The sequence below is a fragment of the Stenotrophomonas rhizophila genome, from assembly GCF_000661955.1.
GTDB classification, from domain to species: domain Bacteria; phylum Pseudomonadota; class Gammaproteobacteria; order Xanthomonadales; family Xanthomonadaceae; genus Stenotrophomonas; species Stenotrophomonas rhizophila.
The window spans coordinates 1-461,373 of record NZ_CP007597.1 but is presented as its reverse complement, the minus strand read 5'-3'; the positions used below and the strand labels follow the sequence as shown (position 1 = coordinate 461,373).

General features: G+C 67.7%; 380 protein-coding genes, 3 tRNA genes and 4 pseudogenes (1 of these 387 only partly in view). 163 read left to right on the top strand and 224 right to left on the bottom strand.

Annotation, left to right across the window (positions count from 1 at the left end; all coding sequences use genetic code 11):
• Window positions 1–102, top strand: the final stretch of a protein-coding gene (locus tag DX03_RS01915) for an alpha/beta hydrolase (RefSeq protein ID WP_244880164.1). 870 nt of this gene lie to the left of the window's left edge; 102 of the gene's 972 nt are visible here — the last part of the coding sequence; its start codon lies off the left edge, out of view; the stop codon is at window positions 100–102.
• A gap of 62 nt (window positions 103–164) precedes the next feature.
• The gene (locus DX03_RS01910; protein WP_038685894.1) at window positions 165–1,376 is read left to right on the top strand and encodes an MFS transporter; all 1,212 of its coding nucleotides are present in this window, start codon (window positions 165–167) and stop codon (window positions 1,374–1,376) included.
• 16 nt (window positions 1,377–1,392) lie between these two features.
• On the opposite strand, the gene DX03_RS01905 is transcribed toward DX03_RS01910, so the two are convergent.
• Both DX03_RS01905 and DX03_RS01900 read right to left on the bottom strand, forming a co-directional pair.
• Window positions 1,393–2,031, bottom strand: a complete 639-nt coding sequence (locus DX03_RS01905) for a response regulator transcription factor (RefSeq protein WP_038685892.1) — start codon at window positions 2,029–2,031, stop codon at window positions 1,393–1,395.
• Window positions 2,028–3,131 (bottom strand): sensor histidine kinase, encoded by a 1,104-nt coding sequence (locus tag DX03_RS01900; protein WP_038691745.1) that lies wholly within the window; start codon window positions 3,129–3,131, stop codon window positions 2,028–2,030. The genes DX03_RS01905 and DX03_RS01900 overlap by 4 nt, the downstream gene beginning before the upstream one ends.
• 146 nt (window positions 3,132–3,277) lie before the next feature.
• Between DX03_RS01900 and DX03_RS01895 the strand changes: the two genes are divergently transcribed.
• Window positions 3,278–3,700 carry a DUF2141 domain-containing protein gene (locus DX03_RS01895; RefSeq protein ID WP_038685891.1) on the top strand — a complete coding sequence of 141 codons (423 nt, stop codon included), beginning with the start codon at window positions 3,278–3,280 and terminating at the stop codon, window positions 3,698–3,700.
• A 38-nt stretch (window positions 3,701–3,738) separates the two neighbouring features.
• Entirely contained in the window at window positions 3,739–5,262 is a 1,524-nt protein-coding gene (locus DX03_RS01890; protein WP_038685889.1) for a carotenoid oxygenase family protein, read from the top strand.
• Window positions 5,263–5,334: 72 nt separating this feature from the next.
• On the opposite strand, the gene DX03_RS01885 is transcribed toward DX03_RS01890, so the two are convergent.
• A complete protein-coding gene (locus DX03_RS01885) occupies window positions 5,335–6,219 on the bottom strand; it encodes a LysR family transcriptional regulator (RefSeq protein ID WP_038685888.1) in 885 nt (294 codons plus the stop codon).
• 97 nt (window positions 6,220–6,316) lie between these two features.
• On the opposite strand from DX03_RS01885, the gene DX03_RS01880 reads away from it, so the two are divergent.
• Complete coding sequence (locus DX03_RS01880; protein WP_038685885.1) at window positions 6,317–7,684, top strand: MFS transporter; 1,368 nt, start codon at window positions 6,317–6,319, stop codon at window positions 7,682–7,684.
• Window positions 7,685–7,766: 82 nt separating this feature from the next.
• On the opposite strand, the gene DX03_RS01875 is transcribed toward DX03_RS01880, so the two are convergent.
• The 3 genes from DX03_RS01875 to DX03_RS01865 form a co-directional block, all read right to left on the bottom strand.
• Window positions 7,767–8,447: a hypothetical protein gene (locus DX03_RS01875; RefSeq protein WP_244880163.1), complete on the bottom strand. Its 681-nt coding sequence runs from the start codon at window positions 8,445–8,447 to the stop codon at window positions 7,767–7,769.
• A 129-nt stretch (window positions 8,448–8,576) separates the two neighbouring features.
• Window positions 8,577–8,846, bottom strand: coding sequence for a membrane protein (locus DX03_RS01870; protein WP_038685884.1), 270 nt, complete (start codon window positions 8,844–8,846; stop codon window positions 8,577–8,579).
• A gap of 268 nt (window positions 8,847–9,114) precedes the next feature.
• Window positions 9,115–9,699, bottom strand: a complete 585-nt coding sequence (locus tag DX03_RS01865; protein WP_185753436.1) for a hypothetical protein — start codon at window positions 9,697–9,699, stop codon at window positions 9,115–9,117.
• Window positions 9,700–9,769: 70 nt separating this feature from the next.
• Between DX03_RS01865 and DX03_RS01860 the strand changes: the two genes are divergently transcribed.
• Complete coding sequence (locus DX03_RS01860; RefSeq protein ID WP_038685881.1) at window positions 9,770–10,087, top strand: hypothetical protein; 318 nt, start codon at window positions 9,770–9,772, stop codon at window positions 10,085–10,087.
• Window positions 10,088–10,117: 30 nt separating this feature from the next.
• Here DX03_RS01860 and DX03_RS01855 read toward each other — a convergent pair whose 3' ends face one another.
• Entirely contained in the window at window positions 10,118–10,987 is an 870-nt protein-coding gene (locus DX03_RS01855) for an SDR family oxidoreductase (protein WP_038685879.1), read from the bottom strand.
• Between the two features lie 232 nt (window positions 10,988–11,219).
• Between DX03_RS01855 and DX03_RS01850 the strand changes: the two genes are divergently transcribed.
• The 6 genes from DX03_RS01850 (at window position 11,220) to DX03_RS20525 (ending at window position 17,350) form a co-directional block, all read left to right on the top strand.
• Entirely contained in the window at window positions 11,220–12,095 is an 876-nt protein-coding gene (locus DX03_RS01850; RefSeq protein ID WP_038685877.1) for a LysR family transcriptional regulator, read from the top strand.
• Between the two features lie 85 nt (window positions 12,096–12,180).
• Window positions 12,181–13,218, top strand: coding sequence for an AraC family transcriptional regulator (locus DX03_RS01845; protein WP_038685875.1), 1,038 nt, complete (start codon window positions 12,181–12,183; stop codon window positions 13,216–13,218).
• A gap of 69 nt (window positions 13,219–13,287) precedes the next feature.
• The gene (locus DX03_RS01840) at window positions 13,288–14,130 is read left to right on the top strand and encodes a type 1 glutamine amidotransferase domain-containing protein (RefSeq protein ID WP_051598709.1); all 843 of its coding nucleotides are present in this window, start codon (window positions 13,288–13,290) and stop codon (window positions 14,128–14,130) included.
• Window positions 14,131–14,197: 67 nt separating this feature from the next.
• On the top strand, window positions 14,198–14,641 hold the full coding sequence (locus DX03_RS20340; protein WP_051598708.1) for a nuclear transport factor 2 family protein: 444 nt from the start codon (window positions 14,198–14,200) through the stop codon (window positions 14,639–14,641).
• A 235-nt stretch (window positions 14,642–14,876) separates the two neighbouring features.
• A complete protein-coding gene (locus tag DX03_RS21020) occupies window positions 14,877–16,505 on the top strand; it encodes a 4Fe-4S cluster-binding domain-containing protein (RefSeq protein ID WP_185753435.1) in 1,629 nt (542 codons plus the stop codon).
• A gap of 5 nt (window positions 16,506–16,510) precedes the next feature.
• Window positions 16,511–17,350: a sugar nucleotide-binding protein gene (locus tag DX03_RS20525; protein WP_081797121.1), complete on the top strand. Its 840-nt coding sequence runs from the start codon at window positions 16,511–16,513 to the stop codon at window positions 17,348–17,350.
• A 166-nt stretch (window positions 17,351–17,516) separates the two neighbouring features.
• Here the strand turns inward: DX03_RS20525 and DX03_RS01825 are convergent, their stop codons facing one another.
• The 7 genes from DX03_RS01825 to arsH form a co-directional block, all read right to left on the bottom strand.
• Window positions 17,517–17,810 carry an immunity 53 family protein gene (locus tag DX03_RS01825; RefSeq protein ID WP_038685873.1) on the bottom strand — a complete coding sequence of 98 codons (294 nt, stop codon included), beginning with the start codon at window positions 17,808–17,810 and terminating at the stop codon, window positions 17,517–17,519.
• A gap of 88 nt (window positions 17,811–17,898) precedes the next feature.
• Entirely contained in the window at window positions 17,899–18,429 is a 531-nt protein-coding gene (locus tag DX03_RS01820; protein WP_051598706.1) for a hypothetical protein, read from the bottom strand.
• A gap of 48 nt (window positions 18,430–18,477) precedes the next feature.
• Window positions 18,478–20,457 carry a PEP/pyruvate-binding domain-containing protein gene (locus DX03_RS01815; protein WP_051598705.1) on the bottom strand — a complete coding sequence of 660 codons (1,980 nt, stop codon included), beginning with the start codon at window positions 20,455–20,457 and terminating at the stop codon, window positions 18,478–18,480.
• Window positions 20,458–20,523: 66 nt separating this feature from the next.
• Entirely contained in the window at window positions 20,524–22,218 is a 1,695-nt protein-coding gene (locus DX03_RS01810) for a serine hydrolase domain-containing protein (protein ID WP_102100594.1), read from the bottom strand.
• A gap of 181 nt (window positions 22,219–22,399) precedes the next feature.
• Complete coding sequence (locus tag DX03_RS01805) at window positions 22,400–23,488, bottom strand: DUF5694 domain-containing protein (RefSeq protein ID WP_038685871.1); 1,089 nt, start codon at window positions 23,486–23,488, stop codon at window positions 22,400–22,402.
• 117 nt (window positions 23,489–23,605) lie between these two features.
• Window positions 23,606–24,016, bottom strand: coding sequence for an arsenate reductase (glutaredoxin) (gene arsC, locus DX03_RS01800; RefSeq protein WP_038685870.1), 411 nt, complete (start codon window positions 24,014–24,016; stop codon window positions 23,606–23,608).
• A complete protein-coding gene (gene arsH / locus DX03_RS01795; RefSeq protein WP_038691730.1) occupies window positions 24,013–24,753 on the bottom strand; it encodes an arsenical resistance protein ArsH in 741 nt (246 codons plus the stop codon). Before arsH ends, arsC begins: the two co-directional genes overlap by 4 nt.
• Before the next feature lie 39 nt (window positions 24,754–24,792).
• Here arsH and DX03_RS01790 point away from each other — a divergent pair, with 39 nt between their 5' ends.
• From DX03_RS01790 to accC, 6 genes are all read left to right on the top strand, one after another.
• A complete protein-coding gene (locus DX03_RS01790; protein WP_038685868.1) occupies window positions 24,793–25,104 on the top strand; it encodes an ArsR/SmtB family transcription factor in 312 nt (103 codons plus the stop codon).
• 9 nt (window positions 25,105–25,113) lie between these two features.
• The gene (gene arsB / locus DX03_RS01785; RefSeq protein ID WP_038685866.1) at window positions 25,114–26,172 is read left to right on the top strand and encodes an ACR3 family arsenite efflux transporter; all 1,059 of its coding nucleotides are present in this window, start codon (window positions 25,114–25,116) and stop codon (window positions 26,170–26,172) included.
• Between the two features lie 190 nt (window positions 26,173–26,362).
• A complete protein-coding gene (gene aroQ / locus DX03_RS01780; protein ID WP_038685864.1) occupies window positions 26,363–26,812 on the top strand; it encodes a type II 3-dehydroquinate dehydratase in 450 nt (149 codons plus the stop codon).
• Window positions 26,812–27,234 carry a lysozyme inhibitor LprI family protein gene (locus DX03_RS01775; protein ID WP_038685863.1) on the top strand — a complete coding sequence of 141 codons (423 nt, stop codon included), beginning with the start codon at window positions 26,812–26,814 and terminating at the stop codon, window positions 27,232–27,234. Before aroQ ends, DX03_RS01775 begins: the two co-directional genes overlap by 1 nt.
• 53 nt (window positions 27,235–27,287) lie before the next feature.
• Window positions 27,288–27,779: an acetyl-CoA carboxylase biotin carboxyl carrier protein gene (gene accB / locus DX03_RS01770; protein ID WP_038685861.1), complete on the top strand. Its 492-nt coding sequence runs from the start codon at window positions 27,288–27,290 to the stop codon at window positions 27,777–27,779.
• Between the two features lie 10 nt (window positions 27,780–27,789).
• On the top strand, window positions 27,790–29,157 hold the full coding sequence (gene accC, locus DX03_RS01765) for an acetyl-CoA carboxylase biotin carboxylase subunit (protein WP_038685860.1): 1,368 nt from the start codon (window positions 27,790–27,792) through the stop codon (window positions 29,155–29,157).
• Between the two features lie 295 nt (window positions 29,158–29,452).
• On the opposite strand, the gene DX03_RS01760 is transcribed toward accC, so the two are convergent.
• The 3 genes from DX03_RS01760 to DX03_RS01750 all read right to left on the bottom strand — a co-directional run bounded on the left by DX03_RS01760 (window position 29,453) and on the right by DX03_RS01750 (window position 32,119).
• A complete protein-coding gene (locus tag DX03_RS01760; RefSeq protein ID WP_038685859.1) occupies window positions 29,453–30,511 on the bottom strand; it encodes a hypothetical protein in 1,059 nt (352 codons plus the stop codon).
• Window positions 30,512–30,791: 280 nt separating this feature from the next.
• Window positions 30,792–31,163 carry a hypothetical protein gene (locus tag DX03_RS01755; protein WP_038685858.1) on the bottom strand — a complete coding sequence of 124 codons (372 nt, stop codon included), beginning with the start codon at window positions 31,161–31,163 and terminating at the stop codon, window positions 30,792–30,794.
• Window positions 31,160–32,119 carry a hypothetical protein gene (locus DX03_RS01750; RefSeq protein WP_038685856.1) on the bottom strand — a complete coding sequence of 320 codons (960 nt, stop codon included), beginning with the start codon at window positions 32,117–32,119 and terminating at the stop codon, window positions 31,160–31,162. The genes DX03_RS01755 and DX03_RS01750 overlap by 4 nt, the downstream gene beginning before the upstream one ends.
• 183 nt (window positions 32,120–32,302) lie before the next feature.
• Here DX03_RS01750 and prmA point away from each other — a divergent pair, with 183 nt between their 5' ends.
• From prmA to fis, 3 genes are all read left to right on the top strand, one after another.
• Window positions 32,303–33,223, top strand: coding sequence for a 50S ribosomal protein L11 methyltransferase (gene prmA / locus DX03_RS01745; RefSeq protein ID WP_038685854.1), 921 nt, complete (start codon window positions 32,303–32,305; stop codon window positions 33,221–33,223).
• 53 nt (window positions 33,224–33,276) lie between these two features.
• Window positions 33,277–34,149, top strand: coding sequence for a DUF3426 domain-containing protein (locus tag DX03_RS01740; RefSeq protein WP_038691728.1), 873 nt, complete (start codon window positions 33,277–33,279; stop codon window positions 34,147–34,149).
• Between the two features lie 112 nt (window positions 34,150–34,261).
• Window positions 34,262–34,537 (top strand): DNA-binding transcriptional regulator Fis, encoded by a 276-nt coding sequence (fis, locus tag DX03_RS01735; RefSeq protein ID WP_038685853.1) that lies wholly within the window; start codon window positions 34,262–34,264, stop codon window positions 34,535–34,537.
• A 40-nt stretch (window positions 34,538–34,577) separates the two neighbouring features.
• On the opposite strand, the gene DX03_RS01730 is transcribed toward fis, so the two are convergent.
• The 7 genes from DX03_RS01730 to DX03_RS01700 form a co-directional block, all read right to left on the bottom strand.
• Window positions 34,578–35,564, bottom strand: coding sequence for a phosphatidate cytidylyltransferase (locus tag DX03_RS01730; RefSeq protein WP_038685851.1), 987 nt, complete (start codon window positions 35,562–35,564; stop codon window positions 34,578–34,580).
• Window positions 35,561–36,193, bottom strand: coding sequence for a lysophospholipid acyltransferase family protein (locus DX03_RS01725; protein WP_038685849.1), 633 nt, complete (start codon window positions 36,191–36,193; stop codon window positions 35,561–35,563). The genes DX03_RS01730 and DX03_RS01725 overlap by 4 nt, the downstream gene beginning before the upstream one ends.
• Before the next feature lie 33 nt (window positions 36,194–36,226).
• The gene (locus DX03_RS01720; protein WP_038685848.1) at window positions 36,227–36,652 is read right to left on the bottom strand and encodes a hypothetical protein; all 426 of its coding nucleotides are present in this window, start codon (window positions 36,650–36,652) and stop codon (window positions 36,227–36,229) included.
• Window positions 36,649–37,983 carry a phosphatase PAP2/dual specificity phosphatase family protein gene (locus DX03_RS01715; protein WP_038685847.1) on the bottom strand — a complete coding sequence of 445 codons (1,335 nt, stop codon included), beginning with the start codon at window positions 37,981–37,983 and terminating at the stop codon, window positions 36,649–36,651. The genes DX03_RS01720 and DX03_RS01715 overlap by 4 nt, the downstream gene beginning before the upstream one ends.
• Window positions 37,980–39,734 (bottom strand): bifunctional alpha/beta hydrolase/class I SAM-dependent methyltransferase, encoded by a 1,755-nt coding sequence (locus DX03_RS01710; protein WP_038685846.1) that lies wholly within the window; start codon window positions 39,732–39,734, stop codon window positions 37,980–37,982. Before DX03_RS01710 ends, DX03_RS01715 begins: the two co-directional genes overlap by 4 nt.
• 38 nt (window positions 39,735–39,772) lie before the next feature.
• Window positions 39,773–40,378, bottom strand: coding sequence for a CDP-alcohol phosphatidyltransferase family protein (locus DX03_RS01705; RefSeq protein ID WP_038685845.1), 606 nt, complete (start codon window positions 40,376–40,378; stop codon window positions 39,773–39,775).
• Window positions 40,379–40,454: 76 nt separating this feature from the next.
• Complete coding sequence (locus tag DX03_RS01700; RefSeq protein WP_185753432.1) at window positions 40,455–42,992, bottom strand: tetratricopeptide repeat protein; 2,538 nt, start codon at window positions 42,990–42,992, stop codon at window positions 40,455–40,457.
• Between the two features lie 178 nt (window positions 42,993–43,170).
• Here DX03_RS01700 and purH point away from each other — a divergent pair, with 178 nt between their 5' ends.
• The 4 genes from purH (at window position 43,171) to purD (ending at window position 47,918) form a co-directional block, all read left to right on the top strand.
• A complete protein-coding gene (gene purH / locus DX03_RS01695; RefSeq protein ID WP_038685843.1) occupies window positions 43,171–44,754 on the top strand; it encodes a bifunctional phosphoribosylaminoimidazolecarboxamide formyltransferase/IMP cyclohydrolase in 1,584 nt (527 codons plus the stop codon).
• Window positions 44,755–44,771: 17 nt separating this feature from the next.
• On the top strand, window positions 44,772–45,629 hold the full coding sequence (locus DX03_RS01690) for a hypothetical protein (RefSeq protein WP_038685842.1): 858 nt from the start codon (window positions 44,772–44,774) through the stop codon (window positions 45,627–45,629).
• Complete coding sequence (locus DX03_RS01685) at window positions 45,629–46,531, top strand: hypothetical protein (protein ID WP_038685841.1); 903 nt, start codon at window positions 45,629–45,631, stop codon at window positions 46,529–46,531. The genes DX03_RS01690 and DX03_RS01685 overlap by 1 nt, the downstream gene beginning before the upstream one ends.
• 103 nt (window positions 46,532–46,634) lie before the next feature.
• Window positions 46,635–47,918, top strand: a complete 1,284-nt coding sequence (gene purD, locus DX03_RS01680; RefSeq protein WP_038685840.1) for a phosphoribosylamine--glycine ligase — start codon at window positions 46,635–46,637, stop codon at window positions 47,916–47,918.
• A gap of 143 nt (window positions 47,919–48,061) precedes the next feature.
• Here the strand turns inward: purD and rpoH are convergent, their stop codons facing one another.
• From rpoH to DX03_RS01660, 4 genes are all read right to left on the bottom strand, one after another.
• Window positions 48,062–48,937 carry an RNA polymerase sigma factor RpoH gene (gene rpoH, locus DX03_RS01675; protein WP_038685839.1) on the bottom strand — a complete coding sequence of 292 codons (876 nt, stop codon included), beginning with the start codon at window positions 48,935–48,937 and terminating at the stop codon, window positions 48,062–48,064.
• A gap of 428 nt (window positions 48,938–49,365) precedes the next feature.
• Window positions 49,366–53,064, bottom strand: coding sequence for a TonB-dependent receptor (locus tag DX03_RS01670; RefSeq protein WP_051598703.1), 3,699 nt, complete (start codon window positions 53,062–53,064; stop codon window positions 49,366–49,368).
• Between the two features lie 2 nt (window positions 53,065–53,066).
• Window positions 53,067–65,381 carry an Ig-like domain-containing protein gene (locus DX03_RS01665; RefSeq protein WP_038685838.1) on the bottom strand — a complete coding sequence of 4,105 codons (12,315 nt, stop codon included), beginning with the start codon at window positions 65,379–65,381 and terminating at the stop codon, window positions 53,067–53,069.
• An 80-nt stretch (window positions 65,382–65,461) separates the two neighbouring features.
• Window positions 65,462–67,600 carry a DUF11 domain-containing protein gene (locus tag DX03_RS01660; RefSeq protein ID WP_185753431.1) on the bottom strand — a complete coding sequence of 713 codons (2,139 nt, stop codon included), beginning with the start codon at window positions 67,598–67,600 and terminating at the stop codon, window positions 65,462–65,464.
• A 333-nt stretch (window positions 67,601–67,933) separates the two neighbouring features.
• On the opposite strand from DX03_RS01660, the pseudogene DX03_RS21355 reads away from it, so the two are divergent.
• Window positions 67,934–68,128: pseudogene (locus DX03_RS21355) on the top strand (helix-turn-helix domain-containing protein); the annotation flags it as partial.
• 30 nt (window positions 68,129–68,158) lie between these two features.
• Window positions 68,159–68,299 carry a hypothetical protein gene (locus tag DX03_RS21350; protein WP_236546334.1) on the top strand — a complete coding sequence of 47 codons (141 nt, stop codon included), beginning with the start codon at window positions 68,159–68,161 and terminating at the stop codon, window positions 68,297–68,299.
• A gap of 31 nt (window positions 68,300–68,330) precedes the next feature.
• On the opposite strand, the gene ung is transcribed toward DX03_RS21350, so the two are convergent.
• The 5 genes from ung to rhlB form a co-directional block, all read right to left on the bottom strand.
• Complete coding sequence (ung, locus tag DX03_RS01650) at window positions 68,331–69,038, bottom strand: uracil-DNA glycosylase (RefSeq protein ID WP_038685835.1); 708 nt, start codon at window positions 69,036–69,038, stop codon at window positions 68,331–68,333.
• Window positions 69,035–69,877 carry a response regulator gene (locus DX03_RS01645; RefSeq protein WP_038685834.1) on the bottom strand — a complete coding sequence of 281 codons (843 nt, stop codon included), beginning with the start codon at window positions 69,875–69,877 and terminating at the stop codon, window positions 69,035–69,037. Before DX03_RS01645 ends, ung begins: the two co-directional genes overlap by 4 nt.
• Before the next feature lie 7 nt (window positions 69,878–69,884).
• Window positions 69,885–70,835: a permease-like cell division protein FtsX gene (gene ftsX / locus DX03_RS01640; protein ID WP_038685833.1), complete on the bottom strand. Its 951-nt coding sequence runs from the start codon at window positions 70,833–70,835 to the stop codon at window positions 69,885–69,887.
• Complete coding sequence (gene ftsE / locus DX03_RS01635) at window positions 70,832–71,518, bottom strand: cell division ATP-binding protein FtsE (protein WP_038685832.1); 687 nt, start codon at window positions 71,516–71,518, stop codon at window positions 70,832–70,834. Before ftsE ends, ftsX begins: the two co-directional genes overlap by 4 nt.
• A gap of 122 nt (window positions 71,519–71,640) precedes the next feature.
• Window positions 71,641–73,362 (bottom strand): ATP-dependent RNA helicase RhlB, encoded by a 1,722-nt coding sequence (gene rhlB, locus DX03_RS01630; protein WP_038685831.1) that lies wholly within the window; start codon window positions 73,360–73,362, stop codon window positions 71,641–71,643.
• 568 nt (window positions 73,363–73,930) lie between these two features.
• On the opposite strand from rhlB, the gene trxA reads away from it, so the two are divergent.
• Together trxA and rho are read left to right on the top strand one after the other, a co-directional pair.
• Window positions 73,931–74,260 (top strand): thioredoxin TrxA, encoded by a 330-nt coding sequence (gene trxA, locus DX03_RS01625; RefSeq protein ID WP_038685830.1) that lies wholly within the window; start codon window positions 73,931–73,933, stop codon window positions 74,258–74,260.
• A gap of 221 nt (window positions 74,261–74,481) precedes the next feature.
• On the top strand, window positions 74,482–76,260 hold the full coding sequence (gene rho / locus DX03_RS01620; protein ID WP_038685829.1) for a transcription termination factor Rho: 1,779 nt from the start codon (window positions 74,482–74,484) through the stop codon (window positions 76,258–76,260).
• A gap of 497 nt (window positions 76,261–76,757) precedes the next feature.
• On the opposite strand, the gene DX03_RS01615 is transcribed toward rho, so the two are convergent.
• A complete protein-coding gene (locus DX03_RS01615; protein ID WP_038685828.1) occupies window positions 76,758–79,289 on the bottom strand; it encodes a glycoside hydrolase family 3 protein in 2,532 nt (843 codons plus the stop codon).
• A gap of 384 nt (window positions 79,290–79,673) precedes the next feature.
• Here DX03_RS01615 and DX03_RS01610 point away from each other — a divergent pair, with 384 nt between their 5' ends.
• Entirely contained in the window at window positions 79,674–80,681 is a 1,008-nt protein-coding gene (locus DX03_RS01610; RefSeq protein ID WP_038685827.1) for a LacI family DNA-binding transcriptional regulator, read from the top strand.
• 9 nt (window positions 80,682–80,690) lie between these two features.
• On the opposite strand, the gene DX03_RS01605 is transcribed toward DX03_RS01610, so the two are convergent.
• Window positions 80,691–81,962, bottom strand: coding sequence for a sugar MFS transporter (locus DX03_RS01605; RefSeq protein ID WP_051598702.1), 1,272 nt, complete (start codon window positions 81,960–81,962; stop codon window positions 80,691–80,693).
• A 419-nt stretch (window positions 81,963–82,381) separates the two neighbouring features.
• Here DX03_RS01605 and DX03_RS01600 point away from each other — a divergent pair, with 419 nt between their 5' ends.
• From DX03_RS01600 to DX03_RS01590, 3 genes are all read left to right on the top strand, one after another.
• The gene (locus DX03_RS01600) at window positions 82,382–85,381 is read left to right on the top strand and encodes a TonB-dependent receptor (RefSeq protein ID WP_038685826.1); all 3,000 of its coding nucleotides are present in this window, start codon (window positions 82,382–82,384) and stop codon (window positions 85,379–85,381) included.
• A 19-nt stretch (window positions 85,382–85,400) separates the two neighbouring features.
• A complete protein-coding gene (locus DX03_RS01595) occupies window positions 85,401–86,408 on the top strand; it encodes a cupin-like domain-containing protein (RefSeq protein ID WP_038685825.1) in 1,008 nt (335 codons plus the stop codon).
• Between the two features lie 166 nt (window positions 86,409–86,574).
• A complete protein-coding gene (locus DX03_RS01590) occupies window positions 86,575–88,161 on the top strand; it encodes a sensor domain-containing diguanylate cyclase (RefSeq protein WP_038685824.1) in 1,587 nt (528 codons plus the stop codon).
• A gap of 48 nt (window positions 88,162–88,209) precedes the next feature.
• On the opposite strand, the gene DX03_RS01585 is transcribed toward DX03_RS01590, so the two are convergent.
• The 11 genes and pseudogenes from DX03_RS01585 to DX03_RS01535 all read right to left on the bottom strand — a co-directional run bounded on the left by DX03_RS01585 (window position 88,210) and on the right by DX03_RS01535 (window position 100,001).
• Window positions 88,210–89,085, bottom strand: coding sequence for an energy transducer TonB (locus DX03_RS01585; protein ID WP_038685823.1), 876 nt, complete (start codon window positions 89,083–89,085; stop codon window positions 88,210–88,212).
• 56 nt (window positions 89,086–89,141) lie between these two features.
• Window positions 89,142–90,878 (bottom strand): bifunctional isocitrate dehydrogenase kinase/phosphatase, encoded by a 1,737-nt coding sequence (gene aceK / locus DX03_RS01580; protein WP_038685822.1) that lies wholly within the window; start codon window positions 90,876–90,878, stop codon window positions 89,142–89,144.
• Between the two features lie 589 nt (window positions 90,879–91,467).
• Complete coding sequence (locus DX03_RS01575) at window positions 91,468–91,827, bottom strand: hypothetical protein (RefSeq protein ID WP_038685821.1); 360 nt, start codon at window positions 91,825–91,827, stop codon at window positions 91,468–91,470.
• A gap of 50 nt (window positions 91,828–91,877) precedes the next feature.
• Window positions 91,878–92,291 (bottom strand): annotated as a pseudogene (locus tag DX03_RS01570) (roadblock/LC7 domain-containing protein); the annotation flags it as partial.
• Window positions 92,284–92,832, bottom strand: coding sequence for a GTP-binding protein (locus DX03_RS01565; protein ID WP_038685820.1), 549 nt, complete (start codon window positions 92,830–92,832; stop codon window positions 92,284–92,286). The pseudogene DX03_RS01570 and the gene DX03_RS01565, both read right to left, overlap by 8 nt.
• Window position 92,833: 1 nt before the next feature.
• Complete coding sequence (locus tag DX03_RS01560; RefSeq protein ID WP_038685819.1) at window positions 92,834–93,790, bottom strand: hypothetical protein; 957 nt, start codon at window positions 93,788–93,790, stop codon at window positions 92,834–92,836.
• A gap of 323 nt (window positions 93,791–94,113) precedes the next feature.
• Complete coding sequence (locus tag DX03_RS01555) at window positions 94,114–96,339, bottom strand: NADP-dependent isocitrate dehydrogenase (protein WP_038685818.1); 2,226 nt, start codon at window positions 96,337–96,339, stop codon at window positions 94,114–94,116.
• 239 nt (window positions 96,340–96,578) lie between these two features.
• The gene (locus tag DX03_RS01550; protein WP_038685817.1) at window positions 96,579–97,082 is read right to left on the bottom strand and encodes a hypothetical protein; all 504 of its coding nucleotides are present in this window, start codon (window positions 97,080–97,082) and stop codon (window positions 96,579–96,581) included.
• A gap of 44 nt (window positions 97,083–97,126) precedes the next feature.
• Window positions 97,127–97,420, bottom strand: a complete 294-nt coding sequence (locus DX03_RS01545; RefSeq protein WP_038685816.1) for a LysM peptidoglycan-binding domain-containing protein — start codon at window positions 97,418–97,420, stop codon at window positions 97,127–97,129.
• A gap of 275 nt (window positions 97,421–97,695) precedes the next feature.
• The gene (gene queF / locus DX03_RS01540) at window positions 97,696–98,514 is read right to left on the bottom strand and encodes an NADPH-dependent 7-cyano-7-deazaguanine reductase QueF (protein ID WP_038685815.1); all 819 of its coding nucleotides are present in this window, start codon (window positions 98,512–98,514) and stop codon (window positions 97,696–97,698) included.
• Between the two features lie 155 nt (window positions 98,515–98,669).
• Entirely contained in the window at window positions 98,670–100,001 is a 1,332-nt protein-coding gene (locus DX03_RS01535; RefSeq protein WP_038685814.1) for a M20 family metallopeptidase, read from the bottom strand.
• A gap of 226 nt (window positions 100,002–100,227) precedes the next feature.
• Here DX03_RS01535 and DX03_RS01530 point away from each other — a divergent pair, with 226 nt between their 5' ends.
• From DX03_RS01530 to DX03_RS01495, 8 genes are all read left to right on the top strand, one after another.
• Window positions 100,228–101,472, top strand: coding sequence for an efflux RND transporter periplasmic adaptor subunit (locus DX03_RS01530; RefSeq protein WP_038685813.1), 1,245 nt, complete (start codon window positions 100,228–100,230; stop codon window positions 101,470–101,472).
• Window positions 101,473–101,560: 88 nt separating this feature from the next.
• Window positions 101,561–104,791, top strand: a complete 3,231-nt coding sequence (locus tag DX03_RS01525) for an efflux RND transporter permease subunit (RefSeq protein WP_038685812.1) — start codon at window positions 101,561–101,563, stop codon at window positions 104,789–104,791.
• Window positions 104,792–104,825: 34 nt separating this feature from the next.
• Window positions 104,826–107,951, top strand: a complete 3,126-nt coding sequence (locus DX03_RS01520) for an efflux RND transporter permease subunit (protein WP_038685811.1) — start codon at window positions 104,826–104,828, stop codon at window positions 107,949–107,951.
• Window positions 107,952–108,164: 213 nt separating this feature from the next.
• Window positions 108,165–110,234 (top strand): TonB-dependent siderophore receptor, encoded by a 2,070-nt coding sequence (locus DX03_RS01515; RefSeq protein WP_038685810.1) that lies wholly within the window; start codon window positions 108,165–108,167, stop codon window positions 110,232–110,234.
• A 348-nt stretch (window positions 110,235–110,582) separates the two neighbouring features.
• A complete protein-coding gene (yccS, locus tag DX03_RS01510; protein ID WP_038685809.1) occupies window positions 110,583–112,760 on the top strand; it encodes a YccS family putative transporter in 2,178 nt (725 codons plus the stop codon).
• 164 nt (window positions 112,761–112,924) lie between these two features.
• The gene (locus tag DX03_RS01505; protein WP_038685808.1) at window positions 112,925–114,814 is read left to right on the top strand and encodes an MFS transporter; all 1,890 of its coding nucleotides are present in this window, start codon (window positions 112,925–112,927) and stop codon (window positions 114,812–114,814) included.
• 214 nt (window positions 114,815–115,028) lie between these two features.
• Window positions 115,029–115,307 carry a CD225/dispanin family protein gene (locus tag DX03_RS01500; RefSeq protein WP_038685807.1) on the top strand — a complete coding sequence of 93 codons (279 nt, stop codon included), beginning with the start codon at window positions 115,029–115,031 and terminating at the stop codon, window positions 115,305–115,307.
• 64 nt (window positions 115,308–115,371) lie between these two features.
• Window positions 115,372–115,794 carry a DUF2752 domain-containing protein gene (locus DX03_RS01495; protein WP_038685806.1) on the top strand — a complete coding sequence of 141 codons (423 nt, stop codon included), beginning with the start codon at window positions 115,372–115,374 and terminating at the stop codon, window positions 115,792–115,794.
• A 69-nt stretch (window positions 115,795–115,863) separates the two neighbouring features.
• On the opposite strand, the gene ampE is transcribed toward DX03_RS01495, so the two are convergent.
• The 5 genes from ampE to DX03_RS01470 all read right to left on the bottom strand — a co-directional run bounded on the left by ampE (window position 115,864) and on the right by DX03_RS01470 (window position 119,506).
• A complete protein-coding gene (gene ampE / locus DX03_RS01490) occupies window positions 115,864–116,757 on the bottom strand; it encodes a regulatory signaling modulator protein AmpE (RefSeq protein WP_038685805.1) in 894 nt (297 codons plus the stop codon).
• Between the two features lie 114 nt (window positions 116,758–116,871).
• The gene (gene nudC, locus DX03_RS01485) at window positions 116,872–117,777 is read right to left on the bottom strand and encodes an NAD(+) diphosphatase (RefSeq protein ID WP_038685804.1); all 906 of its coding nucleotides are present in this window, start codon (window positions 117,775–117,777) and stop codon (window positions 116,872–116,874) included.
• A gap of 73 nt (window positions 117,778–117,850) precedes the next feature.
• The gene (gene erpA / locus DX03_RS01480; protein ID WP_038685803.1) at window positions 117,851–118,240 is read right to left on the bottom strand and encodes an iron-sulfur cluster insertion protein ErpA; all 390 of its coding nucleotides are present in this window, start codon (window positions 118,238–118,240) and stop codon (window positions 117,851–117,853) included.
• A 47-nt stretch (window positions 118,241–118,287) separates the two neighbouring features.
• Window positions 118,288–118,749, bottom strand: coding sequence for a bactofilin family protein (locus DX03_RS01475; protein WP_038685802.1), 462 nt, complete (start codon window positions 118,747–118,749; stop codon window positions 118,288–118,290).
• Window positions 118,750–118,753: 4 nt separating this feature from the next.
• Window positions 118,754–119,506: a DUF6776 family protein gene (locus tag DX03_RS01470; RefSeq protein ID WP_038685801.1), complete on the bottom strand. Its 753-nt coding sequence runs from the start codon at window positions 119,504–119,506 to the stop codon at window positions 118,754–118,756.
• Window positions 119,507–119,689: 183 nt separating this feature from the next.
• Here DX03_RS01470 and DX03_RS01465 point away from each other — a divergent pair, with 183 nt between their 5' ends.
• Genes DX03_RS01465 through DX03_RS01455 form a run of 3 tightly spaced genes read left to right on the top strand, consistent with a single transcriptional unit; the run spans window position 119,690 to window position 124,548 of the window.
• On the top strand, window positions 119,690–120,319 hold the full coding sequence (locus DX03_RS01465; RefSeq protein ID WP_038685800.1) for a DUF4126 domain-containing protein: 630 nt from the start codon (window positions 119,690–119,692) through the stop codon (window positions 120,317–120,319).
• Window positions 120,320–120,340: 21 nt separating this feature from the next.
• Window positions 120,341–122,227: an EAL domain-containing protein gene (locus DX03_RS01460; RefSeq protein ID WP_425598290.1), complete on the top strand. Its 1,887-nt coding sequence runs from the start codon at window positions 120,341–120,343 to the stop codon at window positions 122,225–122,227.
• A gap of 47 nt (window positions 122,228–122,274) precedes the next feature.
• Window positions 122,275–124,548 carry a hybrid sensor histidine kinase/response regulator gene (locus tag DX03_RS01455; protein WP_244880162.1) on the top strand — a complete coding sequence of 758 codons (2,274 nt, stop codon included), beginning with the start codon at window positions 122,275–122,277 and terminating at the stop codon, window positions 124,546–124,548.
• Between the two features lies 1 nt (window position 124,549).
• Here the strand turns inward: DX03_RS01455 and bfr are convergent, their stop codons facing one another.
• The 3 genes from bfr to DX03_RS01440 form a co-directional block, all read right to left on the bottom strand.
• Window positions 124,550–125,020: a bacterioferritin gene (gene bfr, locus DX03_RS01450; protein ID WP_038685798.1), complete on the bottom strand. Its 471-nt coding sequence runs from the start codon at window positions 125,018–125,020 to the stop codon at window positions 124,550–124,552.
• A 160-nt stretch (window positions 125,021–125,180) separates the two neighbouring features.
• Entirely contained in the window at window positions 125,181–125,390 is a 210-nt protein-coding gene (locus DX03_RS01445) for a (2Fe-2S)-binding protein (protein ID WP_038685797.1), read from the bottom strand.
• A gap of 138 nt (window positions 125,391–125,528) precedes the next feature.
• Window positions 125,529–126,152, bottom strand: a complete 624-nt coding sequence (locus DX03_RS01440) for an RNA pyrophosphohydrolase (protein WP_038685796.1) — start codon at window positions 126,150–126,152, stop codon at window positions 125,529–125,531.
• 119 nt (window positions 126,153–126,271) lie between these two features.
• Between DX03_RS01440 and DX03_RS01435 the strand changes: the two genes are divergently transcribed.
• Together DX03_RS01435 and DX03_RS01430 are read left to right on the top strand one after the other, a co-directional pair.
• Window positions 126,272–126,348 (top strand) — tRNA-Met (locus tag DX03_RS01435).
• A 51-nt stretch (window positions 126,349–126,399) separates the two neighbouring features.
• A tRNA-Gln gene (locus DX03_RS01430) sits at window positions 126,400–126,474 on the top strand.
• 785 nt (window positions 126,475–127,259) lie between these two features.
• Here the strand turns inward: DX03_RS01430 and rpsI are convergent.
• Complete coding sequence (rpsI, locus tag DX03_RS01425; protein ID WP_017354549.1) at window positions 127,260–127,652, bottom strand: 30S ribosomal protein S9; 393 nt, start codon at window positions 127,650–127,652, stop codon at window positions 127,260–127,262.
• 2 nt (window positions 127,653–127,654) lie between these two features.
• Entirely contained in the window at window positions 127,655–128,083 is a 429-nt protein-coding gene (gene rplM, locus DX03_RS01420) for a 50S ribosomal protein L13 (RefSeq protein ID WP_038685795.1), read from the bottom strand.
• A gap of 184 nt (window positions 128,084–128,267) precedes the next feature.
• On the opposite strand from rplM, the gene coq7 reads away from it, so the two are divergent.
• On the top strand, window positions 128,268–128,912 hold the full coding sequence (gene coq7, locus DX03_RS01415) for a 2-polyprenyl-3-methyl-6-methoxy-1,4-benzoquinone monooxygenase (protein WP_038685794.1): 645 nt from the start codon (window positions 128,268–128,270) through the stop codon (window positions 128,910–128,912).
• 188 nt (window positions 128,913–129,100) lie between these two features.
• Here coq7 and speD read toward each other — a convergent pair whose 3' ends face one another.
• A complete protein-coding gene (gene speD / locus DX03_RS01410; protein WP_025874620.1) occupies window positions 129,101–129,895 on the bottom strand; it encodes an adenosylmethionine decarboxylase in 795 nt (264 codons plus the stop codon).
• Between the two features lie 147 nt (window positions 129,896–130,042).
• On the opposite strand from speD, the gene crp reads away from it, so the two are divergent.
• Window positions 130,043–130,732: a cAMP-activated global transcriptional regulator CRP gene (gene crp, locus DX03_RS01405; RefSeq protein WP_038685793.1), complete on the top strand. Its 690-nt coding sequence runs from the start codon at window positions 130,043–130,045 to the stop codon at window positions 130,730–130,732.
• Window positions 130,733–130,983: 251 nt separating this feature from the next.
• The gene (locus DX03_RS01400; protein ID WP_038685792.1) at window positions 130,984–131,745 is read left to right on the top strand and encodes a sulfite exporter TauE/SafE family protein; all 762 of its coding nucleotides are present in this window, start codon (window positions 130,984–130,986) and stop codon (window positions 131,743–131,745) included.
• Window positions 131,746–131,799: 54 nt separating this feature from the next.
• On the opposite strand, the gene DX03_RS01395 is transcribed toward DX03_RS01400, so the two are convergent.
• The 5 genes from DX03_RS01395 to DX03_RS01375 all read right to left on the bottom strand — a co-directional run bounded on the left by DX03_RS01395 (window position 131,800) and on the right by DX03_RS01375 (window position 135,806).
• On the bottom strand, window positions 131,800–132,516 hold the full coding sequence (locus tag DX03_RS01395; protein ID WP_038685791.1) for a haloacid dehalogenase-like hydrolase: 717 nt from the start codon (window positions 132,514–132,516) through the stop codon (window positions 131,800–131,802).
• A complete protein-coding gene (gene trpC, locus DX03_RS01390) occupies window positions 132,513–133,316 on the bottom strand; it encodes an indole-3-glycerol phosphate synthase TrpC (RefSeq protein ID WP_038685790.1) in 804 nt (267 codons plus the stop codon). Before trpC ends, DX03_RS01395 begins: the two co-directional genes overlap by 4 nt.
• Before the next feature lie 65 nt (window positions 133,317–133,381).
• Complete coding sequence (trpD, locus tag DX03_RS01385; RefSeq protein ID WP_038685789.1) at window positions 133,382–134,419, bottom strand: anthranilate phosphoribosyltransferase; 1,038 nt, start codon at window positions 134,417–134,419, stop codon at window positions 133,382–133,384.
• 32 nt (window positions 134,420–134,451) lie between these two features.
• Window positions 134,452–135,030 (bottom strand): anthranilate synthase component II, encoded by a 579-nt coding sequence (locus DX03_RS01380; protein ID WP_038685788.1) that lies wholly within the window; start codon window positions 135,028–135,030, stop codon window positions 134,452–134,454.
• Window positions 135,031–135,032: 2 nt separating this feature from the next.
• Window positions 135,033–135,806, bottom strand: a complete 774-nt coding sequence (locus DX03_RS01375; RefSeq protein WP_038685787.1) for an SIMPL domain-containing protein — start codon at window positions 135,804–135,806, stop codon at window positions 135,033–135,035.
• A 588-nt stretch (window positions 135,807–136,394) separates the two neighbouring features.
• Here DX03_RS01375 and DX03_RS20520 point away from each other — a divergent pair.
• Window positions 136,395–137,516, top strand: a complete 1,122-nt coding sequence (locus tag DX03_RS20520; protein WP_081797117.1) for a PAAR domain-containing protein — start codon at window positions 136,395–136,397, stop codon at window positions 137,514–137,516.
• A 53-nt stretch (window positions 137,517–137,569) separates the two neighbouring features.
• Window positions 137,570–138,010, top strand: coding sequence for a hypothetical protein (locus DX03_RS21015; RefSeq protein ID WP_161578743.1), 441 nt, complete (start codon window positions 137,570–137,572; stop codon window positions 138,008–138,010).
• Between the two features lie 84 nt (window positions 138,011–138,094).
• On the opposite strand, the gene trpE is transcribed toward DX03_RS21015, so the two are convergent.
• Both trpE and yegS read right to left on the bottom strand, forming a co-directional pair.
• On the bottom strand, window positions 138,095–139,570 hold the full coding sequence (gene trpE / locus DX03_RS01365; RefSeq protein ID WP_038685785.1) for an anthranilate synthase component I: 1,476 nt from the start codon (window positions 139,568–139,570) through the stop codon (window positions 138,095–138,097).
• Between the two features lie 171 nt (window positions 139,571–139,741).
• Complete coding sequence (gene yegS, locus DX03_RS01360) at window positions 139,742–140,674, bottom strand: lipid kinase YegS (protein WP_038685784.1); 933 nt, start codon at window positions 140,672–140,674, stop codon at window positions 139,742–139,744.
• Between the two features lie 324 nt (window positions 140,675–140,998).
• On the opposite strand from yegS, the gene DX03_RS20335 reads away from it, so the two are divergent.
• Entirely contained in the window at window positions 140,999–141,604 is a 606-nt protein-coding gene (locus DX03_RS20335; RefSeq protein WP_185753430.1) for an SMI1/KNR4 family protein, read from the top strand.
• Window positions 141,605–141,656: 52 nt separating this feature from the next.
• Here the strand turns inward: DX03_RS20335 and DX03_RS01350 are convergent, their stop codons facing one another.
• The 4 genes from DX03_RS01350 to DX03_RS01335 form a co-directional block, all read right to left on the bottom strand.
• On the bottom strand, window positions 141,657–141,857 hold the full coding sequence (locus DX03_RS01350) for a hypothetical protein (RefSeq protein WP_185753429.1): 201 nt from the start codon (window positions 141,855–141,857) through the stop codon (window positions 141,657–141,659).
• An 80-nt stretch (window positions 141,858–141,937) separates the two neighbouring features.
• Window positions 141,938–142,426 carry a GNAT family N-acetyltransferase gene (locus tag DX03_RS01345; protein ID WP_425598289.1) on the bottom strand — a complete coding sequence of 163 codons (489 nt, stop codon included), beginning with the start codon at window positions 142,424–142,426 and terminating at the stop codon, window positions 141,938–141,940.
• 3 nt (window positions 142,427–142,429) lie between these two features.
• A complete protein-coding gene (gene rpe, locus DX03_RS01340) occupies window positions 142,430–143,107 on the bottom strand; it encodes a ribulose-phosphate 3-epimerase (protein ID WP_038685783.1) in 678 nt (225 codons plus the stop codon).
• A 43-nt stretch (window positions 143,108–143,150) separates the two neighbouring features.
• Window positions 143,151–143,480: a J domain-containing protein gene (locus DX03_RS01335; protein WP_038685782.1), complete on the bottom strand. Its 330-nt coding sequence runs from the start codon at window positions 143,478–143,480 to the stop codon at window positions 143,151–143,153.
• Between the two features lie 142 nt (window positions 143,481–143,622).
• On the opposite strand from DX03_RS01335, the gene DX03_RS01330 reads away from it, so the two are divergent.
• The 8 genes from DX03_RS01330 to DX03_RS01295 all read left to right on the top strand — a co-directional run bounded on the left by DX03_RS01330 (window position 143,623) and on the right by DX03_RS01295 (window position 151,607).
• Window positions 143,623–144,549 carry a phosphoribosylaminoimidazolesuccinocarboxamide synthase gene (locus DX03_RS01330; protein ID WP_038691715.1) on the top strand — a complete coding sequence of 309 codons (927 nt, stop codon included), beginning with the start codon at window positions 143,623–143,625 and terminating at the stop codon, window positions 144,547–144,549.
• Window positions 144,550–144,812: 263 nt separating this feature from the next.
• Window positions 144,813–145,295 carry an Mpo1 family 2-hydroxy fatty acid dioxygenase gene (locus tag DX03_RS01325; protein ID WP_038685781.1) on the top strand — a complete coding sequence of 161 codons (483 nt, stop codon included), beginning with the start codon at window positions 144,813–144,815 and terminating at the stop codon, window positions 145,293–145,295.
• A 404-nt stretch (window positions 145,296–145,699) separates the two neighbouring features.
• Window positions 145,700–148,528: a monovalent cation/H+ antiporter subunit A gene (locus tag DX03_RS01320; protein ID WP_038685780.1), complete on the top strand. Its 2,829-nt coding sequence runs from the start codon at window positions 145,700–145,702 to the stop codon at window positions 148,526–148,528.
• On the top strand, window positions 148,528–148,917 hold the full coding sequence (locus DX03_RS01315; protein WP_038685779.1) for a Na+/H+ antiporter subunit C: 390 nt from the start codon (window positions 148,528–148,530) through the stop codon (window positions 148,915–148,917). The genes DX03_RS01320 and DX03_RS01315 overlap by 1 nt, the downstream gene beginning before the upstream one ends.
• Window positions 148,914–150,449 carry a monovalent cation/H+ antiporter subunit D gene (locus DX03_RS01310; protein ID WP_038685778.1) on the top strand — a complete coding sequence of 512 codons (1,536 nt, stop codon included), beginning with the start codon at window positions 148,914–148,916 and terminating at the stop codon, window positions 150,447–150,449. The genes DX03_RS01315 and DX03_RS01310 overlap by 4 nt, the downstream gene beginning before the upstream one ends.
• Window positions 150,446–150,952 (top strand): Na+/H+ antiporter subunit E, encoded by a 507-nt coding sequence (locus tag DX03_RS01305; protein WP_038685777.1) that lies wholly within the window; start codon window positions 150,446–150,448, stop codon window positions 150,950–150,952. Before DX03_RS01310 ends, DX03_RS01305 begins: the two co-directional genes overlap by 4 nt.
• Window positions 150,949–151,233, top strand: a complete 285-nt coding sequence (locus tag DX03_RS01300; RefSeq protein WP_038685776.1) for a K+/H+ antiporter subunit F — start codon at window positions 150,949–150,951, stop codon at window positions 151,231–151,233. Before DX03_RS01305 ends, DX03_RS01300 begins: the two co-directional genes overlap by 4 nt.
• Window positions 151,230–151,607, top strand: coding sequence for a Na+/H+ antiporter subunit G (locus DX03_RS01295; RefSeq protein WP_038685775.1), 378 nt, complete (start codon window positions 151,230–151,232; stop codon window positions 151,605–151,607). Before DX03_RS01300 ends, DX03_RS01295 begins: the two co-directional genes overlap by 4 nt.
• A 213-nt stretch (window positions 151,608–151,820) precedes the next feature.
• Here DX03_RS01295 and DX03_RS01290 read toward each other — a convergent pair whose 3' ends face one another.
• Together DX03_RS01290 and DX03_RS01285 are read right to left on the bottom strand one after the other, a co-directional pair.
• Window positions 151,821–152,777, bottom strand: coding sequence for a sodium:calcium antiporter (locus DX03_RS01290; RefSeq protein WP_038685774.1), 957 nt, complete (start codon window positions 152,775–152,777; stop codon window positions 151,821–151,823).
• Between the two features lie 120 nt (window positions 152,778–152,897).
• Complete coding sequence (locus DX03_RS01285; RefSeq protein WP_038685773.1) at window positions 152,898–153,509, bottom strand: hypothetical protein; 612 nt, start codon at window positions 153,507–153,509, stop codon at window positions 152,898–152,900.
• A 133-nt stretch (window positions 153,510–153,642) separates the two neighbouring features.
• Between DX03_RS01285 and DX03_RS01280 the strand changes: the two genes are divergently transcribed.
• The 3 genes from DX03_RS01280 to DX03_RS01270 all read left to right on the top strand — a co-directional run bounded on the left by DX03_RS01280 (window position 153,643) and on the right by DX03_RS01270 (window position 155,075).
• On the top strand, window positions 153,643–154,167 hold the full coding sequence (locus tag DX03_RS01280) for a hypothetical protein (RefSeq protein ID WP_038685772.1): 525 nt from the start codon (window positions 153,643–153,645) through the stop codon (window positions 154,165–154,167).
• Window positions 154,168–154,269: 102 nt separating this feature from the next.
• Window positions 154,270–154,776: a hypothetical protein gene (locus tag DX03_RS21010; protein ID WP_185753428.1), complete on the top strand. Its 507-nt coding sequence runs from the start codon at window positions 154,270–154,272 to the stop codon at window positions 154,774–154,776.
• Window positions 154,773–155,075: a hypothetical protein gene (locus DX03_RS01270; protein WP_038685771.1), complete on the top strand. Its 303-nt coding sequence runs from the start codon at window positions 154,773–154,775 to the stop codon at window positions 155,073–155,075. Before DX03_RS21010 ends, DX03_RS01270 begins: the two co-directional genes overlap by 4 nt.
• A 138-nt stretch (window positions 155,076–155,213) precedes the next feature.
• Here DX03_RS01270 and DX03_RS01265 read toward each other — a convergent pair whose 3' ends face one another.
• The 3 genes from DX03_RS01265 to hppD all read right to left on the bottom strand — a co-directional run bounded on the left by DX03_RS01265 (window position 155,214) and on the right by hppD (window position 158,516).
• The gene (locus DX03_RS01265; RefSeq protein ID WP_038685770.1) at window positions 155,214–155,981 is read right to left on the bottom strand and encodes a pentapeptide repeat-containing protein; all 768 of its coding nucleotides are present in this window, start codon (window positions 155,979–155,981) and stop codon (window positions 155,214–155,216) included.
• Complete coding sequence (gene hmgA / locus DX03_RS01260; protein WP_038685769.1) at window positions 155,978–157,279, bottom strand: homogentisate 1,2-dioxygenase; 1,302 nt, start codon at window positions 157,277–157,279, stop codon at window positions 155,978–155,980. The genes DX03_RS01265 and hmgA overlap by 4 nt, the downstream gene beginning before the upstream one ends.
• A 166-nt stretch (window positions 157,280–157,445) precedes the next feature.
• Complete coding sequence (gene hppD, locus DX03_RS01255; protein ID WP_102100658.1) at window positions 157,446–158,516, bottom strand: 4-hydroxyphenylpyruvate dioxygenase; 1,071 nt, start codon at window positions 158,514–158,516, stop codon at window positions 157,446–157,448.
• 175 nt (window positions 158,517–158,691) lie between these two features.
• On the opposite strand from hppD, the gene DX03_RS01250 reads away from it, so the two are divergent.
• Complete coding sequence (locus tag DX03_RS01250; protein ID WP_038685767.1) at window positions 158,692–159,183, top strand: MarR family winged helix-turn-helix transcriptional regulator; 492 nt, start codon at window positions 158,692–158,694, stop codon at window positions 159,181–159,183.
• 223 nt (window positions 159,184–159,406) lie between these two features.
• Here the strand turns inward: DX03_RS01250 and DX03_RS01245 are convergent, their stop codons facing one another.
• The 4 genes from DX03_RS01245 to DX03_RS01230 form a co-directional block, all read right to left on the bottom strand.
• Window positions 159,407–160,549, bottom strand: a complete 1,143-nt coding sequence (locus tag DX03_RS01245) for a hypothetical protein (RefSeq protein WP_038685766.1) — start codon at window positions 160,547–160,549, stop codon at window positions 159,407–159,409.
• A gap of 583 nt (window positions 160,550–161,132) precedes the next feature.
• Window positions 161,133–161,741, bottom strand: coding sequence for a thioredoxin family protein (locus DX03_RS01240; RefSeq protein ID WP_038685765.1), 609 nt, complete (start codon window positions 161,739–161,741; stop codon window positions 161,133–161,135).
• Window positions 161,742–161,749: 8 nt separating this feature from the next.
• Complete coding sequence (locus tag DX03_RS01235; protein ID WP_038685764.1) at window positions 161,750–163,252, bottom strand: peptide MFS transporter; 1,503 nt, start codon at window positions 163,250–163,252, stop codon at window positions 161,750–161,752.
• A 241-nt stretch (window positions 163,253–163,493) separates the two neighbouring features.
• A complete protein-coding gene (locus DX03_RS01230) occupies window positions 163,494–164,372 on the bottom strand; it encodes a tryptophan 2,3-dioxygenase (protein ID WP_038685763.1) in 879 nt (292 codons plus the stop codon).
• Between the two features lie 335 nt (window positions 164,373–164,707).
• On the opposite strand from DX03_RS01230, the gene pdhA reads away from it, so the two are divergent.
• The 4 genes from pdhA to DX03_RS01210 are packed head-to-tail and all read left to right on the top strand — an operon-like array spanning window position 164,708 to window position 168,593.
• Window positions 164,708–165,790, top strand: coding sequence for a pyruvate dehydrogenase (acetyl-transferring) E1 component subunit alpha (gene pdhA / locus DX03_RS01225; RefSeq protein WP_038685762.1), 1,083 nt, complete (start codon window positions 164,708–164,710; stop codon window positions 165,788–165,790).
• Window positions 165,783–166,850, top strand: coding sequence for an alpha-ketoacid dehydrogenase subunit beta (locus tag DX03_RS01220; protein WP_038685761.1), 1,068 nt, complete (start codon window positions 165,783–165,785; stop codon window positions 166,848–166,850). The genes pdhA and DX03_RS01220 overlap by 8 nt, the downstream gene beginning before the upstream one ends.
• A 1-nt stretch (window position 166,851) precedes the next feature.
• Complete coding sequence (locus DX03_RS01215; protein WP_038685760.1) at window positions 166,852–167,205, top strand: SH3 domain-containing protein; 354 nt, start codon at window positions 166,852–166,854, stop codon at window positions 167,203–167,205.
• Complete coding sequence (locus DX03_RS01210) at window positions 167,202–168,593, top strand: dihydrolipoamide acetyltransferase family protein (RefSeq protein ID WP_038685759.1); 1,392 nt, start codon at window positions 167,202–167,204, stop codon at window positions 168,591–168,593. The genes DX03_RS01215 and DX03_RS01210 overlap by 4 nt, the downstream gene beginning before the upstream one ends.
• A 279-nt stretch (window positions 168,594–168,872) precedes the next feature.
• On the opposite strand, the gene DX03_RS01205 is transcribed toward DX03_RS01210, so the two are convergent.
• Complete coding sequence (locus DX03_RS01205; RefSeq protein ID WP_038685758.1) at window positions 168,873–169,508, bottom strand: Rossmann-fold NAD(P)-binding domain-containing protein; 636 nt, start codon at window positions 169,506–169,508, stop codon at window positions 168,873–168,875.
• 147 nt (window positions 169,509–169,655) lie between these two features.
• Between DX03_RS01205 and DX03_RS01200 the strand changes: the two genes are divergently transcribed.
• From DX03_RS01200 to DX03_RS01190, 3 genes are read left to right on the top strand one after another with little or no spacing between them, the layout of a single operon-like run.
• A complete protein-coding gene (locus DX03_RS01200) occupies window positions 169,656–171,218 on the top strand; it encodes a GGDEF domain-containing protein (RefSeq protein WP_038685757.1) in 1,563 nt (520 codons plus the stop codon).
• Window positions 171,219–171,275: 57 nt separating this feature from the next.
• On the top strand, window positions 171,276–171,797 hold the full coding sequence (locus DX03_RS01195) for an RNA polymerase sigma factor (RefSeq protein ID WP_425598288.1): 522 nt from the start codon (window positions 171,276–171,278) through the stop codon (window positions 171,795–171,797).
• Between the two features lie 10 nt (window positions 171,798–171,807).
• Window positions 171,808–172,470 carry a hypothetical protein gene (locus tag DX03_RS01190; protein WP_038685756.1) on the top strand — a complete coding sequence of 221 codons (663 nt, stop codon included), beginning with the start codon at window positions 171,808–171,810 and terminating at the stop codon, window positions 172,468–172,470.
• A 15-nt stretch (window positions 172,471–172,485) separates the two neighbouring features.
• On the opposite strand, the gene DX03_RS01185 is transcribed toward DX03_RS01190, so the two are convergent.
• Window positions 172,486–173,424 (bottom strand): DUF808 domain-containing protein, encoded by a 939-nt coding sequence (locus tag DX03_RS01185; protein WP_038691709.1) that lies wholly within the window; start codon window positions 173,422–173,424, stop codon window positions 172,486–172,488.
• 182 nt (window positions 173,425–173,606) lie between these two features.
• Here DX03_RS01185 and DX03_RS01180 point away from each other — a divergent pair, with 182 nt between their 5' ends.
• Both DX03_RS01180 and DX03_RS01175 read left to right on the top strand, forming a co-directional pair.
• Entirely contained in the window at window positions 173,607–175,247 is a 1,641-nt protein-coding gene (locus DX03_RS01180; protein ID WP_394343873.1) for an ABC1 kinase family protein, read from the top strand.
• Between the two features lie 218 nt (window positions 175,248–175,465).
• Window positions 175,466–177,568 (top strand): phosphoglycerol transferase I, encoded by a 2,103-nt coding sequence (locus DX03_RS01175; RefSeq protein WP_038685754.1) that lies wholly within the window; start codon window positions 175,466–175,468, stop codon window positions 177,566–177,568.
• Window positions 177,569–177,955: 387 nt separating this feature from the next.
• Here the strand turns inward: DX03_RS01175 and DX03_RS01170 are convergent, their stop codons facing one another.
• Both DX03_RS01170 and DX03_RS01165 read right to left on the bottom strand, forming a co-directional pair.
• A complete protein-coding gene (locus DX03_RS01170; protein ID WP_038685753.1) occupies window positions 177,956–180,346 on the bottom strand; it encodes a DUF3772 domain-containing protein in 2,391 nt (796 codons plus the stop codon).
• 145 nt (window positions 180,347–180,491) lie between these two features.
• Window positions 180,492–180,740: a hypothetical protein gene (locus DX03_RS01165; RefSeq protein ID WP_038691707.1), complete on the bottom strand. Its 249-nt coding sequence runs from the start codon at window positions 180,738–180,740 to the stop codon at window positions 180,492–180,494.
• A 179-nt stretch (window positions 180,741–180,919) separates the two neighbouring features.
• On the opposite strand from DX03_RS01165, the gene DX03_RS01160 reads away from it, so the two are divergent.
• From DX03_RS01160 to DX03_RS01150, 3 genes are all read left to right on the top strand, one after another.
• Window positions 180,920–181,414 carry a lipocalin family protein gene (locus DX03_RS01160; RefSeq protein WP_038685752.1) on the top strand — a complete coding sequence of 165 codons (495 nt, stop codon included), beginning with the start codon at window positions 180,920–180,922 and terminating at the stop codon, window positions 181,412–181,414.
• Window positions 181,415–181,421: 7 nt separating this feature from the next.
• Window positions 181,422–182,633, top strand: a complete 1,212-nt coding sequence (locus DX03_RS01155; RefSeq protein ID WP_038685751.1) for an NAD(P)/FAD-dependent oxidoreductase — start codon at window positions 181,422–181,424, stop codon at window positions 182,631–182,633.
• 104 nt (window positions 182,634–182,737) lie between these two features.
• Window positions 182,738–183,241, top strand: a complete 504-nt coding sequence (locus DX03_RS01150; protein ID WP_038685750.1) for a hypothetical protein — start codon at window positions 182,738–182,740, stop codon at window positions 183,239–183,241.
• 71 nt (window positions 183,242–183,312) lie between these two features.
• Here DX03_RS01150 and DX03_RS01145 read toward each other — a convergent pair whose 3' ends face one another.
• Complete coding sequence (locus DX03_RS01145; protein WP_038685749.1) at window positions 183,313–183,747, bottom strand: PepSY domain-containing protein; 435 nt, start codon at window positions 183,745–183,747, stop codon at window positions 183,313–183,315.
• A gap of 124 nt (window positions 183,748–183,871) precedes the next feature.
• On the opposite strand from DX03_RS01145, the gene DX03_RS01140 reads away from it, so the two are divergent.
• Genes DX03_RS01140 through DX03_RS01130 form a run of 3 tightly spaced genes read left to right on the top strand, consistent with a single transcriptional unit; the run spans window position 183,872 to window position 186,152 of the window.
• Window positions 183,872–184,168 (top strand): PepSY domain-containing protein, encoded by a 297-nt coding sequence (locus DX03_RS01140; RefSeq protein ID WP_038685748.1) that lies wholly within the window; start codon window positions 183,872–183,874, stop codon window positions 184,166–184,168.
• Window positions 184,168–184,830 carry a response regulator transcription factor gene (locus DX03_RS01135; RefSeq protein ID WP_038685747.1) on the top strand — a complete coding sequence of 221 codons (663 nt, stop codon included), beginning with the start codon at window positions 184,168–184,170 and terminating at the stop codon, window positions 184,828–184,830. Before DX03_RS01140 ends, DX03_RS01135 begins: the two co-directional genes overlap by 1 nt.
• Window positions 184,827–186,152, top strand: coding sequence for a sensor histidine kinase (locus tag DX03_RS01130; RefSeq protein ID WP_038685746.1), 1,326 nt, complete (start codon window positions 184,827–184,829; stop codon window positions 186,150–186,152). The genes DX03_RS01135 and DX03_RS01130 overlap by 4 nt, the downstream gene beginning before the upstream one ends.
• Window positions 186,153–186,564: 412 nt before the next feature.
• Here DX03_RS01130 and DX03_RS01125 read toward each other — a convergent pair whose 3' ends face one another.
• The gene (locus DX03_RS01125) at window positions 186,565–186,888 is read right to left on the bottom strand and encodes a DUF6122 family protein (RefSeq protein WP_038685745.1); all 324 of its coding nucleotides are present in this window, start codon (window positions 186,886–186,888) and stop codon (window positions 186,565–186,567) included.
• Window positions 186,889–187,024: 136 nt separating this feature from the next.
• On the bottom strand, window positions 187,025–188,914 hold the full coding sequence (speA, locus tag DX03_RS01120) for an arginine decarboxylase (protein WP_038685744.1): 1,890 nt from the start codon (window positions 188,912–188,914) through the stop codon (window positions 187,025–187,027).
• A 191-nt stretch (window positions 188,915–189,105) separates the two neighbouring features.
• Here speA and speE point away from each other — a divergent pair, with 191 nt between their 5' ends.
• Window positions 189,106–189,960, top strand: a complete 855-nt coding sequence (gene speE, locus DX03_RS01115) for a polyamine aminopropyltransferase (RefSeq protein WP_038685743.1) — start codon at window positions 189,106–189,108, stop codon at window positions 189,958–189,960.
• Window positions 189,961–190,214: 254 nt separating this feature from the next.
• Here speE and DX03_RS01110 read toward each other — a convergent pair whose 3' ends face one another.
• On the bottom strand, window positions 190,215–191,120 hold the full coding sequence (locus DX03_RS01110; RefSeq protein ID WP_038685742.1) for an aspartyl/asparaginyl beta-hydroxylase domain-containing protein: 906 nt from the start codon (window positions 191,118–191,120) through the stop codon (window positions 190,215–190,217).
• 216 nt (window positions 191,121–191,336) lie between these two features.
• Here DX03_RS01110 and DX03_RS01105 point away from each other — a divergent pair, with 216 nt between their 5' ends.
• Window positions 191,337–192,290, top strand: coding sequence for an alpha/beta hydrolase (locus DX03_RS01105; RefSeq protein ID WP_038685741.1), 954 nt, complete (start codon window positions 191,337–191,339; stop codon window positions 192,288–192,290).
• Window positions 192,291–192,501: 211 nt separating this feature from the next.
• Window positions 192,502–193,158 (top strand): RIO1 family regulatory kinase/ATPase domain-containing protein, encoded by a 657-nt coding sequence (locus DX03_RS01100; protein WP_038685740.1) that lies wholly within the window; start codon window positions 192,502–192,504, stop codon window positions 193,156–193,158.
• A gap of 110 nt (window positions 193,159–193,268) precedes the next feature.
• On the opposite strand, the gene DX03_RS01095 is transcribed toward DX03_RS01100, so the two are convergent.
• A complete protein-coding gene (locus DX03_RS01095) occupies window positions 193,269–193,607 on the bottom strand; it encodes a P-II family nitrogen regulator (RefSeq protein WP_038685739.1) in 339 nt (112 codons plus the stop codon).
• Between the two features lie 126 nt (window positions 193,608–193,733).
• Here DX03_RS01095 and ubiK point away from each other — a divergent pair, with 126 nt between their 5' ends.
• Window positions 193,734–193,994 (top strand): ubiquinone biosynthesis accessory factor UbiK, encoded by a 261-nt coding sequence (ubiK, locus tag DX03_RS01090; RefSeq protein ID WP_038685738.1) that lies wholly within the window; start codon window positions 193,734–193,736, stop codon window positions 193,992–193,994.
• Between the two features lie 12 nt (window positions 193,995–194,006).
• Here the strand turns inward: ubiK and yidA are convergent, their stop codons facing one another.
• From yidA to DX03_RS21005, 3 genes are all read right to left on the bottom strand, one after another.
• Window positions 194,007–194,846: a sugar-phosphatase gene (gene yidA, locus DX03_RS01085; RefSeq protein WP_038685737.1), complete on the bottom strand. Its 840-nt coding sequence runs from the start codon at window positions 194,844–194,846 to the stop codon at window positions 194,007–194,009.
• A 79-nt stretch (window positions 194,847–194,925) separates the two neighbouring features.
• The gene (locus DX03_RS01080) at window positions 194,926–195,873 is read right to left on the bottom strand and encodes a hypothetical protein (protein WP_038685736.1); all 948 of its coding nucleotides are present in this window, start codon (window positions 195,871–195,873) and stop codon (window positions 194,926–194,928) included.
• Window positions 195,874–196,075: 202 nt separating this feature from the next.
• A complete protein-coding gene (locus tag DX03_RS21005; RefSeq protein WP_185753427.1) occupies window positions 196,076–196,414 on the bottom strand; it encodes a hypothetical protein in 339 nt (112 codons plus the stop codon).
• A 144-nt stretch (window positions 196,415–196,558) separates the two neighbouring features.
• On the opposite strand from DX03_RS21005, the gene DX03_RS01075 reads away from it, so the two are divergent.
• Both DX03_RS01075 and DX03_RS01070 read left to right on the top strand, forming a co-directional pair.
• Entirely contained in the window at window positions 196,559–198,061 is a 1,503-nt protein-coding gene (locus DX03_RS01075) for a YifB family Mg chelatase-like AAA ATPase (RefSeq protein WP_038685735.1), read from the top strand.
• Between the two features lie 449 nt (window positions 198,062–198,510).
• The gene (locus DX03_RS01070; protein WP_038685734.1) at window positions 198,511–199,392 is read left to right on the top strand and encodes a hypothetical protein; all 882 of its coding nucleotides are present in this window, start codon (window positions 198,511–198,513) and stop codon (window positions 199,390–199,392) included.
• Between the two features lie 424 nt (window positions 199,393–199,816).
• On the opposite strand, the gene DX03_RS01065 is transcribed toward DX03_RS01070, so the two are convergent.
• The 7 genes from DX03_RS01065 to DX03_RS01035 all read right to left on the bottom strand — a co-directional run bounded on the left by DX03_RS01065 (window position 199,817) and on the right by DX03_RS01035 (window position 209,809).
• On the bottom strand, window positions 199,817–200,731 hold the full coding sequence (locus tag DX03_RS01065; protein ID WP_185753426.1) for a hypothetical protein: 915 nt from the start codon (window positions 200,729–200,731) through the stop codon (window positions 199,817–199,819).
• Between the two features lie 667 nt (window positions 200,732–201,398).
• A complete protein-coding gene (locus tag DX03_RS01060) occupies window positions 201,399–203,198 on the bottom strand; it encodes a hypothetical protein (protein WP_051598700.1) in 1,800 nt (599 codons plus the stop codon).
• 331 nt (window positions 203,199–203,529) lie between these two features.
• A complete protein-coding gene (locus tag DX03_RS01055) occupies window positions 203,530–204,291 on the bottom strand; it encodes a hypothetical protein (RefSeq protein ID WP_038685732.1) in 762 nt (253 codons plus the stop codon).
• A gap of 1 nt (window position 204,292) precedes the next feature.
• Window positions 204,293–205,390 (bottom strand): hypothetical protein, encoded by a 1,098-nt coding sequence (locus tag DX03_RS01050; protein WP_038685731.1) that lies wholly within the window; start codon window positions 205,388–205,390, stop codon window positions 204,293–204,295.
• Between the two features lie 11 nt (window positions 205,391–205,401).
• The gene (locus DX03_RS01045; protein WP_038685730.1) at window positions 205,402–207,759 is read right to left on the bottom strand and encodes a sensor histidine kinase; all 2,358 of its coding nucleotides are present in this window, start codon (window positions 207,757–207,759) and stop codon (window positions 205,402–205,404) included.
• Window positions 207,760–207,786: 27 nt separating this feature from the next.
• Window positions 207,787–209,103 carry an Eco57I restriction-modification methylase domain-containing protein gene (locus DX03_RS21000; protein WP_185753425.1) on the bottom strand — a complete coding sequence of 439 codons (1,317 nt, stop codon included), beginning with the start codon at window positions 209,101–209,103 and terminating at the stop codon, window positions 207,787–207,789.
• A gap of 421 nt (window positions 209,104–209,524) precedes the next feature.
• Window positions 209,525–209,809, bottom strand: coding sequence for a helix-turn-helix domain-containing protein (locus DX03_RS01035; RefSeq protein WP_081797113.1), 285 nt, complete (start codon window positions 209,807–209,809; stop codon window positions 209,525–209,527).
• A 250-nt stretch (window positions 209,810–210,059) separates the two neighbouring features.
• On the opposite strand from DX03_RS01035, the gene DX03_RS01030 reads away from it, so the two are divergent.
• The 3 genes from DX03_RS01030 to DX03_RS01020 all read left to right on the top strand — a co-directional run bounded on the left by DX03_RS01030 (window position 210,060) and on the right by DX03_RS01020 (window position 213,119).
• Entirely contained in the window at window positions 210,060–211,061 is a 1,002-nt protein-coding gene (locus tag DX03_RS01030; RefSeq protein ID WP_038685727.1) for a TIGR03571 family LLM class oxidoreductase, read from the top strand.
• Window positions 211,062–211,099: 38 nt separating this feature from the next.
• A complete protein-coding gene (locus DX03_RS01025; protein WP_038685726.1) occupies window positions 211,100–212,101 on the top strand; it encodes an aldo/keto reductase in 1,002 nt (333 codons plus the stop codon).
• A gap of 346 nt (window positions 212,102–212,447) precedes the next feature.
• A complete protein-coding gene (locus tag DX03_RS01020; protein WP_038691702.1) occupies window positions 212,448–213,119 on the top strand; it encodes a VOC family protein in 672 nt (223 codons plus the stop codon).
• An 8-nt stretch (window positions 213,120–213,127) separates the two neighbouring features.
• Here the strand turns inward: DX03_RS01020 and DX03_RS01015 are convergent, their stop codons facing one another.
• Window positions 213,128–214,444 carry a TPM domain-containing protein gene (locus DX03_RS01015; RefSeq protein WP_038685725.1) on the bottom strand — a complete coding sequence of 439 codons (1,317 nt, stop codon included), beginning with the start codon at window positions 214,442–214,444 and terminating at the stop codon, window positions 213,128–213,130.
• Between the two features lie 535 nt (window positions 214,445–214,979).
• Here DX03_RS01015 and DX03_RS01010 point away from each other — a divergent pair.
• Window positions 214,980–215,471, top strand: coding sequence for a GNAT family N-acetyltransferase (locus DX03_RS01010; RefSeq protein ID WP_038685724.1), 492 nt, complete (start codon window positions 214,980–214,982; stop codon window positions 215,469–215,471).
• Between the two features lie 15 nt (window positions 215,472–215,486).
• On the opposite strand, the gene DX03_RS01005 is transcribed toward DX03_RS01010, so the two are convergent.
• Window positions 215,487–216,383 carry a LysR family transcriptional regulator gene (locus DX03_RS01005; RefSeq protein ID WP_051598699.1) on the bottom strand — a complete coding sequence of 299 codons (897 nt, stop codon included), beginning with the start codon at window positions 216,381–216,383 and terminating at the stop codon, window positions 215,487–215,489.
• A 163-nt stretch (window positions 216,384–216,546) separates the two neighbouring features.
• Here DX03_RS01005 and DX03_RS01000 point away from each other — a divergent pair, with 163 nt between their 5' ends.
• Window positions 216,547–216,996, top strand: coding sequence for a multidrug/biocide efflux PACE transporter (locus DX03_RS01000; RefSeq protein WP_038685723.1), 450 nt, complete (start codon window positions 216,547–216,549; stop codon window positions 216,994–216,996).
• A gap of 903 nt (window positions 216,997–217,899) precedes the next feature.
• Here DX03_RS01000 and DX03_RS20995 read toward each other — a convergent pair.
• Complete coding sequence (locus DX03_RS20995; protein WP_185753424.1) at window positions 217,900–218,673, bottom strand: hypothetical protein; 774 nt, start codon at window positions 218,671–218,673, stop codon at window positions 217,900–217,902.
• A gap of 237 nt (window positions 218,674–218,910) precedes the next feature.
• Window positions 218,911–219,717, bottom strand: a complete 807-nt coding sequence (locus DX03_RS00995) for a type I restriction enzyme HsdR N-terminal domain-containing protein (RefSeq protein ID WP_051598698.1) — start codon at window positions 219,715–219,717, stop codon at window positions 218,911–218,913.
• A 632-nt stretch (window positions 219,718–220,349) separates the two neighbouring features.
• Between DX03_RS00995 and DX03_RS00990 the strand changes: the two genes are divergently transcribed.
• The 3 genes from DX03_RS00990 (at window position 220,350) to DX03_RS00980 (ending at window position 225,568) form a co-directional block, all read left to right on the top strand.
• Window positions 220,350–220,946, top strand: a complete 597-nt coding sequence (locus DX03_RS00990; RefSeq protein ID WP_038685722.1) for a restriction endonuclease subunit S — start codon at window positions 220,350–220,352, stop codon at window positions 220,944–220,946.
• Window positions 220,943–222,466 carry an HsdM family class I SAM-dependent methyltransferase gene (locus DX03_RS00985; RefSeq protein WP_038685721.1) on the top strand — a complete coding sequence of 508 codons (1,524 nt, stop codon included), beginning with the start codon at window positions 220,943–220,945 and terminating at the stop codon, window positions 222,464–222,466. Before DX03_RS00990 ends, DX03_RS00985 begins: the two co-directional genes overlap by 4 nt.
• Window positions 222,467–222,679: 213 nt before the next feature.
• On the top strand, window positions 222,680–225,568 hold the full coding sequence (locus DX03_RS00980) for a type I restriction endonuclease (RefSeq protein ID WP_038685720.1): 2,889 nt from the start codon (window positions 222,680–222,682) through the stop codon (window positions 225,566–225,568).
• 185 nt (window positions 225,569–225,753) lie between these two features.
• On the opposite strand, the gene DX03_RS00975 is transcribed toward DX03_RS00980, so the two are convergent.
• Window positions 225,754–227,178, bottom strand: a complete 1,425-nt coding sequence (locus DX03_RS00975) for a short-chain fatty acid transporter (RefSeq protein WP_185753423.1) — start codon at window positions 227,176–227,178, stop codon at window positions 225,754–225,756.
• A gap of 214 nt (window positions 227,179–227,392) precedes the next feature.
• Window positions 227,393–228,286 carry a 4-hydroxybenzoate octaprenyltransferase gene (gene ubiA, locus DX03_RS00970; protein WP_038685718.1) on the bottom strand — a complete coding sequence of 298 codons (894 nt, stop codon included), beginning with the start codon at window positions 228,284–228,286 and terminating at the stop codon, window positions 227,393–227,395.
• A gap of 155 nt (window positions 228,287–228,441) precedes the next feature.
• Here ubiA and DX03_RS00965 point away from each other — a divergent pair.
• Together DX03_RS00965 and DX03_RS00960 are read left to right on the top strand one after the other, a co-directional pair.
• A tRNA-Arg gene (locus DX03_RS00965) sits at window positions 228,442–228,518 on the top strand.
• A 118-nt stretch (window positions 228,519–228,636) separates the two neighbouring features.
• Window positions 228,637–229,071, top strand: a complete 435-nt coding sequence (locus tag DX03_RS00960; protein WP_038691696.1) for a hypothetical protein — start codon at window positions 228,637–228,639, stop codon at window positions 229,069–229,071.
• A gap of 891 nt (window positions 229,072–229,962) precedes the next feature.
• On the opposite strand, the gene DX03_RS00950 is transcribed toward DX03_RS00960, so the two are convergent.
• From DX03_RS00950 to DX03_RS00905, 10 genes are all read right to left on the bottom strand, one after another.
• Window positions 229,963–230,748, bottom strand: a complete 786-nt coding sequence (locus tag DX03_RS00950) for a SapC family protein (RefSeq protein WP_081797110.1) — start codon at window positions 230,746–230,748, stop codon at window positions 229,963–229,965.
• A gap of 48 nt (window positions 230,749–230,796) precedes the next feature.
• Entirely contained in the window at window positions 230,797–232,527 is a 1,731-nt protein-coding gene (locus DX03_RS00945; protein WP_051598697.1) for a putative porin, read from the bottom strand.
• Between the two features lie 49 nt (window positions 232,528–232,576).
• A complete protein-coding gene (locus DX03_RS00940) occupies window positions 232,577–233,266 on the bottom strand; it encodes an energy transducer TonB family protein (protein WP_244880161.1) in 690 nt (229 codons plus the stop codon).
• A gap of 4 nt (window positions 233,267–233,270) precedes the next feature.
• Window positions 233,271–233,684, bottom strand: coding sequence for an ExbD/TolR family protein (locus tag DX03_RS00935; protein ID WP_038685716.1), 414 nt, complete (start codon window positions 233,682–233,684; stop codon window positions 233,271–233,273).
• A gap of 11 nt (window positions 233,685–233,695) precedes the next feature.
• The gene (locus DX03_RS00930; protein ID WP_038685715.1) at window positions 233,696–235,498 is read right to left on the bottom strand and encodes a DUF2341 domain-containing protein; all 1,803 of its coding nucleotides are present in this window, start codon (window positions 235,496–235,498) and stop codon (window positions 233,696–233,698) included.
• 33 nt (window positions 235,499–235,531) lie between these two features.
• Entirely contained in the window at window positions 235,532–237,157 is a 1,626-nt protein-coding gene (locus DX03_RS00925; protein WP_038691689.1) for a ShlB/FhaC/HecB family hemolysin secretion/activation protein, read from the bottom strand.
• A 164-nt stretch (window positions 237,158–237,321) separates the two neighbouring features.
• Window positions 237,322–250,944, bottom strand: a complete 13,623-nt coding sequence (locus DX03_RS00920; RefSeq protein ID WP_051598695.1) for a filamentous haemagglutinin family protein — start codon at window positions 250,942–250,944, stop codon at window positions 237,322–237,324.
• A gap of 266 nt (window positions 250,945–251,210) precedes the next feature.
• Window positions 251,211–252,203, bottom strand: coding sequence for a FecR family protein (locus DX03_RS00915; protein WP_081797109.1), 993 nt, complete (start codon window positions 252,201–252,203; stop codon window positions 251,211–251,213).
• Window positions 252,200–252,730: an RNA polymerase sigma factor gene (locus DX03_RS00910; RefSeq protein ID WP_241658990.1), complete on the bottom strand. Its 531-nt coding sequence runs from the start codon at window positions 252,728–252,730 to the stop codon at window positions 252,200–252,202. Before DX03_RS00910 ends, DX03_RS00915 begins: the two co-directional genes overlap by 4 nt.
• Window positions 252,727–253,440, bottom strand: coding sequence for a hypothetical protein (locus tag DX03_RS00905; protein WP_051598693.1), 714 nt, complete (start codon window positions 253,438–253,440; stop codon window positions 252,727–252,729). The genes DX03_RS00910 and DX03_RS00905 overlap by 4 nt, the downstream gene beginning before the upstream one ends.
• 71 nt (window positions 253,441–253,511) lie before the next feature.
• Between DX03_RS00905 and DX03_RS00900 the strand changes: the two genes are divergently transcribed.
• Window positions 253,512–253,874: a hypothetical protein gene (locus tag DX03_RS00900; protein WP_244880160.1), complete on the top strand. Its 363-nt coding sequence runs from the start codon at window positions 253,512–253,514 to the stop codon at window positions 253,872–253,874.
• A 4-nt stretch (window positions 253,875–253,878) separates the two neighbouring features.
• Here the strand turns inward: DX03_RS00900 and DX03_RS00895 are convergent, their stop codons facing one another.
• The 4 genes from DX03_RS00895 to DX03_RS00880 all read right to left on the bottom strand — a co-directional run bounded on the left by DX03_RS00895 (window position 253,879) and on the right by DX03_RS00880 (window position 262,354).
• The gene (locus DX03_RS00895; protein ID WP_038685709.1) at window positions 253,879–254,313 is read right to left on the bottom strand and encodes a hypothetical protein; all 435 of its coding nucleotides are present in this window, start codon (window positions 254,311–254,313) and stop codon (window positions 253,879–253,881) included.
• A gap of 195 nt (window positions 254,314–254,508) precedes the next feature.
• Window positions 254,509–255,864, bottom strand: coding sequence for a Gfo/Idh/MocA family protein (locus tag DX03_RS00890; protein WP_038685707.1), 1,356 nt, complete (start codon window positions 255,862–255,864; stop codon window positions 254,509–254,511).
• Window positions 255,865–255,917: 53 nt separating this feature from the next.
• Window positions 255,918–258,890, bottom strand: a complete 2,973-nt coding sequence (locus tag DX03_RS00885) for a TonB-dependent receptor domain-containing protein (protein ID WP_038685705.1) — start codon at window positions 258,888–258,890, stop codon at window positions 255,918–255,920.
• A 137-nt stretch (window positions 258,891–259,027) separates the two neighbouring features.
• Window positions 259,028–262,354, bottom strand: coding sequence for a TIM-barrel domain-containing protein (locus DX03_RS00880; protein ID WP_425598287.1), 3,327 nt, complete (start codon window positions 262,352–262,354; stop codon window positions 259,028–259,030).
• A gap of 362 nt (window positions 262,355–262,716) precedes the next feature.
• On the opposite strand from DX03_RS00880, the gene DX03_RS00875 reads away from it, so the two are divergent.
• From DX03_RS00875 to DX03_RS00850, 6 genes are all read left to right on the top strand, one after another.
• Window positions 262,717–263,874 (top strand): SIS domain-containing protein, encoded by a 1,158-nt coding sequence (locus DX03_RS00875; RefSeq protein ID WP_038685702.1) that lies wholly within the window; start codon window positions 262,717–262,719, stop codon window positions 263,872–263,874.
• Window positions 263,875–263,887: 13 nt separating this feature from the next.
• Window positions 263,888–264,814 carry an ROK family protein gene (locus DX03_RS00870; RefSeq protein WP_102100657.1) on the top strand — a complete coding sequence of 309 codons (927 nt, stop codon included), beginning with the start codon at window positions 263,888–263,890 and terminating at the stop codon, window positions 264,812–264,814.
• Between the two features lie 36 nt (window positions 264,815–264,850).
• Entirely contained in the window at window positions 264,851–266,179 is a 1,329-nt protein-coding gene (locus DX03_RS00865; RefSeq protein ID WP_038685698.1) for a D-tagatose-bisphosphate aldolase, class II, non-catalytic subunit, read from the top strand.
• Between the two features lie 33 nt (window positions 266,180–266,212).
• Window positions 266,213–266,989, top strand: coding sequence for a DeoR family transcriptional regulator (locus DX03_RS00860; RefSeq protein ID WP_038685696.1), 777 nt, complete (start codon window positions 266,213–266,215; stop codon window positions 266,987–266,989).
• Window positions 266,986–268,098: an N-acetylglucosamine-6-phosphate deacetylase gene (gene nagA / locus DX03_RS00855; RefSeq protein WP_038685694.1), complete on the top strand. Its 1,113-nt coding sequence runs from the start codon at window positions 266,986–266,988 to the stop codon at window positions 268,096–268,098. Before DX03_RS00860 ends, nagA begins: the two co-directional genes overlap by 4 nt.
• Before the next feature lie 88 nt (window positions 268,099–268,186).
• Entirely contained in the window at window positions 268,187–269,986 is a 1,800-nt protein-coding gene (locus tag DX03_RS00850) for an MFS transporter (RefSeq protein ID WP_038685693.1), read from the top strand.
• 31 nt (window positions 269,987–270,017) lie between these two features.
• On the opposite strand, the gene DX03_RS20330 is transcribed toward DX03_RS00850, so the two are convergent.
• The 6 genes from DX03_RS20330 to DX03_RS00820 form a co-directional block, all read right to left on the bottom strand.
• Window positions 270,018–270,839: a hypothetical protein gene (locus DX03_RS20330; RefSeq protein ID WP_051598692.1), complete on the bottom strand. Its 822-nt coding sequence runs from the start codon at window positions 270,837–270,839 to the stop codon at window positions 270,018–270,020.
• A 73-nt stretch (window positions 270,840–270,912) separates the two neighbouring features.
• Window positions 270,913–271,404, bottom strand: coding sequence for a SecDF P1 head subdomain-containing protein (locus DX03_RS20325; protein WP_185753422.1), 492 nt, complete (start codon window positions 271,402–271,404; stop codon window positions 270,913–270,915).
• Window positions 271,405–271,449: 45 nt separating this feature from the next.
• Window positions 271,450–272,001, bottom strand: a complete 552-nt coding sequence (locus tag DX03_RS00835; RefSeq protein ID WP_038685691.1) for an HdeD family acid-resistance protein — start codon at window positions 271,999–272,001, stop codon at window positions 271,450–271,452.
• A 63-nt stretch (window positions 272,002–272,064) separates the two neighbouring features.
• Window positions 272,065–273,093: an SMI1/KNR4 family protein gene (locus tag DX03_RS00830; RefSeq protein ID WP_038685688.1), complete on the bottom strand. Its 1,029-nt coding sequence runs from the start codon at window positions 273,091–273,093 to the stop codon at window positions 272,065–272,067.
• A 47-nt stretch (window positions 273,094–273,140) separates the two neighbouring features.
• Window positions 273,141–273,839, bottom strand: a complete 699-nt coding sequence (locus DX03_RS00825) for a ComFC family protein (protein WP_051598690.1) — start codon at window positions 273,837–273,839, stop codon at window positions 273,141–273,143.
• Window positions 273,840–273,948: 109 nt separating this feature from the next.
• A complete protein-coding gene (locus DX03_RS00820; RefSeq protein WP_038685685.1) occupies window positions 273,949–274,494 on the bottom strand; it encodes a CbrC family protein in 546 nt (181 codons plus the stop codon).
• A gap of 196 nt (window positions 274,495–274,690) precedes the next feature.
• On the opposite strand from DX03_RS00820, the gene bioB reads away from it, so the two are divergent.
• The 5 genes from bioB (at window position 274,691) to bioC (ending at window position 279,563) form a co-directional block, all read left to right on the top strand.
• Window positions 274,691–275,740 (top strand): biotin synthase BioB, encoded by a 1,050-nt coding sequence (gene bioB / locus DX03_RS00815; RefSeq protein WP_038685683.1) that lies wholly within the window; start codon window positions 274,691–274,693, stop codon window positions 275,738–275,740.
• 73 nt (window positions 275,741–275,813) lie between these two features.
• Entirely contained in the window at window positions 275,814–277,025 is a 1,212-nt protein-coding gene (bioF, locus tag DX03_RS00810) for an 8-amino-7-oxononanoate synthase (RefSeq protein WP_038685682.1), read from the top strand.
• A gap of 16 nt (window positions 277,026–277,041) precedes the next feature.
• On the top strand, window positions 277,042–277,803 hold the full coding sequence (gene bioH / locus DX03_RS00805) for a pimeloyl-ACP methyl ester esterase BioH (RefSeq protein WP_038691675.1): 762 nt from the start codon (window positions 277,042–277,044) through the stop codon (window positions 277,801–277,803).
• A gap of 59 nt (window positions 277,804–277,862) precedes the next feature.
• Window positions 277,863–278,645: an SDR family oxidoreductase gene (locus tag DX03_RS00800; RefSeq protein ID WP_038685680.1), complete on the top strand. Its 783-nt coding sequence runs from the start codon at window positions 277,863–277,865 to the stop codon at window positions 278,643–278,645.
• Window positions 278,646–278,678: 33 nt separating this feature from the next.
• On the top strand, window positions 278,679–279,563 hold the full coding sequence (bioC, locus tag DX03_RS00795) for a malonyl-ACP O-methyltransferase BioC (protein ID WP_038685678.1): 885 nt from the start codon (window positions 278,679–278,681) through the stop codon (window positions 279,561–279,563).
• A 121-nt stretch (window positions 279,564–279,684) separates the two neighbouring features.
• Here bioC and DX03_RS00790 read toward each other — a convergent pair whose 3' ends face one another.
• Together DX03_RS00790 and DX03_RS00785 are read right to left on the bottom strand one after the other, a co-directional pair.
• Entirely contained in the window at window positions 279,685–280,284 is a 600-nt protein-coding gene (locus DX03_RS00790) for a YdcF family protein (RefSeq protein WP_425598286.1), read from the bottom strand.
• Window positions 280,281–281,240, bottom strand: coding sequence for a pyridoxal-phosphate dependent enzyme (locus DX03_RS00785; RefSeq protein ID WP_038685674.1), 960 nt, complete (start codon window positions 281,238–281,240; stop codon window positions 280,281–280,283). The genes DX03_RS00790 and DX03_RS00785 overlap by 4 nt, the downstream gene beginning before the upstream one ends.
• Before the next feature lie 146 nt (window positions 281,241–281,386).
• Here DX03_RS00785 and DX03_RS00780 point away from each other — a divergent pair, with 146 nt between their 5' ends.
• From DX03_RS00780 to DX03_RS00735, 10 genes and pseudogenes are all read left to right on the top strand, one after another.
• Window positions 281,387–281,905, top strand: a complete 519-nt coding sequence (locus tag DX03_RS00780) for a hypothetical protein (RefSeq protein ID WP_038685672.1) — start codon at window positions 281,387–281,389, stop codon at window positions 281,903–281,905.
• A 480-nt stretch (window positions 281,906–282,385) separates the two neighbouring features.
• Entirely contained in the window at window positions 282,386–284,275 is a 1,890-nt protein-coding gene (gene mnmG, locus DX03_RS00775) for a tRNA uridine-5-carboxymethylaminomethyl(34) synthesis enzyme MnmG (protein ID WP_038685670.1), read from the top strand.
• 164 nt (window positions 284,276–284,439) lie between these two features.
• Window positions 284,440–285,253: pseudogene (locus DX03_RS21525) on the top strand (nucleotidyltransferase domain-containing protein).
• A gap of 188 nt (window positions 285,254–285,441) precedes the next feature.
• Window positions 285,442–285,972, top strand: coding sequence for a gamma carbonic anhydrase family protein (locus DX03_RS00765; RefSeq protein WP_038685668.1), 531 nt, complete (start codon window positions 285,442–285,444; stop codon window positions 285,970–285,972).
• A 169-nt stretch (window positions 285,973–286,141) separates the two neighbouring features.
• Complete coding sequence (locus DX03_RS00760) at window positions 286,142–286,831, top strand: RDD family protein (RefSeq protein ID WP_038685667.1); 690 nt, start codon at window positions 286,142–286,144, stop codon at window positions 286,829–286,831.
• Complete coding sequence (locus DX03_RS00755) at window positions 286,828–287,820, top strand: stage II sporulation protein M (RefSeq protein WP_038685665.1); 993 nt, start codon at window positions 286,828–286,830, stop codon at window positions 287,818–287,820. Before DX03_RS00760 ends, DX03_RS00755 begins: the two co-directional genes overlap by 4 nt.
• Window positions 287,810–289,441 carry a DUF4129 domain-containing protein gene (locus DX03_RS00750; protein WP_038685662.1) on the top strand — a complete coding sequence of 544 codons (1,632 nt, stop codon included), beginning with the start codon at window positions 287,810–287,812 and terminating at the stop codon, window positions 289,439–289,441. The genes DX03_RS00755 and DX03_RS00750 overlap by 11 nt, the downstream gene beginning before the upstream one ends.
• Window positions 289,438–290,643, top strand: a complete 1,206-nt coding sequence (locus DX03_RS00745; protein ID WP_038685660.1) for a DUF4350 domain-containing protein — start codon at window positions 289,438–289,440, stop codon at window positions 290,641–290,643. Before DX03_RS00750 ends, DX03_RS00745 begins: the two co-directional genes overlap by 4 nt.
• Window positions 290,640–291,662 (top strand): AAA family ATPase, encoded by a 1,023-nt coding sequence (locus tag DX03_RS00740; RefSeq protein ID WP_051598689.1) that lies wholly within the window; start codon window positions 290,640–290,642, stop codon window positions 291,660–291,662. Before DX03_RS00745 ends, DX03_RS00740 begins: the two co-directional genes overlap by 4 nt.
• A 37-nt stretch (window positions 291,663–291,699) precedes the next feature.
• Entirely contained in the window at window positions 291,700–292,998 is a 1,299-nt protein-coding gene (locus DX03_RS00735; protein WP_038685658.1) for a DUF58 domain-containing protein, read from the top strand.
• A gap of 28 nt (window positions 292,999–293,026) precedes the next feature.
• Here the strand turns inward: DX03_RS00735 and DX03_RS21520 are convergent, their stop codons facing one another.
• From DX03_RS21520 to DX03_RS00720, 3 genes are all read right to left on the bottom strand, one after another.
• Window positions 293,027–293,362 carry a hypothetical protein gene (locus tag DX03_RS21520; RefSeq protein WP_342341999.1) on the bottom strand — a complete coding sequence of 112 codons (336 nt, stop codon included), beginning with the start codon at window positions 293,360–293,362 and terminating at the stop codon, window positions 293,027–293,029.
• A gap of 326 nt (window positions 293,363–293,688) precedes the next feature.
• Window positions 293,689–294,867 (bottom strand): glutathionylspermidine synthase family protein, encoded by a 1,179-nt coding sequence (locus tag DX03_RS00725; protein ID WP_038685654.1) that lies wholly within the window; start codon window positions 294,865–294,867, stop codon window positions 293,689–293,691.
• Window positions 294,868–294,870: 3 nt separating this feature from the next.
• Complete coding sequence (locus DX03_RS00720; protein ID WP_038685652.1) at window positions 294,871–295,434, bottom strand: DUF1190 domain-containing protein; 564 nt, start codon at window positions 295,432–295,434, stop codon at window positions 294,871–294,873.
• Between the two features lie 225 nt (window positions 295,435–295,659).
• Here DX03_RS00720 and ilvD point away from each other — a divergent pair, with 225 nt between their 5' ends.
• The 3 genes from ilvD to DX03_RS00705 all read left to right on the top strand — a co-directional run bounded on the left by ilvD (window position 295,660) and on the right by DX03_RS00705 (window position 298,964).
• The gene (gene ilvD, locus DX03_RS00715; protein ID WP_038685650.1) at window positions 295,660–297,492 is read left to right on the top strand and encodes a dihydroxy-acid dehydratase; all 1,833 of its coding nucleotides are present in this window, start codon (window positions 295,660–295,662) and stop codon (window positions 297,490–297,492) included.
• A 213-nt stretch (window positions 297,493–297,705) separates the two neighbouring features.
• Entirely contained in the window at window positions 297,706–298,296 is a 591-nt protein-coding gene (locus tag DX03_RS00710; protein ID WP_051598952.1) for a hypothetical protein, read from the top strand.
• A gap of 68 nt (window positions 298,297–298,364) precedes the next feature.
• Window positions 298,365–298,964 carry a hypothetical protein gene (locus tag DX03_RS00705; protein ID WP_081797300.1) on the top strand — a complete coding sequence of 200 codons (600 nt, stop codon included), beginning with the start codon at window positions 298,365–298,367 and terminating at the stop codon, window positions 298,962–298,964.
• Window positions 298,965–299,025: 61 nt separating this feature from the next.
• Here DX03_RS00705 and dinG read toward each other — a convergent pair whose 3' ends face one another.
• From dinG to aroE, 5 genes are all read right to left on the bottom strand, one after another.
• The gene (dinG, locus tag DX03_RS00700; RefSeq protein ID WP_102100656.1) at window positions 299,026–301,086 is read right to left on the bottom strand and encodes an ATP-dependent DNA helicase DinG; all 2,061 of its coding nucleotides are present in this window, start codon (window positions 301,084–301,086) and stop codon (window positions 299,026–299,028) included.
• A gap of 181 nt (window positions 301,087–301,267) precedes the next feature.
• Window positions 301,268–301,585, bottom strand: coding sequence for a hypothetical protein (locus DX03_RS00695; RefSeq protein ID WP_038685645.1), 318 nt, complete (start codon window positions 301,583–301,585; stop codon window positions 301,268–301,270).
• On the bottom strand, window positions 301,582–301,950 hold the full coding sequence (locus DX03_RS00690) for a hypothetical protein (RefSeq protein WP_185753420.1): 369 nt from the start codon (window positions 301,948–301,950) through the stop codon (window positions 301,582–301,584). The genes DX03_RS00695 and DX03_RS00690 overlap by 4 nt, the downstream gene beginning before the upstream one ends.
• A gap of 75 nt (window positions 301,951–302,025) precedes the next feature.
• Window positions 302,026–302,382 carry a hypothetical protein gene (locus tag DX03_RS00685; RefSeq protein WP_244880159.1) on the bottom strand — a complete coding sequence of 119 codons (357 nt, stop codon included), beginning with the start codon at window positions 302,380–302,382 and terminating at the stop codon, window positions 302,026–302,028.
• A gap of 4 nt (window positions 302,383–302,386) precedes the next feature.
• Entirely contained in the window at window positions 302,387–303,232 is an 846-nt protein-coding gene (gene aroE, locus DX03_RS00680; protein WP_038685641.1) for a shikimate dehydrogenase, read from the bottom strand.
• A gap of 54 nt (window positions 303,233–303,286) precedes the next feature.
• On the opposite strand from aroE, the gene DX03_RS00675 reads away from it, so the two are divergent.
• Window positions 303,287–304,159 carry a PD40 domain-containing protein gene (locus DX03_RS00675; RefSeq protein ID WP_038685639.1) on the top strand — a complete coding sequence of 291 codons (873 nt, stop codon included), beginning with the start codon at window positions 303,287–303,289 and terminating at the stop codon, window positions 304,157–304,159.
• A gap of 15 nt (window positions 304,160–304,174) precedes the next feature.
• On the opposite strand, the gene DX03_RS00670 is transcribed toward DX03_RS00675, so the two are convergent.
• The 4 genes from DX03_RS00670 to DX03_RS00655 form a co-directional block, all read right to left on the bottom strand.
• Entirely contained in the window at window positions 304,175–304,444 is a 270-nt protein-coding gene (locus tag DX03_RS00670; RefSeq protein ID WP_038685638.1) for an SHOCT domain-containing protein, read from the bottom strand.
• 34 nt (window positions 304,445–304,478) lie between these two features.
• On the bottom strand, window positions 304,479–305,468 hold the full coding sequence (gene hemB, locus DX03_RS00665) for a porphobilinogen synthase (protein WP_038685636.1): 990 nt from the start codon (window positions 305,466–305,468) through the stop codon (window positions 304,479–304,481).
• A 39-nt stretch (window positions 305,469–305,507) separates the two neighbouring features.
• A complete protein-coding gene (locus DX03_RS00660; protein WP_038685634.1) occupies window positions 305,508–306,425 on the bottom strand; it encodes a bestrophin family protein in 918 nt (305 codons plus the stop codon).
• A gap of 139 nt (window positions 306,426–306,564) precedes the next feature.
• A complete protein-coding gene (locus DX03_RS00655; protein ID WP_038685632.1) occupies window positions 306,565–306,813 on the bottom strand; it encodes a hypothetical protein in 249 nt (82 codons plus the stop codon).
• Window positions 306,814–307,035: 222 nt separating this feature from the next.
• Here DX03_RS00655 and DX03_RS00650 point away from each other — a divergent pair, with 222 nt between their 5' ends.
• Window positions 307,036–307,503 (top strand): hypothetical protein, encoded by a 468-nt coding sequence (locus DX03_RS00650; protein WP_038685630.1) that lies wholly within the window; start codon window positions 307,036–307,038, stop codon window positions 307,501–307,503.
• 81 nt (window positions 307,504–307,584) lie between these two features.
• On the opposite strand, the gene DX03_RS00645 is transcribed toward DX03_RS00650, so the two are convergent.
• The 4 genes from DX03_RS00645 to DX03_RS00630 form a co-directional block, all read right to left on the bottom strand.
• Window positions 307,585–309,399 (bottom strand): DUF885 domain-containing protein, encoded by a 1,815-nt coding sequence (locus DX03_RS00645; RefSeq protein ID WP_038685628.1) that lies wholly within the window; start codon window positions 309,397–309,399, stop codon window positions 307,585–307,587.
• Between the two features lie 137 nt (window positions 309,400–309,536).
• Window positions 309,537–309,977 (bottom strand): cytochrome c oxidase assembly factor Coa1 family protein, encoded by a 441-nt coding sequence (locus DX03_RS00640; RefSeq protein WP_244880158.1) that lies wholly within the window; start codon window positions 309,975–309,977, stop codon window positions 309,537–309,539.
• A 119-nt stretch (window positions 309,978–310,096) separates the two neighbouring features.
• The gene (locus tag DX03_RS00635; RefSeq protein WP_038691665.1) at window positions 310,097–312,325 is read right to left on the bottom strand and encodes a S9 family peptidase; all 2,229 of its coding nucleotides are present in this window, start codon (window positions 312,323–312,325) and stop codon (window positions 310,097–310,099) included.
• Window positions 312,326–312,687: 362 nt separating this feature from the next.
• The gene (locus tag DX03_RS00630; RefSeq protein WP_038685624.1) at window positions 312,688–313,377 is read right to left on the bottom strand and encodes a glutathione S-transferase N-terminal domain-containing protein; all 690 of its coding nucleotides are present in this window, start codon (window positions 313,375–313,377) and stop codon (window positions 312,688–312,690) included.
• 109 nt (window positions 313,378–313,486) lie between these two features.
• Here DX03_RS00630 and DX03_RS00625 point away from each other — a divergent pair, with 109 nt between their 5' ends.
• Window positions 313,487–314,122: a TIGR00645 family protein gene (locus DX03_RS00625; protein WP_038685622.1), complete on the top strand. Its 636-nt coding sequence runs from the start codon at window positions 313,487–313,489 to the stop codon at window positions 314,120–314,122.
• A 187-nt stretch (window positions 314,123–314,309) separates the two neighbouring features.
• Complete coding sequence (locus DX03_RS00620) at window positions 314,310–315,317, top strand: energy transducer TonB (RefSeq protein WP_038685620.1); 1,008 nt, start codon at window positions 314,310–314,312, stop codon at window positions 315,315–315,317.
• Between the two features lie 71 nt (window positions 315,318–315,388).
• Here DX03_RS00620 and DX03_RS20990 read toward each other — a convergent pair whose 3' ends face one another.
• The 3 genes from DX03_RS20990 to DX03_RS00605 form a co-directional block, all read right to left on the bottom strand.
• Window positions 315,389–316,387, bottom strand: coding sequence for a DUF6708 domain-containing protein (locus tag DX03_RS20990; RefSeq protein ID WP_185753419.1), 999 nt, complete (start codon window positions 316,385–316,387; stop codon window positions 315,389–315,391).
• A complete protein-coding gene (locus DX03_RS00610; protein ID WP_038685618.1) occupies window positions 316,388–316,702 on the bottom strand; it encodes a hypothetical protein in 315 nt (104 codons plus the stop codon).
• A 186-nt stretch (window positions 316,703–316,888) separates the two neighbouring features.
• A complete protein-coding gene (locus DX03_RS00605) occupies window positions 316,889–317,143 on the bottom strand; it encodes a hypothetical protein (RefSeq protein ID WP_038685615.1) in 255 nt (84 codons plus the stop codon).
• A gap of 77 nt (window positions 317,144–317,220) precedes the next feature.
• On the opposite strand from DX03_RS00605, the gene DX03_RS00600 reads away from it, so the two are divergent.
• Window positions 317,221–318,027 (top strand): AraC family transcriptional regulator, encoded by an 807-nt coding sequence (locus DX03_RS00600; protein WP_038685613.1) that lies wholly within the window; start codon window positions 317,221–317,223, stop codon window positions 318,025–318,027.
• Window positions 318,028–318,073: 46 nt separating this feature from the next.
• Here the strand turns inward: DX03_RS00600 and DX03_RS00595 are convergent, their stop codons facing one another.
• From DX03_RS00595 to DX03_RS00575, 5 genes are all read right to left on the bottom strand, one after another.
• On the bottom strand, window positions 318,074–319,258 hold the full coding sequence (locus tag DX03_RS00595; RefSeq protein WP_038685612.1) for an ABC transporter permease: 1,185 nt from the start codon (window positions 319,256–319,258) through the stop codon (window positions 318,074–318,076).
• Window positions 319,255–320,001, bottom strand: a complete 747-nt coding sequence (locus tag DX03_RS00590; RefSeq protein WP_038685610.1) for an ABC transporter ATP-binding protein — start codon at window positions 319,999–320,001, stop codon at window positions 319,255–319,257. Before DX03_RS00590 ends, DX03_RS00595 begins: the two co-directional genes overlap by 4 nt.
• Window positions 319,998–321,509 carry an alpha/beta hydrolase gene (locus DX03_RS00585; RefSeq protein ID WP_038685608.1) on the bottom strand — a complete coding sequence of 504 codons (1,512 nt, stop codon included), beginning with the start codon at window positions 321,507–321,509 and terminating at the stop codon, window positions 319,998–320,000. The genes DX03_RS00590 and DX03_RS00585 overlap by 4 nt, the downstream gene beginning before the upstream one ends.
• Before the next feature lie 107 nt (window positions 321,510–321,616).
• The gene (locus DX03_RS00580; RefSeq protein WP_038685606.1) at window positions 321,617–322,783 is read right to left on the bottom strand and encodes a GGDEF domain-containing protein; all 1,167 of its coding nucleotides are present in this window, start codon (window positions 322,781–322,783) and stop codon (window positions 321,617–321,619) included.
• 51 nt (window positions 322,784–322,834) lie between these two features.
• On the bottom strand, window positions 322,835–323,584 hold the full coding sequence (locus DX03_RS00575; RefSeq protein WP_081797107.1) for a ferredoxin--NADP reductase: 750 nt from the start codon (window positions 323,582–323,584) through the stop codon (window positions 322,835–322,837).
• Between the two features lie 104 nt (window positions 323,585–323,688).
• Between DX03_RS00575 and DX03_RS00570 the strand changes: the two genes are divergently transcribed.
• The 4 genes from DX03_RS00570 (at window position 323,689) to DX03_RS00555 (ending at window position 327,714) form a co-directional block, all read left to right on the top strand.
• Window positions 323,689–324,648: an ABC transporter ATP-binding protein gene (locus tag DX03_RS00570; protein ID WP_038685602.1), complete on the top strand. Its 960-nt coding sequence runs from the start codon at window positions 323,689–323,691 to the stop codon at window positions 324,646–324,648.
• Window positions 324,645–325,445: an ABC transporter permease gene (locus tag DX03_RS00565; protein ID WP_038685599.1), complete on the top strand. Its 801-nt coding sequence runs from the start codon at window positions 324,645–324,647 to the stop codon at window positions 325,443–325,445. Before DX03_RS00570 ends, DX03_RS00565 begins: the two co-directional genes overlap by 4 nt.
• A gap of 440 nt (window positions 325,446–325,885) precedes the next feature.
• Entirely contained in the window at window positions 325,886–326,824 is a 939-nt protein-coding gene (panE, locus tag DX03_RS00560) for a 2-dehydropantoate 2-reductase (RefSeq protein ID WP_038685597.1), read from the top strand.
• A 2-nt stretch (window positions 326,825–326,826) separates the two neighbouring features.
• On the top strand, window positions 326,827–327,714 hold the full coding sequence (locus DX03_RS00555) for an NAD-dependent epimerase/dehydratase family protein (protein WP_038685595.1): 888 nt from the start codon (window positions 326,827–326,829) through the stop codon (window positions 327,712–327,714).
• A 28-nt stretch (window positions 327,715–327,742) separates the two neighbouring features.
• Here DX03_RS00555 and DX03_RS00550 read toward each other — a convergent pair whose 3' ends face one another.
• Entirely contained in the window at window positions 327,743–328,558 is an 816-nt protein-coding gene (locus tag DX03_RS00550) for a TatD family hydrolase (protein WP_038685592.1), read from the bottom strand.
• A gap of 69 nt (window positions 328,559–328,627) precedes the next feature.
• Complete coding sequence (locus tag DX03_RS00545) at window positions 328,628–330,067, bottom strand: WG repeat-containing protein (RefSeq protein ID WP_038685590.1); 1,440 nt, start codon at window positions 330,065–330,067, stop codon at window positions 328,628–328,630.
• Window positions 330,068–330,155: 88 nt separating this feature from the next.
• On the opposite strand from DX03_RS00545, the gene hrpB reads away from it, so the two are divergent.
• Together hrpB and DX03_RS00535 are read left to right on the top strand one after the other, a co-directional pair.
• The gene (gene hrpB / locus DX03_RS00540) at window positions 330,156–332,660 is read left to right on the top strand and encodes an ATP-dependent helicase HrpB (RefSeq protein WP_038685588.1); all 2,505 of its coding nucleotides are present in this window, start codon (window positions 330,156–330,158) and stop codon (window positions 332,658–332,660) included.
• 162 nt (window positions 332,661–332,822) lie between these two features.
• Complete coding sequence (locus DX03_RS00535; protein ID WP_038685585.1) at window positions 332,823–333,212, top strand: hypothetical protein; 390 nt, start codon at window positions 332,823–332,825, stop codon at window positions 333,210–333,212.
• Between the two features lie 99 nt (window positions 333,213–333,311).
• On the opposite strand, the gene DX03_RS00530 is transcribed toward DX03_RS00535, so the two are convergent.
• Together DX03_RS00530 and DX03_RS00525 are read right to left on the bottom strand one after the other, a co-directional pair.
• The gene (locus tag DX03_RS00530) at window positions 333,312–333,851 is read right to left on the bottom strand and encodes a pseudouridine synthase (protein WP_038685583.1); all 540 of its coding nucleotides are present in this window, start codon (window positions 333,849–333,851) and stop codon (window positions 333,312–333,314) included.
• Window positions 333,852–333,935: 84 nt separating this feature from the next.
• Window positions 333,936–334,790: a class I SAM-dependent methyltransferase gene (locus DX03_RS00525; RefSeq protein ID WP_038685581.1), complete on the bottom strand. Its 855-nt coding sequence runs from the start codon at window positions 334,788–334,790 to the stop codon at window positions 333,936–333,938.
• A gap of 174 nt (window positions 334,791–334,964) precedes the next feature.
• Here DX03_RS00525 and DX03_RS00520 point away from each other — a divergent pair, with 174 nt between their 5' ends.
• Window positions 334,965–335,924 carry an aldo/keto reductase gene (locus DX03_RS00520; RefSeq protein WP_038685579.1) on the top strand — a complete coding sequence of 320 codons (960 nt, stop codon included), beginning with the start codon at window positions 334,965–334,967 and terminating at the stop codon, window positions 335,922–335,924.
• A 637-nt stretch (window positions 335,925–336,561) separates the two neighbouring features.
• A complete protein-coding gene (locus DX03_RS00515) occupies window positions 336,562–337,782 on the top strand; it encodes an RtcB family protein (protein ID WP_038691661.1) in 1,221 nt (406 codons plus the stop codon).
• Between the two features lie 43 nt (window positions 337,783–337,825).
• Here DX03_RS00515 and DX03_RS00510 read toward each other — a convergent pair whose 3' ends face one another.
• The gene (locus tag DX03_RS00510; protein ID WP_038685576.1) at window positions 337,826–338,728 is read right to left on the bottom strand and encodes an NAD(P)/FAD-dependent oxidoreductase; all 903 of its coding nucleotides are present in this window, start codon (window positions 338,726–338,728) and stop codon (window positions 337,826–337,828) included.
• Window positions 338,718–339,170, bottom strand: a complete 453-nt coding sequence (locus DX03_RS00505) for an Rrf2 family transcriptional regulator (protein WP_038685574.1) — start codon at window positions 339,168–339,170, stop codon at window positions 338,718–338,720. The genes DX03_RS00510 and DX03_RS00505 overlap by 11 nt, the downstream gene beginning before the upstream one ends.
• A 175-nt stretch (window positions 339,171–339,345) precedes the next feature.
• On the opposite strand from DX03_RS00505, the gene DX03_RS00500 reads away from it, so the two are divergent.
• Complete coding sequence (locus tag DX03_RS00500) at window positions 339,346–341,478, top strand: methyl-accepting chemotaxis protein (protein WP_081797106.1); 2,133 nt, start codon at window positions 339,346–339,348, stop codon at window positions 341,476–341,478.
• Window positions 341,479–341,519: 41 nt separating this feature from the next.
• On the opposite strand, the gene DX03_RS00495 is transcribed toward DX03_RS00500, so the two are convergent.
• Window positions 341,520–342,422, bottom strand: coding sequence for a LysR substrate-binding domain-containing protein (locus tag DX03_RS00495; protein ID WP_038685572.1), 903 nt, complete (start codon window positions 342,420–342,422; stop codon window positions 341,520–341,522).
• Window positions 342,423–342,548: 126 nt separating this feature from the next.
• On the opposite strand from DX03_RS00495, the gene DX03_RS00490 reads away from it, so the two are divergent.
• Entirely contained in the window at window positions 342,549–343,763 is a 1,215-nt protein-coding gene (locus tag DX03_RS00490) for an MFS transporter (protein WP_038685570.1), read from the top strand.
• A 167-nt stretch (window positions 343,764–343,930) separates the two neighbouring features.
• The gene (gene dkgB / locus DX03_RS00485; RefSeq protein WP_038685568.1) at window positions 343,931–344,734 is read left to right on the top strand and encodes a 2,5-didehydrogluconate reductase DkgB; all 804 of its coding nucleotides are present in this window, start codon (window positions 343,931–343,933) and stop codon (window positions 344,732–344,734) included.
• A 1,074-nt stretch (window positions 344,735–345,808) separates the two neighbouring features.
• Here the strand turns inward: dkgB and DX03_RS00480 are convergent.
• From DX03_RS00480 to mgtE, 3 genes are all read right to left on the bottom strand, one after another.
• Window positions 345,809–346,507, bottom strand: a complete 699-nt coding sequence (locus DX03_RS00480) for an alpha/beta fold hydrolase (RefSeq protein ID WP_038685566.1) — start codon at window positions 346,505–346,507, stop codon at window positions 345,809–345,811.
• 48 nt (window positions 346,508–346,555) lie between these two features.
• The gene (locus DX03_RS00475) at window positions 346,556–349,285 is read right to left on the bottom strand and encodes a bifunctional acetate--CoA ligase family protein/GNAT family N-acetyltransferase (protein ID WP_038685564.1); all 2,730 of its coding nucleotides are present in this window, start codon (window positions 349,283–349,285) and stop codon (window positions 346,556–346,558) included.
• A 127-nt stretch (window positions 349,286–349,412) separates the two neighbouring features.
• Complete coding sequence (mgtE, locus tag DX03_RS00470; protein WP_038685562.1) at window positions 349,413–350,783, bottom strand: magnesium transporter; 1,371 nt, start codon at window positions 350,781–350,783, stop codon at window positions 349,413–349,415.
• A gap of 331 nt (window positions 350,784–351,114) precedes the next feature.
• Here mgtE and DX03_RS00465 point away from each other — a divergent pair, with 331 nt between their 5' ends.
• Window positions 351,115–352,920 (top strand): monovalent cation:proton antiporter-2 (CPA2) family protein, encoded by a 1,806-nt coding sequence (locus tag DX03_RS00465; RefSeq protein WP_038685560.1) that lies wholly within the window; start codon window positions 351,115–351,117, stop codon window positions 352,918–352,920.
• Window positions 352,921–353,209: 289 nt separating this feature from the next.
• On the top strand, window positions 353,210–353,872 hold the full coding sequence (locus tag DX03_RS00460) for an Abi family protein (RefSeq protein WP_051598688.1): 663 nt from the start codon (window positions 353,210–353,212) through the stop codon (window positions 353,870–353,872).
• A 14-nt stretch (window positions 353,873–353,886) separates the two neighbouring features.
• On the opposite strand, the gene DX03_RS00455 is transcribed toward DX03_RS00460, so the two are convergent.
• Together DX03_RS00455 and DX03_RS00450 are read right to left on the bottom strand one after the other, a co-directional pair.
• Entirely contained in the window at window positions 353,887–357,225 is a 3,339-nt protein-coding gene (locus DX03_RS00455) for an ankyrin repeat domain-containing protein (protein ID WP_038685559.1), read from the bottom strand.
• Window positions 357,218–357,484 (bottom strand): YcgL domain-containing protein, encoded by a 267-nt coding sequence (locus DX03_RS00450; protein ID WP_038685557.1) that lies wholly within the window; start codon window positions 357,482–357,484, stop codon window positions 357,218–357,220. The genes DX03_RS00455 and DX03_RS00450 overlap by 8 nt, the downstream gene beginning before the upstream one ends.
• A gap of 872 nt (window positions 357,485–358,356) precedes the next feature.
• On the opposite strand from DX03_RS00450, the gene DX03_RS00440 reads away from it, so the two are divergent.
• Window positions 358,357–359,271 (top strand): IS110 family RNA-guided transposase, encoded by a 915-nt coding sequence (locus DX03_RS00440; RefSeq protein WP_038685553.1) that lies wholly within the window; start codon window positions 358,357–358,359, stop codon window positions 359,269–359,271.
• A gap of 261 nt (window positions 359,272–359,532) precedes the next feature.
• Here the strand turns inward: DX03_RS00440 and DX03_RS00435 are convergent, their stop codons facing one another.
• From DX03_RS00435 to DX03_RS00345, 19 genes are all read right to left on the bottom strand, one after another.
• On the bottom strand, window positions 359,533–359,970 hold the full coding sequence (locus DX03_RS00435; protein ID WP_038685550.1) for a hypothetical protein: 438 nt from the start codon (window positions 359,968–359,970) through the stop codon (window positions 359,533–359,535).
• A gap of 71 nt (window positions 359,971–360,041) precedes the next feature.
• Window positions 360,042–361,283, bottom strand: a complete 1,242-nt coding sequence (locus DX03_RS00430; RefSeq protein ID WP_038685548.1) for a beta-ketoacyl-ACP synthase — start codon at window positions 361,281–361,283, stop codon at window positions 360,042–360,044.
• On the bottom strand, window positions 361,283–362,014 hold the full coding sequence (fabG, locus tag DX03_RS00425; protein WP_038685546.1) for a 3-oxoacyl-ACP reductase FabG: 732 nt from the start codon (window positions 362,012–362,014) through the stop codon (window positions 361,283–361,285). The genes DX03_RS00430 and fabG overlap by 1 nt, the downstream gene beginning before the upstream one ends.
• A complete protein-coding gene (locus DX03_RS00420) occupies window positions 362,011–362,472 on the bottom strand; it encodes a hotdog family protein (RefSeq protein WP_185753418.1) in 462 nt (153 codons plus the stop codon). Before DX03_RS00420 ends, fabG begins: the two co-directional genes overlap by 4 nt.
• Window positions 362,469–363,662, bottom strand: coding sequence for a beta-ketoacyl-[acyl-carrier-protein] synthase family protein (locus tag DX03_RS00415; RefSeq protein WP_038685545.1), 1,194 nt, complete (start codon window positions 363,660–363,662; stop codon window positions 362,469–362,471). Before DX03_RS00415 ends, DX03_RS00420 begins: the two co-directional genes overlap by 4 nt.
• On the bottom strand, window positions 363,659–364,210 hold the full coding sequence (locus tag DX03_RS00410; RefSeq protein WP_038685543.1) for a DUF3261 domain-containing protein: 552 nt from the start codon (window positions 364,208–364,210) through the stop codon (window positions 363,659–363,661). Before DX03_RS00410 ends, DX03_RS00415 begins: the two co-directional genes overlap by 4 nt.
• The gene (locus DX03_RS00405) at window positions 364,198–365,439 is read right to left on the bottom strand and encodes an NAD(P)/FAD-dependent oxidoreductase (protein WP_038691653.1); all 1,242 of its coding nucleotides are present in this window, start codon (window positions 365,437–365,439) and stop codon (window positions 364,198–364,200) included. Before DX03_RS00405 ends, DX03_RS00410 begins: the two co-directional genes overlap by 13 nt.
• 51 nt (window positions 365,440–365,490) lie before the next feature.
• Complete coding sequence (locus DX03_RS00400) at window positions 365,491–367,935, bottom strand: MMPL family transporter (protein WP_038685542.1); 2,445 nt, start codon at window positions 367,933–367,935, stop codon at window positions 365,491–365,493.
• Window positions 367,928–368,554: an outer membrane lipoprotein carrier protein LolA gene (locus DX03_RS00395; RefSeq protein WP_038685541.1), complete on the bottom strand. Its 627-nt coding sequence runs from the start codon at window positions 368,552–368,554 to the stop codon at window positions 367,928–367,930. Before DX03_RS00395 ends, DX03_RS00400 begins: the two co-directional genes overlap by 8 nt.
• Window positions 368,551–368,973, bottom strand: coding sequence for an acyl-CoA thioesterase (locus tag DX03_RS00390; protein ID WP_038685540.1), 423 nt, complete (start codon window positions 368,971–368,973; stop codon window positions 368,551–368,553). The genes DX03_RS00395 and DX03_RS00390 overlap by 4 nt, the downstream gene beginning before the upstream one ends.
• Window positions 368,960–370,507, bottom strand: coding sequence for an HAL/PAL/TAL family ammonia-lyase (locus DX03_RS00385; protein WP_038685539.1), 1,548 nt, complete (start codon window positions 370,505–370,507; stop codon window positions 368,960–368,962). Before DX03_RS00385 ends, DX03_RS00390 begins: the two co-directional genes overlap by 14 nt.
• A complete protein-coding gene (locus tag DX03_RS00380; RefSeq protein WP_038691651.1) occupies window positions 370,497–371,444 on the bottom strand; it encodes a lysophospholipid acyltransferase family protein in 948 nt (315 codons plus the stop codon). The genes DX03_RS00385 and DX03_RS00380 overlap by 11 nt, the downstream gene beginning before the upstream one ends.
• Entirely contained in the window at window positions 371,441–372,229 is a 789-nt protein-coding gene (locus DX03_RS00375) for a glycosyltransferase family 2 protein (protein WP_038685538.1), read from the bottom strand. Before DX03_RS00375 ends, DX03_RS00380 begins: the two co-directional genes overlap by 4 nt.
• Window positions 372,222–373,907 carry an ApeI family dehydratase gene (locus DX03_RS00370; protein WP_038685537.1) on the bottom strand — a complete coding sequence of 562 codons (1,686 nt, stop codon included), beginning with the start codon at window positions 373,905–373,907 and terminating at the stop codon, window positions 372,222–372,224. Before DX03_RS00370 ends, DX03_RS00375 begins: the two co-directional genes overlap by 8 nt.
• Window positions 373,900–374,451, bottom strand: a complete 552-nt coding sequence (locus tag DX03_RS00365; RefSeq protein WP_038685535.1) for a COG4648 family protein — start codon at window positions 374,449–374,451, stop codon at window positions 373,900–373,902. Before DX03_RS00365 ends, DX03_RS00370 begins: the two co-directional genes overlap by 8 nt.
• A 22-nt stretch (window positions 374,452–374,473) precedes the next feature.
• A complete protein-coding gene (locus tag DX03_RS00360; RefSeq protein WP_038685533.1) occupies window positions 374,474–374,731 on the bottom strand; it encodes an acyl carrier protein in 258 nt (85 codons plus the stop codon).
• 19 nt (window positions 374,732–374,750) lie between these two features.
• The gene (locus tag DX03_RS00355; protein ID WP_038685531.1) at window positions 374,751–375,011 is read right to left on the bottom strand and encodes a phosphopantetheine-binding protein; all 261 of its coding nucleotides are present in this window, start codon (window positions 375,009–375,011) and stop codon (window positions 374,751–374,753) included.
• Window positions 374,998–375,801 carry a lysophospholipid acyltransferase family protein gene (locus DX03_RS00350; RefSeq protein WP_038685530.1) on the bottom strand — a complete coding sequence of 268 codons (804 nt, stop codon included), beginning with the start codon at window positions 375,799–375,801 and terminating at the stop codon, window positions 374,998–375,000. Before DX03_RS00350 ends, DX03_RS00355 begins: the two co-directional genes overlap by 14 nt.
• Entirely contained in the window at window positions 375,794–376,528 is a 735-nt protein-coding gene (locus DX03_RS00345) for a beta-ketoacyl synthase chain length factor (protein ID WP_038685526.1), read from the bottom strand. The genes DX03_RS00350 and DX03_RS00345 overlap by 8 nt, the downstream gene beginning before the upstream one ends.
• A 105-nt stretch (window positions 376,529–376,633) precedes the next feature.
• Here DX03_RS00345 and DX03_RS00340 point away from each other — a divergent pair, with 105 nt between their 5' ends.
• Window positions 376,634–377,656: a chorismate transformation FkbO/Hyg5 family protein gene (locus DX03_RS00340; protein WP_244880156.1), complete on the top strand. Its 1,023-nt coding sequence runs from the start codon at window positions 376,634–376,636 to the stop codon at window positions 377,654–377,656.
• Window positions 377,657–377,729: 73 nt separating this feature from the next.
• Here the strand turns inward: DX03_RS00340 and cydB are convergent, their stop codons facing one another.
• Complete coding sequence (gene cydB / locus DX03_RS00335; RefSeq protein ID WP_038685523.1) at window positions 377,730–378,743, bottom strand: cytochrome d ubiquinol oxidase subunit II; 1,014 nt, start codon at window positions 378,741–378,743, stop codon at window positions 377,730–377,732.
• A gap of 1 nt (window position 378,744) precedes the next feature.
• Window positions 378,745–380,142 (bottom strand): cytochrome ubiquinol oxidase subunit I, encoded by a 1,398-nt coding sequence (locus tag DX03_RS00330; protein WP_038685522.1) that lies wholly within the window; start codon window positions 380,140–380,142, stop codon window positions 378,745–378,747.
• A gap of 495 nt (window positions 380,143–380,637) precedes the next feature.
• Between DX03_RS00330 and DX03_RS00325 the strand changes: the two genes are divergently transcribed.
• The 5 genes from DX03_RS00325 to hemF all read left to right on the top strand — a co-directional run bounded on the left by DX03_RS00325 (window position 380,638) and on the right by hemF (window position 386,660).
• Window positions 380,638–383,004, top strand: coding sequence for a S9 family peptidase (locus DX03_RS00325; RefSeq protein ID WP_038685521.1), 2,367 nt, complete (start codon window positions 380,638–380,640; stop codon window positions 383,002–383,004).
• A complete protein-coding gene (locus DX03_RS00320) occupies window positions 383,005–383,436 on the top strand; it encodes an NUDIX hydrolase (RefSeq protein ID WP_038685518.1) in 432 nt (143 codons plus the stop codon).
• Between the two features lie 105 nt (window positions 383,437–383,541).
• The gene (locus tag DX03_RS00315; RefSeq protein ID WP_051598687.1) at window positions 383,542–384,060 is read left to right on the top strand and encodes a hypothetical protein; all 519 of its coding nucleotides are present in this window, start codon (window positions 383,542–383,544) and stop codon (window positions 384,058–384,060) included.
• A gap of 66 nt (window positions 384,061–384,126) precedes the next feature.
• A complete protein-coding gene (locus DX03_RS00310) occupies window positions 384,127–385,656 on the top strand; it encodes a hypothetical protein (protein WP_051598686.1) in 1,530 nt (509 codons plus the stop codon).
• A gap of 107 nt (window positions 385,657–385,763) precedes the next feature.
• Window positions 385,764–386,660, top strand: coding sequence for an oxygen-dependent coproporphyrinogen oxidase (gene hemF, locus DX03_RS00305; RefSeq protein ID WP_038685516.1), 897 nt, complete (start codon window positions 385,764–385,766; stop codon window positions 386,658–386,660).
• A 136-nt stretch (window positions 386,661–386,796) separates the two neighbouring features.
• On the opposite strand, the gene DX03_RS00300 is transcribed toward hemF, so the two are convergent.
• Both DX03_RS00300 and polA read right to left on the bottom strand, forming a co-directional pair.
• A complete protein-coding gene (locus DX03_RS00300; protein WP_038685514.1) occupies window positions 386,797–387,273 on the bottom strand; it encodes a DUF421 domain-containing protein in 477 nt (158 codons plus the stop codon).
• Between the two features lie 376 nt (window positions 387,274–387,649).
• The gene (polA, locus tag DX03_RS00295) at window positions 387,650–390,421 is read right to left on the bottom strand and encodes a DNA polymerase I (protein ID WP_038685512.1); all 2,772 of its coding nucleotides are present in this window, start codon (window positions 390,419–390,421) and stop codon (window positions 387,650–387,652) included.
• A gap of 97 nt (window positions 390,422–390,518) precedes the next feature.
• Between polA and DX03_RS00290 the strand changes: the two genes are divergently transcribed.
• Window positions 390,519–390,803: a DUF2782 domain-containing protein gene (locus tag DX03_RS00290; protein WP_038685510.1), complete on the top strand. Its 285-nt coding sequence runs from the start codon at window positions 390,519–390,521 to the stop codon at window positions 390,801–390,803.
• 79 nt (window positions 390,804–390,882) lie between these two features.
• Window positions 390,883–391,122 (top strand): hypothetical protein, encoded by a 240-nt coding sequence (locus tag DX03_RS00285; RefSeq protein ID WP_038685508.1) that lies wholly within the window; start codon window positions 390,883–390,885, stop codon window positions 391,120–391,122.
• Between the two features lie 312 nt (window positions 391,123–391,434).
• On the opposite strand, the gene DX03_RS00280 is transcribed toward DX03_RS00285, so the two are convergent.
• The 3 genes from DX03_RS00280 to DX03_RS00270 form a co-directional block, all read right to left on the bottom strand.
• The gene (locus DX03_RS00280) at window positions 391,435–391,881 is read right to left on the bottom strand and encodes a universal stress protein (protein ID WP_038685506.1); all 447 of its coding nucleotides are present in this window, start codon (window positions 391,879–391,881) and stop codon (window positions 391,435–391,437) included.
• A 72-nt stretch (window positions 391,882–391,953) separates the two neighbouring features.
• Window positions 391,954–392,514: a sugar O-acetyltransferase gene (locus DX03_RS00275; protein ID WP_038685504.1), complete on the bottom strand. Its 561-nt coding sequence runs from the start codon at window positions 392,512–392,514 to the stop codon at window positions 391,954–391,956.
• A 72-nt stretch (window positions 392,515–392,586) separates the two neighbouring features.
• On the bottom strand, window positions 392,587–392,859 hold the full coding sequence (locus DX03_RS00270; RefSeq protein WP_038685502.1) for a hypothetical protein: 273 nt from the start codon (window positions 392,857–392,859) through the stop codon (window positions 392,587–392,589).
• A 255-nt stretch (window positions 392,860–393,114) separates the two neighbouring features.
• Here DX03_RS00270 and DX03_RS00265 point away from each other — a divergent pair, with 255 nt between their 5' ends.
• Window positions 393,115–393,837, top strand: a complete 723-nt coding sequence (locus DX03_RS00265) for a DUF4386 domain-containing protein (protein WP_038685500.1) — start codon at window positions 393,115–393,117, stop codon at window positions 393,835–393,837.
• A gap of 187 nt (window positions 393,838–394,024) precedes the next feature.
• Here DX03_RS00265 and DX03_RS00260 read toward each other — a convergent pair whose 3' ends face one another.
• Window positions 394,025–394,579 (bottom strand): hypothetical protein, encoded by a 555-nt coding sequence (locus tag DX03_RS00260; protein ID WP_038685497.1) that lies wholly within the window; start codon window positions 394,577–394,579, stop codon window positions 394,025–394,027.
• 105 nt (window positions 394,580–394,684) lie between these two features.
• Window positions 394,685–395,023, bottom strand: a complete 339-nt coding sequence (locus tag DX03_RS00255) for a low molecular weight protein tyrosine phosphatase family protein (protein ID WP_038685495.1) — start codon at window positions 395,021–395,023, stop codon at window positions 394,685–394,687.
• 205 nt (window positions 395,024–395,228) lie between these two features.
• On the opposite strand from DX03_RS00255, the gene DX03_RS00250 reads away from it, so the two are divergent.
• Window positions 395,229–395,945 (top strand): hypothetical protein, encoded by a 717-nt coding sequence (locus tag DX03_RS00250; RefSeq protein ID WP_038685493.1) that lies wholly within the window; start codon window positions 395,229–395,231, stop codon window positions 395,943–395,945.
• A 150-nt stretch (window positions 395,946–396,095) separates the two neighbouring features.
• Here the strand turns inward: DX03_RS00250 and uvrD are convergent, their stop codons facing one another.
• The 6 genes from uvrD to rpmB form a co-directional block, all read right to left on the bottom strand.
• A complete protein-coding gene (gene uvrD, locus DX03_RS00245; protein WP_038685491.1) occupies window positions 396,096–398,288 on the bottom strand; it encodes a DNA helicase II in 2,193 nt (730 codons plus the stop codon).
• A 34-nt stretch (window positions 398,289–398,322) separates the two neighbouring features.
• On the bottom strand, window positions 398,323–399,330 hold the full coding sequence (bla, locus tag DX03_RS00240; RefSeq protein WP_244880155.1) for a subclass B3 metallo-beta-lactamase: 1,008 nt from the start codon (window positions 399,328–399,330) through the stop codon (window positions 398,323–398,325).
• Between the two features lie 146 nt (window positions 399,331–399,476).
• On the bottom strand, window positions 399,477–400,877 hold the full coding sequence (locus DX03_RS00235) for an FAD/NAD(P)-binding protein (protein ID WP_038685489.1): 1,401 nt from the start codon (window positions 400,875–400,877) through the stop codon (window positions 399,477–399,479).
• Window positions 400,878–400,913: 36 nt separating this feature from the next.
• On the bottom strand, window positions 400,914–402,332 hold the full coding sequence (cls, locus tag DX03_RS00230) for a cardiolipin synthase (protein ID WP_038691644.1): 1,419 nt from the start codon (window positions 402,330–402,332) through the stop codon (window positions 400,914–400,916).
• A 658-nt stretch (window positions 402,333–402,990) separates the two neighbouring features.
• Window positions 402,991–403,158 carry a 50S ribosomal protein L33 gene (gene rpmG / locus DX03_RS00225; protein WP_172407465.1) on the bottom strand — a complete coding sequence of 56 codons (168 nt, stop codon included), beginning with the start codon at window positions 403,156–403,158 and terminating at the stop codon, window positions 402,991–402,993.
• 10 nt (window positions 403,159–403,168) lie between these two features.
• Window positions 403,169–403,405, bottom strand: coding sequence for a 50S ribosomal protein L28 (rpmB, locus tag DX03_RS00220; RefSeq protein ID WP_019185625.1), 237 nt, complete (start codon window positions 403,403–403,405; stop codon window positions 403,169–403,171).
• A 303-nt stretch (window positions 403,406–403,708) separates the two neighbouring features.
• Between rpmB and DX03_RS00215 the strand changes: the two genes are divergently transcribed.
• Window positions 403,709–404,926, top strand: coding sequence for a glycosyltransferase (locus DX03_RS00215; RefSeq protein ID WP_038685483.1), 1,218 nt, complete (start codon window positions 403,709–403,711; stop codon window positions 404,924–404,926).
• 175 nt (window positions 404,927–405,101) lie between these two features.
• Window positions 405,102–405,803: an NYN domain-containing protein gene (locus DX03_RS00210; RefSeq protein ID WP_038685481.1), complete on the top strand. Its 702-nt coding sequence runs from the start codon at window positions 405,102–405,104 to the stop codon at window positions 405,801–405,803.
• A gap of 42 nt (window positions 405,804–405,845) precedes the next feature.
• Here the strand turns inward: DX03_RS00210 and DX03_RS00205 are convergent.
• The 16 genes and pseudogenes from DX03_RS00205 to DX03_RS00130 form a co-directional block, all read right to left on the bottom strand.
• Window positions 405,846–406,148, bottom strand: a pseudogene (locus tag DX03_RS00205) (efflux RND transporter permease subunit); the annotation flags it as partial.
• A gap of 55 nt (window positions 406,149–406,203) precedes the next feature.
• On the bottom strand, window positions 406,204–409,089 hold the full coding sequence (locus DX03_RS00200; protein ID WP_185753417.1) for a P-loop NTPase fold protein: 2,886 nt from the start codon (window positions 409,087–409,089) through the stop codon (window positions 406,204–406,206).
• A gap of 458 nt (window positions 409,090–409,547) precedes the next feature.
• Window positions 409,548–412,733, bottom strand: a complete 3,186-nt coding sequence (locus tag DX03_RS00195) for an efflux RND transporter permease subunit (protein WP_425598285.1) — start codon at window positions 412,731–412,733, stop codon at window positions 409,548–409,550.
• Window positions 412,723–413,715, bottom strand: coding sequence for an efflux RND transporter periplasmic adaptor subunit (locus DX03_RS00190; RefSeq protein WP_081797102.1), 993 nt, complete (start codon window positions 413,713–413,715; stop codon window positions 412,723–412,725). Before DX03_RS00190 ends, DX03_RS00195 begins: the two co-directional genes overlap by 11 nt.
• The gene (locus DX03_RS00185) at window positions 413,712–415,007 is read right to left on the bottom strand and encodes a TolC family protein (protein WP_038685479.1); all 1,296 of its coding nucleotides are present in this window, start codon (window positions 415,005–415,007) and stop codon (window positions 413,712–413,714) included. Before DX03_RS00185 ends, DX03_RS00190 begins: the two co-directional genes overlap by 4 nt.
• 56 nt (window positions 415,008–415,063) lie before the next feature.
• Window positions 415,064–415,432 (bottom strand): DUF2946 family protein, encoded by a 369-nt coding sequence (locus DX03_RS00180; RefSeq protein WP_051598684.1) that lies wholly within the window; start codon window positions 415,430–415,432, stop codon window positions 415,064–415,066.
• 100 nt (window positions 415,433–415,532) lie between these two features.
• Window positions 415,533–417,317 (bottom strand): DUF885 domain-containing protein, encoded by a 1,785-nt coding sequence (locus tag DX03_RS00175; protein ID WP_038685477.1) that lies wholly within the window; start codon window positions 417,315–417,317, stop codon window positions 415,533–415,535.
• A 179-nt stretch (window positions 417,318–417,496) separates the two neighbouring features.
• Window positions 417,497–417,838 (bottom strand): lipid-A-disaccharide synthase N-terminal domain-containing protein, encoded by a 342-nt coding sequence (locus tag DX03_RS00170; RefSeq protein WP_038685475.1) that lies wholly within the window; start codon window positions 417,836–417,838, stop codon window positions 417,497–417,499.
• Complete coding sequence (locus tag DX03_RS00165) at window positions 417,838–418,560, bottom strand: glycosyltransferase family 2 protein (RefSeq protein WP_038685472.1); 723 nt, start codon at window positions 418,558–418,560, stop codon at window positions 417,838–417,840. Before DX03_RS00165 ends, DX03_RS00170 begins: the two co-directional genes overlap by 1 nt.
• A gap of 87 nt (window positions 418,561–418,647) precedes the next feature.
• On the bottom strand, window positions 418,648–419,613 hold the full coding sequence (locus tag DX03_RS00160; protein WP_038685470.1) for an NAD-dependent epimerase/dehydratase family protein: 966 nt from the start codon (window positions 419,611–419,613) through the stop codon (window positions 418,648–418,650).
• A gap of 50 nt (window positions 419,614–419,663) precedes the next feature.
• Window positions 419,664–420,389, bottom strand: a complete 726-nt coding sequence (locus DX03_RS00155; protein WP_038685468.1) for a suppressor of fused domain protein — start codon at window positions 420,387–420,389, stop codon at window positions 419,664–419,666.
• A gap of 41 nt (window positions 420,390–420,430) precedes the next feature.
• On the bottom strand, window positions 420,431–420,739 hold the full coding sequence (locus DX03_RS00150) for a helix-hairpin-helix domain-containing protein (RefSeq protein ID WP_038685466.1): 309 nt from the start codon (window positions 420,737–420,739) through the stop codon (window positions 420,431–420,433).
• A gap of 35 nt (window positions 420,740–420,774) precedes the next feature.
• Window positions 420,775–421,698, bottom strand: coding sequence for a ParB/RepB/Spo0J family partition protein (locus tag DX03_RS00145; RefSeq protein ID WP_038685464.1), 924 nt, complete (start codon window positions 421,696–421,698; stop codon window positions 420,775–420,777).
• Window positions 421,698–422,495, bottom strand: a complete 798-nt coding sequence (locus tag DX03_RS00140; protein ID WP_038685462.1) for a ParA family protein — start codon at window positions 422,493–422,495, stop codon at window positions 421,698–421,700. The genes DX03_RS00145 and DX03_RS00140 overlap by 1 nt, the downstream gene beginning before the upstream one ends.
• 211 nt (window positions 422,496–422,706) lie before the next feature.
• Complete coding sequence (gene rsmG / locus DX03_RS00135) at window positions 422,707–423,345, bottom strand: 16S rRNA (guanine(527)-N(7))-methyltransferase RsmG (protein WP_038685460.1); 639 nt, start codon at window positions 423,343–423,345, stop codon at window positions 422,707–422,709.
• A gap of 83 nt (window positions 423,346–423,428) precedes the next feature.
• Complete coding sequence (locus tag DX03_RS00130; RefSeq protein WP_038685458.1) at window positions 423,429–424,028, bottom strand: 4'-phosphopantetheinyl transferase family protein; 600 nt, start codon at window positions 424,026–424,028, stop codon at window positions 423,429–423,431.
• Window positions 424,029–424,118: 90 nt separating this feature from the next.
• Here DX03_RS00130 and DX03_RS00125 point away from each other — a divergent pair, with 90 nt between their 5' ends.
• A complete protein-coding gene (locus tag DX03_RS00125; RefSeq protein WP_038685456.1) occupies window positions 424,119–424,370 on the top strand; it encodes a GlsB/YeaQ/YmgE family stress response membrane protein in 252 nt (83 codons plus the stop codon).
• Between the two features lie 128 nt (window positions 424,371–424,498).
• Here DX03_RS00125 and xth read toward each other — a convergent pair whose 3' ends face one another.
• Window positions 424,499–425,266, bottom strand: a complete 768-nt coding sequence (gene xth, locus DX03_RS00120; RefSeq protein ID WP_038685452.1) for an exodeoxyribonuclease III — start codon at window positions 425,264–425,266, stop codon at window positions 424,499–424,501.
• 182 nt (window positions 425,267–425,448) lie between these two features.
• Between xth and DX03_RS00115 the strand changes: the two genes are divergently transcribed.
• Window positions 425,449–425,775: a hypothetical protein gene (locus DX03_RS00115; RefSeq protein WP_038685450.1), complete on the top strand. Its 327-nt coding sequence runs from the start codon at window positions 425,449–425,451 to the stop codon at window positions 425,773–425,775.
• Window positions 425,776–425,811: 36 nt separating this feature from the next.
• Here the strand turns inward: DX03_RS00115 and DX03_RS00110 are convergent, their stop codons facing one another.
• The 3 genes from DX03_RS00110 to DX03_RS00100 form a co-directional block, all read right to left on the bottom strand.
• Window positions 425,812–427,227: a coniferyl aldehyde dehydrogenase gene (locus tag DX03_RS00110; RefSeq protein WP_038685448.1), complete on the bottom strand. Its 1,416-nt coding sequence runs from the start codon at window positions 427,225–427,227 to the stop codon at window positions 425,812–425,814.
• A 236-nt stretch (window positions 427,228–427,463) separates the two neighbouring features.
• Window positions 427,464–429,113 (bottom strand): MFS transporter, encoded by a 1,650-nt coding sequence (locus DX03_RS00105; protein ID WP_038685446.1) that lies wholly within the window; start codon window positions 429,111–429,113, stop codon window positions 427,464–427,466.
• Window positions 429,114–429,216: 103 nt separating this feature from the next.
• The gene (locus DX03_RS00100) at window positions 429,217–430,644 is read right to left on the bottom strand and encodes a DcaP family trimeric outer membrane transporter (RefSeq protein WP_038685444.1); all 1,428 of its coding nucleotides are present in this window, start codon (window positions 430,642–430,644) and stop codon (window positions 429,217–429,219) included.
• Between the two features lie 437 nt (window positions 430,645–431,081).
• Here DX03_RS00100 and acs point away from each other — a divergent pair, with 437 nt between their 5' ends.
• From acs to DX03_RS00085, 3 genes are all read left to right on the top strand, one after another.
• Window positions 431,082–433,025 (top strand): acetate--CoA ligase, encoded by a 1,944-nt coding sequence (acs, locus tag DX03_RS00095; protein ID WP_038685442.1) that lies wholly within the window; start codon window positions 431,082–431,084, stop codon window positions 433,023–433,025.
• 163 nt (window positions 433,026–433,188) lie between these two features.
• Window positions 433,189–433,854: a response regulator transcription factor gene (locus tag DX03_RS00090; RefSeq protein WP_038685440.1), complete on the top strand. Its 666-nt coding sequence runs from the start codon at window positions 433,189–433,191 to the stop codon at window positions 433,852–433,854.
• A 945-nt stretch (window positions 433,855–434,799) separates the two neighbouring features.
• Complete coding sequence (locus tag DX03_RS00085; RefSeq protein ID WP_038685438.1) at window positions 434,800–435,378, top strand: manganese efflux pump MntP; 579 nt, start codon at window positions 434,800–434,802, stop codon at window positions 435,376–435,378.
• Between the two features lie 25 nt (window positions 435,379–435,403).
• On the opposite strand, the gene DX03_RS00080 is transcribed toward DX03_RS00085, so the two are convergent.
• From DX03_RS00080 to glyQ, 6 genes are all read right to left on the bottom strand, one after another.
• Window positions 435,404–438,853 (bottom strand): hybrid sensor histidine kinase/response regulator, encoded by a 3,450-nt coding sequence (locus tag DX03_RS00080; RefSeq protein ID WP_038685436.1) that lies wholly within the window; start codon window positions 438,851–438,853, stop codon window positions 435,404–435,406.
• A 250-nt stretch (window positions 438,854–439,103) separates the two neighbouring features.
• Window positions 439,104–441,251 carry a S46 family peptidase gene (locus tag DX03_RS00075; RefSeq protein ID WP_038685434.1) on the bottom strand — a complete coding sequence of 716 codons (2,148 nt, stop codon included), beginning with the start codon at window positions 441,249–441,251 and terminating at the stop codon, window positions 439,104–439,106.
• 143 nt (window positions 441,252–441,394) lie between these two features.
• Window positions 441,395–445,240, bottom strand: a complete 3,846-nt coding sequence (locus DX03_RS00070) for a translocation/assembly module TamB domain-containing protein (protein ID WP_038685432.1) — start codon at window positions 445,238–445,240, stop codon at window positions 441,395–441,397.
• Window positions 445,237–447,021, bottom strand: a complete 1,785-nt coding sequence (locus DX03_RS00065; RefSeq protein WP_185753416.1) for an autotransporter assembly complex protein TamA — start codon at window positions 447,019–447,021, stop codon at window positions 445,237–445,239. Before DX03_RS00065 ends, DX03_RS00070 begins: the two co-directional genes overlap by 4 nt.
• 280 nt (window positions 447,022–447,301) lie before the next feature.
• The gene (gene glyS / locus DX03_RS00060; RefSeq protein ID WP_038685429.1) at window positions 447,302–449,398 is read right to left on the bottom strand and encodes a glycine--tRNA ligase subunit beta; all 2,097 of its coding nucleotides are present in this window, start codon (window positions 449,396–449,398) and stop codon (window positions 447,302–447,304) included.
• Entirely contained in the window at window positions 449,395–450,306 is a 912-nt protein-coding gene (gene glyQ / locus DX03_RS00055; RefSeq protein WP_038685427.1) for a glycine--tRNA ligase subunit alpha, read from the bottom strand. The genes glyS and glyQ overlap by 4 nt, the downstream gene beginning before the upstream one ends.
• A 116-nt stretch (window positions 450,307–450,422) precedes the next feature.
• On the opposite strand from glyQ, the gene DX03_RS00050 reads away from it, so the two are divergent.
• The 3 genes from DX03_RS00050 (at window position 450,423) to DX03_RS00040 (ending at window position 453,997) form a co-directional block, all read left to right on the top strand.
• Window positions 450,423–452,273: a GspE/PulE family protein gene (locus tag DX03_RS00050; RefSeq protein WP_038685425.1), complete on the top strand. Its 1,851-nt coding sequence runs from the start codon at window positions 450,423–450,425 to the stop codon at window positions 452,271–452,273.
• Window positions 452,245–452,964, top strand: coding sequence for a glutamine amidotransferase (locus DX03_RS00045; RefSeq protein WP_038685423.1), 720 nt, complete (start codon window positions 452,245–452,247; stop codon window positions 452,962–452,964). Before DX03_RS00050 ends, DX03_RS00045 begins: the two co-directional genes overlap by 29 nt.
• Before the next feature lie 130 nt (window positions 452,965–453,094).
• On the top strand, window positions 453,095–453,997 hold the full coding sequence (locus DX03_RS00040) for a BPSS1780 family membrane protein (RefSeq protein ID WP_038685421.1): 903 nt from the start codon (window positions 453,095–453,097) through the stop codon (window positions 453,995–453,997).
• A 58-nt stretch (window positions 453,998–454,055) separates the two neighbouring features.
• On the opposite strand, the gene tatC is transcribed toward DX03_RS00040, so the two are convergent.
• The 4 genes from tatC to DX03_RS00020 form a co-directional block, all read right to left on the bottom strand.
• Window positions 454,056–454,802 (bottom strand): twin-arginine translocase subunit TatC, encoded by a 747-nt coding sequence (tatC, locus tag DX03_RS00035; RefSeq protein WP_038685419.1) that lies wholly within the window; start codon window positions 454,800–454,802, stop codon window positions 454,056–454,058.
• Entirely contained in the window at window positions 454,799–455,353 is a 555-nt protein-coding gene (gene tatB, locus DX03_RS00030) for a Sec-independent protein translocase protein TatB (protein WP_038685417.1), read from the bottom strand. The genes tatC and tatB overlap by 4 nt, the downstream gene beginning before the upstream one ends.
• A 15-nt stretch (window positions 455,354–455,368) precedes the next feature.
• On the bottom strand, window positions 455,369–455,596 hold the full coding sequence (gene tatA / locus DX03_RS00025) for a Sec-independent protein translocase subunit TatA (RefSeq protein WP_038685414.1): 228 nt from the start codon (window positions 455,594–455,596) through the stop codon (window positions 455,369–455,371).
• Between the two features lie 75 nt (window positions 455,597–455,671).
• Complete coding sequence (locus tag DX03_RS00020) at window positions 455,672–456,562, bottom strand: lipid-binding SYLF domain-containing protein (RefSeq protein WP_038685413.1); 891 nt, start codon at window positions 456,560–456,562, stop codon at window positions 455,672–455,674.
• A 186-nt stretch (window positions 456,563–456,748) separates the two neighbouring features.
• On the opposite strand from DX03_RS00020, the gene hemH reads away from it, so the two are divergent.
• From hemH to DX03_RS00005, 4 genes are all read left to right on the top strand, one after another.
• Complete coding sequence (gene hemH / locus DX03_RS00015) at window positions 456,749–457,711, top strand: ferrochelatase (RefSeq protein ID WP_038685411.1); 963 nt, start codon at window positions 456,749–456,751, stop codon at window positions 457,709–457,711.
• Window positions 457,708–458,556 carry an alpha/beta fold hydrolase gene (locus DX03_RS00010; protein WP_038685409.1) on the top strand — a complete coding sequence of 283 codons (849 nt, stop codon included), beginning with the start codon at window positions 457,708–457,710 and terminating at the stop codon, window positions 458,554–458,556. The genes hemH and DX03_RS00010 overlap by 4 nt, the downstream gene beginning before the upstream one ends.
• A gap of 239 nt (window positions 458,557–458,795) precedes the next feature.
• Window positions 458,796–458,957 carry a hypothetical protein gene (locus DX03_RS20985; protein ID WP_185753415.1) on the top strand — a complete coding sequence of 54 codons (162 nt, stop codon included), beginning with the start codon at window positions 458,796–458,798 and terminating at the stop codon, window positions 458,955–458,957.
• A gap of 14 nt (window positions 458,958–458,971) precedes the next feature.
• Entirely contained in the window at window positions 458,972–460,738 is a 1,767-nt protein-coding gene (locus DX03_RS00005; RefSeq protein ID WP_051598683.1) for a methyl-accepting chemotaxis protein, read from the top strand.
• Window positions 460,739–461,373 lie beyond the last annotated feature (635 nt).

Below are 461,373 nucleotides of genomic sequence, written 5' to 3'. Positions count from 1 at the left end.
GTGGTGCCCGGCGCCGGGCATGTGGACCTCTACGACCGGGTGGCGCTGATTCCATTCGACGCGCTGACCGCGTTCTTCACCACCCACCTGCGCGCCCGCTGAGCCCGCAACTAACGCCGGCCCACCGTGGGCCGGCGCCCTGTTTTCGCCCCTACCGAGTCATCATGTCCACGCCTGCCTCCCCTTCCCTGCCTGCCACCGCCGCCCACGACGCTGTGCCTCATCCGGCCAACTGGGGCGGCGTGCTGGCCATGAGCCTGTGCGTGTTCGCCCTGATCGCCTCGGAATTCATGCCGGTCAGCCTGCTCTCGCCGATCGCCGCCACACTTGGGGTGAGCGAAGGCTGGGTCGGCTACGGCATCGCCATTTCCGGCGCCTTCGCGGTGGTCACCAGCCTGCTCACCGCGCGCGTGGCCGGCCGCATGGACCGCAAGGTGCTGCTGCTTCTGCTCACGGTGCTGATGTGCGTGTCCGGCGTGGTGGTGGCCACGGCCGCCAACTACGCCATGTACATGCTCGGGCGGGCGCTGATCGGCGTGGTCATCGGTGCGTTCTGGTCGATGTCGGCGGCCGTCGCCATCCGCCTGGTACCGACGGACGAGGTGCCCAAGGCGTTGGCGCTGTTCAACGGCGGCAACGCACTGGCCACGGTGGTGGCCGCGCCGCTGGGCAGCTACCTGGGCGGCATCATCGGCTGGCGCGGTGCCTTCTTCTGCATCGTGCCGGTGGCGGTGATCGCGCTGGCATGGCAGTGGATTGCGCTGCCGTCGATGCGGCCGGCCCCGCAGGCCACGGCACGCCCCGGCGCGCTGCGGCTGCTCACCCGCCCATTGCCCGCGCTGGGCATGCTCGCTGCGGGTCTGTTCTTCATGGGGCAGTTCACGCTGTTCACCTATGTGCGGCCCTTCCTGGAAGGCACCACCGGCGTCGCCCTGCCCGCGCTGTCCAGCATCCTGCTGGCCATCGGTGTAGCCGGCCTGGTCGGCACGCTGCTGGTGGGACGCCTGCTCAAGGGCAGCCCGTACCCGTTACTGATCCTGTTCCCGCTCGTGATGGCGGTGATCGCGCTGGGCCTGACCGTGTTCGGCCATTCGCTGCCGGTGACTGCCGTGCTGCTGGCGGCGTGGGGGCTGGTTGCCACCGCGGCACCGGTGGGGTGGTGGTCATGGCTGGCCGCCACACTGCCGCGCGACGCCGAGGCCGGCGGTGGCCTGATGGTGGCGGTGGTGCAGCTGTGCATCGCGCTGGGCTCCACCGTGGGTGGCCTGCTGTACGACGGTGCCGGCTACCGGGCCACGTTCGGCGTGAGTGCACTGCTGTTGCTGCTGGCGTCCGCCGCAGCGGTCGCGGTGGCACGCGTGGGCCGGCGCGGCTGAGTACCAGGCCCGCGGCTCAGATCACCCGCAGGGTGATCGCCTTCAACACCGCGCGGGTCCGGTCGCGCGTGCCCAGCTTGTCCAGGATGGTGGAGACATAGTTCTTCACCGTGCCTTCGGCCAGGAACAGGCTGCGCGCGATTTCGCGGTTGGAATAGCCGCCGGCCAGCAACCGCAGGATCGCCACTTCCTTCTCGTTGAAGGTATCGCTGGGCGGCGCTTCATCGTGGAAGCGGTAGCGCGCACGCACCGGGTCGGTGCTCACCGGCAACAGCAGCGTGTGGCCGGCGGCGACGCGGCAGATCGCCTCGTGCAGGTCTTCCGGGGCGGCATCCTTGAGCATGAAGCCCTGCGCACCGGCTTCGCTGGCACGCAACAGCAGATCGCTTTCATCGAAGGTGGTCAGCAGCAGCCACGGCGTGGCGTCGCCGCGTGCACGCACCTGCTGCAGGGCCTGGATGCCGTCCAGGCCCGGCATGCGGATATCACTGAGCACCACGTCCACCGGTTGGTGAGCCAGGCCATCCAGCAGTGTCTGCCCGTCGTCGGCCTCCAGCACCACCTGCACGCCCAACCCCTGCAACAGGGCACGCAGGCCGGCCCGCACCAAGGCCTGGTCGTCGGCCAATGCGACCCGCACCGGTGCCGCGCTCATGCCGGCAACCGCGCGATGAGGTGCATGCCGCCGGCATCGGTACGCGCCAGTTCCAGCTGCCCCTGCAGCTCGGCCAGGCGTTCGCGCATGCCGGTGATGCCGTTGCCTTCGCGGATGCGCTCGCTGCGCTGGCCGTCGTCGCGGATGTCGATGCGCACGCCGTGGGCGTCCGTGTCGATGTCCAGCCATACGGTGTTGGCATCGCCATGCCGCGCCGCGTTGGTGAGTGCTTCCTGGGCCAGCCGCAGTACCGCATCGGCCACCAGCGGATTGCCGATGCGGACCTGCGCGCCGATGCGCACGCGCAGCCCGGGCCGCGGGAACGGGGCCGCCAGCGCCTGCAGCGCGGTGGCCAGGTCGAACCCGCGGTCATCGCGCATGGACTGCACGACCTGGCGGATATCGCCGAGCAACTCAGCGGACAGGCGCTCGGCCAGCAGCACCTGCTCACGGCCGGCTAGCGCAGGATCGGTAGACAACGCGCGCAGGTTCAGGCGCATCGCGGTGAGTTTGTGCCCGGCCACGTCGTGCAACTCGCGCGCCAGGCGCAGGCGCTCGGCGTCGCGTGCGCCGTCGGCCAGCAGCGTGCGCGTGGCCAGCAGATCCGCATTGACCCGGGCCAGCGCATCGCGTGCCTGCTCGGCGCTGCGTGCGTAGTGCGCGGTAAGCGCGGCAAACGCCTGGAAGCCGGCGTAGATCGCCACGATCAGCAGCGGCTGGCTGAAGCCGCTGTGGCGCAGCACCAGGTACAGGGCAACGTTGAGCACCACCGTGGTGGCCAGCACCGCGCGCGGCGACCAGTGCTCGGCCAGGTGGGCCACCAGCACCACCAGCAGCACCGGCACCGTGCCCACGCGGGGCTCCAGCCAGCACAGCCACAACGCCAGCAGCGCCTGAAGCACGTCGCTGGCCAGGCGCAGCGGCGACCGCGGCGGCAGGTGGTCGTAGGCCAGGAACAGCGCGATGAAGACCCCGAGCACGCTCCAGCGCAGCGCGCCATCGGCGTCGGACGGCAGCCCCAGCGACAGCCCCACGCCCAGGATGGTGAGCAGGCCGGCCAGGCTGAGGGGACTGATGAGGGTGCGCAGGAAAGAAGGCATGTGCGCATGCTGCCCGCGCAGGATGCCGCCCGGCAATGGGCGCGGCGCAGAAAGTGACTTCCGGCACTGCGGATCGATGACCACTGGGCATGGGGCCGCGGCGGCGCGCTGGGCAGACTGGCCCCACACCCAACCGAGCCACCGCCATGATCCGCAACGCCCTGTTCTGCCTTCCGTTCGCCGGCCTGCTGCTGGCCTCCACCGCCGCTGCCGGCGACCTCCAGGTGGACCTGCACGGCATCCGCGCCCACACCGGTACCGTGCGTCTGGCGGTGGTGGACAGCGCCGCCGGCTGGGACGGCAAGGCGGCCCCGGTGCAGGCGCAGAGCCTGCCGGCCACCGCCGATGCAGCGCACGTGGTGTTCAAGAACCTGCCCGCCGGCGACTACGCGGTGCTGGTTACCCATGACGAGAACGACAACGGCACGCTGGACACCAACCTGGTGGGCATTCCGGTGGAAGGCTACGGCTTCAGCAACAACCCGCGCGTGCAGCGCAAGCCCACCTTCGACGAAGCGCGGGTACAGGTGCCGGCCGACGGCGCGGCCATCGACATCGCACTGCGCTGACCGCACGCCCTCTTCCGCCCCTCTTACGAGATTCCCGCATGGACCGCCGCCGTTTCCTCCGCTCACTGCTGTCGGCCACCACCACCGCCGTGATCGGCGCCACTGCCCTGCGCAGCCTCCCGGCCATAGCCGGCGATGCCGCCACGTTCGCCGCCGCCCGCCAGCAGCACCCGTGGCTGACCGGCTGGCGCAGCGTCACCACTGAAACCCTGGGGCCGGCGACCGTGCAGCTGCAGGGCCGCCTGCCACAGGGGCTGGCCGGTACGCTGTACCGCAACGGCCCGGCCTGGACCGAACGCAACGGCTTCCGCTACGACCACTGGTTCGACGGCGACGGCATGGTGCACGGCTGGCACTTCAACGGCGATGGCACGCTGACCCATCGCGCGCGGATGGTGGCCACGCCCAAGTTCACCCGCGAGCAGAAGGCCGGCCGCTTCCTGTACCCGGCCGCCGGCACCGCCGTGCCGGACATGCAGGCGGTACGCAACAACGACGATGCCAACGCCGCCAACACCTCGGTGATCAGCATTCATGGCCGCCTGTTCGCCCTGTGCGAAGCCGGCTCGGCGTTCGAACTGGACCCCGATGAACTGAGCACGCTGGGGCCCACCACCTGGCGCCCGGACCTGGCCACCGTGCCGTTCTCCGCGCACCCGCTGGTGGACCGCGACGGCACCGTGTGGAACTTCGGCTCGCTGTCGCTGCTGGGCGGTACCGGCCTGCTGGTGTGGAAGATCGGCGCAGACGGGCAGCTGCGCTCGGCCACCGTACTGGACACCCCGTTCATGGGCTACCTGCATGCGTTCGCCATGACCGACGACCATCTGGTGTTCATGCTGATGCCGTTCGACGTCAAGCCATCCGGTGCGGCGTTCTTCGAGCGCCTGCAGTTCGCCCCGGACCGCCCCTGCCGAATTGCGGTGGTACCCAAGGCGGCGCCGGATACCGCGCAGTGGTTCGAGGCGGACTTCACCGCGGCCTACCATTTCGGCGATGCGTACCAGCGCAACGGCCGCATCGTCATGCGCACCGTGCGCCACGACGACATCAACGAAGCGCGCTCACCGATGCATGCCGCGATGGCCGGCGATGCCGCGCATGCCACCAATTCCAATGCCTCGCTGCGCGAACTGCACCTGGACCTGCGCACCGGGAAGGCACACTGGGAAGAGACCGGTATCCAGGGCATCGAATTCCCGCTGTTCGACCGCCGCAGCGCCGGCGGGCGCGGTGCACGCCTGTACGCACCGGCCATGCAGGGCGAAACAACGGCGCCCTATTTCAACGCGGTGGCCAGCTACGACGTGGACCGGGGTCGGCGCGAAGTGCACCGGTACGGTCGCGATATCCTCGCCGAGGAACACGTGTTCGTCCCGCGCCCGGGCAGCCGCAGCGCCGACGATGGCTGGCTGGTAGGTACGCTGCTGGATGCGGCCACCCAACGCAGCGGTATCGCGGTGCTGGATGCGCAGCGCATCGATGCGGGTCCACTGGCCCAGGCATGGCTGCCGTATGCGGTACCGCTGGGCTTCCATGGCACGTTCGCCGCGCGCGGCTGAGTGGATCGCTCTGCCGACGTCATCGATCTGGCCCGGGAATGGCACGCGGGATCATGAAGGGCCGATGCACACTCAATTCCCCGAGGCGTCCGCCTGCGCAAGACCCGGCGTTTGCGAAACCACGTTCGCCACGAAGTCCATGACGGCCCGCACCGGTGCCGCACGCCGCAGGTCGCGGTGTACGACCAGCCAGACATCGCGTGAGAAGGCCGGGCCGTCGTGTTCGAGCCGAATCAATCCGGGCGCGTGATCGCCAAGGAAGCGCGGCAGGCCGGCAACGCCGGCACCGGCCAGCGCTGCGCTCAGGTGCCCACTGATGTCGCTCAGCGCGCAGCCAACGGAGCGGCCGGCCGCGATCTGCAGCAGCCATCGCTGCTGGGGCATGTCGGCAAACTGGGCGTCGTACGCAATGAACGACCAGTCCGTGGGCGCGTGCCTGGCTGCGTAGCCCACGCTTGCATACAGCGCGAACGGCATCTCACCCAGCTTGCGGACCACACTGCCGGCTTCCTTGGGGCGCACCAGCCGCAGTGCCACATCGGCCTCGCGCCGGCTCAGCGACACCTGCTGCGGCTGCGCGGATGTTGAGAGCTGGATGTCGGGATACTCATCGCGGAACGCAGCCAGACGTTTTGCAAGAAGGTGGGCAACCAACACAGGCGGTGCGCTGAGGGTCACCGTTCCGGCCAGCGGCGTCTGACTGGCGAGCGCCCCGCGCTCGACCGCAAACGCGGCCGCCTCCATCGCCGTGGCCTGCCGGTGGATCTTCACCCCCATCGGGGTGAGCCGGCATGCCCGAGGCAAGCGTTCGACCAGCACCACCTGCAGCTCGGCTTCCAGAGCAGCCAGGCGTCGGCTGACAGTGGCGTGGTCGACGCCCATTGCCCGCGCAGCGCCTGACAGCGTGCCAACCCTGGCAACCGCCAGAAAGTGACGCATGTTTTCCCAGTCAAACATCTGTGCGCTTTCTCATGGATGGGTTGCGTTTTTTGGGAGTATACGCACAGATCCGCAGCCCCTAGCCTGACCCCCTTCGACACATCGAGCGGGACGCATGAACACATCCACCCTGTCCAGTCGGGGCACGCTGCTGGCCTCTGCGCTGGGATTGGTTATCGTTCTTCTGGATGTAAGTGTGGTCAATGTGGCGCTGGATGCCGTGCGCCATCAGTTCGCCACCGACGTGTCCGGGCTGCAGTGGGTGATCAATGCCTACACGCTGGTGTTTGCTGCGTTGCTGCTGACCAGCGGAGCGTTGGGCGATCGCCTGGGTGCGTGGCGCGTCTTCCTGGTGGGATTCGTTGTCTTCACCCTTGCATCGGCCGCATGCGGATGGAGCAGCAGCCTTCCGGCGCTGATCGCCGCGCGGCTGCTGCAAGGACTGGGCGCTGCGCTGCTGGTGCCAAATTCACTGGCAATGCTTCAGCACGCATTTCCCGATCGCGAGCAGCGCAATCGCGCGGTGGGCTGGTGGGGAGGCATGGGTGCGGTTTCGCTGGCCGCCGGGCCGGTGCTCGGCGGACTTCTGGTGACCCATCTGGGGTGGCGCAGCATCTTTCTGATCAACCTTCCCATCGGCTTGCTGGGTATCTGCTTGACCTTGCGTCACGCCGCCCGCGTGGCCGGTCATCAACGGACGATCGACTGGGCCGGGCAAGCCGCGGCCATTCTTGCGTTGGCCGCGTTGACCTGGGCGCTTACCGAGGCAGCCCGCCTCGGCTGGACCCATGTCCGGGTGCTCGGCAGCGCCACGCTGGCGTTCATCGCGCTGGCGGTCTTCATAGGGATCGAATCACGCATCCGCGCGCCCATGCTGCCGCTGGAGCTGTTCCGGCGCCCCACTTTCGTCATCGCCTCGGCGGCAGGCGTGGTCGTCAACTTCGCCTACTACGGCCTGATCTTCGTGTTCAGTCTGTTCTTCCAGATTCAGCAGCATCTCTCGCCACAGATGACCGGGCTGGCCTTCCTGCCCATGACGGTGGTGCTTATCGCCGTCAACGTGCTGGCAGGAAGGCTTATCGCGCGCGTGGGACCACGCGTGCTGATGGTGCTGGGATTGCTGTTGGCCGCGTCAGGGTATCTGCTGCTCATGCCGGTGAGCATCGGTGGCAGCTACGGCTACCTGGTGTTGCCCATGCTGATGTCCGCCAGTGGAATCGCGCTGATGGTGCCGACCATGACCAACATTACCCTGTCATCGGTGGACGCCTCGCGCGCAGGCGTTGCGTCAGGCGTGCTCAATTCCGCACGTCAGGTGGGTGGGATGCTCGGCGTGGCCGTCTTCGGCTATCTGGTGCGTGACACGGCACCAACGCCGTTCATGCATGGCATGCACCTGTCGATCGGCCTTGCCGTTGTCCTGTTGCTCGGCGGCAGTGTGCTCTGCTGGCGGGGCATCAGGCCGGATCGAATCAACGCCTGACCCCGCATCGCGGTCCTGGACCAACGTCAGAATCCCGCGCATGTACGTCGGTCTTACTGTGCCGCACAGCTGCCAGCGCGCATCACTTGCGGGCGGAACGCGTGCGCTTTCCGTCGCTGTCCTGCGCAGCCGCGCGGCTCTCCGCGAACGCCGGGAAGGTCTCGGCGATGCTCGCCTTGTCGGGCAGGATGTAGAACACGCCACCGCGCTCGAACGTGGTCCGCACGACCTGCTCATAGAACGGGGTCGAGACATTGATGCAGCCGTGGGTGACACGGTTGTCGTCCGGCGACGCCGATGCCAGGCGTTCGGCACGCTTCTCGGCCGGCGTACCAGGCGGGGTGGGATGAAGGGAGACGGCGGACTCGTAGTCCACCCACAGCACGCGCCCGGCGTCGATGGACGGACCGTAGCCGCCCACGAAGCGACCGGCCGGTGTGGTGCGGTCCCGTCCCGGGATCGCGCGAAGTGCAAGACCGGCAACGCCGGGAGCGGAATGATCGCCGATGGCCGAGCCAAACAGCGCGGGTGCCGCGCCGCGAAGCCGGCCGTCGCCGCCGAATATCAGGATCTGGGCGGCGGCCTTGTCCAGCACCGCGAAGGGATAGCCCTGGCTGTCCTTGCTTGCGACCACCCAGCCGGCAAGCTCGATCACGGTGTCGGAGACTTCCTGGCCTTGCGGCAGCTCATCGACGGCGGCGGCTGGCTGGGCAACGGGTTCTTCGGCGCGGGCTACGTCGGTGCCGGCCAACGCCAACGCCATGACCAGCGCGCCACAGACGGACCGGAATGCAGGAGATGAATACGTAGGGATGGCACAGTTCCTTGCAGTTAAGACGGTGTGATCACGGGACGCCGGTGGCCTGCAACGGCCACCGGAACCCGATTCCAATTAACCGCGCGGCGTGCGGCGGGGCGCCTTTTCAAGCTGCTGGACGCGGCCTTCAATCTGATCCAGACGCTGGTTGGCCTGCTGTGCGGACTGGTTGGCCGACTCGGCACTCTGGGCTGCGCCCTGAACCTTCACGTCGAGCTGGTCGAGGCGTGAGTTGATCGTTGCAAATTCGTCTTTATAGGTGGCGCAGGCACTGAGACCGACGGTGGCGATGATGGCCACGGTGAGCGTACGGGCGGTGTTGATCTGTCGCTTGGTGAGGAACATTGCACTCCCTCCTTCGTCTGGGGAACCCGGACTATAGCGGCCTTTTCGCCAGAGCCATGACCGGCTTTCAGCTGCGATTGGAAGACGTAGAGGCAGCGTGAAGAGCGACCTTCATCGCTTCAGCTTCACTCCATCGGTCTCCGTGAGAATCCGTGGTACGTGAGTGACCAGCACGCCGGGCATCAGCATCATGGCGTGGCTGCGATAACAACGCGTGCTGCGCACAGAAGCGGCCACGCTCGCGGTGGGGCGCGAACAGAGATCGCTGCTACCCCTGCGTCATCGCCACCGGTTCGCACGCATCGATGCCGGCCAGCCCCGCGGCCCCAATGGCCTTCGCCAGAAGCTCACCACACAGCAGCTGCGGGATGGCCTCGTTGTGGGAGCCGAAGTACCGGTCGGAAAAGGCCAGCTCATTACCCGCCAGAAGCGCACCGGGAGCGAGCACGAGGGTGCCGCAGCCCACGACATCCAGGTGGCGGCCACAGCCGGAGCACAAGCGCAGGCACTGCGTCCCCATGGCGGCATAGTCCAGCGCGATCGGGGTGATGCACGTAAGGTGATGGAAGCCCGGTGCCTTCGGCAGGTCCACGAAGCGCAGGTTGGATCCACCCAACGATGCATACAGGGTTCGGAAGCGGTCGCTGACAATCACCGCGCCGTCGTAGCAGCAGGAGATGTCCAGGCGGCGCCTGCGCATCCGGAATCCTGGGTTGGTGAAGTCCGGATCGGTGCGGTAGCCGCACGTAACACACGTGGGAACGCCACTGGCCGGGTCCACTTCGTCGCACGAGCCGATCATGTGCGCGCCATTGCCTTTCAGACTGAGGTGGTAGAGCACGGGCGGTGACATCGGCAGTGAGTCGATCGGACGCCGATTTTAGCAGCGCAGGCTGACCAACCCGGTCGGTCATACTGGCAGCATGAAGATCGCCCTCGCCTCCCTGCTGCCCACCACCGACCTGCACCTGGCGGCATTCCTGCACCGCCGGCTGGCGCTTTCGCTGGGCCACGTGCGCGGCCAACTGGCGCTGGGCGCCAGCGGCACGTTCTACACCTGCGAACTGTATGGCAACGACCATGTGCAGCGTGACAGTGAGATCCGCGACATCGTCCGCGTGTTCGCCGAACGCAACGCGCCGCTGCAGGTCTGGGAAATGGACGCAGGCCAATCGCCGGAGCCGCTTGAAGAAGCCCACCTGCTGAACGCGCTCGACGCGGCCGCGGGGAGTTACCGGTAGCTCCCCGGCCTGCCCACCCCTATGAGGCGGTCAACCCTTCGTCGTCAGCTCACGAACGAAGTCCTCATAGGTACGCATCGGATGCCCAAGAATGGCCTCCAGACGCGCAACCGTGCCTTCGGTTGCCTGCATCCCGAACGTCTGGATGCCCGCCATCATCAGGCGCATGTCATAGGCCATCCACGACGGACCGAATGCAGCCATCTGTGCCTCGAACGCTGCCACGTCATCGCCCGCATAGATCACCTCCCGACCCAACGCCGTGCTCCACACCTTCGCTACCGAAGCGCCTGTCAACGCCTGCGGTCCCACCAGATCGAGCGTAACGGTGTCCAGCGCAGACGGAGCGCGATCGCGTCGCAGCAGCTCCGCCACGGCAATCTCCGCGATGTCGCGCGCATCGATCATGGCGACGCCGGCGGCACCGATCGGCATCGGGTAGACGCCATAGTCCTGGATCGTCTTCTGGACCATGAATTCGTTCTGCATGAAGTAGGCCGGACGCAGAATGGTGGCAGGAATGCCGAGGCTTTCGATCATGCGTTCAACCGTGTGCTTGCCGGTGAAGTGCGGCACATTGGTGAACTTGTCGGCATGGATGACCGACAGGTAGACGATGCGTTCGATGCCGGCTTCGCGGGCAAGGTTCAACGCGATCAGCGCCTGGGTCACTTCGTCCGGCGTGACCGCGTTGAGCAGGAACAGCGTGCGTGCCGACGCCAGTGCAGCGCGGATCGACGGCACGTCGGTCAGATCGCCGACCACTTCGATGACACCGTCGGCGAACGCCACTTTCCCGCGGCTGCGGACCAGAGCGGTGACGTCGGCACCTGCGGTGGCGAGGCCGTGGGTGATGAGAGAGCCGAGGGTGCCGGTGGCGCCGGTGACAAGAATGCTCATGTGAATCTCCTTCAGGGAGTGGAACAGGAATCAGTGCGGGAAGTCCGCGACGACGTTGTCGGCGCGCGAGGGGGTGCGGTTGCGCTCGATGGCCAGACCGGAGCCGTGCTGTCCGATGCGTGATGTGCAGGGACGTGACGCCGGGATGGACACGATGGAGCGACGATAGGCCGTTGCACAGCCAGAACGAAGACGACAATATGTAGACCTGCCGTTCCATATTTGAGACACCATGGACCTGAATGATCTGGGTGACTTCCTGCTGGTGGCCGCAAGTGGAAGCCTCGGCAAGGCCAGCCGGGCAAGCGGCAAACCGAAAGCGACGTTGTCCCGGCGGATTTCGGATCTGGAAGAGCACCTCGGCGTAAGACTGGTCGAGCGCAGCGCGCGGGGGCTGATGCTCACTGAAGCCGGCCAGCTCCTTGCCAGCCGGATCGAGGCGCCCATGGGAGAGGTCGCCGAGGCGATGATCGCCACACGCGAAGGCATGGCGTTGCCGCGCGGGCGCCTGCGCGTCGCCTCCCCCGTGCTGTTCTCTCAACTGGCCATGGGGCAGATAAGCGCTGCGTTCTGCGCGGCCTACCCGGAAGTGTTGATCGAGGTCGTGGCTGAGGACCGCATGGTCGATCTGGTCGACGAGCAGTTCGATGTGGTCATCCGGGTCAATCCGAGCCCCGACAGCACCCTGGTGGGGCGCTGCTTCGCCAAGGATCGGCTTGTTGTCGTCGCCGCTCCCGGCATTGCCCAACCAGACCCTGGTGCGGTGAGGCAGGTGCCGGGGATCGTCGCCTCGACCTTCCAATCCGGTCATTGGGACCTGGACGACGGGCGCCTGGTTCTGGAGCCCATTCCCCGGCTCAGGCTGTCCTCTTTCCTCATGATCCGCGACGCCGCACTGGCAGGCGCGGGCGTCGCTCTCATGCCAGAGTCCATTGCCTGGCATCATCTCGCCCGTGGCGATCTGGTGCAGTGGGGCGTGGTGTCGGGCGCCGATCCCGCGCTATGGGTACTGCACACATCCAGGCGCCTGGCAGCGCCCAAGGTGAGCGCGTTCGTTGACTTCCTATGCGCCCGATATCCCGACATGTCGCTTGTTCTGAACGGATAGAAGGACCCGGTTGACGGTGCCGCCACAGCCGCACACGGGACTTCTGGCAGCTTGACGAAGGGCCGTTTTACCCAATACTCCGGCCATGCTCAGCCAACACTTCCTGTTCTTCTTCGCCATGCTGGGTGCCTTCAACGGCATCGTCGCGGCATCGGTGCTGTGGTGGCGGGCCAACGGTGCGCCGTCGCAGCGCTGGCTGGCGCTGCTGATCCTGATGGTGGGCGTGCGAACCGGGAAATCGGTGGCCTTCCATTTCTGGCCGGACATCCCCTTGGTGGTGCTGCAGCTCGGCCTGACGGCGTGTTTCTTCATCGGGCCGTGCCTGTTCTTCCTGATCCGCTCCAGCCAGGGCGATGCCTCCGGCCCCGCCCGCGTAGACCGCTGGCACTTGGGCGCGCTGCTGGTGATGGCCATCGCACTGAACGTGGTGGTGCCCTATTCCACCCATGTGGATCTGTGGCGCCACGGCATCACCCCGGCCATCAACTATGCGTGGCTGGGCTACCTGCTGCTGGCCAGCGGGCACCTGTACGTCCATCGCACCCGCCTGCGCGGCACGCCGGCGGCGCCGTTGCTGCTGGGCGCGCTGGCGGGGATCTGGGTCATCTGGATCGCGTATTACACCGCCGGCTACACGTCCTACATCGTGGGCGCGTTGTCGTTCACCTTCGTCCTGGCGGCCAGCATCGTGGCCTGGCTGCGCCTGCGCGCGGGCCAGGCGCCGATCGAGCCCTACCAGGACCGCCGCATTCCCGAACTCGAGGCCGACGCGCAACTGCAGGCCCTGGCCACGTTGATGGCCACCGAACGCCTGCACCTGGACCCTGCGCTGACCCTGCCCCGGCTGGCCCGGCGGCTGGGCATGCCGCAGGCGCGGCTGTCGCAGCTGCTCAACGACAACAACCAGACCTCCTTCAAGCAGTACCTGGCGCAGCTGCGCGTGGTCGAGGCAAAGGCCTTGTTGCAGCAGCTACCGCCCAAGCCCTTGGAGCGGGTCGCCGAGGAGGCCGGCTTCCAGTCGATGTCGACCTTCCACAGCGCCTTCAAGAAGTGGGAGGGGATCACCCCGGCGGCGTTCCGCGCCACCGGCAGCGACTCCCAGAATCGATTTCAGCACTCCTGAAACGTTCCGCAACATATTGATCTGAAAGACATCCGATAGGGTGCAGGCTCCTTCCCACGAGCCAGCGCCATGCACACGTTCCGCACCTTCGCCGCCTGCCTGCTGCTCCTGCTGAGCGTCTGGCTGGGCGGCGCCTGCAGCACCGACGCCGCACCTGTTGCAGCGGCCACGGCTGCCCCCGCGCGGCCCGCAGCGGGCAGCCCGGACCGCATCCTGTTCATCATCGCCAGCAGCAAAGTGCATGGCACCTCCACGCTGCCGGCCAGCATCAGCTTCGGTGAAGTGGTGCATGCGTGGGACGTGTTCAACGCCGCCGGCTACGCGGTGGACATGGTGTCCCCCGACGGCGGCGCCGTGCCGATCCTCGATGACTACGTCAGCCCGGACGTGGCCGCGCGGCTGCACGACGCGCGGATCATGGACCCGCTGCGCACCACCTTCACCCCGGCCCAGGTGGACGCGGCCCGCTACCGCGCCGTGTATTACGTGGGGGGCAGCAACGCCATGTACGGCGTCCCCGAACACCCGGCGCTGCAACGCATTGCCCTGCAGGTTTACGAGGGCAATGGCGGCGTGGTCTCGGCGGTGTGCCACGGCACGGCCGGCATCGTGAACCTGCGGCTGGCCAGCGGCGACTACCTGATCGCGGGCAAGCGTGTCAGCGGGTTTCCCGAAGAGCACGAACAGCAGGGCGCGGCCTACTTCAAGCAGTTCCCGTTCCTGATCGGCACGACCGTCCGCGCGCGCGGCGGCGTGTTCCATGCCGTGGACGGCGAAGCGCCGCACATCCAGGTCGATGGCCGGCTGGTGACCGGGCAGAACTACGCCTCTGCCGCGCCCGTGGCCCGCGCCGTGGTAGCCGCGCTGGGCCCGCCTGCGCATCGGTTGCCGCAGCGCGCCGCACCGAACTGATTCACCGCAGTACCCAACGCCGGGCGCCGCCTGGCGCTGTTCGCCTACCCACACCACAGGAACACCCATGACATCTTCGATCCGACCCCTGGCATTTGCCGGTGCCCTGTTTCTGCTGCTTCCCACCGCCGCCGCCGCACAGAGCAGCGACCGTGAGGCCGTGGACCAGGTCATGCAGACCTTCATGCGCGCCTACCGCAGCGCCGACAACACGCTGGCCAAGCAGGTCTTCCGCAGCGATGGCGTCATGATCGGCTATTCGGAAGCCCGCGGGCCGGCACTGGCCTCCCGCACCGGGGAACAGTTCGCCGAGGGATTCGATGGCAAGCCGGCCGCCAACGAGGCGCAGCGCAAACGCAGCTACCAGATCGTGGATGTGGCCCAGAATCTGGCCGCCGTGCGGGTGAACCTGGACTACCCCGGATGGGATGGCGTGGACTACGTGGTGCTGCTCAAGACCGACGGGCAGTGGAAGATCATGAGCAAATCGTGGACCGGCGTACCGAAGTGAGTTCCAGCATTGCGTAGGCATGCCCCGCATGGTCCCGGCCTGCTGCCAGAGCTTTTCGGAAAGACAATGCCTCCCGGCGCCGCAATGGGAGGCAGCTTTCGTAGAGGCGACGGGTTCGCGCCAGATGGCTCACGAATCGCAAAAAAGAACACACAACTGGCCAGCATAGTAATCTACTCAAGAAACCAGCTACATTTGCAGTCGGACCTCCCGCGCCCCTGGTGCCCTTCACGGCATGCCAAATAAAGACGTAATCAAACCCATGAATCCATTCCTATCGCCCCGCGAATGGCGGCGTCGGCTCATTGCTGCGATCAACATTCCAACGACACTAGAATTCACGGGCAGGGGATTTATTTGCGCCCTAATTACGAGCCGCTGCCATCTGGGCTGCCCCCATTGCATGTTCGCATCAAACATGGATGAGCGACGATCATCAACAAATACAATGACCCTTGACCGAGTTAACCGCCTATTGCAACTCGTAAAGGATTCCAATACTGGATACTTTCTTGTTTCCGGCGGAGGAGAGGGATTTCTAGAGCTATCGCTCATGTACAGAATAATCGAGGGTAGCTCGGCAGATGTCACCTGGATGGTCACAAGTGGATTCTGGGCAACCACCGAATCAAATACAGAGAGAGTGCTTTCGAACTGCCGCGCTGCGCACACGGGAGGCAATTCAAACAATCCAGACAGATCGATCGTTATCAGACTAAGTGTCGACCAGCACCACATAGACCGAATTGGGTCACCAGATGACCCCTTGGCTTACGTGCGCCGGATCATCAAATCCTTCGACGCGGCACATCCAGATGAATCAGGCTTTTCATTGATGCTACATTGCCTGGACGGTGAACAAGAGTTAGTTGACATCCTGGCGAAGCAACTCGGCGGTTCGCTGCATGAAACCGAAGAAAAGATGCATTCAAAGATCAAGGTTACTGAAAGATCGATGCAACTGCTGTTACCGTCCGGCCTCGAACTTCCAGTAACATTCGCAAAGTTGCTACTCTCCGACATGGCGGCAGACCTGCGAAACGAAGATCTCTCAACCAAGAGGGTGAAGATATGGGAACGAGACGCATATATTAACGAGGGCGACCGCACCGGTCTGCAATTGCACGACCATGGCTATGGACATGACATGCTGGTCATATACGACGGCCGAGTCGCTGGGGGTTGGCAATGCGAGATGCCGGACGTCGAGATAAATATTGATGAGCACAACTATGCCGAAGTCATGAAACGCACACTCTCAGACCCAGGGGTCCTCGCAACTATCGAGAAGGGTCTGCGATACCGATTCGAGGTAATCGAGGAGGTCAGCGTCAAGGCGTGTGAACGCGCGAAGGCCGTGAACATTCGAGACTACACAAGTCCAGTTCTGCTCGAGGAGGACCGAGTCAAGTTGTACTACACAATCCGAGCAATACAAGACTTCCGCAAGGATGGACGCATGGAGGCATGTGCGGAATCCGTAGACAGCGAAGTTGTCACGATAATTAATGCCACGCGCACGCAACTTCTCACGTGGTATGGAGAATCTACGCATGACATCCTCGAGCAGTACCGCCAACAACACTGCGGCTTCTCAGAGTTTGAGAAAGGGCTTATCGCGTTCTCACATGAAAAGAACGCATTAAAATTTGTTGAAGCAACGCTTGACGCAAGCAAGAACAGCACAAGAACGGTTGATCAGTGGCGTCTTTTGCTACTCCGAGTTAAGCATGATTGGTACGACATTTCATCGTGGAAAACGGAGACCCTGTCAGCACTCGACGAGGCTACGGCGATCATAGACACCCACATTCTTAAAGGGAAAAGGCCATATGAAGGCCTTTCCATGCAGAGCTTAAGGTAGCGCAGATGATGCGCATCGCTGTTACTGGCGCAACTGGATTCATTGGTACGCGGCTAATCCAGCACCTACAGCCATGCAACAAAGTATTGCCGCTCAGCCGGAGTCCAGCGGGCAATTTTCCTTCGCTTGACCTAAGTCAACCAACCACTCTTCGTAGCGCGCTAGAGAGCATCGATGTTGACATGGTTGTACATGCAGCGGGAATGGCACGTCGCGCGCAGTGCACACTTAATCCGCAACTAGCCAAACTAATAAATGTAGATGCGACTCGCGCAATTGCCGAATGGTCGGCGGCGCGCAGCATCAGAATGATCTTCCTTTCATCTGTCGGCATTGATGAGGACAACGTATACGCCGACACCAAGCGCCAAGCCGAACAAGCCATTGAAGAGGTCGGGGTGAACGCCAGCGTGCTGCGCCTTGCCTACACATTCGGAATGAGTACAAGCGAGTCCAGACCGAAGCCACAGATGCGCTTGGAGAATGAGATGCGCGATCGAGGCAGCGAAGTCTTTGACCGCGCCTGGAAATTCCAGCCAACTAGCCTTACACATATGTGCAAGGTCGTCGGCTCCCTCGTCGACGAGAACATCTCTATTCCACGAATTGCCAACATAGTTACGACTGAAGCAACCACCATGCACGCGTTAGCTTCCGTTTGTTCTGGGCGAGATGTGCGTTCATCCACTGATTATCATGAACGAGGCAGCAAGTTTATCGATACTAGCCATTTAGTTCTCGCGCGACTACCAACATGCTCTCTCTCAGAGCTTCACGATGAGCTCCGATGTTTACGTTACGCCGCGCCACAGCCATCGAACACGATGGAAACGCGACAAGACTGAGAACCAATAAAATAGCTGGCGGAACCTTATGGAAATTAGAACGTGAGAACGAATGTCATGCCCCTCACCTTGATCCAAAAATACGGAAGACATTCGGATTTCATACTTGGTCACAGTCTTCCCAGGCGCTGGAACTTCCGACAGAGCGACGAGATCGGATCCGCGCTCAATAGCCGGCCCAGCAAAGGAACTGCTCCAGCATATCTGGAAGGCACGCAACGCCGCCGGCGGCTTCGAACCTGCCCGAATCGACCTTGCAATACAGCCATTGCGCATCCGTCTCTGAGTCACCTCGGCGGATGGGGGCATGGGGCTTGTCCTGAAGCACCGTATCGATCAGGTCCACGGATACCGTCCAGCCCGGGTTGTCCAGCGTGTCGATCCTGATGCCAAAGGAATGTTCCCAGTCCCCATCACACTGATCGGCGTACCACTTCTGAAGGCGGTCAAGCGCGTGCATCGACGTCCCCTTTTTTGACCCAGACCATGGGCCGGATGGCTGCATCGTGAAAGATCACGCACGCGCTGGACTGTGCCGGCGCGAGCCGTCAGTCGCGCGCATTGCTCAACCTGTCATGGATCGAATACACCACCGAGAAGATCTTCCAGCCGCGCTCGGTTCCCACCAGCTGCCACATCTCCCTGCCCCAGTTGGTCGTCGCGCCGTTGGCAAGGAAGCGGTAATCGAACGACACCGACGCAACATCGCCGTCCGTGTCGATCTTCACGTTGGAGAACTCCTCGGCGCGCGGCTCGGTGGTGGCCACCACCTCGTCGATCAGGGCGACAAAGGTGTTCGAGGGAAGCTGGCGCGCCTTGATCGCGTCGGGCTTGGTCCTGCGGATCGTCGCCAGGCGAACATCCTCCGACACGAACTGCCAGCCGATGTCGGCGGGCTTGTCCGAGAAGAACAGGTCCATGTAGGCCGCCTTGTCCTTGTGGATCAGCGCTGACTGGAACGCGTCCATTACGTGCTCGATCGCCTGCACATCGTCGGCCACGTTGCGTTCCGCGCGTGCCGGGGCACAGACAACCAGCGCGACGAAGAAGGCGATCAGCGGGATGCTTCGTATGGCCATACAACGCTCCTGATAGGTGAGTTCAACCGACGTACGCGAGCACATCCGCTACCGCGCACTGCCATCCACGTACGGCCGCGACTGCAGGATCAGCACCTCATCCCCCACCACGGCCCACTCAATGTCCTGGTCCACGCCGCCCAGCGCCTGCTTGGTGCTGGCGCCCACCCGGGCCAACCGCGCGATGAGCGCATCGGTGAGCACCTGGCGTGAACCGGTGATGGGCACTTCGCGCACCCCGCCGGCCGCGTTGGCCACCAGCTGGGTATCTTCAGCCGACCGGCTCAGTACCTGCACCGCCTTGGACCAGGTGGAGTACATCACCTGCTCGGCCTGGCGCTTGCCTTCCACCACGCGGATACCCAAGCCGCGCTTGGCCGAGATGTAGGTGATGTGGCGGCGGGCGGCGTCGAACGGATCGCGCGTGATCATCACGCCGGAGCTGTCCGAAGGCGCGGCGCGCTGCACCAGTACCGCCATGGCCACCGCGTCCTGGCGCAGGCCGGCTGCCGTACGGGCCTCGTACGCCTCGAAGTTGAAGACCGACGCCCATACCGTCTGCACGGCCTTGGCTACGTCGTCGGTGCGGGTGACATTGGGCACGGTGGTGTACAAACCGGCGCCGCTGAAGCCCGGCAGGTCCTCGGAGTTGGACGAGCTGCGCACGAACACCGCGCCGCCCTGCAACTGGCTGCGCCACTGGCTGTCCAGGCTGCGCACGAAGGCTGGATCGGGCGCGGCGTTGGCGATTTCCGCACGCAGCCCCGCCAACGCATCACGGCGGACGGCCGCGTCGGTACTGAAACCGGGACGACGTTGAAGTTCCTGCAGGCGCTGGGGAATGCGCAGCCGCTGCATCATCGCCTGGTAGTGGGCGAACGGGATGCAGAAGCCGTCGGGCACGCGCGCGGCGGGTGGCAGCGCGGTTTTCAGCGTGCCGAGGTTGGCCGCCTTCACCCCGCAATGCCCGCTGTCGCGCGCGCGCAGCGCGGCCAGCGGCTTGAGCGCGACCACGCTCAGGTCCGGGCGTGGCAGGTTGCGCACCGTGGGGCGCGCCGCGGTGGCCGACGGCGTGCGTGCCGGGCGCGTCAGGCGGGTGACCTGGTAGTTGTTGTGGGTGACCTCCAGGGCGACCCACTGGCCGTCGTACGGGCGCAGGGCCGCCTGGGCATCGCGCAGGTAGAGGTTGGGAATGCCCCAGCCCTTGGCCAGCAGGTTCACGTGCGACAGCAGGGTGGAGGGACGCTGGGTGACCAGGCCGGCCACCGGTGACAGCGCGATGGGCACCTCATCCAGCACCGGGATGTCGCCCGGCGACAGCGTGCGCAGCTGCGCCTCCGAGCGCACGATGCGCAGCCGACCCTCGGCGCGGCCGGTGTTCAACGGCAGGAAGCGCTGCTCGCGCAGCAGCGCCTCCTGGCTGACGTAGGCCAGGCCCATCGTGGTGGCCAGCTGCTCGTGCTGGGTGGAGTTGGTCTTGAAACGGATCGGCTCACGGAAGGAGGCGCGCACCACCGTGTCGGTCTGCCGCAGCAGGGGCGCGGTGAGCTTGTCGCCCTCCCAGAACTCGAAGGTGTAGCCGGGCAGATCGCGCTGCCAGCTGAGCGTGCCGAACAGGAAGCGCCGCTCGGGGTCACGGTACTGGGCGTTGAGCGTGGCCTTGTCCAGGCTGCGCACCAGCCGCTGGCGGCGCACGAACTGCTCGTGCAGCGCAATGCGCGGGGTGTTGATGTAGTAGATGCGCGCGGCGTTCTGCCGGTCGATCACGAAGATCAGGTGCGGCATCTCCAGCGCGGTACCGGCGTTGTAGACGCGGGCGAGCTGCATGAACTGCGCGCGGTTGTCGATGCGCGACAGATAGTCCGGCCCTTCGGTCGACGTGGGAGCGGCCTCGTTACCTGGCCGGTACTCGTAGGGTGATGGCTTGCGTGCGGTCTGCGCCAGCGCAGCTGAGGTGCAGCACAGCAGCAGCACAAGCAGCGCCAACACGCGCGGTGGCCAGGCAAGGTGCGTACGGGATCGGTCCATGATGCCGGTGCAGGAGTTGAAGTGGGTGGATCATAAGCCAGTCCGGCGGCGCTGGAGGGTCGGGCGTCAGCGCGCGTGGTCAGCGCCTGTGCGTGTAGCCGCTACCGCCGGCACCTCCACCGTGGTGAGCCGTTCGGCCCGCAGGCGTCGCAGCCGGCGCGCCGTGAGCGTCAACCCGTCCACCGCACCCACCGCCGTCCGCGTGAATGTCACCGTCCATGGGCCACTGACGAAGCGGTCACCGCCCACGGCCTCCAGCACCAGGTCACTCTGGCGCGGCCAGCGCACGGTCAGCTTGCCGTCCACCATCAGCACCGTGTAGGTCATGCCGACCTCCTCGATACGGTACTGCCCGGCCAACGACGCCAGCGCCTCGGCGGAGGGCATCGGTGCGTCAACGCGCGAGAAGACGCGCGGCGTGGGCCAGGAATCCCAGATCCGCAGTTCGCGTGTACCTGGCAGCGCCTTGGTGGAGGTATCGAACTGCCATCGCGCCACCTCGCCCGCGCGGAACAGCCCACCGCCGAGCGCTTCCAACGGGGACGCCGCGCCGGACGGACGCAGCGCCCCGTCCTTCACGTCCACCCGCACCACTTCGTCGGTCACGGCACTCCAGTACACGCCCGCCAGCGGCACCAACGCCGCCTCCGGCACCTTCACCGCGGATGCAATCGGCCTCATCTGGTCCCCGAGATACACCGCCGCAATCTTCTGGTTGAGCTCCGCAGGTGCAAGCGTGGTGCCGTTGCACAGCGTCACGATCGCCAGCCGCTGGTCGGGGAAGGCCACCGTGTCGGCCCGGTACCCGGCATGCACGCCATCGTGGCCAATGGTGCGCAGGCCACGGTAGGTGCTGACGAACACGCCGCCGCCGTAGCCATTTGCTGCGCCGCTATCCAGCGCAGCCGAACGCTGCAGGGAGGCCACCAACGCTGCCCCACCCACGCGCCCGTCAACGAAGTTGGCCTGCCACTTCAGCAGGTCGCCCACGGTGCTGAACAGACCGGTTGGACCGTAGTAGTCCGATGCCGGAATGCTGATCTTCCAGCCGCCCTTGCCATCGGCCTGGTACGCCGCGGCACGCCCGCGCACGATCTCGGTGTGGTCGTCCTGGAAGTGGGTGTCGGCCATGCCCAGCGGCTTGAAGATGCGCTCATCGGCAAAGGCCCACAGCGGCTTGCCGGAGACGCGCTGCACGATGACCGCCAGCAGCGTGTAGCCCAGATTGTTGTAGAGCGTTTCGCTGCCCGGCGCGAAGTTCACGCCACGTTGCCGGCTGGCAATCGCCAGCATGTCGTTCTGGGTCATGAGGTCGTCGCTGCGCCACCCGGCCAGGTACAGCAGCTGCCCCTGCTCGCGCAGGCCACTGGTGTGGTGGATCAGCTGCGCGATGGTGATCTTGCGGCTAATGTTCGACATCTCCGGCAGGTAGGTGCGGATGTCATCGTCCAGCGACAGCTTGCCGTCCTGTGCCAGCAGCGCGATCGAGAAGGCGGTGAACTGCTTGGAGACCGACCCGACGAGGAAGATCGATTCCGGAGAGAGGGGGATGTCGTACTCGAGCGTGGACATGCCGTAACCGCGCGCGTAATCCAGCACACCGTCGCGGGAGATCCCCACCGCGCAGCCGGGCGTGGCGGTGCCGTTCCACGGGGCGAACAGGGCGTCCACCTGCGCGTGGCGATCTGCCGGTGGGATGCCGGCGGGCTTCGCCTGACCAAGCGTGGGCTGCACGGCCCACGCGGTGGCGATGATCGCCATCAACAAGACGGATCGACTGACACGCACGGCAGGCCCCTGGATGGATGCCCACGGCAGTGTTGGGCAGCGCAACCTAGCATGGCTATTGAAGGCTGCGATATAGGCCGGAAGTTATCTCCCGGCGTATCCGAACCCCTGCATTTCAAAGCGGCCTGCTTTGGCACCACGCCGTCGATGGGCGTCAGCGCAGCACGGCTTCGGCATCCACCAGCTGCACGTCGTGCATCAGGTTGAGGTAGGCCTCGTAGTAGTGCTTGTGCGACGCGCCGACGATGGTCAGCAGGCGCATGCCGGGGGTCTGGCCCAGCACGTCACGCATGTTGGCGACCATGCGCAGGTTGCGGGTTTCCCAGTAGCCCACGTAGTTGCGGCCAAACGCCTGCGGCGAAGGCTCCACCAGCGCCGCGCCGAAATCGCTGCGGTAGGTCTGCATCGCGCCTTCCGGCGCGTTGTATGCGCGGTAGATCGCCAGCATGCCGTGCGGCTGGGTCAGATGGGCGTTCAGCGCATCGTCCGCCGCGTGGCGGGCTTTGGAATACGGGTTGTCCCACGCCTTCCTGATCGCATCGGCCGCCGCCTTCTCTACCTCCTTCGGCGTGGGCGAATCGGCGGTGTGGTCATCCACCGCCCACACCCGCTCCAGTCCCAGCCGGGCAGCGAGCGTGGCGGCCACCAGCACCGACTCGTCGCGCCGCTGCAGGCGCTTGTCCAGGAAGGCCACCAGCGCGTCGGTCATACCGTCGGCGGCAATGCGTTGCTCGGCGGGCAGGCGCAGCCATTGCACCACCGCGGAGTTGCGCTCACCGGCGGCCAGCCATACCGCTGCCAGCCGTCGGCGCTGCGCCGCACTGGGGGTGGCGGGCCACTGGGCCAGCAGGCGCTCGGCCTCGGCGTTGGCGGCCGGTACGTCCAGGCCGGTTGCGGCCTGCGCCGGGCCGGTATCCACGCAGTAGCTGCTCACGCTGTCGGCATACCGCGCGGGATTGCGCCGCATGTAGTCGCACTGCAGGCCGGACACGGCTTCCACCGCAATCGCCTCCGGCTTCCATGCGGCCAGGCGCTCGAGCAGCGGTTCCAGCTGGGCCGGCGCGAAGGTGTCCGGCATTCCCGACAGGTGCGGCGAGCCCAGCACCAGCACCTCGTTGGGCCGGCCCGCCGGCGGGCCCTTCAGCTGGTCGGGGTGGAAGGGGGGCTGGTACCCCGTCCCGGCGGCCAGCGCGCTGGCGCTGCACACCCCAAGAATGAACATACCGCTGATGCGTCCGATCATGCTGCCTCCATGCAATGGCGGGTGCCTTGCCTGGACGCGATGCTGGTGCACCCGGCGCGCAGCGGAAACCCCCGATGGTCATGGCAACCCTTCGGGCGTTTGCTGCATCGGGATCGGTCAACTGCCCTGCCGCGCTTCCACCACCTCGCCGTCTTCCTTGATGAAGGGGCGCGTCATCGGCGGCAGGATTTCCAGCACGACCTCGGAGGGACGGCACAGCCGGGTGCCCAGCGCCGTCTGCACGAACGGCCGGTTGATCAGGATCGGATGCGCCAGCATCGCGTCCAGCAGTGCGTCGCCGCCGAGCGCGGGGTCGCCCAGCCCCAGCGCGTCATACGGCGTGCCCTTCTGCCGGATGGCATCGCGAACGCCCAGGCCTGCCGCTGCGATCAGTTCGATCAGGCGCGCGCGGCTGGGCGGGTGGGCCAGGTAGTCGATGACCTGTGGTTCGATGCCCACGTGCCGAAGCATCGCCAGCGTGTTGCGCGAGGTGCCGCAATTGGGGTTGTGGTAAATGACGGCGTTCATGCGCCCTCCGCCTGGTTCAAGGCTGCGTCCACCACGCCGGCAGCGGCCGCAAGCGCGACCGCCTCGACCGCGCCCTTGCGTTCGCTGTAGCGGTCCACCAGGTAGTCGCTGCGCCCGCGCACCAGCAGGGTGAACTTGACCAGTTCCTCCATCACGTCCACCACGCGATCGTAATAGGCCGACGGCTTCATCCGCCCCGCATCATCGAACTCCTGCCATGCCTTGGGCACGGACGACTGGTTGGGGATGGTCACCATGCGCATCCAACGGCCCAGCACGCGCAGCGCGTTGACCACGTTGAACGATTGCGAGCCACCGCAGACCTGCATCACCGCCAGCGTGCGTCCCTGGGTGGGGCGCACGCTGCCTTCTTCCAGCGGCAGCCAGTCGATCTGATTCTTGAACACCGCCGTCAGCGTGCCATGCCGCTCCGGGCTGACCCACACCTGGCCTTCGGACCACAGCGATGCCTGGCGCAGTTCCTGCACCTTGGGATGCGTGGCCGGTTCGGCGTCGAGCATCGGCAGGCCATGCGGATCGAACAGCCGGGTGTCCGCCCCAAGCTGTTCCAGCAGCCGCTGCGCTTCCAGCGCCAGCTTGCGGCTGAACGATTGCGGGCGCAGCGAGCCATACAGGATGAGGATGCGCGGGCGGTGGCGCGGCGCCGTGCCCTGCTCCAGCCTGGCGGCCGAGGGAAGGTCCAGAGCGCCGGGCACTACGTTGGGGAGGGGGTGCATGGGGTTGTCCATCGCCGATAGTTCCATTATTCTAGAATCATGGAACATACGACTGCAACCCACGCACTGGCTGCCCTGGGCCACGCCACCCGACTCTCGATCTTCCGCCTGCTGGTGCAGGCCGGCCGCGGCGGCAAGCTGGCCGGCGACATCGCCCAGGCGCTGGCGCTGCCCGGCGCCACGCTGTCCTTCCACCTGAAGGAGCTGAGCGCGGCCGGGCTGATCAACGCCGAGCAGCGTGGCCGCACCATCTGCTACCGGGCCGAGTTCCAGGCCATGAACGCACTGGTGGCCTACCTCACCGAAAACTGCTGCGCCGATGATCCGGCCTGTGACCGGCCCGGTTGCTGAGCACGCGCCATGCCCCCTCAGCCCCCGCGTCTTTCCTTTCTGGATCGCTACCTCACCCTCTGGATCTTCCTGGCCATGGCGCTGGGCGTGGGGCTGGGCGCGATGTTCGACGGCGTACCGGCCGCGCTTAACAGCCTGTCGGTCGGTTCAACCAACGTCCCCATCGCGATCGGCCTGATCCTGATGATGTATCCGCCGCTGGCCAAGGTGAAGTACGAGGAACTGCCCCGGGTCTTCGCCGACAAGCGCGTGTTGCTGCTCTCGCTGCTGCAGAACTGGGTGGTGGGGCCGCTGCTGATGTTCGGCCTGGCCGTGCTGTTCCTGCGCGACTATCCCGACTACATGACCGGCCTGATCCTGATCGGCCTGGCGCGCTGCATCGCCATGGTGCTGGTATGGAATCAGCTGGCACGCGGTGACAGCCAGTACGTGGCAGGGCTGGTGGCGTTCAACTCGATCTTCCAGATCGCACTGTTCAGCGGCTATGCGTGGTTCTTCCTGTCGTGGCTGCCCTCGATGCTCGGGCTGCAGGGCAGCGTCATCCACGTCAGCTTCTGGACCATTGCCGAGGCGGTGCTGATCTACCTGGGCATTCCGTTCCTGGCCGGCTTCCTCGCCCGGCGCTGGTTGCAGGCGCGCAACGGCGCCCGCTGGTACGAAGAGACGTTCCTGCCGCGGATCAGCCCGATCACGCTGGCCGCGCTGCTGTTCACCATCGTGGCGATGTTCAGTCTGAAAGGGGGCGAGGTGCTGCGCATTCCGATGGATGCGGTGCGCATCGCCATTCCGCTGACGCTGTACTTCCTGATCCAGTTCATCATCAGCTTCCTGATGGGCCGGTTCGTCGCCCGCGACTACCCACGCACCACGGCCATCGCGTTCACCGCGGCCGGCAACAACTTCGAACTGGCCATCGCCGTGGCGATCGCGTCCTTTGGCTTGGCCTCACCGGTGGCGTTCGCCGCCGTGATCGGGCCGCTGGTGGAGGTGCCGGTGCTGATCCTGCTGGTGCATGTGGCGTTGCGTTTGGGGAAGCGGTGGTTTCCAGCGGACGCGCGTACCGGGTGAGTGCTGCGGGTCGTGGCACGGCCGTGCAGGTGCGCGCGTTACATCAGGCGGGTGCGTGCGCGTGAGATGCTGGCGGGACGGGTGAATGCAGTGCATTTCAAACAACCGATTGAAACACCCGTAACTTCGCCGAACTGGACACCATCAGCCGGTTCCGCCAGACTTCGCCCTTTCCCGCTTCGTGGCACCCATGGCGAAACTGCTGGTCCTGCATGGCCCCAACCTCAACCTGCTCGGCACACGCGAGCCGGGGGTGTATGGGCACACCACGCTGGCGCAGATCGACCAGGCCCTGCTGGCCCAGGCGAACGCCGCCGGGCATGACGTGGAGAGCCTGCAGTCCAACGCCGAACACCACCTGGTGGACCGCGTGCAGGCCGCCCGTGAAGACGGCACCGCCTTCATCCTGATCAACCCGGCTGCGTTCACCCATACCTCGGTGGCCCTGCGCGATGCGCTGGCCGCGGTGGACGTGCCGTTCATCGAAATCCACCTGTCCAACCCGCATGCGCGCGAGCCGTTCCGCCAGCACAGCTATTTCAGCGACAAGGCGGTGGGCGTGATCTGCGGCTTTGGGGCCGACAGCTACCGCTACGCGATGGATGCCGCCCTGACCCGCCTGCAGGGCACGCGCGCCTGATGACGCTGCTGCGCGCCCTTGCCTGCGTGGTGCTGTCGGCTGGCCTGTGTGCCGGCGCGGCGGCGTCCGACCGTGAGGCCGAAGGCATCGACTGTGCGCACCCGACCACCACGATGGAGAGCGACCTGTGCGCCTCCGACGTGGCCGCCGCCGCCGACGTCGAACTCAATGCCGTGTATGCGCAGGCGCGCAAGCAGCTGCGTACGCCGGCCAAGGGCGGCAGCTGCAGCTACTGCGGCAATGCCGAACAGGAGCTGGTGTTGGCGCAACGTGCCTGGATGCAGTTGCGCGACCACGACTGCAATGCGGTCTACGCCCTCAACTCCGATGGCACCGCGCGCAACGGCGCGCAGATGCGCTGCCTGATCACCCTGGCGCGCGACCGTACGCGGCAACTGCGCGACTTCTACGAATTGCTTTGACCCGAGCGCACCGCGCTTCCCACCACACTGACACCACGAGCCAAGAGGCCCCCATGGATCTCCGCAAAATCAAGAAGCTGATCGACCTGCTGGAAGAGTCGAACCTCGCCGAAATCGAAATCAAGGAAGGCGAAGAGTCCGTGCGCCTGTCGCGCGCCCCGGTCTCCGGCTACGGCATGATGCAGGCCGCCCCGCAGATGATGATGGCGCCCGCGCCGGTGCAGGCCGCCGCGGCCCCGGCGATGCCGATGCAGTCGCCCACCGAAGCCTCCACCGGCGGCACCGCCAAGGCCGGTAACGCCCTGCCGGACGGCCACGTGCTGCGCGCCCCGATGGTCGGCACCTTCTACTCGTCGTCCTCGCCGGACAAGCCGGCCTTCGTGTCGGTGGGCCAGGCCGTGAAGGCAGGCGAAACGCTGGCGATCATCGAAGCGATGAAGATGTTCAACCCGATCGAAGCCGATGTTTCCGGCACCATCGTCGCCATCCTGGGCGAAAACGGCCAGCCGGTCGAATTCGACCAGCCGCTGTTCGTGATCGGCTAAGGACTCGTCCATGCTCGACAAAGTCGTTATTGCCAACCGAGGGGAAATCGCGCTGCGCATCCTGCGCGCGTGCCACACCCTGGGCATCCGCACGGTGGCCGTGCATTCCACGGTCGACCGCAACCTCAAGCACGTGGCCATGGCCGACGAGTCGGTCTGCATTGGTCCGGCACCGTCGTCTGAGAGCTACCTCAACATTCCGGCGCTGATTGCCGCGGCGGAAGTCACCGACGCCCAGGCCATCCACCCGGGTTACGGCTTCCTGTCGGAGAACGCCGACTTCGCCGAGCGCGTGGAAGAGTCCGGTTTCATCTTCATCGGCCCCAAGGCCGACACCATCCGCCTGATGGGCGACAAGGTGGAAGCGATCCGCGCGATGAAGGCTGCCGGCGTGCCGTGCGTGCCCGGCTCGGGCGGCCCGCTCACCGACGACATCGTGGCCAACACCAAGATTGCCCGTGAGATCGGCTACCCGGTCATCATCAAGGCCTCCGGTGGCGGCGGCGGTCGCGGCATGCGCGTGGTGCATGCCGAGGCGTCGTTGAAGGCGGCCATTGAGACCACCAAGTCCGAAGCGAAGGCCGCCTTCAGCAACGACCAGGTGTACATGGAGAAGTTCCTGGAGAATCCGCGCCACGTGGAGATCCAGGTGCTGGCCGACGGCCAGGGCAACGCCATCCACCTGGGTGAGCGCGACTGCTCGATGCAGCGCCGCCACCAGAAGGTGGTGGAAGAAGCACCGGCACCGGGCATCAGCGACGAAATGCGCGAGCAGATCGGCAAGGTATGCGTGGAGGCCTGCATCCGCATCGGCTACCGTGGCGCGGGCACCTTCGAGTTCCTGTTCGAAGACGGCCGTTTCTACTTCATCGAAATGAACACCCGCGTGCAGGTGGAGCATCCGGTGACGGAGATGGTGACCGGCATCGACCTGGTCTGCGAACAGCTGCGCATTGCCGCCGGCCAGAAGTTGACCATCAAGCAGAGCGACGTGGTGCTGACCGGCCACGCGATCGAATGCCGCATCAACGCCGAAGACGCCGAAACCTTCGTGCCGAGCCCGGGGCAGATCACCGCCTTCCATCCGCCGGGTGGTCCCGGTGTGCGCGTGGATACCCACATCTACAGTGGTTACCGTGTGCCGCCGAACTACGACTCGATGATCGGCAAGCTGATCGTGCACGGCCCGGACCGCGAAACCGCGATCGCGCGCATGCGCGTGGCGCTGAGCGAAATGGTGGTTGATGGCATCAAGACCAACGTGGCGCTGCAGCAGCGGATCATGCGCGACAAGGGCTTCCAGGCCGGTGGGCAGAACATCCACTACCTGGAAAAGCGCCTGGCCGAACGCAAGAACAAGTCGATTGCGTTGACCTGATCGCGCGGTAGTGCGTTACAGCAGAAAGGCGGGGGATTCCCCCGCCTTTTTGTTTGTCCGGAATATGGGTTACGGGGACCGGTTCCGGTGGGTCGACCAAGGGTCGACACCCACCGGTGTTTGGGCCGGTTCCCGCGTGCCGACCAATGGCTGACACCCACCGGTAGGTACCGACCGTTGGTCGGTACGCCCTGCCTCAACGCAACAGCGCGATGAGCAGCAGGATCGGGATCGGAATGCCCAGGAACCACAGCAGCAGGTATCTCATGGTGAATCCTCCTCGTTGAGCGGTGGGTTACAGGTCGCGGCGGCGGCCGCCCCAGGTGGCGAACAGGCTGGCGCTGAACGCGCCGATGAGCAGCGTGATGAACAGCCACAGCGCGGCGTAGGCGGTCGCCTTGCGCGCGTCGTCAGCGGCCTGCTTGGCGTCGTTCTTGGCCTTTTCCAGCGAGGCGCGCAGACGGGTCTGCATGTCGGTCACGCGGGCCTGCGCTTCGGCCTGGCTCATGCCGGTCTGGTTGGCCACCAGCTGCGCCAGGTACTGGGTATCAGCCGGGTCCATGGCATCGCCCTTCAGGCTGTTGACCACGATGCGGTTGACCTCGCCACGGACGTCACCCCGACCCGGACCCGGGCCGCGTTCGGCACCCGTCATCGGGCGCGGCGGCGGTGCTACGGGGCCTGCCTGCGGCTGCACCATCGCCGGTGCAGCGCCGGCAACCGGTGCCGGCGGCGGGCCCATCGGTGCAGTCGGTGCAGCCGGTGCATTCGGATTGGCGCGGAACAGGCCATCCACCCAGTACTGCAGGTCGCCGTTGTCGCCGCCCATGGCGGCCGGCCCGGCAGCGGCGGCCAGGCCGCCTGCGGTGGTGGCGGCCGCCCCTGCGGTGGCACCGGCCACCTTGGCGCCCGCGCCCAGCACGCCGCCGATGGCGGTGGTGAGCAGGCCGGCCGTCAACAGCGTGGCCACCGACCACGACAGGAAGCCGTGTGCGGTATCGCGGAAGTAGGTCTCATCGCCGTGCAGGTTGCTCCACTTGTTGCGTAGCCGGCCCGCGAGATAGCCGCCCAGTCCGGAGGCGGCAATGGCAGTGAAGGTGAGCCAGGCAATGCTGGACCAGCCGAACGCCTCGGCCGACACGCCCTCATAAGACCACGGCGATACCGATGACAGCCCAAGGCCGACGCCCAGGATCAACAACACCAGCGACAGCGCGGCAGCCGCGGCGGCACCGGCGAAGATTGCGCCCCAGGACGTGGCACTGTCGTGCGGCGCAACGGGGGGCGGGGTCACCACTGCAACCGTCGCGGTGGCGTGTGGTTCGGATGCGGCGTAATCGCCTCGGATGTTCATGGGGCAGGTTTCTCCGGCACGTGCGCTGCGAATGCAGCTGACGTGCGCAGGCTGCGCGACATCGCGTGAAACAGCCGAGAGCCTTGGGCGAAGGCGGCGTGCACTGGCATCCACGAGGCGATCACGCCCGGCGCGGCATCTGCACGTTTTCCTGCCTTGCACGCCCGATCAGATCGGCCACGCAGCGGCACTCAGCGCGCGCTGCGGACCCGTGCTGACCCACCACGGGAACCACACTGCAGCGGGGACATCGAGGCGATGCCCCGCGCAGCGGAGGGGATCAGCGCGGCGCGTTCGCCGCGGTCACCTGGCTGTTCTTGACCGGTGCCACGCCCAGCGACGAGGTCGGGTCGACAATCACCATGGTCTCGGTGGAACCATCGGGCCACACCACCTGGAAGGTGCTGCCGGTGGGCAGCGACGCGAACGGCATGCCGCTCTGCGCGCGGTACACCGCGGCCACCTGGCTGGCACCGGCGCGTCGCACGTCTTCCTGCGTCTTCACCGAGGTCAACTGCACCTTGGACAGGTTGCGATAGCGATCCTCGTAGGTATCGATCATCACCAGCCCGACCGCGCCGGCCGAATAGGCCACAAACAACACCACCCAGAACCAGAACTTGGCACCGTGCAGGAATCGACGGTAATTCATCGCCCTTTCCTCTTCTTGATCAGTTCTTCAACCAAAGCCTTCATTGTCCCCGCACCTTGCCGCGAAACCGCGGCGTCATAGACGAAGGTGGCAAAATCCTGCCCACCGTCCTGCGAACAGATCCCACCGTTCGCGCAGAAATTGTTCATCAGCACACTGTCCGGCCCGCAGGCCATGCCCAGCTGGCATGCACCCAGCCGCCAGGCCAGTTCACTGAACTGATCCCCTGCCACCAGCCCCTCCAGCGCGCGGTCACCGCTGGCGCGCTGGCCCATTGCCGGCGACAGCGCCATGAAGGCTTCCGGGTCGCGGGAATCGAGCACGCGTTCGACCAGCCCACGGCGATACTCCGGTGTGTTCATCAACGGCTGGCCGTCGGCGAACAACGACGCCTCGGCCGCCAGGTTGCCGGCCTTGGCCGCCTGCTGGCGCTGGGCGAGGATCAACTGGCGGCCCAGCCCGTCGCTGGCCACGAAGCCGCCACAGCGACGCGCCACGCGCTCGCGTGCCTGCACCATGGCCGGCGCGGCGGTCAGGCCGAGCCCGTTCAACAACGCGTTGTCCAACTGGTAGCCGCCCGGGTCCATCGCGTAGATGGCGCAGTAGTCGTACACCCGGCTGACCATCCACCCCGCTTCGGCGTTGCCGTTGGCGGCCTGCAGCTGCAGGCGCTGGGCATAGGCGAACAGATCGGTATCGCCTTCGATGTCGGCGCGGATATCCAGCGGCAGGCCGGAGGCCACCGCGGTGCCGCGCTCGCTCGACAGCAACTGGCGGGCCAGCTGCTGGGCCTGCATCGGTGCGGCCGACACCAGCGATACCGGCGCTTCATCCACCGTGCCGGGCACCGTGTCGTCGTGCCGCACATGCCCACCGGCGCGATAGCCCACCACCCCCAGCAACGCCAGGGCCGGTACGACCAGCAACCAGGTTTTGAGGGTAGGCACGAGCGCCATGCGCAGGACCGGAAGATGCCCGTGGGGCAGCGGAAGGCCCAGTTTAGCAAGCCCTCCGGGCCGTGTCTGAACTGCGTGGCGGTTGCATTCTCGCCACCGCGCGAGACTGGCCAAGGGCGCGCCACGGGCCGCAGGCCCCCACAATGGTCTAGCATTCACGGTTTTCCGCAGGTAATCCTTCCCATGCCGTTCCTGGAACTCACCCTCCGCTGCAGCGAATCCACCCAGCCCCGCTACGAAAATGCGCTGGACGATGTCGGCGCGCTGGCGGTGACCCTGCTCGACGCCGATGCCGATACCAGCAACGAGCGCGCCATCCTGGAACCGGGCGTGGGCGAAACCCCGCTGTGGAACGACCTGGTACTGACCGCACTGTTCGCAGCCGAGACCAACGCACTGGCGCTGCTGGCCGCGCTGGAGGCGTTCGACCCGGGCCTGGACTGGTCCGATGCCAGCTTCCGTGCGGTAGCCGATGAAGACTGGGAGCGCGCGTGGCTGGACCAGTTCCAGCCGATGGCGTTCGGCGAGCGCACCTGGATTGTGCCGTGGAACCATGAGCTGCCCGAGGCCGCACAGGCCGACGATGCCGCCGTGATCCGCCTCGACCCGGGCCTGGCGTTCGGCTCGGGCACCCACCCCACCACCGCGTTGTGCCTGCGCTGGTTGGACAGCCTGGCCGCCGACGGCGTGCTGGGCGGTCAGACCGTGCTCGATTTCGGCTGCGGCTCGGGCATCCTGGCGCTGGCGGCGGTGAAGCTGGGCGCGGCGCGTGCCGTGGGCGTGGACAACGACCCGCAGGCGGTGATCGCCACCGGCGACAACGCGCAGCGCAATGGCCTGGAAGATCGCCTGCAGGTCTACCTGCCGCACGACGAGCCGCCGGCCACCTACCCGGTGGTGGTGGCCAACATCCTGGCCTCGGCACTGGATGCACTGGCCGATGTGCTGGCCGCACGCGTGGCCCCCGGTGGGCGCATCGCGTTGTCGGGCATCCTGCACGGCCAGGAAGACGAGCTGCTGGTGCGCTATGCGCCGTGGTTCGAGCAGCTGGAAACCGCCCAGGACGAAGACTGGATGCGCATCACCGGCGTGCGCCGCGCCTGAGCTGGCGTGAACGTGCTTGAATGGGCGCGACCCTGCCGCCCGGCCCCGAATCGATGACCGAGCCTACCCCGCCACCCCGCCGCCCGCTGGCCACCTTCCTGCGCGCCAGCCCGGACGATGCGCCGCGCGAGCGGCCGCTGCCGGACGATGCACCGCCGGCCGCACATGACGCGGCGCGCGAGACGCCTGCGCAGATCACGCCGCCGCAGGTCGCGGTGTTCGATCCGCCGCCGGCCGAACGCGATGACCGTGAGCAGCGCGCGGCGGACGTATCGCAATGGGAACCGGCGCACGCTGCGGCCAGCGTCAACGATGACACCGCGCACGTTGCCGCCTGCGACCCGATGCCGCAGCAGGATGCGGCCGACGACGACGGTAGCGTGGACGTGCCTGCACCGGTGATCGGCGCAGGCAGTGCCCCCGCACCGAGCTTCATGCGGCTGCGTGCCGCGCGCCTGCACACCCCGCGCTGGCAATGGGGCGTACTGGCCGGGCTGGTGCTGTTGCTGGTGCTGCAGATCGCCGTGGCCGACCGCGCGCGGTTGGCCGCCGATGCCGGCAGCCGGCCGTGGATTGCCGGGCTGTGCAGCGTGCTGCGCTGCACGTTGCCCGCGTGGCAGGAGCCCGCAGCGTTCAGCATGATCAGCCGCGACGTGCGTCCGGTGCCGGGCCAGCCCGGCGCACTGCAGGTGCAGGCCAGCTTCCGCAACGATGCGCGCTGGGCCCAGGCCTGGCCCGCACTGCGGCTGTCGTTGTCCGATGCCGATGGCCGCGTGATCGGCACCGGGGTGTTTGCCCCGCACGATTACCTGGACCGTTCGCTTGACGCCAACAGCGTATTGGAACCTGGCCAAAGCGCACAGATTGCGTTCCGCGTACGCGAGCCCGCCGCCTCCACCGTCGCATTCACCTTCGAGTTCCAGTAGCCGTGCCTGGCGCGTGGAGCGTGGCGGGCTGCCCACGCACGCGCTAGACTGGCCCCCTACAATTCTCCGACCGGGGCTGCTGTCCGCCCCGGCATCTGCACCGGGAACCTTCTTGAACGCTGTCCTTTCTCGTCCTGACAATAGTCGTGGCGCGCCGAAGCCACCGCTGCGCGAACACGTGGCCCAATCGGTCCGACGCTACCTGCGCGACCTGGATGGCTGCGATGCCGACGATGTGTACGAGATCGTGCTGCGCGAAATGGAAATCCCGTTGTTCGTGGAAGTGCTCAACCACTGCGAAGGCAACCAGAGCCGCGCCGCGGCCATGCTGGGCATCCACCGCGCCACGCTGCGCAAGAAGCTGAAGGAATACGGCATCGCCACCTGATGCCGTGCATCGACCAACGTTCGATGCCTACCCGTTTCGGTCACGCGCTCCAGAAATACCGTACCAGGTGGAAGAACACCGGCGCGGCGAAGCACACCGAATCCAGCCGGTCGAGCATGCCGCCATGGCCCTCGATCATGTGGCCCCAGTCCTTGATGCCGCGATCGCGCTTGATCGCTGACATCACCAGACCGCCCCAGAAGCCCATCAGGTTGACCGCCAGCGACATGCCGAACGCCTGCCACGGCGTGAACGGGGTCAGCCACCACAGGGCCGCGCCCAGCGCACTGGCCGACAGCACGCCGCCGATGAAGCCCTCCACGGTCTTGGACGGCGACAGCTTCGGCGCGATCAGGCGCTTGCCGATCAGCTTGCCCCAGATGTACTGCAGCACGTCCGAGGACTGCACCACGATCACCAGGAACGCGAACAACAGCAGGTTGCGCGCCGGGTCCACCCCGGCCAGCTTGAGGTTCAGCAGCGCCGGCACGTGCGAGATGCAGAACACGCAGATCATCAACCCCCACTGCACCTTGGACGTCCGCTCCAGGTAGTCGGTGGTGTCGCCGCCGATGGTGGCCAGGATGGGCAGGAACAGGAACGCGTAGACCGGAATCAGCAAGGTGTACATGCCGTACCAGTCGGTCCACACCAGCCAGTACTGCCACGGCAGCACCACATAGAACGCGGCCAGTAACGCGTAGTAATCGCCGGCGCGGGTGGGGGTGAGCGTGATGAACTCGCGCAGCGCGAACAACGACACCAGCGCGAACAGCAGTACCACGCCGGTTCGCCCGAAGAAGAACGCCAGCGCGACCACGGCCGCCATCACCCACCACGCGCGGATCCGCGACACCAGGTTGGCCAGCACGCTGCTGGGCGCATGCCGCGCGCGCCAGCGCAGGGTTTCGGCGATGAGCGTGGCCACCACCAGCACCGCCGCGATACCGGCAAACAGCAGGCGCGTCTGCGCGTGCGTGGACAACTGCGCCACGTCGGTGGCCAGTGTCGAGAGCCAGGCGGTCATGCGCGCTCCCTGCGCGGCTGCGGGTCCAGCGCCATCAGCGACAGCCGCGCGCGCTCCAGGAAGCGGTCCTTGTCTTCATCGGCCTTCAGCCGCAGCGGCTCGCCGAAGGTGGTGGTGCACAGCAGCGGCAGCGGCAGCCAGCGGCCCTTGGGCATCACCCGCTTGAGGTTGTCGATCCACACCGGCACGAACTCCAGTTCCGGACGCTGCCGGGCCAGGTGGTAGATGCCGCTCTTGAACGGCAGCACGCCCTCGTCGGGATTGCGCGTGCCTTCGGGGAACAGGATCAGCGAGTTGCCTTCATCCACGGCCTGGCACAGGCAGGCAATCGGGTCTTCAGTGCGTTTGGTCGCATCGCGCTCGATCAGCACGCCGTTGAACACCGCGTGGATCAGGTAGCGGCGCAGGCCATCGCGCTGCCAGTAGTCGGCCGCTGCCACCGGCCGCACCTGGCGGCGCAGGGTGATCGGCAGCGCCGACCAGATCAGCACGAAATCCCCGTGGCTGGCATGGTTGCCGTAGTACACGCGGTGGTCGCTGGACGGGGCGCAACCCTGCCACAGCGCGCGCGCACCGGTGAGCGCGCGGATGGCGAAGCTGCAGCCGCGCGCGATGAGGTCAGCAAACATGGGCAGGCGTCCTTGCGGGGGGCGGTGGTGGCATCACGGCAACGTCTTCAGGACCAGCGCGCCCAGCAGGCACACCGCCTGCAGGCCGAGCGCCAGCAACTGCCAGCGCAGCAGGCGGCGCATGCCCTGCCAGCGCGGTTGCCAACCGCGCGTGGCGGTGGACGCTTCACGCAGCCCCAGCTTCTGCAGCACGTCATCGATCACCCCGGGTGCGGCGTCGGGATGGCTGACCTGCAACGCTTCCAGCAACGCCGCATCGAAGCTGACCCGGGTGGCGTAGTACGCCTGCACCGCGCCGGCCAGCAGCGATGCCAACGCCGGCACTGCCACCCCCAGCGGCGGCATCGACAGGCACAGCAGCGCCAGCGCCGCGCCCGCCAGCACCACCGAGATGCCGGTGGCCATGTGGGCCTGGCGCAGCACGGCGGTCATCACCCGCAACTGGAACAACATGCTCATGCGCTCACCTGTGTGCTTCCGTTGGCGGCTGCGGCATCGCGCACAGCCTGTTCAATCGCATCGCGGTGCCGGTCATGCAGCACGATATGCGGGCAATCCAGCTGCAGCAGGCGGATCGCCGCGTCGGCACTGTCGGCGTGCCCGCTGCGGCACAACCAGGTGGCTACGGCTGCGGCACTGCGCGAATACCCCAGCGCGCAGCACACCAGCACCTCGCCACGACGATGCCCGTGTGCAATGGCCTCGGCAGCACGCTGCAGGTCGTGCGCGGTGGGGGTGGCCAGGTCCAGCATCGGCACGCTGCGGTAGTGCCGCACCTGCCCCGCGAAGGGCAGCTCGGCACACACGTCCACCACGGTCGACATCGGCAAGGACGCCCCCGCGGCCGGCATGCGCCCGAGCCACACGCCGTCGATCACCAGTTGCGGCTGCGGCGCGCGCCGGGTCCACCAGCGCGAGTTCAACCACGCTGCCAGCAGGTACGGGGCCAGCAACCAGCGCGCGGCCATGCTCAGCCGGCCGTCTTCCTGCTTCTGGAACACCGCCGTGCCCAACGCGGCGTAGCCCAGCGCCACCAGCGCCAGGGACACCGCCGGCCAGCCCAGCCACAGCACCCAGCCACTGAACGTCAGCGCCAGCGACGCGCACAGCGCACTGCCCAATCCGTACAGCATCGCCAGCCGCCAACGCGTGCCGTCCTGCGCCCACTGCCAGTGGGCCAACGGCGAGCGGCCGTGCGCCGGCCACAGCCACACGCACAACCAGCCCACGGCCACGCCGGTGGGCACGTCCACGAAGTGATGCTGCCAGGTGGTCAGCACCGAAATGCCGATCAACGCAAACCACACGTGCAGGGCCGCCCGCCACCACCCGCGCAGGTGCTGCTGGAAGCGCACCCACAGCACCACCAGCAGCACGATGTGCAGCGAGGGAGCCTGGTTGAAGGGCTTGTCGAAGCCCAGCAGCACGTCGAACAGCCAGCCGAACACGCCGGCCGTTTCCGGTCGCTCCAGGCTGAAGCGCAACGGCCAAAGCAGGAAACAGGCCACCGAAAGCACCTGCGCGGTGAGCAGCCGGCGCGCATGCATGTCCAGTTCGGCGCGCTGGGTGCAGATGAAGAACGAGGCCACGTAGAACAGGTCGATGGACCAGTACGGCACGATGGTCCACGGCTGGAACGGAATGGACGCTTCCCAGTCGAACACGATGGAGGGCACGTAGGACAGGCGCCCGGCCATCGCATTGGCCAGGCCATAGCTGAGGAAGAAGAACGGCCCCAGCAAGGCCAGCCACAGCAGGGCGCGGCGCCAGGGCCGCACGCCCTCGGTCACGGCAGCACCCGGCGCGCCAGCGACACGGTGAAGATGCCGAAGCGGTCGATGCGCTGGGTGACCTTCTCGAACCCGGCCAGGCGCACCAGTTCATCCATTTCCTGCTGGGTACGCCGGCGCATCACCCAGGCCGCACCCTCGCGGTGGCTGGTGAGCGCGCGCGCGATGAACTCCAGCTGTGGGTGCCACGGCTGCCCGGTGTAGACCAGGTAGCCGCCTTCGCGCATGGCCGCGGCGATGCCCTGCAGCGAGCGCAGTACCGCATCGTTGTCGGCGAACAGCTCGTACAGCCCCGACACCGTGGACAGCGTGGGGGCCACCGGCAGGGCTGCCAGCGAAGCCGCATCGAACGCATCGCCCTGTTCGAAGGTGGCGATGTCATCGGCACCGAATTCGCTGATGAGCTTGCGCCCGTCGATGACGTTGCGGTCGCTGAAGTCGCGCAGGGTGATCGCGTCGGCGCGCTGTTCGCCCTGGGCCAGTGCATCGAGCACGTAGCGGCCATGCCCGGCGGCCACGTCCAGCACGCGCACCGGGCGCCCTTCGCCATGCAGGTGCAACGCGGCCAGCTGCAGCAGCTCGCGCACATGGGTGCGGCGGATGCGGATGCCACGCCAGCCGATCGCGTCCAGGTAGTTGCGGTCGATCATGCGGCCCAGCGGGCCGCTCCCGCGCGCCTGGTCGCGGTAGATGTAGTCCAGCGTGCTGCCCGAATCGAAGCCGCTTTCCAGGCCCAGCGCAATGCCCTCCGACAGCGTGCCGCCGAAGCGCAGCCCGCCCCGGGTGAAGCGCCAGTACAGGTCCTTGGCGCTGTTGCGCTGCGGGGGCCAGGACAGGATTTCCGCCTCGTCGAAGGTGGGGCCATGCCGGTGCGCATCGCGCAGGCTGGGCCGCACCAGCGGCTGCGCGAACCGCTCGCTGACAAAGCGGCGGATGGCCGCGATGGCCGGTGCACGGTCACGCTCGCCCAGGGTGTCGTGGAAGAAGCCCGGCAACAGGTGGCGTTCCTTGATCGGCGAGGACAGCCGCTCGTAGAAACGGTCCTGCGGCGCGCGATGCACCACGAAGTCCGACCCGGACACCAGCAGCTGGGTCGGCACGGTGATGGCCTGCGCATCGCCCACCACGCGATCGGCGGCCTCGTACAGGCCCAGCAGCACGCGCACCGAGATGGGCCGGGTGATCAGCGGATCGGTGCGGTAGCTTTCCACCCGCTCCGGATCGTGGGTGAGCCATTGCGGCTTGACGTAGCTGTTGACGAAGAAGTTGCCGCGCAGCTTCTGCATCAGTTTCAGGCCGGGCACCGCCAACGGCACGTACAGCTTGACCTTGAAGGCCGGCGAGGCCAGGACCAGCGCGCGCAGCGGCGGCGCGTAGTCGTGCACCCAGGTGGCGGCGACCACCGCGCCCACGCTCTGGGCGATGATCGCGATGTCCTGCACGGCGATGCCATGCTGCTGGCCGATATGGGCGATGAAACTGTCCAGGTCGCGCACCAGCGCCTCGAACCCCGGCGCATCGCCGCGCTCGCCCGGCGACTGGCCGTTGCCGCGCGCATCCCAGGCAAACACATCGGTGTCGGGCAGGTCCAGCTCATCGACCAGATGCGCTACCCGGCCAGAGTGCTCATGGCCGCGATGCAGCAGCACCACCGCACGCCGCGTGGCAGCCAACCCGCTGGCCGACCAATGCCGGTAGAACAGCGGCTGGCCATCAAAACTGTGGAACTGCAGATGGTGCTGTGCGCGCATGCATCACTCCGTTGTGCATCCGGCGGGATCCGGCCACGTCAGCCGATCTCCGCCAATCCTTGTCGAACGCGCCGCCAGCTGGTCAGCACGCAGAGTGCGGCCGCTGCCCACGCGATCCATCCCACGATGGCGCCGTCGATCCAGCCCGGCGCCAGCAGCACGCCGATCAGGCCGATCACGAACGCCCGGTCGCTCTTGCCCATCGGCCCGTCATAGCGCCGGCTGGCCCCCACCATCACGCCCAAGACGCCAGCGTACTCGCAAACCGCGGCCATCCACGTCAGCGCCCACAACGCGGTGGGGTTCACCCCCGGCACGCTGAGCAGGCTGAGGTAAAGCGCGGCGTCGGCGACGATGTCGCACAACTCGTTGAGATACGCACCCAGGCGCGACTGCTGGCCAAATTCCCGGGCCAGCATGCCGTCCACGGCGTTGAGCGCCATGCGCAGCAGCATCCACAGCGGCAGGGCCAGATACAGCAGCGGGTGCAGGGGCGCCCAGCGCCACACGGCAGCGGCCACCACCAACGACACCCCCGCGGCCAACACCGTGACCGTATTGGCGGTGATGCCCGCGCGGTAAAGACCGCGTACGCCCGGGCGCAGCAGATCCTGGAAGCGCCCTTTCAATGCATAGATCGACATGCCGTGCTGTCCTCCTGACGTTCGCTAATCTACCTGTCGGCGCCGATGCAGGGAAACGCCCGCCGACGGCATCGGCTCACTCCGCTGCCAGCAGCTGCTGCCAGAGCTGCAGGAAGCGGTCGGAGTACCAGTAGCCTTCGCTGCGCATCAACTGTTCCGGCAGACCTGCGGCGAGCACGTAACGCGTGGTGAAGCGCTGTTCGAACTGCCGCTTCAGCCGGGCCAGCTGCGCCGGGTCGCTCTCCAGCATCGCGCAGGCCAGCATGCCCAGCCAGCCGTCCACCTCGTCCGGTTCGCGGGTGAAGGCCTGGTCGAACAACCGCTTCGCATCCTGTGGCCGGCCCAGGTCCAGCAGCATGTAGCCGTAGTTGCGCTGCGCGTCGATGTTGTCCGGCTGCGCCTGCAGCACCTGCTGCATGCGGATGGCCGCCTCGCCGGTGCGGCCCAGGTGGAACAGCACGTAGCCGGCGTGTTCCTGCAACGCCGGGTCAGGCTGCGCCTGCGCCGGCTGCGCGCGTTGCAGTGCGTCCAGGCGCACCCACGCCGCCTCGAAGTCCGGCGCGGCCGCCGCCGGGTTGCCGGCCGACAGTGCCATCGCGGCGCGGTTGAACCACGGCCGGTAATCGTCCGGTGCGTCATCGATGGCGGCCTGCAGCGCACGGCGCGCGGCGTCCGCATCGCCGGTGTCGGCCAGCGCGCTGGCCAGGTTGAGGTGGATGTCCATGCGCTGTCCGCGCTGGGCCGAAGCATCCAACTCCGGATCGCCCTGCAGCTTCAACGCGGTGCGGTATTCCTGCACGGCCTTGCGCGGCTGCTTGAGCTGCTGCAGGTACAGGTTGCCCAGGTCGTAGTGCGCATCCAGGCGCGCCGGCTGCAGCCGCATCGCCGCGCGGTAGGCGTCCACCGCCTGCGGGTGCTGGCCGCTGTCGCCCAACGCATTGCCCAGGTTCACGCGCAGGCCGTAGTCGTCCGGAAAGCGCGCCACACCGTTGGCCGCCACCACCGCCGCCTCGCGGGTATCGCCCAGCTGCAACAGCATCGCCGCGTAGTTGATGAAGGCATCGGGCGACAGGTTGCCCGGCAGCTTCACCAGCTGGGCGTAGTAGCGCCGTGCCTTGTCGGTCTGGCCGGTACGGCTGTAATGGGTGGCCAGGCGCTGCTGGATGTCGAGGTTGCCCGGCTCCAGCTGGGCGGCGCGCAGCAGGTCCTTCTCGGCCGCGCCGTCATCGCCCAGCTCGTGCAGCACGTTGGCGCGGTTGAGCAGGCCAAGGGTCTTGAGCGGAGCGCGCTGGAGGTAGTCATTGAAGGTGTCCAGCGCACGCTGGTGCTGCCCCAGCCGGGCCTGCGCCACACCGAGGTTGAGCCAGCCGGTGTCCAGGCCGGGATCCAGCCGCACCGCCTGCGCGAACAGATCCGCAGCGGCCTGCCACTGCCCTGCCCGCGTCTGCGCCTGACCCTGGTTGAACAGCAGCTGCGCCTGGTTTTCGGTGGGCAGGCGGGCGGCCTGCGCGGCTACCGCCGCGGCATCGCCCTTGCCGGCCTTGCCCAGCAGCGACAGACGGTTGGTCAGCGCCTTCGCATTGCCCGGCGCCTTCGCCAACGCACGGTCGTAGGCGGCCAGCGCCTCACGCGTGTGGCCCAGCCGTTCCTCGACCACGCCGATGTTGAGCCAGGTATCGGCGTCGTCCTTGCCCAGCGCCAGGGCCGCCTTGAAGTCCTGCAGCGCCCCGGCCGCGTCGCCCATGTCCAACCGGGTCACGCCGCGGTTGTAGGGATACAGCGGCTCGGTGGGGTCCAGCTGCATCGCCCGGGCATCGTCGGCCAGCGACTGGCTGGAGCGGCCCAGCGCGTGCTGGGCCAGCGCGCGGTTGCCGTAGTAGCCGGCCACCTGGGGCGACTGCGCGATAGCCTGGTCCAGCAGGTCCAACGCGCGGCGCGGCTGGCCCAGGTGCTGGTAGGCCTGGGCGGCATGGAAGGGGATGTCCGGGTGCAGCCCGGTGCCTTCAGGGTCGCGGCGGTAGGCGTCTTCGTAGGCGGCGTGCACCTCCAGCATCCGCGCGTTGGCATGCTGCTGGTTGAGCACGTACAGGTAATTGCGGAAGAAGCCGCTGGTATGCCAGCCCGCCTGCAAGGCCGCGGCGTAGTCGGCCAACGCGCCCTGCGCATCGCCCGCCTTGGCCCGCGCACTGCCACGCAGCTGCAGGCTTTCGGCATCGCCCGGATCGCGCTGCAGCGCCTGCTCAGCTGCCGCCAGCACCCCGGCGTCATCGCCGGTCGCCGCGGCGATGTAGGCCTTCAGGCGGTACAGGCCGGCCTGGTCCGGCGCCAGCGTGATGGCTTGCGCGATCAGCCGGCTGGCCTGTGGCCAGTCCTGGTCTTCGTAGGCCCGGTAGGCACGCTGCTCAAGGTCGTCACTGCTGGACCCGTCGGCATCGGCCGGCGCGCCGGCCCCGTGGGCGGCATCCACTGCCACCGGCAGCGCCGCAATCTCCACGACCTGCACCGGTGCGTCGGCCGCCCCGCGCGCGGTGTCCTGCGCCTGCACGGCGGTGCCGGTCCCGGCGAATACCACCAGGCTGGCCAGCAGCGGCCCCTTCCATGTTGCTGTCGACACGTTCTGGACCTGCAAATCCCTGGCAGAGCGCGCAGCCTACCCCAGCGCCGCCGGCCTGCGGGGGCCGGGCGGTGTGCCGGATGCGGCTGCCGGGGGCAATATCGGCCGGGCGGCGCCCGCCACCGGCCCCCACCGCCTACAATATTGGCCCCGCTCCGCTGCCGATTGCCCTGTCCCCATGACTGCTGATCTGTTGCCCGTTCGTCGGGCCCTCCTGTCCGTCTCCGACAAAACCGGTCTGATCGACCTGGCCCGCGCCCTGGCGGCGCGCAACGTGGAGCTGCTGTCCACCGGCGGCACCGCCAAGGCGATCCGCGAGGCGGGCCTGGCCGTCAAGGACGTGGCCGACGTCACCGGCTTCCCGGAAATGATGGACGGCCGGGTCAAAACCCTGCATCCGATGGTGCACGGCGGCCTGCTCGGCCGTGCCGGGCTGGATGACGCGGTGATGGCCGAACACGGCATCGGCGCGATCGACCTGCTGGTGCTGAACCTGTACCCGTTCGAGTCGGTCACCGCCAAGGCCGACTGCACGCTGGACGATGCAGTGGAGAACATCGACATCGGCGGCCCGGCGATGCTGCGCTCGGCCGCGAAGAACTTCGCGCGCGTGGCCGTGGCCACCGACCCGTCGCAGTACGCCGAGCTGCTGGCCGAACTGGACGCCAACGACGGCAAGCTGTCGGCCGCCAAGCGCTTTGCCTTCTCGGTGGCCGCGTTCAACCGCGTGGCCCAGTACGACGCGGCGATCAGCAACTACCTGTCGGCCGTTGCCGCCCGCGATGCGGCGGTGCCGGTGCGCAGCGAATTCCCGGCGCAGATGAACTCCAGCTTCGTGAAGGTGATGGACCTTCGCTACGGCGAGAACCCGCACCAGAGCGGCGCGTTCTACCGCGACCTGTACCCGGTGCCGGGCACGCTGGCCACCTTCCAGCAGCTGCAGGGCAAGGAGCTGAGCTACAACAACCTGGCTGACGCCGATGCGGCGTGGGAATGCGTGCGCCAGTTCGACGCGCCGGCCTGCGTGATCGTCAAGCATGCCAACCCGTGCGGCGTGGCCGTGGGTGCCGGCAACGGCGATGCCTACGAGTTGGCCTACGCGACCGACCCGACCAGCGCCTTTGGCGGCATCATCGCCTTCAACCAGCCGCTGGATGCCGCCACCGCCAAGGTGATCCTGGACCGCCAGTTCGTTGAAGTGCTGATCGCCCCGGACTACGAACCGGCCGCGCTGGAATACGCGCAGAAGAAGGCCAACGTGCGCGTGCTGCGCATTCCGCACGGGCAGGGCCGCAACAACTACGACACCAAGCGCGTGGGCTCGGGCCTGCTGATCCAGAGCGCGGACAACCGTGGCATGGCGCGCGACGAACTGACCGTGGTGAGCACGCTGGCCCCCACCGACAAGCAGTTTGCCGACCTGCTGTTCGCCTGGAAGGTAGCCAAGTTCGTGAAGTCCAACGCCATCGTATATGCCAAGGACAACCGCACCATCGGCGTGGGCGCCGGCCAGATGAGCCGGGTGTACTCGGCGCGCATCGCCGGCATCAAGGCGGCCGACGCGAACCTGGTGGTGGAAGGCTCGGTGATGGCCTCCGATGCGTTCTTCCCGTTCCGCGATGGCATCGATGCCGCCGCTGCGGCCGGCATCAAGGCGGTGATCCAGCCGGGCGGCTCGATGCGCGACAACGAAGTGATCGCCGCCGCCAACGAACACGGCCTGGCCATGGTGTTCACCGGCGTCCGTCACTTCCGCCACTGACCCCTGGAGCGACACGGATGTCCCCGCAGCCCATGAAAACCCTCGCCGCCCTGGCCATTGCCAGTGCGGCTGCGCTGGCCGGTTGCACCCCGGCCAGTGAACCGGCGGCCCCGGCCGCTCCCGTTGCGGCGCAGACGCCCGCCGCACCGGTGGCCCACGTCAGCCGCACCGCGCGGCTGCAGGCCTTTCTGACCGAACGCTACGGCAAGACCGCAAAACTGGGCGGCACCTGGCGTGGCAGCTGGAGCCAGGATGGCGACACCCGCCCCACCGACTGGCGCGTCTGCGCCGAACAACCGGTAGTGAACGGCGACAGCTGGCAGCAGCTGCTGGCTGTATGCGGCTGGCCGCTGGACGGCGCGCACCCGGACCCGGGCGCGATCGACTTCTTCGTACTGCGCCCCGAGGCCGACCGTTTCGCCGTGGCCGCCGAATTGACCGGCCAGAACTTCGGCAGCCAGGGCCAGCCCGGCACGGTGCAGATCATCCGCGCCGGCAGCGACTTCTACGGGTTCCGCATCGAGCACGGCTGGTTTGGCCAAGGCTATTCGCTGATTACCCAGACGCTGGTGCTGCCCGGCCCGAACGGGCTGGTGGAGGCCGGTGGCGTGCGCAGCCACATCGACAACAGCAGTGCCTACGACTGCGACGATGCCGACGCCGAGCCGGACTGCCAGGCCCGTCTGTTCAACCTCGATTTCGCCCTGACCTTCGACACCCGCGACCCGGCCGCACGGCAGTGGCCGCTGGTGATCGAGGAAACCGGGATGAGCTGTGGCCGCACCCCGGTGCGCCGCGAGCATCGCTTCACCCTGGATGCGAAGACCTGGACCTATGCTTTCCCCGATGTATTGAACCGCGAAGGGTGCGAGTGATGGGGCGCGCGGGCCGTGCAGTGCACCGCCTGCGCCCGTTCGCGCTGGCCTCCGCACTGCTCGTCCTGCTCGCCGGGTGCGGCGATGCCACGCCCGCTTCCGAGCCAGGCAAACCGCGCCGTGTGCTCGATAGCACCGCGCAGGTGGAAGACACCCTGCAGGTGAGCGGCACCGCCGATCAGCGCCTGCTGGGCTTCCTGCATGCGCGCTATGGCGACAACGCCCGGCTGGACGCGCCGTGGCAGGACCAGTGGGACGACACCGAGGTGGAGGCGCAGCGCCCGGTCACGCGCAGCGTGTGTGCCCGTGACACGCGCGATACCGATGGGCATGTGCAGACGCTGCTGGCGGTCTGCCAGACGCTGGACGACGCCGCCAGCGTGGAACCGGGCCGGCTGGATCTGTACGTGCTGCGCGATGGTCCAGCCGTTGGCACCAGCGAAACGCCGCTGCTGGTCATCGCCCAGCGCCTGCAGGGCCAGTACGGTCGCAGGGGCGCGCCGGGCACGGTCCAGGTGGAGCCGCTTGGTCCACAGCGCCATGCGTTCCGGATCACCCATGGCGAGATCCAGCGGGGCGTCACCCTCGCCTCGCGCAGCTATGTGGCCGTGCACGCCAGCCGCCTGCGCGAAGTGGCGCTGCTGCGTGAGCACATCGACAACAGCGCTGCCCGGCCCTGCGGCGACGCGGGCAAGGGCTGCGATGACACCCCGTTCAATGTGGACTTCAGCATTGCCGTGGGCACCGCCGACGCGGTGGACGGGTACTGGCCACTGACCGTCCGCAGCCGTGGGCAGGACTGCGCCGGGCCGGCGCACAGCTACGACCTGGTGGCGTTCGATCCGGTCGCCCGCCGCTACGCGGTGCCGCCGGAACTGCAGCGCGCGGACTGCGCCGAGTAACCGGGCGCCGTTGCACTGGGTGGACCGGCGCCCGGCCGCGCCCATGCAGGCCCGGCCGACACCGCGTAAAATCGCGGGCCTGCCCCCACACGCGAGAACTGCATTGAAGATCCTGGTCATCGGCGCCGGCGGCCGTGAACACGCCCTGGCCTGGAAACTGGCCCAGTCCGCGACGGTGGAGGAAGTGATCGTGGCCCCCGGCAACGCCGGTACCGCGACCGAGGCCAAGTGCCGCAACGTGCCGGTCAAGGTCACCGACCTGGACGGGCTGCTGGCCCTGGTGGCCGCCGAAGGCATCGGCCTGACCGTGGTCGGCCCGGAAGTGCCGCTGGTGGCCGGCGTGGTGGACCGTTTCCGCGCCGCCGGGCAGCGCATCTTCGGGCCGACCGCCGCCGCCGCGCAGCTGGAAGGCAGCAAGGCGTACGCCAAGGACTTCCTGGCCCGCCACAACATCCCGACCGCGTTCTATGCCGTGCACACCGAGATCGAGCCGGCGCTGGCCTACATCCGTGAGAAGGGCGCACCGATCGTGGTCAAGGCCGACGGCTTGGCCGCGGGCAAGGGCGTGATCGTGGCGATGACCCTGGCCGAGGCCGAAGACGCGGTGCGCGACATGCTGTCGGGCAATGCGTTCGGCGACGCCGGCGCGCGCGTGGTGATCGAGGAGTTCCTCGACGGCGAAGAAGCCAGTTTCATTTCCATGGTGGACGGCACCACCGCGCTGCCGATGGCGACCTCGCAGGACCACAAGCGCGTGGGCGACGGCGACACCGGCCCGAACACCGGCGGCATGGGCGCGTACTCGCCGGCCCCGGTGGTCACCGACGCGGTGCATGCCCGGGTGATGCGCGAGGTGGTCAACCCGACCGTGCAGGGCATGATCGCCGACGGCATTCCGTTCACCGGTTTCCTCTATGCCGGGCTGATGATCGATGCCAACGGCGCGCCGAAGGTGATCGAGTTCAACGTGCGCTTTGGCGACCCGGAAACGCAGCCGGTGATGCTGCGCCTGCAGTCGGACCTGGTCGAGCTGGTACAGGCGGCCATCGACGCACGCCTGCACGAGGTCCAGGCGCAGTGGGATCCGCGCCCGTCGCTGGGCGTGGTGATGGCGGCGGCGCCCTACCCGGAAACGCCGATCAGCGGCGATGTGATCCACGGCCTGGACACGGTGCCGGCCACGGCCAAGGTGTTCCATGCAGGCACCGCGCTGGACGCGCAGGGCCAGGTGGTGAGCGCGGGCGGCCGGGTGCTGTGCGTGGCGGCGCTGGGCGACAGCGTGGGCGAGGCGCAGGCCAACGCGTATGCCGGCGTGGCGAAGGTGACCTGGGACAACGAGTTCCACCGCACCGACATCGGCTGGCGGGCAATCGCGCGGGAGATGTAAGGGCGCACGGATCCGCGCATGGCGTGGAGCGTATGACGTCAGCGGCCCGGCATTGCCGGGCCGTTGCGTTACAGGACCGACGCTTCCGGAAAAGAAAAAGCCCGGCAGTGCCGGGCCTTTCATCACCTCAACGCCGCCCCGCATTACGCGGTAAACAGCGCCTTCATCTTCTTCAGCGCGTTCGCTTCGACCTGGCGGATGCGCTCGGCCGACACGCCGTACTCGTCGGCCAGCTCCTGCAGGGTGACCTTGCTGTCCGCGTCCAACCAGCGACGGCGGATGATGTCGCGCGAACGCGCATCCAGTTCGGCCATGCCTTCGCGCAGCAGCTGCAGCTTGTTGTCTTCGCTGTCGGCACGCTCGTAGGCCATCGACGGATCTTCCGCGTCGGCCACCAGGTACGCAGCCGGCGACGGCGGGGCGTTTTCGTTGTCTTCGTCGCTGGGCGCATCGAAACCGATATCGCGGCCGGACAGGCGCGATTCCATTTCAAGCACTTCGCGCTCGGAAACGTTCAGGTCCTTGGCCACGGCGCGCACTTCGGCCGCGTTCATCCAGCCCAGGCGGGTCTTGGACTTGCGCAGGTTGAAGAACAGCTTGCGCTGCGCCTTGGTGGTGGCGACCTTCACGATGCGCCAGTTCTTCAGGATGAACTCGTGCATTTCCGCACGGATCCAATGCACCGCGAACGACACCAGGCGTACGCCCATGTCCGGGTCGAAGCGCTTCACCGCCTTCATCAGGCCGATGTTGCCTTCCTGGATCAGATCGCCCAGGGCGAGGCCGTAGCCGTTGTAGCCACGGGCCACGTGCACCACGAAGCGCAGGTGGGAATGGACCAGCTCGCGCGCGGCGTCCAGGTCCAGCTCGTCGCGGAAGCGGCGGGCCAAATCCTGCTCGTCATCGACCGACAGCACCGGGATCTGGTGCACGGCACCGATGTAGGCGTCCAGCGAACCGAGCGCACTGGGAATCGGGAGATTGTTTGCCACAAGGGCAGTAGACGTGTTCTGGCTCATAGGGCTCATCTTAGCAGTCTGAAACTTGGACTGCTAAAGGGGAAAGAAGTTCCAGCGTTCTGTTCATGCAACGATGGCACTGATTACCCGGATAACGTACCGCGAAATGATGACAGTGGCGAGAGGGTCAAAAAATAGGTCAAACATCATTAAAATCAATAGCTTGTCTAGATAAATGCGCCCACGGAGCGTCGATTTCCGCTGAACGACCGGGTTCCCCCACCCCATTCAGCCGAAAAGTGTTGGCAGGCATTCAGCCCGGCGAGCAAGGGACGCGGCGCGGCCAGCGGCACCGCACGCAACAGAGTGGGTCGGTGGCCCCCAGCCGGGCAGAGCCCGGCTCTACGAGCGACGGCCGGAGCCGACCGCCGAAGCCGCCATCTCCGGTAGTGCCACGCCATGCGTGGCAGGCCAGACAATGACGAAGCCTAGTAATACCCCGCCATATTCAAGAAGAACCCCTTCTGGTCATACTTCAGCTCGGTCATGTCGTCGCTGAACTCGGTGAAGTTGTAGCCCACCCCGACCTTGAAGTTCTCGCCCACCCGGCGATCCACGCCCAGCAGCCAGCCCTTGCGGACGCCGCCGTCGCGTACCTTCAGCCAGCGGTGCTCGGCCAGCCCTTCCCACTTCTCGAACAGGCGGTAGCGCAGCTGCAGCGCGGCGAAGTCGGCGCGGCTGTCCAGCCAGGCGCCTTCGCCGCGGCCGGTGCGGTAGTCGCCCCAGCGTGAGGCGAGTTTGGCCGCCACTTCCCAGCGCGCGCCCAACTGGCGGATGCCCTCCACCGACAGCACCTGCGAGCGCTGGTCGTAGAGGTTGCCGCCTTCCTGGCCCAGCGAGGCCACGTCGTAGAGATAGGTGAACTTGCCGAAGCCGGCCCACCCGGTAGCGTCGTGCGGGCGCCAGGCAAAGCCCATGTTGGTTTCCACCAACTTGGCATCGGCCACCGGGTTGATCCGGTCGTCGGTGTCGGCGTAGTTGGCGCGCAGCGCAAAGCGCCAGTCTTCGTTGAGCTTGTACAGCAGGCGGTTGGTGGTCACCCACTGCTCGCGCTGCTCGGCACCGCTGTCACGGCGGTACTCCAGCTTGCTGTTCCACTGCGCCACCGCGTCGGTGCGGCCGCCGCTGACGCTGTACGCGCGGCGGTCGATGCGGCCCACGGTGGAATCCAGTTCGCCGTCCATCACGGTGAAGCCCAGGTTCCAGCCCTGCGCGGGATAGAAGTCCATGCCGAAGGTGTGCACCAGCCCGGCGCTGTCCTGGCGACGGTCCTTGAGGTACTGGCTTTCGTTGTACACGTTCACCTGGTTGCTCAGGCGCCAGCGCTGGCCCAGCGTCCAGCCGCTCTGCAGGCCGGTGTCGAACAACGGGTCGGTGCCGGTGCGGTCGGTGCTGTAGCTGTAACTGCCGTACAGGCTGTGGTCCGGCGCCATGCGGTACTCGGCATCCACCTTGGCCCCGTTGCCGCGGCTGCCGCCGCTGACTTCGGCGCCCACGCTGCTGCGGTCGCCGAACAGGTAGCGCGCGCCCAGGGTGAGCAGGTCGTTCTTCTCGTACGCGCCGCCGTCATCGTCCAGGGTCACCTGGCCGGTGCCGTACAGCTCCCACGACGACCCGAAGCGCTGCCGGTAACCGATTGCCGCCAGCATCGCCGACACGTCCTGCAGTGCCTGTTCTTCGCGTACGCGGCGCAGTTCGCCGGTGAGCTGGCCGTCGTTGCCCAGCCGCCACTCGGCGGTGAGCTGGCTCTGCTCCAGGGCCAGCTCGCCCTGCTCGGTGCGGGTGTGGCGGCCGTACAGGCTGACGTCGTCGGTGAGGTAGCCCAGGAACTCCGCGCCGTATTCCTGGATCGGCTGGCCGGTGTCCTGGCGGGCCACCGAGAATCCGGCATCCACGTCGCGCCACCACGCGCCCACGCTCCAGTCCTGCGCGGTCCAGCCCAGCTCGCGCAGGTTGGCGCGCGCTTCCACCGCGCTGGCCGTGCCCGAGCGCCGCCCTTCGTACGGGTTGCGGCGGATGAAGCTCAGGCCGCCGTTGTCCGAATAGAACACAGGTGCGGCAGTCGCATCGGTGCGGGTCTGTTCCACCTTCAGGTAGGTACCGCGCCCGGCCTGCAGGGTCAGGTCGGCGCCCTTGAGGCTGTAGTTTTCGCCGCTGCGGTTTTCGTCGATCCAGGTGCCCCCGATCGCCACGTGGTCGCCGATCCACTGGCGGCCGCGCGCACCGTAGGTGACGTCGTCGCTGCTGAAGCCCAGCGGCACGTATTCGTAGTCCACCAGCAGCAACTGGTCGTAGCCGTCCAGCGGCATGTCACGGGTGATGCTGCGGACGTTCTCGCGGGTGAGCTGGGCCAGCGGGCGGGTCAGGATCAGGCGACCCTGCAGGTCGTCGATCTCGTAGTCCACGCCCTCCTGCAGGGTGGCGCGGGTTTCAGTGCGCCCGGTGGTGCGGTCGCGCACTTCCAGCACCACCTGCTCCGAGCCGGGCAGCACATCGGTGTGGCGCAGGTAGTACAGGCTGCCGCCGGTGCCGAGGAATTCGCTATGCCCCGGTGCCGACTGCGCTTCGGACCCGAACACCTTCAGCTGCGACCGCGCCTCGCCCAGCGGCGTGGCCTCCAGCGAGCGCCAGTTCAACGCGCCGCCGTACAGCGAGCGCACGTACTGGCCGTACTCGGTACCGGTGATGCCGGTGGCGTAGTTGCCCCACAGCGCCTGGCTCTGGTCCCAGTCCACGCGCAGGTACAAGCGGCCCTGGGTATCCACGTCGCGGTAGGTGGTGGAATCGTCGCCGTACACCGGGTAGTACAGGTCCGGGTCGAGGCGGCGGAACACGTCCTGTGCATCGGCCTGGGTGAAGTCGCGGAACAGGTATTTGAGTTCGCGGTCCTGGGTGTCGGCCTGCGCCGTCACCAGGTACTTGCCGCGCATCTTGCCCTTCAGGTAGAACGCCAACCGGCCGTCGCTGAGGAAGCCGTCGGTGTCGCGGTCGTCGGCGGCCAGCGGCTGCACGTTGCCACTGGCGCTGTTCTTGGACAGCGTCACGTCGGCAATGGCCACCAGGAACAGGTAGCGACCGGTCACGTCCACGTCCAGCTGGCGTTGCGCCGAGGGGGCATCGCGCGCTTCCACGCTGACGTCATAGCGGTGCTGGCCCACCGGCTCGAGGAACTCGGCGGCGAACTTCTGCTCCAGGTCCACCGGGAAATCCTGGCCGTTGATACGCACCCGGCTGTTGGGTTCCAGGTTGCGCCCATACAGGCGCACGCGTGAGCCGTGGATGGGAATGTTCTGCAGGCGCAGCGTGCTTTGTCCGTAGATGCTGTTGCTGACCTGCAGGTCCTGCGCGCTGTCGCCGTCGAGCGCCTGGCCCAGGGTTTTCTGCACGTTCTCGCGGGTGACCTGCAGGCCGCGGTCGAAGTCGGCCGGGGTCACCAGCTGGATGCGCTGGATGCGCGTTTCATCGAACGCGCCACCGGCACCGTAGGCACGGGCCACGTAGATCAGGTCATCGCCGGTGCGCAGCTTGATCTGTTCGGGCAGCGTGCCATCCCATTCGGCGTCGCCCACGTAATCGGCCGGCAACGGGATCCGCGCCAGCGGGGTGACCAGGTCGGTGTCGGTGCCGCGGTACAGCGTCACCTCCAGTTTCTGGATGAACGAGGCGTAGTTGTTGTAGCTGTGGAAGCGCAGCGGGCGGATCACCCGGCCGTTTTCGAACGGCACCGTGGCCGCCGCCTGCACGCTCAGGCTCGGCGGCACCATGGTGGGATCTTCGGTGGCCCACACCACGCCGCCGTTGGGCAGTTCGGCCATGAACTGGCCGCCGGGAGCGGCGACATCCGGCGTGGTGGCCGGTGCCAGCGGTACCGCGTTGGCCGCGCGTGGATCGACGCGGCCCGGCAACGGCAGCACCGCGTCATCGTCATCGCCGATGCGCAGCAGCAGGCCGTCGTCGCTGCGGCAGCTGTCGTCCTGGCAGCGGATCGCATCCGCTGCGGTGGGCGGCAGCGCCGTCTGGGCGATGGCCGGCGCGGCGGCCAGCAACAGCGCGGTGCCCAGCGCGAGCGGCGCACGGCGAAGAAGAAGCGCGGTCCAGGTCGAGGGTCTGCTCAGGGTGATATCCATGTTCAACGCCCCTCCCTGTTGGTGCGGTCCGCGCCGGGAGGAGGCTCGGGTGGATCGTCCAGCCGCAGCCGGTACAGCGTGCTGCCGTCGCCGCCCACGACCTCGATGTGGCTGGCGGCTGCAACCGTCGCCGGCACGCGCGTGGCCAGCGCCGTCTGCACCGCTTGCGCACGCTGCCGTGCCAGGGCCTCCTGGCCCGGGGCCGCCGTGAGCAGCGCACGGCCGCCGCCGCGTGTGACCAGCGCCTGTGCCGCCTTGTCCAGCACGGCGTCACGGCTGGCGTCCAGGCGGGCGCTGCCGGGTGCGAACAAGGCGTCGCCCAGCTCGATCCGGACCGGCCGGGGCGCCGTCGCGTCGGCGGGCGATGCGGCACTCAGCGCGCCATCGGGCATGCGCACACCGAAGTCGAAGCGCGCCGGCAGCCCGGGCGTGATCCGCCGGACCAGCGGATTGGGCGTGGTGAAGCGGGCCCCGCTGGGCAACGTGGACGGGTCCACCTTGAGGATGAAGTTGCGCCCGCGTGCCTGGCCGCCGGGGATGCCCACCAGGTGATAGCGGCCGAAGGCGTCGGTCTCCATCAGCAGGCCTTCCACCGCTGCCACGCGCACGCCCGGAATGCCCCGCTCGCCCGGGTCCTGCACGCCGTTGCCGTTGCGGTCGTCGAACACGCTGCCGATGATCAGGCTCTCGTCGAGCAGCGGATCGGTAGTGATGTCCACATCGGCCGAGGCCACGTTGCCGATGCTGCGGTTCTCGCCATCGATGGCGGTGATGCGGTTGGTGTGCACACCGGTGCCGGTGCCCGCCCCGACGCGCAGGTAGTACACCACCGTGGCGCGCTCGCCCACCGGGATGTCGATGCCGTCGATGCGCAGCGGCTGTACGCCACTGGTGCGCGCATCGTTGTCGGCGTCCTGCACCGCGAAGCCACCGCGCACGAAGGTGAAGCCCGGCGGCAGCGTGTCCAGCAGGGTGGCGCCGTTGGCATCCACCTCGCCCACGTTGTCGATGGTCACCGTGTAACGCACCAGGTCGCCGATCTGCGCGCTGCGCTTGGCGGCCACCTTGGTCAGGCGCAGCACGGCCTGCTGGCCGGCCACGGTGACGGCCACGTTCGCTTCGGCGCACAGCGCGGTGGGAATGGACACGTCGCAGACCCGGTAGCGGAAGCTGTCGGTGCCGGCAAACCCTGCGGCCGGCGTGTAGCTGCACAGGCCGTTGGCGCACTGCACGCTGCCGTGGGTCGGTGCGGTCACCACCTGCAGCGAGGCCGGGTCCAGCGGTGCACTGCGGGCGCTGTCGTTGGCCAGCACGTCGATCTGCACCGGCGCGGTGGTCTCCACGGTGACCGCGTCGTCGACCAGGGTGAGCACGTTCGGCTCCACGGTCACGGTGACCGTGGCGCTGGCGCACATCGCCGGGTCGGCCACGTCGCACACCTGGTAGTCGAAGTTCTGCACGCCGGCGAAGTTGGTCAGCGCGGCGAAGCGGATGCGCGCGCGCGGCAGCACCGTGGCCGTGCCGTACGGCGGCGGCGCGGTGATGGTCACTGTCACCGTATCGGGATCGATCGGCGTGCCGTTGACGCGGTCATTGCCCAGCACGTCGATCTCGATCACGCCGTCCTGCGGCACCTGCACCTGGTCATCCTCGGCATCCACGCCCGGCGCGCCGGCGATGACGGTCACGCTGACCGTGCCGGTGTCGCATACGGTGGGCTGGTTGAGCAGGCACAGGGTGTAGGTGGTGCTGTAGCTGCCCGGTGCCAGCCCGGCGGCCACGTCCACCCAGCCATCGGCGCTGAAGGTCAGCGCGGTAGTGGCCACCGGCGCGAAGCTCACCTGGGCCGGATCCAGCGGTGCGGTGTTGAAGGTGTCGTTGTTGAACACGTTCAATACCCGTGCCTGCCCGGCCGGCCCGATCGGACCGGCGCTGTCATCCACCGCCAGCAGCGCACCCACCGGCCCCTGCACCAGCACCGTGGCGATGGCGGTGGTGCAGTTGGTCGGCACGCCGTTCTCGCACAGCTGGTAGGCCAGCTGCACCTGGCCCGGCTGCACACCGGCGGCCACCATGATCTGGCCCTGGTTGTTCATGGTGTAGCCCGGCGTGCTGCCGGTGAGGCTGGCCACCACGCTGCCCACCGGCGGCGGCGACACGTTGTTGAAGCTGTCGTTGTCCAGCACCGAGCGCGCGATGGTGCCGCCCACCGACGGATCCACCGGCGTAGCGGTGAAGTCGTCGTTGACCGACAGCACCATGTTGGCCGACCCGGCCAGCGTGAGCGTGACGCTGGCCGTGCCGCACTGCGCGCTGTACGGCGCAGGCAGGCATACCTGGTAGGTGAAGGTCACCGGCCCGGTGGTGCCCGACGGCGGGGTGTAGCTGAAGCTGCCGTCGGCGTTGAACACCAGCCCGGGCACCGCACCGCTGGTGAGGGTGTAGAGCGCGCCCGGCGGCGTGTTGTCGTTGGACGACACGTTGCCGGTGGTCGGGCGTCCGGCCGGGGCGGTGACGCTGTCGTTCTGCGGCGCCGGGGTGATCACCAGGGTGACGCCGGCGGTGGCGCAGTTGGCCGGCGCGGCGGCTTCGCAGATCTGGTAGGTGATCAGGGTGGCGCCCGACGCGACGCCGGTGCCCACGCTGATCGTGCCATCGGGGTTGATGGTGATGCCGGCCGGTGCGCCCACCAGGCTGAGGATCACATCGCCAGGCGGCGGCGGGCTGACCCCGTTGAGGCGGTCGTTGGCGAGCACGCTGGCCGACGAGGTGGCACCGGGCAGCACATCGGTGAGCACATCATCGCCGGCCACCAGCGTGCCGTTGTTGATGTTGATGGTGACCGTGGCGGTGCCGCAGCTGGCCGCATACGGCGCGGGCAGGCAGGCCTGGTAGGTGAAGCTGACCGGGCTCGGCGTGCCGCCCGGCGGGGTGTAGGTGAACGCGCCGGTGCTGGTCAGGGTCAGGCCGGCCGGAGTCGCACCCAGCACGGTATAGACCGCCGTGGCCGGCATGCTGTCATTGCTGGCCACGGTGTTGGTCAGCGTCTGCCCGGCCGGTACCGAGTACGCATCGTTCTGCGGTGCCGGGCTGACCACCACGGTGACGCTGGCGGTGTCGCAGTTGGCGGGCGCGGCGGCTTCGCAGATCTGGTAGGTGAGCGCGGTTGCACCGGAGGTGACGCCGGTGGACACGGTGATCCTGCCGTCGTTGCCGATGCTGAAGCCCGCCGGCGCACCGACCAGGCTCAGCAGCACGTCGCCCGCGGCCGGCGGCGACACCCCGTTGAGGCTGTCGTTGGCCAGCACGCTGGGCCCGGAGGTGCTGCCCGGCGCGACGCCGGTGAACGTGTCATCGCCGGCCACCAGCTGGCCGTTGTTGATGCTGATGGTGACGATGGCGCGCCCGCACAGGCTGGCATTCGGCGCCGGCAGGCAGACCTGGTAGGCCACGCTGACCGGGCCGACCACGCCGATCGCCGGGGTGTAGGTGAAGCTGCCGTTGGCGTTGAACGTCAAGCCGGCCGGCGCGGTGTCCTGCAACGTGAACTGCGCACCGGGCGGGGTGTTGTCGTTGGCGGCCACGGTGTTGGACAGGGTCTGCCCGGCCTGCACGGCGTAGGCGTCATCCTGCGGCGCCGGGGTGACCACCACGGTGACGCTGGCGGTGTCGCAGTTGGACGGCGCGGCCGCTTCGCAGATCTGGTAGGTGAGGGTGGTCGGCCCGGAGCCCACGCCGCTGCCCACGGTGATCGTGCCGTCGGGGTTGAGCGTGAAGCCACCCGGCGCGCCCACCAGACTCAACAGCACATCGCCCGCGGCTGGCGGCGACACGCCATTGAGGCTGTCGTTGGCGAGCACGCTGGTGCCGGTGGTGGCACCGGGCAGCACGCCGACCAGGGTGTCATCGCCTGCACTCAGGGTGCCGTTGTTGATGTTCAGCGCCACCGTGGCGGTGGCACACAGGCTGCCGTTCGGCGCCGGCAGGCAGGTCTGGTAGGTGAAGCCCACCGGCGACACCGCACCGGTCGGCGGCACGTAGGTGAAGCTGCCATCGGGGTTGAAGGTCAGGCCCGGTGGCGGCACGCCCTGCACCGCCCAGGTGGAGCCGGCCGGCATGCTGTCGTTGCTGGCCACGCTGTTGCTCAGCGTCTGCCCGGCCTGCACCGAGAACGCGTCGTTCTGCGGGGTCGGGCTGACGATCACGGTGACGCTGGCGGTGGCGCAGTTGCCCGGCGCGGCGGCTTCGCAGATCTGGTAGGTCAACGGGGTCGGTCCGGCACTGACGCCGGTGGCCACGCTGATGGTGCCGGTGGGCGTGATCGCAAAGCCTGCCGGTGCGCCGACCAGGGTCAGCAGCACGTTGGCCGCCGCCGGCGGCGACACACCGTTGAGGCTGTCGTTGGCCAGCACGCTGGCCGCCGAGGTGGTGCCCGGTGCCACGCCGCTGAGCGTGTCGTTGCCGGCCAGCAGCGAGCCGGTGGTGATGTTGAGGGTGACGCTGGCGGTGGCGCACACCACGTTCGGTGCGGGCAGGCAGGCCTGGTAGGTGAAGGTCACCGGGCTCGGCGTGGCGGGCAGCGGGGCGTAGGTGAACGACCCGTCGGGGTTGAAGGTCAGCCCGGCCGGCGGGGTGCCCTGCACGGTGAAGGTCGAGCCCGGCGGCAGGCTGTCATTGGTCGCCACGCTGTTGCTCAACGTCTGCCCGGCCTGCACCGAGAAGGCATCGTTCTGCGGCGTGGGGCTGACGATGACGGTGATGCTGGCGGTATCGCAGTTGGTCGGCGCGGCGGCTTCGCAGATCTGGTAGGTGAGCGTGGTGGTGCCCGATGTCACGGTGCTGCCCACGCCAAGGGTGCCGTCGGCATTGAGGGTGTACCCGGCCGGCGCGCCCACCAGGGTCAGCACAACGCTGGCCGGCAGCGGCGGACTCACCGCATTGAGCGTGTCGTTGGCCAGCACGCTGACGCTGGTGGTGCCTCCTGCGGCGACCCCGCTGAGGGTGTCGTCAACCGCCACCAAGGTGCCGTTGCTGATGTTGAGGGTGACGCTGGCGCTGTCGCAGAGCGAGGCGTTCGGCGCCGACAGGCACGCCTGGTAGGTAAAGATCACCGGGCCGACGGTGCCGATCGGCGGGGTATAGGTGAAGGTGCCATCGCCGTTGAACGTCAGCCCGGCCGGTGTGGCGCCCTGCACCGTCCAGATGGAGCCTGCCGGCAGGTTGTCGTTGGCGGCCACGTTGCCGTTGCTGATGGAGCCGCCGGCCTGCACCGCATACGCGTCGTTCTGCGCGGCGGGGGTGATCACCAGCGACACCGTGGCGGTATCGCAGTTGGACGGCGCGGCGGTTTCGCAGATCTGGTAGGTCAGCGTGGCCGGGCCGGAGGTGACCCCGGTGGGCACGGTGATGGTGCCATCGGCGGCGATGGCGTAGCCGGCCGGCGCACCCACCAGGCTCAGCTGCACGCTGGCCGCGGCCGGCGGGCTCACCGTGTTGAGCGCATCGTTGGCCAGCACGCTGGGCGTGGTGGTGCCGGGCACGACGCTGGTGAAGCTGTCATCGCCAGCCACCAGCGTGCCCAGGTTGACGTTCACCGTGGCCGTGGCGAGGCCGCACACGCCACCGTTGGGCGCAGGCAGGCAGGTCTGGTAGGTGAAGGTGACCGCCCCGGTGGTGCCCACCGGCGGGGTGTAGGTGAAGCTGCCATTTCCGTTGAACACCAGCCCGGTCGGCGGCGTGCCCTGCACTGCCCAGGTCGAACCGGCCGGCATGCTGTCGTTGGTGGCCACACTGCTGCCCACCAGCGTGTCACCGGCCTGCACGGCAAACGCGTCGTTCTGCGGTGCCGGGGTGATCACCAGGCGGATCGCGGCGCTGTCGCAGTTGGTCGGCGACGCGGTCTCGCACAGCTGGTAGTTCAGCAGCGTCGCACCGGCAGTCGCACCGGCCGGCACCTGCACGGTGCCGTCGTTGTTGATCACGAACCCGGCCGGTGCGCCCACCAGCAGCAGCTGCACATCGGCAGAGGCCGGCGGGGTGACCCCGTTGAGGGCGTCGTTGGCCAGCACGCTGGGCGTGGCCGAGCCGGCGGTGATCGGGGCCGCGAACGTATCGTCGTTGGCCACCACCGCGTTCACCGCGATGTTCAAGGTAGCCGTCGCGGTGCCGCACACCGCGGCATCCGGCGCCGGCAGGCAGGCCTGGTAGCTGAAGGTAACCGGGCCGATGGTGCCCGCCGGTGGGGTGTAGGTGAAGCTGCCGTTGCTGTTGAAGACCAGCCCCTGCGGCGGCGCGAGCACGCTCCAGGTGGAGCCGGCCGGCATGTTGTCGTTGCCCGACACGTTGCCGGTGTTGGGCTGGCCGGACTGCACGGCGATCACGTCGTTGACCGGCACCGGGCGCACCACCAGCGCGATGGTGGCCGTGGCGCAGTTGTTGGCCGCCGCGGTTTCGCAGATCTGGTAGACCAGCGCGATGGCGCCGGTGGGCGCGGTGGCGGCCACCGACAGCGTACCGGTGGGGCTGAGGGTGAAACCGGCCGGTGCGCCCACCAGCGACAGCGACACCGTGGCCGCAGCCGGCGGGGTCACCCCGTTGAGCGCGTCGTTGGCGAGCACGCTGGGCGTGCTGGCGCCCGGCGCGATCGCACCGAAGCTGTCATCGGCCGCCACCAGCAGGCCGTTGTTGATGTTCAGCGTGGCCGTGGCGGTACCGCACACGGCGCTGTTCGGCGCAGGCAGACAGGCCTGGTAGTCGAAGCTGGCCGGGCTGGTAGTGCCCGCCGGCGGTGCATAGGTGAAGCTGCCATCGGCGTTGAAGGTGACCCCGGCCGGCGGCGTGCCCTGCAGCGTGTACACCGATCCGATCGGCATGCTGTCGTTGCCCGACACATTGCCAGTCAACGTCTGACCGGCCTGCACGGCGAAGGCGTCGTTGGCCGGTGCCGGAGCGACCACCAGGGCCACGCTGGCGGTGGCGCAGTTGGCCGACGCGGCGGCCTCGCAGATCTGGTAGGTGAGCGTGGTGGCACCGGACGCGGTGCCGGTGGCCACGCTGATGGTGCCGTCGGCGGCAATCGTAAAACCGGTGGGCGCGCCTACCAGCGACAGCACCACCTCGGCGGGCAACGGCGTGGCCGCGTTGAGGGTGTCGTTGGTCAGCACGGTGGGCGACGCCGTGCCCGGCGCGATCGGGGTGGCGAAGGTATCGGCCACGGCCACCAGCGTGCCGCTGTTGACGTTGAGCGTTGCGTTCGCGGTGGCGCACACGCCCGCATCGGGTGCCGGCAGGCAGACCGTGTAGGCGAAGGTGGATGCGCCGCTGAACCCGGTTGGCGGGGTGTAGACCAGGCTGCCATCGGCGGCCAGCACCAGCCCGTCCGGCGGGATGCCCACCACCTGGAAGACCGCACCGGCCGGCACGTTGTCGTTGCTGGCCACGCTGCTGGTGAGCACCTGCCCGGCCGCGGTGGACAACGCATCGTCCAGCGCCGACGGTGCCACCACCAGGCGGATCGTCGCGGTGTCGCAGTTGCCCGGCGCAGCCGCTTCGCACAACTGGTAGGTGAGGTTCTTGACCCCGGCAGGGGTACCGGCGGCCACGGTCACCGCGCCTTCGGCGGTGATGGCCAGACCGGCCGGTGCGCCTACCAGTGACAGCAGCACGTCGGCCACCGCCGGCGGCGTGGCGCCGTTGAGCGAATCATTGGCCAGCACCGAGGTGGTGCTGCCGCCACTGACCGGGTTGATCGGGGTAGTGCTGAAATCATCGCCATTGGCGGCCAGGCTGCCCACGGTGATGGTGATGGTGGCGCTGGCCGTGGCGCACAGCGCCGCGTTCGGTGCCGGCAGGCAGACCTGGTAATCGAAGGTCACCGGCGAGGTCACACCCACCGGCGGCACATAGGTGAAGCTGCCCGACCCGGTGAAGGTCAGCCCGGCCGGCACCGGGCCGACCACGCTGAACAGCGCGCCCGCCGGCACGTTGTCGTTGTCACCGACGTTGCCGTTGAGCGCCTGCCCGGCCGCGGTGGAATAGGTGTCGTTGCTGGCCGACGGCGTCACTACCAGGCGCAGGGTGGCGCTGGCGCAGTTGCTGGGCAGCACCGCTTCGCAGACCTGGTAGGTCAGCACCACCGCGCCACTGGTGGCGGCCGCGGGCACCTGCAGCAGGCCGTTGGCATCGAGCGCGTAACCGGCCGGCGCACCGACCAGGCTCAGCAGCACACTGGCGGCGGCCGGCGGCGTAACGCCGTTGAGCGTGTCATTGACCAGCACGCTGCTGGCGCTGGTGCCACCGGGGGCGAGCGGCGTGGCGCTGATGTCGTCGTCGCGCGCCACCAGGGTGCCCGCGTTGACGTTGATGGTGGCTGTGGCCGTGCTGCACTGCGCGCTGTCCGGCGCGGGCAGGCAGACCTCATAGGTGAACGTGACCGGCCCGGTGAAGTTGGCCGGCGGGGTGTACTGGATGCTGCCATCGGCGCCGAACTGCAGGCCCGCCGGCACCGCGCCGGGCACGCGGAACACCGCACCGGCCGGCGCGTTGTCGTTGCTGCCCACATTGCCGGCCAGCAGCTGCCCGGCCGGGGTGGAGAACACATCGGCGGCCGCCAGCGGCGCGACCAGCAGGCGGATCTGGGCCGTATCGCAGTTGCCCGGCAGCGCCGCTTCGCACAGCTGGTAGGTCAGCGTGACCGCACCGGCAGCCACGCCGCTGGCAATGGCGAGCACGCCATCGCTGCCCAGCGTGTAGCCCGACGGCGCGCCCACCAGAGTGAGCAGCACATCGGCCGAGGCCGGCGGCACGGTGCCATTGAGGCTGTCGTTGCCCAGCACCGACGCCGTGCTGCCGCCCACGGCAGGGTTGATCGGGGTCGCGCGGACATCATCGTCATTGGCCACCAGGGTGCCGGCATTGACGTTGACCGTGACCGACGCGCCGGCGCACACGGTGGTGTCCGGTGCGGGCAGGCAGGCCTGATAGGCGAAGGTGACCGCGCCCTGGGTGCCCACCGGCGGGGTGTAGGTGAAGCTGCCGTTCGGGTTGAACACCAGACCGGCCGGCGCGGTGCCGCTCAGGCTGAAGCTCGCGTTGGCCGGTACGTTGTCGTTGCCGGCCACGTTGCCGGTCACCGGCACGCCCACCTGCGTGCTGAGAGTATCGTTGACCGCCACCGGCGCCAGCAGCAGCTGCACCGCACCGGTATCGCAGTTGCTGGGCAGTGCCGCTTCGCACAGCTGGTAGGAGAAGCTGACCGCACCGGCCGCCGCGCCACCGGGAACGGACACGGTGCCGTTGCTGTTGATCACATAGCCGGCCGGCGCGCCCACCAGGCTCAGGATCACATCGGCCGGGGCCGGCGGAACCGCGCCGTTGATGGTGTCGTTGCCGAGCACGCTGTTGGTGGTGCCGCCGCTGGCCGGGTTGATGATCGCGGCGCGGAAGTCATCGTCGTTGGCCACCAGCGTGCCGGCGTTGACGTTGAGGGTGACCGTGGCGGTATCGCAGACGGCGGCGAACGGCGCGGCCAGGCACGCCTGGTAGGTGAACGTGGTGGTGCCGGTGTACTGCGCCGGCGGGGTGTAGGTGAAGCTGCCATCGGGGTTGAACAGCAGCCCGGCCGGCGTGGCACCGGTCACGGCATAGGTGGTGCCGGCGGCGACCGTGTCATTGACCGCCACGTTGCCGCTGACCGCGCGCGCCACCTGGGTGGTGAACGCATCGGCCACCGCGTCGGGCGCGATCACCACCGCAATGCTCGCGGTGGTGCAGTTGCTGGTGCCGGCCTGGCACAGCTGGTAGGTCAGGCTGATGGGCCCGGCCGGCGCACCCGCAGGCACCTGCAGCTGGCCGTTGGCGGCCAGTGTGTAACCGGCTGGCGGTGCATTGATCAGCGACAGCGTGGCCTGCGCAGGCAGGATGGCCGCGCCGTTGAAGGTGTCGTTGTCCAGCACGCTGGCGGTCAGCCCACCGGCACTGGTCAGCGGCGTGCCGGTGAAGTCGTCGTTGCCGGCCGCGAGGACGGCGGCGCCGACATTGACGGTCACGGTGGCGGCATCGCACACGCCCGCATTCGGCGCCGGCAGGCACACCTGGTAGCGGAAACTGTCCGGACCGATGTACGCCGACTGCGCGGTGTAGCTGAAGCTGCCATCGGCATTGACCGTCACGGTGCCATGCGCGGCCACGGCCAGCAGGCTGAACTGTGCGCCCGCGCCCACGTTGTCGTTGCCGTTCACGGTGCCGGTCAGCGCGACGCCCGCCGTGGCCACGAACGCGTCGTCGAGCGCATCGGGCGCGACCACCAGCTGCACGCTGGCGGTGGCGCAGTTGGTGGGCGCCGCTATTTCGCAGATCTGGTAGTCAAAGGTCACTGCACCGGCCGCGGCACCGGCCGGCACCTGCACCTGCCCGTTGGCGTTGACCGCGTAGTTGGCCGGCGCACCGCTCAGGGTGAGCAGCACCGCGGCCGGGGCCACCGCCACCCCGTTGAGGGTGTCGTTACCCAGCAGGCTCACCGTGGTGGTGGTGCCCGGCAGCAGCGGCGTGGTGAACACATCGTTGACCGCGGCAATCTGGTTGGCCTGCACGTTCACGCTGACCGTGGCGGTGTCGCACACGGTGCCGTTCGGGGCCGGCAGGCACACCTGGTAGATGAACGAGTCCGGCCCGGTATTGCCGTTGGACGGGGTGTAGCTGAAGGTCCCATCGGCGTTGACCACGGCGGCGCCACGGGTGGGCGCGGTGGCCAGGGTGTAGGTGGACCCGCTGGCGATATTGTCATTGCCGGCCAGGCTGCCGGTGGCCGGCTGACCGCCGCCCGGGGTGGTCACCGTGTCGTTCACTGCATCCGGGCTCACCACCAGGTTGGCGGTGGCGGTGGCGCAGTTGGCCGGCAAGGCGTTTTCGCAGAAACGATAGGTCAGCGCCAGCGGACCGGCCGCGGCGGTGGCCGGCACCTGCACGGTGCCGTTGGCATTGATGGCAAAGCCCGTCGGCGCGCCCACCAGGCTCAACGTCACCTGGGCAAGCGGCACGGCGCCGCCGTTGAACGTGTCGTTGGTGAGCACGGTGGGGGTGAGCCCACCGGTGCCGGCCGGGATCGGTGTGGCGAAGGTGTCATCCACCGCTACCAGTGCGTTGGCATTGACTACGATCGCAGCGGTTCCCGTCGCGCAGACGGCGCCGTTCGGCGCGGGCAGGCAGACCTGGTACTGGAACGAGGTGGGCGTGGCGATGCCGCCGACAGGCGCGTAGGTGAAGGTGCCGTCGCTGTTGACGGTGAGCCCGGCCGGCGGCGTGCCGACGGCGCTGAACACCGCACCCGCAGGTGCGTTGTCATTGCTGCCCACGTTGCCGGCGAACGAGGGCGCGCCACCGGTGGCGTTGAAGCTGTCGTTCACCGCAGTCGGGCCGATCACAACGCTGGCCGTGGCGGTGGCGCAGTTGGTCGGCGAGGCGTTCTCGCAGATCTGGTAGGTCAGGCTGCCGGCACCGGCGGTGGCGCCGGCCGGCACCGTGATCACGCCGGCACTGTTGATGGTGAATCCGGCCGGCGCGTTTTGCAGCGCGATGATCAGGTTGGCGCCGACCACTGGCGCACCGTTGAGCGTGTCATTGGCCAGCACCGTGGGCGTGGTGCCGCCGGTGGCCGAGGAGATCGCGGTGGCGAACACATCGTTGTTGGCCACCAGCGCGTTGGCCCGCACCGGCACGGCCGGGGTGGTGGCGCTGTTGTCGCCCGGGGTCGGATCGGTGGTGCCGGTGGGCAGCACCAGCGCGACGCTGTTGGCCGGCACGGTGGCCGGGGTGGCGCTGGGCGCGGTGCCGTTGACCAGCAGCACCACGCTGTCGCCCACGCCCACGTTGACCTGCACGTTGACGGCATTGCCGGTGCCACTGGACTGCGCGCACGACGATGCCGCGGTAGTGGGCTGGCAACTCCAGGCCACGTTGGTGAGCAGCGACGACACGGTGTCGACCACGCCCACGCCCTGCGCCGCCGACGGGCCGGCATTGCTCACCTGGATGCGGTACTGCACGGCGCCGCCGGCGGCCACCGGACTGGCACTCAGCAACGTCTTGGTCACGCTCAGCTGTGCCTGCAGGGCCAGCGCATTGGTATCGGTGGCGGTGTTGTTGCCCGGGGTCGGGTCGCCCACATCGGTCGGCGCGGTCACCGTGGCGGTGTTGTTGAGCGGGTTCGGATAGCTCTGCGCAAGCAGCGTGGGAGACAGCAGCAACGCCAACAGCGCCACCGCGTGCGCGATGCCGGCCGATGCCCTGCGTGCCCTGCCCTGCGTGCGGCGTGCTGCCATGCGCTCATCCTCGAAGCGGTGATCGTGTCCATCCCCGGCGCGGGGTCATCCCCACGCCCACTGCGGTACCGCCCTGGGTGCTAGTACGCGCCCGGGTTGCTGCTGAAGCTGACCGGCACACTGATCGTTGCCTGGCCCCCATTGATCAGGTTCACGCCCACGCTGACCGCGTTGCCGCCCACCGCACCGCCACTGGCCGCCGCGCACGTGCTGCCGCTGGTGGCACTGCAGGTCCAGGCGCCCCGCAAGGTGATGCCGTTGGGCAGGTTGTCGGCCACCACGGCATCGGTGACCGGGTCGGGCCCGTCGTTGCGCACCAGCAGCGTGTAGGTGGCCGTGCCGCCTGGTGTGTAGGTGCCGCTGCCGTCGCTCTTGGTGATCGACAGCTCGGCCTGGCGCGTGCGGTTGGTAATGCGGCACACCAGGGTCACGGCGGTGGCGGTCATCGCCGGCGCCTGCAGGGTGAAGCTGCCGCCGCTGCCGGAAGACACCACGGTGTTGTTCTGGTCGGTGCATTGCCAGCTGCTGGCATAGCGCGCCAGCGTGGTGCCGGCGGCGGCGGCTTCGGCCAGCGCGTAGCTGCCGCCGGGCACGGTGATCACCGCCGCGGTGGCGCCGTTGTTGCCCACGTTGCTGGCCGAGCCCACCGTGCTGCCGTTGTAGGTGATGGACAGGTTGAAGCGGCCGGTGTCGCTGGTGGGCTGCAGGTCCTTGACCAGCTGCAGCGTCGCCGCGCAGGCCTGGGTGATGCCTTCCACGGTGAACACCGCCTGGCCGATACGGATGCCCAGCAGCGCCAGCAGGTTGTCGACCAGGCCCCCGAGCACGGCCGTCAGCACGGGGGTGACCAGCACGTTGACGGCGGAGCGGATGGGCGTAAGCAGCGTGTTGACGATGCCGTTGACCAGGTCGGCCACCGGCAGCGGCAGCGGGATGCCGCCGAGCAGGGTCACGGTGGGGTTGCCACTGGTGACCTGGATGTTCAACGAGTTGACCAGCGTGGACACCATCGTGGCCGCGCTCACCGTACCGGCAGTCAGCGTGCGGGTCTGGGGATAGGGCCCGGTGAAGCTGGCACTCTGCAGCCCTGGCGTGGCGGTAGCGAAGCTGCGCACGCTGACCGTCAGCGGCACGGTGATGTCGGCGATCGGCGTGAGCAGGCCAAGCACGTTGGCCGCCACCCGCACCTTCACGCTGAGCGAGGTCAGCGTGGCGGCGGTCAGGGCGGTGTCGGTGAGCACGGTGCTGCGGTTGAAGAAGGTGGCGTCGCTGATCTGGCCGACATACAGGTTCACCAGGCCCGGGCGCGCCTGCAGCGTGACCGCGTTGCCTACCAGGTTCACCGCCGAGATCGAGCCTTCGGCACGCGCCACGTCGGCATACAGCTGCAGGTGCAGCACGTCGGCGGTAATGCTGGTGTTGGACAGCGACACCCCCAGCAGGTTGAGGCCGTTGAGCGCCGCGCTGAGCGTGCCGGTGTTGAGTCCCTGCACCAGGTCCAGGTCGAGCTTGATGCGGATGGCCGCACTGTGGAACGCCGCGCCCACCGTGCCGCAGCTGTAGACCGGCGGTTCGATCACCTGCAGCCACAGGCGCACGTTGGCCACACCGTTGAGGCCCAGCGCCGCGGTGTCGACGGTGATCGGCGTTGGCGTGGTGAGCACGTTGCGGAAGTTGTAGAGCTGCACGCCGCCGGTCAGCAGGTCCAGTACGTTCAGGCGCACGATGGCCAGCGATCCGGTGGGCAGGGCGATCTGCAGCAGGTCGGCCAGGCGGATGTTGCCGGTGGTGCCGGCCACGCCCAGCGGCAGTGCGTTGAGCACGTTGGCCGCGGCGGTCTGGCCGTCGGCCTGCAGCACCTGCACCATCGCCGCGCGCAACTGGCCCAGGGTGATGTTGGCGTTGAGCACCTGGCTGGGATCGCTCACCACCACCCCGCCGTTGAGCTGGGTCAGCAAGGCGTTGAGGTTGATGTTGGCGCCGGCCAGGTTGTTCCAATCGGCCACGCTCAGGTTGAGGCTGGTGCCCGGCAGCAGCGCGCCGAACAGCAGGTTGAGCACCGGACTCTGGGTGGAATCCACCGAGGCCAGGCGCGGACCGGCACTGACGCAGGCGCCGGCGGTACAGGCCGATTGCGCCTTGGCCTGCCCCAGGCATGAAAGCACCGCCAGTAGTGCAAGGAGCAGCCATGACTGCCAACGCACTGACGGAACGTTCACGCCTTTCACATTAACCATACATGCGTCTCCGCCGATTTTTGGCAGAGTTCGACCGTGGCGGCGGAGTTACTCCGTCGTCGTTCTGATCGTGCCCTGCCGGTGCCGTTTCCCGCTTGGGAATGCGTTTATGTCCGGTTCGGGCCGATTAATGCGGGGCAACGAAAATTCCGTCAAACAAGACGGCGTGAAATAGGGGGACAGTGGCGCTTGCTGGCGGGTCGGCGTCGCACGATTACCCCGGATGCAGCAGGCGGCGACAGCGATTCTGTACACGCGGGAAAAGAATCACTTCCAGGGAAGCAGGGCTTACCGAACAGGGAAAGGGGGCACTAAATGCAGGCCATGTGCGACAGAATCCGGCGAGCCCGACTAACGGCTGGCCTGTCCCAGGCGCAGCTGGCGTTGGCGGCCGGCGTGCGACGCAGTGCCGTAGCGCAGTGGGAACGGGAAGGCGGTACATTCCCGAGCGTGCAACACCTTGCCTGCATCGCAATTGTGACGCAAGTCCATTTTGAATGGCTGGCCACGGGGCGCGGTCCCGGGCGTCCGGAGGACGGCGTGGACCTGCCTTTGCCGGACGCGTTGCCGGTGGAAGCAGCACGTACCGCCCAGGAAACCGAGATTCTGTCGTTATTGCGGCGCATGCCCGCGCGCAAGCGTCAGGTGGCGCGCGCGATCATGGAAATGTTGACGGAGTAACGCGTGGCTGCCGGCCTGTTGCCGGCCCGGATTACAGCGCCGCGCGCGGCGGCAGCGACCAGTCGATGGGCGTCTGGCCGCGGCGCTGCAGGTATTCATTGGCCATCGAGAAGTGATGGCACCCCAGGAAACCGCGGTGCGCCGACAACGGCGACGGATGGGGTGCCTTCAGCACCCGATGCCGGCCGGTGTCGATCACCTTGCCCTTCTGTTGCGCGTAGCTGCCCCAGAGCATGAACACCAGCCCGTCGCGTTCACGGTTGAGGGTGTCCACGACATGGTCGGTGAACCCTTCCCAGCCGCGCTTCTGGTGCGCACCGGCCTGCCCGGCCTCCACGGTCAGCACCGCATTGAGCAACAGCACGCCCTGGCGCGCCCACGGCAGCAGGCAGCCGTGGTCCGGGCGCGGAATCCCCAGGTCGGCTTCGATTTCCTTGTAGATATTGAGCAGCGACGGCGGCACCGGGACGCCGGGCATCACCGAGAAACTCAGGCCATGGGCCTGGCCGGCGCCGTGGTACGGGTCCTGCCCCAGGATCACCACCTTGACCTGCTCGAACGGGGTGGCATCGAAGGCGGCGAATATCTGCGGGCCGGGCGGGAACACCTGCGCACCGGCTGCCTTGCGCTGGCGCAGGAAGCTGGACAGGTCGCGCATGTCCGGACGCAGCAGCCACTCACCAATACGTGCCTTCCAGCTCGGTTCAAGCTGGATGCTGGGGGTTGCGTCGTCGTTCATCGCACCAGGGGTTTTTCATTGAGCCGCGACAGGCGCAGCTGGAACAGGACCTTGGTCACCAGCAGGCGCTCTTCGATCGGCTTCTGCACCAGGTCGTTGGCACCGGCCTGCAGCAGGCCGGACTGGTTGAGCGGGTTGCCATCACCGGTCATCACCAGCACCGGCAGGCGGCGCTTGCCGTAGCCGAAATCCACGCGCACGCGCTCGACCACGTCCAGCCCGCTCAGCTCGCCCTTGAGGGTCACGTCGGTGAGCACCAGGTCGATGCGGTGGCTGCTGCGGCCCAGCGATTCGGCGGTGAGCAGCGCGAAGGCTTCCTCGGCGGTCATCACATGCAGCACGCGCAGGCTCTGGCGTTCGAGCATGCGCTTGGTCGCCTCGGCCACCACGCGGCTGTCTTCGACATACAGGATGGTGGCGCCGGGAATGGTTTCCGGCTGCACATAGCCACGGATGAACGTGGCCAGCGCCTCATGGCCCAGCGCCTTGTCGAAATAATCGGTGACGTAGTCGGTGAAGCGGCGCTGTTCCAGGTGCTGCTGCGCATCGCCGGATACCACGATCACCGGCACGTAGGCCTGCCCGGCGGTTTCGCGGACCAGCCGCGCCAGCGCCAGGCCGTCGCCGTCGCTGAGCGTGAGCGAGGTGGTGACCAGGTTCACCGGCCCGGCTGCGAGGGCGTTGCGCGCCTCTTCGATGCTCGCGCAGCCCACCACCTCCACCGCCGGCAATTCGCGTTGCAGCACATCGGCAATCAACTTGCGGACCAGCTTGGAGCCGTCGACCACCATCACGCGCGGTGCATCGTCGACCAGGTGCTTCAGGGCTTGCGGGCGCATGCGGGCCTCAGGTTTCGGTCGGTCGGGTCTGGCGCAGGAAATGCCCCGTCACCAGCCACGCGCCCAGCCAGCCCAGCACCACGGTGCCGACCAGCACGAACGATGAATGCAGCAGATCCAACCCGTGCAACACGAACGGGCTGGCATAACTTTCAGACAACGCGGCCAGCGGCGGGCGCAAGGCCAGGCCGGCCACGCCGATCAGCGCCAGCGCCACCGCGCCGGCCCCCAGCCCGTACCACGCGCCCAGGTACAGGAACGGGCGGCGGATGAAGCCGTCGCTGGCGCCCAGCAACTGCAGCACGCCGATTTCCTCGCGGCGCGCCTGGATGTCCAGGCGCACGGTATTGCCCACCACCAGTGCGGCGCCCAGGCCCAGCAACACCGACAGCACCTGTACCAGCCGCGCGCCGAAGCCCAGCCAGGCGTCCAGGCGCTTGCGCCACAGCGCATCGTGCTGCACCAGGTCGGCCTGCGGCAGGCCTTCCAGCGACTGCGCCAGGCGCGCGTCGTCGGCGCCCGCCTTCGGGGTGACGATCAGCAGCGTGGGCAGCGGGTTGTCGTGCAGCGCATCGATCGCCTCGCCCAGGCCGGCGCCGTCGCGCAGTTCCTGCAGGCCCTGCTCCGGCGTCTGCACGGTGACGTTGGCCACATCGGCCCGGCCACGCAACGAATCGGCGACCTGCCCGGCCGCCGCCGCGTCGGTGTCGGTCTTGAGGAACAGATTGATGTCGCGCGACTGCTGCACGCTGCCGGCGAAATGGGTGAGGTTGTCCAGCGCGATGGACAGGCCCAACGGCAGGGCCAGGGCCAGCGCCATCACCATGATGGTCAGCAGCGTGGCCCACGGCTTGCGCCAGGCGCGGCCCAGGCTGAAGACCACGCTATGGCCGTGGTGATGCAGCCACACGCCCAGGCGCGACGGTGCCGCGGCGTCCTTGTTGGTGGGTGCGTTCATTCGGCCAGGTCCTGCGGCGAGATGTCGTCGATCAGCTTGCCGTGGTCCAGGATCAGCACGCGCTTGCGCATGTGCCGCAGCAGGGCCAGGTCGTGGCTGACCACCAGCACGCTGGTGCCGCGCTCGGGAAGCTCGGCGAACAACGCCATGATTTCCGCCGCCAGGGTGGGGTCGAGGTTGCCGGTGGGTTCGTCGGCCACCAGCAGCCGCGGTTCGCTGACGATCGCGCGGGCGATGCCCACCCGCTGCTGCTCACCCGCCGACAGCTGCGACGGCAGGGCTTTTTCGCGGTGGCCCAGGCCCATCCGTTCCAGCACCGAGCGCACCCGCTTGCCGATATCGGCGCGGCGGGTGCCGCGCAGGATCAGCGGCAGGGCGACGTTCTCGGCGATGCTGCGGTCCATCAGCAGGCGGTGGTCCTGGTAGACCGCGCCCACCTCGCGACGGTGCCGGGGGATGTTGCCGCCACGCACCTTGAGCAGGTTGCGCTCGTTGAAGATCACCGCGCCGCGGCTGGGCCGCTCGTCGAGGTGGATCAACTTGAGCAGGGTGCTCTTGCCCGCACCGGAGTGACCGGTGACGAACAGCATTTCCCCGGGGGCGACATCGAAGCTGACGTCCACCAGTGCCTGGTGGCCGCCGGCATATTGTTTGCTGACATTGTCAAAACGCAGGACGCTCATCCCCTGATTATGCAGGACGAGGGTGGCGGCGTGCAGGTGGGGTGGGTGCCGACCCACGGTCGGCACGGCGGGCACGCCACCCGACCAACGGTCGGGTGCCACCCGCTGATCGGCAATTCCGATCAGCTACCGGACAGCATCCGGCGGATCTTGCGACCGATGCGGGTCAGGAACGACGCGCCCGGATCGGCGGCCGGGGTGCCACGCATCGGCTTGGCGGTCACCTGCACCGGGGTCACCGATGCCTGCGGTGCGGCACCTTCGGCGCCTTCGACCGGACGGCCGTGGCGACGACGACGACGCTTGCGCGGGGCGCGCTCGCCTTCCACGGCCGGGCTGTCGGCGGCGCTCGGGGCGTCCGCCGGGGCAACGGCGGCCTGGGCGACCGCGGCCTGCGGCTTGACCTCGCCCTCGACCGGGGCGTCGCCTTCCACGCGCGGCTTGCGCTCGCGGCGCGGCTTGCCGTCGGCACTGCGCTCGCCCGGTGCGCGGCGTTCGCCACGGCCACCGGCCGACGGCTTGCCACCGCGACCGCTGCTGCTGCCACCGCCACGGCGCTGTTCTTCGGCCGCACGCGCTTCGCGTGCCTCGCGGAAGATCTGGCCAACGCTCTCGTTCTCGTCGCCGTCCTCGCCCGCTTCGGCCGGCGCACGTTCCGGGCGCGGCAGCGAGGTCAGGATTTCGCTGGTGACCGCTTCGACCGGGATCTTCTGCTCGATGTAGGCCTCGATGTCCGGCAGGCCCATCGCGTAGCGCTCGCAGGCGAAGCTGATCGCATCGCCTTCTTCGCCCAGGCGTGCGGTACGGCCGATGCGGTGCACGTAGTCTTCGGCGTCGAACGGCAGGTCGTAGTTGTAGACGTACTTGATGCCGTCGATGTGCAGGCCGCGGGCGGCCACGTCGGTGGCCACCAGGATTTCGAGCTGGCCCTTCTGGAAGCGGTTGAGCAGGCTCTCACGCTTCTTCTGCGGCACGTCGCCGGACAGCACGCCCACGCGGTAGCCGGCCTTTTCAAGCGAACGGGCCACGCGCTCGACGAACACCTTGGTGTTGACGAAGACCATGGTGCGCGCACCTTCGCTGCGCGACAGCAGGCCCAGCAGCAGCGGGATCTTTTCTTCGTCGGCCGGGAAGTAGATGCGCTGGCGCACGCGCGCGGCGGTGATCGACTCGCTTTCCACCACCAGCTTCTGCGGCTCGTTCATGTGCTCATAGGCCAGCTCCAGCACGCGGTGGCTGAGCGTGGCGCTGAACAGCAGCGTCTGGCGCGTGCTGCGCTCGGGCATGCGGCGCAGCAGGAAACGGATGTCCTTGATGAAGCCCAGGTCGAACATGCGGTCGGCTTCGTCGAGCACGCAGATTTCGCAGGCGTGCAGCGACACCACCTTGTGCTGCTTGACGTAATCGATCAGGCGGCCCGGGGTGGCGATGATGACGTCCACGCCCTGCTGCAGGATCTCGCGCTGCTTGTCGTAATCCACACCGCCGTAGACCAGCGCGAAGCGCAGGCCCAGGTCCGAACCGAACTTGACCGCATCCTTGTGGATCTGGATCGCCAGTTCGCGGGTGGGGGCCAGGATCAGCGCGCGCGGGTCTTCCGGCTTGCGGTCGGCCAGTGCCGGACGGGTCAGCAGGCGGTTCACCACCGCGACCAGGAAGGCCAGGGTCTTGCCGGTGCCGGTCTGGGCCTGGCCGGCGACGTCGCCGCCGGGCAGCGCGACCGGCAGGGTCAGCGCCTGGATGGGCGTGCAACGGGTGAATCCGGCTCCTTCAAGGCCGGCCTGCAGGGCCGGGTGCAGCTCGAAGGAGGAGAAGGTCAAATCGGTCAGCGGTTTGTCGCTCATGTGTCCGTCTTGGTAAGGCCGCCCCGGCAGCGGTGCGCGGGAGGCTTGCAATCTTGGGGGGCACCGTCGCCATTGCGGGCCCTGCGCCGGGGTTGGACGGGGCCGGACCTACCGGTCCAGGGGCGCCGCACAATGGCGCAGTTTAGCGCAATGTCGGCGCCAAACCGGCTCCTGCCGTCGCACGGATGGCTGAGACAGCCCGCCAGCGGTGGGCTGCCACCTTGGGTGCCGGGTGTCGGCGCACCAGTTTTCACGTGTTTTCACCGCGCCTGCCGCCAGTTGAACGTGCGCGCCACGGCCACTGGAGGCGGTCGCACACGCCCGCATATAGAGAAGGACTGCCCCATCAATGCAGGGCGCCAATCACGGGATGCTGGGTTTCAGGCAGCACCTGCCCGGCCGCGACGATAGGGGTACACTGCCCGCCGTGAGCGACCAGGCATCCACCTGGCGCACCGCTGGCCGCCCTCGCGGCCACGAGGCAGCAGACGCGGATGGCACCTTCCGGTGGCGTCCAAATTCAACCTCCTCCGGCTCGGCCGGGTGCATTTCCAGACGAGAAACCAAGATGAGCGACAAGGTTGTACATGTCGGCGATGCCGACTTCGATAGCGCAGTGCTGAATTCCAAGGAACCGGTGCTGGTCGATTTCTGGGCCGAGTGGTGTGGTCCGTGCAAGATGATCGCCCCCGCCCTGGACGAACTGGCCGACGCCTACAACGGCCGCGCCAAGATCGCCAAGGTCAACGTGGACCAGAACCGCGCATTGGCCGCCAAGTACCACGTGCGCTCGATCCCGATGCTGCTGGTGTTCAAGGACGGCCAGGTCCAGGCGCAGCAGATCGGCGCGGTCGGCAAGGCCCAGCTGGCCGGCATGCTGGACAAGGCGCTGGCCTGATCGCAGCAGGCAGTCGGCCCCTGCCGGCTGCCCGCGGGCCCTGCCCCGCATGAATGACCCTGCCCCACCCGGCTTGCGCACCGCCGCGAGCCGGTGTTAGTGTCGGCAGCATCCGGCCGCATTCGCGCGCCGCATCTTCTGGACGACGTTCTTTCCAGAATCCTTTCCCAACGTTCGCTGCCCTGCCGGGCGCTCGCACCTTCTAGCGAGGAATCCAGCACTTGTCCGATATCACTACTTCCGAACCCGGGAGCGCCGACGCGCCCGCCGAGAAGCGCGTGCGCAAGCCGCGCGTCGCCAAGGCCGCCGCCAACACCGCTGCCGAGGCAGGTTCTCCCCCCTCCCAGCCTGCACTGCCCCTGGCTGCCGCGCATGACGCGCCGGCGCCGGTCGCCGCTCCGTCGGCGCCGCAGCAGGCACCGTCCGCCTCTACCGGCGACGCCTCCTCTGCCCAGGGCAATGCGCAACAGGACACCGGCGACGGTGGCCAGCGCAACCAGAACGGCAACAACACCCCCAAGGGCGGGCAGAACCCGTACCAGCAGGGTCAAGGCCAGGGCCAAGGCCAGAACCAAGGTCAGGGTCAGGGTCAGGGCAACCGCCGTGATCGTTTCCGCAATCGCCGTGACCGCAATCGCGGTGGCGATCGCTACAACGACGACGGCATGCCGCAGGACAACGGCGAACAGCAGCCGTTCGTGCGCAGCCAGCAGGCCAATGTGCCCGAAGGCTTCCCGGTCTATTCGCTGAGCGACCTCAAGCGCATGCCGGCGCAGAAGCTGCTGGAAATTGCCGAGCAGCTGCAGATCTCCGAAGGCGTGGCACGTGCCCGCAAGCAGGACGTGATCTTCGCCCTGCTCAAGGTGCTCACCCGCCATGGCGACGGCGTTGCCGCCGACGGCGTGCTGGAAATCCTGCCCGACGGCTTTGGTTTCCTACGTGCCGCCGAAGCCAGCTACCTGGCCGGCCCGGACGATACCTACATTTCGCCCAGCCAGATCCGCCGCTTCAACCTGCGCACCGGCGACCACCTGTCCGGCCGCATCCGCTTCCCGAAGGACGGCGAGCGTTACTTCGCGCTGTCGATCGTGGACACCATCAATGGTGAGCCGCTGGAAGCGTCGAAGAACAAGGTGCTGTTCGAAAATCTGACCCCGCTGTTCCCGCGCAAGCGCTTCACCCTGGAACGCGGCAACGGCTCGTCCGAAGACATCACCGGCCGCATCCTCGATCTGATGGCACCGCAGGGCAAGGGTCAGCGTTCGCTGATCGTCTCCCAGCCCAAGGCCGGTAAGACGATGATGATGCAGCAGGTGGCCACGGCGATCACCACCAATCATCCGGACGTGCACCTGATCGTGCTGCTGATCGATGAGCGCCCGGAAGAAGTGACCGAAATGCAGCGCACCGTGCGCGGCGAAGTCATCAGCTCCACCTTCGATGAACCGGCTGCGCGCCACGTGCAGGTTGCCGAAATGGTGATCGAGCGGGCCAAGCGCCTGGTCGAGCACAAGAAGGACGTGGTGATCCTGCTCGACTCGATCACCCGCCTGGCGCGTGCCTACAACAACGTGGTGCCCAGCTCCGGCAAGGTGCTCACCGGTGGTGTGGACGCCAACGCCCTGCACCGTCCGAAGCGCTTCTTCGGCGCCGCGCGTAACGTGGAGGAAGGCGGCAGCCTGACCATCATCGCTACCGCGCTGGTCGATACCGGCAGCAAGATGGACGAGGTGATCTACGAAGAGTTCAAGGGCACCGGCAACAGCGAAGTGCACCTGAGCCGTCGCATCTCTGAAAAGCGCGTGTTCCCGGCGATCGACATCAACCGCTCGGGTACCCGTCGCGAAGACCTGCTGATCGAACCGGAACTGCTGCAGAAGATCTGGATCCTGCGCAAGCTGCTGCATCCGATGGATGAAATGGCCGCGATGGAATTCCTGCTCGACAAGATGAAGAACACCAAGTCCAACGACGAGTTCTTCGGTTCGATGAAGCGCTGATACGCGTTCCAGGCGAACAGAAAAAGGCCCCGCACTGCGGGGCCTTTTTTGTTGAGAGCGACGCGGTGCTGCTGGCCGCTGGCCGGCTCCACGCACAAATACCCACACCCGGGTACCGCCGGCCGCGCTGGCCGGCTCCACGCACAAACACCCACACCCGGGTAGTGCCGGCCGCTGGCCGGCTCCACGCACAAATACCCACACCCGGGTACCGCCGGCCGCTGGCCGGCTCCACGCACGAACACCCACACCCGGGTACCGCCGGCCGCTGGCCGGCTCCACGCACAAATACCCACACCCGGGTACCGCCGGCCGCTGGCCGGCTCCACGCACAAATACCCACACCCGGGTACCGCCGGCCGCTGGCCGGCTCCACGCACGAACACCCACACCCGGGTAGTGCCGGCCGCTGGCCGGCTCCACGCAGCCCCGCCGAACGCCAGCCGGGCAGAGCCCGGCTCTACGGCCAACGCGCGCCAGCCGGGCAGAGCCCGGCTCTACGGGCAGCGCACCACGCCCGGCGCCTTGTCTGCATTCACCGACACGCGCACCTGGGTGAACGCCGCGGCAAACGGCGTGTCGGCACTCACCACGAACGGTGCTTCCACCGCCCCCAAGTCCACGCCGCGCTTGGCAAAGCACGCCAGCGGCACGGTCACGGTCTGCTTCTGGCCCGGCACCAGCGTGGTCAGCAGTGGCGCGATATCCACGCCGCCTTCGCACCCGGTGCCGCACTGCATGCTCACCGTCACCGGCGATGCCGGGCGCTGCACCAGCTGCACGTCGAACTGCAGCGCGCCGTGGTTGCGCGCCAGCGCGCCCAGGTTGCGCCGCGAGGTGCTGCGCGCGATCAACTGCGCCGGTGCCCGCCACGTGACTTCCTTGGCATCCTGCTGGGTGTTCACCTGCACGGTGCGCACCTGCACCACCGGCGTGGCGGTCGGCCAGCGCAGTGTGGCGTTGAGGTCGTTGCCCAGCGGCTGGGTGGCGCCGTTGGCAGCCACGTGCAATGCGAACGGCGGGGTATCGGCACGGTTGAAGATCGGCAGCGTGGTCACCTCGCCGCAGTTGTCCGGATTGGCTTCGGGCAGGCGCGTCAGCGTGCCGGGCGCGGTGTAGGCCAGGCCGTGACCCAGCGCGAACAGCGGCGGGCGCTTCGGGTCGGGCCGGTCAATCGGCGCCGGGCACGGCACGCCCGGCCACGGGAAGCTCAACCGGCCGCGGAAGTCGTGCGTGGGCTTGCCGTCCTTGCCCGCCACCAGCACGTCGGTGATGCCACGGCCTTCGCTGCCCGGCAGCCACGCGGCCACGAACGCCTGGGACAGGTTGAGCAGGTCGTTGGTGTACATCGGGCGGCCGGAGAAATACACGGTCACCACCGGCTTGCCACTGGCCTGCGCCGCGCGCAGCACGACCAGGTCCTGCGGGTAGGCGCGGCTGTGGCTGACCGAATCGGAGGCCAGGATGTCGCCGTTGGTTTCGGCGTAGGGGGTTTCGCCCACCACCGCCACCACCACATCGAACCTGCTCGGATCCAGCCCGGTGCCGTCGGCGCTGTAGGCCACCTGCTGTGTGCCCAGTTCGGCGCGCAGCGCACCCAGTACCGAATCGGCGTTGGGGAAATCGGCGTTGGTGTTCTCGGTGCCCTGCCAGGTCAGCGACCAGCCACCGGCCTGGTCGGACAGGTTGTCGGCGCTCTTGCCCACCACCATCACCCGCGCGTCGCGGCGCAACGGCAGCGCGCTGCCTTCGTTCTTCAGCAGCACCAGCGACTCACGCACCGCCCGGCGCGCCAGCGCGCGGTGCTGCACGGCGTTGGCGTCACCGGCGTAGCGACTGTCCGAAGGTGTGTGCTCGAACAGGCCAGCGCGCAGCTTGACCCGCAGGATGCGGCTGACCGCATCGTCGATGCGCGCCATCGGGATTTCCCCCTTCTCCACCTGCGCGATGGTGTTGGCGATGAATGCCTTCCAGTCGTCGGGCACCATCACCATGTCGATGCCGGCGTTGATCGCCTGGGCGCAGCTGTCGTTGCGGCAACCCGGCACCTGGGCGATGCCGTTCCAGTCGGAGACGACGAAACCGTCGAAGCCCATCTTGTCTTTCAGGGCATCGGTGAGCAGCGCCTTGTTGCCGTGCATCTTGCCGTAGTCGACGCGGCCGGTGCGGTCGTTCCAGCTGTTGAACGAGGCCATCACCGTCTGCACGCCTTCGCCCAGCGCACCGTAGTAGCCCTGCCCGTGCACGTTGACCATGGTGGCCTTGTCCACCAGCGCCTCGCCCTGGTCACGGCCGTTGTCAGTCGCACCGTCGCCGATGTAATGCTTGGCCGTGGCGACCACGTTGCCGTCGTCGCCGAAACGGCCCTGCGCGCCCTTGACGTAGGCGCGTGCGTACTCGCGCACGCGTGCCGGGTCGGACGAGAAACTCTCATAGGTGCGGCCCCAGCGCGGGTCGTGCGCCACGGCCAGAGTGGGCGCGAACACCCAGTCGATGCCGGTGGCGCGGGTGGCCCGTGCGGTGGCCTCCCCGATGCGCTCGACCAGCTCGGCATCGCCGGCCGCTCCCAGGCCGATGTTGTGCGGGAACAGCGTGGCGCCATGGACGTTGTTGTGGCCGTGCACCGCATCGGTGCCCCAGATCACCGGCACCGGCGTGCGTGCGTCGGTGGCCAACGAGGCCGCGCGGTACGCGTCGGCCAGTTTCAACCAGTCTGCAACAGTGGCGTGCTTGTTCATGCCCGGCCACGAGCCGCCGCCATTGAGCACCGAGCCGATGTAGTACTGGCGCACCTGCGCCGGGGTGATGGTCTTGATCTCCGGCTGGGTCATCTGCCCCACCTTCTGCGCCAGTGTCATCTGCGCCACGATCTGCTTCACCCGCGCCTCGATGGCCGCATCGCTGGCAATCGCGCTGGTCACCCGCGGCCAGTCCTGCAGGCGTTCGCCACTGGCAGGCGCAGCGGCCACCGGTGCGGCCAGGGCCAGCAGCAGGCAGCTGCCAAGAAGGGTCTTGTTGGGGCTGTTCACGGACAACTACCTCCGGTGGAATGACGCGCGATCGGGGTGGGCGCCGCGCGGATGACGACCACGCGCGATGGGCGACGACGGGGTGTCGGCGCGCATTTGGATCGGTTCAACGCCCCTGTCTGACAGCGCTGTCATACAAACACCCGTCACTACTGTCAACCACTGGAAGGCCCGCACGGGACGTGCGCCCCGCTACGACGGGGATTACCGCGCGAGCGGTTGCATCGATCTCATGCTGGGTGTTGCAACGCCGCACGAAATTCAACGGCGCGCCACAAGCCATCGCGGCATGGCACCATCGGCCTGCCTCGGCAACCTCCACCTGGTGTTGCCGCACTACCATCGGCAGTTGCCGACCTGCCCCCACATAGGATCCACCGCACCATGCGTAGTCGAATCGAGGATGTCGCCGCAGTCGCGGGCGTTTCGATCAAGACCGTGTCCCGCGTGCTCAACAACGAGCCCAACGTGCGCGCCGAAACGCGCGAGCGGGTCACCGCGGCCGTGGCGCGGCTGGGCTACAAGCCCAACCTGTCGGCACGCAGCCTGGCCGGGCAGCGCTCCTACGCACTGGCGCTGGTCTACAACAATCCGTCGCGCAACTACCTGATGGAAATCCAGAACGGCATGCTCGAAGCCTGCCACGCCACGCATTACAACCTGATCCTGGGGCCGGTCGGCGTCGGCCGCAGCACCCTGCCCGACCTGGCGGCCCTGTTCGAGAATTCGCGGCCCGACGGCGTGGTGCTGATTCCACCGTTGACCGACGATGCGGTGGTGCTGGCCTATCTGGAAGAGCACGACATTCCCTTTTCCAGCATCGCCCCGCGCCACCCGGACGGTCGCATCGGCGTGCGCATGGATGAAACCACGGCCGTGGTGGAACTGATGGGCCACCTGGTGGCGCAGGGCCACCGCCGCATTGGCCACATCAAGGGCCCGCGCGCGCACGGTGCCTGCCAGTGGCGCCTGGCCGGCTACCGGCAGGCACTGCGCGAGCACGGCATCGCCTACGACCCGGCCCTGGTGGTCAACGGGCAGTTTTCGTTCGAATCCGGGATCGAGGCGGCCAATACACTGCTCGACCTGCCACAACCGCCCACCGCCATCTTCGCGGCCAACGATGACATGGCCGCCGCGGTCTACCGCGTGGCCGGCCAGCGGGGCCTGCGCGTTCCGCGTGACCTGTCGGTATGCGGCTTCGATGACACGCCCATCGCCGGGCATATCTACCCGGCGCTGACCACGGTGCGGCAGCCCACCTCGCACATGGGCCGGCTGGCCACCGAACAGCTGATCGACCACATCCGCTCGCCCGATGCCGGCCGCATGGTCACGGTGGACCATGCGGTGCTGGTGCGCGAATCGACCCATGCGCCGCGACGGCGCTGAGGCGCGTGGTTACGCGGCGTGGCGCGAGCCCCGCCACGCGTAGAACACGATGTACAGGTAGCACAGCATCGGCAGCAGGAACGACAGCTGCAGGCCGTGGTTGTCGGCCACCCAACCCATCGCCAGCGGTACCACCGCACCGCCCACGATGGCCATCACCAGCAGGCTGGAGCCCTTGCCGGTCAGCGCGCCCAGCCGCGCGATGGCAAGCGCGAAGATGGTCGGGAACATGATCGAGTTGAACAGCCCGATGCTGACCACCGCCCACTTGGCCAACCCGCCACCGGCCAGCATGGTCACCGCCAGCAGCGCCATCACCACCAGCGCGAAGATGCCCAGCAGGCGGCGCGGGTCGAGCCGTGCCAGCAGCACGGTGCCGACCAGGCGCCCGACCAGCGCACCGCCCCAGTACAACGACACATACCGCGTGGCTTCCTGCTCGGTGAGCCCTTCGCCGATGCCCGGCATCGACAGGAAGTTGACCAGCACGCTGCCGATGGACACTTCGGCCCCCACGTAGAAGAAGATCGCCAGCACGCCGTAGCGCAGGTGCGGATGCCGCAGCGCGTCGCGGATGCGCCCGCCGGTGGCGCCCTCTTCCACGCCCGGGATGGCCGGCAGGCGGAACATCCAGATGGCCGCGGCCAGCACGAACAGCGCCACCGCCAGGCCGAAGTACGGCAGCTGCACCGACTGCGCCTCGGCGGCGCGGTAGGCCAGCGCCTCGGCGTGCGGCAGCAGCGCCAGGGCTTCATCGGTGCGCGGTTCGGCCGACAGGATCAGCAGGCCGCCGAACAGCGGCGCCAGCGTGGTGCCCAGTGCATTCATCGACTGCGCCAGCGTCAGCCGGCTGGACGCGGTCTGCTCCGGTCCCAGCAGCGCCACGTACGGGTTGGCCGCCACCTGCAGCACGGTGATGCCGGTGGCGAGCACGAACAACGCTGCCAGGAACAACCCGTAGACATGTGCATGCGCGGCCGGCCAGAACAGCAGCGCGCCCACGCCGGCAATGGCCAGCCCGGCCACGATGCCGCGCTTGTAGCCCACCGCCGCGACCAGCCGCCCTGCCGGCAGCGACATCAGGAAGTACGCACCGAAGAAGGTGAACTGCACCAGCATCGCCTGCACCCAGGTCAGCGCGAAGGCGGCCTTGAGGTGCGGAATGAGGATGTCGTTGAGGCAGGTCAGGAAGCCCCACATGAAGAAGATCGCGGTGACCACCGTCAGGGCCACGCGATTGCTTTGCACGTGTTGCCCGCGCACTGCAGCAGGGTTGTCCATTGCATGTCCTTGTTGAAGGGTATGCCAGCCATTCGGCGGCCACACATGGAACCCGCTTCGCCATCGATTGTCCAGCGCTGTCAGCAGACAGGACATGGGCAGCATGGCGGCCTGCGTGGGGCATCCGCGCAGTTTCGTTCTGCACTGCACAACGCCGTCGGCATGCTGCAGCGGCAGCACGGGATACCGCAGGAAACACACCGCAGGCCCTGCGCCACGGTGCTTTACCGGTCGTCGATACGGCCCGGATGACAGCGCTGGACGTGCCGCCCACGTCGGCAGGAGTCGCAATGGCAGGGTCGTTTGTTGACAACGCTGTCAACGATGGCTCCCAATCCGGCCCGTGTGCTGTTGAACCACGCCGTCACGCCGTCACGCCGTAGGACGCCATTATCGATTTCCCTGGGGAGGGAGCTTTCATGAAGACGTACAAGGTCGTACCCCGCAAGGCGATGCTCACTTCCGCGCTGCTGGCCGTGCTGGCCAGCCCCGCCTGGGCGCAGGATCCGGCCCGCCCGGCCACGGGCGAAGCGCCCGACCCGACCACGCTGGACGCGGTGCAGGTCACTGGCATCCGCGGCAGCCTCACCTCGTCGATGAACCTCAAGCGCGACAGCCAGGGTGTGGTCGATGGCATCGTGGCCGAGGACATCGGCAAGTTCCCCGATACCAACCTGGCCGAATCGCTGCAGCGCATCAGCGGCGTGTCGATCGACCGTACATCCAGCGGCGAAGGGTCCAAGGTGACCGTGCGCGGCATCGGGCCGGACTTCAACCTGGTGCTGCTCAACGGCCGCCAGATGCCCGCATCCAACCTGGGCAACGGCGGCGGTGGCCTGTCCGGCTCGCGCTCGTTCGATTTCGCCAACATCGCCTCCGAATCGATCTCGGCGGTGGAGGTGTACAAGACCACCCGCGCCGACAATCCCACCGGCGGCATCGGCGCCACCATCAACATCAAGACGCTGCGCCCGCTGGAGGCCGAGCCGGTGATCAGCCTGGGCCTGAAGGCGGTCAACGACAGCTCCAACGACAACCTGCCGCGCACCCTGCAGGGCGCCAACATCACCGGCGAGCTGTCGGGCATCTTCAGCCAGCGCTACGCCGACGACCGCTTCGGCGTGACCCTCAGCGCCAGCCACCAGGAGCGCGATTCGGGCTTCAACCAGGCCACCGTGGCCGAGGGCTGGGCCACCTTCCAGGGCAACGAAAGCAGCGACTGGCGCGCCTTGCCGCAACCCGGCCAAGGCTATTCGGACCGCATCCAGAACCGCCCCGACGCCACCGACATCTACGGCCGCCCGCAGAACACCGCCTACAACGTCAACGGCGTGCAGCGCCAGCGCACCAACGCCCAGGCCACCCTGCAGTGGAAGCCGGCCGACAACGTCACCACCACGCTGGACTACACCTATGTAGAGAACAAGGTGCAGCAGCAGCGCAGCGAGTTGTCGGTGTGGTTCAACTACGGCCCCGGCGACAGCACCTGGACCAATGGCCCGATCGCGGCGCCAATCATCTACAGCGAAGACATGGTCAACTCGGACGTGTCGATGGGCGGCATGAAGCTGGCCACCAAGAACAGCATGGACGCGCTGGGCTTCAACGTGGCCTGGGAAGTCAACGACGCGTTGAACCTGTCCTTCGACGTCCATAATGCCACCGCCGAATCGCAGCCGGACAGCCCGTATGGCTCGGCCGGCGTGCTCGGCGTGGCGGCCTTCGTGCGCGGCAAGACCACCGTGGACTACAGCGGCGACCTGCCGATCATCAACATCGCGCTGCCGCCGGGCGGCGTGCAGGCCAACCAGGCGCTGGTCACCGGTTCGGTGTTCCAGAACAGCTACAACAAGTCCAAGGTGCAGCAGTACCAGGGCAGCGGCACCTTCAAGTTCGCCGACTATTCCGCACTGGATTTCGGCGTCGGCCATACCAAGGTGGAGAACCGCTCGGCCTCGGCGATCATGCAGCGCGACAGCTGGGGCGGGCTGGGCAACCCGGCCGACTATGACGACAGCATCTGGTACGCCGACGACATGGCCAAGTACTTCGATGCGTTCTCCGGGCACAGCGACCCGCGCCTGACCGGCCAGTTCCTGGTGTTCGACTTCGACCGCCTGCGCGAGCGTGCCGGCCAGGTGGCCGCCAATGGCGAGCCGCCCTGCCCCACCTGCTACCTGGCGCCCACCGAGTACACCGAAGACATCCGCACCACCGAGACCTCCAAGAGCGCCTACCTGCAGTACCGCACCACCTTCGACTGGTCGATGCCGCTGCATGTGGCCGCCGGCGTGCGCTACGAGCAGACCGAGGTGGAATCGACCGCGCTGGTGCGCGTACCGACCAGCATCAACTGGGGCTCGGCCAACGAGTTCAACCTGGGCTATGCGGCCGAGGGCACCTTCATCGGCGGCAAGGGCAAGTACGACTACGTGCTGCCCAACGTGGACCTCAAGCTGGACATCACCGAGGCGCTGGCGCTGCGCGGCAGCTACAGCCGCAGCATCGGCCGCCCCGGCTGGACCCAGATCGACAGCGGCCGCCGCTTCGACAACATCGTGCGCACCCAGGGCGGCACCGGCTCGCGCGGCAATCCCGGGCTGGAGCCGCTGCTAGCCGACAACTTCGACCTGTCGCTGGAGTGGTACTACGGCGAATCCAGCTACGCCTCGCTGGGCTTCTTCCGCAAGAACATCAAGAACTTCATCAGCAACACCATCGTGCGCGACAACAGCGCCGGGCTGCACACCCCGGTGGGCGGCACTTACTGGAACGAGGCGCTGGCCTCGGGCTGCGGGGTGACCGACATGCCCTGCATCCGCGATTACATCTTCGCCAATCACGACGGCGACCCGGGCGTGACCGCCACCGGCACCAACTCGGCCGGCCAGCGCACCGGCACCATCGTCGGCCAGCCCGGCGACCCGGTCGCCGGGTTCGACATCACGGTGCCGGCCAACCAGCGCTCGGACCACCTGGACGGCTGGGAACTGAGCGTGCAGCAGCTGTTCGGGCAGACCGGCTTCGGCCTGGCGGCCAACTACACCAAGGTGAAGTCCGGCCTGACCTTCGACAACCTGAGCCTGGGCGACCAGTACCCGATGATCGGCTTGAGCGACTCGGCCAACCTGGTGCTGTTCTACGAGAAGTACAACTGGCAGGTGCGTGCGGCCTACAACTGGCGCGACAAATTCCTCAACGGCATCGGCGGGCAGGGCCCGAACCCGAACTACACCGACGCCTATGGCCAGCTGGACCTCAACATCAGCTACGCGGTGAGCGACCAGCTCACGCTGAGCCTGGAGGCGATCAACCTGACCGACGAAACCATGCGCACCTATGCGCGCCACACCAACATGCTGCGCTACGCCACCCAGACCGGGCCGCGTTACATGTTCGGGGTACGCTACAAGTTCTGAGCACAGGAACCACGGCGCGATGACAGGCCGGATCGAGGAAGTGCATGGGCTGGACCCGGCGCAGCTGCACACGCAGCTGCCCGGCTGGACCACACCCAAGGTGCTGCGCGGGCTGGTGGCGCACTGGCCGATGGTAGCTGCGGCACGCACATCGGCGGCCGCAGCGGTGGCACACCTCAAGCAGTTCGACCACGGCCAGTTGCCGGTCACCGCCACCACGGCGCCGCCACAGGCGCAGGGGCGGCTGTTCTACAACGCGGACATGAGCGGCTTCAACTTCCGCCGTGAGCAGATCGCCCTGAAGGTGGTGCTCGACACCTTGCTCAAGTACCAGCCCGACCCCGACCCGCCCGGCATCTACGTGGCTTCGACCACGCTGGACAGCTTCCTGCCCGGTTTCGGCACGTGCAATCCGCTGGCGCTGGGGGTGGACGACCCGCTGGCCAGCATCTGGATCGGCAACCGCTCGCGCATTGCCGCCCACCAGGATGTACCGGACAACCTGGCCTGCGTGGCCGCCGGCCGACGCCGGGTGACCGTGTTCGCCCCAGAGCAGATCGACAACCTGTACATCGGTCCGCTGGATTTCACCCCCGCCGGCCAGGCCATCAGCCTGGTCGACTTCGCCGCACCGGACCTGCAGCGCTTTCCGCGTTTTGCCCAGGCGTTGGCACATGCGCAGGTGGCCGAGCTGGGCCCGGGCGATGCGGTGTTCATCCCTTCGTTGTGGTGGCACCACATGGAAGGGCTGGACACGTTCAATGTTCTGGTGAACTACTGGTGGCGTCCGGTGCCGGCATGGATGGATGCGCCCATGAACGCGTTGATGCTGGCCATGCTGGCGCTGCGCGAACTACCACCGCACCAACGCGAACAGTGGCGTACCGTCTTCGACCATTACGTGTTCCATGCCAACCCGGACACCGCCGCGCATGTCCCCGCCCACGCGCGCGGCGTGCTGGGCGCGCTGGATGCGAACACGGCCGCACAGGTGCGCAGCGTGCTGCGCCGACGGTTGGAGCGCTGAACGCGTGCGGGTGCGCGCTTCACCCACGGCGCGCCGTAATCCGCAATAATCCGCGGCGTGACCCGTAGTCCGCCCGGGGGTGGGATGTTGCGCTCCTGATTGCTCCATCGCTGCCGTTCCATCCGCATCCCGGCTGGCGCTGCACCCTGCCAGTCCGAAGCCCCGCATGCGCCCGTTTTCCACCCGTCTCAACCTTGGCAAGCTGATCCTTGGCCTGGCCCTGCTCAGTGCCGTGGTGGCGCTGGCCAATACCCTGCACGCCAGTTACCGGGTGCAGCGCGAGCAGTTGATCGGCACCACCCTGGAAGCCAACCGGGTGTATGCCAGCAAGCTGGCCGAGACCACCCAGAACTTCATCCAGTCCGCGCAGCAGCAGCTGGCCTACAGCGCCACCGCGCTGGGCCAGCGCACGCACGACCGCGGCGAGCTGGAAGCCGAAGCGGCACGCCTGCAGCTGCAGACCAACAGCTTCAATTCGGTGTTGATCGTCGACCCGGCCGGCACCGTGCTGGCCACCTCGCCTCAGAGCCTGGCGCTGCAGGGCGTCACCCTCAACAGCCGCGGCAACAAGGACGCGCTGGACCGGCGCGAGCCGTTCATCAGTGACCCCTACCAGTCGGCCACCGGGCGCCTGCTGGTGGCCATCTCCCATCCCGTCTTCAGCGCGCAGGGCCAGTACCAGGGCTACGTCAGCGGCACCATCTACCTGCGCGAGCGCAGCATCCTGCAGACGCTGCTGGGCAAGCATTACTACCGCGACGGCTCCTACCTGTACGTGGTCGACCGCAACGGCCGCATCCTGTACCACATCGAACCCAACCGGGTGGGTCAGTTCGCGATGGAGAACCCGGCGGTGCTGGCGGTCAGCAAGGGCCACACCGGTGCCCAGCAGGTGCGCAACAGCCACGGCGTGCAGATGCTGGCCGGCTATGCGCCGGTGCCGATCGTCGGCTGGGGCGTGGTGGCCCAACGCCCGGCCGACGCCACGCTGGCGGCCTTGTCCACGCTGATGAAGGCAGTGATCTGGAATGCGATTCCGCTTGGCGTGCTGTCGCTGCTGATCACCTGGTGGTTTGCGCGGCGCATCTCGCTGCCGCTGTGGCAGCTGGCGCGCAACGTGCAGAACCGCGACACCGGCATCGCCATCCGCCATGTCACCGGCATCCGCGCGTGGTACTACGAAGTGGCGCATCTCAAGCAGGCCCTGCTGTACAGCTTCAACCTGCTGCAGGACCGCATCGGCAAGCTCAACCGCGCCAGCATGACCGACCCGCTGACCGGGCTGCAGAACCGCCGCGGCCTGCAACAAGGGCTGGAAGACTGGCAGGCGCGCGGGCAGCCGTTCGGGATCATCGCGCTGGACATCGACCGCTTCAAGACCATCAACGACCGTTTCGGGCATGCGGTGGGCGATGCGGTGATCCTGCGCATCGCGCAGCTGATGCGCGACGACTCGCGCGACACCGACCTGCTCTGCCGCAACGGCGGCGAAGAATTCCTGATCCTGCTGCCGGGCATCGACACCGAGGCGTCCGCACGCATCGCCGAACGCCTGCGCGTGCAGGTGGCGGCCGAAGTGTTCGAGGAGGTCGGCTCGGTCACGGTGTCGCTGGGCGTGGCCCACTACCCCAGCTATCACGAGGATCCGCAGCAGGCGCTGCGGCTGGCCGACAAGGCGCTCTACATGGCCAAGGAACAGGGCCGCAACCGCACCGTGGTGCACCCGGCACCGGAACGGCGCGGCGGCGCGTGACGCGCCCAGGCAGGGCGTGCGCGTGCCCCGCCGCCGCTGCCGTGCGGGTCAGCCGCCAAGCGGGGTGAGCAACCTCGGCCCCTGGCGGGCAGCATCGGCCATGAACACGCCGCCCTGCGGAAGCAGGTCGGCGTTGGCATCGGCACTCAGCGCCTTGTCGGCACGCCACGGCGCCTGCTGGCGTGGGCCAGGAATGTACGCATCCCACTTGCCGTAGCGCTCACGCTCGTCGTGCAACGCGAAGTGGATGGGCACCCGCAGCGTCCAGCTCGGCGCATCCTTGAATTCACCAGCCGTAGGCGTCTTGAACGTCCACTTGCGTGCCGCGGCCATCGACGCGCGTGACAGCTTATCGCGCATGCTGCGCATCTGCGCCTCGGTACCCACCACGCGCAGGTTGACCTGCTCGGTCGCCACGTCCATGACCTTGCCATCGCGACCCACCTGCACGAGAAGCAGCACATCGCCACGGCCACCTGCGCGATAGACGTCCTCTGGATAGGCCGGGGCGCGCGTCTGCAGCTTGGTGACGCGATCCACGGCGTCGTCCTTGTACTCCTCGAAACTGGCGGCCAACAGAGTGACCTGCTGCTTGCCGTCGGGCATGCTCTTGCCCGCCAGGCGGATGCTGACCGGCGTGCGTGCGGGGACGGCACGGCCGTTCAGCCGCACCGGTTCGAACCGCCAGGTCTGCACGGCGCCTTCGAGGAAGCGCGCAATGGCCTCGTCGACCTGCTCGCGCTTGTCGAGCTGGAAGCTTTCCACCTGCCCTTCGGTGCCGATATGGATCTGGCCGGTCAGCACCATGGCCGCTTCGGCCTGCTCACGCACCGCGCGCCGGGACTGTGCCTGGGCTTCTGGCAGCATCGACAGGCCGACGCCGCCAACGGCGAGGGCCAGCGCAAGAATATGGGATGAACGCATCGCACCTGCTCCTTGTGGATGCGTCGAGCCTAACGCAGCAGTCGTGGTGTTTCCAATCAAGCCAACCGATGGCTTTCCGCATAAGGCGGCGTATCTGGAAAATCACCGGCAGCAAAGCGTGCCTGCAGACCCTGCCACCATGCAGGATCGAACAGGTGCGCGAAGTGCTCGCGCACGGCCGCCAGCTCGGCGCCCGGCAAGCCCATGAACATCCAGAAGCGCTCGGGAAACACATCGCGCGGGCCGATCTGGAACCACGGCTCGTCGGCCAATGCTTCTTCTGCATTGCGGGGCGTGGGCCAGGCGCGGAAGGTGCAGTCACTGACCAGGCACAGTTCGTCGTAGTCGTAGAACACCGCACGCCCATGCCGGGACACGCCGAAGTTCTTCGGCAGCATGTCGCCTGGGAAAATGTTGTTGCGCGCCATGTCGGTGATCGCCTGCGCGTAGTCCAGTGCCGCGTTGCGCCGGGCCTCGCTGGCCTGCTCGCGCAGGTACAGGTTGAGCGGACGGAACCGGCGCTGCACGTAGCACAGCGTTACCACCACGTCGTCGCCGTCCTCGCTGACGCTGCTGCGGCACTGGGTCAACAGCTCGTCCAGCAGTGCCGGGGCGAAACGCGCACGCGGAAACCGCAGGTGGCGATAAGGCTGCGCATCCAGCAGGCGGCCCACGCGGTCAAGGTTGAAAACCAGCGCATACTTCTCTTCCACCTGCTGCCGGGACATCGCCTTGGGCCAGGCGAAGCGGTCGCGGATCAGCTTGAACACCAGCGGATAGCTGGGCAGCGTGAACACCGCCATGACCATGCCCGGGGTGCCATCGGCATGCACCAGCTGCTCGGTGGGATGGTCCTGGAAGTGCCGGAAGAAGGTGCGGTAACGCTCGGTCTTGCCCTGCTTGGCGCGCCCCAGCACGGTGTAGATTTCATCGATGGGCTTGCCCGGCAGCAGGCTGCGCAGGAACACCACTGCATCGCCCACCGTGGCCAGGTCGGCCTGGAAATAGCTGCGCGACACGCCGAACAGGTGCGCCACGTCGCGGCGCCGGGTCAGCACGGCCTCGGCGCGCAGGCCATGCTGGTCGTTGACCAGTGCGATCACGCACGGCGAAAAGCGATGCTCGCCGAACACGCGGCCCACCAGATACGCGCGGCGTTCGCGGTAGAACACGGTGTCCAGCAACTCGATGCTGCGCACCGGGTAATCGCCCCAATGCGCCAGGTCGTCCTGCAGCCGCACCGCGATCGCCGCCGCGCAGCGCAGCTGGTGTGCATACGGTACGTCGAACCGGTAGTCGCCCAGTACCCGCAACAAGGCTTCGGCCGGGCGCGTGGCCGACAGGGTGTAGCTGTGGCGGGCGACCGGATGGGTGATCGCGTCGGACGGCTCGACATCCATGGCCATGAACTCGATGGCCGCATCCACGCCCTGCGTGGCGAACAGCCGCCGCGCCAGGGTGTTGTAGAAGGTCTTGTACAGCTCGGCATCGATCAGGCCATCCAGCAGCGCGGCGTAGGCCTGGCGTACGTGCAGCCACAGCGTGCGGGTACCCACCTGCTCGCCAGCGCCGCGGCGCAGGGCATCCACGGTCTGGGCGATGCAGTGGTCATACAGGCCGATGCGCTCGACGGCGTCCTGCCGGGCACCGGCCCAGTCACGCGTTTCAAAGCGCAGCCGCGCCCGCTGCGTGACGGCCGCAAAGCGCGCGTGGTAATGCTCGAAGCCATCGCGGATCAGCAGCGCCAGCGTTGTGGCCAGCGTACCGGGATCAGGAATATCGGCGGCTGCCATTCATCGCACCGAAGGGACCAGCGGTCACCATACGACAGCCGCCGCTGCCTGGGGTAGCGGGAAGAAAGAGGTTCTTCTCCCATCTGAGGGGAGCGCCTTGTTGCAAGGGCCGTCGCAGAGTGTGCACGACACTACGCGGGTGGCCGGGTGTGCAGGCGCTCTTTGGATTGGCTTCGGTCTCCGATCGGGCGGGTCGCGAGCGTGAGGGCCCCGCAGCAGCCGGTAGGCTCCTGGTGCAAATGTCCCCCGGCCGCGAAGCGGCCTCCTCCTTTATTTTGCCCAGGAGCCTACCGGCTGCTACGGGGCTCGGCCTGCGGTAAGAAGGAAAAGCCAGGCTTTTCTGGCGCTGTCGGTGGGTCGGGCGCTGGGTCCCCATGCCCTTGGAGGCGAAATAAAGGAGGAGGGGGCGGCCGCAGGCCGACGCCGGGGGACATTCGCCGGAAAGGGCATGGGGGCCCAGCGCCCGATCCGCCGCCGGCTGTGTGCCGGGAGAGCATCAAGGCACGTTTCTGCTTGCCCCGCCTATGGGCGAAGAACCAAAAAAACGCCGCCGGCCGCCACCACGGCGCGGCCGACGGCGGAGGGAACCTTACAGCGCCAGTTCGGCTTCCACGTCCTGCACCTTGCGGCGTGCCAGGGCGAGGTTGGACTTGTTGCGGTCCAGGACCAGGTACAGGAACAGGCCCTTCTTGCGCGAGACCGGGCGCAGGATGTGGTACGCCTTGCCCAGCGAGATCAGGATGTCTTCGATGGTGTCGTTGAGATTGAGCGATGCGGCCGTCTTCATCTTGGCGCGAATCACCTCGGTGTTGCCTGCCGCCGCCACTTCCATGTCCATCCCCGAACCGGCCTCCCCCAGCAGCATGCCGCTTTCGTAATCGACCAGCGCCACCGCCTGCGCGCCATCGATGGTCATCAGCGCGTTCAAGGTATCGTCGAGTCCTGCCATGTTGCACCCCGTTGGTTGTCGAGCCCCGTGTTCCCCTGCGGATCGGCTCGTGATCCGCTGAGTTCGGCCATGATGTTGCGGCCACATTCCTTCGCACTCCACAGCACCTTGCCGATCACGCAGCGCGCGTCGCAGGCGGTCATCAGCAGCAGCGGCGCCGGCGTTGCAGGCAGGGCCAGCATCAGCACCTTGCCCTCGCCGGCTTCCAGCATCAGCACTTCCAGCTCCCCCAGCGCCAGCTCGCGGCCCACCGCGGCGGCCAGCGCCAGCATCGCGCTGGTCATCGCGGCCAGGCGCTCGCCATTGCCATGCGTGCCTGCCGCCGGCACCAGCGCGAAACCATCCACGCTGGCCAGCACCACGCTGCGCACCCCGTTGATGTCATCGGCAAAGCCCTGCAGGTGATGGCCCAGGCGCGCGCGCAAGGCCGGGTCGAGGCGGCGTGCATCGTGTCCATCAGCCATGCGCAGCCACCAGGGCACCGGCTTCCATTTCGCTCATCAGTACGTCCATCAGGCACAGCCCCTGTTCGCGATCGCGTGCATCCACCGGCACCACCGGCAGCCAACGGCCCTGCTGGCCGGTGTGGACCGCGCAGGCCTCCAGGTCGAACTGCGGGGCCAGGTCCAGCCGCGACACACCGATCACCGCCGGCACCTGCGCAGCGTGCTGCCGCAACACCGCCAGGTACGCGGCCAGCTCGTCGGCCACGGTGTCGCGGGTGGCATCCAGCAGCAGCACCACGCCACTGGCCCCCTGCAGCAGGATCGGCCAGAGGAAATCGAACCGCTGCTGACCGGGCGTGCCATACAGACGCAGGCGGTCGCCATTGGGGAGGTCGATATCGGCGTAGTCCATTGCCACCGTGGTCGATGCCTTGTCCGCGCCTTGGCGGTCGCTGTTGTGCACATCGGTGTTGATCACCGCCCCGGCGGCGATGGCACGCACCAGCGTCGATTTTCCACACCCCATGCTGCCCAGCACCACGATCTTGTGTTCGCGCACGTCAGCCCCCGCTGCGCTGGCGCACGCTGCGCCACATCCGGGCCAGCAGGCCACCGGCATCGTTGCCGCCGATCAGCCGGCTGCCACCTGCCGGTGCCTCCAGCGCGGCGTAGCCGCACAGGTAGGCCGGGTGTACGAAGGCGCGTACCGCCGCGCCGGAAATGTCCAGCAACGACGCACACTCGTCCACGCTGCAGGCCCGTTTCAGCAGCAGCGAACACAGCCGGAAGCTGTCGTGTTGGTGGCCCAGCACGCGGAAATCCGGCCAGCGCAGCAGGCGCACCCGTGCGTGCTGTTGCAGGCGTACATCCAGGTCGTGCCAATGCGCCGGGTGCTGGCCCCAGTGCCACAACAGCGGGCGCAGCGACTGGCGCGGCAGCTCACCGGCCAGTTGCTGGTAGCGCTTGGCGGCGATGCCATGCAGCGCCAGCTGTTCGAAATCATCGGAGAGCAGTTGCGCCAGCTCGGCATTGCCGCTGCCGTCAGGCACCACCATCTGGTCCTGCTCGAAATCCAGCAACAGCACCGGCAACCCATTCAAGGCCAGCACCGCATGCCCGTGCCGGGACTGCAGGCTTTCGCGCAGCGCGCGGGTGATCGCCTTGGCGCCGCGCGCCGCGCAGGGCTCTTCGATCGAAACGGCGGCCGGCGCGGCGGGCATCTGGCGCAGTGCGTGCTCGATGGCATGGTCGTCCAGCACCGCGTGCTCATCGCCCTGGCCATGACGCAGGTGGCCATCCTGGTCTTCGATCCAGAACTGGATCTTCGGCCGCTCACGCACCATCCGCAGCGCGGCGTTGCGTAACGCGGGCGTGTCCTTGATCACCAACAGATCGCAGTCATCCAGGTCACGGCAGCTGCGCACGGTGTCGGCCGTCAAGGCCGCGGCCGAGCGCAGGCGCTGCAACAAGGCGTGCTCCCCCTGGATATCCGATCCGACCACCAGCACCCTGGCCATCGCCTTCCCCTGCGTTGTGAGAGATCACACTTACTGCAGAAAAGATCGTCGATAGGCTATGCCATCGATACCAGGGCTTAAGTGATGCATCGCACAGATTGAAGTGACGTTTCTGCACAGTCCGTGGGTGGCCAGACGTTGTGGCGACAAGGCAAGTTCCGTACCACTCGCGTTGACGCGGCCTTCATGCCCGGGCCGCACATCTCGACCAGCATCACAGTCTGGCGTGGCCATCGGTGCAGGCCAGGCACAGGGGCGCCCAACAAAAAACCCGCGCCGAAGCGCGGGTTTCTGTCGATCACCGCAGGTGCGGCGTCGAGACCTTACAGCGCAGCCAGCGCGCTGTTGAAGGTGCTGCTCGGGCGCATCGCAGCCGAGGCCTTGGCCACGTCCGGACGGTAGTAGCCGCCGATGTCGACGGCCTTGCCCTGCACCGCAGCCAGCTCTTCGACGATCGTCTGCTCGTTGTCAGCCAGCGCCTTGGCCAGCGGGGCAAAGCGGGCCTTCAGCGCAGCGTCGTCGTCCTGCGCGGCCAGGGCCTGGGCCCAGTACAGCGCGATGTAGAAGTGGCTGCCGCGGTTGTCGATGCCACCCAGCTTGCGCGACGGCGACTTGTCGTTGTCCAGGAACTGGCCGTTGGCCTGGTCCAGGGTCTTGGCCAGCACCGTGGCGCCGGCGTTGTCGTAGCGGTTGCCGAGGTGTTCAAGCGAGGCGGCCAGGGCCAGGAACTCGCCCAGCGAATCCCAGCGCAGGTAGTCCTCTTCCACGAACTGCTGCACGTGCTTGGGGGCCGACCCGCCGGCACCGGTCTCGAACAGGCCGCCACCGGCCATCAGCGGCACGATCGACAGCATCTTGGCGCTGGTGCCCAGCTCCATGATCGGGAACAGGTCGGTGAGGTAATCGCGCAGCACGTTGCCGGTCACCGAGATGGTGTCCTCGCCCTTGCGGATGCGGTCCAGCGAGAACGCCGTCGCTTCCACCGGGGTCAGGATGCGGATGTCCAGGCCGGTCGTGTCGTGGTCCTTCAGGTAGGTTTCCACCTTGGCGATCACCTGCGCGTCGTGCGCACGTGCGGCATCCAGCCAGAACACCGCCGGGGTGCTGCTCAGGCGGGCGCGGTTGACGGCCAGCTTCACCCAGTCCTGGATCGGCGCATCCTTGGTCTGGCACATGCGCCAGATGTCACCGGTCTGCACGGCGTGTTCGAACACCACGGCGCCCGCCTCGTCGGTGACGCGCACGGTGCCGTCGGCCGGGATCTGGAAGGTCTTGTCGTGCGAGCCGTATTCCTCGGCCTTCTGCGCCATCAGGCCGACGTTGGGCACCGAGCCCATGGTGGCCGGATCGAACGCGCCGTGGGTGCGGCAATCGTCGATGACGGCCTGGTACACACCGGCATAGCAACGATCAGGGATGACGGCCTTGGTGTCCTGCAGCTTGCCGTCGGCATTCCACATGCCACCCGAATCGCGGATCATCGCCGGCATCGACGCATCGACGATGACGTCGCTGGGCACGTGCAGGTTGGTGATGCCCTTGTCCGAGTTGACCATCGCCAGGCCCGGGCGCTTGCCGTATTCGGCGGCGAGGTCGGCCTTGATGGTTTCCTGCAGCGCTTCAGGCAGCTGCGGCAGACGCGCGTAGAGATCGCCGATGCCGTTGTTGGGATCGAAGCCGGCCTGCTTGAGCACGTCGGCGTGCTTGGCCAGCACGTCCTTGTAGAACTCTTCGACGACCACGCCGAACATGATCGGGTCGGAGACCTTCATCATGGTGGCCTTGAGGTGCAGCGAGAACAGCACGCCCTTTGCCTTGGCGTCGGCGATCTGCGCCTGCACGAAGCTGGCCAGCGCGTTGCGGCTCATCACGGCGGCATCGACGATCTCACCGGCCTTGACCGCGGTCTTTTCCTTCAGCACGACGGTGGTGCCATCGGCCTGCTGCAGTTCGATCTTCAGGCTGCCGGCGGTAGCCAGCGTGGCCGACTTTTCGCTGCCGTAGAAATCGCCGCCGTCCATGTGCGACACGTGCGACTTGGACTCGGTGGACCACTTGCCCATGCGGTGCGGGTGCTTGCGCGCGTAGTTCTTCACCGACAGGGGCGCGCGGCGATCGGAGTTGCCTTCGCGCAGCACCGGGTTCACCGCGCTGCCCTTGACCTTGTCATAGCGCGCCTTGATGTCGCGCGAGACGTCGTCGGTGGGCACGTCCGGGTAGTTCGGCAGGGCAAAGCCCTGGTCCTGCAGTTCCTTGATGGCCGCCTTCAGCTGCGGCACCGAGGCGCTGATGTTGGGCAGCTTGATGATGTTGGCGTCCGGGGTGGTCGCCAGCTGGCCCAGTTCGGCCAGGTGGTCCACTTCCTTCTGCGCGTCCTTCAGGTAATCCGGGAACAGCGCCAGGATGCGGCCGGACAACGAGATATCACGGGTTTCAACGGCAATGCCGGCGGTGGCGGTGTAGGCCTCGACGATCGGCAGCAGCGACTGGGTCGCCAGGAACGGGGCTTCATCGGTAAGCGTGTAGAGAATCTTGGGCGAACTGGACATGGGGGACGGAGGCTCTCTTGCGGATCTGATGAGTGACCGCGCCGGGTGGGGCGCGCTGCGGGAAACTCCCGCATTGTCGCGTTTTAAGCCCCCCGGAGCAAAGCCGGGCCATACGCGAACGTATTGGAACACTGTGGTGCGGCCAGCTTCGTATCATCTGAAACCAGCCCATAAAAAAGACGCAGCCTCGCGGCTGCGTCCATCGTGAGCCTGTTGCCGGGAGAGAGTCGGCTGGCGGCTTACTTGACCTCGAACTCTTGCGGCGTTCCTGCCGCCTTACCATCTACCGTGACTTCCGCGCGGTACTTGCCCGCCGGCCAGCCCTTGGCATTCTTGAAGGTGACGTTGGTGGTGTCGGCACCGGTGGTGTTGAGTGCCTGGTTCTGCTCACCGGCCACCTGCCCGTCCTGGAACGTCAGCTTGGCGGCCACGTTGGCGTTGTTGGCCGCGCCGTCAGTGCGTACCGAGACGATGATGTCGTCCTTCGGTGCGAACAGCGCCACCGTTGCCACGCTCTTGTCGGCGGCAGCGGTCTTGCCCACCGTCACGGCGGTCACGTTCACGCCGGCTGCCGCGGCCATCGGCTCGGGCGCCGCAGGCGTCATCGGTGCCGGTTCAGCCGGGGTCATCGCCGCCGGTTGTGCGTTGTTGTCGGCGGTGTCTTCTTTCTTCTTGCAGCCGGCCAATGCCACGGTGGCCAGCAGGGCAGCGAGAACGGCAGTACTGATGGATGTCTTCTTCATGTAATTCCTCCCTGGGAATTCAGTGGACTACAAGCAAGGGTGACTCAGGCTTTGGGCGGCAACTTGAGGGTCTGGCCGGGGAAAATCTTGTCCGGGTCCTCGAGTACGTCACGGTTGGCCTCGAAGATCTTCTTCCAGGCGTTGGCGTCGCCCAGTTCCTGCTTGGCGATCTTCGACAGCGAGTCGCCCTTCTGCACGGTGTAGGTGCCTCCTACCTTTTCGGCGGTGCTGTCCACCGAAGCGGTAACGCCGGAGAAATCCGCCTTTTCGACCTTCTGCGCGGTGCTGTCCACGCTGGAGGTGACACCGGAGAAATCGGCCTTCTTATCGGTACTCATCCACACACTCCCGTCTTCATTGACGACATGGAACGGACGGTGTCACAGCGGGTGTTAATAGGGCATGGCGTGGATGTGAAGACGCGCGGAACGGCGACGGGCGGCCACATTGCCGGGGGTAGAGCCACCCCATGGGTGGCTGCGCGCGGTGCCGGGTTCCGGGGCAGCGACCCGTGGGGTCGCTCTACCAGGCGGTGCCGGGTTCCGGGGCAGCGACCCGTGGGGTCGCTCTACCGGGCGGTGCGCGGTCCCGGGCAGCGACCCATGGGGTCGCTCTACTGGCGTAGGTCGCGGACGGTGCGGGCCGGCAGTTCGATGCCCGGGCTGGCCCGCCACGGGTTGATGTCCAGCCCGCCGCGGCGGGTGTAACGCGCTTCCACTTCCAGCCACTGCGGTGCACAGCGCTGGGTGATTTCGCTGAAGATCCGCTCCACGCATTGCTCGTGGAATTCAGCGTGCTCGCGGTAGCTGACCAGGTACTTCAGCAGCCCCTCGCGGTCGATCTGCGGCCCGTGGTAGCGGATGCTCACACTGGCCCAGTCCGGCTGCCCCGTTACCGGGCAGTTGGACTTCAGCAGCGCCGAACTCAACGTCTCGGTCACCACCTGCGCGGCGTCGGCCGACAGGAATTCCGGCGCGGGCGGCCCGTAACGCTCGATCGCCACATCCAGCTCGTCCAGCGACTCGCCCTCGGCCTCCTCGACCAGCATCGGCACCCCGAACCGCACCGTCACCACCGCCCCGGCGCACCCGGACAGATCGGCGGTGATCCGCAGCCGCGCCGCCTCGTCATCCTCGAAGCGCGTGCTGTTGAGCGAATTGAGGTACAGCTTGAACGACTTGGATTCGATCAGATTGGGCGACGTGCACGGCACGCTGACCGTGGCCACCGCCACGCGCGGTTTGCCGCGCCGGTCCAGCCAGCTCAGCTCATAGGCCTGCCAACGGTCATGCCCGACGAACGGCAGCGCCGCCTCGTCCAGACCGATCTCTTCACGCGCGCCACGGCGCGGAATGGGAAACAGCAGCGCGGAATCGTACTGCGACGGGTAAGCAACCTCGCGACCGAGGCTGGAGTCCTGGGGGGTATTCATCGCCCCATTTTACGCCGGGAGGCGCGCGGCGTCTGGCGACGAACGCGGAAGGCCATGGCGACCGGGGGCAGTGCGCCCCCAGGCGGCGGGAGGGCCGGAACCCGCCCGCCCGTGCTGGTTTTCGCCCCGGCCAGCGGCCGGGACCTACCGTCGTTTTACCCTGCCGCCGGCGCTGGCGCCGCCGTCCCGTTGAGATAGTCCAGGCTCACCTGCAGCAACGCCCGCAGGCCCACGTCCAGCGCCTTCTCATCCAGCAGGAACTTCGGCGAGTGGTTGGCCGGCGCCGTGGCCGGATCGATCCCCTCGCTCGTCGACCCCACGAAGAAGAACAGCCCCGGTACCTCCTTGGCGTACAGCGAAAAGTCCTCCGCCCCCATCTGCAGCGGCGGCTCGTACACATTGTCCTTGCCCACCACCGCCTGCAGGCTCGGCAGCATCCGCGCCGTCAGCGCCGGATCGTTCACCGTCGCCGGATTGCCCTCGGACTCGTAGATCTCCGTCACCGCCTTGGCCCCGTGCGCCGCCGCCGTGTGCTCGGCCACGTTGCGCAGGTCCGCGAAAATCTGCTGCCGCATCCCCTCGTCGAACGTCCGGATCGTCCCCACCATCTCCACCTCGTCGGGAATGATGTTGTAGCGGATACCGCCCTTGATCGCCCCGAAGGTCAGCACCGCCGGCTGCTTGGACAGGTTCGCCCGCCGGCTCACGATCGTCTGCGCCGTCCCCACCAGATCGGCCGTCGCCACGATCGGGTCCACCCCGTTCCACGGCGCCGACCCATGCGTCTGCCGCCCGATCACCTTGATCCCGAACCGGTCCGAGGCGGCCATCAACGGCCCCCCGCGCACCGCGATCTGCCCGGCCGGCACGCTCGAGAACACATGCAGCCCGAACACCGCCTCCGGCTTGAAGTCGGCAAACAGACCCTCCTTCAGCATCAACGCCGCACCGCCCTCTTCTGGCGGCGGCGCCCCTTCTTCAGAGGGCTGGAAGATCAGCATCACCTCGCCCGGCAGGTTCGCCTGCATCTTCACCAGCGCGTCGGCCACCCCCAGCAGCGTGGCCGTATGCGCATCGTGCCCGCAGGCGTGCATCACCCCCACCGGCTCGCCGCGGTAGGTACTGGTGGCCTTGGACGCAAACGGCAGCCCGGTCTGCTCGGTCACCGGCAGGGCGTCCATGTCCGCGCGCAGCGCGATCCGCGGGCCCGGCTTGCCACCCTTGATGATCGCCACCACGCCATGGTGGGCAATCCCGGTTTTGGGCTTCAGCCCCATCGCGCGCAACTGCTCGGCCACCTTGGCCGACGTGCGCTCCTCGCGGTTGGACAGCTCCGGGTGCTGGTGGAAATCGCGCCGCCAGTCGACCACCTTGGCCTTCAGCCGGGTGGCCGCCGCCGTCACTTCCGGGCGCTCGGCGGGGGTAGCCGCGGCCAGCGCGGGGCAGGCAAGCAGCAGGGCGGACAGCAGCAGCGACAGACGAGGCATTGCACATCTCCACGGACGAACAGGACGGTCGAACCTGAATGTAGGGCATCGGCGCACTTGCTGCTGTAACTTTCTGCCCCCGCAGGCGTTCATTCATGGAACCCGGCCGGTCACATCCGGTCTGATCGCCCGTCCCATCCGTCATGCATGAAAGCTCCCGGGCGACGGGTATGCTTTGCACCAGCCATTTGGGCCCTGCCCTCCGCCAGCCTCAGGAGTTAGTTGAATGTCGCGTTTCTGGAAGATCGTGCTGCTGGTGGTCGCAGTGCTGGTGGTGGGGTTCATCGGGGTGCGCATGCTCGGCGGTGGCAAGCCCAAGGGCGACGCGGCGGCTGCGGGCGCCGGCCAGGAGGGGCAGGAGCGCAACGCCGGTCCCGTGCCGGTCACCGTGGTCGAGGCAGCCCGCCAGGACGTGCCGGTATATGCCAGCGCGCTGGGCACCGTGGCGGCGATGAACACCGTCACCGTCAGCCCGCAGGTGGGCGGCCAGCTCATCAGCATCAACTTCAAGGAAGGCCAGGAAGTGCAGAAGGGCGACCTGCTCGCGCAGATCGACCCGCGCACCCTGCAGGCCAGCTTCGATGAAGCCGCCGCGGCCAAGCGCCAGAACCAGGCGCAGCTGGCCACCGCACGCTCCAACTACCAGCGCTCCAATTCGCCGGAGTACCGCCAGTACGTGGCCAAGACCGACCTGGACACCCAGCGCAACCAGGTGGCCCAGTTTGAAAGCGCGGTCGCCGCCAACGACGCCAGCATGCGCGCCGCCCAGGTGCAGCTGCAGTACACCAAGGTCACCGCCCCGATCTCCGGCATTGCCGGCATCCGCGCGGTGGACGCCGGCAACATCGTCAGCGCCGGCACCGCGCTGGTCACCCTGACCCAGATCCACCCCATCCACGTGGTCTTCAACCTGCCCGAGCGCCAGCTGCCCGACGTGCGCCAGGCCCAGAAGGCCGGCCCGGTCACCATCGCCGCGCTCGACCGCAACGATTCCCACGTGCTCACCGACGGCGGCACCCTGGACGTGGTGGACAACCAGATCAGCAGCGACAGCGGCACCTTCCGCGCCCGTGCGCTGTTCAACAACAGCGACAACAGCCTGTGGCCGGGCCAGTTCGTGAACGTGCGCATGCAGCTGCGCACGATCGGCGGCGGCGTGGTCATTCCGACCCAGGCAGTGATGCGCGGCCCGGACGGCGAGTACGTCTACATCGTCAAGCCCGACAGCACCGTGGCCATGCAGACGGTCAAGAGCGGCGTGGAAGTGGGCGACAGCAACGTGCAGATCACCGAGGGCCTCAAGGGCGGCGAGCGCGTGGTCAGCGAAGGCCAGTTCCGGCTCAAGCCGGGCAGCAAGGTCACCGCGCTCAAGCCGGGTGAAACCCCGGCGCCGCCGACCGACGCCGAGCTCAAGGCCGCCGCCCAGCAGGACAAGGGCGGTGGTGGCCGCCGCGGTGGCGGTCCGCGCTGAGCGCGCCTGCCTGACGTTCCCGACGCCGGCCGGCTGGCCGGCGTCTGCCCGCTTCAACGCCGCATGACGTAACAGCAAGGATCCGCCCGTGGGCTTTTCGACGATCTTCATCCGCCGCCCGATCGCCACCTCGCTGTTGATGGCGGGCCTGCTGCTGCTCGGCATCCTCGGCTACCGCCAGCTGCCGGTGTCGGCGCTGCCGGAGATCGACGCGCCCAGTCTGGTGGTGACCACCCAGTACCCGGGTGCCAACGCCACCACCATGGCCTCGCTGGTGACCACCCCGCTGGAACGCCAGTTCGGGCAGATCTCCGGGCTGGAGATCATGACCTCCGATTCGTCGGCCGGCCTGTCCACGATCATCCTGCAGTTCTCGATGGACCGCGATATCGATATCGCCGCCCAGGACGTGCAGGCCGCGATCCGCCAGGCCACCCTGCCCTCCTCGCTGCCCTACCAGCCGGTCTACAACCGGGTGAACCCGGCCGACGCGGCCATCGTCACCCTCAAGCTCACCTCCGACACGCGCCCGCTGCGCGAGGTCAACAACTACGCCGACTCGATCCTGGCCCAGCGCCTGTCGCAGGTGCAGGGCGTGGGCCTGGTGTCCATCGCCGGCAACGTGCGCCCGGCCGTGCGCATCCAGGTCAACCCGGCGCAGCTGTCCAACATGGGCCTGACCCTGGAAGAACTGCGCAGCGCGCTGACCCAGGCCAACGTCAACGCGCCCAAGGGCTCGCTCAACGGCAAGACCCAGTCCTATTCGATCGGCACCAACGACCAGCTGACCAGCGCCGCCGAGTACCGCGACACCATCATCAGCTACAAGAACGGCCGCCCGGTGCGGCTGTCGGACGTGGCCAACGTGGTCGATGGCGTGGAGAACGACCAGCTGGCCGCGTGGGCCGATGGCAAGCCGGCGGTGCTGCTGGAAGTGCGCCGCCAGCCCGGCGCCAACATCGTGCAGACCGTCGAGCGCATCCGCGCGCTGATCCCGCAGCTGCAGAACGTGCTGCCGGCCGACGTGCACCTGGAGATCTTCTCCGACCGTACCGAGACCATCCGCGCTTCGGTGCATGAAGTGCAGTTCACCCTGATCCTCACCATCTGCCTGGTGGTGGCGGTGATCTTCGTGTTCCTGCGCCGGCTGTGGGCCACCATCATTCCCTCGGTGGCGGTGCCGCTGTCGCTGGCCGGCACCTTCGGGGTGATGGCCTTTGCCGGGATGTCGCTGGACAACCTGTCGCTGATGGCGCTGGTGGTGGCCACCGGCTTCGTGGTCGACGATGCGATCGTGATGATCGAAAACATCGTGCGCTACATCGAGCAGGGCAAGAGCGGCCCGGAAGCGGCCGAGATCGGTGCGCGCCAGATCGGCTTCACCGTGCTGTCGCTGACCATCTCGCTGGTGGCGGTGTTCCTGCCGCTGCTGCTGATGCCCGGCGTGACCGGCCGCCTGTTCCACGAGTTCGCCTGGGTGCTGAGCATCGCGGTGACGTTGTCGATGCTGATCTCGCTGACGCTCACCCCGATGATGTGCGCCTACCTGCTCAAGCCCGACGCGCTGCCCGAAGGCGAAGACGCCCACGAGCGCGCCGCGGCGGCCGGCAAGGAAAACCTGTGGACGCGCACCGTGGGCGCCTACGAGCGCAGCCTGGACTGGGTGCTGGACCACCAGCGCATGACCCTGGCGGTGGCCGCTGGTGCGTTGGTGCTCACCGTGGTGCTGTACGTGGTGATCCCCAAGGGCCTGCTGCCCGAGCAGGACACCGGCCTGATCACCGGCGTGGTCCAGGCCGACCAGAACATCGCCTTCCCGCAGATGGAACTGCGCACCAAGGCGGTTGCCGAAGCGCTGCGCAAGGACCCGGCCGTCACCGGCGTATCGGCCTTCATCGGCGCCGGCAGCATGAACCCCACCCTCAACCAGGGCCAGCTGTCGATCGTGCTCAAGGAGCGCGGCGACCGCGACGGGCTGGATGAGATCCTGCCGCGGCTGCAGCAGGCCGTGGCCGGCATTCCCGGCGTGGCGCTGTACCTCAAGCCGGTGCAGGACGTCACCCTGGACACCCGCGTGGCCGCCACCGAGTACCAGTACTCGCTGTCGGACGTGGACAGCGCGCAGGTCGCGCTGCAGGCCACCCGCCTGACCGAAGCGCTGCGCCAGCGCCCGGAACTGGCCGACGTCGACAACAACCTGTCCAACCAGGGGCGCGCACTGGAGCTGACCATCGACCGCGACAAGGCCAGCGTGCTGGGCGTGCCGATGCAGACCATCGACGACACCCTGTACGACGCGTTCGGCCAGCGCCAGATCTCGACCATCTTCACCGAACTCAACCAGTACCGCGTGGTGCTGGAAGTGGCACCGGAGTTCCGCACCAGCACCGCGCTGATGAACCAGCTGGCGGTGGCCTCCAACGGCGCCGGCGCACTGACCGGCAGCAACGCCACCAACTTCGGCCAGGTCACCTCGTCCAACTCGTCCACCGCCACCGGCATCGGTGCGCAGAACACCGGCATTCCGGTGGGCGCGGGCAACATCATCCCGCTGGCGGCGCTGGCCGAGGGCAAGATCACCAGCACCCCGCTGGTGGTGAGCCACCAGCAGCAGCTGCCGGCGGTGACGGTGTCGTTCAACATCGCCCCGGGCTATTCGCTGTCCGATGCGGTCAAGGCCATTGAAGAAACCAAGGACGGCCTGGACATGCCCTCGCAGGTGCATGCGCAGTTCATCGGCAAGGCCGCCGAATTCACCGGCAGCCAGACCGACGTGGTGTGGCTGCTGCTGGCCTCGCTGGTGCTGATCTACATCGTGCTGGGCGTGCTGTATGAAAGTTACATCCACCCCTTCACCATCATCTCGACGCTGCCCCCGGCCGGCGTGGGTGCGCTGCTGGCGCTGATGGTGTGCGGACTGCCGCTGTCGGTGGACGGCATCGTCGGCATCGTGCTGCTGATCGGCATCGTCAAGAAGAACGGCATCATGATGGTGGACTTCGCCATCGAAGCGCGCCGCGCCGGTGCCAACGCGCACGACGCGATCCGCCGCGCCTGCCTGCTGCGCTTCCGCCCGATCATGATGACCACCGCCGCGGCCATGCTCGGCGCACTGCCGCTGGCGCTGGGCACCGGCATCGGCTCGGAGCTGCGCCGCCCGCTGGGTATCGCCATCGTCGGCGGCCTGCTGCTGTCGCAGCTGGTCACCCTGTACACCACGCCGGTGATCTACCTGTACATGGAACGCTTCTCCGAGTGGATGCGCGAGCGCCGCGAGCAGCGCGCGCTGCGCCACGCCAGCGCCCAGGACCGCGCATGAACACGCCGTACCTGCGCGCCCCGGGGGCAGCGGCATGAATATTTCCGGGCCCTTCATCCGCCGCCCGATCGGCACCGCGCTGCTGGCCATCGGCCTGTTCGTGGTTGGCCTGTTCTGCTACCTGAAACTGGGCGTGTCGGCGCTGCCGAACATCCAGATTCCGGTGATCTTCGTGCACGCCAGTCAGTCCGGCGCGGACGCCACCACCATGGCCTCCACGGTCACCGCGCCGCTGGAACGCCACCTGGGCCAGCTGCCCGGCGTGGACCAGATGCGTTCGTCCAGCTCCGAAGGCAGCTCGCTGGTCTTCATGATCTTCCAGAGCGGGGTCGACATCGATTCGGCCGCGCTGGACGTGCAGACCGCGATCAATTCGGCCCAGGCCGACCTGCCGTCCGGGCTCGGTTCGCCGATGTTCCAGAAGGCCAACCCGAACGACGACCCGGTGATCGCCATCGCGCTCACCTCGCAGACGCAGTCGGCCGACGAGCTGTACAACGTGGCCGACTCGCTGCTGGCCCAGCGCATCCGCCAGATCAGCGGCGTGTCCTCGGTGGATATCGCCGGTGCGTCCACGCCGGCGGTGCGGGTGGATGTGAACCTGCGCCTGCTCAACGCGCTCAACCTCACCCCCGATGACCTGCGCAACGCGGTGCGCGCGGCCAACGTGACTTCGCCCACCGGCTTCCTCACCGACGGCAACACCACCACCGCGATCATCGCCAACGACTCGGTGGCGCGCGCGGCCGACTTCGCCAACCTGGTCATCAAGACCCAGGACGACGGCCGGGTGATCCGCCTCAAGGACGTGGCCAACGTCTACGACGGCCAGCAGGACGCCTACCAGGCCGCGTGGTTCGACCACAAACCGGCGGTGGTGATGTATGTGTTCACCCGCGCCGGCGCCAACATCGTGGAGACCGTGGACCGGGTCAAGGCGCAGATCCCGATGCTGCGCGACTACCTGCAGCCGGGCACGGTGATGACCCCGTACTTCGACCGCACCCCGACCATCCGCTCGTCGCTGCACGAAGTGCAGATCACCCTGCTGATCAGCCTGGCCATGGTGATCCTGACCATGGCGCTGTTCCTGCGCCGGCTGGCACCGACCCTGATCGCGGCGGTCACCGTGCCGTTGTCGCTGGCCGGTGCGGCGCTGGTGATGTACGTGTTCGGCTTCACCCTGAACAACCTGAGCCTGCTCGCGCTGGTGATCGCGATCGGGTTCGTGGTCGACGATGCGATCGTGGTGATCGAGAACGTCATGCGCCATCTCGACGAAGGCATGCCCCGCATGCAGGCCGCGCTGACCGGCGCGCGCGAGATCGGCTTCACCATCGTCTCGATCACCGCCTCGCTGGTGGCCGTGTTCATCCCGCTGCTGTTCGCCAGCGGCATGGTCGGTGCGTTCTTCCGCGAGTTCACCATCACCCTGGTGGCGGCGATCGTGGTGTCGATGATCGTCTCGCTCACGCTCACCCCGGCGCTGTGCAGCCGCTTCCTGAGCGCGCACACCGAACCGGAAAAGCCCTCGCGGATCGGCCGCTTCCTGGATGCCACGCACGACCGCATGCTGCGCGTGTACACGGTCTGCCTGGACTTCTCGCTGCGCCACGCCCTGCTGCTGTCGCTTACCCCGATCCTGCTGATCGTGGCCACGGTGATGCTGGGCGGGGCGGTCAAGAAGGGCTCGTTCCCGGCCCAGGACACCGGCCTGATCTGGGGCCGCGCCAACTCCAGCGCCACGGTGTCCTTCGAGGACATGGTCAACCGCCAGCGCCGCATCACCGACATGCTGATGGCCGACCCGGCGGTGAAGACCGTGGGCGTGCGCCTGGGCAGTGGTCGCCAGGGCTCCAGCGCGCAGTTCAACGTGCAGCTGAAGACCCGCAAGGAAGGCCGCAAGGAAACCACCGCGCTGGCCCTGGCACGGCTGAGCGCCAAGGCCGACCGCTACCCGGACCTGCAGCTGCGCCTGCGCGCGATCCAGGATCTGCCCAGCGATGGCGGCGGCGGCAACAGCCAGGGCGCGCAGTACCGGGTCTCGCTGCAGGGCAACGACCTGGCCCAGCTGCAGGAATGGCTGCCCAAGGTGCAGGCCGCGCTGAAGAAGAACCCGAAGCTGCGTGACGTGGGCACCGACGTGGACACCGCTGGACTGCGCCAGAACGTGGTGATCGACCGTGCCAAGGCCGCACGCCTGGGCGTGTCGGTGGGTGCGATCGACGGCGCGCTGTACGGCGCGTTCGGCCAACGCCAGATCTCCACCATCTACTCGGACATCAACCAGTACAGCGTGGTGGTCAACGCACTGCCCGAACAGACCGCCACCCCGCGTGCGCTGGATGAGATCTACGTGCGTGCCGGCAACGGCGAGATGATCCCGCTGACCGCCGTGGCGCATCAGGTGCCCGGGCTGGCACCGCCGCAGATCACCCACGAAAACCAGTACACCACGATGGACCTGAGCTACAACCTGGCGCCGGGCGTGAGCACCGGCGAAGGCGAGGCGATCATCAAGTCCACCGTGGACGGCCTGCGCCTGCCCGGTGACATCCGCATCAGCGATGGCGGCGGCTTCAACGTGCAGCTCAACCCGAACTCGATGCTGATCCTGGTACTGGCCGCCATCATCACCGTGTACCTGGTGCTGGGCATGCTGTACGAAAGCCTGGTGCACCCGGTGACGATCCTGTCCACGCTGCCGGCCGCGGGCGTAGGCGCGCTGCTGGCGTTGTTCGTGACCAACACCGAACTGTCGGTGATCTCGATGATCGCGCTGGTGCTGTTGATCGGCATCGTCAAGAAGAACGCGATCATGATGATCGACTTCGCGGTGGTGGCCCAGCGCGAGCACGGCAAGAGCCCCCGCGATGCGGTGCGCGAGGCCAGCATCGTGCGCTTCCGCCCGATCATGATGACCACCATGGTGGCGATCCTGGCCGCGGTGCCACTGGCCATCGGCCTGGGCGAAGGCTCCGAACTGCGCCGCCCGCTGGGCATCGCGATGATCGGCGGCCTGCTGTTCTCGCAGAGCCTGACCCTGCTGAGCACGCCGGCGCTGTACGTGATCTTCTCGTGCCTGCGCGAACGCTGGGTCAACCGACGCGCCCGCCGCCGCGAGCGGCGTGCAGTGAAGCGCAGCGCCATCGCCCGGTAGGTACCGACCGTTGGTCGGTACGCCCGGTCGGTCCGCCTCGGTTTGACGCCAAGCAACAAAACGCGAACAATTCGCATCCAGCCACGGTCCTGCATCGCCTTCGCGATGCCCCCGCTGCCGGTTCCCGGCCAGCCTGCGCGATCCAGCCATCGACCCTCCCCCGCCCTCTGTAGATCGCGGACGGCGTTGTGCTGTCCGCCAAGGAACCCATCGATGCTGTCGTCCCCCCTGCCCCGCCTGGCCACGTTGGCCGTTGCGCTGTCGCTGGCCTGCGCCGCCCATGCCCAGTCCACTCCGGACGGCGCCGTGCGCGCGCGCTCGGCCACCGATCTGGATGCGGTCAAGGTCATCGCCGAACGCACCCACACCGACACCGGCGCGCTCGGCGACCGCGCCGTGCGCGACACCCCGTTCGCGATCGCCGTGGTCGGCCGGGAAGAGATCGAAAAGCGCCAGGTGGTCTCGCTCGGTGATGCCTTCCTGACCGACCCCTCGGTGGTCACCCAGGTCAGCGCGTATGCCAGCGGCTGGAGTTCGCCGATCCGCAACCGCGGCATCGACCTCAGCTACGACAGCTACCGCGTCAACGGCCTGCAGGTGTCCTCGTGGGGCACCGAATGGCCGCTGGAAGTGATGGAACAGGTGGAACTGCTCAAGGGCCCCGGTGGCTTCATGTACGGCTTCGGCCAGCCCGGCGGCATCGTCAACTACGTCACCAAGAAGCCCACCGACACCCCCACCTTCGCCGCCCAGCTCGGCTGGCGCGAGGCGGGTATCGTGAGCGGCCAGGTCGACGTGGGCGGGCGCTTCGGCAATGAAGACATGTTCGGCTACCACTTCAACGCGTACCAGGAGAAGGGCGAAACCTTCAACGGTGGCGAGGTCAACCGCAAGGTTGGCGCCCTGTCACTGGATGCGCGCCTGAGCGACAGCCTCACCTGGACCTTCGATGGCGTGTTCCAGTCGCGCGAGCTCAGCAACGAATCGCCGCAGTACTACTTCATCGGTCTGACCGAGCTGCCGCGCCCAATGGCCGGCGACATCGACAACAGCATCGACGGCAGCTACTACGACACCCGTTCCAGCCTGCTCTCCACCGCGTTGAACTGGCAGATCAACAGCGACTGGAAGGCCAGCCTCAGCTATGGCGTGACCACCTCGTGGAACGACGTCAACAAGGTGTTCGCCTACATCGACAACGTCAACGGCGATTACAACGTCAACACCTACGAACTGGGCGGCAAGAGCGAGTGGAAGCTGGCCCAGGCCATCGTGCAGGGCCGCTTCGACACCGGCCCGCTGTCGCACCAGGTGGTGGCCGGCGTCTCGCACCAGACCGGCCTGGGCTGGGACCGCCCGAACGAATGGAACACCATCGGCCGCGGCAACATCTACCAGCGCCCGGTGCTGCGCCACGATGCCGTAGGTTCGCGCGTGCTCAGCCGCGGCAGCGAAACCGTGCAGCAGGCCGTGTTCGTCAGCGACACGGTCAGCTTCGCCGATGGCTGGTCGCTGCTGGCCGGCGCGCGCTACAACGATTTCGAGAACAAGGGCGCCTACCACACCTACCCGGTCACCCCCACCTACGCCCTGATGTACAAGCCGGCCGATGCCGTCACCCTGTACGCCAGCTACGTGGAATCGCTGGAAGCAGGCAGCCGCGTCGGCAGCGACTACATCAACGCCGGCACCGTGCTCGACCCGACCATCAGCACGCAGTACGAGATCGGCGCCAAGATCGAGTACCCGCGCTGGAACGCCAACGCCGCCGCCTTCCGCCTGGAGCGCGGTGCCAACATCGACCGGCTCACCCCTGTCGGCAAGCTGCTGGTACAGGACGGCATCACCCTGTACGAAGGCGTCGAAATCAGCGGCAACGTCCGCCTGACCGACGCGCTCACCGTCGGCGGTGGCGTCACCTGGCTCGATCCCACCTACGACAAACTGTCCCCCGACAGCGTGGCCCAGCAGGGCAACCGCACCGCCGGCGCGGCCCGCTGGCAGGGCGTGCTGCACGCCGACTACAGCATCCCGCAGGTGGACGGCCTGAGCGTGTATGCGCTGGCCCGCTACTACGGCGATGTGTATTACGACGCCGACAACACCCTCAAACTGCCCGACTACACCCTGGTCAACGCCGGCCTCGGCTACCGCATGCAGCTCGACGGCCACCCGGTCACCTGGCGCGCCGGCGTGGAGAACCTGGCCAACAAAAAATACTGGTCCAATGCCGGCGTCGGCCTGCCGCGCACCTTCGCAGTGAGCGTGCGCTTCGACATGTAACTCGATCGGCCGGTAGCTCCCCACACCCGGTAGTGCCGGCCGCTGGCCGGCTCCTCGCACACCCTCCGCACCCGGGTAGTGCCGGCCGCTGGCCGGCTCCTCGCACACCCTCCACACCCGGGTAGTGCCGGCCGCTGGCCGGCTCCTCGCACACCATCGACACCCGGTAACGCCGGCCGCTGGCCGGCTCCTCGCACCTCCGTCCGGGCGCACGGGGAGCCGGCCAGCGGCCGGCACTACCGGGCGCATCGTCCCCGCCCTGCGCAGCACGTTGACGTTGGATCGCCTTCAGGCTGTCCCCTTCACCCCACACCCGCAATAATGGGCTGCCCCGCACCCCGAGCCCGCATGTCCGCCCGAGAATCCCGCCTGAGCCGCCTGTGGGCGCATGAAAAGGCCAGCTACGGCCTGCGGGTACTCATCGCGCTGTCGGTGGCCATGGGCCTGTGCTGGCACCTGGACCAGCTGCCCGCGCTGCCCGGCGTGTTCCTCGGCATCATTGCCAGCGCCATCGCCGAAACCGACGACAACTGGTGGGGCCGGACCAAATCGGTCGCCCTCTCCCTGCTCTGCTTCGTCATCGCCGCCGCCGCGGTGGTCGAACTGTTCGCCTGGCCCTGGCTGTTCATCGCCGCACTGGCCGTGTCCACCTTCGGCCTCACCCTGCTCGGCGCGCTCGGCGAACGCTACGCGTCCATCGCCCAGGCCACCGTCACCCTGGCCATCTACACCATGATCGGCCTGGAACAGCACGGCGCCAGCGACCGCGCCCAGGCCATCAGCGCGGTCAGCCACCTGCTCGCCGGCGCGCTCTGGTACGGCCTGCTCTCGATCCTGTGGACCGCCCTGTTTGCCAACCGGCCCGTGCGCGAGCGCATCGCCCGTCTGTACCTCGAGCTGGGCCGCTACCTGCAGCTCAAGGCCGACCTGTTCGAACCCATCCGCGACGCCGACGTGCAGAAGCGCCAGCTGGCCCTGGCCGAACAGAATCGCCGCGTGGTGGAGGCGCTGAACATCGCCAAGGTCGCCATCCTCGCCCGCTTCGGTCGCTCCGGCCGGCCCGGCGTGCAGTCCGGCCTGTACCTGCGCCTGTACTACATGGCCCAGGACTTCCACGAACGCGCCAGCTCCTCGCACTATCCCTACGGCGCGCTCACCGAGGCGTTCTTCCACAGCGACGTGCTGTACCGCTGCCAGCGCCTGCTCGCGCTGCAGGGCGAGGCCTGTGCCAACCTGGGCCTGGCCATCCGCCTGCGCCGCCCGTTCCAGTACGGGGAGCGCACCAAGCAGGCCACCGCCGACCTCACCGATTCGCTCACCTGGCTGCGTGCCCAGCACAACCCGCAGTGGCAGCGCCTGCTGTCCTCGCTGGAGCTGCTCGGCCACAACCTGCAGAGCATCGAGCGGCGCCTGTCCGAGGCCGAAAAGTCCGACGCCACGTTGGACAACGTCGACACCCGCCTGCGCGACACCAATCCGCATACCCTGCGCGAAATGTTCGTGCGCATCCGCCAGCAGCTCACCCCCGGCTCGGTGCTGTTCCGCCACGGCCTGCGCATGGCGCTGGCCCTGATCGTCGGCTTTGCGGTGATCCGCCTGGTCAACGCCCAGAACGGCTCGTGGGTGCTGCTCACCATCGTGTTCGTGTGCCGCCCGCATTTCGGCGCCACCCGGCAACGGCTGGCCCAGCGTATCGCCGGCACCCTGATCGGGCTGGTGCTGACCTGGGCGCTGATGCAGCTGTTCCAGGACCTGCGCATCGAACTGCTGATCGCCCTGCTCTCGGCGCTGCTGTTCTTCTTCACCCGCAGCGACCGCTACCTGGTGGCGTCGGCGGCCATCACGGTGATGGCGCTGACCTGCTTCAACCTGATCGGCGACGGCTTCCTGCTGATCTGGCCCCGCCTGGTCGACACCCTGCTGGGCTGCGCGATCGCCGCGGCCGCGGCCTTCCTGATCCTGCCCGACTGGCAGGGCCGCCGCTTGAACCTGGTCATGGCCCGCGTGCTGGCCAACTGCGCGCGCTACCTGGATGCGGTGCTGGGCCAGTACGGCAGCGGCATGCAGGACGACCTGGCCTACCGCATCGCCCGCCGCGACATGCACAACGCCGACGCCGCACTGTCCACCGCGCTGTCGAACATGCTGCGCGAGCCGGGCCACGTGCGCCGCAACCTGGATGCCGGGTTCCGCTTCCTGGCGCTCTCCAACACCCTGCTGGGGCATCTGTCGGCGCTCGGTGCGCATCGCGCGCAGCTGGACAGCTACGCGCAGGACGCCCAGGCACTGGCCGGCGGCGAGCGGGTGGAACACGCCATGCAGCAGATCGCCGCGGCGCTGGAGCAACGCCAACCGGTGGAGGAGGCCGATAACGACGGCGACCGCGCCCTGGCCGAGCAGCTGGAACAGATCACCGACGACATGCCGCCCAAACTGCAGCTGATCCGCACCCAGATGGGCCTGATGCTGCGCCTGCTGCCCAAACTGCGCGGCGCCGCCAACGAGGCCGCGCGCACCTTGCGGTAAGGGGGCTCCGGGGCAGCGGGGCAGAGCCCCGCTCTACGACGGCTCCTCCAACGCCATACGACCGTCCCCGTAGCGCCGGGCTCTGCCCGGCAGCCGTAGATCGGCGCAACGCCGGGGGCCGCCCCGGCTGCATGCTAGGCTGCGCCGGTTCGCAAGGAGTTTCCATGTCCGGCCACAGCCAGTTTGCCCTGCTCAAGCAGCGTCGCTTCCTGCCGTTCTTCGTCGTCCAGTCGCTGGGTGCGTTCAACGACAACGTGTACCGGCAGGCCATCATCGGCCTGCTGTTCTACCTCGGCGTCAGCCAGGAAGAGCAGTCGCTGTACACCACGCTGGCGCCGGCCATCTTCATCCTGCCCTACTTCCTGTTCTCGGCACTGGCCGGGCAGATCGCCGAAAAACTGGAAAAATCGCGGCTGATCGTGATCACCACCACCATGGAGATCGCGATCATGTCGCTGGCCGCGGTGGGCTTCCTCACCCAGAGCATGCCGGTGCTGCTGGTGGCCCTGTTCTGCACCGGCCTGCAGTCCACCCTGTTCGGCCCGGTGAAGTATTCGGTGCTGCCCTCGGTGCTGCGCCCGGAAGAACTCACCGGCGGCAACGGGCTGGTCGAGATGGGCACCTCGATGTCGATCCTGACCGGCATGATCAGCGGCGGCATCATCTTCACCCTGGCCGGCAGCTTCGGCCCGGTGGTGGCGGCCACCGCGGTGATCGCGCTGGCCATCTTCGGCAACATCACCGCGCGCATGATCCCCAAAGTGGATGCGGGCGCGCCGGACCTGAAGATCAACTGGAACCCGATCCCCGAATCGCTGGCCGTGCTGCGCCTGGCCAAGAAGCAGAAGGCGGTGCGCAACGCCATCCTGGGCGTGTCCTGGTTCTGGTTCGTGGGCACCATGCTCACCTCGCAGCTGCCCACCTACGCGGTGGTCAACCTGGGCGGCGAGCCCACCCTGTACATCTTCGCGCTGGCGCTGTTCTCGGTCGGCACCGGCGTAGGCTCGCTGCTCTGCGAAAAACTGTCCGGGCGCACGGTGGAAATCGGCCTGGTGCCGCTGGGCGCGTTCGGCATGACCGCCTTCATGCTGGACCTGTACTTCGCCCGGGCCGGCACGGCCACCGCGGCCGGCCTGAGCGTGGGTGCCTTCGTTGCCCAGCCCGGCAGCATCCGCATCATCATCGACCTGATCGGCATCGGCCTGTTCACCGGCTTCTTCGTGGTGCCCCTGTTCGCACTGATCCAGAGCCGCACGCCGAAGTCGGAGATGTCGCGCGTGTTCGCCGCGCTCAACATCCAGAACTCGGGCTTCATCGTGGGTGCGGCGATGATCGCGCTGGCCACGCAGAAGTTCCTGCACTGGACCATCCCGCAGCTGTTCCTGGCGCTGGCCATCGCCAATGCCGTGGTGTCGATCTACATCTTCACCATCGTCCCCGAATTCCTGATGCGCTTCCTCAGCTGGGTGATGGTGCGCGGCCTGTACCGGCTGCGCCTGCACGGGATCGAAGCCAATGTGCCCGACGAAGGCGCTGCGCTGATCGTGTGCAACCACGTCAGCTACATGGACGCGTTGATCCTGTCGGCGACGATTCCGCGCCCGGTGCGCTTTGTCATGTACTACAAGATCTTCAACATCCCGGTGATGCGCTGGATCTTCCGCACCGCCAAGGCAATCCCCATTGCCGGCGCGCGCGAGGACCCCGCGCTGATGCAGGCCGCCTTCGATGAAGTGGACAAAGCCCTGGCCGACGGCGAGCTGGTCTGCATCTTCCCCGAAGGCGCGCTCACCCGCGATGGCGAGATGGGCGCGTTCAAGTCCGGCGTGGAGAAGATCCTCGAGCGCCGCCCGGTGCCGGTGGTGCCGATGGCACTGCGCGGCATGTGGGCCAGCATGTGGAGCCGGCGCGACACCCGGCTGGGCCGCATGCGCGTGCCACGCCGGTTCCGCGCGCATGTCGAGGTGGCCGCCGCGCCGGCGCTTGCCGGCCAGGGTGCCAGTGCCGACATCCTGGAGCAGCAGGTACGGCAGCTACGCGGAGAAAATGGCTGAGGCCTAGTGCCGTCTGGATGTAAACGCATACATCCGGGCGTCCATCGGGTAAATTAGCGCCGGGGGACGTCCGATCCGCGCAGGCCAGCGCGGCGGCGGCCGAATATCATGCGTACCGTTTGTTGCACCGATCGATGACGTTGCCACTGTGTGTGCGTGCGTTGTACCCCGTTCCACGCCCGTCAAATCCACCCAAGAAAATGGAGCTTTTCAGATGAACACCACTGCCGCACAAATCCCGAACCACCTGGTCTGGGCCATCCTGGCCACCCTGTTCTGCTGCCTGCCGGGCGGTATCGTGTCGATCGTCTACGCTGCCCAGGTCAACGGCAAGATTGCCGCAGGTGACCTTGCCGGCGCGCGTGACTCGTCGGACAAGGCGAAGAAGTGGGCCATGTGGTCGGCCATTGCCGGCGTCATCGTCGCCGTGCTGTACGTCGTGCTGGTGATGGCGATGGGCGGCCTGGGCGCGCTGAGCAACAGCGGCTACTGATCAGCACCGGGACGGCCTGGCCGGGGAACCTGCATGGGTTCACCGGCCGGGCCGTTTGCGCGTCATGGCCCTGCCCTCCCGAACCACGCTTGCCCGCTGGGCGCCCACGGCACTGGTTGCCGGCCTGGGCGCAGGCGCCATCGTGGTGTTGCGCAACGTCAGCCCCTATGGCGCCAACAGCCCGCTGCCGGGTTGCCCGCTGTACGCACTGACCGGCCTGTACTGCCCCGGCTGCGGCAGCACGCGCTGCCTTTACTCGCTGGTCCATTTCGATTGGCAGGGCGCCATCGCGATGAATCCGCTGCTGGTGATTTCGCTGCCCTTCCTGCTGCTCATGCTGCTGCACGGTGCCGGGGTGCGCCCGCGCGTACTTGAACCCCTGATGCGCGTGCTGGCCAGCCCGATGTTCTGGCTGGTGTTGCTGGTGGGGTATGCGGTGCTTCGCAACCTGCCATGGATGCCATTCGCCTGGCTTGCGCCGGGTTAGCGTGGCAGGTGCCGGGTAGAACCCGGCATTACGGGATACGGATGCCGGGTGGAACCCGGCACTACCGGGTCAGGTTACCCAGCCGGCAATGACCAGCAGGGCCAGCGCGGCCATCCACAGCAACAGCATCCGCCACACCAGGCTCATCGCATCGCGCAGCTCCGGCAGGCGACGCCACACCGGCACCATCCCGGCATCGCTGTAGTCGTGTGCTTCTTCGCGCAGTTCGGCGCTCACGCTGGCCCGCGCCACCGCGCCCAAAAACACCGTCGAGGTCGCCCACTGGTTGCCGTGCGCCTGTCGCCAGGCTTTGTAGGCCGTGTCGAAGTTGCCCACCAGGGCCATCGACAGCGACATCAGCTGGGCCACCGGCCATTCCAGCCAGCCCAGCACCACCCGTGCACCGACCACGGCGTCGAGCGGGGCCAGCGAACGCATCGGCCCAACCGCCAGCAAGGCCAGCAGCCGGTACGCCACGGCGCCCACCGGGCCCAGCAGCAGGAACCAGAACAGCACCGCGAACCAGCGCCGCAGGCCGTTGAGCACCGTGGCCTCGACCAGCGACGATACGTCCTCGTGCAGGCTGCCCCCGGCCGATTGCAGCTGGGCGATCGCCGCGTGCCGGGTGTTTGCGTCATCGGCGTCGATCACCGCTTCCACGTCACGGTCCAGGTCGCGCGGGCCCCAGCAGATCACCAGCGTGGCCACGCCCAGCAGCAGTGACGGCAGGCCGAACACGCGGCCGTGCAACGCCCACTGCAGCAACAGCACCCCCAGCACCCACGGCAGCACCGCCAGCACCCAGCCCTGGCGGCTGCGCCAGAACCCGTTTTCGGCCGCATGCGCATCCAGCCATTGCAGCCAGCGCCGGTAGAACCCGAAACCGCGAAGGGCCACGGCCGCAGCCGGTGCGACATGGCCCAGGGCCAGGGCGACCAGCACGGCAACCAGGGTGGTGAACATGTATGCCTCCGGCGCGGATCGTGGCCGCTACTATGCCTTGCGACCCGGCAATTCCCCGGGCCGAGGGTAATGTACGCCGCTGCGTGTTCAGCCAGCGGCAACGCAGGCCGTGGCTCAGCCCACCTGCTGGCGGTACCAGTGCTCGATCAGGCTGCGCGAAATCGAAATCGGCGGCGACAGGCGGATGCCCTCGCCGTCGTCTTCGACATCCCGGGCCAGCGCCGCGCCCACTTCCTCGGCCGTGAACCAGCGTGCATCTTCCAGCTCGCCGTCCACCGTAGGCACGTCGTCTTCGGCCGTGGCCGCAAAGCCCAGCATCAACGCGCCCGGGAACGGCCAGGGCTGGGTGCCCAGGTACTGGCAGTGGCGAACGCGCACCTTGCTCTCTTCGAACACTTCACGCACCACGGTCTGCTCCAGCGACTCGCCCGGCTCGACGAACCCGGCCAGCACCGAATAGCGGCGCGGTGCCCAGTTGGCCTGCCGCCCGAGCAGCAGCCGCCCGTTGTTTTCCACCGCCACGATCACCGCCGGGTCCACCCGCGGGTAGTGCTCGGTACCGCATTGCGCGCAGCGCCCGACAAAGCCGCCGCGCGCGAAGGTGATGCCGCCGCCGCACACCCCGCAGAAGCGCGTGCGCGATTGCCAGTACGACATCCCGCGCGCATAGCAGAACGCGCTGGCATCGGCGGCCGACCACGTGGTGGCCGACTCGCGCAGATCCGCCCGCTGCGGGGCGGTGACATCCACGGTCGCTGCTTCCAGCGAGAACCAGGCGCGCTCACCACGCAGCCCAAGGAAGATCGCCGTTCCCGGCCCGCCCCCGACCTGCGCGCCGGTCAGCGCAAGCGGCTGGCCATCGTCGCCGGCCAGCGCGCGACCGTCGGTGTCGAGCACCAGCACGTGCGCATCGGGCCACAGCCGCGCCAGCGCGTCGGCGTCCTGGCGCAGTGGATCGGCACGTTCAAGGGGATCGGTGGTGAAAGCAAAGCCGGACAGCGGCGTAGAAAATGTCGACATGCGGCAAGCCTGCCCACATTCGATCACAGTGGCAAGCGCCAGCCGACCGGTGTGGTCGGCAGCGCCACGCAGATCACATACTGAAACTGCTGCCGCAGCCGCAGGTGGTTTTGGCGTTCGGATTGCGGATCACGAACTGCGCGCCGGTCAGGCTTTCGGTGTAGTCCACCTCGGCGCCCATCAGGTACTGCAGGCTCAGCGGATCCACCAGCAGGGTGACACCGTTGGTGTCCACCGCCAGATCATCCTCGGCGCGGTTCTCATCGAACTCGAAGCCGTACTGGAAGCCGGAGCAGCCGCCGCCCTGGATGTACACGCGCAAGGCAAGGCTGGTACTGGCCTCGTCCTGGATCAGTTCCTTCACTTTGGCCGCAGCGGCTTCGGTGAAGTTGAGGGGACGGTCCAGCGATTGGTAGTTCGGCGCGGCGACAGGTGCGCCGGGCAGGGAAACAAGCGTGCTCATGTCCCCAGCATGGGGGCGCATGGGCACGCTTTCAAGCTGTCAGCCGTTCAGGCCATGGCCTCGGCCAGCTTCTTGCGGGCTGCGCCGTCCTTGCCCTTGCCGGCGGTGTCGTCGGCCGGCGGCGGCAATGCGGCCATCTGCGCGCTGCCGTGGATCAGGCGACCGGTCAGCTGCGCGCCGGCGTTCATCTCCACCACCTGGTAGTGGATGTTGCCGGAGACCCGCGCGGTCGGGGTCAGCTCCACCTTTTCGGTGGCGTGCACGTCGCCGTCCAGGCGGCCACTGATGACCACCACCTGGGCGCGGATCTCGCCCTCGATGCTGCCCTGCTCGGCCAGGGTGATGGTGGCATTGGCTGCCCCCTCCGCGGCGATGACCTTGCCCAGGATGGTGCCTTCCACATACAGGCCCCCACTGAACTCCACGTCGCCGCGGATCACCACCTGTGCGCCGATCAGCGCGTCCACGACCAGATGTCCGTCGCGGTTGGATTTGTTGCTGCCAAACATGGGCTTACTCCCCTTCTTTCGCCGATGGTGCTGCCGGTGCGCCGGCCTGCTTCCAATCAAAAACCTGGGTGGCGCCCCCCGCGCCCGATCCCAGCGTGACCCGCACACGTTGCGGGGTGAAGTCTTTCGGCAGGATGATGCTGCCGGTGAGCTGCTGGAAATACCGGAAGGAATAGTCCTGGCCCGGCACCTTGGTGCGCTGGTGCAGCTCGTCCCAGCTGACCGAGGTCAGCTTGCCGCCTTTGACGCCTTCCACGGTAAACCGCATCTGGCCCTGGCTGATCGCACCGCGATTGAGGTTCTGGGTCAGCACCACCGCGTACTGCCAGGTGCCGCCGGTTTCCGGGCTGAATTCGACCGAATGGGTGTTCAGGCCCTTGCGCTGGCTGGTCGCCCCCACCAGACGCTCGTAGAAGGCCACGTCCGCGCGCAGACCGGCGATTTCCTCGTCGCGCTCGCCCAGCGAGGTCTGCACTTCATTGTTGGCGGCCCGGCTGATGCGGTCCGACGCCTGCAGCGTGGCCTGGCGCTGCTGCAGCTCGACCACCTGCTTGTTCAGGCTTTCCGCGCGCGCCTGCGCCGCGTCCAGCTGCTTGCCGGCATCCCCGCCGGGGCCGGCGGTCCAGCGCCCGATCAGGACGGCCAGGATGACGCTGACCAGCCACACCCCGGCCAGAATGGCCAGACGGCGGCGATCCTGCACGGGCGGCGTGCCGGGCCGGCGGATCTGGATACGCGATGGAGTCGGAGAGTTCATGGCGGTTGTCCGCGGCAGCGCGCTTGGCGATACCGGCACGGCCCCTGTCGGAACGAGCGACTGGCTAGTGTAAATCAGGGTCGGGCGATTTCACGCGCCAGCGGGCGTGGCCGGCGGTGGCGTTCATTGACGTCATCCCCGATAGTGTGGGCCTGTGCACACTTTGCAGGCGGAGCGCGCGTCATGACCGAAGCCCATCTGTTCGTCGTCGGCATCCTGCTGGCCTGGCTGGCGGGCATCCGCGTCTACCTGACCGTGTTCGGCGTGGGCCTGGCCGGGCTGCTGGGCTGGGTGGACCTGCCGCCGGCCCTGCAGGCCACCGAATCGTACTGGGTGCTGGGTACCTCGGCGGTGCTGGCGGTGGCCGAGTTCTTCGCCGACAAGATTCCCGGGGTGGATTCGGTCTGGGACCTGGTCCAGACCCTGGCCCGGGTGCCGGCCGGTGCCTTCCTGGCCGCCGCCACCCTGTCACCCGGCGGCGAACTCAGCGGCACCGCGCTGGTCGCCGGGGCCGGGGTGGCGCTGGCCAGCCACGGGCTCAAGTCCGGTACCCGCGCCCTGCTCAACACCTCACCGGAACCGGCCAGCAACTGGGTGGCCTCGGCTGCCGAAGACACCGTGGTGGTGGGCGGGCTGGCATTGGCGCTGGCCCACCCGTGGCTGGCGCTGATCCTGGTGGTTGGCTGCAGCCTGATCGGCGCGCTGGTGGTGTGGTGGGTGTGGCGCACATTGTGGAAGGGCATGCGCTGGTTGCTCGGGCAAGCCGCCGAGCGACCCGGGGCGCTGCCGAATCGCGACGTGCTGCCACCGTAGGCACAGCCAGGCACGGCATAATTGCGTCGCAGACTGGGAGTATTGATGGCCGTCACCGACAACGTTGTTGCATCCGCCCGCGCCACACGCGCTGAGACCCCGCCCGCCGACCATTGGCAACGGTGGGTCGGCAGCGCCGCGCCGGTCGCTGCCGCGCCGAGCAACGTGGTACCGCTTACCGCAGCCATCGCAGCGGCCCCACCGCCGCTACCGCAGGCACCGCAGGCACGCGAAGACGACCCCGCGCCGCTGGGCCTGGATGCGCCCTACCGGGTGCTGATTGTCGAAGACGACCGCTCCCAGGCCCTGTTCGCGCAGAGCGTGCTGCACGGCGCCGGGATGGAGGCCATCGTGCACAGCGACGCCGAAGGCGTGCAGCAGGCCATCGCGGACAACCGCCCCGACCTGATCCTGATGGACCTGCACCTGCCCGGCCTGGACGGCATGCGCCTGACCGCGCTGATCCGCCAGCAACCCGGCCAGCAGCTGCTGCCCATCGTATTCCTCAGTGGTGATCCGGACCCGGAGCGCCAGTTCGAAGTGCTCGACAGTGGCGCCGACGATTTCCTGAGCAAGCCGATCCGTCCGCGCCATCTCATTGCCGCGGTCTCCAACCGGATCCGCCGTGCGCGTGCGCAGGCCGCCACCCAGCCCGGCGCCAATGGCGCGCCGGCCATGAACAACCCCGAGACCGGCCTGCCCACCCGTCACCATGTGATGCAGCAGCTGGCCGCCTCGCTGGCCCACCGCGACCATGGCGGCCTGTTCTTCATCGAAGTGGCCAGTGCCTTGGGCCTGCGCGAACGCTATGGCTACGCCGCGTTCGAGCGCCTGATGGTGCAGGCCGCGCAGCGCCTGGCTGACAGCGCGCAGCCGCACCTGTTGGCACGCTTGAACGACAACAGCTTCCTGGTGCTGGCCCGCGGCATCGACGAGGAAAGCCTGGACGGCGTGGCCCAGCACCTGCGTGAGCAGTTGTCCGGGCGCGCCTTCGTGATCCGCGACGACGAGTCGGTGCACCTGCGCGGCGTGGTCGGGCATGCGCAGCTCTCGCTGGGCTTCAGCGACGCCGGTACCGCACTGGAAGCGGTGGAACGCACCACCCTGCAGGCGCGCCTGCTCAGCGCCGGTGTGGCCGCGCACGTGCGCCGCGAAGATGTCGCCGCGCAGGAACACCTGGCCCTGCTCGAAGGCCAGCTGGAACTGGCCTACCAGCCGATCGTGGCCGTCGCCGGCGGTAATACCGCCCAGTACCAGGTGCTGCTGCGGCTGCGCCAGGCCGATGGCACCGTGCTCGCCGCCGGCCAGGTGATTCCGGCTGCCGAAGCCGCCGGGCGGATCGCCGACCTGGACCAGCAGGTGCTTGACCACACGCTGGGCCTGCTCGATCTGTACCGCCATGCCACCCAGCCGCTGAGCCTGTTCGTGTCGCAGTCGCTGCGCACGCTGGCCCGCGACGCCTTCGCCGACTGGCTGCTGGAATCGCTGGCGCGCCGCCAGATCGCCGGCGAGGCGCTGGTCATCGACGTCCGCCTGCCGGACGCGCTGATCCATACCGTCACCCTGCAGCAGTTCTGCTCGCGCATGGCCGCGGCCGGCGTGCGGTTCTGCCTGAGCCAGTTCGAACCGGGCGGCGAAGCCAACGCCCTGCTCACCCAGTTGCCCCTGACCTACGTACGCATGGCCGCGCGTTTCTCCAGCAGCCACGCCAACCAGCGCACCCGCGACGAACTGCGTGCGGCCATCGACAACGCACACCGCGCCGGCCTGCAGATCATCGGTCAACAGATTGAAGATCCACAGGCGGCCGCCGCGATGTGGATGGGCGGGGTCGACTTCATCCAGGGCAACATGGTGCAGTCGGCGGGCAGTGAACTGAACTTCGACTTCCACAACGCGGTGTTGTGATGACGACCACCCAAGGACGGGTACCCCGCGCACTCTGGCTGACTGCCATGGCCGCCGCGGTTGCAGGCACCGCCGCACTGATGGCCGCCATCGGCAGCCGCGGCCCGTGGTCGCTGATTGCCGCCGCGGCGGCCGTGGTGACGGTGATTGCCAGCCTGAGCTGCGTGCAGCACTGGCGCGACACCCAGCAACGGTTGCAGCAGCTGCAACGCCGCGGCGACGCGCTGGCGGCCGAGCGCGATCAGCTGCAGCACGCGGTGCAGCAGCAGGACGTGCTGGAACAGGAACTGCTGCAGGCCAAGCAGGCCGCCGAAGCTGCCGCGCTGGCCAAGGGCGAGTTCCTGGCCACCATGAGCCACGAGATCCGCACGCCGCTCAATGGCATCCTGCCGATGCTGGACCTGATCGCGGGCGGCCAGCTGGGCGCCGACCAGCGGCAGATGCTGCAGACCGCCACCGTCAGCTCGCAGCAGCTGCTGCGCATCGTCGATGACATCCTCGATTACTCCCGTCTGGAGGCCAAGGGCCTGGACCTGGAGATCACCACGTTCAACCTGCGCGAGCTGCTCGAAGGGCAGGTCCAGCTGATGCAGCGCAGCGCCGATCCCAAGGCGTTGAAGCTGTCGCTGGAACTGGACCCGGCGGTGCGCCTGTCGGTGCGCGGCGACCCGGTGCGCCTGCGCCAGGTGCTGGGCAACCTGCTGGTCAATGCCATCAAGTTCACCGAACGCGGCCAGGTCCGCGTGCGCGTGCAGCGGCTGGGTGAAACCAGCGCCCAGCACCAGTTGCGCTTCGAAGTGATCGACACCGGCATCGGTATCGACACCGCCCTGCAGTCGCGGCTGTTCCAGTCCTTCAGCCAGGCCGATGCCTCCACCACCCGCATTTACGGCGGCACCGGGCTGGGGCTGGCCATCTGCAAGCGCATCATCGACCTGATGCATGGCCGCATCGGGGTCAGCTCCACGCCGGGCCATGGCGCCACGTTCTGGTTCGAGATTCCGCTGCTGAAGGTCATCGGCGACCTGCCCGCCCTGGGCACCACCACCACCCGCGCGCTGCTGGTCAGTACCGACGCGCTGCTGGCCCAGCGCCTGGACCGCGTGCTTCAGCACTACGACATGCGCCTGCACGTGGTGGAAAGCGCCTCGGCCGCGCTGGACATCCTGCGTGCACCGCAGCGCCCCGGCATCGAGCCGGTGCTGAGCTGGGTCCTTGCCGATACCGAGGCCCTGCGCCACGGCGCCACCGCCCTGCACCGGGCCGTGCTGCGCGACGGTCGCGACCCCTTGCCCAGGCTGGTGTGGCTGCAGGGTGCCGAGCCCCTCGCGTCGGTGCTGCTGGAAGACGCGTTGCAGCTGCCGCGCGACGCCGCCGACAGCGACCTGCACGCCCTGCTCCGCCCCGCCATCGCCCCCGCCCGCCCGGCACCGCTGCTGGCCGAGGTGGTGGCCGATACCGACAGCGCTCCGTCCCCCCAGCTGGGGTTGCGCGTGCTGCTGGTGGAAGACAACAGCGTCAACCTGGCCGTTGCCCAGCGCCTGCTGCAGGTACTGGGCTGCAGCGTGGTGACCGCCACCGATGGGCAACAGGCGCTACAGCACCTGCACAGCCAGCGCGTGGACCTGGTGCTGATGGATTGCCAGATGCCGGTGCTGGATGGCTACCAGGCCACCCGCCGCTGGCGCGCGCACGAAGCCGACACCGGCGCGGCGCGCCAGCCGATCGTGGCGATGACCGCCAATGCCATGGCCGGCGACCGCGAGCGCTGCCTGCAGGCCGGCATGGACGACTACCTGTCCAAGCCGGTCAACCGCGCCTCGCTGCTGGCGTGCCTGCAACGCTGGCAAGGCAACGCGGCCCCGTCGCAGTGGCCCGCGCCGCCTGCCGAGGTGCGCGCGCCGGACATGTCGTTCGCCGCACTGCCGCCGTCAGTGATGCCCGACAGCGATGACAGCCCGCTGCCCGTGCTGGACAGCAGCGTGCTCGATGAACTGGTAGAGGTGATCGGCGCGCAGACCGCGCAGATCATCGGCGTGTTCCTGGACGACACCCCGGCGCTGATCACCCAGTTGCAGGATGCCTCGGTGGCCGCCGACCTGGATCAGCTGCGCGCGCTGGCGCACAGCCTGAAGTCGGCCAGCGCCAATGTGGGCGCGCTGGCACTGTCGGCCGCCTCGCGCCGGATCGAACACGACGCGCGCGCCGGCACCCTGGAACGCCCCGCCGTGGCGGTGGCGCTGCTCATCGCCGAGTTCGCGCGCGCGCGGATCGCGCTGGCCGGGTATCAGAACGGCCTGCGCGTACCGCTGCAGGGCTGACTCAGTCGTCCAGCTTGGTCAGCAGGTAGTTCGGCTCGCTGATGCGTTCAATCAGGTCGAGCTGGGTTTCCAGCCAATCGATGTGCTCTTCCTCCGAATCGAGGATCTTCACGAACAGCTGGCGGCTCACGTAGTCGCCTACTGAATCGGCGTAGGACACCGCGTCGCGCAGCGTGACCACGCCATCGCGCTCCAGCGCCAGATCGCACTGCAGGATCTCGGTGGGATTCTCGCCGATGCGCAGCTTGCCCAGCGCCTGGAAGTTGGGCAGCCCTTCAAGGAACAGGATGCGATCGGACAGCATGTCGGCATGCTTCATCTCTTCGATCGATTCCTTGTACTCATGATCGGCCAGTTCTTTCAGGCCCCAGTTCTTCAGCATCTTGGCGTGCAGAAAATACTGGTTGATCGCGGTCAGCTCGTTGTAGAGGACCTTGTTGAGGAATTCGATGACTTTTGCGTCGCCCTTCATGAGCCTGCTCCTGCTGCGTGTGAACGCGCGCACTGTAGCGCTTCGCGCCGGGGCATGAAGAAACGCGAATCGTGCTCAGTTGCGCCCGGCGTCCTGCACCGGTAGTGCCGGCCGCTGGCCGGCGCCGCAGAAATCTCTGTTACGTGCCGCCAGCCGGCAGTCAGGCGACCTGCGCCAGGCCCAACACAGGCAGCGGCAGATCGTGGGTCGCGCTGAACTTGGCCAGCAGGTCGGCTGCCATGTCCAGGCAGGAACCGCAGGTGGCGCCGCAGCCGGTGCGCATCGTCAGTTCGGACACGCTCGCGACACCGCTTTGGGCGGCTTCACGGATCTGGTGGTCGGTAACCCCGTTGCAGATACAAACGTACACGTGCGGACTCGGCAGGCAGGCCAGGAAGGGCCTGCCGCTATTCCAATAGAAATGCGAATGGTTGTCAATTTCGTATCTGAATCATTCTCGATACGGTTCAGACAGGCCAGCCACGGCTGAACGCCGTGGCGCACCCCCTCACGGCGCGCCCGGGTCGCCCTTGGCCTTCCGCGGCCAGTAGCCCCGCTTGGGCGGCGTGCGCTTGCGCGGCCGATCGTGCCCGGCGGTGTTGCCCGGCATCCAGGCTTCCTGGGCCGACTTGGGCATCGATTCCACCCCGGTGCCGGCCACGCCACGCGCCAAGGGCGCCAGGTGGCGCAGCGCGCGTGCATAGACCCCGCGCTTGAACATCACCACGTGCTCGACCGGGTACCAGAAATCCACCCACCGCCACTGGTCGAACTCGGGGCTGTCGGTATGGTCCAGCGTCACATGGGATTCGTCGCCGGACAGGCGCAGCAGGAACCACACCTGCTTCTGGCCGATGCACACCTGCTTCTCATTGCGCCGGATGGCGCGTGCGGGCAGCCGATAGCGCAGCCAACCCGGTGTCGCTCCGAGGACTTCGACGTGCTCGGGCAACAGCCCCGTTTCTTCGTGCAACTCGCGATACATGGCTTCGACGGGCGTCTCGTCGGTATTCATGCCGCCCTGCGGAAATTGCCAGCCATCCCGGCGCACACGTCGTGCCCAGAACACCTGCCCGTCTTCCCGCATCAGCACAATACCGACGTTCGGTCGATAGCCGTCCGGATCGATCACGATGCGGACTCCTAGAAAAATCTACTGATCCGACTTTGACACGCCCGCTGCCCACTCACAAGCGTGATGAAAAAGTGTTGACAGATCCCCGATACATCTCCAGAATTACCGGCTCCCTAGGCTATGTAGCTCAGCCGGTTAGAGCACAGCACTCATAATGCTGGGGTCGGTGGTTCGAGTCCACCCATAGCCACCAAGTTAACCCTTGGTTTTGTAGGGAAAAAGTGCAATACTTGCACGCACATATTGCCCCGTCGCCAAGCGGTAAGGCACCTGACTCTGACTCAGGCATTCGGTGGTTCGAATCCATCCGGGGCAGCCAAATAAAACAAAAGGCCTGATCGAAAGATCAGGCCTTTTGTTTTATTTGGTGCGGTTAGCTGGGCGCATGGCGCCCAGCACCCCAACCTTGCGCAGCAAGGTTGGGGTCCACCTCGTTTACCTCCACATCCCCGCGCCTGTCGGCGCGCCCCCTTGGATTCCAAGGGGGCTGCTTCGCCTGATGGGGTGTGAGGGGTGCTGGGCGCCGCTGGGTGCCGGTGGGTGGGTAGGTGGCGTTCGCCATCGCCGGCGGGGATGCGCCGCGATAACCAGGCGATGACACGAATGCGGCCAACGGCCGGAGGATAGAAGAGCAGAATCGCGGTCACGGCCATCGCGAGCGACGCCATCGGCCTGCGGAAGGCCTGCGTGGTTGCCGGCCAGCGGCCGGCACTACCGATCAAAATCCCCAGGCGCCCGCCCCGTTTTGCCCCGCCCTTCCCATGCGCGCCAGCCAACTGTCGAGGGTCGGCGCGGGTGGGTTGGCGGGACCCTGAGCCGCATGGATGCGGCGACGGAGCTTACATGGGTGAGGGCGCTTTGCTTGCGAGGCACTGCCTCGCAAGCGCCCGAACGCCCAGCCGCCAGCGGCTGGGCCGGGCCGCGGAGCGGGACTTGCAGCGTGTCCCGACAATCCACCCGCGCCGACCCAGCCAGCGGATACGCAGAGCAGACGCTCTCGCTCCGGCCCTATCGGCCCCCACAAACGACAAAAGCCCGGCCGAAGCCGGGCTTTTGCTGTCCTCCCAGCGGGATCCCGAAGGATCCCACGCCAGGCGCGATGGATCAGCGCTTGGAGAACTGGGTGGCGCGACGTGCCTTGTGCAGGCCGACCTTCTTACGCTCGACTTCACGGGCGTCACGGGTCATGAAGCCAGCCTTGCGCAGCTCGGACTTCAGGGTTTCGTCGTACTCGACCAGCGCACGGGCGATGCCCAGGCGGATCGCACCGGCCTGACCGGTGGTACCACCGCCAGCGGCGGTGACCATGATGTCGAAGCTTTCGGTGTTCTTGGTCAGTTCCAGCGGCTGACGCACGATCATGCGTGCAGTCTCACGGCCAAAGAACTCGTCCAGCGGACGGCCATTGACGGTGATGTTGCCGGCGCCCTTGCGCAGGAACACGCGGGCGGTGGAGGACTTGCGGCGGCCGGTGCCGTAGTTTTGAGTGATAGCCATGATTAGATATCCAGAACCTGAGGCTGCTGAGCGGCGTGCGGGTGCTCGGAACCCGAGTACACCTTGAGCTTGCGGTACATGGCGCGGCCCAGCGGGCCCTTCGGCAGCATGCCCTTGACGGCGGTCTCGATGACACGCTCCGGGTGGCGCTCAAGCGCCTGGGCCAGAGTTTCGGTCTTCAGGTTGCCGATGTAGCCAGTGAAACGGTGATACAGCTTGTCCTGCAGCTTGTTGCCGGTGACGACAATCTTTTCTGCATTGATGACAACCAGGTAATCACCGGTATCAACGTGAGGGGTGTAAACCGGCTTGTGCTTGCCGCGCAGACGGCGGGCCAGCTCGGTGGACAGACGGCCCAGCGTCTTGCCGGAAGCGTCGACGAGATACCAGTCGCGCTGGACGGTCTCGGACTTTGCAGTGAAAGTGCTCATGAAAGAACTCAAGTAGGTCGGGCTCATTACGGCGCTGAACGGCCGGAACTCTGCCACGCGTTGTGAAGAGGCGGGATTGTACTGGCCAACCCCGCCACTTGCAAGTTGCCCCCTGCCCCGGCTTGGCACGCCGCGCCCACGGGGCGAGAATCGACGGTCCCCCGCTGCACGCTGCCACCCCGCCATGACCGCCACCCGCCAGATCACCCCGCTCGATCACCTGCTGACCGAAGCCCAGCGCGCCCTGGACACGGTGTTTGGCAACCCGCCGGCCAGCCGCCCCTACCCGGCCGACACCACCCCCGACGTACAGATGAACACCCCCGAGCGCCGCCACGCGGCCGGCCTGATGCGCATCAACCACGTCGGCGAGGTCTGCGCCCAGGGCCTGTACTTCGGCCAGGCCGCCGTTGCCCAGGAAGCACAGACCCGCGCCCACCTGCTGGAAGCGGCCCAGGAAGAAACCGACCACCTGGCCTGGTGCGCCCAGCGCCTGCGCGAACTGGACAGCCGCCCCAGCCTGTTCAACCCGATCTGGTATGCCGGCAGCTACACCATCGGCACCCTCGCCGGCCTGCGCGGGGACGGCTGGAACCTGGGCTTCGTGGTCGAAACCGAGCGCCAGGTCGAGGCCCACCTGGACGAACACCTGGACACCCTGCCCCCGGCCGACCTGCGCAGCCGCGAGATCCTCAAGGTGATGAAGATCGACGAGGCCCGGCACGCCGACCACGCCGAACACGCCGGCGCCCGCAAGCTGCCCTTCCCGATCCCCGGGGTGATGGCGCTGGCCTCCAAGGTGATGAAGACCATCGCCTATCGCGTGTGACCTCCCGTCCCGGCTGAGGGGCCCGACCGGCGGCCAGACACAAAAAACGGCCCGGTGTCTTCACACCGGACCGTCTTCGGTTGGCTTCCGTGGCGCCAGGTTCTACGCGACCCTGGCACCCCGGCGCGGGGCCGTCCCGCCTGTGCAGCACCGCCACGAGTTGCCCCGGGCGGCTGTCACCTGTCGCCTTACTCGGCCAGGTTGCGGCCGTGGAACAGCTCTTCGATCTCACGACGCAGCAGCGCCTCGATCTTCATGCGCTCCTTGAAGGAGATGTTCTTGGCCTTCTCTTCGAACAGGTACTGGTCGAGGTCGAAGTCCTTCAGGTGCATCTTCGTGTGGAAGATGTTTTCCTGGTAGACGTTGACGTCGAACATCTCGTAACGCGACTTGATGTTCTTGGCCAGGAAGTTCTGGATCGAGTTGATCTTGTGATCGATGTAGTGCTTCTTGCCCTTCACATCACGGGTGAAGCCACGCACGCGGTAGTCCATGATCACGATGTCCGATTCCAGACTCTCGATCAGGTAGTTCAGCGCCTTCAACGGCGAAATCACGCCGCAGGTGGCCACGTCGATGTCGGCGCGGAAGGTGGCGATGCCTTCCTGCGGGTGCGTTTCCGGATAGGTGTGCACGGTGATGTGCGACTTGTCCATGTGCGCGACCACGGCGTCGGAGATCAACTCCTTGCCGGCCTGCTTCTTGTCGATCACCGGCTCTTCCGAGATCAGGATCGTCACCGAGGCACCCTGCGGATCGTAATCCTGGCGCGCCACGTTAAGGATGTTGGCGCCGATGATCTCGGCGACATCGGTCAAGATTTGAGTAAGCCTGTCGGCGTTGTACTCTTCATCGATGTATTCAATGTAACGCTGACGCTCCTCTTCGGTGCGCGCGTAACACACGTCATAGATGTTGAAGCTCAGCGCCTTGGTGAGGTTGTTGAAACCCTGCAACCTGAGGCGAGGCAACGGCTTGACCACGGCGGTCGATCCTGTGAGTGGTGGGAAAGGGGGAATTATGGGGCAAAGTGATCGGGGGCGAAACTTGCATTGACACGAGTAGCTGTGCTTTGTTTGCCCTTAACAAATCGGATCGTTAAGCTCGCGGCACATAGCCGTGAATTGTTCATGAGCAAAGGGAGCGCCTCAACCGTGTCAACAGTGCGCCTTGCCGCAAGTCCATTGGCCCTGGATATCGCCACCATCGACCGGTTTCTGGCCCACAGCCATCGTCGCCGCTATCCCGCCCGCACCGACGTGTTCCGCCCCGGAGACCCGGCTGGCACCCTTTACTACGTGATCAGTGGCTCGGTCTCTATAATTGCTGAGGAAGAGGACGATCGTGAGCTGGTCCTCGGCTACTTCGGTTCAGGTGAGTTCGTCGGCGAGATGGGCCTGTTCGTCGAATCGGACCGCCGCGAGGTGATCCTGCGCACTCGCACCCCCTGCGAACTGGCTGAAATCAGCTACGAACGCCTGCACCAGCTGTTCCTCGGCCCGCTCTCGGCCGATGCCCCGCGGCTGCTGTATGCGCTGGGCCAGCAGATCTCCAAGCGCCTGCTGGACACCAGCCGCAAGGCCAGCCGGCTGGCGTTCCTGGACGTTACCGACCGTATCGTGCGCACCCTTCACGACCTGTCCCGCGAGCCGGAGGCCATGAGCCACCCGCAGGGCACCCAGCTGCGCGTGTCGCGCCAGGAACTGGCCCGGCTGGTCGGCTGCTCGCGTGAAATGGCCGGCCGCGTGCTCAAGAAGCTGCAGACCGACGGCCTGCTGCATGCCCGCGGCAAGACCGTGGTCCTGTACGGCACCCGCTAACCCCCGCGCGCGCGGTAGAGCCGACCGTTGGTCGGCTACCTGGTCGGCTACCCGGTCAGCTCCCCCATGCCACCCGGCACGCTATTAGACACCCCACCCGGCATCCCGCCGGGCTCGGACTGCCCACGGTTGCCGGCCAGCTGCCGGCACTACCCGGCAGCACCCCACCCGGCCTCCCGCCGGGCCCGGACTGCCCACGGATGCCGGCCAGCGGCCGGCACTACCCGGCTGTTTCCCGGTAGGCTGGCGCCATGGAGCTTGGCAGCGAATTCTATTGGTTCATCCTGATCGGCCTGGGCGCGCAGCTGGTCGACGGCGCGCTGGGCATGGCCTTCGGGCTGATCTCGTCCTCGATCCTGCTCAGCATGGGCCTGCCGCCGGCGGCGGTGAGCGCCAGCATTCATACCGCGGAAGTCTTCACCACCGGCGCGTCCGGGGTCTCCCACCTGGTGGCCGGCAATGTCGACCGCCGCCTGTTCCTGCGCCTGGCCATTCCCGGCGCGGTGGGCGGGGTCGTAGGCGCCTATGTGCTGACCCAGTTGCCGGGGGAGTTCATCCGCCCGTTCATCTACTGCTACCTGCTGGTGCTGGCGATCTTCATCCTGCTGCGCGCGGCGGGGCGGCTGATGCCGGCCCAGGAAGTGAAGCGGGTGCCGGTGCTGGGCTTCTTCGCCGGCCTGCTGGATGCCAGCGGCGGTGGCGGTTGGGGTCCGGTGGCCACCTCCACCCTGCTGGCCCGGGGTGGCCAGGCCCGGACCACCATCGGCACGGTCAACGCCGCCGAGTTCGTGGTCACCCTGGCGGTCTCGATCACCTTCCTGCTGACCATGGGCCTGCAGTACCTGAACATCGTGGCCGGCCTGCTGATTGGCGGGATGATGGCCGCACCGGTTGCCGCGCTGCTGGTGAAGCGGGTCAAGGAGCGCTGGGTGCTGGTGGGCGTGGGCGTGCTGGTCCTGGCGATCAGCCTGTTCCAGATCGGCCAGGCCCTGCTGCAATGGCGCGCCGCCTGAGCCGGTTGCGTCATCCGGTCTGGAAGACGCCAGACGCATATTCAATCGCGTCGGTCAGACCGGATCGCCAGCTCGATCGACGCAGCCCCAGTTGAGGATCGGCGTGCCCAGCGGCAGCACCTGCCGGAAGTGCGCCACCCGCGAGGCCTTCGGGTTCACCACCACCGGCGCCTTGGCGGCCAGCAACAGCGGCAGGTCGGCACTACTGTCGGAGTAGGCAATGGCGATCTCGCCGTAGCCGCGCTCGCGCAGCATGCGCATCTTCTCTTCGTTGTGGCAGTGGCGCGTGGCAACCACCGCGCCCAGGCACGGACCGACCTCGGTACCGATCACCGGCACGCCCTGGTGGGCGACGAAGGTGAGGATGGCGCGGGCCAGCTCCGGCGGCGCGCCGGTGGCCACCACCACCCGGTCGCCCTGCTCACGGTGCTGGGCGAACACGTCCAGCGCCACCGGCAACAGCCGGCGGCGGATGTCCGCCTCATGGGTCAGCACGTAGCGGTCGATGGCCTTGTTGAGGTCACGCGCACGGTGCAGGCCGAAGGTGGCGATCCACACATACCCGGAAATGCCGCGGCGGCGGGTGGGCAGCAGCGCCACCAGCGGGCCCAGGATCGGGGTGGCCAGCAGCGCGGCCAGCAGCCGCAACGGGTTGCGCTTGATCAGCCAGGCAAACAGATGGCTGCCCGAGTCACCGTCGTACAGGGTGTGATCGAAATCGAAGACCACCAGCGGGGCGTCGTCGCGCGGCGTTGGGTAGATCGCAGTCATGCGCTGAAGAATAGCTGACGCAGGCCCTCGCCGGGCTCTTCCACCCGCATGAACGCCTCACCGACCAGGAAGGCATGCACGCCGGCGTTGCGCATCAGGCTGACGTCGTCGGCGCCCAGGATGCCGCTTTCGGTCACCAGCAGGCGATCGCGCGGCACCGCCTGGCGCATGTCCAGGGTGGTCTGCAGCGAGACCTCGAAGGTGCGCAGGTTGCGGTTGTTGATGCCGATCAGCGGCACCGGCACCTGGATGGCGCGCTCGAGTTCGTCGATGTCGTGCACTTCCACCAGCACGTCCATGCCCAGCTGCATGGCCAGGTCGGACAGCGCGGCCAGCTGGCGGTCGTCCAGCGCCGCCACGATCAGCAGGATGCAGTCGGCCCCGAGCACGCGCGCCTCGTACACCTGGTAGGCGTCGATCACGAAGTCCTTGCGCAGCACCGGCAGCGTGCACGCGTCGCGGGCCTGCTGCAGGTAGGCATCGCTGCCCTGGAAGAAGTCCACGTCGGTCAGCACCGACAGGCAGCTGGCGCCGCCGAACTCGTAGCTGACCGCGATGTCGGCCGGGTGGAAGTCGGCCCGGATCACGCCCTTGGACGGGCTGGCCTTCTTCACCTCGGCGATCACCGCCGGGTTGCCGGCGGCGATCGAGGCGCGCAGCGCGTCGGCGAAGCCCCGCACCGGCGGCGCCTGCTCGACCCGGGCGATCAGCGCCTCCAACGGCACCTGCGCGCGGCGCGCAGCCACTTCTTCGGCCTTGCGGGCCAGGATGGTGTCGAGGATGTCGCTCTTGTCGCTCATGTCAGTCAGGGTCCTTCAGGCCGGCCATTATCGGCCAGCCATGGGCAAAGCGTGAAACGGACGGCTCAGCCGTCCGCGCGGATGCGCTGGGTGGCCGCCACGTACTGCGCCATGCGCGAACGGGCGCTGCCGTCGGCAATGGCCGCCCGGGCGCGGGCCAGGCCGTCGGCGATGCTGTCGGCCACGCCGGCCACGTACAGGGCCGCGCCGGCGTTGAGGGCCACGATATCCAGCGCCGGGCCGGGCTGGTTGTCGAGCACCGCGCGCAGCATGGCAATGGACTCTTCGGGGTTGGCCACCTTCAGGTTGCGACTGGCCGACATGGCAATGCCGAAATCTTCCGGGTGGATCTCGTACTCGCGCACCTTGCCATCGCGCAGCTCGCCCACCAGCGTGCCGGCGCCGAGCGAGATCTCGTCCATGTTGTCGCGGCCCCACACCACCAGCGCGCGTTCGGCGCCCAGCTCGCGCAGCACGCGTGCCTGGATACCGACCAGATCGGGGTGGAACACGCCCATCAGCACGTTGGTGGCGCCCACCGGGTTGGTCAGCGGGCCGAGGATGTTGAAGATGGTGCGCACGCCCATCTCGCGGCGGACCGGTGCCACGACCTTCATCGCCGGGTGGTGCATCGGCGCGAACATGAAGCCGATACCGGTCTCGGTGATGGCGCGGGCCACCTCGTCCGGGCGCAGGTCGATGACCGCGCCCAGCGCTTCCACCGCATCGGCGCTGCCGGACTTGGACGACACGCTGCGGTTGCCGTGCTTGGCCACCTTGGCCCCGGCTGCCGCCACCACGAACATCGCACAGGTGGAGATGTTGAAGGTGTGCGAGCCGTCGCCACCGGTCCCCACGATGTCCACCAGGTGGGTCTTGTCGTCCACCGGTACGGCCAACGCGAGTTCACGCATCACCGTGGCCGCGCCGGCAATCTCGCCCACCGTTTCCTTCTTGACCCGCAGGCCGGTGAGGATCGCGGCGGTCATCACCGGCGAGACGTCACCGCGCATCACCTGACGCATAAGGTCGACCATTTCGTCGAAGAAGATTTCGCGGTGCTCGATGGTGCGCTGCAGGGCTTCCTGGGGGGAGAAGGTCATGCGGGGTCCTTTGTGGTGCGGGTGCGGCGCGCTCAGCGCTGCAGGAAGTTCTTCAGCAGGGCGTGGCCATGCTCGGTGAGGATCGATTCGGGGTGGAACTGCACGCCTTCGACCGGGTGCTCGCGGTGGCGCAGGCCCATGATCTCTTCGACGCTGCCGTCCGCGTTCTCGGTCCACGCGGTCACTTCCAGGCAATCCGGCAGCGTGGTCTTGTCCACCACCAGCGAGTGGTAGCGCGTGGCCTGGTAGCGATCCGGCAGGCCGGCGAACACGCCCCGGCCCTCATGCCGGATCGGCGAGGTCTTGCCGTGCATGATGGTGCCCGCGCGGATCACATCGCCGCCGTAGACCTGGCCGATGCTCTGGTGGCCCAGGCACACGCCGAGGATCGGCGTGGTCGGGCCGAGCCGGCGGATCAGCTCCAGCGACACGCCCGCTTCGTTGGGCGTGCACGGGCCGGGCGAAATCACGATGCGCTCCGGGGCGAGCGCGGCGATCTCATCGACGCTCAAGGCGTCATTGCGCACCACCTTGACCTCGGCGCCCAGCGTCTGCAGGTACTGCACGAGGTTGTAGGTGAAGCTGTCGTAGTTGTCGAGCATCAACAACATGGTCAGGGTCCGTCTTGAATGAGGAAAATGGCGTACACGTTTTCATTGAAGCTGATCGGCCCGGCCTGCACCGATTCCGGCGGACGCATCGAGCCAGTCGCTTCGACACTGCTCGGCGGCTGCGGTGGGGCTGGTCGGGCAGACCACTTTTCCGCGCGCGGCCAAGTGCCTGCCTGCACGCCATAGGCGAAGCTCGGCGCTACGTCGGAGATGCTGTACAGGCCGGTGATCCGGGCCCCATAGGCCTCGGCCAGCCCCTTGGCGGACTGCCGCGTCTGCGCGGCCGCCTCGGCCTTCAGCTCGGCACGCAGCGCGGCCTCCTTGGAGTAGCCGGGCTGCAGCGCGGTGATCTGCAGGTCTTCGTTGGCGTTGGTGTCGCGAAGAAAACCCTGCAGCGCCTCGGTACTGGCGAAGCTCCCGCGCACGCGGCGGCTGACACGCGTCCCGGCAAATACCTGTTTGCCGTTCTCATAGCGGTGCTCAGGTTGAATGGTCAGATTGTCCGCCCTGACCGTATCGGCCACGGCCCGATGCCGTTTGAGCGCGGCGAGCACGCTCCCCACGTTGTCCTGCACGCGGGCACGCGCTGCATCCGGCTGCATGTCAAGCGCCTTCACCAGGAGATCCACGGTGAAACGGTCGGGCATGACGATGCGCGTCCCCTCCCCCTTCACCAGCAGATGCGGCTGTGACGGGATGGAATTGGCCTGCGCCCATGCGGGGGCGGCCGCCACGGCCAACGTCGACGACAACAGCAATGCGCTTACCAGCTTCATGCAGTGTTCCTTGTCAAAAGAGTGGAGCGGAGCGTGCCGGACGTGCACGAGCGCACCGCAACGAGCCGGAGGCCTTGTCGCGAGGGGTCACAGTGCAGGGGTACGCCAGGGGACAGCAATCAACACGCTCCTGTTGGGGGGAGCCGCCGTGCCGGGGAGCGTTGAACTGGATCTTGCCCGCCGATACGGCGGCAAGGTGCGGTCCGGGACCGCGACGACCTGCCGCTTCCTATTGGAAGCGCCACCACTTGGCTACGTTGTTCAGCGCGGTGCAGGTCATGGGATAGCTCTGAGGTTTCAACCGGATGCAGAGGCCCTGAGGGGCCGTTGCGGCGTACGCGGCTAAGCGTATCAGATCCCGGCTGCCGGGGCGCGGAGGATGCGGGCAGGTCCAGATCGGGGCATGGAATTCAGGGGCAGCGGCACGGGTGACGCAATTGCCACGGCAATGATGGGGCTGCGTCCCAGAGCAGCGGATTGGCCCCTGCTGGTCTGTGACCCGCCCTGCAATTACCGACCTGCGCAGTTGAGGCCGCCATTCCTGACCGCCACCCTTCCCCGCAGTTTCAGCTGCATAGGAGCGTCAGGATGGCGCGAGTGTTCATCGTCGTGGGCGACGGACTCAGCAGTGGCGGCAGTGTGGTCACCGGTTCGCCGTTCACCGATATCGACGGGCACCCCATGGCCCGCGTGGGCGACCGCACCCTCTGCCCGGCGCACGGCCCTGGCACCATCATTACCGGCGATGGCACGCTGATTGTGGATGGCAACGCAGCGGCCAGGCATGGTGACTGGGTGAGTTGTGGGTGCCAGTTGATTGCGGGGCGCCAGTCGTTGGTGTTTGTGGATGAGGGCGCTACATCGACCACCAATGTGCCGGCACCGGCCCCGTCGCGCGAGGCAGGCACTACCTCGCGCTCCCCGGCAGCGCAGCCGGAGCCGGGATCCACATTTATATCAAGGAGAAGGGCTCCAGAATGCTGGGGCGAGGATCATCAGATAGAGGTGGCCACAGATGCATATGGACGCTACTACCTTGTATATGACGAGAACGGAAATCCGCTAGAACTAAGTCTGCGAAGAAAATTCAAAATTTTCGTCCCGTTGAAATCAACAGGCAGCGTGGAAGTACTGGTCCGGATCAAGGCGGCTGCTGTGCAGACTGATGCTGAGGCCGATGAAACAGTGTCCGAAGAGGACATGGACGCAGCCAAGGCACGGATGGAAGCCGGCATCCAGACACTGTGGAACAACAAGTTCACGATGGATGTATTCGACCCCATCTGTGGAATCAGAAACTTACCCATAGACTTCAAAGTGGAGTGGGTCGCCAGAGGCCATCATTACGCGATGAATGTGAGTCCAAGCGAATTGCGTGAGCACGTCGTAAACATGAACATCAACGTGTGGAAAGAAACAACGACGTGGACCTTCGCCCATGAGTACGCGCATTGCTTCGGCGTAGCGGACGAATACTCCTACCACCGGGTAAACACGTGGGCATTGAAATACTATCGTCCTGATGGAACATTGGACCCAGAAGCCATACGAATTCCCGTCAACAAGCCAGATGACGATCCAAGCGCCACCATGATGTCAACCCAGAACAACACCAAGGTCGAGCTTCGGCATGCGTGGCAGATTGCCCTGGAAGCTCAGGCATTCCTAAAGCGTCACACGGGCAGGGATATCCAATGCAGCGTCAGATAGCTCTTTGCATCGCAATGGGATTCATCAGCATACTCAACGCGGGAGATCGCCCCATGGACAGAAACCCTGACTTTGAAGTCACTGCAGGCTGCAAGGGGCAAGCACCTTGTATCTTTGATGGCCGCAGGATCGACTTCGAGATCAGCGTCAGGAACGTCAGGGACTCTTCCATCCATCTCCCCTTGGAATTCATTCGTTACGGAGGCCCTTACATTGTTCTTCATGACAACCGTACGCAACGTCATCTGACGCTTCCCTCGCACATGTTCGATGGCGCCCTTCTATCTAACCTGACAGTGGTAGCACCAGGCCAGTCGGTGTCTATATCAGCATCCATCGATGCCTCCTATCTGGAGGCATGGGGAGGCGCAAGTGCAGATGTGACCGCCGTGGTAGAGCTCGGCGCCCCCTTGGAAGGCTCCACAGAATTCCGTCTGATTGGAAAGACTGAGCTTCGAATCGTCGGAAGCAAGGCCGCCAGACGCCAGGGGTAAGCAATACGCCCCTGCCAACACGCCATTGCCTACCGTCTCAGTCGGCAGGTTGAAGGCCAGCCGCCCCGATCCGTCACCCCGGACTCACAGCCCCTTGGCAGCCTGCGCCACGGCACGGAAGAGCGCGCGGCCCTTGTTCATCGTCTCGTCCCATTCCTTGCCGGGATCGGAGTCGTACACGATGCCGGCACCGGCCTGTACGTGCAGGCGGCCGTCCTTGATGACGGCGGTGCGGATCGCGATGGCGGTGTCGGCATCGCCATGCCAGCCGATGTAGCCGATGCTGCCGGCGTAGACGTTGCGCTTGATCGGCTCCAGCTCGCGGATCACTTCCAGCGCGCGGATCTTCGGGGCGCCGCTGACGGTGCCGGCCGGGAACGTCGCACGCAGCACGTCGGCGTAGCTCAGGCCCGGCTGCAGCTTGCCGGTCACCTCGCTGACGATATGCATGACGTGGCTGTAGCGTTCGATCACGAACTGCTCGCCCACTTCCACCGTGCCCGCCTGCGAGACGCGGCCGGCATCGTTGCGGCCCAGGTCGATCAGCATCAGGTGCTCGGCGCGCTCCTTGGGATCGGCCAGCAGTTCGGCTTCCAGGGCGTTGTCTTCGTCCACCGTGGCCCCGCGCGGGCGGGTGCCGGCGATCGGGCGCACGGTGACGTTGCCATCCTGCAGGCGCACCAGGATCTCGGGCGAAGAGCCCACCACCTGCACGTCACCGGTGTCCAGGAAGTACATGTACGGCGACGGATTCAGCGCGCGCAGCGCACGGTACACATCCACCGGGCGCGCCTTGAACGGCACGCTCAGGCGCTGGCTGAGCACCACCTGGAAGATGTCGCCGGCGCGGATGTACTCCTTGGATTTGTCGACCGCGGCAATGAAGCCCTCGCGGGTGAAGCCGGACACGAAGTCGTTCTCGTCGAGCACATCGCGGGTGATCGGTGCCGGATAGCCCGCGCCCGGTGCACGCAGCTTGGCCACCAGCGCATCGAGCTTGGCCTGTGCCTGGTCCCACGCTCCGCGCTGGCCCGGGTCGGCGTGCACGATCAGGTACAGGCGGCCCTTGAGGTTGTCGAACACCGCCAGCTCTTCGGAGTGCAGCAGCAGGATGTCCGGCGTGCCCAGTTCGTCGCGGCCACGCGGCGGCGCCAGGCGCGGCTCGATGTAGCCGATGCACTCGAACCCGAACCAGCCCACCAGGCCGCCGGTGAAGCCCGGCAGGCCGGCCAGCTTGGGCACCGAATGGGCGCTGCGCAGCGCCTCGACCTCGGCGAACGGGTCGGCCACCTCACGGGTTTCGACCACCTGGCCCGACTCGCTGATGGTCAGGGTGTGGCCGTGGAACGCGTACACCCGGCGCGCCGGCAGGCCGATGATGGAATAGCGCCCGAAGCGTTCACCGCCCTCGACCGATTCAAACAGATAGGTATGCGGGCCGTCGGCGAGCTTCAGATAGACCGAAAGCGGCGTGTCCAGGTCGGACAGCACTTCGCGGACGACGGGGATGCGGGTGTGGCCTTCAGCGGCCTGCTGCTGGAACTGCTCGAACGTGATCAAGACGACTTTCCTTCCGGGATGCGGCGGGGGTGGGACGGACGACGGCAACAGGCCACCATCGCCACCAACGGCGAGCGGAAGAAAGGGTATGCGGGGTCGTCAGAATGGACACCCGGTGACTGTATCGCAGCTGGGGGTGCCAGGGAAACCCTGGCGGCCCGCCACGTTCGGTCAGGGCGGCGACAGCAGGTGGCTGCCCGGGTGCAGGTGCATGCGGACCCGCGCGGCCACGCATTCGATGCGGAAATGGCGGGCCTTCACCGGCTCGCCGTCCAGGTTGAGGGTGATTGGCTGGTCGGCCTCGATCTCCACCCACGGCGCGCGGGTGCGATGGGCCACCTGCTCCAGCGCCCCCTGCTTGCCGCCCTTGAGCAGCGCGCCGATGGTCGAGGCGACTTCGCCGGTGAGTTCGGGAATCACGGTGACATCGAGCAGACCGTCGTCGATCACGGCATCCGGGCACAGCACCTGCCCGCCGCCGGCCTGGCGCCCGTTGCCGATGCCCAGCGCGATGAAGCCGCCCTCCCAGTCGAAACCCGGCGCGCGCAGGCGTGCACGGATCGGGTCGATCCGGCCCAGCCGCGAGATGCCGGTCACCAGGTAGGCCAGGCCGCCAAGCACCTTCTTCAGGCCTTCATCGGTTTCCACGGTGACCTCGGTTCCGAAGCCGCCGCTGGCGACATTGGCGCACCACCAGCGCTTGCCGTCGGCATCGATGTTCAGCAGGTCGACCGGGCGGGCCGCCTCCTGCGCGATCAACGTCAGTGCTTCCAGCGGCGCATCGGGAATGCCGGCAGCGCTGGCGAAATCATTGGCGGTGCCCAGTGGCACCAGCCCCAGCGAAGGCAGCGCGTCGGCCGGCTCCGGCCGGTGCGCGAGGGTCTCGGCCACTTCGCTCAGGGTGCCGTCACCACCGGCGGCGATGATGGTATCCACGCCGTGGTCGATCGCCTCGGCCACGTAGCGCTCGGCGTCGCCATCCTCCCAGGTCACCCGCACCTCCAACTGCACACCGCGCTCGCGCAGGGCGTGCACGGCCTCGCGCAGATCCGTGTTGCCGGTGGACTTGCCGTTGAGGATCAGACGCCAGCGGGTACGGCTCATGCAGCACTTCCACGAGAGGGGGAGGCGCAGGCTAGCAGGGCCGCCGTCGAGGCCGGTGAACGTCATCAAACGGTCACCGAAGGCCCGGAGAATAAAAGGCCATAGCAGGGACGATGGATGGAGGCAGGATCAGCCTCCGAGTATTCCCAGGGCCGCATCCGTGAGGGTGCGGCCTTTTTTTTGCTTTCCGTGGCACCGCCCGCCCCTACCCCGTCACACTCTTGCGCGCTTCTTCCACGCTACGTCCCAGAATGCACACGGCCTCGTGGAACAGGCCACCGGTCACCGCTAACGTCTTGGGCCGGCAACTACCGAGCACTGCTGATGGACTGGCAAGCGATGTTGAACGAGCTCAATCAGGCGATTCTGGACAACCTGGCGAACAGCGCACCCGATGTACTGAGAGACCGCATCAATGGGCCTGCCGAAGAGCAGGAGCGATTCCAGCGTGTTGTCACGGCCACCCAGGAGGCGCTGAGCGGGGAACGACACTGGTTCGGATGTCCCGGGGCGTCCGAACAGGAAATATCAGCACGGGAGGCCCACCTGGGGGTGGCCTTTCCTGACAGCTATCGCGCGTTCCTGAAGGCATCCAATGGCTTCATCATTCCGGGTAGCTTCAACGGCCCATTGCTCCCGGTGTCGGAAGTGCAGCTGTTTGGCGAAACGAACGCGTGGATATGCGAACTGTGGGCGGAGGCCGATTACCCCGAGATCACAGCGGAAAGTCGCTTGAAGGGATTGATCCGGGTTTCGTCCACCGGGCTGTGGACCAGCGACTACCTGCTGGTTGAACCAAGGCCCCCGACCGCTGACTGGCCATACACGGCCTACTGCTATGACCGCATGGGCGTGAACGAGCTGGAGACCTTCGCGGACGTCATTGCCGGAGAGATCCGGTGGCAGAAAAGCATGGCGGGCGCTGGATGACGACTTGGAGCAGCGCGCGGGTCGGCCCGGTCGGATCACGTCGCGTGTGCTTCTAGGTACGAAGTTTCCCGCCCTCTACATGCGGAATGCTGGCGATCTTCTGCTGGGACAACCCTGTGGCCTTTTGAATCGCATGCCCGTCCACGGGACACACAGGGCGCTCTCGCGATGGGCTGCATTCGCCTTTCAGACGTTCATCGGCTTCCGCCACGCTTCCCATCAGCTCGGCAAAAAGTTGCGTGTCCATGGTCATGTCGAGCTCCCGATCCAGGCGCGTGTGAACGCAGGCGTTTCGATGAAGATCGTTGCCGGAATATACGCCAATGGCGTACATCAACCCGCAGCAAACGCCTTCAATGCCTCACCTTCCATCCGGTACACCGTCCACTCGCTCTGCGGTTTCGCCCCCGCCGCTTCATAGAACTTGATCGCCGGTTCGTTCCAGTCCAGCACCGACCATTCGAACCGGCCGCAGCCTTCGGCCACCGCGATGCGTGCGATGTGCTGAAGCAGCGCCTTGCCGGCACCGCTGCCGCGGTTGTCCGGGCTGACGTACAGGTCTTCCAGGTAGATGCCGTTGCGGCCCAGCCAGGTGGAGTAGTTGTAGAAATACACGGCGTAGCCGATGGCCGCGCCGTCGGCTTCGCAGATCAGCGCGTGCGCCTTGGCATCGGGCCCGAACAGGCTGGCGCGGATGCCGGCCTCGTCGGTCTGCACCGACGACTCGGCCTTTTCATAGATCGCCAGTTCGCGGATGAAACGCAGGATCAGCGCCGCATCGTCGGCGGTGGCCACGCGGAGGGTCACAGTGGCCACCGTCATGGCTCAGCCCCGCGCCTGGGCGACGTTCTGGCGCATCTGCGCGATCACGTCCTGGTAGCTGGTCTTGGCGTTGAAGATCGCCGAGCCGGCCACGAAGGCATCGGCACCGGCGGCGGCGATCGCCCCGATGTTGTCGGCCTTCACGCCACCGTCGATCTCCAGGCGGATGTCGCGGCCGCTGGCATCGATCTTCTGGCGGACCACGCGCAGCTTGTCCAGCGCCGACGGAATGAACGCCTGGCCGCCGAAGCCCGGGTTGACCGACATCAGCAGCACCAGGTCCAGGTCGTCCAGCACCCAGTCCAGGATGTCCACCGGGGTGCCGGGGTTGAGCACCAGGCCCGGCTTGCAGCCCAGCGAACGGATCAGCTGGATGGTGCGGTGGACGTGGCGCGAGGCTTCCGGGTGGAAGCTGATGTAGGTGGCACCGGCCTCGGCGAAGTCCGGGATGATGCGGTCCACCGGCTCCACCATCAGGTGCACGTCGATCGGCGCGGTAACTCCGTGCTTGCGCAGGGCCTGGCAGACCATCGGGCCGATGGTCAGGTTGGGCACATAGTGGTTGTCCATCACATCGAAGTGCACCCAGTCCGCACCGGCGGCGAGCACGTTGTCCACTTCCTCCCCCAGGCGGGCGAAATTGGCGGACAGGATGGAGGGGGCGATGATGCAGTTGGACATGGCCGGGGCCTTCAGTACTTGGAAAGGGGTGCCCTGCGCGCGCTCAGCGCTTGCGCAGGGTCTTGATGCGGTCGTAGGCGGCGTTGAGCTGGCGCGACTTGCGCTCGGCCTGCTGGCGCAGCTCCGGGGCGGCGCCGACCACCTTGTCGGGGTGGTACTGGGACATCAGGCGGCGGTAGGCCAGGTCGATCTCGGCGTCGGTGGCCTCGGAGGTCAGCCCCAGCTCGCGGTAGGGGTTCTCCTTGTTCAGGCGGAACCAGTCGGCGTCGAAGGCATGCCCGATCAGCAGCCCGACCACGGCACCAAACAGCGGATTGGGCCTGAACAGCAGGGCCCCGGCGATGAATCCGAGCAGTTTTCCGTACCAGCGCATGGTCGTCTGGGCGGCCGTGGCAACAAAGGAGCCTCATTTTACGTCACAGCGGGCCCAACCCGCTTTACACTAGGCCGCCCGCTGTCTGTGCGGGCCCTCAGGGTCCCTTGGACGGCTGTCATGACAAGCCCCAGGAGTGCCCGTGCCGACCACGTTGTTGCAATCCGATCTCCCCGGCCTGCCCTTGCGCCATCGCGGCAAGGTGCGTGATGTTTTTGACATTCCGCGCGACCGGCTCCCCGCCGGCACGCCGCCGGGGGAGTACCTGCTGATGGTCGCCACCGACCGTCTGTCGGCCTTCGACGTGGTGCTGCCTGATCCGATCCCGGGCAAGGGCGAAATGCTCTGCCAGGTGTCGAACTTCTGGTTCGCCAAGACCGCCCACCTGATGCCCAACCACCTGACCGGCATCGACGTGGCCAGCGTGCTGCCCGACGGCGTGGATCCGGCCCTGTACGCCAAGCGCGCGGTGGTCACCCGCAAGCTCAAGCCGGTGCCGGTGGAAGCGATCGCCCGCGGTTACCTGATCGGCAGCGGCTGGAAGGATTACCAGCGCACCGGCAAGGTCAGCGGCATCGACCTGCCCGATGGCCTGCGCCAGGCCGAGCAGCTGCCCGAGCCGATCTTCACCCCCTCGACCAAGGCCGCCGTGGGCGACCATGACGAGAACATCGATTTCGATGCGATGGTGAAGGCCGTGGGTGCCGACCTCGCCGAGCGCGTGCGGGATGCCACCCTGCGCATCTACAAGTTCGCTGCCGACTACGCCCGCGAGCGCGGCATCATCCTGGCCGACACCAAGTTCGAGTTCGGGACCGATGAAGACGGCCGCCTGTACATCATGGATGAGATGCTGACCCCGGACTCCTCGCGCTACTGGCCGGCCGACGAGTACGAGGTGGGCACCAGCCCGCCGAGCTACGACAAGCAGTTCGTGCGCGACTACCTGGAGACGCTGGACTGGGGCAAGACCGCCCCGGGCCCGACCATCCCGGCCGACATCATCGAGCGCACCCGCGCCAAGTACGCCGAGGCGCTGCAGCGCCTGGCGGGGATCAACGTCGACTGATGCGCCCGCGCCCCCGGCCGTGATGGCAGGGGGCGCCCGGGCCGGGGTCGCCCCGGGCATGGGTCGACCGTAGAGTCGACCGTTGGTCGACTGCCGCGGACGTTGATCGCCTGTCGCGTGTAGAGTCGACCGTTGGTCGACTGCCGCGGACGTTGATCGCCTGTCGCGTGCAGCGCGAGGGGTATTGTCTGGGCCAGGCGCAGCCGACCAACGGTCGGCTCTACCCGCCGGGGCGGTATGCTGTGCCGATCCTGGGAGGGACCATGACCACCACCACCGTCGCGCGCCCGATCGACCGCTACTTCGCCAGCTATTCCGACGACCACCGCAATGTGCTCAACCAGCACATCCACGTGGTGGCGGTGCCGGCGATCCTCTGGTCGGTGGTGGCCCTGCTGTGGTGCCTGCCGCCGCTGGTGACCTGGTTCCAGAACGGGATCTGGTCGGCCTTTGCGATGTTCGCCGCGTGGTGCTTCTACAACCGGCTGTCGCGTGCGCTGGGCATCGGCATGCTGGTGCTGTTGTTCGTGTTCGGCTGCCTGTGCCGCCTGCTGGAGGCCGAAATCGGCCTGCACAACCTGCTGTGGGTGGCCATCGGCGTGTTCGTGGTGGCCTGGATCGCGCAGTTCATCGGGCACAAGTTTGAAGGGCGCAAGCCGAGCTTCCTGACCGACCTCACCTACCTGCTGATCGGGCCGGCGTGGGTGGTGGCCAAGCTGTACCGGCGGTTGGGTGTGGCTTACTGAGTGCCCCGTGCCGACCAACGGTCGGCACCTACCCGGGGTTTTCGGCGCCTGCCCGGTTTTGACACCTGCCCCGTTTTTTTCTGAACGAGATCGATGCTCACCGGCGCGCGACGCGGGGGCGTCCAGCATCGTCGTGGACGGGCCGTGGCATGCATCCGGCGTTCATCTTCGTGCAGGGCGCAGGCCCTGCCGTTGCTGGCTTCGGACCCGTTCGAGGGGCCAGATCCGGCAAAGTCGAGCGCGCCGTTCCATACGCCCGTCAGCGGTCTCGAATGGGCACGACAGGAGGGTGGAAAAAATGAATCACGCACGTTACATGCAATTGATGGCGTATTCGGGTGTATCGGCAGCAATTGCCTGCCTGTTAGACTGAACGACCTGCTCGTGAATCGCGTATTCCCTGCATGAATCCCAGCCTGATCCTGCTGCTCGCCCTGCCGTTCCTGATGGCCGTGGCGGTCGCCTCATTCCGCCGCACCTCCCGCTCCACGGCCGCCTGGTTGGCCGCGGCAGCGCCGTTGGGGGGACTGGCGCTGTTGGCCACCATGACCCCGGCGATCATGGACGGCGGCGTTGTCCGCAGCTTCGGCACCTGGCTGCCCCAGATCGGCCTGACCTTCTCGCTGCGCCTGGACGGCCTGGCCTGGATGTTCGCCGGCATGGTGCTGGCCATCGGCGCGTTGGTGGTGATGTACGCCCACTACTACCTCAGCGCGCGCGACAGCGCCCACCGCTTCTACTGCTACCTGTTGCTGTTCATGGGCGCCATGCTGGGCATGGTGCTGTCGGGCAACCTGTTGCTGCTGATGGTGTTCTGGGAAATGACCAGCATCAGCTCGTTCCTGCTGATCGGCTTCTGGTCGCACCGCCAGGACGCCCGCGAGGGCGCGCGGATGGCCCTGGTGGTCACCGGCGGCGGTGGCCTGGCCCTGCTCGGCGGCGTGCTGCTGATCGGCCGCATCGTGGGCAGCTTCGAGCTGGATGCGGTGCTGGCCAGCGGCGATCTGATCCGCGCCAGCGCGCTGTACCCCTACGCGCTGTTCCTGATACTGGCCGGCATCTTCACCAAGAGCGCGCAGTTCCCGTTCCACTTCTGGCTGCCGCACGCCATGGCCGCGCCCACCCCGGTGTCGGCATACCTGCACTCGGCGACGATGGTCAAAGCCGGCGTGTTCCTGCTGGCGCGGTTGCATCCGGCGCTGGCCGGCACCGACCTGTTCTTCTATACGGTCAGCGGCATCGGCGCGATCACGTTGCTGATCGGTGCCTGGAACGCAATCTTCCAGCATGACCTGAAGGGCCTGCTGGCCTATTCGACGATCTCGCACCTGGGCCTGATCACCATGCTGTTCGGGCTGTCCACGCCGATGGCGGTGGTGGCCGGCGTGTTCCACATCCTCAACCACGCCACCTTCAAAGCCTCGCTGTTCATGGCCGCGGGCATCATCGACCACGAAACCGGCACCCGCGACATGCGCAAGCTGGGCGGGCTACGCCGGTTGATGCCCTTCACCAGCGCACTGGCGATCATCGCCTCGCTGGCCATGGCCGGCATCCCGCTGCTTAACGGCTTCCTGTCCAAGGAAATGCTGTTCGCCGAAGCGCTCACCGCCGGTGGCCCGGAAACGATGCGGGTGGTGATGTCCATCGCCGCGCTGCTGGCCGGCGTGTTCGGCGTGGCCTACAGCCTGCGCTTCGTGCACGACACGTTCTTCGGCAAGGGCCCGCACGACCTGGACCGGGTGCCGCACGAGCCGCCGCGCTTCATGAAGGTGCCGGTGGAAATCCTGGTGGTGGTGTGCGTGGCCGTGGGCGTGGCCCCGGCCATCACCATCGCCCCGGTGCTGCACGCGGCAGCCTCGTCGATCCTGGGCCCGGCGATGCCGGCCTACAGCCTGTCGGTGTGGCATGGCTTCAACACGCCGCTGATGATGAGCATCGCCGGTGTCATTGGCGGCATCGCGCTGTACTTCGGGCTGCGCCGGTTGATCAACCTGCATGCCGTGGTGAGCCGCGCGATCGGCCGCAACATCTTCCACAAGCAGCTGGACCTGGTGTTCGGCTTCGCCCACCGGCTCACCCAGGCGCTGGCCAACGGCAGCCTGCAGCGCATGCTGATGGCACTGGTGGTGGTGGCGATCATCGTCGCGCTGGCCCCGTTCGTGGCCAACCCCGGTTCGCCGAACTGGCCCTCGCCGCAGCCGCTGCCGCTGCTTGGCTGGACGCTGTGGCTGGTGATGATGGCCTGCGCGGTCAGTGCGCTGTTCGTGTACCGGCAGCGTCTGCTGGCGGTGCTGGTGCTGGGCGGCGTGGGCCTGATGGTGTCGCTCACCTTCGTGTTCCTGTCCGCCCCCGACCTGGCGCTGACCCAGCTGCTGGTGGAAATGGTCACCCTGGTGCTGATGCTGCTGGGCATGAACTACCTGCCCGCCCAATCGGCGCCGGAGCATTCGCGCTGGCGCAAACGCCGCGATGCCCTGATCGCCATCATCGGCGGCGGCGGTCTGGCGGCTGCGGCCTATACCGCCATGACCCTGCCGCCCAACACCATGGCCGGCGAGCTGGTCGCGCGTGCCCTGCCCGAGGCGTACGGGCAGAACGTGGTCAACGTGATCCTGGTGGACTTCCGCGGCTTCGATACCTTCGGTGAGATCACCGTGTTCGGTATTGCCGCCCTGGTGGTGCACGCCATGCTGCGGCGCTCGCGGATGGCACCGGAGCAGATCATGCCGGGCCCGCCGATCAAGCTGCCGGTCCCGGCCGATCTGGCGCAGATCATGTTCCCGCTCACGCTCACCGTGTCGATCTTCCTGTTCCTGCGCGGCCACAACGCCCCCGGTGGCGGCTTCATCGCCGGCCTGGTGCTGGCCGTGCCGCTGCTGATCCAGTACGTGATCCAGGGCACCACCTCGGTGGAGTCGCGGTTCGGCTTCGACTACATCCGCTGCATCGGTGCCGGCCTGCTGATCGCCATCGTCAGCGGCAGTGCGTCGATGCTGTTCGGGGTGCCGTTCCTGACCAGCGGCCACCTGGACCTGCATATCCCGCTTATTGGCGAGGTGCCGCTGGCCAGCGCCATCGGCTTCGATACCGGCGTGTACCTGGTGGTGTTTGGCGGGGCGATGCTGATCCTGTCGATGATGGGCACCATCAAGCCGTCGCGTACGCGCAACGCCCGCAAGGGCGAGATCGATCCCAACCGTCGTTCGGCAAAAACCGGGGAGATGCACTGATGGAACTGGCCCTGGCAAGCGCCATCGGCGTACTCGGCGCGATCGGCATCTACCTGCTGCTGCGCGCGCGCACCTTCGACGTCATCCTGGGCATGACCTTCCTGTCCTACGCCACCAACCTGCTGATCTTCGCCGGTGGCCGGCTGGTGTCGGGCAAGGCGCCGGTGCTGCGCGAAGGCATCGACAGCGACCTGGGCAACTACACCGACCCGTTGCCGCAGGCACTGGTGCTGACCGCGATCGTGATTGCGTTTGCGATGACCGCAGTGAGCATCGTGCTGGCCATGCGCAGCCGCAGCGACAACCACAGCGACCACGTCGACGCGCATGAGGAAGAGCAGGACACCGCGCCGGCCGACACCGCGCCGGGCCGGGAGGGCGGCGCATGAACCATGCGGTGATCCTGCCCATCCTGATCCCCTTGTTCGGTGCCGCCTGCTCGCTGTTCGTCGAGCACCGCCGGTATGGCCCCAAGGTGCAGCGCACGGTGGCGTGGACCACGCTGGCCGCGCTGGCCGCCGCGGTAGCCCTGCTGTTCGCGCAGACCGCCGATGGCAGCATCGCGGTGTACCTGCTGGGCGACTGGCCGTCGCGGCTGGGCATCGCGCTGGTGGCCGACCGGCTGTCGGCCTGGATGCTGGTGACAACGCTGCTTCTGGCCATCCCGTGCCTGCTGCACGCGTGCTCGGGCTGGGACCGGCGCGCGCCGCACTTCCACGCGCTGTTCCAGTTCCAGCTGGTGGGCCTCAACGGCGCCTTCCTCACCGGCGACATCTTCAACCTGTTCGTGTTCTTCGAGGTGATGCTGATTGCCTCCTACGGCCTGCTGCTCAGCGGCGGCCGCGGCCTGCGCATGCGCATCGGCCTGCACTACGTGGTGTTCAACGTCACCGCCTCGACCCTGTTCCTGATCGCGCTTGGCCTGCTGTACGCCTCGCTGGGCTCGCTCAACATGGCCGAGCTGTCCCAGCGCATCGCCGAGGTACCGGCCACGCACCTGGTGCTGGTCAAGGCCACCATGGGGTTGTTGCTGCTGGTGTTCTGCAGCAAGGCCGCGCTGATGCCGCTGTACCTGTGGCTGCCCGAAGCCTATGCGCGTGCGCCCGCGGCGGTGGCCGCGCTGTTTGCGATCATGACCAAGGTGGGCCTGTACGCGGTGCTGCGGGTCAGTTCGCTGTGGTTCGGCGACGGTGCCGGCCCGATGGCCGGGTATGGCAGCGACTGGCTGCTGTGGGCGGGCGTGGCCACGCTGGTACTGGGCGGGCTGGGCGTGCTGGCCGCGGCGCGGTTGCGGGTGATGATCTCCTACCTGGTGGTGGTGTCGGCCGCGACGCTGTTCATCGCCTTCGCGGTGCGCACGCCCGAGGTGCTCTCCGCCGGTCTGTACTACCTGCCGCACAGCACCTTCGTGGCCGCCGCGCTGTTCCTGATTGCCGACCTGATCCGCCGCCGTCGTGGCGGGGCCAGTGACAGGAAGGAAATCATCGCGCCGATGCCCGGCAAGCAGACCCCGGCCGTGCTGTTCCTGATCGGTGCGGTGGCCGTGGCCGGTCTGCCGCCGCTGTCCGGCTTCCTGGCCAAGGCCGCCTTGCTGGCTGGCATGCCCGCGCAGTACACCGCCGTGGTCTGGACCGCCGTGCTGGGCAGCAGCCTGATGGTGATCGTGGGCATCACCCGCGCCGGCATCCGCCTGTTCTGGCGCGTGCCGGTGCAGGAAGACGGCGTGCCACCGCCGCGCAAGGCCCCCACCCGCACGGTGGAACTGTTCGCCGCCGCGCTGCTGCTGGTGTATGGCATTGCCATGAGCCTGTTCGCCGGCCCGCTGATGCAGCACACCGATGCGATGGCCACCCAGCTGCTGCACCCCGCCGAGTATGTGGGCGAGCTGCGCGCTACCACGCCGGAGATCCGCCAGCCATGACGCGCAAACCGTCGCTGTACAAGCGCCTGATTCCCTCGCCGTCGCTGAGCGTGATGGTGGTGGCGTTCTGGCTGCTGATGTCCGACAGCTTCACCTTCGGCCAATTCGTGCTGGGCATGCTGCTGGGCCTGGTGGTGCCGCTGTTCGCCGCGCGCCTGGACCGCGAGTTCGCCCGCATCGGGTCGCTCAAGCCGGTCCCCAAGCTGCTCTGTGTGACCCTGTGGGACATCCTGGTGTCCAACATCCGCGTGGCGATCCAGGTGCTGGGCCCGGAACGCCGCATCCACCCCGGCTTCATCTGGTTGCCGCTGGACATTGCCAACATCCATGGCATCGCCGCGCTCACCAGCATGATCACGCTGACCCCGGGCACGGTGTCGGCCGCGTTGTCCGACGACCGTCGCCACCTGCTGGTGCACGTGCTGCACCTGGACGACCCGGACGAGCTGATCCGGCAGATCAAGCACCGCTACGAAGCCCCGCTGATGGAGATCTTCCCATGACCGGTTACACCTTCATCCAGACCACCATGGTGGTGTGCATGCACGTGGTCGGGTTGGCCATGCTGCTGGCCACCTGGCGCCTGCTGCGCGGCCCCACCGTGCCGGACCGCATCCTGGCGCTGGACACGCTGTCGGTGACAGCCATCGCCGAGCTGATGCTGTTCGGCATGTACCTCAACTCGGCGGTGTATTTCGAAGCGGCGCTGATCATCGCCATGCTCGGCTTCGGCAGCACGGTGGTGCTGAGCAAGTTCGTGCTGCGCCGGGACATCGTGGAATGATCACCTTCATCCAGATCGTGCTGTCGATCCTGCTGCTGTTCGGCTGCTTCTTCATCCTGGTGGGCGCGTTGGGGCTGGTGAAGCTGTCGACCTTCTTCAAGCGCCTGCACGCTCCCACCAAGGCCAGCACGCTGGGCGTGGGCTGCGTGCTGGTGGGATCGGTGTGTTACCACATCTTCCTGGGCCAGGACCCGCAGCCGCGCGAGCTGCTGATCACCGTGTTCCTGTTCATCACCGCCCCGATCAGCGCGCACATGATGGCCAAGGCGGCGTTGTCGCTGATGATGGAAAAGCGCCCCAGCCTGCCCGGCCATGAAACCGCCAAGGAAGAACAGCTGCCGCCGCCGCGCCCGGAAGGCGAACAGACCCGGTAGAGCCGACCGTTGGTCGGCTGCCCCAATCCACGTCCGGTAGAGCCGACCGTTGGTCGGCTGCCCCAACCCACGCCCGGTAGAGCCGACCGTTGGTCGGCTGCCTCAACCCACGCCCGGTAGAGCCGACCGTTGGTCGGCTGCGCGCATCGTGCCGAAGAGCAGCCGACCAACGGTCGGCTCTACCCCGGAGCGCGTGGTCGCCGACGCGGCTTCTCAGCCGCCCCAGACCAGCGCCAGCTCCAGCGCCACCCAGCCCAGGAACGCCACCAGCAGCACGCCGCCTTCGCGGCGGCTGATGGTCAGGTCGCCACGCAGCATCGGGTACAGCACCAGCACGAAGGCGATCGCCGCCGGCAGCTCCAGGCGCACGAACGACGCCGGTACCGCCAGCGGCCGCAGTGCGGCCATGCCGCCCACCACCACCAGCAGGTTGAACAGGCTCGAGCCGATCACGTGGCCCAGCACCATGTCGCCCTGCCCGCGCCGTGCCGCGGCCACCGCCGCCGCCACCTCGGGCAGCGCGGTGCCAATGGCCACCGGCAACAGGCCCACCAGCAACGGCGACCAGCCCAGCCCCGCGCCGAACACCGGCGCGGCCTGCACGATCCAGCGCGCGCCGTAGTACAGGCACAGCCCGGCGAACACCACCCGCAACAGGTTGAGGAACAGGCCGGTGCGGGTCATCGCATAGCCGGCGATGGCCTCGCGCACGGGGTCCGATTCCAGCCGCGCGCGGCGCAGCACGAACACCAGCGATGCCACGAAGCCGAGCAGCAGCAGGCCGCCTTCCCAGCGCGTCACCACGCCGTCCAGGCCGAACACGATCAGCGCCAGGCTCGCCACCGCCACCATCACCAGCAGCGGCGACAGCAGCCGCGCGCGCACCAGCAGCGGGGCCGCCAGCGCGGCCAGGCCCAGGGTCAGGCCGACGTTGACGATGTTGCTGCCCACCGCGTTGCCCAGCGCGAGCTCTTCGGCTCCCACCACGAACGCACGCGCGTTGACCACCAGTTCCGGCAGCGAGGTGCCGAAGGCCACCAGCAGCAGCCCGGCCATGAACGGCGAGGCGCCGAAGCGCTGGGCCAGGCCGGAGGCCGCCTTGACGATCGAATCGCCGCCCAGTGCCAGCAGCAGCAATCCCAGCAGGAACCAAGCAGTGGCAGCAATCATCGGCAATCCCCAGGCATCAATGGGCCGATTCTAGAGCCAGACCGCACGCAGGGGGTGAGGGAATCGGGCGCCCCTGGGCAGAAGCGGCGCGGCCTGCCCACGGCGCGCGCCGCAGCAGGCTTACGAGCAGCCTTCGACGTAGTCCACCTGCGGGGTCTGGCCGACCCGCCAGGCGCTGACATTGCCGTCGCCGTTGATCTCGAAGTTGATCAGCGCGCCGCCCTCGGTGGCCGGCCGCACGCGCAGGTTGTGGCCCTTTTCGTCGTACTTGTGCGGGGTGACATCGCCGCGGTCGGGGTACAGGGTCTGCAGCTGGCCCAGCGACATGCCGACCTTGCCGCCACCGGGCGCGGTGATGCGGTCGTTGCGCACGTCGTAGCGGACCAGACGCTTGCCTTCGATCATCAGGATCACATCCTCGGCCTGCGCCCCCTGCGGGCGCAGTGCATGGCAGTAATCGTCCGGCACCTCGCCCTGCAGCGGCGCCTTCCAGGCGGCACGCACCTCGTCCAAGGTGCTGCCCAGGGTCAGCGGACCATACCCATCCAGCCGCGCCGGGCCGGCGGCGGCCGGGTCCTGCGCTGCGGGCGCGGCGGCGGGCGCGGCCGGCGCTGTGTCGACCGGCGTCGGCACGGCGGCCTCTGCGTCCTTCGACGGGGTTTCAGGGGTGCGCTCGCAGCTGCTGAGTGCCAACGCGATGCCCAATGCCAGAACGCTTCCCAGCTGCTTCATCTGCACTTCCTCCAGTCGGTGGTCGGCAGCCTAGCGCGAACGCTGTGCAGTGGCTGCATGCAGGAACGTGATTGTCATCGCGGTTTCACCTGCCGCGTTCAGGCTCGGCCTGCACCGCATCGACCCCACGCCCATGCAACCGCGCAAGACCGACCTCGCCCGCACCGCCCTGCAGGCCCACCGTGCGCCCCTGGACATGCGCCAGCGCCGCCTGCTGATCCTGTGCGACGGCCAACGCGATCTGCCGCAGCTCACCGCCATGATCGGGCCGGAAGCGTCAGCAATGGTGATCCAGCTGATCCAGGCCGGGTACCTGGTGTCCAACGCGGCGGCCGAGCCCACGCCACCGCCCGCCCCTGAGCCGGTGCCGACGCCCGCGGCACCCGCGGCAGCCCCGACCGAGCGCCGGCGCTCGCTGGTGGCCGCGCGCATCTACCTGCTGGGCATCCTGGAACTGCAACGGCACCCCCACGCGGCGGCGCTGTTGCATGCGCTGCAGCAGGCACGCAGCGACGAGGCGGTGATCGCCGGCCTGCATACCGCGCTGGATGCGCTGCCCGCGCTCACCTCGCCCGGCTATGCCGAGCGGGTCCGCCAGCGCCTGCTGGAAGTGCTGCCGAAGGATCAGGTGGACGGGTTCCAGACGCTCGCCGTTTGATCACCTATTGCGCGATGCTGGTTGTGATGAAGACCTTGAATTGGACATGGCCGGACGCTGCGGGCACGGTGTCAGGCATCGTCCGAGCCAGAGAATTCATTGATGTATGATTCCCATGTAACTATTGATTGGGAGTCCATCATGGTCAGCACGATCAAACTGGCGACTGCCCGCGAGCTGGCTGGGGCCGGCAGCGTGCGGGAAACGACCTTGGTTGCAGCAGCCGATGGCTACACGATCACCTTCGCCTTGGAAAACAGCGAGCGGGCCTTGGGCACCAAGGATGGTGCGCCGCGTCTGTTCTCCGGCGTCCAGGCCGCTGCGCGGGTGCTTTCCAAGCTGGGCATCACGCGGTATCGCGTGGATGCCACGGCAACGGCAGGCGCCGATCCCACGCGTCGCTCGCGCCCGGATCGGGCACATGCACTGAAGCAACTGCACGATGATGCCGCGTACCTCGATCAGATCAGGGACGCCGTAGCGGAATCACGTGCAGACGCACGACCCGCATTGTCCAGCGTCGAAGCACGCCAGCAGATGGATGCACTGAAGGCACGGCTCAGCCGCGATCTTCAGTCGGCAATGAAGCGCAACGCACGCACAAAATGACGGTTGCCTGGAGCAGGCGCGCCATCGAGGACAGAACAGCGCGGTTGGTCGAGGCGCTTGAGCGCGCCTGTGAAGTACCCGACCCGCAGCTGTTCACTGCAGCTGTTGAGCGCGATGAGGCGATTGAGCAGGAAGGCAACGCACTGGACGGTGCCGCGCTTTATCGGCCGGGCTGGGTGGAAGGAACGTTCATCTATGCAACGCGCGACGGTAGGCACCTCATTGCCTACCAGCGTGAGGCAGATGAGGTTCGCATTGATCGCGTGCTAGTGACCCGACGCCACTCGAACCGCGATTGAGGGCAGGCACGAATCTCTCCTGGCGCTGACCCGCGGCATCCTACGCACCCCGACCAACGCGGGGAGAGAATGAGCAGTCAACTGCTCTGCGGCGTCTCGGCGATGACGGTGCTTCCGCGCGTTGCCTGCGGTGACACGTCAGGGTGCAGCCAGCGCCGCAATCAACGCCTCTGCCACCGCCGGTTCTTCTACATGGCGCAGGTTGTCCAGATTCAGGATGTCGCCCTGCATCTGCGCGTAGCGGCGAAGGCGGCGCGTGAGCACCTTGGTGGCGGCATCGGCCGGTGCCGCGGACAACGCCTCCAACGCCCGGCGCGCACGTGCGGCGATATCCGGCAGGAAAACATGGCGCGGATCGCGTGGCGGAATGACGTTATCCAGCCGGCAGTTCTCGAAGGACACGTAGTCCAGAACGCAGGCGCTGAAGTCCGCATCCAGCAAGGCCGGTGCGCCGGCGGCAACAAACCTCACGTCCTTCAGCACGCCCTCGAACCGGCAGCCGGTGGTGGCGTGTGCCGGCATGCCGGTGTCGACGATCCGGCAGTTGATGAAGGTGCAGCCGTCGAGCACGCAGGCATCGAAACGGCTCTGGCGGAAATCGCAGGTGTCGAAGACGCAGCCGCGAAACACGGTGTCATTGAGGCCACTGGCGCGAAAGTCGACACGGGTGAACTGGCAGGCGTCCATCACGGTGCGCGCGAAGAACCGCACCTCGGACATATCGCAGCCCTCCAAGACGGTACGCTCCAGCGTGCAGCGCTCGAACAGCGGCGCTTCCAGGCTGACGCCGCGCAGGTGCAGACCCTCGATATGCTCACCAACAAAACGCGATCTGGCAGGCAGCCGCAACGAGATGGCCGCCTCGTGCAACAGGTTCAGTGACGCGTGCGGCAAGGTCGCGCTCACGCGGTGAAGTTCGCCTTCAGGCCCTGCCAGCACTGCTGGTAATCGCGCTGCCGGTGCTCGGCGTCCATGGCCTGCGCGGTCGGGCGGATCACCCCACGGGTTTCGAACATGAAGGCCATGGTGTCCTTGATCACGTCCGGTTTGCTCAGGTCAGCCGCCGAGGCCTTGTCGAACGTGGCCGCGTCCGGGCCGTGCCCGCTCATGCAGTTGTGCAGCGAGGCGCCCCCGGGCACGAAGCCGGCCGCCTTGGCGTCGTAGGCACCGTGGATGAGGCCCATGAACTCGCTGGCGATGTTGCGGTGGAACCACGGCGGCCGGAACGTGTCCTGCGCCACCAGCCAGCGCGGCGGGAAGATGGCGAAGTCCATGTTGCTGGTCCCCGGGGTGTCGCTGGGCGAATGCAGCACCAGGAAGATCGACGGATCCGGATGGTCGTGGCTGATCGAGCCGATGGTGTTGAAGCGGCGCAGGTCATAGCGGTACGGCGCGTAGTTGCCGTGCCAGGCGACCACGTCCAGCGGCGAGTGCCCGATGGGCGCGCGCCACAGCTGGCCGCCGAACTTGGCGATCAACTCGAAGTCCCCCTCGATGTTTTCGAAGGCAGCCTGCGGCGTTTCGAAATCGCGCGGGTTGGCCAGGCCGTTGGAGCCGATGGGCCCCAGGTCAGGCAGCTTCAGCAGGGCGCCGAAGTTCTCGCAGATGTAGCCACGAGCCTGGCCGTCGGGCAGTTCAACCCGGAAGCGCACGCCACGCGGGATCACCGCCACCTGCTGCGGCTCGATCTCGACCACGCCCAGCTCGGTGAGCAGGCGCAGGCGACCCAGCTGCGGCACGATCAGCAGCTCGCCGTCGGCGTTGTAGAAGTAGCGGCCCTGCATGTCGGCGTTGGCCGCGTACAGGTGGATGCCCACGCCATGGTGCGCGTCGGGCGCGCCGTTGCCGCCCATGGTGTACAGGCCATCGATGAAATCGGTGGGGGTGCCGGGCAGCGGCAGCGGGTCCCAGCGCAGCTGGTTGGGCGACACCGCCCCCGCGGCGAAGTCGCCGTGCAGGTGCGGCTGGGCGTAGGCAGTGAACTCACCGTGCGCCACCGCCGGGCGGATCCGGTACACCCAGCTGCGCCGGTTGCTGCCGCGCGGTGCGGTGAACGCAGTGCCCGACAGCTGTTCGGCGTACAGGCCATGCGCCACCCGCTGTGGCGAGTTGCGCCCTACCGGCAGCGCGCCGGGGACGGCCTCGGTGGCGAACTCGTTGCCGAAGCCGGTCTGGTAACCGCGGGCGGTGATGGAGGTGCTCATCTGTGTGTCCTGGCGGAGCCTGGGAGGTGTGCAATGGGTAGTGCGTTGGAGCAGCCGGGCAGAGCCCGGCTCTACGGGCATGTCCGGCATTGCAGCGGCCGGGCAGAGCCCGGCGGTACGGATGGGTCCGGCGTGGCGGGAGCCGCGCCGGACCTGCCGGGTTACGTTACAGCACGCCGCGCTTCATCTGGTCGCGTTCGATGCTCTCGAACAGCGCGGTGAAGTTGCCTTCGCCGAAGCCTTCGTTGCCCTTGCGCTGAATGATCTCGAAGAAGATCGGGCCGATGCAGTTGGTGGTGAAGATCTGCAGCAGCTTGCGCTGCTTGGTTTCCGGATCGGCGTCGATCAGGATCTTGTTCCTGGCCAGGCGCGCCACGTCTTCGCCATGGCCCGGCACGCGCATGTCGATCACGTCGAAGTAGGTGTCCGGGGTGTCCAGGAACTCCACGCCCTGCGCACGCATCGCCTCGACGGTGTCGTAGATGTTGTCGGTGAAGCAGGCGATGTGCTGGATGCCCTCGCCCTTGTAGGCGTCCAGGTATTCGTTGATCTGGCTCTTCGGATCGGACGATTCGTTGAGCGGGATGCGCACGATGCCGTCCGGGGCAGTCATCGCCTTGGACACCAGGCCGGTCTTGAGGCCCTTGATGTCGAAGTAGCGGATCTCGCGGAAGTTGAACAGGCGCTCGTAGTAGTCCGACCACTGCTGCATGTTGCCGAAGTACAGGTTGTGGGTGAGGTGGTCGATGAAGGTCAGGCCGAACCCGGTCGGGCGCTGGTTGACGCCTTCGATCGGCGCGTAGTCGGTATCGAACATGCTGCCGTTGGCGCCATAGCGGTCCACCAGGTACAGCATGCAGTCGCCGATGCCCTTGATGACCGGGGCCGGCACGGCCTTGCTGTCCGGCTTGAAGTCGATCGCTTCGGCGCCGTTGCCCAGCGCCATCTGGAACACCTCGTCACCCGGCTTCTGGAAGCGGATGGCGAAACCACAGGCGCACGGGCCGTGCTTTTCAGCGAAGTCCGAGGCGAACGAATCGGGTTCTTCGTTGACCAGGAAGTTGACGTCACCCTGGCGGTACACGGTGATGGCGCGGCGCTTGTGGCGCAGCACGGCGGTGAAGCCCATCTTGCGGAAGTAGTCGTGCAGTTCGGCGGCGCGGCCGGCCGGCGCGGCGAACTCGACAAACTCGAACCCGTCGATGCCCATCGGGTTCTCGAAGGTGGTGACCTGCATGCCCGGATCGGGTGCGTGGGACGCGGTGCTCAGTTGGCTGGTCATGATGTGGCTCCAAAGCAAAGTCCGCATCGGAAAAAACCAGGTGCGGGAGGCGGGCAGACCCGCGAGAATGCGGTGTCCGGAACTAAGGTTTATAGTTTCACATGAAACCACCATCAAGGTGCACCGCAGCATGAACTCACCCGATCCCAGCAGCCACAGCATCCGTGCCTCGCACGCCCTGCTCGACCTGGAACAGTTCCTGCCGTACCGGCTGAGCGTCCTGTCCAACCGGGTCAGCGGCAATATCGCCAAGCTGTATGGGGACCGTTATGGTCTGGCGATCCCGGAATGGCGGGTCATCACCATCCTGGCGCTGTATCCGGGCTCGTCGGCCAGCGAGGTGTCCGACCGCACCGCGATGGACAAGGTGGCCGTCAGCCGCGCCGTGGCCAGACTGCTCGAGCGTGGCTTCATCAAGCGTGAAACCCACGGCGACGACCGGCGCCGCTCGGTGCTGGCGCTGTCGGCGGCCGGCTTCGAGGTGTACGAGACCATCGCCCCGCTGGTGATCGAGATCACCCGCAAGCTGATGTCCGTGCTGAGCGAGGAAGAGGAACAGATGCTGGAGACCCTGATCCTGCGCCTGGCCGGGGAAGGCCTGCAGAAGATGGACCAGGGCTGAGCGACCGGCGTACCCACCAACGGTGGGTACCTAGGTAGCGATTGCGCATTCGCGCTTCCGCTCCCACGCTTTGCTGCGCAAAACGCGGGCCCCCCTCACCATCACCCACATCCCCGCGCCTTCGGCGCGCCCCCTTGGACTCCAAGGGGGCTTTCCTCCAGACAGGGTTCCCATCAACGGTGGGTACCTACGCCGGTAGGCAACGACCGTTGGTCGTTGCGCGTCAGCTCAGATGCTTGCGCCGTGCGTGCACCCACGGCGCAGCCAGGGCGCCGATGGCGCCGCCGGCGAAGGCGAGCGAGGCGGCCACTACCGCCGCCTCGATGGCATTGGGCAGGGCCAGCGCGGCCAGCACCAGCAGGGCCGAGGGCAGGCCGATGAAGGTGGCCATGAAGTAGCCCCAGCGCGGCGCCCAGGTGCCCACCTGGAGCAGGCTCACCGGCATCCACGTTTCGGCCGAGGCGTCCTGTTTGACCTTGGCCGCCACCTTGGTCAGGTCCACTTCCACCGGCCCCTTGCCGGTGCGCGCCACGGCCAGCATCTGCGCCACCTCCTCCACCGGCGGGAACGAGGTCGGCCACGTCATCGGAGCGGTGACCCCGTAGGCGGTCAACAACGGCACGCTGATCCACGGCGCCAGCAGCGGCCGTAGCTTGCGCCGGTCGAGCACGCACCAGAGCTGGCTCACGCCATGGGCCACCACTGCGTACAGCGCCAGCTGGCCCGGTTCGGGGTACGGCAGCATGCTCACCCGGGCGGCCATGCTGTCGTAGCCCATCTGGCGCAGGAAGCCAGGACGGGTGCGGCCTTCGTGCGCCCAGGCCAGGCCCAGCGCCCCCACCAGATAGGCCTCGGCCGGGTCCTTCACCCCGGCACTGGCGCGGTCGTCGCTGGCCAGGAAGAAGGCCAGCGACTTGGGCTCGTCCACGTCGTCGCGGTCCCAGCGGCCGGTGTCGCCCAGCACGTGCTTGAGCGGCAGCCGTGCCGGGGCGGTCTCGGCCTTGGCCGCGTTCTGCAGGAACGGCAGCACCGACAGCACGAAACTCTGCAGGTCCAGCGCGCGCAACCCGCTGCCCTGCCATTCCGGCGGCAGCAGCCCGGCCAGGGCCGGGTTGCGCGCCAGCAGGTCCAGCTGCGCCTTCTGCTCGACCAGCTTCTGCACCGCGGCCTTGAGCATCACGTTGTCGGGCACCGCCACCAGCGGCAGCCGGTAGCGGATGGCGCCGGGAGCCGGCGCATCGTCGTGCGCATCGCCGCCGTCCAACGTGCCGTGGTCGTCGAGCAGCACGTCCACCGGGGGCAGGCTTACCCCGCCGGTGACATCGAGGCTGGTGTCCGAAGTGCTGTCGCTGGTGCCCGGCTGCATGCGTATCCGTCCGTTGGTGTGCGCCACGAAACACGCGCGGCATGAGGTCCTTGGAGGTAACGGCAGCGGTACGCGTAAATTGAGGGTCAGGGTGGCGCCGGAGTGCAGGATTCCCCGCGCGTGCTTCCCATCGTGGGGAGAAGAGCAAAAAAGGTTCTTCTTCCATCCAAGGGGAGCGTCTTGCTGCAAGGGCCGTCGCTGAGTGAGCACGACGCTATGTGGGTGGTCAGGTGTGCAGGCGCCGTTCGGATCGGCTGGCGTCTCCGATCAGGCCGGTCGCGAGCGTGAGGGCCCCGTAGCCGCCGGTAGGCCCCTGGCGCAAATGTCCCCCGGCCGCGTGGCGGCCTCCTCCTTTATTTTGCCCAGGAGCCTACCGGCGGCTACGGGGCTCGGCTTGCGGTGAGCAGGTGGACGCCACGCTTTTTTTGACGCTTGTCGGTGGGTCGGGCGCTGGGCCCCCATGGGGGCCCAGCGCCCGACCCACCGACGGCCGCGCCGAAAAGCGTCAAGGCCCGTTTTTGCGTGTCCCGCAGATGGGCGAAGAACCAAAAAAAAGCCGCGGAATCCGCGGCTTTTTCTCCGGTCACGGCGCCTTGGCGGGCGCCCAGTCCTTCATGAAGGCGAAGAACCGCGTGCGGTTGTACCCCTTCGGCTGGCCCTTGTCGGCCTCCAGCTCGCCGGTGAACTGCGAGTGCAGCAGCTTGCCGTCGGCGTCGAGCACGAACAGGTGCGGGTAGCCCTTGATCGCAGGGAACTGCGACAGGAACGCCGCGTTCTCGTTGTCTTCGCTGTAGTTGACCTTCATCCACACGAAGTTGGCGTCACGGAAGCTGCGGATCTCCGCATCGCCCTCGATGAAGGCATCCATCAGGTGGCACCACGAGCACCACTCCCCGCCCACATCCAGCACGATCCGCTTGCCCCCGCGCTGGGCCTCGACCTTGGCCGTGGCCAGGTCGGCGACCGGATCGCGGGCCGGGTCGAACTGCGCGTTGAGCGCCGCCACGGCGGCGACATCCGCCGCGGCCGGGGTATTGCCCGAGGCCACCGGTACGCTGGGATCAGCGACCGGCGCCTTCTGCTCGGTGGTGTCCACCGGCTGCGCAGGCGCGGTGGCAGGCGCCGACGACGGCGAGCAGGCGGCCAGCAGGCCGGCCACGATCATCGCACCACCCCATGCGTACATGCGCATCACCGACCTCACTTGACGCCGTGCATCAGCTTGTTGATCAGCGGGGCGAGCAGGAACAGCAACGCGCCGGAAATGATCAACGCCCAGAAACCGAAGGTGTAACCCTTCAGGGCCGATTCCACGGTCATGCCGCCTTCGCCGCTGACCACGCCGGCGAAGATGCCCGACAGGTTGTTGCCGATGCCGGTGGACAGGAACCAGCCGCCCATGCCGAAGCCAACCAGGCGCACCGGGGCCAGCTTGGTCACCATCGACAGGCCGATCGGCGAGAGGCACAGCTCACCGACCGACTGGATGACGTAGACCATGAACAGCGTCCAGAACGGGATCTTGCCGTCCACCACCATGCTCGACAGGGCCAGCATCAGCAGCGCGAAGGCCGCGCCGTTGAACAGCAGGCCCAGGCCGAACTTGCGCGGGATCGACGGATTGGCGCGGCCCAGCTTGATCCAGATCCAGGCAATGATCGGGGCCAGGGTGATGATGGCCACCGAGTTGACCGACTGGAACCACGCGGTCGGGAAGGTCCAGCCGCCGAGCTGGCGGTTGACGATCTCATCGGCCAGGAAGGTGAACGAGCTGCCGGCCTGTTCGAAGAACATCCAGAACATCACGTTGAAGACGAAGATGATCAGCATGGCGATCACGCGGTCGCGCTGGACCTTGCCCTCGCGGATGCCTTCGACCAGCAGCAGCACGCCCAGCGCGATGAACATCACGCCCAGGATCCAGGCCAGCGCGGTGGCGCCGGTGGACAGCAGGAAGTAGGCCACCGGGATGGCGACGATCGCGCCCACGAACACCATGATGATGCGGCCGAACCCTTCGGCGCCCACCGGCGGTGCGCCGATGCCCTTCAGGCCGGCACGGCCGACGTAGAACCACGCCAGGCTGATCAGCATGCCGATGCCCGAGGCGATGAAGACCATCTTGTAGGACGGCATCGCCTGGGTGCCGAACACCCGCTCGGCCAGGTACTGGGTGAGCACCGGGGCGATCATCGCGCCGATGTTGATGCCCATGTAGAAGATGGTGAAGCCCGAGTCGCGCCGCTCATCCTTCAGGCCGTACAGCTTGCCGACCATGGTGGAAATGTTGGGCTTGAACAGGCCGTTGCCGATGATGATCGTGGCCAGGCCCAGCTCGAACACTTCCTTGTTCGGCATGGCGACCATGAACAGGCCGGCGGCCATGATCACCGCACCGGTCAGGATCGAGCGTTGGTAGCCCAGCACCCGGTCGGCCACGTAGCCGCCGAAGATCGCCGCGGCGTAGACCAGCGCCAGGTAGGCACCGTAGGTCCGGCTGGCGGCCGCCTGGCCGGCCGAGTCGCCCTCGAAGAACTGCGACACGATGTACAGCACCAGCGCCCAGCGGATGCCGTAGAACGCGAAGCGCTCCCAGAATTCGGTCATGAACAGCATCCACAACGGGCGCGGATGGCCCAGCGTGGTCTTGAAATCCGGCAGCGCCGGGTCGGGAACGGATTTCGCGGCGGCGTCTACGCTCATGCGGGATTCCTGGGTTCGGTGGAAGACATGCACGTCCGATGTGCGAACAGCGCGGGAGAATCCCAGACCAACGGCGTTCACGTCAAATACACGCTGATCCGTGCAGGTGGCGGCATGCTCGCTGAACTTGCACCTGCAACCGTCGGGGAGGGCCCGCCAGCGCAGCAACGGCGGGGGCTGCGGGCAGCCCCGTGGTCATCCGGGCGTCATGATGAATAGGGCGATCGGTGCCCGCGCGGACTCAGGCGTCCGGCGGCATCGGGTCGTCGTTGCGGATCGTGGTGCGCACCTGGAACAGCTCCGGGAAGAAGGTCAGCTCCAGCGCCTGGCGCAGGAAGCCGACCCCGCTGGAGCCGCCGGTGCCGCGCTTGAAGCCGATCACCCGCATCACCGTACGCATGTGGCGGAAGCGCCACAGCTGGAAGGCGGTCTCCAGGTCCACCAGGTCCTCGCACAGCGAATACTCGCGCCAGAAGCGGTCGGTGTTCTGGTAGATCCGCTCGAACACCGGGTGCAGGGCGTCGTCGGCCACGTGCGGCTGCTGCCAGTCGCGGCCGGTGTACTCGGCCGGCACCGGGTGGCCGAAGCGGGCCAGGTAGCGCAGGAATTCCTCGTACAGGCTGGGTGCGTCCAGCACTTCCTGCAGCTGCGCCTGGCCGGCCGGGTCGTGCGAGAACACCTGCAGCATCTGCGCGTTCTTGTTGCCCAGCAGGAACTCGATGTAGCGGTACTGCAGGGACTGGAAGCCCGAGGACGGGCCCAGCACGTCGCGGAAGCCCATGTACTCGGACGGGGTCAGGGTTTCCAGCACCGACCACTGCTCGGTCAGCTGGCGCAGCACCTGCTTGCTGCGCGCCAGCACCTTGCGGCACTGCCAGACCTCGTCGCGCTGCAGGAAGCCGATGGCCGCGCGCAGTTCGTGGGCCAGCAGCTTCAGCCACAGCTCGGAGGTCTGGTGCTGGATGATGAAGAGCATCTCATCGTGGTGCGGCGGGTTGGACAGCGGCTGCTGGGCGCTGAGCAGCTGGTCCAGCCGCAGGTAGCCGCCGTAGGTCAGGCGCCCCTGCAGATCGGTGTGGATACCGGCTTCGAGGTCGCGTTGGTTCTTCTCGACGGACATGGCGTGGGCCAAATGAGGGGGTCAAAGGGTAGCGCACAGCATGCGCTCCCGGGCGGCGGGGGCCATGCGCCGGCGTGTGGTGCCCAAGCCGGGCCCGGATTCTGCGCGGGCAGACCGGCGGCAGCGGCCACCCGCCCTGCCCCGGCAACCGCCGCTCATGCCCGGTTGCAGCAACTGAATACGTTGCAGTCATTGGCATTTCGCGCCCCTTACGGGGTATATGGGCGTATTGTCCACCGGGACACTTGCTGCGCCGCAGGACGGCTTTTTCGTACGCCTTCCTTAACATGGCAATTCATATCATTTGTAACTTCCTGTCGAAGGTGCAGTACGCAATGACGGTTGCCGCTGAGTTCAAGATCGAATACCTGCAGTACCTGGACACGGACGGCACGCTCGTCCGCGATGACCTGCCCGAGGCCCTGCGCGATCCACGCGCGCTGCTGCCGATGTTCAAGCAGATGCTGTTCGTGCGCGTGTTCGACGGCAAGTCGATCGCGCTGCAGCGCACCGGCAAGCTGGGTACCTACGCGGCCTGCCTGGGCCATGAAGCCGCGCACGTGGGCATTGGCGCCTCGATGCAGAAGGACGACGTGTTCGCACCGTCCTACCGCGAGTACGGCGCGATGTTCATGCGTGGCGTGCGCCCGCACGACGTGCTGATGTACTGGGGCGGCGACGAGCGTGGCAACGACTACGGCGGCAACGCGGCCAAGGACTTCCCGTTCTGCGTGCCGATTTCCACCCAGTGCCTGCATGCGGCCGGCGCGGCGCTGAAGTTCAAGCTCAACAACGAAAAGCAGATCGCGGTGGCGGTGTGTGGCGATGGCGGCAGCTCCAAGACCGACTTCTACGCTGCCCTGAACTCCGCCGGTGCCTACAAGCTCCCGCTGATCCTGTGCATCGTCAACAACGGCTGGGCCATCTCGGTTCCGCGTTCGGCCCAGACCGGTGCCGAAACGCTGGCGCAGAAGGGGCTGGCCGGTGGCCTGTTCTGCCTGCAGGTGGACGGCAACGACCTGATCGCGGTGATGGCCGCCATGCTGCAGGCGCGCGAACGCGCGCTGGCCGGCGACGGCGGCACCGTGCTGGAACTGATGACCTACCGCCTGTCCGACCACACCACCGCCGATGACGCGCGCCGCTACCGCGACGACGCCGAAGTGAAGGATGCCTGGCAGCGCGAGCCGATGCTGCGCCTGCGCAAGTACCTCACCAACGCCGGTGTGTGGAGCGAGGAAGAGGAAGCCGCCTGGACCGCCGAGTGCGGCAAGCGCGTGGATGAAGAAGTGAACCTGTACCTCAATACCCCGGTGCAGCCGGTGGAGGCGATGTTCGACTTCCTGTATGCCGATCCGCCGCAGGACCTGCTGGCCCAGCGTGCGCAGGCGATCGCCCTGGAGCAGCGCCATGGATGAGATCAAGAACGGCGCCTCCAGCGCGCAGACCAACGCCGCCGACAGCGCCGCCGTCGCGCGCGGAGAAGACATCATGACCACCACCCCGATCACCCTCATCGAAGCCATCACCCAGGCGCTGGCCTGGGAGCTGGAGCACGACAAGTCGGTGCTGGTGCTGGGCGAAGACGTGGGCGTCAACGGCGGCGTGTTCCGCGCCACCGCCGGCCTGCAGCAGCGCTTTGGCGCCGACCGCATCCTGGACACCCCGCTGGATGAAACCACCATCGCCGGGCTGACCATCGGCCTGGCCGCACAGGGCATGAAGCCGGTGGCCGAAGCCCAGTTCGACGGCTTCATGTACCCGATGGTGGACCACATCATCTGCCACGCCGCGCGCCTGCGTTACCGCACCCGTGGCCGCCTGCACTGCCCGATGGTGCTGCGCGTGCCGTGGGGCGGTGGCATCCGCGCGCCGGAGCACCACAGCGAAGCCAACGAGTCGATCTTCACCAACGTGCCGGGCCTGCGCGTGGTGCTGCCGTCCTCGCCGCAGCGCGCCTATGGCCTGCTGCTGGCCGCGATCCGCGAACCGGATCCGGTGATCTACATGGAGCCCAAGCGCATCTACCGCCAGTACAAGGAAGTGGTCGTCAATGACGGCGAAGCCTTGCCGCTGGACGTGTGCTTCGTGCTGCGCGACGGCACCGACGTGACCCTGGTGACCTGGGGCGCGCAGGTGAAGGAAGCGCTGGAAGCGGCCGACAAGCTGGCCGGCGAAGGCATCAGTGCCGAAGTGATCGACGTGGCCACGCTGCGTCCGCTCGACTTTGCCACCATCGCCGAATCGGTGGCCAAGACCGGCCGTTGCGTGATCGTGCAGGAGGCGCCGAAGACGGCCGGCTTCGGTGCGGAAATCGCCGCGCGCCTGGCCGAGGAATCGCTGTACGACCTGCTGGCACCGGTCGAGCGCGTCACCGGCTATGACACCCACATTCCGTTGTTCCGCCTGGAAATGAAGTACCTGCCGAGCGTGGACCGGATCATCAGCGCGGCCAAACGCGCCATTGCGGCAGGCTGACGTGCGGGCCCGCCTCCTAGGCCCGTACCGCAGCCAGTACCCCAACCCGCTCCGGTTCCGCACCGGCCAGATCGTCGAACTGGGTGTTCGTGACGAGGAATGGCCGGCGTTTGCCTGGGTACGCACCGATGACGGGCGTGCCGGCTGGGCACCGGTGGCGTGGTTGCAGTTGCTGGACGAAGGTCGCGCAGAAGCCCTGCGCGACTATGACGCCCGCGAACTGGATGTGGACAGCGGTGAACTGGTCAAACTGCATCATGAACACGGTGGTTGGTGGTGGTCCGAGCGCGCGAACGGCGCGACGGGCTGGCTGCCGGCCCGCGATCTCGAACTGCTGGAAGAGAACTGCACATGAGTGAGAACAAGAATTTCCACCTGCCCGACCTCGGCGAAGGCCTGCCGGACGCCACGATCGTGGAGTGGTTCGTCAAGGTAGGCGACGTGATCGCGCTCGACGCGCCGCTGGTGTCCATGGAGACCGCCAAGGCCGTGGTCGAAGTGCCCTCGCCGTTCTCCGGCAAGGTGCTGGCGCTGGCCGGCGGTGAAGGCGACATCATTCCCACCGGCAGCGTGCTGGCCCAGTTCGAACTGGACCCGAACATGCCGCAGCGCGCCGATGGCCAGGACACCGGCCACAGCCACGGGCACGCCGCTCCGTCGCCCACCCCCAGCACCGGCCAGACCGCGGCCGCGCAGCCGGACAGGGTGGTGGCGTCGGACAACGGGGGCGAGATTGCCAAGCCCGGCGCCGAGCGCGATGACGCCGGCACCGTGGTTGGCGCCATGCAGAGCTCCAATGCCGTGCACGCCGAACAGGCCGTCGCCGTGGGCGGGGTCAAGGCCGTGCCGGCCGTGCGCGCCACCGCGCGCAAGCTGGGCGTGGACCTTACCCGGGTGCGTGCCACCGGCACCGATGGCGCGGTAACCATGGCCGACGTCAAGCAGGCCGCCGCCGATGGCAGCGCCAAGGTCGGCGCTGCGCCGGCACGCGCCGCCGTGGCCGCTGCGGCTGCACCGGCACCGGTGGCGCGCGCCGCCGAATCGCGTACGCCGCTGTCGGCCGCCGGTCGCCCGATGCGCACCCAGCCGCCGGGCGTGGTGGCCAAGGGCCAGCCGGAACCGCTCAAGGGCGTGCGCCGCAACATGGCGCGGGTCATGGCCGATGCGCACAGCAAGGTCGTGCCGACCACGCTCAACGACGACGCCGACATCCACGCCTGGGTGCCGGGCAACGACGTCACCGCGCGCCTGGTGCGCTCGATCGTGGTGGCCTGCCAGAAGGTGCCGGCACTGAACGCGTGGTTCGACGGCGATGCGCTCACCCGCACGCTGCACAACCAGGTGGACATCGGCATCGCGGTGGACACCGACGACGGCCTGTTCGTGCCCGCCCTGCGCAATGCCGACATGCTCGACGCACGTGGCATCCGCGAGGGCGTGAACCGCCTGCGCGAGCAGGTGGAATCGCGCTCGATCGCCGCGTCCGAGCTGAGCGGCTACACCATCTCGCTGTCCAACTTCGGCATGTTCGCCGGCCGCTACGCGACCCCGGTCGTGGTGCCGCCGTGCGTGGCCATCGTCGGTGCCGGCCGTGCCCGCCACCAGATGACCCCGGTGATGGGCGGCGTGGAAGCGCACAAGGTGATCCCGCTGTCGGTCACCTTCGACCACCGCGCGGCGACCGGCGGTGAAGCTGCGCGTTTCCTGCGGGCCATGCTGGATGATCTGGCGCTGGCCAGCTGATCCACGTGGGCGGGTAGCGGCCGACCGTTGGTCGGCGGGCAATGACGGATACGACAACGGCCACCGCAAGGTGGCCGTTGTTGTTTGCGCGCCCGGTAGTGCCGGCCGCTGGCCGGCTCCTCCGGATACCGTGCAGCCGACCAACGGTCGGCTCTACCTCCGGTTGGGATCCGTGCAGCCGACCAACGGTCGGCTCTACATCCGGTTGGGTTCCGTGCAGCCGACCAACGGTCGGCTCTACCTCCGGTTGGGTTTCCTGCAGCCGACCAACGGTCGGCTCTACCCTGCCAGGTCTGCTGCGCCTACGATCTGGACGCCCGGCCGCGGGGCCAGTGCTGCCTCCACCATGGCTGCGGCGATGTTCACCGCCGGGTTGATCCGCCAGGCGCGTGGCAGCACCGGGCCGAGCGCGCCCAGCACCACGCTGGCCAGGTGCTCGCCGGTGCGGCGTTCGCTGCGTTCGCCGCCGATCAGGCCGGGGCGTACCAGCGTCAGCGAGCGGTAGCCCAGCCCGCGCAGGTCCTGTTCCAGGCGGCCCTTGACCTGGTTGTAGAAGATCCGCGACTGCGGGTCGGCGCCCATCGCCGAATTCAGCACGAACGCGTGCGCGCCGTGGGCCTGGGCCAGGGTGGCCACCTGCAGCGGGTAGTCGTGGTCGATCCGGGAAAACACCGCGCGGCTGCCGGCCTGCTTGATGGTGCTGCCCAGCGCGCAGATCACCGCATCCACCGCCCACCAGGGTGCGTCCACCGGCAGCCGCTCGAAGTCGACCACCGGGTTGTGCAGGGCCGGGTCGGCATGCGCCAGCGGCCGCCGGGTGGGCGCCACCACCGCATCGCAACGCGGGTCATCCAGCAGCTGCTGCAGCACCTGCCCGCCCACCAGACCGGTTGCCCCCACCAGCATCACCTTCATCGCACGCTCCCACCGTCAGATTGCCTACCATCGTGGCACAGCTGCCGTGCCCGTCCCGCGTTCAAGCCGGCCTGCACCGCGCCGATACTGTTCCAACCTCTTCCACCCGCCCGGCTGCCCCGCCGGTGACCCGCCAAGGATCCGCGCATGACCGACCCGCACGACGCTCCCCCCAGCCCCGGCACCGCCGTGGGCCGGCTGCTGTCGCGGCGCCAGGTGGAGAGCCGGGTGATCGACACGGCCAGCGTGGACGCGCCCGGCCCCAAGGGCGGCACCAGCGCCATGCTGCAGCGCCTGTTCGCCGGCATCGACAGCCCCGAACCGCTGCTGGCGGCCTTCGCCAACGGCATGTCCACCCTGCCCGGCGAACTGGGCGACATGGGCCTGCGCCTGCAGTCGGCCCAGCGCAGCGCCGACTGGGTCAGCTACGGCCGCGCGATGCGCCAGCTGATCGACAAGTACATCCGCACCATCGAGCAGGACAGCCCCGACGGCCAGCCCGACAGCCTGCGCCTGCGCGAGCTGCTGCGGCACACGCTGGGCGTGACCGTGGCCAGCCTGCTGCAGAACATGCCCGAGCTGCGGGAGGAGCCGGCGCAGATCGCCGCCGACCTGCGCCACTGGCACCCCGGCCAGCCGCTGCAGCCGATCGAACTGCGCCTGCGCGAGCTGACCCACCAGATCGGCGTGCGCAGCGATGGCTGGCAGGAACAGCAGGAACTGCTGCTGAGCCTGTTCGACCTGCTGCTGGACAACATCGGCGAGCTGCTGGACGACAGCAGCTGGCTGCATGGGCAGGTGCATGCGGTGCGCCAGCTGATCAGCGGCCCGCTGGACCGCGACTCGGTCGACCAGGCGCGCGCCAACCTGCGCGAAGTGATCTACAAGCAGGGCCTGCTCAAACAGGGCATCGTCGAATCCAAGGCGGCCATGAAGGGCCTGATGGGCGGCTTCATCGAGCGCCTCGACGGCATGGCCGTGAGCACCGGCGAGTACCACGACCGGATCAGCAGTTATGCGCTGGCCCTGAAGGAAGCGCGCAGCATCGCCGACCTCAGCCAGCTGCTGCAGGGCGTGCTGCAGGACACCGGCCGCGTGCAGGAGCAGGCACTGCAGGCGCGCGACCACCTGGGCAATGCACGCCGCGAAGTGGAACAGGCCGAGCAGCGCATCGCCGAGCTGGAGCAGGAACTGCGCGATGTGTCCGGGCTGGTTCGCACCGACCCGCTGACCGGGGCGCTCAACCGCCGCGGCTTCGACGAACTGGTCGACCGCGAGCTGGCACGGGCCGGCCGCCATGGCCACCCGCTGGCCCTGGCACTGATCGACCTGGACGACTTCCACCAGACCAACACCGCCCACGGCCATGCCGGTGGCGATGCCGTGCTGCGCCACCTGGTGGCGGTCTGCCAGCTGCACCTGCGCAGCACCGATGCGATCGCCCGCATCGGCGGCGACGAATTCGTGCTGCTGCTGCCCGAAACACCGGCCGCCGACAGCATGTCCACCCTGCTGCGGCTGCAGCGCTCGCTGGCCCAGCGCCCCCTGCAGCTGGACGACACGCGGGTGCCGGTGCACTTCAGCGCCGGGGTGGCGCAATGGCACGCCGGCGAACCGGTGGATGGCCTGCTGCGGCGTGCCGATGCGGCCCTGTATGCGGCCAAACGGGTCGGCAAGAACCGCGTGCAGGCGGCCGACGCGCCCCGGTGACCGGCATGCCCGCCGAGGCGCTGTGATAACGGCCGCCTCCGTGCGAATCACCCGGGTATGGACATGAACACCCCTGCCGCCCACGACCCGCGCCTGCGCTTCGCCGCGTTGCTGGACCAGCACCGCGGCATCGTGCTGAAGATCGCACGCGGATACTGCGCGCACCAGGAAGACCGGCTCGACCTGATCCAGGACATCAGCGTGCAGGCCTGGGATGCGTTCGACAGCTTCGACCCGGCACGCGCCCGCTTTTCCACCTGGCTGTACCGGGTCGCGCTCAACGTGGCCATCTCGCAGGTGCGCCGGCAGCAGCTGCGCCAGCGCCACCACGCCACGCTGGACGAGGACACCTTGCCGGTGGACGAGGGTGCACCGGCCGAACAGCAGCACGCCGTACAGCAGCTGGAGGGTGCGATCCGCGCGCTTCCGCCGCTGGACCGCGCATTGATGCTGCTGCACCTGGACGATCACGACCACCGCCAGATCGCCGACATCCTCGGCATCAGCACCGCCAACGTGTCCACCCGCCTGCACCGCCTGCGCCAGCAGCTGCGCGCGCGCTTCGACCCCACCGCCTGAGGCCACCGTCATGCATACCGATCCACTCAAGCAGCTGTGGCACCAGGCCGGCGGCGATGCCGACGACAGCGAGGCCACCGCCGCTTTGAACAGCTGGCGCCGCCACCGGCAGTACGCCGCGCAACGCCAGTTGTCGGCGTTCAGTGCACTGCAGGTGGTGCAGCTGCTGTTCTGGCTGGGGCTGTCGATGTATTGCGGCAGCGTGTGGTGGCAGCAGCCACCGCTGGCGGTGATGCTCAGCGCCGTGGCGCTGCACGTCTACTGCGTGGCGGTGATCATCGTCAGCGCGGCCCGGCTGCACCTGCGCGGGCAGCTGCAGCCCGACCAGCCGGTGCTGCAGCAGTCCCGGCAATTGGCGGTGTTGCGCATGCAGACCGCCGCCGGCGAACTGTTGCTGGGGCTGCCCTGGTGCTGGCTGTGGCTGGCGGTGCCGGTGCTGGTGGCGTGGCAGGCGTGGGGCATCGACCTGTCCGCCTTCGCCGCACGCGCGTTGCTGGTCTCGCTGGTGGCCGGGGCGGCGCTGATGACCGCCCTGCTGCTCCTGGCCCGGCGCTGGCAGCGGCAGGCCCCGGCGTCACCCCGCCTGCAGCGCGCGATCGATGCCTTGTCCGGGCGTCGCCTGGCCCGCGCACGCGCCGAGCTGGAGGCGCTGCGCGACTGGAACGCCCGCTGACAGACCGCGCGCCTGTCAGTGCGCCGCTTTCTTGCCGCGCAGCTTCTGGAAGCCCATCACCGCGGCCAGCACGATCGCACCGGCGATCACGCCGACCACCATGTTGCCCAGCGCGTTGATCAGCCAGCCCCACTGGCCTTCACCCCCCAGGCCGACCACGGCATGGTGCAGCGCCGGCACGTTGTGCACCAGGATGCCGCCACCCACCAGGAACATCGCCGCGGTGCCGGCCACCGACAGGAACTTCATCAACCAGGGCGCGGCGATCAGGAGGCCGCGGCCGAACGCGGCCAGCCCGGCACCCTTGCGCGACAGGTACAAGCCCAGGTCATCCAGCTTCACGATGCCGGCGACCAGCCCGTAGACGAACACCGTCATGGCCAGTGCGATCACCACCAGCGCGGTGACCTGGTTGAGGAACGGGGCGGCCGAGACCACCCCCAGCGACAGCACGATGATCTCGGCCGACAGGATGAAGTCGGTGCGCACCGCGCCTTTCACCTTCTCGCCTTCCCAGGCCACCATGTCGACCTTCTCGTCGGCCAGCGCCTTGACCCGTTCGGCCTTGTGCTGCTCGTCCTCCTGCTTGGAATGCAGGAAGCGGTGCGCCAGCTTTTCAACGCCCTCGTAGCACAGGAACGCACCGCCGATCATCATCAGCGGCACCACGATCGGCACCGGGTAGCCCTTGCCGCGCAGCCAGGCTTCCAGCGCGCTGATCGCCAGCGCGGCCGGCACCAGGATCGCCTTGTTCACCAGCGAGCCCTTGGCCACCGCCCACACCACCGGCAGCTCGCGGTTGGCATTGACCCCGGTCACCTGCTGCGCGTTCAGCGCCAGGTCGTCGCCCAGCACGCCGGCGGTTTTCTTGGCCGCGACCTTGGTCAGGACCGACACGTCGTCCAACAGCGTGGCAATGTCATCGAGCAACGCAAACAGGCTGGCACCGGCCATGGCAATCCAATAGATCAAGCGGGAAGCGTGGATTCTGCCCGATCCTGGCCCGTTCGCGGTAGATGCCGGCGGATTCACCGCCCCACTACCTGCCCGCCCGCACACTGCCGGGGACACCCGTCCTGGAGCCCTGCTTGAATACCACGCCCGTCGCCCCTGGCTCGCCATCGCTGGTAAAAGGCATGAACCGCCGCAGCCAGATCCTGCGCCTGCTGCTGCGTTACCGGAACTCCGGGGTGTTTTCGGGCATGAACCTGGACGCCCGCGCGGTGCACGACATCCCGCCGGAGGGCAATCCGGAGCAGTTCGTCACCGACCTGGAATCGCTCGGCCCCACCTTCGTCAAACTGGGGCAGATGCTGTCCACCCGCCCGGACATGGTGCCGGTGGAATTTGCCACCGCGCTGGAACGCATGCAGGAAAAGGTGGCGCCGATTCCGGTCGAGCGCATTGCACAGATCATCGAGCAGGAGCTGGGCGCGTCGGTGTCCAAGCTGTTTGCCAGCTTCGACCCGGTGCCGCTGGGGTGCGCCTCCATTGCGCAGGTCCACCGCGCGCAGCTGCATGATGGCCGCGAGGTGGCGGTAAAGGTGCAGAAGCCGGAAGTGGCCGCGCAGCTGCGCTCGGACCTGGAGGTGCTGCGCAGTTTCGCGCTGGCCGCCGACCATCTCACCCAGGTGGGCCGCCGGGTACGCCTGCGCGACTGGCTCAACGAGTTCGCCAAGACCCTGATGCAGGAGCTGGACTACCAGGCAGAGGCAGAGAACCTGCAACGCTTCGGCCAGCATCTCAAGCCGTTCAAGCCGCTGTGGGTGCCGCAGCCGATCTGGGACTACTGCAGCCACCGCGTGCTCACCATGGAGCTGGCCAACGGCGTGCGGGTGGACATGATTCCCGATGTGCGCCGCACCGAAGAACCGATGGCGCCGCTGGCCGCCGCGTTGATCCGCGGCTACATCGACCAGATCTTCGTGCATGGCGAAATCCATGCCGACCCGCACCCGGGCAACCTGCGCGTCACCCCGCAGGGTCGCCTGGCGATCTTCGACCTGGGCATGGTTGCGCACATGCCACCGCGCCTGCGCGAGCGCCTGCTCAAGCTGCTGTTCGCCGCCGTGGACGGGCGTGGCGAGGAAGTGGCCGATGAGATCATCGGCATCAGTACCCGGCTGGAATCGTTCGACGAAGAACGCTACCTGCGCGAAACCGGGCAGATGATTGCGCGCTATGCCGCCAACACCAGTTTCTCCGAAGGCCGCGTGGTGCTCGACCTGGTCCGCATCGCCACTGCCAGCGGGCTGCGCACGCCGCCGGAACTGAGCCTGCTCGGCAAGGCGTTGTTGAACCTGGAAACGGTATGCCGGCTGCTGTCGCCCGACCTGGACACCCGCCGCATCGTGGAGAAACAGCTGCAGCACGTGATGCGTGCGCGCCTGAAGAAATCGCTGTCGGCGGCCAACCTGGCCAGCGAAGCCATGGAGATACAGCAGCTGCTGCGCGAAGGGCCGCGCAAGATGTCCGACATCCTTGCCCTGCTGGCCGAGAACCGCCTGCAGATGAAAGTGACCGGGCTGGAAGAATCGCGGCTGATGGAAAACCTGCAGAAGATCGCCAACCGCGTGTCGGCCGGCATTGTTACCGCCGCGTTGATTCTTGCCGCAGCGATGATGATGAAAGTGGATACCGGCTGGCACCTGTTCGGGTATCCGGCCATCGCATTCACCTTGATGCTGATCGGCGTGGCATTGGGCCTTGGCATCATCCTCAGCGCGCTGATCTTTGATCGTCGTGCGCGTTCGAAGGAAGAGCGCGGCCATCGATGATGCCGCGCTGCATCGCATTTCTTCACGTGTGTTTTACACCTGAAAACACGATGCGTTGTAGCGCATCTTCAGCATCCTGAAACAAACATTTCAGTCAGGTTCGTGCATGCATGATCGGGTCATCGGCTTGTCATGCAGATGTGGTTGGACAGCCGGTCGGATGGGAAATACGTCGTCATGGCGTCCATCACCAACTGTCTCCACTACCGATACCGCCGATGCTCTGGATCCTGCTGCTGACTCTGTTGCTGCTCTCCTGGTTGCTGCTCGCCTCGCGCAAGTGGATATGGTGGAAGGCCAGCCTGATGTCCGTGCTGCTGGTATTGCTGAGTACGTGGTGGTTGATCAACAAGCTGTCCGGCGATGGGCTCAACGCGGCCACGCTGTATCACCTGGGCGCCGACATGGAAGGCGCGGGCGTAGCGGACTTCAAGGGTTACATCGCCGCCTATATCGCACTGTTGCTGGTCTCGCTGCTGCCGCTGGCGGCCGCACGCGTGCAGCGCTGGCGCCGCATCGAACACGGCAAGGCGGTGTTCGGTGGTTTCGTCGCGATGTGGCTGGTGGCCATTGCGGTCAGCCCGCTGTACAGCGACGGCCTGCGCCTGTACCAGCAGATGCGCCCGGTGGACTACACCGTGATCGCACCCGAGTACACCATTCCGCAACACGCGCTGGCCAAGCCGCGCAACATCGTGTGGATCTACGGCGAAAGCCTGGAGCGCACCTACCTCGATGAAACCACCTTCCCGGGCCTGATGCCCAACCTCAACCGGCTGGCGGGCCAGGCGCTGGATGTGCGCGGGCTGGTCTCGGCCGAAGGCGGCGGCTGGACCATCGCCGGGCTGGTGTCGTCGATGTGCGGCGTGCCGCTGACCACCGCCAAGGACGATGAGAACAGCATGGGCCGCATGGGCAGCTTCCTGCCCGAAGCGGTGTGCCTGGGCGACTACCTCAAGCAGCAGGGCTACACCAACCACTACCTGGGCGGCGCCAACGGGCAGTTCGCGGGCAAGGGCCAGTTCCTGGCCACGCACGGCTACGACGCGGTGGACGACCTGGCCTGGTTCAAGACGCAGAAGGTGGCGCGCTCGCACTTCTCCACCTGGGGCGTGCACGACGACGTGCTGCTGGACAAGGCGTATGACCGCTTCGAGCAGCTGTCCAAGGCCGGCCAGCCGTTCATGCTGACCACGCTCACCATGGACACCCACCACCCGGCCGGGCACCTGCCGGTGGCCTGCAAGCGCACCCGCTACCAGAGCGAGTACGGCAACATCGGCCTGCTCAACGCCCTCAAGTGCACCGATGGCCTGATCTCGAAATTGGTCGATCGCATCCAGGCCAGCCCGTATGGGCAGGACACCCTGATCGTCATCGCCTCCGATCACCTGGCCATGCCCAACGACCTCAGCCATGTGCTGGCCAAGCAGAAGCGCGAGAACCTGCTGCTGTTCCTGGGCAAGGACATCGCCCCGCGCCAGTTGGCCACCACCGCCGGCTCCACGCTGGATTCCGGCGCCACGCTGCTCAGCCTGATCGACCCGGCCATCAAGGCGATCGGCTTCGGCCGCTCGCTGCTGGATCCCGAACGCACCGACAGTGCCAGCGCTGCGGCGCTGCGTGACAACGGTAAGGACTACCCGCGTTATCTGGCCTTCTCGCGTTCGCTGTGGCTGGGCGACAAGACCCGCCAGCTGCGCATCGATGACGACAACCAGGTGGTGATCGGCCTGCAGCATGTGCAGCCGCCGGTGCTGCTGGAATACGACAAGCAGTTCGACCTGAAGTCGGTGTACCTGGAAAACACCTCCAAGCAGTTCGATGACGCCGACCCGGCCAATACGCTGGCCTACGTGGACCGCTGCACGGCGTTCGAGGATGGTTCGGCCGATGGCGACTGGTGCGCGATGCTGGTCAACCGTGACAAAGGCATCAAGCTGTACCGCGACGATGCGCTGCGCACCGGCTTTGCGGTGGATGGGCCGCTGGAACCGTTCAACGGCCCGCGCCCGAGCATCCGCCAGGCGCACATGATTACCCAGAAAGGCCGCCGCACCCGCGCCGGCCAGTACATGCTGCAGTTCGTGGCCAAGCAGTCGCCCGATCGCGGTTTCTGGATCGAAGCGGTGTCCTCGCAGCGCAAGGTGGTGGTGGCCCAGCAGTGGGTGCAGCCCGATGCCGAAGGCCGCATCAGCGTGCCGTTCGGCCTGGACCACGAAGTGGACGACCTGGAGATCCGCGCGTGGTTGAACCACGCCGAGAAGCTGGCCGTGGACAATTTCGCGCTGGTGCCCTCGCGCCGCGGCAACCGCGGGTAAAACCCCGGTGGATGCCGATCGTTGGTCGGCAAGTCGTGGCATCGCCGGGTGTTCGTACCGACCAACGGTCGGTACCTACCGGGATTTGGTTGGGATCCGCGCCACCACGGTAGATGCCGACCGTTGGTCGGCACGCCGTGACATCGCCAGGTGTTCGTACCGACCAACGGTCGGTACCTACCGGGACGTGGTCGGTATCCGCGCCACCACCGTAGAGGCCGACCGTTGGTCGGCATGGCGTGGCATCGCCGGGTGTTCGTACCGACCAACGGTCGGTACCTACCGGTACGTGGTCGGTATCCGCGCCACCACGGTAGATGCCGACCGTTGGTCGGCATGCCGTGGCATCGCCGGTTACGCGTACCGACCAACGGTCGGTACCTACACCTACTCCTGCGGCGCGGCCGGATCGCGGACCAGATGGATATCGGTCGGCGAGGACAGCGCGATATGCGCCGCCGCGAACTTCTGCAGCATCGTGAAGTACAGGTCGCTGCGCACGCCATACACCGCGCGCGGGCCGGACACGTAGGCGAAGCTGTTGATCGCCACCTGGCCGTTGGCGATCGAATCGATGAACACCGACGGTGCCGGCTCGGCCAGCACGCCCACGTGTTCGCTGTAGCAGTCCAGCAGGATCTGCCGCACCGCCGCCACGTCGGTGCTCAGCGGCACCGCGAACTGGATCTGGATGCGCCCCTGCGCATTGCCCATCGTCATGTTGCGGATGGTCTTGGTGATCAGCTCGGAGTTCGGCACGATCAGGGTGGATTTGTCGCCCACCTGGATCTCGGTGGAGCGCACGCTGATCCGCTTGATGTCCCCTTCCTGGTCGCCCAGCTTCACCCAGTCGCCAATCTTCACCGGGCGCTCGGCCAGCAGGATCAGGCCGGACACGAAGTTCTGGGTGATCGCCTGCAGGCCGAAGCCGATACCCACCGACAGCGCACTGACCACCAGCGCCAGCTTTTCAAAGCCGATGCCCAGCGCGGTCAGCCCCCACAGCACCGCCGCGATGATGCCCAGGTAACGGGTGACGGTGCTGATCGAGTTGCGCGCCCCGGCATCCAGATCGGTCTTGGGCAGGTAGGTGTTGGTCAACCAGTTCTGGAAGGCCTGCATCACCGCCCACACCACCAGGAAGGCCAGCACCGCATACAGCACGCTGCTGGGCTTGAGGGTGGTGGTGCCGATGGTCAGCCCGTTGGACAGCGAGTCCATGGCGCTGAAGAACGTATTGAGGTTGCCGAACGGCGCGGTCAACGCCAGCACCGCCAGCAGGATCACGCCGATGCGCAGCACCGCCGACAGCAGCACGCCGGCCTGTTCCACCTTGGCATCGTTGAGCCCGGTGGTCAGCACGATGCTCTTGCCTACCCGGCTGGTAGGCGACAGCAGCCACAGCGACAGGTCGTCGGCGAACTTGAGCAGCAACGAGGCGGCCAGCAGCACCACCGCGCCCCACACCAGCTGCTGGGCCACGAACAGCGCCAGGTTGAGATAGCCCAGCAGCGTGGCGATCACCGCCGCGGCCACCACCACGTGCCCGGCCAGCCGCGCCAGCACGATCCAGCCGCTCTTGCGCACCGGCGCCTTGGGCTGCTTGGCCCCGGCGTCCACCTGCGCGTCCAGCTTGGCCTGCGCCTCGTCGGTCTGGCGACGGTGCAGGCGCGCCAGCGACACCAGGATGGCCACGATCAGCGCCATGTAGGTGATCGCGATCAAGCCGTCCACCGCCACCGTGGTGATCTCACTGGTGCGCGAGGCGCGGTTGATCTCCACCAGCAGGATGCTCAGGAAGGTCAGCCCGGCCGCGCCCCAGGCGTATTTGCGCAGCCGCCATGCCGCGCTGTCATCCAGGCTCAGCAGGCGCCAGGACGGCCGCTTGGGCACCAGCAGGCAGGCGCTGAGCGCGGTGATGAAGGCCGCCACGAACGTGGCCACCTGGAAGTGCAGCGCCAGCTGCTCCAACCGCGGCGGGATTGCCCCGATGGAGTCCAGCGCAGCCACCAGCACCACCGCCGCGAACCCCGGCAGCAACGTGCCCACCGCCAGCAACCACACCGCCAGCCCGGACCGGCGCAGGCGGCCGTCGGGTGCGCGCTCGGAGGCGGCATAGCGGCGGCCAACGGCGCGCAGCCACAGCCGCAGCGGGAAGAACATCAGCAGCGCCAGCGCCAGCCCGGTCAGCGGCGCGCCCCAGCCGTGTTCGGCAATCGCCTTGCGTGCCGCGGTCTCGCCCAGGCGGTACAGCACCACCAGCCGCGAATAGTCGGCCGGCACGTGCACCGCGAACTGCTTCCACAACGAGGGCGACAGCGGCGAGTTGACCTTGCGCGCCAGGTCCTCGCTGAACTGGGTGACGCGCATCTTCTCGATATCCGCGCCCACCTGCTTGGCGTCGCCGGCCAGCAGCTTGGCCCGTGCAATGGCCGAAGCCAGGTCGCTGCGCTGCTGGTTCAGCGCCTTGCGCTGGGCGGTGATGTCGCGCGCCTCGGTGGTGCCTTCGGCTACCTCGCCCAACTGGGCCACGCGGGCGTCCACCTGCTCCAGCTGCGGTTGCAGGGCGTTGCGCGCCGCATCGGCGTCGCGCTGTACGGCCAATGCGCGGTCGGACAGGGTCTTGAGCGTATCGGGGGTATCGGCACTGTCGAGGGCCGCCTGAATCTGCTTCAGGTCCTTGCCGGCCTGCGCCAGCTGGACGATCGGATCATCGGCAGCGGCATCGTCGCCCTGCGCCAGCGCCAGGGGCGCCACGCTGAGCCAGGCGCAGAACATCAACCAGGCCAGCGGCCGCAGGAAGGAACGGAATGAACGGGAAGACAAGCCGGCGCACCAACAGGATTCGCGCGGACCACCGCGCCTGCGCGAACTATAAACCGGGCTTCGTTCACGCCGGGTATGCGCGCCCGGCCTGCCGCCGTCAGTACTTCAGGCGCAGCTCTTCCACCTGCGGCCGCAGGCTGGCATACCAGTCCTGGAATTCCTCTTCGCTGATCTCATCGGGCGCATACACGGCCACCTCGTCCCAGGCGTGGTCGGTCGGCAGCGGTTGGCGTGGGCCGGCGCGCAGCGAGTACGCCACGCCCTCGTGGTCCACCACGTCCTCGGCCGCCTCCCAGCGCGCGCGGGCAAAGTCGGTCGGGCTCTTGAGCAGGATCACGTGGTACATCGGCACCTCCATCGCAGTGAAAACAGGCAGGCTTCGCCCGCCCACAGAATAGCGCCGCCTGCCGCGCCGGTGCATCACGCACGGGCAACGCAACGTTCTCCACGCCGCGCCTGCGCGGGCTTCACCTACCCGTGGCGGTGGGCGCGGCATGGTGGCTGCACCTTCTCTTCGCGCACCCCATGAACACACACGCCGACCTCAAGACCGTTCCGGACCTCAAGCTGCCGCGCTACCTGGGCACCTGGTATGAAATCGCCCGCCTGCCGATGAAGCACGAGCCCGACGGGTGCACCGATGTGTCGGCCCATTACAGCCTGAAGGAGAACGGCCACGTGGCCGTGCTCAACCGCTGCCGCATGGACGGGGAGATCGAAGAAGCCGAAGGCGAAGCCTGCCCGGTGGACAACGACAGCGCGCGGCTGGAAGTCAGCTTCCTGCCCAAGGGCCTGCGCTGGATTCCCTTCACCAAGGGCGACTACTGGGTGATCCAGGTGGCGCCGGACTACAGCGTCGCACTGGTCGGCAGCCCGGATCGCAAGTACCTGTGGCTGCTGTCGCGCACCCCCACCCTGGATACCACCGTGCAGGATCACTACCTGGCCCAGGCCCGCCAGCAGGGCTTTGATCTGGGGCCGCTGATCCAGACGCCGCATACCGGCCACCCCACCGCCTGAGCCCCGCATGGACCTGAAAAGTGGTTACCCGTTCTGGGCGGTGCGCAACGGGTTGATGCACGCCTTCCCGCCCCTGCGCGACGACCTGCAGTGCGATGTACTGGTGGTGGGCGGCGGGATCACCGGCGCGCTGATCGCCAACGAACTGTGCGCCCACGGCCACGATGTGGCGGTGATCGAACAACGTGACATCGGCTGGGGCAGCACCGCCGCCAGCACCGCGCTGCTGCAGTACGAGATCGACACCCACCTGATCGACCTGGCCCGGCAGTACGGCGAAACCGCCGCCGTACAGGCCTACCAGGCCTGCGCCGACGCGATTCCTGCGTTGCGCGAGGTCGCTCGCGGGCTCAAGGGGGTGGACTGCCATCCCATGCACAGCCTGTACTACGCCAGCAAACGCCGGCACCGCGCGGTGCTGCAGGAAGAATTCGCACTGCGCCAGCGGCATGGCTTCGACGTGCGCTGGCTGGACCGCGACGCGGTCCAGGACGAATTCGGCGTGGACGCGCCGGGCGCCATCCTCAGCGGGCTGGCCGCCCGCGTGGACCCGTACTGCCTGACCTACCGGCTGCTGGCGCGGCTGCAGAAGAACGGCTGCCAGGTGCACGACCGCACCACCCTGGCCACGTTGGTGCCCACCGCACGCGGGGTAACCGCCACCACCGCCGAGGGCGTGCGCATCCGCTGCGGGCACGTGGTGATGGCCGCCGGCTACGCCAACCAGCACTGGCTGAAGCCCTCGGTGGCGCGCAACCGCAGCAGCTACGCCTTCATCACCGACCCGATCCCGGCCGACCTGCTCGGGCCACTGGCCCAGACCATGGTCTGGGAGTCCGCGCGGCCCTACCTGTACATGCGCAGCACCGGCGACCAGCGCCTGCTGATCGGCGGTGAGGACGATGCGGTGGACATTCCGGCCCGGCGCGACCGGCGCGTGGACGCCAAAGCCGCGCGCCTGCTGAAGAAGGTGGGCAAGCTCTTTCCGCACCTGCCGCTGCAGCCGGCCTTCTCCTGGGCCGGCACCTTTGCCGAGACCGCCGACGGCCTGCCCTTCTTCGGTCCCCACCCGCAATGGGGGCCGCGGGTCCTGTTCGGCATGGCCTACGGCGGCAACGGCATCACCTATTCCATGATCGGCGCCGGCCTGTTGCGCGCCCGCATCGAGCGCCGCAGGCACCCGCTGGCCGCGCTGTTCGGGTTCGAGCGGCTGGAGTAAAGTTCCCCTGGAGGCGCTGCCATGACAGGCATCGTTCAAGCAGCCGGTGATAGCGTCAGCGCTGTCGGCGGCCTGCGTGCTGCCCGCCCGTTCCGGAGCCCATCATGATCCGCTCGCTTTCGCTGCTGCTGTGCCTGCTTGCCCCCGGGGTTGCCCTGGCCCAGTCCGCGGCAGGGGCCACCGGCCCGCAATCGGCGACCGGTCTCAACCTGGCGGTCCCGCAGGCGCCCATGCAGTACCTGGGTGATGGCTCGCTGCGCGGCGACCCGCCCGGCACCTTCTACGGCGACAAGAGCGGCCGCCGCCTGAGCGACCGTGGCGCGGCCAACGGCATCGCCGATGTCACCGACGACAAGCTGCGGGTCAACGGCAGCATCACCACCGGCATCGGCTACGCCAAGAACTTCGGCAACACCCATTACAACGCCGCCGAGTTGAACCTCAACAAGAACTACACCACCGACGAAGGCAAGACCCACAACGTCAACGTGAACATCCGCGTCAGCGAGGGCAAGGGTCCGGGCTTCGGCCCCTACGGTGGCTATGGCGGCTATGGCTACGGCCCCGGCCCCGGCTACTGGGACTACCCGCCCCCCTACGGCTGGTGAGGTAACGCACCACAGCGAAACGGCCGGTCACCCCGGCCGTTTCTGCATCCGCGTCACCGGCGGCGCGGGGCTCAGTCCCACCAGCCTTCGCGCTTGCTCGACAACACGCGCCCGTCGTGGCCGCTCATGCGCACTTCCACGCGCTGGTTGCGCGCGTTGCGGGCCTCCAGCTTCCAGGTGGCACCGTCGCGTTCGAAGGACTCCACCTGACGGAAACCGGCCTTCTGGGCCACGGCCAGGATCTGCCCGGCATCGAGCAGGGCGCGGGTGCTGCGCGGGTCGAAGATCTCACCGGTGGCCGGGTCCACGATCACTTCTTCGAAGCTGCCATCGGCACGGGTGACGTCCGCTTCCCACAGGCCGTCATCGCGTTCCAGCTCATGCACCTGGGTGTAGCCGGCGGCGCGCAGCTTGGCCTGTACGTCGGCAGCGCTCAGGTCGGCGGCGAAGGCCGGAGTGGATACCAGCGCGGTGGCAAGGGCGGCGGCCAGGATCAGCGTGTTCATGGGGGATCTCCAGAAAGGGCCGGTCGATTCCGGCACCGCCAGTCTGGCAAGCGCACCTAAGCGGACCATGAGCCCGGCTGTTAGGGAATGTTTAGACGGGCGGCGTATACCGTGTGGCATGTCCATGACCGCCTCCCTGTTGCTTCCCGTGCTGCTGGCGTTGAGCCCGCAGGAGCCCGTGCGCGTGCACGACGGCGGCAGCCGCCAGCAGGAGGCGGTGCGCCAGGCCGTGCGCCAGGGCCGGCTGGTGCCGCTGCAGCAGGTGGTGGCCGACGCGCTGCGCCGCTACCCCGGCAAGCTGGTGGAAGTGGAACTGGACGACGGCAAGTACGAGATCGAGATCCTGGGCGCCAACGGCGTGGTGATGGAGCTGGATTACGATGCAGCTACCGGGCGCCTGTTGAAGATGGAAGAAGATTGATGCGGATCCTGCTTGCCGAGGACGATGCCCTGCTGGCCAACCGGCTGCAGGCCCTGCTGGAAGAGGCCGGCTACCTGGTGCTGCACAGCGCCGAGGGCCGCCAGGCTGAGGAGCTGGGCCAGATCGAGGACATCGCCGCGGCGGTGGTCGACCTGGGCCTGCCCGGGCTGGATGGCCTGAGCATCATCGAGCGCTGGCGCCAGGCCGGGCGCGGCTTCCCGGTGCTGGTGCTGACCGCCCGGGCGCGCTGGCACGACAAGCTGGCCGGCTTCGATGCCGGGGCCGACGACTACCTGACCAAACCGTTCCAGCCCGAAGAACTGCTGCTGCGCCTGCGTGCGCTGATCCGGCGCAGCGCCGGCCATGCCAGCCCGCGCCTGCAATGCGGGCCACTGCTGCTGGACGTCAACGCCGGCCGCTTCGAGCTGGACGGCGAGCTGCTGCACCTGAGCCCGCAGGAGCAGCGCATCCTGAGCTACTTCCTGCACCACCCCGACGTGGTGATCAGCCGCTCGCGGTTGGGCGAGCACGTGTACGAAGCCGGCTTCGATCCCGATTCCAACACGCTGGACGTGCTGATCGGGCGGATCCGCCGCAAGCTGGGCAGCGACCTCATCCACACCCATCGCGGGCAGGGCTTCCGCCTGTCGGCACAGCCATGAATACCGGCTCGCTGCGTACCCGCCTGCTGCTCGCCGGTGGCGTGGGCCTGGTACTGGTGTCGGCGCTGGCCACCTGGTGGCTGGGGGCGATGTACGAGCGTTCGGCACGCAGCGCGCTGGACCAGCGCCTGGGCAACGAACTGATCGCGGTGCTGGCGCTGGCCGAAAGCGATGCACAGGGCCGCCTGCAGCTGCGCCGTGAATTGTTCGACGAGCGCTACCAGCGCGTGTTTTCCGGTACCTATTGGCAGGTGCAGGACGCCAAGGGCCAGCCGCTGGGGCAATCGCGCTCGTTGTGGGACGAAACCCTGGCCACCCCGGCGACGCTGCGCACCGGGCCCGCGCAGGCCTTCGACACCACCGGCCCACTGCATGCCCCGTTGCGTGCACTGGCCCAGCAGGTCACGTTGCCGCGGGTGCCCACGCCGCTGCGCGTGGTGGTGGCCACCGACCGCAGCGATCTGGATGCCCAGGTCAGCGCGTTCCGCCAGCGCACGGCCCTGGCGCTGGCCGTGCTGGTTGCGCTGTGGTTCGCGGTGCTGGTCACCCAGGTGCATTACGGCCTGCGCCCGCTGGCCGAACTGAGCCGCATCGCCGGCCAGGTCCGCAACGGTGAAAACGTGCGCTTTCCGCAGCAGGGGCTGGTCAGGGAAGTGGCGCCGCTGGCGGTGCAGCTCAACGACCTGCTGGACCACCATCAGCGCATGGTGGTGCGTGCGCGCCGCAGTGCCGAGGACCTCGCCCACGCCTTGAAGACCCCGCTGACGGTGCTGATGACCGAAGCCGAGGGCGATGGCAGCGACTGGCGCCAGACCCTGCGCAGCGAAACCGCGCGCATGCAGGCCAGCATCGAACGTTACCTGGCGGCCGGGATCGGTGCCGACAGCCAGCAGCGCACCGTGGTGGCCCCGGTGATGGGCGCGCTGTGCAGCCTGATGCAGCGCGTGCACAACGAACGCGGGCTGGTGTTCGAACAGGACCCCGATGCGCAGGGCCTGTTTGCCGGTGCGCGCGAAGACTTGGAGGAAATGCTCGGCAACCTGCTCGACAACGCCGGCAAGTGGGCCGCGCATACGGTGCGTGTCAGCGTGCGCCACGTCGGTAATGAACTGCACATCCGCGTGGAGGACGACGGCCCGGGGCTGCCCGACGCGGAGCTGCAACACGTGCTGGAGCGTGGCGTGCGCCTGGACGAGCGTGCCTCCAGCAACGGCCTGGGCCTGGCGATCGTGGCCGACATTGCCGAGAGTTACGGCGGCAGTTTGGTGCTGGCAAATACGCACCCGGGACTGCGCGCGACGTTGACGCTGCCGGCGGGCTGACCGGCGGTGGTCCTACCGGCCCCAAATGCGCGTAGAGCCGACCGTTGGTCGGCTGCATTTCACGAACAACCAAAAGCGTCCGTACTGGTAGAGCCGACCGTTGGTCGGCTGCGTTTCGCGAAAAACCGAACGTACCCGTGCTGGTAGAGCCGACCGTTGGTCGGCTGCACTTTGCGAACAACCGAATGCCCGTGGTGTACGTCAGCCGACCAACGGTCGGCTCTACCCGGCCCCTACGGGACGCTCGTATGGTCGGCTGCACTTCGCGAACAACCGAATGCCCGTGGTGTACGTCAGCCGACCAACGGTCGGCTCTACCCGGGGCTGAAATCGCGGACGCTCGTATGGTCGGCTGCGTTTCGCGAACAAACGAACGCGCCCATGGTGCGCGTCAGCCGACCAACGGTCGGCTCTACCGGGAGTGGTGCATCCACCAGCAATCGATGGCGTCCAGCACGATGTGGATGATCAGGCCGATGCCGAACAACCGTGTTTTCTTCGGCACGCACAGGCCCGCATACACCGCAATCGCCGGCGCGGTGTGCAACGGATGGAAGCCGATGCTGCAGCGGTTCGGGGCGTAGATCGGGTCGGCCAGCAGGTGGTCCAGGTCGATGATCCAGCCCAGCAACAGCAGCGCCCACGCCGACAAGAAACGCTTGCGCCAGAACATCCACGCCAGCAACGCCGGCACGGCGGCATGCAGGAACAGATGGAAGATCGCGCGTGCGCTCATGAGCCGGCTGCCGTGTTGAAAAAGGAAACCAAGCCGCTACGTAGCGCCGGGCTCTGCCCGGCGGTATGCCCGGCAACGGGAAGCGCGGCGCAGCAAGCAGCCGGGCAGAGCCCGGCGCTACGCGGGTGCCGCTGGCTCAGGCCAGCGGCTCGTCGGACAGGTAGGTGTACCCGGTCAGGCCCGCTTCCAGCGCGTCGGACAGCTCCTGCGCGCGCTCCGGCGACAGCTTCGCTGCCGCCACGCGTTCGGCATAGCTGGCACGCAGATCGGCCAGGCTGTAGCCCACGTAGTCCAGCATCACGTCGGTGGTGTCGCCGCGGCGCTGCTGGGTGATCGCGTAGCCATCGGCATCGGCCAGCACTTCCACCGCGTCGGTGTCACCGAACAGGTTGTGGATGTCGCCCAGGATTTCCTGGTACGCGCCGACCATGAAGAAGGCGATGCGGTAGCTCTCGCCCGGGTTCAGCGCGTGCAGCGGCAGCGAGCTGTCCAGGCTCTCGTTCTCGACGTAGGTCTTGACCATGCCATCGGAATCGCAGGTCATGTCGGCGATGATGCCGCGGCGCTGCGGCGCCTCGTTCAGGCGCTCGATCGGCACGATCGGGAACACCTGGTCGATCGCCCACGCATCGGGAATCGACTCGAACACGCTGAAATTGACGAAATACTTGTCCACCAGGCGCTCGTTCAACTCGTCCAGCGCCGGGCGATGGCTCTTCTCGTCGTAGCTCAGGCGCGCACGCACCGCATGGGCGATGGCGTAGAACAGGTCATCGATGCGCGCCCGCTGCGGCAGGTCGATCTGGCCCAGCGCATAGCTGGACAGGCCTTCGGCATGGAAGTGCTGGGCTTCCTGGAACAGCTCCACCGCCGGGCGCTCGTCCAGCTCGGCGTGGATCTCGCGCAGGTGGCGGATCGCCGCCGGTTCGTCGTCGTGCTGGTCCGGCACGCGGCCTTCCTGCGCCTCTTCCACTTCGGACACGTTGGCAATCAGCACCGCGTGGTGCGCGGTCATGGCGCGGCCGCACTCGGTGACGATCCGCGGCGGGGTCAGGCCGTGTTCTTCGCAGGCATTGGCCAGCGGCTGCACGATGTTGCTGGCGTACGAATTGAGCCCATAGTTGATCGAGCAGAAGCTGCGCGAGCGGGTGCCTTCGTAATCCACGCCCAGGCCGCCGCCCACGTCCACGTGGGTGATCTTCGCACCCAGGCGCGACAGTTCCACGAAGTAGCGGGTGGCTTCGCGCATGCCGTTGGCGATGTCGCGCACGTTGGAGATCTGCGAGCCCATGTGGAAATGCAGCAGGCTCAGGCAGTCGGCGTACTCGGTGTCGCGCAGCGACTTCCACAGGTCCAGCAGCTGGCGCGGGGACAGGCCGAACTTGGCCTTGTCGCCGCCACTGTTCTGCCACTTGCCCGCGCCCAGCGAGGCCAGGCGCATGCGCACGCCCAGGCCCGGCTTCACATCCAGCGCCTTGGATTCCTCCAGCACCAGCTTCAGCTCGGACGGCTTCTCGATCACGATGAAGGTCTGCAGGCCCAGCTTGCGGCCGATCAGGGCCAGGCGGATGTACTCGCGGTCCTTGTAGCCATTGCAGACAATCAGCCCGCCCGGGCGCGACAGCGCCAGCACGGCCATCAGCTCGGGCTTGCTGCCCGCTTCCAGGCCGAAGCCCTCGCCATGGTGGCTGGCCAGGGTGCCGGCCACGCCACGGTGCTGGTTGACCTTGATCGGGTACACGGCGGTGTAGCCACCTGGGTACTCCCAGTCGGCCTGGGCCTGCGCGAACGCGGCCTGCAGCTTGCCCAGGCGCTGGCCCAGGATGTCCGGGAAGCGCACCAGCAGCGGCAGCTTGGCACCGGCCTCGCGGGCGGCGTCCACGATCTTGGGCAAGGACACCACCGGGCCGTCCTGGCCAGTCGGTCTCACCACCATGTGTCCTGCCTGATCCACGTCGAAGTAGCCATCCGCCCAATGCGGAATCGAGTAGGTCTTGCGGGCTTGGTCGAGGGACCAATCGGTCATTTCAGTGGGCCTGGTTGGTAAAAAAGGGGGTGCATGATAACGCCTATGTGGCGACAGCTCCGTTATCATGCGCGCCCGCGCCCGTGCTCAGGCTTCAAACCTGAACGGGCAACCCGTCCGGACGTGGCTTGCGCCACGCGGCACCGCCGCCAGCCCGGCTCCAATACCCTTCCGAACAGGACTGCTATTCCATGACTGACAACAACAACTGGTACATCGAGCATTTCGAGCGCACCGGCTCGGCCATCGGCTACCGCCTGACCGGCAAGCTGGACGAAGTGCAGTCGCCGTTCCAGAAGATCGAGATCTTCGCGACCACCGACTGGGGCAACCTGATGACCATCGATGGCGCCATCATGCTGACCAGCAAGGACAACTTCTTCTATCACGAGATGATCAGCCACCCGGTGCTGTTCACCCACGCCGCGCCCAAGCGCGTGGTGATCATCGGCGGCGGCGACTGCGGCACCCTGCGCGAAGTGCTCAAGCACCCGGGCGTGGAGAGCGTGACCCAGTGCGACATCGACGAGCAGGTCACCGTGATGGCCCGCAAGCACTTCCCGGAACTGTGCGATTCCAACGACGACCCGCGCGCCGAGCTGATGTTCGATGACGGCGTGGCCTACATGGCCAACTGCCCGGCCGGCAGCGTGGACGTGGTGATCGTGGACTCCACCGACCCGGTGGGCCCGGGCGAAGGCCTGTTCAACAAGGCCTTCTACGAGAGCTGCTTCAAGGCCCTGAAGGACGACGGCATCCTGGTGCAGCAGTCCGAATCGCCGCTGATGCAGCTGGACCTGATCAACGAAATGCGCACCGAGATGGGCAAGGCGGGCTTCGGCTCGTTCAAGACCCTGCCGTTCCCGCAGCCGTGCTACCCGACCGGCTGGTGGAGCGTGACCCTGGCCCGCAAGGGCGAGAGCAGCTTCGACTTCCGCCAGGCCGATGCGGCCGCCAAGTCGTTCGATACGCTGTACTACACCGCCGCGCTGCACACCGGCGTGCTGGTGACCCCGCCGTTCGTGGCGGCGGCCCTGAAGGGCTGATGCGGTAAGCGCCGGTGTCGATCGTTGCCGCGCTGCGCGCGGCCAGCCGACCAACGGTCGGCTCTACCGGTCGCCTTCGGCCCCGGTGTTGATCGGCCGGCCCCGGCAATGAAGGGGTAGGCACCGACCGTTGGTCGGTGCGCCCTGAAACCGCGATGCATGCGGACAAACAAAAAACCCGCGCTGGCAACAGCGCGGGTTTTTTGTACCCGGTAGTGCCGGCCGCTGGCCGGCAACCCCATGAACCGCCGGCCTCAGATCGCCCAGATCCCGGCAATCACGGCCAGCACCAGGCCCCACTTGATCACCTGGTAGGCCACCACGCTGCGCTCGCGCAGCGCCTTGGCCTTCAGCCGCACCTTATACACCCCGCCAAATGCCTTGTTGACCCCACCGGTGGGGTCGCCCGGCAGGTTCGGCGAGGCGCCACCGGCCAGCAGCGTGGATGCCACCGCGCGATTGAACAGGCCCGGCAGGCCGAAGCGCAGCGGGCGGGCGATGTCGCAGAACAGGATCACCCGGTCATCGGGCGTCTCGTTGTGCGCGTGGTGGATGTAGGTCTCATCGAACATCATCCACTCGCCATCGCGCCAGCTCTTCTTGATGCCATCCACCACGATGTAGCAGCCATCGTCGTTGGGCGTGGTCAGGCCCAGGTGCAGGCGCAGCGAACCGGCGAACGGGTCGCGGTGCGGGCGCAGCTCGCTGCCCGAGGGCAACTGGGCGAACATCGCCGCGCGCACGTCCGGCAGCGATTCCAGCAGCGCGGTGGTCTTCGGGCACAGCGTCTTGGCCGACGGGTGCGACGGGCCGTACCACTTCAGGTAGAAGCGCTTCCAGCCGCGGCGGAAGAACGAATTGAAGCCGGCATCGTTGAACGTGCTGGACGCGGCGATCTTGTCCGCATCGCGCAGCGCCAGCGCCTCGTCGCGGATCATCTGCCAGTTCTGGCGCAACGGTTCCAGCTGCGGGAATTCCTTGCCCGGGTCCAGGAACGGCGTGGTCGGCACCTTCGAGAACATGTACATGATCACGTTGATGGGGGCCATGAAGCTGGAGTGGTCCAGCAGCTGCCGCGACCAGCGCGCGCGCACCTTGCCGCGGAAATGGATATACAGCACGCAGGCGATGAACAGCGCTGCCAGCACGATCTTGGTCATCAGTCTTCCTCCGGCAGGGCCGGAACCGAAACGTGGGGGCGATGCACGGCAGAAACCGGCACCGGTAAGGCGTCAGGGGGCGGGGACGTGCCAGAGAGGGGCGGCCGCCCATGTCGCGATCAACAGCGTATGGTCGGCACCGGGTGCGCCGGGGTCAAGCGGGCGGTGGGACACGTTCAGCGCGCCGTGCCTGAACGCGCGGCCTAGACTACCCCGATGCACCGCCACCCCGTCACCGCCGCCTACCCGCCCCTCAGCGAGGCCTACCAAGGCTTTTTCGACCCCGTGGCCGGCGTGCAGGCACCCCGCATGTGCCGGATCGACGGCCCGGACGGCCCGCTGCACCTGGATCGCCACGGCCCGCCCGACGCCGGGCTCACCGTCATCCTGGTGCACGGTGCCGGCGGCTACGGGCGGATGTTCGCGCCGCTGGCCCAGCGCCTGGCGGTGGGCAGGTACGAGGTGCTGGCGCCGGACCTGCCCGGCTACGGGCTCAGCGGCGGGGCGTGGACGCAGGTGGACTACGCCGCGTGGAAACGCGCGTTGCTGGCGTTGATCGAAGCCGAGCATGCGCGGCGACCGCGTCCCATCGTGCTGCTGGGTGCCAGCATCGGTGGCTACCTGGCCTACCTCGTAGCTGCCGAATCGCCTTGGGTGCGCGGCTTGGCCGTGACCACCCTGGCCGACCCGCGCGACCCGCAGGTGCAGGCCGCGCTGGTGCGCCGCCCCTGGATGCGCGCCCTGCTGCCGGCCCTGCGCCCGTTGAGCCGGCTGACCCGTGGGCTGCGCCTGCCGGTGCGCTGGTTCACCCACATGGACCGTATGTCACGCGATCCCGCCCTGACCGCGCTGGTCTGCCGCGACCCGCTCGGCGGCGGCAACCGGGTCCCGCTGGGCCTGCTCGCGTCCCTCTTCGACACCGCCCCCGCCGTGGAGCCGGAGCAGTTCGACCGCTGCCCGGTGCTCATGGTCCACCCGGCCTGCGATGCCTGGACACCCGTGGCGATCAGCGACCGCTTCTTCGACCGGCTGGCCACGCCCCGCGAGCGGGTGCTGCTGGACCAGTGCGGTCATTTCCCGATCGAGTCCCCCGGCGTTGACCAGCTGCGCCACGCACTGCTGGCGTTCCTTGAACGCATTGCCCGGTCGGACGTTCCCGCAAGCACTTGATCGAGAACGAAATTCTAGCGAGTGATACAGAATTGTCCGATTCTGCGTGACGAACTGTTCCACCCCCGGCTACGACATTTCTCCGACATTCTCTGGATTGGTGTACTGGTGAGTATTAAAATTAACGAAATCTTGATACCCACCCCTCCCCAGTAGCAGCACCGGTACGCCTGACGCTTTGCGCCGACCACCGGGTCGCCCAAAGAACGCCATGAATACTCCTGTTGCTTCGTGTGTCGGCACCGACACCGCCCCGGCCGAGCTGCTCAAGCGCGGCGAACGCCTGCTTGAACCGGACGTCTACCGCACCTGCCTCAACGGCCAGCAGGCCGTGGTGAAGGACTACACCCGTTACCGCGGCACGCCGCTGTCGCCGGTGGCGCGCCTGCTGGTGCGCCGCGAGGCCCGCATCCTGCAGCGCCTGAGTGGCTGGAAGCATGCCCCGGCCCTGCTGGGCACCATCGGCGGGCTGGCGCTGGGCATGGAGTTCATTCCCGGCCAGACCCTGAGCGCGGCCCAGTCGGTGGGCGTGGAGGTGTTCGAGCAGCTGCAGTACGCCCTCACCCGCCTGCATGCGGCCGGCATCACCCACAACGATCTGCACGGCACCAACGTGATGGTCAGCGGCGGGGTACCGGTGCTGGTGGACTTCACCTCGGCCTGGCGCAGCCCGCGCTGGCTGCCGGTGCACCCGGTGTCGCGCCAGCTGCGCCGCAGCGACATGAAGAACCTGCTGAAGATGCGCCAGCGCCTGACCGGCCTGACGCCCACGCCGTCGCAGGCCGCGCTGGTGGCCGACCCGCGCTGGGTGGCCAGCCTGCGCGTGGGCTGGAAGCGCTTCTACCGCTGGTTCAAGGGCCACGCATAACCCGGCCGCTGTTCCCCGCCGGCCGGGCGCGCTGCCCGGCCATGCCAACCCGACCCGACCCGCCTACAGCGCAACATAACGTAGTGCCGGGCTATGCCCGGCAAACCAACTTACAGCGCGTCAGCGTCCAGCTCACCGGTGCGGATGCGCACCACGCTGCCCAGGTCGTACACGAACACCTTGCCGTCGCCGATCTTGCCGGTGCCGGCGGCCTTCACGATGGCCTCCACCACTTCCTCGACCTGGCCATCGGTGACGGCCACCTCGATCTTCACCTTGGGCAGGAAGTCGACCACGTACTCCGCGCCGCGGTACAGCTCGGTATGTCCCTTCTGGCGCCCGAAGCCTTTCACCTCGGTGACCGTGATCCCGGTGACGCCGCGCTCGGCCAGTGCTTCGCGCACATCGTCGAGTTTGAACGGCTTGAGCACCGCCATGACCATCTTCATTCTGCTTGGCTCCTGTATTCCGGCGAGCGAGGATAACGCCTGTCCCCCCGTGAACGCGATGCGCGCGGTCAGTGCCGGCGCCGGCGTGGCGGACTATCCTTAGCGTATACCCTGCGGAGCAGTAGCATGATCGACCTCAACCACCTTGATGACCTGGCCCGTCGCCTGAGCGACATGGTCCCGCCGGGCCTGCGCCAGTCGCGCGAGGAACTGCAGGCCACCTTCAAGACCGCGCTGCAGGCCGGGCTGGGCAAACTGGACTTGGTCACCCGCGAAGAATTCGACGTACAGCGCGCGGTGCTGCTCAAGACCCGCGAGAAGCTCGAGGCGCTGGAGAAGACCGTGGCCGAGCTGGAAGCGCGCGGCAGCGATACGTCGGCAGGCTGAGCCCGGCCCGCATCAGGCCGTTTGCAGCACAAACCGCTCGATCGCCAGCGCCACGCCATCCTCGGCGTTGGTCGCGGTTTCGAAGCGCGCCGTCTGTTTCACCGCCTCGATGGCGTTGCCCATCGCCACGCTGGTCCCGGCGAACTGCAGCATGGTCAGGTCGTTCTCCTGATCGCCGAGTGCCATCACGTTGGCCGCGTCCACACCCAGGTGCGCGGCCAGCTTCTGCAGGCTCGGCCCCTTGCCCGCCCGGTGGTCGAACACCTCCAGGAAGAACGGCGCACTCTTGAGCACCGCGAAACGGTCGGTCAGTTCCGATGGCAGGCGTGCAATCGCCGCGTCCAGCACGTGCGGCTCGTCGATCATCATCAGCTTGATGAACTGCATTGCCGGGTCCATGTCCTCCACCCGCCGGTACGACAACGGCACGTGCGAAAGGTGCGAATCGGCCACCGTGTAGATGCTGATGTCCTGATTGGGCGTGTACATGCGCCGGCCATCCAGCGCCTGGAAGTGGATGCCCAGATCGCGTGAGATGCGTTCGCAGAACAGGAAGTCCTCGAAGCTCAGCGGATACTCGACCACGCGCTGGCCGCTGCCGAGGTTCTCCACCACCGCGCCATTGCAGGCGATGCAGAATTCCGCATCGCCCTCGATGCCCAGCTCAGCCAGGAACGGCGCCAGCCCGGACACCGGTCGGCCGCTGGCCAGCACCACCCGCACGCCCTGCGCGCGGGCCGCGGCAATGGCCTGCTTCACCCGCGGCGTGAGCTTGTGGGCGGGGTTGAGCAGGGTGCCATCCATGTCGATGGCGATGAGGTGGACCGGGCTGGGGTGGTGCGGCATATCCATCAGATTCAATGTTCGGGCGGCGCAGGGGGATCTCCAGTCTAGCGGCAGCGCATGAACGCCCGCGCCCGCGCGCGTCGCCTCAGAAGCCTTCTGGAGTCGGAACGCTCTGTAGTTCCTTCGCCTTCCTCCACCGCTCCACGGCGCCATGAAGGCGCGATGCCCGACTCCCGTCCAGTGGCCAACCAGTGACCTTCTCGACAAGCCGGCCACCCGCAAAGAAATAGAACACCGGTGTCGACCAGTCATCGATCTCTGGCCAGTCAAGCCAGTCATATGTCAGAACCATACGCTGAGACGGATGACGTCGGTTCCAGCTCTCCACCTCGCGAACGCGAAGGTCACCTTCGGGAGGCACCAGCCACAACGCATCCTTGAAGCCGTCGGCAAGGCGTGAGTCCATGGAAATGGCCGCGCCTGCCGCATTCGAAAACCCACATACAGGATTGCTCACTACGACAATGCCATCCCTGAGCCGGGCTTCGTCAGCCGGCTCCACGGAGATATGGTTGTTGCCTGTCACCATTACCCTACGCACTGCACCCTTGCCGGCCAACGCGCCGACATCCACCGAAGGGAGCGATGGGCGCCCGGCCTCTGCCAGCAGGATGTTCGCCCACTCGAATTCTCGTGCCTTGATCATTGAACGGATCACTTGATCAAAGTCACCCTCCCTGGCACCGCCAAGCGCGGTCAATGCCCGATAGACCATGGCCAACTCTCGCGCGACGCCAGGGTCCTTCGAGTAGAAGACAGTGGAGATCGCAGCATCCAGTCGCGCTGAAAGTGCCTGTGGATCGGTGGTACTGACAGGTGCCGGGAACTCCGCCCTATACAGACGCACCAGACGATCGCGCCTCTCGAGTGAGGTCATTTGCTGCTCAGCAGACGCCATCGCCTCGATTCTTTGTGAGAATTCGGGCGGATTCCCTTCCGCAGAAGCGACCCCAACCGCCAATGTCGAAAGATGCAGGAAGACAAGCGCCTTCATGGCACCGTGGAATGCGACGGCGGCGAACTGTCGTCGCATAGGCACGATCAGCCGTTGGACGTGCAGGCAGCACGCTGACTATCACCACAGGGACGCTGACCTTCACACCTGTCCCCTTCGAGGAACGGGCTGTCGCTGCCGCCAGATTCTCCTCCGATGCCCAGCGGAGCACTATTGCAATGATGATCAATATCGCTACGGAGGGAGGCCGTAATCGTGCTCGTCCCGGACTCAAGCAGCTTCATGCGCTCTTCCATTTGATGAAGATGGGCGCGCCTTCATTGCGCACAGCTTCTATATCGCAAAACTGTTCGTTGCTCAACAAGCACAGCTGGAGATTCGCTACGCCGATCCGGGTTGTCCTGTGTGATTTGTGATTCATGTCAGTTTTGAAACTGCCAACGTGTACTGCTACGTCGAGTCGATGGCGGGCGACGAGCAACTGCCGGCGTTTCATCCATAGCGCTGACAACGCAAACAGCATCGACAGGCGCGAGAATCTCCCTGGTGGCGTCGCGTCGCCCACGTTCGGCTGAGTGCTTATCCCGTGCTGCAACCAGACGAATGCGACCTCGAACACGAAACGGTTGCAGCGCCGTACGCTACCCGAAACGCAGTGAGCGATGCACCGCAATACCCACATCCAGCTGCAGGGTTTGCCTATACCGGTCAACGTTGAACTTACCCACCATTGCGAGCTTGACCGACAACTTTGGGTAATCGCATGAGCCTGGCGCTGGTCCACAGCCGTGCCCGCGCAGGCGTCAACGCGCCTGCCGTCCGCATTGAAGTACTGCTCTCCGGCGGCCTGCCGCACACCCAGATGGTCGGCCTGCCGGAAACCGCCGTGCGCGAATCGCGCGACCGCGTGCGTGCGGCCATCGTCTGTTCGCAGTTCGAGTTTCCACAGCGCCGCATCACCATCAACCTGGCCCCGGCCGATCTGCCCAAGGAGGGCGGTCGCTTTGATCTGGCCATCGCGCTGGGCATCCTCGCCGCCAGCGGGCAGATCGATACGCAGGTGTTGTCGCGCTACGAATTTCTGGGCGAACTGGCGCTGACCGGTGAACTGCGCGGGGTGAACGGCGTGCTGCCTGCCGCCCTTGCCGCCGCCCGGCTTGGCCGCACGTTGATCGTGCCACCAGAGAACGCCGCAGAAGCCGGCTTGGCCGGGCACGCCGATGTGCGCGTGGCGCGGACGCTGCTGGAAGCATGCGCCGGACTGGGCGAGCGCACGTTGCCCAAGGCCCTGCCTGCCGACGTCGCCAGCCTGCCCATGCCCGACCTGCGCGACGTACGCGGCCAACCGCAGGCACGGCGAGCGCTTGAGGTAGCCGCTGCCGGTGGTCACCACCTGTTGCTGATAGGCACGCCGGGCTGCGGCAAGACGCTGCTGGCCTCGCGGTTGCCCGGCATCCTGCCCGACGCCACCGAGCTGGAGGCACTTGAGACCGCCACGGTGGCGTCCTGCACCGGCGGCGGCATCGACACCGCCCGTTGGCGGCAGCGCCCGTACCGATCACCGCACCACACCGCCAGCGCGGTATCGCTGGTGGGCGGCGGCTCGTTCCCGCGCCCGGGCGAGATATCGCTGGCGCACAACGGCGTGCTGTTCCTGGATGAGCTGCCCGAATGGAGCCGGCACGCACTGGAGGTGCTGCGCGAGCCATTGGAGTCGGGCCAGGTGATAGTCGCGCGCGCGTCGCGCAGTGAAGCGTTTCCCGCACGCTTCCAGCTGGTGGCCGCGATGAACCCCTGCCCCTGCGGATGGGCCGGCGACCGGAGCGGGCGCTGTCGCTGCGCGGTCGATGGCATCCAGCGCTATCGCGGTCGCGTGTCCGGCCCGCTGCTGGACCGCATCGACCTGCATGTGGAGGTGCCGCGGTTGGAGCCGCACGAACTGCGCGATGACACGCCGTGCGGCGAAGACAGCAGCACGGTGCGGGCGCGGGTGGTGGCGGCACGCGAAGTGCAGCTGGGTCGTAGCGGGAAGGCCAATGCACAGTTGCAGCCCGGCGAGCTGGCGCAGCACTGTCGGCTGTCTACTGCGGATCGGCAACTGCTTGAGGATGCGGTGGAACGATTGCAGCTGTCAGCGCGGTCGATGCATCGCATTCTTCGCGTGGCGCGGACGGTGGCCGACCTGGAGGGGAGTGAGGACATTCGGACGGCGCACGTGGCCGAAGCGATCGGGTATCGGCAGTTGGATCGGGGTGGGAGTGGATGAGCTATCGCAATCGCTCAGCACCACAAGAATCCAAGCTCGCCAAGATTCACTGCACGATCATGAATAGGGTTAGATAGCGTTAGAGCGCCCATAGACTTAGTTGCGCTAACCCGTTGATCGTCGCCCGCCTGCTATCCCAAATGGCGCATATCAGGGACAGAGATGCGGTGCGGGATACGCTCAGTGGTCCACAGCCGTGCGGTTGCGGGCGTCAACGCGACTAGGTAATGAAATACGCGACTGACTTTAACGAAAGGCCTCCCTCGACCAACTGCGCTGTGGCAAGCGGTTGGCGAGGGAAGTGGACGACCTTGCGGTGAGTGCCTGCTCCCACCGCAACGCCACCAGGTCAGCCATGGTCAGCGAGCCTCAGAAGCGGCTTAGACACCTGACTCCAGCTTGTACAACTTGCGCGGTCTTGCAATCGCCGCCATAGACCGATACGATACATGCACATTTCGCACATGCCGATTACTACCATGACTATACAGAGTGATAAGTTTGCTGCCCAGCCAGAGGGTAATGAGACCCTCACCAGCCTCCTATCGCAGGCTCACGATGCGCCGCAGTCCATCCCCCACTTCTCCCCTGCCGACCCGGGACGATTCGCTAAAGAGGCGCCCCAGTTCAGCGATTTCTTGAACTGGGACAATGGATCGCTGTGGAGGCTGATCAACTCCGAAGCGGCCTACCTCCAGATGGCGGCTTTTTCCCTTCGCGGAAGCCCAGCGGTTGCCGGTATCACCCAGCATCTCGACCTAATCCTTGAGCCGATCGACACCCGGGCAGAAACTGACGCCGGAGCGGAGAAGCTAAGCCATCGAGCTCGCCGAGCGATCGGGTCGATGATTCGCGCGGTCATGGAGGCCAACGGCTTCCGGAAGGCTGGCATTCTGCGCGCGGTACCACCTGAGCCTCGGCGCTTGTTCGTCAGGTCCGAAGTCTACGAACGGACCCCGGCTGGCGAGAGCACCTTGGAAGAAGAACTCAACTGGGACCAGTATGCCCTTGGTGCTTCTTTTGCATCGGTCCGGAGGCTAGCGCCTCGGATGAGCATCCGGGCTTTGCCGTCGATGTACAGCCCCGACAGGCGCTGGTTCTACCTGTCCTCCCTGGACATCGGCGTATGTACTACTGATGAGGAAGACCTGCGACGCCTGGAGCATGACCTGGGAGGTAGCGTAAAGTCGATCAGGGAAAACAATCCCCAAAGCCTCCTTCGTCTAGCCACCTACTATGGAGACTTCTTGGAGGTCTGCACGATGCTACATGAGCTCTCTACGGATCCGTATGAGTTCGCCGATCCGGATGCGCGCTTGGAGGAAAGCTGATAATCCCCCCCGCTCTTAGCGATCACCCAACCGGCTGTCCAGAAAGACATAACCAGCATGGTCCTACGTTTAGGACGCTCGAAGTGAGTCAGCCTGCTACCGCCATACGGCCAAGGCCAGCCACAGCAAGCCAGGCGATCGGACAGCTGCAGGTGTAGCGATGCCTGCATCTCACGCACGCTATGGAGATAGCGGTCGCGTCAGCAAGCGTCACCGGCTGGCGTGGATCCACTGACCTCGCCCACCAGTTGCACCACCACGACGCCTAGCGCGTCAGCGAGGTGGACCGGGCAGACCATGTCCGGGCTGGCCAACTGACGTGCTCGATGCCTACGTCACTGGCCAGCTCGGCGATCGCGGAGCTGCAGCGTGGCATCTGAAACACGTCGCTAAGCGTCGGCAGCCCCTTAGCCCAGCGAGCTGCTCACATTGCCCGGGTGGCGCTTGAAGAAGCGCCTTGCTGAGCCTGCTCTCGCCAGCGATGAACTTCACCAATCAGTCGGCTGCGACGTTCGGTGTCGTACATGAACTGGCCAAGCGTACTTGCCACAAGCTCCTCGCTCATTATCACCTTCTTGATATTCTTGCCGACGCCGCCCAGCGGCACCCCTTGTTCCGGCCAGGTCTCTTCGACGCTCCGGACGGCCTTGCGGATCGAAAGAGTTGGAATAGCTCTCTCGGCATGCTCAAGAACCCCGTACAGGCTGAGGAACTGGATCAAGACCTCATCGATGTGGTCATACTCGCTGTGCGACTTAAGCGTTGGCATATCCGGCCTGGTTCTACCACCATCCCGAAGGAATCCGCTGTAGAGCCGCGAAGTCTCGTCGTGTACTTCTCCAGCGGTGATCGTGTTGTCGTAGCCGTAGTAGAAGGCGAATGGCAAACGCCCAGTTCTGGGCAGCAGCGTGATGGGAGCCATGGAGTGGCAGAACGCTGCAACTACGGTGAGTTCACCGCCGCTTGCGAGCGTGATGGAGCCAAGCGCCGCTAGATACGCGGACCATGAGACGTACGCACCGGACGCTAGCTGCAAACCTGCCTTTTCTTCACCATGCCCGTGAATGAAAAGCATTGGGCGCCCTCCTGCCTCAGCGTCCTTCCGGATAAGGGCAATGGCAGCATCGAATGCAGCTAGGTCGGGACAGTCAATCCGCCTCACCAGGTCGCTTGCTTCACCGTAGCTTTCAACATGTTGGGCGAGTACACCATCAATAATGTTATCCCTGGTTTTCGTGCTTGCGGACGCCTCGGCTTCGGGCAGTGCATCCAAGATGTAAAAACGATCGCATGAAGTGCATTGCGAACGGGAATATTGAATTTTCAACTTCGAGGACATGGCGCGTAGGCGTTAGCAACTGGATTAGCGATTATGGTGAACAACCTATTCCTTCGGCAACTCCCTTAGTTGATCGTTGCTCAGCTCATCAAACCTCGCACCGGCAAACTTCATTCATTCCCCTTATCCAAGTTGTTGATGTTTCCAGTCTGGCTGAGTCGCCCCGGCTTCTGTAGACACCCCGACATCTCGCGCCTGAAGGAGAAAGGCTGAGAGGACGCGTAAGCGGCTTCTGGAAGCAGAGCCCAACACGAAAGAGCACGAAGAGCGGTTTGATGAAAAGAGGCGTTCCTGGCAGAAATGATCCAGGCGTTGTCGGAAATGCGTTGATCCGCTTGTTCGCACAGAACAGTCAGGCCCCGAAATCCAGCAATTTCGGGGGCCTTCCTGTTTATTTCGTAGAGCGCCCGACGCCCCCAAAAGCCGCTAATGAGCCGGTTCCGCCGTACACAACCGCCGCCTAATGCACGGCAGCCGCGAGCATGGCCCTATGATCACGACGACGGGGTGGCCTTGCATGATGCCGGCACTCGAGCAGCCGGCATCTCACAACGCCCTCGGGGGGCAGCGGTCGCTCCGGCCGACGTGGATCCGCCTTGTACACCAGCTGGACAACAGGGCGCGGGCCCCGAGACGCTGCGGCCCGCGCAGGACACTCCTACTGCACCTAAGGGACAGCGGCCGCCGCCGGCGGCGGCACCGAACTGCGTGACAGAAGAAGAGCGAGCGCGCCGTTGATCGAGCCAAGCGCATCGATTACACCGTCCATTACGAAATCTAGGGCACGACCGTAGCCATCGTTCAGATGGGCGGTATCAAATCCCATGGTCTGAAGTGTTTTGATGCACATGCCCACGGTGTCGTGTGCATCAGCGATACGAAGATCATTGTTGAGGAACAGCGCAGCCATCTTGGGATTGCGTGCACTCCACCCCTCGGGTTCAACTTGGGATGAAAAGGACTCTAGCGACTCTTGATCTGCGTTCAGGCGTTGAACAACGTTCAACAGCGCTTCGAGACACTTCAGTAGCGCAAAACCGTTGATGTCCTTGCGCGGACAGCCGGCCTTTGCCAGCAGCTGTTTCACAAAGCCATTGGGAACTTTCTGCAGGATCTCGTGGACCTGCTTGCACCTTGAAAGGAAGGCCTGCTGCGTCATGGACAATGGTGCAACCTGGGCCAACTTCCCGAGGTTTGGGTAGCCATCCCACCCATTCTTGTAGAGCTCAACTTTGTTAAAACCGGTCAACTGTTCCGGTACCGTCTGCAACCCGGCACTCCTTGCCAACAGGGATAGGTTCTCGTCTAGCGAAACAAGCTGGTCCAAAAGGCGTTGAGTCTTTGAAACAATGTGCTCTTCATTAAGATTTAGGTGAGCAATTGCATCGACACTCCGCGCGAACTTGTGTGCGTGACGTACCTCTCGGTCGGGGACCGTTCCATACAGGTCATCCAGCGTGGCCGAAATCAAGTTGCGTCCCACTCGAACACAGCCTGAAAATCCCCATTGAGCCTTGTAAGAAGGGCTGCAATGCCACTGTCCGTGGACCTGGACAGGCGTTGAGTCATAGAAGGCGCTTTGTTCGTACCGCTCAAGGAACTGATCGTCCAGATACACTTGCTCGCGATTGAAAGAGGCTCTGGCAAGAGCTCGGTGCGTCGGCTCAGAGTCACCTGGCCAGACGAGCCCATCGGCACTCATTTCTGGACAAAGCTCTGGACCTGCGACCTCAACGCATGCCCATACCTGCAGTACCAGATGACCTTGGTGCATACGGATGTCTAGCTCGTACCATGCGGGCCCTGAGTCAGGCTTAAGGTCAATGTGGGTATTGATCTCCATCAGGCAGCGGACGGCCGGATGGTCCTCAATCCGCGATCTAAAATAGAAGGTGCGAACTGCTCTTGCTGCTCGCAGCCATAGGTACTTTCGAAAATAGTCGTTTCTCATCGACCAATGTATGTTCCTAGTCGATTTCCAGTAGTACTCGCTGGATATCTCGCCACCCGCCACCCCGACTTCGGGTTGCCCAAGATCGTCGTAGATGAGCTTTTGATGGTCATTTCCAATGCAGCGAGGGCTGAGACCCAATGTCATCCAGACCGATTCGGCCAGGTTGAAGGTGTAGAACGATCCGTCTCCCCACGACGCAACGATGTAGTCATGGCCGGAGATAGATGCCTTGAAGCCCTCTGCAGCACCAAACCCTTCGACGGGGGTTGAATAAGCCGCCACGCCGAGACTCGTCTCCCTGAAGACAGCGATTGGCTCGTGCCCTCCACCCTGCACAACCGCCATCTGAAGATACAAGTGCTCGTCATTGACCTCTTTGTCTGGCTGCTCGTAGAAGCGCGCAACCTCGACTTCTTCACTCGGATTCAGCCCAATGGGCATCAGTAGCTTACGGAGTTGGTTAGGGATTGCGTCCACGGGCAGCGGGAATGCTGCGAGGTAATCGTAGGTCATGCTGAATTGCTCTGAGGTGCGACACGCCTGTAAAGCGTATGCAGGTTACTTCCGCCTAGCCTAAGCATGGCCTCAACGGGCCACTGCCGATCATGGAGGCCGGCTTAGGCTCTAAAGACGGCAAGCCAATGCATCGCTAGCCAAGCTCTGTGTCAACTGCATTAAGAGATTCCGGATTCAGTTGGCACGGGTAAAGCAGCTAGGTGCGCTGCTGCTTCTCACCCACAAACTCCATGATCCAGGAGCCTGACCGCCAGAGGACTTCCACGTCGAGCCCTCCAATATCGCTCGTACGCCGAGTCATCTGGGCCGATACACAGGCAACCGTCGCCTACCTATGGCTTTCGGCATACCAATGCGAGGCACAGAACGGCCCCTTCTGATCCGGATTCCATCGCTGCTCCAGGTTTTTGGATTGACTACTCGACCGAGCCGGGTTACTTGCAAGCATCACTTTTCTAAGCAAGGTGATGAAGCCGGTAGTCACTTCACTCGAACAATGGCTATCGCAGAAATAGTCAGCTATGACCATTGCCAAGACGGACATGTAGTCCATCTGGGGGGTGGGGATCCTGACATCGCGAGTATCCGTCTCGATGCTTCGGTCAAGCCTGAGCTGATCCGGCTTGATCCTTGCTAGTTCGCAGACGATAGTTGCAATCACAGCTTCATCAAGTCGCTTGGATTTTCCGAACTGAACATGGAACATTGGGTGAAACGCGGTCTGCGGATGCTTGTACTCGAAATCGAAATGCATGGTTTCGATGAGCTTCATCTCCCACCGACCATCGCTGCTTTTGTGGGTCGAGTAAACTTCTAGATGCGCGCCACCTCTATTGAAGATATCGCCGTCAAAGTAGAAGTGACCGTCCATAACAATAGCGCGCCTTGCGCGGCTGTTCACTCCGGTCTTTCGCAATGGTGCATCCCAAAGCACCGCCGGGTTCTTAAACGCTATGTACTTCCCGTCAACCCCTTTGTCTTCTTCTTCAAGCTCCGGCCATCGAACCTTCGCATTCCTATTAGCTATGACAATGTTCGCTGCGTTGTGAACGACTTCTACCTGCCGTTTGAACTTCACAAAGTCCGTCATCTTAGATTCCTGCCAGTGGGCCGAGTTCGTCCAGAACCTCTTCCTTGATTTTGGCTTCACTAGCGCCGGATGGCACCCAATCTGGGTTGGCCGCCGCCTGGTCCTGCCGTATGGCTTCCCCTGAAATCATGCACATGTAGGCCTGCGCCGCGTGACGATCAGGATCAATTCGTGTAAGCAACACGCCCTGCAGCCTCTCATCATTAGCGATGTCACCTCCTGCAGCGTCCGCTAATTCCATAAGCTTGGAGCGCCAGTAGAACGGTTCCACATCGGAGAAGGGGCCGGAGTACCGCGCGGCCTCCAACAACGTCGCGAACGCCTCGCATCGTTCCAGCTCGGCCGGTTCCACATTCAGATAGGCGGCAGCACCGCTCTTGCCCAGGATCGGGCCAGGGAAGGTTAGGATGTAATTGAAAAGCCAGTAACCCAGCTGGGTCGAGTAGCGCCTGGCCTCAGAGATGAGATGTTCCGAGGAGCTTTCATCTGGTGTCGCAAAATACAGAAGATTCTGCGATGCGTAGCCAAGAAATTCATAGGCAAGTCCCGGCTCACCCAGTACTGCAGCCAGAACGTCTGTGGGGCTGTGACGATGCAGAAGCAAATCTGGCTGCCGCTCTAGGGCAGACTCAATGGCCTTAAAGGCGCGGCTGATCGCGCCCAACCGGTGGATCAGTTGTGGCCCGCACTTATCGCTGCTCACCAATGCTCTAGGCATCCAGATTGCAGAGGCACCATCACGAATGGTGCGCTGCAGCTGCGGGAGCATTGCTAGATCGACGGGACGCCCACCCTTCTGGTACCTGCACACCGGCATGCCGACATTGCGAAGCGCCGACTTGTAGCTTGAGTGCGTCTGCAGCTTGGGCTGCCTTGCCAGATCGGTATCTAGTAGCACCAGGTCAATGGCGTGCTCACCGATTGTGCTCTTGAGGAACTCAGCAAGCTGCTCTTCGACAGCGCCACCTTCTTCGTTTGGTTTTTTCTCGGTTAGACCAACTTCTTGAGGCGAGAAGAACGTAACCTCGGTCCCTTGAGCGAACCCCTTGAATTTCTCAATCGTCTCGGGTTGATCTTCAATGATCAAAACGTTGCACATGCAAGCCCCCTTCAATCTTTTGCTAGTGGAAATGATGCTCTAAATGCCGTCGCGAATCCTGCTGGAGGCGTCTTCAAAAGCTCGACTCGACCCCCAACTCCCTCGACAACCCTCTTGATGACAGGAAGACCTAATCCTAAGCCGGAGTTAAGCGGATTGGCATCGTCGGCACTTTCGGTAGTTGTGAACAAGGCATCCCAAATTCGATCACGCAAATACTCTGGCACACCAATGCCGTTATCGGCGCAGACCAGAATGTGCCGGACACCATCGTTGGTAGCATAGATTTTGATACGGCGATCGGAACTGGTGGATTTCGCAACCAGTGCCTTCATAGCATTGGAGATCAGGTTGATAGCAACGCCATGATATGCAGCCAGAGGTACCGCGGGGCCAGCCAGCTTTGAGTCAGCCTCAATCTCAATGGTGATCCCATGATCGGCTGCCAGCGCCTCGACGGTGCGAGCCACAACCGTCAGCTGCGAACGGGCCTTGAACGGAGTGACCGTCATCTTGCGAGACGCTCCTACGAACAAGCGCATATACTCTGCCTGCTCGGCTAGGGCTTTTTCGTTACGTATAACTATTTCAGCATCCTGCGCGATCTCGGGATGCTTCTTTGCCAACTTTTTCAACGTCTCAGCGATCCGCTGGATCGCCTCTAGGGTCTTCTCAAACTCATGAGTCATGAATCCAGCCATGACACCCATAGTAGACATGAGCTCCAAAGACATCCTTACGCTTTTGTCGTAACCCTCAGCCGCCGATATCTGTTCTTCGACCTCTTCAAGCTGACGCAGCATGACGCGCTTGTGGTCAAAGTTAATCTCTGGCGAAGACCGAATCTCTGTGATGGTCGCGGCCAAGGCGGACCTGGCCTTCTTGCGGGCTTCTTCTTCTTTGGCCTGCTCATCCTGGACCCGAAACGCGCGATCGAAGTGTGCCAAAGACTCAACTGCAAATCGCACCAAGTGCCACATGAGCCGATAGGCACCATTGTCCCGCAACTGCTCACGATCCATATTCGGCAGCAGCCATCCGTCTTCAGTCTGAAGATTTGCCGGAGCCTTCCGCGTTGCAACGTGAACTCGACCGATCAGCTGCGGAACTCGCGGCAGGGCAAGCATTGGATTGAGCGCAGGGTTCTTCTTTGCCAAAGCATCCATCGGATAGAACACTGGCGTGATGACCGATTGCCAATTGCGCTCGTTCGATGACTTCGACGACTCGATTGCGAGCCAATCACTGTTCTCATCTGCGTACGCCGGCATTGCAAAGCCGTTGTCCACGACCGCCACGCCCGAGTTCTCTTTGACCCATGTCATTGCTCCCCTGCCATTCACAGGCAGATCAACAAAGGTACCCTGGCGATACGGGAAGAAACGGATGTCTATGAATACGGGACTATTGACCGTGTCCGCGAGGGGAAGATGTGGCACTCCCTCCAAGTCCTTTGGTAGCCCACGAGCGTCCTTCTCCCCCTGCATTCCTGAGAGAGCTTTGGCACTGTACTGCTTGGCAATTCTGTCTAGACGAAAGGTCTTCTTCTCGACAGGCTTCTTCTGACCCTTCCAAAAGACGCGGAAGTCTACAAGCCCATCAAGGCTCACGCTTAAGCGTGCCCGAGCCACATACTTGTCGAGGATCTGGCCAGCCAGCTCCACGTCCTCGCCATCGGCATCCTCATCTGCGAAATACACTTTAAAGCCGGGGTCCTCTGCTTCGAGCCCCTGCGTGTCGTACTCGAAATCAGGCTCTTCCAAGCCTCCATCTGCTTTTACGAGCCTGAGCACATCCGTGCGAACCCTAGCTACTGGCAGGTCCGCAACGTGTTCGCGTAGCGATTTCATCGTCAGACGGGTACCAACCTGCTCAGCCCTGGTCGCTGGGCGAACCGTGTACTCAATCTCGATATCAGCTACATCAGCTTTCTTGGATATGGCCACCCAGTCGAAGGTTGCTGTGAGTGTAGCTAGGGACTTGGACTTGGGATTCAGAGCCGTCGATTCGACAACAAGCACAGTGCCAAGAAATCGTGCAGAGAAGCGACCGACGCCTTTTGAGCCGGCCATGTGTCGCTGATAACGACGCGAGTGACGTCGCTTGACCTTGTTGGTACTACTTACGACCATCCAGTTGTTGAGAAATTCCTCCTCAGTGAGTCCGTGACCGTCGTCCGAGACGACGATCGCGTGGTCACCGATCTGAACTTCGCAATAAGACGCATCGGCGTCGTAACTGTTTTTGATCAGCTCCGCCAGTGCAATTTCAGGCTTGCTGACCAGTCGCTCACCTAGCTCTTCAAAAAGCGCGGCGCTGATGTGGAAATGGGCCGTCTTGACCTTCTTCGGATCGTCCTTCTTTGCCATAGCGCCTGCGCTCGATGTCCTGATGCTTCAATCCGGAAGCAAATCGGCTAGAACCGTGTTGAGCTGACGAACTTCGACCTTCTTCAGCCCGTTGGAATGATGCACCAACCGACGTTCGAAGTCATACGCCCGCAGGCCCTTGAAGATCTTCTCAGCTGCGGCCGGCCCTGCAGATGCGTCTACCAACACTCCGTAGACGGACCCAGCAGCAATAGCCCCGACATCATTAATCAAACTCTTCGGCCGTTTGCCAGTGAATCCCGAGGCCAAGAGCAGCGCGGGTGCGGGATGAGGCCGGTAGCGCCACCATACGGACCTGGCCGTGCAAGTACTGTATCGCGACCATGAGGCCTCAGGGATGCTATCCAGATATCGCTGCAGCCGTGGGGAGCGGCGGTCCTTGTCGCTACGGATCAGCCAACATCGAGCTCCCCGGCGAACAAATAGTTCATCAAATTTATCCCTGTCGAGCCGATGGACGTCCTCGCCGATAGCCCTGAGAGATACAACGCAAGGCCGGACATCCACCCCCTTCTTCAGCGAATGGAAAAGCCGCTCCTCCTCAGTGAGCACGAAGATGTCCTGGCCACCAGGACTCAGACCGCGTATGCCCTTGCAGGCCTGATCGCCATCCATATACCCAATAACGTGGGATGTCGTTCCTGATGCTTTCCCTGAAATTCGAATCTTGCCATCGCGACTTATGGATCCATACTTCCATTCGCCACTTTTCGCCGCTTTGTCGATAATGGTGATGGATGCAGTCGTCAGCACCGTTGGGAATATGTCAGACTCGAACCTATAGACGGTGACAGCCCAGCCCTTCAACTTAATGAATTCTCGCAATTCACTAGCACTTGGCCTGGAGACCCACTCGTATGGAACAACCTGAGCAACCACGCCACCTTCATCGGTCCTAAGCAGCGCCTGAGCCAGGAAGATGACGAATGAGTTAGCGGTTTTCTTTAGCTCTGGACCACCGTCAGCCGCAATGGATCGGAGCGCGGAATCTCGCCAAAGGCCATCCAATCCGTGGTGGCGTATGTATGGGGGATTGCCTACGCAAATTGAATACCCACCAGTTTTCCATGCCAATGCGTCGGCGACGACAAGCTCTGCATTATGCGGCAACTTAGCAGAACCCACCTTGACCTTGTCATGCTCGACGCCAGTATATTTCTCATATACACCGGAAATCTGACTAAATCTTCCGTCACCCGCTCCAAGGTCAAGAACAGATTCAAAATATTTTCCATTTCGCATTCCAGAAGCCAACGACCACACGAGCCGAACGACGTCCGGCGGAGTCTCGACCTGGCAACGCTTAAGATGCGATTCTTTCATTCGCCAAATATACCACAAGACGGAAAACAATTAACAGCGCCCAAGCAATAAGTACGAATCTAGAATCTCCGGCGCGGTCGCTTCGTTAAAGCCATAGATTCATCGATTGTTTTCCATCGGGGGCCATATACGCTTTCTCCCCTCGCCCTCGAGGATGCACATCATTCTCACGATGGCCGCACATTGATGGCGAGGCTGCTCCCACGCTGTGAGGACATTCAGACGGCGCACGTGGTCGAGGCGATCGGGTATCGGCAGTTGGATTGCAGTACGGGTGGATGAGCTGTCGCAATCTCTGACCATCATGAAGAATGCAAACCATGCAAAATTCAATGCAGGATCACGCCTACCAGAGTCTCACTACGGGGGTTCAGCGCGGCGAACCTATTTGCCGCATCGCACCGCGCATCTGCGGCGCGGCTCATTTCTTCACCCCCACCGTGCGACGCAGGCGGCTGTCCTGGAGCTCGCGCCCCAGCGCATCCTCCTGCGCGAGCGCGTCGATATCCCCATCCAGCCCCAGTGCGGTCAGTACACGCACCAGCGTGGAAAAGCTGGTGGACACGTCCCCCGCCTCCAGCTTGCCGATGGTGGGAACGCTCACGCCTACCCGGGCGGCCAAGTCGCCCTGGGTCATCTCGCGCCGCATTCTTGCCGTGCGCAGACGTTCACCCAGCGCACGCAGCTGGCGTTGGGCACGCGGCATCAGAGGGGGAGTTCGCTTGGCCATGCAAGATTAAATTGCATCTCCGGGCTTGAACTGCAGTTTAATTTTGCATTCCGCATCGCATTTCCTTCAGGCGGAGTTGCGATAGCAGAACCTGCCCCCGGCCAACCGGCTACCGTGACTATTGATTCCAGCGCAAAAGAAATTCCCGAATTCCCCGCTTACTCCGCAAAGATCCAGCCACCAGACTGTCGGCCACCCGCACCACCGGCCTCCACTGGATCTCCCCATGTCCCCCGCATCGCACGCATCCAACGCCAGCGCCCTCTCCCGCCTCACCGCCGGCGGCTTCAGCATCGGCGTGGAAGCGCCGCTGGACAACGACTGGACACCCGCCGGCGAAGTGGCCCGCCGGAACAGTGGTCGGCTGCCCGGCGAACCGGACATGCAGCGCCATGCGGCCCTGGCCAAGCTGGTGGACCAGCTCGGCTTCCGGGCGTTGTGGGTGCGCGACGTGCCGGTATACGACCCGTCCTTCGGCGATGCCGCGCAGGTGTTCGAGGTGTTCACCTACCTTGGCTACCTGGCCGGCATCACCCAGGACATCCTGCTGGGCACCGCCGCCGTGGTGCTGCCCATCCGCGAGCCGCTACTGACGCTCAAGGCCGCCGCCACCGTGCAGCAGCTCAGCGGCAACCGCTTGCTGATGGGTGTGGCCAGCGGCGACCGCCCGGTGGAGTACCCGCTGTTCGGTCGCGACTTCCCCGGTAGGGGTGCCAACTTCCGCAACCAGGTTGACCTGCTGCGAGATCACGCGCGCGCGCACCTGCCCGAACCGCTGGACCTGCTGCCCCGCCCGTCCGCGCCGCTGCCGCTGCTGGTGGCCGGGCTGTCGCAGCAAACCCCTGCCTGGATCGGCCAGCACATGGATGGCAGCCTGGCCTTCCCCGGCACACCGGCAGAGCATGCCCATCGCGTGGCCGCGTGGCGCGCGGTGGCCGGTGCCAAACCCTATGCCAGCTTCATCCACCTGGAGCTGGACGCGCGCGCCGACGCGCCCATGAAGCGCTGGCGCTTCGGCTTCAGTGGCGGCCGCACCGCGCTGATCCAGGAGCTGCAGGCCATGCGCGCGGCCGGTGTGGACCATATCGGCCTGCACGTGCGCCGCAACCAGCGCCCGCTGGATGACACCTTCCACGAAATCGCCGAGTACGTCCTGCCGCTGTTCCACAGCTGCGCGGCTACCGACAACGCGCCCGGCGCGGCAACGCGGGCAACCGCAGACGCCTGAGCACGGCCGCTTCCCCCTCCCTTTTCAACGAGACACCCATGCGCATTTCCGTTCCCGGCCGGCTGGGCTTTGGCACCGCCCCGCTAGGCAACATGTACCGCAACATCCCCGAACAGGAAGCGCTCGACACCGTTGAGGCCGCCTGGCAACAGGGCATCCGCTACTTCGACGCCGCCCCCATGTACGGCGCCGGCCTTGCCGAGATCCGGCTGGGCACGGCGCTGCAGCAGCACCGGCGCGACGACTACGTACTCAGCACGAAGGTGGGGCGCTTGATCCTGGATGAGCGCGAAGACACCACCCAGCGCGACCTGGGCGAGAAGGGCGGCCTGTTCGAGCACGGCCTGCCCAACAAGATCGTCTACGACTACACCGCCGACGGCACGCTGCGCGCCATTGAGGCCAGCCTGGCGCGCCTGAAGACCGACCGCCTGGATATCGTGTGGATTCACGACCCCGCCCGCGACTTCCACGGCGAAGGCTGGCGCGACGTGTTCGACATCGCCATGAACGGTGCCGCCAAGGCCCTGACCCGGCTGCGCGAGGAAGGCGTCATCAGCGCCTGGGGGCTGGGCGTCAACCGCGTGGAACCGTGCGAAATGGCGTTGCAGCAGGCCGATCCGGACGGCTTCCTTATCGCCGGCCGCTACACCCTGCTGGACCACACCGACGCGCTGCGCGCCCTGATGCCGGCCAGCACCGCGCGTGGCCTGGGCATCGTGGTGGGTGGCCCGTACAACTCCGGCATCCTGGCCGGCGGCACGCACTACGAATACCAGCAGGCCAAGCCCGAGATCCTGGCCCGCGTGGACGCCCTGCGTGCGGTGTGCGCCGAGTTCAACGTGGACATCCGCGCCGCCGCCCTGCAGTTCTCGCTGGCGCATCCGGCCGTGGCGGCGGTGATTCCCGGCGCCAGCCAGCCGAGCCGCATCGCAGAGAACCTGGCGCTGGTGGATGCGGAGATTCCGGCGGCGTTCTGGCAGGCGCTGCGCACGCGTGGGTTGGTGGCGGTGGATGCGCCGCTGCCGCAGGCGGGGTAAGGCGGAGGGTGGGCGTAGTGCCATCTCCGTAGCGCAGGATGCGCCTACCCGTACGCGCAGCATCGGCCGATAGCGACTATGGCGCCCCCGAGCCACCCTCTTGGACAGTGGGTGGTGCGGGAGCGGTTGGATGGGGAAGTGGCTGCGGCACGGGAGATGGCCGTCATTGGCGGCACCCGCGATCCTTCCAGGCCGGAACCGACCGGCCCGAAAAAATCCTTGCAAGCGTGCGGATTTCTCTCCCATTAGCGACGGGATGTTTGTAAACACATGGCCGCACAGCTGCAAATCCCCGCATCCACGTAACCACTGGACGCCTGCCCCGCACCGTCGCACCATGGCAGGCATGCGCATTGAACAGCTCACGCTCCCCACTGCCGACGTTGCCGCCACGGCCGCCTATTTCGCCGACGTGCTGCAGCTTCCCGTGCATGACGCAACGGTCACGCTCGGCTGGAGCCAGATCCACCTCATCCCCGCAGGCACCCTCCCCGTGGGCGGTGTCCACCTCGCCTTCAACGTGCCGCACAACCGCTTCGCCGCCGCCACTGCCTGGCTGGACGCGCGCGCCACGCGCCAACGCAACGCCGAAGGCCAGGAGCATTTCACCTTCGAAGGCCGGTGGGATTCTGAATCGATCTACTTCACCGGCCCCGATGAGCTCATCCTCGAACTCATCGCCCGCCGTCGCCTGCCCGCGTCGGAGCGCACCGGCGCGTTCCACGGCAGCGAGATGACCTGCATCAGCGAAGTGGGCGTACCGACCAACGCCGTCGCCGCGCTGCAGGCCGAGATTGAAAGCACATTCGGTCTGGTGCCGCTGTCCACGCCCACGCCCTACTTCGCGCCGATGGGTGATGACGAAGGCCTGCTCATCGTGGTGGACGCCACCCGCCGCTGGTTCCCCGAGCAACGTTGGCTGCCCAATGCGCAGGGCCTGCAGGTGCGGCTGAGCGGCGTGACCGCAAACGCCGTGCTGGAAGACGCCGCACTGGACTGGCGCGTGCAGTCGGCATAACTCCGGCGCTACCAGCTACCCGAGGCACCCCCGCCGCCACTGCGCCCACCACCGCCGGACCAGCTGCTGGACGAGCTGGACGAACTGCTGGACGAGCTGCTGCTCGAATCGCGGTCGCTGCGCCGTGTGCGCCGCCCGCCCTTGCCCCGGCTGCCCGGCTGCGGGGGCTGGTGGAAGCCCATCACCATGGTCCAGGTGATGTAGAGGAAGAAGCCACCGGCGATCACCATCACCAAGCCCGCGTCATCGCCGAACTTCGCATAGGTGCGGTGGACCAGCCACGCGTACACCGCCGACACCCCGCACAGGAACACCAGCCGCACGAAGAACCCCAGCTTGCCGGTGCGCCAGCTGGTGCGTAGCGCAGCCACCCACAAGGTAGCCAGGCCCACCGCAATGGACAGCACGAACACCAGCAGCAAGTGCAGCGCCAGGCTGGGAACCGGCCGGCCCATCGCCACACTGGCCACGCTGGCCGCCACCGCGGCCACCAGCAGGAACGACAGCACCCAGCGCGCCCGGCGGCTGTCTACCCACAGCCAGCCCAGCACCATGGCCACCGGCACCAGCATGCCCATGGCGATCGCCAGGGCGGCGGTTGCACCGGGGGTGATCAACGCGCAGGCCAGCGCGCCCACGCACACCACCGCAACCATCAGCGACGGAACGCGCCACCAGCGGCTGGGCACGCCACGCTGCCCCGCCCGCCGGGCCCACGCACCCACCAGCGCCCCGGCCAGCAGTGCCAGCGCCACGATGCTGTCGCCACGGCGCCAGTCCTGTGGCAGGCGCACCACGTTGTCGGTCTCGGCAGGCAGCGGCAGCGCTTCGCCGTCGATCAGGCCCACCAGCAGCGCGCTGCCATCGAGGATGCCTTGGCCGGGTTTGCCCTCGCGCAGGCGCGGAAGGATGGCCTGGTCGATGATGCGCTGCGCATACGCATCGGGGATCGCCCCTTCCAGCCCGTAACCGGTCTGGATGCGCACGCGGCGGTCGCCCATTGCCAGCAGCAGCAACACGCCATCGTCCACGCCCTTGCGGCCGATCTGCCACTGGTCGAACACACGCTGCGAATAGGCTTCGATGCCCTCGTCACCGGCGCTGTCGACCACCAGCACCTGCAGCTGCGCACCGCGCCGTGCCTGCAGCTCCAGCGCCTGGGTGCGAAGTTGCTGGGCTTCATCGGCCGACAGCACCTGCACGGTGTCCACCACCGGGTCGTGCAGGTCGGGGATGGGGGTGGGGGTGGGCGCGGCCAGCGCCAGTACCGGCAGCAGGCACAGCACCATCACCCACTGCCACAGTTGCGTCGTCCTGGCGTGCATCACAGCGTCCGGTTGCTTGATGCCCGCATGCTACGCGATGCGCCGCAGGCCGGCGCAAACGAAGAAGCCCCGCATCACGCGGGGCTTCCGGGGGCGGCCGTGCCGGTGGCCGTCACTCTTCCTCGTCCTGCCACCCCTGCTGCTGGTTCTGGTTGCGCTGCTGCTCTTCCTGCTGCTGTTGCTGCTGGTCGCGTTGATTCTGGGAATCCTGCTTGCGCTGCTGGGTCATGGAAGGTCTCCGGAGCCCACCGGCGGAATGCCGGGGTGGGGCAATGCTGTGCAGCGCCGGGTTAAGGACGCGTGGGAGAAACCTCAGAAAATCGTCAAGCCAGCCGCACCCGCGCGCGCCCATGCCGCGTAGTGCCTGCAATGGCTGCGTTTGCGGGGGAATGGCCGTGCATATGGCGGTGCGGAATGGCCACATACCACTCCGCCCGCCGTGCCTGCTCAGCTGCGTGAATGGGCTACCTGTGCAGCAGCGAGGCAGCCGCCTATGATGGCCGCCACCCTCGCCCCGCCCGGAAAGGAATGCCCCATGCGAGGACTCACGCTCAGCGCCGCCTCGGTTGCCGACACCGACGTGCTGCACCGCCTGCTGCAGCTGTATTACTTCGAAGCGTCGGCATGGAGCGGCGAGCAGATCGCCCCCGACGGCACCTACGATTGCGCCCGCGCCGATGTGGAAGCCAACCTGCGCGAGACGCCCACCTGGGCGCAGCTGCTGTGGCTGGACGGCGTGCTGTGCGGGTTCGTGCTGGTGGACGAGGTGGAGCACGAGGGCCAGCGTATTCCCGAGCTGGCCGACCTGTTCGTGCTGCCCACGCACCGCGGCAAGGGCATCGCACGCGAGGTGGTTGCGCGCCTGGTGCTGCCGGGCAGTGGCCGCTGGTTGCTGGCCACGTTCCGCAACGACACGGTGGCCCATGCGTTCTGGCGCAGGAACCTGCCGAAGATGGGCCTGACCATCGAGACGCCGGCGCCGCCCGACGACTCGGACTTCCATTTCTTCCTGATCAGCGCGGCGTAGCCCCCGCCTGCACGCCTACGCCGACGGCGGCGCGCGTTCGGCCACCGCGTTGAGCCAGGCGTGCTTGAGGAAATCGCGCACGGCCTGGAAGCGCGGCGTTTCATACAGCGAGCGATGCGTCCACAGCCACACGTCCTGGGTGAGCGCCGGTGCATCGCGCACGCGCACCAGCCCGCCCACGTGTTCGGCCACCGTGCGTTCAATCACGCCCAGCCCGCCGCCGGCGGTCACGCCGTCCAGCACGCCCACCGAGTAGTTGCAGCGCAGCCACGGGCGGTTGGCGCCGGGCAAGGTGCGCAGCCAGCGTTCCACCTCGAACTCCACGCGCGGTTCGTCCAGCCCCACAAATTCCAGTTCATGCCACGCCTGGTTGGCGATAGCCGCCTGCCGCCGCGCGGCGTAGGCCTGGTTGGCGTACAGCGCGTACTCCACCCGCCCCACGCGGTCGCCGCGCAGGTCGGTGGTGTCGGGCGGGCCGTAGCGCAGCAGCGCGTCGGCCTCGCGGCGGGCCAGGTTGTAGGGCTCGCGCGAGGTAAGCACCTCCACGCCCAGGCCGGGGTGCAGGCGGTTCAGCCCGGGCAGCAGGGTGATCAGCAGGAAGCTGGCCCATTCGTCGGCGTTGATCCGCACCGTGCCCACCAGCTCCTTGGGCGTATCGGCCTCGCGGGCGATCTCGTCGGCGGCCTCTTCCATCTGCTCGGCCAACGCGAACACCCGTTGCCCCAGCTCGGTGGGAATGCAGCCGGTGGACGTGCGCTCCACCACCTTGCCGCCCAGGCGCTCTTCCAGCGCATCCAGCCGGCGCGACAGCGTGGCCGTGCTCATCCGCGCGGCCTTGGCGGCTTCGCGCAGGGTGCCGCCGCGCACCACCGCCAGCAGCACCATCAGGTTGTCCCACGGAAAGTGTTTCATATATGAAACGGCCGCCTACGGTATTGGGGGTTTTTCACCATTTTTGAAACTTATACCATGGTCCCCGGGCGCGCTACGAGCGTTGATCGCCGCCCCCTCCCCCTCCTTCGATCCGCTCCCCGCGCTGCCGGCCCTGCCGGCGGCGACCATCAGGTGCTGCACCATGAAAGCTGAAAAGACCCTCTGGGACCGTGTTGTCCACGCCGTGCTGTTTGAAGGCATTGCCCTGTGCCTGTGCGCACCGGTGATGTCGTACGTGCTGGGCAAGTCGCTGTTCGACACCGGCGTGCTCACCATCGCCCTGGCCACCTGCGCCATGCTGTGGAACATGCTCTACAACGCGATGTTCGAGCGCGTGGAAAAGAAGTTCGGGTTCAAGCGCTCCGTGCCGGTGCGCATTGGGCATGCCGTGGGCTTTGAAGGCGGGCTGGTGCTGGTGGTGGTGCTGCTGGCCGCGTGGTGGCTGTCCATCTCCTACTGGGATGCGTTCCTGTTGGAGATGGGGCTGATCGCTTTCTTCCTGCCTTACACGTATGTGTACAACCTGGTGTATGACAAGGTGCGGGAGCGGTTGGTGCGGCGTGGGGATGCTGGGCGGGTTAGCGAGGGTTAATTGTTTGTCAAAGCCGTGGGACATGACTCCGCTGCGCGCTGTTGCATGCTCCCACGCTTTCGGACAGAAGCGGACCTTTCTCTCAATACCTCCAAGTGAGAGTCAGTTGCACACCGATAGCATTTGCTTCACGTTTGTATAGCGAGTTGCCTGTCTTCCGAGATTGGCCATCTAGCGGTCTGTCCAAAAGGGAAATCTCCGCTTCCTGAAACCAACCCGCAACCCTGATTTTTCGGGCTCCGGCAGCGCAATTACGCGTCAGTAGCGCCAGTGCGAGGCTTTCGTCAGCTCCGCTGCAGGTGACGCATGACAGCCGCTAGGTGTGATTTGGAGAGGCTCCGATAAGGCAAGAAAGGGGATCAGCGCGTATGCCCCCGAAAACCGCAGGATCCCGTTCACCAGATGGATGCCCTACCACTCAAAGGACGTCTGCGATTAGCATCGACACTGAACCCTAAACCTGGCCTCGGTACCGGCTTCGTCAAGCCATGCCGCTTATTTAAGAGAGATGAATGAAAATTCAGGAGCTTCTGGATCCGAACTATACGCCGAGAGTTAGTGTATATATGAATACAGTGAAGGCTAGCGACGCGGATGAGATTGCCAGCATGTTGCGTGGTCTGATGTGCGCCATTGAAGGATGGGGCTCAATCGGCGGACTAACAAACGCAAAGTTCTCCGTCAGCAACCCGCTCATACTCGAATTCTCTTCGATTGAGAACGCGCACTACTTCAAATCGTGCGTTGAATACTATTTCTCAGACGACATACTAGACAGGCTTCGGGTTTCTAAACGAGTTCGGCGCTAAAGCGACCCTTTACATCTCTGGCCAATATTGACCGGGATTGACCTGGACCCGCAGTCTTGCCCAAGAGGCGCCGAGGTTTCCCTGCTAGGCACCCTCAACTATCACCGATACGGCGATCCATCTCGTCGGCAAGCTCCATTGCCCATTCGTAATGGTTTCCAGCCCCCGTAATGAAATGTATAGCAGCCGCACACTGAAAAATGGCATTATCAAAAAAATTTACATTGCCATAGGAGGTTGGGATTTCATGGGTCTCCTCAACGTAGTGGTGAAATAAACTTGTTTGGGACGGGTGTACCCATTCACTGAGCACGTCATACGTTTGTTCAATTTGGCTCTCGACGGATGAAAGCTGCACCTTTTCTGCGTTATATAGCTCACGAAGTGCGTTCATTACGTGCTCACTTCCGGACAAGCCCATGGACATCCGCTCAATCGCTTGTGGCGTGAACGAGTAGTCGTCTAGGGAAAACACACCCTTATTCAACTTAACCTGCTCGCCAACCTTGTACTTGGAGCTATTTGTAAATTTCAAAATCAAATCAAATACGTCCGATTTTATGGATGCAGAACTTTCGGCGGAAAGTAGTTTGCGCAGCTTGCCGTAGAAATGTTGAGCGAAAGCATAAGTCTCTATCATTGACCGGCTAACCATACACGCCGCTTGATATCTCTTATTTTCTAACAGAAAGACGGCGTCGTCATAGATGTCAATATGACGGTTCAGAATGCAGGCTGCGAAATTATGAAGGTATGCCGACGCTGGTGCTGACTCAATTCGACCAACCAGAACAGGCTTGGATTTTGATAGCGCAGCCCTGCTTTCTTTCGCCTCCTTCAGTGCTATATGTGTCGCCTCTTTGATCATGACCTGATTCAGTAAGTTATTTTTTATGGGATTCAAGATTTTAATTCGACCCAGAGAAGGAGGATTGCAACGCAATCAAGGACACTCGAATTACAAGGACGCATCACGGTGGTGCTTTTGCGCTTCTCCGGAATTGCCTAAACGCCTGTGGAAGGCGCTCGGCAACGTCAAACGTAAGCGGATCGTCGCAGTTGAACTGCTCTATGATAGGAGGAGCCATCTACGTTTTGCACGTCGTCAAGTGACTGATGTCTCATCCATAGTTTGCGCTTGGATGCTATCTACAGCCTTCTTAGCTAGGCTCTTCGCGCTCTTGGAGAGAGCCTTTCGTATGCGCTGCTGGGCATCCTTGACCTTCTCCCCATCAAGCACCTCCCGCTTGAGTATCTCGTTGTTGAGCAGCTCAACGATGGCCTCTGACTCGATCTTCAGCTCAGGGAACAAGCGACGCAGCTCACGACGTATCACCGATACAACCGGCTCACCCAGAATGACCTGTGCCACAGTGAACTTATTGAGTACGGAGATGTGCTGATGGTAGAGACCCATGGCATCGGAGGTAATGCCTTCTCTACAGAGAAGGAAAAGACGTCGCTGGTCCTCTTCATTTTTCAGATTGATGTCTGCAATGCAGAATGAAGAGACAAGCTCATACTCGATTGGCTGTCCGAACTTGATTCGGTACAGACGCCACTCCAACGCATTCGTGAGTACGATCCACTCAATACCCTCGTGAGCGCCATAGTTGATGGCCTGCCGAAGATGCGTCTCGTTGAGGGCTATCGCAGCAGCCTTCACCTCGATCAGCACGCGAATCTTTCCGTCGATCTTCACCGCAAGGTCGCAGAACGTGCCACGAATCTGCTGCTCGCTAGTCAGTTCATTGTATTTGTCATAGCCGAACACCTCGGCGAGCATATCCTTGACCAGAGTCACCGTGTCGGCCTCGGACACATCCCTGGTCTTGTGGGAAATCGCAACAGCAACCAGTGATTTAACAGTAGCCGGCCAGCGATCCATCACCTTCTTCGGAATCTTCAACATAGCCCCCCTTTTCCTTGGCAGTTTCCGCATATTGGCGGCTTGGCGAGCTTCCCGCAACGGGCGCTGTGAAAAACGGACCAGTCCATTGGTCGAAACGTGAAGTCTACTTCGGTCGCGTTACTGCCTCTCCAGCAGCCACGGCGGACTTCAGATCTGCCAATCAGTGGCGGTGGACGCCTTTTTCTCCTTGGCAGCAGCGCGAAATATCGGGATTTTGAATAACCGAACCTGCGCAGTACGGTTGCTCCGCAAAGGAGAACCCTCATGTCTATCAAGAGCTTCGACTTAGCTGTCCTGTCAGCTACCCGAGTGGTGTGCGCCTGTACCTGCGACAACACCGTGATCCCGGCCACCGTCTCGTGGGTGGCACCCGGTCAGTGGCCAGCTCGCATCAAGAGCGCATCGGTGCGCGGTACCGTCCCGGCTATCACCAATTCGCGCACACGCCGCCCCACCATCACCCCCACCTCTCCAAACCCCCAACTCCAGTTCACCCGATCGTTCGCACCAGCTGCGACCCCCTGCGAGCTTCATCCCACTTCCGCACATCCACCGCACTCCACTTCGCATCATCGCGAATGCTGCCCGCCTGTTCGGTTGACCCTCTGCATACCCGAACGCATGGTGCACGCATGAACACTCTCACGCGCATTGCCCTGCTTGGCGACGTGGCCAGCATCCGCCAGGGCCACCCCTTTCGCGGTGCCATTGCCGCCGTGCCGGAGGGCCCGGTGCAGGTCATTCAACTCAAGAATCTTGCCCAGGATGGGCTGCAGGAACGCGACCACCTGCTGCGCACCGCGCTGCGTGCGCGCAAGCCGCCCGACTGGGTGCAGGATCAGGATGTTCTGATCGCCGGGCGCGGCAATCACCCGCTGGCGATGCTGCTGCACAACCCGCCAGAATCCACGGTGTGCAGCCCGCACCTGTATGTGCTGCGGGTGTGCACGCCCGATTTGCTGCCGGCCTTCCTGGCCTGGCAGTTGAACCAGCGCGCGGCGCAAGCCTACCTGCGCCAGCAGGCGGCCGGGTCACGCCAGCAGAGCCTGCGCAAAACAGCGGTGGCGCAGTTGCCGGTGCATGTGCCGCCGGTGGCGCAGCAGCGGCGCATTGTGGGCATTGCCAGCGCAGCGCAGGCCGAACAGCGCTGCCTGGAAGCGCTGATCCACATTCGCCAACAGGAGATTGCCGTGGTGGCCGAGCAGGTGTTGCAAGGGAGTGGCGTATGAAGATGATGGCGGGCCTGCCCGGTGCACACGCCACGCACGCCGCGCTGAGCACCGCGCGCGAACCCCTCAACGACGCCGCCGATGCCAACGCGGCCACTTACCTGCTGTTGGCGCTGTTGCTGCTCAAGATTGCCAGCGACACCGACGCCGCCGCGCAGGACCCGGACCAAACCTACGGCGCGCCGCTGCACTGGCCGCCCACCGCGCCCGGGGCGCAGCTGCTGGTAGTCCCGCCCGAGGCGCGCTTTGAGCTGCTGTTCCGCCAGCGTTTCGCCCCCGGCAATGACCGCCGCATCACCACCGCGCTGCAGCAGCTCACCCAGGCCAACCGCGCCACGCTTGCCGAGGTGTTCGATGTGCTGCGCCTGCACGATGGCTGGCCGCGCGATGCCGAGCACCGCGATGTGGCGCTCTCCCGCGTGCTGGGCCGCATGACAGTGCCGGCGCTGGACTTCCGCCCCCTGCGCGGCACCTACCGGGCCGACATCGGGCAAGCGGTGGACCGCCTGCTGGAGCGCAGCCAGCCCCGCCGCAGCCCCGCGCCCGTGGCCCACGTGCCCGACCCGCTGGGCTGGCTGATGGCCGGGCTGATGGACCCGCGCGAAGACGAAACCATCTGCGATGTGGCCTGCCACCACGGCAGCCTGCTGCTGGCGGCCAGCCGCTGGGCGCGCACCACCCACGGCGCACGCCGGCACCAGTTGCTGGGCCAGGAAGAGAGCGACGCCGCCTGGGCGTGTGCGCGCCTGCGCCTGTTGTTGCATGGCGAAGACAACCACGCGGTGCATGCGGGCATGCCGCTGCTGCACGACGCCCTGGTGGATGCCACCGGGGAGCTGCGGCGGTTCCACGTGCAGCTCACGCGCCCGCCGTTTGCGCTGGCGTGGTCGCCCGAGCGCGGCATCCGCGATACGCACCAGCGTTTTGTGCATGGCATGCCGCCACGCCAGTGGGGCCATCTGGCGCTGTTGCAGCACATGGTGAGAACGATGGACCGGCACACCGGGCGCATTGCGATGGTGGTGCCGCACGGGGTGCTGTTCCGCGATGGCGAGGAAGCGTTGATTCGCCGCAGCCTGCTGGACGCCAACCTGATTGAGGCCGTGGTCGGCCTGCCCGATCGGCTGTTTGCGGGCAGCCCGGTGGCGACCGCCCTGCTGGTGCTGCGCGCGATGCGCGACGACGAGAACGTGCTGTTTGTGGACGCGCGCCAGCTGCAGCCGGCCACCAAACGTGGCCCTCGCCTGGACCAGGACGCTGCAGAGCAGGTGCTGGCGCTGTGCCGCCGTCGCGAGGATGTGGCCGGTGTGGCCTGTCTGGCGACGCCGCAGATGCTGGCCTTGCAGGGCAGCAACCTGAGCATTGCGCGCTATGTGCAGCCGGGCGAGCACACCCAGATGCCCACGCTGGAGGCGCTGCGTGGGCAGCGTGCGCGGCTGCGTTCGCGCTTGGGCGCGTTGGAGCAGGCACTGGACGGCGATCTGGCAGCGCTGGAAGAGCGGCCAGCGAAAGCGGGCTGACATTGCGGCGCATGCCGGATTGATCGGCGCACGCTATGTGCATGCTTCGGGGCATTGAAACTGTTCACCGCGCGGTGCAGGTGATGTGCAGGAAACGGAATGGTGCACACGGCGTGGCGCGTAGCGGCTGCGCCAGACTGCGGGCATGCGCTATCGAACCTTCTGCTTCGCCATGCCGCCGCTGTGCCGTTTTCCGCTGCAAGGCGCGCTGTCATGAGCCGCGCACCGGTGCGCGGGGTGGTAACCCGCTCCACCTTGGGCTGGTTGCAGCGCCTGGGCTGGCAGTACCTGGCGCCGAACCGGCGTTGTTCCCTGCGCGGCGATAACGGCAGCATGCTGCTGGACGGTCGTTTGCGGCAGTACCTGCAACAGCTGCGCTTTGAGGCGCACGGGGAGAGGTGGCCGCTGGATGCGGACGGCATTGCGCAGGTGCTGGCCGCCGTAACCCAAGGCCCGCTGCGGCGCGGCTCACAGGCAGGCAACGACGCCCTGCTGGTCGCGCTGCGCAACGGGGTATGCGTAGCGCAGCGGCTGCCAGATGGCCGCACTGTGCGGGCCACGGTGCCGCTGGTGGATTGGGCCGAACCGCTGAACAACCAATGGGACATCGCCAGCGCGCGTGACGAGGGCCAGCCGCTGCTGGATGCGGCGCCACGGATTGATGTGCTGATGGGCTACGTCAACGGGCTGCCCTTGCTGCGGCTGCTGTGCGTGGAGCGCGATGGGCAGGCGCGCTGGGGCCGGGATGCGGCGGCCATTGCCTTGCACTACCGGCAGGTGCGCACCCGCGGCAATGCGTGCAGCCCGCCATTGCTGCTGGCGCTGGACCGGCGCGGCGGGCGCTATGCGGGCAGCGGCGCACCCGCTGGCGGCTGGGTGCGGTGGCGCGAGCAGGGCTGGAACCCGGACGCCGTGCAGCAGCTGCGCGATACCGTGTCCATGCCCCGGACCGGCGCTGCCGAGGCCAATGGCCGCTGGCTGCGCGCGGTGCACGCGCCGTTGCTGGCCGGCGTGGCGGCGCCGGCGCGGGTGTTGGCGCTGCTGCGGGGTTTCATGCACACGGGTGCGGACGGCCAGCCACGTATCGCGCGGGCGGCGCAGTTCTTCGCGGTGCAGGCCGGGCTGGCGCAGTTGCGGCGTATCGACGCGCAGGGCTGCCGGGGGCGTGGACACCTGCGGCTGGCAGCGGGCGCCGGCATGGCGCTTACGTGGCACTGGTTGGTGCAGCAGGTGCAGCGCGACCCGTGGTTACGCCACTGCCGGGTGTTGCGGGTGCAACAGCACCCTGCCGCTGCACCCCAGGCGGGCAGGCGGGGCGAACTGCCGGTGTCGCCCGGGCGGCGGCTGGCGGCCTTCATGGCCGACGGGCGCGGCTGCACCCTGCAGACCACGCCGGGCACGCTGCAGGCCTGGCTGCGCCGCCGCGACGCCGGGCATGACGGTGACGACCTGATTCTGCTGGTGGACGCCCACCTGCAGGCCGGCCAGCCGGCGTGGGTGGAACGCGCGCGTGAGCGGCTGCCGCGCGCCGGGTGGCTGTGGCTGGGCAACGGCCCGCCGCCGGAAGCGGTGACGAGCGTAGCGAGCGAGCCGCTGCTGTTTGCGTGCAGCAATGCCGATGCCATCGCCGATGGCCTGTTGGCGCCGGTGTACCACCATGCGCTGCAGCCCACCCCACCGCGGCGGCAGAAAGCCAAGCGCGGGGCCACGCTTCTGGTTGAGCCCGCCGCGCCGCCCAGCGGCCGCTGGGCGTCCACCATCGCCCAGCACCTGCGCGATACCTTGCAGCACACCGAACGGAACCTGCGCGCGGTGCTGCTGGTGCACGATGCCGACACCATGCGCCGGTACCAGCGTGCCTTTGCCAGGGACGGCGCGGTGCACAGCGCGATGGTCGGCCCCGGGTGCGGGCGGGCCAGCGCGGCGCAGCAGCAGGCGCAACTGCTGATTGCCAGCGACCCGCACGCCCTGCCCTACCTGGATGCGCGGATGGCGCTGGCCTACCTGGACACGGCAGTGGACAGCGCGGGGTTGGCGCGGATACTGACCCTGCTCAACCGCCCGCACCTGCACAAGCACTGCGCGTGGCTGGTGCATCTGCCGGGTGTGCCAGCACCTTGGCAACACGGCGAGGCAGATGGATGGGCCCCGCTGCCGTTGCAGCAAGTGCAGGCCGGGCTATCGCGCCAGCACCGCCGCCTGCGGGCGTTGCTGCCACCCACCGGTAGCGCGGATTTCCATGCCTGCCGCGCGCACGTGGGGCCGCGATGGGGCGTGGATGCGCACGGGCAGGAGCGCGACGTGCACCGCCTGCGTCGGCGTTGCCTGCACCAGCGCGTGACCGGCTTCGGCCAGCAGTTGCAGGCCGCAATGCTGGCGCTGCCCGGCGAGGGCAGTGGAGCCGAAGCGGATACACCGCAGCAGCGTTACCGGTATGACCTGCATTTCTGTTCGCTGCTACGCGATGCGGTGGCTGCCGAGGCGTGCGAGGCGCATCTGAGTGGGGACGAAGATGTGCGCATTCGCCATTGGGCGCGCGAACGGGCGCCGGAGGTGCGTGATGCGGGGTGGGACTACCTTGGCGCAATGGACACGCTGCCAGCCAACCCACGCCATGAGGCGGATGCGTTGCACAGCCTGCTGCGCCATCAGCTGGAAACCAGCACGATGGGGGCCGCCGCACGGCTGCAACTGCAACGGCAGCTGCGGGGACTGCTGGCCACACCGCGTCCGCCTGCCGAGCGGTTGCATTGCCTGCAGGCGCTGCAGGCATTGCAGGTGCTGCGCGGCCGTGCGCTGGATTTTCCCGCAGCCGGCAGTGCGACACGGGTGCAACTGGCCTGCCGTGGGGTACTGGTACGCACCTTGGGTGCGCCGAAAAACACCGCGCAGCGGCAGCTGCATCATGCGGTGGCCGAACAGCTGCACAGCGCCATCGGCGCAGCACATGCGGCACAGCCCCGCGCGCCGCACCTGGCGCTGGCCGACCTGCAACGCCGGCTGGCCCCGGCACTGGCAGCGGTGCTGTCGCCCGCGCATTGCGAGGCGGTGTTGGCACAGTTGCCAACGCTGCTGGCCGACACCGCACCTGCCCCCACGTAGAGCGGGACTCTGCCCCGCTGCCGTTGATCCAAAGCAGCCGGGCAGAGCCCGGCTCTACGGGCATGCCCACCCACCTCGTAGAGCGGGGCTCTGCCCCGCTGCCGTTGATCCAAAGCAGCCGGGCAGAGCCCGGCTCTACGGGCATGGCCACCCACCTCGTAGAGCGGGGCTCTGCCCCGCTGCCGCTACGGCATGACCGGCGGCACGTAAGTCAGCGTCATGCCCAGCAGCCACAACAACCCCAGCACCAACGGGATATGCACCAGCAGCTGGATGAAGGTGAAGCCCACAATGTCACGCGCCTTCAACCCCAGTACGCCCAGCAGCGGCAGCATCCAGAACGGGTTGATCAGGTTGGGCAGCGCTTCGGCAGCGTTGTATACCTGCACCGCCCAGCCCAGGTGGGCCTTGAGCTCATTGGCAGCCTGCATCACATACGGCGCTTCGATGATCCACTTGCCGCCGCCAGAGGGCACGAAGAAGCCCAGCACCGCCGAGTACACGCCCATGACCAGGGCGAAGGTGTCGGCAGTGGCGATGTGCACGAACAGGCTGGACAACCGGTGGGCCAAGGTCTCGTCGCCGCTGCCCACCGCGTGGGTGAGGATCATGGCGATGCCGCCGTACAGCGGGAACTGGATCAGCACGCCGGTGGTGCTGGGCACGGCTTTGGCCACGGCGTTGAGGAAGCTGCGCGGGCGCCAGTGCAGCAGCAGGCCCAGCGAAATGAACAGGAAGTTGTAGGTGTTGAGGTTGGCGATGGCGCTCACCAGCGGCTTGTTGGCAAATTCGCCAAACAACCAGCCAAACGCCAGCAGCGAAAGCAGCACGGTGAGCATCGGGCTGTATTCCAGCCACTCGCCCGGGCGGGTGCGCGGCTGCAGCGGTTCCGGCTCGGCCTGGGCGGCGCCGTCGAAGTCCCGTGCGGTGCGGGCGGTGGCCGGGCCAGGCGCGGTGAGCCAGGCGATCAGCAGCGACACCAGGATCAACGCGGCGGTCAGCGCGATGGACTGCCACAGGAAGATGGTTTCGGTGAAGGGCAGCACCCCGGTGATCTCCACCAGCCCCGGCGGCATGCTGGCCGGGTTGGCCTGCAGCTGGGCGGCCGAGGAACTCAGGCCCATCGCCCACACCGCGCCCAGGCCCAGGTAGGCCGAGGCACCGGCGGCGCGGTAGTCCATCTTCAGGTCCTCACGTCGCGCCAGCGCGCGCACCAGCAAGCCGCCAAACACCAGCGAGAAGCCCCAGCTGAGCAGCGAGGCCAGCATGCTCACCAGGCCTACGTACACCACCGCGCCACGGCCGGTGCGCGGCACCCGCGCCAGCTGGTCGATGAAGCGCGCCACAATGGGCGCGGTGGCCAGGGCGTAGCCGCCGATGACCACGAAGGCCATCTGCATGGTGAAGGGGATGAGGCTCCAGAAGCCTTCGCCGAAGGCGCTGGCGGTGGCCTGCGGGGTGGCGCCGAAGCCGATGGCGGCCGCCGCCACGATGACCACGCCGAGCACGGCGAACACGTAGGCGTCGGGGAACCATTTTTCCGCCCACGCGGCCGAGCGCAGTGCTGCGCGCGCCATCCAACCGTCTTGTGCTGCTGTCGACGTGGCCATCGCCCTACCCTCCCAGGTGATTCAGATGGGGAGCAGTGTGTGGGTTGGGTGGCGGGCTGTCAGTCGCCTATTGGTCGTAGGGGCGAGGTGCGCGGTGCGGGGTGACGGCTGCGGGGCGGTTCCTCGGGATGGTCGGGAGCCGGCCAGCGGCCGGCACTACCGGGGCATGGGCACCGTTACCGATCGGTAGGCCCCGACCGTTGGTCGGGGCGCTTTAATGGAACGCCAGGGCCGCGGCGATACCGGCGAACAGGGTGGCGCCCACCCAGTTGTTGTGCAGGAAGGCCTTGAAGCAGGCATCGCGCTCGCGTTTGCGGCAGATCATGAACTGGTAGGCGATCAACAGCGCGGCCACGCCCACCGACATCCAGTACGCCGCGCCCAGGCCGGCGCGCAGGCCCACCAGGCTCATGGTGCCCAGGAACAGGGTGAACAGGATGCCCTGGATGACCAGGTCCAGGTCGCCGAACAGGATGGCCGTGGAATGGGAGCCCATCTTGAGGTCGTCGTCGCGGTCCACCATGGCGTACCAGGTGTCGTAGGCGGTGGACCACAGGATGTTGGCGCCATACAGCAGCCAGCCCACCACCGGCACCTCGCCCTGCACGGCGGCGAACGCCATCGGGATGCCCCAGCCGAAGGCCATGCCCAGGTACACCTGCGGCAGGTGGGTGTAGCGCTTGAGGTAGGGGTAGCTGGCGGCCAGGAAGATGCCGATGAAGCTCAAGCCAATGGTCAGCCGGTTCAGGGTGAGCACCAGCGCGAAGGCCACCAGCATCAGCCCGGCGAACAGCAGCAGCGCCTCGCGCCCGGACACCCGGCCACTGGCCAGCGGGCGGTCCTTGGTGCGCTTGACGTGCGGGTCCAGCCAGCGGTCGGCGTAGTCGTTGATGACGCAGCCGGCCGAACGCGTCAGCCAGACCCCGGCACTGAACACGAACAGGGTCCACAGCGGCGGCAGGCCACCGGCGGCCAGCCACAATGCCCACCAGGTGGGCCACAGCAGCAGCAGGGTGCCGATCGGGCGATCGGCGCGCATCAGTTTCCAGTACTGGCCCCAACGCGACGGTGCGGGACCGTCGGGGGCTTCAAAACGTTCGTAAGCCATGCGCAAAGGATACCGCCAAGCCCCGCCGCGAGCGTTGCCGTGCCGGGCAATTGAACGGGGGGCAGACCTGCGCCGCGTTTACCGCTAGAATGCTCGTCCCGCGCCATCAAGGCGTACGGCGGCCCGCATCGGCGCCCGGGACTGCAGGACACAACGCGCTCGTAGCTCAGCCGGATAGAGTAGTGGCTTCCGAAGCCATTGGTCGGGGGTTCGAATCCCTCCGGGCGCACCATCCTTGCCTTGTGGCCCATCGCCCCCCCCCTGAACATCCAGAACCCTGCCCTGCGTCGCAGCCATTGCGATACCTGCAGCCCAGCGTGGACGGCCCGCGTTTCTGGGACACTTCGGCCATGAAACGATCCCATGCGTGGCACCACCACGGCACCGTGTCGCTCTGGCGTTATCGGGAGAACCTGCGCAACTATCCGGGCTGGCATATCGGCGCCGATGCCGCCGGCTGCGCGTCGATGCTGGCGTTGTTGGATGCGCTGGCGCTGGACGGTACGGGCGCGACACGGACGCTGCAGCTCTCTCCACCCAGCCCGGCGCAGCTGGCCGTGCCGAACAACCGCGATGCGCGGTGGGACGCACCGGCAACGTTACGGCTGACGGTGGATGAGGATGTGGCGTTCTGGCAGTGGGATGTGGACGGCGCGCGCGCCACGCTGCGGCTGGGAAAGGCCGCGACGGGCGCGCTTCGACAGGGCGTGGTGGATGTTGCCGCGGGTCGAGGCGATTACAGCCTGGGCCAGGGCACGCAGGCGCTGTGGTTCTGGTGGGGATGAGGCGGCGGTAGTGATGTGCCGTGCGTGCGTTTTGGAGTTTGGGTGGGGTTGCTTGCAGCCACCCGTGGGGTGGCTCCACCTCCGCGCTCTTTGCCGACCACAGCAGCAAAGATGATCTTCCGAGGACGATCCGATGATGCGAATGCAACTGCCCGTGGCCCTGCTGGGCCTTCTTCTGCCGATGATGGCCAGCGGTGCATCGCCACCGGGGCGCTACCAGCCCGCGACGATCCAGGATCGCGATGGCGTGCCTTGTTTTGGGGTGCCTGACACGCGGGAAACACGCACCACCGCGCCGATCATTGCAAGAGTGTCGGTAAGAGCCAGTGGCGCGGGAGGCGTACCCGTGTGGGAGCACATCTTCCTGCGGTCGGGAACTGCCGAACCTGCGCTGCCGCCCAGCCAGTGCCTTGTTTATGGTCACGGGGACGCGTCCGCCCCTGCATTACGGGTGGGGACGCGCTATGAGGTGGTTGTGTCGGGGTATACGCCGGGCACGCCAGGCAAGCAGGGGGAGGCACAGAAGCGCGTGTTCGGCAGCTGCTTCGATGTGGTGGATGTCGCCGGGAAGGGCGTGATGACGTCGGTGATAGCAGACTGCGCGACCGCGCGCGCTTCTGGGACGGCCCCCGTACCCCAGGGTGGCAGGTAGCGAATGGGGAAACCACGGTTGGGCCATGCCGTGGGTGCGTTTTGGAGTTTGGGGGAGATTTCGTGCAGCCACCCTTGGGGTGGCTCTACCGGGAGCGCGCGTAGAGGGAACGAGGGTCGGGTACCGGACAGACTGCCGGGGCCAGGGCGAGGTCTTCCCACCTGCCTGGCAGTGGCGAACCGCGTGTGCGGTCCACGACGTCCGTGTCGTTGTTCTGTCCGGTGTCCCGGTTGAAACGGTCAGGCGGTGAGCAGGTCCTTGAAGCGGGCCAGCGAGGCCATGTGGAAATGCACCAGCGCCAACCAGCCTTGGCGGTGCCAGGCCAGCACGGTGGCGTCGGGGAGTGCGGCGAAGCGTTCGGCGTCGATCAGCTGGAAGCCGAGCAGGCTGGACTGGCGGCCGTCGGGATGCACGACGTCGGCCTGGCGCTCCACCAGCACGCCGGCGGTGACCAGCGCGGCGCTGAAGGCGGCCGTGGCGGTGGCGTCGCGGGTGAACGCCTCGCAGAACGCCAGGGCCTGGCGGGTGAGCGCGCTGGGCTGGCCGTCGGTGTCGAACAGGGGCTGGCCTTCGTCGCCACTGGTGCGCAGCATCGGGGCGTCGGCGTCGATGGCCAGCACGTGGCCGTCCGGGTCGGTGGTGCGGGCGAACACGAACGGGTAGCGGCGCACATACGCGGGCACGTAGGTGCCGGTTTGCCAGTGGTCGGCGACCACGAAGCGGTTGTGTTCGGCCTGCAGGCCGAGCACGGCCACCGGGGCGGCGTCGGCGCCGACGAACACCAGCGGGTAATCGCGGGCGGCCGCGGCGAATTCGCCGATGACCAGCGGAACGGCGTGGCTGGCGGCGGCGAACGCGGCGTCGCCGGGCAGCAGGCGCCAGTGCGCGTGGTCGTGCGAAGAGAGCACCACCGGGGTGCGGTACAGCGGCGGGGAGGCCGGTGCGGCGGCGTCGGCTTCGATGGCATCGGGCGCGGTCTGGTCGGGCGCGTCAGGCAGCGTGTGCAGGGTGTCGTCAGTGGTCATGGGGTATCCAGCAGGGAAACGGCCGGCGCGGGTGCACCGGCCAACAGGTCAGAAGCCAGCGTTCACTTCCAGCTGGAAGACGTCGATGGACTGCGGCGCGCCGGTGACTTCCTTGGCCGCCATCCAGCGGCCGGTCAGCCACACGTTCTTGTCGAACATGTAGGAGCTGCCCAGGTAGTAGCCCTTGGCATTGGTGCCGCCCAGGTGGAAGTTGGAATCGTTGTAGGCGTCGGGCAGCGCATCGGCATCCAGGCGCTTGTAGCCCAGCCACACGTTCCAGTCGCCGGCCTGCTTGAGCGCCAGCTGGCCGAAGGTGGCCTGCGCCATGTAGGCCATGTCACCGCTCTGGATGTCCTGCGGGCCGGCCACGCCGTTGGCAGCCGCGCCCAGGTTGGTGACGACGCCGCCCTGCGCGCGCGACCACATGCGGTTGCGGTCGAAGGCGAGGTTCTTGATGCCATGGCCTTCCACGCGCAGCGCGTAACCGGCGAAGGTGGGGGTTTCCCAGGCCAGGTTGAGGTCCAGCAGTTCGAACTCGGAGGCCAGGCCCACGTACTGCGGCATCGGGGTGTTGGCCGGGTCGAGCGGATCGAGCGCGATGTTCCGCAGCAGCATCAGCGTGTTGCCCTTCTGCATGAACGTCGGGCGCGACCAGTCGCTGCTGCAGTGGTCGGCACCGGCGTACAGCGCGCAGGGCTGGGAGTATTCGCCGGCGATGTTGCGGAAGTCGAAGTAGCCCACTGCGGCGCGCAGCTTCTGCTGGTCGCCGAACTGCCAGTCGGCGCCGACCTGCACGCCGTTGAGCCACTTGTTCTCGCTCTTCATCTTGGTCTGGCTGGTGTTGGGGAAACCGTCGGACGAGTACTCCAGCGGGGTCAGGCCCAGCGTGGCGAACAGCGACAGCCCCTCGCCACCCAGCGGGTAGGCGTACTTGAAGGCCAGGCCGTCGAAGTTGAGGTCGTTGGAGAACAGCGTGTCGGTGGACCAGTACGGGTTGCCGAAGCGGCCGCCGATGATGTCCAGGCCCTGCACCGGTGTGTAGGACAGCCAGGCCTGGTCGAGCCAGGCGTCCTTCTTGGCCAGGCCGCCGCCCAGGGTCTGGGTGGACGACACCGGGCCGTTGTCGTTGCCGGTGGCCAGGCGCACGCCGGCACGGGTGTGCTCGCCCAGCTCGGCCACCACGCCCAGGCGCGCGCGGATGCGCCAGGAATTGTTGCGGTCTTCGCGGGTGTTGCGCAGCGGCGGCAGGCCCAGGTTGGTGTTGCCGTTGACGTCGTAACCGTTGCCGGCGTTGATCCGCGCCCAATCCACTTCGATGTCGCTGTTGCGGTCCGAATACAGGCGGCTTTCATTGCGCACGCGCACGTCGCCCTGCACGCGCAGGCGCTGGGTCCAGTCGGGCACCTGGTCCGGTGCGGCCCAACCTTCGGCCTTGGCCTGGGCCATCACGCTGGTCTTGAGCTCCTCGCGGATCTCATCGCGCACGGTCTGCGGGATGTACGGCACGCGCACGTCGCCGGGTTGCGCGGCGATGGCGCCGGCCGCGGCTGCCGGGCGTGCCACGGCCGCTTCGCGCTGGGCTTCCAGCAGCAGCGCCTGGCCCGCCTCGGGCTTGAGCGCGCCGCTGTCGATCAGGCCACGGATCAGCTTGATCATCGTGCTTTCGCCGCTGCCGTCCTGGGCATGGGCGGCGCCGCTGGCCAGCACCAGCACGACACCGGCGGCGAGGGCGGAACGGCGCAGGCCCAGCAGCGCGGCGGAATAGGTTGAACGGGTCATCAGCTTGCTCGCAGAAAAAGGAAAGTCGGGAAGAAGGAGGCGGCCGCGCCTAGCCGGCCGGGCGCCGGCCTTGCACCAGCACGCGCGCCGGGAAATCCAGCGACGCCGGCGGGCGCTCGTCGATGCGGCCCACCGCGCGGATGGCCTGCAGCACGCGTTCGTCGGCCTCGGGATTGCCGCTGCCACGCAGCAGTTCCACCCGCGTGACCGCACCGGTCGGGTCCAGCCAGATGTTGACGGTGAGCTGGAACGACAGCCGGCGAACCTGCTCGTCGCGTGCGACGGCCTGCTGCAGCACGTAGCCCAGGTAGCGCCCGTACGTGCCGTTGCCAGCGCCGCCGCCGCCGGTGCCACTGCGGCCACCGCCGCTGCCGGACTGGATGCCGAAACTGTCGGTACCGGCCTGCGCGGTGGCGTCCATGGTCACCGGGTCGGCGGTGTCCGGGGTGGGCGCTTCCTCGGTGGGCTTGGGCACCTCGTCCAGCGGCTCCGGTTCGGGCATGACCTCTTCGGGCTTGGGTTCGGGTTCGGGCTCGGGTTCCGGCGGTGGCGGGGGCGGCGGTGGGGGCAGCATCACCATCGGCACCTCCACCTGCGGGCGGCGGGTACTGGCGGTGTCCTTGAACAGCAGCAGCCATGCCAGCAGCGCGAGCAGCGCGATGCCGGCCAGCAGCGCGGCCAGCGGCCACCAGCGCTGCCAACCGGCCGCGCCCTGCGCACGGGGATTGAGTGCAGTCACGCCATCACCCCTGTGGTTTGCCGGTCACCAGGCCAACCTGGTTGAGGTCGATCCGGCGCAGCAGGTCGAGAACCTCCACCACGCGTGCGTACTGCACCTGGGCGTCGCCGCGCACGATCACCGGGAAGTCGGGGGTGAGTGCCTTTTCGGTGCGCAGGCGGTCTTCCAGCTCGGCCAGGCTCACCGGGTAGGCGTCGAGGAAGATCTGCCCGGCGTTGTCGACGGTGATCGCCTTGGTCTTCGGCTTTTCCAGCGCCATGCTGGAACTGGCCTTGGGCAGGTTGACCTGGATTCCCGGAATGGAGGCGTTGCTGGTGAGGATGAAGATCACCAGCACCACCAGCAGCACGTCGACGAACGGGGTGACGTTGATGCCCTTTTCGCGCTTCTTGATGCCGAACCGTTTTGCCCTGGCCATGGTCGTGCGCCTCAGGCCTGGACCGGACGCGCGACGGCGGCCGGTGCGCTGCGGTCGAACTCTTCGGCCAGGCGCGCGGTGAACTCGTCAACGAACACCGACATGTCCGCGGCAATGGCTTCGGCACGCGAGGCCAGCCAGTTGTAGCCAAACAACGCCGGGATCGCTACGCCCAGGCCGGCCGCGGTACACAGCAGCGCGGCGGCCATGCCGGGCGCAACGGAGTTGATGTCCACCGCACCGGCCATCGCGGCCACCACGAACACCAGCATGATGCCGATCACCGTGCCGAACAGGCCGATGTACGGCGCACCTTCGATGGTGGTGGACAGCCAGTTCATGCGCTTGGACATGCGCTCGGTTTCACGGGTGACTTCGGCGTCCATCGAGGCGCGGATGGAGGTGATGGCCGCCGCGGTGAGGCCGTGGTGGTGCGAGCCGCGCCCGTCCATTTCTTCCATCGCGATGCGGTACAGGCGCCACAGGGTGGAGCTCTCGCGGATCTGCGGGGCCAGCGTGCCGGTGCGTTCCAGTGCCTGCAGCGAGGCCACCGGTGCGCCGGTGACCTTGCGGTACTGCACGGTGAAGGCTTCGTTGGCCTTGGCGACGATGCCGAAGTAGCGACTCTTGGTGATCATGATGGCCCACGACAGCAGCAGCATCAGGCCGAGCATGGCCACCACCACCCAGGCGTCGACCGGCATCGCCTTGAGGATGAAACCGAAGTGGCTGACGCCGGCGGACTGTTCGTCTTCGCCGAAGGCAACCAGGCGCGATTCGGCGCCCTGCGCACTGGCGTCGGCCAGCAGCTGGGTGGCCGGGCGGGCCACCTTGGACACGCGCACTTCGTCGATGTCGCCCAGGAACGGCTGGGCCATGGCCACTGCTGCGGTGGCGCCCGCGGCCGGGGCCACGTCGGCGCCCAGCAGCGCCTCACCGGCCAGCGCCGGCAGGCTGGCCTCGATACGGGTGGCCTCGCGGCCGCCCACGTACAGCACCACCGCGCCATCGCTGGCAGTTACCGCCAGATGCGCCCACTGCCCCGCCGCCAGCGCCGGCACCGGTTGGCTGCGCTGCTGGTTGACGCGCACGTAGGGCACGCCGTTGTCGAGGCCGATGATCAGCACGTTGTCGCCTTCGCGGCGGCTGTAGACGGCCTGGTCCGGGCCGAGCTGGGCCGGCTTGATCCAGGCCGAGACGGTCATCGCGCCGTTGGCGGCGATGGCCAGCGACGGCGAACCGGGCAGGTGCAGCGGCTGGCCGGCCAACTGCGCACCGCGCCCGATGATGGCGCCGTCGGCGGCCTTGAACGGGCCGCTGGGGTGGTTGACGTAGGCGGTGGTGTCGCGCGGCTCGTTGCCTTCGGCGAAGTGGTACACGGCGCTGTAGTCCGGGTCGAACACGCGCTGGCCGTTGCCGGCCGCCGGTGCACCGGCGTTGCCGTAGTACATCCACAGGGTCTGCGGTGCGGTGCCGCTGATGGCCGGCACGTCCACCCAGATCAGGGCCATGCCCAGGCTGGCGTCGTACTGCTCCACCTGGTGGTTGAGCACGGTGCGGCCGTCGGCACCGATGAAGCGGATGTCGCTGCCGCCGTCGGCCACGCCGTCGAAGGCGAAGTTGCCGGTGTGCAGGCGCACCAGCACGGGGGTGCGGCCGAGGTTGCCGCCGAGCGCGGCGCCGTTGGGGCCGGCGTCCACGGTGATGGGCTTGCGGTACTTCCAGTCGGCCTGCCACCACGGGGTATCGGCACGGGCGGTGCCGAGCGTGCACATGCTCAGGCAGAACAACAACAGGGCAAGAAGGCGTTGCATGGGAAATATCTCCGGGGAAGTCGGGGGTCGGGCTCAGTAACTGGCGCCGACGCTCAGGTGCAGTCGGTTCGCGCCCTTGGTGGTGGTGGGGCCATCGCTGAGCGTGTGGCCGTAGTCCAGGCGCAGGTTGAAGTGGTCGCTGATGCGCAGGCTGCTGCCCAGGCCGGCGGCGGACATCCAGCTGCTGTCGGCCTGCTCGGGTAGCGGCCGGCGCAGGCCCAGCCAGGCGCCATCGACGAAGGCGTACAGGCGCCAGTCCTGCAGGCCCCACAGCGCGAACGGGCGGGTGCGCCATTCCAGCGTGGCCAGCGCGCCGTAATCGCCGATGCCTTCGGCCGAGCGGTAGCCGCGCGTGGTGTACATGCCACCGGCGGCGAACTGCTCGCCGGAGACCAGCGGCTGGTCGGTCATCTGCGCGGAGATGCGCGCGAACCACTGCGCGCCGCTGTCCAGGGTGTAGGTGTCGCTGAGGTCCAGCTTGAGCGCGAAGAAGCTGGAATCGGCGTAGGCGCGCTTCCAGTCGAACTCGTCGTCGCTGCTGCCATAGCCCAGCAGGCTGCGCGCGCCGAACACGGCCTGCAGCGCCACGCTCAGCTGGTGCTTGTCGCCCTGGCGGAAGCCGCTGTAGCCCAGCGTCAGCGGTGCGTACTTGAGCGGTGCGAAGTCGGACGCCTGGCCCACCATGGCCACCGATTCGTCCAGGTCCTTGAAGTCGATGCCGGCCGACAGCTGGTGCCACCACGCGCCGGTCATCGGCAGGCTGTGGTTGATCTTGATGCCCAGCGCATGGCCCTTGCCGGTGACGTTGGTCTGGCCGCTGGAGACCACGTTGCTGTCGGAGCGGTAGCCGGAGAATTCCAGCATCCAGTCCGGGCTGCCCAGCGGCAAGCCGTAGGACGCCGACAGCACGTTGGCCTGGTCCAGGTCCTGCGGGGCGGCGAAGAAGGTCAGCGAGGCGGTGTGGTCTTTCTGCCACAGGTTGTCGTGGCCGATGCTGACGATGCTGCGCAGCGGCTCGGTGTCCACGCTGTGGTCGTTGTTGACGGTGGCGCTGAAGCGCCAAGGCGACTTGTCGTCGACCTTCAGCTCCACGTCCATGGTGCCGTCGGCAGCGCCTTGTTTGACCAGCGGCACCACCTGGCGCTTGCCGCCGCGGTTGAGTTCGGTGAGTTCGCGCTGCGCGCCGTCGAAATCAGGCACCTGGCCCGGCTGCAGCGCCGGCACGCGCTCGCGCAGGCGCGCGGCATCGTTGTAGCGCGCGCCCACCACGTTGACCTGGCCCACGCGGGTTTCGGTCACCTGCAGGATCACCACGCCACCGCTGACCTGCTGTTCGGGCAGGTCGACGTAGACCGACTGGTAGCCCTTGCGCTGGTACGCGGCCTGCAGCGCCAGCCGCGCGGCGTCCACGTCCTGCAGGGTGCGGTCGGGGCCCAGGTGCGGGGTGACCGCGCGTTCGATGTCGCGTGCATCCAGCACGCTGTTGCCGCGTACCAGGTACTCGTTGATGGTGACGCGCGCAGCGGCCGGCGTTTCGTTGGCAGCGGGCGTGGCCGGGGTGCCGGCCGCCGGTGCCTGCTGGGCGGCGGCCAGCGGCATCACGCACAGCAGGCACAGCGGCAGCGGCGACCAGGCCAACGCCTTGGGGGTTGAAGACATCAGGAGCATCTCACTGCGGAAGAGGGAAGGAACACGCGCTGCGGTGGCCGCGATGGTGCGCAACGCGGGTAACACCGGCGTTGCACGCACAAGGCAGTTGCGGCGCGTTGGCCGCACCGGGCCGTGGCCACGCGCGGTGGCCGTGGAAATGTCGGGCGTCATGCTCACTGCCGTTGCGGGCCCGGGGCCGCCATGCGCGCACGTTGCTCGGCACTCAATTCGCCCATGCCCACCACCTGCACCACGCTGTCGGGGTCGTAGCGGTCGTCGCCCTTGGCCGGGGTGACGCTGCTGGTCTCTTCGCCAAAGCCGAGCACCTGCACGCTGATGGTGGACGGCTGGGCCTGGCGCGTTTGCCGCTTGACCATGTCCTGCGCGGCCTGCACGGCGTTGTTGGCCGCCGCACTGGCCGAGGTCAGCGCGTTGACGTTCACCGCCGCCACCATCGGGATGCCCACGGCCTTGCCCTGCACCTGGATGTTGTCGGCGTTGAGCACCTGCAGCGCGGCCAGGTTGACGTTGCCGGAGACACGGATACCCGCTTCGCCTGCATCGATGGTGCCCAGCGGTGCGATCAGGTCGATGTCGCCCGGCGGCACTTCGGCGATCGGGTTGAGGGTGGCGATGCCGGCACCGGTAGTGGGCGTGTTCGGCGACAGGCTGACGTTGCCCACGCTGTCGTAGACGCGGCGCTGCGGGGTGTAGACCACGGTGGTCTTGCTGCCGCGTCCGGCGTTGATGTCGCCTTCTGCCGACCAGGCCAGCACGTTGCCGCCGAAGGTGGTGAAGATGCGGCTCTGGCCGAGCAGCAGGCTGCCACGCGCATAGATGTTGATGTCGCCCTCGCCCTGGGTGAGCACGCCCGAGCCCGCCCCCGGCACGAACCCGCCATCGACACCGACCAGCGCGCGCCCACCGGGCACCAGCAGGCTGATGTCGCCGCCGAAATCGGTATGGATGCCGGCATCGTTGACCCGGTAGAACGGCAGGCCTTCGCTGGGACGACCGGCGGCGATCCACTCGGCCTCGGTCACGTAGCGCTTGCCCGGCAGCGGGCGGCGGGTGGCCACCACGTCGCCGGTTTTCTCGAAGTACTGGGCGCTGCTGAACATGGTGAGGTCGCCGCGGTAGGCGATCTCGCTGCCGGTGGCGTCCTTTGCCGGCAGCAGCGTGGCGATGGCCTCGCGGCCGCGCAGGTAGCTGCCCTCGCGCGGGCCGTCCACGTCGGTGTACTCGCGTCCGCCGGCCTTGAGCTCGGCGTAGTACACGTTGCGCAGGAACGCGCTCTGTTGTTCGGCCGGCAGCTGCGCGAAGAACGCCTGCGCGTCCATGCGGGCCGCGTCGAAGTGCAGGCCACGGCCGTTGGCACCGCCGAAGCGGGCGGTGAGCCAGTTGACCAGATGCAGCTGGCTGTCCTGCTTGAACTCGCGGGCCAGGTCGCGGTTGGCCACGCCGGTGGCACCGCTGGCGGTGGCGGCATCGCGCGCCTGGTCCAGGGTCTGCTGCTGTTGGGCCAGGAACGCGCTGGCACCGGCCTCGTCACCGCCGTAGCCGAACTCGCTCTTCAGCCACTGCGCCAACGAGGTGGCGCCGCCATACACGCGCACCACCTTGCCGGCCTGTTCGCCCAGCGCGCGGTTGGGGTCGGCCAGGTTGGCCGCGTCCAGGTAGCGCGCGGCGAAGCCGGTCCAATCCGCACCGTGCGGGCCCACGCCGGCCGCCACGGCAATGGCGGCCCCGCTGCTGCGGTCACCGGCGGCTGCGTTGGCCACCGGGCCCAGGCTGCGCAGTTCGCCCTTGTCGGCCATGTACAGGTCACGGCCGGCGCTGATGTCGAGCAGGCCGGGGCCGGCGATGTAGAAGGTGCTGAAGCGGATGTCACGCCCGGCCTGCACCACTGACACGTCATCGGCGCTGGTGTGCACGATCAGGTTGCCGCGCGCGGTGCCGGCGGCGATGGCGGCCGGCTTGGGCGGCGCAGAAGGATCGCCGCCCTTGAGCTGGTTGAACCAGCCCAGTGCGCCGTTGTTGTTGCCGTACACCGTGCCCACGTTGTCGAACGCACCCAACGGCGTGCCTGAATTGACGATGTCGCGCCCGGCACGAATGGCCACCGCGCCGCCGCCGTCGTACCAGGTGGTGGTGTCGGTCCGGATGGCACCGTTGCTGAGCACGTTGTTGGTGGTGGTGACGATGCTGCCGGTGCGCAGGCCCACCAGGTCGCCGTTGACCGCGTAGTAGCGCGAGGGCGTCTGGCCCACGTACACATGGCCCGATGCGCTGGGTGCGGTGAACGCGAACAGCGGGTACACCTGCGACGAACTGCTGGGCTCGTCGCCGGACAGCAGCACGCTGGGTGCCAGGCCGGTGGGGCTGACGTTGTGCACGAACCCGCGGCCGTACCAGAGCGTGTCGACCAGGCCCACGAAACCGGGATTGAACGGGCTGGGCAGCGCGGTCGGGTCGGCGCCGGACATGTTCAGACCAATGCCATTGGCATAGATCGAGCCGGCCGCCAGCAGTTCCAGCTGGCCGGTACCGTGCGCGGTGAAGACATCGTCCACCGGCGACGGCGCCAGCACCACGCCGGCCACGAAGTACTCGTTGTTGGTGCCCTGGGTCGGCGCGGTGCGCGGGGTGCCGTAGTAGATGCTGCCGCTGGCGGCGGTGGCACGCAGCACCGAGGGATACACATGGTTGCCGTCGGTGGGCTGGGCGTCGGTGCGGGTGTTGCGGTCGTGCATGGCCAGCGACGGGGTGAGGTTGCCACCGGCGGCCATCAGGTCCACCGCGGTGGACGGCGTCCACAGCGAGAACCAGCTCCAGCCACCGTCCTGGTAGGCCGTGCCGTCCACGCTGAAGGGCGTGCCGTTGTTGAACTGGGCCACGCGGCCCGGATCGGTAACGGTGCCCAGCACCAGGTCGCCGCGCGCATCCAGGCGTGCACCGGCATCACCGAGCACCAGCACCGGGCCGCCCGCCGCCGTGGCGGCCGTCGCGCTGTACATGTCGTACGGGCGCGATTCTTTCGCGTCCTGGCGGCTGCCGTAGCGCAGTTCCACCCCGCCGACGGCACCGGCTTCCAGCCGCAGCGCACCGCGCAGGTTGGTGAAGCTGCCGTTGAGCTCCAGGTGATGGAGGTCGTTGACGGTGACCAGGTTGGCCACCGGCGGGCTGTTGCTGCCGGTGTACGAACGCAGCGCAGGGTCGGGATTGAGTCCGCCGCCGATGCGGATGTCCAGGTCGCCGCCGCCGGTCTGCACCAGGGTGCCGTCGGCGGTGACCCGGCCGGTGCTGGCCACGGCCAGGTTGAGACCGGCGCTGCGGTTGATGAAAACTCCGCCGTGGTCACCCCGGCCCTGGAGCATGCCGGCATCGCCGGCCGCGTCCAGCACCAGGTTGCCACCGCCAAGCGTGCCGAACCCGGTGAAGCCGATCAGCCGCGGCATCTCCACGAAGTTGTTGTAGTAGTTGGCGCCGCTGGCCGCAGCCACGTAGGTGCCGAAGTTGATCCACCACGCGGTGGGCAGGCCCTCGGCCCCGCCCTGCACGCTGCCCGTGCCCTGCCGCCACAGCCAGTTGCCCACCGCGGCAGTGGAACTCACCCGATCGGTGGCAATGCCCAGCGCTTCGGGACGCAAACTGCTGCTCGGTCGCCCCAGGCTGTCGCCGACGATGGTGCCGCCGGCGCGAAGCAGCAGGTTGCCGCCCGCCTCGGGATACCAGGCCTGGTACAGGCTCTGGCTGCCGCCGTCGACCAGGTGTTCGAACACGCTGCCCTTGTCGCCGAGCACGGTGTTGCCGATCGGGTTGGAGGGATTGGGCGTCACCAGCGCACGCGGCTGGTTGTACGGATCGCGGCCTTGGGCGGGCAACACCGCCGACGGCGTACCGGCGGTGTACACGCCGTACAGCGAGGTGGTGGCGATGTCGCCGCCGGACACCAGGCGCAGGTCGCCGGTGCCGGTACGCACCACGCTGGGCAGCTGCTCGCGGCCCGGCAGCGTCTTGAATTCCTTGTCCGGTGGGACCTCCGGCGAATCCACGGCGGCGAGGCCCTCGTAACCGAGGTCGTTGAGATTTTCCGGGCCGCTGTAGATCAGGCCCAAGCCAATCAGTTCGGTGAGCTGGTCGTCGGTGAAGCCAGACCCGGAGGTCGGCACGAAACTCAGGATGTACTCACCGAAGAACACGTTGATCATTTCGACGAACAGGTCGGCATCGCCCCAGACATAGGTGGCCGGCGAGCCGGTGCCAGGAATCTCCACCACCGCGCCGCCCTGCCCGTAGTGCGGGTCGGACAGGCGCAGGCTGCCGGTACCGGCGCGGTCGATGGTGAGGCGGTCGGCGCCGGCCAGGTCGGCGCCGGCCACCAGGGTGATGTCCCACGATTGCGAACCGGCCGCCAGCATCGGCGCCAGCGCCCAGATGCGGCCCTGGTTGCCGTCGGCGTCGGTGGGGCGCAGGTTGACCGTGGTGGCACCGCCGGGCAGCTTGACCTCGGTGTCGCTGGGAATGAAGGCGCCCTTGGCCAAGCCCAGGTCGGTGGCCAGGGTGACCAGGTTGCCGATCGGCGAGGCGGGCAAGGCCACGCCTGCCGGCCAGGTCATCGCCGCGATGCGCGCGGCCATCGGCAGGCGCAGGCCGGCGGACAGCTGCGCGCCCTGCGGCAGCGTGACCGCGTCGGCCAGCACGGTACCGGCTGCGTACAACAGCGCGCCGGAGGCATCGTGCACCGCCGCGCCCAGCACCGTTCCCTTGGCCAGGGCCAGCGGCAGCGCCAGGCGCGCATCGGCCGGCAACAGGGTGCCGGCGGCCATCTGCATGTCGCCGATGGGCAGGTCGTAGTTGAGCACCTTGCCCGAGTTGAACACGCTGCCGGCCGCCAGGGTGACCAGCCCGCCGTGCGGCACCACCACGTCGCTGCCGAACAGCTGGCGGCCGGCGGTGAGGTACCAGCCGTTGTCGTCGAAGGTGCTGCCCAGGCGGCTGCCATCGAAGCCATCGCTGATGCTGCCGAACACCTCCAGGTCGCCTTGCGCGCGCAGCACCAGCGCACCGGCTTCACCGGAGCCGCGCACGCTGCTGCGCGCCAGGGCGGGGTTGAGGCTGGCGTAGCGGTGGGCGGACAGGTCCAGGTCACCGTCCACGTGCAGGTTGCCGTCGGCGTTGACGCCCAGGTTGGCCACCACCTCCACACCGGGGCGCAGGTGGAACGCATCGCCGTAGCGGCGCAGGCCGGCCAGGCGGGTGTTGACCAGCGCGCTGTTGCCCAGCGCGGCGTCGATGAAAGTGCTGCTTTGCGCGTGCAGGCGGTCGAGGTAGGCCTGGTCGATGACCTGGTAGCTTTCGCCGGTGGTGGTGTGTTCGGTGCCGGCTGCCGCGCTGTTGTCGGTGATGAAGGCATTGAGCTGGATCGCCCGCGCGCCGTCGATACCGATCGTGCCGCCGGCATCGATGGCCACGTCGTTGCTGCCCACGCGCGGTGCGTTCAACGCCACCGTGCCGTAGCTACGGTCGCTGCCGGCCACGCGCAGGTCCATGCGGGCGCCGCTGGCAATGGCCAGGGTGCCGCTGCCGGCATCGATGTCGATGCTGGCGCGGTTGGGCGCATCGATCGCCACGCCGTAGCTGTCACGGCGCAACACGCTGGCGCTGGCGTCGAGCACCGCCGTGCTGCCCAGGCTGACGCCCTGGCGCGCGGACAGGCGGATGCTGCCGGCCTGTTCGCCGCTGGCATCCACGGTGCCGTTGACGGTGAGCTGGCCGTTGTCCAGGCCGATGTCCACCGCGTGCGCCACCACCTCGTCGCCCAGCACCAGGTCGCCCTGGCCGATGCGGAAGCTGCGCGCGCCGGTCACGCCATCGCGGGTGAGGCGGGTGTTGAGGCCGCTGAAATCGGCGATGGACTGGCCATGCAGGTCGATCCGACCGGCGCTGTAGGGCACCTCGGTGCCGCCGGCGTCGTAATGGCCGCTGCTGCCGCCCAGGAGCGCGCCGGCCAGGTCGATGGCACCGCTGGCAGCACGCACGCTGAGCGCGCCGGCGCGGTTGTTCTGCGCGGCCAGGTCGATGCGCGCACCGGCCGCCTGCTGCACGCTGCCGCTGCGGCTGTCGATCACCACGTCCCCGCCCCAGCTGTACTTGGCGGTGTCGAAGAAGGCGATGCGGCGACCGGCGAGGTCCAGCTGCGCACCGTCGGCCAGGCGCACGTCACCCTGCGCGGCCAGGCGGAGCTTGCCGCTCGGCAGCAGCACGGCGGTGTCCAGCAGCAGACTGCCGGCGCGGCTGTCCAGGGCGATTTCCGCACCCAGCGCGCCGGCCAGGGTGGCGTTGTCGGGGCGGGCGGCGGCACCGTTGCCGGTGACCTGCAGGTTGCCGCCGGCGGTGATGGTGTTGACCGACCCGGCCGCGCCGGTAAGCAGCGGGGTGGTGATGAACAATTCGCCGCCACGGCGTGCATACGACCGCGTGGCCGGGTCCCAGTCGCCCTGGGTCTCGAACACGCTCAGGCTGCCCTTCTGGTTGGCGGTGAGGCGCTCGCTGGCGTTGAGGTGCACACCGGCAAAGCCCAGTGCGAGACGGTCCTGCGTACGCACGGTGTCCGGCTGCGTGCGCGGGCCGTAGCCCAGCACGATCTCGCGGGCGTCCACCACCAATTGGCCGTGGCCGGTGCCCGGACCGTCGGCAATGATGCTGCCGGCCGGCGCCAGCGCGCCGCTCCAGACCAGGGTGTCGGTCTGGATGCGGGCCACGGCGTCGGCATCGCCGTATCCGTAGATGGCCGGCGTGCCCAGCACCAGCTGCTTCAGCGCAGATTTTCCGGTGACCGCATCGAAGGTGGACAGCGACACGTCGCCGTAGAAGTTCACCGACTCGCGTGCGGTCAGCGACAGCGCCTCCAGCGCCGGTGCCCCCACGCTGGTGTCGCCCAGCAGCAGGCGGCTGAGCACGTCCTGGTTGAGGGTCATGCCAGAGGGCAACGTACCGCGCGCCGTGGCGTCGGCAATGGCCTCGGCACTGCCGACATTGATGCCGCCCACGGCCAGGGACAGGTTGCGGGTGCCGTAGCGCACCGCATCGCCGAGCACGAACCGGTTGTCGGTGGCGGTGGCGATGGTGCCTTCGGAGTACAGCCGGGTCTGGCCGGTGCAGGTGTCGCCCACCGCGCACGCGCCGATCTCGATGCTGCCGGCGCCATTGCCCTGGGTGTCGGGCGCGTCGGGTGCCAGCAGGTTGATCTGGCCGTTGGACACCGCCAGCAGCGCATTGCGGCCGGGGGCGTAGATGTAGCCCTGGGTGGCGTCGTAGGCGGCCGCGCCCTGGCCCAGCGTGTTGATGCCCGCGCCCTGCTCCAGCACGATGCCGCCGGCCTGGCGGCCGGTCATCAGGAACACGTCGGCGGCCTGCAGCTGTGCACCGGCACGCAGCACGATGCTGTTGCTGCCCGAGCTGCCCTCGAGGGTGATCACGTTGGCCGACTGCAGCGAGCCGGTGCCTGCGTTGGCATAGGTGCTGCGCAGCTGCCCGCCGATTTCCAGGCGTGCCGCGCCGATGCGGTTCAGCTCGCTGGCATGCACCGACACGCCGTTGAAGTCCGCGCTGGCCTGGCCGCCATCGGCGAGGATTTCGTAGTTGGTGGCATTGACCAGGCGGGCCACCGAACCGGTGCCACCGCTCGCCGGTGCGTCCAGCACGGTGGCGTTGAACTGCAGCGGCGGCAGGTCCAGCCCGCCGGCCACGGCCGGAGGGGTCACGTTGAAACTGATCGCCTTGGCGTCGCGCTCCAGCAACGGGCGCGGTGCGCCTTCACGCGCGGCCTGCTGCAGGGCAAAGGTTGCGTAACTGGTTTCGTTGTACTGCGCGTAGCTGCGCAGGGTATCGGCGGCGGTCACCACCAGCTGGGTGGGCAGCACGTCGCTGCTGCCGGTGTTGGCAATACCCAGCCGTGCCGAGGTGCTCCACGAGCCGTTGCGCATGGCCTGGGTGGTGCCGAAAGCCGCCGCGCTGCCGGCCAGGCCGTTGAGTTCCACCCGGAACGCGCCGGGCAGCAATGCATAGGTGGACGGCAACAGGGTATAGGTGCCGGCCGGCAAGCCCGGCACACCGGCGCCGATGGTGACCTGCTGGCCGATGGCCGGGTCGCCGGCGCCGCGCTCGCTGCCCAGCGGCGCCTGCCCGGCCTGCACGCCCGGCACGATGGCATACACCGGGTTGGTGGCCAGGCCCGGCAGGGTGAAGCCGTCGCGGCCCATCTGCACCAGCGGGTGCAGGCGCGCGTCGGTGGAGCCGCCGCGGCCGGACAGGAACGCCGCACCGGTGAGTTCGCCGCCGCCGGACAGGTCCAGCACCGCGCCTTCCTGCGCGTTCACCGCGTGCGAGCGGAACTCCACCTTCGGTTCGCCGCCCACGCCCTGGTAGGCCACGTCCACGCCGTTGTAGTTGTAGACCAGCCCATCGACCGTGCCGCCGTAGGGCATCACCAGGCCCTTGGCGCTGACCGAGGTCACGCTGCCCGGCAGCAGGTTGACCACCCCGGTGTGGCCGGTGCCGTCGGCGCGACCCAGGGTGATGGTGCCCAGCGGCGCGCGCAGCACGCCGCCCTGGTTGATCACCGCCGCGCCGAAGCTCATGTTGCCGAACACGCTGTACGGCTGCGGCGGCAACGCGGTGCCCACGCGCTGGATGTCCAGCACGCGGTCCGGGTCCAGTTCGGTGGTCAGCGCGCCCCACTCGTTGTACGCGCTGCGCAGGCCCACGGTGACGTTGCCGCTGCCGTAGATCTGCGCGGCCGCCAGGGTGGTGTTGCCCGGCGAGAACAAGTCGGCGGCGCGCAGGCGCAGGTCGCCCTGGCTCTGGATGCGCACCGTGCCGAAGGCATCGCGTTCGACCACCAGCGGATCGACGGCGTTGCGCACGATCTCGCCCTTTGCCCCGAAGCCGACCGCGCCCACCACGTCGACCAGGTCGCCGGCGAAGGTGATCGCCGCGGCGTCGGCCAGCGTGGCCACGCCCAGCGAACCGGTGGCCGGGGTGGCATTGCGCGACCCGGTGACCGGGTTGGGCATGATCGTGTTGTCGATCTGGCGACGTGCCGCGCCGGACAGCCGCAGGTACGGTGCCTCCAACCGGACCTGGCTGTCGCGTGCGGCGTCGGTGGCCAGGCCCAGCGCGCTGGCGGTGAGGTACAGCGCCTGGCGCATGCTGAGCGCCACGTTGCCGTCGAAATCAAGCAGGCCGTTGACGTACAGCGAGGCGGTGTCGAAGCCACCGGCCTGGATGGCATCCACGCCGTAGCGCGCCTTGCCGTAGGCCAGGGTCGGGTCGCGTTCACCGGCCACCACGTCGGCCCCCAGGCCGCTGCCGCTGTACTGCTGTTCCATGATCAGCTCGCGCGGTATGCGCACGCCATCGTCCACCTCGGCGCCCTTGCTGGTCCAGCGGTCAACCTGGCCGTAGACCGGGGTTTCCAGGTTCAACGCCAGCGTGCCGCCTCGCGCACCGCTGCCACCGGCGGCGGCATGCAGGCGGCCATCCACGAACAAGCCATTGCTGGCGCTCAGCGCGATCACGCCGCCGTGGCTGGCCACGGGGGTCTGGCCGAGGCCGGGCAGGTCCAGCACCGCCTGCGCGCCGGACGCCTCCAGGCGGGCGCCCTCGCGCACCACCACGAACGCATCGATGGCCGGAAGGTCGCGCGAGGCCAGGTCATGCCGCGCGCCGATTTCGATGGTGCCGCCGTCCAGCACCTTGCCCTGGCGGTCGCCCGTGGCACCCAGCGCGGTGTAGGCGGCGCCGGACACGTCCAGCAGGGCGTGCTCGCCGATCCAGATCGAGCGCGCGTTCGGCATGCCGTTGGGGCGGTTGAGCAGCGGGCCTTCGCCCAGGTCGCCGCCGAGAACGCTGATGCGGCCACCGCGTGCCTGCAGCGTGCCGTCGAGGGTGATCTGCGCATTGCCGGTCAGCTGGATGGCCTGGCCCGGATCCACCGTGATCCGGCTGCCCGTGCCGATCTCCAGGTCAGCGGCGTTCTGCGCGGTACCGGCCGTCAATGACAGGCCCGCGCCCTTGCGCAGCGTCACCGCGCCCGTTGCCGGATCATCCTGCTGCAGCGGCGGCAGCCAGGTCGACAGCGCCCCGTGCGGATCCTCGCCGCTGGCCAGTGCACGCGCGGCGGCGAGGTCGACCTGCAGCAGCGGCATGGCCACCTCCAGCTGCGCACCGTCCACCACCGACACGCCGTCGCGGCCGATCACGTTGTACTGCTTGAAGCCGGACTGGAACAGGCCGGTGTCCAGCGCCAGGAACGACTGCACCGGCACTTCGCGCTGCCACACCGTGCCCACCGGCAGGCGTGTGCCGGCCGGTACCGTGATGGCGGCGGTGGCCACGCTGCCGGCGGTGTAGCGCGAGGTCTGCGCCGGAATCGGCAGGCCACCGGGGAACACATTGGCCGGCACCACGTAGCCGGCCTGCAGGTCGGCAATGGTCCACAGCGTGGTGCCGGCCGGCAGGATCTCGCCGGCGTAGCGCACGGGGCCGTAGTTGGCCAGCTGCACGGTGGTGGGCAGCACCCACGCCGCCTGGGTGGTGACCGGCTTGGTGCTGCTCACTTCCGGCCGCACCGTCACCGGCATCGGCTTGCCGCCGGACACGTGGGTAACGGTGATGGAGAAGGTCAGCGGAATGATGTCGCCAGGCTGCAGGATGACATCGGCGGCCAGGCGCACCGGCAGGGTGCTGGCCTGCCCGGCGGCCAGGTGCTCGACGGCGTCGGGGATGTCGCCGCCGATGCTCACCAGCGTGCCGTTTTCGATGTTGAGCGCGCCGCCGCCCTTGACCCCGTGCGCGCGGATGCTGCCATCCAGCGACAGCACGCCGCTGCCCATGTTCTGGCCGGCGGCCAGGGTGACGTTGCCGCCCTTGCCGCCCGCCACGTCGCCGTCCACGCCCATCGCCGCGCCGGAAGACACATCGATCAGGCTGCCCTTGCCCAGGCTGACGTTGCCGGTGCTGCGCAGCGACACGCTGCCGCCGTCGACGAACGGCAACCCGGCGATGGACGCCGGATCCTGCCATTGGTTGGTCCACAGGCCGCGCGCATCGAGGGTGATGTTGTCGCCCACCATGACCTGGTGCAGCAGCGTGTCGCCCGGGCGCGCACTGATCGGCAGATCGAGCCACGGCGTACCGGACGCCGTGTGCTGCACCACCATGTCGCCCAGCGCGATGCTGCCGCCACGGGCGCGCAGGTCGGCGTTGATGCGCACGTCGCTGGCATGCAGGGCGATGCTGCCGCCGTGCGCCACTTCGACGGCCTGGTCCACGTTGATGCCGGCGTGCGCGTACACCGCCACGCCACCGAACGCCTGCGCGTTGAGCCACGCCGCGTCCAGCGCGATCGTGCCGGCGTCGGCGTGGGTGCCCTCACCGACGGTGACCCGCTCGACCAGCGGCGCAGGGCTGAAGCGCTGCTGGCCGCTGTCCTTGTCGTAGAACGGCAGGTAGCCGCCCACCACCAGCTGGCCCTGGCGGGCCACGCTGGTCTGCGCCTGCTGGTAACCATCCAGCGCGGCGTCGCGCGCACGCTGCTGGCGCTCGCCCTGGAAGGTGGTGGTGTCCACCTCGCCCTGCAGCTGCGCCTGGGCGGTGGACACGATCAGCCGGCCGGCGTCGCGGCCCACGGTGTAGCCGTTCTCCAGCTTGCGCTGCGGCGCGATCAGCGGGTTGTAGTAGAACGCGGTGTTTCCCCAGCGCGCGTGGGTGTCTTCAAAGCCGCGGTACAGGCCGGTGTAAAGCAGGTCGCCGGGGGCGGTGGAGGCGTTGTACAGCGTGCCGTCGGCGCCCTTGAGGTGGGTCAGGTTGACGTAGCCGGTCTGCACGTCCAGCGCGCCGCCGGACAGGTTGATGCTGGACCCGCGCGCGGTGGCCACGTTGCCACCGCTGAACTGCACGGTGCCGCCCTGCGCCGACCACTCGCCGATGCCGTGCCCGGTGACGCCCAGGTAGCCGCCTACTTCGAGCAGGCCGCCGGCGGTGTACCAGCGGTCGGCCTCGTAGCCGTTGGTGCCGGCCGGCACCAGCACCAGGTCGCGGCGGTCCAGCCAGATGTTCTTGCTGTTGAGCGATTTATCGTCGCGGTTGAGCGGCGCGTCGCGCTGCTCGTTGCCCTGCACGTTGATCTGGACGTTGTTGGCTTCCATCGCGATCTTGACGCCGACGTAGCCGGCCACGTCGATGCGCGCGCCCTCGCCCACCGTACTGCTGCCCACGGCATCCACGAACACCTGGCCGCCGGTGGCCAGGGTGAGGCTGCCGGCCTCGAAGCCGACGTCGCCGCCGCTGCTGACCTGGACGAGCGACTGGTCACGGCGGTGGGCAATGCCGTCACCCAGCTTGTCCGAGTCCTGCACCAGGGTTTCGCGCTGCACGTCCAGCGCGGTGGTGGCGCTGGGGTCGAGCACGATCGCGGTGGTGCTGCCCTCGCCGAACGTGACCCGGCCGGTGGTGTCGCTGCGCTCGGTCTGCAGGTGCACGGTGCCGCGCGTATGCACCGAGGTGGTGGACAGCAGCGTGCCCTGCTGGCGCACGTCGTGACCGGCCAGGGTGATGTCACCGGTGCTGGCCTGGACCAGGCCGGTGTTGCTGACCACGCCGCTGGCGGGGGCTGCATCGGCAGCGGCCGCCACCGGGCTGCGCAGCGTGTTGACCACGTTGCCACGGGTGGTGGAGGTCAGGTTCTGGTCGGTGCCCAGGCCCTTGCGGATCACGAAGGCATCGCCGGCAGCCAGCGTGGTCTGGCCGTTGGCGGTGGTGATCTGGCCGTGGTTGTGCACCTGGCGGCCCAGCATGAGCACATAGCCACCGCCGTCGGTGACCGAGCCCGGCACGTGCGTGGTGATCTGCGCGCCGCGCTCGACCACCACATCGCCGCTGGCGGCGGCATGGCTGAAGCTGCTGGCGGTGGTGGTCACCTCGTTGCCGAAGGTGGGAATGAAGCCGCTGCCCTGCGCGTCGCTGTACAGGCCCTTGCGGAACTGCGCATCGCTGATGTTCACCGCCGCGGCGGCCAGGTTCTTGACGTTGACCTGGCTGCCGCCGTCGAACACCACGCCATTGCGGTTGACCAGCATCACCGTGCCCTGGCCCTGGATGCGGCCGAGGATCTGCGAGGGTCGCGCGGAGGGGTCATTGACCCGGTTGAGCAGCGACCAGCCGGCCTGCTGGTCGAAGTCGACCACGGTGTTGCGGCCGACGTTGAAGGTTTCCCAGTTGAGGATGGCCTTGTCGGCGGTCTGCGCGATGCTGACGGTGGTGGTGCCGTCCTTGCTGCTCTGCACCGGGCCACTGGCGTTGGACCAGCCGCGGGTCAGCGCGTCGTCGTCCACCTTCAGGCCACCTTCGCCCAACCCGTCGGGCACGCTGCCGGCACGCAGGCGCGCGGCATCACGCGCGGTCTGCTGCATGCGCTGCTGCATGGCGATGGCCTGCGCGGCGGTGTTGAGATTGTCCAGCGAGGTCTTGAGCGTGTCGCGCGCCTTCTGCGCCTGCGCATCGGTGCGCACCAGGTTGGACGGCATGCCGTTGGGCAGGCGGCCGCTCTGCACCGCGTTCTGCTGCTGCACGCCCTTGTTGGCGAACCACGCCGGGCTGAAGGCCTGCTGCGCGGTGGCGCTGGCCACCACGCCGCCGGCCACCAGCATCACTGCGATGGCCTGCGCCAGCGGACGTACCTGCGGCGTACGCAGGGATGCACCGACAACCGAACCGTTCTGCTGCTTCACCATCGCCGTCACCCGTCGCAATATCGTTCGCTGATAAGGACAAGCGCAGGTCACCGCGTTACGCGGCACGCCTTTCCCTGGCAACGGGAAACAGCGTGACAGGGCAATGCGTTGCGCTTGTTACGCTGGATAAGACGCGGATAGGTGGCAACGACTGAACCGTTGCAACAAAAAATTCATCTGCACATGACGCCACTGCGATTTGTGCCGTGCGCGTCATCGCGCTGTCATCGCGGTGTGCTGCAATCGCGCACGGATGCGCGGCCTGCTCAGCCGAGCAGGACCACGCCGCCGGGCATGTGCACCACGCGCGCGCCGTACACGTCGCGTACCAGGTCGATGAAGGTGTCCAGGTCACGCAGGGGAATGCGCGCCTGCACCCGCCGCGCCTGCAGCGCCGTGCCGGTGATGACGATGCGGCCGGGGCGGTAGCGGTTGATCTCGTCCACCACGTCGGCCAGTGGCTGGTCATCGGCCACCAGCCACCCTTGACGCCACGCGTCGATGCGGTCGGTGGCCACCTGCGCGACCGAGGCGATGCGGTCGCCGCCCAGGCGCGCCTGCCAGCCCGGCTGCAGCGTCACTGTGCGCGTGCCGCGCGTCAGCGTGGCGCTGCCGGCCAGGCAAGTGACGCGCGCGTCGGCACCGACGCAACGCACATTGATCCGCGCGCCGGCGGCCGGCGTGACCCGGGCACCGTCGACATGGATCGCGAAGTCGGCGCGGCCGCGCGCAGGCACGCTGAACTGCGCTTCGCCCTGGCCCAGTTGCAGGCCGGTGCCGCCGTCGACGCGGCGCAGGTCGGTGCGGGTGCCCATGGCCACCGCGACACCCTGGATCTCCAGCGTGCGCTGCTCGCCGGTGGCGGTGCGGAAGTCGGCCCCCAGCGCGTCCATCTCCGGCCACATCAGCCAGCCGCCGGCGGCTGCCGCCACGGCACCGCCGAGGAACGCGCGGCGCGTGCGGTTGACCCGGCTGCGCGGGCGCGCGTGGGCGGTGGGCACGGGCAATGGCAGCGACGCGGCGGCGGGTGGTGCCGCGGCGGCGTTGCCGGCCTGCAGTGCAGGGCCCAGCGCATTCCACAGGGCACGCGCCTGCGCGAACGCCGCCGCATGCCGCGGGTCGAGCGCGCGCCAGCGCCGGAAGGCATCGGCGTCGGCCTGGGTGACGGGCGCGCCCTGCAGGCGCAGCAGCCAGTCGTGCGCCTGCTGCTGCAGGTCGGGCGGAATCACGGTGGAGGCAAGCGGGTTCATACCAGTCATGACGGTTTTCCGGCGCCGGGACCGAACCGCTGCACCAGCGGCCGGTCCAGCCGTGCGGCGCAATGCTGCAGCGCCTTCTTCAGGTCTTTGCCGATCATCCGCGCGGACACGCCGTGTTCGGCAGCAATGGCCTCGATGGGGCGATGTTCAACGCGGGCGGCAATCAGGATGGCGCGCTGGCGCGCGGGCAGTTCGCGCAGTGCATCGGTGAGCGCGCTCATCTCCGCACGGCCAAAGGTGACCGTGGCCGGGTCCAGGTGGTCGGTGCCCTCTTCCATCAGCGCCTCCACCTCGGCGCCGGTGAGCACCCGGGCGTGGGCGCTGCGCTGATCGCTGGCGGCGTTGACCGCCATCCGGAACAGGTAGGCCACCGGATTGCGCTGCGGCTGTGCGCCGCCCATGCGCTCCACCCGCAGCCAGGTTTCCTGCAGCGCATCCAGCGCCAGGTCGTCCGAGCCGAGCCGCCGCCGCAGGCGCTTGCGGAACGCCTCGTAGTGTTCCAGCAGCACGCTGCCCAGGCTGCTCACGGCGCGCCCTTGCAGGGCACCGTTGCGTTCGCGCTGCGCGGCAGCAGCTGCAGCGTGATCGGCTGCGGCAGGCCACTGGGCAGGCCCGGCAGCGCAAGCCCGCGCACGCGGGCCAGCAGCGCATCGTCGCGCGCGGTGTCGCCGCTGCCCTGCAGCAGGGTGCTTTTTTCAACGCGGTGGTCGGCATTCAACCAGAGTTGCAGCACGGCACGGTAGCTGCCCGGGCGCGTGGCGCGGGTGCCGCACAGCGCCTGCTCAAGCGAGCGCTGGATGATCCGCGCGGCGTGTGCCGGCACCGTGCCTGCCGAAGCGGCGGGCGCGTCCGACGGCGCGGCCGCGGCAACCGCATCGGCGGGAACCAGGGTGAAGGCCGCGCCGTCGACGAAGCGCGGCGCCAACCCGGTGCCTTCCAGCAGGGTCTGCAACGCAGGCAGCGGCGCAAAGGTGCCCTGGACCGGCGTGGAGCGCAGCCCACCCAGCAGATGCGCATCGATCAGTACCGCCACCCCGGTGATCTCCCCATACGACTGCAAGGCGTGCGGCAACGGTTGTGCCGGTATGTCGAAGCGACGTGGCGTGCCGCTGTCGTCGACACCGGCGGCTGCCGCGCACGGCAGCCACAAGCCCAGCGCGGCACTGCACATCGCCCCCAGCGCCAGCCCCAGCAGCGGTCGCGGGCGGGTCCGCGCCCCGGTGTCATCAAACTGCATGCAAGACACGCCAGCATCAGAACGCCAAGCCGGTCACGTTAGAGCGGCTTCATTGCAACGCGGTGACAGACATGATGCAGAACATTTCACGCAGGGGGTGCGCGGTGCTGGCCTGTGCCGCGCTGTGGCTGGGCCTGTACGGCCCGGCCGCACGGGCAGGCGACGCGGCCGATGGCACCGGCTGCATCGAGCTGGAGGTCAATGGCGAGCGGATCCGCGATTACGCCTGCATGAGCCGGATGTTGGCACCGCCGGCGGCGACGGCGACACCGGCATCCACGGCCCCGATGGCCGCCGAGCAGCGCGTGCGCCAACCGCCCAGTGCGCTGGGGCTGGCCAACCGGGCCGCCACCCAGCAGCGCATGGGCACCAGTTTCGGGGTGTCCACCCAGCCACAACGGCCTGCCCCGCCGCCCGCACCGGTGCGTCCGTGAGCGACTAAGGAACGGTGGGTTCGGCCGGTTGCATCCCCAGCCCCAGGCGCAGCGGCTGGCGCATGCCGGGCGGCGGGGGTCCGGGCAGGGGCGCATGGTCCAGCACGGCGCGCAGGTCGGCGTCGGCCTGCGCATCCCCCAGCGAGGCGAACTGGCTGCGGATCACCGTGCCGCCCGCGTCGATCCACAGGCTCACCACCAGCGGGGTGGCCGGTGCAGTCGTGGGGTGCTGCTCCAGGAACGCCTGCAGGCGAACCACGCGCGGGTCGTCGGTGCGCGCAAGCCGTTCGGCCAGCGCGCTACTGGCGCTGTCGGCATAGGCCTGCCATGTGGCGGGCACCGCAGGTTCGGCGCTGCTGCCGGTGCCGGCCGCAGCCAGCCCCGCCAGTACCAGCCAGCCCCGTATGCGGGCGCCGCCCCGCCATTGCCACACACCCATCGCGCTTGCTCCGTCACCGTGTCATGAACCCGGACCGCGCGCCGCCGCGCACCGCGGGGCCCGACGGTGGCCGGGTGGGCATGTACTGTGCGCAGCCTGCGTGACAGTGCGATGGCGAACGGCGTCGGGTGTGCACCGGCCCTGGCCCGGTGCACCCCGCCGGTAGGCACCGACCGTTGGTCGGTGCGCCGTTGCTCAATACGTCCCGTCGAACGCAAAGATCGGCTTGCGCTGCTTCCACAGCCCGGCGGTGAAGTCCGGGAATTCCAGCGTCTGGAAGCTGTTGGCGATGGACTGCTCCGACAGCGGGGTGATCGCACTCCAGGTGATGGCGTCGTAGATGTCGATCGGCATCGGCGCGCGGGCCTTCAAGGCCTCAACGAACGCATGGATCACGAACCAGTCCATGCCACCGTGGCCGGCGCTGGCGGCGGTGTCGGCGTGCTGCTTCCACAGCGGGTGCTCGTACTGGTCCTGGTAGGCCTTGAAGTCTTCCCACTTGTGCGGCGGGCTGCGGCCTTCGATGTGGATGGACTGGTTGACGTCCATCCACAGGCCCTTGGTGCCCTGCACGCGGAAGCCCATCGAGTACGGGCGCGGCAGCGAGGTGTCGTGCTGCAGGATGATCGTTTCGCCGTTCTCGCAGGCCAGCGTGGTGGTCACCACGTCGCCGAGCTTGAACGCCACCTTGGTGCTGGGGTGGGTGGTGCCGCCGCTCTTGGCCACGGTGTAATCGTGCAGGCCACGCGCCTTGCTGGCGAAGGCGTTGATGTGGGTGAAGCGGTTGCCGCGGTTGATGCCGGTGTACATGGCGCACGGGCCGATGCCGTGGCTGGGGTACAGCTCGCCGTTGCGCTTGACCGAGTGCTCGGTGCGCCAGCGCGCCTCGGACCAGCCCTTGGCGCCGAACTCCACGCCACTGTCATAGGGCTGGTTGGGGTCGCCGGAGTTGAACTTCACCCCGCGCAGGTCGTGCTGGTAGCCGGCCTGCAGGTGCACCAGCTCGCCGAACAGGCCCTGGCGCACCATCTGCAGCGCGGCCATCACATCGCGCCGGTAGCAGACGTTCTCCAGCAGCATGTACGGGGTGCCGGTGGACAGCTGGGTCTTGAGCACGTCCCAATGGTCCTGCAGGGTGATGCCGGCCACCACTTCACAGCCAACCGCGATCCTGGCCTGCATGGCCGCGATGGCCATCGGGGCGTGGTACTCCCACGGGGTGGCGATGACCACGCCGTCCAGCCCGCGCTGTTCCAGCAGGCGCTTCCAGGCATTGACGTCGCGGTCCTGGCCGTAGGTTTTCGGCGCCGGCTTGCCGGCCTTGGCCACCATCTCCACGGCGCGGCCGAGCATGATCGGTTCGATGTCGCACAGCGCCACCACTTCCACGTCGTCGCGGCGCACCAGTTCCTTCAGCAGCACCTGGCCGCGCATACCCGTGCCGATCAGGCCCAGCCGCACCTTGCGCCCGCGCGCCCAGGCCGGTACCTGCGGCAGCAGGCTGCTGGCGGCGACGGCGGCGCTGGCCGCGATGAATTCCCTACGTTGCATGGAACACTCCTCCTCTTGAGACCGCGCCGGCGGGGGCCGGCGCGGTGGAACCGTCAGAACTTGTAGCCGACGGTCAGACTGTAACCACGACCGAAGATGGTCGCGTAATCGCTGGAATCGCCCAGGAAGCTGTTCGGATCGTAGAACGGCAGGCGGTCGAACAGGTTCTTGATGGTGAAGCCCACGTTCCAGTGGTCGTCCGGGCGCCAGGCCACGCTCAGGTTGGCCGTCCACCACGACGGGGCGCCGTCGCACTTGCTCTGCTCCACCGGCAGGTAGCCGGCGGTGCAGGTCTGCGGGTTGTTGTCTTCTTCATCGATCTGCTGGAGCGCCCACTTGGTGCCGCCCACGTAGTTGATGAACATGCTGGTGGTGACCTGCTTGTAGCTCCAGTCGGCGTTCAACGTGGCCCGCAGGCGCGGGTTGTTGTAATACCCCACCAGGTCACCGTAGTACCAGCCGCTTTCGTCGTCCAGGTAGGAGCGGTTGCGGTTGGCGATGGTGGCGGCCACGCCGATGTTCAGGTTGCCCCACTCGCCCAGCGAGAAGCGGCTGCGCGCGTCGATGTCGAAGCCGTCGATCAGGGTCTTGCCGCGGTTCTTGTACTGCCCCACCACGCTGGCCACGTTGCCGGTGCTGTAACCGGGCAGCGTGCCGGGGCAGCTGACGCCGCTGGCCGGGTCGGCGCACATGGCCGCCAGCGCCGCCTGGTTGGCGCGGTCGGCCTCGGTGATCGGCGAGCGGGTGGAGGAGATGATGTCTTCGTCGCGGGTGTAATCGGGTGCGACGATTTCGTTCGTGCGGTAGATGAACCAGTAATCGGCCGACACCGACAGCCACGCGGTGGGTTCGTAGACGAAGCCCAGCGTGGTGATCTTGGCCTTCTCCGGCTTCAGCTCCGGGTTGGGCTGGGTCATGCGCGCCACGGTACGGCTGCAGTCGCTGTTGAGCAGGGTCTTGCCCAGGTCCACGTCACCGCCGCGCTGGGATTGCAGCAGCAGGTTGGCAATGGCGTTGGTCTCGTTGCAGCGCACTTCGTCACGGTAGCCGCCAAGCTGGGCGAACACACCGCCGTTGCCGGATTCGGCCAGGCTGGGCGCACGGAAGCCGGTGGAATAGGTGCCGCGCAGCATCAGCTGGTCGAACATCTGGTACTTCAGGCCCACCTTCGGGGCCAGGTTGGCGCTGAAGTCGGGGTACTTGTCCACGCGCAGCGCCGCGTCCAGTTCCAGCTTCTCGGTGAGCGGGGCCACGGTTTCGGCGAACAGCGCGTAGGTGTTGCGCTTGCCGTCGAACCAGGAGCCGCCCTGCTGGGTGATCAGGCCGTTGGCCGCGTCCGGGTTGCCGGGGGTGTAGAAGGTTTCGCGGCTGGCATTGAAGCCGAAGGCCGCGCGCACTTCACCGGCGGGCATCTGGAACAGCGGGCCTTCGATCTTGCCGTCCAGGGTGTGCAGGCGGGTCCAGGACTGGATGTCGAAGGTGGGGAATGCTTCGCGGATCAGCGCCGCGTTGGCTTCGCTGTATTCGCCGAATTTATAGGCCGGGTGGTCGGAGATGATCACCCGCCCGGTGCCCGGGTCGACGCTGTACGGGCCAAACGCCTTCTCGAAGCCGGCCAGGTTGACGTTGGTGGTCTGGTAGGTGACCGAGTGGCTGCCGGCGGTGGCAAAGGCGGTTTCCCAGTTCCAGTCGCCCACGTCGCCCCGCAGGCCGGCCACCACGCGGTAGCTCTGGTCGGTGTTGCGCTGGCCGAAGTGGTTGGCGCCCACGTCCTGCAGCAGGTATTGCAGGCCCACCACGCCGCCCATCAGGGCTTTCAGTTCGGGCGAGGCGTGGTTGTACTCGTTGTTCGGGCCCAGGTACGGGTACAGGAACTGGTTGACCGTGGTGCCGGTGTTGCGCGAGAACCAGCTGGTGGGGTTGCCGGTGGTGGTGCCGTAGGCACGCGGGGTGCCGCCATTGGCGGTCAGGTCGATATCGGTGTAGGTCGCTTCGGCGAAGGCTTCGGTGCTGTCGCCGATCAGGAAGTGGGCGTTGACGTAGGCGGTGTTGCGCTCGGACTTGGCACCGGCGTCGATCTCGTTGTTCATCCACGTCTCCCAGATACAGCGCGGGCCGGCCGCTTCACTGGTGAGCACGTTGTTGCAGCCGGGCGCGGCTTCCTGCACGCGGCGGCCGGTGACCGGGTCGAAGGCGAAGTAGCTGCCCGGGTTGAACTCGCCCGGCTTGCTGCCGGTGCCCAGGCGCAGGTTGGGCAGGTAGTTGGGGTTGTTGACGTAGTACTGGGACGGGCGCTTGTCGTAGAAGTCGCTCAGCGGAATCGCATCACGCCGGTACAGGTTGACCGAGGCGTACACGTTGTAGCGGTCTTCATCCAGGTCGCCGAAGCCGGCGGTGATGCTGCCCTGGTGTTCGCCGTAGGAGCTGATGCGCGACGATTTGTCGGTGGTGAGGTTGATCTCCGCGCCCTGGTAGGAGCGCTTGGTGATCACGTTGATCACGCCGGCCACCGCGTCGGTACCGTACACCGCCGAGGCGCCGTCGGTGAGCACTTCCATGCGTTCGATCGCCGCGGCGGGAATCGCATCGATGTTGACGAACTGAGTCTGGAAACCGGCGGGCGCGCCGTAGTACGACAGGCGACGGCCGTTCAGCAGCACCAGCGTGCCCTGCGCGCCGAGGCCGCGCAGGTTGGCCTGCGAGGCGCCGTCGGAACCGGTGAACAGCGAACGGGAATCCTGCTGGGCCGGCCGCGCGGCGGGCAGGTTGTCGAGCACCTGCAGCAGCGTGCGCGCGCCCATGTTCTCGATGTCCTGCTTGCTGATCACCTGCACCGGCGAGGCGGTTTCCACGTCGCTGCGGCGGATGTTGGAGCCGGTCACTTCAATGCGCTGCAGCTCGGTGGCCTTGGCAGCGGGCGCGGCCTCCTGCGCACCGGCGTTGCCGACCACGGCAAGGGCCAGGCCCAGTGCGATGGACAAGGGGGTAGCGGGGATGCAGCGATGGCGATGGCGTTCGGTCAACATCTGTGTCTCCTTGTTCGATCCGCAGCGTGGGGCTGGCGGTGGATGGGTGTTTTCGGGCAAACGTCCCCCGTGCCGCGGCCACACGGCCGCAGACGGGAAACGGAGAGAGCTGTTTTTCTGAAAGCGTGTTGCGTTGGTTACGGCGACACGATGCTGGCGGTATCGCCCTCCTGTCCGATCAGCGCGGCGTTGGCCCAGTTGCCGCAGACCTGCGCGGGGTGGTCGCCCTGCGCGCCCAGCGTGCGCAGGCTCAAGGTATGCAGGCCGCGCACGTCCAGCTCCGGTTTGACCACGCCGGGCGCCTTGACCAGGCCGCTGTCATACAGCAGCCGGTTGTCGCCCCACACCTGGAACTGCATGCCACCGGCGGCGCGGCACTGGTCATCGATGCCGAGATCGGCGCGCAGCAGGCGCCAGCTGCCGGTTAGCTTCAGGTCGATGCGGCTGTTGGCATTCACCCCCAGGCCGCGGCGGAACAGCAGGCCGTTCATGCGCAATGCCGCCTGGCCGCCAAAGGCGTGGTCGCTGGCCACGCTTGCCTGCAACGCGGCCGGCAGCGTCAGCGCAGACAGGTACAGCTGCTGGGCGGGCGTGGTGGGCTGCGGATGTTCCAGTACATGGAAGCTGGACAGCACGATGGGGCCAACGTCGCGCGGCTGCAGCGCATCCACCGCACGGGCCACGCTGCCCTGCGCGGCGGTCACCATCGGATCACTGGCGCCGGCGCCGTCGCCGTCGGGGTTCTGCGTGCTCAGCACGCGGAAGCGCAGCAGGCGGCCGGCGTGGGCGGGGAAGTCGATCCGCTGCGTGCCCTGCTGCAGGGTGAGGCGGCCACGCTTGACCGGTTCGCCCCACTCGCCATTGCTGTCGGCCAGGTAGATCTCGTAGTCGCGGATCTGGCCGTTCTTCCAGTGCTGGTCGTTGCGCGGCGCCAGCTCGATGCCGTCGATCAGCTTGCGTTCGCCGAAGCCGAGCACCCATTCGTGCGCGCCGGTCTTCACCGCCTGGTTGCGCACCGTGCGGAACCACGTGGCCGGGTCGTCATCGAAGGCTTTTTCCAGTTCGTAGCCCTGCTCTTCGGCCGGGCGGTTGACCACCAGCAGGCTGTCCGACGGCAGTGCGCGGCCCAGTTCCGGCGCGGCGGGGTACGCGTCGTCCGCAACGGCGGCGGCTACCGGCAGGGCCAGCTGCAGCGCCAGCGGCTGGCGGATGTCGGTGGGCGCGGTGCGTACATGCAGCGTGCCGCGACGCTCGGCGGCATCGAAGTACCAGCCTTCGCTGGCCGCCTGCCACGCCGCCTTGTCGGCCAGCATCGGCAGCGCGCGCTCGCCCAGGGTGACCGCGGTGGGGCGCTGGCGGCTGAGCACGCGCAAGGCGTAGCGGCGTTGCGGAAGCTGGCCGGCGTACTGGCCCTGCACCGCACCGATGGTGACCTGCACCGGGCCAGTGCCCTGCGTGGGAGCTTTGACGGTCACCTGTTGGGTGCTGGATTCGCCCTTCTCGTAGCGCCGGGTGTTGCCGTCGTCTTCGTACAGGGTGTACTGCGCATCGCCCTGCGGGTACAGGTCGAAGGTGACTTCATCCAGCGGCTTCTGCCCGTCGTAGAGCATGTCCGGGTACATCGGAATGATCGCGCCGGCCCGCACGAACACCGGGATCGTGGCCAGGTCCACGGCGCGGTCCAGGGTGCGGCCGTCGGCACCGGCCTGCAGCTGGCGGCCATCCCAGTAGTCGATCCAGCGGCCCTGCGGCAGGTGGATGTCACGGCGCCAGCCACGGCTGGCCGCCTGGCTGCGGTACACCGGCGCGATCAACAGTTCGCGGCCGAGCAGGAACTGGTATTTGTAGGCTTCAGTGTAGGCCTGCGGGTCCTGCGGGTAGTCCCACATCAGCGCGCGCAGCAGCGGCGCGCCGGTGGTGGCCGCGTCATGCGCCAGCCCGTACATGTACGGGGTCATGCGCATCTTCAGCTTGAGGTAGTCGCGGTTGACGCTGCGGTAAGGCTCGTCGAACCACCACGGGTGCTTACGGGCGTTGCCCGACCAGCCGGACATGCCCATCAGCACCGGGGTGAAGCTCTTCCACTGCAGGTCGCGGGTGAAGGTTTCAGCGCTGCCGCCGAAGATCGCATCCACATCGCCACTGGCGTAGGCCATGCCTGAGAGCCCCGAGCCGACCAGGGTGGGAATGTGCCAGCGGATGTAATCCCAGCTGCTGCTCTGGTCGCCGGTCCACGCCACCGCGTAGCGCTGAATGCCGCCCCAGCCCATCACCGTCCACAGGAACGGGCGCGAATCGGAGTTGTGCAGGATGCCGTTGAACGCGGACTGGTTGGCGTCCATCGCGAACTGGTAGCCCTTGCCGGTCCAGGCCACGTCCAGCTTCTGCACGCGGCTGCCGGCGGTGCCCACTTCCCAGGCAATCTTGTCCACGCCGTTCTCGGTCCACAGCCCGGTCTTGAAGCCGTACTTCGCCAGGCCCTGCACGGTCTCGGGCAGCTTCTTGTAGCCGCAGCCGTAGCCATCGTTGGGCAGGATCCAGCCACCGGGCATGTCGTGGTCGCGGTACTGTTTGGCCACGCTGTCCACCACGTCGGGGGTGGTGCCGGTGGGACCGTCGCTCCAGCCATCGGGCACGCTGCCGGGCTTCTTGATGTTGTCGCCATCGTTGTAGCAGTCGGCGTCGCCATAGGAAAACGCCCAGCGTGGCAGCAGGCCGGCGCGGCCGGTCAGTGCGGTGTAGCGATCCAGCAACGTGTGCAGGCTGGGGCCGACGAAGTAGTACGCATCAAAGCGGTCTTCGCGGTGCAGCAGCGTGGCCTGGTCGGCCTGGCGCAGATCGTAGGTGCCATCGCTCCAGGTGTTGCGCAGCATGCCCCAGCCGCGTGCGCTCAGCAGCATGGGCGCGGGGTTGGGGCGGTCGCCCTCTTCCCAGCCACCGGAATAGGACACCTCCAGTTCGCGGCCCTTGAAGGCGAAGCGGCCGTTCTGCTGGCCGCCACCGAAGAAGTGTTCGTCGGCGTCGCTGGACAGCACCTGCACGCTCTGGTCCTTGCCCAGGTCCAGTGGCTGCAGCTCGCGCCACAGCGGTACCGCGCCGCCTGCGTCGCGGCGGTCCAGCGCCAGGCGTAGCGGTTGGCGCTGGATGTGCAACACCAGCGCAGCGGTGCGGATGCGGACTTCGGTGCCGTCTTCTTCCAGCTGGGCGGCCACCTTCGCGGCCGGCTGCGGCACCACGATCGGTGCGGCCTTGTCGCCGGCGCCGCTGAGCGTGCCGTTGCGTCCGGCCTGCACGCGCAGCATGTCCTCGCCCAGCAGGTCCACGCGCAGCAGCATGCCGTTGTCGGTGCGGATATCCCAGCCGGGGCTGCCGTCCTTGTTGGGAGCAGCGCTGATACGGGCCAGGTTGCCCAAGGGCTCGGCCACGGCCGGTGCCGCCGCCAACGCGGACAGCAGGGCCACCATCAGGCCAGTACGTCGAAACCGGGATTCCACCTTGCCCCCAAGCCCGCGGTCAGCGGGAATCTGAAACCAGTGCGGCCGACTCTAGGGCAGGGTCTCGAAAGATGTCAACAAATTGCAAAGAAAAAGGAAGGATATTTTCTTTAAAACGAAAGATATGACGGGAGCTGCTTTCTATATGGCGGCTGAATACGCGATTGTTGCCGCCTGAAACCTTGCTGCGGTGCGGCATCCGCAGGGGAGCGCCCTGCGGTCGACCCGATCGATTCGTAAAAACTGTGACCGCCCTAGCTTTTCTTTATCTTTCGATATTTGACATTTCGAAAGAAAACGCAGAAGGTGCGGTCGCCCAACAGGAATTGCGAATGGACGCTTCTGTGCTTACCGACTTGCCCGCGTGGCAGCGCCTTGGCGGCGCCTATACCGCCGAAGAAATCGCCCAGCAGCCGCGCATGTGGACTGCCCTGGCCGACCTCCTCGATGACGCGCAGGCGCGCATCGACCGCTTCCTTGGGGAGGCACTGCGCCAGCCCGGCCAGTTGGTGATCTTCACCGGTGCCGGCAGCTCGGGCTTCATCGCCGAAATGGTGGCCGACCACATCAATGCGCAGTGGCCCGCCGAGGTCCGCGCGCTCCACACCACCAGCCTGCTCACCCACCCGGCGCTGTACCTGCGCCGCGACCGCCCGACCCTGCTGGTGTCGTTCGGGCGCAGTGGCTCCAGCCCGGAAAGCGTGGCGGCGGTGGAACTGGTGCGCGACCAGGTCGACGACGCGCGCTTCCTGGACATCACCTGCAATGCCGACGGCGAACTGGCCCGGCGTGGCCATGGCCGCAGCGACACGCTGTCGTTGCTGATGCCGCCGCCCAGCTGCGACCGCGCCTTTGCCATGACCAGCAGCCTGAGCAGCATGCTGCTGGCCGCGCTGAGCGTGTTCGACAGCGCGCCGTGGCCGCAGCGCGTGCAGCGCCTGCGCAGCCTGGCCAGCCACGGCGAGCGTGCCCTGCAGGCGTGGGACGGTGCCGTGGGCACGCTGGCCCAGGCCGCGTATTCGCGCGTCATCTACCTGGGCAGCGGCCCGCTGGAAGCACTGGCCCGCGAAGCGGCGCTGAAGGTGCTCGAGCTCACCGCCGGCCAGGTGCTGGCGCTGGCCAACACCCCGCTCGGCTTCCGCCACGGTCCCAAGTCCACGCTCAATGGCGACACCCTGGTGGTGATGCTGCGCAGCGCGCAGCCGCTGTCGCGCCGCTACGAACAGGACCTGCTGGACGAACTGCGTGGCGATGGCATCGCCGCACGGGTGATCTCGGTGGGTCCAGATGGCGATGACCGCGCCGACGGCGACTTCGTGCTCGACGCACCCGCGCTGGACGACAGCTGGCTGGCCCCGCTGTGGCTGCTGATGCCGCAGTGCTATGCGCTGCAGCGTTCGGCGGCGTTGGGCATGACCCCGGACAACCCCTTCCCCGACGGCACCGTGAACCGGGTCGTGCAGGGCGTGACCATCCATTCCCATGGCTGAGCAGGGCATGCCCATGCAGTGCTGGTACGGCATCGACGTTGGTGGCACCAAGATCGAGCTGGTGGCCTACGACGCCACCCTGCGCGAACTGCACCGTGAGCGGGTGACCACGCCCACGCAGGACTACGACACCTTCCTGCAGGCGATCACCGGGCTGGTGCACAGCGCCGACCGCACGCTGGGCGGCGCGTGCCGTGCCATCGGTATCGGCCTGCCGGGCGTGCGCGACCGCAGCACCGGGCGGCAGCTGAGTGCGAACGTGCCCAGCCTCACCGGCCGCCTGGTGGGCGAGGACCTGCAGGCCCGGCTGCAACGGCCGTTGCAGTTCGGCAACGACCTGCAGTGCTTCGCCCTGAGCGAGGCCCACGGCGGCGCGGGCGCGGGGTACCCGAGCATGTTCGGCGCGATCCTCGGCACCGGCGCCGGCGGCGGTTTCTGTGTGGGTGGCCAGCTGCTCACCGGTGCCAACGGCATCGCCGGCGAGTGGGGGCACTGGAGCATTCCGGCCACCCTGCTGCAACGCCACGCGCTGCCGGTGCTGCCCTGCGCGTGCGGCCTGCGCGGTTGCCTGGAGCGTTACGTGTCCGGCAATGGCTTGGCCCTGATCCACGAAGGCCGCGGCGGTGACGCGGTGGACGCCACCGCCGTGGTGGCGCTGGCCCACGCCGGCGATGCCGTCGCCACGCGGGCGCTGGCGATCCACCGCGACCTGCTCGGCTACAGCTTTGCCAACCTGATCCTGGCCATCGACCCGCACGTGATCGTGCTGGGCGGCGGCCTGTCCAAGCTGGAGCAGCTGTACCACGACCTGCCCGCCGCGATCGTTCCCTACCTGTTCCAGGGGGTGCGCGTGCCGCCGATCCTGCCGCCCACCTTCGGCGATGCCGGCGGTGCGCGTGGCGCGGCGCTGCTGGCCCGCCAGCACCACCCTGCCTGCTGATACCCCTTTGTTGCACCGCTTGTTTCCGGAGTTGCCATGTCTGCCATCCAATCGCTGATCGCCGCCCATCGCCAGGGCCACCCCGTGGGCCTGTACAGCGTGTGCTGCAGCAATGAACAGGTGCTGCTGGCGGCCATGCAGGTCGCCCAGCGCTACGACACCCTGCTGCTGATCGAGGCCACCTCCAACCAGGTGGACCAGTTCGGTGGCTACACCGGCATGACCCCGCCGCAGTACCGCGACTACGTGCTCCAACTGGCGCGCGATGCAGGCTTCCCGGCCGAGCGGCTGGTGCTCGGCGGCGACCACCTGGGCCCCAATGCGTGGCAGAAGGGCCCGGCCGAGGTGGCGATGGCCAACGCGCGCACGCTGATCGAAGCGTACGTGGCCGCCGGCTTCCACAAGATCCACCTGGACTGCAGCATGTCCTGCGTCGATGACCCCACCCCGCTGCCCGATGCGGTGGTGGCGGCACGCTCGGCCGAGCTGGCCCGCATCGCCGAGCGCACCGCCGCCGCGCACGGCCTGCCGCCGCCGGTGTACGTGATCGGCACTGAAGTCCCGATCCCCGGCGGCGAAGCCTCGCTGGCCGGTGGCCTGCAGGTCACCACGCCGGCGGCGGCAGCCACCACCCTGGCCATCCACCGCGAGGCGTTTTCCGCCCCGGACCTCCTGCCGGCATGGGAGCGCGTGATTGCGATGGTGGTGCAGCCCGGCGTCGATTTCGACCACAGCAGCGTGCACTACTACGACCCGTCCGCAGCGCGCGCGTTGTCGGCGTTTGTTGACGCGCAGCCGCGCATCGTGTTCGAGGCGCACTCCACCGACTACCAGACCGAAGCCGGCCTGCACGCGCTGGTGCGCGACCACTTCGCCATCCTCAAGGTTGGCCCGGCCGCCACCTATGCCTTCCGCGAAGCGGTGTTCGCCCTGGCCATGATCGAAGCCGAGCTGCTGCCGGCGGCGCAGTGTTCCAACGTGATCGCCGTGCTGGACCAGTGCATGCGCGACAAGCCGGGCAGCTGGCGCAGCTACTACCAGGGCGACGAACGCGAACTGCGGTTGCTGCGCGCCTATTCGCTGAGCGACCGCAGCCGCTACTACTGGGGCGAGCCGGCCGTGGTGGCGGCACTGCAGACGCTGGTGGCCAACCTGCGCCAGCACGCGCCGCCGCAGATCCTGCTCAGCCAGTTCCTGCCCAACCAGCAGTTGGCCATCGAAGCCGGCGAGTTGACGGCCGAGCCGTTGGCGCTGATCCAGCACAAGGTGGCCGAACGGCTGGGCGATTACGCCCGCGCCTGCAATCGCAACCGCGCCGGGGCCGATAACGAAACTTCCCGGGCCACGGAGCTTTCGGAACGGTAAGCTTCGGCTTTCCTTCCGAACGGAATCGCCCCCATGCGCAATACACGCCAGCGTCGCCAACAGATCCTGCAGTTGCTGGTCGAGCACGGCAACGTGCAGGTCAGCGAGCTGGTCGCGCGTTTCGGCGTGTCGGCGGTGACCATCCGCGCCGACCTGACCCACATCGAATCGCAGGGCCTGGCCACGCGTACCCATGGCGGCGCCACCCTGGTGCGCACCCCGCCGCAGGAACAGGACATCCACGAGAAGGACGCCCTGAACCTGCCGGTGAAGGACAGCATCGGCACGCACGCGGCCGGGCTGGTCAAGGCCGGCGACAACATCATCATCGACTCCGGCTCCACCACGATGACCCTGGCCCGGCACCTGCGCGCGCATCGCGATGTGACGGTGATGACCAACGGTCTGAACATCGCCTGGGAACTGGCCAACGCGCCGGGCGTGGAACTGCTGCTCACCGGCGGCCTGCTGCGCAAGCAGTCGCTGTCGCTGCAGGGCAGCCAGGCCGAGGCCAGCCTCAACACCTACAGTTTCGACACCCTGTTCCTGGGCGTGGACGGCCTGGACCTGCAGTTCGGCCTCACCACCCACCACGAGGCCGAAGCCAGCCTCAACCACCGCATGGTCGAGCGCGCACGCCGCATCGTGGTGCTCACCGATGCCTCCAAGTTCGGCCGGGTCAGCCTGCACCGCATCGCGCGGCTGGACCAGGTCCACACCGTCATCACCGACGCCAGCATCGACGCCGAGTACCTGGAAGGGCTGCAGCGGCTGGGCATCGAAGTGATCATCGCCGAGTCCCCCGCGTGACCCAGACCCGCTCCCTTTACGGCCGCATCCTCACCCCGCTGGGGTGGCGCCGCGGCCACGTGCACTTCGACACCCATATCCGGCAGCTGCAGGTGGACGACCACAGCGGCGCCGATGATCCGCAGCTGCCGGTGATCCTGCCCGGCTTCATCGACCTGCATGTGCATGGCGCGGCCGGCGTGGACCTGATGCAGGGCGGCGACGTGGCCCGCACCATCGCCCGCACCCACGCGCGCTTCGGCACCACCACGCTGCTGGCCACCACCATGACCGCCGGCCTGGACGAGATCGCCCATGCGCTGCAGGGCGTTGCCGCCACCATGGCCGCCCCCGACGCCGCGGCCGCCTGCATCGCCGGCGTGCACCTGGAAGGCCCGTTCATCAGCCCGCAGCGGCTGGGCGCGCAGCCCAACCGCACGCTGGAGGCGACGCTGGCGCTGGTCCAGCAGCTGCAGGCGCTGGCACCGATCCGGGTGATGACACTGGCCCCGGAGATCGGCGCGCACACCGTCCTGATTCCCGCGCTGTGCGCACTGGGCATCCGCGTGCAGCTGGGCCACAGCGCCGGCACCTACGAAGACGGTGTGGCCGCGTTGCAGGCCGGTGCCTCCGGCTTCACCCACCTGTTCAACGGCATGACCGGCGTGGACCACTACCGCCCCGGCATTGCCGCCGCCGCCCTGGCGCATGCGCAATACGCCGAGATCATCCCGGACCTGCAGCACCTGCACCCGGGCGTGATCCGGCTGGCCGCACGCGCGATTCCGCGCCTGTATGCGGTGACCGACGCCACCGCCGCCACCGGCATGCCCGACGGCGAGTACGCGCTCGGCGAGCAGCGCGTGCACAAGTGCGGCGGCTGCGTGCGCCTGGCCACCGGTTCACTGGCCGGCAGCGCGCTGACCATGGACCAGGCCCTGCGCAACCTGGTGCAGGTGGGGCTGGAGCTGGCCGATGCATCGCAGCGCGTGTCCACCTTCCCGGCCCAGTACCTGGGCCTGGACGATCGCGGCAGCATCGCCCCGGCCGCGCGCGCGGACCTGGTGGTACTGGATGCCGCACTGCAGTTGCAGCAGGTCTTCGTCACCGGCCACCCGATCCCCCTGTAATGCCGGGCGCTGCCCGGCCAGCAGCCCACCTTCGCCAGGCCCGGCTGCTGGCACCGCCCCCTCTTCCCGTCTTTCCAGGAACGCGTAGATGACCACCGCCGCCGCCACTGCCGTTCCCACCGCCGACGCCCCGCGCTGGCCAATCCGCTACCTGCTGTTCATGGGGGGCATGGGCGGCCTGCTCTACGGCATCGACATCGGCATCATCGCCGGCGCCCTGCCCTACCTGGAGGCCACCGCCACCGCCAGCTGGCACCTCACCAGCCAGCAACTGGGCTTCGTGGTGGCCGCGGTACTGCTGGGCAGCGTGCTGTCGTCGCTGTTCGCCGGCATGGTGGCCGACCTGATCGGCCGACGTGGCGCCATGTTCGTGGCCGGCGTGCTGTTCACCGCCAGCATTCCGATCATGGCGCTGTCCGACGGCTACGCCGCGCTGCTGATGGGGCGGCTGCTGCAGGGCATCAGCGGCGGCCTGATCGGCGTGGTGGTGCCGCTGTACCTGGCCGAAGTGCTCAGTCCCGAACGACGCGGCCGTGGCGCGGCGATGTTCCAGCTGCTGCTGACCATCGGGCTGGTGCTGGCTGCGTTGATCGGCCTGTACCACGCCCATGCGGTGGACGCGGCCACCGAGGCGGTGCGCCAGCTGCCCGTTGCCGAACAGCAGCGCCTGCTGTTCGACGTCAAGGACCACGCTTGGCGCACCATCTTCTGGACCTGCCTGCTGCCGGGGCTGGTGTTCACCGGCGGCGTGCTGCTGATCAGCGAATCGCCGCGCTGGCTGGTACGCCGTGGCCGTATCGATAAGGCGCGGGCTGCCCTGCAACGCACGGTGGCGCCCCGCGATGTGGAACCCACCCTGCAGCGCATCCAGGCACCCGATGCCGTGCAGACCGGCGCCAGCGGAAAGCGTGACCCGCTGCTGAGCCGTCGCTATGTATGGCCGTTCGTGCTGGCCTGCCTGGTGCTGGCCTTCACCCAGGCCACCGGCATCAACTCGGTGCTGGCCTATGCGGTCAACATCCTCAACCAGGCCGGCCTGCCCGGGTCGGTGGCCAATGGCGCCGACGTGGCCATCAAGCTGCTCAACGCGGTGATGACCGTGGTGGCGCTGGTATTGGTGGACCGCAAGGGCCGCAAGTTCCTGCTGATGCTGGGCACCGGTGGCATCACCGTGGCCCTGCTGGCCGCCGCGCTGCTGTTCGTCAAAAGCGAGCACGGGCGGCTGGACGTGCACGCGCAGCTGCAGCAGCAGGTGGCCGGCAGCAGCCTGTCGTTGCCGCTGGATGCGGCCCAGTGGCACCGCCTGGACCGCAACGCCGGCGACGCCCCGCAGCAGCTCACCGTGTCGTATGCGTACGGCGGTTTCAGCAACGTGCGGTCGCTGCGCAGCGACAACCCGATCGATGCCTCGCTGCAGATCCGCCGCGAAGACGCGGTGTCGGCCGACAGCGTGATCGGCGCGTTCTTCCGCCGGCTGCACCTCAACCCCTTCCCCGATCCCGCCCACGCCGCACAGGCGCCGCTGGTGATCGAGCGCGCGATGATCGGCCCGGTGCCCTCGCCCACCCACGGCTGGCTGGTGGCCGGCTGCATCCTGCTGTTCGTGGCGTTCTTCGCGGTGGGTCCGGGCGTGTGCGTGTGGCTGGCGCTGTCCGAACTGATGCCCACCCGCATCCGCTCCAACGGCATGAGCATCGCCCTGCTGATCAACCAGTTCGTGTCCACCGTGATCGCCGCGATCTTCCTGCCCACCGTAGGCCACCACGGCTACGCCAGCATGTTCTTCTTCTGGGCAGCGTGCACGCTGCTGTACTTCCTGATCGCCGCGTTCTGGCTGCCGGAAACCAAGGGCAAGTCGCTGGAACAGATCGAAGCCAACTTCCGCTGACGCGTACTGCCGGGCTCCGACTCTGCCCGCCCTACCGTAGCGCCGGGCTCTGCCCGGCCGCCTCTGCCCCGCCCCAGCGTAGCGCCGGGCTCTGCCCGGCCGCCTGCCCGACCACCCCAACGGCGGGCAGCGACGCGGTATACACAGGCACGGTGTAATCACCGTCATACCCCGACTGCGCACGGTCGCCAGCGGCATACCCGATCGGCGCGCCGCTCACGCGCTGCTGGCCAAACGCGCGTACCCCACACACCGGCGCGCATACCCACGCCTCACCGCCGTGGGCACCCACGCGTACGCCCAGCGGGGCGAGCCCACGCAGCAGATAGCCCGCCGGCGCGTAGCCGGGCAGGTTCGGCCGCCCCAACCGCTGGCTGGCATGCACGTTGCCCAGCAGCGCAATCACGCGCCGGCCGGGTTGCACCGCACGCGTGATCTGCTCGGCCATGTCCACATCGCGGGCACCGATGCGTTCCTCGTCCACTGCAATCACCGCGACGCGGCGGCCGTCGGCATTCAATCGGCGCAGCCGTTCCAGCAACGCCAGCATCGCGGTGCTGGACCGCCCGTCCTGGGTGGATCGGGTCCAGAACGGGCCGGCCAGCACCGCCGCCCGCGCGGCCGGGGTGCCCGCCGACGCCAGGTAGGCGTCCAGCCGCGGCTGTTCCCGGGCGCTGATTTCCAGCGCAACGGTCACCGCCGTGCCGTCGGCCGAGGCGGCGCAGGCCAACTGGCCCACGAAGGCCGGCGCCTGGTCGGTGCCATGTATCTCACCCACCAGCACCACGGCGGGCGACGGCATCGCCGCCGGCCAGCGGCACGGTTCGCTGGCGCGTGCCGATAGCGCCGCCATGATTATTACCAGGCCGACCCACCACGTTGATGTGCGCATTGAGCAGACTCCTTTCCGCGGCAGTGCTCTCCGCTCAGGGCGTTTTCCCGGTGATTTCGGTGTACATGCGCTGTGCCTGGGTGGCATCGCCCAGGCCGGACACCTGCATGCCCTTGCCGAATGGTCCCTGGATGGTGGCCACCGACAGCACCTTCTCGCCAACGCTGAAGGCCACCCGGCGGCCAATGCGGGCCTCGGTGGCAGCCTGGATGCGCGGCGCGGCGGCGTCGGTCATGGTCAGACTCAGCAGCGGCTCGCCGCCCTGCGTGTTGCGGTCCAGCGCGACCGATGCGATATCGGCGGTGGTGATGAACGCCGGTTCCAGCACGGCCAGCGGGCGTCCATTCTCGTCTTTCAACAGGGTGGCAGCGGCACTGCCGTGCTCGTCCACTTCGCGCATCTGGATGCGGGCCTGCGGCAACGGTGCCGCCGAGGAGGGGGGATCGAACACCTGGTGGATCTTCTGGCAACCGGCCAGGCCCACCGTGCCGGCCAGCAACATCACGGCAAGAAACATCCTGCGCATACGCCCTCCTCCTTGTTGGGGGGTGCGGGCCTGGCCCGGCACCGGTCAGCGCAGGCGGCGAAGGCGGAACGCCACCACCACCTGCAGTACGCCATAGATGAGGCTGCCGATTCCGATCCACAAGGTGGTGACGGCGACACCGGCCAGCGGGTTGGCCACCAGCAATGCGCCCAGCACGATCGCCAGCACGCCGCTGAGAATCAGCAGCCATTCGCCCTGGATGTGGCGGCGCACACGCACCGCGAACACGATGCGGTGGATGCCGGCCACGATCAGCCACACCGCCAGCAGCAACACCAGCACGCTGGCCGTGGCCAACGGATTGATCACCGCCAGCACGCCGAACACCAGCGATGCCAGCGCGTACACCGCCAGCCAACCGCGCGATACCCCGCTGTTGCCGCCGAACAGTGCAACCAGACTGATCACGCCCTCCACCACGGCCATCACGCCGATCGCCCATGCCAGCGCGGTGGCGGCCGCGAGCGGCTGCAGGATGGCCACCGCGCCAAACACCAGCGCGACCAGGCCGTACAGCAGCAGCACCCACCAGCTACGGGCAACCAGCGACACCACAGGCGATACCGGAATGTTCATGGGCAGCTCTCCATGCAGGGAGGGGGACCGGCCCATGCTAGCGCCCGCGCATGAAAGCCGCAGTCACACCGCAGCGCCGCCGGGTATTGCCTTCAGTTCGTCCAGCAGCGCCTGTTCGGCCGCCGCGCTGAAGCGCCAGCCTCCGCCCACCGGCACGATCGCCCCCTCGGCCACCCGCGTATCCCACCACTCTTCGACGAAGCCGGGCGCGAACCCACCGGTCTTGAAGCCGAAGGGCGCCACGACCAGGTCGAACGGCACCATGAGTTCGTAGCACGGCGTTGCGTAGTCGTCCTGCTCGGCGGGGAGCTTGAGGAAATGCGTGAACGAGGTGGCCGTGGTCAGCTGCGAGTACAACCAGAACATCAGGTCGTACATCCGGTGCGAGTCGGGATCGGCATGCAGCGCGAAGAAGCCCTTTTCTTCGGTGATCCAGCGCGCCAGCGCACGCAGCGCGCGCTCACCGTCGGGCAGCACACCGGCCGATGCCTCCAGCGCACGCTGCACGATCGGCGACAGCGTGCCGCGGTCCACCGTGACCAGATCGATCTCCAGGGTTTCGGCTGCATCGTCGAACGCATCTTCATCCACCAGTCCGTGGATGAACGTGGCGAAGTCCGGTGCGACCACCGTGATCGCGTAGTCCGCCTCCTGGTCCACGTGCACCACCTGGGGTTCGCCCTGCGGGCCGCACTGGCGGTAGTCGAGCATCACCAGGTCGTGCCCGGCGCTGGGGCAGTCGGCGATGACGATACCGATATCCGGGTAGCCCCACTCCTCCTGCATGAAGCGCGAACCGAATTCGCCGCCCAGCGCGTAGGGCTTCTGTCGCCCAAGCGCGTACAGGCCGCAGACCTGCACGTGATCCTCGGCCCAGCTGGTGGCCTCGTCCATCGGGTGGCAACTGCGCTGCAGCAGGCCGCCGTTGTGGCGGCGGGCCAGTGCGATGTACGCATCGGGGATGCGATAGCCCAGCTCGGCCTGCAGCTCGGCAATGAGCGCGTCGCTGGGCGGCGGTTCCTGGTAGTTCTGCTGCGAGTACTCGCAGTCGTCCCAGAAATCGGCGAAGTCGAACGTGGCGAACGGATCCATCGGCGGCGGTCTTTCCCTATGACAGCCCCCGAGTATAGAGCGGCCACTCACGGCACCCGTGCGCAGACCCACACGGCGGGATCGGGCAGGCCGACGCGCTGCAGGGCGTGCACGGCCGCGTCGAGCGTGGCGCCGGTGGTCATCACGTCATCCACCACGGTCAGCCGCGCCGGCGGTGGGGTGGTGATCGCAAAGGCGTCGTGCAGGTTGCGCCGCCGCGCATCGGCATCCAGCGCCGACTGTGCGGCCGTCAACCGATCCCGCTGCAGCCCGCACCACAACGGCTGCCGCAGCGCGCGCGCCAACGGCCGGGTGAGTTCCAACGCCTGGTCGTAGCCGCGCGTGCGCAACCGTTGGCGGTGCAGCGGCACCGGGGCCAGCGGGCCGATGACGAACGCGGGCACCCGCTGCAGCATCAACTGCGACAGCAGACGCCCGGCGGCCAGGTCGTGGTGGAACTTGAAGCGACGCAGCAGCTGGTCCACCGGTGCGGCGTACAGGAACGCCGCGGCAGCGGCAGCCTGCCGGGGCGGGTCATGCAGGCAGGCACCACAGCACCGTGCAGGCGTGCCCTCCGGCAGCGGCAGCGCGCACAGCGGGCAGGCGTGGTCGTTCCAGGGCAGGGCGGCATGGCAGGCCACGCACAGGTCCAGCCCGGCGCTGCCGGGTTCTTCGCAGACCAGGCAGCGCAGGGGCAGGGCCTGCCGGTCCAGCCAGGTCAGCGCAGCAGACAACCGGGCAAGCACGCAATCACCGTTTGAAGAGGCCGGCCCCCAGCGTGGCGGCCCGCCCCAGGCGTGTCTGTCGGTGCTTGCCGGTGCGTGCGGTCAGCCGTCTACCGGACGCACCCGCCGATCAATCGCAGTCCTGGTAGCCACCCAGTTCGCCACAGTGCGTGCAGCGGAACATATACGCGGTGGGCGAGCCGTCCTTGCGCAGCGCACCGAAGAAATGGTCCCACTGCGGGCCATCATCCAGCCCGGTGCTGTCCTGGATCGCCGCGATCGCGCCCGCACCCAATGCCTGCAGTTCCGCCTGCCCGGCACGGCCAATGAACTGGCCCGCGTCCCCGCAATGGGTCCACCACTTTTCCTGCTGCCAGGCGCTGAAGCCAGGGGTGCGCCGCGCGACTTCCTCGACCACCGCCTCCGGCACTTCGTCCCATTCACCGCCGCCGCCAATGCCTTCGTCATCGGTGAAGCTGGCATCAAGCCGCGCGCTGGCCGACCCGTCGGCAATGCACCACGGGCAGATCTCCGCGTCGTACTCCTCTTCGGCATACACCGGGCCGGTGTAGACGTAGCCGCGCGCCTGATGGCAGCTGACGCAGACCGTGGGGGAGGCGATGACGCTGCCGGTGGCGATCGGGTCGGGGTGGTAGGTGAAACGGGGCAGGGTCATGCGGTCTCCTTCTGGTGCTTGGGTGGAGACTGTAGTGGCTTTGGGTTGGGGGGTTGCAGGGCATCGGGTTGGCTGGGTTGCCGGCCGGCGGCCGGCACTACCGGGCTGTAAACCTTAATCATAGGCTGTTGGTTGACAGAGGGTTGGATCGGCGACCACACTTCCGCCCCCGTTCCTGCACGCCGAGGGCTGCTCCATGCCAAGCGACATCCGCCACGACTGGCGCAGCGAGGAGCTGCTGGCCCTGTTCGCGCTGCCGTTGCCTGCACTGCTGCACCGCGCCGCCAGCGTGCATCGTGAGCAGTTCGACCCGGCCGAGGTGCAGGTGTCCACGCTGCTGTCGGTCAAGACCGGCGGCTGCCCCGAAGACTGCGCGTATTGCCCGCAGGCCCAGCGCTACAGCACCGGGGTGGATGCGCAGAAGCTGATGGCCACCGAGGACGTGGTGGCCAAGGCGCGGCAGGCCAAGGCGGCCGGCGCGTCGCGGTTCTGCATGGGCGCGGCCTGGCGTTCGCCCAAGGAACGCGACATCCCCAAGGTGGCGGCGATGATCCGCGAGGTGAAGGCGCTGGGCCTGGAAACCTGCGCCACGCTGGGCATGCTCAGCGGCGACCAGGCCGTGGCCCTGCGCGAGGCCGGGTTGGACTACTACAACCACAACCTGGACACCGCGCCGGACTATTACGACTCGATCATCCACACCCGCCAGTACCAGGACCGCCTGGACACCCTGGGCCACGTGCGCGACGCCGGGTTGAAGACCTGCTGCGGCGGCATCGTGGGCATGGGCGAGACCCGCGAGCACCGCGCCGGGCTGCTGCTGGCGCTGGCCAACCTGCCGGCCCACCCCGATTCGGTGCCGATCAACCGGCTGGTGCAGGTGGCCGGCACGCCCCTGCACGGCACCGCCGAACTGGACCCGTTCGAGTTCGTGCGGATGATCGCGGTGGCCCGCATCGCCATGCCCCGCGCGATGGTGCGGCTGTCGGCCGGGCGCGAGGCGATGAGCGACGAGCTGCAGGCCCTGTGCTTCCTGGCCGGGGCCAACTCGATCTTCTACGGGGAAAAGCTGCTGACCACCGGCAACCCGGACACCGAACGCGACCTGGCCCTGTTCGCGCGGTTGGGCCTGCGCCCGATGCCGGTCCAGGTGGATGCGGCCGACCACGACCATCCCGGCACGGTCCATGCCGACATCACCCAGGACACAGGGCGGTGCGGTGGCGGCTGCGAGCAGGCCGCCTGAGGCCCGCCCCCCGGGGCAGCGCCGCGCCCGCCAACCGGGTACGCTAACCGCCCATCCATGCCAGCCGACGACCATGGCCCGCCCCGACCTGCACGACCGCATCCAGGCCCAGCGCAAGCTCCGCGACGCGCAGGGCCGCATCCGCGTGCGCCGCACGGTGACCCGTCGCGACGGCGTGCGGCTGGAGATCGACGGCCAATGGCTCACCGGCTTCTGCAGCAATGACTACCTGGGGCTGTCACAGCAGTTCGGGGTGGTCAGCGCGCTGCAGGACGCCGCCGCGCGCGAGGGCGCCGGTGCCACCGCTTCGCACCTGATCTGCGGCCACCATGCGCTGCATGAGGCGCTGGAGCGGGAAATGGCCGAGTGGCTTGGCTACCCGCGCGCGCTGCTGTTCGGCAGCGGCTTTGCCGCCAACCTGGCGGTGCAGCAGGCGTTGCTCAGCGAAGAAGACGATGTGTGCGTGCAGGACCGGCTCAACCACGCCAGCCTGCTCGACGCCACGCGCCTGGCCGGTTGCCGGCTGCGCCGTTACCCGCACCTGGACACCGAAGGCGCGCTGCGCCAGTTGAAGCACGCACCCGACGGCGCGGCGATGCTGGTCACCGATGGCGTGTTCAGCATGGACGGCGACATCGCCCCGCTGCGCTCGCTGTCGCTGGTGGCGCGCATGCAGGAAGCGCTGTTGTACGTGGACGACGCGCATGGCATCGGCGTGGTGGGCGAACATGGCCGCGGCTGCGTGGCCGATGCCGGGCTGGGCGTGGCCGACGTGCCGCTGCAGCTGGCCACCCTGGGCAAGGCGCTGGGTGGCAGTGGCGCGGTGGTGCTGGGCGATGACGCCCTGATCCAGCACCTGGCCGAAACCGCCCGCCCGTACATCTACACCACGGCGGTGTCGCCGGCACAAGCGGCCGCCTCGCTGGCCGCGGTGAAACTGGCCCGGCGTGACGACTGGCGACGCGAAAAACTCGGCGAGCTGATTGCCGTGTTCCGCGCCGGTGCGCGCCAGCACGGGTTGGAACTGATGCCGTCCGATACGCCGATCCAGCCGTTGCTGTGCGGCGCCGAGTCCACCGTGATGGCCTTGTCGGCCGCGCTGGAAGCGTCCGGGTTCCTGGTCAGCGCGATCCGTCCCCCTACCGTGCCGGAAGGAAAAGCGCGCCTGCGCGTGACCTTGTCGGCACTGCACACCCCGGCGCAGGTGCGCGCGCTCACCGACGCGATCGGGCACGCGCGCGATACCGTCCTGCGCCAGCAGTCGCTGGATGCACTGAGCGCGTGAGCCCGGTGCTGTGAGCCTGCATATCGAGGTGGTCGGCAACGGGCCGGCAGTGGTGCTCATCCATGGCTGGGCACTGCATGGCGGCGTGTTCGCGCCGCTGGTGGACCGCCTGGCCGCGCACTACCAGCTGCATCTGGTGGACCTGCCCGGTCATGGGTTCAGCCACGACGATGCCACGCCGCTGCGGCTGCCCCATGTGGTCAACGCCATCGCTGCCGCCACGCCACCGGCGGTGTGGTGCGGCTGGTCGCTGGGCGGGCTGTTCGCCCTGCATGCCGCCGCCACGCTGCCGCAGGTGCGCGCGCTGGTGATGATCGCCGCCACCCCGCGTTTCGTGCGCGGCGACGACTGGCCACACGCAGTGGAACCGGCGGTGTTTGAACAGTTCGGGCAGGATCTGGCGCAGGACTACCGCGGCACCCTGGAGCGTTTTCTGGCACTGGATGCGATGGGGTCCGAACACGCCCGGCAGGAACTGCGCACCCTGCGCGAGATGCTCATCGCGCGCGGTGAGCCGGCCGCGCGTGCGCTGCAGGAAGGGCTGCGCCTGCTGGAGACCACCGACCTGCGCGGCGCGCTGGCCGGGTTGGGCAAGCCCAGCCTGTGGCTGGCCGGCGCGCGCGACCGGCTGGTGTCCGCGCGCGCCATGCAGGCGGCCGCCGCGCTGTCGCCCGGCGCGCAGGCGCATGCGATCGCCCAGGGCGGCCATGCGCCGTTCCTGGGCCACACCGACGAGGTGGCCACGCAGCTGCAACACTTCGTTGCCGGCCTTCCCTGACCCATCCACCGCGCGCATCGCCGATCATGTACGCCCGTCTTTCACTGCAGGAGTGACCCATGGATCTTGGAATCGCCGGTCGCTGGGCGCTGGTCTGCGCGGCCAGCAAAGGCCTGGGCCTGGGCTGCGCCCGTGCGCTGGTGCGCGAGGGCGTGAACGTGGTGGTGGCTGCACGCGGTGAAGACGCGCTCGACCGCGCGGTGCTGGAACTGCAGGCGCTGCCCGGCGCGCGTAAGGTGGTCGGCGTGGTCGCCGACATCACCACCGAGGCTGGCCGCGACGCGGCCCTGGCCGCCTGCCCGCAGGTCGACATCCTGGTCAACAACGCCGGCGGCCCGCCCGCCGGGGATTTCCGTCAGTTCACCCGCGACGACTGGATCGCCGCGCTGGATGCCAACATGCTGGCCCCGATCGCGCTGATCCGCGCCACCGTGGACGGCATGATCGAACGCGGCTTCGGCCGCGTGGTGAACATCACCTCCTCGTCGGTGAAGGCGCCCATCGACATCCTGGGGTTGTCCAACGGCGCGCGCTCGGGCCTCACCGGCTTCGTCGCCGGCCTGGCCCGCAAGACCGTGGCGCACAACGTCACCCTCAACAACCTGCTGCCCGGTCAGTTCGACACCGACCGCCTGCGCGGCAACTTCGCCTACCTGGCCCAGCAGCAGGGCATCGACGCCGGCCAGATCGCCGAGCGCAAACGCACCCACATTCCGGCCGGCCGCTTCGGCACCGCCGATGAGTTCGGCGCCGCCTGCGCCTTCCTGTGCAGCGCGCACGCCGGCTACATCACCGGGCAGAACCTGCTGATCGACGGCGGCGCCTACCCGGGCACGTTCTGACCTTCGCACCCTTGTTTTCGCAGTGAGCCTTCCATGACGTCCAGCTTCGATCCCCGCCACGTCCGCCGCGCGTTCTCGCGTGCCGCCGCCAGCTACGACGCCGCCGCCGCGCTGCAGCGCGAGGTGGAAAAACGCCTGCTGGAATCGCTGGACTACCTGGAAGACCGCCAGCCGCAGGTCGTGCTGGACGTGGGCAGCGGCACCGGCCATGCTAGTGCCGCGATGAAGAAGCGCTGGCCCAAGGCGCAGGTGATCGCGCTGGACCTGGCCGAACCGATGCTGCGCGAGGCGAAGAAGCAGGCCGGCTGGTGGAGGCCGTTCACCCGCGTGTGCGCCGATGCGCAGGCCCTGCCCTTGCTGGACCAGAGCGTGGATGTGATCTACAGCAACCTGTGCCTGCAGTGGGTGGAAGACCTGCCGGCGGTGTTCGCCGGGTTCCGCCGCGTGCTCAAGCCGGGCGGGCTGCTGCTGTGCTCCACCTTCGGCCCGGAAACGCTGATCGAACTGCGCGACGCCTTCACCCAGGCCGACGCGGTGCCGCACGTGAGCCGCTTTGCGCCGATCGCGCAGTTCGGCGACGCGCTGATGATGGCCGGCTTCCGCGACCCGGTGCTGGACCGCGACCTGTTCACCCTCACCTACGACGACATGACCGCGCTGATGCGCGAGCTGCAGGCCATCGGCGCCACCAACGCGCGCCATGACCGCCGCCACACGCTCACCGGCCGCGGCCGCTTCGCCGCCGCCCGCGCCGCCTACGAACCGTTGCGCCGCGAAGACGGCAAGCTGCCCAGCAGCTGGGAAGTCATCTACGCCCACGCCTGGGCCCCCGAAGCCGGCGCCCCCATCCGCGAACAGGGCCACGACGTGGCCAGCGTGCCGGTATCGGCCATCCCGATCCGCCGCCGCACCCCCTGAAACCTGCCGGGGGTAGAGCCGACCGTTGGTCGGCTGCACGTCTACCGGCCCAGCGGTAGAGCCGACCGTTGGTCGGCTGCCCTTACGGCGGCCAGGCAATCCAGCCGACCAACGGTCGGCTCTACGCCGGAAACAGATCCCGGTGGAAGAAGTAAATCTCCTGCACCAGGAATTTCCAGCTGGTGTGGAAGCTGCGGAAGCGCGTGCTCGGCGTGGACGATGCCAGCGCATCGATGCCCAGCTCACGCGCCAGCCGCAGCGCGCGCGCCATGTGCAGCGGGTCGCTGACGATGATCACCCGGTGCAGCTTGCGCTGCTGCATCAGCCGCCGCGCCTCGATCAGGTTCTGGCGGGTGGTACGCGAGGCGGTCTCGATCAGGATCGCCTCGTCCGGAATGCCCTGCTTGAGCGCATAGCGGCGCGCCACCTGCGATTCGGAGAAGCGCGCGCCGGTACCGCCGTAGCCACCGGTGAAGATCAGCAGCGGCGCATAGCCGGCCTCATAAAGATCCAGGCCGTGCCGGATGCGTTCTTCAAACACCGGTGACGGCTTGGCGTCATACGCGGCCGCACCCAGCACGATGATCGCGTCGGCCTTGGCCGCCTGGTCGCGCTCGCCTACCCATACGATCCACGCGGTGACGCCCAGCAGCCAGGCCACCAGCAGAATGCACAGCCGCCACACCCAGCCCAGCAGCCCTACCCCGGCACGGCCGCTCATGCGCGCGCCCAGGGCAAGGCATCCAGGTCGACATTGCCGCCCGACAGCACCACGCCCACCCGCTGCCCGGCAAACCGCTGCGGCGTGGCGAGGATGGCGGCCAGGGCGATCGCCGACGACGGCTCCACCACCTGCTTGAGCACCTGCCAGAGCAGGCGCATGGCCGCCACGGTGGCGCTATCGGCCACGGTGATGACCTCGGCCGCGCCGTGCAGCAGCGCGAAGTTCGGGGCGCCCAGGGTGGTGCGCAGGCCATCGCACAGCGTGTCGGGGGTGAAATCGATGCGGCGTTCGCCAGCGGCCAGCGAGCGCGCGGTGTCGGCCGCGCCCTCCGGCTCGGCCAGCACCAGCCGGGTCTGCGGTGCCAGCGCCTGCAGCGCCAGCCGCGTGCCCGACGCCAGCCCACCGCCGCCCACCGGCACCACCAGCACGTCGAACGGGCCGTGGCTGCGCAGCAGCTCCAGCGCCGCCGTGCCCTGCCCGGCGATCACCCGCGGGTCGGCATAGGGGTGCACCAGGCTGGCGCCGGTCTGGGCCTGCACCTGCGCGCACATGGCTTCACGCGCGGCGATGCTGGCCTCGCAGCGCCACACCGTGGCGCCGTGACGGGCGATGTTGGCCAGCTTGGCGCCCACCGCGCCCTGGGGCACCACCACGTTGCAGGCGATGCCGCGGGTACGCGCGGCCAGCGCCAGCGCGGCACCGTGGTTGCCCGAGGAATGGGTGACCACCCCGCGCGCGGCCTGGTCCGGGTCCAGCGACCACACCGCGTTGCAGGCCCCCCGGAACTTGAAGGCCCCGCCACGCTGCAGGTGCTCGCCCTTGAACAGCAGCGACGCCCCCGCCAACCCGTCCAGCGCGCGCGAGTGCAGCACCGGGGTCACGCTGGCATGCGGGGCAATGCGTGCGGCGGCCGCCAGCAGGTCGTCGACACAGGGCAAGGGTGAATCGCTCATGACGCAAGATTAACGTATGGCCCCGGTTCGCACCGCCCCGTCTGAACGTGACACGATGGCAATCATTCAGCGGATCGGGCCGGAGTTAAGGGCCGATTCAATGCGCCGGGCCGAAGCTGGCCGCATACCCTCGGGGGGAACCCACCATGAAAATGCGCCTGATCTTTGCCGGTGGCCTGTTGTTGGCCCTGTCCGGCTGCGCCACCTACGACTACGTTGGCGGTGGTGCTGGCAGCGGCTACTACCACGGCGCGCCGTCGGTGGAGTACCGCTATCCCTATGGGTACCCGTCCGGTTACGGCCCGGGCTACTACGGTGGCGGGTACTACGGCGGTGGCTATGGCTACGGCAACCCGTATTACCGCCCGTATCCGAACTATCGCCCGCCGCACAACCACCGCCCGCCGCCGCGTCCGGGCAACGGCGGCAATCCGCCGGTCCGGCCCGATCGCCCGGATCGACCGCGTCCGTCGTACAACGGCGGCTCGCCGTGGCGGAACATGGATTCGCTGGGGGGCCGGCAGCAACAGCAGCGTCCGCAGCAGCAGCGCCCGTCGGCGCCGCCACAGGCACGTCCGGCGCAGGCACCGCGCCCGGCACAGCGGATGAACGGTTCCCCGTGGCGGAACATGAACAATTTGAACCAGCGCACAGTTGAGCCCTGATCCATCTTGATTTTCACCACCCACCCGGTTCAATCTAGGCGGGTGGTGACAGCTTCGGTCGCAAAGTGACAAAAGCGACACAGCACGTCACATCCAGCTCTATGTCGATATCCGCCGGGATTCTCTGGATCCCCCCTGTTCCGGCCCTGTCGGATGTCGGCACCTACAACGCAGAAGGCCCCGCCATGGCGGGGCCTTCTGTTTTTGGATCGTGGCATGGGCTGAAAAAAACAGGGCCGGCAGTCCCCCGACTGCCGGCCCTTCTGCTTCCCCTGGTTGCGCATGGACCGGCCCCTGTTCCAATTCCGGTCCGTAGCGCCAAACGACGCCTGCCAGCCTGGGTGCTATTGGGTTATCTGCAGAAAACGTGCCAACTTGAGGGTTGATTTCAGCGACAGGCCCGATTGGCGCTAAAATCACCACCCCACGCCCTGCGTCCAGGGCCGTTCCGGGCCCCCCGCGCCCCCGAGCCCCATCGAAATGACCGACTCCTTCTACCGTTACGACGTCATCGTCATCGGCGGCGGCCACGCCGGCACCGAAGCTGCGCTGGCGGCTGCGCGCAGCGGTGCACGCACCCTGCTGCTGACCCACAACGTGGAAACCATCGGCGCGATGAGCTGCAACCCGGCCATCGGCGGGATCGGCAAGGGCCACCTGGTGAAGGAGATCGACGCCCTGGGCGGGGCCATGGCGCATGCCGCCGACCGCGCCGGCATCCAGTGGCGCACCCTCAATGCCTCCAAGGGCCCGGCCGTGCGCGCCACCCGCTGCCAGGCCGACCGCAACCTGTACCGCATGGCGATCCGCCAGATCGTGGAAGCCCAGCCGAACCTGACCGTGTTCCAGGCAGCGGTGGACGACCTGGTGATCAACGGCGACACCGTGCGCGGCGCGATCACCCAGACCGGGCTGACCTTCCACGCCGCCGCCGTGGTGCTCACCGCCGGCACCTTCCTGGCCGGAAAGATCCACGTGGGCCAGACCCAGTACGCCGCCGGCCGCATGGGCGACCCGCCGGCCACCACGCTGGCCGCCCGCCTGCGCGAGCGCCCGTTCGTGATCGACCGCCTGAAGACCGGCACGCCGCCGCGCATCGACGGCCGTTCGCTGGACTACAGGGTGATGGACGAGCAGCCCGGCGACGACCCGCGCCCGGTGATGTCCTTCCTGGGCCACCAGGCCGAACACCCGGCCCAGGTGAGCTGCTGGATCACCCACACCAGCGAGCGCACGCACGACATCATCCGCAGTGCCCTGCACCGCTCGCCGCTGTACAGCGGGCAGATCGAAGGCATCGGCCCGCGTTACTGCCCGTCGATCGAAGACAAGGTGGTGCGCTTCGCCGAGAAGGCCAGCCACCAGATCTTCGTCGAGCCCGAAGGGCTGGACGTGGTGGAGATCTACCCCAACGGCATTTCCACCTCGCTGCCGTTCGACGTGCAGCTGGCGCTGGTGCGCAGCATCGGCGGCTTCGAGAACGCGCACATCACCCGCCCCGGTTACGCGATCGAGTACGACTTCTTCGACCCGCGCGGGCTGGACAACACCCTGCAGACCAAGAGCGTGTCCGGGTTGTTCTTCGCCGGCCAGATCAACGGCACCACCGGCTATGAAGAAGCCGCCGCACAGGGCCTGCTGGCCGGCATCAACGCCGCCCGCCACGTGCGCGAACAGGCCGGCTGGTGCCCGCGCCGCGACGAGGCCTACCTGGGCGTGCTGGTCGACGACCTGATCACCCACGGCACCACCGAGCCGTACCGCATGTTCACCAGCCGCGCCGAGTACCGCCTGCAGCTGCGCGAGGACAACGCCGACGTGCGCCTGACCGGCACCGGCCGCGAGCTGGGCCTGGTGGATGACCACCGCTGGGCCGCGTTCCAGACCAAACAGGCGGCCGTGGCCACCGAATCGGCGCGCCTGCGCGCGCTCTGGGCTACGCCCGGCAACGCACTGGGCCGCGAAGTGGAAGCCACCCTGGGCGTGGCGGTCAGCCGCGAAACCAACGTGCTGGACCTGATCAAGCGCCCCGAACTGGACTACGCCCAGCTCATGCAGGTGCCGTCGCTGGGCCCGGCGGTGGCCGACCCAAAGGTCGCCGAGCAGGTGGAGATCGGCGTGAAGTACGCCGGCTACCTGGACCGCCAGCGCGACGAGATCGCGCGCCAGCAGCGCCACGAGAACACCGCCATCGCCAGCGACTTCGACTATGCCGGCGTGCGCGGCTTGTCGGCCGAAGTGCAGCAGAAGCTCGAGCGCGTGCGCCCGCAGACCATTGGCCAGGCCCAGCGCATCCCCGGCATGACCCCGGCGGCGATCTCGCTGCTGCTGGTGCACCTGGAACGCGCGCGCCGCATCCGCGCCGCATGACACGCCACCCCACCGGGTAACGCGGCCCCCACCAGGTAGAGCCGACCGTTGGTCGGCTGCACAGCAACCGTTGCCCGGCTGCCCCAGGTCCCGCGCAGCCGACCAACGGTCGGCTCTACCGGGTCCACGCCCAACCCACCGCTGCAGGACGCAGGAGAACAGACATGGATATCCATCCAATCGCGCCGGACAAGCGCGCCGCCGTCATCGTCGAATTGGAGCGCATCGAACGCGAACACGACGTGCGCGTGCTGATGGCCTGCGAATCGGGCAGTCGCGGCTGGGGCTTCTCCTCGCCCGACAGCGATTACGACGCGCGCTTCATCTACGTGCACCGCCAACCGTGGTACGTCAGCGTCAACGAGGCCACCGGCCCCGGCCAAGCACAGCGGGATGTCATCGAGCTGCCGATCGACGACGAACTGGATGTGAGCGGCTGGGACCTGCGCAAGGCACTGCGGCTGGTGTCCAAATCCAACCCGACCCTGTCCGAATGGCTGCGCTCGCCGATCGTGTATCGGCAGGACGATGCCGCGGTGGCCACGCTGCTGGATGGGTAGAGCCGACCGTTGGTCGGCTGCACACCAATCGCCGCTGGGGTTCCGTGCAGCCGACCAACGGTCGGCTCTACCCCGGGTTGGGGTGCGCACCAAGAAGTACCTGTATGTGCTGCGCCCGCTACTGGCCTGCCGCTGGATCGAGTGCGAGGCCGAGCCGCCGCCGATGGCCTTCGAGCTGCTACTGGATCGCCTGCTGCCCCACGGCCCGGTGCGCGCGGCAATCGACCAGCTGCTGGTGGTCAAGCGTGCCAGCGCCGAGGTTGCCGATGGCCCACGGGTGGGGGTGATCAGCGCGTACATCGAGGCCGAACTGGCGGCAATGGGCCATGCAGCCCCGCCACTGGCATCGGGCAATGGCGACAGCGAGGCATTGGACACGCTGTTCCGCCAGATGCTGGCCACCCACGCCCCCCGGTAGAGCCGACCGTTGGTCGGCTGCACAGCACGCGTCGCCGGGTTCCTGGCAGCCGACCAACGGTCGGCTCTACCCCCCGGGTGGGTGCGTGCCGTTGCGCATGGCGGGCGTCGGGCGCCCCCGCGTTATCATCGGGGGCCGGGACAACGCTGCAGGCGGCGTCCCTGTCCCTGCGTTGCCGGAGTTTGCACATGTCCCCGATCCGCCCCTTCCTCGACACGCTTCCCGTCCTTGGCCAGCGCTGCTACATCGACCCGGCCTGCACCATCATCGGTGACGTGGTCCTGGGCGATGACGTATCGGTCTGGCCGGGCACGGTGATCCGCGGCGACGTCAACCATGTCCGGATCGGCGCGCGCAGCAACATCCAGGACGGCACCATCATCCATGTCAGCCACCATAGCCCGTACAACATGGAAGGCTTCCCGACCCTGATCGGCGAAGGGGTGACCGTGGGCCATGGCACCATCATCCATGCCTGCACCATCGGCGATTACAGCCTGATCGGCATGGGCGCGTGCATCCTCGACGGGGCACGGGTGGAGCAGCACGGCTTCGTCGGCGCCGGTGCCGTGGTGGGCCCGGGCAAGGTGGTGGGCGAAGGCGAACTGTGGGTGGGCAACCCGGCGCGCCTGGTGCGCACGCTGACCAGCAAGCAGATCGAATCGCTGCACTACTCGGCCGACCACTACGTCCGGCTCAAGGACAAGTACCTGGGCTGATCCCGGTCGCGGCGGTCGCAACCGCCACCACCCCGCCCCCGGTGCTGGGCATCGGCCCGGCCGCACGGTAAAGTCCACAGCCGACCAGGAAGCAGTCGAGAACCCGCATGCCCCCGCTGGCAGCAGACCGGAGAGGATTCCGGCACATCTTTTCCGGCCCCGTGCGCGCATGAGCGCGACGATGCTGGACACCTACCGTGAAGTGATCACGCCCGAAGGCGTGCCGCTGCACCTGCCGGCCGCCGGTCCGGTGCCGCGTGCGCTGGCGTGGGCGATCGACTTCATGCTCCGCGTCGGCGCGTTGATGATGCTGAGCATTCCGCTGGCCTTCCTCGGCGAGTTCGGCCAAGGCCTCTACCTGGCGCTGATGTTCCTGCTGATGTGGGCGTACACCATCGTGCAGGAAGCGCTGTGGGGCCGCACCGTGGGCAAGCGCGTGCTGGGTCTGCGCGTGGTCGCGCGCGACGGCGCACCCATCGGCTGGATGGCCGCCATCACCCGCAACCTGCTGCGCACCGTGGACATGCTGCCGTTCGGCTACGCGCTGGGCCTGCTGTCGAGCCTGTTCGATGCGCACGGGCGCCGCCTGGGCGACCTGGTCGCCGGCACCGTGGTGATCCACGACAGCGCGCGCCCGGCGCTGGGCAGCGTGCCGATCGACACCGTACTGGCGCCACCGCAACCGTTGCAGCCGGCCGAACAGGCCGCCGTGGTCGCCTTTGCCGAACGTGCCGCGCGGCTGTCGGCCCCGCGCCAGCAGGAACTGGCCGGTATTGTCGCCCCGCTCAGCGGCGGCGGTGGCCAGGTGGGCGTGTTGCGCCTGTATGCGATGGCCAACTGGCTGCTGGGGCGCCGATGAGGCAGGAACAATTCGTCGCCCGCTACCAGCACGAATGGCAGGCGCTGGAGCACTGGCTGGCCACGCGCGGCGACAACCCGCGCAGTGGGCGCGGGCAACCGGCAGCCGACGGGCTCAATGATGAGGACATTCCGCAGCACTACCGGCGCCTGTGCCAGCAGCTCGCGCTGGCCCGCAAGCGCGGCTACAGCCCGCAGCTGGTGGCACGCCTGCAGCTGCTGATGCAGCAGGGCCACCGCCTGCTCTACCGCACCCCACCGCCCCGCTGGCGGCGTGCGCTGGAATTCCTGTTCGCGGATTTTCCGCAGTTGGTGCGCAGCCAGGCGCGCAGCATGTGGGTGGCCACCGCGTTGTTCGTGGTGCCGTTGGTCGGCACCTTCGCGCTGGTGCAGTGGTACCCGCAGTTCATCCACCTGCTGATGGACAACGCGCAGATCGCCGCGATGGAACGCATGTACGATCCGGCCGCACCGCACCTGGGGCGCGACAGCGGCACCGACTGGATGATGTTCGGCTACTACATCATGAACAACATCAGCATCGGCCTGCGCACCTTCGCCAGTGGCCTGCTGGCCGGCGTGGGCACGGTGCTGATCCTGCTGTTCAACGGGCTCACCATCGGCGCGGTGGCCGGCCATCTGCAGCACGTGGGCCATGGCGAACCGTTCTGGCGCTTCGTGGTCGGGCACGGTGCGTTCGAGCTGACCGCGATCGTGATCGCCGGTGGCGCGGGCCTGCAGCTGGGCATGAAACTGCTGGCACCGGGGCGCAGGCGCCGCATCGATGCCTTGATCGAAGGCGGCGTGATCGGCGCGCGCTTGTGCCTGGGCGTGGCGGCGATGCTGCTGGTGGCCGCGTTCATCGAAGCCTTCTGGTCCTCGATCGCCGAGATCCCCGCGTGGGGCAAGTTCGCCGTGGCCTCCGTGCTGTGGAGCGCGGTGTTTGCCTGGCTGTGGCGTGGTGGGCGTGGGAGCGGGCATGCGCATTGACCAGCTCGACGTAGTGCTGCGCGCACGCAGTGGCTGGGAAGCAGTGGAACTGGGCACGGCGCTGGTGCGCCGGCACGCACGCGCGATCTGGGCGCCGATCCTGCTGCTGGGCCTGCCGGTGTTCGCACTGGTCAACGCACTGGCGTGGTGGGCCGATGCATTCGGCTGGGCGTGGCTGCTGATGTGGTGGCTCAAGCCGGTGATCGACCGGCTGGCCCTGTACGTCATGTCGCGCAGCATCTTCGGCGAAGCGCCCGGTGCCCTGCAGACCCTGCGCGCACAGCGCCAGTGGGGCTGGACCGGGTTCTGGGGCTACCTGGGCTGGCGCCGTTTCAGCCCGCTGCGCGCGCTGTTGCTGCCGGTGAACCTGCTGGAAGGCAACCCGCCCGAACACCGCGGCGCGCGCCGCCGCGCGATTGCCGGCGGTGCGTTCGGGCACGCGGTGCTGCTGGCTGCCACCTGCATGGCCTTCGAGCTGGTGCTGGTGGCAGGCTGCATCGCCGCGGTCTTCCTGTTCGTGCCGTTCGAGCTGCTGTCCGACTCGTGGCGCGCCGCGTGGGCCATGGTGCGCGACGACACCCCGGCGTGGGCCCTGCTCGGGCTCAATCTGGTGTGCTGGCTGTCGGCGACGTTGATCGGGCCGTTCTACACCGGCGCCGGCTTCGGGCTGTACTTGAACCGGCGCACCGAGATGGAAGCGTGGGACGTGGAGATCGCCTTCCGGCGCCTGCGCGACCGCCTGCAGCAGGCCGCACCGCTGCTCGTGCTTGCGCTGGTGCTGGCATGGCCCGGCACCGCCGTGCATGCCCAGTCGGCCGATGCGGATGCCCCCTCGCTGGAGCAGCTGCTGGACGATGCGCAAGCCGAGGCCGAGGCAGAGACGGACACGGACGCCGCCGAGCGGCCCACCGCCACCTACGCCAACGACCCGACCAATACCGCCGACGGCATCTTCGGCACCGACCCGGTGGACACCGCCGGCTTCCGCCAGGCGGTGCAGCGCGCCTATGAGGATCCGTTGCAAAGCCCCACCCGCCAGGTCAGCCGCTGGGAACGCATCGACCACGATGCCGCCAAGAAAGAAGAGAAAAAACCGGACCCCAAGGACGCCGACACGGCGCGCAAGCGCAAGGGCCCGCTGCTGCCGGCGCAGATCGCCGAATGGATGCTGTGGGGGCTGGTTGGCATCCTGCTGGTGATCCTGATGGTCACCGCACCGCGCTGGCTGCGCTGGTTGCGTGGCGATGGCGCGCGGCGCCGCAGCACGGTGTCGGCCGTGGTCGAAGATGACATCACCGTGCCGCAGGAGGTCCCACCGGACGCGGCGGCGCGTGCACGCGCCCTGTGGCACCAGGGGCGGCCACGCCAGGCGTTGGCGCTGCTGTACCGCGCCAGTGTGGAATCGATGAGCGAACGGGCGCAGATGGCGCTGCCGCCGGGTGCCACCGAGGCGCAGTGCCTGCGCGTATCGCGGCGCATGCCCGACGCGGACGACCGCAGCCTGTTCGCGCGTGTCGTGCGCGTGTGGCAGTACGCCGCCTATGCCGGACGACTGCCCGACGATGACGCCTTCGAGAGCCTGGCCAGCACCCTGCAGCAGCAGTTCCGGTGGCGCGGATGAGCGTCCGTCTGCGCTGGCTGTTGGTGGTGGTGGGGCTGCTCGCGATCGGCGTGCCGCTGACGATCCTGTTCCTGCGCTCGCATGAGCGCATCACCGAAACCCAGCACCTGCCCCCGCAGGGCGAAGCCAGCTACAACCCGTTGTACGTGCTGGGGCAGGCCTTGCGTGCCGATGGCATCGAGGTGCATTCGCAGCCGCGCGTGGACCTGACCACGATGGCGCTGCAGCCGCACGACACCCTGGTGCTGCTGCAGGACAGCGCGCTGCTGCCCGCCCCCACCGCCAAGGCACTGCTGGACTGGGTGGCACGCGGCGGCCACCTGCTGGTGCGCACCCCGCCGATCACCGGCGACGACTCACTCGAGCGCAATGGGCCGTTGCTGGACGCGCTGGGCGTGGACAGCATCGATGGGGAGGCCGGCTGCCAGCCCTTCCACGTGCGCGATGACCCGCAGCACGTGGAATTCTGTGGCGGCCGCCGCTTCAGCGTGGCACCACCACCGGGCGTCACGCTTGCGCGCAGCTGGGGCGAGCACGACGAAGACAACGAGGCCTATGGGCTGGTGTTCGCCCGCCTGCAGCACGGCCAGGGCAGTGTGGATGTGCTGGCCGACATGGAATTCATGAAAGGGCTGGGCCACCCGGCGCCGTCGGACACGCCCAGCGCCAAACAGGGCGACTTCATCGACGGGCTGCACGACAAGGCGCACCGCGACCTCACCCGCTACCTGCTGGCCCCGCGTTATGGCCAGGGCACGATGTGGCTGGTGTACGGATCGCGCCCGCCCTCGCTGTGGCACCGGATCTTCTACCAGGGCTGGCCGGTCTGGGTGCCGCTGCTGCTGGCCCTGCTGGCCTGGCTGTGGCAGCGCGCGCAGCGCATGGGGAGCCTGTTGCCGTCACCGGCGATCGAGCGCCGCTCGCTGCTGGAACACGTGCGCGCCAGTGGCGAGCACCTGCTGCGGTACGGCAAGGCCCCACTGTTGTACGACGCGGTACGCCGTGCGTTCCTGGCACGGCTGCGGCGGCGGGCACCAACGGCCGCCGCGCTCACCGGCGAGGCGCAGGTACAGGCCATCGCCACGTTGCTGCAGTGGCCCCACGGCCGCGTGCAGACCGCCCTGCACGCCCCCGCTTCGCAAGACCTCACCGCGCTGCGCGAGCGCATCCGCCTGCTGATCCAGATGAGAAACCTGCTATGACCGAGTCCATCCAGCCGCCGCCGCTGTCCCCGCCCGACCCCAGCCCGGCCCCGGCCGCGCTGTCCGGCCCCAGCCTGGTTGAACGCGTCGATGCCGTGCGCGACGCGGTCGGCCGCGCGTTCATCGGCCAACCGGAGGTCCTCGACCAGATCCTGATCGCGCTGCTGGCCGGTGGCCACGTGCTGATCGAAGGCGTGCCCGGGCTGGGGAAGACCCTGCTGGTACGGGCACTGGCCCAGGCGCTGGAGTTGGACTACGGACGCGTGCAATTCACCCCCGACCTGATGCCCAGCGACGTCAGCGGGCACGCGGTGTACGACCCCAAGTCGGAGAGCTTCAAGATCCGCCGCGGCCCGGTGTTCACCAACCTGCTGCTGGCCGATGAAATCAACCGTGCCCCGGCCAAGACCCAGTCGGCGCTGCTGGAAGTGATGCAGGAAGGCCAGGTCACCATCGAAGGCAAGGCGTTCGCGCTGACCCCGCCGTTCCTGGCACTGGCCACGCAGAACCCGGTGGAACAGGAAGGCACCTACCCGCTGCCCGAAGCGCAGCTGGACCGGTTCCTGCTCAAGGTGCTGATCGACTACCCGCAGCTGGAAGACGAGAAGCGCATGGTGGATGCGATCACCACCGGGCGCAGCGCGGCCGACTTCGACCTGTCGCAGGTGCCGCGCGTGCTCACCGCCGCCGAGGTGGTGGCCCTGCAGCAGGCCACCGCCGCGATCACCGTGGATCCGGAAGTGATCGACTACGCGGTGCGGATCGTGGCCGCCACGCGCCAGTGGCCGGGCATCGCGCTGGGCGCCGGTCCGCGCGGCAGCATCGCGCTGGTCCGTGCGGCGCGCGCGCAGGCGGTGCTGGCCGGTCGCGATTTCGTCACCCCCGATGACGTGCGCGACATCGCCAAGCCGGCGCTGCGCCACCGCATTGCGCTGGCCCCGGAACTGCAGATCGAAGGGCAAAGTGCCGACGATGCGCTTGAAGCGTTGCTGGCCAAGGTGGAAGCACCGCGCAAATGAGGTCCTGCCGCGCCATTGACGCCTGGGGGCTGCGCCGATGAGGCCAGCGCCGTTGCTGCTGGTGTTGCTGCTGGCCTGGAGCCTGCTCGGGCTGCCGGTGGCGTTCGGGCTGTGGCCGCGCTGGAGCTGGGCCGCCGCCGGCGCTGCGATCGCGGTGCTGGCGGTGGTGGATCTGCTGCGCCTGTGGCGTCAGCCCTCGCCCAGCATCCAGCGCGACATGCCCGAGGCGTTGGCCTTGAACGTGGCACGGCCGGTCACGCTGCGGCTGGAATCGAGCCTGCGCCAGCGCGTGGAGGTGTTCGACCTGGCACCGGGCCAATGGACGCTCCAGGGCCTGCCGCGCCGGCTCACGCTCAAGCCGATGGTGGCCAGCAGTTTCCAGTACACCGTGACCCCCACCGCGCGCGGCCGTTTCGAGCTGGACGGTGTGCACCTGCGCGTACATGCGCCGTGGCGGTTGTGGTGGCAGCGGCGTACGTTGCCGCCCGCGTTGAGCGTGCGGGTGTACCCCAACTTCGCCCCGCTGACCCGTTTTGCGTTGTTCAGTGCCGAACAGGCCTCGCGGCTGGTCGGCGCGCACCTGAAGCGTCGCCGTGGCGAAGGCACCGATTTCCATCAGATGCGCGAGTACCGCATCGGTGACAGCCTGCGCCAGATCGACTGGAAGGCGACCTCGCGCGCGCGCAAGCTGATTTCGCGCGAGTACCAGGACGAGAAGAACCAGCAGCTGATGCTGATGATCGACACCGGCCGACGCATGATGGCCAGCGAAGGTGGGTTGTCGCATTTCGACCACGTGCTCAACGCATCGCTGGTGGTGTCCTACCTGGCGCTGCGCCAGGGCGACGGCGTGGGCCTGTTTGCCAGCGGCGGCGACAGCCGCTGGGTGGCACCGCAGCGCGGCATGGGCGCCATCGACGCTCTGCTGCGCGCCAGCTACGACCTGCAGGCGCGGCCGGTCGCCACCGATTACCTGGCGGCCGCCACCGAACTCACCCTGCGCCAACGGCGGCGTTCACTGGTGATGCTGGTCACCAACGTCCGCGACGAAGACATCGAAGACCTGCTGGCCGCGGTGCGGCTGCTGCAGCGCCAGCACCTGGTGTGCGTGGCCAGCCTGCGCGAACGCGAGCTGGACGACGCGCTGGACCAGCCGGTGGACACCCTGCAGGACGCCACCCAGGCCGGCGCCATTGCGCGTTACCTGCAGCAGCGCAGCGACGCCCACGAGGCCCTGCGCAGCCATCGGGTGATGGTGCTGGATGTCACCGCCGATGCACTGCCCGGCGCGCTGGTGGAGCGGTATCTGGCGGTCAAGCGCGACGGGTTGCTGTAACGCACGCGTACCGACCAACGGTCGGTACCTACCGGATCGCGTTGGCCTTGGCGATCAGACGGGCGGTGGCCTTCTGCAGCAGCACGCGGTTGCGTGCCAGTTTCATCCACTGCGGCAGGCGCGAGAACATGGAGCCGTTGGACATGCCGGCGCGTTCGCGCAGCGGTGCGGCGGCATAGTCGTGCAGCGCCTGAAGGTGCGCTGCGTTGTACGCCCACAGCACGCCGGCTGCGGTCTTCTCGACCAGCAGCAGCGGCATGCCAAAATGCGGGTCGTTGGACTCAGCGCTGCCCAGTGGCCGCGCGGTGACCTCCACTTCGCTGTCGCGACCGCATTGCCGACACGCCGCGGTAGACGTGGTCAACGTTGGCGTTGGGCGCGGGCGACGGATCTCCACGCCCACCCATTTGTACCCGCAGTGGCCGCAGGGTCGGTAGCCGCTGTAGAGCATCGGCCCCACCCAGTCGCCGGGGCCGCAGCGACTGCAGCCGCAGCCCCCGTCGAGCGCCATGGCGCACCCCAGGCAACGGAAGCGCCTCAATTGGTCCTGCCGCGTGACCCAGCCCGGCAAATCGCAGCGATGGCAGCGCACCGCGATGCGGTCCGCGTAGCGCCACAGGGCATGTCCGTCATCCAGATGTCGCCCGGCCAACGGCCCGGGGCGCAGGCTGCGGTCGCGCTGGATCGCCATCACACGTAAATGCGGGTGGGGGCTTCGTCGATGATCGCGTGCGGCACGAAGCGCGCGCTGTCGCGGGTGATGCGGCTGTTGTCTTCGCGGATGCCCAGGCCGCAGGCCTGGTCGCCCACCACCCAGCTGCCCACCAGCGGGTAACCGCCGTCGAACGCGGTGAGCGGGTGCGCGGCCTGGCGGATCGCCGGGCCGGTGTACGGGCCTTCGCTCTCCTGCCAGCTGCCATCGGCCAGGTGCATGGCCACGTTGGCGCCTTCGCGCGAGAACAGCGGTTTGCGTACCCAGCCACGCGGCAGCGCACTGCCATCGTCGAACTCGGCCGGCAGCAGGTTGGGATGGCCGCGGTGACGCTGCCACAACAACGGCAGCACGCCCTTGTTGCTCAGAATCGCCTTCCACGCCGGTTCCAGCAGCTGCACGCCCGACCCGGGCAAGGCCTGGCCGAACGACTCGGTCATCAGGTCTTCCAGCGGGTACAGCTTGAACAGGCTGCCAATGACGGTGTCATCCATCGCGGTGAAGCGACCGTCTTCGGACAACCCGATGTCCTCGATCGCGATCGCCTCGCCCCGCAGGCCGGCCTGGGCCGCGCAATCGCGCAGGTAGGCCACCGTGCCCTGGTCTTCCTCCGAGCTGCCCACCGCGCTGAAGTACAGCGGCGGCGGCAACTGCGCGGACAGCTGTGCAAAGCGGTCCACCAATGCTTCGTGGATCGCGTTGAACTGGTCGGCGTGCGGCGGCAGGCGGTTCTGGTTGCGCTGGTCTTCCAGCCACTGCCACTGGAAGAACGACGCCTCGAACAGCGACGTGGGCGTGTCGTAATTGAGTTCGTAGAGCTTGGCCGGGCCCGTGCCGTCGTAGGCAAAGTCCAGGCGGCCATACAGGTGCGGCTCGCCACGGCGCCAGCTGTCGGCGATCCAGTCGCGGAACGCCGGCGGGATGGCCAGCTGGTCCATCAGCTGTTCGCTGCCCACCACTTCGTCCACCAACCCCATCGCCATGGCGTGCAGCTCGGCGCTGGGGTCTTCGATGTCCTGCTCGATCTGGCGCAGGGTGAAGGCGTAGTACGCGGTTTCATCCCAATACGGCAGGCCGTCGATGGTGTGGAAGCGGAAGCCGGATTCCTCGGCCCGGGCGCGCCATTGGCTGCGCTCGGCAATACGGACACGCTGCATCGATCAACCGCCGACGCTGCTGCGGCCGCTGCTGGTGCTGCCGAAGCCACCACGGCTGGCGGTCACGGCGCGGTTGGGGGTGGCGTTGACCGGGGCCAGGCCGGCCTTGCCGGCGCCGATGCCGCTGGCGGTGTTCAAGCCGCCGCTGCCACCCGGTGCCGGGCGTGCCCAGCCCTTGGCCTTGTCCTGGTAGGCCGGGCTGGCCGCCGGGGCCTGGGCCAGGCCGGCGCCGCGGTTGCCGAGCATCTGCGACATGAAGAAGCCCATCATCATCGGGCCGATGAACGAGTGGCCGGTGGAGGTCTTCTGTTCCACGCACTGCTCGGCGTTGTACTCGGCTTCGCATTCGGCACGCGAGGCGTACTTGGGCGCCGCATCGGCCGACTGCTTCTTCGCTTCGGCAAAGGCGGTGCGGCAGCTGGACGGGTCACCGGTGGCTTCGGTACAGGCCTCCACCGAGGTGTACAGCCCTTCCTGCGTCTGGACGCCGGCGTCCTTCTGGCAGGCGGTGAACAGCAGCGGTGCGGCGCTCATCAACAGCAGCGCGGTGGTCCTGGAACGTTTCATGGCGTCATGCCCCCTTGTACGGTTATCGGTTCAATCATGCCTCATCGGGCCGAACAACCAAAACCGGCAAAGCCGGGAAGATGAATGGCATTTCAGAAATCCGTCGCGCCACGCGACCCGCCATCGCTACGGGCGGCGGGCGCTTGGTTGCAAACGCAACCGGAATTTTTCGGCAGAATCGAGGTGAAACGCGCCCCCACGGCCCGCCAGATCCTGCCAGCCACCATGCCTGAATACCGCTCCCGCACCTCCACCGCCGGCCGCAACATGGCCGGCGCCCGCGCCCTGTGGCGCGCCACCGGCATGACCGATGGCGACTTCCACAAGCCGATCATCGCCATCGCCAACTCCTTCACCCAGTTCGTGCCGGGCCACGTGCACCTCAAGGACCTGGGGCAGCTGGTGGCGCGCGAGATCGAGCAGGTGGGCGGCGTGGCCAAGGAGTTCAACACCATCGCGGTGGATGACGGCATCGCCATGGGCCACGACGGCATGCTGTATTCGCTGCCGAGCCGCGAGATCATCGCCGACTCGGTGGAGTACATGGTCAACGCGCACTGCGCCGATGCGCTGGTGTGCATTTCCAACTGCGACAAGATCACCCCCGGCATGCTGATGGCCGCGTTGCGCCTGAACATCCCGGTGGTGTTCGTGTCCGGCGGCCCGATGGAAGCCGGCAAGACCCGCTTGTCCGAGCACAAGCTGGACCTGGTGGACGCGATGGTGATTGCCGCCGACGAAAGCGCCAGCGACGAGAAGGTCGCCGAGTACGAGCGCAGCGCCTGCCCCACCTGCGGGTCGTGTTCGGGCATGTTCACCGCCAACTCGATGAACTGCCTGACCGAAGCACTGGGGCTGTCGCTGCCGGGCAACGGCTCGACGCTGGCCACCCACGCCGACCGCGAGCAGCTGTTCCGTCGTGCCGGGCGCCTGATCGTGGAGCTGTGCCATCGCTGGTACGGCGGCGAAGACGCCAACGCGCTGCCGCGCACCATCGCCAGCGTGGCCGCGTTCGAAAACGCGATGACCCTGGACATCGCCATGGGCGGCTCCACCAACACCATCCTGCACCTGCTGGCGGCCGCGCAGGAGGCGGAGGTCGACTTCGACCTGCATGCCATCGACGCGCTGTCGCGGCGCGTGCCGCAGCTGTGCAAGGTGGCCCCGAACACGCCGAAGTACCACATGGAAGACGTGCACCGCGCCGGCGGCGTGTACGGCATCCTGGGCGAACTGGCGCGTGGTGGGCTGCTGCATACCGACGTGCCCACCGTGCACAGCCGCAGCCTGGCCGACGCGATCGCGCGTTGGGATGTGGCCGTGAGCGACGATGAAAAGGTGCACGACTTCTTCCGTGCGGGTCCGGCAGGCATTCCCACCCAGGTGGCCTTCAGCCAGGCCACGCGCTGGCCCACGCTGGACGTGGACCGCGCCGACGGCTGCATCCGCAGCGTCGCCCATGCCTACTCCGCCGAAGGCGGGCTGGCCGTGCTGCGCGGCAACCTGGCCGTGGACGGGTGCGTGGTCAAGACCGCCGGCGTGGATGAGTCCATCCACGTCTTCGAAGGGCGCGCACGCGTGTTCGAAAGCCAGGACGCGGCGGTGGCCGGCATCCTCGCCGATCAGGTGGTGGCCGGCGACGTGGTGGTGATCCGCTATGAGGGCCCGAAGGGGGGCCCGGGCATGCAGGAAATGCTGTATCCGACCAGCTACCTGAAATCCAAAGGCCTGGGCAAGCAGTGCGCACTGCTCACCGACGGGCGCTTTTCCGGCGGCACCTCCGGGCTGTCGATCGGCCACGCCTCGCCCGAGGCCGCGGCCGGCGGGGTGATCGGGCTGGTGCAGGAAGGCGACCGCATCCGCATCGACATCCCGGCGCGCCGCATCGACCTGCTGGTGGATGACGCCACGCTGGCCGCACGCCGCACCGCGCAGGACGCGCTGGGCTGGGCGCCGCGCGAAGCACGCCCGCGCAAGGTCACCGGCGCGCTGAAGGCCTACGCGCTGCTGGCCACCAGCGCCGACAAGGGCGCGGTGCGCGATTTGTCCAAGCTGTAACCGGCATCTATCGCACACCCCGGTAGTGCCGGCCGCTGGCCGGCTCCCCAGCCAAACAAGTGCTGCCGGGCAGAGCCCGGCACTACGGGTGTGCGGCTGCCGGCCAGCGGCCGGCACTACCGATCCGCGTTGGCATGGCCAACGGTGACCGTTGCCCATGCGGGAACGGCACGCAGCCTTCATACTTGGCGTCCTTCACACATGGACGTGACGATGCGGCTGACTGCATGCCTGATGTTTCTTGCGCTGTCCTGCGCTTCCGCTCCGCTGCTGGCGGCCGATTGCAGCGTGGCCAACCGCGACGCGGTGCTGGCGCTGCCCCTGCAGGTGTTCGATGGTGATCCGGATGCCGGCTGGCGGCCGCTGGCCGACCGGCCGGGCTGTTCGCTGGAGACCGCCGACCTCATCGCCGACTACCGTCGCCAGCAGCCCAAGGCGACCAGTGACCGGCCGTTGATCTGGCGCGAGGCGCAGCTGCGCGCACTGGGCGGGCAACGCGACCCGGCCAGCGCGCTGATGCGCAGCACCTACAAACCCGCGCACGCCGATGTGGGCGGCTGGAATGCCTATGTAGACGCCACCATCGCCTTCCTGGACGACGACCTGCCCGCGTTGAAGCAGGCGCGGGCGCGGTTGGCCGCGCTGCCGCCGCCACCGGGCCGCGTGGTCCGCAATGGGATGGTGCAGGTGGAGGCCGAGCAGGTGCCCTGGCCGCCGCGCTTGCCGGTGGTGGATGCGTTGGTGCGCTGCATGTACCAGCCGTATGCGTTGGCGTATGAGGCGTGTCCGGCCGCGTCGGAGTGAGCAACGGCTTGACCCGATGCGCGCTGCTGGCAAACACTCCGGGGATGGTTCTGCACAAGGAGGTGACGATGCGTGCTGTTCGCTGTCTGCTTGCACTGGCCGTTTCAGCCGTTGCGCTTCCCGCTCTTGCCGACGACTGCGTGGTCGATCGGGCCGCGCTGCTGGCGTTGTCGCCGGATGCCTTCGACCAGGACCTGACCGGCGGTTGGCGACCGATGGCGGAGAAGCCGGGATGCCAGCTGCCCGCTGCGGACCTGATTGCCGCCTACCGTGCGCAGCCCAAGGCTGCGGGCAACACCACGTTGATCTGGCACGAAGCGCAGGTGCGCGCGGAGGCCGGACAGGATGCGCAGGCCGTGGCGCTGATGCGCCAGACCTACAAGCCCGCCCCCGATGCCGGGGGCTGGAATCCCTACGTGGATGCCAGCATCGCGCTGATCGAGAAGAACAAGCCTGCGCTGGTTTCGGCCCGCGCGGCGTTGGCAGCCGTGCCGGCGCCCCCGGAGGCGAACGTCAAGGACGGGTTCTTTTCGTTCACCCTGCCCAGCGGCGAAACGATGAAGGTGGCCTGGCCGCCCAACCTCGACGTGGTGGATGCCTTTGTCCGCTGCTTCGGCAAGCCCTACCGCGATGCCTACGGGATGGCCTGCCGCACCCCGGGCGGGTAACGCCGGGGTGTGCACCTGGGTCACGCCGTGCAGCCACGCATGGCGTGGCTCTACCGGTTTCCTACCCGATCACCCGCTTGAACGGCGGCAACGCGTCGATGATGCGCTTGCCGTAGCGGCGGGTCAGCAGGCGCGAGTCGAGGATGATCACGCGGCCGGTGTCGGTGGACGTGCGGATCAGGCGGCCGGAAAACTGGGTCAGCGTGCGCAGCGCGTGCGGGATCGCGATGAGGTTGAAGGCGTTCAGGCCACGGCTTTCGAACCACTCGCTCAGCGTGGAGGTCTGCGGGTCGGTGGGCACCGCGAACGGTACCTGGGTGATCACCACCGTGGTGCACGCCTCGCCGGGCAGGTCCAGGCCTTCGCCGAACGAGTTCAGCCCGAACAGCACCGAGCCCTCGCCGGCAGCGGTGCGCCGCAGGTGTTCGTCGATCATCTTCTGCTTGGCGCCCTCGCCCTGCACCAGCATCAGCTTGCGCTGCGCGGCGGGCATCAGCTCGGCCACCTTTTCCATCTTCCAGCGCGAGGTGAACAGCACGATGCTGCCCTTGCCCCAATCCAGTTCCTTGACCAGGTACTTGGCCACTTCCTTGGGATGGCGCTCGCGGTCGTCCGGGGTGACCGGGAACGCGGGCACGATCAGCTGGGCCTGGTTGGGCAGGTCGAAGGGCGAGGCCAGCGACACCATCTCGGCTTCGGCCGGAATGCCGTTGTCGATCGCCAGCGACTGGAAATCGCCGCCGCCGGTAAGCGTGGCCGAGGTCATCACCACCGAGTCCACTTCGTCCCACAGCAGCTTGCGCAGCACGTGCGCGGCCGACACCGGCGACCCGTGCAGGATCAGGTCGCCGTCGCGCGACAGGGTGATCCAGCGCGCCATCGGCGGTTGGCCTTCCTTGTCTTCGCGGCGCCAGGCCGTCCACAGGTTGTGCTGCTGCTCGATCATCTCCAGCGCCATGCCCAGGTTGCGCTGCAGGCGTTCGCGCGCGGCGTCCTCGGGCTTGCCCTTGGCTACTTGGGCCAGCGCGGCATGGGCCCAGTTGAACAGGCTGCGGGTGTCGTCGGCGATGGCCTCGATGTCGGCCATCCAGATGTCCGGCAGGCGCCCGTTCGGGGCGCGCCACATCGGCTCCTGGGCGGCCGGGTCCGGGCGCCAGCTGCGGTCGATGACGTCACGGAACGCCTTGAGCTGCTTGCTGACCTTGGCCGCGGCCTCGATGGCCTCGTTGGGCAGCAGGTTGCCCAGCTTGTCCTTGTCCACCGCGCGGTAGGACGCGGCGATGAGCACCTGCAGGCGGCCGGTGCGCTTGGCCATCTCGTCCAGGGCCAGGCTGGCCGCGCCCTGGTCGATGGCCACGCTGCCGATATGGTGGCCTTCGTCGAGCACCAGCAGCATGTCCGAGGGCGGCGCGATCAGCGGCTGGCCGTTGTCGCTCTCACCGATGGACAGCGCCGACAACAACAGCGCGTGGTTGGTGACCACGATCTGCGCCTCGCGCACGGTGTTGCGTGAGCGCAGCACCGCGCACTGCGCCGAATAGGCGCACTTGCGCCCGGCGCAGCCGGACGCCGGGGTGGTGATGCGCGAGCGCAGCGTGTTGCTGATGGTCTCCGGGGCGTTGTCGAGGTCGCCATTCCAGCGCCCTTCCAGGAAGTCCTTGCTCAGCTTCTGCGCCAGGTCCATCTCGATCGGCGCCAACGGCCGGTCGAACAGCGGCTGCTCGTCCTCGAACATGCCCTCCTGGGCGCCATCGCCATGTGCTTCGGCGGCATTGCGCGTGCACAGGTAGCGCGTGCGGCCCTTGGCCAGGGCCACCGTGGCCTCGATGCCGGTGGCCTTGAGGAAGTTGGGGATGTCGCGCTCGAACAGCTGCGACTGCAGGGCCACCGTGCCGGTGCTGATCACCAGCTTCTTTTTGGTGGCCAGCGCGATCGGCACCCCGGCGGTGAGGTAGCCCAGCGACTTGCCCACGCCGGTGGGGGCTTCGACCACGCCGACGCCGCCGCTGTGCGACAGCGCACGCGAGACCACGCCGATCATCTGGCTCTGCGACCGCCGGGTGCTGAAGCCGGGGGTGTTGGCCTGCAGCTTGGCGTAGGCATCGCGGATGGCGGCCTTCATGTCGTCGTTCAGCGCACGCGGGGCTTCAACTTTTTCGGTCACGCCAAGAGCTACCTGCCTGGATCACGGCGGGTATTTTCTCACGAGCGGAGGGTCGGGACCGGCGCGGATTTCCGCGCCGGTTCAGATCCGGGATGCAGGTCCGGTGCCGGAGCAACCGGGGACACGCATGGCCGGGACCTCAGCGCCGACGCAGCGCGGCCAGCAGGGCCCAGACCAGCACGATCAGCCCGGTGCTCTGTGCCAGGTACAGCGACTCCACGGCGTCCGAACTGCCGGAAAGCAGGGCCAGCAGGATCCGCACGATGTCCAGCGCCGTGCCGCCCAACAGCAACGCGGCACCGACCAGACCGATGCGCCCGCCGCGGCGCCGCACGATCGGCCGCAACGTCACCAGCAGCAGCACCGCCACCCCCAGCACAGTGACGTGCTGCAGCAGCTGCGCTATGTGCATGGGCCCCACCATCATCAGACCGGACAGCGACAGCGGCGAACTCATGCGCCTTCTCCTGCAGAGCCTGCCAGCGCCTGCCGCAGTGCCCTGCCAAGCAGCACCACGGCAGCGGCAAGCAACAGCGTCCGGGCCCAGCCGAAGGCGCCCAGCAACAGACCCAGCGACACCTCACTGCTGATGAAGGACATCAGCATGATCAGCGAGGCATCCCACAGCACCCCCACTGCGGGAGCCAGCAGCAGCGCGCCCGCCGCCCATAGGCCAAGGCGTCGCCCCGGCTGCGCGGGCCGCCGCAACAGCAGCACCAGCGCCACCAGACCCAGCACCGGCATCAGCACCCCCGGCTTGGCCAGCCACAGCACGCCCTGCAGTACCAGCCCCCACAGCACACCCATATCAGACAGCGTCATCGGTCCACCTCCTTGTGTGTGAATTGCTTTGCTGCAAACCCCGCAGCACGTCGGGCCGGAACGCCGGCCCGATCCTCAGCCAGCGGCCGCCGTGGCGTGGCGGGCACGCAGCGTGCGGGTCAGGGCCCACACCAGCAGCACCACCCCGACCGCATTGAGCAGGCCCAGCACGAAGTGGCCCACGCCCAGCCACATCGACAGGCTGCGGATCGACTCGTAGTTGCCCTGCTGCACCATCCACATCGGCACCAGGTTCAACACCAGCCCGGCCACGGTCGCCACGGCCAGCAGGATCAGCGACCACAACGCCACGTCACGCACGGCCGTGCGCGGGGTGTCGATGACCCAGACCACCGAGACGGCCAGGGCAATCAGGATCGGCAGGCGCGTGGCGGTCATGCCCAGCACGGAAATCAGCAGCTCCATGTTCATCGGCTCAGTCCTCGCCGGCCAACGCGTGCTCGGCGCGCAGCTCGGTGTACACCGGGTCGGTCTGCGGGCGCACTGCATGCCACTGCAGGAAGCTCTCGGCGGCCTGCTCGACCAGCATGCCCAGCCCGTCGACGACGTTGCGGCAGCCGGCCGACCGCGCCCACGCGGTGAAGCCGATGGCGGCCTCGCCGTAGTTGAGGTCCACCGCGGTGGTCATGCTGTTGACCAGCCCCAGCGGCAGGGTGAATTCATTGGCGCGGTCGCGCCCGGCCGAGGTGGCGTTGATGATCAGTTCGAAGTCGCCCAGCTCGCGGATGTCTTCCCAGTAGCGGGTGATGGCGCGGCCGGGTTCGCCCATGGCGTCGATCAGCGCATCGGCGCGCTCGGGGGTGCGGTTGACCACCACCAGTTCCAGGATGCCGGCATCCAGCAGCGCCGGGGCGACGCTGCGCGCCGATCCGCCCGCGCCGATCAGCAGGGTGCGGCGGCCGCGCAGGTCCAGGCCGTGGCGGTCGGTGAGGTCGCGCACCAGGCCGATGCCATCGGTGGTGTCGCCGTGCCAGCGGTCGCCCTTGCGCAGCAGGGTGTTGACCGCGCCGGCGCGGCGCGCGCGCGAGGTCAGCGTGGTGCACAGCGCGAACGCTGCTTCCTTGTGCGGGGCGGTGATGTTGGCGCCCACGCCGCCTTCGGCCGCGAAGGCCTCCAGTGCGGCGGCGAACGCGTCCGGGCTGGCCTCGATGGCGCGGTAGTCCAGCGCGATGCCCTCCTGGCGGCCGAACGCGGCGTGGATGCGCGGCGACTGCGAGTGGGCGATGGGCTGGCCAAATACGGCGTAACGATCGGCGGTCATGGGTGTGTCTGCTCCGGGCCTAGAATGGAACGCAAACCCCCAACGGAAGCGGCTATGCGCACTCCATTGTCACTGCTCGCGCTGTGCGCCAGTTTACTCTCCACGCCGCAGGCGATGGCGCTTTCCGAATTCGGCATCGAGGGCATGGGCGTGGTGTCGACCAAGGCCAACGAGGCCCAGGCCACGATAGCCCCGGACGGCCAGCGCATCGTGTGGGCCTCCGACCGCGCCGGCGGTGCCGGCGGCTGGGACCTGTGGCAGGCGGCACTGCGCGATGGACGCTGGCAGGACCCGACGCCGCTGGCGTTGAACACCGGCAGCGATGAAACCGACCCCTACTTCAGCCACGACGGGCGCTGGCTGTACTTCGCCTCCAACCGCAGCGGCGGGCGCGGCGGGTTCGACCTGTACAGCGTGGCGGTGCGTGGCGACGGCAGCTTCGGGCCGGTGATGGCGCTGCCGGTGACGATCAACACCGCCGCCGACGAGCGCCGCCCGGCCCTGCGCCCGGATGGCCAGGCGCTGCTGTTCGCGCGCAATGGCACCGGCACCCGCGGCGGCTTCGACCTGTATCGGGCTGCCGTGCAGGACAAGGGCTTTGGCGCGGTGGCCGCGCTGCCGGCCCCGCTCAACAGCGCCGCCGACGAACTGGGGGGCGCGTGGCTGGGCAACGACGGCGCACTGGCCCTCACCCGGGTCAGCGGCGGGCACGCGCAGGTGTGGGTGGTGGGCTGCGACTACCGCCAACCGGCCACGCCGCTGGTGCTGTCGTTCAACACGGCCGATGGCCAGACCGGCGCACCGGTGGTGGATGCCGCCAAGCCGGGCGAGCTGGTGCTGGCCGGCATGACCCGCGCACCGCGTGCCGGCGGGCTGGACCTGTACCGGATGAAGGCACCGGTCGCACCGGGCGGTGCGTGCCGCTGAGGGGAATCGATGCGGTCAGCGCGACGCCAGCAGCGCGGCGCGCTGCCGTTCGTACTCCGCTTCGCTGATGTCGCCGTGATCCTTGCGCTGGTTCAACGCGGCCAGCTGCGCCTGCAGTTCGGGCGACAGCTGCGCCTCACGCGCCACCCGGGCGGCGGCGGACGGCTGTTCCGGCGGGCGCTTGGCCGCGCGCAGCACGCCGCGGATGACCAGCCCGATCACCGCCGCGAACACCACCACTCCGGTGCCCCAGGTCACCCATTGGACCCATCCCATCGTCTGCATCGTCATCGTCCTGTCGGCGTAGTGGCGCGTATTGTCAGCGTTCGCGCAGCCAACGCGCCACCTGCGGGGCGAAATAGGTCAGCACGCCATCGGCACCGGCGCGCTTGAACCCGATCAGCGACTCCAGCACACAGGCGCGCTCGTCGAGCCAGCCGTTGGCGAAGGCGGCCTTCATCATCGCGTACTCGCCACTGACCTGGTAGGCGAAGGTCGGCACGCCGAACTGCTGCTTCACCCGGCGCACCAGGTCCAGGTACGGCATGCCCGGCTTGACCATCACCATGTCCGCGCCCTCTTCCAGGTCCAGCGCGATTTCGCGCATGGCCTCGTCGCCGTTGGCCGGGTCCATCTGGTAGGTCTTCTTGTCGGCCTTGCCCAGGCTGGCCGAGCTGCCCACCGCGTCGCGGAACGGGCCGTAGAAGGCCGAGGCGTACTTGGCCGAGTAGGCCATGATGCGCACGTTGACGTGGTCATCGGCATCCAGCGCGCGGCGGATGGCGCCGATGCGGCCGTCCATCATGTCCGACGGCGAAATGATGTCCACGCCGGCGGCGGCGTGCGACAGCGACTGCTTCACCAGCGCGGCCACGGTGATGTCGTTGAGCACGTAGCCCTTGTCGTCGATGATGCCGTCCTGGCCGTGGGTGGTGTACGGGTCCAGGGCCACGTCGGTCATCACCCCCAGCTCGGGGAAGCGCGACTTCAACGCGCGGATGGCGCGCTGCGCCAGGCCGTTTTCATCCCACGCGGCGGCCGCGTCCAGCGACTTGCCGGCCGGGTCGATCACCGGGAACAGGTCGATCACCGGGATGCCCAGCTCCAGTGCCTCTTCGGCCACCTTGAGCAGCTCGTCGATGGACAGGCGCTCCACGCCCGGCATCGATGCCACCGGCGCGCGGCCTTCCCGCTCATGCACGAACACCGGGTAGATCAGGTCGTCGGTAGTGAGCGTGTTCTCGCGCATCAGGCGGCGCGAGAACTCGTCGTGGCGCATGCGGCGGGGGCGATAGTCGGGGTGGGCCATGGGGATGCTCCGTAACGGTATGCGGGGGGCGCGGCAGGATTACTGCAGCAGGTAACGATGCGGTTGCAGCGGCGCGGGCAGCGGGTCCACGCCAAGGCTGTCGAGCAGGTCGATTTCGATGGTGCGCACCAGCGCGTCCAGCGGCAGGTCGTTGGGCTCCAGCCCGAACGGCTCTTCCATCTCTTCGCCCAGCTGGTCCAGCCCGAAGAAGGCGTAGGCCAGCACCGCCGACACCACCGGGGTGGCCCAGCCCAGCGAACTGGCCAGGCCGAACGGCAGCAGCACGCAGAACATCCACGCGCAGCGGTGCAGCAGCAGGGTGTAGGCGAACGGCAGCGGGGTGGACAGGATCCGCTCGCAACCGGCCTGGATGCTGGACATCGCGTGCAGGCGGGTCTCGAACTGGGCGTACAGGATCGGGTCGAGGCGACCGGCACGTAGCGGCTCGGCCAGGTCGGCGGCGATCATCGCCAGCAGCTGGTCGGGCGCGTTGAGGCGCGCGCCGAAGCGGGCGTGGTCGTGCTCGGCCACCCAGGGCAGCGCGGCCAACGCGGCGTCACCGCCGCGCAGCTTGGCCGCCAGCGCATGGGCAAACCCGATCCCGAGCCGGCAGATGCGATCCCGGCGCGGCGCGTCGTCTGCCAGCAAAGCGCTGCACAGCCGCGCCAGGCTGCGCGATTCGTAGACCAGCTGGCCCCACAACTTGCGGCCTTCCCACCAGCGCTCGAAGCAGGCGTTGTTGCGGAAGCTCAGAAAGATCGACAGGACCAGGCCGAGCAGGGTGAACGGCGCCACCGAGACGCGTTCGATGCCCGGCGGGTGCCAGACCTCGGCGAAGGCGGCCACGGCAATGGCCAGCACCAGGATCGCCAGCACCTTGGGCGCCACCGCCGGAACGATGGAGCCGCGCAGGATGTACAGCAATTGCCAGCCGTGGGGGCGGGGACGAATGATCATCGAAAGCGGACATGGCGCCTGGAAAGGCGTGGGCCAGTGGCGCAAACGCCCCGGCAGCGGCTGATTGTACGCCCCTGCACGCGCGCGCCTGCCCGCTGCGACCGATGGTCGCAGCCCGGGCCGCAGCCGCCGGGTCGGCTCAGATGATGCCGCCGCCCAGGCCCAGCCGGACGATGCCCACCACCACCACGATGCCGTTCAGCACCAGCCCGGCCCAGGCCCGGCCGCGCTTGCTGGGGTGGGTGAACAGGATGCCCAGCGCGGCGATGACCGCACCGACCGCCGCGAACGGAATCAGGAACCAGTTGCCCCAGCCCAGCAGCGGGATCAGGGCCAGCACCATCCACAGCAGGGCCAGGATGCCCCACAACAGACTGATCAATCCCATGCCAGGCTCCTTGAATGACGGTGGCGCCACCATAGCCCAGATCCGGGCCGTCGGCGCCGAACCTGACGCGTTCATCGGCCCATCTGTGCCGGCCATCGCAGCAGTGCCATGACGATCACCCGCAGGGTGCTAGCGTGGCAGTCAGAACGTTGGCACCGATTCAGTTGCCAGCGCCGATGATCGCGCCACGGACCACCGGTCCCTACCGAACAGGGGTGATGCATGAACATCCGATCGATTGCCGTACTCGGCGTACTGCTGGCCGTGGCCGGTTGCGCCAGCACGTCCAAAGTGATGCTGGGCCAGGCGCGTGCGCCGGTGGACCCGGCCAGCGTGCAGATCTATTCGACCCCGCCGGCCGGCTCGGTGGAAATCGCCCAGCTGGAATCGTCCAGCGCGGTTGGTTTCGGCACCCAGGGCCAGACCGATGCGGCGGTGATGCGGCTCAAGCGTGAAGCGGCCGCCCTGGGCGCCAACGGCGTGATCCTGATGGGCGTAGGCTCCAGCGGCTCGCCGGTGGGCATGTCGGTGGGCGGCGGCAGCTACGGCTCGCATGTGGGCGGCGGTGTCGGCATCGGCATTCCGACCACGCAGAAGCGCGCGGCCGGCGTGGCGATCTGGGTACCGAACCCGGCCGCACCCACGGCACCGGCGCGCCTGCCGACGCAGACGATCACGCCGACCCGGTAACCGGTAGGCCACGACCGTTGGTCGTGGCGGCCCCGCAACGGCGCACCGACCAACGGTCGGTGCCCACCGGCATTTGCCAGGTCAGCGTTTTGCAGGTGCCTTGTACTTCGGCACGAACACCTCGTTGACCGCCTGCGCCAGCTGGTCCGGCGGCAGCAGGCCCTGGTCGAGCAGGAAGTTGTTGAAGGCCAGACGGTCGAAACGCTTGCCCAGCGCCAGTTCGGTCTGCATGCGCAGTTCCAGGATCCGGGTATAGCCGTAGAAGTAGCTGCCGGCCTGGCCGGGCATGCGCACCATGTAGCGGTCCAGTTCCTGGGTGGCCATCGCCTTGGACAGGCCGACCTCGTCGATCAGCACGCGCTCGGCGTTGGCACGGTCGATCAGGCCCAGGTTGAGCATCGGGTCGAGCATGGCGCGCGCGGCCCGCAGCAGGCGGAACTGCAGCGCGATCAGCTGCCCGTCCAGCGGCTCGTACGGCACCATCTCCGCTTCGGCATACAGCGCCCAACCTTCGACGTTGACCGAGTTGAAGGCGAACATGGTGCGCGCCAGCGAGATGCCGCGTTCAACCATCGCGGTGAACTGCAGCTCGTGGCCCGGGCGGCCTTCATGCGCGCTCAGCGTCCAGGCCGCCGAACCGAAGTTGAAGTCGTCGTACTGCGCGGCCTTGTCGCCCGCAGCCGGGTTGCCCAGCGGCAGCACGAAGGTGCCCTGCTGGCCGGTGTTGCCCACCAGCGGCGCCGGCAGGAAGTGCGGGGCCGGCGAGGCCGCGCTTTCGGCGGCCGAGCCCAGGCGCATCTGCATCGGGCGCTGCGGCACGTCGACGATTTTTTCGCGGCGGATGATCGGGTCGATCGCATCGATCACGCCGCGGTAGTGGTGCTCCAGCTGGTCGTCGGCGATCTTGTCGCCCTTCAGCGCGCGCACCACCGCCACCGGATCGGTGGGGTCGGTCACCTTCAGGCCCTTGGCCTGCACCACCAGCGGCGACAGCTGGCGCATCGCCGAGCGGGTTTCCATGAATTCCAGCTGCGCACGCTGCATCAGCACCGCCGGGGCGATGTCGATGCCCACGCGCTTGAGCTGGTAGGCATACAGCGGCTCGGGCAGGCGCGCGTCGGTACGGGCCTTGGGCAGCACGTCCTTGCGGGTCCAGTCGCGGTACTCGCGCAGCTGGGTGGCAAGCGTCTTCAGCGTCTCGTCGGCGCCGGCCACCTTGTACTTGCCGAACAGCTGTTCGATGCCGGCGATGTAGGTGTCCACGTTGGCCAGCGACTGCTCGACCTCGATCTTTGTCGGTTGCAGCAGACCCTTGTCGGCCAGGCGCTCTTCATAGCGCTGGCGCGACAGCGTGGTCACCGGCTGGGTGCCGGGGGCCAGGCCGGCGTAGGCCTTCAGGCGATCGAGCGCCTTGGCGCGACGCTCGGCCGATACCTGGTCGGAAAGCAGCATGTTGATACCGCTGAACACCGTCTGCGGCGTGTCGGTCCACGGCAGCAGGTACTTCTCGTTGAGCTCGCTGCCTTCGATGTTCTGGCTGGCCGCGGCGATCATGATCGCCAGGTCCTGGCGCACGTTCGGGTCGCGCTCGGTGGCCAGCTTGGCCTGCAGTTCGCTGCGTGCCTTGGCCATGGCCGCACGGTAGCGGGCGCCGTTGTCCGGGCCGAAATCGGCGACCTTGTCGTCGTAGCCCGGCACGCCGAAGAAGCCGGTTTCCTCCGGCTGGAACGGGCCCTGCGCATCCAGCAGGATCTGCGCCAGCTGGTTGCTGCGGGTGACCCAGGCCGGGCTGGACGGCGCCTTGGCGGCGGCAGCCTTGGCGGCCAGGGCCGGGGGTGCGCTCAGCGCAGCGGGAACGGAAAGGGCCAACGCAACGGCAAGGACAAGCGGCTTCATGCACGACTCCCGGGAACGGATGCCTGCGACCCTACCCGGTCAGGACGGTACCGACAATCGGCCAAGGGTCATGGTGGGCGCACCGCCGGGCGCCTGTGCCCGACCTGCTGCGGCCGACGCCGCAGCAGGCGCTGCACTCACAGCATCGCCGTGAGGGGGCAGTCGCCGCGCGCGCGGCAGTCGCGCAGCGCACATTCCTGCGCGGCCTCGGCGTCGTCCAGTGCGGTCAGGTCGATCGGCTCGGACTGCCCGGCCAGCACGTACAGCATCGGGTAGTCCCATTCCCCCTGCTGGCGCGTGGCCTGCAGGAACATCCGCGCGTGGCCGCGCGGACCATTCAAGTGCACCAGGAACTGGCTGTGGCCACCGCCACCGGGCGCCGAACGCATGCTGCCGGCGGGTAGGAACCCGTCTTCGATGGGCTCACCCAGTACCGCTACCAGTTCCACGCTGCAGCGCGCGCGGCGCATGGCTTCCTGGTAGGGCTCGCTGCTGCGGCTCCAGTGCGCCCATTGGGTGACCGCCAGCCACACCACGGCCGCCGCCGCCGCGCTGGCCGACAGTACGGCCAACGGCATGGCCCAGCGCCAGTGTCGGCGCCACCATCCGGTGCCGGCACGGCGCGCCCCGGGAAGCGGGGGTGGCTGGTTCATCGGCGTCCTCCTTGTTATGCCGGTGATGCGGTGTACCGCAAGAGTTACGGTGCCAGGCAGCGCCCCAGGAAGTCCTCGGCCAGGCGGTAGCGGTGCAGCGCGTTGCTGCCCGACAGACCGTGCTTGGCGCCCGGGTAGGTCATCAGTTCGAACGGCTGCCCACGCTTCTGCAACGCACTCATCAGCGCGGTGGAGTTGGTGAACAGCACGTTGTCGTCGGCCATGCCGTGGATCAGCAGCAGGCGCGAGCGCAGGCCGTCGATGTGGGTCAGCACGCGTGCCTCTTCATAGCCCTTCGGGTTGTTGCCCGGCAGGTTCATGTAGCGCTCGGTGTAGTGGCTGTCGTACAGGCCCCAATCGGTGACCGGCGCGCCGGCCACGCCGCAGGCGTAGGTGTCCGACGCCTTGGCCAGCAGCATCAGGGTCATGTAGCCGCCGTTGGACCAGCCCTGCACGCCGATGCGCGCCGGGTCCACCCACGGCTGCTGCTTCAGCCAGGCCACGCCGCGCAGCTGGTCGGCCACTTCCACCGTGCCCTGCACGCCGTACAACGCGCCGCCGAAGTCGCGACCGCGACGCGGGGTGCCGCGGTTGTCCAGCGAGAACACCACGTAGCCCTGCTGGGCCAGGTACTGGTTGAACAGGTGGTCGCCGCGGCCAGGCCAGCTGTTGGTGACGGTCTGGCTGGCCGGCCCGCCGTACACGTACACCGCCACCGGATAGCGCTTGGCCGGGTCGAAACCGGCCGGCTTGATCAGGCTGTAGTGCAGTTCGGTGCGGTTGTCGGCGGCCTTCAGGGTGCCGAACTCGACCGGGCGCTGGGCCTCCAGGTAACGCGCATACGGGTGCTGCGGATCGGCCAGGTTGTTCTCCACCAGCGTGGCGATCTTCGTGCCATCGGCGCGGTGCAGCGAAATCTGCGGCGGGGTGGTGGTGTTGGACCAGCTGTCCACGTACACGCTGGCATTGCGCGCGAAGCTGGCGCTGTGCATGCCCGGTGCCTGGGACAGACGCTGCGGCGTGCCACCCTGCAGCGACACCGCATAGATCTGGCTCTCGCGCGGCGACTCCACACCAGCCCGGAAGTAGACCTTGCCGGCCGCTTCGTCCACCGCCAGCAGTTCGTCCACCGGCCAGTTGCCGGCGGTCAGCGCGGTAACGGTCTTGCCGTCATCGGAGATGCGGTAGAGATGCTCGAAACCGCTGCGCTCGGACGACCACACAAAGCCGCCCTGGGTGAGGAAACGCAGGCTGTTGTGCAGCGGCACCCAGGTCGTGGAGGTTTCGGTGACCAGCGTGTGCTGCTTGCCGCTGGCCAGGTCGACCTGGACCAGCGCCAGGTGCTTCTGATCGCGCGACTGGCGCTGGAAGGTCAGCCGTTGCGGATCGCGCCAGTCCACGCGCGCCAGATAGATGTCCGGGTCGGCCCCCAGGTTGACCCAGCGCGGTGCGGCATCGGCCTTGGGGGCAATCACGGCCAGCGTCACGGTGACGTTGTGGTCGCCGGCAGCGGGGTAGCGCTGTTCGATCATTTCGGTACGGTCGGCGTACATTTCGTAGCGCTTCTGCACCGGCACCGGGCGTTCGTCGATACGCGCAAACGCGATCGCCGAGTCGTCCGGGGCCCACCAGTAACCGGTGTGGCGGTCCATCTCTTCGTCGGCGACGAACTCGGCCACGCCGTTGCCGATGGTGTCGCTGCCATCGCGGGTCAGCTGGATCTGGCGGCCGCTGGCCAGGTCGATGACCCACAGGTTGCGCGCGCGCACGAAGCTGACAAAGCCGCCCTTCGGCGACAGCTTGGCGTCGGTGGCAAAGCCCTCCCCGTGGGTGAGCTGGCGCACCGCGGCCGTGCCTTGCTTGGACAGGTCATACAGGTACAGCTCGCCGCCCAGCGGGAACAGCAGGGTGTGGGCGTCGGGCGACCATTGGTAATCGACAATGCCGGTCATCGCGGCGATGCGCTGGCGCTCGCGGCGGGCCTTCTCTTCATCGCTGAGGGTTTCGGTGCCGGGCAGCACCACCTTGGAGTCCACCAGCAGCCGGGTCTGGCCGCTGGCGATATCGAAGCTCCACAGGTCCAGCTGGTTGCGGTCTTCCTGCTTGCCGCGCAGGAAACTCACCTGCGAGCCATCCGGGGCCACCTTGGGTTTCATCAGGGTCGGACCGGACAACGGCAGCGGACCGGTGATGGCCTCCAGGGTGAGTTTTTCAGCGTGGGCCATGGTGGTCGAAGCGAGCATGAGGGCGAGCGAGGCAAACAGGTGGCGCATGAAGGGTTCCGGCAAGCGACAGGTCCGCCCGTTGCCAAGGAAGGCATGGGGCGGTCAGCCCCCATCCTAACCAAGGCAGTGCGGGAAGGCAGCATGACCTTCTACCCGGGCGCGGCCGGAGCCCGGCGGCCTGGGCTCTGGCGGCAGGGCGCAGCCGGGCAGAGCCCGGCGCTACGGACCGAAGCGCCCCCACGTAGAGCGGGGCTCTGCCCCGCTGCCCTGGGCTCGGCGGCAAGGCGCAGCCGGGCAGAGCCCGGCTCTACGGACCGAACCGCGCCCCTGCGTAGAGCGGGGCTCTGCCCCGCTGCCTTGGGCTTCGGCGGCAAGGCGCAGCCGGGCGGAGCCCGGCGCTACGGGGTTTGTCAGCGCTGGCCGAACAGGTGCTTGCGCTCGGCGTCGCTGAGCGGCTTGCCGGCATCGGGGTTCACCTGCTGGCGCAGCGCATAGGCGCGCTGGGTGGCCGGCCGGGCCGCAATCGCCTCATGCCAGCGCTTGAGGTGCGGGAAGGCGGCAAAGTCCACGGGCAGCTTGTCGTATGCGCCAATCCACGGGTAGCTGGCCATGTCGGCAATGCTGTACGCCTCGCCCCCCAGGTACGCACTGTTGGCCAGGCGCTTGTCCATCACCCCGTGCAGGCGGCGCACTTCATTGTTGTAGCGCTCGATGGCATAGGGAATCTGCTCGGGCGCGTACACATTGAAATGGCCCATCTGCCCGCTCATCGGGCCCAGCCCGGCCATCTGCCAGAACAGCCACTCCAGCACCGCCACGCGGCCACGGCTGTCGGCCGGCAGGAAGCGACCGGTCTTCTCGGCCAGGTACAGCAGGATCTCACCGGATTCGAACACGCTCTGCGGCGCGCCGCCATCGGCAGGCTGGTGGTCGACCAGCGCGGGCATCTTGTTGTTGGGCGAGATGGCCAGGAATTCCGGCTTGAACTGGTCGCCGGCGCCGATGTTGACCGGCTTGATCTGGTACGGCAGGCCCAGCTCTTCCAGCAGCAGCGTGACTTTGTGGCCATTGGGGGTGGGCCAGTAATACAGATCGATCATGGCGACAGCACTCGCGGATGAGGAACACCGAGTCTAGTGCGTCAGTTGGGTGGCAGGGTCACGGCGGACCCGTTACCCTGCCGCGTCTCCCGCAACGCAGCATTCCAGCATGAGCCCCACTCCCCGGCCCATCAGCCCCCTGTCCTCCCTGATCTTCGCCTCGCGCTGGCTCCAGCTGCCGCTGTACCTGGGCCTGATCCTGGCCCAATGCGTCTACGTGTTCCTGTTCGGCAAGGAGCTGTGGCACCTGCTGCACCAGGCCAATGCCATGGGCGAACAGGAAATCATGCTGCTGGTGCTGGGCCTGATCGACGTGGTAATGATCTCCAACCTGCTGGTGATGGTGATCGTGGGCGGCTACGAAACCTTCGTCTCGCGCCTGCGCCTGGAGAACCACCCCGACCAGCCGGAGTGGCTCAGCCATGTCAATGCCAGCGTGCTCAAGGTGAAACTGGCGCTGTCGATCATCGGCATCTCCTCGATCCACCTGCTCAAGACCTTCATCGCCTCCGGCAACCTGGACGGTCTGCCGTTGTGCAGCAGTCCCGATTACATCCTGGCCGTGCAGACCGCGATCAAGACGATTGGCCCGAGCGCCGAAGCCGCGTTCAAGTGCACCACCATGACCTCCACCGGCGTGATGTGGCAGACCATCATCCATTGCGCCTTCATCCTGTCGGCCATCGGCATCGCCTACACCGACAAGCTGATGAGCGGCACGCCCAGCAAGGCGTCGGCGCACTGACACTTGCCGGGCGGCGCCGGCATCGGTCACGATGCCGGCCTGCCCTCGCCGTCCGGCCCCTGGCTGGCCGGGGTGATGCTAGATTGCACACCTGCAGTACCGCCGTGGACGCCGGGAAACGTCCATCGGCCTCGGCCAGCCTGACCGCATCGGGCCTTACGTACCGTCGTATTCAAAGGGGAGTTGGATGTCGCACGTCAACACGATTGCCACGCTGCGCCGGCTGGCGCCGCTGGCCCTTCTGGTCGCTCTGGCTGCCTGTTCAGGCAAGGACGAACCGGCGCCGGCCGCGCCCGCCGCTGCCCCCGCTGCCGCACCGGTTGCAGCACCTGCCGTGTCGGCCAAGGTGCAGTCGATGGGCACCGAGGAACTGCGCGACCTGGCCAGCAAGGCCCTGCGCGAGAACCGCATGTACGCCCCGGCCGGCGACAACGCCATCGAGTACTACCTGGCGCTGCGCGACAAGACCCCGGATGACGCCTCGGTCAAGAGCGCGCTCACCGACCTGCTGCCCTACACCCTGATCGCCGCCGAACAGAGCCTGGGCCGTGAGGACTTCGCCGAGTCGCAGCGGCTGGTCGCGCTGATCGAGAAGGTGGACGCCACCGCACCGGCCCTGCCGCGCCTGAAGCAGGGCATCAGCGGCGGCATGCAGACCGCCCTCAAGCGCACCCAGGAAGAGACCGACAAGGTCAAGAAGGACGCCGAGAACCGCACCAAGCAGCTGGCCGACCAGCAGCGCCTGGCCCAGCAGCAGGCGGTCGAAGCCGAAGCGGCCCGCACCATTGCCGCCCAGCAGGATGCCGCGCGCCGCGACGGCGAACGCCAGGATGCCGAGCGCCAGGCCAGCGCCCGCCGCGAGGCCGAGCAGCGCCAGCAGACCGCCGCCGCCCAGCAGGCCGCCGCGGCCCGTCAGGCCGCCACCCCGGCGGCAGCGGCACCGAGCCTGCGTCCGGTCAGCACCCCGGCCCCGCGCTACCCGGCCGAAGCACTGCGTTCGGGTACCTCCGGCGAAGTGCTGGTGGAAATCACTGTCGGCACCGACGGCTCGGTCACCAACGCCCGCGTGCTGCGCGCCACGCCGTCGCGCGTGTTCGATCGCGAGGCGCTCAACGCGGTCAAGCGTTGGAAGTTCGAACCGGTGGGCGCCCCAGTGACCACCCGGCGCACGCTGGCGTTCGCGCCGGGCGGCTGATCGGTTTCGATAGTGACTTGCAGAAAGGCCCGGAGCGATCCGGGCCTTTTTTGTTTTTTGCGGGTGGGCTTCTACCGCCAGAGTTGGCGATCCAGGTGGCGCTGGCGTGCCCGTGCGTAGATGGCAGGATCACTGGCGAACTCGGCCATGAATCGGGGTTCCGGCAGCGCGTAGGGATCGTGGGGCGCAATAGCGCATTCGGCTTCGATCTCCGGCGAGAAGACTGGGGCCTTGCAGGTCTTGAAGGTCAGCCAACGGCTGAGCGTTAACGCGCCGTAGACCGGCAACATCAACGTGTAGCGCAGCGGGAAGAGCGCGGTGCCCATCATCAGGCACACCAGCATCCAGTGGTTGCGCAAGGTGGGCCGGGTGGACAGCGTGATGACGCGATCCAGCGGGTCGTCGAAGCACGTCTCCGGACCCTCCTGCATGTAGCGACAGATCAACGCCCATTCTTCCCGGATGTCCTGGTCGTGATCCCAGAAGTGGCCGATGGTGAAGGTCTGCTGCACTTGACGGTTGCGATCAAGCAGGTGGCAGCGAAGGTCGCGCAGATTGGGGTCCTGGCCGCCACGGCCGATGTGGAAGAAGGCGAAGGACGACCCCCATGGCACGACCACGACGCCGCCCGGGCCGTTGTGACGGAAGAAGTAGATCTTGCGGGTGATGCGGTTGAAGCGGACGGGATAGTGCGTGTACTGGAAGAGGTCTTTGCGCAAATGAATGAACCACAAGAACGCGCATGGCCCGCATGAACACGTAGTGATCAGCACGACCATCAGCGCCGTTAGCACATGATCATCTGCCAACGATCTCAAAAGCGCATGGACTGTCCAGATACCTACGGAAATTGCGGCGACCATGAAACACACCGACATCAAGGTCGCGGCCATACCTTTCACCTTGAAGGTTCTGTTTACGAACTCGATATATGTCGAGTTGCACGCAATCAAGCCAAGTGCGTCATCCGGGATGAATGTCCCTGGGTTTTCAATATCAAGCTTTCCGTGAACCTCCTGCGGACAGAGGCCTTTGTGAAGGCTGAAATGCGGATACCAGCCTGTGAGCACTCACTGTCTCCTCAGCTTCTCAAGTTCCGCCATCTGTAGGCTCAGGTGGGTGAACGCGCCTTTATTGTTCGAGCCGAAGTGGAGCGCCTTATCGAGCCAGCGCTCAATTTCATCCGGCTTGAACCACGCCACGACAATGGTCACCGTTGCAGCAATGAGCATCAGAGCTATTGCAACCGGCACCGCCCAGCCAAAGAGCATCATGAGCGCCGCGAAAGCAGTTGCGAGTCCGCTGAAAATCATCAGGCCACCATAGACTTTATCCAGAGAGAAGTCGCTTATTCCTTCCGTGATTGTCAAGGCTCCGAGGATCATTCCCGCTACCCCGCTCAGTATGCGTCGCGGGCTTCACAGTTTTTCTATTTCGATTTGTGGATGACTCGCGAGCTTCCATATGACATGCCTATCCGTGCCACGAACATCCAACGCTCCACAGCGCTGCGAAAGGTCAGTGCGCGATGACACGCTGCGCATGACCGGCGCGCCGCGCAGGTAGCGCCGTCACCGGTGCTGTTCCACCAGCTGTCGCAGCGCTGCATCTTTCGGCACCAGCACGTCGAACAGGCCGAGGGCGTGCAGGCCGGGCAGCAGCGCCAGCAGGTCGCGCTCGGCGGCGTTGCGCGCCGCGGGGTCCTGATCGGCATCGAGGAGGATCGTCGCATTGGCCAGGAACGCGCCGACGCTTCCCTTGCGCACGGTGATGCCGGCGCGTTGCACATGGTTGTGGTCATCCGGCAGCAGGTCTTCAGGTCGCATCGGGGCACGCTCCAAGGGGGGGAATGCCAGTATCCAAGGACCGCAACGGCGGTTCTGTCGTATAACTGCCACCTGATATGGCAGATCCGACACATCCCGCCCTGCTCGACCCGGCGCTGGCCGATGCGCCCGCGGGCCCGCTTCTGTTCGCTGCCCACACGGTCCGGCGTGGCGGCCGGGCCGGTCCACGGCGCACACCGCGCCACCAGCATGCGCGTGGGCAACTGCTGGGCGCCGACAGCGGCCTGATGCAGATCGACGTGGGGGCCACGCACTGGCTGTTGCCGGCCGGCCACCTGGCCTGGATTCCGCCTGACCTGCCGCACGCGTTGCTGGCGCCACAGGGCTTTGAGGGGTGGAGCCTGTACTTCAACGCAGCCGCCAGCGCGCTGCTGCCCGACCAGCCCCGGATCCTGGCACCGGGGCCGCTGCTGCAGGCCGCCATCCAGCGCGCGCAGCAGTGGCCGCCCGGTCCGTTGGATGCTGCACAGCGACGCCTGGCAGGGGTGATCGTGGATGAGATCGCCACCCACCCGGCGTTGCCGTTGGCCCTGGCACATCCGCAGGATCGACGGTTGCGACGCGTGGCCAGCGCGTTCGCCGCCCACCCCGAGGACAACCGCAGCGTCGAGCACTGGGCAGCGTTCGCCGGCCTGTCCAGCCGCACGCTCACCCGCCAATGGCAGCGCGAAACCGGTATGGGGCTGTCGCGCTGGCGGCAACGGCTGCGGGTGCTGCATGCGCTGCCCCGGCTGGCGGCAGGTGACACGGTCACGCGTACCGCGTTGGCGCTGGGGTATGAGACCACCAGCGCGTTCATCGCGGTATTCAAACGCGAACTGGGCGATACACCGGCGCGGTATGCGCGGGATGCACGCGGATGAGAGCGGCCGACGGGGCGATGGCGCACTCGCCATCGCCCCGGTGTGCTCAGCCCGAAATGGCCAACCGCTCCTGGTGGTAACGGCGCACCGCCGCATACCACAGCACCGCGGCAAGGCCGAAGCCGGCGGCCAGATAGACGGCCCACATCTGCATGCTGATCGCTTCGTGGCGGATGATCTTCAGCAGCATCTGGTTCTGCGCCAGGAACGGCACCGCGAACTGCCACAGCTCGCTCTTCAGCGGGTACACCATCAACGCGTAGCCGGGCAGCATCGGCAGCAGCATCAGCCAGGTCATGTGGCTCTGGGCTTCCTTCATGCTCTTGGCCGCGGCCGACAGGAACGTCAGCAGCGAGGTGCCGATGAACAGCATCGGCAGCATGATCAGCAGCATCTGCAGCATCGGCAGGAAGCCCATGTTGAGCTGTCGCCCCGCCCCGCTGCTGGAGAGCTGCGCACTCAGTTTGAACGCGAGCAAGGTGAGCAGCAGCGACGCCATGCCCACCACGCAGGCGGCGACGATCTTGCCACTGACAATCGCGCTGCGGGAGGCCGGGGTGGCCAGCAGCGGTTCCAGCGACTGGCGCTCGCGCTCACCGGCGGTGGTGTCCATCACCAGGTAGGCACCGCCCAGGAACGAGGTGATGGTCAGCAGCACCGGCAGCAGGAACGACAGCACCTGGCCGCGCTTGGCTTCGGCAGTGGCCAGGTCCTGGGTGGCCAGATCCAGTGGCCGCGCGACCTGGGCATCCACGCCACGGGCAAGCAGGCGCAACGCGCCCACCTGCTGGTTGTAGCCGGCCAGCGCGGTCTGCAGGCGCATGCTGGGGATGTCGGCGGCGCGGCGGGTGCTGTCCTTGACGATCTCCACCAGCGCCGGGCGGCCTTCGGCCCAGTCCTTGCCGAAGTCCGGGCTGATCCGCAGCGCGACGTCGATCTGCTGGTCACGGATGGCCGCGGTCAGATCCTTGGGCGCATCGACCGCGTTGAGCCCCTGCGCGGCCAGGAAGCGCACCAGGTTGGGGGCGTTCTCGCGGCCGATGGTGGCGATGTCCAGCGGTTTGTCGATCTGGGTCTTGACCCGGCTTTCGGCCAGCTTGCCCATGCCCAGGATCAGGATGGGATACAGCAGCGGGCCCAGCAGCAAGGTAAGGGCGAGGGTGCGGCGGTCGCGGGAAAGATCGCGCAGTTCCTTGCGCATCACGGTCAACAACGTGCTCAACGAACTCATGCGTGCAATCCTTCTTCCGAACCGATCACCTTGACGAAGGCATCTTCCAGGTTGTCTTCCCCGGTCTGTGCACGCAGCTCATCGGCGCTGCCGGCCGCCATGACCGTGCCGTGGGCGATGATCACGATGCGATCGCACAGCGCGGCCACCTCCTGCATGATGTGGCTGGAGAAGATCACGCAGCGGCCCTCGTCGCGCAGGCCGCGCAGGAAGCCGCGCAGCGCGCGCGTGGTCATCACGTCCAGGCCGTTGGTGGGTTCATCCAGGATCACGTTGCGCGGATCGTGCACCAGCGCGCGGGCGATGGCGGTCTTGGTGCGCTGGCCCTGCGAGAAACCGTCGGTCTGGCGGTCCAGGATGTCGTCCATGTCCAGTGCCTTGGACAGCACCTGGGTGCGCGCGCGGATCTGCGCGGCGCTCATGCCGTGCAGTTGCCCGAAGTAGGCGATGTTCTCGCGGGCGGTCAGGCGCTTGTACACACCACGCGCGTCGGGCAGCACGCCCAGCCGGCGGCGCACCGCGACCGCGTCGGCGGACGCGTCGATGCCATCCACCAGCACGCGGCCCTGGTCGGGCGTCATCAGCGTGTACAGCATGCGCATGGTGGTGGTCTTGCCGGCGCCGTTGGGGCCGAGCAGGCCGGTGATCTGGCCGTCCTCGGCCTGGAAGCCGACGTTCTCCACCGCCTTGATCAGGCCGGTCTTGGTCTTGAAGGCTTTGTGCAGGTTCTCGGCGACGATCATGGTTCCCATCCGTTGAACGAGGTGAAGGCCGGCACCGGGCTCAGCGAGTCCAGGCAGGTGGCGTCAAGCGATTTGGCATCTGCCTTGTCCATGAACTGGCCCAGCAGGCGCGGCATGCAACCGGCGTTGAGGGTGCCGTGGCCCTGGCCCTTGGCGATCAGGTGGCGGCCGTTGGGCAGCGTCTTGAGCACCTGCTCGGCGTAGCGCGGCGGGGTGACCGGATCGAACTGGCCCGACAGCAGCAGCACCGGCAGGTCGCTCGTCAGCGGCGCGGTGAAATCCTTCGGGCGCGTGCCCACCTTCCAGCCCGGGCAGGCGGCGAAGAACATGCGCGCCACTTCCGGACCGAGCAGGCGATCGCTTGTGGCCGGCTCCTGGTAGCGGTCGGCATCCTCGGCGCAGATCACCGACCACTGCATGCCACGGTTCATCTGCACGCCCAGCGAGCGGCTGGCCATCCTGCTCAGCGACATCAGCGGGGCGTAGCGGCCATGCGCGGCTTCATCCAGCACCACCGGCAGCAGCGAGGACAACTCGGGCATGTAGGAGAACATGAAGGCCAGGCCGGTGACCGAATCGGACGTCAACACATCGCGCTTGGTTTCGGCGGTCCCCGGGTCGCGGTACTCGACCTCGACCGGGGCTTTGGCCAGCGCGTCCATGACGTTCTTCAGCTGGGTGCGCGTATCGACCGGGAAGCGCTTGGCGCAGGCGGCATCCTTCCTGCACTGCGCCGCCTGCAGGTCGATGGCGGCTTCAAAGGTGTTGGCGAAATCACCGCCAACTACCACGTCGTTCGGGGCCACCCCGTCGATCACCACCGCACGGGTGTGCTGCGGGTAGTGCGCGGCGTACTGCTGGGCCACGCGGGTGCCGTAGGACCCGCCGATCAGGTTGATCTTGTCCACGCCCAGCGCCGCACGCACGGTGTCGATGTCGGCGATGGCCTGGGTGGTGGTGTAGAAGCGGGTGTCGGCGCGGCTGGCCAGCGACGTGGCGCACTGCGCGGCGAAGTCGGCAATGGCCTGGGTGGTCGGGGCGATGGTGTCGTCCAGCGCCATTTCCTTGCCGTCGGCCCCCACGCAGGTGAGCGGGTTGGATTTGCCGGTGCCGCGCTGGTCGACCAGGATGATGTCGCGCTGCTTGCGCACTTCGCGCAACGCCACGTTGATCACCGCAGCCACTTCGGTCGCTGCCTGGCCCGGTCCACCGGCCAGGAAGAACACCGGGTCGCCCTTGCCCTCGCCTTCGTTGCTGGTATCCAGCCAGGCAATGTTCAACCCGATCTTGCGGCCGTCCGGCGCGGCCGGGTTCTCGGCCACCTGCAGGGTGGCGCATTGCGCTTCCACGTTGTCGCTGGCCTGGGTGCTGGTCAGCGTGCACGGCTTGAACGTCAGGTGTCCGTATTGACGTTGCGCGGCTTCCGGGGTGGCCTCCGGTGTGGCCTGGCAGGCGGCCAGCAGCAGCAAGGCTGCACCGGTCGCCAAGGGACGGCAGGAAACTCGCATGTTCGATCGCATCCTGGATTGAAGGGTCTCAGCATGCCATGACGAAGGGGCGCGCTGGATGTGACCAGCGCGGTACCGGTGGCACGGGCGGCGTGCGCCGGCCAGGCTCAGGCAGGCAGTGGCACCGCACTGACAGTGCGATCGCGGCCGTCGGCCTTGGCCTGGTAGAGCGCCCGGTCGGCGGCGGCCAGCAAGGCCGCCAGGTCGTGCGCGCCGGTGCCGACCGCCAACCCGATGCTGGTGGTGACCGTGACCGGCATGTCGCCCACGTAGGCGGGGTGCGCCTGCAGCTGCGCGCGAATGTAGGCGGCGTGTTGGAGGGCACGGGCATGGTCGGCACCCGGCAGCAGCACCACGAACTCCTCGCCGCCGTAGCGGCCCAGCAGCGGCTGCTGGCTGGCCAGGCAGTTGGCCACGACCGAGGCGAAGTGGTGCAGCACCTGGTCGCCCGCGATATGCCCCCAGCGGTCGTTGACCTGCTTGAAGTGGTCCACGTCCAGCAGCAGCAGGGCCAGCGGTTGCTGCTGCCGCTGGCACTGCTGCAGGCACGCCTGGCCATCGGCCAGCACCGCGCCGCGGTTGAGCAGGCCGGTGAGCCCGTCGGTGCGTGCCACGCGGCGCAGGTCGACCAGCATCTTCTCCACCAGCAGCAGGACCAGCGCGAAGCAGCGGGCCAGTTCCAGGAAAATGCCCGCGAGGTAGGTGGCGAACATCGGCGCGCCGGCCCGGAAGATGTCCTGTCCGGCATCGGGCGCCACCGGCAGCCACAGCCGCACCACGTACACCCCCGCTTCGGCCGCGAAGATGGCCGCGGCCAGCCGGCAGCTGGTGCGCTGCTCGGGCGGTGCATGGCGCACCAGCATCCAGGCCATCCAGCTGTTGATCAGCACCGCGAACAGGCTGGCCACGTTGAGCCGGACCGCCAGGTTCGGGAACGGCACCACGAACACCACGATGCCGGCCACGTATGCCCCGGCCAGCAGGGCCGGCTGCCAGGCCGGCAGCCGTCGCTGCAGGTGGCGCGCCACGCCGTACAGCATCAGCACCGCCGACAGCGCCAGTACGGCGTTGCCGAAGATCACCAAAGGCACGACGGGCAGCTGGGCGCGCAGCGCCACCGAGGTCAGGCTGAGCGCCAGCAGCCACAGGCTGGCCGTCCACAGCCGCAGCGCCGGTTGCCCGCGCAGGACCAACAACAGCAGTGAGAAGCCCAGCGCGATGCCCAGGCACAGCAGGTAGCCGAGCACGGCGACGGTGGGGAAATCCAGGGTCATGCGGCCTCGCGCCTCAGGGCGGCGCGCGCATCTTAGCGCGCGCCGCACCGGTTACTTGCTGCTGACGTACTTCTCGCGCCGCACCTGCGGGGTCGGCAGGCCGGCGTCCTTCAGGGACTCGAAGGTGGCATCGACCATGTCCGGGTTGCCGCACAGGTAGGCGATGTCGGTGGCCGGGTTCGGTGCGAACTCGGCCAGGTGCTGCTGCACGTAGCCGTGGCGCACGTCCGGATGCGGGTTGTCGGGCAGCTCGCGCGACAGGCACGGCACGTAGCGGAAGCCCGGGTGGGCGGCCGCGAAGGCATAGAAGTCGTCGCTGTAGAGCAGCTCGGTGGGGGTGCGGGCGCCCTGCAGCAGCACCACCTCCACCCCGCGCTCGGCCATGGCGGTGGCCAGCAGCGGCAGCATCGACCGGTACGGGGTGACCCCGGTGCCGGTGGCGATCAGCAGGTAGCGGGCGTTGTGGTCGCCCGGCTGCAGGCAGAACCGGCCGAACGGGCCGCTGGCGGTGACGTGGCCGCCGATGTCCAGGCCCTCGAACAGGGCCGTGGCGGCGCCGCCGGGGACGAAACTGACCGCGATATCGACCGCTTCGCCCGCGCCGAGGGCGTGGTTGTGAATGGTGGCCAGCGAGTAACTGCGCTTGGTGGCGGTGCCGTCGGCGTACTCGAAATGGACCTGGATGAACTGCCCGGGCTGGAAATCCAGCGGCTGGCCGTCATCACGCAGGAACTGGTAGTGGCCGACGGTCGGGGCCAGCATGCGCCGGTCGACCAGTTTGAGGGGGAATTGGGCAGGCACGACTTTTCGGGACAGTGTGTAGCCGGGGCAAGCCCTCGGGGTCTTCTATAATAGCCGCTCCCCGCCCCTATCCAGCGCCAGCCCATGGGCGCGAAGGCAAGAGCTTGGCTTCCCAGAACACTCCCGCGCCCACCGCCGCCCCCGCCCTGCGGGTGCGTGACCTCCGCAAGACCTACGACAACGGCACCCAGGCCCTGAAGGGCGTCTCGCTGGACGTGGCCCCGGGCGACTTCTTCGCCCTGCTGGGCCCCAACGGCGCCGGCAAGTCGACCCTGATCGGCATCATCAGCTCGCTGGTGAACCTCAGCGAGGGCCAGGTCGAGGTCTTCGGCAGCGACCTGGTGCGCAACCGCAGCGCCACGATGCGCCTGATCGGCCTGGTACCGCAGGAAATCAACTTCAACCTGTTCGAAAAGCCCTTCGACATCCTGGTCAACTACGCCGGCTTCTATGGCGTGGCCCGTGCCGAGGCCGAGAAGATGGCCGAAGAGGAGCTCAAGCGCGCCCACTTGTGGGAGAAGGCGCAGGTGATGAGCCGCACGCTGTCCGGCGGCATGAAGCGCCGGCTGATGATCGCCCGCGCGATGATGACCCGCCCGCGCCTGCTGATCCTGGACGAGCCCACGGCCGGGGTGGACATCGAGATCCGCCGCGACATGTGGCGGGTGCTCAAGGAGATCAATGCCGCCGGCACGACGATCATCCTGACCACGCACTACCTGGAAGAAGCCGAGCACCTGTGCCGCAACCTGGCCATCATCAATCACGGCCAGATCGTCACCCAGGGGCCGATGCGTGAGCTGCTGGCCAAGCTGGACGTGGAAGGCTTCCTGTTCGACATCGACGGCAGCCTGCCGGCCGAGCTGCCGGTGATCGAAGGCGCCACGCTGATCGCCACCGACGGGCACACGCTGGACGTGGACATGCCGCGCGCGATGGACCTCAACCGGGTATTTGAAGCCTTGAACGCGGCCGGTATCCGGGTGCGTTCGATGCGGACCAAGAGCAACCGCCTGGAGGAGCTGTTCGTGCGCCTCACCGGCAACCAGGAGAATGCGGCATGAGCACCACCCCTACCCCGGTCCTGACCGACGGCCAGCGCAACCGCATCGCGTTGATGACGATCGTGCGCCGCGAAGTGGCGCGCATCCTGCGCATCTGGGGCCAGACCCTGGTGCCGCCGGCGATCACCATGACGCTGTATTTCCTGATCTTCGGCGGCCTGATCGGCTCGCGCGTGGGCGACATGGGCGGCTACACCTACATGCAGTTCATCGTGCCGGGCCTGGTGATGATGAGCGTGATCCAGAACAGTTACGGCAACATCAGTTCGTCATTCTTCGGCGCCAAGTTCGGCCGTCACGTGGAGGAGCTGCTGGTCAGCCCGATGCCGAACTGGGTGATCCTGTGGGGGTATGTGTCCGGTGCGGTGCTGCGCGGGTTGATGGTGGGCGTGATCGTGCTGATCATCGCGATGTTCTTCACGCCGGTGCGCATTCCGCACCCGCTGGTGACGCTGACGACGGTGCTGCTGGGCGCGACGATTTTCTCGCTGGCCGGGTTCATCAATGCGGTGTACGCGAAGAAGTTCGATGATGTGGCGATCGTGCCGACCTTCATCCTGACCCCGCTGACCTACCTGGGCGGTGTGTTCTATTCGGTGCAGCTGCTGCCGACGTGGGCGGAGGCGGCGACGCACGCGAATCCGATTTTCTACATGGTCAATGCGTTCCGCTATGGGCTGCTGGGCACCAGTGATGTGCCGCTGTGGGTGGCGTATGCGCTGATGATCGGCTTCGTGGTGGCGCTGACGGCGCTGGCACTGTGGTTGTTGAAGCGGGGCGTGGGGATGCGGAGCTGAGGGGTGTTTTGCCGGGCCTGCGGCCCGGCGGCCCGCTTTACTGCCACTGCCACTGCTGAAGCAACGTCAACTGCGGCTCTGGATTGAATCGGGGTAGGCGGTTGCGAGGTTCCGGTAGTGCCGGCCGCTGGCCGGCAACCTCGCGGCAATTATTGTTTCTGTGGAGCCGGGCGTTTGCCCGGCTCTTTTCGTATGCGATTGGATGAATTGTGAAATCTGGGGGAGAGGAATTCGGGTGTTGACGCGCGGTGGTCTCGGCCGTGCGCTGGGCACTTCGGCTTTTGCAATTGATGGGGTTGCACTGTGTGATGGCCGCCGTGCTCGAAATCCATCGGTCCTGCTCACGAAGGCGCTCCGCCAACCGCCACATAGCGCCCTGCGGGTGCCGCAAAACTCCGGCACAATCGCAGGGTGAATCCCCCAACTGCAGTGAGCGTGCGATGCGTATCCTGATCCTCGGCGCCGGTGGTACCGGTGGTTATTTTGGTGGTCGGCTGGCCCAGGCCGGTGTGGATGTGACCTTCCTGGTGCGTCCCGCGCGTGCGGCGCAGCTGGCGGCCGAGGGGCTGGTGATCCGCAGTCCGCTTGGCGATGCCCGCTTCCCGGTGGCGCATGTCACGGCCGATGCGCTGCCTGCGTTGGCGGCGGCGCAGCCGTTCGACCTGGTGATCCTGAGCTGCAAGGCGTACGACCTGGACAGTTCGATCGAGGCGATTGCCCCGGCGATGGGGCCGCGTACGACGCTGTTGCCGATCCTCAACGGGTTGCACCACTACGCGGCACTGGATGCGCGTTTCGGGCGCGATGCGGTGCTGGGCGGGCTGTGTTTCATCAGTGCGACCAAGGCCGCCGATGGCGCAGTGCTGCACCTGGCGCCGGCGGCCAAGCTGACCTTCGGCGAGCGCGACGGTACCGGCAGCAGCGCGCGGGTGCTGGCGCTGGCGGCGGCGTGCGTGCAGGCGAACGTGGACCATGTGGCCAGCGATGCGATCGGGCAGGAGCAGTGGATCAAGTACACGTTCCTGACCACCCTGGCGGCGGCGACGTGCCTGATGCGCGCCGATGTGGGCACGATCGTGGCCACCGACGATGGCGCGGCGATCGTGCGTGGGCTGTATGACGAATGTCTGGCCGTGGCCGATGCCGCGGGCGAGCCGATTCCGGCCAAGGCGCGCGAGATCGCGTTGACGGCCACGACCCAGCCCGGCTCGGCGTTGAAGGCGTCCATGCTGCGCGACCTGGAAGCGGGCCAGCAGGTGGAGGCCGAGCAGATCGTGGGCGACATGCTGGCGCGTGTACGTGCCGCCGGGCAGGCAGCCCCGCTGCTGGCGGTGGCCTACAGCCACCTGCAGGCCTACCAGCGCCAGCGCGGCGCCTGACCATGCAGATGGCCGCGCCGGCGCACGTGCTGGTGCTGGGCATGGGCTACAGCGGGCGGCACCTGGCCGCCCGGCTGCAGGCCCAGGGCATCGCATGCAGCGGCACCGTGCGTGACCCTGGCACCGCCCCCGATGACGGACTGACGCGGTATCGGCTGGCCGAGGGCGTGCCGGTTGATGAGGAGCTACGCGCGGCGCTCCGGCGCGCGGACGCGATCGTGTGCAGCGTGCCGCCGGAGGACGCGGGCGACCCGGCGCTGCGCCTGCTCGCCGATGCACTCCACGACAGCCCCGCGCTGCGCTGGGTGGGTTATCTGTCCTCGACGGCGGTCTACGCCGACCGCGACGGAGGCTGGGTGGACGAACAGGCCCGTGCCGATGCGGACGACGCCACCGCCCTGCGACGGTTACGTGCGGAGCAGCAGTGGCGTGCGTTCGCGCAGGCACGCGGTATCGCCTCGGCGGTGTTCCGCCTGCCCGCCCTGTACGGTCGGGGGCGCAACGCGCTGGTGCAGCTGGCGCAGGGCAAGGCCCGGCATGTGGTCCGGCCCGGGCTGGTGTTCAACCGGCTGCATGTGGAAGACCTGGCCGCTGCGGTGCTGGCGGCGATGCAGCGTCCGCAGGGGCACGCGCTGTATCTGCCGGCCGACGACGCGCCGGCCCCGCCGCAGGACGTGCTGGCGCATGCCGCGTTGCTGAGTGGCCTGCCGCTGCCCGCCGCGCAGGCCTGGGATGACCCGGCTGTCCCCGCCTCGCTGCGACGCTTCTACGCCAGCAACAAACGCATCGACAGCCGCGGCACGCGCGCGGCCTTGCAGTGGCAGCCCCGCTTCGCGACCTACCGCGACGGTCTCGCCGACGCCTGGGCAAGCGGCGACGGCCACCGGTAGCCCACGACCGTTGGTCGTGGGGGATGTATCAGGCCGCGTCAGGCAACCGGAAGAACGCGCGCGTGGCCGCCGTCGCGTTGGCGGCCGTGGTCTCCACGTCTTCGCCCCGATCGCGCGCCAGCTCCTCGACGATGTGCGACAGGAACATCGGCTCGTTGCGGCGGTCCTTGGGCATCGGCTTGAGCGAGCGCGGCAGCAGGTACGGCGCGTCGGTTTCGATCATCAGGCGGTTGGCCGGGATGTGCTTCACCAGCTCGCGCAGGTGGCCGCCACGGCGTTCGTCGCACAACCAGCCGGTGATGCCGATGTACCAGTCCTGGTCCAGGTAGTCGAACAGCTCCTGGCGCTCGCCGGTGAAGCAGTGCACCACCGCCGCGCCCAGTCGGCCCTCGAAGTTCTTCATCTGCGCCATGAAATCGGCGTGGGCATCGCGCTGGTGCAGGAACAGCGGCTTGCGCGCGCCATCGGCAGCCACTATGTCGGCCGCCAGCTGCAGCTGGCGCTCGAAGGCGCGGTGCTGGGCCGGGCGCGGGGCGAAGTCACGGAAGTAGTCCAGCCCGCACTCGCCCACCGCCACCACTTCGGCATGCGCATGCAGCGCGCGCATGTCCGCATCGCATTCGTCGGTGTATTCCACCGCGTGGTGCGGGTGCACGCCGGCGGTGGCATACAGGAAGCCGGGATGCTGGCGCGCCAGCGCCAGCGCCATCGGCGAATGCTCGCGGCTGGCGCCGGTGATGATCATCTGTGCCACCCCCGCCTCGCGGGCACGCGCCAGCACGGCGTCGCGGTCGCGGTCGAAGGAGTCGTGGGTGAGGTTGGCGCCGATATCGATCAGTTGCATGGGGGAGCTACAAGGCAGGTAACCCGGCCATTGTAGCCCGCGGTCCGGCAGGCACCCGTGGCCCGGGGGCTACTGCGCCGGCGCGTGGCCGGGCGCTTGCACCTGCCACACGCCCGCCAGCATCTGCAGGCGGAGCGTGCGCTGTTCACTGCCCTGGGTGAGGGTGACCTCAAGCACGTGCAGGTCATCACTGGCCGTGGACAGCGCGATCAGGCCCGGCTGCAGGGGCATCACCACCTGGCCCTGCTCGGTATACAGGGCCGAGCGGGTGTCTTGAGTTACCACGAACAGCGACTGTCCTGCCTCGCTGTCGTCCACCTGTTGGATCCGTTCAAACTGCACTGGAATCGGACAGTGGCCGCTGGCGAAGTTGCACAGCCCCTGCCTGCCGTCTTCCGACACCAGATACATGACGCTGCCGTAGGCGATCATGCTGGCGCTGTCGAACCGGGGCGGGAACAAGGTGTTGCCTGCAGCGTCCAGCACCCCGAGCCGTTCATCACGTTCCACCTGGAAGATGAGCTGGTTGCGCCGGCCACGCGCGGTGTCGGCCAGGTCCAGTGTGATGCCGTCCCACCGCGCAGGGAGGATGACAAGGCCCTGCGCGTCCACCACACCCACGCGGCGCGCGTCCCAGTGCTCGCCTTCCACGAACCGCTTCCAACCCAGGTGGGCACTTTCCAACGGCTCGATCAGCAGGAATCGCGGCGGCAGCACCTGCCTGCCCTGCGCGTTTATCAGGCCCTGACCCGTGCGGGTGCTTACCACGGCGGTGTCGCCCTGGGGCGCGATGGCGTCGTAGCGGCCAGCCGGCACCCATGCTTTGCCAGTGGCATCGAACATGCCCTGCGCACCCATGATACGCATGCCCTCCTCCCACACCTGCCAATCGCTGGCGGGCGGGATGCCGGCAATGGCCGCGCCCCGCCGATCCAGCACCTGCCACGGGCTATCGGGCTCGCGCTTGACCATCAGCATGCCCGCGCCCACACGGATCTCGGCCTGCGCCTGCGGTACCACCCAGCGACGCGTGGCCGGGTCGAACGCGCCGCTGCGGCCGTCCCGTTCGACCACCCACGGCGTCTGGGTCACCCATACGCCGGTGATACGCGCGTTGTCCATCGGCACCACGATGCGCCCATCCATATCGACCAGACCGCAGCGCTCATTGGCGTCGCGGCATACCTCGAACAACTGTGATTCGGGCAGATGCTCCACGCGGGCGTATTCGGGTGCCAGCAGGATATGTCCGTCCGCACGCAGCACCCCCCACTGCGACTGGCGCAGCAGCAGGGCGTAGCGCGCATTGGGGAAGAAACCCTCCAGCCCACCCACAACCACATGGCCCTGGGCATCCAGCACCTGCAGTGTTTCGCCGTTCTTTTCCAGCGTGAAACCGGCCGACCACGGCGCGGGCGCGGCGGTGCGGGCAGGTGCATCCGCGTGGGCACTGGCAATGGCGGCGAACAGCGTCAGTGCGGCGACGATGGCGCGGGTGAACGGTGACATGTGGCATCCCTGAAAACAGTGCGCGCATGAGAGCACAGCTGCCCACGCCTGCCAAACATCCCTGCCAGCGAGCCCGTATCCTTACCCGATGAACTCCTCGCGCTTCCCCATCTCCCCACTGCTGCCGCAGATTCTGGACCACCTGGCCGCACACGCGCGCCTGGTGCTGGAAGCGCCACCCGGCGCCGGCAAGACCACCCAGGTGCCGTTGGCCCTGCTCGACGCGCCGTGGCTGCAAGGCCGCAGGATCATCATGCTGGAGCCCCGCCGGGTGGCCGCGCGCAGCGCCGCGCAGTTCATGGCGCGACAACTGGGCGAGGAGGTGGGCGACACCGTCGGCTACCGCATCCGTTTCGAGAACAAGGTGTCGGCCCGCACCCGCGTCGAAGTGGTCACCGAAGGCATCCTGACCCGGATGCTGCAGGACGACCCGATGCTCGACGGCGTGGGCGCGCTGCTGTTCGATGAATTCCACGAACGCCACCTGGCCGCCGACCTCGGCCTGGCACTGGCGCTGGACGTGCAGGCGCAGCTGCGCGAGGACCTGCGCATCGTGGTGATGTCGGCCACGCTGGATGGCGAGCGCCTGGCGCAGTTCCTGGATGCACCGCGATTGAGCAGCGCGGGCCGCAGCTTCCCGGTGGCGATCAGCCATTTCCCCGCCCGTCGCGAGGAATCGCTGGAGGCCCAGGCGCGGCGCGCGGTGGAACAGGCACTGGCCGAGCATCCCGGTGATGTCCTGGTGTTCCTGCCGGGCCAACGCGAGATCGCGCGCACCCAGGCCGCGCTGGAGCAGGCGCTACCGGCCACGGTGCAGGTGCTGCCGCTGCACGGCGAACTGCCGGTGGAACAGCAGTCGCGGGTGCTGCAACCCGACCCGCAGGGCCAGCGCCGCGTGGTGCTGGCCACCAACGTGGCCGAATCCTCGGTCACGTTGCCAGGGGTGCGCGTGGTGATCGATGCCGGGCTGGCGCGCGAGCCGCGCTACGACCCCAACAGCGGCTTCGCACGGCTGGACGTGGTGAGCATCGCGCAGGCGTCGGCCGACCAGCGCGCCGGGCGTGCCGGGCGTGTGGCCGAGGGCTGGGCATGGCGGCTGTGGCCGCAGTCGCAGCGGCTGGAGGCACAGCGCCGGCCGGAGATCGCGCAGGTGGAATTGACGTCGCTGGCGTTGGAGCTGGCCGCGTGGGGCAGCGATGACCTGCGCTTCGTCGACCCGCCGCCGGTGGGCGCACTGGCCGCCGCGCGCGAGCTGCTGCAGCGGCTGGGTGCGATGAGCGACAGCGGCGGGCTGACCGCGCTGGGGCGCCGCATGCTTACCCTGGGCACGCACCCGCGGCTGGCGGCGATGCTGCTGGCCGCCACCGGCGGCAGCGAGCAGGCGCTGGCGTGCGATCTGGCCGCGCTGGTGGAGGCACGCGACCCGCTGCGCCAGGGCGGTGATGCACTGGCCGCGCGATGGCGCGCGTTGGCGGCGTTCCGCCACGGCCGCGCGCCGCACGATGCCAACCGCGGTGGGCTGGCCACCATCGATGCCGCCAGCAAGCAGTGGCGGCGACGCCTGCGCTGCGACGCCGCGCCGCCCACGTCGGTGGAGGCACACCAGCTCGGCGACCTGCTGGCCCACGCCTTCCCCGACCGGATCGCCGCGCGCCACCCCACCGATCCGCTGCGCTACCTGCTGGCCAACGGGCGCAGTGCGCGCCTGTTCGATCCGAGCGATCTGCGTGGCGAGCCGTGGCTGGTGGCGGTGGAACTGCGCTATGAGGCGCGCGACGCGTTGCTGCTGCGCGCCGCGCCGGTCGATGAGAACCGGCTGCGCCGCGACTTCCCCGCCCGCTTCACCCAGCAGGACGTGGTGCGCTGGGACGGCGACAAGCGTGCGCTGGTGGCGCGCCGCGAAACCCGTTTCGACCGCATCGTGCTGGACAGCCGGTCGGCCGGGCGCGTGGATCCGGCGCATGCCGCGCAGGCGCTGACCGAGGCCGTGGCCGAACTGGGTATCGACGCGCTGCCGTGGACCGAGGGCCTGCGCCAATGGCAGGCACGGACGCTGGCGCTGCGTGCGTGGATGCCCGAGCTGGAGCTGCCGGACGTATCCGATACCGCGCTGATGGCGACCCTGCCACAGTGGCTGACGCCGGCCTTCACCGGCAAGACGCGGCTGGATGCGCTGGACGAAGCCAGTCTGGGCGAGGCCCTGAAATCGCCGCTGCCGTGGGCCCAGCGCCAGGTGATCGACCGGCACGCGCCAGTGCGCATGGCGGTGCCGTCGGGCATGGAGCGGCCGATCCACTACGCGGTGGACGCCGATGGCATCACCCCGCAGGGACCGGTGCTGGCGGTGAAACTGCAGGAGCTGTTCGGCCTGGCCGACACCCCGCGCATCGCCGATGGCCGCGTGCCGCTCACCCTGCACCTGCTCTCGCCCGGCGGCCGCCCCCTGCAGGTCACCCAGGACCTGCGCAACTTCTGGGCCAACACCTACGCCGAGGTCAAAAAGGAAATGAAGGGCCGCTATCCCCGGCACCCGTGGCCGGACGATCCGTGGACGGCGACCGCCACGCACCGGGCCAAGCCACGCGGGACGTGACGCGGCTGTCGCATTCATGGCTGCCGGCTGACCGCGTCATCGCGCCGCACTGCACCGGCCCGGGCAAGCGGCTACAGTCGTGATCCGGCCGTGGCAGGTGGCTAACACGCCCTACACGGCCCGCGCGCCACACTGGATCAGAACCGAGGCAAAGGAACCCCCATGAGCAGACTGACTGTGATTACCGACCGCGCCCTTGAGCGCGCCCTGGACCTGGCAAGCAGCGCTGGCGACGGCCTCAAGCATGCCGGTGGCAGCCTGCGTCACCTTGGCCCGCAGGCTACGGACTGGATCAAGACGGGTGCCGCACTGGGCGCGGTGAAGACCGGCAGCAAGGTCGCCGCGAAGGTGGTCCGCCGCAATCCGGCCGTCACCATCGCCGCCGCTGCGGTGGGCGTGGGCCTGCTGGGCTACGCGCTGTACCGCAAGCAGCAGAAGAAGAAGCTTGCCAACGGCGGCGTGGTGGACGGCCAGGCGCAGCGCATCAGCGCCCGCAACCGCCGCACCAGCACCGTGGTCGATGAGCACAGCGATATCGGCAGCGACGCCTGATCTGCTGACGCGTCAGCGCGTGTGTATCGAAAGCCGCCGGCGTTGTCCGGCGGTTTTTTTTTGTACGTACCAACCAACGGTTGGTACCTACCGGCGGTGTTATCCGATCTGGCGCCACTGGCCCGGTTGCAGGTCGCCCAGCGCGTGCGGGCCCATGGAGGCGCGCACCAGGCGCAAGGTCGGTAGCCCCACGGCCGCGGTCATCCGCCGTACCTGGCGGTTGCGGCCTTCGCGCAGGGTGACGGCCAGCCAGCTGTCAGGCACGGTCTTGCGGAAGCGCACCGGTGGATCCCGCACCCACAGCGCGGGGGCGGGGTCGAGGCGTTCGATCTTCGCCGGCAGGGTCGGGCCGTCATTGAGCTGCACGCCGTCACGCAGGGCCTGCAGCTGCGCGTCGCTGGGCGTGCCTTCCACCTGCACCCAGTAGGTCTTGTCGGCCTTGTGGCGCGGATCGGTGAGGGTGTGCGCCAGGCCACCGTCGTCGGTGAGCAGCAGCAGGCCCTCGCTGTCGTAGTCCAGCCGCCCGGCCGCATACACCGCCGGCGGCAGCCCGAAGCCGGCCAGGGTCGCGCGCGGCGGCTGGCTGCGGTCGGTGAACTGGCACAGCACGTTGAAGGGTTTATTGAAGGCGATCAGCATGGCGGAAACAACAGCGGGGGACGGGCCATTGTCCCATCCCCCGCTCGTCTGTGATGCAGGCCTACCGGCAGCGGGCGCTGCGGGTCAGGGCTTCACGAAGCGCAGGGTCATGCGGTCGCTCTCACCGATGGCCTGGTACTTCGCATCGTCGGCCTTGTCGTGCTGGTTGGTCGGCGGCAGGGTCCACACCCCGTTCGGGTGGTCCTTGGTGTCGCGCGGGTTGGCGTTGATTTCGCTGCTGCCGGCCAGTTTGAAGCCCGCCGCCTCGGCCATTGCGATCACCTGCTTCTGGCCCACGTAGCCGCTCTTGTCGTCGGCCGGCACATCGGCCTTGGCACGGTGCTCCACCACGCCCAGCACGCCACCGGGCTTGAGCACCTTGTAGAAGCCGGTGAACATGCCCTCGGCCTGGTTGGCGCTGCGCCAGTTGTGCACGTTGCGGAAGGTCAGCACGACGTCGGCCGAGTTGTCCGCACCGAACTGCGGCGCGGTCGGGTTGTAGGCCACGACCTTGCTCTTGCCATACAGCGCGGCATTGGCGGCGAACTTCTTGTCCAGGCCGTCGCGGCTGCGCTGCTGGTAGTCACGGCCGCGACCTTCGGGCACCGCCATCGGGTCGACCACCGCCGCGACATAGGTGCCCTTTTCGTGCAGCAGCGGGCCCAGGATTTCCGCGTACCAGCCGCCGCCCGGGGTGATCTCGATGACGGTCTTGCCCGGTGCCACGCCGAAGAACGACAGCGTCTGCGCCGGATGCCGCCACGCATCGCGCTTGACGTTGGCCGGGTCGCGCCAGGTGCCCTGCACCGCCGTCTGCACCGCCGGGGTGATCGCGATCTGTGCGTTGGGGCCGGCCGGCTTGGTCGCCAGGGCCGGGGCGGACAGCAGCAGCGTGGACAAGGTGAACAGGCAGGCAGTGGTCAGCGAACGGGTTTTCATCGGCGTCTTCCAGTGGCGGGATGCGGCGAGACTAGCAGCCGCGATGCCCAAGGTGTTCACAAAACGTTAGTGCGATGCAGCACGGCGGAACACTGTTTTGTGGCAGCCGCCGCAGCGCTGTCATGGCCGCGGAACTATGCTGATGCATTGGATTTCCACAGGAGCACCTCTCCCATGACTGCATCGCGCGAACTCGGCCGCTCCGGCCTGACTGTGCAACCCATTGCCTTCGGCGGCAACGTCTTCGGCTGGAGCGCCGACGAGAAGACCTCGTTCGCGCTGCTGGATGCCTTCGTCGACGCCGGCTTCAACCTGGTGGATACCGCCGACGCGTATTCGGCCTGGGTGCCGGGCAACAGCGGCGGCGAATCGGAGACCATCCTGGGCCGCTGGTTCAAGCACAGTGGCAAGCGCGACAAGGTGGTGCTGGCCACCAAGGTCGCCAAGTGGGCCGAGCGCCCGGGCCTGTCGGCCGACAACATCGCCGCGGCGGTGGAAGATTCGCTGCGCCGCCTGCAGACCGATGTGATCGATCTGTACCAGGCCCACGAAGACGACGAATCCACGCCGCTGGAAACCACCCTGGCCGCGTTCGGCCGCCTGATCGAACAGGGCAAGGTGCGCGCCATCGGTGCGTCCAACTACAACGCCAGCCGCCTGCGCGATGCGCTTGCGGTGTCGGCCGACTATGCGCTGCCGCGCTATGAAACGTTGCAGCCCGAGTACAACCTGTACGACCGCGCCGGCTACGAGGCAGAACTGGAACCGCTGGTGCGCGACCAGGGCATCGGCGTGATCAGCTACTACTCGCTGGCCAGTGGCTTCCTGAGCGGCAAGTACCGCAGTGCCGCCGATGCGGGCAAGAGCAGCGCGCGCGGCAAGCGCGTGGTGGACAAGTACCTCAATCCGCGCGGCAAGCGCATCCTGACCGCGCTGGACGACATCGCCGCCACGCACGGTGCCAGTGCCTCGCAGGTGGCGTTGGCATGGCTGATCGCGCGGCCCGGCATTACCGCGCCAATCGTCAGCGCCACCAGCGTCGCGCAGTTGAAGGATGTGCTGGCGGCCGCGCAGGTGGCGCTGTCGGCCGAGGATGTGGCGCAGCTGGATGCGGCCAGCGCCGAACAGGGCTGAGCCCGGCCGCCCACGTGTCGCACACGCAGCCGCCGCGAGGCGGCTGCGTCGTTTACGTCATGCCGTGGTGCACGGTTGCGATGCAACGGCGGTCGTCGCGTTCGGCCGACATAATGTGGGGATTACATAGTCCGCTTGCAGCGGGAAACAATCCCGGGTAATGTTCGCGCCCATCGCCGCAGCCTGCGGCACCCTTCCACCCAACCGAGCCCGTCATGTCCCTTCGTTTCTCCGCCATCGCCAAGCGACTGCACCGCGCAACAACTGCGCTGCGTCCGTGCGACGTTGCGGGCAAGGCCGACGCGCTGACCATCGACTGATCTTCCCGCACGGAGATCGGTCACCGATCTCCGAGGCACGCCAACGCCCTCGGATGCTGCATCCGGGGGCGTTTTCGTTTGCGTTGGCGTCGCCCCACCTTCCGATCACATGGCGTGATCTTCCATCGTCCACACCCGGGCAAGGACTGCCTGACCACACGGACGTGTTGCCACGAGGCGCGAAAGCGCTGTGCCCAGGTGTGGGGCACGGGCAGCGGGAGATGATGTCTTTTTTATTATGCGTGCCGGTTTAACCCGGCGCTGCCTGGCCGTGTCCCGAGATTATCTGGCACCGCCACGCAATGGAATGAATGACCATGAACATAGAATCCACTTTTGAGCTGCTGCACGCCGAGGGCACCACCCCCATCAAGGGCTGGGTCCACGGCGTACCCGTGGACGATCTGGCCCGGGCGCAACTGCGCAACATCGCCGCGGTGCCGTTCGTCGGCCCGTGGGTGGCGGTGATGCCGGACGTGCACGTAGGCAAAGGAGCCACCGTGGGCTCGGTGATCCCCACCCGCGGCGCGATCATTCCGGCGGCGGTCGGCGTGGACATCGGCTGCGGCATGGCGGCGGTGCGCACCACGCTGCGCGCCGAGGACCTGCCCGACAACCTGGCCCGGCTGCGCAGCGACATCGAGCGCAGCGTGCCGGTGGGCAATGGCCGCGGCGGCGAGCACCGGCAGCTGCCGGACAGCATCCACAGCCGCATCGTGCGGTCCGGGCTGGTCGAGCGGCTGGATGCCATCAAGCAACGGCACCGGCGCGTGCGCACCGACAAGCTGGCCTGCCAGATCGGCACGCTCGGCGGCGGCAACCACTTCATCGAGATCTGCCTGGATGAAACCGGGGCGGTGTGGGTGATGCTGCACAGCGGCTCGCGCGGTACCGGCAACCTGATCGGCACCTACTTCATCGAGCAGGCGCGCGAGCAGCTGGCCCGGCGCGTGCTCGGCTTCCACCTGCCGGACAAGGACCTGGCCTTCTTCATGCAGGGCGAGCCGTTGTTCGATGACTACGTGCAGGCCGTGTCGTGGGCGCAGGATTACGCCCGCGAGAACCGCGAGGCGATGATGGCGCGGGTGCTGGCCGAGATGCGCCTGCGGCTGCCGAAGTTCCAGTTGGAGAAGCTGGCGGTGAACTGCCACCACAACTACGTGCAGACCGAGACCCACGGTGGCGAGGAGCTGCTGGTGACCCGCAAGGGTGCGGTCAGCGCGCGCGCCGGCGAGCTGGGGATCATCCCGGGCAGCATGGGCACGCGCAGCTATATCGTGCGTGGCAAGGGCAATGCCGAGAGCTTCCACAGCTGCAGCCACGGTGCCGGCCGCGTGATGAGTCGCAGCGCGGCGCGCCAGCAGATCACCCTGGCCCAGCACCGCGAGGCGACCGCGCACGTGGAATGCCGCAAGGATGCGGCGGTGATCGATGAGTCACCCGCGGCCTACAAGTCGATCGACGCGGTGATGGCCGCGCAGCGCGACCTGGTGGAGGTGGTGCACACGCTGCGCCAGGTGGTGTGCATCAAGGGCTGAGCAGGCAGAACGGGGCGGCCACCCACCGGTGGCCGTGGATGTGTCAGGCCGCGCTGTCTTCGGCCACCAGCGCGTGGTGCAGGCTCACGCCCGCGCGCACGCCTTCGGCGCTGGCCAGGCTGATGTTGCCGACCAGCGTCGCGTCGCCGGCCGCGTAGATGCCGGGCACGCTGGTCTGCTTGCCCGCATCGACCTGCACGAGCACGCCCACCGGACTGTCCTCCAGCGTGCAGCCGAGCTGCTGGACCAGCGGCGTGGCCATCTGCTGGCGCGCGGTGACAAACAGCGCGCGCAGTTCCACCCGGCGGCCATCGGCAAGCAGCGCAGCGCTCAGCGCGGGTGCCTCGCCCTCCAGGCCAACCACCGCCTCGTGCTCGATGCTCACGCCGCGACGCTGCAGGGCGGCCAGTTCCTCTGCAGTCAGCGCCATGCCATGCGCGAACAGGGTGACCTGACCCCAATCGGCCAGCAGGGCCGCCATCGTGACCGACTTCTCGTGCCCGCCCAGCAGACCGATCGCGCCGCCGCCGATTTCATAGCCATGGCAGTACGGGCAATGCACCACGCTGTGGCCCCAGCGCTCGGCCAGGCCAGGCAGGTCGGGCAGATCGTCGCGGATGCCGGTGGCCAGCAGCAGTTTGCGCGTGGCCCAGTTCTCGTTGCTGGCGGTCGCCACCACGAAGCCATCGACCGTGGGCTGGGCCGTGGTGACGGTGTCGCTGATCCAGCGCACGGTGGGGTACTCCAGCAGCTGCGCCTTGGCGTTGCGCAGCAGCTCGGCCCCGGCGATGCCGTCCTGGCCCAGCACGCCGTGCGAATGCGCGGCGAAGCGGTTGCGCGGCAGGCCGCTGTCGATCACCAGGACCTCGCGGCGCGCACGCGCCAGGATCAGGGCGGCGGACAGGCCGGCGAAACTGCCGCCGACGACAATGGCATCAACGGTCATGGGGAACTCCTGCTGCATGGTGGGCCAGGTGACGGGCGAAGGCCTCGCCGAGGGTGGCCAGGGTGGTGCCACGCAGGCGCTGCTCAAGCAGGGCCTGGGCCTGTCGGTAGCTGTCATCCAGTGCGTCGTTGACCACCTGCTGCACCGGGCAGCCGCGCCCGGTTTCGCGGGCACCGGTGTGCAGCAGCGCCGGCGCGCCGATCGCCACGTACACGTCATGCAGGGTGATCTGCGCCGGTGCGCGGGCCAGCTGGCTGCCGCCGCCGTGGCCACGCACGCTGGTGACCAGCCCGCCCTTCTGCAGGGCGGCGAGCAGGCGCCGGATCACCACCGGGTGGGTGGGCAGGCAGGTGGCGAGCTGCTCGGAGGTACGCGGGCCGTCCTGGCCCACCAGGTGGGCCATCACGTGCAGGGCATCGGAGAACTGGTTGCTGGATTTCATGTAACAACACTAGTTACAAATTGAGCCGATGTCCAGCGGGCGCTTCCATACGGTTTCGGGCGGCTGTCACACGCTCTTCATGTTGTTAATTAGGACATTAATGTGATCCGCATCTCACTTCAGAAGAGGAGGGGGTAAACCGATACCGCATCGCCCTCCCTCACTTTCGATTCCCATGAACATGACGTCCGGCGCCCCCAATCGCGCCTTGAGCCTGCAGTTCAAACTGCTGGGCGCGCTGTCGCTCGGCCTGGCCATCGTGGTGCTGTGCGCCTTGGCCGGCCTCGGTTCGGCCTGGCTGAACCTGTCCACCGCGGTGCCGCCGGAGGTGGCCCGCAATACGCAGGCCGAAGCGCTGCAGCGCGAGTTCCGGCTGCAGGTGCAGGAGTGGAAGAACGTGCTGATCCGCGGCAGCGATGCGGCACTGCGTGCGCGCCATCTGGCCGCTTTCGACCGCCAGGGCGACAAGACCCGCACGCTGGGCAAGGACCTGGCCACCAGCAGCGATGCCGGCACCGCACGCCTGGCCGCCCAGTTCATGGCCCAGCATGCCGCGCTTGAAAAGGAGTACCACGGCGCGCTCGACGCCTTCGCCGCCAGCGGCTACAGCCCGCTGGAGGGGGATGCGCTGGTGCGCGGCAAGGACCGCGCGTTGGGCACCACGCTGGACGCGTTGGGCAACCGCACCGCCGCGGTCGCCGAGCAGGCTGTGCAGGCCCGTTCCGAACAGGCGCGGCGCACGCTGCTGGTGTGCGCGGCACTGACCGCCGCGGCTGCAGTGGTGCTGATGGGCCTGCTGGCGGTGTGGCTGCGCCGCGCGGTGATTGCGCCGGTAGTGGCGGTGGAAGCGGCCGCACGCGCGGTGGCGCGTGGCGAGCTTGACCACCGCGTGCAGGTCAACAGCCGCGACGAAATCGGTCGCCTCGGCCAGGCCATGATGGCGGTGACACGCACGCTCAAGGACGTGCTGGCTGCGCAGGCCACCATGGCCGAACGCCACGAGGCCGGCCAGATCAGCTACCGCATGGACGACAGCGCCTTCCCCGGCGGCTACGGCCAGATGGTCCGCGACAGCAACGCACTGGTGGCCGCGCACATCCAGGTCAAGATGCGCGCCATCGAGATCATGGGCCGCTACGCGGTGGGCGACCTGTCGCAGGACATGGAACGCCTGCCCGGCGAGAAGGCGGTGATCACCCAGTCGCTGGACCGGGTCAAGGCCAACCTCGGCGCGATCAATGCCGAGATCAAGCAGTTGGCCAGTGCGGCAGCGGCCGGCGATTTCAGCCAGCGCGGCGACGAGGCACGCTACGAGCACGATTTCCGCGACATGGTGGGGGGGCTGAACCAGCTGATGCAGACCACCGAGCGCGACCTGGACCAGGTTTCCACGGTGCTGCAGGCGATCGCGCGCGGCGACCTGAGCGCGCGCATGCACGGCCAGTTCCATGGCGTGTTCGCGCGCATCCGCGACGACGTGGCGCTGACCAGCGGCCAGCTCACCGGCATCGTGGGCGACATCAAGCGTGCCGCGCAGTCGATCCAGACCGCCGCCGGCGAAATCGCCGCGGGCAACAGCGACCTGTCCCAGCGCACCGAACAACAGGCCGCCAACCTGGAGGAAACCGCCGCTTCGATGGAGGAGCTGACCTCGACCGTACGCCAGAACGCCGAGCATGCGCGACAGGCCAACCAGCTGGCCATCGGCGCACACGCGGTGGCCTCGCAGGGCGGTGCGGTGGTGGGCCAGGTGGTGCAGACCATGGGCGCGATTGAAACCTCGTCGAAGAAGATCGCCGAGATCATTTCGGTGATCGACGGCATCGCGTTCCAGACCAACATCCTGGCGCTCAACGCGGCCGTGGAAGCAGCGCGTGCCGGCGAACAGGGCCGCGGCTTTGCGGTGGTGGCCAGCGAAGTGCGCACGCTGGCGCAGCGTTCGGCCGGCGCGGCCAAGGAAATCAAGACGCTGATCGATGCCTCGGTCGGCGATGTCGCCACCGGCGCGCGGCTGGTGCAGCAGGCCGGGCAGACCATGGGCGAGATCGTCACTGGCGTGCAGCGGGTGACCGACATCATGGCCGAGATCGCCGCGGCCTCGCAGGAGCAGTCGGCCGGCATCGAACAGGTCAACCAGACCGTGGTGCACATGGACGAAGCCACCCAGCAAAACGCGGCGCTGGTGGAAGAGGCGTCGGCAGCGGCACGCAGCATGGAAGAACAGGCGGTGGCATTGAACGACGCCGTGGACGTGTTCGTGCTGGACGCCGGGCGCGCGCCGGCGCCGGGGCTGTCGCGCGCGGCGTAATGCACCGTGCGGCCGGCCATGGGCCGGCGTCAGCGCGCGGATCAGCGCACGTAGGGGTCGCCCACCATCGCCGCCGCCAGGTGGTCCAGGAACGAGCTGATCCGCGCCGACACCGCGGTGTTGCGGTAGTAAACGGCGTGGATCGGCTGGCGCACCTCCACGGTGAGGTCGGGCAGCAGCTGCACCAGGCGGCCGTCCTGGCGGTCGCGGTGGGTCATGAAGTCGGACAGGCAGACGATGCCCACCCCTTCCAGCGCCAGCGCGCGCAACGTTTCGCCGCTGGACACCGCCATCGCCGGGCGCACATGCAGCAGCGCGTCGGTGTCGCCGGGCAGCGGCCAGTGGTTGAGCGAGTCCGGCTCGTTGAAGCCCAGCAGCGTGTGCGTGCGCAGGTCGGCCACGCTGGCCGGCGTGCCGTGCTGCTGCAGGTAGCCCGGGCTGGCCAGCACACGCAGGCGGCTGTGGGCCAGCGGCCGCGCATGCAGGGTGGAATCGGCCAGCGGCCCGATCCGGATCGCCACGTCGGTGCGCCGTTCCAGCAGGTCGATGTAGCGCTCGCTGCTGTTGAGTTCCAGCACCACGTCGGGGTAACGCGCGCGGTAGCCCGCCACCAGGGGCGCGATCGCGTGCAGCACGAACGGCATCGCCGCATCCACGCGCAAGCGGCCCGCCGGCCGGTCGCGACGGGCGGCGAGCTGTTCCTCGGCCGCTTCCACCGACGCCACGATCGCGCGCGCGTGGGCCAGGAACGCATCGCCCTCTTCCGTGAGCTGCAGGCGCCGGGTGGTGCGGGTCAGCAGCGTGGTGCCCAGCTTCTCTTCCAGCCGGCCCAGCGCGCGGCTCACCCCGGAGGTGGTCTGGCCCAGGGTTTCGGCGGCGGCGGTGATCGAGCCGCTGTCGATCACGGCAATGAAGGCCTGCATTTCGTCGAGGGTAGTTTTCATGGCGGGCATGCGGCGGACAGAGGCCCATTATTGACCATCAGGCAAGAGTGATTGGCGTGAAGGCCGCTTTTTCGGCAAGAGTGCGGCGCGCAGACTGCGCAGCCTCACCTCCCACCGGTAACCGTCATGTCCCGTGGTATTCCCTTGGCCCTGCTGGCGCTCACCCTCGGTGCGTACGCCATCGGCACGACCGAATTCGTCATCGTCGGGTTGATCCCCACCATCGCCGCCGACCTGGGCGTGTCCCTGCCTTCGGCCGGCCTGCTGGTCTCGCTGTACGCCCTGGGCGTGGCGATCGGCGCACCGGTGCTCACCGCGCTCACCGGCCGGGTGCCGCGCAAGACCCTGCTGGTGGCCTTGATGGTGCTGTTCACACTGGGCAACGTGATTGCCTGGATGGCGCCCGGCTACGGCTCGCTGATCGTGGCGCGGGTGCTCACCGGCCTGGCGCACGGCGTGTTCTTCTCGATCGGGTCGATCATCGCCACCTCGGTGGTGCCCAAGGAGAAGGCCGCCAGCGCGATCGCGATCATGTTCACCGGGCTCACGGTGGCGCTGGTTACCGGCGTGCCGCTGGGTACCTTCATCGGCCAGCACCTGGGCTGGCGCGCCACCTTCCTGGCGGTGGCCGCGCTCGGCGTGATCGCGCTGATCGGCAGCCTGCTGTTCGTGCCGCGCAACCTGCAGCGCAGCGAACCGGCCACGTTCGGCCAGCAGCTGTCGGTGCTGGCCCAGCCGCGCCTGCTGCTGGTGTACGCCATCACCGCACTGGGCTACGGCGGCACGTTCCTGTCGTTCACCTACCTGGCCTCGATCCTGCAGGACGTCACCGGTTTTTCCGCCAATGCGGTCAGCGGCGTGCTGCTGGTGTACGGCGTGTCGGTGGCGATCGGCAACCTGTGGGGCGGCCGCCTGGCCGACCGTCGCGGCCCGATCCCGGCGCTGAAGCTGATCTTCGGTTTGCTCGCGGCCGTGTTGTTCGTGCTGACCTTCACCGCCTACAACACCTGGCTGGTGCTGCTGACGGTGCTGGCCCTGGGCGCGGTGGCGTTCGGCAACGTGCCGGGGCTGCAGGTGTACGTGGTCAAGCAGGCGCAGCGCTTTGCCCCGCAAGCCGCCGACGTGGCGTCGGGCCTGAACATCGCCGCGTTCAACGTCGGCATCGCGCTCGGTGCCTCGCTGGGCGGGCTGGTGGTGGACCATTTCGGCCTGATGCACACCCCGTGGCTGGGTGCGCTGGTGGTGATGGGTGCCTTCGGCCTGACCGCGTTGAGCGGTCGCCTGGATCGCCGCGATGGCGTGGCCGACCGCGCCGAAGGTATTGCCGTGAGCGCGCATTGAGGGATTGCGGTCGCGGACCCGTGACAGCCGCCGACTGATGGTCGGCTCTACCTGACCACAGCCGACCAACGGTCGGCTCTACCTGACAGCAGCCGACCAACGGTCGGCTCTACCGTCGTTTTACGGTGCACGGCGTAGCCTGCACCTCACCCCATGAAGGAGTTTCCATGAGCATTCCCGCATTCGGCCTCGGCACGTTCCGCCTGAAGGGCCAGACCGTCATCGACTCGGTCCGCAACGCATTGGACGTGGGCTACCGCGCCGTCGACACCGCGCAGATCTACGACAACGAGGCCGAGGTTGGCCAGGCCATCGCCGAATCCGGCGTGGCCCGCGACGATCTGTTCCTGACCACCAAGGTGTGGATCGCCAACTTCAGCCACGACGCGCTGCTGGACAGCCTGCGCGAGAGCCTGCGCAAGCTGCGCACCGACCATGTCGAGCTCACCTTGATCCACTGGCCGTCGCCCAAGGATGCGGTGCCGATGGCCGAGTACCTGGGCGCGTTGGCCGAAGCGAAGTCGCTGGGCCTGACCCGGCAGATCGGCATTTCCAACTTCACCATCGACCTGACCCGCCAGGCCATCACGATCCTGGGCGCCGATGCCATCGCCACCAACCAGATCGAAGTCCACCCCTACCTGCAGAACCGCGCCCTGATCGCGTTCCTGAAGGAACAGGGCATCCACGTGACCGCCTACATGAGCCTGGCCTACGGCGAAGTGCTCAAGGACCCGGTGATCCAGGCGATCGCCGAACGCCACCAGGCCACCCCGGCCCAGGTCGCGCTGGCGTGGGCGCTGCAGCAGGGCTTCGCGGTGATCCCCTCCTCCACCAAGCGCGAGAACCTGGCCAGCAACCTGCTCGCCGCCGACCTGCGCCTGAGCGATGAAGACATGGCCCAGATCGCCACGCTGGACCGCGGCCAGCGGCTGGCCAACCCGGATGGGATTGCGCCGGCCTGGGATTGAACGAGGCGGCACGGTCGGTGTTCGCCTTGGTCATCCGCGCCTTCTGGCCGTCTTCCGAATGTACGCGGCGGTAGGGTCGGATCCCTATCGACCGCCGACCATGTGAATCGGCGCGGCGAACGCATGACCCTGGCCGAAGCGCGTGCTTCGACGCGGGTCATGCCATCACCGAACGTGGCGCGTTTCACGGCAGTCGATCGGGATGCGACCCTACCGGGGTCGCTTTCCCGGTGTTGGTCATCCGCACCTTCTGACCGTCTTCCGAATGTACGCGGCGGTAGGGTCGGATCCCTATCGACCGCCGACCATGTGAATCGGCGCGGCGAACGCACGACCCTGGCCGAAGCGCGTGCCTCGATGCGGGTCATGCCATCACCGAACGTGGCGCGTTTCACGGCAGTCGATCGGGATGCGACCCTACCGGGGTCGCCTTCCCGGTGTTGGTCATCCGCACCTTCTGACCGTCTTCCGAATGTACGCGGCGGTAGGGTCGGATCCCTATCGACCGCCGACCGTGTGCATCAGCGCAGCGAACGCATGACCCTGGCCGAAGCGCGTGCTTCGACGCGGGTCATGCCATCACCGAACGTGGCGCGTTTCACGGCAGTCGATCGGGATGCGACCCTACCGGGGTCGCTTTCCCGGTGTTGGTCATCCGCACCTTCTGACCGTCTTCCGAATGTACGCGGCGGTAGGGTCGGATCCCTATCGACCGCCGACCATGTGAATCGGTGCGGCGAACGCAGGACCCTGGCCGAAGCGCGTGCCTCGATGCGGGTCATGCCATCACCGAACGCGGCGCGTTTCACGGCAGTCGATCGGGATGCGACCCTACCGGGGGTCGCTTTCCCGGTGTTGGTCATCCGCACCTTCTGGCCGTCTTCCGAATGTAACCGGCGGTAGGGTCGGATCCCGATCGACCGCCGACCATGTGCATCGGGGCGGCGAACGCATGACCCTGGCCGAAGCGCGTGCTTCGACGCGGGTCATGCCATTACCGAACGTGGCGCGTTTCACGGCAGTCGATCGGGATCCGACCCTACCGGGAGCAGCGGGCGCGGCGACAATGCCGGATCAGGCCTGCAACCACGCGCGCATCGCCGCGCTCACCTCGTCCGGTTTCTCCATCGGTGCCAGGTGCCCGCAATCGGGCAGCACCACCAGCGTGGAGCCGGGGACCAGCGCATGCATCTCCTCGCTGATCGCCAGCGGGGTGATGCGGTCGTTGGCGCCGCACACGATCAACAGCGGATCGCGATAGCCGGCCAGCACGTCGTGGCCATCGCCCCGTTCCAGCGCGCTCTGGCGCAGGAATACCTCGGCGCCCAGCCGCGCGGTCATGTCGCGCACGCGCTGCACCAGCAGGTAGTCGTCCAGCCGCGAGGCGTCGATGTAGCTGCGCATCAGTGTGTCGCCAAAGCCGTGGAAGGTGCCGGGCAGGCGCACGCTGGCACGCTGCGACTGGCGCTGGGCGGCGCGCTCGGGCGAGTCGGCGTGGATCGAGGTGTCGATCAACGCAAGCCGCAGCACCCGCTCCGGCGCGGTGCGCAGGATCTGCTGGGCGACGAAGCCGCCGAGCGAGAAGCCCGCCAACGCGAAACGCTCGGGCGCATGCGCCAGCACATCGTCGACCACGGCCTGCATCGTCTCGCCCCGCGTCTGGTCGCCCACGATGCAGTCGGCGATGTCGGACAGGTCGGCCACCTGCGCGCGCCAGAGTTCAGCGTCGTTGAGCAGGCCGGGGAGCAGCAGCAGGGGAAGGCGGTCGGTCATGCCCCTATTGTCGCCGCGCCGACGTGCACGGTCCGTGCCGCCGACGGCTCAGTGCGTTGCGGTATCTGGCACGTCCGGCACCTGCACCTCCTGCACCGGCAGGGTCACCACCATCACCGTGGAGTCGTCCGGGTCCAGCCTGGTCTTGAAGCCCAGGCTCTGGCACATCGCCAGCATGGTGCTGTTCTCGCGCAGCACCTGCCCTTCGACAATGTTCAGGCCCAGCCACTTGGCGTACTCGATCATGATCGCCATCAGCCGCCAGCCGATGCCGTGGCCTTTCAGGTCCGAGCGGATCAGGATGCCGTACTCGCCGCGGTCGTAGTCGGCGTCGGCATGTAGGCGCACCGCGCCGAGCATGTCGCCGCTGCGCGGGTCGATGGCCACCAGCGCTATCGAACGGGCGTAATCGAGCTGGGTCAGGCGCGCGATGAATTCGTGGCTGAAGTGCTTCACCGACTGGAAGAAACGCAGGCGCAGGTCGTCGTCGGTGACGCGGGCGAAGAACGCGCGGAACAGCGCGTCATCTTCCGGCCGTACCGGGCGCACGAAGGCCGGCGCGCCGTCGGACAGGGTAATGGTGCGTTCCCATTCCTTGGGATACGGGAACACCGCAAAGCGCGGATGGCCACGGCCCTTGTGCAGTTTGCGCGAGGGCGCGATGGCCACGCGTGCATCGAGCGCGATCACCCCGTCACGGTCGGCGAGCAGCGGGTTGATGTCCAGGCTGCGGATCTCGGGAATGTCGGCGGCCAGCTGCGCCAGCTTGACCAGGATCAGCGCCACCGCGCGCTCATCGGCCGCCGGCACGTCGCGGTAGGCCTTGAGGATGCGCGAGACGCGGGTGCGGCCGATCAGCTCGTGCGACAGGCGCAGGTCCAGCGGCGGCAGCGCAAGCGCCTTGTCGTCGATCACTTCGACGGCGGTACCGCCGCGGCCGAACACGATCACCGGTCCGAAGGTGGGGTCGTCGGCGATGCCGGCGATCAGTTCGCGCGCCTTGGGGCGCACGATGGTGGGCTGCACCAGCACGCCGTCGATACGGGCGTCGGGGCGCTTCTCATGCGCGCGCGCGATGATCGAGGTGGCCGCCGCATGCACCGCCTGCAGCGAGCCGAGGTTGAGGCGCACGCCGTCCACATCGGACTTGTGCGGGATGTCAGCGGAAAACACCTTCACCGCCACGGTGGCGCCCTGCTCCAGCAGCGGCTGGGCCAGCTCCATGGCCTCGCGCGCGTCGCGGGCCTGCATCACCGGCGCCGACGGAATGCCATAGGCGGTGAGCAGCTGGTGAGTGGCGATCGGGTCCAGCCACTGCTGGCCGGCCGCCAGCGCAGCGTCGACCAGCGCGCGCGCCGTAGTGGTATCAACGACGAAATCCTCGGGCAGGCTGGGCGGGGTTTCCATCAGCGCGGCCTGCGCGTCGCGGTAACGCACCAGGTGCTGGAAGCCGCGCACGGCCTCGGCTTCGGTGGGATAGGTGGGCACACGCGCGGCGTTGAGCGTGGCGGTGGCCCGGTCATCGTTGCCCAGCCAGACCGCGAACACGGGTTTGTCGCGGTGGTGGCGCGGGCGCAGGCCCAGCGTGCGGGTGAGGGCCTGGGCGGCGTCGGCCGAGGAGGTGAACGCGGTGGGCACGTTGACCACCAGCACGGCATCGTTTTCGCTGTCGGACATCAGCGCGTCGATGGCGGCGGCATAGCGCTCGCCATCGGCATCGACGACGATGTCGACCGGGTTGCTGCGCGACCAGCCCTGCGGCAGCACGCTGTCCAGCTGCGCCACGGTGGCCGGCGACAGCTCGGCCAGGCTGCCGCGCAGGGCCAGCAGCTGGTCCACGGCCAGGCGCCCTACCCCGCCGCCGTTGCTGAGGATGGCCAGCCGACGGCCCGGGAAGGTACCGAGGCGGCCGAGCGTTTCGGCGGCGGTGAACAGTTCGTCCAGTGCCCCCACGCGCAGCAGGCCGGCGCGGTTGAAGGCGGCGCCGTACACCGCATCGGCGCTGGCCAGCGCCTGCACATGGGTGTCGGCATCCGGGTTGATGCGGATGTGGCGGCCGGATTTGACCACCACCACCGGCTTGGCGCGCGCGGCGGCCCGCGCGGCCGACATGAACTTGCGCGCATCGCCGATGTGTTCGACGTAGAGCAGGATGGCGCGGGTGCGGTAGTCGGTGGCGAAGTAGTCGAGCAGGTCACCGAAGTCAACGTCGAGGGTGTCGCCGAGCGAGACGACCGCGGAGAAGCCGACCGAGCGCGCGACGCCCCATTCGACCAGGGCGGCGGCGATGGCGCTGGATTCGGAGATCAGCGCAAGGTCGCCGGCCTGCGGGAAGTGGGCGGCGATGCTGGCATTCAAACGCGCGTGCGGGGCGATGACGCCCAGGCAGTGCGGGCCGAGGATGCGCAGGCCCTTGGCGCGGGCGGCGGTTTCCACCTGCTCGGCCAGCGACCCGGGGCCCTGGCCGAGGTTGGCGGTGAGGATGATGGCGGCGGCCACGCCGCGTTCGGCGGCGGTGGCCACGACCTGGGGCACGATGCTGGCCGGCGCGGTGATGACGACCAGTTCGGGAACCCAGTCGAGGTCCTTGAGGCGTTTGACGGTGCGGATGCCGTCGATGTCGCTGTAGCGGGGATTGATCCAGGCCACCTTGCCGGGGAAGCCGGTGCTGCGCAGGTTGCGCATGACGGCGCGGCCGGCGGAGCGTTCGCGCGGGCTGCCGCCGATGACGGCAACCGATTGCGGGCGGAAGACGGATTGCAGGTGGTAGGTGCTCATGGGGCCGCACAGTCGCCGGGGTACGTGGCTACACGGTACACGGGTGGCGGTGCGGCCCGCATGATCGGGCGCAATCTGCGGTGTACGTTGGCGTTGCCGGGCATGACCCGGCACTGCCCGGGCGGCGCTACAACAACGTGCCGCGCAGGATCATCGCGGCGATGCTGAAATAGATGACCAGGCCGGTGACGTCGACGAGCGTGGCGACGAATGGCGCCGATGCGCTGGCGGGGTCGAAGCCGAGGCGTTTGAGGATGAAGGGCAGCATCGAGCCGGACAGCGAGCCGAAGGTGACGATGCCCACCAGCGCCGCGCCGATGGTGAGGGCGAGCAGCTGCCAGTGCTGGCCGTAATCGTGCAGGCCGAGCAGCTGCCAGGAGACGATGCGGATCATCGCCAGCACGCCCAGGATGGCGCCAAGGGTGAGGCCGGTGGGAATTTCGCGCAGCGCCACTTTCCACCAGTCGCGCAGGCGCAGTTCGCGCAGGGCCAGGCTGCGGATCAGCAGGGAGGTGGCCTGGGAGCCGGAGTTGCCGCCCGAGCTCATGATCAGCGGAATGAACAGGGTGAGCACGACCGCGCGGGCCAGCTCGTCCTCGTAGTGCTGCATGGCGCTGGCGGTGAGCATTTCGCCCAGGAACAGCACGCTCAGCCAGCCGGCGCGCTTGCGGATCATGCCGAAGAAGCCGATCTGCATGTACGGCTTTTCCAGCGCTTCCATGCCGCCGAACTTGTGCGCGTCCTCGGTGGATTCCTCGATGAGGGCATCCAGGATGTCGTCCACGGTGACGATGCCGAGCACGTGCTGGGCCGGGTCCACCACGGGGATGGCGAGCAGGTCGTGGCGGCGGATCAGCTGGGCCACTTCTTCCTGGTCGAGCATGGCATCGACGGTGACCGGCGGGTTGGTCTGGGCCACGTCGAGGATGGGCTCGTCGGGCAGGCCGGTGATCAGGCGGCGCATGGTCACCACCTGCACCAGGGTGCGGGTGTGCGGGTCGAGCACGTAGATGGCGTAGACGGTTTCGCGGGTGCGCTCGACTTCGCGGATGTGCTGCAGGGTGCGGCCGACGGTCCAGTCGGCCGGCACGCTGACGAATTCGGTGGTCATCAGCGCACCGGCGGTGTGCGCGGGGTAGCTGAGCAGCTGCTGGATGGACTGGCGCGCGTCGGCGCTGAGCAGCGGGATCAGGCGCGCGCGTTCGTCGTCGTCCAGCTCATGGACGATGTCGGTGGCGCGGTCGTCGGCCATCAGGCCCAGCAGCGCGGCGGCACGGGCCACCGGCAGCAGCGCCACCAGGTCGCCACTGCGGTTGAGCTCGGGCTGTTCGAGCATCTTCACCGCGCGCGGCAACGGCAAGGCGGCCAGGGTGTCAGCGGCGCGCGACAGCTCCAGGGTATTGAGGAACTCCACCGCATCGGCGGTGTTGAAGCTGGCCAGGGGTGCGCTCAGGGCGGCGGCATCGGCCACCGGGCGCAGCAGGTCTTTCTGGTTCATCGGGTTCGCCTGTGGGGATCGCCATGCGCGACGCCAGCAGTGGCGAACCGTCCCTCGTCAGGCGGTGGCCATCACTGGCGTCGAGCAAGGTCGACTTCTACTGTCGCTGGACATCGGTTCGGGGACTCCGCAAGGGTGTACTGCCGGACGTGCCGGCAGCGGCGGGCAGTCTGGACCCGGGCGCCGGGCGGGTCAACCCGGGCACCGCTGCCGTGTTGGGCTGCGATTGACGTTGGGCCAACGTGCGCGTCGCATAATGGGCGGCGGCCGTGGGCCGTGATGCCCTTTCCCTCGATGTTGCCCGGCGACGATCCCATGAGCAGGTCCTTCCATGCATAGCGGCGCGCTTGAGCTGGCCCTGGTGCTGCTGCTGGCGGCGGTGATCGCCGTGCCGGTGTTCAAGAAGCTGGGCTTCGGCGCGGTGCTGGGCTACCTGGCTGCCGGCGTGGTGCTGGGCCCGGATGGGCTGGGTTTCGTGCAGGATGCCGACCGCATCCTGGGCGCGGCCGAAATCGGCGTGGTGATGCTGCTGTTCGTGATCGGGCTGGAGCTGTCCCCGGCCCGCCTGAAGGTGATGCGGCGCTCGGTGTTCGGCGCCGGGGCACTGCAGGTGGCGCTGAGCGCACTGGTGCTGGGCAGCCTGCTGCTGCTCGACCACTTCCAGTGGAAGAGCGCGCTGATCGTGGGCATCGCGCTGGCGCTGTCGTCCACCGCAGTGGGCCTGCAGCTGCTGTCCGAGCACAAGGCGATCAACAGCGATTACGGCCGGCTGGGCTTTGCGATCCTGCTGTTCCAGGACCTGATCGCCATTCCCCTGCTGGCGGCGATTCCGCTGCTGGGCGGGGCCAAGAACGAAACCCTGCAATGGAACGACGTGGCCGTGGCGCTGGGCGCGCTGGCGGTGGTGATCCTGTGCGGGCGACCGGTGCTGCGCCGGCTGTTCAACATCATCGCGCGCACGCGCAGCCCGGAAGTGTTCACCGCGATGGCGCTGCTGGTGGTGCTGGGCACGGCGTGGTTCATGCAGGAGGCCGGGTTGAGCCCGAGCCTGGGCGCGTTCCTGGCCGGCGTGCTGCTGTCCGATTCGGAATTCCGCCACGAGCTGGAATCGCAGATCGAACCGTTCAAGGGGCTGCTGCTGGGGCTGTTCTTCATTGCGGTGGGCATGGGCATCGACCTGGACCGCATCGTCGCCGAGCCGGCGATGATCGCCGCGGGCGTGGCGATCCTGCTGGTGGTGAAGTTCGGCCTGCTGTTCGGCATCGGCAAGCTGGCCAAGCTGCGCACCCGGCACGCGGTGATGCTGGGCAGCGTGCTTTGGCTGGGCGGTGAGTTCGCCTTCGTGGTGTTCAACGAAGCGCAGCGCGCACACCTGCTGGGCAGCGCCAACCACGACCGGCTGGTGGCGATCGTGGGCCTGTCGATGGCGATCACCCCGCTGTTGATGATCGCGCTGCTGCGCCTGCTGGGCCGCGAGGACGCACCCAAGGGCACTGCGCCACCGGCCGACAAGGTGGACACCGGCGGCACCCAGCCGCAGGTGATGATCGCCGGCATGGGCCGCTTCGGCCAGGTGGTGGCGCGCCTGCTGACCGCCCAGAAGATTCCGTTCGTGGCGCTGGAGTCGAACCCGGACACGGTGTCGGACCTGCGCCGGTTCGGCAACAAGCTGTACTACGGCGACCCGACCCGGCCGGAGATGCTGCGCGCTGCCGGTGGCGAGCACATCCGCGTGTATGTGGTGACGCTGGACGACCCGGACGCCAACATGCGCGCCACGCGGCTGATCCGGCGCATGTACCCCGATGCCGTGGTGCTGGTGCGTGCGCGCAACCGCCAGCATGCTTGGCGCTTGATGGACATGTCGGCCGAGCCGTTCCGCGAAGTGTTCGGCACCAGCCTGGAGCTGAGCGAGCGCATGCTGATCGCGCTGGGCATCCCGGCCGATACCGCGCGCAGCCATGTGCAGCGCTTCCGCGAGCACGACGAGAAACTGCTGCGCGACCAGTACCTGGTCTACGACGACGAGGCGGCGGTGATCCAGACCTCGCGTGATGCGCGGGCCGATCTGATGCATCTGTTCGAGGCGGATGCGGAGCGCGACGCGAAGACGGATGCGTCCGACCGGCGAGGTTGAAGTTACACCTACCCCGTAGTGCCGGGCTCTGCCCGGCAACCGCGTGCAGCGGCTGAAAACCCACCGCGTTTTGCGGAACGTACCGAGGCGTTGGCGGGCGGGTCACCGCTGTCTGGGCAGGACCGGTTGGGCCACGCTGCAGGGACACTGCAGCCACGAGGCCACTATCCATGCCCCAGAAAGAACTTACCCCGGCCGCGTGCCAATGGCAGAGACGGTACCGGGGTGTGCCTGGCAAGGTTAGCGCCGTGATGCCACTGCATCAAGCGCCGCACCAGAGATTTTCTGAATGAAGGCGGCGAATGCTGAGAGACTCGCTGAATGGAATTCCGACGAGCGCATGCGTCGCTATCTGACCTGGGCCGGTCATTGCAGCGCCCGTGCGGCCTCTCTCTACGCGATGAACTTACAGCTTTCCGAAAGTCTGTACGTGCCTCTGCAGACCCTTGAGGTCTTGCTGCGCAATCGTATTCATCACGTGCTGGCCGCCGCGCACGGGCAGCTCTGGTTCGAGGCAGGTACGAGGGTGCTGGGCATCCCGAGACAGCACGAACAACTAAGAGCCGCGACCGGGGATCTGCGGCGTCAAGGAAGGGCGATCACTCCGGGCGGCATCATCTCGCACCTGACCTTTGGATTCTGGACGATGATGTTCAACAAGGAACACGAGGTGCTATGGCAGCAGACGCTGCACCGGATTTCGGCAGACCCGGCCGGGCGTGGGCTTCGACGCAAGCAGTTTTCCACGCCGCTGGTGCGGATACGGCAGCTTCGCAACCGCATCGCGCATCACGAGCCGATCCTGCACTGGCCCTTACAGCAGCATCATGCGGACATGATGCAACTGATGGAATGGCTTGCGCCCGAGGCCGCAGGGTGGTGCCGCACGCATGACCGCTTTCCACCGCTTCTGGCCCGGTGGTCACATCAGTTGCCACGCAGTACCGATTAAGGGTTGGCGACAGGTCAGCCGTTGTCGCGCAGGAACCGCGCCATCGAGGACACGCCGGGGACGCGTGGGGCGAATTCGCCGGCCACGTCGATGAAGCCGCGCATGACCGCGATTTCGCGCGGGTTGCGGTTGAGCCCGTCGCGCACGTCCGGGTCGGCGCCGGCACGCATCAGGCGCTGCACCAGCAACGGCAGGCCGTGCAGGGCTGCCAGGTGCAGCGGACCGAATCCGCGCGGGTCGCGTACGTCCAGCGACACGTCCTCGTCGAGCAGGCGCTCCACCGCCGCCAGCACCACCTGTTCGTCGCAGGCGGTACCCGGTTCGGCGCGCGCGCCCAGCAGCAGCAGCAGCGGCGTTACCGAGCCCGCGGCGGCCTGGTCCGGCTCGGCGCCGGCCAGCAGCAGAGTGTCGAGCAGGGCGAGCAGGCGCGAGCGGTCGCGCGCACTGAACCCATACAACGCCGCGCAATGCAGCGGGCCCAGCTGCTGCGCGTCACCGGCATGCACGTTGGCGCCGGCGGTGAGCAGGCGCGCAACGATGTCGGGCAGGCCCAGCGCAGAGGCCAGCATCAGCACGGTGACACCGCCCGGCAGGCGATATTCGAGTTCGGCGCCGGCGTCGAGCAGCGCCGACACGATGTCGATCTGGCGCATGCTGACCGCCGCCGACAACGGCGTGGCGCCGCTGGCCGCCGCGTGCTGCGGGTTGGCACCGCGCGCCAGCAACAGGTCGACCACGGCCAGGTGTCCGCCGCCGGCTGCGCGCAGCAGGGCGGTACAGCCCTGGGCGTCCACCACGTCCACCGCAAATCCCAGGTCGATCAGGCGGCGCACCGCATCGGCGTCGCCGGACATGGCCGCCGCCGGCAGATCGGCGTCACGCAGGACACGGCGCGGCAAGGGCCACACCCGCCAATCCAGCCAGTCGGCCAGGTCGCGGCGGCCGATCGACAGCGCCACGCCCAGCGGCGTCTGGCCGTCGGCAGCACGTGCTTCCGGCGAGGCGCCCTGCTGCACCAGCAGCTTCAGCGAGCCTTCGCGGGCCAGCGCCGTGGCCAGGTGCAGGGCGGTCATACCGTGGCTGTCGCGTGCCTCACGGTCCACGCCCAGCACCAGCAGCGCGTGTTGCAGCCGCAGCCAGCCCAGCCGCACGGCCAGGGACAGCGGCGGATCGCCCGCGGGGGACGGGGCAAACGGATCGGCACCGCGCTCCAGCAGTTCCAGCGCCAGCTGTTCCAGGCCCCGCGAGGCGTGGTCGTGCTGGGCGCAGGCACTGAGCAGGCGCGCCAGGCCACCGCGACCAGCCGGGGACAGGCCACGCCGCAGCAGCACCTGCAGGGCCGGCACTGCATCGATGCCGCGCGCGAGCAGGGCGAACATCGGCGTATCGCCGCAGGCGTCCAGCACTTCCGGCGCGGCGCCATGTGCCAGCAGCCAGTCCACGGCCTGCGGGTCCAGCGCCAGTTCGGCGTCGTGCAACAGGCCGCCCAGTTCCTGCGGATCGCACAGGCGCGCCAACGCGACCATGCCTTCGAAATTGCCGAACCCCAGCGCTTCACGCAGCAGGTCCAGCGGCGGGCGGTCCGGCAGCGTCGACGTGGCCAGGGCGGCATCGCCCTCGGCGGCGGTCAGGCCGTCGGTGACCGAGGCCGGCAGCGGGTAGCTGCGATCGAGCAGCGAGACGATGGTCCAGCGACCGGCGCTGGCGGCAATGTCGACGGCGCGGCGGCCCTGCGGATCGGGAATGTCGGCGGCGATGCCCAGCTCCAGCAGGCGCCGCACCAGCAGCGGCGACACGCTGTCGGCCATGCAGGCCAGCAGCACCGCATTGCGCCCTTCCAGGTCGACCGCGCCCAGGTCGGGCTTGTGCGGCAGCAGGTGTTCGATCACGGCGGCACGGCCGCCGCGGGCGGCTTCCAGCCACGGCGTGCGCGACAGGGCATCGCGCGATTCCAGGTTGGCGCCGGCGGCCAGCAGGACGTCGATGATGTCGACATGGCCGGCCAGGGCGGCTTCGTGCAGGGCGCTGCGGCGCTGGCGGTCGCGTGCGTCGGCGCGGGCCTTGTGCTTGAGCAGCAGCTGCACGCCGGCCGGATCGTCTTCTTCGGTGCCGGCGGCGGCCAGCAGGACCGGCGTGCCATCGGCGGGCTCGGTCTTGGCGCCGCGCTCGAGCAGGAACCGCGCCAGGCGCCAGTTGCCGACCTGGCAGGCCACGGCCAGCGGCGACCAGCTGTCGTTGTTGAGCGCATCCACTTCGGCGGCGGCATCGCGCAGCAGCGCGGCCACGCCCGGGTCGGAGCTGCGTGCGGCGTGGTGCAACGGGGTGTTGCCGTCGCTGTCGACGGCGCGCGAGTCGGCGCCGTTGGCCAGCAGGGTCATGACGGCTTCGGGGCGGCCGTGCCAGCTGTCGCGGGTGGCGGCGAGCAAGGGGGTCATGCCGCGATGCGGAGCGTTGACGTCGACGCCGCGTGCGATCAGTTCGCGCAGCAGGCGCAGGTCGGGCAGCACGGCGGCCAGCACGGGCAGGTTGCGCTGGTCGCGCCAGGCCGGATCCGGCAGGCCGTGTGGGTCCGCACCGGCGGCGAGCAGCTGCAGGGCGCGGTCGACGCGGCCGCTGCGGGCGGCGTCGTACAGGGCGGGCAGGTGTTCGTGCGTGCCCAGCGGCTCCAGCGGCTGCGGTTCGGCGGCCTGCGCGGTGAAGGCACGGGCGGCGTCGGTATCAAGGTCGGCGTGGCCACGCGCCGCCAGCGGGGCGGCGGGGGTGATGGCCTGCAGGAGCAGGTGCGCCAACGGTGAAAGGAGGACGATGGCGAGGGTCAGCGGCCAGCGCAGGGCATCGGCGACCAGGCCCGGCCAGGCGGGCAGCACCACCAGGGCGCAGACCACGACGACCAGGGCGGCGACGGCCAGGCCACGCCAGGCGCTCAGGTCGCGGCCGGACAGGGCCTGCCAGTGGTCGGTGAGGCTGCCATCGGTGCGTTCGATTTCATTCCACAGCGGCCAGGTGCGCCAGACGCCGAGCAGGGCGGCGCTGACGGCGACGCTGAGGCCGAGGACGGCGGCGAGGCTGCCACTGTCATGCAGTGCGCCCAGCGGCCAGGCGACCAGGGCGGCAAGCAGCACCGGTCCGGCGACCCAGGGGGCGAGCAGTGCGGGCAGTTCCTGGCGCAGGAGCTGCGCAGGCGGATGCACGGGGCGGGTGCGCCGCCACCAGGAGATGCCGAGGGCGAATGCGGGCTGTGCGAGGGCGACGCCGAGCGCGGCCGGTACGCCGCCGAGTGCGGCGGCGAGGGCCAGGAGGACGCCGGCGGCCAGGGCGATGGCGGTGGCGCGGTTGCGCAGGGCGTCAGTCATCGCGGCGCGGTACGCGCACGGGGGCGACCAGCGGCGGGGGCATCTGCAGGTGGAAGCCGCGTTCGGCGAGGTTGGCGCGCACTTGCGCAACGTCGGCCAGGGCGAGGCGACGGTCGGGGGTCAGGGCGACTTCAAGGACGAATGCGAACGGCGCCAGGCTGGCCTTCAACGCGTCAGGTACGGCGTTGAAGTCATCACGGACGGCGAGGTAGACGTAAGTGTCCTGCTTGCGTTGGCTTTTGTAGACGTAGGCTTGCATTGCCCGCGGGGCTTGGCCCTGGCAGTAGATACGATGATTGTGGAGTAAAGCAGGCAAGGGGGAAAGCCGGGAGCGGGCTTAACTGACGGTTTGATGGCGCGCGGCAGATTCAGGTTCATCAATGTCGCGGGGTTGTTCAGGTGGGTTTGGCCCGTTTTTTTGAAGCCAGAGCTTCAAGCAGGAGCAAAAGCTGGAGCAAAAACTGGATCAAAAGCGGCGCTGCCTTTCTGGGGGAGCGCTGGGGAGGGTGGGTATCCGGGGCACGCTGCAAGTACGTCCATGTAAGCTCCGTCGCCGCATCCATGCGGCTCAGGGCCCCGGCTACCCACCGTCCCCAACGCTTCCAGAATTGGCTGGTGCGTTTGGAGAGCAGGCAACGACAGGAGCCAGAGCGGTGCACTGGTTTTCGTTGGGGGAGGAAGAGCTGCCGAGCGTGGCTCGGCACTACGGCGGCGTGCATGCGAGCTTGGGGCGGGCGGCGCTTGGCCTTGGCCTTGGCCTTGGCCTTGGCCTTGGCCTTGGCCTTGGCCTTGGCCTTGGCCTTGGCCTTGGCCTTTGCCTTTACCTTTGCCTTTGCCGTTCCATGCGAACCGACACACTGTCCAAGGGCAGGCCTGTGTGGGTTGCCGGGGCCGTGTGTTGCCATGGATGGCAACACCGAGCCTTATCTGATCGGAATCTGGCAGTTTAGGTGTCGAGAGCCGGCGTGGGCCGCCGTGTGAGCCTGGATCTCGACGATCGCCGTGTAGCTTGGCGCCCACGCCGGAATCTCCCTTGATCCGCCCGAACAGTTGCTGGAGCTGTCACTCGAAGCGATAAGACTGGGCAAGCGGGGGAGCTCTCGACCCTTCCAGACTATACGGAGTCGGGCGATGAACGGGATCGGGATTGATGTAAGCAAGCGCCGGCTGGATGTTGGAACCTCCGACGGCCAAACCCTGCAGGTCAGCAATGACCCCTCCGGTTTCGCTGAATTGGACCTCTGGCTGAGGCAGCGCCCGAGTAACCAGATCGTGCTGGAGGCCACCGGTGGCTACGAACAGCCTGTGCTGGATTTTCTGCACAAGGCCGGTCATCCGGTGGTTCGGGCCAATGCCTTGCGGGCGCGGAAGCTTGCTCAGGGGCTGGGCCAGAGGGCCAAGACCGACCGCTTGGATGCCTATGCATTGGCACAGATGGCCACGCTGGTGAAGCTGCCGGCCTATCAGCCGTTGGAGGCTTGGCAGCAGAAACTGCGGGAGTTTGTGCGGGCACGTCGACAGATGATCCAGGCCTTGGCCGTCGCGCGACAGCAGCAGGAAATGGTGGGTGATCGTGAACTGCGCCGGCTTTTGCAGGCCAACATCACCCACCTGAAGACACTGGTCAAACGCCTGGGAAAGCAGATTGCCGAGCAGCTCGCTCAACAGCCCCAGCTCACGGTTCTGAAGTCGATGAAGGGCGTGGGGCCGGTGGTACAGGCGGTGCTGGCCAGCTACCTGCCTGAGCTGGGCCATATCAGTGGAAAGGCCATCGCCAGCCTGGTGGGCGTGGCGCCGATGTCCCACGACAGCGGGACGATGCGTGGAAAACGAAGCATCCACGGCGGTCGAGCCGAGATCCGTCAGGTGCTTTACATGGCCGGCATGTCAGCCCTGCAGCACGAACCGCGCATACGGGACTTTTACCGGTCGCTACGGGCCCGCGGCAAGGAGGCCAAAGTAGCCATCGTGGCGGTAATGCGAAAGATGCTGGTGATCCTCAACGCCCGCGTGCGCGACGCTCAAAGCGGACCGATCCCCGCCTGAAGCGCGCCCGGGCACATCTCCAACGGCTGCCGGCCAGCGGCCGGCACTACCGTGCCCGTCTGCTGGAGGGGCCGAAGCCTCCTCCAGCAACACAGTTGCTCCATGGATGGATTTACGGCGTGCCCCGGAAACCCACACAGGCCTGCCCTCCCCGGCACAGTCGAGAAATCGCTTTGGCCGTGGCTGTGGCTGTAGCTGTTGCCGTCGGTCGTGAAACAACGCCCAGCCACCGCCCCAACGGAGCGGTGGCTGGCGGCGGTCTTACTTGACCTTGGCGTAGGTGCCCTTGAGGGCGACACCGGCCATGAGGGTGCCGGCGTAGCACTCGTAGTTGGTGGTGCTCTTGAACTCGTTCTTCTTGTAGTAGCTCACGATGTCCACCACCGCGTTGGCGTTGCGCGACTTGGCGCCGTCCTGCAGCGCGCGCAGCGCCGACAGGGCGACCCAGCGGCAGGCTTCCTCGTCGCTCTTGTTGGCCGCGTTGGTCTTCTTGTTGGTCACGTCTTCGCCCAGGCGCTGCTGCACGTTGACCTTCTCGCCGGCCAGGTAGAAACGCACGCTGCCGTCGATGCCGGCATCGCGGGCAGCCTGCGAGTTCACCAGCTCACGCAGCGATTGTTCAACACGGGTGTCACGGGCCTGGGCGGTGCTGGCGACGGCAAGCAGCGCGGTGGCGGCAATCAGGGCAAAACGACGCATTCAACTTTCTCCTTGTTGGTAGGACGCGGGGTGGTGCGGAAAACGACCGACCCGGACCCGGGTCGGATGGATCAGGCCTGCCAGCGGCGGAAGATCAACGACGTGTTGATGCCGCCGAAGGCGAAGTTGTTGCTCATCACGTACTCCGGCTGCAGCGCGCGGCCTTCGCCCTGGATGTAGTCCAGCGCGCCGCAGCGCGGGTCCACCTCGTGCAGATTCAACGTGGGCGCGAACCAGCCCTCGCGCATCATCTCGATCGTCATCCAGGCCTCGAACGCACCGCAGGCGCCCAGCATGTGGCCCACGTAGCTCTTCAGCGAACTGATCGGCATGCCCGGGCCGAACACCTGCGCGGTGGCCTGGGTCTCGGCGATGTCGCCATGCTCGGTGGCGGTGCCGTGTGCGTTGACGTACCCGATCTGCGCCGGTTCCAGGCCCGCATCTTCCAGCGCCAGCCGCATGGCCTGGGCCATGGTGTCGGCGGTGGGCTGGGTGACGTGCTGGCCGTCGCTGTTGGTGCCGTAGCCAACCACTTCGGCCAGGATCGTGGCGCCGCGCGCCTGCGCGTGCTCCAGCTCTTCCAGGATCAGCGTGCCGGCGCCCTCGCCCAGCACCAGGCCGTCGCGGTGCGCGTCGAACGGGCTCGGCGTGGTCTGCGGCGCGTCGTTGCGCACGCTGGTGGCAAACAACGTATCGAACACCGCCGCGGCCGTGGCATCCAGCTGCTCGGCACCGCCGGTGACCATCACCAGCTGCTTGCCGCCGCGGATCGCCTCGTAACCGGCGCCCACGCCCTGGCTGCCCGACGTACAGGCGCTGGACGTGGTGTACACACGACCGGACAAACCGAAGAACACCCCGATGTTGACCGGCGAGGTGTGGCTCATCATTTTCAGGTAGGTGGTGGCGCTGATGCCGTCGGTGGTGTGTTCGTGCAGCATGCGGCCAAATTCAGCGGTGGCCTCGTGGCTGCCCGACGACGAGCCATAGGCCACGCCGGCCATGCCACTGCGCAGCACCGGGTGGCCAAGCAGGCCGGCCGACTCCAGCGCCAGTTCGGTGGCGCGCACCGACATCACCGCCACCTTGCCCATGCTGCGGGTGGTCTTGCGGTTGTAGTGGGCCGGCAGGTCGTAGTCCTGCACGGGCGCGGCCAGGCGCGTGTTGAGGCCGTCGAACACTTCCCACTCGGGGATGTAGCGCACCGCGTTGACACGCGCATGCAGGCGCTCGCGGATGCTCGGCCAGTCGTGGCCCAGCGGGCTGAGCGCGGCGGCACCGGTGACCACCACGCGACGTTCGGTTCGGCTCATCAGACCATGCCTCCATTGACCGAGATCACCTGGCGGGTGATGTAACCGGCCGATTCGGACAGCAGGAAGGACACCGCATGGGCGACCTCGTCCGGCTGGCCCATGCGCCCGGCGGGAATCAGTTTGAGGGCGTGGTCCAGCACTTCCTGGTTGATCATGTCGGTCTCGATCAGGCCCGGGGCCACGCAGTTGACGGTAATCGCGCGGCTCGCCAGTTCCAGCGCCAGCGCCTTGGTGGCACCGATGATGCCGGCCTTGGCTGCGCTGTAGTTGGTCTGCCCGCGGTTGCCGACCAGCCCCGACACCGAGGACAGGGTGACGATGCGGCCCGGCTTGCGCCGCCGCACCATCGGCATCACCAGCGGATGCAGCACGTTGTAGAAGCTGTCCAGGTTGGTGTGCACCACCGCGTCCCAGTCTTCGGCGGGCATCGCCGGGAACGCGCCGTCACGGGCGATGCCGGCGTTGCAGACCACCCCGTAATAAGCGCCGTGCGCTTCCACGTCGGCCTCCAGCGCGGTACGCGCGGCGTCGCGGTCGGCCACGTCGAACATCAGCACGCGGGCCTGCCGGCCCAGGGCCTGGATCTGGGCCACCACGTCCTGTGCTTCCTCGATGCGGCTGCGGCAATGCACCACCACGTCGAAGCCGTCGCGCGCGATGCGCAGCGCGATGGCGCGGCCGATGCCCCGGCTGGCGCCGGTCACCAGCACTGTGAGATTCCCTGTCATGCCTCTCCACTCTCCAGATAAGCCATCGCATCGCGTGGTTCGAACACCGATACGTTGGCGACCGCCAATTCGGTAGCGCCTGCCAGGATCCGGCAGGCGAACATGCCCAGCCCATTTTCGCCCATCAGCTCGCACTGTGCCTCTACCCGCAGGCAGCTGCCGGCGGCGAAGTACGGCTGGTGCGCGGTGTAGCGGCGGGTGCCCAGCAGGAACCCGATCGAGGGTTCGCGCCCGGCCTGGCGTGCCTTGCAGCCTGCCCACGCGGCGATCGCCTGGGCCATGTATTCCACGCCCACCCACGCCGGGACGCCGTCGGCATGGTTGAACGGGCCGTGGTGCGGCACATCCACCTCGACCACGATCGACTCCGGCTGCCAGTCCAGCAGGCGGTCGATCAGCCGCATGCTGTCGCGGTGGGGCAGCACCTCGTCGATGTTCAGCGGCAGCTGCATGTTCATCCCTTCGCCAGGGCCAGCACGGCATTGCTGCCGCCGAAGGCGAACGAGTGGCTGAGCACGTGCTGCGGCGGGTGTGCGGCGAGGGTGCCCGGTTCCACCAGCGCCAGCGCCGGCAACGCGGCGTCGCCCTGCCCGTCCCACCAGTGGGTGGGCAGCTGCTGGCGCGGGTTGTCGGCCAGCACCATCCAGCACAGCGCGGCCTCGATCGCCCCGGACGCGCCCAGGGTGTGCCCGGTCAGCGGCTTGGTCGAGCTGGCCGGCACCGTGGCGCCCAGCACCGCCGCCACGGCCTGGCTTTCCATCGCGTCGTTGTGCCCGGTGGCGGTGCCATGCAGGTTCACGTAGTCCACCTGCGACGGCGCCCAGCCGGCCCGGTCCAGCGCCTGCTGCATGGCATCGATCGCGCCGCGTGCCTGCGGGTCTGGCGCGGACATGTGGTGCGCATCGGACGACTCGCCCCACCCGGCCAGGCACACCGGGCCGGGCGCGGCAGTCATCAGGAACAGTGCGGCGCCCTCGCCGATGTTGATGCCGTTGCGGTTGGCCGAGAACGGGTTGCAGCGCGCCGCCGAGACCGACTCCAGCGCGCTGAAGCCGGCCACGGTGAACCGGCACATCGAATCGGCGCCGCCGGCCACCACCGCGTCCACCACCCCGGCGCGCAGCAGGCGCGCGGCGGCCATCAGCGCCTTGGCGCTGGACGAGCAGGCGGTGGAGATGGTCCAGGCCGGCCCGGTGCTGCCGATGCGCTCGCGCACGAACCGCGCCGACGTGCCCATTTCCTGCTGTGCGTAATCGAAGCCCGGCGGCCACTGGCCGGTGTCGCGGTGGCAGCGCAGCGCGTTCTCTGATTCGCCGATGCCCGAGGTACTGGTGCCGATGATGACCGCCACCCGATCGGCGCCATGGCGCGCGATCGCCGCGTCCACGGCCGGGCGGATCTGCACCAGGGCCGCTTCGAGCAGGGCGTTGTTGCGCCCGCGCAACGCCACCGGCAGCGCGGACAGGTCCGGCAGCGGGGTGGTCACCTCGCCCAACGCGAGGGTGCGACCGGCGATCACCTGGTCGTTGTCGCGCAACCCGCCGGGCTGGTCGGCGAACAGGCCGGCGCGCACCTGCGCGCGGTCGCCGCCGAGCGCGCAGACCACGCCCAGTTCATTCAGATAGATCGCGCTGCTGCTACTGCTCACGGCGGTGCCTGTTCCATGTCCAACGATTCAATCACCAGTTCATAGCCTTCGGCCAGGTTGCGCAGGCGCACGCGGCCATCGGGCAGCGGCTCCAGCAGCAGCCACGCCTTGCCGGCCTGCTCCAGGCGGCGCTCGCGGCCGGCCTCGACCAGCGTCCAGCCCGCCGGCAGGGCGGCGCGGATGGCCGCGGCCGGCCACAGCGCGAACTGCAGGTCGTCCAGCACGCGCTCGCCGCGCACCTGCGGCGGCAGCCACGGCGCGCGGGTCTGTTCCAGCGTGGTGCCGTCCCAGACCATGCGCACGCCGGTCTGGCCCATGGCCTGCACCGCCAGCCGCACTTGGCTGCCGTCGGCTTCCAGCAACGCATCCAGCTCGCGTTCGTGGGTGCCGAAGCGGAACTGCAGGCGCTGCTGCAGCTGCAACGGCTGCGGCAGGGCCGACGGCGCCAGCTGCAGGGTGGGCAGCTGCACCAGCGGCGCGGGCATGCGGGTGCTGGCGCAGGACGCCAGCAGCACGCAGACGAGCAACAGGACAATCAGCCGCTGCACAGTTCCTCCAGCACCCGCAGGCGGCGGCCGCTATCGTCGGCCACGTACGGGTTGTGGGTGTCCCAGGCGTAGCCGGCCAGGATCGAGGAGATCATGCGGCGCACGTCGGGCTGCGGGTCGGGGTGGTAGATGATTTTCTGGAAGCCACCGGCGTACCAGGCTTCGACGAAGCGGCGGAAGGTCTTGACCCCGGCGCGCAGCGGAATGGAGAAGTCCTTCTCCCAGTCCACCGTCTGCCCGTCGTATTCGCGGGCGATGCACGCACTGGCCAGCTCCGCGGATTTGAAGGCGATGGTGACGCCCGAGGAGAACACCGGGTCGAGGAACTCGCCGGCGTTGCCGAGCAGCGCGTAGCCTTCGCCCCACAGCGAGGACACGTTGGCCGAGTACCCGGTGATGGTGCGCACCGGCAGCACGGCCCATTCGGCGTTGACGAGCAGGCGGGTCAGGTTGGGGTCTTCACCGACGATGGCGCGCAGCTTGTCTTCGTCGCTGCCCGGATACTTCTCGAAGAAGCTGGGCTCGGCGACCACGCCCAGCGAACAGCAGCCGTTGGAGAACGGGATGGTCCAGTACCACACGTCCACGTGCTCGGGATGGGTGGTGATCAGGATCTTGTTGCGGTCAAAGCCCGCGTCGGCCGGGATATGGTCACGCACGTGGCAGAAGATCGCGCCGCGCACCGGGAAGTTCGACGGCGATTCGAGGTTCAACAGACGCGGCAACAACCGCGCGAAGCCGCTGGCGTCGAGGATGAAGCCGGCTTCGATGGTGTACTCGCTGCCGTCGGGGCGGCGCACCTGCACCCGCGCCGGGCGGCCCGGCTGCACCGACAGCACTTCATCGCCGAAACGCAGCGTGGTGCCCATGCGCTCGGCACCGCGCGCAAGTACGTTGTCGAAGTCGGCGCGCTGCACCTGGTAGGTGGTGCCCCAACCGGGCGAGAACTTGTCGCGGAAGTCGAACTCGGTGCTCGCTTCGCCGCGCACGAACGCCGCGCCGTTCTTGTACTGGAACCCGGCCTGCACCACGTCCTGCAGCAGCCCCGCCGCTTCGATGTACTCCATGCTCTGCGGCAGCAGGCTCTCGCCGATGGAGAAGCGCGGGAACTGCTGGCGCTCGATCATCAGCACCTGGCGGCCCTGCCTGCGCAGCATCGCCGCCGCGACCGAGCCAGCCGGGCCGGCACCGATCACGAGGATCTCGGTTGTTTCCACTTGCGGGTTCATCGATACATCCTTGATCAAGAAAACAATGGCGGGAAAGGAAACACGCGGTGCTCAGTGCGGTGCGTCGTGCGGTGGCGGGCGGAACAGCGGCGAGATGATCCACACCAGGCCGATGCCGAACAGCAGGGTCAGGCCGAACGCGCGCAGTGCCGGCGTGGCCGACAGGCCCAGCAGGCCGAACGACAGCCAGGTACTGGCCGCGCCCACGCACACCGCCAACCACGCACTGGCATCCCCGCGGTGTTCGATCAGGAAGATGCCGTAGTCGATACCCATGCCCAGCAGCAGCATCAGCGCCAGTACGTTGAACAGCTGCAGCGGCTGGCCGAACAGGCCCAGCAGGGCCAGGGTCAGCGCGCCGGCCACCAGGGTCGGGGCGAACACGCGCCACGCCTGCGCGCGGTAGCGCCAGTACAGCACCGCGAACACCAACACGATGCCCACCAGCAGCAGCCCGCTCATCAGCTTGCGGTAGTGCTTGAGCAGCGAGGAGAAATCGGCGGTGCGGTCGACCCAGCGCACGCCATCGATGCCCTTGGCCTGGGTTTCAAGCAGGGTCAGCGCATCGGCGCGTGACAGGTCATCGACCATCACCACGCTGGCCAGGCCCGCACCGACCTCGCCCAGCCACAGGTGGTGGAACGGCATCGCCGCCGGGGAGGCCAGGAAGGCGTCGGCGTCCAGGTCGCGACCGGCGTAGTCCGGGCGTGACAGGGTTTCGCCCACCGCCTGGCCGACCTTGCCCAGTACCTGCGGCTCGACCGTGGCGGTCAGCGCGGCATCGGCATGCTGGCGCTGCACCGAGGGCAGCCAGTCGCTGATCGCGCGGTACCCGCCGATCTGCTTGTTGGCCGCCAGCACGCGCAGGCGTTCGATCAGCGCCTCTTCGCGCTGCAGCACCTGTTCGGCACTGTCGCCCTGCACCAGGTAGAACTGCGCCGGGCTGGGCATGCCCAGCATCTGGCTGATGCGGATCTGCTGGTCGATCAGGCTCTTGGGCGAGGACTGCAGGCTGCGCAGATCATCGTTGCTGTCCAGCCGGGCGATGCCCACGGCCGACAACAGCGCCGCCACGCCCAGGAAGATCGCGGCCTTGCGCCCGTGCAGGCGCGGCCAGCGCTCCAGCGTGCCGCCCAGCCAGCGCGAGAAGCCGGTGGTGCGGATCTCGCCGCCGTCCAGCCACGGGAACCAGAAGATCACGGTGAGGAAGGCGGCGGCCAGGCCGACCACCGAGAACAGCGCCATCTGGCGCAGCCCCGGGAACGGTGCCAGGCCCAGGGCCAGGTAGGCCAGCGCGCTGGTCAGCAGCGCCAGCCACAGGCCGGGCAGCAGGTGCCGCAGCAGGCGCCAGCGGCGGTCGGCCGGCTCGGCCTGGCGCGAGGCGAACCAGTGGATGCCGTAGTCCTCGGCCACGCCCACCAGCGACGCGCCGAACACCAGCGTGAGCACGTGCACCTTGCCAAACACCAGCACCGTGACCGCCAGGGCCACGCCGCAGCCGATCAGCAGCGAGGCTGCCACCAGCAGGATCGGGCGCAGCGAACGGAACGCCAGCCACACCAGCAGCAGCACCGCGGCCAGCGAGCCCCAGCCGATCGTATTGATCTCCCAATTGGCCTGCACCGCCGCCGCTTCCGCATGCAGCGGTACACCGGCGCGCAGCACTTCCAGGCCGGGAGCCTGCTTGCGGGCCGCCGCGGCGGCCTGGTCCAGCAGCAGGTCGATGTGGCGTTCGCCGTCGAGCTGGAACGCCGAACCCACGGTGTCGTACTGCACGATCGACCAGTGCTTGCCGTCGGCTTCGAGCAGGCCGTCATCGCCCATCTGCAGGCCCGAGCCCAGCGCGCGTTCCTGCCACCACTGCGGCCACAGCGACAGCGGGTCCTGCCGCCACTCGGTCAGCCGCGGCGCGCCCATCGGGCCGTACAGGGCGGCCAGCGCGGCGTCGGCCAGGCCATCCACCGGCTCGGTCTGCAGGCGTTGGCGTTGCTCACTGGTGAGCAGGCGGTCGCGGTACGGCGCGTAGAACGCACGCGCCTGTTCGAACCATCCTTCGATGGAGCCGCTTTCCTGCAGTAGAGCGGGGCTCTGCCCCGCTGGAACGTCACCTGCGGCAGGCAGCGGGGCAGAGCCCCGCTCTACGGCGGCTGGCGCGTGAGGCAGCGGGGCAGAGCCCCGCGCTACGTTGGTTGATTTTGGGGTGATGGTGGCGCGGAAGGCGGCCTCGGCGGCCTTGGTCTGCGCGGCGTCGGCGCTGCCCAGCAGCACCACGATCTGGCGCGCGTTGGCATCGGCGATGCGCCGGGTGACGTCGGACAACAGGCGGTCGTGTGCATCCTGCGGCAACAGCGCCAGGATGTCGGTATCAATCCGCGACTCGCTCTTCCACAGCTGCCACTGCTGCACGCCCAGGCCCAGCAGCACCAGCAGCCACAGCACGGCCAGCCAGCGCCAGATGCGCTGCAGGCGGCCGTTCGACTTCAGTGCGTCATTCAAACTTGCCGCCCTCTTCCGCACTCAACGCAGCCGGCGTTTCGCTCATGCCGGTGAAGTGGATGCGGGTGACATCCTGGTTGGCCTCGGTGATCTCCACCTCGCGCACGTAGCGGTCGCCCTGCAGCTTCAGCCCGGTGAACACCTTGCCCAGCATCGCCGAGCGCGGGCTCAGCTGCATGCTCCAGCCGTTGTTCGCCTTGGCCTCCACCTTCACCGTGAACTGGGCCGACAATGCCTGCGCGTCGCCGCTCATCAGCGCGAACATGATCGCGTTGACCGAGCGCATCGCCGGCTGCTGGCGGCCGTCCAGCTCGACCCGGCTGCTGCCGTCGCGTTGACGGCTGAGGATGCGGTCACGGGTGACCACCACTTCGGACGGGAACGGCTTGAGCGTGGTCCAGACCACGCCGTGGTCCTGGGCCAGCACGAAGCGCCCCTGCGAACGCAGCGGGTTCTTGAAGCCAGCCACCTGCTTTTCCTGGCTGAACTCGCCCCGCAGCACGCCCACCTTGGCCACGCGCTGCTTGACCAGATCCACATCGGCAGCGGGGGCGGCAAGCACCGGCGCGACCACGACCAACGACACCAGCACGACCAGCGTGCGCAGCAGAGCGTTCATTGCACTTCCACTCCCAGACGGTCCCACAGCACGCGCGGGCACAGGTACAGCATTTCATTGGTGGCCGCGTCGACCGCCACCTGGATGGTGTGGGCGCGGGTCAGCACCTGGCCACTGTCGGCGTCGAAGATCTCGTAGGCGATCTTCAGCCGGTTTTCCCATTCGGTGATGGTGGCGCGCACGCGCAGCGCCTGCCCGTACAGCAGCGGCCGGATGTACTTCACCCGCGCGTCCACCACCGGCCAGATGTAGCCGGATTCGCGCATCTGCGGGTAGTCGTAGTCGTACTGCTGCAGCAGCGCGCAACGGGCAACTTCAAAGTACTTGAAGTAGTTGCCGTGCCACACCACGTGCATCGGGTCGCAGTCGTGGAAGGTGGGCGACAGCCGCACCTCCAGGCTCAGGTCAGGGCTGGTCATACAGGCTCCAGCGCTGGCCACGGATGTCATCGAGCAGTGCGCGCAGCTCACCGTCCAGCGCGCGGTCTTCCTCGACCAGCGCGATGCGCGCGCACAGGTCCTGGTACATCGCGTCCAGTTCGCCGTGCAGGATAGCCTTCATGCCTACCCGCTGGCGCAGCGCCACGCCTTGGCGGGCGGTGATCAGCAGCGCGGCAACCACCTGCTCGGTCAGTTCGATCACGCGCAGGCAGTCGCGCGCGGCGATGGTGCCCATGCTGACCTTGTCCTGGTTGTGGCACTCGGTGGACCGCGAGAACACCGAGGCCGGCATGGTCTGCTTGAGCGCCTCGGCGGTCCACGCCGACACGCTGATCTGCAGCGCCTTCAACCCGTGGTTGATCGCCGCGCGCTCACCGGTGGCCGCCGACAGGTTGGCCGGCAGGCCGTGGTTGTAGCGCGCGTCCACCACCAGCGCCATCTGACGATCGAGCAGGTCGGCCAGGTTGGCGATGGTGTTCTTCAGCGCGTCCATCGCAAAGGCAATGTGGCCGCCATAGAAGTGGCCGCCGTGCAGGATGCGCTCGCCGTCGGCGTCGATCAGCGGGTTGTCGTTGGCGCTGTTGAGTTCGGTTTCGATCAGCTGGCGCATGAGCGGCAGTGCGTCCTGCACCACGCCGATCACGTGCGGGGCGCAGCGCAGCGAGTAGCGGTCCTGCAGGCGCTGTTCATTGCGTGGCGGGCGGTCGCTGTGCAGGTCCTGGCGCAGGCGCGCGGCGATCTGCATCTGGCCCGGGTGCGGCTTGGCGGCGAACAGCATCTCATCGAAATGGTGCGCGTTGCCGTCACTGGCCAGCACGTTGAACGCGGTCAGGCGGGTGGCCAGCTTGGTCAGGTAGTCGGCGCGGTCGTAGGCCAGGCAGGCCAGCGCGGTCATCACCGCGGTGCCGTTCATGATCGCCAGGCCTTCCTTGGGGCGCAGCCGCAGCGGGGTCATGCCGATCTCGGCCAGCACCTCGGCGGCCGGGCGGCGCGCGCCCTGGTACATCACCTCGCGCTCGCCACACAGCACCGCGGCCACGTAGGACAGCGGGGTGAGGTCGCCACTGGCGCCGACCGAGCCTTCGGCCGGGATCAGCGGCAGCACGTCGTGGCGCAGCAGCGTGGCCAGCCCGTCCAGCAGCGGATGGCTGACCCCGGACATGCCGCGCACCAGCGAGGCCAGGCGCGCGGCGATCACCGCGCGGGTCTCCTGCGGGTCCAGGAACCGGCCCAGGCCGCAGCCATGGTAGGTGAACAGGTGGTGCGGCAGTTCGGCCACCAGCGCCGGCGGGATGTTGACCGTGCACGAGTCGCCGTAGCCGGTGGTCACCCCGTAGATGACGCCGTCCTCGCGCAGCAGGCGGTCGAGGAAGTCGGCCCCCTTCTGGATGCGCGCCTGGAAGGCCGGGTCGTCGCTGACCATGGCCTGGGCCTGGCGCTGCGACAGCGCGACCACGTCTTCGATGGTCAGTGGCGCATCGCCGAAGCGGATATCGGGTGACTTACTTGCCATGAGATGCCTGATCCCAGAAGGGGAAGAAATTGAACCAGTCCAAGGGTGCCTGGGTGACCTGAACTTCCAGCCACCGGGCGAAATGTTCGGCCTGCGCGGTCAGCGCGGCGTCACGCGAGCCGCGCGGCAGCACGATGCGGTCGCTGAAATGCTCGAAGCGCACGCGGTAGCCGTCGCCGTCGTGCAGGCAGGCCATGGTGTACACCGGGCAGGCCAGCGCGGAGGCCAGCACGTAGGCGCCGATCGGGAACTGCGCCACGTGGCCCAGGAACGGCGCCGGCACGGTGCGCCCGCCCCGCAGCGGCACGCGGTCGCCGACGATGGCCACGAAGCCGCCTTCGTTGACCCGGCGCTGCAGCTCCACCGCGGTGGCCGGGCCCATGTCGGTGACCTGCATCAGTTCCACCGATGCCAGCGGATCCAACCGCTGCATCAGCCGGTTGAAGCGCTGCGCGTGCGCGGTGTGCACCAGCACGGTGATGCGGAAACCGGGGACCTGTTCGGCCAGCACCTGGCACAGTTCCAGGCAGCCGATGTGCGCGGTGAGGATCAGCCCGCCCTCGCGGCGCGCGATCTTCTCCAGCATCAGGTCGCGCTGCAGGCGGATGTGGCTGGGCGGATAGCGCCCGCCCAGGCCGAGCAGCTTGTCCAGCAGGGTGTCGGCAAACAGCGCGAAGTGCTTCAGGCTGGTCCAGCGCCCGGGCACGCCGCCCAGTACGCCGGTGTGCGCCTGCAGCCGCCGCAGGTACTGCAGCGACGACTGCCGCGCCACGCGGTTGCCCAGCCAATGGCACAGCACCACCGGGTACACGCACAGGCGGAACGGCCAGCGCCCGAACCAGCGGTGCACCCAGCACAGGAACAACACCCCGGCGGCCGAGGTGGTTTCGCCCAGGTCGGCCCAGTGCGGGGCGTTGGCCGGTGCCGGTGCGGTCATGCGCGTGGCGCTCCGGCGATGCGCCGCCACAGCAGGCGCGGCGCGCGCCACAGCATGCCGAAGAACAGGCGGGTGTGCATGCGGCTGATGCGCACGTTGTCGCGCCACACATCGAAGTGCGACACGCCATCGCTGGGATAGGTCACCCGCGTAGCCAGGCTGATCACCGGCACGTCGCGCCAGAACAGCCGCACCAGAATTTCGCTGTCGAAATCCATGCGCCGGCCGATGGTCTCCTCGCCCACCAGCGCCGTCACCGGTGCCAGCGGGTACAGCCGGAAGCCGCACATCGAATCGCGGATCTGCAGCGACAGCGTGTTGATCCACACCCAGATGTGGGTGGCGTAACGGCCGTACAGGCGCGCCTTGGGCACGCTGTCGTCGTAGGCCGGAATGCCGCAGATCACCGCGTCGGGATGCTGCCGCGACAGGGCAACGAAGCGCGGGATGTCGGTCGGGTCGTGCTGGCCGTCGGCATCGATCTGCAGCACGTGGCTGTGGCCACGGCGCGCCGCCTCGGCAAACCCGGCCAGCATCGCCCCGCCCTTGCCCTGGTTCACCGGCAGGCGCAGCAATGTGACCTGCGCGGGGTATCCCGCCGCGAGGGCATCCAGCGCCTGCGCGCACGCGGGGTGCGAGCCATCATCCACCAACAGGCACGGCAGCCCGCTGGCCAGCACGCCGCGCACGACGGCGCCGATGGCATGCTCATGGTCGTAGACCGGAATCACCACCAGCGGCGCAAAGGGCGCTGCCGGGGGACCAGCGCGAGCGGCGTCAGACATCGCCGAACACCACCCGGCCACTGGCATGCACGCCGTGGTCGGAGACATAGCGGAAGCTCAACACCGACTTGGCCGCATCCCAGCCCAGGGTGAGCTGCAGGCAATCGCCGGGGCGCGCCACGTGCTGGAATTTCAGCGCGTCCATGCGTTCGAAGCGCGGTGGCATGGTGAACACATCGCGGGCGTAATGGATGGCCCAATCCAGCTGGACCACGCCCGGAAGGATCTTGGCCTGCGGGAAATGCCCGTCGAAGGCGATCAGGTCCGGGTCCAGCGGCAACAACAGGGCTGCCGTGTCGGGCTCGCGCCGCTCCCATTGGACCACCGGGAACTGCGGCCGGAACAGCGCTGCCAGAGCGGCGAAGGTGACCTTGCCCTGTGCGTTCAACGGCAGCGCGTCGACGAAGCGCCAGCGCCGCGGCCGGGTCACTGCATCGTGGCTGCTGGCCAGGTGCGCGCCCAGCGCCTGCGCCTGGCGGCGTCGCTGGGCGTCGTCCCAGCCGGCCGCGTCGGCCTGCTGCGGCACCACCACGGCGGCCAGCTGTTCGCGCGCGCCCGGCAGCACCAGCACGCGCACGTCCTGTACCGCCGGATGCGCGCGCAGCTGCTGTTCCAGCGCGTCCAGCGATACCCGGCGTTCTTCGATCTTGACGATGCGGTCGGCCCGGCCGAGCAGGCGGAAGCTGCGCCCGGCGTCGGCCTCCACGCGGTCCTGGGTCTGCCACCAGTCGGTGTTTTCCAAGTGCGGCGAGGACACTGCCAGGCAGCCGTCCTGGATGCGCCAGGCCACGCCGGGCAACGGGTGCCACTGCGGCTGCCCGGCGCTCCAGCGGCGCCAGGCGATACCGCCGGTTTCGCTGCTGCCGAACACCTCGGTGGGGGCCACGCCGAGCAATGCCCGCGCCTGCAGCGCGGCCTCTTCGGGCAGCGGACCGCCGGAGGAAAACACCGCGCGCAGCGGCCCCTGCAACGAGGACCAGTCCAGTTGTTCGGGCAGGCGCTTGAGGTGGGCCGGGGTGGCCACCAGCACCGACGGCTGCCGCGCCAACGCACTGACCAGGTCTTCATGGAAGAACCGGCGCGGCTGGATGGCGCGGCCGGCGGCCAGCGGCCACAGCACGCGGAACAACAGGCCATAGATATGCTGGTGCGAGACCGTGCCGTGCACCTGGGTGCCTTCCAGCTGGTCACCGAACGCGGCCTGCAGCGCCTCCACTTCACGCGTGAGCTGGCGCATGCGCTTGACGATCGCGCTGGGCGCGCCGGTGCTGCCGGAGGTGAACACCACCAGTTCCAGCTGGTCTTCGTCCAGCGGCAGCAGTTCGCCCTCGACGTCGACGTCGGCATCGGGCTGCAGCGGGGCGTGGTGCGCGGGCACGTCACCTGCAAACCCGGCCACGCGCGGGCGCAGCGCATCCAGCGTAGCCGGCAGGTTGTCCCCGCCCAGGAAGACCCGCTTGCCGGCGTGCCAGGCGCCCAGCAGTGCGGCGGCAAAGGCCAGGGTGTCGTCGAAGTACAGGGCCCAGTCGCGTCCCGGCGCACGGGCGAACGCCTGTTGCCAGCGCATCACCTGCAGGCGGAAGTCCGGGTGCAACACCGCGCCGTGCTCGGCTTCGCCCACGATCCGGCCGGGCCGTGGCGACACCGCCAGCTGGTCCAATGCGATCCACTCAACCATGCGCGTGCGCCGCTTTCACCCGTCGCCGCACCAGCCACTCGCCACCAAACAGAGCACCCATCATCACGTACGCCAACAATCCGTTGTACAGCGCCCAGACCTGGTTGGACGCCCACAGCGCCGTGGCCAGGGCCAGACTTCCGTTGAGAACAAAGAAGCCGCACCAGATCCACGTGACGCGACGGGTATAGATCACGGCGAACGGCGGCAGGTCCGGCTCACTCAGCCGCGCCAGGCGCTCCACCGCGCTGGGCGGGAACCGCAGGCTGGTGGCAAAGATCACCAGCATCACCGCGTTCACCAGCGCCGGGTACAGCTTCAGCGGCAGGGCCTGGTTGAAGGCGGTGGCCACCAGCGCCAGCACCCCGGTGCCGAGGGCGGCCACCCACCACACCGGCTGGCGGGTGGTGAGCGCGCGCAGCGCGGCCAGCCCGAACAGCAGCAGCGACAGCCAGCGCGGCTCGAACCGGCCCAGCGACAGGTACACCACCAGCGGGTATGCCAGCGACAGCAACGCAAACGCCGCGACGCGCACCCGGACCATGGTCAGTGTCCTGCGGCAGCCGTCAGGCGGCTGCTTGACCGGGCAGCAGCCCGTGCACCACGTCGACGATGTCCTGCACGGTACGCACGGCCTTGAAGGCCTCCGGCTGCAGGTTGCGGCCCAGCAAGGGCTTGAGCTGCACGATCAGGTCGACCGCGTCGATGCTGTCGATGTCCAGATCGTCGTACAGACGGGCCTGGGGCGTGATGCGCGCCGGTTCGATCTCAAAGCTGTCCTTGAGGATCTTGACGATGCGATCGAAAAGTTCGTTCTTGGTCATGGCAAATCCTGACGCGCCGTTACGACGACTGGCGTGCGGCGACAAACTCGCCCAGGGCACGCACGCTGGAGAAATGGCGACGGGTCTCTTCCGAATCCGCAGACAGGCTGACACCGTACTTTTTCTGCAGGGCCAAACCAAGTTCAAGTGCGTCAATCGAATCCAACCCCAACCCCTCGACGAACAGGGGCGCTTCCGCGTCGATGTCTTCGGGAGTGATGTCTTCCAGCGACAGCGATGAAATGATCAATTCCTTGATCTCGTGCTCAAGTGCCTGCACGGCTTGGTTCTCCAGCGAAGTCAAAGTAATGGGCAAGATGATCGGTCACGCGCCGGGCCGCCAAGGCATCCCCCCTGGGCGTGTCGCCGGCCACCGCCAGGAACGGGGCGATCGGGAGATCTTCCCCGACTTCCAGCTGAACGTGAAAACGCCGTGATGGCACACGATACCATTTCTGGCCCTTTGTCAGGGTAAGCGGGGTACAGGTGATCCTGACCGGGGTTATGTCCAGGCCGCCGCGGACCGCGATGTTGGCCGCCCCGCGCTGCAGGCGCAGGGGCTGGCCGGGCACGGTGCGGGTGCCCTCGGGGAAAATGACCAGCGTGCCCCCGGCCTTGACCGCGGCAATGCAGTCGTCGATCAGCCCCGCGCCGTCGTCGTTGGAGACGTAGCCGGCCGCCCGCACCGGGCCGCACATGAACGGGTTGCAGGCCACGGCCCGCTTGACCACGCAGTCGGCATTGGGCAACTGGGCGATCAGCAGGACCACGTCGATCAGGGTCGGGTGGTTGGCCAGGATCAGCAGTCCGTTGCGCTGAAGACGTTCAGCCCCGCGGATTTCATAGGTCATCACGCCCAGCCGGTGCATCAGGCCCACGTGGCTGGCGAAGCTGAGCTGGACCAGCCGGCGCGCCAGCGTGCGGCGCCGGACCGGGTTGCGGACCAGGAACAGCAGCGGGAACAGCACCCCGCCCAGCACCAGGCCGCCGATGCCGAACACGGCAAAGCTGAGCCCGGTGCCGAACACCCGCCAGGCATGGTTGAGACGGCCGGAACCGCGCTCAGCCATGGCGTTGCCAGGTCCATTGCTGGCCGTCGGCGGCCAGCGTCAGGGTCGGATCGCCGGCCAACAGGAAGCGCAGCGCATCCAGACCGTGCGGCAGTGCGCCGGCCGGACTGTCGGCACCGGCCGCGCCCCAGCCCAGCGAGAGCCGGGTGCCGGGGCGATCGGCCCGGGCCAGCCGCCAGCACCAGGCGTAATAAGGATCGGGTTCGTCGGCAAACGCGGCATACACCGGCGGCAATTGCGATTCATACACGATCACCCGCACCTCGGCGGCGCCATCGGCCAGCAGGCCATAGGCCTCCACGCAGGCGGTTTCGACCGTGGCGCGGCCGGCGGCCAGGGCCAGGTAGTTGCCGCGGTGGCCGCGGGCGATGGAATACAGCGCGGCCACCGCGTTGTGCACCGACAGGCCGAACGCGGTCGGGGACATGCCGTGATCGGCGCTCAGGCTGTCGAGCAGTTCCATCGAACGGGCCACGTCGCCATGGCGCGAGGCGAACACCAGCGGCACCTGGCCGGCGTCATCGGGCTGCTCGCACCAGCACGCGGCCTGGATGGCCATGCGGCCCAGCCGCTCGATGCGGCGCCGTTGCATGGCCGGTACCTCGGCCAGCGCCGGGGTGTCATCGCCCTGCGGCAGCGCGGGGGCCTGTGCCCAGGCCTGCCATTGTTCCTTCGAGGTCAGTCCCGGTGCCCAGGCCGACCAATCCACCACTGAGAACTCGATCATTCACGCCAACATGTTGATGGGCACCAAGGCATCGCAGCGCACCGCCGTAAAAAGGAGCGCACGCTATCATGACACCCTTGGCACTGGCAGCTTTCACAATCTGAAATGAGCAGCACGATCCACGACGCAACGGCCCCGGCGGTCGCTTTTCCCCCAGGGGCGGCGGTGTTCAGCGCCGGCTACCTGCCGGCAGCGCTGCGCGAGGCCGCCCTGGCCGACCCGTGCACCCTGGCGGTGTTCGGCTTTGGCGCGCCTGCGCCCTTCCCGGGCAACGATCCGCGCTGGCTGCAGGTGCCCCTGGCCGAACACGGTCCGGCGCAGGTGGAAGTCTGGCGGGGCGCGACGCCGGTGCAGTCGGGCGTCACCGACGGGGTGCGCTGGTCGCACAATGCCGCGCTGCTGTTCGGGGTGCTGGAGATCGACGAAGCCGAGGGCGACATCGAGACGGCCGCCGCCGACGCCTATGCGCGGATGAGCAGTTTCCTGGCGCACTGCGGGTTCCCGCACCTGCTGCGGACCTGGAACTACCTGGACGCGGTGACCGAAGGCGACGGCGACCAGGAGCGCTACCGGCGCTTCTGCGTGGGCCGGGTGCGCGGGCTGCGCGAGCTGGACGAAGCGGCCCTGCCGGCCGCGACCTGCATCGGCCGCTTCGACGGGCACCGGCGCCTGCAGGTGTACTGGCTGGCCGGCCGCGAACCCGGCCTGCCACTGGAAAACCCCCGCCAGGTAAGCGCGTTCCGCTACCCGCGCCAGTACGGCCCGCAGTCGCCCAGTTTTTCGCGGGCGCTGCTGGCACCGGCGGCAACCGGCCTGCCGCTGCTGCAGTCGGGCACGGCGGCGATCGTGGGCCATGTGTCCCAGCACACCGGCGCGGTGGAAGAACAGCTGCGCGAAACGCTGACCAACCTGCAGAGCCTGGTGGAGGCCGCCCGACGGCAGCGTCCATCGCTGGCCGCCCAGCTCGGCGCCGATTCGGTACTGAAGGTGTATGTGCGGCGTGCCGAAGACATGCCGGCGGTGGCCGCCCAGATGGCCGCGTTACCCGGCCCACCGGCCTACGTAGTGCTGCACGCCGAAGTCTGCCGGGCCGAACTGCTGGTCGAAATCGAAGGCCTGCACGCGTAAAGCGGGGCTCTGCCTCGCTGCCCCGCTGCCCCGCTGCCGGGCAGAGCCCGGCACTACGATTGCGGTCGTGCCCTCAGTGATACCCGGTATCGGCCCGCACCTTGCCGCGGAACACCCGGTACGACCACGCCGTGTAGCCCAGGATCACCGGCAGCAGCACCACCAGCCCGACCAGGCTGAAGCCCAGCGACGACGCCGGGGCGGCCGCCTCCCACAGCGTCATGCTCGGCGGCAGCAGGTAGGGCCACATGCCCAGCACCAGCCCGATGAAGCCCAGGATGAACAACGCCAGGGTCAACAGGAACGGCGGTAGGTCGCGGCGCGGGTGCATCGCACTGCGCCACAGCGCCACCGCCACGCCCAGCGTCAGCAGCGGCACCGGCGACAACCACCAGAAGTTGCCATCGCTGAACCAGCGCGCCATCAGGCGCGAATCCAGGAACGGCAACCAGGTGCTCACCAGCCCCATGAAGACGATCACCGCCACCACCAGCGGCCGCGTCAGCGTGCGCGCGAACGCCTGCTCGCGGCCTTCGGTCTTCAGGATCAACCAGGTGCTGCCCAGCAGCGCGTAGCCGAACACCACCGCCGCACCGGTCAGCATCGAGAACGGACTGAACCAGCTGAACGCACCGCCGGCGTAACGGCCATCCACGATCTGCAGGCCTTCCACCAGCGCCCCGAGAATCACCCCCTGCGCGAACGCAGCCAGCAGCGAGCCCAGCCCGAAAGCCACGCTCCACAACCGCCGCGAGCGGTGCGCCTTGAAGCGGAATTCAAACGCCACCCCGCGGAACACCAGCGCCACCACCAGCAGCAGCACCGGCAGGTACAGCGCCGACAGCAGCGCCGCATAGGCCTTGGGGAAGGCCGCCATCAGCCCGGCCCCGCCCAGCACCAGCCAGGTTTCGTTGCCGTCCCAGATCGGCGCGGCGGTGTTCATCATGATGTCCAGCTGTTCTTCGTCCTCGGCCATCGGCGCCAGGATGCCGATGCCCAGTACGAAACCGTCCAGCACCACGTACATCAGCACGCCAAAACCAATCACCGCAAACCATGCCACCGGCAGCCAGGTTGTCATCTCCATGTCAGCGCTCCTCCAGCGGTTCGTCGGCACCGGACAGCGGCCGCGCCGGGGTATGGCTGCCCGCGTCCAGCGCCGGCGCCGGCTCATGCGGCTTGGGCCCGGTGCGGATGATCTTCACCAGGTACCAGATGCCCCAGCCGAACACGAACGCATAGCCCACGATGTAGACGCCCAACGACAGCGCGGTCATCCAGGCACTCTGCGGGCCCACCGCGTCGGCGGTGCGCAGCACCCCGTACACCACCCACGGCTGGCGCCCCATCTCGGTCACGAACCAGCCCGATACCAGCGCGATGAAGCCGCTGGGCAGCATCCAGTTCCAACCCCGCACCAGCCAGCGCGACTGCAGCAGCTTGCCCCGCCACCACTGGAACGCTGACACCCAGGCCAGCAGCAGCATCAGCGTGCCCAGCCCGACCATGATCCGGAACGCGAAGAACACCGGCACCACCGGCGGCCGATCGCTGGCCGGTACCGAGGTGAGCGGGTCGAACGTTCCCTCCAGCGAATGGGTCAGGATCAGGCTGCCCAGCCGGGGAATGGCGATTTCATAATCGTTGCGCTCGGCTTTTTCGTTGGGCACCGCGAACACCACCAGCGGCACGCCCTTGCCCTCGTCTTCGGAATGCCAGTGCGCTTCCATCGCGGCAATCTTCATCGGCTGGTGCTTGAGCGTGTTCAAGCCATGCATGTCGCCCACGAAGATCTGCACCGGCACGGTCAGCGCGGCGAACGCCACGGCCGCCAGCAGCATCGTGCGCCCGGCTTCCACGTGCGTGCCCTTGCGCAGGTACCAGGCGCCCACGCCACCGATCACGAAACAGGTGGTGATGAACGAGCCCAGCGCCATGTGCGCCAGCCGGTACGGGAAGGAGGGGTTGAACACCACCTGCCACCAGTCCTGCGGGTGCACGATGCCGTCGATCAGCGCGTAGCCGGCCGGCGTCTGCAGCCAGCTGTTGGACGACAGGATCCAGAACGTGGAGAACAGCGTGCCCAGCGCCACCATGCAGGTGGAGAAGAAATGCAGCCGCGGCGAAACGCGGCCCCAGCCGAACATCATCACGCCCAGGAAGCTGGCCTCCAGGAAGAAGGCGGTGAGCACTTCATAGGTGAGCAGCGGCCCGATCACGCTGCCGGCCACCTCGCTGAGGCGCGGCCAGTTGGTGCCGAACTGGAAGGCCATGACAATGCCGCTGACCACGCCCATGCCGAAGGACACCGCGAAGATCTTCTGCCAGAAGAAATACAGCTCGCGCCAGACCGGGTTGCCGGTGCGCAGCCAGCGTGACTCCACGAAGGCCAGCCAACTGGCGGTGCCGATGGTGAAGGCGGGAAACAACACATGGAAACTGATGACGAACCCGAACTGGATCCGCGACAACAACAACGCGTCCACGTGACGCCTCCGACTGGTTTCTGAAATCCGCACCAGTCTGGGCCGGTATCCGTGAAAGGCACATGCGACCCGGTGACGCGCTGCTTCACTTTGTCGCAGGGGCTACCGCGAGCCGAGCCCCTTAGCGGCCGGTAGGCCCCTGGTGCAAATGTCCCCCGGCCGCGGTCGCGGCCTCCTCCTTTATTTTGCCCAGGAGCCTACCGGCCGCTAAGGGGCTCGGCTCGCGGTAAGCAAGTGGACGCCGGGCATTTCGGGGCCTGTCGGTGGGTCGGGCGCTGGGGTCCCATACCCTTGGAGGCGAAATAAAGGAGGAGGGGTCGGCCGCAGGCCGACGCCGGGGGACATTCGCCGGAAAGGGTATGGGGCCCCAGCGCCCGACCCACGGACCACCGCTTGCCTTGCGCAGGAAGGGGCCACGCCCATGACCTGTGGCCCCTTACTACGGCCCTAGCGGCTGCTACGCTTGCCGGGTTTTCTACTACGGTGCCGCCCGCAATGCCCAGAACGCTGCCCTTGTCCCTGCTGCTGCTCGCCGCCCTCGGCGGGACCGCCCACGCGGCGCCCACGCCGATCACCATCGAGCAGGCCATGGCCGACCCCGACTGGATCGGCCCGCCGGTCGAAAGCGCGTGGTGGTCCTGGAACAGCCAGCAGGTGGAGTACCAGCTCAAGCGCACGGGCAGCCCGGTCCGCGACACCTTCCGCCAGCCGGTCAGCGGTGGCGTGGCCACCCAGGTGGCCGATGACCAGCGCAGCAGCCTGGACGTGGACAGCCCGGTGTACGACACCACCCGCCAGCGCGCGGTCTTCGTGCGCAACGGCGATGTGTTCCTGCGCGACCTGCGCAGCGGCGCGCTGACCCAGCTGACCCGCAGCAGCGAGAAGGCCAGCGCAGCCAACTTCGCCCGCGACGGCGGAGTGATCTGGCAGACCGGCCAGAACTGGTTCCACTGGACCGCCGCCGGTGGCGTCCAGCAGGTAGCCAGCCTGAAGGCCGAAAAGAACCCCGACGATGCGCCCAAGGCCGACGTCCTGCGCGACCAGCAACTGCGCACCCTGGCCACCCTGCGCAATGATCGCGCCCAGCGCGACGCGCTCAAGGCGCAGGAAGCCAGCTGGCGCCGCGCCGACGCCACCCGCGCGCCCGGCCCGGTCTACCTGGGCGCCGATGTCGAGATCGTCGGCAGCGCCCTCTCGCCGGACACCCGCAGCCTCATCGTGGTGACCAAGCCGAAGGGCTTCGACGAAGGCCGCGGCGGCAAGATGCCCAAGTACGTGACCGAATCGGGCTACGAAGAGTCCGAGGACACCCGCACCCGCGTGGGCCGCAACGATCCCGAGCCGCATTCCCTGTGGCTGGTCGATGCGGTCACCGGCACGGTCAAGCCGCTCTCGCTGGACCGCCTGCCCGGCATCGGCACCGACCCGCTGGCCGCACTGCGCAAGGCCGCCGGCAAGGACGCACTCAAGGGCAACCGCCCGCTGGAAGTGCTGGCCGGCCCCGGCAACCCCGGCATCCGCTGGAGCGCCGACGGCCAGCAGGCCGCGATCATGCTGCGCGCCAACGACAACAAGGACCGCTGGATCGCCAGCGTCAGCCCCGCCAGCGCCACGCTGGAAAACCGCCACCGCCTGACCGACAGCGCCTGGATCAACTGGGGCTTCAACGACTTTGGCTGGTCCAACGACAACCGCACGCTGTGGCTGCTGTCCGAAGAATCGGGCTACGCCCACCTGTATACCCAGCAGGGCACCGCCAAGCCGCAGGCACTGACCGGCGGCAAGTGGGAAACCTCGATGCCGGTGCCCAGCGCCGACGGCCGCGGCTTCTACTTCCTGTGCAACCAGCAGAGCCCGGGCGACTACGAAGTCTGCGCGGTCGACACCGCCAGCAGGCAGGTGCGTGAGCTGACCGCGCTCAACGGCGTCGAAGACTTCTCGCTGTCCCCGGACGGCCAGCAGCTGCTGGTGCGTTACTCCGGCGCCTACCTGCCGGCGCAGCTGGCCGTGGTGCCCACCAGCGGCGGCCAGGCCAAGGTGCTCACCGACACCCGCACCGCCGCCTACAAGGCCCGCGAGTGGGTGCAGCCCAAGCTGGTGCAGGTGCCGTCCAAGCATGGCGCCGGCGTGGTCTGGGCCAAGTATTACGGCCCGGAGAACCCCGAACCGGGCAAGCAGTACCCGATCGCCATGTTCGTGCACGGTGCCGGCTACCTGCAGAACGTCCACCAGCGCTACCCGGCCTACTTCCGCGAGCAGATGTTCCACAACCTGCTGGTGCAGCAGGGCTACATCGTGCTCGACATGGATTACCGCGGCAGCGAAGGCTACGGCCGCGACTGGCGCACCGCCATCTACCGCAACATGGGCCACCCGGAGCTGGAAGACTACAAGGACGGCCTGGACTGGCTGGTGGCCACCAAGCAGGGCGACCGCGACCACGCCGGCATCTACGGCGGCTCCTACGGTGGCTTCATGACCTTCATGGCGCTGTTCCGCTCGCCGGGCACGTTCAAGGCCGGTGCCGCGCTGCGCCCGGTGGTCGACTGGCACCAGTACAACCACGGCTACACCGCCAACATCCTCAACACCCCGGACATCGACCCGGAGGCGTACCGCAAGTCGTCGCCGATCGAATACGCCGACGGCCTGCAGGACCACCTGCTGATCGCGCACGGCATGATGGATGACAACGTGTTCTTCCAGGACTCGGTCAACCTCACCCAGAAGCTGATCGAGCTGCACAAGGACAACTGGTCCATCGCGCCGTACCCGCTGGAGCGCCATGGCTACGTCCGTCCGGACTCGTGGCTGGACCAGTACAAGCGCATCCTCAAGCTGTTCAACGACACCTTGAAGTAAGTGGCGGCGCAGGCCAGCCACCCCGCGGCGCCGATCGAGATCGTCGCCGCGGTCATCCTGGATGCCACCGGCCAGGTGCTGGTGGTGCGCAAGCACGGCTCGGATACCTTCATCCAGCCCGGGGGCAAACCCGACCCGGGCGAAGCGCCGCTGCAGGCGCTGGCACGTGAACTGCACGAGGAACTGGGCGTGCAGCTGGACCTGGCCAGCGCCCAGGCGCTGGGACGTTTCGACGCCTGGGCGGTGCACGAACACGGCCGCCGGGTACGGGCCCAGGTGTGGCGGGTGCAGGTCACCGGCACACCGCAGGCGCAGGCGGAAATCGCCGAGTTGGCCTGGGTTCCCCTGCAGGCGCCGCATGGGCGGCGCTTGGCAGCCTTGAGCGAAGACCATATCCTGCCCGCGGCCGCACGCGCGGTGGCCGCGGGCTGATGCCCGTGGCCGACTCCAACAGGACACCGGATGTCATCGCCCCCGCAATTACCTAGTGCCCAGCCGCCCGTAGACCCGCTGGCGCCCCCGAAATTCCTGTCGCCGATGGCCAAGTCGGTGCTGCTGGTGTGCGTGGCCTCCGCCGTGGGCTGGGCCATTGCGGCGCTGGTCGCCGGCCCGCTGTCGATCGGCGCCTTCCTGCAGGAACAGGTGGAAACCCGCGATGTGGCTTGGCTGTCACCGCCGCTGCAGTGGCTGACCACACATGCGCTGGGCATCTGCGTGGCCATGCTGCTCACCTGCCTGGTGGGTGTGGTGGCGTGCGTGGGCATGCTGCGCCGTGAACAATGGGCGGTGTGGCTGTTCATCGTGTTGCTGGTGGTGACCGCACTGCTGAACTTCGTTGCCGCGTGGGCGATGGACGATGCAATGGCGCACCTGTCGCAGTACCTGACGCGGCACGCTGACACCCCCGAGATGCGCCAGCTGCGCCACGACCTGCAGCTGCAGCGCATCGTCCTGAGCGGCATGCTGGTGATCACTGCCGTGGGCTTTGCCGGCCTGCATGGCTGGTTGGCCGCACGCCTGCTGCGTGCCGACGTGCGCGCCTGGCTGCAACGCTGATACCTGGCCCGGCCGGGCCCCTGCGCCCGTGCCGACGCCCCCCGATTTCCACCCAAGGATGCTGTTGTGACTTCTGTTGTTTCCGCGCGCCGCCGCTTCATCGGCTGGCGTGCCCTGGCCGTTCTCGTTCTGGCCGCCGCCAGCCTTCCCGCCGCTGCCCAGTCCATGGCCTGCGGCACGTACAAGCAGGACGATGGCAACGCCACCCTGATCCTGGAAAGCGAGGGCCACGGCTTCCTGACGTCGGCCCACTCGCCCACCGAGGAACTGCGCATCGCACGCAGCGAGGATGTGCTGGGCATGGTCAACCTGGCCACCGGCCGCATGGAGAACTGGACCTTCGGCGAGGGCGACCGCACCCTGACCGGCGGATACCACGATTTCGTGCGCGAGAAGGCCGCGGCCTGCAAGCCGTTCTACGCGGTCGAGGAAGGCAGCTGCCGCGCCGATCCGGTGGGCTGCCTGGAGCACTACGTCGAGGCCAAACCGGTGCAGCTGCGCCAGTGGTGCAGCGAAGACGTGCCGGTGGCCTGCAAGCGCCTGATCGAGGTCTACCAGGAACAGGCCAACGCAGCCGCCCCGGAAGAGCCGCCGCCGTTCCCCATGCCGGCGCAGTGCGATGAAACCGCCAAGGAATTCGACCCGGTGGTCTGCCTGCGCCTGGGCGAAACCATGGCAGGCGAGATCATGGGCAAGGCGATCATGGGGCTGAGCCACGCATCGCAGGCCGTACTGCCGTCCGAGCAGCTGATCGAACTGGCAGGCCTGTGCAAGCAGCACCCACGCGAGGAATTCTGCCAGAGCGTCGCCGAGGCACAGTGGAACGCCGGCCGGTTGCTGGAGGCCCGCGACGCCCTGCAGCACGCCTGCAGCACGCGCGCCGACGCCCATGCCTGCACACTGGTCGCACCGCTGGTCGGGTTGTCGGCGGCGGCGCTGTCGCCGGTGCCCGCCACCACCCTGCCCTGTGGCCGCTACGAGGCCGAGAACGGCCTGCCCTCGGACCTGCAGTTCGGCGATGCCGGCGTGGTCCAGCTGAGCGGCTACGCCACGCGCCTGCGTGCCCGCGTGCAGGACGGGCGGATCCACCTGCGCCGCGACATCGGCGACGATGTCGTGCTGCAGACCACGCGCGACGGCAGCCTGGTGGGCATGGACGGCAACACCCGTTTTGCCCACTACACGCGTCAACCCGGCGCCGCCGGCGCCTGCAGCGCACCGCTGAGCTTCACCGAGATTCCGCAGCCGCTGGACTGCCCCACGCTGGATCGCGAAGGCGGTCCGGAGGCCTGCTGCAAGGCCGGTCAGCTGCTGGGCTGCAAGCTGGCCGCCAGCGCGCGTGCACGTGATGAAGACTGGAAAAGCACGCTGCCCTACTACGCCGCGCTGTGCACCGCCGGCGTGCGCGATGGCTGCGTGGGCCTGGCCGAGGTCTATGTACATACCGGTGACGAAGCGGTGCCGAACATGTTGACCGCCATCTGCGCCAAGGGCGGCGCTACCCACATCGCCTGCGACGTGGACGCTACCCGTGATTGGCCGGCACTGCGCGCGATGGTGCGTGCGATGGCCGAGGAGGCCGCAGGCGGCGAGTGACGCCTGCGACGGCGGCGCGGCGCCAACGGCCGTAAGCGACAGCCACGGTTGCGCCGGCCGCATCGCTACCCTGCAGCCCGGTCTCCGGGCTGCGGTAAAGTAGCGCCATGAACGAATTCGAGCGCGTACGCAGCTACCTGACCGACCTGCAGGACCGCATCTGTGCGGCCATCGAGGCCGCCGACGGCCAGGCTCGGTTCGCCGAAGACCAATGGCAGCGCGCCGAGGGTGGTGGCGGCCGCACCCGCATCCTGCGCGATGGCGCGGTGTTCGAGCAGGCCGGCATCGGCTTCTCCGACGTGGCCGGCACCCGCCTGCCCCCGTCGGCGTCAGCCAACCGGCCGGAGCTGGCCGGTGCCTCGTGGCGGGCCACCGGGGTATCGCTGGTGTTCCACCCGGCCAACCCGTACCTGCCCACCACCCATGCCAACGTGCGCTATTTCCGCGCCGAGCGTGATGGCGTGGAAGTGGCGTCGTGGTTCGGCGGCGGCTTCGACCTGACCCCGTTCTATCCGTTCGATGAGGACGTGCAGCAGTGGCACCGCGTCGCGCACGACCTGTGTGCGCCGTTTGGCGAAGGGCGCTATGCCGATCACAAGCGCTGGTGCGACGAGTACTTCTTCCTGCGCCACCGCAATGAAACGCGCGGCGTGGGCGGGCTGTTCTTCGACGACCTGCACGGTGACTTCGAACGCGATTTTGCCTACCTGCGCGCGGTCGGCGATGGCTTCCTCGACGCCTACCTGCCGATCGTGGCACGTCGCAAGGACATGCCGTACGGCGAGCGTGAGCGCGAGTTCCAGCTGTACCGCCGCGGCCGCTACGTGGAGTTCAACCTGGTCTACGACCGCGGCACGCTGTTCGGCCTGCAGAGCGGCGGGCGCAGCGAGAGCATCCTGATGAGCCTGCCACCGCGGGTACGCTGGGAATACGGTTTCCAGCCCGAAACCGGCAGCGACGAAGCCCGCCTGGCCGACTACCTGGTCCCGCGCGACTGGGTGTAACCGGACGCGCCACCGCAGAGGCCGGTGCGTTACCGAGGGTGGGATCGCGCACGGCCGATGGTCGCCCCGGCGGGTGGTAGAGCCACCCCATGGGTGGCTGCGGTACCCAACGAAGGCAGCCACCCATGGGGTGGCATTACCCCTTCTTCGGCACGATGGTGATGTGGCCGTTGATTTCCAGCACCGCCAGCGCGACATCGTCGATCGACAGGCAACCCTGTTGGCGCAGCGCCGCGTCGACATCAGACGAGGTGACCATTTCGCGCCGGAGCACCGAATCCAGCAGCTTGCCGTCGCGCGCGATCAGCACCGGCTCGCCTTCAACCAGGGTTTCCACGCGCCGGCTGCGCGTGCTCAACCACCCCACCCCGTAGTTGAGCAGGATCAGCGTGGCCGCCAGCAGCAGCCCGCCGCCCAGCGACGTGTCCTTGCCCAGCAGGGCGTTCTGCACCGCATTGCCCAGCAGCACGATCAGCAGCACATCGAACGGGGTGATCTGGCCCAGCGCGCGCTTGCCCGACAACCGCACCATGCCCAGCACCAGAACGTACACCACCACCGCGCGCAGGATGAATTCCCACCACGGCATGGCCAATGCAAACAGATCGCTCATGCGGTTCTCCCCGGGTCCAGCCCACAGCATGGGCCGCGCGTGGGGCAAACGGCAATCGGCAGCGCGGGGGCCTGTCCTGCGGCGGGCCGCGCGGAGTTTATGGCGGCCCAAATAAAAAGCCCCGCCGACCAGGGGGAGGTCAGCGGGGCCGGGGAACGGGCGCTTGGGGAGGAGCCCCCGTTCCGAGATCTGCTCCAGGGGATGGGAGAGATCCACAACAGGCGTTGCGCCTGTCGAGGTCTATAAAAGCACCCCGAACATTGATAGTTCGTGAAGGGGCCCAATTAATGAAAGCTCTGTAGGGGAAACATTCATCCGACAGTCAGTTTTTCAAGGCGCCATGAACCAATTCAGCTGTTTGAGCGTGATTTCCGTCTCAGTGCGCCTCATCCCAGTTATCACCGACGCCGGCGTCCACCACCAACGGCACCCGCAACTGGGCTGAAGACGACATCAGTTCCACCACCTTCAAACGCAAGGTATCGAGAAACTCACTTTCGGTTTCAAACACCAGTTCATCGTGCACCTGCATGATCATCCGCGCCTGGTCGCCCTGGCCCTGCAGCCACCCGTCCACTTTCACCATCGCCCGCTTGATGATGTCGGCCGCGGTGCCCTGCATCGGGGCGTTGATCGCCGCGCGTTCAGCCCCGGCGCGCAGGCCCTGGTTGCGGGCGTGAATGTCGTTCAGGTACAGCCGGCGGCCTTCCAGGGTTTCCACATAGCCCTGGTCGCGGGCCTGCTGGCGCATACGCTCCATGAAGTCGCGCACGCCCGGGTAGCGGCTGAAGTACAGCGCCACGTAATCCTGGGCCTGGCCGCGGTCGATGCCCAGGTTGCGGGCCAGCCCGAACGCGCTCATGCCGTACATCAGGCCGAAGTTGATCGCCTTGGCCGCGCGGCGCTCGTTCGGGGTGACCTCGTCCAGCGCGCGCCCGAACACCTCGGCCGCGGTGGCCCGGTGCACGTCCACGCCCTGTTCGAAGGCGCGCACCAGGCCCGGGTCTTCGGACAGGTGGGCCATGATCCGCAGCTCGATCTGCGAGTAATCGCAGGCCAGGATCTTGCGCCCGGGCGGGGCCACGAACGCACGGCGGATGCGGCGGCCGTCGTCGGTGCGGATCGGGATGTTCTGCAGGTTCGGGTCCGACGAGGACAGCCGGCCGGTGGCCGCGCCGGACTGGTGGTAGCTGGTGTGGACCCGGCCGGTGTCCGGGTTGACCATCTCCGGCAGCTTGTCGGTGTAGGTGCTGCGCAGCTTGGCCAGCCCGCGGTACTCCAGGATCACCCGCGGCAGCTCGTGCTGCTCGGCAATGGCCTCCAGCGCCTCTTCATTGGTGCTGGGCTGGCCCTTGGGGGTCTTCACCAGCGCCGGCAGCTTCAGCTCGTCGAACAGCACCGCCTGCAGCTGCTTGGGCGAATCCAGGTTGAAGGTGTGGCCGGCCAGCTCGGTGGCCTTCTGCTGGGCGGCCAGCATGCGCACGCTCAGGTCCTGGCTCTGGCGGCGCAGTTCGGCCATGTCGATGTGCACGCCGTTGGCTTCGATCCGGGCCAGCACCGGCACCAGCGGCATTTCGATGTCGCGGTACACCCCGTCCAGCGACGGAACAGCCAGCAGCTGTGGCTGCAACACGCGGTGCAGGCGCAGGGTGATGTCGGCGTCTTCGGCGGCATAGCGGCCTGCCTCGTCCAGGCCCACCTGCGAGAACGGGATCTGCTTGGCACCCTTGCCGGCCACGTCCTCGAACTTGATCGTGGTGTAGCCCAGGTAGCGCATTGCCAGCGAATCCATGTCGTGGCGGGTGGCGGTGGAATTGAGCACGAAGCTCTCCAGCATGGTGTCGTCGTGGTAGCCCTGCACGTCGATGCCATGCCGGCGCAGCACGTGCAGGTCGTACTTGCCGTGCTGGCCGAGCTTCTTCTTGTCGGGGTTTTCCAGCACCGGGCGCAGTGCGGCCAGTACCTGTTCGGCGCCCAGCTGGGCCGGCGCGCCGGGATAGTTGTGGCCCACCGGGATATAGGCGGCCCTGCCCGGCTCCACCGCCAGGCTGATGCCCACCAGGTTGGCGCGCATCGCATCGAGCGCGTCGGTTTCGGTGTCGAAGGCGATCAGGTCGGCCGCCTCGGCGCGCTGCACCCAGGCATCCAGCTGTTCGGTGGTGAGCACGGTCTCGTACTCGCCGGGCGCCGACAGCGCCGGATCGACCTCGGCCGCCGTTTCCGCCGGCGCGCTGCGTGCGTACCCGGCGGCGGTGCCACGCAGGCTCACCGTGGCGTCGCTGGCGGCCACCGCCGCCGCGGCCGGGCCTCCCAGCTCCTTCAGCGCCTGGGTGAAGCCGTAGCGCAGGTACAGCTCGCCCAGGGTGGGTACGTCCGGGTCGCGCAGTGCCAGCGTGCGCGGGCTGGACTCCAGCGGCACGTCGGTGCGGATGGTGACCAGTTCGCGGTTGAGCGGCAGGCGCTCCAGCGCCGCGCGCAGGTTCTCGCCGATCTTGCCCTTCATGCCCGGTGCGGCGGCCATCACCCCGTCCAGGTTCTGGTACTCGGCCAGCCACTTGGCGGCGGTCTTGGGGCCGCACTTCTCCACGCCGGGCACGTTGTCCACGGTGTCGCCCATCAGCGCCAGCAGGTCGACGATCTGGTCGGCGCGCACGCCGAACTTGTCCATCACCGCCGCATCCGAATCCATCCGGCTGCCGGTCATGGTGTTGACCAGTTCGATGCCCGGGCGGACCAGCTGGGCGAAGTCCTTGTCGCCGGTGGAGATGGTCACCTGCAGGCCGTCCTGGTGGCCCTGCAGGGCCAGCGTGCCGATCACATCGTCGGCTTCCACGCCGGGAATGCGCAGGATGCTCAGGCCGAGCGCTTCGACGATGCGGCACATCGGCTCGATCTGCGGACGCAGGTCGTCGGGCATCGGCGGGCGGTTGGCCTTGTAGTCGGCATACAGGTCGTCGCGGAAGGTCTTGCCGGGCGCATCGACCACGAACGCCACGTAGGCCGGGCGCTCCTTCAGGGTGGCGCGCAGCATGTTGACCACACCGAACAGCGCGCCGGTGGGTTCACCGTGGGCGTTGGTCAGCGGCGGAAGCGCGTGGAACGCGCGGTACAGGTAACTGGACCCGTCAATCAGGACTAATCGGCTCATGCGACGATTCTACGCGCCCGCCCGCGCCGACCCCAGACACGCCGACGACGACGCGTGGGGCATAATCGACCTTCACTTTGTACAAGGACCTCGGCCCATGAAGACCCTGTTGCTGGTTGGCCTGCTCGCGCTGGCCGGTTGTGCCACCACGGGCGGCGGCGGTAAGCCCCCGGTCGATGTAAGCGGTGCCGATGTGTCCAGCAAGACCCTGGCCAACGGCGACACGCTGCAGGAGTACCGCGTGGGTGGCCAGCTGCGGATGGTCAAGGTGACGCCTGCGCAGGGCCCGGCGTTCTACATGTACGACCGCAACGGCGATGGCCGCATGGACAGCGACAAGGACGGCGTGTCGCCGGTGTATTGGAAGCTCTACAGCTGGTGACGGCAGGCGCCCCGCCCGCCACGCGGTTGGAACGCTGCTTGCATCGACAGGTTCTCCGGACTTTGCCTTGTTTCAGTAGATGAATACGCCCGAACGCCGCCAGCCGCCCGACCCCGCCCAGCTGCGGGCCGGGCTCACCGACGCGCAACGCCAGGCCGTGGAAACGCTGGAACACTTTGGCTGGCACCTGCGCTTCGTGCGCCGCCCGCTGTTCCGCGACCCGATCCCGGTCCTGTTCGACCGCAGCGGCGAACGCTTCGTGGTGCTGCAGCCTGACGGCACCCTGGATGAATCGCAGACGCTGAAGCTGCGGCCGTAGCGGTGAACGCACCCTCAGCACACCCACGGTAGTGCCGGCCGCTGGCCGGCTCCTCGCACCCTCAACACACCACGGTAATGCCGGCCGCTGGCCGGCTCCTCGCAACCTCTACACACCACGGTAATGCCGGCCGCTGGCCGGCTCCTCGGCAAACCCTACACACCACGGTAATGCCGGCCGCTGGCCGGCTCCTCGGCAAACCCTACCCAACACGGTAGTGCCGGCCGCTGGCCGGATCCTCGTAAAACCTGGCATGGTCGGGAGCCGGCCAGCGGCCGGCACTACCGGGACGCGCTTACGCAGCGCCGTCCGTCATCGGATCACCAGCACCGGCACGGTGCTGCGCGCGAGCACCTCGGCGGTCTGGCTGCCCAGCAGCACGCGGGTGACGCCGCGGCGGCCATGCGAGGTCATCACGATCAGGTCGCTGTTGCGCTCTACGGCGGTATCGATGATGCCGTCGGCCGCATACCGGTCCAGCACGTGCACTACGTTGGCACGCAGGCCCTGCGCCTCGGCGGTGGCCTTGGCCGGGGCCAGGACCTTCTGCGCGGTCTCTTCGCGGTCGGCCTTGTACTCGGGGCTGTTCATGTAGCCCACGCTCCAGCCCATCGCGTCGTACATGCCCACCGCCCACGGCTCGGACACGGTCACGATGTCGACCTCGGCATTCAGATCCTTGGCCAGTTCCAGGCCTTTGAGCAGGCCCTTTTCAGACAGCTCCGAACCGTCGGTGGCAATCAGGATTCGCTTGTACATGGCAGGGCTCCTTCCGGTGCAGTGTGGGACCACCATTGCACACCCGGCGTGGAGGCCGCGCCTTGAGCCGGATCAATCGCGCGGGGGCACCACGCGTGCGGGGTTGCCCACCACGGTGGCACCGGCCGCCACGTCGCGGGTGACCACGCTGCCTGCACCCACCACCGCATTGTCGCCAATGCGCACGCCCGGCAGCAGGATGGCGCCACCGCCAATCCACACATTGCGCCCGATCCGCACCGGTCGCGCCAGCTCCAGCCCCTGTGCCCGCGCCTGCGGGTCGCGCGGGTGGTCGGCCGCGTAGATCTGCACTGCCGGGCCGATCTGGGTGCCATCGCCGATGTGCACCTCGGCCACGTCCAGGATCACGCAGTTGTAGTTGAGGAACACCCCGGTGCCCAGGTGGATGTGGCTGCCGTAGTCGCAATGGAACGGCGGGCGGATCACCGTGCCGTCGCCGACCGCGCCGAGGCGCTCGCGCAGCAGCGCACGGCGGACATCCGGCGCCTCGGCCAGGGCGGCGTTGTAGCGCACCATCCAGGCCTTGGCCGCCGCCATCTCGGCCTGCAGCTGCGGGTCGCCCGGCCGGTAGGGTTGGCCGGACAGCATCTTGTCCTTCTCGCTCAGCGCCATGATCGTTCCTGCAATGCGGCTGCTGATGATGCCGGTTCGCCACGACGCCGGTAAGCCCGCAGCGCGTCCGGTTCAGCGCAGGCGCAGCTGCCGCCGCGGTCCGCGCGTGACAACCAGCGTGGCCACCGCCAACGCGACCGCGGTGGCCCAGAACGGCCAGGACGCCAGCAACGCGCACAGGCCATCCGGGCGCGGTTCGCAGCGCAGCCGGACCAGGTCCAGGCCACCGCCGTGTTGCAGGCAGGCGTAGGCATGCTCGAACAGGGCCACGACCGGTGCCACCCAGTCTGCCGACAGCGTCAGCGCAACCAGGACAGCCAACAGGTACGGAGTTCCCTTGTTCATTTGCGCGCTCCCAGCGGACAGCGCCAGACTCTGGTCGCCGCGCCGGACCGCCACAAGCGGCACGCGACGAAGCGGCTGAAATGCGGGATGAGTGCACGGCCATGGCCGACGAGTGGGGGCGCCGGCGCCCGCGGCGGGCGGCCCTGCGCCGCCCTACCGTCCGTCGGCGCGTGACTTCCGGCAGTCACCGCAGCCCCACCAGCGCCGTACGGTGGCGGCAACCGGTCCTTCCACACCGGCACCCGGAGCGGCACGATGGCAACGCAGCAGCGGACCGGCCGCCTGGCCGGTGGGGTGTATCTGGTGGTGATCGCCACCGGCATCTTCAGCCTGGCCTATGTGCCTTCCCGGATCAGCGTCGGTGACGATCCCGCCGCCACCGTGGCCAACGTGATCGCGCATGCCGACCTGTTCCGCGCCGGCATCGCCGCCTTCGCGCTGGAGCAGATCGCCTTCCTGCTGCTACCGCTGCTGCTGTATCGCGTGTTCGCCGCGGCGCATCGCCCGGCGGCCACGCTGATGGTGGCACTGGCGGTCACCGGAGTACCGATCGCGCTGGCCGCACTTTCCCATCGCCTGGAGGCGGTGACCCTGCTCACCGACCCGGCGCTGGCGCGGGCGCTGTCGGGCGGGCAGCTGCAGATGCTGGCGATGGCCGCGCTGAAAAGCTGGAGCAGCCACATCTTCCTGGCCAGCCTGTTCTGGGGCCTGTGGCTGCTGCCGTTCGGCTGGCTGGTGTGGCGCACGCGCGCCATACCGCGCGTGCTCGGCGTGCTGCTGATGCTCGGCGGCATCGGCTACCTGCTCAACGTGTTCGGCGAGCTGCTGATCCCCGGCTACGCCACGACGGCACTCTCCAACTACGCCACGCTGCCCGCTTCGCTCGGTGAGATCGGCAGCGGCCTGTGGCTGACCCTGTTCGGGGCGCGCACCCCCGACCTTGTCCCGCCCCGGGTGGCGCGTGCGGTCAACGACTGACCGTCACCTGCCACCCGCCCTCATGCGGCTGCCAGTCGAACTCGACCGGCAGGAATTTCTCGATCAGGCGCGCGTGCAGCCGACCAACGGTCGGCTCTACCGGGGTTGGCGGCCTGCCAACGGTCTGGGGTTCGGTAGAGCCGACCGTTGGTCGGCTGCTCGCACACCCGGCACCGTTACACGATGATCAGGCGATCTTCACCACGCGCGCGCCCTGGCACAGCGGGTAGGTGGCGACCAGGTCGGCGATGCGCTCGCGCAAGGTCTCGAACGACACGCCGTACAGATACAGCGCGGTCTCGGTCGGCCCCTGCCACCAGCTGCAGATCTCGCCCACGCCTTCAATCCGCTCGACGATCTGCTCGAACACATAGTTCGAGTCGCACTGCTCGTAGACCTCATCGGGCAGGTCGGTGCCGTTGAGGTACAGCGCCAGGCCTTCGGTGACGCCGAACGGCTGGTCCGGTTCGCCTGCACGCTGGATCAGCGAGCCCTTCGGCGCGCCCAGCTGTTCCAGCAGTTCGATCACGCCCGGCAGCGAGGCCGGGTCGGTCAGGGCAATCTCGATATCGCCGTAGTCCACTTCGCCCTCGTCGGTCAGCGCAGTGCCGCCGCCGGTAAGCTGGCCCAGCTCAGCGCTTTCCAGCAGCGCATCGAGCGGATCCTCGAACAGCTCATGGCGATGCTCGGGTTGCAGCTTGGCATTCAATTTGACGGTGACGTGCAGCGGGGAATCGGTCATGGGGGTGGCCTGTGCCAACGGAATACGCCCCATTGTAGTGCCGGCCGCTGGCCGGCTCCCGATAACAACCGAGCGAAGAGCAGCCGGCCAGCGGCCGGCAGGCCCTCACCGCAGGAACGGCGCAACCTTGCGCTCCAGCATCTCCACCAGTGCCGGCTGCATGAAGGCGTAGTCGTCGGGAATATCCAGGCAGATGATGCGCTTGCCGCCCAGCCAGGGCCGGAACCGGCTGGACAGGCGGCTGCGGTGCGCACGCTCCATCACGAAGATCAGCTCGGCCCATTCCAGCAGCTCCGGGCTGACCGGCACATCGGCATCGGGCTTGAGCCCGGCCGATGCGGTTTCGATGCCCGGCCAGGCGGCGAACACCTGCTCGGCCGTGGGGCTGCGCAGGCGGTTCTGGCTGCAGATGAACAAGACGTGGCGTGGAACGCGTTGGGTCATGGATTTCGGAATTCCTTCATCTGCAACACTCGGTCAGTGCCTGGTACCACCACTCGTACTATGTGTATGGTGCCGCACGCCTTCACCTGCAATCGTGATCTCCGCGCGTGCACCTTCACTCTGGCGACGTCATTCCGGGCCCGCCACGGGCGTCACCCCGCCAAGCATCAAGCGCAGACGCACTACCATCGTAGAGGATGCCCATATGATCTCAAGAGACGACCTTCTCCAGGACTTTGACGATGTCCAGAGCGAGTCAGGATGCTATTTCTTCCAGCACGTGCTGCCGCAGTTCAACTACGCGTACTGCCTGAGAAGCACCGAAGACCAGGACTTGCTTGTGGTCTCGAAAGGCATCGAAGACAGGAAGTTCGCCTCGAGCGTGACAATGCAGGCACCCGCTTGTCTGCCGCCAGGAGCGCCCACTGTTTTTGAGCTGCAGGCGAACGACTATGGGTTTACCCACGCAATGGCGGTTCCCCACACGTATCACGGCCATCTCAAAGGCCGCCTCGAGGCAAAGCGTGGGCAACTGTTTCTCTGTATCCCGATCTTCCGGTGCGAGTTCGCCGGCGATGAGTCGGCGGACGCGTTCAGGGATGCCATCCTGAGGACCGTAGCGGTGTTCGACTGGACCCGAACTGTCTCCCCAAAAATCAGCGTTTACTTCGACAACCCTGGAACCGGGGGCGGAACGGAGGCGTGCGGCGCCATCGTGACGTTCGCCACATTGATCTCGGAAGTGAAGAACCTGAGCGGCATAGTCAATGGATTCATCGAGATCACGAACTACACAGGTGACGTCGTTGAGGTGCTTTCAACCAGCGAAGGTGCGTTTACGTTGATCCGCAACCGAAAGGATGAAGAAGCAATGGACGTTGATTCACTGAGATCGATGCTGGAGCACTTTGTCAGCCGCTGACGGTCAGTCGAGGCCGAGCACCAGCTCGGCATGGAATCGATGCCCTCCAGCGGATTTCTGAGGCCAGACGGTCAGTGCCGACCAACGGTCGGCACCTACCTGTGGGATGTTCCCACTCAACCGCTCCCCAGCAATCGTGGCGCGCCGGGCTCAGAGCACGGTGAGGTTGGCGTAGGCCATCACCAGCCACTTGCTGCCGGCGTCGGCGAACTCCACCTGCACGCGCGCGTGCTGGCCGTTGCCCTCGTAGTCGGTGACCATGCCTTCGCCGAATTTCGGGTGGTTGACCAGCGCGCCCAGCTTCAGCGGCGGCGCCTCCAGCGCGGCGTGGCCCATCACCCGGTTGGCACCGAGCGAGGCGGTGCGCGAGACCTGCACCTTGGGCCGCACTTCGTTGAGCAGTTCCCGCGGGATCTCGCGCAGGAAGCGCGACGGCACGTTGTAGTTTTCCTGCCCGTGGATGCGCCGCGATTCGGCGTAGCTGAGCACCAGCTTCTGGCGCGCGCGGGTGATGCCCACGTACGCCAGACGGCGCTCTTCCTCCAACCGCCCGCTTTCTTCGAGCGAGCGTGCGCTCGGGAACAGGCCATCTTCCATGCCGGCCAGGAACACGATCGGGAACTCCAGGCCCTTGGCCGAGTGCAGCGTCATCAGCTGCACGCCCTCCTCGCCCGCCTGGGCCTGGCCTTCGCCGGCCTCCAGCGAGGCGTAGGACAGGAACGCGACCAGTTCGCTCATGGTCTCGCCGGTCTCTTCGATGTCGTCCTCGCGGCGCACGAACCGCGAGGCCACCGACACCAGTTCGTCCAGGTTGTCCGCGCGCGATTCGGAATCCAGCGCGTTGCGGCTTTCCTTGGACCAGTGTTCGCGCAGGCCCGAACGCACCAGCACGTGGTCGATGCGCTCGGCCAGGGTCATCTCGCCGGCTTCACCATGCAGCTGGTTGACCAGGGTGAGGAAGCCGGCCAGTGCGTTGCGTGCGCGCGCCGCCAGTTCATTGCCCTGGGTGGTGAGCATGGTGGCTTCCCACAGCGAAATCGCGTGGCTGCGCGCCAACCGCCGCACTTCATCCAGGGTGCGGTCGCCGATGCCACGCGTAGGCGTGTTCACCGCGCGCTCGAAGGCGGCGTCGTCGTTGCGGTTGGTCATCAGCCGCAGGTAGGCCAGCGCGTCCTTGATTTCGGCACGCTCGAAGAAGCGCATGCCGCCATATACGCGGTACGGCACCTGCTCGGAGATCAGGGCTTCTTCAAACGCGCGCGACTGCGCATTGCTGCGGTAAAGCACCGCGGCATCGCCATAGCTGCCGCCGTCGCGCACCCACTGGCGCGCGCGCTCGACCACATAGCGCGCCTCGTCCATTTCGTTGTAGGCCGCGTACAGGTCGATCGGGTCACCGTCGCCGCTGTCGGTCCACAGTTCCTTGCCGATGCGGTCGGGGTTGTGCGCGATCACTGCGTTGGCCGCGCCCAGGATGTTGGCGCTGGAGCGGTAGTTCTGCTCCAGGCGCACGGTCTGTGCGCCGGGGAAATCCTTCAGGAAGCGCTGGACGTTCTCGACCTTGGCGCCGCGCCAGCCGTAGATGGCCTGGTCATCGTCGCCGACCACGAACACGTGGCCGCTGTCGCCGGCCAGCACGCGCACGAAGGCGTACTGGATGGCGTTGGTATCCTGGAACTCGTCCACCAGGATTTCGCGGAAGCGCGAGCGGTAATGGGCCAGCAGCGCGGGGTTGTCGCGCAGCAGTTCATGCGCGCGCAGCAGCAGCTCGGCGAAGTCGACCAGGCCGGCGCGGTCGCAGCGTTCCTGGTAGGCGATGTACGCCTGGCGCATGGTTTCCAGCCACGCGTCGTGCGGCTCGGGCTGGATGTGCTGCGGGCGGCGGCCTTCATCCTTCTGCTCGTTGATCCACCACGCAATCTGCTTGGGCGGGTGCTTGCTGTCGTCGATCTCCAGCTGCTGCACCACGCGCTTGACCAGCCGCAGCTGGTCGTCCGAATCGAGCACCTGGAAGCTGTCGGGCAGCTTGGCGTCCTGGTAGTGCAGGCGCAGCAGGCGGTGGGCCAGCCCGTGGAAGGTGCCGATCCACGCGCCGCGGCTGCCCTGCGGCAGCTGCAGGTCGATGCGGTGGCGCATCTCGCCGGCGGCCTTGTTGGTGAAGGTCACCGCAAAAATGCCATGGGTGGGCACGCCGCAGACTTCATTCAGCCAGGCGATGCGGTGGATAAGTACGCGGGTCTTGCCGGAACCGGCACCGGCAAGCACCAGATGGTGGCCGGGCGGGGCGGACACAGCTTCGCGCTGGGCGGGGTTGAGCCCGTCGAGCAAGTGGGAGACATCCATCGGGCTATTTTACGCCCTCCGCGCCCTCCCTGCGTCAGGGCTTGCGGCCGGCGGCCTCGTCCTTCAGGCGGGCGTCCAGCTGGGCGCGTCCGTTCTGCGCGTAACGCTGACAGGCCCCCGCCTCCACCAACGGCGGCGTGCCATCGCCCGCCAGGCGGGCGAACAGATCGCTGCCCAGCGGATGCGGCGTCACGTGGATGTCGCAGGGCAGCGCGGCAAGGGTGTCCAGGCCGCGGCGGAACGCGGCCACCATCTCCGGATGATCCAGGTAGCGGTACTGCGCATCGGAGATGGCGCTGACGCTGTCGGTGTAGGCGATGTCCAGGCAGCGCGCGCCCTCGCAGGAACGCCATGTCCAGCTGGTGCCACCGGGGGTGTGGCCTGGCGTGGCATGCGCGGTCAGCGCCAACGGGCCAACGCGGACCACCTCGCCGTCGCCGATCACCGCAACGTCGGCCACCGGCGGGAAGGTCCCACCGGGTTCGAGGTACTGCGGGTCGCTGCGGTCGCTCCTGCCCTTGCGCAGCGTGGCTACCGCCGGTGCACGCGCCAGCAGCGGGGCACCGGTGGCCGCCTGCAGGTGGGCCAGGCCGGCGGCATGGTCGGAGTGTTCGTGCGAGTTCAGCAGGTACTTCACCGCGTGCGGATCGAAGCCCAGTGCACGGATGTTGGCGGCGATCAGGGGACCGGCCGCCACGGTGCCGCCATCGATCAGCACATGCCCCTGGTCGGAGGTCACCAGCACCGCCGACAGCCCGCAGGTGCCCACATACCAGGTGTTGCCGAAGATGCGCCGTGGCGGGGCGCGATCGTTCCAGCCGTCCATGACGCTGGCACCGGCCGGGCAGGCCGGAATGTCATCGACTGCGCTGGTCGCAGGCGTTGCGGCGTTGGCCGGCGCGCCGGATGCGGGGGCATCGGCACTGTCCGCCGGCCGACAGGCGGCCAGCAGCATGCCCATACCCAGTACGGCGAATACGCGGCGCATCACGGCCGGGGTAACGGGTCCGCGCAGGGCGGTCGGGGCGGAGGTGGGCGTCATGCGCATTCCCGGTCTGAAAGGCAGCAGCCTAGAGCGGTCTGCGCGCCGTCACCAATGCGAAGATCGAGACAGAGGCATGAGCCCTTTGAATACCTCGCGTCAGCCGGTACCGCGAGGTGTCGCAGCTGGCCCACCTACGCAGGGCGTCAGCCCAGCGCGCGCGCCGCGGCCTGCTGCGCCTGCACCCGCAGCTCCGGAATGGCCAGGCTTTCCCACAGCGTGCCGATGCGCAGGCTGCCCACCACCTGCACGCCCGGATGCGGCTGGCCGTTGGCCGCGAGAAGTTCGGCATGCGCCACCGAGGTATCCAGCCCCAGGCCGTGCGGGCCTGGCCGGGCGTGGCCGTCGGCCAGCAACTGCTGCACCAGCGGGTTGCGCATGGCGGTGGCGCGGGTTTCCACGCCGGTGGCATTGATCAGCGCGCCCACGCGCAGCGGGGGCAGGCCACCGTCGGCGCCGTGCGCATGCACCTGCAGAGTGCCGTCGAGCACCAGCACGGTATCGAGCCGGGCGCGGTGGCGCTGCAGCTGGCCCGACTGTTCCAGCGCGGCCAATTGCGCCTCGACACTTTCGGCGATGCGGTGGCGGTGCACGTCCCAGTACCGCACCACGTGGCGCAGGAAGCGACGCTGGTCGGCGGCCTCCAGACCCCGCCACAGTGCCTGGCCCAGCGGGCGGATGCGATCCATCACGCTCTGCCACGGCAGGCCCTGCGCAACGGCGTCACGGGCGTGGCCGCGCAGCGTACGCAGCGCCTGCCGCACTGGCAGACCCGGCAGCGCTTGCGGATCGAAACCAGCCGCGCCGCCGTGCGCGTGCGGCAGCGGCAGCAGTGCATGCCGCGACAGCACGTGGATGCGCCCGCGGTGCCCGGCATTGGCCAGCGCCACCACGCTGTCGGCCATGCTCAGGCCGGAGCCGATGATGGCCAGATCGCCGTCGCCGGCCAGCAGCCGCACGCCGTCGTAGTCCCACGCATCGACCACCTTGCCCGGAGGCAGCGCGTCGGCGCCGGTGACCGGCAGCGGGCGCATGCTGTTGCCGCAGGCCAGCACCACCTGGCGTGCCTGCCAGGTGTCGCCACCGGCCAGCGTCAGCTGCTGCGTGGCGGTGCCGGGCTGCAACGCGGTAACCGCATCATGCACCACGTTGAACTGCGCGGGGCTGCTGGCCTTCGCCTGCTCCAGGCGTGCCTGCAGGTAGGCGGCGTAGCAGCGGCGCGGGGCGTATTCGGCGGCTACCGCATCGCGCGGCAGGCCGGGGAACGCGTCCACCTGCAGCAGGTAGTCCAGGAAATCATCGGGCGCATCGGGCAACGCGCTCATCTTGCCGGCCGGCACGTTGAGCAGGTGCTCGGGCCACGGCGTGGCGTAGGCGATGCCCTGGGCCAGCGCCGAGGCCGGCTCGAACAAAGTGACATGCAGCGCAGCAGTGGCCGTGCGCAGCGCATGCAGCGCCACCAGCACGCCCGCCGCACCGCCGCCGACGATGGCCAGGTCACACTGGCGAGGGGATTGGGTTGCCGTCATGCCCCGATTGTAGGCGATGCGCGCGGTGGCCCCGTGTGGGCCATCGCCGCAGCGCTACATCAGTGCATCGGCCAGCCGCGCGATGCCTTCGCGGCTGCGCCGCCAGGTCGGGCGCTTGCGCCAGCTTTTCAGCTCCAGCTGGCGCGACTGCAACAGGTAGTCGTTCTCGATATGCAGCAGCTGGGCGACGATGCCGCGGTCATAGCAGAGCATGCCGATTTCCGCGTTGAGCGCGAACGAGCGGATGTCCAGGTTGATCGACCCGACCAGCGCGATGTCCTCGTCCACGGTGAGGTGCTTGGCGTGCAGGAAGCAGGGCTCGTACAGCGCGATCCGCACGCCGCTGCGCAGTAGTTCGTCGTAGTAGGCCTCCTGCGCCCAGGCGGTGAGCCGCTGGTTGCTGCTGGCCGACAGGATCAGCTGCACCTGCACGCCCGACAGCGCGGCGATGCGCAGTGCGCTGAGGGTGGCCTCGTCGGGCACGAAGTACGGGGTGACCAGCACGATGCGGCGACGCGCCAGATGGATCAGCGCGTTGACCGCATCGCGTGCGTTGCTGAAGGGATACGCCGGGCCGCTGGGCAGCAGCTGGGTGGCCACGTCGGCCGAGCACACCGGCACGGCGGTGAGCACATCCAGGCGCTGCCCGGTTTCCATGTACCAGTCGCTGGCGAACACCGCTTCCAGGTGCGCCACGCCCGGGCCGCGTACGCGCGCTACCAGTTCCCTGTTGGGAAAGCCCGGCACGAACTCGGGCTGCGCCAGGTTCTGCGAGCCGATGTAGCCCACCCGGTTGTCGATCACCGCGATCTTGCGGTGGTTGCGCAGGTCCATGCGCCCGCTGCGGCGCCAGCGCAGGCCGCCGGGCAGCATCGCGCGGACGTCCACGCCCAGCGCCTGCAGCCGGTGCCGGTAATGGCGCAGCCCGCGCTTGGCGCCCACCGCATCCAGCAGCAGGCGGCAATGCACGCCGCGCGCGGCGGCACGCTGCAACGCCTGCACGATGGCCTCGCCTACCGCGTCGTCGAACATCAGGTAGTACAGCAGGTGCACGCGCTCACGCGCCTGGTCGATGTCGGCGATCAGCGCCTGCAGCGAGGCGTCGTAGTCCACGAGCAGCTCCACGGCGTTGCCATGGATGGGCATGAAGTCGCCCTGGCGTTCGATCAACGGCACGATCTCGGCCGTGGCGGTGTCGGGCTCCGGCGTCCAGCGCAGCGGCGGCTGCAACGCCTGTTCCTCGCGGATCACCTGCGAGGCTTCGGCCTGGCGCTGCACGCGCTGGCGCGACAGCCACGGATGGCCGAACAGCAGGTACAGCGGCAAGCCGAGCAGCGGCACGAAGCCAACCAGCAGCAGCCAGCTGCGCGCGGCACCGGGCGTGGTGCGGCTGGGAATCCACAACAGCGCGGCCAGCCGGATCAGCCAATCCAGCATCAACAACCACGAACCCAGCAGCCACTCGAACAGCATCGCGTCGCCCGTCGGGAGGTAGGCCGGCATTCTGACATGGCCGGTGCATGCACCCGGTAGTGCCGGCCGCCGGCCGGCTCCTCGTGAGTTCGTCAGGAGACCCATAGAGCCTGCCATCGAAAAAGATGCTTCTCCCAATGGAGAGGAGCGCCTCGTTTCGAGGGACGTAGCAGGTTACGCAGGGTGCAACGTGCGTGGTCGGGTTGTGAGGGCGCCGGTTTGGATCGGGTGGCGTCTCCGATGGGGTCTGTCGCGCGCGTGAGGGCCCCGCAACGGCCGGTAGGCCCCTGGTGCAAATGTCCCCCGGCCGCGTGGCGGCCTCCTCCTTTATTTTGCCCAGAAGCCTACCGGCCGCTGCGGGGCTCGGCGTGCGGTAAGCAAGGGGACGCCCGGCTTTTCCGGGGCCTGTGGGTGGGTTGGGCGCTGGCCCCCCATGCCCTTGGAGGCGAAATAAAGGAGGAGGGGGCGGCCGCAGGCCGACGCCGGGGGACATTCGCCGGAAAGGGTCTGGGGGGCCAGCGCCCAACCCACCCACAGGCCGCGCCTGAAAAGGTGCACAGCGCGCTTGGTGCTCGCCAAGCGGACGAGAGAAAGAACCAAAAAAAAACCCGCCACGAGGGCGGGTTTTTTCTTGGGGAAGCTCAAGTACCCTTGCGGATTACTTGATCTTGCCTTCCTTGTACAGGACGTGCTTGCGCACGACCGGATCGTACTTCAGGAATTCCATCTTCCCGGGGGTGTTCTTCTTGTTCTTGTCCGTCGTGTAGAAGTGGCCAGTGTTGGCCGTCGAAATCAGACGGATCTTATCGCGCTTGCCTGCCATGATCGTTTACTCCTCAGACCTTTTCGCCGCGCGAACGCAGCTCAGCCAGAACGGAGTCGATACCGTTCTTGTCGATGGTGCGCAGGGCATGCGCGGAAACACGAAGCTTGACCCAGCGGTTTTCGCTGGCAACCCAGAAGCGGCGCTCGTGCAGGTTGGGCAGGAAACGACGACGGGTCTTGTTGTTGGCGTGCGAGACGTTGTTACCCGTCTGCACTCGCTTGCCGGAAACTTGGCATACGCGGGACATTGCGCACCTCGATGAAAGTAGTTGTCAGCCCATAGCCCGGGCGACGGCGGCCTCGACGGTTTCCCGCCACACGTCATGAGAATCAAAGGGTTACGCTGTCGAGGGCAGGCCGGATGACGTGTTCCCGGCCGCCGATCCAAAGCTTTCTGGACACAGCGAGCCGCGCATTATGCCGCAGGCCGTGGGCTGGCGCAAGTTGTCCACAGGGGCATGGCGCCCCCGGTGCCGGCCCGATCCGCGATGTTCGCATAGCCACCCGAGGGCGACGGCGATACTGGCCGCCCTTTTCCCCTGGACCCCTCGATGCGGCTGCTGGCACTTACCTACGGCACCGAAGGCGACACCCGCCCGCTGGTCATGCTCTGCCACGGCCTGATGGCCGCCGGACACGAGGTGATGCTGCTGGCCGAGGGCGGCACCCTGGGCAGCGCGCGCGCCTTGGGCGTGCCGCACGCCGCGCTGGAGGGCGACATCCACGACGAGGTGGTGGCGCTGGTGTCGCGCGGCAACAACACGCTGGCCGCCTCGCGCGGACTGGCCCGGATGGCGCGCCGGCACGTGCCGGCGTGGACCCGGCAGGCCGATGCGGCCGCCGCCGGGTGCGATGCGGTGCTGACCGGTGGGTTGGCCGCCTTCGTGGGCATGACCGTGGCCGAGCGGCATGGCCTGCCCGCGATCGGGCTGGGCATGATCCCGCTGACGCCCACCGCCGCCTTCCCGTCCCCGTTCCTGCCCCGGCTGCCCCTGCCCGGTGCGCTGAACCGGCTCAGCTACGGGCTGGTCAACCAGGCGGTCTGGCGCACCTTCCGGCAGCCGATCAACCAGGCCCGGCACGCGCTGGGCATGCCACCGCGACGCAGCCTCTGGCGCGATCTGCCGATGCTCTACGGCATCTCGCCCAGCCTGCTGCCGCAACCGGCGGACTGGCCCGCCAACCATCGCATCTGCGGCCAGTGGCGCCTGCCGGACAGCCCGTGGCAACCGCCACCGGACCTGCAGGCCTTCCTCGATGCCGGTCCCGCCCCGGTGTACCTGGGCTTTGGCAGCATGACCGGCTTTGATCGCGACCGCGTGCTGCCGGCGCTGCTGGGCGCACTGGCGCCCCGCCGGGTGCTGCTGTTCCCTGGCTGGGCGGGGCTGCCCAGCATGCCCCTGCCCGCGCACGTGTTCGTGATCGGGCCAACCCCGCACGAGGCGCTGTTCCCGCGCTGCGCGCTGGTGATCCACCACGGCGGCAGCGGCACCACGCATTCGGCCTGCCGGGCCGGGGTGCCATCGCTGGTGATGCCATTCGCGGCCGACCAGTTTTTCTGGGCGGCGCGCTTGCAGGCGTTGGGCGTGGCGCCGGCGGCGTTGTCGCCGAAGCGGTTGGATGCCAACACGCTGGCGCGGGCCATTGGCTTCGTCGAACACGCCGGAACGCGTGAACGGGCTGCTGCTCTGGGAAGGGCGATGGGTATGGAAACTGGCGTGGCCAAAGCAGCCGATCTGATCCAGCAATGGCTGGCAGGAAATCGATAAACGCCAAGTGGATGAAGCGGCCTCAAGGTGTGACCCCGTCATTTGACCGCCATGGCAACAGACTGTTGTAATGGCCCCACGACCCCGCCCTCGCCGTCGTCATTCAGTTGGCTAAACGGCCTGGGACGAAAAAACCGCCGAAAGGCGGTTTTTTCATGCCCGAAGGAACGTGCGCATGACTGAAACCACCGCCGTCTACGTGGATGGCTACAACTTTTACTATGGTCGGATCCGCGGGACGCCCTACAAGTGGATCGATATTGTCAGGCTGTTCGAACGCCTGGTGCATGAGCAGACGCCGTCGTCACAGTTGACGTTGGTCAGGTACTTCAGCGCGTTTTGCCTCGCCCGCTTTTCTACCCACGGCAATGCGTCCACGATCGCGCAGGACAGCTTTCTACGTGGGCACGAAATACGTCACGGAACCCGTTTCCAGAAGACAATGGGAACCCACACGCATGATCGCAGCGGTACGAAGATGCCGCGATATGTCGATGGGCAGCCCTTCAACCGAGCCGATAGGGTGAGGGTCTGGAAGCTCGAGGAAAAACAGACGGATGTGAACATTGCGCTGGCGATGTACCGCGATGCGGCATCAGGACGATTCTCACAGCTGGTGGTGTGTTCCAACGACAGTGATGTGGAACCGGTGCTACGCGCCATCAGAGAGGACTTTCCGGGTATCCGCCTTGGAGTGATCACCCCAAGGCGGCCTCCCGAGGAAGGTGCGGTTGCCCACCGCAACATGATGTCCTCCCTGTCAGCGAATGCGGATTGGGCGCGCAGCCATATCCACGATGAAGAGTTGGCGAGCTGCCAGTTGCCTCACCGGATCCAGACCGGGAAGAAGCCCATCGACAAGCCAGCGCATTGGTGAGGCAGCCAGGTCCGCGCGTGGCATCACGTGCGGACCCATCCTTCATGCCACGTCAGGCCCCTTCCGGTGCAACCACCGATACAACACAGGCAGCACCAGCAACGTCAGCAGCGTGGACGACACGATGCCGCCGATCACCACCGTGGCCAGCGGGCGTTGCACTTCCGAACCGGCGCCCACGTTGAAGGCCATCGGCACGAAGCCCAGCGAGGCCACCAGTGCGGTCATCAGCACCGGGCGCAGCCGGCCCAGTGCGCCGTCGCGCACGGCATCGGCCAACGGCAAGCCGTTACCGCGCAGGCTGCGCAAGAAGCTGATCATCACCAGGCTGTTGAGTACCGCTACGGGGGTGCCGCAACCTTATTGAACATAGCCTCCAACGCCAAACGTCTCATTGCTGCTATTCAGCGGGGAGGTCTAGGCCGAGGGCAGACTCGTCCTCGGCCGACTCGATAGGATCGCACTTATCCAAGACATCCCAAACCCCCAAGAGATCGGATTGGTACGTTGCCGAGTAATTAGCAGTAACGACCTTTCGATTAAGCAGCTCAAGCCCGGAAGCTCTGTATTCATGACCGTATTCGCGCCAGAAATCCCTGAAAGCTTGAGGATCCAATCCCTGTTCCAGGGACTGTCTCGTGGGACCCGGTCCTGAATCATCGAAGTAGTCCCGAGAGAAGTTCGCTAAGCAATAATCGGCAAACGCCAACCTGTTCGCTTCACTCGTTGGCACAAAGCAGCCTGCGAATAGGTAACCGTTCATGACCCGCGAGATGCCACAGTCATCTTCTGAACCTGCCTCGTCGAAATAGCCGCACCCGACCCCGCTCCCCGTTGGAGCCAAGGTGTTCGTCAGCTGGTAGGCGATGAACCCTTTACCAAATGAGTCTTCGACCACCACCTCTTGCGTCGCTGGATCAACCGACGTGTCAGCTGCCACTGGCTCCATTAGGTTCAGCCCTTGATCGATGTATCTTGCCTTGAAGATACCGAATGCAATCTGCGAGAGCTGACGGACGCCCTCCACCACTACACTATTGCGAATGGAAGGCAAGCGGTTTCTCAAATGACTCGGAACCAGTGCCAAATGTATATTGCGAAGTTGATTACCTCGATCTGCACAACAGAGCAATCGGAATAGCAACATGTCATGTATGCCAAGAATCCCGCGATCAGGTGACGCAAGGGCTCTAAATAATCCCTCACCTTCACCTTCACCAAGGATCAGAGCCCTAATGCTCTCGGCTCTCGACGTCTCGGCCGCGTCTCCTTGAATGATGTCGCCAAACGCGGAGTTGATGATTATTGCGAGCGAGTAGACTGCCGATGACCTCGGAGAAGTGCCGGTGATTATTTTGGACTCATAGGATGGCAAAAGCCGAACAATGGTAGAAATCGCCTCGACTAACTTGGCTTGATCAAAACTCTTCGCCGACGCCGCGAGCGCTCCCCAGAACTTGGCGTGAGCTCCGCTATTCTCCTTCAAGACTGTATCGTCCAGCACCTCCTTGAAGATCTCGCCAGATCGAGCTCTGGCGAGCAGTCCCTCGTAAAGTGCTTCTGTTTGCAATGGATCCGGAACAACTGATCGTACGATGAGCCTAAGATAGGCAGAGAGATTGCGCCGACCAAAGGAGTTGAAGCAAGCAAGCGTATTAATCTGCTCTCTACTTGGCCTTTGATTAATAAGGTCACGCGCACCCACCTCAAATAGCTGCGCGACAAGATATCGCTGCGCAGGCTCGATTCGATCCAAATAGACCGCCAGGCCCGGATCGTTCTCATAGCCCTGACCTCCATGGCCCGTCACGGGCCGCAGAGAGAACATTCCAAGCCTGTTCTCACCCTCACTGGCGTATATATCTCTAAATATACCCGGATAGATAAGATAGAGGAGCAGAAGATGCACCAAATCACGACGGTCAAAGTCTGTTTGATTGAGCTCAACGAACTCCATTTCCATTAAAAGCATTGCATTGATTAGACGCTTGATCTTTCTAATGTTCCCCATCAGGCCAACGTACTGCCCTCCAGAGCTCCCTTCCAAGATGCTTGCAAGTTCGGAGAGGATGGATTGCAGACCAAACACTCTAGTGGACTGTCGGGACTGACCCTGCGGTAACGATGTTTTCCATCCTTCTCTAAGAAAACTGCCCAATGCCTCAAGATCGACAAAGAGTGAGATCTTTGCGTTGACAAACTTCTCCATGTACTCGCGTGTCTCTTCATTTCCCGAGCGGGAGACAAGACGTTCTGTATCGTATACGAGCACGTACGTCACATTCCTCGCTGGCATTGATCGCCTGATCATGAATAGAACGCGCTTTACCGTCTCGTGATCAATCCTGTCTAGGTCGTCGATCACCACGATTACCCGCTTCCCAACCCTTTCAAGAGACTGGCTGACATCCGAAACGATCTCGTCGATTGTACTTCCGTCGGGATCAACCGACAGTTTCAAACCTGGAAATGAGATCGAAGGATCCGCCTTGAGAATACGCGCGTACCTCGATGCCAATGGACGAAGCTCCGGAGCGAAGAACCTGGAACGAAGTTCACCTGATAGCTCCTGAATAAATGACCTAACCAGGTCTTTCTCCGCCGCATACTTTAGCGGCTCGAAGCGGAAGACGATCACCCTCTCATTCGCTTCCCATGTTCGCTGGGCAAAGTTCACAAATGTGCTCTTTCCAATCCCCCATGGTCCATCAACACCAAATACGATCGCACCTCTGGCGCTTTCTGTTGCAACGATTGATGCAAATTTGTCGGCGAGACCACGACTGTTCAGCAGGTCTAGATCCGCGTCTTCAATCTCTTCATCGGACAGAAATGCGAAGCCCTCTTGGGCCTCCACAACTCCAATGGTTCGATCTCCTCTTAAAAGCGATGCTCCCATCGACACACTTAGAATCACCAGAATCAGTGAGGTCAGAGTATGGTCAACACGAAGGAGAAGCTTCTCTAAACCAGTGTATGGAACGATGACCAGAGTCACTCCTGCTCCAACCCCCATAGCAAGGAAGAGATCCATGCGACCTGACTTCACTATAGTCCGAACGTATTTCGCGGGATTCCGTTCCAGCACATAGGTCATGGTGATGAGTGTTAAAGAGGTCACCAAAATAGTTGCGAGCACGGTGCACTCATCGAAAAAGCCCAGCCATAGCCCACTGCCAAGAACGAAAGAAGATTGAGCTACCAGTTGAAGTAACGCTCCCGAAAGCACCATCTTTGCGGTGACCTCGAAATCCATCCTCCTTGAAGATCTAGTTCGCAAGTTCATTTGCATTTCTTTGTGGTAGGTCACAAGTGCGAACTATGACAACTGAGGGCATCGCGTTCAACAGCGAATCCATCGGTGACGAGGAAATTGGGATGCGTAGCCCATCCGTTGTCATTTCGCCCCTGAAATATTTGGGACGAAGTGGCTAACGGACGTGTAGGGCCACATGGATCGCCTGCTTTTGAATAGGTCAGGGTGCAAGCAAGCGCTTTAGATCAGTACCGGGAATGGGATGGAGATGCGACAGAGGTGGAGTCGCCTAAGTTTTGAGGTTTTGGCGGAATTGTCATGGTCAAGACACATTGATTGACGGGGCGGGGGGCGAACTTCTTGTGAGATGTTGCACTCCTCGGGTCAGCGAACATGGTCCGCTCAACGGGGATGCAGTAAATGGCACCTAAGATTTAGCGCGTGCCGGGCCACACCGAGCACGCCCTAGAATTGAACACTAGCTGGCGTCAGCTCTTCCGATGCAACCACCGATACAACACCGGCAGCACCAGCAACGTCAGCAGCGTGGACGACACGATGCCGCCGATCACCACCGTGGCCAGCGGGCGTTGCACTTCCGAACCGGCGCCCACGTTGAAGGCCATCGGCACGAAGCCCAGCGAGGCCACCAGTGCGGTCATCAGCACCGGGCGCAGCCGCCCCAGTGCGCCGTCGCGCACGGCATCGGCCAGCGGCAATCCGCCCTCGCGCAGGCTGCGCACGAAGCTGATCATCACCAGCCCGTTGAGTACCGCCACGCCGGACAACGCGATGAAGCCGACACCGGCCGAGATCGACAGCGGAATGCCGCGCGCGGCCAGCGCCAGCACGCCGCCGGTCAACGCCAGCGGCACGCCGCTGAACACGATCGCCGCGTCCTTGACCGACCCGAACGCCCAGAACAGCAGCGCGAAGATGATCGCCAGCGTCACCGGCACCACGATGGACAGGCGCTGGCTGGCCGAAATCAGCTGTTCGAAGCTGCCGCCGTACTCGACCCAGTACCCGTTGGGCACCTGCACGTCGCGCCCGATGGCCTGCTGCAGGTCGGTTACGAAACTGCCGAGGTCGCGGTCACGCACGTTGGCGGTGACCACGATGCGGCGCTTGCCGTTTTCGCGGTTGATCTGGTTCGGCCCCTCGCTGTTGCCCAGCGTGGCCAGCTCGCGCAGCGGCACGGTGCGGGCGCTGCCGCTGGTCCAGCTGCCAGCGCGGCTGGACTCGTCGGCATCATCGCCGGCCAGTGCCGGGGCCAGCGACACCGGCAGGTCGGCCAGTGCGGCCGGGTCCTGGCGCAGCGCTTCGGGCAGGCGCACCACGATGTCGAAGCGGCGGTCGCCTTCGAACAGCTGCCCGGCCACCTGCCCGCCCACCGCGGTAGCCACGGTGGACTGCACCTGGCCGGGATTGAGCCCGTAACCGGCCAGCGCGGTGCGGTTGGGGGTAATGGTCAGCAACGGCAACCCGCTGGTTTCCTCCACGCGCACGTCGGCCGCACCCTGCACGGTGCCCGCCACGCTGGCGATGCGCTTGCCCACGCTCAGCAGCGTGTCCAGGTCATCACCGAACAGCATCACCGCCACGTCCGCCCGCACGCCGGAAATCAGCTCGTTGGTGCGCATCTGGATCGGCTGGGTGAACTCGTAGTTGTTGCCCGGCAACTGCTCCACCGCCGCTTCCAGCTCACCCAGCAACGCCGCCCGTGACTTGCGCGGGTCCGGCCAGTCCTTGCGCGGTTTCATCATGATGAAGGTGTCGGCCACCGACGGCGGCATCGGGTCGGACGCCACTTCCGGCGTACCGATCTTGGAGAACACCTTGTCGACCTCGGCGAACTGCACCAGCCGCTTTTCGATCTGCAGCTGCATCTGGATCGACTGAGTCAGGCTGGTGCCGGGGATGCGCATGGCATGCATGGCCACGTCGCCCTCGTCCAGGTTGGGCACGAATTCGCTGCCCAGGCGCGTGGCCAGCAGGCCGCAGCCCACCACCAGCACCAGCGCGCCGCCCACCATCCAGCGCCCGCGCCGCAGCGAGAAGGCCAACAGCGGCTCATAGCGCCGGCGCACCCACGCCATCAGCCGGTTTTCCTTTTCCTGCACGCGGCCGCCGAGGAACAACGCGATGGCCGCCGGCACGAAGGTCAGCGCCAGCAGCATCGCACCGGTCAGCGCCAGCACCACGGTGATCGCCATCGGATGGAACATTTTTCCTTCCACGCCGGACAGTGCGAAGATCGGCAGGTACACCGCGGTGATGATGCCCAGCCCGAACAGGCTGGGGCGGATCACCTCGGCGGTGGCGCTGGCGGTTTCGGCGAAGCGTTCGGCGGCGGTCATGTCGCGGCCCAGCGCGTGCTGGCGTTCGCCGAAACGGCGCAGGCAGTTCTCGATGATGATCACCGCGCCGTCAACGATCAGGCCGAAGTCAAGCGCGCCCAGGCTCATCAGGTTGGCCGACACCCCACCGCGTGCCATGCCGGTCAGGGTGAACAGCATCGCCAGCGGAATCACCGCGGCGGTGATCAGCGCCGCGCGGAAATTGCCGAGCAGCGCGAACAGCACCACGATCACCAGCAGCGCACCTTCAATCAGATTCTTGGCCACGGTGTCGATGGTGCGGTCCACCAGCGCGGTGCGATCGTAGCTGGCGGTCACGGTGACGCCTTCGGGCAGGCTGGCCTGCGCCTGCTGCAGCCGTGCGGCGGCGGCCTGGGCCACGTCGCGGCTGTTGGCGCCGATCAGCATCACCACCGTGCCCATCACCACTTCGTGGCCGTTCTGGGTGGCCGCGCCACTGCGCAGCTCCGGGCCGTCCTGCACCTGCGCCACGTCGTGCACGTGGATCGGCACGCCTTCGCGCCGGGCCAGCACGATGTTGCCGATCTCCTCCAGGTTGGCCACCTGGCCGGGAATGCGCACCAGGAACTGCTGGCCGTTGCGCTCGATGTAGCCGGCGCCCACGTTCTGGTTGTTGGCTTCCACCGCCTGCGCCACGTCTTCCAGGGTGAAGCCCAGCGCACGCAGCCGGGCCGGGTCCGGGGTGATGTGCACCTGGCGCTGGAAGCCGCCGATCGTGTTGACCTCGGTCACCCCCGGCACATTGCGCAGCTGCGGGCGGATCACCCAGTCCTGCAGGGTGCGCAGGTCGGTGGCGGTGTAGGCGCTGCCATCGGGTTTGCGCGCCTTCGGATCGGCATCGATGGTGTACATGAAGATCTCACCGAGGCCGGTGGAGATCGGGCCCAGCTGCGGGTCCAGCCCCTCGGGGATCTGCGACTTCACCTGCTGCAGGCGCTCGGCCACCTGCTGGCGGGCGAAGTAGATGTCGGTGCCGTCTTCAAACACCACGGTGACCTGCGACAACCCGTAGCGCGACAGCGAGCGTGCCTGTTCCATGCGCGGCAGGCCGGCCATCACCGTTTCCACCGGGTAGGTGATGCGTTGTTCGGTTTCCAGCGGCGAGTAGCCGGGGGCCGCGGTGTTGATCTGCACCTGGACGTTGGTGATGTCCGGGGTGGCGTCGATGGGCAGCTTGGTGAAGCTCCAGATGCCAACCGCCACCAGCACCAGGGTCAGGCTCATCATCAGCCAGCGGTGGGCGATGGACGCACCGATGATGCGTTCCAGCACACCGGCGCGTTCAATGCTCATGCGACGCCCCCGCCTTGCCGATGTCGGCCTTCACCACGTAGCTCTGCTCGACCACGACCTGTTCGCCGGGCGTTACCCCGTCCAGCACTTCGACCTTGCCCGCATCGCGCGCGCCCAGGCGCACCGGGCGCGCGGTGTAGGTGTCGCCGGTGCGCACGAACACCACGTCCTTGCCGTCCATGCTCTGCAGCGCACTCAGCGGCACCACCTGCGCGGCCGGTTGGGTGGCCACCACGATGCGTGCCTTCACCGCCGCACCGGGCCGCCACAGGCCATCGTCATTGCGCAGCGTGGCGCGGGCCACGGTGCTCTGGCTGGCGGTGGCGGTGCCGGGCAGCACGCGTTCGAGCATGGTGGTCTGGCTGACTCCATCGGTCATGCGTGCCACCGTGACCGGTACACCGGCGGTGATGTGCTGGGTGTCGTTGCCGAAGATATGCAGGTCCACCCACAACGTGGACAGGTCGCCGATCTCGAACAACGGCGTGCCCTCGCCCGCCACGCCACCCACCTGGGCTTGGCGCGCCAGCACCACGCCACTGATCGGCGCGCTGACGGTGTAGGTGGTGAGGCTGAGATTGCTTTCGATGCTGGCCAGCACCTGGCCAGCCGCGACGCGGTCGCCGACGTTGGCGCGCAGCGAGCGGATCGGCCCGGGGAAGCGCGCCATCACCTGCGCCACGCGGCCATCGACGGGGGTCAGCAGGCCCTGCACGTCGTGCTCGTCGGCGATGGTGCCCGCTGCGACCGGGGCGACGCGGATGCCGGCCTGTTCGGCCATCGCAGCGGTGATGGTGGTGGTTTCCGGCGCGCTTTCGTCATGCGCGTCCTCGTCGTGCGCCGCCTCGTCGCTGTGGCCGGCCTCGCCGTGGCCCGGATCGGCCGCGGCCGGGGTGCCGGCCTCCTTCGCGCAGCCGGCCAGGGCCAGCAGGGTGAGCAGCAGGCCGGCGGTGAGCGCTGTGCGGGGGAAGAAAGTGGTCATCGGCGGTCCTCCGTGGACACGGCGGCAGTGGCGGGGGTGTCGCCGGCGGCGAGCATGCTCTGCCCGGTGAGACGCTGGATTTCGATCAGTGCGGTCTGCGCGGCGATGGCCGCGTCCAGCTGGCGCTGGCGGGCCTCGATGCGCATGGCCTGCAGCTGCGCCCATTCCATGTAGCTGATGGCACCGGCGCGCCAGGCCTTCTCGGCGGCGTTCTCGGCACGCGTGAGCTGCGGCAGCACGTCGCGCGCCATGCGCGTGACCTCCAGCCGCGAGGTCAGGTAGCGGCCATGGGCTTCGGCCAGGGTGGCGTACAGCTGCAGCGCGCGCGCATCACGTTCCACCGCGTTGAGCGCCAGTTCGGCTTCGGCGGCGCGGATCTCCGGCGCGGCGCGGGCCACGCTGCCCAGCGGCACGCTGAAGCCGGCCACGAAGGCGCTGTCACGGCTCTCACGGTTGTTGCGAACGCCCACCTGCCAGCTGACATCCGGTCGCGCGGCAGTGCGGGCCAGCTGCACCTGCGCCTCGCGGATGCGGCGCTCGCCGGCCAGCATGGCCAGTTCGGGGGTGCGCTGCAGTGTGTCGGCCAGCACGGCGAAGTCCTGCAGCGCCGGCAGCTGCATCGGGTCGCCCGTGACGACGTCGAAGCCGGGCTCGCGCTGCCGCCACATCGCCGACAACGCGGCACGCGCGGACTGGTCGGCCTGGGTGGCGCGGTCGCGGTCCAGTTCGGCCTGGGCCAGCATCGCCTGGGCGGTCAGCAGCACCGATTCGGGCGACGCACCGGCCTGCAGCCGCAGGCGCGCGGCCGCCACCGCGCGCTTGCGCTGCTCGATGTCGGTGCGGGCGATGGCCAGCCGCTGGCGGGCGTCGGTGACAGCGAGATAGCGGCGTGCCACCTCGGCCATCAGGTCCAGCCGGGCGGTTTCGCGCTGGGGAGCCAGGCTGTCCAGGTTGGCCTGGGCCACGGCACGGCGGGCGTCCAGCTTGCCGCCGCGTTCGAGCATGCCGGCCAGGGTGACGGTCAGCTCGGCGCTGCGCAGGCCGCTGGCATCGCCGCTGCCCAGCACGTTCTCAAGGTCCACGCCCACGGTCAGTGGCGGGCGCAGGCCGGCCGCGTCACGGCGCGCTTCCCAGATCGGGCGTTGCGCCTCGGCCAGGCGAAGGTCGGGGTGGTACTGGGCGACGCGCGCGATGGCGTCGTCGAGGGTCAACGGGTCAGGCGTTTTCGTGCCCTGCGCATACACGCACGGCACGAACGCGAGGACAGCCAAGGCTGCCAGGCGCATCCACATGGGGAATCTCCAGATAACGGTTCAGATGGACAACGGCGGCACGCGGCCGCGTGGCATCAGGACGCTATCGGGGGGCGCAGCAGGCTCTCGGGCGGTTGCGTGCGCAACTGCGCGACCAACCCGGCCGGCACGCTGTGCGCCGGCGCGGCGGGCAGGATCCACGGCAGTGACGCCATCGGCAGCACGCCGCCGTGACCGTGGCAGTGGCCGCAGTGCACCAGTGCGTGCAGCAGGTCGCCGTCGGCCGGATCGGGTTCGGCATCGCCCGGCAGCGCGGTGTCGGCCGGGGCCGCGTCGCTGTGCAGGCTGATATGGATGTCGGCCAGTGCCGACGCCGTGGCCGTGCCGAACACGCCCAGGCCCACCGCCACCAGCATCAGCAGGCGCAGCAGCAGGGACGGACGGGGGCGGGCGTGGCGGAACATGCCGGCAGGGTAGCGGGCGGCTTGCCCGTTACACAATCGCAGCGCGACGCGATGGTTCACGTTGACGGGATCGGCCGCGTGACGGCCGATCCCGTAAGGGTCAGCTGGCGGCCTTGCGCTGGGCGATATAGGCCTGGATCTGCTGCTCCAGGACCGGCAGCGGCACGGAGCCCTGCTTGAGCACGGCATCGTGGAAGGACTTCACGTCGAACCGGTCGCCCAGCTCCTGCTCGGCCTGCGCGCGCAGGCGCACGATGGCGATCTCGCCCAGCTTGTAGCTCAGCGCCTGGCCCGGCCAGGAGATGTAGCGGTCCACTTCGGTGGTCACTTCATGCTCGCTCAGCGCGGTGTGGTCGCGGAGGTAGGCGATGGCCTGCTCGCGGGTCCAGCCCTTGTGGTGCACGCCGGTGTCGATCACCAGGCGCGCGGCGCGCCACATTTCGTAGGTCAGGCGGCCGAAATCCTCGTAGGGGGTCTCGTAGATACCCATTTCCACGCCGAGCTTTTCGCAGTACAGGCCCCAGCCTTCGCCATAGGCGGAGATGTAGGCGTTGCGGCGGAACTCGGGCTGCTCGCCCTGCTCGGCCGCCAGTGCACCCTGCAGCGCATGGCCGGGGTCGGATTCGTGCAGGGTCAGGGCCGGCAGGTTGTACAGCGGGCGGGCCGGCAGGTTGTAGGTGTTGAGCCAGTAGGTGCCCATGCCGCCGCGACCGGCGGTCCAGAACGGGGCGATGTCCGGCGGCACCGGCACGATGGTGAAGCGTGCGCGCGGCAGGGTCATGTACTTGCCGATCACCCCGTCCACGCGCTTGGAGATCCACGCGGCGCGGTGCAGCAGTTCGTCGGGGGTCTTGGCGTAGAACTGCGGATCGGTACGCAGGAAGGTCAGGAACTGCGCGAAGCTGCCCTTGAATTCCACCTGCTTGATGATGCCGTTCATTTCCGTCTGGATGCGCGCCACTTCCTTCAGGCCGATCTCGTGGATCTGCTGCGGGGTGAGGTCCAGCGTGGTGTATTCGTGGATCTGCTGCTTGTAGTACGCCTTGCCGTCGGGCATCGCTTCGGCGGCCAGGGTGGTGCGCGCCTGCGGCACGTACTCGCTGACGAAGAAAGTACGCAGCTTGGCGAACGCCGGCACCACGCTGCCACCGATGGCCTGCCGCGCCTGTTCCTGCAGCTGCGCCTGCTCGGCCGCGGGGATGCTGGCGGGCAGCTTCTTGAAGGGCGCGTACAGCGGCGAGGCGGTCGGGTCCTTCAGTTCGGACACGGTGGCGATGGACACTTCGCGCCCGTCCAGCACCGCGCGCGGCACGCTGAAGCCACGCTTGAGCCCGGCCCGCATGTTGTCGGTCTGCTGGTCGAAGTAGCGCGGCACGTCGTTGAGGCGGGCGATGTAGTTGCGGTAGTCCTTGGCGGTCTTCATCTCGCGGCGCGCCATGAAGGACAGGTTGGACCAGAACGAGGAGTCGGCGTTGAACGGCATTTCATAGCCGCGCAGGCGCACCTCGGCGGCCAGGTTGAAGACCTGGTCGCGGTAGATGGCGAAGTTGATCTGGTTGTCGGCCGAGAGCGCCTTCGGGTCGATCCTGCCGAGCTTGGCCAGCACCTCGTCCCAGACCTTCAGCCGGGCCTGCTGGGCCGCCGCGCCCACGTCGGGCATGCGGGTGGCGTTGGCCGGGCCGTCGCCGTCTTCGCTGGCTTCACCACCGCCGTCCTGGCGCCACTTCCATTCGGTTTCGTAGATGCTGCGGAACTGCGCATCGGCGGGGCTTTCCGCCGCCAGGCTGGCCGGTGCGGCCGCCGGTGCAGCGGGCGGGGCGGCCAGAACGGCGCCGGCAGGAAGGGCCAGGGCGAGCAGCAGCGCGGTGACGAGGGGCGATTTCACGATCAGCGGTTCCCGGTGGACGGCAAACCCCGATCATGGCACCCGGCGAAGGCCCCGCGCATGGATCAAAGGTCCTGCCCGCTTCGCGGGGCAGGACCGGGGCGCGCGGTCGGCACCTACCGGGAATCGCGGATCCGGACGGACCGGTAGCCACCGACCGTTGGTCGGTGGGCCCATCCTCAATGTGGTGCCTTGTCCCGCTTCCACCCACGGTGGGCGATATCCAGCTTCAGGCTGTACAGCGCGGTGAACGCCGGGAACAGGTTCTGCAGTACGCCCACCGAGTCCTGCTTGGCCGAGAACAGGAAGTAGCTCAGCGTCATCAGGCTGCCGACCACGCTCATGTACCAGAACAGCCGCGGGATCACCGGCTTGCCCGCACGCCGGGAGGCCACGAACTGGACCAGCCAGCGGCCGCCGAACATCAGCGCGCCGGTGTAGCCGATCAGCTTCCAGCCGGTCACGTGCAGGCCGGTCCAGTACAGCCAGGTCAACGGTTGGTCGAGCCAGTGCAGCTCCATCAGCGTTCTTCCACGGCGGTGCGCTTGCTGCGCGTGATCAGCCAGGCCACCCCGCGCAGGTCGCGGATGCCGACCAGCGCGCGGCCCAGGTTGGTGTACTTGGACACCCCGGCGGTTCGGTGACGGTGGTTGACCGGCACGCTGAGGGTTTTCCAGCCGGCGCGCTGCATCAGCGCCGGCAGATAACGGTGCATGTGGTCGAAGTACGGCAGGTCCAGGAACGCCTCGCGCTCGAACAGCTTGATGCCGCAGCCGGTGTCGGGGGTGTCGTCGCGCAGCATGCGCGCGCGGATGGCATTGGCCCACTTGCTGGCCCAGCGCTTGCTGCCCGAATCCTGGCGGTGCACCCGCCAGCCGGCGAACAGCTTCACCTGCGGCGCAGCCGCGGCACGCGCGGCCAGCAGCTTGGGAATATCGGCCGGGTCGTTCTGGCCATCGCCGTCCAGCGTGGCGATCCAGGGCGCGCGCGCCTGCTTGACGCCGGTGCGCACCGCCGTGCTCTGCCCGCTCTGGCTGACATGGTGCAGCACCCGCAGCTCGGGGTGGACGGCCTTGAGCCCCTGCAGCACCGCCAGGGTGTCATCGCGCGAGTGGTCGTCGACGTAGACGATCTCAAACACCACCTGCCCACGCAGCGCGGCGGTGATCTCCTCGATCAGGGGGGTCACGTTGTCGCGTTCATTGAACACGGGAACAACAACCGACAGCTGGGGTTGGCTCATGGTCGGGCTCTGCGGAGGGCCAGGATCGAAAACGAGCGCGCATTTTCCGCACCCGAGGTTATCCGAAGATGAATCCGCAGATGTGTGTCAGGCGTGATTACCGAAATAATCGCGGCACCAGGCCACCACCGGGGGCAGGCCCTGCTCGATCGGCGTGGCCGGTTCATAGCCGAATGCGTCACGGGCGCGCGTGGTATCGGCCATGGTGCGCACCATGTCGCCGGGTTGCATCGGCTTGTACACCTTGTGCGCCGGGCGTCCGGCCGCCGCTTCGATGACCCCGATGAAGTGCTCGAGTTCGATCGGCGTGTGGTTGCCCAGGTTGAAGACACGGTGCGGGACATCCTCGCTGGACGGATGCGCCAGCGCGCCGAGGATACCGGCCACGATGTCGGAAACATGTGTGAAATCGCGCTGCATTCTTCCGTCGTTGAACACGTCGATCGGGCGCCCGGCCAGCACCGCGCGCGAGAACAGCAGCGGTGCCATGTCCGGCCGGCCCCAGGGGCCGTACACGGTGAAGAAGCGCAGGCCGGTGGCGCGCAGGCTGTACAGCTGCGCGTAGGTGTAGGCCATCAGCTCGTTGGCGGCCTTGGTGGCCGCGTACAGCGAGCGCGGCTTGTCGATGCGCTGGTCTTCGGAGAACGGCGGGGTGGCCGAATCGCCGTACACCGAACTGCTGGACGCATACACCAGGTGCGCCACGCCACGGTGGCGGCACAGCTCAAGCATGTTGACGAAGCCGACCAGGTTGCTGTCCACGTAGGCGTGCGGGTTCTCGATCGAGTAACGCACGCCCGCCTGCGCGGCCAGGTGGATCACCCGGGTCGGGGCGACCTCGTCGAACAGCGCGGCCAGGCCGTCGCGGTCGGTCAGGTCGAGCACGCGGATATCGGCGTCCGGGCAAAGCGCGGCCACGCGGTCGCGCTTGATCTGCGGATCGTAGTAATCGTTGTAGTTGTCCAGCCCGACCACCGTTTCACCGGCATCGAGCAGCGCGCGGACCGTGTTGGCCCCAATGAAGCCGGCAGCGCCGGTGACGAGGATGGTCATCGCAGTAATCCTGGAAATACGGGGAACAGCATAGCGGTGCGGTATGTCACTCAGAACAGGCCGAAGCGTTTCCTGGCGACGTTGACCCGGCCCGGCTCGATGATGTCGCTGACGCCCTTGGCATCGAAACGGTCGAGCAGCGCGTCACTGCCCTTCTTGAGCTTCAGCGCCATTTCTTCGGGGTACAGCGGCACCAGGGACATGAACACGATGGTCTTTTCATCGTCGATCACCAGGTGGCCAAAGTCCTCCGGGGCGTTGACCGGGGGCAGCACGATCACGCCGTCGAAGCCGACGCCCGGCGCATAGGGCGCGGGCGGATCGAAGTTGGGAATGGTGTGGCCGAAGCCCAGCCAGGTGTCGAACTTGTGCGGCAGCCGCGCCATCATCTTGAGCAGGCGGATCGGCCAGTAGTGACGCTCGTCCTCAAGGTCGGCCTGCTGCAGCGGCCAGTCGGCCGGCAGGGTCACCATCAGCTCCATGTACCGCGGCGCGTCGACATCGTCGGACAGGGTCATCGGCAGGTCACTCATGCCCGATGTGACCAGCCGCAGATGCGGGAACGCCTCGGTGGCCGGCACCACGTGCACGTCGATATGCACCGCGTCGGACACGATCTCGTGGAACACGCTCGAGACCGGGCCGAGGTGCCGTTCGATATGCGCGCCGATCTGCTCGATGCACGCCTCACCGGCCGCCGGCGCGAAGTCGCGGGGCCGGCTGTGGGTCAACATCGGACTGCCGCCCGGGCTGACATCGTCGTAGGTGTCGCTCATCCATCTCTCCTTGTGGGCCGCCACCGGCTGCCCGGACTGCGTCACCACAACGTGAGCGGCGCATCCTTGGCCAGCGTGGCCTTGCGTTCCTTGCTGAAATTCCACCACGGGCGCGGTGCCTCACCCTGCATGAAGCGCACGATCGACAGGAACACGTCGATCACGCACGGGTCATGCATCACCCCGGTGCGCATGCAGAGCTGCGCATACATGTCGTAGGCATCGCGGTCGCGCAGGTGCGCAGGGACGCGGATACCGATCAGACGCAGATCTTTCTCACAGGCCGGCCCGACATTCGGCAGGTCGGTCAGACGCAACAGATGGTTGCGGTCGACCTTGGCAGGGTTCATTGCGGGGGGATGATCCTCTTGCGCCGGCGGGGGACTCAGCCCTTCTGTGCGCGCAGTCGTTCGAGCACGCCATCCAGCGTGTCCAGGTCGGTGTAATGGATGATCAGCTTGCCCTTGCCGCCACGCCCGTGGTTGATCGCCACGCGGGCGCCCAGCGATTCGGACAGCTCGGTTTCCAGCGAGGCGATGTCGGCCTGCGGCGCGCTGGCCGCCGGCTTCTTGCGCAGCGAGCCGGGCACCTTGCCGGCCGCGAACTGCTGCGCACGGTGTTCCACTTCGCGCACCGACCAGCCCTGGTCGGCCGCTTCCTGGGCCAGCTTGCTGGCCAGTTCCGGGGCGAGGGTGAGCAGCGCACGCGCATGGCCCATTTCCAGCCGGCGGGTTTCCAGCAGCAGGCGGATCGCGATCGGCAGCTCAAGCAGGCGCAGCAGATTGGACACCGCCGCGCGCGAACGGCCCACCGCCTGGGCCGCCTCGGCGTGGGTGAGCGCGAACTCGCTGATCAGGCGCTGCAGCGCTTCGGCTTCTTCCAGCGGGTTGAGGTCTTCGCGCTGGATGTTCTCGATCAGCGCCATCGCGATGACGGTGCGGTCTTCCAGCTCGCGCACCACCACCGGCACTTCGTCCAGGCCGGCCAGCTGCGAGGCGCGCCAGCGACGTTCGCCGGCGACGATTTCGAAACTGTCCGGGCCGAGCTGGCGGACCAGGATCGGCTGGATCACGCCCTGCGCCTTGATGGATTCGGCCAGCTCGGCGAGCTTGGTTTCGTCCATGTCGCGGCGCGGCTGGTACTTGCCCGGCTGCAGCTGGCCTACCGGCAGCTTGCGCAGCACTTCACCCGGCATGGGCTCGATCACCGCGGCCGCCTGTACCTGGGTCACCGCACCCTTGGGCCCCAGCAGCGCATCGAGGCCGCGGCCGAGGCCGCGTTTCTTGCCGAGGGCGGGCTTGGTGCTCATCAGGCGGTCTCCAGGGCTTTATCGGCCGTGTTGCGTTGTTGGTGGCGGCGGATGATCTCGCCGGCCAGGCCGAGGTAGGCAACGCCGCCCCGCGAGGCGCGGTCGTAACCGACGATGCTCTGCCCGTGGCTGGGTGCTTCGGCCAGGCGCACGTTGCGCGGCACGATGGTGCGGAACACGCGGTCGCCGAAGTGTTCGGTGAGCTCGGCCGACACCGCGTTGGCCAGGTTGTTGCGCACGTCGAACATGGTGCGCAGCACGCCCTCGATCTCCAGGCTGGGATTGAGGTTGGCGCGCAGCGCTTCGATGGTTTCCACCAGCGCGCTCAGCCCTTCCAGCGCGTAGTACTCGCACTGCATCGGCACGATCACCGAATCGGCGGCGGCCAGGGCGTTCAGGGTCAGCAGCGACAGCGCCGGCGGGCAGTCGATCAGGATGAAGTCGTACTCGTCACGGACCGGGGCCAGGGCGCGCTTGAGGCGCTGCTCGCGCTCGCCCTGGTCCATCAGCTGGATCTCGGCGGCGGTCAGGTCGATGTTGCCCGGGAGCAGGTCGAACCCTTCCGGGGTGGTGACCCGGACTTCGGCAGCGGTGGCTTCGCCCAGCAGCAGGTCGCAGGTGGACGCGGCGACTTCACGCTTGTCCACGCCGCTGCCCATGGTCGCATTGCCTTGGGAATCCAGGTCGACCAGGAGCACGCGCTTGGGTGCAGCAGCCAGGGAGGCGGCCAGATTGACGGCGGTCGTGGTCTTGCCGACGCCACCTTTCTGGTTGGCGATGGCGATGATGCGGGCCATGCGTGTGAGCCTCATCGGCAGGGAGTGGGACTGGTCATTATGCGTATATGGGGCGTGTCATGCACTGTGAGATGCGCGCCGACAGGCGCCCGCGACCTCGATGGGGCGCCTGGCATGCGCCCGGTGGACACCGCAGCGGCAGCTGTGGCGGGCGTTGCCGCCGATATGAGGGCACGCGCGCAGCCGCAGGCCGGCGCGCGCCGGGGACCGGTCAGGGACCGGCCACCACCACCAGATGGCGCTCACCGGTCAGGCCGGGCACGTGCAGCGGCAGCACCTGTTCAACCGTCCAGCCGGCCGGCAGCTGGGCAATTTCGTCATGCGGGTGCACGCCTTTCATGGCCAGCAGGCGGCCGCCCGGGCGCAGCAGATGACCGCCGACGGCGATGATGCCGGCCAGGGTATCCATGGCGCGGGCGGTCAGGTGGTCGTAGGCGCCCGGTTCGGCAAGCGCTTCGGCCCGCGATTCGGCCACGCGGGCATTGGTCAGGCCGAGCTGGCGCACGGCTTCGCGCATGAAGCGCGCCTTCTTGCCGTTGCTTTCGACCAGGGTCACCTGCAGCTGCGGGCGGGCGATGGCCAGCGGGATGCCGGGCAGGCCGGGGCCGGTGCCCAGGTCGGCCAAGGTGCCGGCCTCCAGGTAGGGCTGCATGGCCAGCGAGTCGAGCAGGTGGCGGGTGACCATCTCCAGCGGGTCGCGGATGGCGGTGAGGTTGTAGGTGCGGTTCCAGCGGTCGAGCAGGGTCAGGTAGGTCAGCAGCGGCGGCGCCAGCGCGGCGTCCAGCTGCATGGCGGCCAGGCCGCGCTCAAGCGCATCGGCCACGCCGGCAGGGAGAGTGTGTTCTTTCATGCCGCCATTATCGCACCCCGGTAGAGCCGACCGTTGGTCGGCTGCTCTGCCCGTAACCCCGACCGTCGGCCGGGCTGCCCCTCTCACATCACATGCCACGCCAGCGCCGCGCGGAAATCCGCCGCCGCCTGCCATTCGTGCAGGTGCCAGCGCGCCGCGTCGCCCAGCTCCGGGTCGCACCAGGCCAGGTGCAGGCGGCCTTCGGCGTCCGGGGCCAGCTGCAGGCGGTGCAGACCAAAGGAAATGCCCTGCCCCTGCGCCTTGAGGATGGCTTCCTTGGCGCACCAGACCCGGAAGAACCACGGATTGCGGGTGGCCTCGTCCAGCCCCAGCAGCCAGGCAACCTCGGCCGGGTGGAAGAAGCGCTCGATGATTTCCACCATGCGCGGGCGTGGGCGCAGCGGCTCCAGGTCCACGCCCAGCCGGACGCGTTCGGCCATCGCTACCAGCAGCAGGCCATGGCTGTGGCTCCAGCCGGTGCCGATGTGCGCCAGCGGGCCGTGCAGTTCGGGGCGGCCGCGGGCGTCGCGCTGCAGCGGCAGGGTGTCCGGCGTGCCGCCCAGCTGATCGGCCAGCAGCACCCGCGCCTGCGGCTCGCCCCGGGTGCCGTTGACGTGCGGCAGGCACCAGACCGTGACCGGGCCGAACTGCCACGGACCGCCGGGGGTGGCCGGCAGGGTCATGCCCACACCCGGTGAGGACGGCTGCACGGTGATTTCACGGGGGCTGCCGTCAACTGGCCCGGTCGTTCACGCAAACCGGGAGTCAACGCTATGGGCATCATCATCTGGCTGATCGTCGGCGGCATCGTGGGCTGGCTTGCCAGCATCATCATGAAGCGCGACGCGCAACAAGGCATCATCCTCAACATCGTGGTTGGCATCATCGGCGCCTTGCTGGCCGGTTGGCTGTTCGGCGGTGGCATCAACGAAGCGATCACGATCCGTACGTTCCTGTTCTCGTTGATCGGCGCGGTGATCCTGCTGGCGATCGTGAATCTGTTTACGCGTCGAAGCGTCCGGTAACGCCCGACCGTTGGTCGGTACACGGCGGTTCGAACGCCGATTGTGCAACAAGGCCCGGCACTGCCGGGCCTTGTTGTATGGGGCGCCTCACCACGTGCCGCACCCTGCAGGCCAGCCGGCGGCCGGCATTACCCCAGCTGCACCCACGCCGGGGCGTGGTCGCTGGGGCGGTCCCAGGTGCGCGGTTCGCGGTCGATGCCCGAGGCGAGCGCACGCGCCTTGAGCGCATCCGAAACCAGGGTCAGGTCGATGCGCAGGCCCAGATTGCGGCGGAAACCGGCCGCGCGGTAATCCCACCAGCTGAACACGCCTTCTTCCTCGCTGTGCAGGCGGAAGGCATCGTGCAGGCCCAGCTTCAGCAGCTTGTTGAGGGCGCCGCGCTCGGCGGTGGAGGTCAGGATGTGGTTCTCGTTCCAGACCAGCGGGTCGTTCACATCCCGCGCGTCCGGGGCGATGTTGAAGTCGCCCATCACCACCAGCTCGGGGTAGCGGGCCAGCTCGGCCTCGACCCAGGCGTGCACCGCTTCCAGCCAGCGCAGCTTGTAGGCGTACTTGTCGGTGCCCACGTCCTGGCCGTTGACCACGTACAGGTTGATGATGCGCACGCCGTTGACGGTACCGGCGATGGCGCGCTTCTGCTCATCCTCGAACCCGGGAATGCCGATCTGCACGTCCTGCGCCGGTTCGCGCGACAGCAGCGCGACGCCGTTGTAGGTCTTCTGCCCGGCAAACACGCTGCGGTACCCCAGCCCGGCCAGCACCGCGTCGGGGAACTTGTGGTCCTCCATCTTGGTTTCCTGGATACCGACCACGTCCGGCGCAAACGCCGTGAGCCATTGTTCCAGGTGCGGCAGGCGCACGTTGAGCGAATTGACGTTCCAGGAGGCGATTTTCATGCGCGCCATTCTACCGGGTAGCCACCGACCGGTGGTCGGTGGGCGCGGGCAATGCCGGCCGCTGCTCGGTGGGCGCGGTAGTGCCGGCCGCTGGCCGGCAACCCCGTGCAACCCGGGCATCGCGGACAGCTGCATCGCCGTTGCGCACGCTACGCTGTGGCCCCCGATCGCACGGAAACCCCATGGACGCAGACGCCTTCGTAGCCAAGTGGTACGCCGAGAAAGAACAGCTGCTGGCCGCCGCCTGGGCCCCGGGCACGGAATCGGCAGCACGGATCGCCGCGATGGCGCTGTCACCCACGCAGGCACAGCAGTTGCGGGAGGTGCTCGATGTGTTCGCCACCGATGCCATGTACACCCTGCTGCTCGGGCTGGACGGCAGCGCCGCGCTGGGCGGCGACCAGCGTCACTACACCGTGCTGGACGAAGACGGTTCGGTGATCGCCGAAGAAGGCGATCTGGAGGCGGCCGCCTACGCGTGGTTCCACGAAGGCCGCTCCTCGCGCTGACCCCGTCCGCTCCGCGGCCGTGCTACCGGCTGCGGGTCAGCGCACCAGCGCCTTGAGCATCCCGGCGATCTTCGAATACGGCGGTTTGAGCAGGTCGCTCGCGGCCCAGCGCGACTGCCACAGGATCGGCAGCTGCTTGCTGAGCCCATCGAAGCCGGCGCGGCCGTGGTAGGCGCCCATGCCGCTCGGGCCAACGCCGCCGAACGGCAGGTCGTTGATGGCGAAGTGCAGCAGGGTGTCGTTGACGGTGATACCGCCGGCCACCACCTGCCCGAGCACGCGTTCAACCGTGTCACGCTGCTGGCTGAAGACGTACAGCGCCAGCGGCCGGTCGCGGCCCTGCACCTCGGCCAGGGCGGCGTCCAGGCTGGGATACGCGCAGACCGGCAGGATCGGGCCGAAGATTTCCTCCTGCATCAGGTCCAGGTCGGCCGGCGGGTCGAGCACGATGGTCGGCACGATCAGGCGTTCGCGTGCGGCACGTTCGGGATCCACCGTGGCCAGCTCGATTACCGGCACGCCGCGCGCACGGGCCTGGTCCAGGTAGCCGCGCAGACGCTGGTACTGGCCCTCGTGGATGATGCGGGTGTAGTCGGTGGCGTCGCTGAAATTACCGTAGCGCGTGCGCACCTGGGTCTGCAGCTGCTGCACCAGCTCGCGCTGGCGGGCGCCATCGATGAGCACGTAGTCCGGGGCGATGCAGGTCTGGCCGGCGTTGAACCACTTGCCGGTGGCCAGGCGTGCGGCGGCCTTGTCCAGCGGGTAGTCGCTGCAGACGATGGCCGGTGACTTGCCGCCGAGCTCGAGGGTCAGCGGAGTGAGGTGCTGGGCCGCGGCGGCCATCACCTTGCGGCCGATGGCGGTGGAGCCGGTGAACACCAGGTGGTCCAGCGGCGAGCCGGCCAGGGCACTGGCCAGCGCACCGTCGCCCTGCACCACCGCCACGCGGTCGGCCGGGAACACCTCGGCCAGCAGCGCCTGCAGGAACGCGCTGGTGCGCGGCGTATGTTCGGAGGGCTTGAGGATGACGTGGTTGCCCGCGGCAATCGCGGTGGCCAGCGGAATCAGGGCCAGGTTGACCGGGTAATTCCACGGCGAGATCACCGCGACCACGCCCAGCGGCACCGCGCGGGTCTGCGCGCGCGCCGGCCAGAACCGCCAGCCCACGCCGACCCGGCGCGGCCGTGCCCAGCGGCGCAGGTGCTTGAGCAGGTGGTCGATGTCGCCGAGCACGGTCATGCCATCGGCGATCATGGATTCGTGGGTGGAGCGGTGGCCGAAGTCGGCCGAGATGGCGTCGGCCATCTGCGGCAGGCGCGCCTTCAACGCCGCGCGCAGGCGCAGCAGGTCGTCGCGGCGCTGGTCCAGCGACGGTCGGTTGGCCTGCCAGGCCATACGCAGGGTGTGCAGGAGTGCCGGTAGCGCGGCGGGATCGGTGTGGGTATCGCTCATGGGCCGACTATAGCGGCACGCTGCGTGAGCGCGTGTCACCGGTAGTCACCGGTAGTGCCGGCCGCTGGCCGGCAACCTCGCCCGTGTCTCCGAAAGCGCATGGAGCCGGCCAGCGGCCGGCAGTACGTCGCCTTCGGAAGGGTGTGCGTGGTTGCCGGCCAGCGGCCGGCACTACCGGGAACGAAAAGGGCCGCGATCTGCATCGCGGCCCCTTGGTGATGCCGTGTGGCGCACCGTTACTTGGTGATGTCCACCCCGCGGGTTTCCTTCAGGAACAGACCGCCAACCACGACCGTCATCAACGCGATGATGATCGGGTACCACAGGCCGTAGTAGAGGTTGCCGGTACCGGCCACCAGCGCGAAGGAAATCGCCGGCAGGAAGCCACCGAACCAGCCGTTGCCGATGTGATACGGCAGCGACATCGAGGTGTAGCGGATGCGGGTCGGGAACAGCTCGACCAGGTAGGCGGCGATCGGGCCGTAGACCATGGTCACGTACAGCACCAGCAGCCACAGCATGAAGATCGTGCCGGGAATGTTGACGCGTGCGTTGTCGGCCTTGGCCGGGTAGCCGGCGGTGGTCAGGGCGGTCTTCAGCTCGGCACCGAACGCATCGGCCTTGGCCTTGCCCTCTTCCTTGGTCAGGCCGGCGGCCTCGTAGGAGGTGACGCTCGCGCTGCCGACATTGATGATCGCCAGCGAACCGGCGCCGGCCGGCTTCACTTCGTACGGCACGCCTGCCTTGGTCAGCGCGGCGGTGGCCACGTCGCAGGAGCTGGTGAACTTGCGCATGCCAACCGGATCGAACTGGAACGAGCAGGTGTTCGGATCGGCCACTACCAGCGCCGGCGAATTGGTGCGGGCTTCTTCGATGGCCGGGTTGGCGAAGTGGGTCAGGCCCTTGAAGATCGGGATGTAGGTGATGGCGGCCAGCAGGCAGCCGGCCAGGATGATCTTCTTGCGGCCGATACGGTCGGACAGCCAGCCGAAGAAGATGAAGAACGGCACGCCCAGTGCAAGCGCGGCGGCGATCAGCAGGTAGGAGGTGGTGGCGTCGACCTTGAGCATGCTGCTCAGGAAGAACAGCGCGTAGAACTGGCCGCCGTACCACACCACGGCCTGGCCGGCCGCGGCACCCAGCAGCACCAGCAGCATCAGCTTGAGGTTGCCGCCCTTGAGGCTGTCACGGAACGGGGTCTTGGAGCCCTTGCCTTCGGCCTTCATCTGCTGGAACAGCGGCGACTCGCTCAGCTGCAGGCGGATCCACACCGACACGCCCAGCAGCACGATGGACACCAGGAACGGAATGCGCCAGCCCCAGGCTTCGAAGGCTTCGTTGCCCAGGAAGTAGCGGCAGGCCAGGATGATCAGCAGCGACATGAACAGGCCCAGCGTCGCGGTGCACTGGATGAAGCTGGTGTACAGGCCACGCTTGTCAGCCGGTGCATGCTCGGCCACGTAGGTGGCCGCGCCACCGTACTCGCCGCCCATCGCCAGGCCCTGGGCCAGGCGCAGGATGATCAGGATCACCGGCGCGGCAAAGCCGATCGACGCGTAGTTGGGCAGCACGCCGACCAGGAAGGTCGAGATGCCCATGATCAGGATCGTGACCAGGAAGGTGTACTTGCGGCCGATACGGTCGCCCAGGCTGCCGAAGAAGGCCGCGCCGAACGGACGCACGAAGAAGCCGGCGGCGAAGGCCAGCAGGGCGAAGATCATGCCTGTGGTTTCGTTGACGCCACTGAAGAACTGCTTGGCGATGATCGCCGCGAGCGAGCCGTACAGGAAGAAGTCGTACCACTCGAAGACCGTCCCCAGGCTGGACGCGAAGATGACCTTCTTGTGTCCCTGGGTAAGCGTGGCAGGTGCGGGTGTTGTTGACATGGGAAGCATCCCCTCGGTAGTGCCGACCGTTGGTCGGCAATCGCAGTGTTGGTCGGGTGGTTTCTAGTTGTGTGGGTGCCGACCGTTGGTCGGCACACATTTTTTAGAAGCTGTACTTCGTGGTGAACTGCAGGCGGTTGATGTCACCCTTGCGCCCGTCCTCGATCTCGCGCACGCCGTACATGTACTCGGCACCGATATCGACCTTGGGCATCGGCGTGTAGAAGATGTTGCCGCGGATGCTCTGCACGCTCTTGGTGACCAGCGGGCCCAGGCTGCCGTCATTGTCGTAGTCGCTGCGGGCGTAGATCAGGTTGGTGCGCAGCTTCGGGGTGAACGCATGGCGCCAGCCCACGTAGCCGGCCAGCACGCCGGTCGGGTTGAGCTCGTCGCGGGCGATGTCATAGGCGGTATCGGCGGTGACGCCCAGGCCTACGTAACGGGCGATACCTTCGCCGCCACTGATCTGGTAATGCAGCGTATCGCTGCTGCCCATCACCCACTTGCCGCCCAGGGTCAGGCCGCCGCCGATCTTGTCGGCCTTGGCGCCGGTGGTCTGGTTGTCGATCTGCAGCTGGCGCACAACGCCGCCTACGCCGAAGGTGCCCCAATCGCCCTTCCAGCCGTAACGCAGGGTCAGGTCGGGCAGCGCACCGCGGTCGGAGTTGCTGGCCACATTCGTCCACGCCCCGGTGATCGGGTTGCGGGTGCCGGTCAGCACAGTGGTTTCCGGGTTTTCCAGCGCAACGCTGAAGCCGCCCTGGGTGTAGCGGATCTGCGCCTGGCGCACGAACAGCACGCCGTCGGTCGGCCCGACGAAGTCGGCTGCTTCGGGCAGCGAGGCGGCGTCCATGAAGTTGGACCAGGTCTGGCCGGCCAGCCAGTTGTTCCAGTACATGTACGCGTGGCGCAGGGTCACGCCGTAGGTATTGGTGGCGGTCTGGTTGCCCAGCGAGTTGCCGAAGAAATCCATCTCGAAGAACGCGCCGGCCTTGTTGCCGCCTTCGCTGACGTTGTCGATGCCCAGGTTGAAGCGCGAGAACTTGGCGTGGGCGTTGTAGTCCACGTCCGAGCGCTTGCCGCTGCCGCCGGCACCGGCCACCGGGGTCTGGCCCGGCAGGTACAACGCGCGGCCGGTGGCGTCGTCGGCCAGCTGGCCATCACCGGTCTGGGTGGCCAGGAAGTCGGCCTTGATGAAGCCACCGATCTTGACCGTGGTACCCGGCGCGGCGCCCGGCGTGATGGTGGTGACCTGGATCGGCTGCTTGCCGGCCGGCACCTGCGCAGCCAATGGCTGCTGGGCCTGCACGGTCTTCACCGCGGTGACGTCGGTCTGGGCTTGGCTGATCTGGGTCTGTTGCTGCTGGCTGGTATTGACCAGCATCTGCACCTGGCGCTCCAGCTCGGCGATGCGTGCTTCCAGCGCCTTCTCTTTGGCGGTATCGGCGAATGCAACGCCTGGTGCGATCAATGCAACGAACAGGGCGGCCGCCAACGGCCGGCGTGTCGTCTTCAATAAACGGTGGCTCATGTTGCCCTCTCTCCCGGGTGGCAATGCGAACGCCGCGCTGGGCACGGTCGAGCCGACAGTGGGGCCGCCGCGCCCGCAACGGCTATTGGCCATTAGTCGTACGCGCCCGCCGGGCAAGCACGACCCGGGCGCCAACGGCGGACGGCAGGTGCCACAGGCACCTGGGCAGGTACCGACCGTTGGTCGGTACGCTCTTCCTCACAGATAGCGCCACGCCCCCTTCCCACGGGCCCAAACGCACCCGACACCCGCCGACAGCCGCTTGCTGCCCACACCGCACGCGCCAACCTGACCCGTTCCCCACGTTCCTGCCGCGTTCGACCATGGTCTAACCACCCATCCACCGCGAAGCAGGGTGGATGCGGCAAACTGAGGGGGAGAGGTCGCACCTTATGTTGCGACCGCACAACCCAAGTCCTGTTGCAAGTGAGGGTGCCATGGCCGATCTTTATCCCGTCAAGGCGGATTTTTCCGCCAAGGCGCGCATTGACAAGAACACGTACGAAACGCTCTACCGTGAGTCGATCGAGCACCCGGATGCTTTCTGGGGCAAGGCCGCGCAGCGCCTGCAGTGGTTCAAGCAGCCGACCACGATCAAGAACGTCAGCTACAACCTCGACGATTTCCGCATCAAGTGGTTCGAGGACGGCGAGCTCAACGCCAGCGTCAACTGCCTGGACCGCCAGCTCGAGCAGCGCGGTGACAAGGTCGCGCTGCTGTTCGAACCGGACAGCCCCGACGCACCGTCGCAGGGCGTCACCTACCGCGAGCTGTACGAGCGCGTGTGCCGGCTGGGCAATGCGCTGCGCAACCTGGGCGTGCAGAAGGGCGACCGGGTCACCATCTACCTGCCGATGATCGTCGACGCCGCCGTGGCCATGCTCGCCTGTGCGCGCATCGGCGCGGTGCACTCGGTGGTATTTGGCGGCTTCGCGCCGAACTCGATCGCCGATCGCGTGATCGACTGCGCCAGCAAGCTGATCATCACCGCCGACGAAGGCCTGCGCGGTGGCCGCAAGATTCCGCTGAAGGCCAACGTGGATGCGGCACTGAAGCTGCCCGGCACCACCACCGTGGAGACCGTGCTGGTGGTGCGCCACACCGGCGGCGCGGTGGACATGCAGGCCCCGCGCGACCGCTGGTTCCACGATGTGGTCGATGCGCAGCCGGCGCAGTGCGAACCGGAGCGGATGAACGCCGAAGACCCGCTTTTCATCCTCTACACCTCCGGTTCCACCGGCAAGCCCAAGGGCGTGCTGCACACCACCGCCGGTTACCTGCTGTATGCGTCCTACACCCATGAGGCAGTGTTCGACCTGCGCGAGGACGACATCTACTGGTGCACCGCCGACGTGGGCTGGGTCACCGGTCACAGCTACATCGTGTACGGCCCGCTGGCCAACGGCGCCACCTCGCTGATGTTCGAGGGCGTGCCGAACTTCCCGAACACCTCGCGTTTCTGGGAGGTGATCGACAAGCACCAGGTGACCATCTTCTACACCGCACCCACTGCCATCCGCGCGTTGATGCGGGAAGGCGAGGCACCGGTGAAGCGCACCTCGCGTGCCTCGCTGCGCCTGCTGGGCAGTGTCGGCGAGCCGATCAATCCCGAAGCGTGGCGCTGGTACTACGAGGTGGTCGGCGACAGCCGCTGCCCGATCGTGGACACCTGGTGGCAGACCGAAACCGGCGGCATCCTGATTTCCCCGCTGCCGGGCGCGGTCGATCTCAAGCCGGGTTCGGCCACCCTGCCCTTCTTCGGCGTGCAGCCGGCGCTGGTCAATGCCGAAGGCGAGATCCAGGACGGCCCCACCGAGGGCAACCTGATCATCCGCGATTCGTGGCCGGGCCAGATGCGCAGCGTGTATGGCGACCACCAGCGCTTCATCGACACCTATTTCCGTACCTACCCGGGCAGCTACTTCACCGGCGACGGCTGCCGTCGCGATGAAGACGGCTACTACTGGATCACCGGCCGCGTGGACGATGTGATCAACGTGTCCGGCCACCGCATCGGCACCGCCGAAGTGGAAAGCGCGCTGGTCTCGCACCCGAAGGTGGCCGAAGCGGCCGTGGTCGGTTTCCCGCACGACATCAAGGGCCAGGGCATCTATGCCTATGTCACCCTGATCGCCGAAGAAACGCCGAGCGATGACCTGCACAAGGAACTGATCGCCTGGGTGCGCAAGGAGATCGGACCGATCGCCGCGCCCGACCACCTGCAGTGGGCGCCGGGCCTGCCCAAGACGCGCTCGGGCAAGATCATGCGCCGCATCCTGCGCAAGATCGCCGAGAACGCGCCGGACCAGCTGGGCGATACCTCGACCCTGGCCGATCCGTCGGTGGTGGCGTCGCTGGTGGAAGAGCGCAAGGTGAAGTAAGGGTCGCCACATCGCATTCGCGCTGTCGCTCCCACGGTCTGCAAGCGGACCGTGGGGCCCTTCTCACCCTCACCCGCGCCCCGCCCCCTGACTCAGGGGGTTGTCATCTCGATGCACTCGTTCCGTTACGTCGTGTTACCCCTTTCGCAACATGGCCCCCACCATGACAACCCTTCTGATTGCCGACGACCACCCGCTGTTCCGCGAAGCCCTTCGCGGGGCCGTGCAACGCGTCATTCCCGGCGTGCAGCTGTTTGAAGCCGACAGCGTGGAAGCGCTGTACCAGCTGGCCGACCAGCACACCGACGCCGACCTGGTCCTGATGGACCTCAACATGCCCGGTGCGCAGGGCTTCAACGCGCTGGTGCACATGCGCGCCCTGCACCCGCAGCTGCCGGTGGTGGTGGTGTCCGCGCGCGAAGAACCCACCGTGATGCGGCGTGCGCTGGACCATGGCGCATTCGGGTTCATTCCCAAATCCGCCGATTCGGACACCATCGGCCATGCGCTGGGCACCATCCTCGATGGTGAAACCTGGGCCCCACCGGAAGCACACAACGTGCCGCCGACCGGGCGCGAGGAACGCGAAATCGGCCAGCGCCTGCGCGAACTCACCCCGCAGCAGTTCCGAGTGCTGCAGATGCTGGGCGCCGGCCGGCTCAACAAGCAGATCGCCTACGACCTCAACGTGTCCGAGGCGACGATCAAGGCCCACGTCACCGCAATCCTGCGCAAGCTGGGCGTGACCAACCGCACCCAGGCCGTGCTGATGGCCGGCAAGCTGGCCATCGACGACGAACAGATCGTGTTGCCGCCGGAAGAGGATTGAGGGCGGCGGTCGGTTGCGTATCCACGTGGCGACGAGGGCGGTGTGCGTGATGTGAGACCGGTAGGGTCGCGCCCCGGCCGACTGCCGATGCGGCCCCCACGTTCGATATCGGCATGATCTTTGAACGGCGCCGGCTGTGGCGTCTGCTTCGTTGAAGGTCATGCCGTTCCCGAACGCTGCACGTGTATCGGCAGTCGGCTGGGGCGCGACCCTACCGGTGACCTGGCCGGTTGATGATGCGTTTGTGTGGGCCGTTTCGTCGCTGTGATGCGCGAACGGTGGGGAGATTGCGTGGTGGGCGGAAAAGGGGCAGCCGACCAACGGTCGGCTCTACCCGTCGAGGGTGCGGCGGTTGCATATCCTCGCTGCGACGGTCTGGGTGTTCTTGACCCCGGCCGGTAGGGTCGCGCCCCAGCCGACTGCCGATGCGGCTCCCGCGTTCGATATCGGCATGACGTTTGAACGGCGCCGGCTGTGGCCTCTGCTTCGTTGAAGGTCATGCCGTTCCCGAACGCTGCACGTGTATCGGCAGTCGGCTGGGGCGCGACCCTACCGGCATCCAGGCAGGTTGGTGGTGGGTTCATGCGGCCGCTGCGTGGCGGTGCTGTGCGAACGGTGGGGAAATTGCGTGGTGGGCGGACAAGGGCAGCCGACCAACGGTCGGCTCTACCCGCCCCGGCTTATAGCCGGGGCTATGAAAGCCAGCGTTGCCTGCGCAATTGCCGGTAAATGATCGATCCGGTGAGCCCGGTGCTAAGCTTCGCGTCCCCTTGGGGAGTAGCCGGATTCCTGCTGCAGGAATCGCCCGCATCAACATACTCGGCCAGTGCGCCGTGGTGCGGGTAGCCATCGTGGTTGGCGAGACCAGCGGTCCGCGTGCGCAACGACAGGTTGGGCGCGTTCGCGGTCCGTTGCTCGCAATCGCCCGACCTGCCGTGTACCCCTATGTCTCCCCTTTCGATCCTGCTGATCGGCTTTGCCATGTCCACCGATGCCTTCGCCGCGGCGATCGGCAAAGGCGCGGCCATGCGCAAGCCACGCTTCCCCGATGCGCTGCGCGCCGGCCTCATCTTCGGCGTCATCGAAGCCATCACCCCGGTGATCGGCTGGCTGCTGGGCCGCGCCGCCCTGCAGTACGTCGAAGCGTTCGACCACTGGATCGCGTTCGGCCTGCTCGGTGCGCTGGGCGTGCACATGATCATCAACGGCATCCGGCCCGATGACAGTGCCGAGGATGAAGACACCAGCAAACACCATGGTTTCTGGCGCCTGGCCGTCACCGGCTTTGCCACCAGCATCGATGCGATGGCGGTCGGTATCGGCCTGGCCTTCCTGGATGTCCACATCGGCGTGATGGCGCTGGTGATCGGTCTGTGCACCTTCACCATGGTCACCGCCGGGGTCATGCTGGGCCGCGTGCTGGGCAACATGGTCGGCAAGCGCGCCGAGATCATCGGCGGCATCATCCTGATCATCATCGGCTCGACGATCCTGTACGAACACCTCAGCGGCGCCATGGGCTGATGCGCCCTGCCCCACCGCCGCGCGGCTACATGTCGCCGCGCGGCGCGTGGAAGGCGGCCAGGAAGGCACGCAGCGAGGCCGGCTTGATCGGCTTGGTCAGCAACCGGTAGCCGCGCTCGCGCGCCATCCGCTTCAGTTCGTCGCGCCCGTCGGCGGTCAGCAACGCCCCCGGAATCGCGCGCCCGGCCTTGTCGCGCAGTGCCACCAGCGTATCCAGGCCATCCAGCCGGTCGTGCAGGTGGTAGTCCACCAGCATCACGTCCGGGTGCAGGTCCACCTTCTCCAGCGCCTGGTCCACCGTGCTGGCGGTGATCACCTCCACGCCCCAGCGTCCGAGCAGCGCGCGCATGCCGTCCAGGATTTCCTGGTCGTTGTCCACGCACAGCACGCGCATGCCGGCCAGTGAATCGGTCCGGGTCGGGGTGGGCGTCGGCGATGCCAGGGCCGACTGCGGCAGCACCGGCGCGTCCACCCGCGGCAGCATGATCGAGAACATGCTGCCGCTGCCCACCCGGCTGCGTGCGTTGAGCCGGTGGTCGAGCAGGCGCGAGATGCGCTGGCAGATCGACAGCCCCAGCCCCAAGCCCTGCTCGCCCCAGTCGAAGGGCTGCTGGTAGCGGTGGAACTCGTCGAAGATCTGCTGCATGTGGTGCTCGGGAATGCCCGGCCCGGTATCCCAGACCTGCAGCTCCACCTCGTCGCCACGGTGGCGCACCGCCAGCACGATCCGGCCCTGCCGGGTGTAGCGCAACGCGTTGGCCAGGAAGTTCTGCAGCACCCGGCGCAACAGCCGGCGGTCGCTGCGGATCCAGGCCGGGCGCGCGAACAGGTCCAGGCGCAACCCGCGCCCTGCCGCCACCGGCGAGTACTGCGCGGCCAGCTCGCGCATCAACAGGCTCACGTCGAAATCGCCGATCACCGGGTGCAGCCCGCCCGCATCCAGCCGCGACACGTCCAGCAGGCCGTCCAGCAGCTCCTCGGCCGCGCGCAGCGAGGCATCCACGCGCTCGGCCAGGTGGCGCTGCTCTTCGTTGTTGTGGTGGCTCTCGCGCAGCGCGGAGGCGAACAGCCGCGCGGCGTTCAACGGCTGCAGCACGTCGTGGCTGATCGCCGCCAGGAAGCGCGTCTTGGACTGCTGCGCCACCTCGGCCTCGTGCGAGCGCTCGGCCACGCGCTGCTCCAGGGTTTCGTTGGCTTCCAGCAGCGCTTTTTCGGCGTGCTTGTAATCGGTAATGTCGTTGTAGCTGGTGACATAGCCGCCGCCGGGCAGTGCCTGGCCCCGCATTTCGATAACCTTGCCGTCGCTGCGGGTGCGCTCGAAGATGTGCGGCGAGCCGGCCCGCATGTAGCCGATGCGGCGGTTGATCTGCACGTCGATGTCGCCCTCGCCCAGCTCGCCGCGTTCGGCGTTGTAGCGGATCAGGTCGGCCACCGGGCGGCCCACGTAAAGCATGCCGTCGGGGTAGCCGAACATCTGCTGGTAGCGGCGGTTCCACGCGGTCAGGCGCATGTCCGGGTCGACCACGCTGACCCCGGCGCTGATGTTCTCCAGCGTGGTGGACAGGATCTCGCGGTTGAAGCGCAGCTCCTGGCCGGCTTCGTCCAGCACCGCCACCACTTCGCCCAGGTCCATGCCCGAGCCGCGCAGCAGGCTGGTCAGCAGCAGGCGCGCCGATGCCGCGCCGATCGAGGCGGCCAGCAGGCGCTCGGTGAACTGCACCCAGGCCCGGTCCGCCGGCGCGGACGCCTGCAGCTCGCGGCCCATCGACTGGGCCTGCTCGAAGAACGAGCGCCGCGCATGGCGGTCGCCGACCACCCGCGAGGCCAGGGCCAGCAGGTCCTCGACGTGCACATGGCCCGGCCACGCCCCGGCCACCGACGGCCGCTGTGCATACGGGTCCAGGAAGGGCGCCGCGCGCAGGCGTTCGTCGACGCCCGGGCGCCAGCGTACCGACACCAGCAGCATCGCCGCGGCATTGACCAGCAGCGACCAGAACGTGCCGTGGGTCAGCGGGTCCCAGCCGCTCATGCCGAACAGGCGCTGCGGCCGCAGCCAGTCAATGCCGAACGGCCCCTGCACCAGCCACGCCGCGTCCATCCAGCCGGCATGGGTCAGCGCCGGCAGCAGCAGCGTGTACACCCAGGTGGCGAAGCCGAGCAGCATGCCCACTTCCACGCCCCGGCGGCTGGCCCCGCGCCAGTACAGGCCGCCGATCAGCCCGGGCGCGAACTGCGCCACCGCCGCGAACGCCATCAACCCATACGAAGCCAGCGTGCTGTCATTGCTGCTGCCGCGGTAGTAGCTGTAGGCGGCCAGCGCCAGCAGCAGGATCGCGGTGCGCCGGATCCACAGCACCCGCGAGGCCACGTCGGCCGCTTCCTGGTGGTCGCCACTGCGGCGCAGCAGCACCGGCATCACCAGGTCGTTGCTGACCATGGTGGCCAGCGCGATCGAGGCCACGATGACCATGCCGGTGGCCGCCGAGAAGCCGCCCACGTAGGCCACCAGCGCCAGGAACTTGCGGCCTTCGGCCAGCGGCAGGGCCAGCACCATGCTGTCGTCGGCGACACTGCCGCCGGTGCCGAACAGGGTCACGCCGGCGGTGGCGATCGGGATCACCATCGCCGAGATGATCACCAGGTACGCACCGAACATCCAGCGCGCGCGGCGGATGTCCCGCACGTCGCCGCACTCCACCACCGCGACGTGGAACTGGCGCGGCAGGCAGATGATGGCCAGGAAGCTGAGCAGGGTCTGCGAGATGAACCCGACCGGCGGCAACCCGGCAAACAGCGTATGCGCCGACTCCAGCACCGCGTCGGTACGGTCGTTGAGCCACAGGTAGGCGAACAACCCCAGCGCCACCATCGCGATCAGCTTGATCAGCGATTCCAGCGCGATGGCCAGCATCATGCCGTGGTGGTGCTCGGTGGCATCCACCTGGCGGGTACCGAACAGAGTGGCAAACAGCGCCATCAGCAGGGCCACGTACAGCGCCGGATCGGTGAAGAAGCCGGTGGGCCCGACATTGCCGGTGAGCACCTGCAGGCTCATCGCCACCGCTTTGTACTGCAGCGCCAGGTACGGCACGATGCCGATCAGCGCGATCACCGCCACCAGCGCGGCCAGCCGCCGCGAGCGCCCGAACCGCGAGGAGATGAAGTCGGCGATGGACACCACGTTCTGGCTGCGCGCGATCAGCGCCAGACGCTCGATGATGCGCCAGCCGAACAGCCACAGCAGCAGCGGCCCCAGGTAGATCGGCAGGTAACCGATGCCGTTGCGCACCGCCGTGCCCACCGCCCCGTAGAAGGTCCACGACGAGCAGTACACCGCCAGCGCCAGGCTGTAGACCACCGGCCGCAGCCACGGCCGGTCGGGGTACATCGGGCGACGGTCGCCCCACCACGCCACGCCGAACAACAGCGCGGCATAGGCCACCGATACCAACAGCAGGATCCAGCTGGAGACCACGAGGTGATTCCGTCAGGGTAAACAGCAGTAGATCACGACCGTTGGTCGTGATGGAAACATCGCCACCGCCCAATCGGCCGGCCGACCACAACGGTTGGCCGTGATTGCCGGCACCGTGCCCACCAACGGTGGGCACCTACCGGGGCGGTGACGCCCATCGCCCCACCGGACCGGTCACGCCCGCCCCACCGGACCGTTCACGCCCCACCCAACCGGTAGGTCACGACCGTCGGTCGTGACCCGCCCCGGCTCATTCCGCCGGAACGCCCATTTCCTTCAGCAGCTCGGGCGCCGGGTACACCTTGGCCAGCAACCAGCGCAGGTAGCGCATGTCCACGTGCACGGCGCGCTTGTAGCGCGGGTCGAACCACCAGCTGGCGCTCACCGATTCCCAGTTGCTGTCGAAGTTCAGCCCGATCAGCTCGCCCTTGGCGTTGAGCACCGGCGAGCCGGAGTTGCCGCCGGTGGTGTCCAGGTTGGTCAGGAAGTTGACCGTCTGGGTCTTCAGCACCGGGTCGGCGGTGGAGCCGAAGTCGCCCTTGGCGATCGCGGCCAGCAGCGGCTTGGGCGCGTCGAACGGATAGGCGTTGGTGTTCTTTTCCACGATGCCGGCCACGGTGGTCACCGGGTCGAAATGCACCGCATCGCGCGGCGACAGCGCTTCCACCTTGCCGTAGCTGATGCGCAGCGTGCGGTTGGCATCGGGGTACACCGCGCGCCCCTGCTTCGCGCGCCAGGCAAACAGCGCCTGCATGTAGGCCGGGCGCAGGCGCAGCTGTTCACCGGCGCGGGCCTTGCTCTGGTCGTCCAGGCGCAGCTGCGCGGCCACCAGCGGGCCGGCCAGGTCGATCAGCGGGTCGCGCGCCAGCGGCTTGCCGTCCTTTGCCGCGGCAAACCGCGACAGGCGCTGGGCTTCCTCACCCAGCGTGGTGCTGGCATACAGGCCGTCCAGCGCCTTTGCCAGCGCCGCCGGGGTGCGCCCGAAGGCCGCGTCGAACTCGGGCACGCGCTGTGCCTCGGGCAGCTGCTGGTAGCGGGTCAGCAGCGTGGTCAGCAGCGCCTTTTCCACCTCGGGCGAATAGCGACGCTGCACCTGCTTCAAGGTGCCTTCGATCAACGCCAGGTCGCGCTGCTGGTAGCCGCTTTCGCGCTCGGCATCGGGCTTGGCCGATTCAATGCGCAGGCGTTCCAGGGTCAGCGCCGACCGCAGCAGCTGGCTCTGCGCCGACAGCAGGTCCAGCAGCAGGTCGCGTTCACCCACCGACGCGCCCTGCGACAGCGAGCCCAGCAGCGCCTGGATGTCGCCCTGGAATTGGGCGTCGGTAGCCTTCAGCATCGCGCCTTCATCGCTGGCGCGCTGGGCCTTGGCATCGCTGCGCAGCAGGCCTTCCAGCTCGCCGGCGGCGCGCTTGCGGTTGTTCTTCAGCGACTGCAGCTGCGAGGCGTAGCGGGTACGCGCCTGCGCATCCTTGGCGGTGGCCGCCTCGATGGTGTCGATCATCTGCTGGAACACCGCCACCCGGCGCGGCAGCACCGCGTCGATCTGGCTGGCGAACTCGGCGGCGGTACGGTGCCGGTAGGTGATGCCCGGGTAGCCGGCCAGCATCGCGTAATCGCCCGTCTTCGGCCCATCGATGGCCATCTTCAGGTGCGCCGGCGGCTGGTAGGGCACGTTGTCCGGGCTGTACGGGGCCGGCTTGCCGTCCTTGCCCACATAGGCACGCAGCAGGGTGAAGTCGCCGGTGTGGCGCGGCCACATGAAGTTGTCGATCTCATCGCCGTAGTTGCCGATCGCACGCGGCGGCGCGTACACCAGCCGCACGTCGCTCAGCTCCAGCTGGCGGATGCGGTAGAAGTCGGTGCCGTAGTACATGTCGGCCACGCTGCAGCGCACGTTGCCTTCCTTCTCGCAGTCGGCCACCAGCTGCTTGCTGGCACGGTCGACCGCATCGAAATAGGCGCGCCCGGTCTTGCCGCGCGCGTCGCGCAGCACCTCGTCGGTGACCTTGTCGAAGCCGGTGGTGACCAGCACGCGGAAGTCCGGGTTGGCCGCACGTTCGTCGCTGCGGCCCTGGGCAATGAAGCCGTTGTCGATCAGGTTGTGCTCGGGCGAGCTGTTGTACTGGATCACGCCCATCGCCACGTGGTGGTTGGTCAGCAGCAGGCCGTCGGCGGACACGAACGAACCGGTACCGCCACCGGCACGCACCACCGCGCTCAGCGGCGGCGCGGTGACGTTGGCCAGGTCGGCCGGATTGCCCTTGAAGCCGGCCGCCTTCAGCGGCTTGGCCAGGTCCGGCAGCTGGGTCGGCATCCACATGCCTTCATCGGCGTGGGTGCCGGCGGCGAGGGTCAGGCCAAGGGCCAGGGCGGCGGTCAGGGGTTTGCGTGGCGACATGGGCACTTCCGGTACGTCAGAACAGCCCGGGACCATAGCCGCTGCGCCCGGCAGGGGCAACGGCCGATGGTTGGGCAGGCACCGGCATCACGACCAACGGTCGATGGTGGGCAAGCACCGGCATCACGACCAACGGTCGTGATCTACTTTTCTTTTCGCCAGTTCAACGACCCCCGGTTTTCCACCGTGCTCGATTCCACTTCCACGTCGAAGCCGCGCCGCAGCAGGTATTTCAGGGTCAGCACCGAGCCGCTGCCGACCAGCGACACGCCGTAGCCCACATACAGCTTGGGCGAGATGTACTTGCCCACGCCGATCACCGAGCCGCCCAGCGCGCGCGACTGGCTCACCCCGGCATCGTCCAGGCCGAGCTTGGCGCCCAGCTGCGAGGCCAGCAGGCCGCTGCCGGCCGAGATCGCCGCCGAGGCCGCGTTGACCTGCTGGGCCTGGTCGCTGCTGGCCCCGGTCAGGCTGCGTCCCAGCACCAGGTAGGCCAGCGCCTCGGACTGCGACATCGCCGGGGTCGACCACACATCCACCCGCGGCGACTGCGCACGGCCACTGACATCGATACCGGCTACCACGTCACCGATGGTGCGTTCGGCGCGGATGTTGATGCGCGGATCGGCCACCGCGTTGTAGTTCCAGCTGAGGTTGCCGCGGGTGATGGTCAGGTCCTGGCCATAGGCCTTGTAGCGCCCGCTGACTTCCAGCCCGCCGTTGGCCGTCATCTCCCGGCCCGGGCGCGACCACACCTGCATCTTGCCGCCCAGCGCGCCCTTCAGGCCGAAGCCGCTCATCTTGACCTTGTCGCCCAGGCTGACGGTGAGGTCCATGTCCAGCGGCGAGGTCGGGGTTTCTTCCGGATCCACCGGGTCCAGCACCACCACGTCCTCGGACACGGAGGTACCGCGGTCCAGGCGTTCCAGGTCGAGATCGGCCTCGGGCACATGCACGCTGCCCCGCAGCTGCATGGCGGTGCCGGCCAGGGTGAAATCAAGATTCGGGTTGGCAATCACCCGCAGTTCGGGGGTATTGGCCAGCAGCACGTTCTCGCCGTGGATGTGCAGCTGCAACGGCTGCGCATCGCCGAACCAGGACAGCCCGCCATCGACGAACAGCGTGCCCTGGCCCGAATTGGCCTGCGCGGTGATCTTGGCCGAGCCATCGGGCTGCGCGGTGAAGCTGCCCTTGCCTTCATCGAAGGTCAGGCCCAACGCCGGGAACTCGCCCTTGAACTTGCTCAGCGTGGCCTCGCCGCCCAGCGACGGCGTGCCGCGCGTGCCACGCAGGCTGACGTGGCCTTCGATCAGCCCGGTCGGACGCACGATGTCCGGCGAGAACAGCTCCAGCCAGTACAGCCGCGCAATGTTCATGTACAGCTCGCCGGTGAGCGGCGCATTGGCATCCCACCCGGTCTGCACCTTGGCATCGACGAAGCCGTCGCCCTGGAAGCCGACACCGAGCTTGGCGTTGATCTGTGCCTGGGTCATTTCCACGTCTGCGGAGAAGTGGTCGTAGCGCACCAGCTCGCCGCGTGCGTTGTCGCCCAGGCGGATGCCGCCCTCCATCGAGGCCACCTTGAAGTTGCCTTCAAAGGCATTGCCACGCGGACGGATGCGGCCGTCCAGGGTCAGTTCGCCACGCAGGTACATGCGCCGCCCCGATTGCGGCGGCAACCACGGCTGCACCAACGCCAGCGGCAGTGCATCGCCCCGCACCAGCAGGCCTTCGCGCGGCCAGTTGGCGCTGGCGCACAACGCGCCGCCGGTGGCCGCGCCCAGGCAGGCATCGCTTAGGGTGAAGTTGCTGCCCTGCACGCCGAAGGTGGCCGGCGCACGCAGGCTCCACGCATCGCCCTTCACCGGCGCGATGCGCAGGGCGGTGAGGTCGCCGCGCCAGGCCTGGCCCTGCTGGCGCACGTCACCGCTCAGGGCGACCGCGCCCAGTTCGTTCCTGGTCTGCGCATCCAGGCGCAGGTTGGACAGGCTGCCGCGCGCATCCACGTTGAGCGTATCCAGCAGCATGCCCACCTGCACCTTGCGGCCCTGCACTGCCAGCGTGCCGCTGTCGCCCTGCCACGGCAGGCGCCCCTTGATGCTGATCGCCTCGGCGCTCCAGTCATTCCAGCGCAGGCCGTTGCCCACCAGGTCGGCGCTGATGTCCGGCGCGGTACGCGGCCCCTTCACCAGCACGTGGCCGCGCAGGCTGCCGGTGCTGCCCGGCAGCAGGTCGTCCAGGTTCACCGGCTCCAGCTGCGCGTCGATATCCAGCCGGTCGCCCACCGAGCCCTTGGCCGTCAGGCGGCTGTTGCCCACCGCCAGTTTCACGTTGCCCTCGCCCTGCTCACCGCGCAGCGCGAACTTGCCCTGTGCGTCCACCGTGCGCTTGCGCAGCATGCCCTTGATCCCGGGCACGTCCACGGTGGCTTCGTAAGCGCCGGCGGTGCCGGCCGGGCTGCCGGCCGGCGGCGGCAACTGCCGGCCCTTGGAGGCCAGTGCGCCGGACAGTTTGCCGTCCCAGCCCGGTGCGAAATAGCCCGGGTCGAATCCGGCCAGCTTGGCGGCCACGTCCCAGTCCAGCTGCGGTGCCCACGCCACCTGGCCGGTGACGTCCAGCGACCCGCCCGGGGTACTGGCCAGCAACTGCTTGATCGACGCCGCCTGGTCGTTGCCGCGCACATCGAAGGTCAGGTCGGCGGTCTGTTTTTCGCGCTCCACCGAGGCATTGCCCACCGCCGCCCAGTTCTTGAGCGTGCCGGCCAGGCCCATCCGCGCCTCTTTCAGCGTCACCGGCACCGGCGCGGCGGCGCCGGCGGTGGTGGTATCGGCGGCCGGCACGAAGGTCAGGTCGTTGGCCACGATCGAGAAGCGCAGGCTGGCGTTTTCCTTGTCGGTGAAATCCGCCTTGCCCTGCAGGCGTGCCTGGCCACCGAAGGCCTTCACCTGCAGCGGCGCCACGGTCAGCACCTGGTCGGCCAGGCCCACCTTGGACGGCGCCAGTTCCACTGCAATGTCACCCTGCTTGAAGCTGCCCTGCAGGTTGGCCTGGCCGCCCTTGCCGTCGGCCTTGAAATCCAGCGCCATCGGCGTGCTGGCGCTGGCATCCATGCCCGGTACCAACAGCGACAGATCCAACTCACGGGTGCGTGCGCTGGCCGTCCAGACCGGGTCGGTGCGGCCGTCGAACACCACGCTGGCCTGCAGCGGCGCCGGCGCGTTGCCGGCTACGGCCACTTCCATATGGCCCAGGTCGCCGCGTGCCACCAGGCCCAGCCGCGCGGGCGTGCGCCCCAGCGGCGCCGGCAGGCGCGCACCGATGGTGATGTCGGTGTCGTAGTCGCTGCGTGGCAGGTAACGCCCGTCCACGCGGAAGTAGCCCAGGTCGCTGTCGATCTTGAGCTGGCTGGCGCGGAATTCGCCATTGGCGATTTCCACCCCGCCGCGCAGCGTGGCGATGTCGATCAGCGGCTGCTGCGCCTGGGTGATGCGGAAGCCATCGATGATGATGGTGTCGGCCTGGATCGCCAGCGGCATTTCAATCTGCGGCAGCGAGTCCGGCCAGGACGGCAGTTCGAACGGCTCATCGCTCTTGGCCAGGTTCAGCGAGGCGTTCTTGAGCTGCAGCGCGTCCAGCTGCAGCTTGCGCCCCAGCAGCGGGCGGATGTCCGGATCGAGGTAGGCGCGCTCGGCGGTGAAGTGGATATCGTCGTAACGGAAATCCAGGTCATGCAGCACCAGGGGCCCGGCGACCGGGCCATCGACCTTGCTCCATTTCAACGTGGCGCCCACCGGCAGCCGCGCCACCACCTGGGCCAGCAGCACGTCGCGACCGGCCACGGTCTGCAGCAGCCAGTACACCAGCAGCAGCGCCAGCAGCACCAGGCCTAGCACGGTGAAGCCGGACCACGCCCAGAAGCGGCGCTTGCGGTAGAAGCGCACGCGCGGCCGCGGCGGCGTGGCGGGTGCGGACGGGGTCGGCGTGCTCACAGGTCCGCTCCGATGTTCAGGTACAGCTGGAACTGCGAATCCGGGTCGTTCAGGCCGTGCGCGATATCCACGCGCACCGGGCCCACCGGCGATTTCCAGCGCACGCCAAAGCCCACGCCGGTGTGCAGGTCGATGGTGTTGTCGAATGCGCTGCCGGTGTCGACGAATACCGCCGCGCCCCACGGGCCGCCCTTGAAGTAATGCTCATACTCGGCCGAGCCGACCACCAGGTTCTTGGCGCCCAGTGCGAACTTGTCCGGCGCCGGCGTGCGCGGCCCGACTTCGCGGAACGCGTAACCGCGGATGCTGCGGTCGCCACCGGCGAAGAAGCGCAGGCTGGGGGGCATCGCCACCAGGTCACTGGTCCAGGTGGTGCCGCCTTCGCCGCGCAGGATCAGGCGGTCGCTGTCGCCGATCGGCACGTACCAGCGCAGCACCATGTTGGCCTGCACGAAGCTGGTGTCCGAGCCCACGCCTTCCACGCCACCACGCAGCGTCGCGCTGCCACTGATGCCGCGGCGCGGGAACAGCTCGTCGTCCACATTGACGTAGTCGGCCACCAGCTGCGGGTAGACCAGCGTGGAGGTGGTGTAGAGCGCATCGTTGAACTCGGTGCCCGACGCGTAGCGCCAACGCTCGCGCAGCGCGTTGATCGAGGCGATCGCCGTCCAGTGCTCGTTGATTTCACCGCTGCGGCTGGCCGACAGCTTGAAGTTGCGCAGGTCGATGTAATCGGTCTGCTCATCGTAGGCACTGGCGGTGAAGGCGTACCAGCCATCCAGCCAGGCGAAGGCCGGAATGCGGTAGCTGGTGACCAGACTCTTGCGCTTCTGCGCATAGTCCAGCTGGGTGTTCATTTTGTGGCCGCGGTTGTTCAGGAACCGCCGTTCCAGACCGCCGCGCACACCGGCGCCACTCTCGCTGCCGTAGCTCAGGCCGGCGGTGTAGATCGACCGCTTGGCCCGGGTCAGGTTGACGTCCACCGGCACGTCGCCGTTGGCATCGGCCTGGTCCGGGCGGGGCTGGATGTCGATCACGCTGAAGTAGTCCAGCTTGGTCAGCGACTCGCGCAGGCGGTCCAGCTTGCCTTCGTGGAAATAGCTGCCCTTTTCCCAGTACACCAGCGGGTCGAACAGCTTGTCGACGAAATAGTCCTGGTGGAAGCGGATATCGCCCATGTTGTAACGGCGGCCGCTGTCCCAGGTCAGGTCGATGTCGGCGGCATTGTCGGCACGGGTAACCTGCACCTGGCGCTGGGTGTAGTCGGCATCGAAATAGCCGCGCTCGGCCAGGCGCCGGGTCACGGTGATCTTGCTGGCTTCGTACTGGGTATGCTCGAAACGCTGGCCCTTGCGCGGCTTGAACTTCTCCAGGTCTTCCTGCAGGTACTGGTCCAGCTGCGCCGGGCCGGTGATGTCGATGTGCTCGCGCCGCACCAGCGTCGGCGGGCCCTTGTCGACCTGGATCACCACCCGCAGGTTCTCGCCCTCGCGCGGACTGTCCACCTTGATCACCGGGTTGTAGTAGCCGAACGGCTCCAGTGCTTCCCGGGTCTGGCGCTCGGCCTGGGACAACAGATACTCCAGCCGCGACTCGCCCTGGGGCTTGCCGATGGTGTCGTACAGCGACAGCGAGACCTCGATGTTCTCGATCATCTCGGCGTCGTCGCCCTTGTCCAGTCCTTTGATTTCCACCTTGTCGATGGTTCCGCGTGCGTGTGCCACCGAGGCGGTGACCAGCGACAGGAACATCAGGGGAAGGGCGTAATTCTTTGGCTGCATGGGGACAGCATAACGGGCCATTGCGAGCATGCGAAATCGGCGGGGCTGTTTCAGAATGACGGTGAAGGCCCCGTTAAAATCGCGCAGAACATCGGCTACGTCGTTTTCAAGCGGATCGATGCCGACACCTCGCCGGACAGATCCGTCCGCACGCGCGTGCGGCACCGCCCACGCGGCCGACACCCGCGCTCATGACAGGCCTGAAACGCAGAAGGCGCGAGCGGCCGGGGCCGTCGCGCCTTCTGCATTACCACCGGCGGGCAGGACTGCCCGCCACGCCTCAGCTGGACAGGTGCTCGATCGCCGCCACGCTGCCCAGGCGGTCGCCCAGGCGCTTGAGCAGCGCCAGGCGGTTGCCGCGCAGCGCCGGGTCCTCGGCATTGACCATCACCGCATCGAAGAACGCATCCACCTGCGGGCGCAGGCGCGCCAGGCGGTTCAGCACACTCACGTAGTCCTTGTGGTGCAGGCTGGCGTTGCTGTCGTCGATGGCCGCTTCCACCGCCTCGGCCAGTTCGCTTTCAGCGGGCTCAGCCAGCAGCGCCGGGTCGACCATGCCGGGAATGTCGCCCTCGGCCTTGCGCAGGATGTTGCGGATGCGCTTGTTGGCCGCGGCCAGCGCATCGGCTTCGGGCAGGGCCGCGAAGATGCCGATGGCGTCGATGCGACGGTCCAGGTCATACAACGACGCCGGCTTCAGCTCGGCCACCGCGTTGAAGTGCGTGGCCGGCACGCCCTTGTCGGCGTAGTAGCCACGCAGGCGGTCCAGGATGAAGTCGTACAGCTCCTGCGGCAGCGCGTCGGTCTTGCGCTCGGCACTGGGCTGCACGGCGGCCGGCAGGCCGGCCAGGGCGCTGTCCACCAGCGCGCGCAGGTCCAGGTCGAACCCGCTCTCGATGATCGTACGGGCCAGCCCCAAGGCATTGCGGCGCAGCGCGAACGGGTCCTTGTTACCGGTCGGCTTCAGGCCCGCGGCGAACCCACCGGCCAGGGTGTCCAGGCGTTCGGCAATGGCCAGCACCTTGCCCAGCGCCGACAGCGCGATGTCATCGCCGCCGAAGCGGGGCTGGTAGGCCTCGTCAATGGCCAGCGCAACCTCGGGCGACTCGCCGCCGGTCAGCGCGTAATGCCGGCCGGCGATGCCCTGCAGCTCCGGGAACTCGTTGACCATGCGCGACTGCAGGTCGTTCTTGGCCAGCAGTGCGGCACGCTTGGCCAGCACCGGGTCGGCGCCCACCTGCGGGGCGATCACTCCGGCCAGCGCCACCACGCGGCCGACCTTGTCGGCCACGCTGCCCAGCTTGGCCTGGTAGGTCACGGTCTTCAGGCCGTCGCCCATCGATTCCAGGCCCTGCTTGAGGTCTTCGTCGAAGAAGAACTTGGCGTCGGAGAAGCGCGGGCGGATCACCCGCTCGTAGCCCTTGGACACCTCGTTCACGTCCTTGGATTCGATGTTGGCGATGCCGATGAACTTCTCGGTCAGCTTGCCGCCGGCATCGAGCACCGGGAAGAACTTCTGGTTGATCTCCATGGTTTCGATCAGCGCTTCCTGCGGCACCGCCAGGAATTCGCGCTCGAAACTGCACAGCACCGGTGCCGGCCATTCCACCAGGTTGACCACCTGCTGCAGGTTGTCCTCGGTGATCCGCGCCTGGCCACCGGCCGTGGCGGCGGCAGCGTTGACCTGCTCGACGATGCGCGCACGGCGCACGTCGGCATCCACCAGCACGAAGGCGGCCTGCAGCGAACTGATGTAGTCCTCCGGCGAGGACAGCCACACGGTCTTGTCGTGCATGAAACGATGGCCGCGGCTCATGCGGTCGGCCTTCAGGCCCAGCACCTCGGCCTCGATGATCTCGGTACCGTGCAGCAGCACCAGCCAATGCACCGGGCGCGCGAAGCCATAGGCATGGCTGCCCCAGCGCATCGGCTTGGGGATCGGCATGGCCGCGATCGCCTCGCGCAGGATCTCCGGCAGCAGCGCGGCGGTGCGCGCGCCCGGGGTGGTGGAACGGTGCACGAAGCGTTCGCCCTTGGCGTCGCTGGTGCGCTCCAGCGCGCTCCAGTCGATCCCGGCCTTGGCCGCGAAGCCCTGCAGGGCCTTGGTCGGCTGACCCTCGGCGTCCAGCGCGATGTTCAGGTACGGGCCCAGCACTTCGCTGTGCTGTTCGGGCTGTTCAACGGCCACGCCGGGCAGCAGCACGGCCAGGCGGCGCGGGGTCGACAACGGCTTGGCATCGCCGCGTTCGATGGCCACGCCACGCTTGGCCAGGCCATCGACCATGCCATCAAAGAAAGCCTGGGCCAGGCCCGGCAGCGCCTTCACCGGCAATTCTTCGGTGCCCAGTTCAATCAGCAGCGGCAGCATCGTGCTCATGCCTGCACCTCCTTGGCGGCGACGGCTTCGAGGCGCTTGGCCTCGTACAGCTTGGCCACCGCCTGGGCCAGCGCGCGCACGCGCAGGATGTAGCGCTGGCGCTCGGTCACGCTGATCGCGCGACGCGCATCCAGCAGGTTGAACGCATGGCTGGCCTTGCACACCTGCTCGTAGGCCGGCAGCGGCAGGCCCACATCGACCAGCGTCTGCGCTTCTTTTTCGCAGGCATCGAAGCGGTGGAACATTTCCTCCACATCGGCGTATTCGAAGTTGTAGGTGCTCTGCTCGATCTCGTTCTGCAGGTACACATCGCCGTAGGTGACCGGGGTGCCATCCGGACCGTAGGTCCAGATCAGGTCATAGACGTTGTCGCAGTTCTGCAGGTACATGCACAGGCGCTCCAGACCGTAGGTGATCTCGCCGAGCACCGGCTTGCACTCCAGGCCGCCGGCCTGCTGGAAATAGGTGAACTGGGTGACTTCCATCCCGTTCAACCACACTTCCCAGCCCAGGCCCCAGGCGCCCAGCGTCGGCGACTCCCAGTTGTCCTCGACAAAGCGCAGGTCGTGCACCAGCGGGTCGATGCCCAGCGCCTTGAGTGAATCCAGGTACAGCTGCTGGATGTTGTCCGGGCTGGGCTTCATCGCCACCTGGTACTGGTAATACCGCTGCAGGCGGTTCGGGTTTTCGCCATAGCGGCCGTCGGTGGGACGGCGCGAGGGCTGCACGTACGCGGCATTCCAGCTTTCCGGACCGATCGAGCGCAGGAACGTGGCCGGGTGGAAGGTGCCCGCACCGACCTCCAGGTCCAGCGGCTGGATCAGCACGCAGCCCTGCTGCGCCCAATACTGGTTGAGGGTCTGGATCAGGCCCTGGAAAGTGATGGCAACGTTCGTGGTGACGGACATGCGGCGGATTCTTGCCTGCAGGAGGGGTGCGCTAGTATAGCCAGCGACCGCGTTGCCGCCTTCCGGACGGCCCACCCCATTACTGCGCGCCTGGCGCGCTTCGAGGACTTTGGCGGATGGATCAGCGCCCACCGGTACCTTTCGCCCCTGCCACAGGCCCGGGGCCGGCCGCGCCGGTGCCGTTGCCGCCGGGTCGGCTCGGCTTCGACCAGGTGGCCGCCGCGCTGGTGGCCGATGGCCTGGTGGCCGAGGTCGACCTGGAGCGCATCCGGTTCTCGGCCCAGGGCGCGCGCAATGCCAGCGAGGTCCATCCGCTGGTGCTGCTGGCCAACCTGAAACTGGCCGCCGCCGGTGGCGGTGAACTCGGACTGGAACGGCTGACCGAATGGCTGGCCACCCGCACCGGCAGCCGCTACCTGCGCATCGACCCGACCCGGGTGGACGTGGCCTCGGTGACCGCCGTGGTGTCCCATGCCTACGCACGCCGCCACCGCTTCCTGCCGCTTGCGGTGGACGCCGAGCGCCTGCTGGTGGCCACCAGCGAGCCGCTGGTGCAGGAATGGCTGCGCGACCTGCAGCACCTGACCCGGCGCCGCATCGAGCTGGCGATGGTCAATCCGCTCGACCTGCACCGCTACACCATGGAGTTCTTCGGGGTCACCCGCTCGGTGCGCGGCGCACGCGGCGACGTACGCGGCGAAACCAACGGCACCCTGCCCAGCTTCGAGCAGCTGGTGGAACTGGGCCGCGCCGGCGACGTCAACGCCGACGACCAGCACATCGTGCACATCGTCGACTGGCTGCTGCAGTACGCCTACGAACAACGCGCCTCGGACATCCACCTGGAGCCGCGCCGCGACATGGGCCGCATGCGCTTCCGCATCGACGGGGTGCTGCACAAGGTGTTCGAAGTACCGCCGGCGGTGATGACCGCCGTGGTCAGCCGCATCAAGGTGCTTGGGCGCATGGACCTGGCCGAGCGTCGGCGCCCGCAGGACGGTCGCATCAAGACCCGCTCGCCGGGCGGCCGCGAGGTCGAAATGCGCCTGTCCACCATGCCCACCGCGTTCGGCGAGAAGTGCGTGATGCGCATCTTCGACCCGGATGCGGCCTTCAAGAGCATCGACCAGCTCGGCTTCAGCCCGCAGGAAGCGGCCGGCTGGACCGCCCTGGTCGAGCGCCCGCACGGCATCGTGCTGGTCACCGGCCCCACCGGCTCGGGCAAGACCACCACCCTGTATTCCACGCTCAAGCGGCTGGCCACCCCGGACGTGAACGTGTGCACGGTGGAAGACCCGATCGAGATGATCGCGCCGGAATTCAACCAGATGCAGGTGCAGACCAACATCGACCTGGATTTCGCCAGCGGCGTGCGCACCCTGCTGCGGCAGGACCCGGACATCATCATGATCGGCGAAATCCGCGACCTGGAAACGGCACAGATGGCGGTGCAGGCTTCGCTCACCGGGCACCTGGTGCTGTCCACCCTGCATACCAACGACGCGCCCTCGGCGATCACCCGCCTGCTCGACCTGGGCGTGCCGCACTACCTGCTGGCCTCCACCCTCAACGGCATCCTGGCCCAGCGCCTGGTGCGTACCCTGTGCCCCAACTGCAAGGTGCCGCGCCCGCTCAGTGCCGCCCAATGGGCGGTGCTGGCTGATGCCGATGAAGCATTACCTGAGTCACCCACGCCATATGCACCGGCTGGTTGCATCGACTGCCGGCGCACCGGTTACCTGGGTCGGGTGGGGCTGTATGAGTTGCTGCCATTGGGTTCGCGCCTGCGCAGCCTGATCCGCGCGGACATGGATCTGGCCGCTTTCAACCGTGCCGCGCGTGCTGAAGGGGTGCGAACCCTGCGCCGCGCGGGACTTGAAAAGGTGGCCGCAGGGCTGACTACAATCGAGGAAGTCCTGTCAGTGCTGCCGCCCCCGGATGAATTCCGCCCCGTTCCTGATTCTTGAAACCGGCCAACCCGTCGCCTCGCTGCGTCGTTACGGGCGTTTTCCGCATTGGATCCGCGTGGCGGCCGGGCTGGACGCCGACGAAACGGTGGTGGTGGATGTCGAACACGGCGGCGCCCTGCCCGACCACCGCCACTTCGCCGGGGTGATCGTCACCGGCTCGGCCGCCTACGTCACCGACCGCGCCGACTGGAGCGAGCGCAGCGCACAGTGGCTGCGCGGCGTGGTCCACGACGACCGCCCGGTATTTGGCATCTGCTACGGCCACCAGCTGCTGGCGCACGCCCTGGGCGGCGAAGTGGCCTACAACCCGGCCGGCCGCGAGTCCGGCACCATCGAGCTGGCCCTGGACCCGTCGGCCAGCAGCGACCCGCTGTTTGCCGGGCTGCCCGAGCGGTTCCCGGCCCACGCCACCCACATGCAGACGGTGCTGCGCGCACCGGAGGGCGCGTCGATCCTGGCGCGCTCGGCGCAGGACAACTGCCACGCCTTCCGTTTCGGCCGCCAGGCCTGGGGCGTGCAGTTCCACCCGGAGTTCGCCACCCACCACATGCGCGGCTACGTGCGCGCCCGCGCCGAATGCATCCGCAGCCACGGTGGCTGCGCCCGCAGCGTGGCGCGCGGGGTCAGCGCGGCACCGTTGGCGCGGCAGCTGCTGCGCCGTTTCGTGCGCCAGGCCCGCAACGCCTGAGCCGCGTCCCGGGCACTGCGACGCAGCGTCCCGGCATTGCTGCCCGGCCTTCAGGTGGCGCGTCCGGAAAACAGGGATAATCGAACGGATTCGGGGCGGCTGCGCCCCTTCCCCCTGCTTCCGGAATGGTATGAGCGAGATTCGCAAGCTGCCCGCCTCGGCCGGCGCCCAATGGCTGCTGGACGCGTTTTCCCTGTATGCCCGCGCACCGATGCAACTGGCCGTGATCGGCGTGGTGTGGATGCTGACCACCTCGCTGATCCTGCTGCTGGCCCAGCTGCTGCCGGGCTGGCTGGGGCTGATGGTGCAGCTGCTGTCGCTGGCGGTGGGCCCGCTGATGTTCGGCGGCATGCTGTGGGCCGTCAGCGAGATCGACCAGGGCCGTCCCGGCCTGCCGACCCACCTGCTGCAGCCCATCCGCGACCGTCGCGTCACCCACCTTCTGGTGCCGCTGGCGATCCAGCTGATCGCCATCATCGCGTTGGGCACGCTGCTGTTTGCGTTGATCGGCAGCGAAGGCTTCAGCGCCTTCAACGACCTGCTGCACCGCGCGCAGGAACTGCAGCAGTCCGGCAAGCAGCTCAGCAACGAAGAGACCCTGGCGCTGATGGCCAACGTGCCGGTCAAGCGCATCATGCTGTGGATCCTGATCGCCTTCGCCACCTTCGTGGCGCTGAGCATGGCCATGTTCGCGCAGCCGGCGCTGGTGGTGTTCGACCGTCAGAGCGGCATGCACGCGCTGCGCATGAGCCTGCAGGGCTGCATCGAGAACTTCCCGGCCATGGCCGTGTTCATGGTGCTGGGCCTGATCGCGGCGATGTGCATCTACTTCCTGGTGTTCGTGCTGATGCAGGTGGCCCTGCTGCTCGGCGGCATGGGAGCGGCCGCGTTCGTCATGCAGCTGTCGATGACCACCGTGATCATGCCGCTGTACGTCGGCGCGGTGTACGCCGCCTGGAAGCAGATGTTCGCGCACCGCGGCCGCACCCCGCCGCCGGTACCCGGCGGCCCCGGCAACGTCTTCGCCGCCTGATCGACCACAAAAAACCCCGGCATCTGCCGGGGTTTTTGTTCACGACGCCCGCCACCGATCACCCCGCCGGCTTCACCACCGACGACGGCACCAGCCACCGCGCCGCGTGAATGCCCAGCTCGTACAGCACGCACATCGGGATCGCCAGCAGCAGCTGCGACACCACGTCCGGCGGCGTCAGCACCGCGGCCACCACGAAGATGCCCACCACCGCATAGCCGCGGCTTTCCTTGAACTGCTGCGGCGACACCCAGCCCAGCAGCACCAGGATCACCATCGCCACCGGCAGCTCGAAACTGGTGCCGAAGGCGAAGAAGATCGCCAGCACGAAATCCAGGTAGGCGTTCGCATCCGGGGTGATCGCAATCACTTCGGGGCGGAAGGTGGTCAGGAAGTGGAAGACCGCCGGCAACACCAGGAAGTAGGCGAACGCGCACCCCAGGTAGAACAGCAGCACCGAAGACGCCAGCAGCGGCACCGCCAGGCGCTTTTCGCGCGCATACAGGCCGGGCGCCACGAACGACCACAGCTGGTACAGCAGCCACGGCACGGCCACGAACAGGGCCACGAAGAAGGTCAGCTTCAACGGCGCGAAGAAGGCGCCGGCCGGGTTGGTCGCAATCATCGTCTGCCCGTTGGGCAGCTGCGAGATCAGCGGCTCGGCCAGCCACGTATAGATCTTGCGCGAGAACGGCAGCAGCACCAGCAGCACCGCGAGCAGGCCGACGATCGCGCGCACCAGGCGCGCACGCAGCTCGATCAGGTGTTCCACCAGCGAGCTTTCCGGGTACTCGTGTTCACTCATCGCGGTGCCTGCTCGTCGCGCGGCAGCGGCGCGTCCTGTGCGGTGTCGGGGTGAGGCGCGCCGACCGGCGCCGTTTCGACAGGCGCCGCCACGCGAGGCGCGGTGCCATCGATGCCGGGCGGGGCCATCGCATCACGCACCGGCTCGGCCACGTCGACGGCATCGGCCGCCACCACGTGCTGGGCCACGCTCGCCGGGGAGCCGGGCGCGGGGCCGGTCATCACCGGTTCGTCAGCGGCGGCGGCCACGTCGTCGCCGTGTCGGGCCACGTCCTGGCGCATCTGCTCGGCTTCGCGGCGCACCGCTTCACCACTGGCGCGCAGCTGCGCCTCGGTGTCCTGCACGGAGGCCTGCACGTCGCGGAACTGCCGCTTGATTTCATCGGCGTGCAGTTCGCGCTCCAGTTCCTGCTTCACCGAATCCCATTGGGTCCGCGCACGGCGCACCCACAGCCCGGCAAAGCGCGCGGCCTTGGGCAGGCGCTCGGGACCGAGCACGACCAAGGCCACGACCGCGATGACCAGCAGTTCACTGAAACCGATATCGAACACGCCCGCCGGTCCCGATCAGCGCGGGTCGCGATCGTGCTCGGTCTGCGACGTCGTCGTCGAGTCCTGCGGGCGCGAGGCGTCGTTGAGCTGCGCCTTCGGCTTGTCCTCGTCGTGCATGCCCTTCTTGAATTCCTTGACGGCGCTGCCAAGGTCCTTGGCGCCGCTGGTCAACTTCTTGGTGCCGAACACCAGCAGAACGATGACCAGCACAACCAACCAATGCCAGATGCTGAAACTGCCCATGAGCCGCTCGCGTTACGTAGTGATCAGACGGTTGAGCATAGCGCACCGGGTGTTAGCCGGCGCGCGTGACGAAAGTCAGTTGCCGTCCAGTGATTCCGTGCGTACTTCACCTTCGCCAACGGCCTGGAAGCCCTGCTGCGGCGCGGGCTGGGCCGGGGCCGGCTGCAGCGGAGCGGTAGTGGCACCGGACGCCGGTGCCTGTTCAGCCACCGGCGCGGCGACCGGGGCCGCCTGGCGCGCAGCCGGGGCCGGGGCGCTGCCAGCGGTGCCACGCTTTTCGCGGGCGGTGTAGGTGGCTTCTTCCAGACGGTCGCGGAAGGCCACCACGTCGATCGACGGCGGCTCGCCCATACGGCCCTCGAACACCATCCGCGGCGTGGTGTTGCTGCCGTAGGCGTCCAGGTTGGCGGCATCGTCGATCTGCAGCACCGCGCCGTCCAGCGCGACGCCGGCAAACAGGCCGCGGGCACGCGACCACGACCAGATCTCGGCCTTCAGCTGGCCATCGGTGGCCGCCGCCGCGTTGCGCCCTACCGGGCCGGCTGCCACGCCGGCATCGGCGCCGAGGGTGAACTTGCCGTTGACGAGGTTGTCCAGGCTGCGGTCGTTGCGGAACACCAGCACCACGTCCGAGGACTGCACGCCGGCCTGGAAGCCGATGCTGCCGCCGGTGAGCTTCACGAACACCGGGTTGGACCAGCTGCCATCGGCATTCTTCACCGACATCAGGCCATGGCCCCGGCGCCCGCCGATCACCAGACCGGCCTTGATCGTGTCGGGAATGACGACAATCGCGCGGCCTTCGTCCAGCAGCTTGTCGGGGATGCCCTGTTCGGGGATGTTCTGGATTTCATTGAGCACACGCACCGCATTGCGGGCGCGCTGGTCTTCCTGTGGTCCGGCCATCGCCTGGGTGGACAGCAACAGGCTGGCGGAGATCAGCAGTACAAGGCTGAGGCGGCGCATGGGTGGGCTCCAGAAGTCGATCACACAAGATAGCGGTAGGTAGGACCATTGGTCGATACGCTTCCCGACGTTAGAAGCCCCGCGATGAATCCGCAATGAGTGATGCCGTCTATTGATATACCCAACGCATCACAACGATGGGTGGAATCCATCCCGCCAATCGCGCAGACCTGCGAGAATGGGCCCATGCTCGACGCACCCGACACCGCCGTGCTGGCGGTCAATCTAGGCACGCCCGAGACGCCAACCGCCCCGGCGGTGCGTCGCTACCTGGCTGAATTCCTCAGCGATCCGCGCGTGGTCGCGATCCCGCCGATTCTGTGGAAACCCTTGCTGTACGGGCTTATCCTGCCCCTGCGCAGCGGCCGCTCGGCGGCCAAGTACGCCCAGGTGTGGCTGCCCGACGGCTCCCCGCTGATGGTCTACACGCGCCAGCTGGCGCAGGCGATGCAGGCGTTGATGCCCGACGTGCGGGTGCGCCATGCGATGCGCTACGGCGCCCCGGCACTCACCGCCGAGCTGGACCGGCTGGCTGCCGAGGGCATGCGCCGGATCGTGGTGCTGCCGCTGTATCCGCAGTATTCCACCACCACCACCGCCTCCATTGAAGACCAGGTGCGCGCGTGGCAGCCGCGCCACCCTGCCGTCACCGTCACCCTGGTGCGCGATTACGCGGTGGACCCGGACTGGGTGGCGGCCGTGGCCGGCAGCATCCAGCAGGCCTGGCAGCAGCACGGTCGCGGCGAAAAGCTGGTGTTCTCTTTCCACGGCATCCCGCAACGCCTGGCCGACGCCGGCGATCCATACCCGCAGCGCTGCGAGGCCAGCGCCCGCGCCATCGCCGATGCGCTGGGGCTGCCCGACGACGCCTGGCAGCTGACGTACCAGTCGCGTTTCGGCCGCGAGAAGTGGCTGCAGCCCTATGCCGAACCCACGATGTGGGCCATGGCAGAAAGCGGCGTGCGCCGCATCGACGTGGTCTGCCCCGGGTTCGCCACCGACTGCCTGGAAACCCTGGAGGAAGTGGCGCTGGGCTTCACCGAAACCCTCGCCGCGCGCGGCGCGCAGATGCGCTACATCCCCTGCCTCAATGCGGCGCCCGAACACGCCTTGGCGTTGTCGCGGTTGAGCATCGCCGCGCTCGCATGACCTTGCAGCCCTTCACGCTGGAGGTGCAGGGCGTGCACGCCGCGGGACTGCGCGCGCCACAGCGCGAGGGCAGGCGGGTGCTGGCCCTGCACGGCTGGCTCGACAACGCGGCCAGCTTCGTGCCGCTGGCTGCCCAGCTGCCGGCACTGGACCTGGTGGCCCTGGACCTGCCCGGCCACGGCCACAGCGCGCACCTGCCGCCGGGAACCCAATACAACACGCCCGGCGCGATCTGCCATGTGCTGGACGTCGCCGATGCGCTGGGCTGGGACCGTTTCACCCTGCTCGGCCATTCGATGGGCGCCGGCATCGCCAGCCTCACCGCCGCCGCCGCGCCGGAGCGGGTCGAGCGCCTGGTGGCGATCGAAGCGCTCGGTGGCCTGCGCGGTCCCGAAGATGAAACCGCGCAGCGTCTGCGCGACCACGTGCGCGCCGCCCGTGCGCTGCCGGGCAGGAACCTGCGGGTGTTTGCCGACCTGGCCGCGCCGATCCGCGCACGGATGATGGCCAACCAGCTCAGCGAGCCCTGCGCGCGGCTGCTGGTGGAGCGCGGGGTCAAGCCGGTCGAGGGCGGCTACAGCTGGTGCAGCGACCCGCGCCTGATGCTGCCCACTGCGTTGCGCCTCAGCGAAGCGCAGATCGACAACCTGCTGGCGGCCATTGAATGCCCCACCCAGGTGATCTACGCCACGCCTGCGCAGTCGTATTACCCCGAACCCCTGCGCAGCCAGCGCATCGGCCTGCTGCGGGATGGCCGGCTGTCCGTGTTTCCCGGCACCCATCACCTGCACATGGAGCATCCGCAGGTGGTTGCCGAGGTGATCACCGGCTTCCTCGCCGGCTGACAGCGCCGCCATCGGTCGCACGGTCCGCGGCGTGCCGCCGCCAGTACCTGCAGGCGGCCCTGCGGCATCCTGACGCACTCAACTTCCGCGCTGCCCGGCCGATACCCGTAAGGCAGCCCGGCACGTTCGGCCTGTGTCGCCGCTTGCTCCGCCGTCGCGAAGCCGCGCATCACTCCAAGGCTTCAGGGAAGGTCGTCGCAATGCCGTGTTGGCCGTGCCATCGCCCACAGGACCGGGCCATGCCGGCGGTGTTCCGCACCGTCGATGCGTCGCTATCGACCGCGCGCGGCATGCGGGCCTCTTCCCTCCTCGTCTTCCCCGCAGCGCCCACCGCATCGACGGTGACCGGCGCGCCATTGGCCTGTCCGCTTCCGCGCGCGACCGGCCGTCCCTGCTTCTGAATCCCGGAGTCGCCATGTCTGCCCTTCCACTTGTTGCGCCGCGCCCACCCGACCCTTCCCGCGCGCCCCGTCCGCCCGCCCTGTTGCAGCGCCTGGACGGCACCGTCGCGGTGGCCGCTGCGCTGCTGCTGGCCGCTGGCTGCGGTACGGCGCTGTGGCAGCGGCAGTGGGGGGGGTCGTTGACCATTCTCGTGGCCGCTGTGCTGCTGGCGGTGCTGGCGCTGCGTACCCGCCGGCAGACCCAGCGCTGGCAGCGCGATCTGCAGCAGGCCGACGCCGCCGCGCGTGCCCTGGCCGAGCAGCAGCAGCGGGCTGCCACCGTGCATACCGAGGACGCGCAGATCCACCGTGCACTGGATGTCTCGCGTACCGCGATGATGATCGCCGACAACGACCACGTGATCCGCTACGTGAACCGGTCGGTGGTGACCCTGTTGCGCAACCAGCAGGCCAGCCTGCGTGAGGCGTTCCCCGACTTCGACGTCGACACGCTGGTGGGCAGCAGCATCCACCGCTTCCACGTGAACCCCGATCGCATCCGCGCCATCCTCAACACGCTGCAGCAGGTGCACCACGGCCGTGTGCGGATCGGCCCGGTGCATTTCGCCCAGGTGGTGACGCCGGTGTTCGACGACCACGGCGAGCGTCTCGGCTTTGCCGTGGAGTGGCACGACCGCACCGCGGAACTGCAGCTGGAAACCGCCGTGGCCGACATCGTCGCGGCGGCCGCCAAGGGCGACCTGGACCGGCGCCTGCCGTCGGCCGAGGGCACGGCCAGCTTCCTCGACGGCCTCACCGGCGGCATCAACCAGCTGCTGCAGAGCGTGGGCGGCACCGTGGGCGAAGTGCGCCGCGTGCTGGCGGCGTTGGCCCGCGGTGACCTGGACCAGCGCATGCACGGCCAGTTCGAGGGCGCGTTCGCCGCCATGCAACGCGATGCCAATGCCACCGCCGAACAGCTCACCGCCATGGTGCAGCGTATCCAGCAGTGCACCGGCGCGATCGCGCAGGCCGCCGGCGAGATCGCCAGCGGCAACAGTGATCTGTCCGAGCGCACCGAGCGCCAGGCCGCGCACCTGGAAGAAACCGCCGCCTCGATGGAGGAGCTGACCTCCACCGTCCGCCAGAACGCCGAGCATGCGCGCCAGGCCAGCACGCTGGCCCAAGGCGCACAGGACGTTGCCGGCCGCGGCAGCGCGGTGGTTGGCCAGGTGGTCACCACGATGGAGGCCATCCAGACCGCGTCGCGGCGGATCGGCGACATCACCCGCGTCATCGACGGGATCGCGTTCCAGACCAATATCCTGGCGTTGAACGCGGCGGTGGAGGCAGCACGTGCAGGCGAGCAGGGCCGCGGATTCGCAGTGGTGGCCAGCGAAGTGCGCACCCTGGCGCAGCGCTCGGCCGAGGCGGCCAAGGAGATCAAGGGCCTGATCGATGCCTCCGTGGAGCAGGTCGCCGACGGCGCGCACCTGGCACAGGATGCCGGCAAGACCATGGCCGAGATCGTCGGCAGTGTGGCAGCGGTCAGCGGCATCATGGCCGAGATCTCGTCGGCATCGCAGGAACAGGCCAGCGGCATCGATCAGGTCAACCAGACAGTCGTGCAGATGGACGATGCCACCCAGCAGAACGCGGCATTGGTCGAAGAGGCCAGCGCCGCGGCACGCCTGTTGGAAGAACAGGCCGCCGAACTGAGCGAAGCGGTTGCGGTGTTCCGGCATGGACAGGCCACACAGACAGCAGCGCCGGTACGGCGTGCAGTTGCCGCCGTGGCCTGAGCAGCTCATTCCGGTTGGCCCGCGCATGGCGCGGGTAGCAGGTAACACAACAAAACGGCGCCCGCGAGGGCGCCGTTTTTGTTTGGCTGTGACCCTGGGTAGAGCCGACCGTTGGTCGGCTGCCCTGTGACACCGTCGGGGGTGGAGCCGACCGTTGGTCGGCTCCACGGGTATTCAGGGCTCCACGCATGCCTTCCGGTGAGAGCCGCACGCCTTCGGAAGGGCCGATGCTCGGCAGGGGATATTCCACGTACACCGCAACGCCATTGCCACGTGCAGCCGACCAACGGTCGGCTCTACCGGTAGGGCGGAGCGCTGCTCGGCAGGGGTATTCCACGTACACCGCAACGCCTTTACGACGTGCAGCCGACCAACGGTCGGCTCTACCCCGGTAGGGCCGAGCGCTGCTCGGTAGGGGTATCCCACGTACATCGGAACGCCATTGCGACGTGCAGCCGACCAACGGTCGGCTCTACCGGTAGGGCAGAGCGTTGCTCGGCAGGGGTATTCCACGTACACCGCAACGCCATTGCGACGTGCAGCCGACCAACGGTCGGCTCTACGCCGCGGGGTGCGGGGTGCGCGCATGGCGCGCGCCCGGAAACGCACAAAGAAAAACCCCGCTGCGTGAGCAG

Excerpts from the sequence above, each read along its gene's own strand:
- DX03_RS00920 (WP_051598695.1), bottom strand. The coding sequence starts at position 250,944 with ATGGTGAAGCAGCAGAACGGTTCGGTTGTCGGTGCATCCCTGCGTACG.
- DX03_RS00830 (WP_038685688.1), bottom strand. The coding sequence starts at position 273,093 with ATGGATCCGTTCGCCACGTTCGACTTCGCCGATTTCTGGGACGACTGC.
- trxA (WP_038685830.1), top strand. The coding sequence starts at position 73,931 with ATGAGCGACAAGGTTGTACATGTCGGCGATGCCGACTTCGATAGCGCA.
- DX03_RS00925 (WP_038691689.1), bottom strand. The coding sequence starts at position 237,157 with ATGTCTTCAACCCCCAAGGCGTTGGCCTGGTCGCCGCTGCCGCTGTGC.
- DX03_RS00215 (WP_038685483.1), top strand. The coding sequence starts at position 403,709 with ATGCGGCTGCTGGCACTTACCTACGGCACCGAAGGCGACACCCGCCCG.
- ubiK (WP_038685738.1), top strand. The coding sequence starts at position 193,734 with ATGATCGACCTCAACCACCTTGATGACCTGGCCCGTCGCCTGAGCGAC.
- accB (WP_038685861.1), top strand. The coding sequence starts at position 27,288 with ATGGATCTCCGCAAAATCAAGAAGCTGATCGACCTGCTGGAAGAGTCG.
- DX03_RS01270 (WP_038685771.1), top strand. The coding sequence starts at position 154,773 with ATGACGGTTGCCTGGAGCAGGCGCGCCATCGAGGACAGAACAGCGCGG.
- DX03_RS01895 (WP_038685891.1), top strand. The coding sequence starts at position 3,278 with ATGATCCGCAACGCCCTGTTCTGCCTTCCGTTCGCCGGCCTGCTGCTG.
- DX03_RS00150 (WP_038685466.1), bottom strand. The coding sequence starts at position 420,739 with ATGAACCCTGCCAAGGTCGACCGCAACCATCTGTTGCGTCTGACCGAC.
- DX03_RS01185 (WP_038691709.1), bottom strand. The coding sequence starts at position 173,424 with ATGGCCGGTGCCAGCCTGTTTGCGTTGCTCGATGACATTGCCACGCTG.
- DX03_RS00535 (WP_038685585.1), top strand. The coding sequence starts at position 332,823 with ATGAGCAGACTGACTGTGATTACCGACCGCGCCCTTGAGCGCGCCCTG.
- DX03_RS00600 (WP_038685613.1), top strand. The coding sequence starts at position 317,221 with ATGGCAGATCCGACACATCCCGCCCTGCTCGACCCGGCGCTGGCCGAT.
- DX03_RS00745 (WP_038685660.1), top strand. The coding sequence starts at position 289,438 with ATGAGCGTCCGTCTGCGCTGGCTGTTGGTGGTGGTGGGGCTGCTCGCG.
- ubiA (WP_038685718.1), bottom strand. The coding sequence starts at position 228,286 with ATGGCTTACGAACGTTTTGAAGCCCCCGACGGTCCCGCACCGTCGCGT.
- DX03_RS00635 (WP_038691665.1), bottom strand. The coding sequence starts at position 312,325 with ATGCGCCACCTGTTTGCCTCGCTCGCCCTCATGCTCGCTTCGACCACC.
- DX03_RS01335 (WP_038685782.1), bottom strand. The coding sequence starts at position 143,480 with ATGCGCTGGTACGGAAAACTGCTCGGATTCATCGCCGGGGCCCTGCTG.
- DX03_RS01030 (WP_038685727.1), top strand. The coding sequence starts at position 210,060 with ATGTCCCCCGCATCGCACGCATCCAACGCCAGCGCCCTCTCCCGCCTC.
- mnmG (WP_038685670.1), top strand. The coding sequence starts at position 282,386 with ATGACCGACTCCTTCTACCGTTACGACGTCATCGTCATCGGCGGCGGC.
- DX03_RS00020 (WP_038685413.1), bottom strand. The coding sequence starts at position 456,562 with ATGCGCCGCCTCAGCCTTGTACTGCTGATCTCCGCCAGCCTGTTGCTG.
- DX03_RS01170 (WP_038685753.1), bottom strand. The coding sequence starts at position 180,346 with ATGTTCTGCGCCTGGCTCAGCGTGGCGCCCCTGGCGCTGGCGCAGGGC.
- DX03_RS01840 (WP_051598709.1), top strand. The coding sequence starts at position 13,288 with ATGCACACGTTCCGCACCTTCGCCGCCTGCCTGCTGCTCCTGCTGAGC.
- DX03_RS00710 (WP_051598952.1), top strand. The coding sequence starts at position 297,706 with ATGCGGCTGACTGCATGCCTGATGTTTCTTGCGCTGTCCTGCGCTTCC.
- DX03_RS00900 (WP_244880160.1), top strand. The coding sequence starts at position 253,512 with ATGATGCAGAACATTTCACGCAGGGGGTGCGCGGTGCTGGCCTGTGCC.
- DX03_RS00625 (WP_038685622.1), top strand. The coding sequence starts at position 313,487 with ATGAGCCCCACTCCCCGGCCCATCAGCCCCCTGTCCTCCCTGATCTTC.
- DX03_RS01175 (WP_038685754.1), top strand. The coding sequence starts at position 175,466 with ATGCTCTGGATCCTGCTGCTGACTCTGTTGCTGCTCTCCTGGTTGCTG.
- bioF (WP_038685682.1), top strand. The coding sequence starts at position 275,814 with ATGGCCCGCCCCGACCTGCACGACCGCATCCAGGCCCAGCGCAAGCTC.
- DX03_RS01805 (WP_038685871.1), bottom strand. The coding sequence starts at position 23,488 with ATGATCGGACGCATCAGCGGTATGTTCATTCTTGGGGTGTGCAGCGCC.
- DX03_RS00440 (WP_038685553.1), top strand. The coding sequence starts at position 358,357 with ATGAACGGGATCGGGATTGATGTAAGCAAGCGCCGGCTGGATGTTGGA.
- DX03_RS00550 (WP_038685592.1), bottom strand. The coding sequence starts at position 328,558 with ATGCAACTGATCGATATCGGCGCCAACCTCACCCACGACTCCTTCGAC.
- DX03_RS00735 (WP_038685658.1), top strand. The coding sequence starts at position 291,700 with ATGAGGCCAGCGCCGTTGCTGCTGGTGTTGCTGCTGGCCTGGAGCCTG.
- DX03_RS00725 (WP_038685654.1), bottom strand. The coding sequence starts at position 294,867 with ATGCAGCGTGTCCGTATTGCCGAGCGCAGCCAATGGCGCGCCCGGGCC.
- DX03_RS21020 (WP_185753435.1), top strand. The coding sequence starts at position 14,877 with ATGCCAAATAAAGACGTAATCAAACCCATGAATCCATTCCTATCGCCC.
- DX03_RS01210 (WP_038685759.1), top strand. The coding sequence starts at position 167,202 with ATGAGTGAGAACAAGAATTTCCACCTGCCCGACCTCGGCGAAGGCCTG.
- DX03_RS00325 (WP_038685521.1), top strand. The coding sequence starts at position 380,638 with ATGCCCAGAACGCTGCCCTTGTCCCTGCTGCTGCTCGCCGCCCTCGGC.
- DX03_RS01885 (WP_038685888.1), bottom strand. The coding sequence starts at position 6,219 with ATGTTTGACTGGGAAAACATGCGTCACTTTCTGGCGGTTGCCAGGGTT.
- DX03_RS00040 (WP_038685421.1), top strand. The coding sequence starts at position 453,095 with ATGAGCGAGATTCGCAAGCTGCCCGCCTCGGCCGGCGCCCAATGGCTG.
- ilvD (WP_038685650.1), top strand. The coding sequence starts at position 295,660 with ATGCCTGAATACCGCTCCCGCACCTCCACCGCCGGCCGCAACATGGCC.
- erpA (WP_038685803.1), bottom strand. The coding sequence starts at position 118,240 with ATGAGCACGCTTGTTTCCCTGCCCGGCGCACCTGTCGCCGCGCCGAAC.
- DX03_RS00755 (WP_038685665.1), top strand. The coding sequence starts at position 286,828 with ATGAGGCAGGAACAATTCGTCGCCCGCTACCAGCACGAATGGCAGGCG.
- DX03_RS00145 (WP_038685464.1), bottom strand. The coding sequence starts at position 421,698 with ATGAGCACCAAGCCCGCCCTCGGCAAGAAACGCGGCCTCGGCCGCGGC.
- rpe (WP_038685783.1), bottom strand. The coding sequence starts at position 143,107 with ATGTCCAACTGCATCATCGCCCCCTCCATCCTGTCCGCCAATTTCGCC.
- DX03_RS01520 (WP_038685811.1), top strand. The coding sequence starts at position 104,826 with ATGAATATTTCCGGGCCCTTCATCCGCCGCCCGATCGGCACCGCGCTG.
- DX03_RS00395 (WP_038685541.1), bottom strand. The coding sequence starts at position 368,554 with ATGAACGCTCTGCTGCGCACGCTGGTCGTGCTGGTGTCGTTGGTCGTG.
- DX03_RS00670 (WP_038685638.1), bottom strand. The coding sequence starts at position 304,444 with ATGCAGACGATGGGATGGGTCCAATGGGTGACCTGGGGCACCGGAGTG.
- DX03_RS00595 (WP_038685612.1), bottom strand. The coding sequence starts at position 319,258 with ATGAGTTCGTTGAGCACGTTGTTGACCGTGATGCGCAAGGAACTGCGC.
- DX03_RS00865 (WP_038685698.1), top strand. The coding sequence starts at position 264,851 with ATGTCTGCCATCCAATCGCTGATCGCCGCCCATCGCCAGGGCCACCCC.
- rpsI (WP_017354549.1), bottom strand. The coding sequence starts at position 127,652 with ATGGCTATCACTCAAAACTACGGCACCGGCCGCCGCAAGTCCTCCACC.
- DX03_RS00115 (WP_038685450.1), top strand. The coding sequence starts at position 425,449 with ATGGACGCAGACGCCTTCGTAGCCAAGTGGTACGCCGAGAAAGAACAG.
- DX03_RS00895 (WP_038685709.1), bottom strand. The coding sequence starts at position 254,313 with ATGGGTGTGTGGCAATGGCGGGGCGGCGCCCGCATACGGGGCTGGCTG.
- DX03_RS01070 (WP_038685734.1), top strand. The coding sequence starts at position 198,511 with ATGCACATTTCGCACATGCCGATTACTACCATGACTATACAGAGTGAT.
- DX03_RS00075 (WP_038685434.1), bottom strand. The coding sequence starts at position 441,251 with ATGTCGCCACGCAAACCCCTGACCGCCGCCCTGGCCCTTGGCCTGACC.
- ung (WP_038685835.1), bottom strand. The coding sequence starts at position 69,038 with ATGAACGACGACGCAACCCCCAGCATCCAGCTTGAACCGAGCTGGAAG.
- DX03_RS01690 (WP_038685842.1), top strand. The coding sequence starts at position 44,772 with ATGTCCCCGCAGCCCATGAAAACCCTCGCCGCCCTGGCCATTGCCAGT.
- DX03_RS00885 (WP_038685705.1), bottom strand. The coding sequence starts at position 258,890 with ATGTTGACCGAACGCCATCGCCATCGCTGCATCCCCGCTACCCCCTTG.
- DX03_RS00370 (WP_038685537.1), bottom strand. The coding sequence starts at position 373,907 with ATGGTTGAGTGGATCGCATTGGACCAGCTGGCGGTGTCGCCACGGCCC.
- DX03_RS00450 (WP_038685557.1), bottom strand. The coding sequence starts at position 357,484 with ATGCAAGCCTACGTCTACAAAAGCCAACGCAAGCAGGACACTTACGTC.
- DX03_RS00750 (WP_038685662.1), top strand. The coding sequence starts at position 287,810 with ATGCGCATTGACCAGCTCGACGTAGTGCTGCGCGCACGCAGTGGCTGG.
- DX03_RS00365 (WP_038685535.1), bottom strand. The coding sequence starts at position 374,451 with ATGGTCCGGGTGCGCGTCGCGGCGTTTGCGTTGCTGTCGCTGGCATAC.
- DX03_RS00250 (WP_038685493.1), top strand. The coding sequence starts at position 395,229 with ATGATCTCAAGAGACGACCTTCTCCAGGACTTTGACGATGTCCAGAGC.
- DX03_RS00065 (WP_185753416.1), bottom strand. The coding sequence starts at position 447,021 with ATGCAGCCAAAGAATTACGCCCTTCCCCTGATGTTCCTGTCGCTGGTC.
- DX03_RS01235 (WP_038685764.1), bottom strand. The coding sequence starts at position 163,252 with ATGAGCGTAGACGCCGCCGCGAAATCCGTTCCCGACCCGGCGCTGCCG.
- DX03_RS00565 (WP_038685599.1), top strand. The coding sequence starts at position 324,645 with ATGAGCACCACCCCTACCCCGGTCCTGACCGACGGCCAGCGCAACCGC.
- DX03_RS00380 (WP_038691651.1), bottom strand. The coding sequence starts at position 371,444 with ATGACCGCACCGGCACCGGCCAACGCCCCGCACTGGGCCGACCTGGGC.
- rpmB (WP_019185625.1), bottom strand. The coding sequence starts at position 403,405 with ATGTCCCGCGTATGCCAAGTTTCCGGCAAGCGAGTGCAGACGGGTAAC.
- DX03_RS01575 (WP_038685821.1), bottom strand. The coding sequence starts at position 91,827 with ATGGCAGGACTCGACGATACCTTGAACGCGCTGATGACCATCGATGGC.
- DX03_RS00270 (WP_038685502.1), bottom strand. The coding sequence starts at position 392,859 with ATGAACAAGGGAACTCCGTACCTGTTGGCTGTCCTGGTTGCGCTGACG.
- DX03_RS00950 (WP_081797110.1), bottom strand. The coding sequence starts at position 230,748 with ATGACCACTGACGACACCCTGCACACGCTGCCTGACGCGCCCGACCAG.
- DX03_RS01130 (WP_038685746.1), top strand. The coding sequence starts at position 184,827 with ATGAATACCGGCTCGCTGCGTACCCGCCTGCTGCTCGCCGGTGGCGTG.
- DX03_RS00405 (WP_038691653.1), bottom strand. The coding sequence starts at position 365,439 with ATGAACCCGCAAGTGGAAACAACCGAGATCCTCGTGATCGGTGCCGGC.
- cls (WP_038691644.1), bottom strand. The coding sequence starts at position 402,332 with ATGCTGTTCGAGTGGCTGCTGGGTTCGTGGTTGTTGATGCTGGATTGG.
- rplM (WP_038685795.1), bottom strand. The coding sequence starts at position 128,083 with ATGAGCACTTTCACTGCAAAGTCCGAGACCGTCCAGCGCGACTGGTAT.
- speA (WP_038685744.1), bottom strand. The coding sequence starts at position 188,914 with ATGACCGATTGGTCCCTCGACCAAGCCCGCAAGACCTACTCGATTCCG.
- DX03_RS00930 (WP_038685715.1), bottom strand. The coding sequence starts at position 235,498 with ATGCAACGCCTTCTTGCCCTGTTGTTGTTCTGCCTGAGCATGTGCACG.
- DX03_RS00390 (WP_038685540.1), bottom strand. The coding sequence starts at position 368,973 with ATGACCAGCCCTGACCTGAGCCTGGAGGTGCGGCTGTCGCCCACCTTC.
- DX03_RS01850 (WP_038685877.1), top strand. The coding sequence starts at position 11,220 with ATGGACCTGAATGATCTGGGTGACTTCCTGCTGGTGGCCGCAAGTGGA.
- DX03_RS01755 (WP_038685858.1), bottom strand. The coding sequence starts at position 31,163 with ATGAATTACCGTCGATTCCTGCACGGTGCCAAGTTCTGGTTCTGGGTG.
- tatA (WP_038685414.1), bottom strand. The coding sequence starts at position 455,596 with ATGGGCAGTTTCAGCATCTGGCATTGGTTGGTTGTGCTGGTCATCGTT.
- uvrD (WP_038685491.1), bottom strand. The coding sequence starts at position 398,288 with ATGGATGTCTCCCACTTGCTCGACGGGCTCAACCCCGCCCAGCGCGAA.
- DX03_RS01535 (WP_038685814.1), bottom strand. The coding sequence starts at position 100,001 with ATGCCTCGTCTGTCGCTGCTGCTGTCCGCCCTGCTGCTTGCCTGCCCC.
- DX03_RS01160 (WP_038685752.1), top strand. The coding sequence starts at position 180,920 with ATGAACACACACGCCGACCTCAAGACCGTTCCGGACCTCAAGCTGCCG.
- hppD (WP_102100658.1), bottom strand. The coding sequence starts at position 158,516 with ATGCAGGTCACCACCTTCGAGAACCCGATGGGCATCGACGGGTTCGAG.
- DX03_RS01145 (WP_038685749.1), bottom strand. The coding sequence starts at position 183,747 with ATGAACACGCTGATCCTGGCCGCCGCCCTTGCCACCGCGCTGGTATCC.
- aceK (WP_038685822.1), bottom strand. The coding sequence starts at position 90,878 with ATGGCAGCCGCCGATATTCCTGATCCCGGTACGCTGGCCACAACGCTG.
- DX03_RS01245 (WP_038685766.1), bottom strand. The coding sequence starts at position 160,549 with ATGCAGCCGGGCACCAGCGACAGCACTTCGGACACCAGCCTCGATGTC.
- DX03_RS01720 (WP_038685848.1), bottom strand. The coding sequence starts at position 36,652 with ATGAGCATGTTGTTCCAGTTGCGGGTGATGACCGCCGTGCTGCGCCAG.
- rhlB (WP_038685831.1), bottom strand. The coding sequence starts at position 73,362 with ATGAGCGACAAACCGCTGACCGATTTGACCTTCTCCTCCTTCGAGCTG.
- DX03_RS00945 (WP_051598697.1), bottom strand. The coding sequence starts at position 232,527 with ATGACCCGTTCAACCTATTCCGCCGCGCTGCTGGGCCTGCGCCGTTCC.
- DX03_RS01075 (WP_038685735.1), top strand. The coding sequence starts at position 196,559 with ATGAGCCTGGCGCTGGTCCACAGCCGTGCCCGCGCAGGCGTCAACGCG.
- DX03_RS00255 (WP_038685495.1), bottom strand. The coding sequence starts at position 395,023 with ATGACCCAACGCGTTCCACGCCACGTCTTGTTCATCTGCAGCCAGAAC.
- DX03_RS00085 (WP_038685438.1), top strand. The coding sequence starts at position 434,800 with ATGTCTCCCCTTTCGATCCTGCTGATCGGCTTTGCCATGTCCACCGAT.
- DX03_RS01790 (WP_038685868.1), top strand. The coding sequence starts at position 24,793 with ATGGAACATACGACTGCAACCCACGCACTGGCTGCCCTGGGCCACGCC.
- DX03_RS01550 (WP_038685817.1), bottom strand. The coding sequence starts at position 97,082 with ATGAAGAAGACATCCATCAGTACTGCCGTTCTCGCTGCCCTGCTGGCC.
- DX03_RS01665 (WP_038685838.1), bottom strand. The coding sequence starts at position 65,381 with ATGGCAGCACGCCGCACGCAGGGCAGGGCACGCAGGGCATCGGCCGGC.
- DX03_RS00190 (WP_081797102.1), bottom strand. The coding sequence starts at position 413,715 with ATGACCACTTTCTTCCCCCGCACAGCGCTCACCGCCGGCCTGCTGCTC.
- DX03_RS01710 (WP_038685846.1), bottom strand. The coding sequence starts at position 39,734 with ATGCGCGCACAGCACCATCTGCAGTTCCACAGTTTTGATGGCCAGCCG.
- DX03_RS01280 (WP_038685772.1), top strand. The coding sequence starts at position 153,643 with ATGCAACCGCGCAAGACCGACCTCGCCCGCACCGCCCTGCAGGCCCAC.
- DX03_RS01810 (WP_102100594.1), bottom strand. The coding sequence starts at position 22,218 with ATGGCGATCATCGCCACCGCGTGGGCCGTGCAGCCCACGCTTGGTCAG.
- DX03_RS01020 (WP_038691702.1), top strand. The coding sequence starts at position 212,448 with ATGCGCATTGAACAGCTCACGCTCCCCACTGCCGACGTTGCCGCCACG.
- DX03_RS01060 (WP_051598700.1), bottom strand. The coding sequence starts at position 203,198 with ATGACCTACGATTACCTCGCAGCATTCCCGCTGCCCGTGGACGCAATC.
- DX03_RS00850 (WP_038685693.1), top strand. The coding sequence starts at position 268,187 with ATGACCACCGCCGCCGCCACTGCCGTTCCCACCGCCGACGCCCCGCGC.
- DX03_RS01870 (WP_038685884.1), bottom strand. The coding sequence starts at position 8,846 with ATGTTCCTCACCAAGCGACAGATCAACACCGCCCGTACGCTCACCGTG.
- DX03_RS20995 (WP_185753424.1), bottom strand. The coding sequence starts at position 218,673 with ATGATCAAAGAGGCGACACATATAGCACTGAAGGAGGCGAAAGAAAGC.
- DX03_RS00650 (WP_038685630.1), top strand. The coding sequence starts at position 307,036 with ATGAACATCCGATCGATTGCCGTACTCGGCGTACTGCTGGCCGTGGCC.
- DX03_RS01395 (WP_038685791.1), bottom strand. The coding sequence starts at position 132,516 with ATGACTGCGATCTACCCAACGCCGCGCGACGACGCCCCGCTGGTGGTC.
- DX03_RS00780 (WP_038685672.1), top strand. The coding sequence starts at position 281,387 with ATGAAAATGCGCCTGATCTTTGCCGGTGGCCTGTTGTTGGCCCTGTCC.
- DX03_RS00155 (WP_038685468.1), bottom strand. The coding sequence starts at position 420,389 with ATGAGCGACACCTACGACGATGTCAGCCCGGGCGGCAGTCCGATGTTG.
- nudC (WP_038685804.1), bottom strand. The coding sequence starts at position 117,777 with ATGTCGACATTTTCTACGCCGCTGTCCGGCTTTGCTTTCACCACCGAT.
- DX03_RS00800 (WP_038685680.1), top strand. The coding sequence starts at position 277,863 with ATGGATCTTGGAATCGCCGGTCGCTGGGCGCTGGTCTGCGCGGCCAGC.
- DX03_RS20520 (WP_081797117.1), top strand. The coding sequence starts at position 136,395 with ATGGCGCGAGTGTTCATCGTCGTGGGCGACGGACTCAGCAGTGGCGGC.
- DX03_RS00675 (WP_038685639.1), top strand. The coding sequence starts at position 303,287 with ATGCGCACTCCATTGTCACTGCTCGCGCTGTGCGCCAGTTTACTCTCC.
- tatC (WP_038685419.1), bottom strand. The coding sequence starts at position 454,802 with ATGAGTGAACACGAGTACCCGGAAAGCTCGCTGGTGGAACACCTGATC.
- accC (WP_038685860.1), top strand. The coding sequence starts at position 27,790 with ATGCTCGACAAAGTCGTTATTGCCAACCGAGGGGAAATCGCGCTGCGC.
- DX03_RS01140 (WP_038685748.1), top strand. The coding sequence starts at position 183,872 with ATGACCGCCTCCCTGTTGCTTCCCGTGCTGCTGGCGTTGAGCCCGCAG.
- DX03_RS00530 (WP_038685583.1), bottom strand. The coding sequence starts at position 333,851 with ATGCTGATCGCCTTCAATAAACCCTTCAACGTGCTGTGCCAGTTCACC.
- DX03_RS00345 (WP_038685526.1), bottom strand. The coding sequence starts at position 376,528 with ATGATCGAGTTCTCAGTGGTGGATTGGTCGGCCTGGGCACCGGGACTG.
- DX03_RS01465 (WP_038685800.1), top strand. The coding sequence starts at position 119,690 with ATGACCGAAGCCCATCTGTTCGTCGTCGGCATCCTGCTGGCCTGGCTG.
- DX03_RS01530 (WP_038685813.1), top strand. The coding sequence starts at position 100,228 with ATGTCGCGTTTCTGGAAGATCGTGCTGCTGGTGGTCGCAGTGCTGGTG.
- DX03_RS01110 (WP_038685742.1), bottom strand. The coding sequence starts at position 191,120 with ATGACCAAGATCGTGCTGGCAGCGCTGTTCATCGCCTGCGTGCTGTAT.
- hmgA (WP_038685769.1), bottom strand. The coding sequence starts at position 157,279 with ATGAGCACCTCCATCACCGCCCGCGGTTACCAGACCGGCTTCGGCAAC.
- DX03_RS01725 (WP_038685849.1), bottom strand. The coding sequence starts at position 36,193 with ATGTTTGCTGACCTCATCGCGCGCGGCTGCAGCTTCGCCATCCGCGCG.
- DX03_RS01495 (WP_038685806.1), top strand. The coding sequence starts at position 115,372 with ATGGCCCTGCCCTCCCGAACCACGCTTGCCCGCTGGGCGCCCACGGCA.
- DX03_RS00430 (WP_038685548.1), bottom strand. The coding sequence starts at position 361,283 with ATGAGCCGAACCGAACGTCGCGTGGTGGTCACCGGTGCCGCCGCGCTC.
- DX03_RS20330 (WP_051598692.1), bottom strand. The coding sequence starts at position 270,839 with ATGGCGGCGCTATCGGCACGCGCCAGCGAACCGTGCCGCTGGCCGGCG.
- DX03_RS00350 (WP_038685530.1), bottom strand. The coding sequence starts at position 375,801 with ATGGCTGAGCGCGGTTCCGGCCGTCTCAACCATGCCTGGCGGGTGTTC.
- DX03_RS01475 (WP_038685802.1), bottom strand. The coding sequence starts at position 118,749 with ATGTTTGGCAGCAACAAATCCAACCGCGACGGACATCTGGTCGTGGAC.
- DX03_RS00785 (WP_038685674.1), bottom strand. The coding sequence starts at position 281,240 with ATGAGCGATTCACCCTTGCCCTGTGTCGACGACCTGCTGGCGGCCGCC.
- DX03_RS00360 (WP_038685533.1), bottom strand. The coding sequence starts at position 374,731 with ATGACCAAGAACGAACTTTTCGATCGCATCGTCAAGATCCTCAAGGAC.
- DX03_RS00050 (WP_038685425.1), top strand. The coding sequence starts at position 450,423 with ATGGATCAGCGCCCACCGGTACCTTTCGCCCCTGCCACAGGCCCGGGG.
- DX03_RS00545 (WP_038685590.1), bottom strand. The coding sequence starts at position 330,067 with ATGTCACCGTTCACCCGCGCCATCGTCGCCGCACTGACGCTGTTCGCC.
- ampE (WP_038685805.1), bottom strand. The coding sequence starts at position 116,757 with ATGTTCACCACCCTGGTTGCCGTGCTGGTCGCCCTGGCCCTGGGCCAT.
- coq7 (WP_038685794.1), top strand. The coding sequence starts at position 128,268 with ATGACCGCCACCCGCCAGATCACCCCGCTCGATCACCTGCTGACCGAA.
- DX03_RS01155 (WP_038685751.1), top strand. The coding sequence starts at position 181,422 with ATGGACCTGAAAAGTGGTTACCCGTTCTGGGCGGTGCGCAACGGGTTG.
- DX03_RS01055 (WP_038685732.1), bottom strand. The coding sequence starts at position 204,291 with ATGACGGACTTTGTGAAGTTCAAACGGCAGGTAGAAGTCGTTCACAAC.
- DX03_RS01125 (WP_038685745.1), bottom strand. The coding sequence starts at position 186,888 with ATGAGCGCACGCGCGATCTTCCATCTGTTCCTGCATGCCGCCGTGCCG.
- DX03_RS00435 (WP_038685550.1), bottom strand. The coding sequence starts at position 359,970 with ATGCGTCGTTTTGCCCTGATTGCCGCCACCGCGCTGCTTGCCGTCGCC.
- DX03_RS00280 (WP_038685506.1), bottom strand. The coding sequence starts at position 391,881 with ATGTACAAGCGAATCCTGATTGCCACCGACGGTTCGGAGCTGTCTGAA.
- hemB (WP_038685636.1), bottom strand. The coding sequence starts at position 305,468 with ATGGCCCACCCCGACTATCGCCCCCGCCGCATGCGCCACGACGAGTTC.
- DX03_RS01505 (WP_038685808.1), top strand. The coding sequence starts at position 112,925 with ATGTCCGGCCACAGCCAGTTTGCCCTGCTCAAGCAGCGTCGCTTCCTG.
- DX03_RS01855 (WP_038685879.1), bottom strand. The coding sequence starts at position 10,987 with ATGAGCATTCTTGTCACCGGCGCCACCGGCACCCTCGGCTCTCTCATC.
- DX03_RS01705 (WP_038685845.1), bottom strand. The coding sequence starts at position 40,378 with ATGTCGATCTATGCATTGAAAGGGCGCTTCCAGGATCTGCTGCGCCCG.
- aroE (WP_038685641.1), bottom strand. The coding sequence starts at position 303,232 with ATGACCGCCGATCGTTACGCCGTATTTGGCCAGCCCATCGCCCACTCG.
- DX03_RS00125 (WP_038685456.1), top strand. The coding sequence starts at position 424,119 with ATGGGCATCATCATCTGGCTGATCGTCGGCGGCATCGTGGGCTGGCTT.
- DX03_RS01595 (WP_038685825.1), top strand. The coding sequence starts at position 85,401 with ATGACAGGCCGGATCGAGGAAGTGCATGGGCTGGACCCGGCGCAGCTG.
- DX03_RS01670 (WP_051598703.1), bottom strand. The coding sequence starts at position 53,064 with ATGGATATCACCCTGAGCAGACCCTCGACCTGGACCGCGCTTCTTCTT.
- DX03_RS01730 (WP_038685851.1), bottom strand. The coding sequence starts at position 35,564 with ATGACCGCCTGGCTCTCGACACTGGCCACCGACGTGGCGCAGTTGTCC.
- DX03_RS01905 (WP_038685892.1), bottom strand. The coding sequence starts at position 2,031 with ATGAGCGCGGCACCGGTGCGGGTCGCATTGGCCGACGACCAGGCCTTG.
- purH (WP_038685843.1), top strand. The coding sequence starts at position 43,171 with ATGACTGCTGATCTGTTGCCCGTTCGTCGGGCCCTCCTGTCCGTCTCC.
- DX03_RS00980 (WP_038685720.1), top strand. The coding sequence starts at position 222,680 with ATGAGCCGCGCACCGGTGCGCGGGGTGGTAACCCGCTCCACCTTGGGC.
- DX03_RS01900 (WP_038691745.1), bottom strand. The coding sequence starts at position 3,131 with ATGCCTTCTTTCCTGCGCACCCTCATCAGTCCCCTCAGCCTGGCCGGC.
- DX03_RS01590 (WP_038685824.1), top strand. The coding sequence starts at position 86,575 with ATGCGCCCGTTTTCCACCCGTCTCAACCTTGGCAAGCTGATCCTTGGC.
- DX03_RS20985 (WP_185753415.1), top strand. The coding sequence starts at position 458,796 with ATGCCGGCGGTGTTCCGCACCGTCGATGCGTCGCTATCGACCGCGCGC.
- DX03_RS01740 (WP_038691728.1), top strand. The coding sequence starts at position 33,277 with ATGACCGAGCCTACCCCGCCACCCCGCCGCCCGCTGGCCACCTTCCTG.
- DX03_RS00105 (WP_038685446.1), bottom strand. The coding sequence starts at position 429,113 with ATGTCAACAACACCCGCACCTGCCACGCTTACCCAGGGACACAAGAAG.
- DX03_RS01010 (WP_038685724.1), top strand. The coding sequence starts at position 214,980 with ATGCGAGGACTCACGCTCAGCGCCGCCTCGGTTGCCGACACCGACGTG.
- DX03_RS00455 (WP_038685559.1), bottom strand. The coding sequence starts at position 357,225 with ATGACTGACGCCCTGCGCAACCGCGCCACCGCCATCGCCCTGGCCGCC.
- DX03_RS01455 (WP_244880162.1), top strand. The coding sequence starts at position 122,275 with ATGGCCGCCGCGGTTGCAGGCACCGCCGCACTGATGGCCGCCATCGGC.
- dinG (WP_102100656.1), bottom strand. The coding sequence starts at position 301,086 with ATGAAGGCCGCCATCCGCGATGCCTACGCCAAGCTGCAGGCCAACACC.
- DX03_RS00990 (WP_038685722.1), top strand. The coding sequence starts at position 220,350 with ATGAACACTCTCACGCGCATTGCCCTGCTTGGCGACGTGGCCAGCATC.
- DX03_RS00195 (WP_425598285.1), bottom strand. The coding sequence starts at position 412,733 with ATGAGCATTGAACGCGCCGGTGTGCTGGAACGCATCATCGGTGCGTCC.
- DX03_RS01750 (WP_038685856.1), bottom strand. The coding sequence starts at position 32,119 with ATGGCGCTCGTGCCTACCCTCAAAACCTGGTTGCTGGTCGTACCGGCC.
- DX03_RS21015 (WP_161578743.1), top strand. The coding sequence starts at position 137,570 with ATGGACAGAAACCCTGACTTTGAAGTCACTGCAGGCTGCAAGGGGCAA.
- DX03_RS01315 (WP_038685779.1), top strand. The coding sequence starts at position 148,528 with ATGGAACTGGCCCTGGCAAGCGCCATCGGCGTACTCGGCGCGATCGGC.
- DX03_RS00010 (WP_038685409.1), top strand. The coding sequence starts at position 457,708 with ATGACCTTGCAGCCCTTCACGCTGGAGGTGCAGGGCGTGCACGCCGCG.
- DX03_RS00110 (WP_038685448.1), bottom strand. The coding sequence starts at position 427,227 with ATGAGCGATACCCACACCGATCCCGCCGCGCTACCGGCACTCCTGCAC.
- DX03_RS01585 (WP_038685823.1), bottom strand. The coding sequence starts at position 89,085 with ATGCGTTCATCCCATATTCTTGCGCTGGCCCTCGCCGTTGGCGGCGTC.
- DX03_RS01470 (WP_038685801.1), bottom strand. The coding sequence starts at position 119,506 with ATGAACTCTCCGACTCCATCGCGTATCCAGATCCGCCGGCCCGGCACG.
- DX03_RS01815 (WP_051598705.1), bottom strand. The coding sequence starts at position 20,457 with ATGGACCGATCCCGTACGCACCTTGCCTGGCCACCGCGCGTGTTGGCG.
- DX03_RS00685 (WP_244880159.1), bottom strand. The coding sequence starts at position 302,382 with ATGAACATGGAGCTGCTGATTTCCGTGCTGGGCATGACCGCCACGCGC.
- acs (WP_038685442.1), top strand. The coding sequence starts at position 431,082 with ATGGCCGATCTTTATCCCGTCAAGGCGGATTTTTCCGCCAAGGCGCGC.
- DX03_RS00915 (WP_081797109.1), bottom strand. The coding sequence starts at position 252,203 with ATGACTGGTATGAACCCGCTTGCCTCCACCGTGATTCCGCCCGACCTG.
- DX03_RS00520 (WP_038685579.1), top strand. The coding sequence starts at position 334,965 with ATGACTGCATCGCGCGAACTCGGCCGCTCCGGCCTGACTGTGCAACCC.
- DX03_RS01400 (WP_038685792.1), top strand. The coding sequence starts at position 130,984 with ATGGAGCTTGGCAGCGAATTCTATTGGTTCATCCTGATCGGCCTGGGC.
- DX03_RS00690 (WP_185753420.1), bottom strand. The coding sequence starts at position 301,950 with ATGACGCTGTCTGATATGGGTGTGCTGTGGGGGCTGGTACTGCAGGGC.
- DX03_RS20325 (WP_185753422.1), bottom strand. The coding sequence starts at position 271,404 with ATGCGCAGGATGTTTCTTGCCGTGATGTTGCTGGCCGGCACGGTGGGC.
- DX03_RS00505 (WP_038685574.1), bottom strand. The coding sequence starts at position 339,170 with ATGAAATCCAGCAACCAGTTCTCCGATGCCCTGCACGTGATGGCCCAC.
- DX03_RS01100 (WP_038685740.1), top strand. The coding sequence starts at position 192,502 with ATGAATACTCCTGTTGCTTCGTGTGTCGGCACCGACACCGCCCCGGCC.
- DX03_RS01345 (WP_425598289.1), bottom strand. The coding sequence starts at position 142,426 with ATGACGGTGGCCACTGTGACCCTCCGCGTGGCCACCGCCGACGATGCG.
- DX03_RS00045 (WP_038685423.1), top strand. The coding sequence starts at position 452,245 with ATGAATTCCGCCCCGTTCCTGATTCTTGAAACCGGCCAACCCGTCGCC.
- DX03_RS01325 (WP_038685781.1), top strand. The coding sequence starts at position 144,813 with ATGACCACCACCACCGTCGCGCGCCCGATCGACCGCTACTTCGCCAGC.
- DX03_RS00875 (WP_038685702.1), top strand. The coding sequence starts at position 262,717 with ATGGACGCTTCTGTGCTTACCGACTTGCCCGCGTGGCAGCGCCTTGGC.
- DX03_RS20340 (WP_051598708.1), top strand. The coding sequence starts at position 14,198 with ATGACATCTTCGATCCGACCCCTGGCATTTGCCGGTGCCCTGTTTCTG.
- yegS (WP_038685784.1), bottom strand. The coding sequence starts at position 140,674 with ATGAGCCGTACCCGCTGGCGTCTGATCCTCAACGGCAAGTCCACCGGC.
- DX03_RS00285 (WP_038685508.1), top strand. The coding sequence starts at position 390,883 with ATGAATACGCCCGAACGCCGCCAGCCGCCCGACCCCGCCCAGCTGCGG.
- DX03_RS00180 (WP_051598684.1), bottom strand. The coding sequence starts at position 415,432 with ATGTTCCGCCACGCCCGCCCCCGTCCGTCCCTGCTGCTGCGCCTGCTG.
- DX03_RS00590 (WP_038685610.1), bottom strand. The coding sequence starts at position 320,001 with ATGATCGTCGCCGAGAACCTGCACAAAGCCTTCAAGACCAAGACCGGC.
- DX03_RS01605 (WP_051598702.1), bottom strand. The coding sequence starts at position 81,962 with ATGGACAACCCTGCTGCAGTGCGCGGGCAACACGTGCAAAGCAATCGC.
- DX03_RS01050 (WP_038685731.1), bottom strand. The coding sequence starts at position 205,390 with ATGTGCAACGTTTTGATCATTGAAGATCAACCCGAGACGATTGAGAAA.
- DX03_RS01910 (WP_038685894.1), top strand. The coding sequence starts at position 165 with ATGTCCACGCCTGCCTCCCCTTCCCTGCCTGCCACCGCCGCCCACGAC.
- DX03_RS01200 (WP_038685757.1), top strand. The coding sequence starts at position 169,656 with ATGACCGACCCGCACGACGCTCCCCCCAGCCCCGGCACCGCCGTGGGC.
- DX03_RS01045 (WP_038685730.1), bottom strand. The coding sequence starts at position 207,759 with ATGGCAAAGAAGGACGATCCGAAGAAGGTCAAGACGGCCCATTTCCAC.
- DX03_RS01205 (WP_038685758.1), bottom strand. The coding sequence starts at position 169,508 with ATGAAGGTGATGCTGGTGGGGGCAACCGGTCTGGTGGGCGGGCAGGTG.
- DX03_RS01380 (WP_038685788.1), bottom strand. The coding sequence starts at position 135,030 with ATGTTGTTGATGCTCGACAACTACGACAGCTTCACCTACAACCTCGTG.
- DX03_RS01180 (WP_394343873.1), top strand. The coding sequence starts at position 173,607 with ATGAACCGCCGCAGCCAGATCCTGCGCCTGCTGCTGCGTTACCGGAAC.
- DX03_RS01015 (WP_038685725.1), bottom strand. The coding sequence starts at position 214,444 with ATGCACGCCAGGACGACGCAACTGTGGCAGTGGGTGATGGTGCTGTGC.
- DX03_RS00655 (WP_038685632.1), bottom strand. The coding sequence starts at position 306,813 with ATGGGATTGATCAGTCTGTTGTGGGGCATCCTGGCCCTGCTGTGGATG.
- DX03_RS00290 (WP_038685510.1), top strand. The coding sequence starts at position 390,519 with ATGAAGACCCTGTTGCTGGTTGGCCTGCTCGCGCTGGCCGGTTGTGCC.
- DX03_RS01035 (WP_081797113.1), bottom strand. The coding sequence starts at position 209,809 with ATGCCGCGTGCCCAACGCCAGCTGCGTGCGCTGGGTGAACGTCTGCGC.
- DX03_RS01135 (WP_038685747.1), top strand. The coding sequence starts at position 184,168 with ATGCGGATCCTGCTTGCCGAGGACGATGCCCTGCTGGCCAACCGGCTG.
- rsmG (WP_038685460.1), bottom strand. The coding sequence starts at position 423,345 with ATGAAAGAACACACTCTCCCTGCCGGCGTGGCCGATGCGCTTGAGCGC.
- DX03_RS01300 (WP_038685776.1), top strand. The coding sequence starts at position 150,949 with ATGACCGGTTACACCTTCATCCAGACCACCATGGTGGTGTGCATGCAC.
- DX03_RS00480 (WP_038685566.1), bottom strand. The coding sequence starts at position 346,507 with ATGACCGACCGCCTTCCCCTGCTGCTGCTCCCCGGCCTGCTCAACGAC.
- DX03_RS01350 (WP_185753429.1), bottom strand. The coding sequence starts at position 141,857 with ATGACCATGGACACGCAACTTTTTGCCGAGCTGATGGGAAGCGTGGCG.
- DX03_RS00385 (WP_038685539.1), bottom strand. The coding sequence starts at position 370,507 with ATGGCAAGTAAGTCACCCGATATCCGCTTCGGCGATGCGCCACTGACC.
- ftsX (WP_038685833.1), bottom strand. The coding sequence starts at position 70,835 with ATGAACGCACCCACCAACAAGGACGCCGCGGCACCGTCGCGCCTGGGC.
- DX03_RS00265 (WP_038685500.1), top strand. The coding sequence starts at position 393,115 with ATGGCAACGCAGCAGCGGACCGGCCGCCTGGCCGGTGGGGTGTATCTG.
- DX03_RS00585 (WP_038685608.1), bottom strand. The coding sequence starts at position 321,509 with ATGCGAGTTTCCTGCCGTCCCTTGGCGACCGGTGCAGCCTTGCTGCTG.
- DX03_RS00605 (WP_038685615.1), bottom strand. The coding sequence starts at position 317,143 with ATGCGACCTGAAGACCTGCTGCCGGATGACCACAACCATGTGCAACGC.
- mgtE (WP_038685562.1), bottom strand. The coding sequence starts at position 350,783 with ATGAACCAGAAAGACCTGCTGCGCCCGGTGGCCGATGCCGCCGCCCTG.
- DX03_RS01295 (WP_038685775.1), top strand. The coding sequence starts at position 151,230 with ATGATCACCTTCATCCAGATCGTGCTGTCGATCCTGCTGCTGTTCGGC.
- arsB (WP_038685866.1), top strand. The coding sequence starts at position 25,114 with ATGCCCCCTCAGCCCCCGCGTCTTTCCTTTCTGGATCGCTACCTCACC.
- DX03_RS00790 (WP_425598286.1), bottom strand. The coding sequence starts at position 280,284 with ATGAGCGGCCGTGCCGGGGTAGGGCTGCTGGGCTGGGTGTGGCGGCTG.
- DX03_RS01305 (WP_038685777.1), top strand. The coding sequence starts at position 150,446 with ATGACGCGCAAACCGTCGCTGTACAAGCGCCTGATTCCCTCGCCGTCG.
- DX03_RS00720 (WP_038685652.1), bottom strand. The coding sequence starts at position 295,434 with ATGAAACGTTCCAGGACCACCGCGCTGCTGTTGATGAGCGCCGCACCG.
- DX03_RS01555 (WP_038685818.1), bottom strand. The coding sequence starts at position 96,339 with ATGTCCAGTTCGCCCAAGATTCTCTACACGCTTACCGATGAAGCCCCG.
- DX03_RS01500 (WP_038685807.1), top strand. The coding sequence starts at position 115,029 with ATGAACACCACTGCCGCACAAATCCCGAACCACCTGGTCTGGGCCATC.
- DX03_RS00375 (WP_038685538.1), bottom strand. The coding sequence starts at position 372,229 with ATGTCTGACGCCGCTCGCGCTGGTCCCCCGGCAGCGCCCTTTGCGCCG.
- DX03_RS00645 (WP_038685628.1), bottom strand. The coding sequence starts at position 309,399 with ATGAAGCCGCTTGTCCTTGCCGTTGCGTTGGCCCTTTCCGTTCCCGCT.
- DX03_RS01600 (WP_038685826.1), top strand. The coding sequence starts at position 82,382 with ATGAAGACGTACAAGGTCGTACCCCGCAAGGCGATGCTCACTTCCGCG.
- speE (WP_038685743.1), top strand. The coding sequence starts at position 189,106 with ATGACTGACAACAACAACTGGTACATCGAGCATTTCGAGCGCACCGGC.
- DX03_RS00630 (WP_038685624.1), bottom strand. The coding sequence starts at position 313,377 with ATGATCGATCTGTATTACTGGCCCACCCCCAATGGCCACAAAGTCACG.
- prmA (WP_038685854.1), top strand. The coding sequence starts at position 32,303 with ATGCCGTTCCTGGAACTCACCCTCCGCTGCAGCGAATCCACCCAGCCC.
- DX03_RS00340 (WP_244880156.1), top strand. The coding sequence starts at position 376,634 with ATGAGCAGCACGATCCACGACGCAACGGCCCCGGCGGTCGCTTTTCCC.
- DX03_RS00880 (WP_425598287.1), bottom strand. The coding sequence starts at position 262,354 with ATGGTGGCCCTGCTGTCCGCGTTGGCGGCGGCACCGGCCGTGGCCGAG.
- DX03_RS00905 (WP_051598693.1), bottom strand. The coding sequence starts at position 253,440 with ATGCAGTTTGATGACACCGGGGCGCGGACCCGCCCGCGACCGCTGCTG.
- crp (WP_038685793.1), top strand. The coding sequence starts at position 130,043 with ATGAGCAAAGGGAGCGCCTCAACCGTGTCAACAGTGCGCCTTGCCGCA.
- DX03_RS01375 (WP_038685787.1), bottom strand. The coding sequence starts at position 135,806 with ATGAAGCTGGTAAGCGCATTGCTGTTGTCGTCGACGTTGGCCGTGGCG.
- DX03_RS01230 (WP_038685763.1), bottom strand. The coding sequence starts at position 164,372 with ATGTCCGTCGAGAAGAACCAACGCGACCTCGAAGCCGGTATCCACACC.
- pdhA (WP_038685762.1), top strand. The coding sequence starts at position 164,708 with ATGACGGTTGCCGCTGAGTTCAAGATCGAATACCTGCAGTACCTGGAC.
- DX03_RS00705 (WP_081797300.1), top strand. The coding sequence starts at position 298,365 with ATGCGTGCTGTTCGCTGTCTGCTTGCACTGGCCGTTTCAGCCGTTGCG.
- DX03_RS21010 (WP_185753428.1), top strand. The coding sequence starts at position 154,270 with ATGTATGATTCCCATGTAACTATTGATTGGGAGTCCATCATGGTCAGC.
- DX03_RS00260 (WP_038685497.1), bottom strand. The coding sequence starts at position 394,579 with ATGACCGATTCCCCGCTGCACGTCACCGTCAAATTGAATGCCAAGCTG.
- aroQ (WP_038685864.1), top strand. The coding sequence starts at position 26,363 with ATGGCGAAACTGCTGGTCCTGCATGGCCCCAACCTCAACCTGCTCGGC.
- cydB (WP_038685523.1), bottom strand. The coding sequence starts at position 378,743 with ATGGAGATGACAACCTGGCTGCCGGTGGCATGGTTTGCGGTGATTGGT.
- DX03_RS00995 (WP_051598698.1), bottom strand. The coding sequence starts at position 219,717 with ATGTTGAAGATTCCGAAGAAGGTGATGGATCGCTGGCCGGCTACTGTT.
- DX03_RS01545 (WP_038685816.1), bottom strand. The coding sequence starts at position 97,420 with ATGAGTACCGATAAGAAGGCCGATTTCTCCGGTGTCACCTCCAGCGTG.
- DX03_RS00640 (WP_244880158.1), bottom strand. The coding sequence starts at position 309,977 with ATGCCGTTGGCCGTACTGTCGGCCAGCGCGGCGGCGGCGGCCGTGGTG.
- DX03_RS01825 (WP_038685873.1), bottom strand. The coding sequence starts at position 17,810 with ATGCACGCGCTTGACCGCCTTCAGAAGTGGTACGCCGATCAGTGTGAT.
- DX03_RS00460 (WP_051598688.1), top strand. The coding sequence starts at position 353,210 with ATGAAGGCGGCGAATGCTGAGAGACTCGCTGAATGGAATTCCGACGAG.
- polA (WP_038685512.1), bottom strand. The coding sequence starts at position 390,421 with ATGAGCCGATTAGTCCTGATTGACGGGTCCAGTTACCTGTACCGCGCG.
- DX03_RS00820 (WP_038685685.1), bottom strand. The coding sequence starts at position 274,494 with ATGACCCTGCCCCGTTTCACCTACCACCCCGACCCGATCGCCACCGGC.
- DX03_RS00510 (WP_038685576.1), bottom strand. The coding sequence starts at position 338,728 with ATGACCGTTGATGCCATTGTCGTCGGCGGCAGTTTCGCCGGCCTGTCC.
- DX03_RS01080 (WP_038685736.1), bottom strand. The coding sequence starts at position 195,873 with ATGCGACGACAGTTCGCCGCCGTCGCATTCCACGGTGCCATGAAGGCG.
- DX03_RS01220 (WP_038685761.1), top strand. The coding sequence starts at position 165,783 with ATGGATGAGATCAAGAACGGCGCCTCCAGCGCGCAGACCAACGCCGCC.
- DX03_RS00500 (WP_081797106.1), top strand. The coding sequence starts at position 339,346 with ATGAACATGACGTCCGGCGCCCCCAATCGCGCCTTGAGCCTGCAGTTC.
- DX03_RS00515 (WP_038691661.1), top strand. The coding sequence starts at position 336,562 with ATGAACATAGAATCCACTTTTGAGCTGCTGCACGCCGAGGGCACCACC.
- DX03_RS00760 (WP_038685667.1), top strand. The coding sequence starts at position 286,142 with ATGAGCGCGACGATGCTGGACACCTACCGTGAAGTGATCACGCCCGAA.
- queF (WP_038685815.1), bottom strand. The coding sequence starts at position 98,514 with ATGAATACCCCCCAGGACTCCAGCCTCGGTCGCGAGGTTGCTTACCCG.
- DX03_RS00490 (WP_038685570.1), top strand. The coding sequence starts at position 342,549 with ATGTCCCGTGGTATTCCCTTGGCCCTGCTGGCGCTCACCCTCGGTGCG.
- DX03_RS00870 (WP_102100657.1), top strand. The coding sequence starts at position 263,888 with ATGCAGTGCTGGTACGGCATCGACGTTGGTGGCACCAAGATCGAGCTG.
- DX03_RS00200 (WP_185753417.1), bottom strand. The coding sequence starts at position 409,089 with ATGAACTTGCGAACTAGATCTTCAAGGAGGATGGATTTCGAGGTCACC.
- DX03_RS01320 (WP_038685780.1), top strand. The coding sequence starts at position 145,700 with ATGAATCCCAGCCTGATCCTGCTGCTCGCCCTGCCGTTCCTGATGGCC.
- DX03_RS01240 (WP_038685765.1), bottom strand. The coding sequence starts at position 161,741 with ATGCGCATGTACGCATGGGGTGGTGCGATGATCGTGGCCGGCCTGCTG.
- DX03_RS00835 (WP_038685691.1), bottom strand. The coding sequence starts at position 272,001 with ATGAACATTCCGGTATCGCCTGTGGTGTCGCTGGTTGCCCGTAGCTGG.
- DX03_RS01190 (WP_038685756.1), top strand. The coding sequence starts at position 171,808 with ATGCATACCGATCCACTCAAGCAGCTGTGGCACCAGGCCGGCGGCGAT.
- rpoH (WP_038685839.1), bottom strand. The coding sequence starts at position 48,937 with ATGAGCCAGAACACGTCTACTGCCCTTGTGGCAAACAATCTCCCGATT.
- DX03_RS01195 (WP_425598288.1), top strand. The coding sequence starts at position 171,276 with ATGGACATGAACACCCCTGCCGCCCACGACCCGCGCCTGCGCTTCGCC.
- DX03_RS00315 (WP_051598687.1), top strand. The coding sequence starts at position 383,542 with ATGGCCAAGTCGGTGCTGCTGGTGTGCGTGGCCTCCGCCGTGGGCTGG.
- DX03_RS00165 (WP_038685472.1), bottom strand. The coding sequence starts at position 418,560 with ATGAGCCAACCCCAGCTGTCGGTTGTTGTTCCCGTGTTCAATGAACGC.
- arsH (WP_038691730.1), bottom strand. The coding sequence starts at position 24,753 with ATGCACCCCCTCCCCAACGTAGTGCCCGGCGCTCTGGACCTTCCCTCG.
- DX03_RS01760 (WP_038685859.1), bottom strand. The coding sequence starts at position 30,511 with ATGAACATCCGAGGCGATTACGCCGCATCCGAACCACACGCCACCGCG.
- trpD (WP_038685789.1), bottom strand. The coding sequence starts at position 134,419 with ATGACCTTCTCCCCCCAGGAAGCCCTGCAGCGCACCATCGAGCACCGC.
- DX03_RS00985 (WP_038685721.1), top strand. The coding sequence starts at position 220,943 with ATGAAGATGATGGCGGGCCTGCCCGGTGCACACGCCACGCACGCCGCG.
- DX03_RS00090 (WP_038685440.1), top strand. The coding sequence starts at position 433,189 with ATGACAACCCTTCTGATTGCCGACGACCACCCGCTGTTCCGCGAAGCC.
- DX03_RS00495 (WP_038685572.1), bottom strand. The coding sequence starts at position 342,422 with ATGAAAACTACCCTCGACGAAATGCAGGCCTTCATTGCCGTGATCGAC.
- DX03_RS00005 (WP_051598683.1), top strand. The coding sequence starts at position 458,972 with ATGTCTGCCCTTCCACTTGTTGCGCCGCGCCCACCCGACCCTTCCCGC.
- DX03_RS00140 (WP_038685462.1), bottom strand. The coding sequence starts at position 422,495 with ATGGCCCGCATCATCGCCATCGCCAACCAGAAAGGTGGCGTCGGCAAG.
- DX03_RS00170 (WP_038685475.1), bottom strand. The coding sequence starts at position 417,838 with ATGGAGCTGCACTGGCTCGACCAACCGTTGACCTGGCTGTACTGGACC.
- arsC (WP_038685870.1), bottom strand. The coding sequence starts at position 24,016 with ATGAACGCCGTCATTTACCACAACCCCAATTGCGGCACCTCGCGCAAC.
- DX03_RS00695 (WP_038685645.1), bottom strand. The coding sequence starts at position 301,585 with ATGAGTTCGCCGCTGTCGCTGTCCGGTCTGATGATGGTGGGGCCCATG.
- DX03_RS00300 (WP_038685514.1), bottom strand. The coding sequence starts at position 387,273 with ATGAGCGATCTGTTTGCATTGGCCATGCCGTGGTGGGAATTCATCCTG.
- DX03_RS01065 (WP_185753426.1), bottom strand. The coding sequence starts at position 200,731 with ATGTCCTCGAAGTTGAAAATTCAATATTCCCGTTCGCAATGCACTTCA.
- DX03_RS00765 (WP_038685668.1), top strand. The coding sequence starts at position 285,442 with ATGTCCCCGATCCGCCCCTTCCTCGACACGCTTCCCGTCCTTGGCCAG.
- DX03_RS01645 (WP_038685834.1), bottom strand. The coding sequence starts at position 69,877 with ATGCGCCCGCAAGCCCTGAAGCACCTGGTCGACGATGCACCGCGCGTG.
- DX03_RS00620 (WP_038685620.1), top strand. The coding sequence starts at position 314,310 with ATGTCGCACGTCAACACGATTGCCACGCTGCGCCGGCTGGCGCCGCTG.
- DX03_RS01775 (WP_038685863.1), top strand. The coding sequence starts at position 26,812 with ATGACGCTGCTGCGCGCCCTTGCCTGCGTGGTGCTGTCGGCTGGCCTG.
- DX03_RS00740 (WP_051598689.1), top strand. The coding sequence starts at position 290,640 with ATGACCGAGTCCATCCAGCCGCCGCCGCTGTCCCCGCCCGACCCCAGC.
- dkgB (WP_038685568.1), top strand. The coding sequence starts at position 343,931 with ATGAGCATTCCCGCATTCGGCCTCGGCACGTTCCGCCTGAAGGGCCAG.
- DX03_RS01845 (WP_038685875.1), top strand. The coding sequence starts at position 12,181 with ATGCTCAGCCAACACTTCCTGTTCTTCTTCGCCATGCTGGGTGCCTTC.
- DX03_RS00160 (WP_038685470.1), bottom strand. The coding sequence starts at position 419,613 with ATGACCATCCTCGTCACCGGCGCTGCCGGCTTCATTGGGGCCAACACG.
- DX03_RS00890 (WP_038685707.1), bottom strand. The coding sequence starts at position 255,864 with ATGCAACGTAGGGAATTCATCGCGGCCAGCGCCGCCGTCGCCGCCAGC.
- ftsE (WP_038685832.1), bottom strand. The coding sequence starts at position 71,518 with ATGAGCGTCCTGCGTTTTGACAATGTCAGCAAACAATATGCCGGCGGC.
- fabG (WP_038685546.1), bottom strand. The coding sequence starts at position 362,014 with ATGACAGGGAATCTCACAGTGCTGGTGACCGGCGCCAGCCGGGGCATC.
- panE (WP_038685597.1), top strand. The coding sequence starts at position 325,886 with ATGCGTATCCTGATCCTCGGCGCCGGTGGTACCGGTGGTTATTTTGGT.
- bioC (WP_038685678.1), top strand. The coding sequence starts at position 278,679 with ATGACGTCCAGCTTCGATCCCCGCCACGTCCGCCGCGCGTTCTCGCGT.
- glyS (WP_038685429.1), bottom strand. The coding sequence starts at position 449,398 with ATGAGCACGATGCTGCCGCTGCTGATTGAACTGGGCACCGAAGAATTG.
- DX03_RS20335 (WP_185753430.1), top strand. The coding sequence starts at position 140,999 with ATGGACTGGCAAGCGATGTTGAACGAGCTCAATCAGGCGATTCTGGAC.
- DX03_RS20525 (WP_081797121.1), top strand. The coding sequence starts at position 16,511 with ATGATGCGCATCGCTGTTACTGGCGCAACTGGATTCATTGGTACGCGG.
- DX03_RS01865 (WP_185753436.1), bottom strand. The coding sequence starts at position 9,699 with ATGTCACCGCCCGTGCTCTACCACCTCAGTCTGAAAGGCAATGGCGCG.
- DX03_RS00960 (WP_038691696.1), top strand. The coding sequence starts at position 228,637 with ATGAAACGATCCCATGCGTGGCACCACCACGGCACCGTGTCGCTCTGG.
- DX03_RS01880 (WP_038685885.1), top strand. The coding sequence starts at position 6,317 with ATGAACACATCCACCCTGTCCAGTCGGGGCACGCTGCTGGCCTCTGCG.
- bla (WP_244880155.1), bottom strand. The coding sequence starts at position 399,330 with ATGACGCCCACCTCCGCCCCGACCGCCCTGCGCGGACCCGTTACCCCG.
- DX03_RS01685 (WP_038685841.1), top strand. The coding sequence starts at position 45,629 with ATGGGGCGCGCGGGCCGTGCAGTGCACCGCCTGCGCCCGTTCGCGCTG.
- bfr (WP_038685798.1), bottom strand. The coding sequence starts at position 125,020 with ATGAAGGGCGACGCAAAAGTCATCGAATTCCTCAACAAGGTCCTCTAC.
- DX03_RS00475 (WP_038685564.1), bottom strand. The coding sequence starts at position 349,285 with ATGAGCACCTACCACCTGCAATCCGTCTTCCGCCCGCAATCGGTTGCC.
- DX03_RS01560 (WP_038685819.1), bottom strand. The coding sequence starts at position 93,790 with ATGGCCAGGGTGCTGGTGGTCGGATCGGATATCCAGGGGGAGCACGCC.
- DX03_RS00555 (WP_038685595.1), top strand. The coding sequence starts at position 326,827 with ATGCAGATGGCCGCGCCGGCGCACGTGCTGGTGCTGGGCATGGGCTAC.
- DX03_RS01150 (WP_038685750.1), top strand. The coding sequence starts at position 182,738 with ATGATCCGCTCGCTTTCGCTGCTGCTGTGCCTGCTTGCCCCCGGGGTT.
- DX03_RS00580 (WP_038685606.1), bottom strand. The coding sequence starts at position 322,783 with ATGACCCTGGATTTCCCCACCGTCGCCGTGCTCGGCTACCTGCTGTGC.
- DX03_RS01285 (WP_038685773.1), bottom strand. The coding sequence starts at position 153,509 with ATGAAGCAGCTGGGAAGCGTTCTGGCATTGGGCATCGCGTTGGCACTC.
- DX03_RS00100 (WP_038685444.1), bottom strand. The coding sequence starts at position 430,644 with ATGAGCCACCGTTTATTGAAGACGACACGCCGGCCGTTGGCGGCCGCC.
- hrpB (WP_038685588.1), top strand. The coding sequence starts at position 330,156 with ATGAACTCCTCGCGCTTCCCCATCTCCCCACTGCTGCCGCAGATTCTG.
- DX03_RS00660 (WP_038685634.1), bottom strand. The coding sequence starts at position 306,425 with ATGATCATTCGTCCCCGCCCCCACGGCTGGCAATTGCTGTACATCCTG.
- DX03_RS01165 (WP_038691707.1), bottom strand. The coding sequence starts at position 180,740 with ATGTACCACGTGATCCTGCTCAAGAGCCCGACCGACTTTGCCCGCGCG.
- DX03_RS01095 (WP_038685739.1), bottom strand. The coding sequence starts at position 193,607 with ATGAAGATGGTCATGGCGGTGCTCAAGCCGTTCAAACTCGACGATGTG.
- DX03_RS00610 (WP_038685618.1), bottom strand. The coding sequence starts at position 316,702 with ATGATCCTCGGAGCCTTGACAATCACGGAAGGAATAAGCGACTTCTCT.
- DX03_RS00185 (WP_038685479.1), bottom strand. The coding sequence starts at position 415,007 with ATGTGGATGCGCCTGGCAGCCTTGGCTGTCCTCGCGTTCGTGCCGTGC.
- DX03_RS01610 (WP_038685827.1), top strand. The coding sequence starts at position 79,674 with ATGCGTAGTCGAATCGAGGATGTCGCCGCAGTCGCGGGCGTTTCGATC.
- DX03_RS01105 (WP_038685741.1), top strand. The coding sequence starts at position 191,337 with ATGCACCGCCACCCCGTCACCGCCGCCTACCCGCCCCTCAGCGAGGCC.
- yccS (WP_038685809.1), top strand. The coding sequence starts at position 110,583 with ATGTCCGCCCGAGAATCCCGCCTGAGCCGCCTGTGGGCGCATGAAAAG.
- trpC (WP_038685790.1), bottom strand. The coding sequence starts at position 133,316 with ATGAGCGACAAGAGCGACATCCTCGACACCATCCTGGCCCGCAAGGCC.
- DX03_RS01025 (WP_038685726.1), top strand. The coding sequence starts at position 211,100 with ATGCGCATTTCCGTTCCCGGCCGGCTGGGCTTTGGCACCGCCCCGCTA.
- DX03_RS00860 (WP_038685696.1), top strand. The coding sequence starts at position 266,213 with ATGCGCAATACACGCCAGCGTCGCCAACAGATCCTGCAGTTGCTGGTC.
- DX03_RS01250 (WP_038685767.1), top strand. The coding sequence starts at position 158,692 with ATGAACTCACCCGATCCCAGCAGCCACAGCATCCGTGCCTCGCACGCC.
- DX03_RS01875 (WP_244880163.1), bottom strand. The coding sequence starts at position 8,447 with ATGGCGTTGGCGTTGGCCGGCACCGACGTAGCCCGCGCCGAAGAACCC.
- DX03_RS01860 (WP_038685881.1), top strand. The coding sequence starts at position 9,770 with ATGAAGATCGCCCTCGCCTCCCTGCTGCCCACCACCGACCTGCACCTG.
- DX03_RS01000 (WP_038685723.1), top strand. The coding sequence starts at position 216,547 with ATGAAAGCTGAAAAGACCCTCTGGGACCGTGTTGTCCACGCCGTGCTG.
- DX03_RS01310 (WP_038685778.1), top strand. The coding sequence starts at position 148,914 with ATGAACCATGCGGTGATCCTGCCCATCCTGATCCCCTTGTTCGGTGCC.
- DX03_RS00420 (WP_185753418.1), bottom strand. The coding sequence starts at position 362,472 with ATGAACATGCAGCTGCCGCTGAACATCGACGAGGTGCTGCCCCACCGC.
- DX03_RS00525 (WP_038685581.1), bottom strand. The coding sequence starts at position 334,790 with ATGAAAACCCGTTCGCTGACCACTGCCTGCCTGTTCACCTTGTCCACG.
- yidA (WP_038685737.1), bottom strand. The coding sequence starts at position 194,846 with ATGGATATGCCGCACCACCCCAGCCCGGTCCACCTCATCGCCATCGAC.
- DX03_RS00210 (WP_038685481.1), top strand. The coding sequence starts at position 405,102 with ATGACTGAAACCACCGCCGTCTACGTGGATGGCTACAACTTTTACTAT.
- bioB (WP_038685683.1), top strand. The coding sequence starts at position 274,691 with ATGCCAAGCGACATCCGCCACGACTGGCGCAGCGAGGAGCTGCTGGCC.
- hemF (WP_038685516.1), top strand. The coding sequence starts at position 385,764 with ATGAACGAATTCGAGCGCGTACGCAGCTACCTGACCGACCTGCAGGAC.
- DX03_RS01820 (WP_051598706.1), bottom strand. The coding sequence starts at position 18,429 with ATGGCCATACGAAGCATCCCGCTGATCGCCTTCTTCGTCGCGCTGGTT.
- DX03_RS01005 (WP_051598699.1), bottom strand. The coding sequence starts at position 216,383 with ATGAAACACTTTCCGTGGGACAACCTGATGGTGCTGCTGGCGGTGGTG.
- DX03_RS01890 (WP_038685889.1), top strand. The coding sequence starts at position 3,739 with ATGGACCGCCGCCGTTTCCTCCGCTCACTGCTGTCGGCCACCACCACC.
- DX03_RS01515 (WP_038685810.1), top strand. The coding sequence starts at position 108,165 with ATGCTGTCGTCCCCCCTGCCCCGCCTGGCCACGTTGGCCGTTGCGCTG.
- glyQ (WP_038685427.1), bottom strand. The coding sequence starts at position 450,306 with ATGTCCGTCACCACGAACGTTGCCATCACTTTCCAGGGCCTGATCCAG.
- DX03_RS00465 (WP_038685560.1), top strand. The coding sequence starts at position 351,115 with ATGCATAGCGGCGCGCTTGAGCTGGCCCTGGTGCTGCTGCTGGCGGCG.
- DX03_RS21000 (WP_185753425.1), bottom strand. The coding sequence starts at position 209,103 with ATGAAAGAATCGCATCTTAAGCGTTGCCAGGTCGAGACTCCGCCGGAC.
- xth (WP_038685452.1), bottom strand. The coding sequence starts at position 425,266 with ATGAAAATCGCCTCCTGGAACGTCAATTCGCTCAACGTGCGCCTGCCG.
- DX03_RS01290 (WP_038685774.1), bottom strand. The coding sequence starts at position 152,777 with ATGATTGCTGCCACTGCTTGGTTCCTGCTGGGATTGCTGCTGCTGGCA.
- DX03_RS00975 (WP_185753423.1), bottom strand. The coding sequence starts at position 227,178 with ATGGCCACGTCGACAGCAGCACAAGACGGTTGGATGGCGCGCGCAGCA.
- DX03_RS00130 (WP_038685458.1), bottom strand. The coding sequence starts at position 424,028 with ATGACCCTGCCGGCCACCCCCGGCGGTCCGTGGCAGTTCGGCCCGGTC.
- DX03_RS00275 (WP_038685504.1), bottom strand. The coding sequence starts at position 392,514 with ATGGCGCTGAGCGAGAAGGACAAGATGCTGTCCGGCCAACCCTACCGG.
- hemH (WP_038685411.1), top strand. The coding sequence starts at position 456,749 with ATGCTCGACGCACCCGACACCGCCGTGCTGGCGGTCAATCTAGGCACG.
- DX03_RS00935 (WP_038685716.1), bottom strand. The coding sequence starts at position 233,684 with ATGGCCAGGGCAAAACGGTTCGGCATCAAGAAGCGCGAAAAGGGCATC.